Source organism: Priestia aryabhattai (assembly GCF_023715685.1).
Classification (GTDB): domain Bacteria; phylum Bacillota; class Bacilli; order Bacillales; family Bacillaceae_H; genus Priestia; species Priestia aryabhattai_B.
Map to the genome: position 1 here is coordinate 171,699 of NZ_JAMBOQ010000002.1, position 454,812 is coordinate 626,510.

General features: G+C 38.2%; 519 protein-coding genes, 1 other RNA gene, 11 pseudogenes, 1 riboswitch and 3 other annotated features (2 of these 535 running past the window's edge). Of the genes and pseudogenes, 360 read left to right on the top strand and 171 right to left on the bottom strand.

Annotation, left to right across the window (positions count from 1 at the left end; translation table 11 throughout):
- Both gdh and M3225_RS07505 read left to right on the top strand, forming a co-directional pair.
- Positions 1–336 carry the 3' portion of a glucose 1-dehydrogenase gene (gene gdh, locus M3225_RS07500; RefSeq protein ID WP_034650269.1) on the top strand. The gene continues 450 nt to the left of window position 1, outside the view, so only the last 336 of its 786 coding nucleotides appear in the window; its start codon lies off the left edge, out of view; the stop codon is at positions 334–336.
- Positions 337–478: 142 nt separating this feature from the next.
- Positions 479–1,465, top strand: coding sequence for a DUF4003 family protein (locus M3225_RS07505; RefSeq protein ID WP_251392160.1), 987 nt, complete (start codon positions 479–481; stop codon positions 1,463–1,465).
- 52 nt (positions 1,466–1,517) lie between these two features.
- Here the strand turns inward: M3225_RS07505 and M3225_RS07510 are convergent, their stop codons facing one another.
- From M3225_RS07510 to M3225_RS07535, 6 genes are all read right to left on the bottom strand, one after another.
- Entirely contained in the window at positions 1,518–2,279 is a 762-nt protein-coding gene (locus tag M3225_RS07510; protein WP_251392162.1) for an MBL fold metallo-hydrolase, read from the bottom strand.
- 317 nt (positions 2,280–2,596) lie between these two features.
- Positions 2,597–3,073: a hypothetical protein gene (locus tag M3225_RS07515; RefSeq protein WP_251392164.1), complete on the bottom strand. Its 477-nt coding sequence runs from the start codon at positions 3,071–3,073 to the stop codon at positions 2,597–2,599.
- Complete coding sequence (locus M3225_RS07520; protein WP_251392166.1) at positions 3,042–5,225, bottom strand: site-specific integrase; 2,184 nt, start codon at positions 5,223–5,225, stop codon at positions 3,042–3,044. The genes M3225_RS07515 and M3225_RS07520 overlap by 32 nt, the downstream gene beginning before the upstream one ends.
- Before the next feature lie 29 nt (positions 5,226–5,254).
- Positions 5,255–6,637 (bottom strand): tyrosine-type recombinase/integrase, encoded by a 1,383-nt coding sequence (locus M3225_RS07525; RefSeq protein WP_251392167.1) that lies wholly within the window; start codon positions 6,635–6,637, stop codon positions 5,255–5,257.
- A gap of 16 nt (positions 6,638–6,653) precedes the next feature.
- Positions 6,654–7,190 (bottom strand): helix-turn-helix transcriptional regulator, encoded by a 537-nt coding sequence (locus tag M3225_RS07530; RefSeq protein ID WP_251392168.1) that lies wholly within the window; start codon positions 7,188–7,190, stop codon positions 6,654–6,656.
- Between the two features lie 339 nt (positions 7,191–7,529).
- Positions 7,530–9,110, bottom strand: coding sequence for a sensor domain-containing diguanylate cyclase (locus tag M3225_RS07535; protein WP_251392169.1), 1,581 nt, complete (start codon positions 9,108–9,110; stop codon positions 7,530–7,532).
- A gap of 114 nt (positions 9,111–9,224) precedes the next feature.
- Between M3225_RS07535 and M3225_RS07540 the strand changes: the two are divergent.
- Positions 9,225–9,368: pseudogene (locus M3225_RS07540) on the top strand (family 1 glycosylhydrolase); the annotation flags it as partial.
- Positions 9,369–9,459: 91 nt separating this feature from the next.
- Here the strand turns inward: M3225_RS07540 and M3225_RS07545 are convergent.
- Positions 9,460–10,278: a histidinol-phosphatase gene (locus M3225_RS07545; RefSeq protein WP_251392177.1), complete on the bottom strand. Its 819-nt coding sequence runs from the start codon at positions 10,276–10,278 to the stop codon at positions 9,460–9,462.
- A gap of 249 nt (positions 10,279–10,527) precedes the next feature.
- Here M3225_RS07545 and rnpB point away from each other — a divergent pair.
- Both rnpB and M3225_RS07555 read left to right on the top strand, forming a co-directional pair.
- An RNA gene (rnpB, locus tag M3225_RS07550) (RNase P RNA component class B) lies at positions 10,528–10,916 on the top strand.
- A gap of 209 nt (positions 10,917–11,125) precedes the next feature.
- Positions 11,126–12,010 (top strand): LysR family transcriptional regulator, encoded by an 885-nt coding sequence (locus M3225_RS07555; RefSeq protein ID WP_251392179.1) that lies wholly within the window; start codon positions 11,126–11,128, stop codon positions 12,008–12,010.
- A gap of 31 nt (positions 12,011–12,041) precedes the next feature.
- On the opposite strand, the gene M3225_RS07560 is transcribed toward M3225_RS07555, so the two are convergent.
- Positions 12,042–12,581, bottom strand: a complete 540-nt coding sequence (locus M3225_RS07560) for a MerR family transcriptional regulator (protein WP_251392181.1) — start codon at positions 12,579–12,581, stop codon at positions 12,042–12,044.
- Positions 12,582–12,932: 351 nt separating this feature from the next.
- Here M3225_RS07560 and M3225_RS07565 point away from each other — a divergent pair, with 351 nt between their 5' ends.
- Entirely contained in the window at positions 12,933–13,247 is a 315-nt protein-coding gene (locus M3225_RS07565; RefSeq protein ID WP_251392183.1) for an MGMT family protein, read from the top strand.
- Between the two features lie 33 nt (positions 13,248–13,280).
- On the opposite strand, the gene M3225_RS07570 is transcribed toward M3225_RS07565, so the two are convergent.
- Positions 13,281–13,898 (bottom strand): LysE family translocator, encoded by a 618-nt coding sequence (locus M3225_RS07570; protein WP_251392185.1) that lies wholly within the window; start codon positions 13,896–13,898, stop codon positions 13,281–13,283.
- Between the two features lie 136 nt (positions 13,899–14,034).
- Between M3225_RS07570 and M3225_RS07575 the strand changes: the two genes are divergently transcribed.
- From M3225_RS07575 to M3225_RS07590, 4 genes are all read left to right on the top strand, one after another.
- Positions 14,035–14,580, top strand: a complete 546-nt coding sequence (locus M3225_RS07575; protein WP_251392187.1) for a cupin domain-containing protein — start codon at positions 14,035–14,037, stop codon at positions 14,578–14,580.
- 171 nt (positions 14,581–14,751) lie between these two features.
- Positions 14,752–15,684, top strand: a complete 933-nt coding sequence (gene bla / locus M3225_RS07580) for a class A beta-lactamase (protein WP_251392189.1) — start codon at positions 14,752–14,754, stop codon at positions 15,682–15,684.
- Positions 15,685–15,977: 293 nt separating this feature from the next.
- Positions 15,978–17,375 carry an NCS1 family transporter gene (locus M3225_RS07585; RefSeq protein WP_251392192.1) on the top strand — a complete coding sequence of 466 codons (1,398 nt, stop codon included), beginning with the start codon at positions 15,978–15,980 and terminating at the stop codon, positions 17,373–17,375.
- A 207-nt stretch (positions 17,376–17,582) separates the two neighbouring features.
- Positions 17,583–17,732, top strand: a complete 150-nt coding sequence (locus M3225_RS07590; RefSeq protein WP_013058052.1) for a hypothetical protein — start codon at positions 17,583–17,585, stop codon at positions 17,730–17,732.
- Positions 17,733–17,815: 83 nt separating this feature from the next.
- Here the strand turns inward: M3225_RS07590 and bglA are convergent, their stop codons facing one another.
- Positions 17,816–19,255, bottom strand: a complete 1,440-nt coding sequence (gene bglA, locus M3225_RS07595; protein ID WP_251392194.1) for a 6-phospho-beta-glucosidase BglA — start codon at positions 19,253–19,255, stop codon at positions 17,816–17,818.
- A 13-nt stretch (positions 19,256–19,268) separates the two neighbouring features.
- Positions 19,269–21,152: a beta-glucoside-specific PTS transporter subunit IIABC gene (locus M3225_RS07600; protein WP_251392196.1), complete on the bottom strand. Its 1,884-nt coding sequence runs from the start codon at positions 21,150–21,152 to the stop codon at positions 19,269–19,271.
- A 168-nt stretch (positions 21,153–21,320) separates the two neighbouring features.
- Between M3225_RS07600 and M3225_RS07605 the strand changes: the two genes are divergently transcribed.
- The 3 genes from M3225_RS07605 to M3225_RS07615 all read left to right on the top strand — a co-directional run bounded on the left by M3225_RS07605 (position 21,321) and on the right by M3225_RS07615 (position 22,903).
- Positions 21,321–22,031, top strand: a complete 711-nt coding sequence (locus M3225_RS07605; protein ID WP_251392198.1) for a GntR family transcriptional regulator — start codon at positions 21,321–21,323, stop codon at positions 22,029–22,031.
- A 174-nt stretch (positions 22,032–22,205) separates the two neighbouring features.
- Positions 22,206–22,388: a hypothetical protein gene (locus M3225_RS07610; protein ID WP_251392200.1), complete on the top strand. Its 183-nt coding sequence runs from the start codon at positions 22,206–22,208 to the stop codon at positions 22,386–22,388.
- A gap of 23 nt (positions 22,389–22,411) precedes the next feature.
- Positions 22,412–22,903 carry a GNAT family N-acetyltransferase gene (locus M3225_RS07615; RefSeq protein ID WP_251392202.1) on the top strand — a complete coding sequence of 164 codons (492 nt, stop codon included), beginning with the start codon at positions 22,412–22,414 and terminating at the stop codon, positions 22,901–22,903.
- Positions 22,904–22,980: 77 nt separating this feature from the next.
- On the opposite strand, the gene M3225_RS07620 is transcribed toward M3225_RS07615, so the two are convergent.
- The gene (locus M3225_RS07620; RefSeq protein WP_251392210.1) at positions 22,981–23,874 is read right to left on the bottom strand and encodes a DMT family transporter; all 894 of its coding nucleotides are present in this window, start codon (positions 23,872–23,874) and stop codon (positions 22,981–22,983) included.
- A gap of 114 nt (positions 23,875–23,988) precedes the next feature.
- On the opposite strand from M3225_RS07620, the gene M3225_RS07625 reads away from it, so the two are divergent.
- The 5 genes and pseudogenes from M3225_RS07625 to M3225_RS07645 all read left to right on the top strand — a co-directional run.
- On the top strand, positions 23,989–24,861 hold the full coding sequence (locus tag M3225_RS07625; protein WP_251392212.1) for a LysR family transcriptional regulator: 873 nt from the start codon (positions 23,989–23,991) through the stop codon (positions 24,859–24,861).
- A 130-nt stretch (positions 24,862–24,991) separates the two neighbouring features.
- Positions 24,992–25,771: an enoyl-ACP reductase FabI gene (fabI, locus tag M3225_RS07630; protein ID WP_251392214.1), complete on the top strand. Its 780-nt coding sequence runs from the start codon at positions 24,992–24,994 to the stop codon at positions 25,769–25,771.
- Positions 25,772–25,920: 149 nt separating this feature from the next.
- On the top strand, positions 25,921–26,457 hold the full coding sequence (locus M3225_RS07635; RefSeq protein WP_251392216.1) for a hypothetical protein: 537 nt from the start codon (positions 25,921–25,923) through the stop codon (positions 26,455–26,457).
- A 355-nt stretch (positions 26,458–26,812) separates the two neighbouring features.
- Entirely contained in the window at positions 26,813–27,130 is a 318-nt protein-coding gene (locus M3225_RS07640; protein WP_251392218.1) for a hypothetical protein, read from the top strand.
- Positions 27,131–27,417: 287 nt separating this feature from the next.
- Positions 27,418–27,619, top strand: a pseudogene (locus M3225_RS07645) (sulfite exporter TauE/SafE family protein); the annotation flags it as partial.
- A gap of 115 nt (positions 27,620–27,734) precedes the next feature.
- On the opposite strand, the gene M3225_RS07650 reads toward M3225_RS07645, so the two are convergent.
- Together M3225_RS07650 and M3225_RS07655 are read right to left on the bottom strand one after the other, a co-directional pair.
- A complete protein-coding gene (locus M3225_RS07650) occupies positions 27,735–28,274 on the bottom strand; it encodes a DUF2812 domain-containing protein (protein WP_251392220.1) in 540 nt (179 codons plus the stop codon).
- Complete coding sequence (locus tag M3225_RS07655; RefSeq protein WP_251392222.1) at positions 28,275–28,601, bottom strand: PadR family transcriptional regulator; 327 nt, start codon at positions 28,599–28,601, stop codon at positions 28,275–28,277.
- A gap of 534 nt (positions 28,602–29,135) precedes the next feature.
- On the opposite strand from M3225_RS07655, the gene M3225_RS07660 reads away from it, so the two are divergent.
- The 3 genes from M3225_RS07660 (at position 29,136) to M3225_RS07670 (ending at position 31,668) form a co-directional block, all read left to right on the top strand.
- Positions 29,136–30,338 (top strand): aminotransferase-like domain-containing protein, encoded by a 1,203-nt coding sequence (locus tag M3225_RS07660; protein ID WP_251392230.1) that lies wholly within the window; start codon positions 29,136–29,138, stop codon positions 30,336–30,338.
- A 5-nt stretch (positions 30,339–30,343) separates the two neighbouring features.
- Complete coding sequence (locus tag M3225_RS07665; protein ID WP_251392231.1) at positions 30,344–30,946, top strand: dienelactone hydrolase family protein; 603 nt, start codon at positions 30,344–30,346, stop codon at positions 30,944–30,946.
- A gap of 107 nt (positions 30,947–31,053) precedes the next feature.
- The gene (locus M3225_RS07670) at positions 31,054–31,668 is read left to right on the top strand and encodes a GNAT family N-acetyltransferase (RefSeq protein WP_251392232.1); all 615 of its coding nucleotides are present in this window, start codon (positions 31,054–31,056) and stop codon (positions 31,666–31,668) included.
- Between the two features lie 48 nt (positions 31,669–31,716).
- On the opposite strand, the gene M3225_RS07675 is transcribed toward M3225_RS07670, so the two are convergent.
- The 4 genes from M3225_RS07675 to M3225_RS07690 all read right to left on the bottom strand — a co-directional run bounded on the left by M3225_RS07675 (position 31,717) and on the right by M3225_RS07690 (position 36,204).
- Positions 31,717–33,663, bottom strand: a complete 1,947-nt coding sequence (locus M3225_RS07675; RefSeq protein ID WP_251392233.1) for an ABC transporter permease — start codon at positions 33,661–33,663, stop codon at positions 31,717–31,719.
- Entirely contained in the window at positions 33,653–34,414 is a 762-nt protein-coding gene (locus tag M3225_RS07680) for an ABC transporter ATP-binding protein (protein ID WP_251392234.1), read from the bottom strand. Before M3225_RS07680 ends, M3225_RS07675 begins: the two co-directional genes overlap by 11 nt.
- 100 nt (positions 34,415–34,514) lie before the next feature.
- Positions 34,515–35,519 (bottom strand): sensor histidine kinase, encoded by a 1,005-nt coding sequence (locus tag M3225_RS07685; RefSeq protein WP_251392235.1) that lies wholly within the window; start codon positions 35,517–35,519, stop codon positions 34,515–34,517.
- Positions 35,512–36,204, bottom strand: coding sequence for a response regulator transcription factor (locus M3225_RS07690; protein WP_251394356.1), 693 nt, complete (start codon positions 36,202–36,204; stop codon positions 35,512–35,514). Before M3225_RS07690 ends, M3225_RS07685 begins: the two co-directional genes overlap by 8 nt.
- A gap of 170 nt (positions 36,205–36,374) precedes the next feature.
- Here M3225_RS07690 and M3225_RS07695 point away from each other — a divergent pair, with 170 nt between their 5' ends.
- Complete coding sequence (locus M3225_RS07695) at positions 36,375–37,289, top strand: NAD(P)-dependent alcohol dehydrogenase (RefSeq protein ID WP_251392237.1); 915 nt, start codon at positions 36,375–36,377, stop codon at positions 37,287–37,289.
- 47 nt (positions 37,290–37,336) lie between these two features.
- On the opposite strand, the gene M3225_RS07700 is transcribed toward M3225_RS07695, so the two are convergent.
- Positions 37,337–38,557: an acyl-CoA dehydrogenase family protein gene (locus tag M3225_RS07700; RefSeq protein WP_251392239.1), complete on the bottom strand. Its 1,221-nt coding sequence runs from the start codon at positions 38,555–38,557 to the stop codon at positions 37,337–37,339.
- A 42-nt stretch (positions 38,558–38,599) separates the two neighbouring features.
- On the bottom strand, positions 38,600–39,673 hold the full coding sequence (gene sfnG, locus M3225_RS07705; RefSeq protein WP_251392241.1) for a dimethylsulfone monooxygenase SfnG: 1,074 nt from the start codon (positions 39,671–39,673) through the stop codon (positions 38,600–38,602).
- Positions 39,674–40,121: 448 nt separating this feature from the next.
- On the opposite strand from sfnG, the gene M3225_RS07710 reads away from it, so the two are divergent.
- Positions 40,122–41,474, top strand: a complete 1,353-nt coding sequence (locus M3225_RS07710) for an LLM class flavin-dependent oxidoreductase (protein WP_251392243.1) — start codon at positions 40,122–40,124, stop codon at positions 41,472–41,474.
- Positions 41,452–42,636: a M20 family metallopeptidase gene (locus M3225_RS07715; RefSeq protein ID WP_251392245.1), complete on the top strand. Its 1,185-nt coding sequence runs from the start codon at positions 41,452–41,454 to the stop codon at positions 42,634–42,636. The genes M3225_RS07710 and M3225_RS07715 overlap by 23 nt, the downstream gene beginning before the upstream one ends.
- A 182-nt stretch (positions 42,637–42,818) precedes the next feature.
- On the opposite strand, the gene M3225_RS07720 is transcribed toward M3225_RS07715, so the two are convergent.
- Positions 42,819–43,292 (bottom strand): hypothetical protein, encoded by a 474-nt coding sequence (locus tag M3225_RS07720; RefSeq protein ID WP_251392247.1) that lies wholly within the window; start codon positions 43,290–43,292, stop codon positions 42,819–42,821.
- 93 nt (positions 43,293–43,385) lie between these two features.
- Here M3225_RS07720 and M3225_RS07725 point away from each other — a divergent pair, with 93 nt between their 5' ends.
- Entirely contained in the window at positions 43,386–43,928 is a 543-nt protein-coding gene (locus M3225_RS07725) for a GNAT family N-acetyltransferase (RefSeq protein WP_251392249.1), read from the top strand.
- Between the two features lie 104 nt (positions 43,929–44,032).
- On the opposite strand, the gene M3225_RS07730 is transcribed toward M3225_RS07725, so the two are convergent.
- The 5 genes from M3225_RS07730 to M3225_RS07750 are packed head-to-tail and all read right to left on the bottom strand — an operon-like array spanning position 44,033 to position 49,132.
- On the bottom strand, positions 44,033–45,463 hold the full coding sequence (locus M3225_RS07730) for an MFS transporter (RefSeq protein WP_251392251.1): 1,431 nt from the start codon (positions 45,461–45,463) through the stop codon (positions 44,033–44,035).
- A 31-nt stretch (positions 45,464–45,494) separates the two neighbouring features.
- Complete coding sequence (locus M3225_RS07735) at positions 45,495–46,430, bottom strand: TauD/TfdA dioxygenase family protein (protein ID WP_251392253.1); 936 nt, start codon at positions 46,428–46,430, stop codon at positions 45,495–45,497.
- Positions 46,431–46,443: 13 nt separating this feature from the next.
- Entirely contained in the window at positions 46,444–47,265 is an 822-nt protein-coding gene (locus tag M3225_RS07740; protein ID WP_374109815.1) for an ABC transporter ATP-binding protein, read from the bottom strand.
- 54 nt (positions 47,266–47,319) lie between these two features.
- Entirely contained in the window at positions 47,320–48,321 is a 1,002-nt protein-coding gene (locus tag M3225_RS07745) for a taurine ABC transporter substrate-binding protein (RefSeq protein WP_251392257.1), read from the bottom strand.
- A gap of 22 nt (positions 48,322–48,343) precedes the next feature.
- On the bottom strand, positions 48,344–49,132 hold the full coding sequence (locus tag M3225_RS07750) for an ABC transporter permease subunit (RefSeq protein WP_251392258.1): 789 nt from the start codon (positions 49,130–49,132) through the stop codon (positions 48,344–48,346).
- A gap of 480 nt (positions 49,133–49,612) precedes the next feature.
- On the opposite strand from M3225_RS07750, the gene M3225_RS07755 reads away from it, so the two are divergent.
- A complete protein-coding gene (locus M3225_RS07755) occupies positions 49,613–51,211 on the top strand; it encodes an FAD-dependent oxidoreductase (protein ID WP_251392259.1) in 1,599 nt (532 codons plus the stop codon).
- A complete protein-coding gene (locus M3225_RS07760; RefSeq protein WP_251392261.1) occupies positions 51,211–51,540 on the top strand; it encodes a 4Fe-4S dicluster domain-containing protein in 330 nt (109 codons plus the stop codon). Before M3225_RS07755 ends, M3225_RS07760 begins: the two co-directional genes overlap by 1 nt.
- A 33-nt stretch (positions 51,541–51,573) precedes the next feature.
- Here M3225_RS07760 and M3225_RS07765 read toward each other — a convergent pair whose 3' ends face one another.
- On the bottom strand, positions 51,574–52,962 hold the full coding sequence (locus M3225_RS07765; protein ID WP_251392263.1) for an alpha/beta fold hydrolase: 1,389 nt from the start codon (positions 52,960–52,962) through the stop codon (positions 51,574–51,576).
- Positions 52,963–53,155: 193 nt separating this feature from the next.
- Here M3225_RS07765 and ggt (M3225_RS07770) point away from each other — a divergent pair, with 193 nt between their 5' ends.
- The 3 genes from ggt (M3225_RS07770) (at position 53,156) to M3225_RS07780 (ending at position 56,132) form a co-directional block, all read left to right on the top strand.
- The gene (gene ggt / locus M3225_RS07770; protein WP_251392265.1) at positions 53,156–54,766 is read left to right on the top strand and encodes a gamma-glutamyltransferase; all 1,611 of its coding nucleotides are present in this window, start codon (positions 53,156–53,158) and stop codon (positions 54,764–54,766) included.
- A gap of 215 nt (positions 54,767–54,981) precedes the next feature.
- Positions 54,982–55,482: a CBO0543 family protein gene (locus M3225_RS07775; RefSeq protein ID WP_251392266.1), complete on the top strand. Its 501-nt coding sequence runs from the start codon at positions 54,982–54,984 to the stop codon at positions 55,480–55,482.
- A 38-nt stretch (positions 55,483–55,520) separates the two neighbouring features.
- Entirely contained in the window at positions 55,521–56,132 is a 612-nt protein-coding gene (locus M3225_RS07780) for a CBO0543 family protein (protein WP_251392268.1), read from the top strand.
- Between the two features lie 122 nt (positions 56,133–56,254).
- On the opposite strand, the gene M3225_RS07785 is transcribed toward M3225_RS07780, so the two are convergent.
- Positions 56,255–56,500: a hypothetical protein gene (locus M3225_RS07785; protein WP_251392271.1), complete on the bottom strand. Its 246-nt coding sequence runs from the start codon at positions 56,498–56,500 to the stop codon at positions 56,255–56,257.
- A 227-nt stretch (positions 56,501–56,727) separates the two neighbouring features.
- Between M3225_RS07785 and M3225_RS07790 the strand changes: the two genes are divergently transcribed.
- The 5 genes from M3225_RS07790 to M3225_RS07810 all read left to right on the top strand — a co-directional run bounded on the left by M3225_RS07790 (position 56,728) and on the right by M3225_RS07810 (position 59,766).
- Positions 56,728–56,910 carry a hypothetical protein gene (locus M3225_RS07790; protein WP_251392273.1) on the top strand — a complete coding sequence of 61 codons (183 nt, stop codon included), beginning with the start codon at positions 56,728–56,730 and terminating at the stop codon, positions 56,908–56,910.
- Positions 56,911–56,943: 33 nt separating this feature from the next.
- Positions 56,944–57,144, top strand: coding sequence for a hypothetical protein (locus tag M3225_RS07795; RefSeq protein WP_251392275.1), 201 nt, complete (start codon positions 56,944–56,946; stop codon positions 57,142–57,144).
- Between the two features lie 91 nt (positions 57,145–57,235).
- Positions 57,236–57,574 (top strand): zinc ribbon domain-containing protein YjdM, encoded by a 339-nt coding sequence (locus M3225_RS07800; RefSeq protein ID WP_251392279.1) that lies wholly within the window; start codon positions 57,236–57,238, stop codon positions 57,572–57,574.
- Between the two features lie 199 nt (positions 57,575–57,773).
- Positions 57,774–59,018 carry a glutamate-aspartate/proton symporter GltP gene (gltP, locus tag M3225_RS07805; RefSeq protein ID WP_251392281.1) on the top strand — a complete coding sequence of 415 codons (1,245 nt, stop codon included), beginning with the start codon at positions 57,774–57,776 and terminating at the stop codon, positions 59,016–59,018.
- A gap of 268 nt (positions 59,019–59,286) precedes the next feature.
- On the top strand, positions 59,287–59,766 hold the full coding sequence (locus M3225_RS07810; RefSeq protein ID WP_251392283.1) for a DUF2798 domain-containing protein: 480 nt from the start codon (positions 59,287–59,289) through the stop codon (positions 59,764–59,766).
- 27 nt (positions 59,767–59,793) lie between these two features.
- On the opposite strand, the gene M3225_RS07815 is transcribed toward M3225_RS07810, so the two are convergent.
- Entirely contained in the window at positions 59,794–60,663 is an 870-nt protein-coding gene (locus tag M3225_RS07815; RefSeq protein ID WP_251392285.1) for a LysR family transcriptional regulator, read from the bottom strand.
- A gap of 109 nt (positions 60,664–60,772) precedes the next feature.
- Here M3225_RS07815 and M3225_RS07820 point away from each other — a divergent pair, with 109 nt between their 5' ends.
- The 16 genes from M3225_RS07820 to gvpU all read left to right on the top strand — a co-directional run bounded on the left by M3225_RS07820 (position 60,773) and on the right by gvpU (position 69,984).
- Entirely contained in the window at positions 60,773–61,993 is a 1,221-nt protein-coding gene (locus tag M3225_RS07820; RefSeq protein ID WP_251392287.1) for an MFS transporter, read from the top strand.
- 98 nt (positions 61,994–62,091) lie between these two features.
- On the top strand, positions 62,092–62,571 hold the full coding sequence (locus tag M3225_RS07825) for a general stress protein (protein ID WP_251392289.1): 480 nt from the start codon (positions 62,092–62,094) through the stop codon (positions 62,569–62,571).
- 448 nt (positions 62,572–63,019) lie between these two features.
- Positions 63,020–63,280 (top strand): gas vesicle structural protein GvpA, encoded by a 261-nt coding sequence (gene gvpA / locus M3225_RS07830; protein WP_013058000.1) that lies wholly within the window; start codon positions 63,020–63,022, stop codon positions 63,278–63,280.
- Positions 63,281–63,340: 60 nt separating this feature from the next.
- Positions 63,341–63,817: a GvpT/GvpP family gas vesicle accessory protein gene (gene gvpT, locus M3225_RS07835; protein ID WP_251392290.1), complete on the top strand. Its 477-nt coding sequence runs from the start codon at positions 63,341–63,343 to the stop codon at positions 63,815–63,817.
- A 25-nt stretch (positions 63,818–63,842) separates the two neighbouring features.
- Complete coding sequence (gene gvpQ / locus M3225_RS07840) at positions 63,843–64,316, top strand: gas vesicle protein GvpQ (RefSeq protein WP_251392291.1); 474 nt, start codon at positions 63,843–63,845, stop codon at positions 64,314–64,316.
- Between the two features lie 19 nt (positions 64,317–64,335).
- Positions 64,336–64,602, top strand: a complete 267-nt coding sequence (gene gvpJ, locus M3225_RS07845; RefSeq protein ID WP_013057997.1) for a gas vesicle structural protein GvpA — start codon at positions 64,336–64,338, stop codon at positions 64,600–64,602.
- A 75-nt stretch (positions 64,603–64,677) separates the two neighbouring features.
- Positions 64,678–64,944: a gas vesicle protein GvpO gene (gvpO, locus tag M3225_RS07850; protein WP_013057996.1), complete on the top strand. Its 267-nt coding sequence runs from the start codon at positions 64,678–64,680 to the stop codon at positions 64,942–64,944.
- 28 nt (positions 64,945–64,972) lie between these two features.
- On the top strand, positions 64,973–65,899 hold the full coding sequence (gene gvpN, locus M3225_RS07855) for a gas vesicle protein GvpN (RefSeq protein WP_251392292.1): 927 nt from the start codon (positions 64,973–64,975) through the stop codon (positions 65,897–65,899).
- A 14-nt stretch (positions 65,900–65,913) separates the two neighbouring features.
- Positions 65,914–66,681, top strand: coding sequence for a GvpL/GvpF family gas vesicle protein (locus M3225_RS07860; protein ID WP_251392293.1), 768 nt, complete (start codon positions 65,914–65,916; stop codon positions 66,679–66,681).
- A gap of 1 nt (position 66,682) precedes the next feature.
- Complete coding sequence (locus M3225_RS07865; protein WP_013057993.1) at positions 66,683–66,949, top strand: gas vesicle protein GvpG; 267 nt, start codon at positions 66,683–66,685, stop codon at positions 66,947–66,949.
- Positions 66,950–67,759 (top strand): GvpL/GvpF family gas vesicle protein, encoded by an 810-nt coding sequence (locus M3225_RS07870; protein WP_251392294.1) that lies wholly within the window; start codon positions 66,950–66,952, stop codon positions 67,757–67,759.
- A 17-nt stretch (positions 67,760–67,776) separates the two neighbouring features.
- A complete protein-coding gene (locus tag M3225_RS07875) occupies positions 67,777–68,064 on the top strand; it encodes a gas vesicle protein (protein WP_251392295.1) in 288 nt (95 codons plus the stop codon).
- Positions 68,018–68,302, top strand: coding sequence for a gas vesicle protein K (locus M3225_RS07880; protein ID WP_251392296.1), 285 nt, complete (start codon positions 68,018–68,020; stop codon positions 68,300–68,302). Before M3225_RS07875 ends, M3225_RS07880 begins: the two co-directional genes overlap by 47 nt.
- 21 nt (positions 68,303–68,323) lie before the next feature.
- Complete coding sequence (gene gvpJ, locus M3225_RS07885; RefSeq protein WP_251392297.1) at positions 68,324–68,626, top strand: gas vesicle protein; 303 nt, start codon at positions 68,324–68,326, stop codon at positions 68,624–68,626.
- Positions 68,627–68,662: 36 nt separating this feature from the next.
- On the top strand, positions 68,663–69,544 hold the full coding sequence (gvpT, locus tag M3225_RS07890) for a GvpT/GvpP family gas vesicle accessory protein (protein WP_251392298.1): 882 nt from the start codon (positions 68,663–68,665) through the stop codon (positions 69,542–69,544).
- Between the two features lie 23 nt (positions 69,545–69,567).
- Positions 69,568–69,984: a gas vesicle accessory protein GvpU gene (gvpU, locus tag M3225_RS07895; RefSeq protein ID WP_251392299.1), complete on the top strand. Its 417-nt coding sequence runs from the start codon at positions 69,568–69,570 to the stop codon at positions 69,982–69,984.
- A gap of 30 nt (positions 69,985–70,014) precedes the next feature.
- On the opposite strand, the gene M3225_RS07900 is transcribed toward gvpU, so the two are convergent.
- Positions 70,015–70,914 (bottom strand): AraC family transcriptional regulator, encoded by a 900-nt coding sequence (locus tag M3225_RS07900; protein ID WP_251392300.1) that lies wholly within the window; start codon positions 70,912–70,914, stop codon positions 70,015–70,017.
- 108 nt (positions 70,915–71,022) lie between these two features.
- On the opposite strand from M3225_RS07900, the gene M3225_RS07905 reads away from it, so the two are divergent.
- The gene (locus M3225_RS07905; protein ID WP_251392301.1) at positions 71,023–71,949 is read left to right on the top strand and encodes a DMT family transporter; all 927 of its coding nucleotides are present in this window, start codon (positions 71,023–71,025) and stop codon (positions 71,947–71,949) included.
- A gap of 38 nt (positions 71,950–71,987) precedes the next feature.
- On the opposite strand, the gene M3225_RS07910 is transcribed toward M3225_RS07905, so the two are convergent.
- Positions 71,988–72,203 carry a hypothetical protein gene (locus M3225_RS07910; protein WP_251392302.1) on the bottom strand — a complete coding sequence of 72 codons (216 nt, stop codon included), beginning with the start codon at positions 72,201–72,203 and terminating at the stop codon, positions 71,988–71,990.
- Positions 72,204–72,478: 275 nt separating this feature from the next.
- Here M3225_RS07910 and M3225_RS07915 point away from each other — a divergent pair, with 275 nt between their 5' ends.
- From M3225_RS07915 to M3225_RS07925, 3 genes are all read left to right on the top strand, one after another.
- Positions 72,479–73,414, top strand: a complete 936-nt coding sequence (locus tag M3225_RS07915; RefSeq protein WP_251392306.1) for an aldo/keto reductase — start codon at positions 72,479–72,481, stop codon at positions 73,412–73,414.
- 368 nt (positions 73,415–73,782) lie between these two features.
- Positions 73,783–74,166, top strand: coding sequence for a MerR family transcriptional regulator (locus M3225_RS07920; protein WP_251392307.1), 384 nt, complete (start codon positions 73,783–73,785; stop codon positions 74,164–74,166).
- A 20-nt stretch (positions 74,167–74,186) separates the two neighbouring features.
- A complete protein-coding gene (locus tag M3225_RS07925; RefSeq protein WP_251392309.1) occupies positions 74,187–74,633 on the top strand; it encodes a GNAT family N-acetyltransferase in 447 nt (148 codons plus the stop codon).
- Positions 74,634–74,948: 315 nt separating this feature from the next.
- Here the strand turns inward: M3225_RS07925 and M3225_RS07930 are convergent, their stop codons facing one another.
- Positions 74,949–75,095, bottom strand: a complete 147-nt coding sequence (locus M3225_RS07930; RefSeq protein WP_251392311.1) for a YjcZ family sporulation protein — start codon at positions 75,093–75,095, stop codon at positions 74,949–74,951.
- 526 nt (positions 75,096–75,621) lie between these two features.
- Here M3225_RS07930 and M3225_RS07935 point away from each other — a divergent pair.
- The 16 genes and pseudogenes from M3225_RS07935 to M3225_RS08010 all read left to right on the top strand — a co-directional run bounded on the left by M3225_RS07935 (position 75,622) and on the right by M3225_RS08010 (position 88,487).
- Complete coding sequence (locus tag M3225_RS07935) at positions 75,622–75,936, top strand: hypothetical protein (RefSeq protein WP_251392316.1); 315 nt, start codon at positions 75,622–75,624, stop codon at positions 75,934–75,936.
- A gap of 338 nt (positions 75,937–76,274) precedes the next feature.
- Positions 76,275–76,820 (top strand): annotated as a pseudogene (locus tag M3225_RS07940) (GNAT family N-acetyltransferase).
- Positions 76,821–76,927: 107 nt separating this feature from the next.
- On the top strand, positions 76,928–78,064 hold the full coding sequence (locus M3225_RS07945; RefSeq protein WP_251392317.1) for a GAF domain-containing sensor histidine kinase: 1,137 nt from the start codon (positions 76,928–76,930) through the stop codon (positions 78,062–78,064).
- Between the two features lie 177 nt (positions 78,065–78,241).
- A complete protein-coding gene (locus M3225_RS07950; RefSeq protein WP_251392318.1) occupies positions 78,242–79,123 on the top strand; it encodes a PhzF family phenazine biosynthesis protein in 882 nt (293 codons plus the stop codon).
- Between the two features lie 163 nt (positions 79,124–79,286).
- A complete protein-coding gene (locus M3225_RS07955; protein ID WP_251392320.1) occupies positions 79,287–79,961 on the top strand; it encodes a response regulator transcription factor in 675 nt (224 codons plus the stop codon).
- Positions 79,958–81,340: a sensor histidine kinase gene (locus M3225_RS07960; protein ID WP_251392323.1), complete on the top strand. Its 1,383-nt coding sequence runs from the start codon at positions 79,958–79,960 to the stop codon at positions 81,338–81,340. The genes M3225_RS07955 and M3225_RS07960 overlap by 4 nt, the downstream gene beginning before the upstream one ends.
- Positions 81,341–81,412: 72 nt before the next feature.
- Positions 81,413–82,498 (top strand): ABC transporter permease, encoded by a 1,086-nt coding sequence (locus M3225_RS07965; RefSeq protein WP_251392325.1) that lies wholly within the window; start codon positions 81,413–81,415, stop codon positions 82,496–82,498.
- Positions 82,498–83,193, top strand: coding sequence for an ABC transporter ATP-binding protein (locus M3225_RS07970; RefSeq protein ID WP_251392327.1), 696 nt, complete (start codon positions 82,498–82,500; stop codon positions 83,191–83,193). Before M3225_RS07965 ends, M3225_RS07970 begins: the two co-directional genes overlap by 1 nt.
- A gap of 426 nt (positions 83,194–83,619) precedes the next feature.
- Positions 83,620–84,141 carry a shikimate kinase gene (locus tag M3225_RS07975; protein ID WP_251392330.1) on the top strand — a complete coding sequence of 174 codons (522 nt, stop codon included), beginning with the start codon at positions 83,620–83,622 and terminating at the stop codon, positions 84,139–84,141.
- Between the two features lie 14 nt (positions 84,142–84,155).
- Positions 84,156–84,545, top strand: coding sequence for a VOC family protein (locus M3225_RS07980; RefSeq protein WP_251392332.1), 390 nt, complete (start codon positions 84,156–84,158; stop codon positions 84,543–84,545).
- A gap of 232 nt (positions 84,546–84,777) precedes the next feature.
- Positions 84,778–85,377, top strand: a complete 600-nt coding sequence (locus tag M3225_RS07985; RefSeq protein ID WP_251392334.1) for a GNAT family N-acetyltransferase — start codon at positions 84,778–84,780, stop codon at positions 85,375–85,377.
- 170 nt (positions 85,378–85,547) lie between these two features.
- Positions 85,548–85,901, top strand: a complete 354-nt coding sequence (locus M3225_RS07990; protein ID WP_251392337.1) for a hypothetical protein — start codon at positions 85,548–85,550, stop codon at positions 85,899–85,901.
- A 196-nt stretch (positions 85,902–86,097) separates the two neighbouring features.
- Positions 86,098–86,280 (top strand): annotated as a pseudogene (locus tag M3225_RS07995) (phosphogluconate dehydrogenase (NAD(+)-dependent, decarboxylating)); the annotation flags it as partial.
- A gap of 49 nt (positions 86,281–86,329) precedes the next feature.
- Entirely contained in the window at positions 86,330–87,001 is a 672-nt protein-coding gene (gene fsa / locus M3225_RS08000; RefSeq protein ID WP_251392341.1) for a fructose-6-phosphate aldolase, read from the top strand.
- Between the two features lie 81 nt (positions 87,002–87,082).
- Positions 87,083–87,568, top strand: coding sequence for a hypothetical protein (locus tag M3225_RS08005; protein WP_251392342.1), 486 nt, complete (start codon positions 87,083–87,085; stop codon positions 87,566–87,568).
- Between the two features lie 328 nt (positions 87,569–87,896).
- On the top strand, positions 87,897–88,487 hold the full coding sequence (locus M3225_RS08010) for a hypothetical protein (protein ID WP_251392343.1): 591 nt from the start codon (positions 87,897–87,899) through the stop codon (positions 88,485–88,487).
- A gap of 40 nt (positions 88,488–88,527) precedes the next feature.
- Here M3225_RS08010 and M3225_RS08015 read toward each other — a convergent pair whose 3' ends face one another.
- The 7 genes from M3225_RS08015 to M3225_RS08045 form a co-directional block, all read right to left on the bottom strand.
- On the bottom strand, positions 88,528–88,872 hold the full coding sequence (locus tag M3225_RS08015; RefSeq protein WP_251392344.1) for a DUF1516 family protein: 345 nt from the start codon (positions 88,870–88,872) through the stop codon (positions 88,528–88,530).
- A 163-nt stretch (positions 88,873–89,035) separates the two neighbouring features.
- Complete coding sequence (locus M3225_RS08020; RefSeq protein ID WP_285885315.1) at positions 89,036–89,464, bottom strand: NucA/NucB deoxyribonuclease domain-containing protein; 429 nt, start codon at positions 89,462–89,464, stop codon at positions 89,036–89,038.
- A gap of 140 nt (positions 89,465–89,604) precedes the next feature.
- The gene (locus M3225_RS08025; RefSeq protein ID WP_251392347.1) at positions 89,605–90,069 is read right to left on the bottom strand and encodes a FixH family protein; all 465 of its coding nucleotides are present in this window, start codon (positions 90,067–90,069) and stop codon (positions 89,605–89,607) included.
- Positions 90,070–90,098: 29 nt separating this feature from the next.
- Positions 90,099–91,481, bottom strand: coding sequence for a PepSY-associated TM helix domain-containing protein (locus tag M3225_RS08030; protein ID WP_251392349.1), 1,383 nt, complete (start codon positions 91,479–91,481; stop codon positions 90,099–90,101).
- 160 nt (positions 91,482–91,641) lie between these two features.
- Complete coding sequence (locus tag M3225_RS08035) at positions 91,642–92,634, bottom strand: glycerophosphodiester phosphodiesterase family protein (RefSeq protein WP_251392352.1); 993 nt, start codon at positions 92,632–92,634, stop codon at positions 91,642–91,644.
- 177 nt (positions 92,635–92,811) lie between these two features.
- Positions 92,812–93,453, bottom strand: a complete 642-nt coding sequence (locus M3225_RS08040; RefSeq protein ID WP_251392354.1) for a response regulator — start codon at positions 93,451–93,453, stop codon at positions 92,812–92,814.
- Positions 93,454–94,275, bottom strand: coding sequence for a sensor histidine kinase (locus M3225_RS08045; RefSeq protein ID WP_251392356.1), 822 nt, complete (start codon positions 94,273–94,275; stop codon positions 93,454–93,456).
- 223 nt (positions 94,276–94,498) lie between these two features.
- On the opposite strand from M3225_RS08045, the pseudogene M3225_RS08050 reads away from it, so the two are divergent.
- The 3 genes and pseudogenes from M3225_RS08050 to M3225_RS29465 form a co-directional block, all read left to right on the top strand.
- Positions 94,499–94,585: pseudogene (locus M3225_RS08050) on the top strand (AraC family transcriptional regulator); the annotation flags it as partial.
- Position 94,586: 1 nt separating this feature from the next.
- Positions 94,587–94,904, top strand: a pseudogene (locus M3225_RS08055) (LysE family translocator); the annotation flags it as partial.
- Positions 94,905–95,054: 150 nt separating this feature from the next.
- A complete protein-coding gene (locus M3225_RS29465; protein WP_285885317.1) occupies positions 95,055–95,189 on the top strand; it encodes a hypothetical protein in 135 nt (44 codons plus the stop codon).
- An 87-nt stretch (positions 95,190–95,276) separates the two neighbouring features.
- Here the strand turns inward: M3225_RS29465 and M3225_RS08060 are convergent, their stop codons facing one another.
- Positions 95,277–95,639, bottom strand: coding sequence for a transporter (locus M3225_RS08060; RefSeq protein WP_251392358.1), 363 nt, complete (start codon positions 95,637–95,639; stop codon positions 95,277–95,279).
- Positions 95,640–95,840: 201 nt separating this feature from the next.
- Between M3225_RS08060 and M3225_RS08065 the strand changes: the two genes are divergently transcribed.
- Genes M3225_RS08065 through cotJC form a run of 3 tightly spaced genes read left to right on the top strand, consistent with a single transcriptional unit; the run spans position 95,841 to position 96,937 of the window.
- Positions 95,841–96,089, top strand: a complete 249-nt coding sequence (locus M3225_RS08065) for a spore coat associated protein CotJA (RefSeq protein ID WP_251392360.1) — start codon at positions 95,841–95,843, stop codon at positions 96,087–96,089.
- Complete coding sequence (locus tag M3225_RS08070) at positions 96,086–96,346, top strand: spore coat protein CotJB (RefSeq protein ID WP_251392363.1); 261 nt, start codon at positions 96,086–96,088, stop codon at positions 96,344–96,346. The genes M3225_RS08065 and M3225_RS08070 overlap by 4 nt, the downstream gene beginning before the upstream one ends.
- 21 nt (positions 96,347–96,367) lie before the next feature.
- Entirely contained in the window at positions 96,368–96,937 is a 570-nt protein-coding gene (gene cotJC / locus M3225_RS08075; RefSeq protein WP_013083974.1) for a spore coat protein CotJC, read from the top strand.
- A gap of 65 nt (positions 96,938–97,002) precedes the next feature.
- Here the strand turns inward: cotJC and M3225_RS08080 are convergent, their stop codons facing one another.
- Positions 97,003–97,371, bottom strand: coding sequence for a nuclear transport factor 2 family protein (locus M3225_RS08080; RefSeq protein WP_251392365.1), 369 nt, complete (start codon positions 97,369–97,371; stop codon positions 97,003–97,005).
- A 303-nt stretch (positions 97,372–97,674) separates the two neighbouring features.
- Between M3225_RS08080 and M3225_RS08085 the strand changes: the two genes are divergently transcribed.
- The 3 genes from M3225_RS08085 (at position 97,675) to M3225_RS08095 (ending at position 101,731) form a co-directional block, all read left to right on the top strand.
- Positions 97,675–98,253 carry a TetR/AcrR family transcriptional regulator gene (locus M3225_RS08085; RefSeq protein ID WP_251392368.1) on the top strand — a complete coding sequence of 193 codons (579 nt, stop codon included), beginning with the start codon at positions 97,675–97,677 and terminating at the stop codon, positions 98,251–98,253.
- 26 nt (positions 98,254–98,279) lie between these two features.
- Positions 98,280–101,429 (top strand): bifunctional cytochrome P450/NADPH--P450 reductase, encoded by a 3,150-nt coding sequence (locus M3225_RS08090; protein ID WP_251392377.1) that lies wholly within the window; start codon positions 98,280–98,282, stop codon positions 101,427–101,429.
- Between the two features lie 122 nt (positions 101,430–101,551).
- Positions 101,552–101,731 (top strand): hypothetical protein, encoded by a 180-nt coding sequence (locus M3225_RS08095; RefSeq protein ID WP_251392379.1) that lies wholly within the window; start codon positions 101,552–101,554, stop codon positions 101,729–101,731.
- A 15-nt stretch (positions 101,732–101,746) separates the two neighbouring features.
- Here M3225_RS08095 and M3225_RS08100 read toward each other — a convergent pair whose 3' ends face one another.
- Positions 101,747–102,697, bottom strand: a complete 951-nt coding sequence (locus tag M3225_RS08100; protein ID WP_251392381.1) for a helix-turn-helix transcriptional regulator — start codon at positions 102,695–102,697, stop codon at positions 101,747–101,749.
- Between the two features lie 90 nt (positions 102,698–102,787).
- On the opposite strand from M3225_RS08100, the gene M3225_RS08105 reads away from it, so the two are divergent.
- Positions 102,788–103,306 (top strand): dihydrofolate reductase family protein, encoded by a 519-nt coding sequence (locus tag M3225_RS08105; RefSeq protein WP_251392383.1) that lies wholly within the window; start codon positions 102,788–102,790, stop codon positions 103,304–103,306.
- A 131-nt stretch (positions 103,307–103,437) separates the two neighbouring features.
- Positions 103,438–103,878: a cell wall hydrolase gene (locus tag M3225_RS08110; protein ID WP_251392393.1), complete on the top strand. Its 441-nt coding sequence runs from the start codon at positions 103,438–103,440 to the stop codon at positions 103,876–103,878.
- A 140-nt stretch (positions 103,879–104,018) separates the two neighbouring features.
- On the opposite strand, the gene M3225_RS08115 is transcribed toward M3225_RS08110, so the two are convergent.
- Positions 104,019–104,543, bottom strand: a complete 525-nt coding sequence (locus M3225_RS08115) for a hypothetical protein (RefSeq protein WP_251392395.1) — start codon at positions 104,541–104,543, stop codon at positions 104,019–104,021.
- 179 nt (positions 104,544–104,722) lie between these two features.
- Positions 104,723–104,851 (bottom strand): hypothetical protein, encoded by a 129-nt coding sequence (locus M3225_RS29470; RefSeq protein ID WP_255219776.1) that lies wholly within the window; start codon positions 104,849–104,851, stop codon positions 104,723–104,725.
- A gap of 435 nt (positions 104,852–105,286) precedes the next feature.
- On the opposite strand from M3225_RS29470, the gene M3225_RS08120 reads away from it, so the two are divergent.
- Positions 105,287–106,111: an SPL family radical SAM protein gene (locus M3225_RS08120; protein ID WP_251392405.1), complete on the top strand. Its 825-nt coding sequence runs from the start codon at positions 105,287–105,289 to the stop codon at positions 106,109–106,111.
- Between the two features lie 36 nt (positions 106,112–106,147).
- On the opposite strand, the gene M3225_RS08125 is transcribed toward M3225_RS08120, so the two are convergent.
- Complete coding sequence (locus M3225_RS08125; protein ID WP_251392407.1) at positions 106,148–106,531, bottom strand: nuclear transport factor 2 family protein; 384 nt, start codon at positions 106,529–106,531, stop codon at positions 106,148–106,150.
- A gap of 18 nt (positions 106,532–106,549) precedes the next feature.
- A complete protein-coding gene (locus M3225_RS08130; protein ID WP_251392408.1) occupies positions 106,550–107,029 on the bottom strand; it encodes an RrF2 family transcriptional regulator in 480 nt (159 codons plus the stop codon).
- A gap of 160 nt (positions 107,030–107,189) precedes the next feature.
- On the opposite strand from M3225_RS08130, the gene M3225_RS08135 reads away from it, so the two are divergent.
- Positions 107,190–108,173 carry a LacI family DNA-binding transcriptional regulator gene (locus M3225_RS08135; protein ID WP_251392409.1) on the top strand — a complete coding sequence of 328 codons (984 nt, stop codon included), beginning with the start codon at positions 107,190–107,192 and terminating at the stop codon, positions 108,171–108,173.
- Positions 108,174–108,214: 41 nt separating this feature from the next.
- On the opposite strand, the gene M3225_RS08140 is transcribed toward M3225_RS08135, so the two are convergent.
- Positions 108,215–108,391 (bottom strand): hypothetical protein, encoded by a 177-nt coding sequence (locus M3225_RS08140; RefSeq protein WP_251392410.1) that lies wholly within the window; start codon positions 108,389–108,391, stop codon positions 108,215–108,217.
- Positions 108,392–108,721: 330 nt separating this feature from the next.
- Here M3225_RS08140 and M3225_RS08145 point away from each other — a divergent pair, with 330 nt between their 5' ends.
- Entirely contained in the window at positions 108,722–109,405 is a 684-nt protein-coding gene (locus M3225_RS08145; RefSeq protein WP_251392411.1) for a TerC family protein, read from the top strand.
- A gap of 49 nt (positions 109,406–109,454) precedes the next feature.
- On the opposite strand, the gene M3225_RS08150 is transcribed toward M3225_RS08145, so the two are convergent.
- Positions 109,455–110,009: a helix-turn-helix domain-containing protein gene (locus tag M3225_RS08150; RefSeq protein ID WP_116076375.1), complete on the bottom strand. Its 555-nt coding sequence runs from the start codon at positions 110,007–110,009 to the stop codon at positions 109,455–109,457.
- Positions 110,010–110,104: 95 nt separating this feature from the next.
- On the opposite strand from M3225_RS08150, the gene M3225_RS08155 reads away from it, so the two are divergent.
- From M3225_RS08155 to M3225_RS08180, 6 genes are all read left to right on the top strand, one after another.
- Positions 110,105–110,830, top strand: coding sequence for an AzlC family ABC transporter permease (locus M3225_RS08155; RefSeq protein ID WP_251392412.1), 726 nt, complete (start codon positions 110,105–110,107; stop codon positions 110,828–110,830).
- Positions 110,827–111,156 (top strand): AzlD domain-containing protein, encoded by a 330-nt coding sequence (locus M3225_RS08160; RefSeq protein WP_251392414.1) that lies wholly within the window; start codon positions 110,827–110,829, stop codon positions 111,154–111,156. The genes M3225_RS08155 and M3225_RS08160 overlap by 4 nt, the downstream gene beginning before the upstream one ends.
- Positions 111,157–111,608: 452 nt before the next feature.
- On the top strand, positions 111,609–113,507 hold the full coding sequence (locus tag M3225_RS08165; RefSeq protein ID WP_251392422.1) for an endonuclease MutS2: 1,899 nt from the start codon (positions 111,609–111,611) through the stop codon (positions 113,505–113,507).
- 356 nt (positions 113,508–113,863) lie between these two features.
- Positions 113,864–114,646: a phosphonoacetaldehyde hydrolase gene (gene phnX / locus M3225_RS08170; RefSeq protein WP_251392426.1), complete on the top strand. Its 783-nt coding sequence runs from the start codon at positions 113,864–113,866 to the stop codon at positions 114,644–114,646.
- 11 nt (positions 114,647–114,657) lie between these two features.
- A complete protein-coding gene (gene phnW, locus M3225_RS08175; RefSeq protein WP_251394360.1) occupies positions 114,658–115,770 on the top strand; it encodes a 2-aminoethylphosphonate--pyruvate transaminase in 1,113 nt (370 codons plus the stop codon).
- A 167-nt stretch (positions 115,771–115,937) separates the two neighbouring features.
- Complete coding sequence (locus M3225_RS08180) at positions 115,938–116,708, top strand: DeoR/GlpR family DNA-binding transcription regulator (protein WP_251392429.1); 771 nt, start codon at positions 115,938–115,940, stop codon at positions 116,706–116,708.
- A gap of 103 nt (positions 116,709–116,811) precedes the next feature.
- On the opposite strand, the gene M3225_RS08185 is transcribed toward M3225_RS08180, so the two are convergent.
- Positions 116,812–117,225 (bottom strand): DUF1259 domain-containing protein, encoded by a 414-nt coding sequence (locus M3225_RS08185; protein ID WP_251392436.1) that lies wholly within the window; start codon positions 117,223–117,225, stop codon positions 116,812–116,814.
- Positions 117,226–117,337: 112 nt separating this feature from the next.
- The gene (locus tag M3225_RS08190) at positions 117,338–117,997 is read right to left on the bottom strand and encodes a DUF975 family protein (protein ID WP_251392440.1); all 660 of its coding nucleotides are present in this window, start codon (positions 117,995–117,997) and stop codon (positions 117,338–117,340) included.
- A 420-nt stretch (positions 117,998–118,417) separates the two neighbouring features.
- Here M3225_RS08190 and M3225_RS08195 point away from each other — a divergent pair, with 420 nt between their 5' ends.
- The 11 genes from M3225_RS08195 to M3225_RS08245 all read left to right on the top strand — a co-directional run bounded on the left by M3225_RS08195 (position 118,418) and on the right by M3225_RS08245 (position 127,087).
- Positions 118,418–118,774 carry a nuclear transport factor 2 family protein gene (locus tag M3225_RS08195; RefSeq protein ID WP_251392443.1) on the top strand — a complete coding sequence of 119 codons (357 nt, stop codon included), beginning with the start codon at positions 118,418–118,420 and terminating at the stop codon, positions 118,772–118,774.
- 83 nt (positions 118,775–118,857) lie between these two features.
- A complete protein-coding gene (lepB, locus tag M3225_RS08200; RefSeq protein ID WP_251392444.1) occupies positions 118,858–119,418 on the top strand; it encodes a signal peptidase I in 561 nt (186 codons plus the stop codon).
- A 324-nt stretch (positions 119,419–119,742) separates the two neighbouring features.
- Positions 119,743–121,785: a BglG family transcription antiterminator gene (locus M3225_RS08205; RefSeq protein WP_251394362.1), complete on the top strand. Its 2,043-nt coding sequence runs from the start codon at positions 119,743–119,745 to the stop codon at positions 121,783–121,785.
- A gap of 36 nt (positions 121,786–121,821) precedes the next feature.
- Positions 121,822–122,307, top strand: a complete 486-nt coding sequence (locus tag M3225_RS08210) for a PTS sugar transporter subunit IIA (protein WP_251392446.1) — start codon at positions 121,822–121,824, stop codon at positions 122,305–122,307.
- A gap of 1 nt (position 122,308) precedes the next feature.
- The gene (locus M3225_RS08215; protein ID WP_251392448.1) at positions 122,309–122,605 is read left to right on the top strand and encodes a PTS sugar transporter subunit IIB; all 297 of its coding nucleotides are present in this window, start codon (positions 122,309–122,311) and stop codon (positions 122,603–122,605) included.
- Between the two features lie 42 nt (positions 122,606–122,647).
- Positions 122,648–122,932, top strand: coding sequence for a PTS sugar transporter subunit IIB (locus M3225_RS08220; protein WP_251392450.1), 285 nt, complete (start codon positions 122,648–122,650; stop codon positions 122,930–122,932).
- A 55-nt stretch (positions 122,933–122,987) separates the two neighbouring features.
- On the top strand, positions 122,988–124,259 hold the full coding sequence (locus tag M3225_RS08225; protein ID WP_251392451.1) for a PTS galactitol transporter subunit IIC: 1,272 nt from the start codon (positions 122,988–122,990) through the stop codon (positions 124,257–124,259).
- A gap of 26 nt (positions 124,260–124,285) precedes the next feature.
- Positions 124,286–125,332 (top strand): galactitol-1-phosphate 5-dehydrogenase, encoded by a 1,047-nt coding sequence (locus M3225_RS08230; RefSeq protein ID WP_251392452.1) that lies wholly within the window; start codon positions 124,286–124,288, stop codon positions 125,330–125,332.
- 5 nt (positions 125,333–125,337) lie between these two features.
- The gene (locus M3225_RS08235) at positions 125,338–126,369 is read left to right on the top strand and encodes a zinc-binding dehydrogenase (RefSeq protein ID WP_251392456.1); all 1,032 of its coding nucleotides are present in this window, start codon (positions 125,338–125,340) and stop codon (positions 126,367–126,369) included.
- A 42-nt stretch (positions 126,370–126,411) separates the two neighbouring features.
- Positions 126,412–126,741 (top strand): bh protein, encoded by a 330-nt coding sequence (locus tag M3225_RS08240; protein WP_251392458.1) that lies wholly within the window; start codon positions 126,412–126,414, stop codon positions 126,739–126,741.
- 160 nt (positions 126,742–126,901) lie between these two features.
- Entirely contained in the window at positions 126,902–127,087 is a 186-nt protein-coding gene (locus M3225_RS08245) for a hypothetical protein (RefSeq protein ID WP_251392459.1), read from the top strand.
- Positions 127,088–127,195: 108 nt separating this feature from the next.
- On the opposite strand, the gene M3225_RS08250 is transcribed toward M3225_RS08245, so the two are convergent.
- Positions 127,196–128,374, bottom strand: coding sequence for a styrene monooxygenase/indole monooxygenase family protein (locus M3225_RS08250; RefSeq protein WP_251392461.1), 1,179 nt, complete (start codon positions 128,372–128,374; stop codon positions 127,196–127,198).
- Between the two features lie 339 nt (positions 128,375–128,713).
- Between M3225_RS08250 and M3225_RS08255 the strand changes: the two genes are divergently transcribed.
- Positions 128,714–128,878, top strand: a complete 165-nt coding sequence (locus M3225_RS08255) for a hypothetical protein (protein WP_251392463.1) — start codon at positions 128,714–128,716, stop codon at positions 128,876–128,878.
- 81 nt (positions 128,879–128,959) lie between these two features.
- On the opposite strand, the gene M3225_RS08260 is transcribed toward M3225_RS08255, so the two are convergent.
- Positions 128,960–129,214, bottom strand: a complete 255-nt coding sequence (locus tag M3225_RS08260; RefSeq protein WP_013057893.1) for a hypothetical protein — start codon at positions 129,212–129,214, stop codon at positions 128,960–128,962.
- A 363-nt stretch (positions 129,215–129,577) separates the two neighbouring features.
- On the opposite strand from M3225_RS08260, the gene M3225_RS08265 reads away from it, so the two are divergent.
- From M3225_RS08265 to M3225_RS08305, 9 genes are all read left to right on the top strand, one after another.
- Positions 129,578–130,384, top strand: a complete 807-nt coding sequence (locus tag M3225_RS08265; RefSeq protein WP_251392467.1) for a cell wall hydrolase — start codon at positions 129,578–129,580, stop codon at positions 130,382–130,384.
- 311 nt (positions 130,385–130,695) lie between these two features.
- Complete coding sequence (locus M3225_RS08270) at positions 130,696–131,646, top strand: ABC transporter permease (RefSeq protein WP_251392472.1); 951 nt, start codon at positions 130,696–130,698, stop codon at positions 131,644–131,646.
- Positions 131,639–132,586 carry an iron chelate uptake ABC transporter family permease subunit gene (locus M3225_RS08275; RefSeq protein WP_251392473.1) on the top strand — a complete coding sequence of 316 codons (948 nt, stop codon included), beginning with the start codon at positions 131,639–131,641 and terminating at the stop codon, positions 132,584–132,586. The genes M3225_RS08270 and M3225_RS08275 overlap by 8 nt, the downstream gene beginning before the upstream one ends.
- A complete protein-coding gene (locus M3225_RS08280; protein ID WP_251392474.1) occupies positions 132,580–133,338 on the top strand; it encodes an iron ABC transporter ATP-binding protein in 759 nt (252 codons plus the stop codon). The genes M3225_RS08275 and M3225_RS08280 overlap by 7 nt, the downstream gene beginning before the upstream one ends.
- 23 nt (positions 133,339–133,361) lie before the next feature.
- Positions 133,362–134,318 carry a siderophore ABC transporter substrate-binding protein gene (locus M3225_RS08285; RefSeq protein WP_251392476.1) on the top strand — a complete coding sequence of 319 codons (957 nt, stop codon included), beginning with the start codon at positions 133,362–133,364 and terminating at the stop codon, positions 134,316–134,318.
- Between the two features lie 334 nt (positions 134,319–134,652).
- Positions 134,653–135,495 carry a manganese catalase family protein gene (locus M3225_RS08290; RefSeq protein ID WP_251392478.1) on the top strand — a complete coding sequence of 281 codons (843 nt, stop codon included), beginning with the start codon at positions 134,653–134,655 and terminating at the stop codon, positions 135,493–135,495.
- A 185-nt stretch (positions 135,496–135,680) separates the two neighbouring features.
- Positions 135,681–136,193, top strand: a complete 513-nt coding sequence (locus M3225_RS08295; RefSeq protein ID WP_251392480.1) for a DUF3231 family protein — start codon at positions 135,681–135,683, stop codon at positions 136,191–136,193.
- Between the two features lie 103 nt (positions 136,194–136,296).
- Positions 136,297–137,151, top strand: a complete 855-nt coding sequence (locus M3225_RS08300; protein WP_251392481.1) for a manganese catalase family protein — start codon at positions 136,297–136,299, stop codon at positions 137,149–137,151.
- Between the two features lie 258 nt (positions 137,152–137,409).
- A complete protein-coding gene (locus M3225_RS08305) occupies positions 137,410–137,550 on the top strand; it encodes a hypothetical protein (RefSeq protein ID WP_251392483.1) in 141 nt (46 codons plus the stop codon).
- Between the two features lie 853 nt (positions 137,551–138,403).
- On the opposite strand, the gene M3225_RS08310 is transcribed toward M3225_RS08305, so the two are convergent.
- The gene (locus tag M3225_RS08310; protein WP_251392486.1) at positions 138,404–138,652 is read right to left on the bottom strand and encodes a hypothetical protein; all 249 of its coding nucleotides are present in this window, start codon (positions 138,650–138,652) and stop codon (positions 138,404–138,406) included.
- Between the two features lie 22 nt (positions 138,653–138,674).
- Positions 138,675–139,289: an NAD(P)-dependent oxidoreductase gene (locus M3225_RS08315; RefSeq protein WP_251392488.1), complete on the bottom strand. Its 615-nt coding sequence runs from the start codon at positions 139,287–139,289 to the stop codon at positions 138,675–138,677.
- A gap of 266 nt (positions 139,290–139,555) precedes the next feature.
- Here M3225_RS08315 and M3225_RS08320 point away from each other — a divergent pair, with 266 nt between their 5' ends.
- From M3225_RS08320 to M3225_RS08330, 3 genes are all read left to right on the top strand, one after another.
- Positions 139,556–139,732 carry a hypothetical protein gene (locus tag M3225_RS08320; RefSeq protein WP_016764823.1) on the top strand — a complete coding sequence of 59 codons (177 nt, stop codon included), beginning with the start codon at positions 139,556–139,558 and terminating at the stop codon, positions 139,730–139,732.
- A 92-nt stretch (positions 139,733–139,824) separates the two neighbouring features.
- Positions 139,825–141,312, top strand: a complete 1,488-nt coding sequence (locus tag M3225_RS08325) for a hypothetical protein (RefSeq protein ID WP_251392491.1) — start codon at positions 139,825–139,827, stop codon at positions 141,310–141,312.
- A gap of 131 nt (positions 141,313–141,443) precedes the next feature.
- A complete protein-coding gene (locus M3225_RS08330) occupies positions 141,444–141,623 on the top strand; it encodes a hypothetical protein (protein WP_251392492.1) in 180 nt (59 codons plus the stop codon).
- A 28-nt stretch (positions 141,624–141,651) separates the two neighbouring features.
- Here M3225_RS08330 and M3225_RS08335 read toward each other — a convergent pair whose 3' ends face one another.
- Positions 141,652–142,374 carry a DUF421 domain-containing protein gene (locus M3225_RS08335; protein ID WP_251392495.1) on the bottom strand — a complete coding sequence of 241 codons (723 nt, stop codon included), beginning with the start codon at positions 142,372–142,374 and terminating at the stop codon, positions 141,652–141,654.
- Positions 142,375–142,701: 327 nt separating this feature from the next.
- On the opposite strand from M3225_RS08335, the gene cspD reads away from it, so the two are divergent.
- Positions 142,702–142,899 (top strand): cold-shock protein CspD, encoded by a 198-nt coding sequence (gene cspD / locus M3225_RS08340; protein ID WP_013057877.1) that lies wholly within the window; start codon positions 142,702–142,704, stop codon positions 142,897–142,899.
- 243 nt (positions 142,900–143,142) lie between these two features.
- Positions 143,143–144,720 (top strand): peptide chain release factor 3, encoded by a 1,578-nt coding sequence (locus M3225_RS08345; protein WP_013057876.1) that lies wholly within the window; start codon positions 143,143–143,145, stop codon positions 144,718–144,720.
- A 96-nt stretch (positions 144,721–144,816) separates the two neighbouring features.
- Here M3225_RS08345 and M3225_RS08350 read toward each other — a convergent pair whose 3' ends face one another.
- Both M3225_RS08350 and M3225_RS08355 read right to left on the bottom strand, forming a co-directional pair.
- Positions 144,817–145,143: a DMT family transporter gene (locus M3225_RS08350; RefSeq protein WP_251392497.1), complete on the bottom strand. Its 327-nt coding sequence runs from the start codon at positions 145,141–145,143 to the stop codon at positions 144,817–144,819.
- On the bottom strand, positions 145,140–145,673 hold the full coding sequence (locus M3225_RS08355) for a TetR/AcrR family transcriptional regulator (RefSeq protein ID WP_251392498.1): 534 nt from the start codon (positions 145,671–145,673) through the stop codon (positions 145,140–145,142). The genes M3225_RS08350 and M3225_RS08355 overlap by 4 nt, the downstream gene beginning before the upstream one ends.
- Before the next feature lie 227 nt (positions 145,674–145,900).
- On the opposite strand from M3225_RS08355, the gene M3225_RS08360 reads away from it, so the two are divergent.
- Positions 145,901–146,476 carry a poly-gamma-glutamate hydrolase family protein gene (locus tag M3225_RS08360; protein WP_251392500.1) on the top strand — a complete coding sequence of 192 codons (576 nt, stop codon included), beginning with the start codon at positions 145,901–145,903 and terminating at the stop codon, positions 146,474–146,476.
- Here M3225_RS08360 and M3225_RS08365 read toward each other — a convergent pair.
- A complete protein-coding gene (locus M3225_RS08365; protein ID WP_251392501.1) occupies positions 146,427–146,981 on the bottom strand; it encodes an HAD-IIIA family hydrolase in 555 nt (184 codons plus the stop codon). The genes M3225_RS08360 and M3225_RS08365 overlap by 50 nt on opposite strands.
- Before the next feature lie 146 nt (positions 146,982–147,127).
- On the opposite strand from M3225_RS08365, the gene M3225_RS08370 reads away from it, so the two are divergent.
- Positions 147,128–148,450 (top strand): AlbA family DNA-binding domain-containing protein, encoded by a 1,323-nt coding sequence (locus M3225_RS08370; protein WP_251392502.1) that lies wholly within the window; start codon positions 147,128–147,130, stop codon positions 148,448–148,450.
- A 157-nt stretch (positions 148,451–148,607) separates the two neighbouring features.
- Positions 148,608–148,754, top strand: a complete 147-nt coding sequence (locus M3225_RS08375) for a hypothetical protein (protein WP_013057870.1) — start codon at positions 148,608–148,610, stop codon at positions 148,752–148,754.
- 38 nt (positions 148,755–148,792) lie between these two features.
- Here the strand turns inward: M3225_RS08375 and M3225_RS08380 are convergent, their stop codons facing one another.
- A complete protein-coding gene (locus tag M3225_RS08380) occupies positions 148,793–149,236 on the bottom strand; it encodes a hypothetical protein (protein WP_251392503.1) in 444 nt (147 codons plus the stop codon).
- A gap of 118 nt (positions 149,237–149,354) precedes the next feature.
- Between M3225_RS08380 and M3225_RS08385 the strand changes: the two genes are divergently transcribed.
- From M3225_RS08385 to M3225_RS08425, 9 genes are all read left to right on the top strand, one after another.
- The gene (locus M3225_RS08385; protein ID WP_129710526.1) at positions 149,355–149,573 is read left to right on the top strand and encodes a DUF1659 domain-containing protein; all 219 of its coding nucleotides are present in this window, start codon (positions 149,355–149,357) and stop codon (positions 149,571–149,573) included.
- A gap of 15 nt (positions 149,574–149,588) precedes the next feature.
- Positions 149,589–149,801 carry a DUF2922 domain-containing protein gene (locus tag M3225_RS08390; RefSeq protein ID WP_251392504.1) on the top strand — a complete coding sequence of 71 codons (213 nt, stop codon included), beginning with the start codon at positions 149,589–149,591 and terminating at the stop codon, positions 149,799–149,801.
- A gap of 55 nt (positions 149,802–149,856) precedes the next feature.
- Complete coding sequence (locus M3225_RS08395; RefSeq protein WP_129710525.1) at positions 149,857–149,994, top strand: YvrJ family protein; 138 nt, start codon at positions 149,857–149,859, stop codon at positions 149,992–149,994.
- Positions 149,995–150,078: 84 nt separating this feature from the next.
- Positions 150,079–150,492, top strand: coding sequence for a BlaI/MecI/CopY family transcriptional regulator (locus M3225_RS08400; RefSeq protein ID WP_251392505.1), 414 nt, complete (start codon positions 150,079–150,081; stop codon positions 150,490–150,492).
- Positions 150,493–150,495: 3 nt separating this feature from the next.
- Positions 150,496–151,347 (top strand): M56 family metallopeptidase, encoded by an 852-nt coding sequence (locus tag M3225_RS08405; protein ID WP_251392507.1) that lies wholly within the window; start codon positions 150,496–150,498, stop codon positions 151,345–151,347.
- Between the two features lie 28 nt (positions 151,348–151,375).
- A complete protein-coding gene (locus tag M3225_RS08410) occupies positions 151,376–152,083 on the top strand; it encodes a DsbA family protein (RefSeq protein ID WP_251392509.1) in 708 nt (235 codons plus the stop codon).
- Complete coding sequence (locus M3225_RS08415) at positions 152,083–152,493, top strand: disulfide oxidoreductase (protein ID WP_251392511.1); 411 nt, start codon at positions 152,083–152,085, stop codon at positions 152,491–152,493. The genes M3225_RS08410 and M3225_RS08415 overlap by 1 nt, the downstream gene beginning before the upstream one ends.
- Positions 152,494–153,312: 819 nt before the next feature.
- Positions 153,313–153,795 (top strand): DUF2243 domain-containing protein, encoded by a 483-nt coding sequence (locus tag M3225_RS08420; protein ID WP_251392513.1) that lies wholly within the window; start codon positions 153,313–153,315, stop codon positions 153,793–153,795.
- Entirely contained in the window at positions 153,788–154,546 is a 759-nt protein-coding gene (locus tag M3225_RS08425; RefSeq protein ID WP_251392515.1) for a cytochrome c oxidase assembly protein, read from the top strand. The genes M3225_RS08420 and M3225_RS08425 overlap by 8 nt, the downstream gene beginning before the upstream one ends.
- Positions 154,547–154,583: 37 nt before the next feature.
- Here M3225_RS08425 and M3225_RS08430 read toward each other — a convergent pair whose 3' ends face one another.
- Positions 154,584–155,468 carry a YitT family protein gene (locus tag M3225_RS08430; protein ID WP_074895024.1) on the bottom strand — a complete coding sequence of 295 codons (885 nt, stop codon included), beginning with the start codon at positions 155,466–155,468 and terminating at the stop codon, positions 154,584–154,586.
- 303 nt (positions 155,469–155,771) lie between these two features.
- On the opposite strand from M3225_RS08430, the gene M3225_RS29480 reads away from it, so the two are divergent.
- The gene (locus M3225_RS29480) at positions 155,772–155,897 is read left to right on the top strand and encodes a hypothetical protein (RefSeq protein WP_285885329.1); all 126 of its coding nucleotides are present in this window, start codon (positions 155,772–155,774) and stop codon (positions 155,895–155,897) included.
- Positions 155,898–155,995: 98 nt separating this feature from the next.
- Entirely contained in the window at positions 155,996–156,469 is a 474-nt protein-coding gene (locus M3225_RS08435) for a hypothetical protein (RefSeq protein ID WP_251392517.1), read from the top strand.
- Between the two features lie 28 nt (positions 156,470–156,497).
- Here M3225_RS08435 and M3225_RS08440 read toward each other — a convergent pair whose 3' ends face one another.
- Positions 156,498–156,977, bottom strand: coding sequence for a GyrI-like domain-containing protein (locus tag M3225_RS08440; RefSeq protein WP_251392518.1), 480 nt, complete (start codon positions 156,975–156,977; stop codon positions 156,498–156,500).
- A gap of 221 nt (positions 156,978–157,198) precedes the next feature.
- A complete protein-coding gene (locus M3225_RS08445; RefSeq protein WP_251392519.1) occupies positions 157,199–157,426 on the bottom strand; it encodes a hypothetical protein in 228 nt (75 codons plus the stop codon).
- 128 nt (positions 157,427–157,554) lie between these two features.
- Between M3225_RS08445 and M3225_RS08450 the strand changes: the two genes are divergently transcribed.
- Positions 157,555–158,553, top strand: coding sequence for an NADP-dependent oxidoreductase (locus M3225_RS08450; protein ID WP_251392520.1), 999 nt, complete (start codon positions 157,555–157,557; stop codon positions 158,551–158,553).
- Between the two features lie 42 nt (positions 158,554–158,595).
- Here the strand turns inward: M3225_RS08450 and M3225_RS08455 are convergent, their stop codons facing one another.
- Positions 158,596–159,228, bottom strand: a complete 633-nt coding sequence (locus M3225_RS08455; protein ID WP_251392522.1) for a YitT family protein — start codon at positions 159,226–159,228, stop codon at positions 158,596–158,598.
- A gap of 417 nt (positions 159,229–159,645) precedes the next feature.
- On the opposite strand from M3225_RS08455, the gene M3225_RS08460 reads away from it, so the two are divergent.
- The gene (locus M3225_RS08460) at positions 159,646–160,470 is read left to right on the top strand and encodes a 5'-nucleotidase, lipoprotein e(P4) family (RefSeq protein ID WP_251392527.1); all 825 of its coding nucleotides are present in this window, start codon (positions 159,646–159,648) and stop codon (positions 160,468–160,470) included.
- Positions 160,471–160,590: 120 nt separating this feature from the next.
- Here the strand turns inward: M3225_RS08460 and M3225_RS08465 are convergent, their stop codons facing one another.
- Positions 160,591–161,160, bottom strand: a complete 570-nt coding sequence (locus M3225_RS08465; RefSeq protein WP_251392528.1) for a GNAT family N-acetyltransferase — start codon at positions 161,158–161,160, stop codon at positions 160,591–160,593.
- Positions 161,161–161,471: 311 nt separating this feature from the next.
- Between M3225_RS08465 and M3225_RS08470 the strand changes: the two genes are divergently transcribed.
- Positions 161,472–162,263, top strand: a complete 792-nt coding sequence (locus M3225_RS08470; protein ID WP_251392529.1) for a sulfite exporter TauE/SafE family protein — start codon at positions 161,472–161,474, stop codon at positions 162,261–162,263.
- 29 nt (positions 162,264–162,292) lie between these two features.
- Here M3225_RS08470 and M3225_RS08475 read toward each other — a convergent pair whose 3' ends face one another.
- The 4 genes from M3225_RS08475 to M3225_RS08485 form a co-directional block, all read right to left on the bottom strand.
- A complete protein-coding gene (locus M3225_RS08475) occupies positions 162,293–163,018 on the bottom strand; it encodes a class D sortase (RefSeq protein ID WP_251392532.1) in 726 nt (241 codons plus the stop codon).
- Position 163,019: 1 nt separating this feature from the next.
- On the bottom strand, positions 163,020–164,153 hold the full coding sequence (locus M3225_RS08480) for a processed acidic surface protein (RefSeq protein ID WP_251392535.1): 1,134 nt from the start codon (positions 164,151–164,153) through the stop codon (positions 163,020–163,022).
- Between the two features lie 343 nt (positions 164,154–164,496).
- Entirely contained in the window at positions 164,497–164,628 is a 132-nt protein-coding gene (locus tag M3225_RS29485; RefSeq protein WP_013057845.1) for a hypothetical protein, read from the bottom strand.
- 377 nt (positions 164,629–165,005) lie between these two features.
- A complete protein-coding gene (locus M3225_RS08485) occupies positions 165,006–165,644 on the bottom strand; it encodes a hypothetical protein (protein WP_251392537.1) in 639 nt (212 codons plus the stop codon).
- A gap of 219 nt (positions 165,645–165,863) precedes the next feature.
- Between M3225_RS08485 and M3225_RS08490 the strand changes: the two genes are divergently transcribed.
- The 5 genes from M3225_RS08490 (at position 165,864) to M3225_RS08510 (ending at position 170,557) form a co-directional block, all read left to right on the top strand.
- Positions 165,864–166,421, top strand: a complete 558-nt coding sequence (locus M3225_RS08490) for a thioredoxin family protein (RefSeq protein ID WP_251392540.1) — start codon at positions 165,864–165,866, stop codon at positions 166,419–166,421.
- 380 nt (positions 166,422–166,801) lie between these two features.
- A complete protein-coding gene (locus M3225_RS08495) occupies positions 166,802–168,445 on the top strand; it encodes an APC family permease (protein WP_251392542.1) in 1,644 nt (547 codons plus the stop codon).
- A gap of 123 nt (positions 168,446–168,568) precedes the next feature.
- Positions 168,569–169,192, top strand: a complete 624-nt coding sequence (locus M3225_RS08500; protein WP_251392544.1) for a LysE family translocator — start codon at positions 168,569–168,571, stop codon at positions 169,190–169,192.
- A 114-nt stretch (positions 169,193–169,306) separates the two neighbouring features.
- Positions 169,307–169,486, top strand: coding sequence for a hypothetical protein (locus M3225_RS08505; protein ID WP_251392546.1), 180 nt, complete (start codon positions 169,307–169,309; stop codon positions 169,484–169,486).
- Positions 169,487–169,711: 225 nt separating this feature from the next.
- Positions 169,712–170,557 carry an N-acetylmuramoyl-L-alanine amidase gene (locus M3225_RS08510; protein WP_251392548.1) on the top strand — a complete coding sequence of 282 codons (846 nt, stop codon included), beginning with the start codon at positions 169,712–169,714 and terminating at the stop codon, positions 170,555–170,557.
- Positions 170,558–170,604: 47 nt separating this feature from the next.
- On the opposite strand, the gene M3225_RS08515 is transcribed toward M3225_RS08510, so the two are convergent.
- The 6 genes from M3225_RS08515 to M3225_RS08540 form a co-directional block, all read right to left on the bottom strand.
- The gene (locus tag M3225_RS08515; RefSeq protein ID WP_251392550.1) at positions 170,605–170,931 is read right to left on the bottom strand and encodes a DUF3243 domain-containing protein; all 327 of its coding nucleotides are present in this window, start codon (positions 170,929–170,931) and stop codon (positions 170,605–170,607) included.
- A gap of 221 nt (positions 170,932–171,152) precedes the next feature.
- Entirely contained in the window at positions 171,153–171,659 is a 507-nt protein-coding gene (locus M3225_RS08520) for a PCYCGC domain-containing protein (protein WP_251392552.1), read from the bottom strand.
- Between the two features lie 84 nt (positions 171,660–171,743).
- The gene (locus M3225_RS08525) at positions 171,744–172,364 is read right to left on the bottom strand and encodes a class I SAM-dependent methyltransferase (RefSeq protein WP_251392554.1); all 621 of its coding nucleotides are present in this window, start codon (positions 172,362–172,364) and stop codon (positions 171,744–171,746) included.
- Between the two features lie 52 nt (positions 172,365–172,416).
- Entirely contained in the window at positions 172,417–174,984 is a 2,568-nt protein-coding gene (locus tag M3225_RS08530) for a heavy metal translocating P-type ATPase (RefSeq protein ID WP_251392556.1), read from the bottom strand.
- A 31-nt stretch (positions 174,985–175,015) separates the two neighbouring features.
- On the bottom strand, positions 175,016–175,375 hold the full coding sequence (locus M3225_RS08535; protein WP_251392568.1) for an ArsR/SmtB family transcription factor: 360 nt from the start codon (positions 175,373–175,375) through the stop codon (positions 175,016–175,018).
- A 297-nt stretch (positions 175,376–175,672) separates the two neighbouring features.
- Positions 175,673–176,104: a PAS domain-containing protein gene (locus M3225_RS08540; RefSeq protein ID WP_251392570.1), complete on the bottom strand. Its 432-nt coding sequence runs from the start codon at positions 176,102–176,104 to the stop codon at positions 175,673–175,675.
- Between the two features lie 185 nt (positions 176,105–176,289).
- On the opposite strand from M3225_RS08540, the gene M3225_RS08545 reads away from it, so the two are divergent.
- Both M3225_RS08545 and M3225_RS08550 read left to right on the top strand, forming a co-directional pair.
- The gene (locus tag M3225_RS08545; protein ID WP_251392578.1) at positions 176,290–176,529 is read left to right on the top strand and encodes a hypothetical protein; all 240 of its coding nucleotides are present in this window, start codon (positions 176,290–176,292) and stop codon (positions 176,527–176,529) included.
- Between the two features lie 80 nt (positions 176,530–176,609).
- Entirely contained in the window at positions 176,610–176,762 is a 153-nt protein-coding gene (locus M3225_RS08550; RefSeq protein WP_251392580.1) for a hypothetical protein, read from the top strand.
- Positions 176,763–176,820: 58 nt separating this feature from the next.
- On the opposite strand, the gene M3225_RS08555 is transcribed toward M3225_RS08550, so the two are convergent.
- On the bottom strand, positions 176,821–177,282 hold the full coding sequence (locus M3225_RS08555; protein WP_251392582.1) for a hypothetical protein: 462 nt from the start codon (positions 177,280–177,282) through the stop codon (positions 176,821–176,823).
- 385 nt (positions 177,283–177,667) lie between these two features.
- Between M3225_RS08555 and M3225_RS08560 the strand changes: the two genes are divergently transcribed.
- From M3225_RS08560 to qoxD, 6 genes are all read left to right on the top strand, one after another.
- Entirely contained in the window at positions 177,668–178,015 is a 348-nt protein-coding gene (locus M3225_RS08560; RefSeq protein ID WP_251392584.1) for a rhodanese-like domain-containing protein, read from the top strand.
- 309 nt (positions 178,016–178,324) lie between these two features.
- On the top strand, positions 178,325–178,903 hold the full coding sequence (locus tag M3225_RS08565; RefSeq protein ID WP_251392586.1) for a hypothetical protein: 579 nt from the start codon (positions 178,325–178,327) through the stop codon (positions 178,901–178,903).
- 565 nt (positions 178,904–179,468) lie between these two features.
- On the top strand, positions 179,469–180,422 hold the full coding sequence (qoxA, locus tag M3225_RS08570; protein ID WP_251392590.1) for a cytochrome aa3 quinol oxidase subunit II: 954 nt from the start codon (positions 179,469–179,471) through the stop codon (positions 180,420–180,422).
- A 46-nt stretch (positions 180,423–180,468) separates the two neighbouring features.
- Positions 180,469–182,412 (top strand): cytochrome aa3 quinol oxidase subunit I, encoded by a 1,944-nt coding sequence (qoxB, locus tag M3225_RS08575; protein ID WP_251392591.1) that lies wholly within the window; start codon positions 180,469–180,471, stop codon positions 182,410–182,412.
- On the top strand, positions 182,412–183,020 hold the full coding sequence (gene qoxC / locus M3225_RS08580; RefSeq protein WP_013057825.1) for a cytochrome aa3 quinol oxidase subunit III: 609 nt from the start codon (positions 182,412–182,414) through the stop codon (positions 183,018–183,020). The genes qoxB and qoxC overlap by 1 nt, the downstream gene beginning before the upstream one ends.
- 3 nt (positions 183,021–183,023) lie before the next feature.
- Positions 183,024–183,332, top strand: a complete 309-nt coding sequence (qoxD, locus tag M3225_RS08585; RefSeq protein WP_013057824.1) for a cytochrome aa3 quinol oxidase subunit IV — start codon at positions 183,024–183,026, stop codon at positions 183,330–183,332.
- 29 nt (positions 183,333–183,361) lie between these two features.
- On the opposite strand, the gene M3225_RS08590 is transcribed toward qoxD, so the two are convergent.
- Positions 183,362–183,700, bottom strand: a complete 339-nt coding sequence (locus M3225_RS08590; RefSeq protein WP_251392594.1) for a hypothetical protein — start codon at positions 183,698–183,700, stop codon at positions 183,362–183,364.
- Position 183,701: 1 nt separating this feature from the next.
- Positions 183,702–184,481, bottom strand: coding sequence for an undecaprenyl-diphosphate phosphatase (locus tag M3225_RS08595; protein ID WP_251392595.1), 780 nt, complete (start codon positions 184,479–184,481; stop codon positions 183,702–183,704).
- A 182-nt stretch (positions 184,482–184,663) separates the two neighbouring features.
- On the opposite strand from M3225_RS08595, the gene M3225_RS08600 reads away from it, so the two are divergent.
- The 3 genes from M3225_RS08600 to M3225_RS08610 all read left to right on the top strand — a co-directional run bounded on the left by M3225_RS08600 (position 184,664) and on the right by M3225_RS08610 (position 186,682).
- Positions 184,664–185,077, top strand: a complete 414-nt coding sequence (locus tag M3225_RS08600) for a hypothetical protein (protein ID WP_251392596.1) — start codon at positions 184,664–184,666, stop codon at positions 185,075–185,077.
- A 101-nt stretch (positions 185,078–185,178) separates the two neighbouring features.
- Complete coding sequence (locus M3225_RS08605) at positions 185,179–185,721, top strand: GNAT family N-acetyltransferase (protein WP_251392598.1); 543 nt, start codon at positions 185,179–185,181, stop codon at positions 185,719–185,721.
- A gap of 133 nt (positions 185,722–185,854) precedes the next feature.
- A complete protein-coding gene (locus M3225_RS08610) occupies positions 185,855–186,682 on the top strand; it encodes an LCP family glycopolymer transferase (protein WP_251392600.1) in 828 nt (275 codons plus the stop codon).
- A 34-nt stretch (positions 186,683–186,716) separates the two neighbouring features.
- Here M3225_RS08610 and M3225_RS08615 read toward each other — a convergent pair whose 3' ends face one another.
- Positions 186,717–186,980, bottom strand: a complete 264-nt coding sequence (locus M3225_RS08615) for a hypothetical protein (protein WP_013057818.1) — start codon at positions 186,978–186,980, stop codon at positions 186,717–186,719.
- 413 nt (positions 186,981–187,393) lie between these two features.
- On the opposite strand from M3225_RS08615, the gene hutI reads away from it, so the two are divergent.
- Together hutI and M3225_RS08625 are read left to right on the top strand one after the other, a co-directional pair.
- On the top strand, positions 187,394–188,671 hold the full coding sequence (gene hutI, locus M3225_RS08620) for an imidazolonepropionase (protein ID WP_251392602.1): 1,278 nt from the start codon (positions 187,394–187,396) through the stop codon (positions 188,669–188,671).
- Positions 188,672–188,746: 75 nt separating this feature from the next.
- Positions 188,747–189,121 (top strand): DUF7674 family protein, encoded by a 375-nt coding sequence (locus M3225_RS08625; protein WP_251392604.1) that lies wholly within the window; start codon positions 188,747–188,749, stop codon positions 189,119–189,121.
- A gap of 47 nt (positions 189,122–189,168) precedes the next feature.
- On the opposite strand, the gene M3225_RS08630 is transcribed toward M3225_RS08625, so the two are convergent.
- Positions 189,169–189,462 (bottom strand): DUF3817 domain-containing protein, encoded by a 294-nt coding sequence (locus tag M3225_RS08630; protein WP_251392606.1) that lies wholly within the window; start codon positions 189,460–189,462, stop codon positions 189,169–189,171.
- 260 nt (positions 189,463–189,722) lie between these two features.
- On the opposite strand from M3225_RS08630, the gene M3225_RS08635 reads away from it, so the two are divergent.
- From M3225_RS08635 to M3225_RS08650, 4 genes and pseudogenes are all read left to right on the top strand, one after another.
- Complete coding sequence (locus tag M3225_RS08635) at positions 189,723–190,298, top strand: TetR/AcrR family transcriptional regulator (RefSeq protein ID WP_251392609.1); 576 nt, start codon at positions 189,723–189,725, stop codon at positions 190,296–190,298.
- 33 nt (positions 190,299–190,331) lie between these two features.
- Positions 190,332–190,766, top strand: a complete 435-nt coding sequence (locus M3225_RS08640; RefSeq protein WP_251392611.1) for a DUF6188 family protein — start codon at positions 190,332–190,334, stop codon at positions 190,764–190,766.
- Positions 190,744–191,700, top strand: a pseudogene (locus tag M3225_RS08645) (efflux RND transporter permease subunit); the annotation flags it as partial. The gene M3225_RS08640 and the pseudogene M3225_RS08645, both read left to right, overlap by 23 nt.
- Positions 191,701–191,945: 245 nt before the next feature.
- Positions 191,946–192,668 (top strand): GDSL-type esterase/lipase family protein, encoded by a 723-nt coding sequence (locus M3225_RS08650; protein WP_251392619.1) that lies wholly within the window; start codon positions 191,946–191,948, stop codon positions 192,666–192,668.
- 28 nt (positions 192,669–192,696) lie between these two features.
- Here the strand turns inward: M3225_RS08650 and M3225_RS08655 are convergent.
- Together M3225_RS08655 and M3225_RS08660 are read right to left on the bottom strand one after the other, a co-directional pair.
- Positions 192,697–193,737 (bottom strand): annotated as a pseudogene (locus tag M3225_RS08655) (alkene reductase); the annotation flags it as partial.
- 173 nt (positions 193,738–193,910) lie between these two features.
- Positions 193,911–194,030 (bottom strand): DUF4023 domain-containing protein, encoded by a 120-nt coding sequence (locus M3225_RS08660; RefSeq protein WP_013057809.1) that lies wholly within the window; start codon positions 194,028–194,030, stop codon positions 193,911–193,913.
- Positions 194,031–194,236: 206 nt separating this feature from the next.
- On the opposite strand from M3225_RS08660, the gene M3225_RS08665 reads away from it, so the two are divergent.
- Both M3225_RS08665 and M3225_RS08670 read left to right on the top strand, forming a co-directional pair.
- On the top strand, positions 194,237–194,554 hold the full coding sequence (locus tag M3225_RS08665) for a hypothetical protein (RefSeq protein WP_251392622.1): 318 nt from the start codon (positions 194,237–194,239) through the stop codon (positions 194,552–194,554).
- 244 nt (positions 194,555–194,798) lie between these two features.
- On the top strand, positions 194,799–195,296 hold the full coding sequence (locus M3225_RS08670; RefSeq protein WP_251392623.1) for a DUF6584 family protein: 498 nt from the start codon (positions 194,799–194,801) through the stop codon (positions 195,294–195,296).
- A gap of 33 nt (positions 195,297–195,329) precedes the next feature.
- Here the strand turns inward: M3225_RS08670 and M3225_RS08675 are convergent, their stop codons facing one another.
- Positions 195,330–196,517 (bottom strand): macrolide family glycosyltransferase, encoded by a 1,188-nt coding sequence (locus tag M3225_RS08675; RefSeq protein ID WP_251392624.1) that lies wholly within the window; start codon positions 196,515–196,517, stop codon positions 195,330–195,332.
- 219 nt (positions 196,518–196,736) lie between these two features.
- On the opposite strand from M3225_RS08675, the gene M3225_RS08680 reads away from it, so the two are divergent.
- Entirely contained in the window at positions 196,737–197,453 is a 717-nt protein-coding gene (locus tag M3225_RS08680) for a CPBP family intramembrane glutamic endopeptidase (protein WP_251392625.1), read from the top strand.
- A gap of 458 nt (positions 197,454–197,911) precedes the next feature.
- Here M3225_RS08680 and M3225_RS08685 read toward each other — a convergent pair whose 3' ends face one another.
- On the bottom strand, positions 197,912–198,736 hold the full coding sequence (locus M3225_RS08685; protein ID WP_251392626.1) for a GerAB/ArcD/ProY family transporter: 825 nt from the start codon (positions 198,734–198,736) through the stop codon (positions 197,912–197,914).
- 169 nt (positions 198,737–198,905) lie between these two features.
- Entirely contained in the window at positions 198,906–199,139 is a 234-nt protein-coding gene (locus M3225_RS08690) for a hypothetical protein (protein WP_251392627.1), read from the bottom strand.
- 219 nt (positions 199,140–199,358) lie between these two features.
- Between M3225_RS08690 and M3225_RS08695 the strand changes: the two genes are divergently transcribed.
- From M3225_RS08695 to M3225_RS08710, 4 genes are all read left to right on the top strand, one after another.
- Positions 199,359–199,631, top strand: a complete 273-nt coding sequence (locus tag M3225_RS08695) for a hypothetical protein (protein WP_025751130.1) — start codon at positions 199,359–199,361, stop codon at positions 199,629–199,631.
- 84 nt (positions 199,632–199,715) lie between these two features.
- Complete coding sequence (locus M3225_RS08700) at positions 199,716–199,907, top strand: hypothetical protein (RefSeq protein WP_251392628.1); 192 nt, start codon at positions 199,716–199,718, stop codon at positions 199,905–199,907.
- Positions 199,908–199,949: 42 nt separating this feature from the next.
- Positions 199,950–200,321 (top strand): hypothetical protein, encoded by a 372-nt coding sequence (locus M3225_RS08705; RefSeq protein WP_013057801.1) that lies wholly within the window; start codon positions 199,950–199,952, stop codon positions 200,319–200,321.
- Between the two features lie 44 nt (positions 200,322–200,365).
- Positions 200,366–200,899: a GNAT family N-acetyltransferase gene (locus M3225_RS08710; protein ID WP_251392632.1), complete on the top strand. Its 534-nt coding sequence runs from the start codon at positions 200,366–200,368 to the stop codon at positions 200,897–200,899.
- A gap of 34 nt (positions 200,900–200,933) precedes the next feature.
- On the opposite strand, the gene M3225_RS08715 is transcribed toward M3225_RS08710, so the two are convergent.
- Positions 200,934–201,683 (bottom strand): MerR family transcriptional regulator, encoded by a 750-nt coding sequence (locus M3225_RS08715; protein ID WP_251392634.1) that lies wholly within the window; start codon positions 201,681–201,683, stop codon positions 200,934–200,936.
- A gap of 158 nt (positions 201,684–201,841) precedes the next feature.
- Here M3225_RS08715 and M3225_RS08720 point away from each other — a divergent pair, with 158 nt between their 5' ends.
- Positions 201,842–202,294: a MarR family winged helix-turn-helix transcriptional regulator gene (locus tag M3225_RS08720; protein WP_251392636.1), complete on the top strand. Its 453-nt coding sequence runs from the start codon at positions 201,842–201,844 to the stop codon at positions 202,292–202,294.
- Between the two features lie 22 nt (positions 202,295–202,316).
- Positions 202,317–203,924, top strand: coding sequence for an MDR family MFS transporter (locus M3225_RS08725; protein ID WP_251392638.1), 1,608 nt, complete (start codon positions 202,317–202,319; stop codon positions 203,922–203,924).
- Positions 203,925–203,958: 34 nt separating this feature from the next.
- On the opposite strand, the gene M3225_RS08730 is transcribed toward M3225_RS08725, so the two are convergent.
- Positions 203,959–204,111 carry a hypothetical protein gene (locus tag M3225_RS08730; RefSeq protein WP_013057796.1) on the bottom strand — a complete coding sequence of 51 codons (153 nt, stop codon included), beginning with the start codon at positions 204,109–204,111 and terminating at the stop codon, positions 203,959–203,961.
- Positions 204,112–204,136: 25 nt separating this feature from the next.
- Positions 204,137–204,319 (bottom strand): YolD-like family protein, encoded by a 183-nt coding sequence (locus M3225_RS08735; RefSeq protein WP_013057795.1) that lies wholly within the window; start codon positions 204,317–204,319, stop codon positions 204,137–204,139.
- 619 nt (positions 204,320–204,938) lie between these two features.
- Between M3225_RS08735 and M3225_RS08740 the strand changes: the two genes are divergently transcribed.
- Both M3225_RS08740 and cysI read left to right on the top strand, forming a co-directional pair.
- Entirely contained in the window at positions 204,939–206,747 is a 1,809-nt protein-coding gene (locus M3225_RS08740; RefSeq protein ID WP_251392642.1) for an assimilatory sulfite reductase (NADPH) flavoprotein subunit, read from the top strand.
- 22 nt (positions 206,748–206,769) lie between these two features.
- Positions 206,770–208,491, top strand: a complete 1,722-nt coding sequence (gene cysI / locus M3225_RS08745; protein WP_251392644.1) for an assimilatory sulfite reductase (NADPH) hemoprotein subunit — start codon at positions 206,770–206,772, stop codon at positions 208,489–208,491.
- Positions 208,492–208,541: 50 nt separating this feature from the next.
- Here the strand turns inward: cysI and M3225_RS08750 are convergent, their stop codons facing one another.
- The gene (locus M3225_RS08750; RefSeq protein WP_251392646.1) at positions 208,542–208,808 is read right to left on the bottom strand and encodes a hypothetical protein; all 267 of its coding nucleotides are present in this window, start codon (positions 208,806–208,808) and stop codon (positions 208,542–208,544) included.
- Positions 208,809–209,007: 199 nt separating this feature from the next.
- Between M3225_RS08750 and M3225_RS08755 the strand changes: the two genes are divergently transcribed.
- Positions 209,008–209,757, top strand: coding sequence for an SDR family NAD(P)-dependent oxidoreductase (locus tag M3225_RS08755; RefSeq protein ID WP_251392648.1), 750 nt, complete (start codon positions 209,008–209,010; stop codon positions 209,755–209,757).
- A gap of 24 nt (positions 209,758–209,781) precedes the next feature.
- Here the strand turns inward: M3225_RS08755 and M3225_RS08760 are convergent, their stop codons facing one another.
- Positions 209,782–210,312 carry a GNAT family N-acetyltransferase gene (locus tag M3225_RS08760; protein WP_251392650.1) on the bottom strand — a complete coding sequence of 177 codons (531 nt, stop codon included), beginning with the start codon at positions 210,310–210,312 and terminating at the stop codon, positions 209,782–209,784.
- A 240-nt stretch (positions 210,313–210,552) separates the two neighbouring features.
- On the bottom strand, positions 210,553–211,557 hold the full coding sequence (locus M3225_RS08765; protein ID WP_251392653.1) for a DUF3231 family protein: 1,005 nt from the start codon (positions 211,555–211,557) through the stop codon (positions 210,553–210,555).
- A 328-nt stretch (positions 211,558–211,885) separates the two neighbouring features.
- On the opposite strand from M3225_RS08765, the gene M3225_RS08770 reads away from it, so the two are divergent.
- The 6 genes from M3225_RS08770 to M3225_RS08795 all read left to right on the top strand — a co-directional run bounded on the left by M3225_RS08770 (position 211,886) and on the right by M3225_RS08795 (position 216,079).
- A complete protein-coding gene (locus M3225_RS08770) occupies positions 211,886–212,680 on the top strand; it encodes an aminoglycoside N(3)-acetyltransferase (protein ID WP_251392655.1) in 795 nt (264 codons plus the stop codon).
- A gap of 269 nt (positions 212,681–212,949) precedes the next feature.
- A complete protein-coding gene (locus tag M3225_RS08775; protein WP_251392658.1) occupies positions 212,950–214,182 on the top strand; it encodes an NAD(P)-dependent malic enzyme in 1,233 nt (410 codons plus the stop codon).
- The gene (locus tag M3225_RS08780) at positions 214,182–214,460 is read left to right on the top strand and encodes an antibiotic biosynthesis monooxygenase family protein (RefSeq protein ID WP_308215736.1); all 279 of its coding nucleotides are present in this window, start codon (positions 214,182–214,184) and stop codon (positions 214,458–214,460) included. The genes M3225_RS08775 and M3225_RS08780 overlap by 1 nt, the downstream gene beginning before the upstream one ends.
- Positions 214,457–214,822, top strand: coding sequence for a hypothetical protein (locus tag M3225_RS08785; RefSeq protein ID WP_025751140.1), 366 nt, complete (start codon positions 214,457–214,459; stop codon positions 214,820–214,822). Before M3225_RS08780 ends, M3225_RS08785 begins: the two co-directional genes overlap by 4 nt.
- A gap of 93 nt (positions 214,823–214,915) precedes the next feature.
- Positions 214,916–215,560 (top strand): hypothetical protein, encoded by a 645-nt coding sequence (locus tag M3225_RS08790; RefSeq protein WP_251392662.1) that lies wholly within the window; start codon positions 214,916–214,918, stop codon positions 215,558–215,560.
- 99 nt (positions 215,561–215,659) lie between these two features.
- Positions 215,660–216,079 (top strand): Rrf2 family transcriptional regulator, encoded by a 420-nt coding sequence (locus M3225_RS08795; RefSeq protein WP_251392664.1) that lies wholly within the window; start codon positions 215,660–215,662, stop codon positions 216,077–216,079.
- 30 nt (positions 216,080–216,109) lie between these two features.
- On the opposite strand, the gene M3225_RS08800 is transcribed toward M3225_RS08795, so the two are convergent.
- From M3225_RS08800 to M3225_RS08820, 5 genes are all read right to left on the bottom strand, one after another.
- Complete coding sequence (locus tag M3225_RS08800; RefSeq protein ID WP_251392666.1) at positions 216,110–217,732, bottom strand: APC family permease; 1,623 nt, start codon at positions 217,730–217,732, stop codon at positions 216,110–216,112.
- A 401-nt stretch (positions 217,733–218,133) separates the two neighbouring features.
- A complete protein-coding gene (locus M3225_RS08805; RefSeq protein ID WP_251392668.1) occupies positions 218,134–218,589 on the bottom strand; it encodes a hypothetical protein in 456 nt (151 codons plus the stop codon).
- A 241-nt stretch (positions 218,590–218,830) separates the two neighbouring features.
- A complete protein-coding gene (locus M3225_RS08810; RefSeq protein WP_251392670.1) occupies positions 218,831–219,283 on the bottom strand; it encodes a DMT family transporter in 453 nt (150 codons plus the stop codon).
- A gap of 12 nt (positions 219,284–219,295) precedes the next feature.
- The gene (locus M3225_RS08815) at positions 219,296–219,724 is read right to left on the bottom strand and encodes a DMT family transporter (protein WP_251392671.1); all 429 of its coding nucleotides are present in this window, start codon (positions 219,722–219,724) and stop codon (positions 219,296–219,298) included.
- A gap of 70 nt (positions 219,725–219,794) precedes the next feature.
- Positions 219,795–220,109 (bottom strand): ArsR/SmtB family transcription factor, encoded by a 315-nt coding sequence (locus M3225_RS08820; protein WP_013083854.1) that lies wholly within the window; start codon positions 220,107–220,109, stop codon positions 219,795–219,797.
- A 295-nt stretch (positions 220,110–220,404) separates the two neighbouring features.
- Here M3225_RS08820 and M3225_RS08825 point away from each other — a divergent pair, with 295 nt between their 5' ends.
- The 3 genes from M3225_RS08825 (at position 220,405) to M3225_RS08835 (ending at position 222,887) form a co-directional block, all read left to right on the top strand.
- Positions 220,405–221,895 carry an MFS transporter gene (locus M3225_RS08825; RefSeq protein WP_251392674.1) on the top strand — a complete coding sequence of 497 codons (1,491 nt, stop codon included), beginning with the start codon at positions 220,405–220,407 and terminating at the stop codon, positions 221,893–221,895.
- Between the two features lie 286 nt (positions 221,896–222,181).
- Positions 222,182–222,352 (top strand): hypothetical protein, encoded by a 171-nt coding sequence (locus tag M3225_RS08830; protein WP_251392676.1) that lies wholly within the window; start codon positions 222,182–222,184, stop codon positions 222,350–222,352.
- 142 nt (positions 222,353–222,494) lie between these two features.
- Entirely contained in the window at positions 222,495–222,887 is a 393-nt protein-coding gene (locus M3225_RS08835; RefSeq protein WP_251392678.1) for a hypothetical protein, read from the top strand.
- A gap of 23 nt (positions 222,888–222,910) precedes the next feature.
- On the opposite strand, the gene M3225_RS08840 is transcribed toward M3225_RS08835, so the two are convergent.
- Positions 222,911–223,267: a helix-turn-helix domain-containing protein gene (locus tag M3225_RS08840; RefSeq protein ID WP_251392680.1), complete on the bottom strand. Its 357-nt coding sequence runs from the start codon at positions 223,265–223,267 to the stop codon at positions 222,911–222,913.
- Positions 223,268–223,534: 267 nt separating this feature from the next.
- On the opposite strand from M3225_RS08840, the gene M3225_RS08845 reads away from it, so the two are divergent.
- The gene (locus tag M3225_RS08845) at positions 223,535–224,518 is read left to right on the top strand and encodes an asparaginase (protein ID WP_251392681.1); all 984 of its coding nucleotides are present in this window, start codon (positions 223,535–223,537) and stop codon (positions 224,516–224,518) included.
- Positions 224,519–224,538: 20 nt separating this feature from the next.
- A complete protein-coding gene (gene aspA, locus M3225_RS08850; RefSeq protein ID WP_251392683.1) occupies positions 224,539–225,969 on the top strand; it encodes an aspartate ammonia-lyase in 1,431 nt (476 codons plus the stop codon).
- Positions 225,970–226,000: 31 nt separating this feature from the next.
- On the opposite strand, the gene M3225_RS08855 is transcribed toward aspA, so the two are convergent.
- A complete protein-coding gene (locus tag M3225_RS08855; RefSeq protein WP_374109816.1) occupies positions 226,001–226,399 on the bottom strand; it encodes an HIT family protein in 399 nt (132 codons plus the stop codon).
- Between M3225_RS08855 and M3225_RS08860 the strand changes: the two genes are divergently transcribed.
- Together M3225_RS08860 and M3225_RS08865 are read left to right on the top strand one after the other, a co-directional pair.
- Positions 226,327–226,491 (top strand): hypothetical protein, encoded by a 165-nt coding sequence (locus M3225_RS08860; RefSeq protein ID WP_251392686.1) that lies wholly within the window; start codon positions 226,327–226,329, stop codon positions 226,489–226,491. The two genes, M3225_RS08855 and M3225_RS08860, sit on opposite strands and share 73 nt — an antisense overlap.
- Positions 226,492–226,652: 161 nt before the next feature.
- Positions 226,653–227,075 carry a hypothetical protein gene (locus M3225_RS08865; protein WP_251392687.1) on the top strand — a complete coding sequence of 141 codons (423 nt, stop codon included), beginning with the start codon at positions 226,653–226,655 and terminating at the stop codon, positions 227,073–227,075.
- A gap of 284 nt (positions 227,076–227,359) precedes the next feature.
- On the opposite strand, the gene M3225_RS08870 is transcribed toward M3225_RS08865, so the two are convergent.
- Positions 227,360–227,629, bottom strand: a complete 270-nt coding sequence (locus M3225_RS08870) for a GlsB/YeaQ/YmgE family stress response membrane protein (RefSeq protein WP_013057765.1) — start codon at positions 227,627–227,629, stop codon at positions 227,360–227,362.
- Positions 227,630–227,972: 343 nt separating this feature from the next.
- On the opposite strand from M3225_RS08870, the gene M3225_RS08875 reads away from it, so the two are divergent.
- Entirely contained in the window at positions 227,973–228,788 is an 816-nt protein-coding gene (locus tag M3225_RS08875; RefSeq protein ID WP_251392690.1) for an STAS domain-containing protein, read from the top strand.
- 43 nt (positions 228,789–228,831) lie between these two features.
- On the opposite strand, the gene M3225_RS08880 is transcribed toward M3225_RS08875, so the two are convergent.
- Together M3225_RS08880 and M3225_RS08885 are read right to left on the bottom strand one after the other, a co-directional pair.
- Positions 228,832–229,017 (bottom strand): aspartyl-phosphate phosphatase Spo0E family protein, encoded by a 186-nt coding sequence (locus M3225_RS08880; protein ID WP_028414380.1) that lies wholly within the window; start codon positions 229,015–229,017, stop codon positions 228,832–228,834.
- Positions 229,018–229,175: 158 nt separating this feature from the next.
- A complete protein-coding gene (locus M3225_RS08885; protein ID WP_251392692.1) occupies positions 229,176–229,439 on the bottom strand; it encodes a GlsB/YeaQ/YmgE family stress response membrane protein in 264 nt (87 codons plus the stop codon).
- A gap of 198 nt (positions 229,440–229,637) precedes the next feature.
- Here M3225_RS08885 and M3225_RS08890 point away from each other — a divergent pair, with 198 nt between their 5' ends.
- The 3 genes from M3225_RS08890 (at position 229,638) to M3225_RS08900 (ending at position 231,635) form a co-directional block, all read left to right on the top strand.
- Complete coding sequence (locus M3225_RS08890) at positions 229,638–230,402, top strand: GNAT family N-acetyltransferase (RefSeq protein WP_251392694.1); 765 nt, start codon at positions 229,638–229,640, stop codon at positions 230,400–230,402.
- A gap of 326 nt (positions 230,403–230,728) precedes the next feature.
- Entirely contained in the window at positions 230,729–231,022 is a 294-nt protein-coding gene (locus M3225_RS08895) for a hypothetical protein (RefSeq protein WP_251392696.1), read from the top strand.
- A gap of 136 nt (positions 231,023–231,158) precedes the next feature.
- Complete coding sequence (locus tag M3225_RS08900; protein ID WP_251392698.1) at positions 231,159–231,635, top strand: hypothetical protein; 477 nt, start codon at positions 231,159–231,161, stop codon at positions 231,633–231,635.
- A 39-nt stretch (positions 231,636–231,674) separates the two neighbouring features.
- Here the strand turns inward: M3225_RS08900 and M3225_RS08905 are convergent, their stop codons facing one another.
- Both M3225_RS08905 and M3225_RS08910 read right to left on the bottom strand, forming a co-directional pair.
- The gene (locus M3225_RS08905) at positions 231,675–232,508 is read right to left on the bottom strand and encodes an STAS domain-containing protein (RefSeq protein ID WP_251392700.1); all 834 of its coding nucleotides are present in this window, start codon (positions 232,506–232,508) and stop codon (positions 231,675–231,677) included.
- Positions 232,509–233,074: 566 nt separating this feature from the next.
- Complete coding sequence (locus M3225_RS08910; protein ID WP_251392702.1) at positions 233,075–233,524, bottom strand: PAS domain-containing protein; 450 nt, start codon at positions 233,522–233,524, stop codon at positions 233,075–233,077.
- A 152-nt stretch (positions 233,525–233,676) separates the two neighbouring features.
- Between M3225_RS08910 and M3225_RS08915 the strand changes: the two genes are divergently transcribed.
- From M3225_RS08915 to M3225_RS08925, 3 genes are all read left to right on the top strand, one after another.
- A complete protein-coding gene (locus M3225_RS08915; RefSeq protein WP_251392703.1) occupies positions 233,677–233,940 on the top strand; it encodes a hypothetical protein in 264 nt (87 codons plus the stop codon).
- A gap of 352 nt (positions 233,941–234,292) precedes the next feature.
- Entirely contained in the window at positions 234,293–234,958 is a 666-nt protein-coding gene (locus M3225_RS08920; RefSeq protein WP_251392705.1) for a cobalamin B12-binding domain-containing protein, read from the top strand.
- Positions 234,945–235,769 carry a hypothetical protein gene (locus M3225_RS08925; protein ID WP_251392707.1) on the top strand — a complete coding sequence of 275 codons (825 nt, stop codon included), beginning with the start codon at positions 234,945–234,947 and terminating at the stop codon, positions 235,767–235,769. The genes M3225_RS08920 and M3225_RS08925 overlap by 14 nt, the downstream gene beginning before the upstream one ends.
- 268 nt (positions 235,770–236,037) lie before the next feature.
- Here M3225_RS08925 and M3225_RS08930 read toward each other — a convergent pair whose 3' ends face one another.
- Positions 236,038–236,190 (bottom strand): GntR family transcriptional regulator, encoded by a 153-nt coding sequence (locus M3225_RS08930; protein ID WP_251392709.1) that lies wholly within the window; start codon positions 236,188–236,190, stop codon positions 236,038–236,040.
- A 145-nt stretch (positions 236,191–236,335) separates the two neighbouring features.
- On the opposite strand from M3225_RS08930, the gene M3225_RS08935 reads away from it, so the two are divergent.
- Positions 236,336–237,253, top strand: coding sequence for a DMT family transporter (locus M3225_RS08935; RefSeq protein ID WP_251392711.1), 918 nt, complete (start codon positions 236,336–236,338; stop codon positions 237,251–237,253).
- A 31-nt stretch (positions 237,254–237,284) separates the two neighbouring features.
- Here M3225_RS08935 and M3225_RS08940 read toward each other — a convergent pair whose 3' ends face one another.
- Positions 237,285–238,199, bottom strand: coding sequence for a LysR family transcriptional regulator (locus tag M3225_RS08940; protein WP_013083830.1), 915 nt, complete (start codon positions 238,197–238,199; stop codon positions 237,285–237,287).
- A gap of 409 nt (positions 238,200–238,608) precedes the next feature.
- On the opposite strand from M3225_RS08940, the gene M3225_RS08945 reads away from it, so the two are divergent.
- Complete coding sequence (locus tag M3225_RS08945) at positions 238,609–239,712, top strand: citrate synthase/methylcitrate synthase (protein WP_251392712.1); 1,104 nt, start codon at positions 238,609–238,611, stop codon at positions 239,710–239,712.
- 57 nt (positions 239,713–239,769) lie between these two features.
- On the opposite strand, the gene M3225_RS08950 is transcribed toward M3225_RS08945, so the two are convergent.
- On the bottom strand, positions 239,770–240,234 hold the full coding sequence (locus M3225_RS08950) for a DUF4306 domain-containing protein (RefSeq protein ID WP_251392713.1): 465 nt from the start codon (positions 240,232–240,234) through the stop codon (positions 239,770–239,772).
- Between the two features lie 188 nt (positions 240,235–240,422).
- On the opposite strand from M3225_RS08950, the gene M3225_RS08955 reads away from it, so the two are divergent.
- Positions 240,423–241,307 carry a diacylglycerol/lipid kinase family protein gene (locus tag M3225_RS08955; RefSeq protein WP_251392714.1) on the top strand — a complete coding sequence of 295 codons (885 nt, stop codon included), beginning with the start codon at positions 240,423–240,425 and terminating at the stop codon, positions 241,305–241,307.
- A gap of 28 nt (positions 241,308–241,335) precedes the next feature.
- On the opposite strand, the gene M3225_RS08960 is transcribed toward M3225_RS08955, so the two are convergent.
- Positions 241,336–241,899: a YitT family protein gene (locus tag M3225_RS08960; RefSeq protein ID WP_116514066.1), complete on the bottom strand. Its 564-nt coding sequence runs from the start codon at positions 241,897–241,899 to the stop codon at positions 241,336–241,338.
- A gap of 360 nt (positions 241,900–242,259) precedes the next feature.
- On the opposite strand from M3225_RS08960, the gene M3225_RS08965 reads away from it, so the two are divergent.
- Together M3225_RS08965 and M3225_RS08970 are read left to right on the top strand one after the other, a co-directional pair.
- Complete coding sequence (locus M3225_RS08965) at positions 242,260–243,429, top strand: MFS transporter (protein ID WP_251392715.1); 1,170 nt, start codon at positions 242,260–242,262, stop codon at positions 243,427–243,429.
- Positions 243,430–243,614: 185 nt separating this feature from the next.
- Complete coding sequence (locus M3225_RS08970; protein ID WP_251392717.1) at positions 243,615–244,061, top strand: GNAT family N-acetyltransferase; 447 nt, start codon at positions 243,615–243,617, stop codon at positions 244,059–244,061.
- A gap of 330 nt (positions 244,062–244,391) precedes the next feature.
- Here M3225_RS08970 and M3225_RS08975 read toward each other — a convergent pair whose 3' ends face one another.
- Together M3225_RS08975 and M3225_RS08980 are read right to left on the bottom strand one after the other, a co-directional pair.
- Complete coding sequence (locus M3225_RS08975; RefSeq protein ID WP_251392719.1) at positions 244,392–244,748, bottom strand: hypothetical protein; 357 nt, start codon at positions 244,746–244,748, stop codon at positions 244,392–244,394.
- A 67-nt stretch (positions 244,749–244,815) separates the two neighbouring features.
- Complete coding sequence (locus M3225_RS08980; protein ID WP_251392721.1) at positions 244,816–245,682, bottom strand: YitT family protein; 867 nt, start codon at positions 245,680–245,682, stop codon at positions 244,816–244,818.
- 170 nt (positions 245,683–245,852) lie between these two features.
- On the opposite strand from M3225_RS08980, the gene cobT reads away from it, so the two are divergent.
- Positions 245,853–246,890 (top strand): nicotinate-nucleotide--dimethylbenzimidazole phosphoribosyltransferase, encoded by a 1,038-nt coding sequence (gene cobT / locus M3225_RS08985; protein ID WP_251392722.1) that lies wholly within the window; start codon positions 245,853–245,855, stop codon positions 246,888–246,890.
- Positions 246,891–246,947: 57 nt separating this feature from the next.
- On the opposite strand, the gene M3225_RS29490 is transcribed toward cobT, so the two are convergent.
- Positions 246,948–247,082 (bottom strand): hypothetical protein, encoded by a 135-nt coding sequence (locus M3225_RS29490; RefSeq protein WP_013057740.1) that lies wholly within the window; start codon positions 247,080–247,082, stop codon positions 246,948–246,950.
- Positions 247,083–247,399: 317 nt separating this feature from the next.
- Here M3225_RS29490 and M3225_RS08990 point away from each other — a divergent pair, with 317 nt between their 5' ends.
- Positions 247,400–248,086 (top strand): FHA domain-containing protein, encoded by a 687-nt coding sequence (locus tag M3225_RS08990; RefSeq protein WP_251392725.1) that lies wholly within the window; start codon positions 247,400–247,402, stop codon positions 248,084–248,086.
- Between the two features lie 15 nt (positions 248,087–248,101).
- On the opposite strand, the gene M3225_RS08995 is transcribed toward M3225_RS08990, so the two are convergent.
- From M3225_RS08995 to M3225_RS09005, 3 genes are all read right to left on the bottom strand, one after another.
- Entirely contained in the window at positions 248,102–248,869 is a 768-nt protein-coding gene (locus tag M3225_RS08995) for a class I SAM-dependent methyltransferase (protein WP_251392726.1), read from the bottom strand.
- A gap of 187 nt (positions 248,870–249,056) precedes the next feature.
- Positions 249,057–249,518: a DinB family protein gene (locus tag M3225_RS09000; protein WP_251392728.1), complete on the bottom strand. Its 462-nt coding sequence runs from the start codon at positions 249,516–249,518 to the stop codon at positions 249,057–249,059.
- A gap of 122 nt (positions 249,519–249,640) precedes the next feature.
- Positions 249,641–249,916, bottom strand: a complete 276-nt coding sequence (locus M3225_RS09005) for an AbrB/MazE/SpoVT family DNA-binding domain-containing protein (protein ID WP_013057736.1) — start codon at positions 249,914–249,916, stop codon at positions 249,641–249,643.
- A gap of 415 nt (positions 249,917–250,331) precedes the next feature.
- Between M3225_RS09005 and rpsN the strand changes: the two genes are divergently transcribed.
- A complete protein-coding gene (gene rpsN / locus M3225_RS09010; protein ID WP_028414364.1) occupies positions 250,332–250,601 on the top strand; it encodes a 30S ribosomal protein S14 in 270 nt (89 codons plus the stop codon).
- A 29-nt stretch (positions 250,602–250,630) separates the two neighbouring features.
- On the opposite strand, the gene M3225_RS09015 is transcribed toward rpsN, so the two are convergent.
- On the bottom strand, positions 250,631–252,151 hold the full coding sequence (locus M3225_RS09015; protein ID WP_251392729.1) for an SH3 domain-containing protein: 1,521 nt from the start codon (positions 252,149–252,151) through the stop codon (positions 250,631–250,633).
- A 568-nt stretch (positions 252,152–252,719) separates the two neighbouring features.
- On the opposite strand from M3225_RS09015, the gene M3225_RS09020 reads away from it, so the two are divergent.
- A complete protein-coding gene (locus tag M3225_RS09020; RefSeq protein WP_251392731.1) occupies positions 252,720–253,253 on the top strand; it encodes a GrpB family protein in 534 nt (177 codons plus the stop codon).
- A 35-nt stretch (positions 253,254–253,288) separates the two neighbouring features.
- Here the strand turns inward: M3225_RS09020 and M3225_RS09025 are convergent, their stop codons facing one another.
- The 3 genes from M3225_RS09025 to M3225_RS09035 all read right to left on the bottom strand — a co-directional run bounded on the left by M3225_RS09025 (position 253,289) and on the right by M3225_RS09035 (position 254,919).
- Complete coding sequence (locus M3225_RS09025; RefSeq protein ID WP_251392732.1) at positions 253,289–253,969, bottom strand: DUF4397 domain-containing protein; 681 nt, start codon at positions 253,967–253,969, stop codon at positions 253,289–253,291.
- Positions 253,970–254,084: 115 nt separating this feature from the next.
- The gene (locus tag M3225_RS09030; protein WP_251392733.1) at positions 254,085–254,522 is read right to left on the bottom strand and encodes a hypothetical protein; all 438 of its coding nucleotides are present in this window, start codon (positions 254,520–254,522) and stop codon (positions 254,085–254,087) included.
- Positions 254,523–254,634: 112 nt separating this feature from the next.
- A complete protein-coding gene (locus M3225_RS09035) occupies positions 254,635–254,919 on the bottom strand; it encodes a putative quinol monooxygenase (RefSeq protein ID WP_251392734.1) in 285 nt (94 codons plus the stop codon).
- Positions 254,920–255,123: 204 nt separating this feature from the next.
- On the opposite strand from M3225_RS09035, the gene M3225_RS09040 reads away from it, so the two are divergent.
- Positions 255,124–255,438, top strand: a complete 315-nt coding sequence (locus M3225_RS09040; RefSeq protein WP_251392737.1) for an ArsR/SmtB family transcription factor — start codon at positions 255,124–255,126, stop codon at positions 255,436–255,438.
- A 20-nt stretch (positions 255,439–255,458) separates the two neighbouring features.
- On the opposite strand, the gene M3225_RS09045 is transcribed toward M3225_RS09040, so the two are convergent.
- Entirely contained in the window at positions 255,459–255,794 is a 336-nt protein-coding gene (locus M3225_RS09045) for a CHY zinc finger protein (protein ID WP_251392739.1), read from the bottom strand.
- A 178-nt stretch (positions 255,795–255,972) separates the two neighbouring features.
- On the opposite strand from M3225_RS09045, the gene M3225_RS09050 reads away from it, so the two are divergent.
- From M3225_RS09050 to M3225_RS09095, 10 genes are all read left to right on the top strand, one after another.
- Positions 255,973–257,040, top strand: coding sequence for an undecaprenyldiphospho-muramoylpentapeptide beta-N-acetylglucosaminyltransferase (locus M3225_RS09050; RefSeq protein ID WP_251392740.1), 1,068 nt, complete (start codon positions 255,973–255,975; stop codon positions 257,038–257,040).
- 497 nt (positions 257,041–257,537) lie between these two features.
- Positions 257,538–258,092, top strand: coding sequence for a signal peptidase I (lepB, locus tag M3225_RS09060; protein ID WP_028412768.1), 555 nt, complete (start codon positions 257,538–257,540; stop codon positions 258,090–258,092).
- Positions 258,093–258,174: 82 nt separating this feature from the next.
- Positions 258,175–259,278: an oxidoreductase gene (locus M3225_RS09065; RefSeq protein WP_251392742.1), complete on the top strand. Its 1,104-nt coding sequence runs from the start codon at positions 258,175–258,177 to the stop codon at positions 259,276–259,278.
- 249 nt (positions 259,279–259,527) lie between these two features.
- Positions 259,528–260,415: a sulfite exporter TauE/SafE family protein gene (locus M3225_RS09070; RefSeq protein WP_251392744.1), complete on the top strand. Its 888-nt coding sequence runs from the start codon at positions 259,528–259,530 to the stop codon at positions 260,413–260,415.
- A 137-nt stretch (positions 260,416–260,552) separates the two neighbouring features.
- Complete coding sequence (locus tag M3225_RS29495) at positions 260,553–260,687, top strand: hypothetical protein (RefSeq protein ID WP_285885337.1); 135 nt, start codon at positions 260,553–260,555, stop codon at positions 260,685–260,687.
- A 216-nt stretch (positions 260,688–260,903) separates the two neighbouring features.
- On the top strand, positions 260,904–261,365 hold the full coding sequence (locus tag M3225_RS09075) for a hypothetical protein (protein ID WP_251392746.1): 462 nt from the start codon (positions 260,904–260,906) through the stop codon (positions 261,363–261,365).
- Positions 261,366–261,480: 115 nt separating this feature from the next.
- On the top strand, positions 261,481–261,924 hold the full coding sequence (locus M3225_RS09080; RefSeq protein ID WP_251392747.1) for a hypothetical protein: 444 nt from the start codon (positions 261,481–261,483) through the stop codon (positions 261,922–261,924).
- A gap of 14 nt (positions 261,925–261,938) precedes the next feature.
- Positions 261,939–262,259 (top strand): hypothetical protein, encoded by a 321-nt coding sequence (locus M3225_RS09085; RefSeq protein ID WP_251392749.1) that lies wholly within the window; start codon positions 261,939–261,941, stop codon positions 262,257–262,259.
- Positions 262,259–263,518: a glutathionylspermidine synthase family protein gene (locus tag M3225_RS09090; protein ID WP_251392751.1), complete on the top strand. Its 1,260-nt coding sequence runs from the start codon at positions 262,259–262,261 to the stop codon at positions 263,516–263,518. The genes M3225_RS09085 and M3225_RS09090 overlap by 1 nt, the downstream gene beginning before the upstream one ends.
- A gap of 15 nt (positions 263,519–263,533) precedes the next feature.
- Positions 263,534–263,950: a DUF350 domain-containing protein gene (locus tag M3225_RS09095; protein WP_251392753.1), complete on the top strand. Its 417-nt coding sequence runs from the start codon at positions 263,534–263,536 to the stop codon at positions 263,948–263,950.
- 18 nt (positions 263,951–263,968) lie between these two features.
- On the opposite strand, the gene M3225_RS09100 is transcribed toward M3225_RS09095, so the two are convergent.
- The gene (locus M3225_RS09100) at positions 263,969–264,115 is read right to left on the bottom strand and encodes a hypothetical protein (protein WP_251392754.1); all 147 of its coding nucleotides are present in this window, start codon (positions 264,113–264,115) and stop codon (positions 263,969–263,971) included.
- A 189-nt stretch (positions 264,116–264,304) separates the two neighbouring features.
- Here M3225_RS09100 and M3225_RS09105 point away from each other — a divergent pair, with 189 nt between their 5' ends.
- The gene (locus M3225_RS09105) at positions 264,305–264,730 is read left to right on the top strand and encodes a DUF6843 domain-containing protein (protein WP_251392755.1); all 426 of its coding nucleotides are present in this window, start codon (positions 264,305–264,307) and stop codon (positions 264,728–264,730) included.
- Positions 264,731–264,772: 42 nt separating this feature from the next.
- Here the strand turns inward: M3225_RS09105 and M3225_RS09110 are convergent, their stop codons facing one another.
- On the bottom strand, positions 264,773–265,225 hold the full coding sequence (locus M3225_RS09110; RefSeq protein WP_251392756.1) for a hypothetical protein: 453 nt from the start codon (positions 265,223–265,225) through the stop codon (positions 264,773–264,775).
- A 171-nt stretch (positions 265,226–265,396) separates the two neighbouring features.
- Here M3225_RS09110 and M3225_RS09115 point away from each other — a divergent pair, with 171 nt between their 5' ends.
- Positions 265,397–266,734, top strand: coding sequence for a sodium-dependent transporter (locus tag M3225_RS09115; protein WP_251392758.1), 1,338 nt, complete (start codon positions 265,397–265,399; stop codon positions 266,732–266,734).
- A gap of 303 nt (positions 266,735–267,037) precedes the next feature.
- Positions 267,038–267,439: a hypothetical protein gene (locus M3225_RS09120; RefSeq protein ID WP_251392760.1), complete on the top strand. Its 402-nt coding sequence runs from the start codon at positions 267,038–267,040 to the stop codon at positions 267,437–267,439.
- A 47-nt stretch (positions 267,440–267,486) separates the two neighbouring features.
- Here M3225_RS09120 and M3225_RS09125 read toward each other — a convergent pair.
- A pseudogene (locus tag M3225_RS09125) lies at positions 267,487–268,789 on the bottom strand (catalase); the annotation flags it as partial.
- Positions 268,790–269,228: 439 nt separating this feature from the next.
- Between M3225_RS09125 and M3225_RS09135 the strand changes: the two are divergent.
- A complete protein-coding gene (locus M3225_RS09135) occupies positions 269,229–270,383 on the top strand; it encodes a C40 family peptidase (protein WP_285885344.1) in 1,155 nt (384 codons plus the stop codon).
- A 124-nt stretch (positions 270,384–270,507) separates the two neighbouring features.
- On the top strand, positions 270,508–270,822 hold the full coding sequence (locus M3225_RS09140) for an MTH1187 family thiamine-binding protein (RefSeq protein WP_251392762.1): 315 nt from the start codon (positions 270,508–270,510) through the stop codon (positions 270,820–270,822).
- Positions 270,823–270,887: 65 nt separating this feature from the next.
- Here the strand turns inward: M3225_RS09140 and M3225_RS09145 are convergent, their stop codons facing one another.
- Positions 270,888–272,471 (bottom strand): PucR family transcriptional regulator, encoded by a 1,584-nt coding sequence (locus M3225_RS09145; RefSeq protein WP_251392764.1) that lies wholly within the window; start codon positions 272,469–272,471, stop codon positions 270,888–270,890.
- A 306-nt stretch (positions 272,472–272,777) separates the two neighbouring features.
- Between M3225_RS09145 and allC the strand changes: the two genes are divergently transcribed.
- The 10 genes from allC (at position 272,778) to aroA (ending at position 284,058) form a co-directional block, all read left to right on the top strand.
- On the top strand, positions 272,778–274,019 hold the full coding sequence (gene allC / locus M3225_RS09150; protein WP_251392766.1) for an allantoate deiminase: 1,242 nt from the start codon (positions 272,778–272,780) through the stop codon (positions 274,017–274,019).
- A 12-nt stretch (positions 274,020–274,031) separates the two neighbouring features.
- Positions 274,032–275,282, top strand: coding sequence for a pyridoxal-phosphate-dependent aminotransferase family protein (locus M3225_RS09155; protein WP_251392768.1), 1,251 nt, complete (start codon positions 274,032–274,034; stop codon positions 275,280–275,282).
- Between the two features lie 43 nt (positions 275,283–275,325).
- Positions 275,326–276,936, top strand: a complete 1,611-nt coding sequence (gene ggt, locus M3225_RS09160) for a gamma-glutamyltransferase (protein ID WP_251392770.1) — start codon at positions 275,326–275,328, stop codon at positions 276,934–276,936.
- Positions 276,937–276,960: 24 nt separating this feature from the next.
- On the top strand, positions 276,961–277,545 hold the full coding sequence (locus M3225_RS09165) for a chromate transporter (protein WP_013057701.1): 585 nt from the start codon (positions 276,961–276,963) through the stop codon (positions 277,543–277,545).
- Positions 277,542–278,072 carry a chromate transporter gene (locus tag M3225_RS09170; RefSeq protein ID WP_251392772.1) on the top strand — a complete coding sequence of 177 codons (531 nt, stop codon included), beginning with the start codon at positions 277,542–277,544 and terminating at the stop codon, positions 278,070–278,072. The genes M3225_RS09165 and M3225_RS09170 overlap by 4 nt, the downstream gene beginning before the upstream one ends.
- Before the next feature lie 155 nt (positions 278,073–278,227).
- Positions 278,228–278,590, top strand: a complete 363-nt coding sequence (locus M3225_RS09175; RefSeq protein ID WP_285885530.1) for a GNAT family N-acetyltransferase — start codon at positions 278,228–278,230, stop codon at positions 278,588–278,590.
- 200 nt (positions 278,591–278,790) lie between these two features.
- Positions 278,791–278,996, top strand: a binding site (T-box leader).
- 70 nt (positions 278,997–279,066) lie between these two features.
- Positions 279,067–279,272, top strand: a binding site (T-box leader).
- Positions 279,273–279,398: 126 nt separating this feature from the next.
- Complete coding sequence (locus tag M3225_RS09180) at positions 279,399–280,472, top strand: bifunctional 3-deoxy-7-phosphoheptulonate synthase/chorismate mutase (protein WP_013057698.1); 1,074 nt, start codon at positions 279,399–279,401, stop codon at positions 280,470–280,472.
- A 6-nt stretch (positions 280,473–280,478) separates the two neighbouring features.
- Positions 280,479–280,679 (top strand) — a binding site (T-box leader).
- A 47-nt stretch (positions 280,680–280,726) separates the two neighbouring features.
- Complete coding sequence (gene aroC, locus M3225_RS09185) at positions 280,727–281,893, top strand: chorismate synthase (protein WP_013057697.1); 1,167 nt, start codon at positions 280,727–280,729, stop codon at positions 281,891–281,893.
- A gap of 20 nt (positions 281,894–281,913) precedes the next feature.
- Positions 281,914–282,771: a prephenate dehydrogenase gene (locus tag M3225_RS09190; protein ID WP_251392774.1), complete on the top strand. Its 858-nt coding sequence runs from the start codon at positions 281,914–281,916 to the stop codon at positions 282,769–282,771.
- Between the two features lie 15 nt (positions 282,772–282,786).
- A complete protein-coding gene (gene aroA, locus M3225_RS09195) occupies positions 282,787–284,058 on the top strand; it encodes a 3-phosphoshikimate 1-carboxyvinyltransferase (RefSeq protein WP_251392776.1) in 1,272 nt (423 codons plus the stop codon).
- 433 nt (positions 284,059–284,491) lie between these two features.
- Here aroA and M3225_RS09200 read toward each other — a convergent pair whose 3' ends face one another.
- Entirely contained in the window at positions 284,492–286,036 is a 1,545-nt protein-coding gene (locus M3225_RS09200) for an FAD-dependent oxidoreductase (protein WP_251392778.1), read from the bottom strand.
- 127 nt (positions 286,037–286,163) lie between these two features.
- On the opposite strand from M3225_RS09200, the gene M3225_RS09205 reads away from it, so the two are divergent.
- The 3 genes from M3225_RS09205 (at position 286,164) to M3225_RS09215 (ending at position 288,419) form a co-directional block, all read left to right on the top strand.
- On the top strand, positions 286,164–286,355 hold the full coding sequence (locus M3225_RS09205; protein ID WP_251392780.1) for a hypothetical protein: 192 nt from the start codon (positions 286,164–286,166) through the stop codon (positions 286,353–286,355).
- A 333-nt stretch (positions 286,356–286,688) separates the two neighbouring features.
- Positions 286,689–287,660: an extracellular catalytic domain type 1 short-chain-length polyhydroxyalkanoate depolymerase gene (locus tag M3225_RS09210; protein WP_251392782.1), complete on the top strand. Its 972-nt coding sequence runs from the start codon at positions 286,689–286,691 to the stop codon at positions 287,658–287,660.
- A 339-nt stretch (positions 287,661–287,999) separates the two neighbouring features.
- Positions 288,000–288,419 (top strand): CBS domain-containing protein, encoded by a 420-nt coding sequence (locus M3225_RS09215; protein WP_251392783.1) that lies wholly within the window; start codon positions 288,000–288,002, stop codon positions 288,417–288,419.
- Positions 288,420–288,758: 339 nt separating this feature from the next.
- On the opposite strand, the gene M3225_RS09220 is transcribed toward M3225_RS09215, so the two are convergent.
- Complete coding sequence (locus M3225_RS09220; protein ID WP_251392784.1) at positions 288,759–289,022, bottom strand: hypothetical protein; 264 nt, start codon at positions 289,020–289,022, stop codon at positions 288,759–288,761.
- A gap of 112 nt (positions 289,023–289,134) precedes the next feature.
- Here M3225_RS09220 and M3225_RS09225 point away from each other — a divergent pair, with 112 nt between their 5' ends.
- The gene (locus M3225_RS09225) at positions 289,135–290,088 is read left to right on the top strand and encodes a sporulation protein (RefSeq protein ID WP_251392785.1); all 954 of its coding nucleotides are present in this window, start codon (positions 289,135–289,137) and stop codon (positions 290,086–290,088) included.
- A 29-nt stretch (positions 290,089–290,117) separates the two neighbouring features.
- Here M3225_RS09225 and M3225_RS09230 read toward each other — a convergent pair whose 3' ends face one another.
- Together M3225_RS09230 and M3225_RS09235 are read right to left on the bottom strand one after the other, a co-directional pair.
- Positions 290,118–291,443, bottom strand: coding sequence for a hemolysin family protein (locus M3225_RS09230; protein ID WP_251392786.1), 1,326 nt, complete (start codon positions 291,441–291,443; stop codon positions 290,118–290,120).
- Positions 291,444–291,881: 438 nt separating this feature from the next.
- Complete coding sequence (locus tag M3225_RS09235) at positions 291,882–292,514, bottom strand: spore coat protein (protein ID WP_251392787.1); 633 nt, start codon at positions 292,512–292,514, stop codon at positions 291,882–291,884.
- 209 nt (positions 292,515–292,723) lie between these two features.
- On the opposite strand from M3225_RS09235, the gene M3225_RS09240 reads away from it, so the two are divergent.
- On the top strand, positions 292,724–293,275 hold the full coding sequence (locus tag M3225_RS09240; RefSeq protein ID WP_251392788.1) for a hypothetical protein: 552 nt from the start codon (positions 292,724–292,726) through the stop codon (positions 293,273–293,275).
- Between the two features lie 22 nt (positions 293,276–293,297).
- On the opposite strand, the gene M3225_RS09245 is transcribed toward M3225_RS09240, so the two are convergent.
- Complete coding sequence (locus tag M3225_RS09245) at positions 293,298–293,750, bottom strand: Dps family protein (RefSeq protein ID WP_045294899.1); 453 nt, start codon at positions 293,748–293,750, stop codon at positions 293,298–293,300.
- 192 nt (positions 293,751–293,942) lie between these two features.
- Between M3225_RS09245 and M3225_RS09250 the strand changes: the two genes are divergently transcribed.
- From M3225_RS09250 to M3225_RS09260, 3 genes are all read left to right on the top strand, one after another.
- A complete protein-coding gene (locus M3225_RS09250; RefSeq protein ID WP_251392789.1) occupies positions 293,943–294,224 on the top strand; it encodes a Fe-S cluster assembly protein HesB in 282 nt (93 codons plus the stop codon).
- Between the two features lie 93 nt (positions 294,225–294,317).
- Positions 294,318–294,491, top strand: coding sequence for a hypothetical protein (locus M3225_RS09255; protein ID WP_251392790.1), 174 nt, complete (start codon positions 294,318–294,320; stop codon positions 294,489–294,491).
- A gap of 559 nt (positions 294,492–295,050) precedes the next feature.
- A complete protein-coding gene (locus M3225_RS09260) occupies positions 295,051–295,752 on the top strand; it encodes a poly-gamma-glutamate hydrolase family protein (protein ID WP_251392791.1) in 702 nt (233 codons plus the stop codon).
- 83 nt (positions 295,753–295,835) lie between these two features.
- On the opposite strand, the gene M3225_RS29500 is transcribed toward M3225_RS09260, so the two are convergent.
- A complete protein-coding gene (locus M3225_RS29500) occupies positions 295,836–295,970 on the bottom strand; it encodes a hypothetical protein (protein ID WP_285885348.1) in 135 nt (44 codons plus the stop codon).
- 147 nt (positions 295,971–296,117) lie between these two features.
- Positions 296,118–296,387 carry a CPCC family cysteine-rich protein gene (locus M3225_RS09265; RefSeq protein ID WP_045294904.1) on the bottom strand — a complete coding sequence of 90 codons (270 nt, stop codon included), beginning with the start codon at positions 296,385–296,387 and terminating at the stop codon, positions 296,118–296,120.
- A 282-nt stretch (positions 296,388–296,669) separates the two neighbouring features.
- On the opposite strand from M3225_RS09265, the gene M3225_RS09270 reads away from it, so the two are divergent.
- Positions 296,670–297,233, top strand: coding sequence for a copper resistance CopC family protein (locus M3225_RS09270; RefSeq protein ID WP_251392792.1), 564 nt, complete (start codon positions 296,670–296,672; stop codon positions 297,231–297,233).
- Positions 297,234–297,237: 4 nt separating this feature from the next.
- Positions 297,238–298,299, top strand: coding sequence for a copper resistance D family protein (locus tag M3225_RS09275; protein WP_251392793.1), 1,062 nt, complete (start codon positions 297,238–297,240; stop codon positions 298,297–298,299).
- A 30-nt stretch (positions 298,300–298,329) separates the two neighbouring features.
- On the opposite strand, the gene M3225_RS09280 is transcribed toward M3225_RS09275, so the two are convergent.
- Positions 298,330–298,518 carry a hypothetical protein gene (locus tag M3225_RS09280; protein WP_251392795.1) on the bottom strand — a complete coding sequence of 63 codons (189 nt, stop codon included), beginning with the start codon at positions 298,516–298,518 and terminating at the stop codon, positions 298,330–298,332.
- Between the two features lie 219 nt (positions 298,519–298,737).
- Between M3225_RS09280 and M3225_RS09285 the strand changes: the two genes are divergently transcribed.
- On the top strand, positions 298,738–300,465 hold the full coding sequence (locus M3225_RS09285; RefSeq protein WP_251392800.1) for an ABC transporter ATP-binding protein: 1,728 nt from the start codon (positions 298,738–298,740) through the stop codon (positions 300,463–300,465).
- A 42-nt stretch (positions 300,466–300,507) separates the two neighbouring features.
- Here the strand turns inward: M3225_RS09285 and M3225_RS09290 are convergent, their stop codons facing one another.
- From M3225_RS09290 to M3225_RS09295, 3 genes are all read right to left on the bottom strand, one after another.
- Positions 300,508–301,173, bottom strand: a complete 666-nt coding sequence (locus tag M3225_RS09290; protein ID WP_251392803.1) for a type 1 glutamine amidotransferase domain-containing protein — start codon at positions 301,171–301,173, stop codon at positions 300,508–300,510.
- 97 nt (positions 301,174–301,270) lie between these two features.
- Positions 301,271–301,396 carry a hypothetical protein gene (locus M3225_RS29505; RefSeq protein ID WP_285885353.1) on the bottom strand — a complete coding sequence of 42 codons (126 nt, stop codon included), beginning with the start codon at positions 301,394–301,396 and terminating at the stop codon, positions 301,271–301,273.
- Between the two features lie 33 nt (positions 301,397–301,429).
- Positions 301,430–301,816, bottom strand: a complete 387-nt coding sequence (locus tag M3225_RS09295; protein ID WP_251392805.1) for a hypothetical protein — start codon at positions 301,814–301,816, stop codon at positions 301,430–301,432.
- A 181-nt stretch (positions 301,817–301,997) separates the two neighbouring features.
- Between M3225_RS09295 and M3225_RS09300 the strand changes: the two genes are divergently transcribed.
- Complete coding sequence (locus M3225_RS09300; RefSeq protein ID WP_251392807.1) at positions 301,998–302,396, top strand: FixH family protein; 399 nt, start codon at positions 301,998–302,000, stop codon at positions 302,394–302,396.
- A gap of 62 nt (positions 302,397–302,458) precedes the next feature.
- On the opposite strand, the gene M3225_RS09305 is transcribed toward M3225_RS09300, so the two are convergent.
- A complete protein-coding gene (locus M3225_RS09305) occupies positions 302,459–303,835 on the bottom strand; it encodes an aminotransferase-like domain-containing protein (RefSeq protein ID WP_251392809.1) in 1,377 nt (458 codons plus the stop codon).
- Between the two features lie 151 nt (positions 303,836–303,986).
- Between M3225_RS09305 and M3225_RS09310 the strand changes: the two genes are divergently transcribed.
- A complete protein-coding gene (locus M3225_RS09310; RefSeq protein WP_251392811.1) occupies positions 303,987–304,889 on the top strand; it encodes a DMT family transporter in 903 nt (300 codons plus the stop codon).
- A gap of 313 nt (positions 304,890–305,202) precedes the next feature.
- Entirely contained in the window at positions 305,203–306,534 is a 1,332-nt protein-coding gene (locus M3225_RS09315) for a polysaccharide biosynthesis protein (protein WP_251392813.1), read from the top strand.
- Positions 306,535–306,569: 35 nt separating this feature from the next.
- On the opposite strand, the gene M3225_RS09320 is transcribed toward M3225_RS09315, so the two are convergent.
- Positions 306,570–308,360 carry a transglycosylase domain-containing protein gene (locus M3225_RS09320; protein ID WP_251392814.1) on the bottom strand — a complete coding sequence of 597 codons (1,791 nt, stop codon included), beginning with the start codon at positions 308,358–308,360 and terminating at the stop codon, positions 306,570–306,572.
- Positions 308,361–309,181: 821 nt separating this feature from the next.
- On the opposite strand from M3225_RS09320, the gene M3225_RS09325 reads away from it, so the two are divergent.
- From M3225_RS09325 to M3225_RS09350, 6 genes are all read left to right on the top strand, one after another.
- Positions 309,182–309,784 (top strand): alpha/beta hydrolase, encoded by a 603-nt coding sequence (locus M3225_RS09325; RefSeq protein WP_251392816.1) that lies wholly within the window; start codon positions 309,182–309,184, stop codon positions 309,782–309,784.
- 288 nt (positions 309,785–310,072) lie between these two features.
- A complete protein-coding gene (locus tag M3225_RS09330; protein WP_251392818.1) occupies positions 310,073–310,783 on the top strand; it encodes a polysaccharide deacetylase family protein in 711 nt (236 codons plus the stop codon).
- Between the two features lie 15 nt (positions 310,784–310,798).
- Positions 310,799–311,392, top strand: a complete 594-nt coding sequence (locus tag M3225_RS09335; protein ID WP_251392819.1) for a DedA family protein — start codon at positions 310,799–310,801, stop codon at positions 311,390–311,392.
- Entirely contained in the window at positions 311,389–312,522 is a 1,134-nt protein-coding gene (locus M3225_RS09340; RefSeq protein ID WP_251392820.1) for an MGDG synthase family glycosyltransferase, read from the top strand. The genes M3225_RS09335 and M3225_RS09340 overlap by 4 nt, the downstream gene beginning before the upstream one ends.
- A gap of 92 nt (positions 312,523–312,614) precedes the next feature.
- Entirely contained in the window at positions 312,615–313,364 is a 750-nt protein-coding gene (gene nfsA / locus M3225_RS09345) for an oxygen-insensitive NADPH nitroreductase (protein WP_251392821.1), read from the top strand.
- A gap of 318 nt (positions 313,365–313,682) precedes the next feature.
- Complete coding sequence (locus tag M3225_RS09350) at positions 313,683–314,684, top strand: 3D domain-containing protein (RefSeq protein ID WP_251392823.1); 1,002 nt, start codon at positions 313,683–313,685, stop codon at positions 314,682–314,684.
- 80 nt (positions 314,685–314,764) lie between these two features.
- Here the strand turns inward: M3225_RS09350 and M3225_RS09355 are convergent, their stop codons facing one another.
- Complete coding sequence (locus M3225_RS09355; protein ID WP_251392825.1) at positions 314,765–315,901, bottom strand: C40 family peptidase; 1,137 nt, start codon at positions 315,899–315,901, stop codon at positions 314,765–314,767.
- A 193-nt stretch (positions 315,902–316,094) separates the two neighbouring features.
- Here M3225_RS09355 and M3225_RS09360 point away from each other — a divergent pair, with 193 nt between their 5' ends.
- From M3225_RS09360 to M3225_RS09395, 8 genes are all read left to right on the top strand, one after another.
- Entirely contained in the window at positions 316,095–317,144 is a 1,050-nt protein-coding gene (locus M3225_RS09360) for an anthranilate phosphoribosyltransferase (RefSeq protein ID WP_251392832.1), read from the top strand.
- Between the two features lie 152 nt (positions 317,145–317,296).
- Positions 317,297–317,599, top strand: coding sequence for an urease subunit gamma (locus M3225_RS09365; protein WP_071273344.1), 303 nt, complete (start codon positions 317,297–317,299; stop codon positions 317,597–317,599).
- A gap of 14 nt (positions 317,600–317,613) precedes the next feature.
- Positions 317,614–317,940 (top strand): urease subunit beta, encoded by a 327-nt coding sequence (locus M3225_RS09370; RefSeq protein WP_251392837.1) that lies wholly within the window; start codon positions 317,614–317,616, stop codon positions 317,938–317,940.
- A 1-nt stretch (position 317,941) separates the two neighbouring features.
- Positions 317,942–319,651: an urease subunit alpha gene (ureC, locus tag M3225_RS09375; RefSeq protein ID WP_251392838.1), complete on the top strand. Its 1,710-nt coding sequence runs from the start codon at positions 317,942–317,944 to the stop codon at positions 319,649–319,651.
- A 10-nt stretch (positions 319,652–319,661) separates the two neighbouring features.
- Positions 319,662–320,108, top strand: a complete 447-nt coding sequence (gene ureE, locus M3225_RS09380; protein ID WP_251392839.1) for an urease accessory protein UreE — start codon at positions 319,662–319,664, stop codon at positions 320,106–320,108.
- Positions 320,101–320,787 carry an urease accessory protein UreF gene (locus M3225_RS09385; RefSeq protein WP_251392841.1) on the top strand — a complete coding sequence of 229 codons (687 nt, stop codon included), beginning with the start codon at positions 320,101–320,103 and terminating at the stop codon, positions 320,785–320,787. Before ureE ends, M3225_RS09385 begins: the two co-directional genes overlap by 8 nt.
- Before the next feature lie 39 nt (positions 320,788–320,826).
- Positions 320,827–321,441, top strand: coding sequence for an urease accessory protein UreG (ureG, locus tag M3225_RS09390; protein ID WP_251392843.1), 615 nt, complete (start codon positions 320,827–320,829; stop codon positions 321,439–321,441).
- Complete coding sequence (locus tag M3225_RS09395) at positions 321,438–322,247, top strand: urease accessory protein UreD (protein WP_251392845.1); 810 nt, start codon at positions 321,438–321,440, stop codon at positions 322,245–322,247. Before ureG ends, M3225_RS09395 begins: the two co-directional genes overlap by 4 nt.
- Before the next feature lie 29 nt (positions 322,248–322,276).
- Here the strand turns inward: M3225_RS09395 and M3225_RS09400 are convergent, their stop codons facing one another.
- Entirely contained in the window at positions 322,277–322,915 is a 639-nt protein-coding gene (locus tag M3225_RS09400; protein WP_251392846.1) for a HoxN/HupN/NixA family nickel/cobalt transporter, read from the bottom strand.
- A gap of 271 nt (positions 322,916–323,186) precedes the next feature.
- Here M3225_RS09400 and M3225_RS09405 point away from each other — a divergent pair, with 271 nt between their 5' ends.
- The 15 genes from M3225_RS09405 to M3225_RS09475 all read left to right on the top strand — a co-directional run bounded on the left by M3225_RS09405 (position 323,187) and on the right by M3225_RS09475 (position 337,006).
- Positions 323,187–323,648 (top strand): hypothetical protein, encoded by a 462-nt coding sequence (locus M3225_RS09405; protein WP_251392848.1) that lies wholly within the window; start codon positions 323,187–323,189, stop codon positions 323,646–323,648.
- A 351-nt stretch (positions 323,649–323,999) separates the two neighbouring features.
- Positions 324,000–324,647, top strand: a complete 648-nt coding sequence (locus M3225_RS09410; protein WP_251392850.1) for a carotenoid biosynthesis protein — start codon at positions 324,000–324,002, stop codon at positions 324,645–324,647.
- Positions 324,644–325,186: a phytoene desaturase family protein gene (locus M3225_RS09415; RefSeq protein WP_251392852.1), complete on the top strand. Its 543-nt coding sequence runs from the start codon at positions 324,644–324,646 to the stop codon at positions 325,184–325,186. The genes M3225_RS09410 and M3225_RS09415 overlap by 4 nt, the downstream gene beginning before the upstream one ends.
- Before the next feature lie 140 nt (positions 325,187–325,326).
- Positions 325,327–326,055: a hypothetical protein gene (locus M3225_RS09420; protein WP_251392854.1), complete on the top strand. Its 729-nt coding sequence runs from the start codon at positions 325,327–325,329 to the stop codon at positions 326,053–326,055.
- A 157-nt stretch (positions 326,056–326,212) separates the two neighbouring features.
- Positions 326,213–326,956 (top strand): sugar phosphate isomerase/epimerase family protein, encoded by a 744-nt coding sequence (locus tag M3225_RS09425; RefSeq protein ID WP_251392856.1) that lies wholly within the window; start codon positions 326,213–326,215, stop codon positions 326,954–326,956.
- Positions 326,953–327,912 (top strand): sugar kinase, encoded by a 960-nt coding sequence (locus tag M3225_RS09430; RefSeq protein ID WP_251392857.1) that lies wholly within the window; start codon positions 326,953–326,955, stop codon positions 327,910–327,912. Before M3225_RS09425 ends, M3225_RS09430 begins: the two co-directional genes overlap by 4 nt.
- Before the next feature lie 2 nt (positions 327,913–327,914).
- A complete protein-coding gene (locus M3225_RS09435; protein ID WP_251394368.1) occupies positions 327,915–329,195 on the top strand; it encodes an MFS transporter in 1,281 nt (426 codons plus the stop codon).
- A gap of 26 nt (positions 329,196–329,221) precedes the next feature.
- Positions 329,222–329,866, top strand: coding sequence for a bifunctional 4-hydroxy-2-oxoglutarate aldolase/2-dehydro-3-deoxy-phosphogluconate aldolase (locus M3225_RS09440; RefSeq protein WP_251392859.1), 645 nt, complete (start codon positions 329,222–329,224; stop codon positions 329,864–329,866).
- A 101-nt stretch (positions 329,867–329,967) separates the two neighbouring features.
- Positions 329,968–330,978 carry a LacI family DNA-binding transcriptional regulator gene (locus tag M3225_RS09445; RefSeq protein ID WP_251392868.1) on the top strand — a complete coding sequence of 337 codons (1,011 nt, stop codon included), beginning with the start codon at positions 329,968–329,970 and terminating at the stop codon, positions 330,976–330,978.
- A gap of 101 nt (positions 330,979–331,079) precedes the next feature.
- On the top strand, positions 331,080–331,715 hold the full coding sequence (hxlA, locus tag M3225_RS09450) for a 3-hexulose-6-phosphate synthase (protein WP_251392870.1): 636 nt from the start codon (positions 331,080–331,082) through the stop codon (positions 331,713–331,715).
- Positions 331,715–332,263 (top strand): 6-phospho-3-hexuloisomerase, encoded by a 549-nt coding sequence (hxlB, locus tag M3225_RS09455; protein ID WP_251392871.1) that lies wholly within the window; start codon positions 331,715–331,717, stop codon positions 332,261–332,263. Before hxlA ends, hxlB begins: the two co-directional genes overlap by 1 nt.
- A 199-nt stretch (positions 332,264–332,462) precedes the next feature.
- Entirely contained in the window at positions 332,463–333,434 is a 972-nt protein-coding gene (locus tag M3225_RS09460) for a DHH family phosphoesterase (protein WP_251392873.1), read from the top strand.
- Between the two features lie 21 nt (positions 333,435–333,455).
- Positions 333,456–334,205 (top strand): SDR family oxidoreductase, encoded by a 750-nt coding sequence (locus tag M3225_RS09465; protein WP_251392875.1) that lies wholly within the window; start codon positions 333,456–333,458, stop codon positions 334,203–334,205.
- Between the two features lie 271 nt (positions 334,206–334,476).
- Complete coding sequence (locus M3225_RS09470; RefSeq protein WP_251392877.1) at positions 334,477–335,124, top strand: nitroreductase family protein; 648 nt, start codon at positions 334,477–334,479, stop codon at positions 335,122–335,124.
- Between the two features lie 319 nt (positions 335,125–335,443).
- Positions 335,444–337,006: an APC family permease gene (locus M3225_RS09475; RefSeq protein ID WP_251392879.1), complete on the top strand. Its 1,563-nt coding sequence runs from the start codon at positions 335,444–335,446 to the stop codon at positions 337,004–337,006.
- A gap of 59 nt (positions 337,007–337,065) precedes the next feature.
- On the opposite strand, the gene M3225_RS09480 is transcribed toward M3225_RS09475, so the two are convergent.
- Positions 337,066–337,629 carry a YdcF family protein gene (locus tag M3225_RS09480; RefSeq protein ID WP_251392881.1) on the bottom strand — a complete coding sequence of 188 codons (564 nt, stop codon included), beginning with the start codon at positions 337,627–337,629 and terminating at the stop codon, positions 337,066–337,068.
- A 147-nt stretch (positions 337,630–337,776) separates the two neighbouring features.
- Positions 337,777–337,956: riboswitch (cobalamin riboswitch) on the top strand.
- Between the two features lie 92 nt (positions 337,957–338,048).
- Here M3225_RS09480 and M3225_RS09485 point away from each other — a divergent pair.
- The 3 genes from M3225_RS09485 to M3225_RS09495 all read left to right on the top strand — a co-directional run bounded on the left by M3225_RS09485 (position 338,049) and on the right by M3225_RS09495 (position 342,119).
- Complete coding sequence (locus M3225_RS09485; RefSeq protein ID WP_251392883.1) at positions 338,049–339,575, top strand: cobyric acid synthase; 1,527 nt, start codon at positions 338,049–338,051, stop codon at positions 339,573–339,575.
- Positions 339,576–339,780: 205 nt separating this feature from the next.
- A complete protein-coding gene (locus M3225_RS09490; RefSeq protein ID WP_251392885.1) occupies positions 339,781–340,839 on the top strand; it encodes a FecCD family ABC transporter permease in 1,059 nt (352 codons plus the stop codon).
- On the top strand, positions 340,836–342,119 hold the full coding sequence (locus M3225_RS09495) for an ABC transporter ATP-binding protein (RefSeq protein ID WP_251392886.1): 1,284 nt from the start codon (positions 340,836–340,838) through the stop codon (positions 342,117–342,119). The genes M3225_RS09490 and M3225_RS09495 overlap by 4 nt, the downstream gene beginning before the upstream one ends.
- Positions 342,120–342,136: 17 nt before the next feature.
- Here M3225_RS09495 and M3225_RS09500 read toward each other — a convergent pair whose 3' ends face one another.
- From M3225_RS09500 to M3225_RS09530, 7 genes are all read right to left on the bottom strand, one after another.
- On the bottom strand, positions 342,137–342,955 hold the full coding sequence (locus M3225_RS09500; protein WP_251392889.1) for a hypothetical protein: 819 nt from the start codon (positions 342,953–342,955) through the stop codon (positions 342,137–342,139).
- Between the two features lie 44 nt (positions 342,956–342,999).
- Positions 343,000–343,425, bottom strand: coding sequence for an Hsp20/alpha crystallin family protein (locus M3225_RS09505; RefSeq protein ID WP_251392891.1), 426 nt, complete (start codon positions 343,423–343,425; stop codon positions 343,000–343,002).
- Positions 343,426–343,514: 89 nt separating this feature from the next.
- Complete coding sequence (locus M3225_RS09510) at positions 343,515–344,018, bottom strand: Hsp20/alpha crystallin family protein (RefSeq protein WP_251392892.1); 504 nt, start codon at positions 344,016–344,018, stop codon at positions 343,515–343,517.
- Positions 344,019–344,069: 51 nt separating this feature from the next.
- Positions 344,070–344,312: a spore germination protein gene (locus tag M3225_RS09515; RefSeq protein ID WP_013057626.1), complete on the bottom strand. Its 243-nt coding sequence runs from the start codon at positions 344,310–344,312 to the stop codon at positions 344,070–344,072.
- A gap of 107 nt (positions 344,313–344,419) precedes the next feature.
- Positions 344,420–344,662, bottom strand: a complete 243-nt coding sequence (locus M3225_RS09520) for a spore germination protein (protein ID WP_013057625.1) — start codon at positions 344,660–344,662, stop codon at positions 344,420–344,422.
- Positions 344,663–344,805: 143 nt separating this feature from the next.
- Positions 344,806–345,585 (bottom strand): STAS domain-containing protein, encoded by a 780-nt coding sequence (locus tag M3225_RS09525; RefSeq protein ID WP_251392893.1) that lies wholly within the window; start codon positions 345,583–345,585, stop codon positions 344,806–344,808.
- 176 nt (positions 345,586–345,761) lie between these two features.
- A complete protein-coding gene (locus M3225_RS09530) occupies positions 345,762–346,967 on the bottom strand; it encodes a TcaA 3rd/4th domain-containing protein (RefSeq protein WP_251392894.1) in 1,206 nt (401 codons plus the stop codon).
- A gap of 198 nt (positions 346,968–347,165) precedes the next feature.
- Between M3225_RS09530 and M3225_RS09535 the strand changes: the two genes are divergently transcribed.
- The 3 genes from M3225_RS09535 (at position 347,166) to M3225_RS09545 (ending at position 349,920) form a co-directional block, all read left to right on the top strand.
- Positions 347,166–348,311, top strand: coding sequence for an acyl-CoA dehydrogenase family protein (locus tag M3225_RS09535; RefSeq protein ID WP_251392895.1), 1,146 nt, complete (start codon positions 347,166–347,168; stop codon positions 348,309–348,311).
- Positions 348,312–348,413: 102 nt separating this feature from the next.
- The gene (locus tag M3225_RS09540; protein WP_251392896.1) at positions 348,414–348,953 is read left to right on the top strand and encodes a GrpB family protein; all 540 of its coding nucleotides are present in this window, start codon (positions 348,414–348,416) and stop codon (positions 348,951–348,953) included.
- 34 nt (positions 348,954–348,987) lie between these two features.
- Positions 348,988–349,920 (top strand): alpha/beta hydrolase, encoded by a 933-nt coding sequence (locus tag M3225_RS09545; RefSeq protein ID WP_251392899.1) that lies wholly within the window; start codon positions 348,988–348,990, stop codon positions 349,918–349,920.
- A 28-nt stretch (positions 349,921–349,948) separates the two neighbouring features.
- On the opposite strand, the gene M3225_RS09550 is transcribed toward M3225_RS09545, so the two are convergent.
- Entirely contained in the window at positions 349,949–350,101 is a 153-nt protein-coding gene (locus M3225_RS09550) for a YflJ family protein (RefSeq protein ID WP_251392901.1), read from the bottom strand.
- 149 nt (positions 350,102–350,250) lie between these two features.
- Here M3225_RS09550 and M3225_RS09555 point away from each other — a divergent pair, with 149 nt between their 5' ends.
- The 13 genes from M3225_RS09555 (at position 350,251) to M3225_RS09610 (ending at position 363,619) form a co-directional block, all read left to right on the top strand.
- Positions 350,251–351,114, top strand: a complete 864-nt coding sequence (locus M3225_RS09555; RefSeq protein WP_251392903.1) for an alpha/beta fold hydrolase — start codon at positions 350,251–350,253, stop codon at positions 351,112–351,114.
- Between the two features lie 118 nt (positions 351,115–351,232).
- Complete coding sequence (locus M3225_RS29510; protein ID WP_285885380.1) at positions 351,233–351,367, top strand: hypothetical protein; 135 nt, start codon at positions 351,233–351,235, stop codon at positions 351,365–351,367.
- 356 nt (positions 351,368–351,723) lie between these two features.
- The gene (locus M3225_RS09560) at positions 351,724–351,933 is read left to right on the top strand and encodes a hypothetical protein (RefSeq protein WP_235568937.1); all 210 of its coding nucleotides are present in this window, start codon (positions 351,724–351,726) and stop codon (positions 351,931–351,933) included.
- 222 nt (positions 351,934–352,155) lie between these two features.
- Positions 352,156–353,694, top strand: coding sequence for an AbgT family transporter (locus M3225_RS09565; protein WP_251392906.1), 1,539 nt, complete (start codon positions 352,156–352,158; stop codon positions 353,692–353,694).
- 266 nt (positions 353,695–353,960) lie between these two features.
- Complete coding sequence (locus tag M3225_RS09570; RefSeq protein ID WP_251392909.1) at positions 353,961–355,187, top strand: ammonium transporter; 1,227 nt, start codon at positions 353,961–353,963, stop codon at positions 355,185–355,187.
- A gap of 14 nt (positions 355,188–355,201) precedes the next feature.
- Entirely contained in the window at positions 355,202–355,564 is a 363-nt protein-coding gene (locus M3225_RS09575; protein WP_251392911.1) for a P-II family nitrogen regulator, read from the top strand.
- A 479-nt stretch (positions 355,565–356,043) separates the two neighbouring features.
- The gene (locus M3225_RS09580; protein WP_251392914.1) at positions 356,044–357,219 is read left to right on the top strand and encodes a branched-chain amino acid ABC transporter substrate-binding protein; all 1,176 of its coding nucleotides are present in this window, start codon (positions 356,044–356,046) and stop codon (positions 357,217–357,219) included.
- A gap of 81 nt (positions 357,220–357,300) precedes the next feature.
- Positions 357,301–358,287 (top strand): branched-chain amino acid ABC transporter permease, encoded by a 987-nt coding sequence (locus tag M3225_RS09585; protein ID WP_251392916.1) that lies wholly within the window; start codon positions 357,301–357,303, stop codon positions 358,285–358,287.
- A gap of 9 nt (positions 358,288–358,296) precedes the next feature.
- Positions 358,297–359,583 (top strand): branched-chain amino acid ABC transporter permease, encoded by a 1,287-nt coding sequence (locus M3225_RS09590; protein ID WP_251392918.1) that lies wholly within the window; start codon positions 358,297–358,299, stop codon positions 359,581–359,583.
- An 11-nt stretch (positions 359,584–359,594) separates the two neighbouring features.
- Positions 359,595–360,392: an ABC transporter ATP-binding protein gene (locus tag M3225_RS09595; RefSeq protein WP_251392920.1), complete on the top strand. Its 798-nt coding sequence runs from the start codon at positions 359,595–359,597 to the stop codon at positions 360,390–360,392.
- Positions 360,389–361,096, top strand: coding sequence for an ABC transporter ATP-binding protein (locus M3225_RS09600; RefSeq protein ID WP_251392922.1), 708 nt, complete (start codon positions 360,389–360,391; stop codon positions 361,094–361,096). The genes M3225_RS09595 and M3225_RS09600 overlap by 4 nt, the downstream gene beginning before the upstream one ends.
- A 528-nt stretch (positions 361,097–361,624) precedes the next feature.
- Positions 361,625–362,305 (top strand): hypothetical protein, encoded by a 681-nt coding sequence (locus M3225_RS09605; protein WP_251392925.1) that lies wholly within the window; start codon positions 361,625–361,627, stop codon positions 362,303–362,305.
- A gap of 216 nt (positions 362,306–362,521) precedes the next feature.
- On the top strand, positions 362,522–363,619 hold the full coding sequence (locus M3225_RS09610) for an acyltransferase (protein ID WP_251392927.1): 1,098 nt from the start codon (positions 362,522–362,524) through the stop codon (positions 363,617–363,619).
- An 81-nt stretch (positions 363,620–363,700) separates the two neighbouring features.
- On the opposite strand, the gene M3225_RS09615 is transcribed toward M3225_RS09610, so the two are convergent.
- Positions 363,701–363,988 carry a hypothetical protein gene (locus tag M3225_RS09615; RefSeq protein WP_098524701.1) on the bottom strand — a complete coding sequence of 96 codons (288 nt, stop codon included), beginning with the start codon at positions 363,986–363,988 and terminating at the stop codon, positions 363,701–363,703.
- 220 nt (positions 363,989–364,208) lie between these two features.
- On the opposite strand from M3225_RS09615, the gene M3225_RS09620 reads away from it, so the two are divergent.
- The 3 genes from M3225_RS09620 (at position 364,209) to M3225_RS09630 (ending at position 365,865) form a co-directional block, all read left to right on the top strand.
- On the top strand, positions 364,209–364,697 hold the full coding sequence (locus M3225_RS09620; RefSeq protein ID WP_116739112.1) for a GyrI-like domain-containing protein: 489 nt from the start codon (positions 364,209–364,211) through the stop codon (positions 364,695–364,697).
- Between the two features lie 92 nt (positions 364,698–364,789).
- Positions 364,790–365,080, top strand: a complete 291-nt coding sequence (locus tag M3225_RS09625; protein WP_251392929.1) for a hypothetical protein — start codon at positions 364,790–364,792, stop codon at positions 365,078–365,080.
- Positions 365,081–365,406: 326 nt separating this feature from the next.
- Positions 365,407–365,865, top strand: coding sequence for a hypothetical protein (locus M3225_RS09630; protein WP_251392931.1), 459 nt, complete (start codon positions 365,407–365,409; stop codon positions 365,863–365,865).
- 41 nt (positions 365,866–365,906) lie between these two features.
- Here the strand turns inward: M3225_RS09630 and M3225_RS09635 are convergent, their stop codons facing one another.
- The gene (locus M3225_RS09635) at positions 365,907–367,127 is read right to left on the bottom strand and encodes a DUF418 domain-containing protein (protein ID WP_251392932.1); all 1,221 of its coding nucleotides are present in this window, start codon (positions 367,125–367,127) and stop codon (positions 365,907–365,909) included.
- A gap of 165 nt (positions 367,128–367,292) precedes the next feature.
- On the opposite strand from M3225_RS09635, the gene M3225_RS09640 reads away from it, so the two are divergent.
- The 6 genes from M3225_RS09640 (at position 367,293) to odhB (ending at position 375,633) form a co-directional block, all read left to right on the top strand.
- Complete coding sequence (locus M3225_RS09640) at positions 367,293–368,189, top strand: NAD-dependent epimerase/dehydratase family protein (RefSeq protein WP_251392934.1); 897 nt, start codon at positions 367,293–367,295, stop codon at positions 368,187–368,189.
- A 122-nt stretch (positions 368,190–368,311) separates the two neighbouring features.
- The gene (locus tag M3225_RS09645; RefSeq protein WP_251392936.1) at positions 368,312–368,758 is read left to right on the top strand and encodes an OsmC family protein; all 447 of its coding nucleotides are present in this window, start codon (positions 368,312–368,314) and stop codon (positions 368,756–368,758) included.
- Positions 368,759–368,898: 140 nt separating this feature from the next.
- Positions 368,899–370,443, top strand: coding sequence for an MDR family MFS transporter (locus M3225_RS09650; protein ID WP_251392938.1), 1,545 nt, complete (start codon positions 368,899–368,901; stop codon positions 370,441–370,443).
- Between the two features lie 66 nt (positions 370,444–370,509).
- Positions 370,510–371,097, top strand: coding sequence for a PadR family transcriptional regulator (locus M3225_RS09655; protein WP_251392939.1), 588 nt, complete (start codon positions 370,510–370,512; stop codon positions 371,095–371,097).
- Between the two features lie 362 nt (positions 371,098–371,459).
- Positions 371,460–374,321, top strand: coding sequence for a 2-oxoglutarate dehydrogenase E1 component (gene sucA / locus M3225_RS09660; protein WP_251392942.1), 2,862 nt, complete (start codon positions 371,460–371,462; stop codon positions 374,319–374,321).
- Between the two features lie 16 nt (positions 374,322–374,337).
- Positions 374,338–375,633, top strand: a complete 1,296-nt coding sequence (gene odhB, locus M3225_RS09665; protein WP_251392944.1) for a 2-oxoglutarate dehydrogenase complex dihydrolipoyllysine-residue succinyltransferase — start codon at positions 374,338–374,340, stop codon at positions 375,631–375,633.
- A gap of 41 nt (positions 375,634–375,674) precedes the next feature.
- Here the strand turns inward: odhB and M3225_RS09670 are convergent, their stop codons facing one another.
- Positions 375,675–376,283, bottom strand: coding sequence for a TetR/AcrR family transcriptional regulator (locus tag M3225_RS09670; protein ID WP_251392946.1), 609 nt, complete (start codon positions 376,281–376,283; stop codon positions 375,675–375,677).
- A gap of 196 nt (positions 376,284–376,479) precedes the next feature.
- On the opposite strand from M3225_RS09670, the gene M3225_RS09675 reads away from it, so the two are divergent.
- From M3225_RS09675 to M3225_RS09705, 7 genes are all read left to right on the top strand, one after another.
- The gene (locus tag M3225_RS09675) at positions 376,480–377,649 is read left to right on the top strand and encodes a YhgE/Pip domain-containing protein (RefSeq protein ID WP_251392947.1); all 1,170 of its coding nucleotides are present in this window, start codon (positions 376,480–376,482) and stop codon (positions 377,647–377,649) included.
- 35 nt (positions 377,650–377,684) lie between these two features.
- On the top strand, positions 377,685–379,196 hold the full coding sequence (locus M3225_RS09680) for an FAD-dependent monooxygenase (RefSeq protein ID WP_251392949.1): 1,512 nt from the start codon (positions 377,685–377,687) through the stop codon (positions 379,194–379,196).
- 135 nt (positions 379,197–379,331) lie between these two features.
- On the top strand, positions 379,332–380,024 hold the full coding sequence (locus M3225_RS09685) for a response regulator transcription factor (protein ID WP_251392950.1): 693 nt from the start codon (positions 379,332–379,334) through the stop codon (positions 380,022–380,024).
- Complete coding sequence (locus M3225_RS09690; RefSeq protein WP_251392951.1) at positions 380,021–381,496, top strand: sensor histidine kinase; 1,476 nt, start codon at positions 380,021–380,023, stop codon at positions 381,494–381,496. Before M3225_RS09685 ends, M3225_RS09690 begins: the two co-directional genes overlap by 4 nt.
- Positions 381,497–381,516: 20 nt before the next feature.
- Positions 381,517–382,584 (top strand): TolB family protein, encoded by a 1,068-nt coding sequence (locus tag M3225_RS09695; RefSeq protein WP_251392952.1) that lies wholly within the window; start codon positions 381,517–381,519, stop codon positions 382,582–382,584.
- A gap of 161 nt (positions 382,585–382,745) precedes the next feature.
- Positions 382,746–383,522 (top strand): M15 family metallopeptidase, encoded by a 777-nt coding sequence (locus M3225_RS09700; RefSeq protein ID WP_251392953.1) that lies wholly within the window; start codon positions 382,746–382,748, stop codon positions 383,520–383,522.
- 119 nt (positions 383,523–383,641) lie between these two features.
- Complete coding sequence (locus M3225_RS09705) at positions 383,642–384,313, top strand: DUF421 domain-containing protein (protein WP_251392954.1); 672 nt, start codon at positions 383,642–383,644, stop codon at positions 384,311–384,313.
- 28 nt (positions 384,314–384,341) lie between these two features.
- Here the strand turns inward: M3225_RS09705 and M3225_RS09710 are convergent, their stop codons facing one another.
- Both M3225_RS09710 and M3225_RS09715 read right to left on the bottom strand, forming a co-directional pair.
- Positions 384,342–385,076, bottom strand: coding sequence for a polysaccharide deacetylase family protein (locus tag M3225_RS09710; protein ID WP_251392955.1), 735 nt, complete (start codon positions 385,074–385,076; stop codon positions 384,342–384,344).
- 83 nt (positions 385,077–385,159) lie between these two features.
- Positions 385,160–386,437, bottom strand: coding sequence for a polyamine aminopropyltransferase (locus tag M3225_RS09715; RefSeq protein ID WP_251392956.1), 1,278 nt, complete (start codon positions 386,435–386,437; stop codon positions 385,160–385,162).
- 262 nt (positions 386,438–386,699) lie between these two features.
- Here M3225_RS09715 and M3225_RS09720 point away from each other — a divergent pair, with 262 nt between their 5' ends.
- Positions 386,700–386,879, top strand: a complete 180-nt coding sequence (locus M3225_RS09720) for a hypothetical protein (protein WP_251392958.1) — start codon at positions 386,700–386,702, stop codon at positions 386,877–386,879.
- A gap of 31 nt (positions 386,880–386,910) precedes the next feature.
- Here the strand turns inward: M3225_RS09720 and corA are convergent, their stop codons facing one another.
- Positions 386,911–387,873: a magnesium/cobalt transporter CorA gene (corA, locus tag M3225_RS09725; protein ID WP_251392959.1), complete on the bottom strand. Its 963-nt coding sequence runs from the start codon at positions 387,871–387,873 to the stop codon at positions 386,911–386,913.
- A 129-nt stretch (positions 387,874–388,002) separates the two neighbouring features.
- Between corA and M3225_RS29810 the strand changes: the two are divergent.
- From M3225_RS29810 to M3225_RS09800, 15 genes and pseudogenes are all read left to right on the top strand, one after another.
- Positions 388,003–388,877: pseudogene (locus M3225_RS29810) on the top strand (STAS domain-containing protein).
- A gap of 219 nt (positions 388,878–389,096) precedes the next feature.
- On the top strand, positions 389,097–390,167 hold the full coding sequence (ssuD, locus tag M3225_RS09735) for an FMNH2-dependent alkanesulfonate monooxygenase (protein ID WP_251392963.1): 1,071 nt from the start codon (positions 389,097–389,099) through the stop codon (positions 390,165–390,167).
- Positions 390,168–390,288: 121 nt separating this feature from the next.
- Positions 390,289–391,062: an alpha/beta hydrolase gene (locus M3225_RS09740; protein ID WP_251392965.1), complete on the top strand. Its 774-nt coding sequence runs from the start codon at positions 390,289–390,291 to the stop codon at positions 391,060–391,062.
- A 79-nt stretch (positions 391,063–391,141) separates the two neighbouring features.
- Positions 391,142–391,342, top strand: a complete 201-nt coding sequence (locus M3225_RS09745) for a DUF6501 family protein (RefSeq protein ID WP_013057578.1) — start codon at positions 391,142–391,144, stop codon at positions 391,340–391,342.
- A 301-nt stretch (positions 391,343–391,643) separates the two neighbouring features.
- Complete coding sequence (locus M3225_RS09750) at positions 391,644–391,883, top strand: YiaA/YiaB family inner membrane protein (RefSeq protein ID WP_013057577.1); 240 nt, start codon at positions 391,644–391,646, stop codon at positions 391,881–391,883.
- Positions 391,884–391,999: 116 nt separating this feature from the next.
- Positions 392,000–392,530 carry a hypothetical protein gene (locus tag M3225_RS09755; RefSeq protein WP_251392967.1) on the top strand — a complete coding sequence of 177 codons (531 nt, stop codon included), beginning with the start codon at positions 392,000–392,002 and terminating at the stop codon, positions 392,528–392,530.
- Between the two features lie 109 nt (positions 392,531–392,639).
- Entirely contained in the window at positions 392,640–392,858 is a 219-nt protein-coding gene (locus tag M3225_RS09760; protein ID WP_013083687.1) for a spore germination protein, read from the top strand.
- Between the two features lie 20 nt (positions 392,859–392,878).
- Positions 392,879–393,112, top strand: a complete 234-nt coding sequence (locus M3225_RS09765) for a hypothetical protein (RefSeq protein WP_251392968.1) — start codon at positions 392,879–392,881, stop codon at positions 393,110–393,112.
- Between the two features lie 155 nt (positions 393,113–393,267).
- Complete coding sequence (locus M3225_RS09770) at positions 393,268–393,609, top strand: DUF1033 family protein (protein WP_013057574.1); 342 nt, start codon at positions 393,268–393,270, stop codon at positions 393,607–393,609.
- A gap of 70 nt (positions 393,610–393,679) precedes the next feature.
- A complete protein-coding gene (sigY, locus tag M3225_RS09775; RefSeq protein WP_251394370.1) occupies positions 393,680–394,237 on the top strand; it encodes an RNA polymerase sigma factor SigY in 558 nt (185 codons plus the stop codon).
- The gene (locus M3225_RS09780; protein WP_251392970.1) at positions 394,234–394,554 is read left to right on the top strand and encodes a YxlC family protein; all 321 of its coding nucleotides are present in this window, start codon (positions 394,234–394,236) and stop codon (positions 394,552–394,554) included. Before sigY ends, M3225_RS09780 begins: the two co-directional genes overlap by 4 nt.
- Positions 394,554–394,760: a transcriptional regulator gene (locus M3225_RS09785; RefSeq protein ID WP_251392971.1), complete on the top strand. Its 207-nt coding sequence runs from the start codon at positions 394,554–394,556 to the stop codon at positions 394,758–394,760. Before M3225_RS09780 ends, M3225_RS09785 begins: the two co-directional genes overlap by 1 nt.
- Positions 394,757–394,948 (top strand): PLDc N-terminal domain-containing protein, encoded by a 192-nt coding sequence (locus tag M3225_RS09790; RefSeq protein ID WP_251392973.1) that lies wholly within the window; start codon positions 394,757–394,759, stop codon positions 394,946–394,948. Before M3225_RS09785 ends, M3225_RS09790 begins: the two co-directional genes overlap by 4 nt.
- A 12-nt stretch (positions 394,949–394,960) precedes the next feature.
- A complete protein-coding gene (locus M3225_RS09795; RefSeq protein ID WP_251392975.1) occupies positions 394,961–395,851 on the top strand; it encodes an ABC transporter ATP-binding protein in 891 nt (296 codons plus the stop codon).
- Positions 395,848–396,624 carry an ABC transporter permease gene (locus M3225_RS09800; protein ID WP_251392977.1) on the top strand — a complete coding sequence of 259 codons (777 nt, stop codon included), beginning with the start codon at positions 395,848–395,850 and terminating at the stop codon, positions 396,622–396,624. The genes M3225_RS09795 and M3225_RS09800 overlap by 4 nt, the downstream gene beginning before the upstream one ends.
- Positions 396,625–396,649: 25 nt before the next feature.
- Here M3225_RS09800 and M3225_RS09805 read toward each other — a convergent pair whose 3' ends face one another.
- Positions 396,650–397,453: a lipid II flippase Amj family protein gene (locus M3225_RS09805; RefSeq protein ID WP_251392979.1), complete on the bottom strand. Its 804-nt coding sequence runs from the start codon at positions 397,451–397,453 to the stop codon at positions 396,650–396,652.
- Between the two features lie 107 nt (positions 397,454–397,560).
- Positions 397,561–397,707, bottom strand: coding sequence for a hypothetical protein (locus M3225_RS09810; RefSeq protein ID WP_014459567.1), 147 nt, complete (start codon positions 397,705–397,707; stop codon positions 397,561–397,563).
- 252 nt (positions 397,708–397,959) lie between these two features.
- Between M3225_RS09810 and M3225_RS09815 the strand changes: the two genes are divergently transcribed.
- Positions 397,960–398,607 carry a VC0807 family protein gene (locus M3225_RS09815; RefSeq protein WP_029322461.1) on the top strand — a complete coding sequence of 216 codons (648 nt, stop codon included), beginning with the start codon at positions 397,960–397,962 and terminating at the stop codon, positions 398,605–398,607.
- A 134-nt stretch (positions 398,608–398,741) separates the two neighbouring features.
- Entirely contained in the window at positions 398,742–399,014 is a 273-nt protein-coding gene (locus tag M3225_RS09820) for a hypothetical protein (RefSeq protein ID WP_251392981.1), read from the top strand.
- Between the two features lie 54 nt (positions 399,015–399,068).
- Here the strand turns inward: M3225_RS09820 and M3225_RS09825 are convergent, their stop codons facing one another.
- Complete coding sequence (locus M3225_RS09825) at positions 399,069–400,769, bottom strand: L-lactate permease (RefSeq protein ID WP_251392982.1); 1,701 nt, start codon at positions 400,767–400,769, stop codon at positions 399,069–399,071.
- Positions 400,770–401,151: 382 nt separating this feature from the next.
- Here M3225_RS09825 and M3225_RS09830 point away from each other — a divergent pair, with 382 nt between their 5' ends.
- The 7 genes from M3225_RS09830 (at position 401,152) to M3225_RS09860 (ending at position 410,732) form a co-directional block, all read left to right on the top strand.
- Positions 401,152–402,477, top strand: coding sequence for an FAD-binding oxidoreductase (locus M3225_RS09830; RefSeq protein WP_251392984.1), 1,326 nt, complete (start codon positions 401,152–401,154; stop codon positions 402,475–402,477).
- Positions 402,478–403,839: a (Fe-S)-binding protein gene (locus M3225_RS09835; protein WP_251392986.1), complete on the top strand. Its 1,362-nt coding sequence runs from the start codon at positions 402,478–402,480 to the stop codon at positions 403,837–403,839.
- Positions 403,823–405,274 carry an FAD-linked oxidase C-terminal domain-containing protein gene (locus M3225_RS09840; protein ID WP_251392990.1) on the top strand — a complete coding sequence of 484 codons (1,452 nt, stop codon included), beginning with the start codon at positions 403,823–403,825 and terminating at the stop codon, positions 405,272–405,274. Before M3225_RS09835 ends, M3225_RS09840 begins: the two co-directional genes overlap by 17 nt.
- Positions 405,275–405,445: 171 nt before the next feature.
- Complete coding sequence (locus M3225_RS09845) at positions 405,446–407,623, top strand: malate synthase G (RefSeq protein ID WP_251392992.1); 2,178 nt, start codon at positions 405,446–405,448, stop codon at positions 407,621–407,623.
- Between the two features lie 108 nt (positions 407,624–407,731).
- Complete coding sequence (locus tag M3225_RS09850) at positions 407,732–408,508, top strand: fumarylacetoacetate hydrolase family protein (RefSeq protein WP_251392994.1); 777 nt, start codon at positions 407,732–407,734, stop codon at positions 408,506–408,508.
- A gap of 53 nt (positions 408,509–408,561) precedes the next feature.
- A complete protein-coding gene (locus M3225_RS09855) occupies positions 408,562–409,356 on the top strand; it encodes an IclR family transcriptional regulator (RefSeq protein ID WP_251392996.1) in 795 nt (264 codons plus the stop codon).
- A gap of 143 nt (positions 409,357–409,499) precedes the next feature.
- Entirely contained in the window at positions 409,500–410,732 is a 1,233-nt protein-coding gene (locus tag M3225_RS09860; protein ID WP_251392998.1) for an aminopeptidase, read from the top strand.
- A gap of 118 nt (positions 410,733–410,850) precedes the next feature.
- On the opposite strand, the gene M3225_RS09865 is transcribed toward M3225_RS09860, so the two are convergent.
- Entirely contained in the window at positions 410,851–411,255 is a 405-nt protein-coding gene (locus tag M3225_RS09865; protein ID WP_251393000.1) for a DUF4183 domain-containing protein, read from the bottom strand.
- Between the two features lie 320 nt (positions 411,256–411,575).
- On the opposite strand from M3225_RS09865, the gene M3225_RS09870 reads away from it, so the two are divergent.
- Positions 411,576–411,734, top strand: coding sequence for a DUF4183 domain-containing protein (locus M3225_RS09870; RefSeq protein ID WP_251393002.1), 159 nt, complete (start codon positions 411,576–411,578; stop codon positions 411,732–411,734).
- Positions 411,735–411,791: 57 nt separating this feature from the next.
- Here the strand turns inward: M3225_RS09870 and M3225_RS29515 are convergent, their stop codons facing one another.
- Together M3225_RS29515 and M3225_RS09875 are read right to left on the bottom strand one after the other, a co-directional pair.
- Positions 411,792–411,926, bottom strand: coding sequence for a hypothetical protein (locus M3225_RS29515; RefSeq protein WP_285885408.1), 135 nt, complete (start codon positions 411,924–411,926; stop codon positions 411,792–411,794).
- Positions 411,927–412,006: 80 nt separating this feature from the next.
- Positions 412,007–412,498, bottom strand: coding sequence for a hypothetical protein (locus M3225_RS09875; RefSeq protein ID WP_251393003.1), 492 nt, complete (start codon positions 412,496–412,498; stop codon positions 412,007–412,009).
- 408 nt (positions 412,499–412,906) lie between these two features.
- Here M3225_RS09875 and M3225_RS09880 point away from each other — a divergent pair, with 408 nt between their 5' ends.
- The 3 genes from M3225_RS09880 to M3225_RS09890 all read left to right on the top strand — a co-directional run bounded on the left by M3225_RS09880 (position 412,907) and on the right by M3225_RS09890 (position 415,102).
- Positions 412,907–413,326 carry a hypothetical protein gene (locus tag M3225_RS09880; RefSeq protein ID WP_251393004.1) on the top strand — a complete coding sequence of 140 codons (420 nt, stop codon included), beginning with the start codon at positions 412,907–412,909 and terminating at the stop codon, positions 413,324–413,326.
- A gap of 72 nt (positions 413,327–413,398) precedes the next feature.
- The gene (locus M3225_RS09885; protein ID WP_251393005.1) at positions 413,399–414,397 is read left to right on the top strand and encodes a hypothetical protein; all 999 of its coding nucleotides are present in this window, start codon (positions 413,399–413,401) and stop codon (positions 414,395–414,397) included.
- A 126-nt stretch (positions 414,398–414,523) separates the two neighbouring features.
- The gene (locus tag M3225_RS09890; protein WP_251393006.1) at positions 414,524–415,102 is read left to right on the top strand and encodes an HAD-IA family hydrolase; all 579 of its coding nucleotides are present in this window, start codon (positions 414,524–414,526) and stop codon (positions 415,100–415,102) included.
- A 2-nt stretch (positions 415,103–415,104) separates the two neighbouring features.
- Here the strand turns inward: M3225_RS09890 and M3225_RS09895 are convergent, their stop codons facing one another.
- From M3225_RS09895 to M3225_RS09905, 3 genes are all read right to left on the bottom strand, one after another.
- On the bottom strand, positions 415,105–415,701 hold the full coding sequence (locus M3225_RS09895) for a mechanosensitive ion channel family protein (protein WP_251393007.1): 597 nt from the start codon (positions 415,699–415,701) through the stop codon (positions 415,105–415,107).
- A gap of 848 nt (positions 415,702–416,549) precedes the next feature.
- Positions 416,550–417,572 (bottom strand): hypothetical protein, encoded by a 1,023-nt coding sequence (locus tag M3225_RS09900; RefSeq protein WP_251393008.1) that lies wholly within the window; start codon positions 417,570–417,572, stop codon positions 416,550–416,552.
- A gap of 969 nt (positions 417,573–418,541) precedes the next feature.
- Positions 418,542–420,005 (bottom strand): hypothetical protein, encoded by a 1,464-nt coding sequence (locus M3225_RS09905; protein WP_251393010.1) that lies wholly within the window; start codon positions 420,003–420,005, stop codon positions 418,542–418,544.
- A gap of 328 nt (positions 420,006–420,333) precedes the next feature.
- Between M3225_RS09905 and M3225_RS09910 the strand changes: the two genes are divergently transcribed.
- The 15 genes from M3225_RS09910 (at position 420,334) to M3225_RS09975 (ending at position 434,907) form a co-directional block, all read left to right on the top strand.
- Positions 420,334–421,215: an HAD family hydrolase gene (locus M3225_RS09910; RefSeq protein WP_251393012.1), complete on the top strand. Its 882-nt coding sequence runs from the start codon at positions 420,334–420,336 to the stop codon at positions 421,213–421,215.
- 589 nt (positions 421,216–421,804) lie between these two features.
- Positions 421,805–422,629: a pyruvate, water dikinase regulatory protein gene (locus tag M3225_RS09915; protein ID WP_251393014.1), complete on the top strand. Its 825-nt coding sequence runs from the start codon at positions 421,805–421,807 to the stop codon at positions 422,627–422,629.
- Positions 422,630–422,749: 120 nt separating this feature from the next.
- On the top strand, positions 422,750–424,252 hold the full coding sequence (locus M3225_RS09920; protein WP_251393016.1) for a malate:quinone oxidoreductase: 1,503 nt from the start codon (positions 422,750–422,752) through the stop codon (positions 424,250–424,252).
- 251 nt (positions 424,253–424,503) lie between these two features.
- The gene (locus M3225_RS09925; RefSeq protein WP_251393017.1) at positions 424,504–425,160 is read left to right on the top strand and encodes a 2OG-Fe(II) oxygenase; all 657 of its coding nucleotides are present in this window, start codon (positions 424,504–424,506) and stop codon (positions 425,158–425,160) included.
- Positions 425,161–425,582: 422 nt separating this feature from the next.
- Entirely contained in the window at positions 425,583–426,221 is a 639-nt protein-coding gene (locus tag M3225_RS09930) for a thermonuclease family protein (protein WP_251393018.1), read from the top strand.
- 84 nt (positions 426,222–426,305) lie between these two features.
- Complete coding sequence (locus M3225_RS30010) at positions 426,306–426,407, top strand: sunset domain-containing protein (RefSeq protein WP_442757245.1); 102 nt, start codon at positions 426,306–426,308, stop codon at positions 426,405–426,407.
- A 372-nt stretch (positions 426,408–426,779) separates the two neighbouring features.
- Positions 426,780–427,334, top strand: coding sequence for a GNAT family N-acetyltransferase (locus M3225_RS09935; protein WP_251393019.1), 555 nt, complete (start codon positions 426,780–426,782; stop codon positions 427,332–427,334).
- Between the two features lie 197 nt (positions 427,335–427,531).
- The gene (locus M3225_RS09940; protein ID WP_251393021.1) at positions 427,532–428,092 is read left to right on the top strand and encodes a hypothetical protein; all 561 of its coding nucleotides are present in this window, start codon (positions 427,532–427,534) and stop codon (positions 428,090–428,092) included.
- Positions 428,093–428,291: 199 nt separating this feature from the next.
- The gene (locus tag M3225_RS09945; RefSeq protein WP_251393023.1) at positions 428,292–429,122 is read left to right on the top strand and encodes a YitT family protein; all 831 of its coding nucleotides are present in this window, start codon (positions 428,292–428,294) and stop codon (positions 429,120–429,122) included.
- Positions 429,123–429,435: 313 nt separating this feature from the next.
- A complete protein-coding gene (locus tag M3225_RS09950; protein ID WP_251393025.1) occupies positions 429,436–429,849 on the top strand; it encodes a DUF4395 domain-containing protein in 414 nt (137 codons plus the stop codon).
- 192 nt (positions 429,850–430,041) lie between these two features.
- On the top strand, positions 430,042–431,565 hold the full coding sequence (nikA, locus tag M3225_RS09955) for a nickel ABC transporter substrate-binding protein (RefSeq protein WP_251393027.1): 1,524 nt from the start codon (positions 430,042–430,044) through the stop codon (positions 431,563–431,565).
- Between the two features lie 2 nt (positions 431,566–431,567).
- Entirely contained in the window at positions 431,568–432,509 is a 942-nt protein-coding gene (nikB, locus tag M3225_RS09960) for a nickel ABC transporter permease (protein ID WP_251393029.1), read from the top strand.
- A complete protein-coding gene (gene nikC / locus M3225_RS09965; protein WP_251393031.1) occupies positions 432,506–433,312 on the top strand; it encodes a nickel transporter permease in 807 nt (268 codons plus the stop codon). Before nikB ends, nikC begins: the two co-directional genes overlap by 4 nt.
- A 5-nt stretch (positions 433,313–433,317) precedes the next feature.
- Entirely contained in the window at positions 433,318–434,127 is an 810-nt protein-coding gene (locus M3225_RS09970; protein WP_251393034.1) for an ABC transporter ATP-binding protein, read from the top strand.
- 9 nt (positions 434,128–434,136) lie between these two features.
- Positions 434,137–434,907: an ABC transporter ATP-binding protein gene (locus M3225_RS09975; protein ID WP_251393035.1), complete on the top strand. Its 771-nt coding sequence runs from the start codon at positions 434,137–434,139 to the stop codon at positions 434,905–434,907.
- Positions 434,908–434,971: 64 nt separating this feature from the next.
- Here the strand turns inward: M3225_RS09975 and M3225_RS09980 are convergent, their stop codons facing one another.
- The gene (locus M3225_RS09980) at positions 434,972–435,268 is read right to left on the bottom strand and encodes a hypothetical protein (RefSeq protein ID WP_251393036.1); all 297 of its coding nucleotides are present in this window, start codon (positions 435,266–435,268) and stop codon (positions 434,972–434,974) included.
- 469 nt (positions 435,269–435,737) lie between these two features.
- Between M3225_RS09980 and M3225_RS09985 the strand changes: the two genes are divergently transcribed.
- Positions 435,738–436,184, top strand: a complete 447-nt coding sequence (locus M3225_RS09985) for a DUF4385 domain-containing protein (protein ID WP_251393037.1) — start codon at positions 435,738–435,740, stop codon at positions 436,182–436,184.
- Here the strand turns inward: M3225_RS09985 and M3225_RS09990 are convergent, their stop codons facing one another.
- Entirely contained in the window at positions 436,185–437,498 is a 1,314-nt protein-coding gene (locus tag M3225_RS09990; protein WP_251393038.1) for a hemolysin family protein, read from the bottom strand.
- Between the two features lie 268 nt (positions 437,499–437,766).
- On the opposite strand from M3225_RS09990, the gene M3225_RS09995 reads away from it, so the two are divergent.
- Positions 437,767–439,800 (top strand): Na+/H+ antiporter, encoded by a 2,034-nt coding sequence (locus M3225_RS09995; protein WP_251393039.1) that lies wholly within the window; start codon positions 437,767–437,769, stop codon positions 439,798–439,800.
- Positions 439,801–439,862: 62 nt separating this feature from the next.
- Here the strand turns inward: M3225_RS09995 and M3225_RS10000 are convergent, their stop codons facing one another.
- Together M3225_RS10000 and M3225_RS10005 are read right to left on the bottom strand one after the other, a co-directional pair.
- A complete protein-coding gene (locus M3225_RS10000) occupies positions 439,863–440,054 on the bottom strand; it encodes a histidine phosphatase family protein (protein ID WP_251393041.1) in 192 nt (63 codons plus the stop codon).
- Positions 440,030–440,416 (bottom strand): histidine phosphatase family protein, encoded by a 387-nt coding sequence (locus M3225_RS10005; RefSeq protein WP_251393043.1) that lies wholly within the window; start codon positions 440,414–440,416, stop codon positions 440,030–440,032. Before M3225_RS10005 ends, M3225_RS10000 begins: the two co-directional genes overlap by 25 nt.
- 263 nt (positions 440,417–440,679) lie before the next feature.
- Between M3225_RS10005 and M3225_RS10010 the strand changes: the two genes are divergently transcribed.
- Positions 440,680–441,561 (top strand): M23 family metallopeptidase, encoded by an 882-nt coding sequence (locus M3225_RS10010; protein WP_251393046.1) that lies wholly within the window; start codon positions 440,680–440,682, stop codon positions 441,559–441,561.
- A gap of 30 nt (positions 441,562–441,591) precedes the next feature.
- On the opposite strand, the gene M3225_RS10015 is transcribed toward M3225_RS10010, so the two are convergent.
- Positions 441,592–442,050: a hypothetical protein gene (locus M3225_RS10015; protein ID WP_251393048.1), complete on the bottom strand. Its 459-nt coding sequence runs from the start codon at positions 442,048–442,050 to the stop codon at positions 441,592–441,594.
- A 200-nt stretch (positions 442,051–442,250) separates the two neighbouring features.
- Here M3225_RS10015 and M3225_RS10020 point away from each other — a divergent pair, with 200 nt between their 5' ends.
- The 4 genes from M3225_RS10020 to M3225_RS10035 all read left to right on the top strand — a co-directional run bounded on the left by M3225_RS10020 (position 442,251) and on the right by M3225_RS10035 (position 445,188).
- Positions 442,251–442,895, top strand: coding sequence for a GntR family transcriptional regulator (locus M3225_RS10020; protein WP_285885541.1), 645 nt, complete (start codon positions 442,251–442,253; stop codon positions 442,893–442,895).
- Positions 442,896–442,976: 81 nt separating this feature from the next.
- Positions 442,977–444,008: a zinc-dependent alcohol dehydrogenase gene (locus tag M3225_RS10025; RefSeq protein WP_251393055.1), complete on the top strand. Its 1,032-nt coding sequence runs from the start codon at positions 442,977–442,979 to the stop codon at positions 444,006–444,008.
- Positions 444,005–444,766, top strand: coding sequence for an SDR family oxidoreductase (locus M3225_RS10030; RefSeq protein ID WP_251393058.1), 762 nt, complete (start codon positions 444,005–444,007; stop codon positions 444,764–444,766). Before M3225_RS10025 ends, M3225_RS10030 begins: the two co-directional genes overlap by 4 nt.
- A 62-nt stretch (positions 444,767–444,828) precedes the next feature.
- Positions 444,829–445,188 (top strand): hypothetical protein, encoded by a 360-nt coding sequence (locus M3225_RS10035; RefSeq protein ID WP_251393060.1) that lies wholly within the window; start codon positions 444,829–444,831, stop codon positions 445,186–445,188.
- 43 nt (positions 445,189–445,231) lie between these two features.
- Here the strand turns inward: M3225_RS10035 and M3225_RS10040 are convergent, their stop codons facing one another.
- On the bottom strand, positions 445,232–445,462 hold the full coding sequence (locus M3225_RS10040; RefSeq protein ID WP_013057513.1) for a hypothetical protein: 231 nt from the start codon (positions 445,460–445,462) through the stop codon (positions 445,232–445,234).
- A 267-nt stretch (positions 445,463–445,729) separates the two neighbouring features.
- On the opposite strand from M3225_RS10040, the pseudogene M3225_RS10045 reads away from it, so the two are divergent.
- Positions 445,730–446,241, top strand: a pseudogene (locus tag M3225_RS10045) (topology modulation protein).
- Between the two features lie 77 nt (positions 446,242–446,318).
- Here M3225_RS10045 and M3225_RS10050 read toward each other — a convergent pair.
- Together M3225_RS10050 and M3225_RS10055 are read right to left on the bottom strand one after the other, a co-directional pair.
- A complete protein-coding gene (locus M3225_RS10050; RefSeq protein ID WP_251393062.1) occupies positions 446,319–446,990 on the bottom strand; it encodes a glyoxalase in 672 nt (223 codons plus the stop codon).
- Between the two features lie 43 nt (positions 446,991–447,033).
- Positions 447,034–447,435 (bottom strand): hypothetical protein, encoded by a 402-nt coding sequence (locus tag M3225_RS10055; RefSeq protein WP_251393064.1) that lies wholly within the window; start codon positions 447,433–447,435, stop codon positions 447,034–447,036.
- Between the two features lie 130 nt (positions 447,436–447,565).
- Between M3225_RS10055 and M3225_RS10060 the strand changes: the two genes are divergently transcribed.
- Complete coding sequence (locus M3225_RS10060) at positions 447,566–448,801, top strand: MFS transporter (RefSeq protein ID WP_251393066.1); 1,236 nt, start codon at positions 447,566–447,568, stop codon at positions 448,799–448,801.
- Between the two features lie 23 nt (positions 448,802–448,824).
- A complete protein-coding gene (locus M3225_RS10065) occupies positions 448,825–449,247 on the top strand; it encodes a GNAT family N-acetyltransferase (protein WP_251393068.1) in 423 nt (140 codons plus the stop codon).
- 7 nt (positions 449,248–449,254) lie between these two features.
- Here M3225_RS10065 and M3225_RS10070 read toward each other — a convergent pair whose 3' ends face one another.
- Positions 449,255–450,166: a DMT family transporter gene (locus tag M3225_RS10070; RefSeq protein WP_251393070.1), complete on the bottom strand. Its 912-nt coding sequence runs from the start codon at positions 450,164–450,166 to the stop codon at positions 449,255–449,257.
- A gap of 167 nt (positions 450,167–450,333) precedes the next feature.
- The gene (locus tag M3225_RS10075; RefSeq protein ID WP_251393072.1) at positions 450,334–450,480 is read right to left on the bottom strand and encodes a hypothetical protein; all 147 of its coding nucleotides are present in this window, start codon (positions 450,478–450,480) and stop codon (positions 450,334–450,336) included.
- A gap of 225 nt (positions 450,481–450,705) precedes the next feature.
- Here M3225_RS10075 and M3225_RS10080 point away from each other — a divergent pair, with 225 nt between their 5' ends.
- Positions 450,706–451,596 carry a LysR family transcriptional regulator gene (locus tag M3225_RS10080; protein WP_251393082.1) on the top strand — a complete coding sequence of 297 codons (891 nt, stop codon included), beginning with the start codon at positions 450,706–450,708 and terminating at the stop codon, positions 451,594–451,596.
- Positions 451,597–451,680: 84 nt separating this feature from the next.
- Complete coding sequence (locus M3225_RS10085; RefSeq protein WP_251393084.1) at positions 451,681–452,853, top strand: iron-containing alcohol dehydrogenase; 1,173 nt, start codon at positions 451,681–451,683, stop codon at positions 452,851–452,853.
- Positions 452,854–452,889: 36 nt separating this feature from the next.
- Here M3225_RS10085 and M3225_RS10090 read toward each other — a convergent pair whose 3' ends face one another.
- On the bottom strand, positions 452,890–453,222 hold the full coding sequence (locus M3225_RS10090) for a hypothetical protein (protein WP_251393086.1): 333 nt from the start codon (positions 453,220–453,222) through the stop codon (positions 452,890–452,892).
- Between the two features lie 107 nt (positions 453,223–453,329).
- On the opposite strand from M3225_RS10090, the gene M3225_RS10095 reads away from it, so the two are divergent.
- The 3 genes from M3225_RS10095 to M3225_RS10105 all read left to right on the top strand — a co-directional run.
- Positions 453,330–453,656, top strand: a complete 327-nt coding sequence (locus M3225_RS10095) for an EAL domain-containing protein (protein ID WP_251393095.1) — start codon at positions 453,330–453,332, stop codon at positions 453,654–453,656.
- A gap of 29 nt (positions 453,657–453,685) precedes the next feature.
- The gene (locus tag M3225_RS10100; RefSeq protein ID WP_251393097.1) at positions 453,686–453,841 is read left to right on the top strand and encodes a hypothetical protein; all 156 of its coding nucleotides are present in this window, start codon (positions 453,686–453,688) and stop codon (positions 453,839–453,841) included.
- Between the two features lie 130 nt (positions 453,842–453,971).
- A protein-coding gene (locus tag M3225_RS10105) for a YeeE/YedE family protein (protein ID WP_251393099.1) crosses the window boundary here: on the top strand, positions 453,972–454,812 show its 5' portion. 404 nt of this gene lie beyond the right edge of the window; the window shows 841 of its 1,245 coding nt (coding positions 1–841); its start codon is at positions 453,972–453,974; its stop codon lies off the right edge, out of view.

Below are 454,812 nucleotides of genomic sequence, written 5' to 3' on the forward strand. Positions count from 1 at the left end.
CCTTGGCCACTATTTGTTCACTATGCAGCAAGTAAAGGCGGTATGAAACTAATGACGGAAACATTGGCTCTTGAATATGCGCCAAAAGGTATTCGCGTAAATAACATTGGACCTGGTGCAATCGATACCCCAATCAACGCTGAAAAATTCGCAGATCCAGAACAGCGTGCAGACGTAGAAAGCATGATTCCAATGGGTTACATCGGTAACCCGGAAGAAATCGCATCAGTTGCGGCATTCTTAGCATCATCACAAGCAAGCTATGTAACAGGTATTACACTATTTGCTGATGGCGGTATGACAAAATATCCTTCTTTCCAAGCGGGAAGAGGTTAATAAATAAAACTGAACAAACAGACCTTGGAATATTCCGGGGTCTTTTTTATATGTAATAAATACATAGAGGATTTACCAAATATTGAAACTTTTATTGAGATATTACGTATATAAGCTAACGATGAATAAAGGAAGTGTTGATATGCTCCCGGAAACGATTCAACAAAAAGTAGATCAGTATAGAGGTTTTTATACACGTTTAAAAAATGAGCTTAAATGGAAAGTAGCAGACCCAAAGCAGTTTATGGCTATCGCTTCTATGTATGTAGTGAAAGGCAAATCGCTCCAACTTCAGCATTATATAGATTTAAGTGACTATATTAAGAATCAAGTAGGGATGTTTTCTACATTAAAATCATCACAGCGGTTTACGATAGCAGCCATGCTAGATACCCGCTATAAGAATCCTCAAGATACGTTTCGTGAATTTCTTGATGTATATGATCAATTGGTACAAGGCGGATTTACTAGAGGAGCATTTACGTATATTGCTGCGTCAGCTATGCTGTCGAATGAGTCGAGTCGAAATCATAAAGAAATGATCCGAAGGTCAGTAGAAATTTATCAAGGAATGAAAAAGAAGCATCTTTTCCTCACATCAAGCGGTGATGTACCTCTTGCTGTGTTGTTAGCTGAAACGAGCGAATCCGTCGATGATTTGATGCATGAAATCGAAAACTTTTATACCACATTAGCGCAGCATGGATTTAAAAAAGGAAATGACCTTCAATTTCTAAGCCATATTCTCTCGATCGATAAAACGCTAGATGCAGATACACTTATTGAAAGATGTATATCGGTAAAAGAAATCTGTGAATCTGCAGGTATCAAAGTGAAAGCAATGCATTACCCGATCATCGGCTTATTAGCGCTGTTTGAAAGACCAGAAAATGAAATTAAAGTCATTTATGAAGTGGTGAAACAGCTAAATGCAGACAAACTTTTTAAGTGGCACAAAGATATCAATGTTATGCTGGCGGTTAATTTAGTTATCAGTGAAAAACTGACCGATTCTAGACTGGTCGAAACAGGCATCTATACAACGATTGAAACGATTATTCAAGCCCAGCAAGCCGCTATGTTGGCGGTTATCGCAAGCACTTCAGCAGTTACTACTACTTCTTCTTGATAAATAAAAAGCTATAAAAGAAAACGAACAGAGACTTTCTGTTCGTTTTTACTTAAAAGGTATAGGCTTCGCCATCATTTGGAACAAAGACGTGAGACGCCATTTCTTTTTCTTTGATAAAGCTTTTTAATTCTTCTCGTGATAACGTCCAGTGATTAACAGCTTCCATATGGACAGAAACAATGGTAGCATAAGGGGCCGCTTTGTACACCTCGTAAATATCTTCTTTCCCCATCACAAGAGAACCGCCTTCTAAAAATTGATTATCTCCGCCGTTTACGACAATGACCTCTGGTTTATGTGTGTTGATTTCTTCTTGAATAGCGTCATACCATACCGTGTCCCCAGCAACATAGAGCGTTTTTTCGCGAGCGTGTTTAAAAACAACTCCGCATACTAAGCCGGCAAGCTTTAAAATTTCTCCTCTTCCGTGTTCGCCTTTTGTTTTGGTTAGTTCAATGCCTTCAAAGACCGTGTTTCTTGTTAGTGCTTCTACATTTTTAAAACCGGCATCTCTTACTACTGCGGCATCTTCTTCATTTTGAACAAACATTTTAATATCTTTTGGCAAAGCTTGTTTAGCTGCATCGTCAAAATGGTCTAAATGGAGGTGAGTGACAATAACTGCGTCTATATCACGAATAATCTCTTCAACGGATGTCGGTAAGCTCACTAAAGGGTTGTTTTGATCTTGTCTGATTGAATTTTGGAAAGGAGGGTACGTACCTTTCTCAGCTAACATGGGATCGATTAAAAACTTTTTGCCTGCGTATTCGACAATAAGAGTGGCATTACGAATTTGTGTAATCTTCATCTGTATCTCTCCTTTTTTTGATCTACATATAGTTTATAGGATGCTCTATTTGCAAATACATAGATAAAATCAAGTCTTTTAGCACTTTTACTTGATAATTGAAAGAATGTTAGCGATATTTTTTAAAAAGCAAAAAGAACCGAAACAAGACTTTTTACTGAAATTTAATCAAAATAAAATTTGAGGCTTTAATTAAAAATTGGTACATGTTGTTAAACAATTATAAGGGATAAGAAGAGGAGTGGGTTATACCACTCCTTTTATCACGACATGTTTTTGTATTTTTATCACGACAACTTATGGTGTTAAGTTAGTCTTTATCCCTCATACGTCTCAAATAACCTTTTCAAATACTCTTCATTTCTTTTTGCGATATACTGCTCAGCTTCTATTAAACGTGTTGCTAATTCAGCTTTCGTAAGGCGCATATATTGTTTGTAAACATTCTTTAAATCCCTGTCGGGATTTAATTGTTCGAATTCGCGAAAGGTATGTTTTTTATTTTCTCGATAGGGACGATGTTTTTCGAGCTCTTTCTGTTTTTTCTTATAGCTCTTACTTTTTTCTTTATAATACGCATAGAGTTCTTCATGATTTCTAATCGTATTAAAATGAATTCCTTGTTCATCAAGCTCTTTTGTCTTTTTAGATACATTATGCAGAGTAACATCTTTACCCTCCGCAAGGAGGTCATCTATTGCTTGTTTACCTAGTTCAAAGGAGTTAACCTTTCGTTTCTCATATTCACTCTCTAAGCCACTTTTATGGTTTTCTAATGATAAGTTTTGGTTCATTCTCCTTATCTCTCCTATACTCTTCGATTAATGCTATTTCTTTCAATTCAACTTTGGCATCATGTATGGTTTTTTTTATTTTCATCACTTCCAGATTAAAGCCTTTTCCTTCGTAAAATTCCTTCGATTTTTCTGCCCAGCCTAGAAAATCAAGTAACTCATGCTTTTGTTCTGGTTCAGGTATTTTCGTACCGCAGCCTATGCATTCAAATTTTATTGGGCAAATCTTATTGGTAACACATGTGCCCCCAACCGTCTTACTAAAGGGTCCACTAATTTTTCTTTGACGTTCAAAAAGAGCTTGTAGCTCTTCTGGTTGCCTTAAAACTTCTTTTATCATGTCAATTTGAGTAATCATGGAGGTGTGAAAATCAGTGACGACATTTGCTACTTGGCTTTGGGTAGGCTGAGAGTAATATCCTGTAACCTCTAAATCCTTTTGATTCAGTATCATTGCTACCACATCAACGGGAAGTTCCTCTGTCTGTACCGCATGTGTTGCAAATCCGTGGCGTAGTAAGTGAGGTTTCAGCTTTACCAACTTCTTATCTTGTGTCTCATAAATCAATCCGAAACAGATGAAGTTCAAAATAGCTGCAAAAGTTTTATGTCCAAAATGTTTACCATGAAGCTGAAATAAATAGGGGTGTTCTGGTCGTGATAACCCATTACTCTTATGATATTGAAATTTCACTTTTGGAATTGAGCCCTCATAATTTACATCCCTAAGGTAAAAAACAATTTCCTTTATTAAATCAAAAGTATCTTTGTTAACATAAAACACTGCAAGTTCATCTCTTCCTTTGGGTATAGCTCTAAACATATACGAAGTTTTTACTACATTTGTTTTTTGGTCATTGATAGTTCCCTGGTCCAAACACCCAATACCCAAATGAATTTGAGCCACTTCACCTAATCTTGCACCTGACGAAGTAAATATATCTAGTATTGTCGCACCGAACAGAGCTGTAATGTATAAAACTTCAACGTTCATTAAGATGCCATCGGCATATCTCTGAGAGTTAGTTATAAAAGTCCCTTGTGCTAGAAGACCTTTGTGAGAAGGAAGGAAAGGCGCATTATTACTTTCTACTCCTGTTTCCTTATATCCGTACATTTCCAGTATTTTCAGCTTTTCATTTATTTGTTCTTCACTTAAATATTGAAACCAACTTCCCACTAATTGATGCTCTAAAATGGGTAAAAACCAAAAACCTTCGGTTTCTTCTAATGGCTCGCCAGTTTCGTCATCTACTATTTCTGCCTTTAAAAACTCGACAAAGTACTCGTTCTTCTCTTCTGAAAAAGTAGACTTTCGTGCCTTTGCTTTATTAATGGTTGTTGAAGTGAAGTTTTCACTATGATGAAGTGTGAACGATGGCTTGTCCCATAACCGAAAAGAAAAAAGCTCCTTTGATACCTCTCCACGTTCCTCATTTTCAAGATAAGCAAAGTCAAAAGGCAGGGGGTAATTGTTAGTTTTTACTACTTCCACAGCCTCTAGGTATTTCCGCCGCAAACGCCTAACTTGGTTCAAACGAAATCCACCTTCGGCACGGATTTTTATAAATTCTTTGGAAATGGCGTCTGTTTCAGATTTTCGTTTACTTTTAGCTGCTTCGATGGCTGATTTTGAAACATTAAAATCTCTTCCATCTAAAGTTGGTAGAGGGAAAAGAAAAGGAGTAAACATTTCTTTTTGTTCCGTTGCTAACTTGGTCGAATACCATTTATGCACTTTTCTACCAAAGTTTTTATACGAAAAAAGGAATGAACTTCTCTTATTATCTGAATGAGAGGGAAGAATCTCCCGTCTTAAATAATTGGATAGGTGGATATCTACATCAAAATCATGAACACTTGCCAATTTAAGTTCTTGAAAGAGTTCTCTAAGAACAACACACATCGGGCTCAACCGAGCCTTAATAGACGCGGGATTCAAGTTTAGATTTGACGTTACTATCAACGTTAATGCTAAGTGGTTTGTAAAAGGATAACCACAACAGTTGTTTTTGAAGTAACGCAAATGCTCAGGATGAACCTTATCCCAAAGGTAACCTCGTTTATCCTGATAGACAAGGATGTCGTCATTAACTTTGCCTTTTAATTCTTGATACCATCGTTTGCTTTCTAATTCATCCATCACCATCATATGCCAACACCCCTTGGTTCATCGATAAGTTAACTATTAAGTTCTTCAATAAAACTCATCAGTTCATGTTGTTTTTCAGGCATTTGAGTAACCTTATTTCGAGGTTCGACCGAAGGTTGATGAGTCCTCTTACGAGTTTCTCTCTCTTTTAAATACTCCTCTCTTTCCTTTTCCATCCTTTCTAGAAATCTCCTATGCTCCACTGTCACATAATCCCTTTCATCAACGTGGTGCTCATAAACTTTCATTGTGTCTGCTTTTGCACTCCAATTCATATAAATTCGCAACCGTTCAATTGCCTTGTCCTGTTCTGTCTTATCCTTGTATTCTTCGCGAATCATCCGAATGCTACGGGTCACGAACCAATGACGAGTTTTATGAATGTTGATTTTTATTTCTGCTTTGTCCGTGATAGTTGACCAATTTTTTAGAAAGGCATCATAAGTGTAGGGATTTCCATGCTGATTAAGAAATATGGGAGCTTCATCAGGCATGTTATTCATTTTCAAACCTTTTTTATCAACTTTCTTTCTCTCACCATGGATATAACGGTCAAGTAGTTTTAGTGTGTCATTATCGACTTTTAAAAATTTTGTTCTTTTTCCATGGCTTCCTTTATTAAAGGTGGCAAACTCACCTTTATCATTCCTAGCACGATAGTCACCAAATGTGAGCTCAATGACCTCTCTTGCTCTTGCACCCGTTTGAAATAACATTCTAGTAATAATTTCATCTCTAAGTTTCCACTTACTATCATCTCCTGCTTTATAAATCATAAAGGGGAGGTGAGGGTCATCAATAATCTGAGGTTTCCACTCGCCATTTATAACCTTAAAAAAAGAGTCGGTTAATCTTCGAGCTCTTATAGGTAGTGGTTCTTCTGTACCTGCCTCTTTAGGCATTCTTGGCTTTCCTTCCCTCACGCCTTCTCTTTGGTCTCGGTGCTCTTCTAAAATAGCGTGTGCATCGATAAGTGGATTGGGGTAAAGATATATCTTTACATGTATCATGATTTTATAAAAAAATTTTAAAGCACTTAACATCCTGCTGACCGTATTAGGGCTTTTCTGTGTTAACTTGACATTGTAATACGTTTTGCTATCGCTTGTTGTAACCTTACAGTGAGCTTCATGCATTAAAAAATCCTCTATTGCTACTCGTACAATATGAGGTTCATCATCCCACTTTACAGTTCTTCCTTGGTAATTACTGTCCGTATGCAGCCAGGTGAAAAAGGTATAGAGTGTTTTTAGATAGGATTCAGCACTGCTTTCTGCAATTCTGCCTAATGCCTCTTTATAAAAAACAGTGAGAGGCAAGAACGGTTTAAGATGTTTGTCCAATACAATTAACTTGAACTTCTTAGCCATTGCCCCTTCGGGGCATTTTACATGATGATACAAACTTCCCATCGTTATCTAACCACCTTTATTCTTCTTTGAGCCAATTGTAGAGAGGGATGGTTCCTGTACGTTGTTCGTTTAAGGGTGACGATTTATAATCATGTTGAGTGAAATCGACTAATTTCTTTTTTTCTCCATTTGTAATCGGGTCTGGTATCCAGTTTTTCGTTTTAGCAGCTTTAACAAATTTGTAGGGGTCATCAATAGGTCTACTTTGCTGTCTTAAAATGAGGCAGATTTCAAGTGCACGTTCTAACGGTAAAGAAATCAAAATTTTCTGAATATCCTCGGTAGGAGAAGCGAGAGTTGCTACTTGATATGCCAACTTAACTAATTCAGACTTATTGAAATCTTGAGAGGTAGTGGTCTTTTTATCTTGAACTTTTTTTAGAGCAGTACCCGAAAGGGCTGCCACATCGCTTGAAGGTATCTTCCAACCTTCTTTGCGGCTGTTTTGGATGGCACCTGGAAACATTCCATCTTTTATCTTTCTTTTTATCGTTTCTTCATTCTTGTAGCCCAAAAGGGCTGTTACTTCTTTAACCGAGAAATACTTTTCCATAAAGACCCCCCATGCTAATGAAAGAATTTAAGATAGTGTTAAACAAAATATATGTTCTATTTTATGTTAACTAATAAAGGAAGGTCAACCATTAATTACTATTTCGCTTCAACTAGTAAGATGTAGTAATAAAAGTGGTGATAAAAAGGTTAAATGTAGCGATAAAAGTCTCAATAAAACCACAAAATGTCGTGATAAAACGAAGAAAAAATCATGAAAAAAAGGCGAATTAAGCAAAGTGCTGATACGCCTTAAAACTACATTGTTAAACAACATGTGTCGTCGTGTAGTAATTACTAGATTTCTTTAATTATCTTAAATTCAGTATTACATATTAGTTCAGGTTCTTTTTAGGATTTCTTTTATCTCTTCATACACACGTACTTGGTTGCGTCCGTTTTGTTTGGCAGAGTACAGGGCGATATCTGCTTTATTTAAAAGGTCATCTAATGTTTCATTTTCTTGTTTTGCTGCTTGTGCTACTCCAAGACTGAGCGTAACAGAAATGGTTCCTTCATTAATTAGTAAAGGCTGAGTCTCAACGTGCCTGCGAAGCTGATTGGCAAGGACTTCAGCTTCTGATGATGTATAGCCCTTTAGCGCGAGTACAAACTCTTCACCGCCGTACCTAGCAAAAAGCGCTACTTGCGGTAATATGGACTGACAGGCTTTTACGACATGTACAAGCACTTGATCGCCGGCAGAATGACCATACGTATCGTTCACTTTTTTAAAATAATCAATGTCAATTAAAAGAAACGTAAAAGAAGATGCGAACTTCTTTGCTTCATCGAATGCTTGCTTACTGTGCTGAAAAAAAGCTCTGCGATTATAAATTTGCGTGAGCTCATCGTAATAAGCTTGATTTTCAAGCTTCAGCTGAAGTCTTTTTAGCTCCGTAATATCTGTAAAAATAAGCAGCAAACCGTGACTATTGTTAGCATACTGCAAAGGGGAGGTACGAACTTGATACGTATACTGAGATTGATCCCAAGAAGAAAGCTGCAGCTCCTGGCTGCTTTTTGTATTTTCTAATGTAAAAGGAAATGAACTGCCCGATAACGTTAACCAAATATCAGCAAAACGTTTTCCAAACATCGATTTTTTCAGCTGCGGAAACATGTTCTTAGACGCTAGGTTAAATTCAATTAATCTATAAGCTTCATCAAGCACGATAACACCATCATTGATGCTGTTAAATATCGCGTCTTTAGCGATAGGCATGACCGTAAACATACGAGACGAGTTAATAGACCATAAATATAAGAAAGAAGAAACCCATAAAACCATAGGGACTGGATCAATTCCCTGCGGCGTAAAGCCCATTAAATAAATGAAAGCTGTGACCATGGGGACTAATTGACCAACCATCAATGCGATTAACTGCAGGCGGTAAGCTTTTGCTGTTTCCTTCCAGCGGTAAACGGCGAGCAAAAAAGCAACAAACATAGATGAAAAAATGAACATCCCATGAATCATGTACCATGTCCCAATTTCTTGATGAATGTAAGGAGCACCTAAAACTGGGTCAATTTCAAACACTCGGTAGTGAAGATGATGCCAGTCATTTGTTGCCACCATGATTAAACTAATAAAAGGAATGATAAAAAGTGCCAAAACATGTTTTTTTCTTACTTTTATGCCTACATACTGCATAACAAACAGCAGTCCTGCAGGAGGTGAAAAAGGCATGCCGATGTATTGAATGACGGTCCAAAATTTCATTTCCCCGAGGGTGACAGATAGTAAGCTAAATGCCGCACCAATACAATAAATAGTGGTGAAACCTGTATGAAGAATAAATAAATGCGCAATGTTGGCGTAGTGGTGTCGCTTAATAAATACATAAAAACACAAGTATAAATTAAGAACACCGGACGTGCAGATAAGCGTTATATAAGCTGTTAAATCTAAATTCACAATTGTATCCCTCGATTAAGAAAGCATTTTTAGTTAAATGTAGCACAGTTGAAATAAAATGTGGATGTTTTATGTGGGAAAATAGTAGAGCCGGAGATAGTAGAGGGACTATAAGGCTTTATTTACGTGGATCAAGACGATGAAGGAAAGGGTACTCTTAAACGATCTAAAAAAGATTCCTTTTACTGGTATCAACAAGTAATTGAGACAAATGGAGAAGATTTATCTTCACACAGAAAAGTCAAAGCTACACAGTAAAAAATATATGCCTGAAGACACCCAGATGAAGGAACATCGCGTGTCTTCAGGCATGTTTTCATTGGTGTACAGTCTATTTAAGTTCACCGTTTTACAAAGGTGCCACCTGCATTTTTTTCTGTCTAAAAAAGACCCAATCTGTAAAGCCTATTTCTTTAAGGCGCTTTTTTACCAATTCAAAGTCGTCACCAATGCGTTCTGGGTCATGGGCATCGGAGCCAAATGTAATGTTTACCCCGTAGTGCAGTGCTCTTTCTAAGATATCGTCTGCAGGGTACCAGCCTCCGCAGTCTTTGGTCTTGCCTGATGTATTCACTTCTATGGCAATGTCATGTGCTGAAATCACTTTTAGCGTCTGATCAATTACAGCTGTCTGGATGGAAGAAAAAGAGGGATAGAATCCTTTCATAGCATCAATATGACCAAGGATCTGAAACATTCTGCTCCGAGCGGATTCTTCGATCAATTGATAATACGTTTCTTTCGTGCGCTGTTTTTCTTGCTGAGAAAGTCCTTCCCAACGCGTCTTATGAAAGATACTAATTTCATCAACTTGATGGACAGAGCCAATTATGTAGTCAAACGGATATTTTTTATAGTTGCTTTGGTATATCCCCGCATAATCCGGAAAGAAATCAGACTCCACACCTAACAGCACTTCAATTTTTTCTTTATATTCTTCTTTTAGTTTCAAAATCTCAGCTACATATCCGGAGAATGCGCTTTTTCCCATAGCAATGTGAGGGTACGGCTGGTCTTCTTCGCTCGCAAAATAAGGAGAATGATCCGAAATCCCAATGATGTCAAGGCCTTTATCAATAGATGCCTCTATATAATCTCGAATCGTTCCGCGAGCATGTCCGCATCGGTCGTGATGGGTATGAAAATCAAATTTTAAATCAGCGTTCATTTATAATCACCTCTGTTATCTTTTTATGTAGTTTATAGAATATTCTACAAAGAAACAACGTATCCCCCCATAGAAATGGATTAAGAGAATATTTCTTGGGTTTGCCGCTGTCCCATATAATAAAAAGATTGTACAGAAACAAATTATTTTATTTAATTTGCTGCAAAAATTGAAATGGAATCCATACCAAAAGTTACATTTGATTTGGCTCATTAAAATGCATATACTACTAATACACGATCTGAAATAACGTTCAGGTAATCGCTGCATCATTTGATGTAGAGGAAAGTCCATGCTCGCACGGTGCTGAGATGCCCGTAGTGTTCGTGCCTAGTGAAAAAATAAGCTAGGGCAGCTTGGCTTATAGCTTAGCTGACGGCGGGAAAAACCACCTAAGTCTTCGGATATGGTCGAGTATCCCTGAAAGTGCCACAGTGACGAAGCTTTGCTGGAAACAGCAAAGGTGGAACGCGGTAAACCCCACGAGCGAGAAACCCAAACAATGGTAGGGGAACTGTCTCTAAGGAATCAAACGGAGAGACGGACGATTACATGCGTAATCGTAGATAGATGATTACCGCCTGAGTACGAGAATAAAATCGCTTGCAGTACAAAGGTACAAAACATGGCTTATCGAACGTTGTTGAAACAGAGACTGACTACACAATATGTAACCATAACAAACCAATGAGGTTTGTTTTTTTATTTGTTATTCTTTCAAACATCCTCGAGCATGTTTCCATTTTTTATAGTAACACCGACTATTTATAATGTATAATTCATTATAATTATATTTTCCATACATACATGTAATGAGTAGAGCCGCTTGATAAGGAGATGGTACGAAGTGGAATGGCAGCAGTTTAAATATTTTCAAACGCTAGCACGTACGCAGCATATGACGCGCGCAGCAGAAGAGCTATTGATTACTCAGCCTGCGCTCAGTCGTTCAATCGCTCGTTTTGAAGAGGAAGTAGGAGCGCCGTTATTTGATCGGCAAGGACGTTCCATTCGATTAAATCAATATGGTAAAGTTTTTTTGAAGCGTGTAGATAACATGATGAAAGAATTTGATAAAGGACAAGAGGAGATTCAAGCGCTGCTAGATCCTGAAAAAGGGCAGGTGTCACTTGGATTTTTACATACGCTCAGCACAGATTTGATTCCAGATTTAATTGCTTCGTTTCGCTGTGCATATCCTAAGGTGAATTTTCAGCTGAGACAAAGCCCTTCTCACGTTCTTCTTGAGCAGCTGCAGCTCGGCGAATTAGATCTTTGTTTGATTGCGCCAATGGAAGAGAAATCGTTCATTAAGTGGCAGCATCTTTGGAGTGAAGAGCTGTTTGTGATTGTGCCGAAAAATCATCGGTATGCTGATCGTAAAAGTATCGCACTAGAAGAAATTGCTAAAGAATCATTTATTCACTTAAAAGAAGGTTTTTCCCTTCGTCTCACGTTTGAGCAGTTATTTGAAGAGACGGGGGGAATGCCTAACATAATGTTTGAAGGAGAGGAAGCTGATACCGTAGCAGGACTTGTAGGAGCCGGCTTAGGAATTTCTATCCTTCCAGATTTACACGGAATAGATCAAAGTAAAATAGTAAAAATCCCATTAGCTAAAGCTAATTGCCACCGAGTAATTGGATTGGCATGGATTGAAGGAAGATATCTATCACCGGCTGCTAAACAGTTTAAAAAATTTGTTTTACATAAATTTAATGACAAGAAATAAAGGTATTTCATAGACTAGGCTATTTGCAAACCTAGTGCTTTTTTCTTTTAAATAACCTTTTTAAAATCGATCTCTTTTTACCTACTACGCTGCTTTCTTTTGAAGCTTCTACTAATTCTGAAATGGCCTGCTGTTCACGCAAGCTTTTGCGCATGGATTGAATAAGCTGCTTATCTTTTTCCTGAAGAATTTGTTTTGTATCAGGCTCTTGTTGAGGTGAAGGCTGTACCGGCAGTTCAGGAGATGTCTGCTGCTGGTTGTCTGCCACCGGTTGGTCTACTGCTTCAGCTTTGTCTTCAGCTGATTCTAGAGACACAGCAGCTTGATCCTTGCTTATAGTTAAAGAAAATTCTTTTTGCAGCGATTCATTGATTTCTTCTGCTTGATAGCCCTCATCATAAAGCTGCTTGATTTTCAGTAAAACGTTCGTAGCCGTAGCTTCATATTGTTTTGGTCGATGATCTTCTTTTTGTATAAAGAAATATTGAAATTTATCTATATATCTTCTGATGGTTGAAGCAGGAATACTCGTTTCTTCAGATAACTCTTTTACACTAAGCCATTTTGTCATTTTCTCACCACTTTTTAAATGATTACTTATTCGTCATCAATTTGAAATCATACTAGTATCTACTTTTTATCTTATCATGTAACGCTTCTAAGTACCTTGCTGTGTTGATTTCTGTAACGTTTTTATAATCACAGTGTCATAAATGAGGTATAAGCTGCCACTCGCACAAAGATTTGTTAGTGGAAGAATAGGAAATGATCAGCAAACATTTATCCGAAGTATATTGAACAATGATGAGCGTACTGCTTATATATTATCTTATAATGTTGCTGAAGAAAAATCGAGTGATTACTTCACTGTTTATTGATTATGGTAATGTTGTACTAAAGAAGAGATAAAAGGAGGGATGAGGTGAGTTTTACAGAACGAGCAGTAGCTATCATTAAACAAATACCCCGTGGAAAAGTAATGACATACGGACAAATTGCCCGCCTGGCTGGAAGTCCGCGAGGTGCAAGACAAGTTGTAAGAGTTTTGCACTCGATGAGTAAAAAACATAAACTGCCTTGGCACAGAGTTATCAATTCCAAAGGAGAAATTGGATTGAAAGACGAAGAAATGCATCTTGTTCAAAAACTTTCCCTTGAAGCGGAAGGGATACTCGTTTCTTCGGATGGAAAACTTGATCTTAAACTCTATCTGTATGAACCTGACTTGCATAAATGACAAAAAGGCTATCTATTTCAGATAGCTTTTTTGTCATTTATGTTTTTCAAAAGCGAGCTTTAATCCAAACCCGATTAAAACGACTCCTGTTGCTTTATCCATAAAGCGCTGAACGCTAGGTGTTGTGAGCCATTTTCGTAAATAGTTAATAAAAAAGACGAATACGAAAAACCATGTTATAGCAAGAATTGTATACGTCATACCCATAAGAAGTAATTGAAGCGTTACATTTTGATCGGTTTGAACAAACTGAGGTAAAAAAGTTAAGAAAAATACCGCCACTTTTGGATTAAGGACGTTTGAGACAAGACCTTGACGAAAAGCAGATGTTTCTTTTGACTTCTCCTCTTTTGCAGAAGAAACTGTATCGCTTTTTTTAGAAAGGAAAGCTGAGATTCCTAAGTACATTAAGTAGAGGGCTCCTGCGTATTTTACCATTTCAAATGCAAGGGCTGACTGAAGGAGAAGAGCAGATAAACCAAACGCGGCGGCAAGTGTATGAACTAAAGAGCCGCTTGCCAATCCTAATGCCATTTTATAGCCGCCCGTTTGTCCATCTACCATCGTTCGTTTGGTGATAAGAGCAGTATCGATACCAGGGCTCATAATAACAAATAATGCGAGTACCAAAAAGGTCAAGATGTCATTCATTTTTTTCTTCCTCCTTGCTGTGATAAAATCAAACTACATTTTATTTATTAAATATAATTTAACATAACTAATGCCGTTTATTAAGTATAATTTAATAATTTTAAATATAATTAAACAATTTTGTGGAGGAATCATAATGGAGAATATAGATATTGGAAAAAAAGTAGAGAAATTTCGAAAAGAAAAGGGGCTAAGCAGTCGAGAATTAGCAAAATTAGCGGAGATTACGCCGTCTATGCTAAGTCAAATTGAACGGGGATTAGCCAACCCGTCCATCTCAACGCTTAAACTTTTAGCGAAAAGCCTTGACGTTCCTACTTTTAGCTTTTTACTTGAAGAAATAAATACATCTCATTTAGTCGTAAGGTCGAACGAGCGCAAAACGATGAAAGTAAAAGAGTTAACCTATTCGTTATTATCACCGGACTTTACGGGAAATCTAGCTACAGCGATTATGGAAGTCCCTCCGATGATGTCTTCATCAGAATTTCCTTTAGCACATAAAGGCGAGGAAGTGGCATACGTCTTAGAAGGGAAAATTAAGGTGTATTTGGACGAAGAAGTTTACGTGTTAGAAAAAGGAGATAGCGTCAAAATCCCTTCGCATTTGAAGCATAAGTGGGAGAATACGTTTGATGAGAAAGCCGTTATTTTATTTTCAGTTACGCCGCCTGTTTTTTAAACATATTTACGGTTTTCATACTAGTCGTCTTCCTTGTTAGACACTTTTATTATACAAATGTGATAAAACTATCATGTTTGTATGTGTAAAAAATTGATAAAATAGCATTGTTGGTAATCTCTACCTAAGAAAATACATACTAAATACTTTTTTGAAAGGTGTTGGCTGGTAATGAAGATATGGAAAAACATGTTTCGTACCTCAAAGCTCAAAAAAATGATGCCTGCAGTCCTTCTGTCGTGTGCAGCGACTGTAGGCTTTTCAAGCAGCGGGGTACAGGCTGAAACGCTGAAGTGTCAAAAACAAGAAACCATGAGTGATCGAGAGTTTGCTAAGCTTGAAGAAAAATATGATGCTAACCTTGGCATTTATGCATTAGATACCGGTACAAATAAAACGGTAACGTATCACCCGGACGAGCGTTTTGCTTATACGTCTACTCATAAGGCTCTCGCTGTCGGTGCACTTTTACAGCAGAAGTCAATAGAAGACCTTAACGAGCGAATCTTTTATACGCGTGATGACCTTGTGAACTATAATCCAATTACAGAAAAACATGTTGATACAGGCATGACGCTTAGAGAAATTGCGGATGCATCGCTTCGCTACAGTGACAATACGGCAGGGAATTTGATTCTGCAGCAGCTGGGAGGACCGGACGGATTTAAAGAAGCTTTAGAAAAAATAGGAGATGATGTGACGCTGCCTGAGCGATTTGAACCGGATTTAAATGAAGTGAATCCAGGAGAAATCCACGATACAAGTACAGCGAGAGCATTGGCTACAAGTCTTCAAACGTATGTACTTGGACAAGCACTTCCTGCGGAAAAGCGTGAACTTCTAACGGATTGGATGAAACGAAATACGACAGGGGATGCATTAATACGAGCGGGCGTGCCGAAAAGCTGGAGAGTAGCCGATAAGACAGGCGCAGGCTCATACGCGACGCGAAATGATATCGCCATCCTTTGGCCCCGAAAAGGAGAGCCAATTGTTCTTGCGATTCTTTCCAATCGTAGGGAAAAAGATGCTGAGTATAATGATAAACTGATTGCAGAAGCGGCAAAACAAGCAGTCAAGGCTCTTAGAGTCACTCATAAATAGAAGTCGAGACAAAGACTACATCGCCTGTGAAAAATGAATACTAGTTAATTAATCCAAGCGCTTATAATAAGCGCTTGGATTTTTTTATTGCTATCAACTCTTTTATTCTCCGCTATAATGAGCGGAAGCTTCTCTCGAAATTAGTCAAATCGCACAAATTAATATCAGAAAATTCACAATAATTATAATGAACTTGCGGTGAAATTCGTATACACTATGTACACGTTAAGTTAACTTACATTCGATGTTAGATGTAAGAGTGAAAACATCATAAAATAGGAGTTGAGTGTATAGTGTCTACAAATGCAACAAGTTCCATTATAGAAGAGGTACATGCTCATCAAGATACGAGTCTTGATCCGTCACTGAAGCCAAAAGCGGAAGGTGATCGAAAGCTAACTCCCATGTCTTATATGTTTATGTGGATTGGAGACGGCGTTAATTTAGGAAATATGACGCTTGGCGCTAGCTTGGTAGTAGCAGGTACTGCGGTATTAAATCTTTTTCAAACGTTTGTGGCAGCGATTATTGCAATTGGTATTATTTCTGCTTTTTTTGTGTTAAATGATAGAATCGGCTACAAGACTGGTATACCGTATGTGATGCAGCTTCGAATGTCTTTTGGAATAAAAGGATCCGTCATATCGTCTCTTTTACGAGGTATTCCAGCTATCATTTGGTATGGTTTTCAAAGCTGGACAGGAGGCACAGCTTTAAATGAAATTGGAAAAATTGTGAGCAAAGGGTCTTTTGACAATCTTGTTCTTTGTTTTATTATTATTCAATTGCTGCAAATTGTGCTTTCATTGTACAGCTTCCACGCGGTTAAATGGGTAGAGATGCTTGCTTCTATCATCATATTGCTTGGTCTTGTTTATGTATTTGGTGTTCTTTTAACTTCTCATAGTGAAGTAGTAGGGGATAAGTGGGTACATACAAAAGGTTCATGGGGACTGCCGTTCTTTTCTTTTATTATGATGTTTATGGGGAATTATGCGGCGATTTTTCTAAGCGCAGCCGATTACTCTAGAGAGCTGAAGCCGGGAATTAGCGACACCAAGCGGGGATTTTTATACTTTACGCCCATTATGGTAGCCTACGGATTCGTGCTTACAATCGGGGCTATGCTTGCTTCCGCCACGGGTATTTCCAATCCTGTTAAAGCGTTCGCGGTTGTAGTCGATAATTCCTATATCACTGTTGCTGTATCGGCATTTATTGTGATTGGCGTTATTGCCGTAAATATGGTGGCAAATATTATTCCGCCTACGTATGTCATTACGCTGCTGACAAAAGTAAATTATAAAGTGGCGGTTACCATCACCGGACTGCTTGCATTTTGCTCGTTCCCTTGGGTGCTTGTTCAGGATTCATCAGCTGCAGGTCTTGGGTTGTTCATTTTGATTTACTCTGCTTTTTTAGGTCCGATTGTTTCTATTTTATTGGTCGATTATTATATTTTACGGAAACAAAGAGTAAATGTAGAGGAATTGTATCAAGAAAAAGGAGCGTTTTCCGGCTACAATCCGTGTGCCTTGCTTGCGATGCTAATCGGTGCTGGTGCTGCGTTTATCGAAGTCGATTTAGGCTGGATTATAGGAGTGGTAGTTGCAGGAGTCGCATATATTCTTTTGACGAAATTCGCTTTTAAACATTCAAAATTTAAAAAAGGAACCATCTTTGAACAATAATATCCAAGAGATAAAAGCCTTTGCTTGCTGCAAAGGCTTTTTGTATGTCATCTATCGCATCAAGAACGTGATTAAAACTCTTTGTCTAGTTCCCAAAAGAAGTGGGTAAAGTAAATAAGAGTAAAAAGTTTCCTCTATATGGATTGCTTTTAACAGGAGCGCATCTAATGTATCGCATCAATCATATCTTAAAGGAGAGGGCAGAGTATGTATGAATTTAGAGTGTATACTCTTCGAGATGGAAGCGAAAAGGTAATCAAAACGCTAAAACATGAATCGTTTGCTGATGAAATTCAACGAGCGGGAATTAAGCAAACAGAAATTGCTCAAACACAGCTGGTAGACAAACCGAGATAACGTATTTGCATTTATTTTTACCCATTTCTAAAAAAAGCCGGATTTCTGTGTCTTTACACAGGAATCCGGCTTTTTCTAATTTCTTATAGTTCTTTGCCGTTTGTTTCAATCACATGTTTATACCAGTTAAAGGAATCTTTTTTGTAGCGCTTCATCGATCCGTTTCCTTCGTTGTCGCGGTCCACATAAATCATACCGTATCGCTTTTTCATTTCGCCTGTTGTAAAGGAAACAATATCAATAATTCCCCACGGCGTATAGCCCATTAAATCAACACCATCGTACGTCACGGCTTTTTCTAACGCTTCGATGTGTGATTTTAAATATTCAATTCGCGATGCGTCATGAATGGAACCGTCTTCTTCAACCGTATCAATGGCACCAAATCCGTTTTCTACGATGAACAGCGGAATTTGATAGCGGTCGTAGAAGCGGTTTAACGTATAGCGCAAGCCCGTTGGGTCAATAGACCAGCCCCAATCGCTTGATTTGATATAAGGGTTTGCTACGCCGTTTGGCAATCCGCCGTTTACGATATCACCCGTGTTATCAGCTTCAACGTCGCTTTTAACGGTTGTTGACATGTAATAACTGAAGCCTAAATAGTCCACTTTTCCCTTTCGTAAAATTTCTTCGTCGCCTTCTTCAAATGGAATATGATAGCCTTCTCGTTCAAACTCTTTTAACGCATAGCTTGGGTAATAGCCGCGAACTTGAACGTCAGGGAAGAAGTAGCGCTGTCTCATTGTTTCTTCTGCTAGCATTACATCTTCAGGGTTTGAAGAATACGGATAAATTGGTACATGTGATACCATCGCTCCAATTTGGAAATTTGGATTAATTTCTTTTCCTTTTGATACAGCAAGAGCGCTTGCCAGAAGTTCATGATGTCCTGCCTGATACATCACTTCTTTTGCGTTTTCACCAGGCTTTACAGAAACACCTGAGTTCGTCCACAAGAAAAGAGGGTTGTTTACATCCATTTTGTTATTAATTTCATTAAATGTCATCCAGTACGTTACTTTGTCTTTATAGCGGTTAAAGCAAACTTCAGCGAACTTCACAAAGCAATCCACCGTTTTTCGGCTTCTGAATCCGCCGTATTCTCGAGCTAAATGCAGGGGCATTTCAAAGTGAGAAAGCGTAATAACCGGCTCAATTCCATGCTTTAATAGTTCATCAAATACATCGTCGTAGAATTTTAGTCCTTCTTCGTTTGGCTCAGCTTCATCGCCTTTAGGAAAAATACGACTCCAGCCAATAGACGTTCGCAAACATTTTAAGCCCATTTCTGCAAACAGTGCGATATCTTCTTTGTAGCGGTGATAAAAATCAATCGCTTCGTGATTTGGGTAAAATTTATCATCTTCCACTGTTTCAGTGATTTCCCGCGGTACGCCGTGCGCACCAGCGGTCATGACGTCCACTACGCTTGGTCCTTTTCCGCCTTGGTTCCATCCGCCTTCAAATTGATGGGCTGCTAATGCGCCGCCCCATAAGAAATTCTTTGGCATCTTTGTCATTGTTAGTTCCTCCTTATTTCACTACGGTAAATAATGTCTGATCCAGCCCGCTATTTTCAACATCTTCAACGATTACTTCTCGATAAGCGCTTGAATTTGTGATAATAACAGGCGTAATTGTTTGTAATCCTTGTGTTTCAATAAATTCTTTATCAAATTGAATAAGTAAATCGCCTTTTTTAAACTTTACACCGTCTTCTACATGCAGCGTAAACGGCTTGCCGTCTAATGTAACGGTATCTAATCCGATATGAACAAGCAGTTCAACACCGTATTCTGATCGAAGGCCGATGGCGTGCTTCGTTGGAGCTACCATAACTACCGTTCCGTCAAAAGGTGCATAAAGCTTATTATCTGAAGGATCAATGGCTAATCCTTTTCCCATAGCACCTGAGCTGAATACTTCGTCTGGTACGCTAGAAAGAGGGATAATTTTTCCGCTAAACGGTGCGCTGATGGTTTCTTCATTTTCGTTCGGGTTGCTTACAGCTACTTCTTTTAAAGGTGAAGTAGCTGCGTCTTTTGCTGCATCTTCTCCGTAACCGAATAGTTGAATGAGCACAACAGGAAGAATAATCGCAATGGCGCATCCAATTAAAATTCCCCAGATCGACATCGGGTAGTCTTGGCTGATACCGTTTACAACAGTCAGCGGTCCAGGCAATCCTGCGTAAGCAAAGTAATACGGGTGAAAGAAACTTGCTACAACAGCACCAATAGCGCCTGAAATACAGCCAAAGATAAACGGCTTTTTAAAACGTAAGTTCACGCCGTAAATGGCTGGCTCTGTAATACCAAATAATCCTGTTATCCCAGCTGAGACGCTCACTTTGCGTGCTTCTTGACTTTTTGCTTTTAAAATAACCCCAAGCACCGCTCCAACTTGAGCCACTACGGCAATCGTTTGATAGGCTTGAAATGAATCTCTGCCGTTTAAATCAAAGTTGGCCAGTACCATCGGTGTAATTCCCCAATGTACACCAAAGATGACAACAATTTGCCAGAAGCCGCCAATGATTGCTCCTGCTAAGGCAGGGACGTTTTCAGCTAAAAAGTTATAGCCGTGAGCAATTCCATTAGCTCCCATTGTTGTAACGGGGCCAATAAGTAAAATCGTTATGGGAACCATAATTACCATACATAAAAATGGGACAAACAGCGGTCTAACCACTTCATGAATGCTCTTGTTTAGGAACCTTTCAAGATAAGACAAAATCCATACTAAGAATAAAGGCGGTAAAACAGAAGAAGTATAGACCGTTTCGGATAGAGAAAGACCTAAAAACGTAATACTGCTTCCATCGGCAATTTTGGCCGCCATTTCTGCCCATGTTGGACTGACTAATGCGGCACAGCACGCCACTGCGATGTAGGTGTTGGTTTTAAAATGCTTGGATGCTGTGATGGCAATAAAAATAGGTAAAAAAACAAATGGTGCCCATGAAATGAAGCTCAATACTTGATATGTGCCCGTTTTTGCAAAGCTATCAGAAAGCAGATTAATTAAGATTAACGAGCCTTGTAAAATTCCTGCTGCTGCTAAGATGTATACAAACGGTGCGAACACAGCGGACATCGTAGCAATAATCTGGTTTAAGACAGTCCCTTTGTTTTCAGTTTGCTCCTTTTCTGTATCCAGATTTACTAAACTAGCAAACTCTTCATAAACGTCTCCTACGTGCTGTCCAATAACAACTTGAAACTGTCCGCTGTTTTCAACCACCGTAATGACACCAGGCATAGAAGATACCGTGCGTTTGGCTTCTGGCTTCGAACGTTTTAACACAATTCGCAGCCTTGTGGCACAGCGTGTAGCGCTTAAGATATTTTCTTCGCCGCCCACTGCATCTAAAATGTCTGCTGCAAGCTTGTGATAATCTCTAATTTTTCCTCCCATATGTTCAACCCCCTTGTTGAGTATACGCTTTCAGTATAATTGTACCGATACAATTTATCAATACCCAAATAAAATAATAATCAATAAATAATTTAAGTTTATGGTGTGGAGTTAGATTATGGTATAATCGTGTTATTCTTGAGACAAATTCAGTAAAGAGGTATAGCTATGATTAAATACCAACAAATTGCAATTGAAATTGAAACCTATATTGAAAACCATGAGCTTCAGCAAGGAGACAAGCTGCCGGTATTAGAAACGCTGATGGCACAATTTGAGGCGAGTAAAAGTACGGTAACAAAGGCCTTAGATTTATTGGAGAAAAAAGGCGTTGTTTTTCAAGTCAGAGGAAGCGGCATTTTTGTCCGACGCCATAAACGAAAAGGATATATCGGTTTGCTTTCCAATCAAGGATTTACAAGTGAACTTGAAGATTTTAATTTAACATCGGAAGTGATTGAGCTAGATGTACGAAAGCCGACGCAAGAAGCCGCGTTAAATTTAAACATAGAAGAAAATAGCGACGTCTATTATGTGAAGAGAGTACGGTATATTAACGGCCAGACGCTGTGTCTAGAAGAATCGTTTTATAATAAATCCATCATTACATACTTAAATAACGAAATTGTTTCGGAGTCTATTTTTCATTACATTAAAGAAGGACTCGGCTTAAAAATCGGGTTTTCTGATCTATATCTTCACGTCGGCAAGCTGAACAGAGAAGAAGCAAAGTACTTAGGATTAAAAGAAGGCGACCCTAAATTATTTATTGAAACACTCTTTCACTTAGCCAACGGACAGCCGTTTGACTTTTCAAAAGTAACGTACAACTATGAGCAGTCTCAGTTCTTTTTACAAGCAACAAGTCACGTTTTATAAAAAAAGTGCCCGCCTCTCAATTAGTAAGGAACGAGAGGTAGGCACTTTTTTAACTTCATTTTCCGAATGGAAATAGGAAAAAAGATAAATATTATAATAAATAGGAAATTGATATACGATAAAATGGTTACAGGGTTTATAGAGATAGGGAAAAGAAGGGCTAAGCTGAAAAAGATGCTGAGTTATCTTATTCCAATGCTTTTTATATTTGGGCTGCTTTCTATGAATTTATTTCAGCCGACTAAAGGCGATTTTATCGCTGTAGGTGTGATATCAATTCTTGCAGGTGCCGTGATTGGTTTTGTAATTAACATAGGTTGTGCAGTATTAAAAGTAGTCAAAAATAAGATGGAGTAAACTGATTCAAGGCGGTGGAGTTTTTGAGCGAAAGTATCATTATTAAGCCATATGCTAGCAAGTATCAACAAGAAGTAGTGGATTTAATTCTTCATATTCAGCAGCAAGAATATCACATTCCAATAACGGAGAAAGATCAGCCTGATTTGTTTGAAACCGAAAGCTTTTACCAACAGGGAAACGGAAACTTTTGGGTGGCTCTTTGCAACGAAAAAGTAGTAGGAACCGTAGCTTTAGTAGATATTGGAAGCAATCAAGTAGCGCTACGAAAGATGTTTGTAGCAAAACCTTATAGAGGAGCGACCTTTAAAACGGCTCAGCGCTTACTGCATACGGCCATCGAGTGGGCAAAAGAGCAAGAAGTGGAAGGGATATACTTGGGAACCACATTACAATTTAAGGCTGCGCATCGATTTTATGAAAAGAACGGCTTTCAAAGCATAGCGGAAGAAAAGCTGCCTGCGAATTTCCCGGTGATGAACGTAGATAAAAAGTTTTATACATATAAGCTATAAAGTGAGCCAATTATGCTCATAAAGGAACGCATTTGATTTAGAAACAAAAGCCGCTAGATTCAAGAACCTAGCGGCTTTTACTTTGGCAATGTCTCTTGATAGTGAACTCTTTTTCTTAATAGTAAATCGTCTAACTGAGCAATTAAAATCCCCGCGATCACAATAGTAGAACCAATCAGTTCTTTAAACGTAAACAGTTCATGCAAAAAGAGAACGGCAAACAGCGCAGCAAAAATAGGCTCTGTTGCAAAAATAAGGCCTGTGTGAGTAGGCGTTGTGTAGCGCTGCGCAATGGCTTGACAAATGAATCCAATCGCGCTGCAAAGAACGCCAAGACCTAAAATGGCAATCCATGATGATAAGGTAGTTGGGATGCTCGGGTGTTCAAATAAAAAGCTGCAAAGGAGTGCAAATACTCCAGCAAACCCTAGCTGTAAAATACCGAGAGCAATTGGGTTTTCGTTTTTTGTAAACGTGCCGGTCAACGTAATATGAATGGCATAACATAGTGCAGTTCCAATGCAAAGTAAATCACCAGTATTCATATGAAATGAGTGCTTTAAGGTTAAAACACCTATACCGGTTAGGGTAGTGATAACTCCAAGTGCAATCGGCCAAGAAGGAAGCTTCTTCACTAACAGGCAGTTGAGCAACGGAACAAAAATGACTGTTAAACTGACAAGAAACCCGGCATTTGAAGCAGACGTCATGCTGACGCCAAACGTGACAAATGAAAAAACGGAAAACAGTAAAAAACCTAAAATCGCTGATGATAAAATTGTTTTGCGCGTAATTTGTCGTAAAGGCTTATAGAAAAATAGTCCAGCAATAAAAAAGGCAATCAAGCATCTAAGCGCAATAATGGTAAATGATCCGAGCGAACTCAGCCCCATTTTCATAAACACATACGACATGCCCCAAAATACATTTACACCAACCATCATCATATTTGCTCGTGTACGGTAACTCACGTCCAACCCTCCATTGTTTGTGATGTACTCACAGTATACAAAGGAATTTGATATTAATAAAATGAATCTTTATAATGATGAACATGAATTAAATTCATGTTAAGGTGGGATAAAATGAGCTTAGTAAAATATGAAATATTGAATAAAGTAGCTGAAGTTAAAAGTTTTACAAAAGCGGCAGATGCGCTGGCGCTCACGCAGTCAGCGGTCAGTCATTCCATTACAAATCTTGAATCGGAATTTGGATTCCCGCTTGTGAATCGAAACAGATCGGGTATTACCTTAACAACAGAAGGCGAAGCGATGCTTCTTGCCATTCGCAAGGTGCTTCAAGAAAATGAAAAAGTTCATCAAGAAGCAGCCAGTCTGTTAGGTCTTGCAAAAGGAACAATTAAAATTGGCATTTTTAAGAGCGTGTCGACCAAGTGGCTTCCTGAAATTATTCAGCTGATGGAAAAAAACTACCCGGCGATCCAAATTCAGCTCAAAGAAGGCGATTATCTTGAAATTGAACAGTGGCTGCTAAGCGGCGAAATAGACTGCGGTTTTATTAACATTACGCATTCAAGTCAATTTCACATTATTCATTTAAAAAAAGATCGACTGCTGTGCGTCGTATCAAATCAAAGTGCTTTATATCATCAAAAAACCGTTCACTTTGAAGATTTAGAGAAAGAACCGTTTATTATGCCGACGTACGGAGGATATCATGATATTAAGCAATTGTTTGAAGAACGCGGCATTCAGCCTGAAATTCGCTTTGAATTAATGGATGAAAGTGCTATTTTATCGATGATTACGCATCACTTAGGGATTAGTATTTTACCTGAAATGCTTCTGGATTCCATCCCGGGAGAGCTGCGTGCCATTCCGTTTCAAGTGGACAGCTACCGCTCAATTGGCCTAGCTACTCGTTATCACCTCTCACCTGCAGCCAAAAAATTTGCTGAAACAACACAAGCGTGGCTACAGAATTCAGACAAGTAAGAGGGCATTTATAGACCAAAAATGGACAATTCATAAGACCTTTAGGAACTAAGAGCATCTTTGTGCTATAATAAAGCTATACAATTACCTATTAGTCATCATTGATGACTAATTTTTTTTGGAGGATAATATGGAAGATTTATTACAATTAAAGAACAAGAACATTGTTATTATGGGAGTTGCCAACGACAGAAGTATTGCTTGGGGTGTTGCAAAAGCCCTTCATCAAGTAGGAGCAAACTTAATTTTTACATACCGTAAAGAACGTTCACTAGGAAAATTGAACAAGCTGCTAGAAAAAAATGAAATTCAAGCAACATTAATTGCAGAATGTGACGTGAACAGCGACGAAAGCATTGAAGCAGCTTTCAAAAAAATCGGAGAAGAAGCAGGCACAGTTCACGGAGTTATTCACTCTATTGCGTTTGCTCACTCAGAAGATTTGAACGGCGAGTTTATTAATACATCAAGAAGCGGATATGCATTTGCTCAAGATACAAGTGCTTATTCATTTATCGCTGTAGCGAAAGCAGCAAAACCTCTTATGACAGAAGGCGGTTCTCTTGTAGCGATGAGCTATCTTGGTGCAGAACGTGCAGTTGAAGGCTATAACGTAATGGGCGTAGCGAAAGCAGCACTTGAGTCTTCAGTGAAATACTTAGCATTAGACTTAGGGAAAGACAATATCCGCGTAAATGCTATTTCAGCAGGTCCAATTCGTACGCTTGCAGCGAAAGGCATTTCTGACTTTAACCAAATTCTTCACAAAGTTGAAGAAACAGCACCTCTTAAACGAAACGTAACGCAAGCAGAAGTTGGCGACATGACGGTTGTATTACTGAGCCATCTTTCACGCGGCGTAACTGGAGAAATCGTACACGTAGACGCTGGTTACAATATTGTTGGTTAATTCCTAAACACCTTCTCGAATGAGAAGGTGTTTTTTTGTACAAAGCTCAGAAATCTATCGTTTTCTCTATTAAAAATTATCAGTCAAAGGACAAGCATCCAAGCATTTTTTCTACAAATGAATAATGTATAAAGACACACAAAGAAAGGATGATTACAATAAAAAAAGATGATAAATACTATGTAGAGAAATCTTATTCTTCTAAGAAACATCATCATTGTTCTGGCGCACAAGGCAAGCAAGGAAATACAAGAGAATCAGCTTTTAAAGCTCTTAACCTAACAAATCAACCAGTATCAGCAGACACATTTGTAAAAGTTTTCTATCAGTTTAAACAATTTGATTTAGCCAATGAATATAACCCCATTACGTCTGTTTTTCGCCCTAAAAAAGATGGCGTATATTCCATTATTGCCACAATTGGATTTCTCCCTAACGATACGACTGTAGATTATAGAGCCCGCGTAGAAATTCGTGTGAATGGCACAACGGTTATCGCGATCGATAACGATTTCTTCGGCGGCAATACTGTATTTGTTAATGCGGTATCTGTATCTACTATTTATAATTTAGAAAAAGGAGATCAAGTCGAAGTCTTTGCACAAAGTAATGTTGACGGCACAATTGTCACAACAGAAAATGTTTCACATTTCGAAGCAGCAAGATTTCCATCTCCTTCAGAATAAAAGGCTACATGCATCTTTTGTTATATAGAAGTCGAGCAAAACCAGTTCAATACAAGCAAGCAAAAGAAGCAGATTTCTTATAAGAAACCTGCTTCTTTTGCTTATGGTCATTTAAATGTTTCTTTTAGAGAGCATACCTTTTGAAAAAACAACGTTTACAGTTGAGTTAAAGCGCTTCGTTCCGTAAAAATAGCAAGTGTCGCTTTTTAATAAAGAAGATGAATGATTAAAAATAACAAGCTTTTATAAATGCCAAGATGATACATAAGAAATCAAACGCCTATATTTTAAAAAAGATAAGCTCTAAATCAAAAAATGAACATATGATGTGGCAAAGAAAAGGAGTTGAAGAAACATGCATCAAGGACAGCAACATTATATTCCATGGGAACAATGGCATCATCAGCATCCGCACGGCACGTGGAATCAATGGCATCAGCAACATCCCCATGTACCTTGGGAGCAGTGGCACAAACAGTATCCGCACGGCACATGGAATCAATGGCATCAGCAACATCCATACACACCTTGGAATCAGTGGCATCAGCAGTATCCACACGGCACGTGGAATCAGTGGCACCAGCAACATCCATATGTGCCTTGGAATCAATGGCACCAGCAGCATCCACACAGTTCGTGGAATCAATGGCATAACATTTATCATCAAGGCTAATCAGTTTTTCACCATAGAAGGTCCAGTTCTCCTCGGGGAATGGACCTTTTGTGTGTAGACGGCGAATGGAGCAGCAATCTTATTTTTCAGCATGATATATTACACCCAATGGTTCATTAGAATGGCAAGCTTTGTTTCCTTTATAGGGGAGGGGATACATAAAATAAAGCAGGTTAAGGAGAAACATTTGCGATCTCTAAGCTGTATAAAATGCACTAGTTCGTAGTAAAGCATCCATATAGATAAGTAAAATTAAATATAGTTTCTCTGCTTGACAAGCGACTATAATGGATCTTACATTTATTATCAAGCTTTTTCCTATTGGGTGGGTCATTTATTTCCGGTTTGGTCGGATCCGTCATTAATTATCCGATGCTGTTATATATTCCTTCATTAGTAGGAGTAGGAGCATTAACGGCTCATCAAGTCTCAGGTGCAGGAGCTATTCAAGTATTCTTTGCAACAATCAGCGGCGTATGGGCGTATCAAATATAAGAAAGCTATGGGTTCCCATAGCTTTCTTATATTACTTCATCACTTTCCACAAACGTTTCAAGCGCAGGATGAAATTCTTTTTGAAAGTTGTTAGACGGAAGATCGATTTTTAAATGTTACCAAGTTTTTTTAGCTTACGCTGATACGCAAAGTAAGGAAGTCCTGGAAATACTAGAAGTACCGTTGAAATTATCAATAAAATATCGCTTATCGTACCTACTGCTTCAGGAAACCAGCCGTACAAGCTCATAACGTCAAAAAGCAGAAGAAACACCATGACGGCGAGAATAGATAGGGCTGCTTTGCCTACCGAATGCTTTTCTCTTTTGTATCTGTCAATAACGGTTTCTACATCGGAATAGATAGGTTTTGTTCCCTCGGGTGCGCTGAAAATATGCATGGCATGGCCTGCTGAACAAACGTGCTGCCATCCAGCTTCTTGAAAAAGCATAAAATATTCATCATCTGCATTTTCCTGAAAATCCAGTGAATATTGAAGATCTTGAGGCGTTCCTTTTTTTAATGTATACCCTAAAAACGCAAAACGGTCTAAAAGCCATCCTTTTTTAGCGTAGTCGCTAAGCTTTTGTAAATCTTCTTTCTCTGCAAAGGCAGTCCCACCACTCATTATGTATTTTTTCTTTTTCATTTATAAACCTCCTAAAATATCTTCAGCGTGTTTAATCATTTCTTTACGGCGCTGAATTTCTTTTTTTAAAAACTGAATTCCTTTTTCCGTTGCAACATACGTTTTTTTTTTGTCTTTGCTTTCGCCAAAAAGCGTAATTAATTCAGCTGCAAGAAGCTTTTTAATCGTGGTGTACATAGATGCAGGCCCAATAGAAAACTGTTGATTGGTCATATCTTCAATGGTTTTCATAATAAGATACCCGTGTTTTGCCTCTACAAGAGATAATAAGATGTAGTAGGACGTATCAGTAAGTTCCCCCATCTCTAATGAATCGTTCCGCGGCATATTCAACCTCCTTATATCATTAAACGATATATCGTTAATTAATATATATCATTTAATGATATAAGTAGTCAATAAAAAATGTTAAATTTTAGAATTGAGATTACGTCATGAAACTACTTAAAGAGTATAAAAGGGAAGGATTTTATAGAATAGTTTAGTGAGATAAATATATTTGTATAAAAAATTAAGAATTTGTAGAATTTATTGTTTATTTATTTGATTTTTATGTTATCCTTTTTAACATACATCAAATACAAGGCCATAATTATCGTACGACCTTTGATTTGTATTACAAATAGTGAATGAGAAAAATATGTACAGAAAGGAGAAAATGACATAAAGAAGAAATGAAGAGTCAGAGAGCAGGAGCTAGTTGTCTGTTAAAAAGGCACCTTGCGGGAGGGGGGGAACTGCCTGATCTCATAGAGAAAAGCATCCGCTCCGATTTTTCTGACTATTCACATAATTTCTTTTAGCATTGAAAGATTGAGTCTCCATAAAAAAGTTTAAAATCTAAAAAAGGAATGATTATCAATGAAAGATAAATTTGCCCAACGAGCTAGTCTTGTAAAATCCTCTGAAACTCGCGAAATTTTAAAAGTAACGGAACGACCAGAAGTCATTTCGTTTGCAGGAGGACTTCCAGCGCCGGAATTATTTCCTGTTGAAGCAATGAATGATGCGTGCCGCGCTGTATTAAATGAAGATGGAGCCGCTTCGCTTCAATACAGTACAACAGAAGGGTACATTCCTTTAAGAGAAGCAATCTCTAAACGAATGCAGCATATCGGCATCGAATCCACTGTTCCTAACATCTTGATTACTTCCGGATCTCAGCAGGCAATCGACCTTACGGGAAGACTGTTTCTTAATGAGGGAGACGTTGTAATCTGTGAAAGCCCAACGTACCTAGCAGCCATTAACGTATTCAAATCTTACAATGCGACTTTTGTAGAAGTAGACATGGACGAAGACGGAATGATCATGGAGGAGTTAGAGAAAAAGCTTCAAGAAAATCCCCATGCTAAATTCATCTATACGATTCCAGATTTTCAAAACCCTACAGGCCGCACATTAACGCGAGAAAGACGTCAACGAATGATTGAGCTTGCGAACGCCTACGATGTGCTGATTGTAGAAGATAATCCATACGGAGGCGTACGATTTGCAGGAGAAATGCTGCCGCCGGTTAAACATTTTGATACAGAAGGCAGAGTTATTTACATCAGCACATTCTCTAAAATTTTTGCACCAGGTCTTCGAATCGGCTGGGTGTGTGCGGATGAATCCTTCATTGATAAGTACGTGGCGTTTAAGCAAGTGGCTGATTTACATACGGACAGCTTTGCTCAGCGCGTAACGGCTAAGTACATGGAGCTTTATGATATCGAAGAGCACATTCAAAAAATTAAAGCCGTATACAAAGAGCGATGTACACAAATGTTATCGTGCATCGAAGAATTTTTCCCGGAAAATTTGTCTTACAGTAAGCCAGAAGGCGGATTGTTTATTTGGGTAGAGCTGCCTGAAGGAATCGATTCAGCACATATCTTTTCAGAATGTCTAAAAAATAACGTAGCCTGTGTGCCTGGAACGCCATTCTTTCCGAACGGCACAAGAAACAATGCGCTGCGCTTGAATTATTCTAATATGTCTACTGAACAAATCATTGAAGGCATGAAGCGTATGGGAGAGGTATTGCATCGTGAACTGGCAAGAGAAACGACTGTTTTATAAAAGGCATGGAAAAACCAAATAAAGCGATTTTATTAATTCATGAAATATACGGTGTGAACGACCATATGAAGTTTATGAAACAGAAATTGTCTAAGTTAGAGGCAGATATTATCTGCCCTAACTTATTATCTAAAGACATTCCTTATAGCTATGAAGAAGAAGCAATTGCTTATCAAAACTTTGTTCAAAACATTGGTATGGATGAGGGTTCAAGACAAATTAATAACATGTTAATTCAACTAAAACAAGAATATAAAAGAGTAGGGATCATGGGATTCAGTGTAGGAGCCACAATATCGTGGCTATGCAGTGAAAACAATTTGTGTGACTTTGTGATTGGCTGTTACGGATCGCGTATTAGGGATTATATAAATAGACATCCCGTTTGTCCGACTCTTCTTATTTTTCCTACTGAAGAGCAAACGTTTGATGTAGACTGTTTAATAAACTCATTAAAGCAAAAAAGAGAGCCGCTTTTGGAAATTAAAAAGTTTCATGGATTTCATGGTTTTATCAATCCTTTTTCACAAACCTTTAATAAAGAATCAGCGGACCAAGCCTTACAAACAATAAGTGATTTTCTCGAAAAACACTTAGCTGATCACTAGCTATATATGCTGAAAGTGATCCCTTACAATAATCAGAAACTGACCCTTTTTCGATACGTATACATGTATTAACATTTCCTTTAGACGTATCGAAAAGGAGCGAGGTTATGCTAAAGTCAGTTGAACTTGTAGGAACAACAGTAAAGCTAGTACCACTTGAAAAAATGCATGAACAAGGATTATATGAAGCTGCAAAACCGAAAGAAATTTGGGAGCACCTCCCTGTCAAAGTTCATAGTCTAAGTGATATTGAACAGCTGATAGAAAGTGCTTTAACAGCCAAGCAAGAAGGAAAAGAGCTGCCTTTTGCTGTATTTGATGTAGAATCAAATTCGATTATAGGAAGCACGAGATTTTTAGATATATCACTTCCCAACAAAAGCTTAGAAATAGGGTGGACGTGGTATCATCCATCCGTTTGGCGCACGCGAGTCAATACGGAGTGTAAGTATTTATTATTAAAATACTGTTTTGAAGAGCTGAAGTTTCACCGCGTTCAATTTAAAACGGATGTAAGAAACAAACGGTCCAGAGCTGCTATTAAACGCTTGGGTGCCACTCAAGAAGGCATCAGCAGAAAACATATGGTTCTATCTGACGGATACGTACGAGATTCGGTTATATTTAGTATAATTGATGACGAATGGCCGTTTGTAAATAAACGATTAGAAGGTTTTTTGCTCGTAGCCAGTGAGGCGAACAAAGCGAATGTAAGCAATTAATTGCATTTAACGATAAAAGGCACAAGCTACAGCTTGTGCCTTTTATCGTTAAAGAGCTTCTTTAATAATTTTTTTATAGTAAAGAACGGATAAAATACCAAAGATAGAGTACAGAGCAGTATAGACAATCATCACGATGATCATAGGCATCCAAAGTTCAGTTCCAAACAAGAACCAGCCGGATTGCACGGCGAAATAACTGTGAAGCAAGCCTATGACTAACGGAATACCGAAGTTAAAGACTTGTTTTATTTTAATTCCTTTTAGTAAGTCATTTTCGGTAAAGCCGAGTTTTCTAAGAATCGTATAGTTTGGCTTTTCATCTTCACTTTCGTCCATTTGTTTAAAATAAAGAATGCAGCCTGATGTGATTAAAAATGCTAGTCCTAGAAAACCAACAATGAACATGATTAGACCCATATTTTGTTTTTGGCTTACTGTCATTTCTATACGCGAGTCATTTAAACTATTATCGCTAAACTTCATTTCTCCGAAAAGCTGATTTGCTTTTGCTAAGTCATCTTCTTTTGATATGTCTATTCCAGTATAGACAGAAGATTCTTTTTGAATAGAAGGATCCGCATCCTTTTTAAGCTCATTAAATACGTGATCATCTACAATCGCAGTAGGCAAACCGCCGCCTGTAAAATAAATAGATAGGAGAAACTTTCGATTTAATCCTACATACTTTTGCTGAATTACTTTTTGTTTTCCTTTTAACTCAATACGCCCTGAATCTTTAAATGCCATTGTCTTTTGAAGCATATTATTATAGCCGGTAAACAAAGTTTCGTTTTGAGCTAGGTTTACGCCATTAACTGATTTTTCACTGATCACCGGAATTGTCATAGCGGACGAGTCCACCATGGGACTTTCCAAATCATTTTCTAAGATGTTTTTTACGTTTGCTTCTACTTGGACGACGTCGATCTTTTTTTCCGTATACGTTATTTTCTTTCTATCCAGCGCGGCTTTAAAAGAAGCAGCGTCTTTTGGATTATTGATAGCAAAATCGTTAGGTACATAATCTCCAGCCGACTTTTCAGCAGAGTAATAGGAAATGTAGCTCAAGCACAAAAAACCAATGGCAAGAGCGGATACGGTTGTAATAACCGTTAGTAATAACGCGTTCGATTTCATTCGAAACATAATTGAAGAAAGAGATAATACGTCGTTAATCGTCAAATAGCCATTTTTGCTTTTCCGCATGAGATTTAATAAAAAACGAACGGAGCCTTTGTAAAATAAGTAGGTCCCTATAATGACTGAAGCTAAAATAGATACCATTGCGATTGCTAAAGCATTCATGCTGGTAAAAGAGCCGTCAAATAATTTGGCGGAAATGTAATAGCCTGAAGCGATAAAGGTAATGCCGAGAATCCCAATAATAATTTCAGCTATACTGATTTTTTTCGTTTTTCCTTCTGTTGATGACGTGACTCGGAATAAAGCCAAAATGGTCTGTCTTTTAATAAAAAGATAGTTCATCGTCATAATAAGCAAATAGATAACGCCGAACACGATAAGCGTTTGAATAAGAGCTTCTTCAGAAAAATGAAGCTTGGCAATGCCTTTTGTATCGGTGATTTTAAACAAAATCATAATGACGGCTTTTGAAAACGAAAACCCAATTAAAATCCCGACAATCAGTGAGCCAAAATACAGCATAAAATTTTCAGCCGTCAAAATACGGAAAATTCTTGTTTTAGTCATGCCAATTAGCTGAAATAAGCCAATTTCTTTACTGCGCCGTTTAATAAAAATTGAGTTTGCATATAAAAGAAAGATAGAAACAATGGCTACAAGTAAAACAGAAGCAGCTTTAACGCCTGCGCCTCCTTTAATAGAACCTTTGGCTTCATCAAGAGCAGGATCATACTGAAGCGTTACAAAGGCAAAATATAAAGCCGCGCTGAACACTAGTGCAAAAACGTATAAATAATAGTTTTTTAAATTCTTTTTTAAGTTGCGAAAAATCAGCTGATTAATGTTCATGCTGAACTCCGCCTAGCACGCCTTGGGTTTTCATAATATCTTCAAAAAAGTCTTTTCGCGTTTGGTCGCCTTTGTACAGCTGCGTATAAATTTGTCCATCTTTTATAAAAATGACTTTGCTGCAATAGCTGGCTGCAACTGGGTCATGCGTTACCATAACAATGCTTGCGTTTCTTTTATCATTAAGTTCAGTCAGTTTATGTAATAAATCACTTGCGGCTTTTGAGTCGAGAGCACCGGTTGGTTCATCAGCAAAAATCATGCTTGGCTCATGAATAAAGGCTCTGGCAGCGGAAGTACGCTGTTTTTGTCCGCCAGAAATTTCACTTGGATATTTGTCTTTCAGCTCATAGATGCCAAGCTGTTTGGCTAGCGTGTCAAATTTCTTATGAGCTACTGCTGAAGGAGTTTTCGCAACAGAAAGAGGCAAGAGAATATTTTCTTTTACTGTAAGCGTGTCGAGTAAGTTATAGTCTTGAAAGATAAAGCCCAAATGTGTTTTTCGGAAGTTCGCTAATTGCTTTTCTTTCATTCTGCTAATTTCATTTCCTTCGATTTTGATGATTCCGCCGTTGATTTTATCAATCGAGGAAAGGACGTTAAGAAGCGTCGTTTTACCTGAGCCTGAAGCGCCCATAATTCCTACAAATTCTCCTTTCATAATGGTAATATCTACGCCTTTTAATACTTCTTGTCTATTAAATTTATTTCCATAGCTTTTATGAATATTAGTAGCTTCTAATATGTTCATATGTATTCACTCCTTTAATCTGATACGTTTATTATAAAAAAAGGGCTTTAGCTTTTCCTTTGATTCACCGAACAAATAACGAAAGCATGTGACATTTTTGTCACATGCTTTTCATATCCGCAAAATCATTTGATTTAGGAAAGGCAAGTGTAAACGTTGTGCCTTCGCTAAGAGCAGACTGCACGCCAATGTGAATAGAAAGAGCGTGCGCAGCTTTTTGAGCCAGATACAAGCCCATACCTGTAGCACGGCTGTCTTCATGCTGTGTAGTTGATGTAAAGCCTTTATCAAAAATGCGCGGCATATCTTGAGGAGAGATTCCGCGTCCGCTATCTTTTACCTCTATGTAGACTTGACCGTGCTGCTCGTAGCTTCTAATCATCACGTCAGATTCTTCACTGTACTTTACTGCGTTTGTTAACAGCTGTCTCATAATAAACGCAAGCCATTTTGAGTCACTCAGTACACGTTCTGTTTGTAGGTCTAAATCAAAGCCGATATTTTTTCTCATACACCAAGCTTGCAGTGTTTTGATCTCGGTAAAGATGAGTGGCTCTAACTCCACGTGTTCAATATACATATCATTTTCGATAAAGAAAATGCGCTTTTGATGCAGCTGTTGATCAAGCAAAAAGTGAATGCGTAGCCATTCAAACGTCAAATTTGCTTTTAATTCTTGATTTTCTAAGCGTTCAATCATTAAATGCATCGCAGTTAATGGCGTTTTAATTTCGTGAATCCAAGCTAACAGTTCATCTTTTTCCTGCGTCACGTACAGCTGTGTTTGCATCGCATCTTTTTTAGCTTGTTCTAATTGATGCATCAAGTTTCGCTGAACAATCTTTTCAAAAGGACGCAGCGGATGAGAAAGAGTAGAAGAATCAAAGAAATCCTCCTCATCTTTTAGTTTTTGGTAAAATTTCGTTTCTTTCTGATAGCGAAAGACGAAAAAAATAAGAAAAATAATCCATGATAAAAACACGATATAGAGAATAGAAGACAAGGGGATAGATTCATCAATATAAGCGATAAAAAGCATAAAAAGATGAATCGTAAAAAAGAAAAGTATCCAGCTTATACGCTCTCGGATAAAGGTTTTAATCATAGCGTTCCTCTTCAATTGCTACGTAGCCTTGACCAACTTTTGTTTCAATAAAGGTTCCCAGTCCAATTTCATCCAATTTTTTTCTCAGGCGATTGACGTTTACAGTCAGCGTATTATCACTGATAAAACGTTTATCTTCCCACAAACTATTAATCAGTTCATCCCGGCTTACAATCGTATTCTTTTTATGGATTAAGCATTTTAAAATAAAAATTTCGTTTTTGGTTAAATCGATAGTTGCAGATTTGTTTGATACTTTATTTTTTTCGTAATCAATCGTAGCTCCTTGCCATGAAAGAAGGCTTACTTGTTCAACGCTGTAATTATACACACGGCGGAGAAGGGCCTGTATTTTTGCTACAAGCACATCAAAATGAAACGGCTTTTGCACAAAGTCGTCAGCTCCAAATTGCATAGACATCACCATATCCGAGGGATGATCACGTGAAGATAGAAAGATAATAGGGATTTTTGAGTGAGAGCGAATCATTCTGCACCAGTGAAATCCGTCATACTTAGGCAGTTGGATATCCATAATCACTAAATCAGGTTTTGCCTCACTAAACTCCTGCATAACATTACTGAAATCACAAATTCCATAGACTTCATAAGACCATTGCTCCAACCGCTCTTTCAGTTCATTAAACAGCGTTACATCATCTTCAATTAAAAGAAGTTTAAACAATAACACGTACCACGCTTTCTGTTTTTATACTAATTCTATAGTAATATCCTTTTATTTACCATATGTGATAGTAGATTCAACGGTGTTCTTTTTAAAATGTGAAAGAATAGCTCTCTACAAGCATAGTTTATAAATATATACTGACCTCTAGTGAGAAAAGGAGAGCTGTTATGAAAGCAATGGTGTGTACAAAGTATGGTAAACCAGATGTTCTTCAGCTTAAAGAAGTAGAAAAGCCTGCTCCAAAAGAGAATGAAATACTTGTGAAGATCCATGCAACCACGGTCACATCAGGCGACTGCAGAGTAAGGAGCTTTAATAGTCCACTATTATTGTGGCTTCCTATGCGAATGGTTTTAGGGTTACAAAAGCCTAGAAAACCGATACTAGGAGTAGAACTGGCTGGAGAAGTAGAGGAAGTCGGAAAGAAAGTAATACAGTTCAAAAAAGGTGATCAGCTTTTTGCGATGACAGGCATGAAGTTCGGAGGATATGCGGAATATATCTGCTTACCAGAAAAAGGGACAATAGCCATAAAGCCAGAGAATGTAACATATGAAGAAGCCGCTTCAATTTCTTTTGGCGGCACAACGGCTTTGCATTTTTTTAGAAAAGGAAAAATGCAACCAGGGCAAAAAGTACTTATCTATGGCGCTTCAGGTGCCGTAGGAACTGCCGCTGTACAGCTTGCTAGCTATTACGGAGCCGAAGTGACAGGCGTGTGCAGTGCTGAAAATAGCGAACTAGTAAAGTCTTTAGGAGCAGATCACGTCATCAATTATAAAAACGAAGATTTTACTAAAAGAAAAGAAAGGTACGATCTTATTTTTGATGCCGTTGGAAAACTCACAAAAAACCACTGCAAAGAAGCGTTAGCTCTAAATGGACGGTTTGTTTCGGTCGAAGGGCAAGGAATTGCCAAAGTTCAGACGGAAGATTTATTTTTTCTTAAAAAGCTGATGGAAGAAGGCCAGATCAAATCAGTGATTGATAGACGCTACTCTTTAGAACAAGTTCCAGCAGCTCATGAATATGTAGAAACCGGACATAAAATAGGGAATGTAGTTGTTACGTTAAAAAATTAAAAAAGAGAATCCCTATAAAAGATTCTCTTTTTTTACGATGTTAAATTTTACTCTCCGCCTTTAATCCAAAGTTCAAGCGGAAGTCCTACAAGGTTCTTTCCAATCCATTCTCTGGCGATATTATTAGAAGGGCCCATAGCAATGCCCGCTCTGGCATCTCGGAACAAGCGTTCAATAGGGCCTTTTTTATAGCCGTATCCACCGCTTACATCCAAGGCAATTCTTGTCGCTTTGTTGGCTACTTCTGAAGCATGAACTTTAAATTCAGTCAACGGGAGAGTAAGAACACCTTGTGCTTTTTGTTCAGCTTGTAAAATATCAAGCTGTTCTGCCAAGTCAATTTGCCATGGTTTTGTGCTTTCAATGAGCACTTTTGCTTCGGCAATCTGCTGGCGAATGACTTGATAGTCGCTAAGCTGGTTATTAAAATCACGGTGAATTGTTCGCGTTGCATGGTTAACCGCAAGCTCTAACGCATGTTCCGCTACTCCAAGCCAAGCAGAACCAAGGCCAATTAAATAAATAGGGGAAACGCCGTTTAAGACGATTTCTTTCCCTGTTTCTTCACTGCCTAGAAGATCTTCTTTTGGCACGTGTACATTTTTATAAGAAATCGGACCGCTGTGATTACCGCGAACGCCCAGCGCTTCCCATGGACTTGCAGTAATGCCGTCTGATTTTCCGTCTACAATAAAAAAGCTAATATCCGTAGCGTCTTGTGCTTCAGGACTGCGTGTTTGAACGATATAAAAATCAGCTTGCCCGGCGCTTGTAGTAAATGATTTGTCAGCATTAACTACATAACCTTCGTCATTTCGCTGCGCTTGACTGAAGTTGTACCACCAGTGTCCTCCTGAGGCTTTTTCACTTGTAGAATACGTACCAATTAGCCCTTGATCAATTGGTTTTAACCAGCGTGTCTTTTGATCATCGTTTCCGTACAGCGTAATGGTCTGAATCGCTCCGACATGCATTACGTAAACTAAAGCAGTAGAAGCACAAGCTTTTGCAATTTCTTCAGCTACAATCGCAAAAGCCACGTGATCAAGCTCTAAGCCGCTGTATGCTTTTGGTACAAGAATGTTTCCCCAGCCTGCTTTAATAAGCGCTTCTAAATTTTCTCGTGGAAAAGCGCCTTCTTCATCTGTACGGGCTGCATTAGGCTGAATGACTTCATCTACGAGAGAAGCAATTTTCTCGCGGATGGACGCGTAATAAGCACGCGTAGATTGATTGTATACAGGACGTGCAGAAACTTCGATTGACATAACATACCTCCAAAGATTTTAATGTTCATTGCGATAAACTATTTACAATGCGCCCGCTTTTTCTTTTAGTTCCTGTTCTTTTTGTCTTACAAGCGGAATAATGGTTTCGCCAAACGTCTTAATTTCTTCTTCATAATGTAAAAAGCCTGTCAAAATAATATCCACACCAATTTTTTTCAGTTCAATAATTTGATTGGCGACTTGTTCGACTGTGCCGATAAGCCCAGTTCGGAAGCCATCATTGTACTGAACTAAGTTTTCAAATGAAGAGTTTGCCCACATGCCTTCACCTTGAGGAGAAGCTTTGCCCGCAAATTTTACTTGGCTTTCAAATCCTTCAACGGCTTCTTTATCTGCTTGTAGAACAATTTCTTTTAGCACTTGTTTTGCTTCTTCTTCGGTTTCACGGACAATAACAAACCCGTTTACGCCAAATTGAATATCACGGCCGTTTGCGTGTGCTTTTACATCTTCAATTTGGTTTTTTAAGTTTTCAATCGAATTGCCGTTCATGAAATAGACGTCTGATACCCGGCCTGCCATTTCACGCGCCGCTTTAGAGTTTCCTCCTTGAAATACTTTTGGCGGCTGAAGGGGCTTTGGTTTTAACGGTGCGTCATTTAGTCGGTAAAAGTCCCCTTTGAACGTAGTCGTTTCGTTTTTCCATAGTTCTCGGAGCACGTTAATAAATTCTTCAGAACGGCGGTAGCGCTCATCATGCTCTAGCCATGGTTCACCGTAGCCGTTAAATTCGCCTTTAAACCAGCCGCTTACAACGTTCACAGAGACGCGTCCGCTGCTGATATGATCAATAGTCGAAATGATTTTAGCGAATACGCCCGGATGCCATAACCCCGGAAGAACCGCTGTAATAATGTTGATTGTTTTAGTAGTGGCCACCAAAGCAGAAGCAAGAGTCGCAGCTTCTAGTTGATTTTCAGCTCCGTAGCTTGCAAAAAACCTAGTTTGCAACAGAACATAATCAAAGCCTACTTGCTCAGCAATTTGTGCGTACCGGCTGTTTGCTTCAAAGGACCACTCTGTTTTTTGAGGAATGTTGGAAATGACAAGGCCTCCGCTTACATTCGGAGCCCAATAAGCAAATTGCAAACTCATATGTAACGCCTCCTTAGTTAAGTAATGAAAATAAATAAGCTGGGTAAAGCATTCACCTCCTTATACGCCAAGGGCTCTTATCCTGCTTCAAGTTGAAGAGAAGATAAGAGCCTTCAGTAGCCTGACAGGCAGTATGGATGCTGAATGTACATATAGTTATATCACCGGTTATTCCGATAGTCAAAATGAGTTTTAAGAAATTTAAAAAGAATGAAATTGTAATTAAGTTTAACTAAAGAAGTAAGAGGTACATCCATTTCAACTAAAAACAAACTTGACTTATAGGAATAGTGAGTATACTATTCAGATATGCTAAATAAATGAGAAGTAAACAGCTATTTTCTCTAAATAAATAGCCGTTTAAAAACGATCGACCAGACGACTGGAGATGCTTTGAACAATCAGAGCATCTCTTTTTTTATTTGTAGTAAAAAGGAGGAAGCATACATTGAGTGAAAAAAGAAAGCTAAAGCTAGGAGCAAATATTAAAGGACTTGGAAATACGACGGATGGATGGAGACATCCGGACGTAGAACCTGATGCGAGCATTAATATTGAGTTTTACAAGAAACAAGCGCGTATATTGGAAAAAGGACTGTTCAGCTTTGTCTTTATTGCGGATGGATTAGCGATATCTGAAAAGTCCATTCCTCATTTTTTAAATCGTTTTGAGCCAATTACGCTTTTATCAGCTCTCGCTGCTTCTACGAATCGCATTGGGTTAGTTGGGACAGTTTCAACAAGTTTCAGTGAGCCTTTTACAATCGCTCGTCAGCTGATGTCTCTTGATCATATCAGCGGAGGGCGAGCGGGATGGAACTTAGTTACTTCTCCACAAGAAGGGGCAGCGCGCAATCACAGTAGAGGATATCTTCCTCTTCACAGCGAACGATACGAAATTGCAAAGGAGCATCTCGATGTAGTAAAAGGGCTGTGGGATTCGTGGGAAGATGATGCTTTTACCTATCAAAAAGAAACCGGTCAGTTTTTTGATCCAAAGAAAATGCATACTCTTGGATTTAAAGGCAAGCATTTTCAAGTTCAAGGACCGTTAAATATTGCTCGTTCAAAGCAAGGACATCCAGTTGTGTTTCAAGCTGGTTCATCAGAAAGAGGAAGACAATTCGGAGCGGAAAATGCTGATGCAATTTACACAAATGCAAATACACTAGAAGAAGCACAGGCATTCTATCAAGATATGAAAAATAGAGCAAGAAATCACGGCAGAACCCCTGAAGAACTTCTCATTTTTCCAAGTATTGATTTAATTATAGGAGATAGCGAGGAAGATGTAGAAAGAAGATATCAAGAGCTTGCCGCTTTAATTCCAATTGATCATGCCATTACATATTTAGCTCGTTTTTTTGATGATTATGACTTTCATCAATTTGACGTAGACGCACCGTTTCCAGAGTTAGGAGATATCGGAGCAAATGCGTTTCAAAGCACTACGAATAAAATTAAACAAACGGCGGCTACTCGGAAGTTAACGTTAAGACAAGTGGCCATTGAGTCGATTTTACCTCGTTCACCGTTTTCAGGAACGCCGGAGCACGTAGCTGATGAAATGCAAAAATGGCATGAGCATGAAGCAGCGGATGGATTTGTGCTTCGCCCGTTTATGAGCGATACGTTTCATCAGTTTGTGGAAAAAGTTGTGCCTATCTTGCAAGAGCGAGGACTTTACGATACTTCGTATGAAAGCAGTAAGCTACGCGGAAATTTAAATCTTTCCGTTCCAGCTAATCGATATAGTCAAACAAAGGAGGAGTTAGTTTATGACAGTCAAATCAATCAGTGAATACAGCGTAACAGAAAGCTTAAAGAAGCAAGTAATTGAGTGGAGAAGACATTTTCATCGCTATCCAGAATTATCGTTTCAAGAACACCGAACGGCTCAGTTTGTCGAAGATACGCTTCGTTCGTTTGGAAGCTTTATCATTAAGCGTCCCACACCAACAAGCGTGGTGGCTAGATTAATAGGAAAAGAGCAGGGAAAAGTAGTTGCGATTCGAGCGGATATGGACGCGTTGCCAATTGAAGAAGAAAATACGTTTGCGTTTGCTTCGGGTAACAAAGGCGTGATGCATGCATGCGGACATGACGGTCACACGGCTATTTTGTTAGGAGTAGCCTCTGTTCTTTCTCAGTTAGGAAATGAATTTAAAGGAGAAATTCGCTTGATTTTTCAACACGCAGAAGAACTGTTGCCTGGAGGAGCGCAGGAGCTTGTCAAAAAAGGCGTAATGGAAGATGTGGATTACGTGATTGGCACGCATCTGAATTCTGGTCTTCCGGTTGGAGAAATCGGGGTGCTTGCAGGTCCCATGATGGCTTCACCTGATACGTTTAACATATCGATTAAAGGAAAAGGAGGGCACGCCGCAGCGCCTCATGAAGCAGTTGATGCCATTGTTGTAGGAGCGCAAATTGTTACGAATCTCCAAACAATTGTTTCAAGAACGACTAATCCCATAGATAAATTAGTCGTATCGGTTACACAATTCCACGGAGGAACTACGCACAACGTACTTCCTGATAAAGTGGAGCTTAACGGTACCGTCCGCAGCTTTGACGCAGCGCTGCGAGAAAAAGTTCCGGCACAAATTGACCGAATTGTAAAAGGACTAACCGAAGCTTACGGTGCAGAGTACACTTTTACGTATGAAAAAGGCTATCATCCCGTCATTAATTCTGAAAAAATTACGCGTTTAATTGAAGAAACAGCCATTGAAGTATATGGAAAAGAACGTGTTAAAACGCTGTCTCCTAAAATGGGAGGAGAAGATTTTTCAGCTTACTTGCAGGAAACGGAAGGAGCTTTTTTTAACATCGGAGCGCGAAATGAAGAACAGGGAATTGTATACCCTCATCATCATCCGAAATTTACGGTAGATGAAGCTTCGCTTGAAGTCGGAGTAAATATATTTTTGCGCGTCACAGAAAAGCTATTGGCGCGTTAAAAAAAAGAACAAGAACCAAGCTGGTTCTTGTTCTTTTTTATGAAATCTTACTTCGTATCTTTATAATTCGTCGCAAATCCTGCTGCAATTAAACCAATTAGACCCAGCAATCCCACAATAACGGTTATGACCATTATGCTCACCTCAATCGCTCTTAATAATGCGCTCTCATTTGTTGAACTTTACCATGAGTCTTCATATGAAAGAAGCTTTTCTTTTAAAGGCTCTAGCTTCTTGAATTTTTTATCATAGCTTTGCCGTTTTAACATGTCATTGGTTATTGCCAGTGCATCTTCTTTACGTCCTGCATACAAGTAGGCTTCAATGACTTCGTCGAACCCTTCTGAGTAAGGAAATTTTTCGTATGTTGCTAGTTTAAATGATGCATCGTAGTGTTTCGTTGCTTCTTCATATTGCTTTAGTTTTAAAAGCATACGCCCGTTTGCTAAATGTAAATCAGCTCGTTCTAAATCGGTAAGGGTATGGAGTTGAATCCCTTGGTTGCGTACATCAAGCGCATCTTCATATCGCTTTTTTTCTTCTAGCTCAAACGCTCTCTCATAAAAATGGCCAAACTTCGTTAACGGTCTTTTTGATTTATAGATTTTATAAATGCCGTATAGGACCAAAAGCAGTAACCAAAGCAACTCGTTCAACTCTCTTTCTTCTATTTATGTATAATATTTATAATAAAGTAAATAAAACTCAATTAATAGATTTAATGAAAGAAAGACATTTGGAGGTATACGATGGTCATCAACCAGCGGATTTACCATGTGAAAGGACTTCAGTACATCATTCGCTCAGCTTCCATTAGCGATGCAGATGAATTGTCTTATCTGAGAATTCAACTAGATGGAAAAACGGAATACTTAGATCGTGAACCAGGAGAAGGGTATATGGATAAAGCGGAGTTTGAAAAGCTTATTCAACGTGACACGGAAAGTAAACGAAACTTATTTTTAGTAGCGGTTGTACATAATCGAATTGTCGGATTTTCAAGGTGCGAAGGTAATGAGTTGAAACGATTTGCCCATAAAGTAGAGTTTGGTGTATGCGTCGTAAAAGAATGTTGGGGATATGGCATCGGCAAAGGCTTTTTGCAGCAGTCCATATTGTGGGCAGATGATGTAGGTATGAAGAAAATGACGCTGAATGTGTTAGAAACCAATAAAAAAGCAATTGGTTTATATGAGAAGTTCGGGTTTGAAGTAGAAGGAGTATTAAAAAATGACAAGCTGCTGTCGGACGGCAAGTACTATAACACGGTGGTGATGGGGCGCTTTGCATAGCCTTTTACGAGTACTTATTTTATCTATCTTTAAATAAAAAAACACCTTCAAGCATACTATACTTGAAGGTGTTTTGCGTGTCGTCTGTTTTATTAGAATGATGGTTAGTGATAGACCTCACTTTTTTCACTAAAGCTTTTGTTGCTTTCAAATCCTTGTTCTTCTTCTTTTTCGACATCTGTGCCAATAGGCTCCCACTTAATAAGAACCGTTGCAATCAGTCCAATAATGGGAACGATTGTAAGGACTAGAAACGTCGTATAGATCCCGCCAATTGAAAGTACAACCGGGAATAAGTAAAAACCTAAAATACTGCCGATACGCGTTGTTCCTTGCCCCCAGCCAGAGCCTAGCCCTCGCAGTTCAGTCGGGTAAGAAAGAGTGGCCATTGTCATCCCTTGCGCTCCAGGGCCAAAAGATTGACCAAAAATAAATAAAGCAATACATAAAATAGGCAGCGCAATAAAATGAGTATCGCCTGTAAGCCCCATCAGGACTAAGCTTAAAGAGCAAATGATATAGCCTGTAATTGCAAGCTTTCTTATGCCGACTTGTTCAGTTAGTCGCGATTGTGTAAAGCCACCAATAATCCCAAATAAATTAAAGAAAAGAGTACCGATAATTGCATAAATCATTCCTTTGCCAAAAATAAGTGTGGAAATGGTTGGGATATAGAAGCCCACTGCAAAGTACTGCATACTTTGAGTAGCTGTAATGATGGAAGCTAAAAATGTTCGAGCCCGATACTTCCCTTGGAAAATAGCTTTATAAGACAGTTTTTTTGAACGAGATAAAGGTTCTTCTTTTGTATTTTTAGCTACCGTGACTTGTATGTCATAGGTTTTCTCTAACACCTTGACAGCTTCTTTAAGCGGAAGATGATGAGCGGCCCACATCGGACTTTCATCCATATAGCGGTAGCGCAAAATTAACACGATTAGTGCAGCAACAGCTCCAAATCCTACCGACCAGCGCCAAATGTCTTCATGCTGCCCCAGCAGATAAAAAGGAAGAACAACAAGTCCAGTAACAGTTGCGGCCACGTACCACAGTGGACACCATAAGTTCACGTATTGGCCTTTTTTCTTTAAATTACTGAACTCAGCAATAAAGCTGAGCGCTACCGGAACATCTAACCCTACACCTACGCCCATTAAAAACCGAAAGATAAATAACCAAACTAAATCAGTCGCTAAAGCAGCGCCAAGAGCTGCGAACACCATAAAAAATAAATCAATTAAAAACATTTTGTTGCGGCCGAATTTGTCGGTGTAATATCCTCCTACAGTAGCTCCTAACAAAGCGCCAAAGGCCATAATAGCTGTAAGGCTTCCAAGACCCGCAGGAGAAAGGTTAAATTGTTCCTTTAATTGATCAGCTCCAATCCCGAGACTGGTAAAGTCATAGGCGTCGACAAAAATGCCTCCTAAAGCTACCAAAATGATTTTCCAGCTTTTAGACGTAACTGGATTTGAATTGACAAAGTTGATAATATCTTGACGCGATTGAATCACATGTGTATTACTGCTTCCCATTTCTTAACCTCCAATCTGCATGTAACGAATGTTAAAAAGGACAATCGCCAATAATAGCCGCGCGCTCAGCTTTTCGGCTATGTGGATAATAATCCGATACAGCATAATGCTGTGTTGCACGGTTATCCCAAAAGGCAATTGAATTTGCTTCCCAACGAAACCGTACTTGGTATTCTGGAACATGAGCTTGCCTAAACAAATATTGAAGTAACTGTTCGCCTTCAGAATGTTCTAGACCTACAATATGAGTAGTAAAGGGTGAATTGACAAAAAGCGTTTTACGACCTGTTTCAGGATGAGTACGTACAATAGGATGTTCAACCGCTGGAAACTCTCGTTGAAAAGCCTCAAGTTCATCTGGTTGTAATAAATGAGCAAAAGAAGGAGTGAAATCATGAATAGCCTTCAAATGTTCAATTTGTTTTTTTATGGACTCAGGTAAGTTGTCATATGCTGCAGCCATATCTGCCCAAAGCGTATCGCCGCCCACAGGAGGCACCTCAATCAATCGAAGTACTGAAGCTTTAGCAGGGTTTTCGCGGAATGTGACGTCTGCATGCCAAACATTTTCAGAGCCTCCCTGTTTCTGATTTCTAGAGAATTGTACAATTTCTTTCGCTTGCTTTTGTGAAGCAGGTTTGTAAAAAGGGTGTACTTCAAGATCCCCCCATAGTTTCGCAAAAGCAAGATGCTGTTCGCTTGTAATTGCTTGATTGCGAAAAAAAAGCACTTTCCATTCTAAAAAAGCCCGATTTAATTCTTCTTGCACTTCTTTTGCAAGAGGCTTGGATAAATCTAGACCTTCGATTTCAGCACCGATGATCGGTGTGAGGGGCTTGATGGAAAAGAAAGTATATGGTTTTTCTTCAACACCATTTGGCAACCGTTTTAACAAACGAGGACCTTCTTTTACCTCGCGATTAGGAAACTGAAGAGGCCGTGGATAACTAGAAAGATTATTAGACACTGTGTTCATCTCCTTATGTTTGTTCTCTTATCTTTGAAATGAAAAACTGCCGTAGCTCCATGAACTTTTCGTGATATTGAAAAGTTCCTTCTTCGTAACGTTCCGACTGTAATGGATTTTGCGTATCTAAGATGACTCTTCCGGGCTTTGGGTGCATCACAATGATTCGAGTTGCAAGTTTGAGAGCTTCTTCTACATCATGAGTAATAAAAAAGATGCACTTTTTTGTTTGGTTCCAAATTGTTAATAAATGTTTCTGCATCGCTTCCCGCGTTAGCGCATCAAGAGCACTAAAAGGCTCATCCATTAAAATAACTTTAGGGTCTGTCGCGAGTGTTCGAGCAATGGCTGCTCGCTGCTTCATTCCTCCTGACAACTGATGGGGAAGTTTTTTAGAAGCAGACGTTAGATCAACCAGCTGCAGGTAATTCGCAACAAGCTGTTTACGTTCTTCTTTGGTGACTTTTTGCATCTTCAATCCAAATTCAATGTTTTTTTCAATAGTCAGCCAAGGAAATAGATTAGGATGCTGAAAAACAACGCCAACGCCTGGATTAGGCTTGGTCTGTTCATCTCCATGAATCATGACTGTACCTGTTGTAGGCTGTTGAAAGCCTGCTAGAATATTTAAAAGTGAAGATTTGCCACATCCGGATGGTCCTAATACACAAACAAGCTCATGTTCATATAAAGAGAGATTAATATTTTGTAAGATGAGATGCTCACGTTTTGTTTGAGCATAAGCGAAAGCAACGCTTTTTACATCGACGACTTTGGGCTTATGAACACGTTTAGGTCTTTCTTCAACAGCAACACTAGTTTTCAAATGTATCACTCCTTTTGACCGAGAAAGCATCCCTCGACTGACAGCAAGAGATACTTCCCGCTACTATTTAGAAAAATTGTTTAGCAGTGCTTGTTGATACGTTTTTAAATCGGGAGAAGAAGGAATATCTTTTTGAGCTTCTAGAAAATCTCCTGTATCTTTTAACACATGCGCCAATTTGCCATTAGATTGAAAGTATGCTTTTTGATCTGATTTATTTAGCCAGGTTAGCTGTTGCATCGTTTTTAAGCTTTGTTTTGGTGTTAAGTTCAGTTCTTTAGCCAATAATTCTGCAGATTTTTCTGGATTTTTGTGATAATAATTAACAGATTCATTTAAGATAGAAATATATCCTTTCACAATATTTGGATATTTTCTGGCGAAATCCTTATGAACAATTCCGAATTCTCCTGTAATGCTTCCTTGCTTGGCTACTTCTTTGGATGAAATCAACACATTTCCGTCAGCATGAATTAAATTTGTTTGCAGAGGCTGCCATACATACGCACCGTCAATATCACCGCGATTCCAAGCGGCTAAAATATCGGGAGACTGCATGTCTAATAGTGTGATATTTTCTTTTTTAAGATCAATGTTTTTGTTTTTTAACGCACTTAGTAAGCTGTAGTGGGCCGTTGAACTAAAAGTAGTGGCGATTTTTTTGCCTTTTAAATCATGTAAAGATTTTATTCCCGCATCTTTTTTTACTACTAAGGCCTCGCTTTCGCCGATAATATCATGTAAATAATACACTTTGTAAGGAAGTTTATTAGCCACTCCTATTGCACCAGGAGGTGTTCCAACGAGTCCAAAGTCAATGCTTCCTCCCGAAATGGCATTGTTGATATCCCGGCCTGACTCAAATTTAATCCAATTAATTTGAGTGTCTGGATATTTCTTTTCCAATGAGCCGCGGGCTTTTGCTACCAACTCTCCATTCGGTGAAGCTTGATAGCCTAAACGTATTTCTTTGGGTACATCATTTTCAGAACTAGATGTAGTGCTCGAACAGCCGGAAACGACTACTATAAAGCATAATAATAAACCAAGTATTCCTTTTTTCATCGATGTTCCTCCTAAGTAAGCTCTATTTTCCAACCCATGAAAAGGCTAAGCGTTGGTAAAAGCGAATAATGCTATCGATAAATATAGCGATCAGACCCATGATAATAATGCCCACAAAGACAATATCACTTCGCATATATTTGCTTGCATCAAGTACCATCCAGCCAATTCCTGAAGTAGCTGCAACCATTTCAGCAGCGACTAACGTTGCATATGTGATTCCAATGGACGTGCGCAACCCTGTCACAATGTCAGGCAGAGCAGATGGAAGAATAATGTGAACAAATACGCTAAACTTTGATGCACCTAATGTTAGTGCACCGTTAATTCGGTCCTGCGGCACGCGCTGTACGCTTGCAACTGTTGCGATAAACAGTGGAGCGAAGGCACTTAAAAACAGTAGTGCTACTTTAGATCCTTCATCAATTCCTAACCATAAAACAAGAAGTGCATAGTAAGCTAGGGGAGGAAGCGGGCGGTAAAACTCAATGATCGGATCAAAAATTGCTAATATGTATTTAGAATAGCCGCATACAATTCCCAGTGGAATAGCTGTAAACAAAGCGAGCAGTAAGGCTGTAAATAGCCGGTACAAGCTTGCAGATAAGTGAGTCACAAGAGATGTACCCTTATACCCTTCTACTACTAAACTAATAAATGAATGCCAAACGCTTTGAGGCGTAGGTAGAAAAATCGGATCTACCCATTTAAGTGTACTTAAAAGCGTCCAGAGCAAGAGGACCATAAGTACACTCAAAAAAGATACTCCTTTTACTTTAAATGATTTAGTTGCAAGCCCTGCGTTTTTCACTTTATCCCTCCTTTTAAAGTTTTGCTAAACGAAAAAGACTCTCATCTATTGAAAAGAATGAGAGCCTCCAGTTGTCTGGTCGGTATTTTTAAAATCCTATGTGTTTAGTGAGATTAATTTACCAAAAAATTCATAGAGTTGTCAATAAGAGATACGAACAATCGAAATAAATTCTAAGAATAACATACTCATTGACAATCATAGCATAAACTTTTAATATATAATTAAACAAATTGAATTACTTGGTATTTTGATGCTGTACGAAAAAACGCGCCTACTAGGCAACTGGAGGCCAGACCATTGTGTTGAAACAAATGGACTGGTCTCCTTTTTATATTGAAAGGCTGTTATGGAAGCGATGAATTCTGGAACGGAATAGTTGGTATAGATTTAGCAATGAGCAAAATAGTCGAGTGGATAATAAGTATTTTCTTAATAAGGTTTTTGAGAGCGCAAACATTTTAAGAGGGGGACCCGTATATGACTGCCGACTTTCATTTTCATACAGATGTATTAATTATTGGAGGAGGCCCTGCTGGTGCATGGGCAGCTCTGCAAGCAGTTAAAGAAGGTGCAAAAGCTGTGCTTGTCGATAAAGGATACTGCGGAACGAGCGGAGCAACTGCGCCTTCTGGTACAGGAGTTTGGTATGTAAAGCCTACTTCTGATGAACAGATGACAGCGATGAAAAGCAGGGAAGAGCTGGGGGGATATTTAGCTGAAAGAAGTTGGATGAAACGAGTGCTTGATTGTACGTTTGAACAAGTAAATGAATTAGCTCATTTCGGCTATCCGTTTCCAGTAGATGAAAAAGGGATTTCTCAGCGAACGACGCTTCAAGGGCCTGAATATATGAGGTTAATGCGGCGTCAGCTTCAAAAAGCAGGCGTTCAGATTTTGGACCATAGCCCTGCACTGGAGCTTCTTGCAGATGAACACGGTGTGGCAGGCGCTTGCGGAATCAATAATCAAACGAAAGAAACATGGAGAGCGGATGCTGCTGCAGTTGTGATAGCAACGGGAGGCTGTGCATTTCTGAGCGGGGCACTCGGTACAAATGTTTTAACAGGGGACGGTTACTTATTAGCTACAGAAGCAGGTGCTTCGCTTTCAGGTATGGAGTTTTCGAATGCTTATTCGATTGCGCCAGCTTTTTCTCCAATCACGAAATCCGCATTTTACAAATGGGCTACATTTTATTATGAAGACGGTACAGTGATTGAAGGAGCCGGTTCTCATAAAGGGCGTTCCATCATTGCCAGAACGTTAATGACCCAGCCGGTTTATGCAAGGCTTGACAAAGCGGAGGAAAGTATTCAAAAAGCAATGCGCTTATCACAGCCAAATTTCTTTTTATCCTTTGATCGTCTTCATATGAATCCTTTTACTCAAATGTTTCCAATTACCCTGCGTTTTGAAGGAACCGTTAGAGGAACAGGAGGTATTCACATTACAGACGAAACGTGTAGAACCGACATCCCTGGGTTGTATGCAGCTGGAGATGCTGCAACGCGCGAATTAATCTGCGGAGGATTTACGGGAGGAGGCAGCCATAATGCAGCATGGGCTATCTCTTCAGGCTGTTGGTCAGGAAAAGCAGCGGCAATATTTGCTGTTAAGCAAGGAAGGAATGCCGCAAGTCGACATGCAAAAGGCTTATCAGAAGCGTCAGGAATCACCAAGTCAGTAGCTTCTTCTGATTCAGCAGAGACAAAGGAAATGATAGCATCGATTCAACGCGAAGTCTTTCCATATGATCGAAACTGGTTCCGTTCAGAAGCAAGACTGCAAGATTCCCTTATGAGGTTAAATGCCGTGTGGAATGAGTTGAAGAATGGAGTGTATGATAAAGAAAGAAATATCGTGAGAAGTCGAGAGCTTGCGGCAATGACGGCAACGGCGCGATGGATGTATACGAGTGCATTAGAAAGAAAAGAAACGCGAGGAATGCACCGGCGTGACGATTTTCCATTTATGGATTCCAAGCAACACTACCGTATTCTAAGCGGAGGCGTGCAGGAAGTCTGGGCGAGACCCTTAGGTACAAAGTCTTCTAACCACGTAAAGGGGGTTATTTAATGATCGAGCTCCTTAGTGAAGACCGGTGTATTAACTGCAATCTTTGTGTATCTGTTTGTCCAACAAATGTCTTTGACCGCTCTCGAATGGGAGGCGCTCCTTCCATAGCTCGTCAATCCGATTGTCAAACTTGCTTTATGTGTGAACTGTACTGTCCGGTAGATGCTTTATATGTGACTCCTTTAGCTGAACAAACTGTTGAAGTAAATGAACAGCATGTAATTAATCAGCAGCTGGTCGGAAGTTACCGAGAAGCTGTAGGCTGGGGAAAAGGAAGGAAATCCACCGCTTCTTCTGATCAGTCGCATATCATCTTAAATAGGAAATAGAAAAAAAGAGCGGGCAAAGCCGCTCTTTTTCGTTTACTTTTGCGTTTCGCGAACCCATTTGACAATATCATTAATTACATAAGAAGGAATGTTGGCTGAAACAGCATATTCAGCAGGCGTGCTTTTTTCACCGGTTCCTTCTGTGAAAAAGTGGTTGAGCTTTGGATAAAGTTTAAAAAAAGTGTCGGAACGCTGAGACAAACTTTGCTTCCAACCTGAAAAATCTTCGGTCGTTACTTGATAATCACGCGCTCCTTGTAAAAGAAGCAGCGGCGTATGCTGAGATTTTGCGACTTCCGCGGGATGCCAGTGAGTTAAGTCATACCAAAAATAAGGAGTTCCAAGCAGGAATTCTTTTGGCGGCTGAGCTGGCGAAAAGCTTGGGTCTTGTAAAATGGCAAACTGCTGCTGGAAAAAAGCAAGCTGCTCTTTCGGAAGCTGATTCAGTGATACCAAATAGGCAGATTGTTCAAGCATTAACTCTGGGAGTGTGCGGCTCGGTGCAGCAAGTAAAACAGAACCGCGCACGCTTTTATCCGGCGTTTGATTTAGAATTCTGGGCATCATCATGCCGCCTTGACTGTGTCCCAGTAAAAAAATATTGCGGCTGCTAATGCCTTTTTGTTTCGCCATTGCTTTTACTGCGAGTACGGCATCATCCGTTGTTTCATCGTTGACGCTTATCTCACTTTCACCGGACATTTTAGCTGTATGTTCGTATGTACGCTTGTTGTAGCGTAAAACGGCGATTCCTTGAGAAGCCAGTCCTAAAGCCAGATCTCGAAAAGGCTTTAAGCTCATAAATGTTTCATCTTGATCAGAAGAACCTGATCCGTGAACTAAAATGACAACGGGTACATTTTGATGCTTTGAACGTGTTGGAAGAGTGAGCGTTGCTGGAAGTTCGTAAGGTGCTTTGCCGATTGAAAGCTGTTTTTCTGTGTAATTCTTAGGGGTGTCATAAGGTGGTGTGGAAAACGAAAAATGGCGCTCATCCGGTACGATTCGCCAATCATCAATTTGACGGTTTTGACTAAATCGAACGGTTAAAGTAGCTGATACGTGTTCAAATTCAATTGGAATTTCTATATTTCGATGAACGGTATTGACCTCACCTTGTACAGATGTACCAATCTTTTTTACAGCACCAAACTGAGCCGTTAGAGATGTCCACCACGTTTTTATGTTGTCTTCACTCATGTTGGATTGCAGGCTGCGGGAAAAGTGGCGCTTTGCTTCTCTTGGTTTTCCGTTAGCTACATTCGTTAAAAATGCATCTGCCCGTTTGTATTCAACTTTTGCTGAGTGATGAGCAGCATTCGCCCCTGTTTCAGCTTGACCATGTGAAGTGGAAACAGGGAGTACTTGAAGCCCGAGTGCTAAAGAAACAGCGAGTGGAAGGGCAGCTTTTACTTTTTTCATACATCATCCTCCTTGGCAATTCTTGTACTCTATCAGTATACCAATTTTAGGTAAAAGTAGTAATGGCATTCGGAGATAAAAAGAAAGCCGATGCGTTATAAATATGGTGAAATTAAGAAGTTAAATTATTTAGAAAATTAAAATAAATTTAGGGATTTGACGTAACTGACGTTTGAAAGAGGAGGAGCTTTTTATGAACTATGATCCGCATTATCATCCATATCCATCTTGCCGAGTTCCGGTCTATGCTAAAAAAGGAATGGTATCCACATCTCAGCCGCTCGCATCGCAGGCAGGTCTTGATATCTTAAAAAAAGGCGGTAATGCAATTGATGCAGCAATCGCGGCAGCAGCGAGTCTTACAGTATTAGAGCCTGCGTCAAATGGAATCGGCGGAGACGCGTTTGCGCTTGTTTGGACAAATAATCAGCTGTACGGATTGAACGCTAGCGGACCTTCTCCGCAGTCTATTTCCATTGATGCGCTGAAGGAAAAAGGATACAAAGACATCCCTAAGTACGGAATGATTCCCGTTACGGTTCCCGGGGCTCCGGCTGCTTGGGCTGCTTTATCGAAGCGATTTGGTAAACTGCCTCTTTCTCAAGTGCTGCAGCCTGCCATTCAATATGCCAAGGAAGGCTTTCCACTAGCGCCTACTCTCGCTAAACAATGGAAACAAGCTTACGATACGTTCAAACGAATACATACAAGCGAAGAATTTGAATCGTGGTTTCAAACGTTTGCCCCAAACGGACGAGCACCAAAAGCAGGAGAAATGTGGTCATCTATTGATCATGCTCGTACGCTTCAGCTCATTGGCGAAACAAATGCAGAAGCGTTTTATAAAGGTGAGCTTGCGGATCGTATTAATGCATTCAGTAAAAAATATAGCGGCTTTTTATCCAAGGAAGATTTGGCTGCTTACGAACCGGAGTGGGTGAATCCTATTTCCGCTCACTACCGGGGGTATGATGTATGGGAAATTCCTCCGAACGGTCAAGGACTTATCGCGTTAATGGCATTAAATATCGTAAAAGGCTTTGAGTTTCAAGAAAAAGATGCCGTGGATACGTATCATAAACAAATAGAAGCGATGAAGCTTGGGTTTGCGGATGGAGAAAAATACATTACAGAAGAAGCAAAAATGAGCGTGTCAGTTAGCGAACTGCTGTCTGATACATATGCAAGCTATCGTCGCAGCCTTATAGAAGAACATGCCCTGCAGCCTGAAGCAGGAGAACCTGTTGGAAGCGGAACGGTGTATTTAGCCACTGCTGATGAAGAAGGAAACATGGTTTCTTTTATTCAAAGTAATTATATGGGTTTCGGTTCTGGAATCGTTGTGCCAGAAACGGGAATTGCCTTGCAAAACCGCGGCCACAATTTTTCAATGAATCCCAATCACGATAACTGCCTTGCTTCTAATAAAAAAACGTTTCATACCATTATTCCAGGCTTTCTCACCAAAAATAATGCGCCCGTAGGACCGTTTGGCGTGATGGGAGGCTTTATGCAGCCGCAGGGACATATGCAAGTTGTCATGAATACGATTGATTTTCATCTTCATCCTCAAGCCGCTTTAGACGCGCCAAGATGGCAGTGGAAAAAAGATAAAACGGTGCTTGTGGAGCCGGCTTTTCCATCCCACGTAGCACAAGCGCTTGAACGAAAAGGACATAAAATTGAAGTAGCCGTGGATTCTATGGCATTTGGGCGCGGACAGATTATTTGGAGAGATCCTGAGAGCGGCGTGCTATGCGGAGGAAGTGAATCACGAACGGATGGATTTGTAGCTGGATGGTAACGGTTAAAAAAACAGAATAGGTGGAGGAAGAAGCCCGTACTGATTAGAGTTGGGCTTTTTTCATGTCTCAACCGCATGTATAAATCTTTTTAAAGAACTTAAAACTAAAACAAAAATGAACGTATGTAAGGAGAACGTGGTTAGAACAGCCGTTTCAAGCTGCCAATTGACATGAGAATATGCTAACAACACTTGGTGAAAGGAGCGAAAAGGTGATGAGAAAGAAAAAGTTTGAAGTGAATTTTTTACGTGTAATGCTCATTATCGCCCTAGGGCTTCTCCTTTTTTTATTTAGAAAACCACCGATTAAAGACTGGCTGCTTGCCTATTTATTTAACGCGTTAACAAATGGTATTATTGATAATTTTATTGTAGCTCACGACCTTATTCGCTATCCAACTCGCTTGCTAAAAAAACAGTTTAGAATTAATGTCTTGTTCGACTTTTTGCTGTATCCCATAATATCCGTCATGATTAATCAGGCTACGTATTACGATAAAGGGTTAAAAGTTTTATATAAAATTGTGCTTTTTACGATTCCAATGTTTTTTATTGAATTTTGGGCTGAAAAACGAACGAAGCTCATCGAGTGGAAAACAGGCTGGATGTGGTATCACACCTTTACTAGCGTGACTTTAAAATCATATCTTAACCGGCTGCTGATTGGATGGATTCGTAAAATAGAAAAGAAGCAGGAAGAAACGAAAATACAATAGCAGAGGTTCTAAAAACGACGTTAGAGAGGTGAACAAAGGTGCATATTTCTGTCCTTCTATGGCTGGTTTTTCAAAATATCCAAAAGAAAACGTGGAAAAAAATCCGCGAGCTGTATGCTGGGGTTTTATACGTGAGCTTTTTTAATATTCTCTACTACTTTCTATGTAACGATAAATTGCTTTGGGATTTTAAATCTTCCCACCTTTCATTAAAAGGGCTGCGCATACTGCACCTCATGTTCATTACGCCTTTCATGATTTTGTCGTTCTTAGCTACCTATCCGCCTACACTCGTCAAGCAGGTGAAGTATATCGCAAAATGGGTATGTACAGCTTCATTTGTAGAATGGCTCGGACTCAGATGTAAGGGCATAACATTTAGACACGGCTGGCATTTAGGATGGTCAGCGCTTATTTATGTAATGATGCTTATCTTTTCCAGATGGTTTCAAAAAAAGCCTTTTGCTGTCTTACTGCTCTCAGTTTTGGCAACGGTGGTTCTCAGCATTATTTTTAAAGTTCCCGTAAGCAAACGGATGCTAAAGCATCCGCTGAAGCGAATATTGAATCGACCTTTAAAAGATCATGTGACTCAAGCTGTTGCTAATAAAGTAAAACGCAAATGCCTGTTTCTAAAGCTGTTCTCGTAAGTTCCTGCTCTCTGTAAAGAGCAGGGTTTTTAACCCACGGGAGGAATAACATCCGTTAGCAAAAGAATGAAAAAAATCAGTCCCACTCCCATAAAACTTAAAGAAGCAAGAAAATAAGCTGTTCAGCGCAAACGAAACGGATTATGTTCAATATTCGCTCCAGACATTAACCTCATGGAATGAGTTTTATAATAGGAATGAGCGCTGTTACTACCGCTACTTGAAAACCAAAAAGTCAAAACTGAAAACAAAAGTCCGCTAAAAAACATAAGTTCAATAAAGCGGATAAACAAAAAAGATGAGCACGCATAGATTAATCCAGCTTCAACAAGCAGTGTAATAAAAAAAATAAGCTGAGTTTTCTTCAAAAAAATCCCCCCTTTTTTCTCTGTGTCTAATTTTTATTATCCAATAATTAACATGTATAAAAAGTCTCAAAAATGCTTTTATTATGATATAATGGTAATAATTATATAATAGAGAAGAGGATTCAAAGCCCGTACGCATCACGATTATAAGCTTGTTTATAATGATGACACTTACCATATACACTGCGCTTAGCTTCAAGTGCGTAGAATGAAAGTGAGGAGTATGTATGGACTTAGGAGAGACTGTGATTGCGATACTAGCAGCGGGAGCACTGCTGTTATACGGTACGTTAGAGCTTTGGTTTGCGCCTCGTAATGCTTCCTTTTTTAAAGGATGGAAGCAAAAACTAGTCGTCATTTTACCGTTATACGCGGTTACATTTGGCGTATGGTACGTGTTTTTTTCGTAACGAAGAAAGTCTTACAAAGAGGAGGAATGAAAAATGGAAATCAATTCATACCTCATTCGGTTTTCATGTATGCTGATGCTGATGTTTGGGGGATTATTTATTATTCGGTATCTAAAAACGGGTGACCTTTTTTTAGATCAGCTACTTGCCTTTGGTGCAGGTTTTGTTCTGTTTATCGGCTCACTTATGTGGAGAAGAAAACATCAGCGGCAAGAAAATAGAAAAGCTTGTTAATTTTATAAAACTGTGACAGTATAAAACAGATAAAAAAACGTAATCTCGTGACCGTGCTATCGTTTACGAGCTGTTGCTGGAGGAAAAGAAAATGAATGTACCTAATTGCCCAAGCTGTCAATCACAGTATACATATGAAGATGGAAACCTGTTCGTCTGCCCGGAGTGTGCGCATGAATGGGGGCAAGATGAAAAAACAGAAAGGGCTGAAGAACAGCTTACTGTAAAAGATGCAAACGGTAATCTTTTAAAAGACGGAGATTCAGTTACCGTTATCAAAGACTTAAAAGTAAAAGGAAGCTCATCGGTTGTAAAAATCGGAACGAAAGTAAAAAGCATTCGTTTAGTAGAAGGCGATCATAACATTGACTGCAAAATTGATGGATTTGGAGCGATGAGCTTAAAATCTCAGTTTGTTAAAAAAGCATAAAGATTAAAAAAGCCAGGATGGAGAATAACTTCACCCTGGCTTTTTTATGTATTTTAACGGACAAGGTGAAATATATAGACCAATTTGTCTATTTTAGAAGGAATCTAGCTAAATGTCCCGAACTTACATAAAGTGTCTGAGGATTTGGATATTAGTGGAATGGACGTCCATTTCATGAAGTCAAAGGGGAGGTAGAAATGTGAAAAAGTTTTTAGCGTTTCAAATTTTAATTGCATTAGTAATCGGAGCTGTCATCGGGCACTTTTTTCCGGATTTCGGGATGGCTTTAAGACCGGTAGGGGACGGGTTTATCCGCCTTATTAAAATGATTGTGGTGCCGATTGTCTTTTCAACCATCGTCATAGGTGCTGCGGGAAGCGGTAGTATGAAACAAATGGGGAGTCTAGGGTTAAAGACGATTATTTGGTTTGAAATCATTACTACCATCGTATTAGGAATCGGGCTGCTGTTAGTGAATTTGTTAAAGCCCGGAATAGGCCTCGATCTTTCTCATCTTGTTAAAAAAGATATCGGTGAATTGTCTCAGTATACCGACAAAGTCGTAGATTTTAAACAAATGATTTTGAACATCATTCCAACAAATATCGTAGATGTGATGGCGAAAAATGATTTGCTGGCCGTGATTTTCTTCGCTATTTTATTCGGTGTGGCGGCTTCAGGAGTTGGTAAAGCATCTGAACCTGCAATGAAATTTTTTGAATCGACTGCTAAAATTATGTTTAAGTTAACGCAAATTGTTATGGTCACAGCTCCTCTTGGTGTACTAGCGTTAATGGCTGCCTCTGTGGGGCAATACGGTATCGTACTTCTGCTTCCAATGCTGAAGCTAATCGGAACCGTCTTTTTAGGTCTTTTTATTATTTTATTTGTTTTATTTCCGATTGTTGGGTTTTTGTTCAAATTCAACTACTTTGAAGTATTCAAAATGATTTGGGATTTGTTTCTTATTGCATTTTCAACAACAAGTACGGAAACGGTGCTGCCACAGCTGATGGAGCGAATGGAAAAGTACGGATGCCCTAAACGTGTCGTGTCGTTTGTTATTCCGTCGGGCCTGTCGTTAAACTGTGACGGATCTACTTTGTATTTATCCGTTTCATGCGTTTTTCTAGCACAGGCTTTTAATATTGACATGCCATTAACTCAGCAATTATTTATGATGCTTATACTAGTGATGACAAGTAAAGGAATTGCGGCTGTCCCGTCAGGTTCACTTGTTGTGCTTTTAGCAACAGCCAACGCAGTAGGTCTGCCGGCTGAAGGAGTGGCAATTATTGCAGGAGTAGACCGCATCATGGATATGGCCAGAACAGGAGTCAACGTTCCAGGTCATGCTATTGCCTGTATCGTCGTCTCAAAATGGGAAAAAGTATTTCGTACCCAAACTCCAATTCCGCCCGGGTCTCACACGGAATCTCTATAAAATCAAACCCCGCTTTAGCCCCTAAAGCGGGGTTCTTCTGTTAATGTCTCAAACATTTATTAATGATGTAGATTAGAGTGATGTACCGTACTCAGCCCTCCTCACAAAAGGAGCACCAGCCGCTTAAGTCTAGAAAATCCCCTGTGACTGTTTTTTAGCCACAGGGGATTTTCTAGATAAATGTTCACAAATTGTTCACTTACGAAGGAGGATTCTAAAAAGCTATACTAATCCAAGTGAAAAAATAAATGTGAAAAGGATGAGGAATGTGCCAACAACTAAAAAAGAAAGTATGTACTTCGGAATGATGATGTGCGGAGGGATGGTGCTTGTCATGACGATTTATAACATGTTAATAAATGACGTCATCGGGCATATCACGCTGGCAGAAGGATTCTTCAACTTAGTCATTACGTTTGTGATTGCGCTGATTGTTGAAACTTTTTTAGTAGGTCCCGTAGCGAAAAAAGTAGCATTTTCACTGCCGTTTGATAAATCGAAACAGTTAAAAACAGTGTTGATTCTGTCATCATGTATGGTTATAGGAATGGTGCTTTGCATGTCTGTATACGGATTAATTACGATGTCACTTACGAAAGGTTTAGATGGAGAGCCACTTCTTTCAAGCTATGCACTTATCGTTATTAAAAACTTTATCGTGGCATACCCGCTTCAGCTTCTGATTATGGGACCTTTAGTTCGCGGACTGTTTATGAAATTTGTGAAAAAGAATCCGGCAGCTGCTTAAAACAAAACCCTAAGAACGCATATTTTCTTAGGGTTTTGTTATGCAAAGCTGTTCGGTAAGAAGAGAAGAAAATTCACGTAAAGACGCTGATACAAAGGTATCTTTCCGTGTAATAAAAAAAGTGGGGACCTTTCTATATGGCTGTGGTAGCGGAGTTAACGTTAATGAATGGTCATGGTTAGATACAATGGATTTCATCATCACAGCTACGCCCATACCTGCTTTTACACACCCAATAATCGCTTCAATCGTACCAAATTCTAATATGCGTTTTGGAAACACGCCTTCTCTTGTCAGCAGCATTTCTAATGTATGTCGATATGCACATCCGCTGCTGAAAGCTAATAGATTCATGTCGTTTAGGCTATAAAGAGAAGGAAGAGGATGGCGGCTCACAAGTACAAGCTCTTCATCTTGAATAAATAAAGTGTTTATATCAGGATGTTCACAGCTGCCTGCAACGAATGCCCCTTCAAGTTTTCGGGCTAAAACCAGCTGAATAAGAACATCGGTTGTATGTGTTTCTAAAACGAAGTCTACATCAGGGTAGGTAGTGCAATAATTAAAAAGAAAAGGCGGTAGCCGAAGAGCCGCAGTGGATTCAGTTGCACCTATTTTTAAAGGACCTATCGGTATATGGGCACTGCTTTGCACAGTTGCAGTGGCTTCATTGGTTAAACGCAGAATTTGTTCAGCATAACGATGTAACAGCTCTCCGCTAGAAGTTAAAGTGACGCCTTTACCGCTTCGTTCAAATAGCTGTGTACCCAGCTCAGCTTCTAATTGCTGAATTCGCATCGTCACATTCGACTGCACGTAGCTTAAGCTTTTGGCTGCTTTTGAAATGTTTTTTTCTTCTGCTACCGTTGTAAAAACAAGCAAATCTTTTATATCCATAAAATCTCCTCCTGCAGCTATCATTTTTATTGATGACTTTTATCTTTATTCCTTATTTTACATGATATCATCACTTCTCTACACTGAAAGTAGAGGTGGAGGAGAGAAAATGAGCAGACAAAAAGCTTCTTATAAGTGGATAATTTTATTTATTGCCACTGTGTCTCAGGCGTGTGCAACGTTTGTCACGTACGGCGCGGGACCATTGGCAGCGTTTTGGCAAAGACTATATGATTTATCGCAGTTTCAAACAGGACTGCTTGTATCAGCTGTTCAAATTGGTCCGATTTTTTCAATGCTGTTTTTTGGAAACTGGATGGATCGTTATGGAGAAAGGTGGCTTGTAGGGGGAGGATCTATTTTGCTGGGGGTAAGCATGCTTTTTGCCTATAGAGCTGATCATTATATGTATTTAACAGGCGTGCTTCTCGCAGCAGGTGTGTGGTATGGAACAGCACAGCCAGGAGGAAGCAAAGCGGTGGTGAAGTGGTTTCCTTCTCATCATAGAGGTCTTGCCATGGGGATTCGGCAAACGGGGATACCAATTGGAGGCGCTGTCGCTTCAGCGGCATTACCAGTGCTGTTTCACCAATACGGCTGGCATTCAGCTGTGGTTGTACAGGCTGCGGCAGCTATTGGGGGTGGTCTTCTTTTTTTAGTGTTCTATCGAGAATACTCATCATCGTCAGAAAAAAAGGAAACATTTACGCTTCGTCAAAAAATCAAGCGCATTTCTCAAGATAAAACGCTCTATCCCCTGTTCTTCGTGGGTGTTTCAATGATTTCTCTTCAAATGATTATCGTCGCGCACTTTATAAGTTATTTAACGAAAGCCTTGAAGATGAATTTTGCTTCAGCGGGCATGTTACTGAGCATCACACTGTTAGGCGGAATGATTGGGAGAATTGCTTTAGCCTGGGTAAGTGACCATGTGTATAACGGAAATCGAAGGACTCCTTTGCAAGTGACGGTTTGGATGGCTGCAGGACTAACAATAGCTATTTCTTATATTGGATTTGATTTGCCTTTTTGGCTACTAACTGCAGTTTGCTTTAGCCTCGGTTTTTTTGCGATTGGCTGGTTTAGTTTATTTATCGTGTTAATAGCAGAAAAAGCGGATGATCGTACTATCGGTTTAACTGTAAGCATCGCTTTAACGCTCAATCAATTTGCCATTGTGCTTGCACCGGTTTGGTTTGGGCTCCTTGTTGATTGGCTCCAGAGCTATGCGCTGGCTTTTAGTACGTCTGCAGGTTTAATTGCATGCGGAGGAATATGGCTAACAAAAGAGCGTGTTCATCCATTTTTAAATAAAAAAGTCACTAAATGAATAGTGATTTAGCGCTATTTGACTAGGAATACTCACTCTTTAAAACGTTTCAAAGTAATGCTCTTGGGTACACACAACATTAATGAGGAGAGGATAGTATGGAAGCAAAAAATGTTGTGGGAGTATATGAAACGGAACAAGAAGCAATTCATGCTGTAGAGAGTTTAAAAAAAGAAGGATATGAATCGGAAGAAATATCTATCATCGGTAAACATAAAAAGACCAAAAACGTTCAGAAAGAAACGAATACAAAAGCAGAAGGTGCAGCAACTGGAGCGCTTGCTGGAGGTACGCTAGGGAGCTTGACCGGAATATTAGCAGGTGCTGGAGCTCTTGCAATACCGGGAATAGGCCCAATTGTGGCGGCTGGTCCGATTGTAGCTACATTAACAGGTGCAGCAGCTGGTGCGAGCGTAGGAGGACTCTCAGGTATTTTAGTGGGTATGGAAATTCCAAAACAGCAGGCTGAACAATATAATGATTCAGTCAAAGAAGGCAGCTTGCTTGTTCTAGTAGACAAAACAGATTCAGATTATGACGGAAACCCGAAAGCGCCTTTAACCGGAATGATTCTATAGAGCTTATGATATGTAGTCAAAATCTGTCGCAATTGCGGCAGATTTTTTTATGCATTGCCTTTTCTTAAGTACATTAAAATAACAATAATATTCCATGATAGTAAAAAAATACAAATACTTCATGGTGCATCGAGCGATAATATGCCTAGAATTACAATGTAATATTATTGTAACAATAATGTATTTATTGTTTTATTTTAGGGTCAGATTCTTGATAAAAGCTTTAACAATAGGGTTTGGTTAAAATATTTATCCATAAATTAACTGTTAATTATTATACTTAGTGGAATAATTTTCTAATTTATTTTTAAGAATTACTTTTTAGCAAATTATTCATGTTTGAATGAAGGCTAAAAAGTATATTTCAAAAGTATGTTTACTTAAAAAGTTAAGCAGGTTGATTAGTAGCATCATTCATTTAGCTAAATTTCGAAAGGAGCTGCTAAAAATGAGTATCCAAAAAAGTACAGATAGTTCTAGTTTGGCAGAAGTGATTGATCGAATTCTCGACAAAGGGATTGTCATCGATGCTTTTGCTCGAGTATCACTCGTAGGAATTGAAATTTTAACGATTGAAGCACGAGTCGTTATTGCAAGTGTCGATACGTGGCTTCGCTATGCGGAAGCCGTAGGGTTATTAACCGACAAAGTAGAAGAAGAAGGGCTGCCTGGCCGAACAGAGGAGCGAGGAGCAGGGCTTAGTTTTTAAATCTTTTAATCATTAGAAAATTCATTAAATAAATAATAATAAGAGAAAAGAGGATGGAACATGACAACAACTGATCAAAACGAAAAACAACAAAATCAGCAGCAAGAAGAAAAAACGCAAAATTCTTTAAATCTTGCCATTTTAGGAGGCGTAGTAGGAGCAGGAATTGGGCTTCTTTCAAGTCCGCAAACGAGTAAAAAAGTACTCAGTCGCTTAGGACAATCAGAAATTGTACGTGCGACAGGACAAGAGTTAAGGCGAAACGCACAGGATATTCTAACGCAGCAAGCGATGGGGGCGTTAAGACAGACAGCTACAGGCTATCTTGAAAAAGACAATTTAAGCAAGCTGCTGGCACCTAAAAAGAAAAAAGAAGATGCATCAAATGAACAGGCGGATTCGCAGGAAGAAGTCAGCGAAAGCACAGAAATGGAAACGTCTCAGTATGAAGAATTAAAAGAAGAAAATAAAAATATGAACGACCAGCTGCAGCGCATTGAAGAGATGCTAAACAAACTCATGGACGCTAAAAAGTAAGATATTCGTCCTGAAGGGGAATTTCATGGATAAAAAAGATGTGGAGAAAGCAGCCTTAAAAGCAGGAAAAAAGATCATTGATCATACGCCTGAACCTGTTAAGGAAAAGGTAGAAGAAAAGCTTAAAGAAAAAGCGAAAGAAAAGTTTGTCGAAAAAACCGAAGGGAAACTGCAGGAAAAAGCAAATGAAGTGTCAGAAAAACTGCAGGAAACAAAAGAGAAAAATGCCCAAAAGGTACACGGCAAAGGGGAAGAAGCAAAAGAAAAGCTTCAAGACGTCTTATTATCAGTAAAAGATAAGCTTAGCGATGTGAAAGAAGCTGGAGAGGACTTTCAAGAAAAAGTTTCTTCTTCAGACGATAAAGATAAGTCAAAAAATAAGCGGAAAATAAAAGGCGTAAATCAGATTAAAAAAGCAACTGATATTAAAAGCTCTACTACTATTAAAAGTTCCAATGATATTAAATCATCTACAGATTTAAAAACAATGGGATCATAAGCGAAAGGAGAAATGGGAAATGTCTATTCAAAAAAGTACTAATAGTTCAAGTTTAGCAGAAGTAATTGACCGTATTTTGGACAAAGGAATTGTCATTGATGCTTTCGCAAGAGTATCTGTGGTAGGAATTGAAATTTTAACGATTGAAGCACGAGTGGTTATTGCAAGTGTTGATACGTGGCTGCGCTATGCAGAAGCAGTTGGGCTTCTTCGTGACGATGTAGAAGAAAATGGTCTTCCTGAACGTTCAAATTCAAGTGAAGGACAGCCGCGTTTTAGTATTTAATATGAAGCAATATGGAACCTTCCTTTTTTGAGGGTGGTTCCAGCTTTTAGATATAACTATTGGAGGCTACTAAAAATGGAAATTAAAAAAATTATGCAAGCTGTAAACGACTTTTTCGGTGAACACGTAGCTCCTCCTCATAAAATCACCTCGGTGGAAGCTACTGAAGATGAAGGTTGGAGAGTTATTGTTGAAGTGATTGAAGAACGAGAATATATGAAGAAATACGCCAAAGATGAAATGCTCGGGACATACGAGTGCTTTTTAAATAAAGAAAAAGAAGTCATCTCATTCAAACGACTCGACGTCAGATATAGAAGCGCCATTGGCATTGAAGCATAAACGATAAGATGGCAGGAGGAACGTAAAAATGACCGTCTTAACAGACAAAAGGAGAAAAGGCAGTGGAGCTTTTATACAAGATGACGAGACCAAAGAGGTTCTTTCAAGAGCGCTGAGCTATTTAAAATCCGGCTATTCCATTCATTTTACAGGTCCTGCCGGCGGAGGCAAAACTTCTTTAGCGCGAGCACTTGCTAAAAAGAGAAAGCGCCCGGTGATGCTGATGCACGGAAATCACGAGCTCAACAACAAAGATTTAATTGGAGATTTTACAGGCTATACGAGCAAAAAAGTGATCGACCAGTATGTTCGTTCCGTCTATAAAAAAGATGAACAAGTGAGTGAAAACTGGCAGGATGGCCGATTGCTTGAAGCTGTAAAAAATGGTTATACGCTGATTTACGACGAATTTACTCGGTCTAAGCCGGCGACGAATAATATCTTTCTATCGATATTAGAAGAAGGCGTGCTGCCGCTGTATGGAGTAAAAATAACCGATCCTTTTGTGCGCGTGCATCCCGATTTTCGCGTCATCTTCACAAGCAATCCAGCCGAGTATGCTGGCGTATATGATACGCAAGATGCGCTTCTTGACAGGCTAATTACCATGTTTATTGATTATAAAGACATCGACAGAGAGACAGCGATTTTAACAGAGAAAACGGACGTAGAAGAAGACGAAGCGCGCGTAATTGTAACGCTCGTAACAAACGTTCGAGACCGCTCTGGAGATGAAAACAGCAGCGGACTTAGCTTGCGTGCTTCGCTCATGATCGCTACCCTTGCCGCACAGCAAGACATTGCTATCGATGGAAATGACGAAGCGTTTCAAACATTATGTATAGATATCTTGCGTCATCCGCTTACCAGATGTTTAGACGAAGAAAATGCAAAAAGCAAAGCCGAAAAAATCATTTTAGAAGAGTGCAAGAATATAGACATTGAAGAAAAGTAAAGGAGCTTGAAAACATGAGTGAACAGAACGAAACAGGTATTTATATTTTTAGCGCGATTCAAACGGATAAAGACGAAGGTTTTGGCTCGGTCGAAGTAGAAGGGACAAAGTCAGAAACGTTTTTAATTCGCTACAAAGACGCGGCTATGGTAGCAGCTGAAGTACCGATGAAAATTTATCACCCTAATCGTCAAAATTTATTAATGCATCAAAACGCAGTAGCAGCAATCATGGACAAAAATGATACGGTTATTCCAATCAGCTTTGGGAATGTATTCAAATCAAAAGAAGATGTAAAAGTTCTTTTAGAAAACCTTTATCCGCAGTTTGAAAAGCTGTTTCCAGCCATTAAAGGAAAAATTGAAGTCGGTTTAAAAGTAATCGGAAAAAAAGAATGGCTCGAGAAAAAAGTAAACGAAAACCCTGAACTTGAAAAAGTGTCAGCATCAGTAAAAGGAAAATCAGAAGCAGCCGGTTATTATGAGCGTATTCAACTTGGAGGCCTTGCTCAAAAAATGTTTACTTCCCTGCAAAAAGAAGTCAAAACAGAGGTGTTTTCTCCGCTTGAAGAAGCAGCGGAAGCAGCAAAAGCAAATGAGCCAACGGGCGAAACGATGCTCTTAAACGCGTCTTTTTTAATTAACCGTGAAGATGAAGCGAAGTTTGATGAAAAAGTGAATGAAGCGCATGAAAACTGGAAAGACAAAGCCGATTTTCATTACAGCGGTCCTTGGCCTGCTTATAATTTTGTGAACATTCGCCTAAAAGTAGAAGAGAAATAACGTGCTTCATAAGTTAGTAACCGCACCTATTAACCTTGTAGTGAAAATCGGCGAAAAAGTACAGGAAGAAGCTGATAAACAGCTATACGATCTTCCGACGATTCAACAAAAACTCATTCAGCTTCAAATGATGTTTGAGCTTGGTGAAATTCCGGAAGAAGCGTTTCAAGAAAAAGAAGATGAACTGTTAATGAGGTACGAAATAGCGAAACGCAGAGAAATTGAACAATGGGAAGAGCTAACACAAAAAAGAAATGAGGAATCCTAGATGGGAGAATTACTGTATCTATACGGTTTAATTCCAACAAAAGAAGCAGCATCCATAGAGCCGTTTCCATCTTATAAAGGGTTTGACGGAGAACATTCACTGTGCCCAATTGCGATTGATCAGGTGACAGCTGTGGTTTCTAAGCTAGATGCTGACACTTATTCAGAAGAAGTAATTCAAGAAAAGATGGAGCAGGATATGAGCTGGCTGCAGGAAAAGGCATTTCATCATCACGAAACGGTAGCCGCTCTGTACGAAGAATTTACGATTATTCCATTAAAATTTTGCACTATCTATAAAAGCGAAGAGAGTTTGCAAGCAGCTATTGAGATCAGCAAAGAAAAGATAGAGAATTCACTGACGCTGCTTCAAGGAAATGAAGAGTGGAATGTGAAAATTTACTGTGATGATAAAGAGCTAAAAAAACAAATCGGCGAAACGAATTCAAGCGTGAAAGCGAAAAAACAAGAAATTAGTCACTTATCACCAGGAAGACAGTTTTTTGAAAAGAAAAAAATAGATCAGCTAATTGAAAAAGAAGTAGAGCTTCACAAAAACAGAGTGTGTGGAGAGATACATGACAAGCTAAAAGAACTATCACTTTATGACTCTGTTAAAAAGAATTGGAGCAAAGACGTAACGGGCGCAGCTGAACAGATGGCGTGGAACAGCGTGTTTCTTCTCCCGTCTCTGCAAATTAATCGTTTTGTAGATGAAATTGAAGAGCTGCAGCAAAAGCTTGAAAAAAAAGGTTGGAAGTTTGAAGTGACAGGACCTTGGCCTCCCTATCATTTTTCCAGCTTTGCGTAAAGTGAGGAATCAAACTCATGTCTCTTAAAGAATCCATGGAGAATAAAGATATTGCTCTTATCGATATTTTAGATGTCATTTTAGATAAAGGAGTCGCCATTAAAGGAGACTTGATCATTTCCATAGCTGGCGTCGATTTAGTGTATTTGGATTTGCGAGTGCTTATTTCTTCGGTTGAAACGCTTGTGCAAGCAAAGGAAGGAAATCGCAAACCGATCACTTCTGAACAATTTGATAAACAAAAGGAGGAATTAATGGATGCAACCAGTCAGCCAAGCAAATGGACGAATTCACTTGGATCCTGATCAAGCTGAACACGGCTTATCTCAGCTTGTGATGACGGTTATTGAGCTATTGAGGCAAATCGTTGAACGTTATGCCATGAGGCGGGTGGAGGGTGGAACGTTGACGGATGAACAAATTGAAAACTTAGGAATTGCACTAATGAACTTGGAAGAAAAAATGGACGAGTTGAAAGAGGTGTTCGGTCTGGATGCAGAAGATTTAAATATTGATCTTGGACCGCTAGGCAACCTGCTTTAAGCGGTCAATAGGAGGAACAGTATGGCAGTCGAACATAATATGCAGTCAAGTACGATTGTAGATGTGCTCGAAAAGATTTTGGATAAAGGAGTCGTTATAGCGGGGGACATCACCGTAGGAATTGCAGATGTCGAGCTGCTAACGATAAAAATACGCTTAATTGTGGCTTCGGTTGATAAAGCAAAAGAAATTGGCATGGACTGGTGGGAAAATGATCCGTATCTCAGTTCAAAAGGAGCTAATAGTAAAGCGCTCGAAGAAGAAAATAAAATGCTGCATGAGCGGTTAAAAGTGCTTGAAGAAAAAATAGAAACGGAACGTTAAAAACTGTACGCTACTTAAAAAATGGAGGGATTTACAATGGCAACTGAAACAAAATTAGATAACGCACAGGTAGAAAACAAGGAAAATAAAAACGAGGAAAACGTTTCAAAAGAAAAGAACGGGTCAAAAGAAAGCAAAACAACAAGCAGCGGCCCAATCAAACGAGCAGTAGCAGGAGGCATCATCGGCGCAACGATTGGATATGTATCTACTCCTGAAAATCGAAAAAGTCTTCTTGACCGCATTGATACAGACGAATTAAAAAGCAAAGCATCGGATTTAGGATCAAAGGTAAAAGAAAAATCAAAAAGCAGTGTAGCCAGCCTGAAAACATCTGCAGGAAGCTTGTTTAAAAAAGATAAAGATAAGTCAAAAGATGATGAAGAAAACGTAAATTCTTCTAGTAGCGAAACAGAAGACGATAACGTTCAAGAGTACGATGAGTTAAAAGAAGAAAACCAAACTCTTCAAGATCGTTTATCACAGCTTGAAGAAAAAATGAACATGCTTGTTGAGCTTAGCCTCAATAAAAATCAAGATGAAGAAGCGGAAGATACAGATTCCGACGAAGAAGAGAGCGATGAGAACGAAGAAAACGGGCAAGACGATGAAAACGAAGAAGAAACGTCTAAGTCTCGTAAAAAAAATCAAAAAGAAAATGAGCAAGAAGACGAAGAAGAAAGTGACGAAGACAGCGAGGAAGAAAATGAAGATTCTCGCTCAAGCAAAAAGAATAAAAAAGTAAAAACAGAAGAAGATGAAGATGAAGACGAAGACGACGAAAGCGAAGAAAAAAAAGAAACTAAACCAAAAAAATCAACAGCTAAAAAATCAAAAAATACAAAAGCAAAGAAAAACACGGACGAAGAAGATGAAGACGCAACATCTCTTTCTAGTGAAGACGATACAACAGCCTAAGGTATAAAGGAGGAAAGAAATACATGAGTACAGGACCTTCTTTTTCAACTAAAGACAATACGCTTGAATACTTTGTGAAAGCTTCTAATAAACACGGCTTTTCACTTGATATTTCATTAAATGTAAACGGCGCTGTGATTTCCGGTACCATGATTTCAGCAAAAGAATACTTTGATTACTTAAGCGAAACGTTTGAAGAAGGCAGTGAAGTGGCTCAGGCGCTAAGCGAACAATTCTCTTTAGCAAGCGAAGCTAGCGAATCAAACGGAGAAGCAGAAGCCCATTTTATTCATTTGAAAAATACAAAGATTTACTGTGGAGACAGTAAGTCCACTCCTTCTAAAGGAAAGATCTTTTGGAGAGGGAAAATAGCAGAAGTAGACGGGTTTTTCTTAGGAAAGATTTCTGACACAAAAACGACGAGTAAAAAGAGTTCATAAAAAACGGCGGGGTGATTGTCCCGCCGTTTTTTAGTGATGTGATGAGATGTGTAGCTTCTTTTTTCGATACGTGAGCGGAGTCATCTTCATTTCTTTTCGAAACTGATTAATAAAATAGCTTGTACTATTAAATCCTACTTGATAGGCGACATCTGTCACATTTGCTTCTGCTTGCTGCAATAGGACTAAGCTTTGCTGAATTCGATAGTTTAATACATAGGTCAAAGGCGTTTTTTTTAACATTTTCTTAAAATATCGACAGCATTCAGAACGGCTCAATTGACCGGCTTTGGCAATATCATCGAGCGTAATCTTTTCAGCAAAGTGCAAATGAATCCAATTAAGCATTTGCTTCATCCGCTGATTTTTGATCATCTCTTTTTCATTGTATTTTAGCTGCAAACCGTTAAGAATTAAATTTTTCCAAAGTATAGTGAGCTCTGATGCAATCTCTATTTCATAGTGGTGCGGCTGCTTGTGGATCCATACGTATATCCTATGTATAGACTCTAAAATGTTGTTTCCCCATGCTTGATTAGGATTAATTAATAGATGTGATAGGTTCGTTGCATGAATGTAGGGATAGACGTAATTTGTAAAAAGCTCTTTCGGCATAAGAAAATGAGGAGAAACATTTAAGCAAATGTACACGCAGCCGGATTTGTGTATGTCTTCGGTCATATGAAGACATCCGCTGTTAATAAACAGTCCGTGGCCTTGTTTTACAGTCACTGTTTTTTCGTTTATTTGAAAAGACGCATCACCTTTTATAACCAACACAAATTGAAGCTCATCATGCCAGTGAAGAGGGATGTAGCCGTTTATGTGATCGCCGATCGTAGTTTGATAACATGCTACTGGCAGCTCAACGGTGCGATGGGTCGTTAGCTCTTTTAAGTTTTCACCAATTTTAAAATGGGCTGCTGGCATACATAGTCACCTCAATATATTTATATTTTTTAATGTAATATGCGTATATTTCGCCTGATTTTTCACTTATTATAACACTATTCTTATAATAAAAGTGAGGGATGAAAGATGAACAATCTCAGCAGAAAAAAAGGGTTCTTCTTTGTAACAACTGGAGCTATATGTTGGGGGATGGGAGGAACAGTTGCTCAAAAGCTTTTTCAAGAATTTGAAATCAGCGTGGACTGGCTTGTTTCAGTACGGTTGCTCATTGCGGGTTTTTTGCTGCTAATGATTTCATTCATGAAAAGTAACCGTTCTCAGGTATTTGGAGTATGGAAGAATCGAAAGTCAGCTTTTCAGCTCGTAGTTTTTGGGATAGTTGGTATGCTTGCTGTTCAGTATACGTATATGACTTCTATTAAGCATGGAAATGCAGCAGTAGCTACGCTGCTGCAGTATTTATCACCGGTGATGATTATCATTTATTTGCTTTTGCGCAAGCAGTCTATATTTACGCGACAAGACGTTATCACCGTACTGCTCGCACTAGGAGGCTGCTTTTTTTTATTAACAAATGGCTCTATTTCTCAGCTGTCTGTTCCTGTATCTGCCGCTGTTTGGGGAGTTTTTTCAGGTGTAGCGGCAGCGTTTTATACGTTGTATGCGGTGCCGCTAATCAAAAAGTACAGTTCGCTTGTCATCGTTGGCTGGTCAATGGTAATTGGGGGAAGTGTAATGAGCTTTATTCATCCCCCGTGGCAACTAGAGATGTCAAGCTTATCACCAATAACCTATGTCTATGTTTTATTTATCATTATTTTTGGCACGATGTTTGCTTTTTGGTTTTATGTAGAAAGCCTGCACAGTCTTTTGCCTAAAGAAACGAGTTTACTTGGAAGTTTAGAACCTTTAGCCGCCGTTTTCACAACCGTTGTTTGGCTGAAAGAGCCTTTTGGTTTTTATCAATGGATGGGCACAGCCTGTATTATTGGCTTGGTTTTATTGCTGACGCGAACGAAACAAGCGTCTTCTGAGACTTCACTTTCCGTATAAATGGGGGCTTGCTTGCTAAAAGAAGGAGCAGATGAATGTCACTTTGCTGCCGGAGCTGTAGAAACTCGTTTAACTTTTAAAATCTTTACATATTGAATAAACACTCTTTCTTTTGTAGAGACATTTAATTTAGCAAGTCTTGACGCGTCATCTCGGTTTTTAGCAGATTCTATCATAAAAGTTCCTTTAATTTTGGCTTCATCTTTTAGAACGGAATAATGTATTTCAAATCGTTTTGCTTTCGTTTTCTGCATAATGATAGGCTCCTTTGGCTGATAGATTGATGTATGGTTTGTTATGAAATAATCTTCGATAAAAAGGAAGAAAAGAACGTAACATATATTACTAAATGAAATGCGCGGCGGCAGTGACTTTTCTCACACAGCACAACCTAGTATTTCATCTTTTTACCAAAAAAGATAGGGTGTTTTGCCGTCGCTGCTTATAAAATCTTTTATTCTTTCTGCTTGACCTAGAGTTAACTCTATGGTTTATCTTGTAGTAGTATCATTTCAAGGAGGGGCTTTACATGAAGTATCATACAATTGCTAATACTGACTTACACGTATCAAATTTAATTATGGGAAACATGCGTTTAACAGAGCTTTCTTTACAAGAAGCAGAGAAGCTAATCCGCACAGCGATGGAAGAAGAAATTAACTTTTTTGACCATGCTGATATTTACGGTCCTGATTATGTAGGACAATGCGAAGAATATTTTGCAAACGCTATACAAATGAATCTAAGTCTTCGTGAAAAAATGGTGATTCAAAGTAAATGCGGCATTAACTCAGCGAAAAATTACTATGACTTTTCAAAGAAGCATATCATAGACTCTGTTAACGGCAGCTTAGAGCGTTTAAAAACAGATTACTTAGATCTTTTATTACTGCATCGTCCAGATCCGCTAATGGACCCTGAAGAAGTAGCAGAAGCATTTAATGAACTTCAAAGCAGCGGAAAGGTACGTCACTTTGGTGTGTCGAACCACAACCCAGCGCAAATTCAGCTGCTTGAAAAATACATCAATCAAAAGCTTGTCGTAAACCAAGTGCAGTTCAGCATCGCACATACGCCAATTATTGATTCCGGTATTTCTTTAAATATGGGAATTGACCAAGCTGTTAACCGCGACAGCAGCGTGCTTGATTATTGCCGCTTAAACGATATAACGCTTCAAGCATGGTCGCCGTTCCAAAACGGATTTTTTGAAGGACCTTTCCTAGGTGATAAAGAGAAATTTGGAAAGTTAAACGAAGTGATTGATCGCATCGCAAGTAAATATAGCGTGACGAATACAGCGATTGCCGTTGCATGGATTACAACTCATCCTGCAAACATTCAAGTAGTGCTTGGTACTACAAATATTCAACGCATGAAAGATGCAAGCAAAGGTTCAGAAATCAAGTTAACGCGCGAAGAATGGTATGATATTTATAAAGCCGCTGGCAACATGGTGCCTTAAGCGCTTTAGTCCTTAAAATAAAACAGGTAACTCCGTTCGGATATGGAACGGAGTTACCTGCGTTTTACGATAGGGACCTGCTGGTTAGGATAGAAAAAAGTGCAGCAGCAGCTCAATTATTTTTGTGATGCCAAGACCTAATAAAAAGGCAATAAAACCGCCAATTACAATGGTAAGCATCATGTGAGCAGTATTCATCGTATCATCCTTTCTGGTTTAAATATGTTGCTGCTTGTACAAACGGTTTAGCCCGCAGCATAAAGAGCGCAATGAAGAAGACTATAAAAGAATAAATCCTCGAGATAGCTAGAGGTCAAGGCAAACTCACCATGTTTTTCTGAGAAGTTTAAGATGTAGGAGGAAGCAGTATGACGTATACCATTTCACAAGTTGCGAAGAAATTGAACGTTACAATTTATACCATTCGCTATTATGATAAAGAAGGGCTGTTTCCATTTTTAGATCGTACAGCGTCAGGGAATCGCATTTTTAAAGAACAAGATATTGAATGGATCGATTTAATTTGCTGTTTAAAAAGCACTGGTATGCAAATTAAAGATATTCGGACGCTCATTGAAAACTGTACGCTTGAAAATGCCGTGCTTGATAAAAGTCTTCAAATGCTGATGGATCATAAAAAAACAGTGCAAAAAGAAATCGAAGAAATTCATCACAAACTTGAAACCATTGATTACAAAATCAAGCATCTGCCGGAAATGTACGAGCGAATTGTTAACAAGCCTTCAAACTAAACAAAAAAGGAAGCGTAAAAATGATCGAAAAAGTAGTACCTCTTACTGCAGAGAATATGCAGCAGTGCATTAACTTGTATATGAATGTATTTACAAAAAAACCTTGGAATGAGCCGTGGAAAGAAGACTCCGCTAGAGAAAGGCTGACTGATTTACTGAACACACCTAAATTTATGGGCTATTTATTTTACGACCAAGGAGATTTGATTGGAATGATTGCAGGTCATGCGAAAAAATCATACAGCGGTATGACCTTTTACGTGGCCGAACTTTGCGTCAGCGCGAGCGTGCAAGGAAAAGGATACGGTTCAGCTATCTTAAATCGGTTTGAGAACGAACTTCAAAAGCACGATATCAACAGTTTGTATCTTTTAACAGCGACTGGAGGAGCTGCACAGGCGTTTTATGAAAGAAACGGCTATACTGTAAATAATCAGCGTGTCGTCTTGAAAAAAGCGTTTGTGTAATTTTTAGTATCTACATAGAGCAGGAAGAGAGTTGCAGAGTGACTCTCTTTTTAATTAATCTTTTTATCTATTACTATGTAGAAAAAAAGGAAGTATGAACAAGAAAAATAAGGTAATGAGAAGCGATAAACAAGGAATGATAGATTAAAAAGCCTGTAGCTTTTCTCAGTGGTGAGTCTCATTATTATCCGGTTCATACGCACACTTAAAAACAGTGCCCATTATGTGGACACTGCTTTTTCATAATAAAGTGGAAAGCTAGCTTTTGGTAAAAAAATTAGTGGAAATGAAGCTGTTCATTATTATTTCTAATAATTAGCAACCGCCAAATCCTCCCCAGCAAGCACAGCCGATGATGATTAATAAAATGAATAATACGATGATTAAAGCAAAGCCACTGCCATACCCGCAGCCGCCGCCGTAACCATAACCGCCATAACCACAGCCACCATAGAAGCCCATATATTTCACCTCCAAGTTCTGAGTACATTTTTAACATATGCCCGAAATGCAAAAGTGCTCCAAAAATATCCAACAATTTCAGTGGAAATAAAAAAAAGAAAAGAAAATAAGATGGACACGGTACTTTTTTTCACTTTCTACATAGGATGAATCATCCCAAGATCTCATATATGAGCCCCCATGTTATAACGAAGCAGGCTAATACCACTTCCTCCTTAGCCTGCGTACATAATGAAGTAGAAGCCGAAGTATTTTTTCTTCGGCTTTTTATTTTTTACCATGAAATAAAAACGTTAGTACTTTCCTTATACCAATCTAAGTGAAGCATGATCCGCTTCTTTTTATATGCATTAGGTACTAAAGCGTAATCAAGTTCATTTTCATATGAACATAACAATTTGCATTTTTTTCGTAGTTCTTTTCCCTTATTTTCAGCATAACTAAGATATTTGCCCAAGACAGCGAATAGGTAAATGCATATTCTTGGGTGAAAGCAAAAAAAACAAAAAAAACGGAGGTTTCTCTTATGAATTCAGAAATGCATTTTTTACCTACTATGTATTCTCAAGATCATCATCAACTTCAACACGCAGATGAAAGGTTTATTGGCAGACCGTTTGGCTTTGGCAGACCGTTTGGTTTCGGACGCCCGTTTGGTTTTGGCTTTGGCAGACCATTCGGCTTTGGCTTTGGAGGCCCATTTTTAGGAGGCTTAGCAGGAGGGTTAGTAGCTGGCTCACTGTTATCACCATATGGCTATGGTGGCTACGGATACGGTTACGGTGGTTATCCGTATGGTGGCTATGGCGGTTACGGATATGGCTTCGGCGGCTGCTGTTAAACGTAAATAAAAAAGCCAGGGTAAGTGTTTCTTATCGTCATTCTTTTTTGTAAAGAAATCTGTTTTTGAACATACGGTTATCCACCCGCAGTTAATCAGAACGTGCACCCCATCTAATATAAAAACCACTTGGTGATTTTTCCAGGTGGTTTTTGATTTTTACATAGTGAAGAAATAAAAATAGTAGCAGAAAGGGATAAAGAAAAGAGATTAGAACCGTACGTTTTGTTCTTTACATTCTAGAAAGAAACGCTTACTATGTGAGAAAATGGAAAACTTTAATTAAGCATTCTTTTGACACAACTTTCTGTGAGAAGCAAAAAGGGGAGAGAGATAGCATGATCGAAAGTCATACTATTTATTTACGCCCGTTAACTGTCAACGATGCGCTTGACAGCCTTCGGTTACAAAGTGATAATCGCCACTTCTTTGAACAGTTTTCTATAATTCGAGAGGATTCTTTTTATACGTTGGAAAGCCAAGTAGAAAAAATTCAGCGTCACGAAGAGAACAGGAAAAACGATCAAGAATACTATTTTGGTCTTTTTCAAAAAGAGAATAATAAGTTGATTGGCACCATTAGTCTTTTTTAAGTGCTGCGCGGATCTTTACAAAACGCATTTATCAGCTATTTTCTAGAGCAGCATCATAATGGAAAAGGGTATGCAACAGAAGCCGTAAAAGCGCTTGTTAGCTATGCGTTTGAAGAGTTACATCTTCACCGCATTGAAGCCGGTGTCATGCCCCGTAATTTGCCTTCTCAGCGCGTACTAGAAAAAGCAGGGTTTCATAGGGAAGGAATTGCTAGAAAAAATGTAAATATTAATGGCATATGGGAAGACCATCAAGTCTTGGCTATCCTTAACCCCAACGATGAAATATAAGAAATAAACGAGTTCTTAAAATTTTGATATACGTTTTCGAATTTAAAATTTATAATGAGAATAAGAGAATAGAACAGTCTATATTTAAATAGTAGGTGACCAAGGTAATGGAAGAGAGGAACATCAATGAAAAAGCCGTTTGGGATGTATTGCAGATGGCTAGCGAAGTAGTCGGAAGCAGGACGCTGTTTGTAGGGATTTTCGACGAACAATTTTCAGTTATGAAAGCCTTTAATAAAGAAGGGGGAAGTCTTGTAGAAGATGGACTGACCCTGCCGTTAGAACTTGCGGTATGCAACTTAGTCACATGCGATGAACCCCTTGTTATTCCCAATACAAAACGCGATGTCAGAACGTCTAGCTTAGCCATCATTGATGGTGCTAGGGTAGGTTCTTATTTAGGAACACCTATTGTGCTAGAAGACGGGAGAATGTTTGGTACCTTATGTGCGGTCGATCCGGATCCTTATGAGTTTAGCGAAAGTGAAATCCAAGGATTAAACCGACTGGCTGGTATTTTGTCTCATATTATTTATAAAAATCAAGCGGCTGTTTTGCCGAAAATTGAAGAGAAAATTCTGCAGCTCGATAAATTAGCGCTCGTAGGACAGCTAGCAGCAGGACTAGCTCATGAGATTCGAAACCCCATGCAGTCGGTGCGGGGCTTTATCCAATTTTTATTTAATGAAAATGATCAGGCTGAGCCCTTTCAAAAAATTGTTCTTGATGAACTAGATCGTATGAATGAACTCATTAATAACTTCTTGCTTGTAACGCAGCCAACAGCTCCTAAAAAAGAAAACGTATCGATTGTAGAAGTTATTCACGATACCGTTGCTTTCTTGAAAAGTGAAGCGGCGCTATACAATGTCGAAATGAACGTAAGGATAGAAGGAGCCATTCCGCTTGTATCAATCGATCCTGCTCAAATGAGACAAGTGTTTATGAATCTTTTGAAAAACGCCATCGAGGCAATGGAGAAAAAGAAACGAGGCGAAGTAAATCTGATCATCAAAGAATGGGAAGGTTGGGCTTTTATTGACATTCAAGATACCGGTTCTGGCATTCCGCTATCCATTATTAATAAAGTAGGAAACCCATTTTTCTCAACAAAAGATGGAAGCGGCATGGGGTTAGGGCTTTCCATTTGTAAAACCATCATCAACGAGCATAACGGTACGCTTGCGATTGAAAGTAATGAGAACGGGACAGTGGTGACGGTGAAGCTTCCTTTGACACTTTAAGATGAAACAAAAAAGAAAGGAGAGTACGTACTCATCCTTTCTTTTTTTCTGAACTTTCACGAAAAGGAATAATATGGTATATTTGAAGAAAAAGGAGATGATTGAACATGAATAGTTTAAGAAAAAAGTAATGACTTATTTCATACATAAAAATTAGCGTCAGAAAGGAACAGATATATGAAAAGTATTCAGTATTCAATCGTTGATGTATTTGCACAAGGAAAATATACGGGAAATCAGCTCGCTGTTTTTCAAGACGCAGGAACTCTTTCAGATAAAGATATGCAGCAAATTGCTAAAGAAATTAATTTCTCTGAAACGACGTTTATTACGTCGACTTCTACAAAAAAAGGAGAATATGACGTGCGGATTTTCACTCCTAATGAAGAGGTGCCATTTGCAGGGCATCCGACACTAGGAACCGCTTATGTTATTCGAGAGGAATTAGAAGAAAAAGATACAGGGGAGCTTATTCTTCATTATAAAGCAGGCCCTACTCCCGTTACATACGATGAACAAAAAGATGTACTATGGATGAAACAAAGCCAGCCAACATTTGGGAAAGTGCTAGATAAAAAGCAAGTGGCGGATGTGTTAAACCTTGAGGAAGCTCATATCGATACGCGTTTTCCTGTTCAAGAAGTATCCACTGGTCTGCCGGTCATCCTTGTCCCTTTGATATCTTTAGAAGTAGCTAAAAAGATAAACGTAGACAAAGAAAAATATTTTAAACTGATAGAAAATACGGAAGCTAAAGCGATTATGGTATTTTCACCAGAAACCTATCACGAAGATCATCAGTTAAACGTGCGAGATTTTGCTGATTATTACGGCGTGCCAGAAGATGCAGCAACCGGCAGCGCCAACGGCTGTTTGGCAGCATATTTAGTTAAATACCGTTATTTTAAGCAGCCCGTGATTGACATACGTGTAGAACAAGGATACGAAATAGGAAGACCGTCTTTACTGCATGTAAAAGCTAGTTATGACGGAGAGAATTTTCATATTAAAGTAGGCGGCAAAGTAGAGATGATTGCGCGCGGTGAATGGATTTTGTAACAAGCTGTTCATCTGCTGTTCACAATAAATCCTTATTCTAATAAAAACGCAATATGACTACGATGTTTGGTTACACTAGTAAACATATAGAAACTGAAAGAATAAATGATGGCGGCCAAAAGGCCGCCATTTTAAATGGGTGATAAAAGGAGTGGCAGAGGAAATGATTCACATTTTACTGGCGAATGACGATGCCCATATGCGGCAATTGGTTCGCCACTATTTGCAGCTTGAAGGCTATATGGTGCATGAAGCAAAAGATGGAGAGGAAGCTTCGGGTCTGCTTGTTAAGCAGCACATTCATTTAGCGGTTGTCGATATTATGATGCCTCATAAAGACGGATATCAAGTGTGCGAAGAAATACGCAGTTATTATGATTTCCCCATTATTTTATTAACAGCAAAAGACCAGCTAGAAGACAAAGAAAAAGGCTTTTTAGCAGGAACAGATGACTATGTGACAAAGCCGTTTGAACCAAAAGAATTGATTTTTCGAATCAAAGCGCTGCTTCGCCGGTACGAAGTGGTAAATGAAAAAATGCTTGAGCTGAACAACACCTCTATTGACCGAAAAAGCTATGAAGTGCATTGCAACGGACAGCTGTTGATTCTTCCAATGAAAGAGTTTGAGCTATTAGCTCAGCTTGCGAGCTATCCAGGAAGAATTTTTACGAGAGAAGAATTAATTCATCTGATATGGGGAGCGGATTTTAATGGAGATAACCGCACAATCGATGTACACGTAAAAAGGCTGCGCGAACGATTTGAACGTACCGATGATTTTGTGATTACGACGGTTCGAGGAGTCGGCTATAAGCTTGAGGTGACAGCAAAATGAAGACGCTCTATTTGCGAATCGTCCTCACGACGATTGCTGTGATGGTATTTAGCAGTCTGTTAGCGTTTATTTTAGCAAACTCCTATTATCAGTACAGCTTAAAACCTTATAACGATCAAAAGCTTACGCGCATGGCAAAAGACATTGCCGCCTTTTACGAAAGTAATAGAGACGTGGATCAACAAGCTTATTTACAGCATATCAGTAAATTAGGCTATCAAATGTATGTGGTGGACAGCAGAGGACATGGGACGTTTTACGGACGGGAATTTAGAAATCAGCGCTTAGAAAAGAGTGCTGTTCAACAAGTACTGGACGGAAAAATGTATCACGGAATTGCAAACTTTCCTTCACAGGTGTTTGTGACTGGCTTTTTTGATAATGTGTTATCCAATACCATCGGCGTGCCGTTAAAAGGAGAAAGTAATAAGCAGCAAGCGCTGTTTATTCGACCTGATATTCAGCTGCAGTTCGGGGAAATGCGCATTTTTTTCTCGGTTATTGTACTGCTGATGATTGTATTGAGTATTTTATTTGTGCTTATTAGCACGCGTTATTTAGTAAAGCCAATCGTCAAGCTAACGGAAGCGACGAAACAAGTGGCAAAAGGAAAATATAGCGTCGAGCTGTACGTGAAGCGCCGAGACGAAATCGGCGCGCTTGCTGCTCATTTTTCCGAGATGGCTAAAAACTTAGAACAGCTTGAAGAGATGAGGCAAGAATTTGTATCTAATGTGTCACATGAAATTCAGTCTCCGCTGGCGTCCATTCAAGGATTTTCGAAAACGCTCCGTTCTGCACATCTTTCTGATGAACAAAGAAATGAGTATCTGTCTATTATTGAAGAAGAAAGCCGGCGCATGTCGTCGCTTAGCAAACAGCTTCTTACGCTTGCTTCACTTGATAAAGAAAGCGAGCATATCGACAAAAGCACGTTTGATGTTGCAGCTCAAATCAAGCAAGTGCTGTTTATGACAGAGTGGAGCTGGCGCGAAAAAGAGCTAGCCATTGAAATGGATCTTCCTTCAACGATAATTTCAGGCGATCAAAAACTGCTTCATCAAGTGTGGACAAATCTTATTACAAACAGCGTAAAGTTCACTGAAGAAGGCGGAACGCTGTCTCTTCGCGTTCATATGGAAGGCACGTATTGCCACGTAGAATTTCAAGATACGGGAATCGGCATGTCAAAAGAAAGCCTCCCGTATATTTTTAATCGTTTTTATAAAGAAGATAAAGCAAGAAGTCGGACAGAAGGAAGCAGCGGTCTTGGTTTAGCGATTGTAAAGCAAATTGTCGAGATGCACGGGGGCTCCATTCACGTTGAAAGTGAAAAAGGAAAAGGCAGCACCTTTCATGTCTATCTTCCGAAAATGTAATGAGCTGTTCATCTTCCATTCATTTTCTATTTTTATACTTTAAATAGAATCAAAAAAGGAGATGAAAGAAAGATGTTTTTGGCTTTACGTGAATTGAAACATGCGAAGCTGCGCTATTTACTCATTGGCGTGATTATGGTGTTAATTGTATGGCTTGTGCTTTTTGTATCAGGCTTAGCAAAGGGCCTCTCCTCTGACAATGCTTCAGCTGTTCAAGAAATGAACGGGAATTACGTTGTGCTTCAAAAAGAAGCGGATCAGCGCCTGACGCGTTCTGTTTTATCGATAAACAAAACAAAAGACATTCAGCAAATCAGCGGCAAGAAAAAAGCTGAGCCTCTTGGCGTTATGATGACGGCGGTTATAAATGAAGGAAAAGAGAAAAAAATAGACGCCTCGTTTTTTGCTGTAAGCACAAACGGATTTTTAGCTCCGAAGGTAACAGAAGGTAAGATGATTACAGACGATTCTAAACATGAAGCCGTGGCGGACTCTTCGCTAAAAGGAGAGGGAGTAAAACTCGGTGATACGATAAAAGATACGGCTTCAGGAAAAAGCTTTACGATTGTTGGTTTTACAGAGAATCAGTCGTTTAGTCACGCGCCTGTCATTCATATTAATCTGAACGAGTGGAATACACTTGAAAGCACAGGTGCTTTTAATGCAGTGGTATTAAACATGAACGATAAAAAAGCAAATGCTCTTCAAAAAAAGGTAGCTGACATTGACGTGATTAGTAAAAGTGAAGCGTTAAAAGGAATTCCTGGTTATCAAGAAGAACAGGGCTCGCTGTTAATGATGGTCGCGTTTCTTTTTATCATTGGAGCCTTTGTATTAGCCGTTTTTTTCTATGTGATGACGCTTCAAAAAATGAATCAGTTTGGCGTGTTGAAAGCTATAGGGGCAAAAACAAGCTATTTAGCGCGAACGATTTTATCTCAAGTGGTTGTCTTAACTTTATGTAGTCTTGTCATTAGTATTGGGCTGACATACGGAGTAGCTGCAGTATTGCCGAATTCGATGCCGTTTGACTTAGACCTGTCGCTAATCGCAGGCTGTTCGGCTCTGTTTGTAGCTGTTTCTGTACTGAGTTCATTATTATCGCTGTATCGCGTAGCAAAAGTAGATGCGGTTGAAGCGATTGGGAGGGCTGTTTAATGAGTGAAGAAAAATTAGTTTTAGAACGTGTTAGCAAGTCTTTTGGAGACGGAGAGAACTCTGTAGTTGTGTTAAATGAAGTATCGCTGTGTGTGAAAGCCGGAGAGCTTGTGGCTATCGTTGGGCCTTCGGGTTCTGGGAAAAGCACATTTTTATCCATTGCAGGCGCCCTGCTTTCACCGTCTAGAGGGCGTGTGATTATTGACGGTAGCGAGATTAATGAAATGTCTTCAGCGCAAATGAACAGCATTCGTCTGAAGAAAATCGGCTTTATCTTTCAATCAGCTAATTTAATCCCATATTTAACGGTTCGCGATCAGCTGCTTCTTGTAACCGAACTAGAAGGAAATCGAAATAAAGAAGCGAAAAAAAGGGCGGATGATTTGCTCGAAAAACTAGGGCTTGCTCATCGAAAGCATCACTATCCTGAAAGTCTATCGGGAGGAGAACGCCAGCGGGTAGCCATTGCAAGAGCGTGGATGAACAACCCTGAAATTATCTTCGCAGACGAGCCGACGGCAAGCTTGGATTCAGAGCGAGGAAGAGCAGTCGTTCAAATGCTCGCTGATGAAGTGAAACTAAGGGGAAAAGCAGCTGTAATGGTTACACATGACCAAAGAATGCTGGATTTATGTGATCGTGTTGTGTGGATGGAAGATGGAAAATTAGTAGAATCAAATAACGTGAAAGTCTAAAAAAGTGCTGCTCTTTACAAGAGCAGCACTTTTTTTACGGTATAAAATTAAGCGATGAGGTGTACTTTGCGTTCTTCATTATGTGCATATTTGTCATCTCGGTTTTGCGCCTCCATACGTTCACTCCTTTGTTAGTAGATCAGTTAGTTATTCATATTCCATTTCTTTAAAAAGCGTGTAGCGAAAATAAAACAACGCTCTTTAGGAAGGAAGAAAGTAAGGAACAGGAAATGAAAGAGCAATGAAGAAATAGTAAAAAGGTGATGAAATGATGAAAAAATGGAAAAGGCACTTACTACTCATATTCAGTATGGTGGATGGATGAAAATCAAAAAAATGTATCTAATGGAGATGCGCTGTACGCGTTTGTGTTGGAAGTGAAATAAGGAGAGAGCATATGCAAACCCTATTATTCTCATTGGACCTATGTGCGCTGGGAAAACGACGGTCGGTGAAAAAGTAGCAGAAAAACTAAATATTCCTCAGTGCTCAATGGATGAAGTGCGTTTTTCCTATTACCGGGAAATAGGATTCAGCAAAGAAACACAGCAAAACATTCGAGAAGAACAAGGATTTCAAGACATGTACGCCTATTGGAAACCGTTTGAAGCATATGCCGTTAAAAGAATACTAGAAGAGTACAAACATGCGGTTATTGATTTTGGCGCCGGCCACTCAGTGTACGAAGACAGAAAGTTGTTTCAACAAGTAGAAAAAACATCAAAACCTTATCCGTCTCTGTTTTTATTGCTTCCGAGTTCTGATAGGGAAGAGTCCATACAGATATTACATCAAAGATTGCAACAAATAACGGATGACAAAGATGTCTTTGAACTTAACAAACATTTTGTAACGCATCCATCAAATCACAAATTAGCAAAGCAAACGATATACACAAAGGGAAAGTCGGCAGATACAGTAGCGGAAGAAATTATTTCATATGTATAAAAGGAGTGAAAGCAATGATTAAAAAAGTCGGTCAAATTATGGTATATGTAAACGACCAAGATCAAGCGGTAAAGTTTTGGACAGACAAAATGGGATTTCAAGTTATTTCTGAACAAGATAATGAACAAGGCATGAAGTGGATTGAGCTAGCACCGGTAGCGGGTGCCGAAACAACAATTATCCTTCATAACAAACAGCTAATAGTAAAAATGCAGCCAGAATTAAATGTTGGGACCCCTTCACTGCTATTTTTTACAGAGAATTTGGATGAATTATACAGCAATTTAACTGCTAAAGGCGTAACGGTGGGAGAAATCGTATCTATGCCTTCAGGACGAGTTTTTAACTTTTCAGACAGTGAAGATAACTATTTTGCAGTTATGGAAAACGCGAATAGTAAATAGAGAAAAAACAAAGAACACCGGAAGAATGTATATTCTTTCGGTGTTTTAACTGTAAAACAGGATGAGTTACTCTTCATTGTCATCTGCTTAATTGTAGTAGCAATAGTATTTTTTATAGATTTACTCCTTTCTTTATTACTCAACATTATGCTTGTATACACGTTTATTAATATTCGTTTTATTTTTCCAGAACGTAATAAGCCATTTTATAAATCAAGGAGTGATAATTCTCATGTTAAAACTAATAGGAGAAAAAGTGTTGTTAAGAGAAGCAACACAAGAAGATGTAAATGAACTTTATTATTGGAAATACGAAGAAAAAAACCAAGAAGCAAAAAAGTGGAACGCTCCGTACATACCAGAACGAAAGCTCACGAAAGAAGAGTATATAAAGTCATGGGAAAAAGAGTATGAGCTTTTTCCATCAGTTCCCCGAATACTTGCGGTTATTATTAATGAAAAAGCGCTGGGAACAGTGAGCAGTTACTGGGTGGACAAACATACAAACTGGCTAGAAACGGGAATTGTCATTTATAACTCACACTATTGGAGCCGAGGATATGGAACGGAAGCTTATGGCATGTGGATCGATTTTTTATTTGAGTCTACATCCTTGCATAGACTCGGCATCTCCACGTGGTCAGGTAATACCAGAATGATGAAAACAGCTGCAAAAATAGGGATGAGTGAAGAAGCAAGAATTAGAGAAGCTCGTATCGTAAACGGTGAATATTTTGACAGCATCAAAATGGGAATTCTGCGAAGGGAATGGGAAAGTAAGCGTAGCAAAAGGTTTGATATGAAAGAATACAAAGGGAAATCAAGGCGCTAATATACATTGTTGAATCATTTAAAGCTTCTTCCATTATGAATGGAAGAAGCTTTTCTTATGTGCAATCATGTCATCTGTCAGATCAAGCGTGTATAAAATAAAAAAGAGAAAAGTTTGTATATGGCTGCTGAAGCTGTTTGCTGTGTAAAAAACATCAGGGAGGGAAATCCATGCGAGTAAACTTCGAACGGTCCACAAAAATAAACGTGAATACGAAAAAGGAGAGAACACTTCAGTTCATGTTAAATGTAATAGGAATACTTATGTTTATGGGGATTTTGATAAGGTGGTGGACTGTGCCGTTCGCTGTTAACAAGGATCTTCGAATTTATTATAATCAAGATTTTCAAATGACGCTGAATGAGTGCAAGGATTTTCTTGCGTTTGCTTTATGTACGGCAGGTATTTATTTTGCTTTAGTAAATGTTTACTTTTTGGGCAAATCAGGCAGAAAATTAGTCTATACCATTCTTGTGTTACTTGCTGCTTTTACCTTTTCCATGATGCTTACGCTCTTGTTATAGCCGCCCATTAAATGTTAGAGATAAAGGCATAGGTGTAACTTAAAAGAAAAAGGTCAGCGCTTTTTTCTCCTTTGACTTGTTTTACGATTTTTTCTATACAAAAAACAGGGAGGTCTTTAAACATATTCATTAATTGAGCTTTCATACCAATCCTACCTTTTGCTGTTTTTACCTCACATATATGTAAACATTCTCTATGTTATCTTCGGGTGAAGGAAAATGGACGGTAGAAACAGCTGTAGACCTTCAAACAGCTACACCGTTTATTGCGATGTCTTTACTGATGCGCTATCGCTCTCTTGAAGATGATACGTTTACAGGAAAGGTAGTTTCCGTGCTTCGAAACGAATTTGGCGGTCATGCTGTGGAAAAGAAATAACAAATGAAATAGTGGGTATAGTAAAAAAAACTAATGGAGGAATGAAAAGATGAAATTCTTTATTGATACTGCAAACCTTGACGATATTAAAAAAGCATACAAATTAGGTGTTTTATCTGGAGTCACAACAAACCCTTCTCTTGTTGCAAAAGAAGGCGTAAAGTTTGAAGATCGTATTGAGGAAATTTTAAAAACAGTCCCAGAAGTAGAGTCCGTTTCAGCAGAAGTGACACCAGATGCCGAAACAGCAGAGGAAATGATTGCGCAAGCAGAAGAATTAATTAAAATTAACGGCGGCGATCAAAACATTACGATTAAGCTTCCAATGACAATCGCTGGACTAGAAGCAACTCGCTACCTTGCTAAAAAAGGTGTAAAAACAAACGTAACGCTTATTTTCACCGTAAACCAAGCGCTTTTAGCAGCTCGTGCAGGTGCAACATATGTATCTCCGTTCCTTGGTCGCCTTGATGATATTTCAGAAGACGGCGTACAGCTTGTGGCTAAAATTGCAGAGCTGTTCCGCATTCAAAACATCATCGATTCTCAAATCATTGCGGCTTCTGTAAGACATCCGGATCACGTTACACGCGTAGCTCTTGCCGGAGCTCATATTGCAACCATTCCGTATTCAGTAATCGAGCAGCTTGTTAAACATCCTTTAACAGAACAAGGAATTGAAAAGTTTGCAGCTGATTGGAAAAACGCTGTTCAAAAATAAGCAAAAGATAAAGAACGTGCACATTCTAGAGAGAAGATGCTCACGTTCTTTGAAGCTAATATCCCTAAAGAGGTAAACATTATGAATACAGTAGACGCTAAGATTATTAAAACCCAATACGGTTCAGAGCTTTACGTAGACGACGTAGAACATATTAACTTTAAAAGCCTTCATGCGCCGGAAGCAAATCAGCCGCTTTATCGCATTGAATTTGAGATTGGCTACTTTTTATTAAAAGAACATAGATATTACGAATATGAGCAAAACTATTTTTGGCTTGCAGTAAGCGAAGATTTTAGTAAGCTAATTATTCAAGAGCCTGATATGGAAAGCTTATTCGGCGCTAAAAGCGAAGAGGAAAGAAAGGCGACGAAAGAGCTGTTAAGTCAGTGGCTCATTCATACGGAAGCATATAAAAATCTATTAAAGCAGCATATTAATGATTGCAAAAAAAGTGATGAAACAAATCAGGACATAACGGCTGTTTTAGAAAAATTACTGAGTGTATCAGCAGCAGACATCGAACAAGCACCCATCGAGAAATTAACTGCCTCACGAGCAGTTTAGCTTAGAAAAGTGAGCTAAGAGTAATAACTGTGAGAAAAAAAGATGCTTCGTTGGACATACGAAGCATTTTTTTGTGTTGTCATCAAAAGAGGGTTTCTTCGTGAAAAATGAATGGATGAAAAGTTTAGTAACAAATATACTGTTTTTATATTGAGGAATTTATTTTAACTTATATGAATTATTCTTGTTGGTTCAGCCATTCAGTGAATCGGTGTATTTTTAAGTAAGCTTAGAAGAAAAAGTTTTGGAACGCCTCCATCTCCTCTGAATAGTTTTACAAAAATTAAGCATAATACGACTGCAAACTATAATTAAGGAGATGGAAAAAATGAAAAAAGGACTTATCATTGCTTCTTCAGTTCTTTTTCTTTCAGGCTTAGCTGCATGTGGAGGAAATAAAGACAATAACGCAATGGATAACACTCAAAATGGATTACGCAACACTTCTACAAACGACGGGGTTGATAACAATATACCAATGGATAACACTGATCAGCCGACCAAGTCAGTTGAAGCAGCACAAAATGTAGAAGATATGAAGGAAGTTGATGATGCGTATGTGCTTCGCGATAATAATAACGCCTATGTAACGGTAGACCTAGCTGGAAATGACGCAGCGGACAATAATGATAACGGCAAGGTCAACAACGTAACGTTTAATGGCGATAATTATCATGAAGTTTCAACTGATTTTGAACAAAAAATTGCAGATCGTGTAAGAGAAGCAGATAGTAAAATCGACAAAGTATACGTGGCATTCGTAAACACAGGCCTAGATAACATGAACAACAATAACGTACCTGGTGTAGATAAAAATGACAAGATGTATAGAGATGATGAAAAAGACAATAACCGTGATCGGGAAGATATTGTAGAAGATCCAAAAGATATGATGGATCGAAACAACAAAGATCAATAACATAACAAAGGCCTCTGATTCACCAGAGGCCTTTGTTTCATTAACTAAGTTCAAGTAAAGAAATAAAAATCGGAAGAACACAGCAAGAGACGGCTGAAATAAAATCAAGCTCGTTCTGTTTTTTAGCAGAAAGCGTGAACTCCATTAAAATAATTGTCAGGATACTCATAAAAAGCGTTGCATAAAAAAGAAAATCGCGCTGACTTTCCAGTAAAAACAACACCGCATTTAAAATCAAAATAACGGCATAAAAAAACTTGAGCAGCAAGTGAAGCTGCATGCTGAATTTATTCTCTTGTTTGTAACGCAAGATATAGACAAAAAAGAAAATAAATAAAGTTAATTGCCATGAGGCAGGAAGTAACTGCTGCCATAGATTGTCCAAGAAACTCATTCCTCCTATAAAACGATGATACATATATGTATAACATACATTTTTATTTTAAAAGTGAAGAGTATCTTTAGGCAAGAACAATTCTTCTTTTTTATTCTTTTTCTTATACAGACTCTCAACATAAAAAAAGAACAGTGATCATGACCATTCCTTTTTACTTCACTTCAATTAAAACCTTCGTGCCGTCTGGAAACTCATCTACTTGATGTGAGATCCAAGACCCGGCGCCTCGGTTGTCTGAAGGCTCTACATATTCAATATCTGCACCGCTTCCGCCTTCTTCACAAAAGGCCATAGGAAACTCATCTCGATCATAGCCGCTTTTAGTCGCAATTCCTTTTAAAGATTCACGGCGGTTTTCCTCAGCACCGTCTCGGTCAATTGTACAAACAGCCGATTTTCCTTTATCGATTGCATGTTGAATATGCGCTGCAGTTTCAGGGTAACGATCAGCAGGGAAGGTAATTACTTCATCGTAGGAGGTATTCGTTGAAGTCGAAGAGTTTTGCTCTAACGGATTTCCTTCAATCATGACAATAATGGCTAATACTAAAATTAAAATACCAGAAACAACTTTTTTCAATCTGTAAAACTCCTTTATAAAACGTTTGTCACTTTTATTTTAAAGCAATATGAAAAAAATGTAAAAACATATAATGGAACTAGCTAGAATTGATAAGATAAAAATAAGCTCACGTTCAGCAGCTGAGCGTGAGCTTATCTCTAATGGTGAGAGTGATGATTATGTGTTTCGTTTTTAGCTGGCTGCAGTGAACGTAAATCTTCTTTAGATAATTTGCCCACAGCTACTTGTTGAGTAGGAAGGATATGCTCACCGCGTGCGTTAATATCCGTTTTAATGTAGTAAACACCATCATCTTTAAACGTTGCTTTGGCTGTATACATACCACCGTTATAGTGCGCTTTGGCTATTTGAACTTTCGCGGGGTCATCTTTTTTCCAAACTTTAAACTGAACGCTTTCTGCGTCATCCACTGTTTTATTTTCTTGCATCACATGCACTTCTACTACGCGTATGCTCTGTGGCTCTATACGTTCAGGAAGCATCACATGCGCAGACAGAGGTTTTGGCTGTTTGTAGAGCTTGTCTGCGTCACTGTTTACAGAGCACGCGGAAAGTAAAATGGTACTGAGTATGACCAATCCAGGTATTTTCCATTTGTTCATTGTTACTGCACCTCACATCGTTTCATGAATCATGCGTTTAAAAACCGCTGCAATACTGGAATTCGTTTGATGACAAAGAAATCTAAAAGCCACACAATAATCAATGACAGCCCGACTAAAGGAAAGACAAGACCAAACACCACGATTATACATGTCACTATTCGCATCGCATTTCCTTCAGGAACTTTGGGAGCGCCCATGTTTTTAGCGGGTTTCCGTTTCCACCACAGTAAGGCTCCGCTGATAACGATACCAGCAATTCCGATACAAATAATAAGACCAATAAGCTGATTAATAAACCCAAACTGTGTGCCTTTATGAAGCGTAATGCCAAGTGCAATCAATTTGCCCATAAATCCATAATTGTCGTACCGATAATCTGCTAAAACGGCTCCGGTATATTGATCGAGGTGAATCGTTGTTTCATCCTGTGCTTTTGGTGAAAAAACAGAGAGCGTATACACGCCTTGAGGTTCTTGCGGAATGGAAATGGTGTAGCCGTCGTGAATATGCTGTTCTTTTGCAATCGTGACAATGTCATCAAGTGATACTTTTGTATATTGCTGAGCCGTGGAGTTTGGAATTTCTAACGTTTCAGCCCCCCAAGGCACGACTGCTACATCTTTCGTTTGCACGGTTGAAGTAGGAGCACTGCCTACCCAAATAGACGGAGGGTACCCAACGCCTGCGTTTGTGGCGATTTGCTGAAACGCATTGCCCCACAGTCCTGACCACGGGAGTCCTGTTAGTACGAGAAAAAGCATCCCGGCTGAAATCCAAAATGCCGGTACCACATGAAGATCTCGTGCAAGCACGTTTTTACCTTTTGAAAAACGAGGAATCAGCACGCCTTTAATTTTGTCTTTTTTACGCGGCCACCATAAAAAGGCGCCGGTTACAATTAAGACAATCGCCCAGCAGGCCGCAAGCTCTACAATGCGATCACCGGCTGTTCCTGCCATCAGCTCTCCGTGAAATTCTTCAATTTGATTCATTAAGCGACTCGAATCATCTAGTTTTCCTACGATATGGCCATTTTGAGGATTAACAAAAATTGTATATGTACGGTCTTTTAATGAAATTCCTACTTCTGAAGAACGAGTAGAGCGATCGCTGGGCTTATAAGTCAACACATCAGCACTTGGATAATTTTCTTTTACGGCCTGTACTTGTGCTGAAGGGGATACGGATTGTGACTGAGCTTGTACATGATACAAGTCGTGGTACAGTCTTTCTTCAATTTGAGGCTTGAATAAATACATGCCGCCAGTAACAGCTAATATAAGAAGAAACGGAGTAAACAGCAAACCTGCATAAAAATGCCAGCGCCATATGGCTTTGTATAGACTCTGAGAACGCGTCGTGATTTTTTTATTTGTACTCGTTGTTTCTTCTCGCTTTTCCTGCATCATTTTTTCTCTTTTCCTCCTTTTTACTAGATAACTTGCTTTTATTATAGAAGGAAAGGAAGGAGTAGCCATCACCCCTGAGAGTGATTGTTAAGGCTTATAAGAGGGAGTCGGTGATAAAAAAAGCATCTGCTTCACGTAGAAAGTGCAGATGCTTTTTCATTTATTTCTTTGCCTTTTTATAATAAGGACCTAGCTGATCAATACGATTTGTCCAAATTCCACCTGAATAATTAGCCGGAAGGCGTTTTATGTCTTCGGTAGAATCAAATCCAGTGGAAAATTCGCTTCCGTTTCCGCCTACAATAATAGTTCGGGTATTGATGTAATCCATTCGATTTAAAAAGCGATTTGGCCATCCCCATAGAAAAGGTCCGATCTTTTCAGGTATATGTAGTTCAGTGTTTTCGCATGCTTTAGGCACATATCCCGTCCATCCGGTTGCTATATACGGAATAAGACAAGATTTCATCGTTGCTTTTGACATAACTTTTAGGTTGGGCATCGCTTTTTTCAGCGAATCAATAGGTTCGTCTCCTCCATACACAGTGATGTTTTTTAAGCGTTCTTTAGAAAGTTGTGACAAGTACTCAGCTAGTTTTTTTCCTTCTTCAGGGTCGTTGCTTTTTACGTGAATAAGAAAGGATTTGTGCGGAAAGTATTTCATCACTTCGTCTAGAGAAGGCATAAGGTTGACTCCTTTTCCGCGAAAAGGATGCGTTTTTCCACCGTCTGCCGTGTAGCCGTATCCAATATCAAACTTTTTTAATTCGGCCATCGTGTAATCTCGTGTTACGCCCGTTCCGTTCGTCCGGCAATCGAGAGTCCAATCATGGAACACAGCAAACTGATTGTCTTTTGTAATGTGAACGTCAAGCTCAACAATGTCAGCTCCGTCTTTAAAGGCTTCTTTTATAGAAGGGATCGTATTTTCTAAAAAAAAATGCTCAGGTTTGTAGATGCGTTCTGCTGTACACGTATCATTTTGAATGCCTTTTATGTTAAATGTTTGAGCTACGCCTCTATGAGCAAGAAGGAGAGGCTGTCCGCTTCTTTTTGTCAATAAAGAGCTATTGTTTATGTATACAAAAGCAGTGATTCCTATCAAAGTAAACCATACATATTTTCGTTTGAAAAGCATTTTCAAAAATTTCATAGCATCCCCCAAGTAGTTGTTTCATTTTAATTCTTATTTCTACAAAATCCTATAAGAATCCGTTCTGATTTTCAATATCCAGACGCTAATAACTTCATTATAGTTTTCAGATAATTTATAAAAGAATAGAATGTTTCACATCTACTAAAACACAAAAAAAACAGCTCGTGAAAGCTGTTAGTTCATTAAGCCATTTTGAAACGCATAGCTTGTCAGCTGTACGCGATTTTCTAAATGAAGCTTGCTTAAAATATTTTTCAAATGGCTTTTTACCGTGTGTTCAGAAATGAATAACTGCGCAGAGATATCGCGGTTTGACAGTCCTTTAGCCACTAATTGAAGTACTTCAAGCTCTCGTGCAGAAAGGGGAGTGTCGGGTTTTGTAATCGATGTTTCCTGCGGAAACTCTTTTAAAATTTGAAACGCAATTTCTTTTGACATAGGAACTTCATCTAAAGCGAACGCACGCAAATAGTCGTACCATACTTCAGACTGCAGGTTTTTTAATAAATAACCCTGTGCGCCTTTTTTCAGCGCATCAAATAAATCCGTAATATCGTCTGAAACGGTGATGACAACAATTTTAACGTATGGAAACTGAAGCTTAATTTGTTTGGTTGCTTCTAATCCATTCATCACAGGCATTCCAATGTCCATTAGCACAATATCAGGCATTAATTTTTTGGTCAGTTCAATTGCTTCTTGCCCGTTGGTTCCTTCGCCAACAATAATAAAATCTTCATATTCTTCTAAAATATCGCGAATGCCTTCTCTCGCGTGAGCGTGATCATCTACAATCAAAATACGAAACGGCTGCATTTACGTAACCTCCTTTTTAATACTAACAGTCGTTTGGTTCTGTTTTCGCTGAATAGAAAAGTCCCAGTTCATATCCTTTGCACGATCTTTCATAATTTGTAAACCAAGCCCGGACTTGAGAGATTCGGAAGTAAAACCTATACCGAAATCTGTAATTTCACAAATCCATCCGCTGGCAGTTTCACTGGCTGTAACCCAGATTTTATTCGTTTTTGCATGTTTAATTACGTTCATAGCCGCTTCTTTCACACAAGCAAACAGCTCATTTTTTTCTTTTCTCGACAGCGTTGTTTCTGAAAGTCTCCAATCTAAATTTACATCTAGTAAATGAGTATGTGTTAAATCATCTACGTATTGATGAATGCTTTCTGTCCAGCTTTCTGAAGAGTCAGAAGGAGAGTGCTTTAAATTTGTAATGGCTTGGCGCGTATCGTCATGGACATGCTGCAGGGTTTGTTTCATTCGGATAAAATCAGGATGCTGCTCTAATTTGTTTTTTCTTCCGAATTTATTCATTTTGACAGATAGGAGAAACAGCGACTGCGCAATGCCGTCATGCAGTTCTCGCGCTAATTTTTCACGCTCAATAAGCGCTGCTTTCTTTTCTTTTTCTTGCCTTAGTTCTTCTTGTATTTTTTCTAAAATAGAAAATAAATAGCGGACAAAGACAAGCGTTACAAAAAAGACAAGCAGCGGAGAAAGCATATTTCCCATGTCCATTGAAATATATAGAAGCAAAAAAGCGTGGCGAACATACTCCCAAAGCGCGATGGTCAGAGTCGGAAGAAGTAAAATCAGCCATTTAATTTGTCTATATTTCACGGTATCCCTTCTTTCGTCCATAAAATGTGTCTATATTTTATCATTTGAGCAGAAAATTGCTAGAGGAAAGAAGAGAAATCACTCTTGAGAGTGATTAGTACCACTCTCAATTGAACGGATAAAAGTAATGGAAGAAGGTCTTATTTGCAATATCATACAAGAAAAATTTTCGAGTGAAGGGTATGGTTAAAAAGCTTAGTATAGAACAAGGAGGGAGCGATTGATGGCAAAAGAAATTCGAACAGCGCACGTTGATGCTGATTTACATATTGAAGCTTACCGCTTTAAAGGAATTATGCAAAAGTTTCCCGCAAGCTGTCAAGCCTTCATCTAATCCCTGCTATAAAGAATCATACATACAGGGAGCTCTTAGCAATTTTCTTAATCCTAAAACAGTATTAGTTTATATTACGTTTATGCCTCAATTTATCAGCTTGGATTTTCATACGAATCAACAGCTGCTTATGCTTGGTTTTATTCTTACTCTCATAGCGGTAGGGTGGTTTTTACTTTTAGTGTATGTAATAGATCACGTGAAAAAGTGGCTGAAAAAACCGGCATTTCAAAAAGTTTTTCAGAAATGCAGCGGATTGCTGCTGATTGGTTTTGGGATAAAGACAATAGTGTAATAGTAGTTATTAAGCAAAAAAGAGACTGGGACAAAAGTATTTTAGTTGAAGGAAGATCCGAACGATGAATCGAGATTCTTGATGGAGAATCCAACTCGTTCGGATTTTTTCATGGTGATGATGTATGTAGTGGGTAGTGGCTTCTAGCTGTTGATTGGAGAGCAAGGCGAAGACTCCTGCGGGAAAAGCGGAATAGGTGAGACCCCGCAGGAGCGTAAGCGACGAGGAGGCTCATCGGCCGCCCGCGGAAAGCGTAGTCTTGCACGGAAATCAACAGCGGTGTAACAAGCAATCCATACTAGATCATTTATCCAATTTGTTCGTCTTTAGATTGGATTGATTTAGTTAGATCGCAATCTCTTTTTTTAACGTTTAAAAACATGTAAACGAAACAATTTGTCGTGTATCCACGCCAAAAATGGTCCAAAAACGTCCGTTCCATCTAAATCCTGCAACCGATCGCGGGCCTACAAAAATAGGAAAATACCAGAAGCTAGAGCCGTTTCTAAGCCATATGAACGTATCGCGGAATAGACATAGAGAAATTGCTCCTGGGTCAACAGCAAATGGAGTTGCCGTTTGTTGAGCTGGAATAAATGCTGGTGGAGGAGAAGTTGGGGCTTGTTGCGGGTTAGGTGTAGGTAAACCACCTGGTGGTCTAGGTGGACCGGGCGGGAGTAGAGGTCCAGGAAATCTTGCTGGGTAAGAATAAAAATCCATGTAATTAATGTCCATTTTTTAATCACCTCTATTTTTTATCACTATTTTATAAAGTATGAGAAAGCTGCCTAAAGGGATTGGGCAAATATAACGTTTTTTATACAGGCCTTTTTGACGAGGAGAAGTTTCGTTCCTAAGTCTGAAATAAATTCCTTCATGAACTCAGTAAAAGATGAATAGGATAAAGTAGATTGTGTTTTTAGAGGGGGACCTTTCATGGATAACAATCCAAAAAAGACGTTTACACCGGTTAAAGTATATCAACCTTTCCATAGTATCTATGATCCTTGCCGACCAATAGGAGTTAAATATTATTCTACACCGCCTCAATTATACATGGGATTTCAGCCGCCTAATATGCAGCAGTTTTCGCCTAAAGAAGCGTTAATAAAGGGAACGCTGTGGCCGGCTTTTTGGGACTACTATGAAAATCCATACAAAGATAAGAAGAGGGATGAAGAATGAAAAAACTACCTCCAGAGTACTATCAGGATTTAGAAGAAATACAGGCAATTGATTTTGCGCTAGTAGAATTAACGCTGTATTTAGATACTCATTCAGATGACCAGCAGGCTATGCAGCAGTTTAATGAATACGCGCAGCAGGCTATGCAGTTAAAAAGAAACTTCGAGACAAAGTACGGGCCGCTTCAGCAGTACGGAAACAGTTATACCGACGGGAAATGGAGCTGGGGAACAAGCCCTTGGCCATGGCAAATATAAGCAGATAAAGGCGGGAACTATATGTGGGTGTATGAGAAAAAGTTGCAGTATCCAGTTAAAGTGAGTACGTGTAATCCAACGCTTGCCAAATATTTAATGGAACAGTACGGAGGAGCTGACGGAGAGCTTGCAGCAGCGTTGCGTTATTTGAATCAGCGCTATACGATTCCGGATAAAGTTGTTGGATTACTAAACGATATTGGTACAGAAGAGTTTGCTCATCTTGAAATGATTGCTACGATGATTTATAAGCTAACAAAAGATGCAACGCCGGAGCAGCTGAAGGCAGCTGGATTAGCAGAGCACTATGTGAACCATGATAGTGCACTTTATTACAATAACGCTGCTGGCGTTCCGTTTACAGCTACTTATATACAGGCAAAAGGAGATCCGATTGCAGATCTTTATGAAGACATAGCTGCAGAAGAAAAAGCAAGAGCTACATATCAATGGTTAATTGATATATCAGATGATCCTGATCTGAACGACAGCTTAAGATTTTTACGAGAAAGAGAGATTGTTCACTCACAGCGGTTCCGTGAGGCGGTTGAGATTTTAAAAGATGACAGAGACAGGAAGAAAATCTTTTAACTAGCAAGAGGAACATCCCCCTTAGTAAATGAAAGGCGGGATGTTTTTTATTTTGGCTACGTTGATTATACGCTAGAACTGCAGTGTCCAGAAACAACCTTTAATGTTCCTTCAACATTTTTCCAAACTCGTGTATAGCAGTATTCTCCTCCAATGGCTTCACCGGTTGCCAGCGACCCATTTAACGCTACTTTTGTAACTGTAACGGCAAGGTCTTGAAACAGTTTAATTTCTTGTTCTAAAACTTCGATGCCCTCTATATCAAGACTTTTTGAACGATGAGCATTTATATCTTCCTCTTTTGACAACCATTGCCCAAGGTGATTCACAAAAATAAGCTCATCTGAAAGCAATTCTTCTAACAGCTCTACGTTACTAGAAAGCATGGCTGAACGAAGCATTTCTTCATATTCTATAACTCTTGCTTGATTCATCTTTTGTCCTCCTTTACGCCTTATGTAACACTTTTCTATTTCCGCTTTACTTTTTCTTTAAACTTAAAGCTAAATATCAAATTGTTAATTTATGATAATAGAGGGGATAAGTGGACTAATTTTCTGTAAGCACAAAAGATTCTGAAAGACTCTGTTAATTACCTTTAAATGGTATAAATTTAGAGTGAAAGAACCTTTTCTTTCCACTTTTTTAGTTATCTTTTTACTATTAAGAGACAGTTTTTTATACTTGTAATTGTAGCGGAATGAACGTTCATTCCGTTTTCGAAAAGAGGTGATAAAGTGGAATCTACTCCAACAAAACAAAAAGCGATTTTTTCTGCTTCGCTTCTGCTGTTTGCAGAAAGAGGATTTGATGCAACAACGATGCCAATGATTGCAGAAAATGCCAAAGTAGGAGCAGGAACAATTTATCGCTACTTTAAAAATAAAGAAAGCCTTGTAAATGAATTATTTCAACAGCATGTAAATGAGTTTTTACAGTGCATTGAAAGCGGTCTGGCAAACGAAAGAGACGGATATCGAGATGGATTTCATCATATCTTTGAAGGGATGGTGACATTCACTAAAAATCATCCTCGCGCTCTTGGTTTTATCAAAACTCATAGCCAAGGAGCTTTTTTAACTGAAAAGAGCCGCTTAGCTTACCAAAAGCTAGTGGAATTTGTTTGCACGTTCTTTAGAGAAGGACAAAAGCAAGGCATTATTAGAAACCTTCCTGAAAATGCGCTAATTGCTATTTTATTTGGAAGTTTTATGGAAGTATACGAAATGATTGAAAATGACTATTTATCTTTAACTGAGGAACTTCTTGCCGGTGTAGAAGAGAGTCTGTGGGCAGCACTTAGCAGACAATCATGAAACTTAACAAGTGAAAGAGGGATATGATGACAATTAAAGAAATGCCTCAGCCAAAAACTTTTGGGGATCTTAAAAACTTACCGTTATTAAACACAGATAAACCGATTCAAGCGCTCATGAATATTTCAAAAGAGCTCGGAGAAATTTTTAAGTTTGAAGCACCTGGCCGCGTGACGCGCTACTTATCGAGTCAGCGTCTAGTCAAAGAAGCATGCGATGAATCCCGCTTCGATAAAAACTTAAGTCAAGCGCTTAAATTTGTGCGTGATTTTGCAGGAGACGGTTTATTTACAAGCTGGACGCACGAAAAAAACTGGAAAAAAGCCCATAATATCTTGCTTCCAAGCTTCAGTCAGCAAGCAATGAAAGGCTATCATGCGATGATGGTAGATATCGCCGTGCAGCTTGTTCAAAAGTGGGAGCGTCTAAATGCAGATGAGCATATTGAAGTACCAGAAGATATGACGCGCTTAACGCTTGATACAATCGGTCTTTGCGGTTTCAATTATCGCTTTAACAGCTTTTATCGAGATCAGCCTCATCCGTTTATTACAAGTATGGTCCGTGCACTAGATGAAGCGATGAATAAGCTGCAGCGAGCAAATCCAGATGACCCAGCTTATGATGAAAATAATCGCCAGTTTCAAGAAGACATTAAGGTGATGAACGATCTAGTAGATAAAATTATCGCAGATCGCAAAGCAAGCGGTGAACAAAGCGATGATTTATTAACACATATGCTAAATGGAAAAGACCCAGAAACAGGTGAACCGCTTGATGACGAGAATATTCGCTATCAAATTATTACTTTCTTAATTGCCGGACATGAAACAACAAGCGGTCTTTTATCATTTGCGCTGTATTTCTTAGTCAAAAATCCACACGTCTTACAAAAAGCAGCAGAAGAAGCAGAACGAGTTCTTGTAGATCCCGTTCCAAGCTACAAACAAGTAAAGCAGCTCAAATATGTTGGGATGGTCTTGAACGAAGCGCTGCGCTTATGGCCAACGGCTCCTGCGTTCTCTCTATATGCAAAAGAGGATACGCTGCTTGGAGGAGAATATCCTTTAGAAAAAGGTGATGAACTGATGGTCCTTATTCCTCAGCTTCATCGTGATAAAACAATTTGGGGAGAAGATGTGGAAGAGTTCCACCCAGAGCGTTTTGAAAATCCAAGCGCGATTCCGCAGCATGCGTTCAAACCGTTTGGAAACGGTCAGCGAGCGTGTATTGGTCAGCAGTTCGCTCTTCATGAAGCAACGCTTGTACTTGGTATGATGCTAAAACACTTTGATTTTGAAGATCATACAAACTACGAGCTAGATATTAAAGAAACCTTAACGTTAAAACCTGAAGGATTTGTTGTAAAAGCAAAATCGAAACAAATTCCGCTTGGCGGCATTCCTTCACCAAGCCGAGAGCAGTCAGCTAAAAAAGAGCGCAAAACCGTAGAAAACGCTCATAATACGCCGCTGCTTGTGCTATACGGTTCGAACATGGGAACGGCTGAAGGAACGGCGCGTGATTTAGCGGATATTGCGATGAGCAAAGGCTTTGCACCGCAAGTCGCAACGCTTGATTCCCACGCAGGAAATCTTCCGAGTGAAGGAGCTGTTTTAATTGTAACGGCTTCTTATAACGGACATCCACCTGACAACGCAAAACAATTTGTCGACTGGTTAGACCAAGCGTCTGCTGATGAAGTAAAAGGTGTTCGCTACTCCGTATTTGGATGCGGAGATAAAAACTGGGCTACAACGTATCAAAAAGTGCCTGCTTTTATCGATGAAACGCTTGCCGCTAAAGGGGCAGAAAACATAGCTGAACGCGGTGAAGCAGATGCAAGCGACGACTTTGAAGGAACCTATGAAGAATGGCGTGAACACATGTGGAGTGACTTAGCAGCCTACTTTAATCTCGACATTGAAAACAGTGAAGATCATGCGTCTACGCTTTCACTTCAATTTGTCGACAGCGCTGAGGACATGCCGCTTGCGAAAATGCACGGTGCGTTTTCAGCGAACGTTGTAGGAAGCAAAGAACTTCAACAACCAGGCAGTGCACGAAGCACGCGTCATCTTGAAATTGAACTTCCAAAAGAAGTTTCTTATCAAGAAGGAGATCATTTAGGCGTTATTCCACGCAACTATGAAGGAATAGTAAGTCGTGTAACAACAAGGTTCGGTCTAGATTTATCACAGCAAATCCGTCTGGAAGCAGAAGAAGAAAAATTAGCTCATTTACCACTCGGTAAAACAGTATCAGTAGAAGAGCTTCTACAATACGTGGAGCTTCAAGATCCTGTTACGCGCACGCAGCTTCGCGCAATGGCTGCTAAAACAGTCTGCCCGCCGCATAAAGTGGAGCTTGAAGCCTTGCTTGAAAAGCAAGCGTATAAAGAACAAGTGCTAACAAAACGCTTAACGATGCTTGAACTGCTTGAAAAATATCCGGCGTGTGAAATGGAGTTCAGCGAATTTATCGCACTTCTTCCAAGCATACGTCCGCGCTATTACTCAATTTCTTCATCACCGCGTGTCGATGAAAAACAAGCAAGCATCACGGTCAGCGTTGTTTCAGGAGAAGCGTGGAGCGGATATGGAGAGTACAAAGGAATTGCGTCGAACTATCTTGCCGAGCTGCAAGAAGGAGATACGATTACGTGCTTTATTTCCACACCGCAGTCAGGCTTTACGCTACCTAAAGACCCTGCAACACCACTTATCATGGTCGGACCGGGAACAGGCGTTGCGCCGTTTAGAGGCTTTGTGCAGGCTCGCAAGCAGCTAAAAGAACAGGGAGAGTTGCTTGGAGAAGCGCATTTATACTTTGGCTGCCGTTCCCCTCATGAAGACTATCTTTATCAAGAAGAGCTTGAAAACGCACAAAATGAAGGCATCATTACGCTTCATACCGCTTTTTCTCGCGTACCAAATCAGCCGAAAACATACGTTCAGCACGTTATGGAACAAGACGGTAAGAAATTGATTGAACTTCTTGATCAAGGAGCCCACTTCTATATTTGCGGAGACGGAAGCCAAATGGCACCTGACGTTGAAGCTACGCTTATTAAAAGCTACGCTGAAGTTCATGAAGTGAGTGAAGCAGACGCTCGCTTATGGCTGCAGCAGTTAGAAGAAAAGAGCCGATACGCAAAAGACGTGTGGGCTGGATAAATTAAAAAGAGGCTAGGACAAAAGTAGTTTAGTTGGTTGAAGAAAGATCCGAGCGATGAATCGTTCGGATTTTTTATAGTTAGGGTGAAGATGCATTTATTCTATTTAGTGGCTTCTAGCTGTTGATTGGAGGGCAAGGCGAAGACTCCTGCGGGAAAAGCGGAACAGATGAGACCCCGCAGGAGCGTAAGCGACGAGGAGGCTCATCGGCCGCCCGCGGAAAGCGAAGTCTTGCACGGAAATCAACAGCGGTGTCACAAGCCATTCATATGAGCTCCTTTATTCCATTTGTTCGTCTTTAGATTGAATTGATTTCGTTATGTCTTAACCTCTTTTTTATAGCGCCTTAGCGTTTCTTCTGCGTGATAGCAGAGCTTTTCAATTAGTTCCATAGGTTCTTCAATAAGAGCATGAGCACCTAGGGTATAGAAGAAAGAAGCCATGTAGTTTAGTTCATTTCCATCAGTTATCGTATCAATATAGCCACCGCCATCATGCGTTATCCTCACATGATTTTCAAGCCACGGAACTCCTTTACACTGACGAACGCCTTCGTGCGTCAAGGTTACTTTTAACGAAATAGGCTGTGTATTTACGGGTTCTGTTTCAAGCCATTTCTTTAACGTAAGAGACATATTTTCGTCTTTTTCTAAAATTTTTAACGAGTGAATACGATCCGCTCGAAACAATAACACTTTTTGTTTATCGTAGGAATAAGCGGGGCAGTACCACAAACCGTTATGAGCATAAATGCCAAGAGGCTTGACTTGTTTTCTTGTTTGACCCGTCTTTGAATCATAAAGAAATTCAATATATTTTCCTGCAAGGCTCGCTTCTAACAGCTCTTTTAAATAAGGGGTGTCTAGATTTCTTTCAGGATTCCAAAACGCAATATAAGCACTCATTTTATCTACTTTCTTCTTTGTTTCTTCAGACAAGTATACATAAAATTTTTGAAGAGCCGCATGAATTTCTGCATCAAATGGAAGGTCATGATAATACTGCAGGGCTTGATAAGCAAAAAAGATAGAAATGGCTTCTTCTTCCGTAAATAAAATAGGAGGGAGAATACGATTTTTTAACACTTTGTATCCGCCACTCCGTCCTTTTTCACCGTACAGAGGCAGCCCTAATTCACTTAAGTCCAGCAAATAGCGCTGAACGGTCCGCACGGAAAGACCAAATTCCTCTGCTAGTTCTTTTGCCGTAAACGTTCTTTTTGTATTAATAAACATGAGCATATCAACCAGTCGTCTAGACTTAGCCATTTATTTTCACCTTTTTCTTTTAATATGACAAAAAGTGTCGTATTAAGATGATATCATACAGAAACAGTAAAATTGAAAGGAGAAAAAGTAATGAAGAAAAAAATCGTCGTATATATTGCCGCAAGCTTAGATGGGTATATTGCAAGAGAAAACGGAGAGAGTGACTGGCTAGAAAGCGTAGAAGGAGAGGGAGACAACGGCTATGAAGCGTTTTATCAAACGTGTGATGCGGTCGTTATGGGAAAGGCTACGTACGACCACGTGCTGAAGCTCACATCAGATTTTCCTTATCACGATAAAAAGTGCTACGTGTTTAGCCGCTCTGCTCAAGGAAAAAATCAATATGTAGAGTTTGTAAACGAAAGCGTGACGTCATTTCTCAACAACGTCAACCAAGACAATAAAAAAATATGGCTAGTAGGAGGCGCTGATATTCTCGCTGATTTCTTAAAAGCAGAGAGGGTGGATGAATTTATCATATCGGTCATTCCCGTTTTGCTTGGGGCTGGTATTCCGCTATTTAAACAAGGGATTCCAGAAATGAACTTGAAGCTAACTCATATGAAGCAGTACGGGCAAATTGCTCAGCTGTATTATGAAAAAGGATAAGCTCTTTATAATAGAGACTCTTTCTGTAATGTCAGTGTGTGAATCATGTATTTAACATCCAGCCATTGTTATTTTAGGGACAGTGACATCAAGACAGTCTTTTTTTCATAGTATATTTTTGGGGTGAAAAAATGCCAAGAGTAAATTATCGAGATTCAGACGTTGCTTTAATGGCAAGGATGATGAGAGCAGAAGCTGAAGGCGAAGGAAAACAAGGGATGCTGTATGTTGGAAATGTCATTGTAAATCGTCTTAAAGCAAACTGTTTAGATTTCAAAAATTTAAGATCAGTTCCGCAAGTTATTTATCAAGTGCAGGGAGGCAACTATTCGTTTGAAGCTGTTCAAAAAGGAAACGTATTTTATCAAAGAGCAAGAGGTGTTGAAAAAAGGTTAGCCAAAAAGAATTTGGATTATTGGAGAGAGCACCCGGGGAAATATGCCTTGTGGTACTTTAATCCATCCGCTCCATGCCCTCCAAGCTGGTACGGTCAACCGGCTTCTGGTCAATACAAAAATCACTGTTACTATGAGCCAAAACCCGGAACATGCGCTAGCGTTTATAACGGGTAGATAGCCTAGGAGATATGCTGCATTCTGAAGGTCTGGCCTCAAATCAAACCCTTTAGCTGTAGGTAATAAGGTAGTCGTTCTTCATATAATAAGAGAAAGCCCTCTTTTAATAAAGGGGGCTTTTGTTAGTTGGGCATTCATTATTTTGCTTCAAACTCTATGTTTTCACCGGCATCGAATTCCTCTTGCTCCTTCGTTTTTGTATCCTTTAATACCCACGACGTTTTTACCTTACCTGTTGCCAAAATTTCTTTAATTTGCTTATCGTTTAAGCCGTTCGTGTAAAGTACAAATTCCCTCGTATAGATATTTTTATTTTCTTGCTCTTCATCTGCACCGCTGCCAAACCAATATCTTATTTGCTGATCGTCTTTAATGTTATTAAAAGCTTCTCTATAGTGAGGTAGCTTAACTTGAATATATGACAGGTAATCCGTCCCGCGTAACGTAAGAATCATACGCACGTTGCGAAAATCTTCTTTAGAAGCGCTTGTTAACTCTGATGTTTCAACTTCACTAAATTCTTTTTTCGTCAGCGGTTTAACTGTAGTAGAAACAGAAACTTCCGGCTCTGATTCGTTTGTCACAACGTCTTCAGTACTGCAGGCACTTAACATGAACACCGTTAAAAGAGCACAAACTGCCCTTATTGCTTTTTTCTTCATGCTCATTCTCCCTTGTAATTAATAGATAATCGTACCCATTCGCCATGTTAAATGTAATTACCTCCATTTGTCTTAATGTTATGATCAACAAAAAAAGTATAACACATCATTATATTCCAGTATTTGTATGTTTGTCTTAAAATTAAAAAGAGAAATGCCGGTGCATTTCTCTTTTTGTTCTATGAATCTGGATTAAGCGAAGTATGCGTGTATTCCGGCATACGTTCTTCTTTTTCTGTTAGTTGAGTATCCGGGCTTTGCTGCTCTTGTGAGACAGGAGACAGCGTGGATTTTTGTTCATGATTCATGTTTGTTATTCCTCCTTATATGAAGTGAGATGTTAATCAAGCTTATACGTTTGTTAATCTTAATGTGCGTGATGTTGTAAAAAATATACAAATAAAAGGCGTATAAATTTAAAAATAGTATAAAATACCATGATTATTTTTGTTTTAATACGGGTAGAGTTAAGTACATTACTTTTATCCATTGATGAATGAAAACACATACATAAAAAACAAAAGGAGTGGAGAAAGATGAGAAAAGAAGAGCAGCCGGTATTATCTGATTTTATTGAAAAGGACCAATTTGAGTTAAATTCATATTTAACCTCTTTACTTGAAATGACAAATGAAAAGAAAAACAGTTGATGAGCTGAGGGTGTACAGAGCTACTTTCCATGTGGAAAGTAGTTTTTTTGATCTGTGAACTTAATATGCTGATTGGACAAAGAGGTGAGAAAGATGAATGAAAGAGACGTAGTTTCGAGAAGTATTTTAACAAAAGCAACCGGCTTTTTGGCATCGGGTTATACTCATAGTTTAAATCCGTATGCCGGATGCGCATTTTCCTGCAAATTTTGCTACGTGCGAGAGCTGCCGATTCAGCGTTTTAAAGAGATGGAGTGGGGGACATGGCTGGAGCTAAAAGTCAACGCAGCTGAAGTCTACCAAAAAGAAATACAAAAACTTCGAATAAAAAAGCAGCCGGTGCGCATCTTTATGTCTTCAGCGACAGATCCATATCAGCCGGTTGAGCGAAAAGCAGGCATCACCCGCGCCCTTTTAGAAATGATGCTCGATCATCCGCCTGATTTTTTATTGATTCAAACAAGGTCGCCGCTTGTGACAAGGGATATTGATTTGCTTTTAGAACTTCAAAAAGTATGTGATCTTCGCGTATCAATGACTGTTGAAACAGACCGAGAAGATGTAAAACAGATTTTTTCTCCTTATGCTCCGGGGATAAAACTTCGTATGGACGCGTTAAAACAAGTAAAAGAAAGCGGAATTTCAACGCAAGTAACGATTGCTCCTATGCTTCCTTTCACGCCTGAATTTCCTGAAAAAATAAAAGGAATGATGGACCGGATTTGCATTGACACGTTGTACTTAGGAGACGGTTCCTTAGGTAAAACGTCTAAAAGGCTAGGGATGCCGGAACTATTTGAGCAGCACGGTTTCCTAGACTGGTATGACAAAGACATTCATATCAAAGCCATTCGTTATTTTGAAAAATTTTATCCTTCTTCAATGATTTATCTTTCTCAAGAGGGATTTGCCCCGTGAAAAAAGAAGGGCCAGTGGAGCCCTTCTTTTTACATATTAGTTTTTATACGTATCAAACATGTTTGTATCGTCAGGTACATTTTCTAAATAGCTAATTTTTCCGTTGTCGTCTAGCTTAGCAATATCTTTTCCCGTTTGAGTAAATACGCTGCCAGATGCACGTTTTCCGCATACTGCCCAAGGCGTTTCAAACATAGCTGTACCTTCAACTGCTTTCCAGCCTTCGAACATATGCTTAATATCAGCATTTTCTTTAAAAACCATTTTCACAAACAGCTTCCAGTTTTCAATGCCTTGCTTTTCGTGGCCGTTTAAGACAAATACGATATCGTCTGAAAAAAGGCTGACTAATTCTTCAAATGCTTGTTCGCTTGTACGTGATTGATCGAATAAATCAAAATATCTATTTAAGTTTTCCATGATGATCTCCTTTGTGTACTACAGCACCATTTTTTCTTCTACTGTTGCTTTTAGCATGTCCAGGTTTTCTTTCGGACATTTTTTGTGAATTTCATTTGTGAGCATGGCAATAGTTTGCCGTTTTAAAATGGACTGCCATGAAGATTCGGCTTCTTCCATTAAATCCGATAATAAGCAAATATCTTTGTCTTTTAAGTTAAGCATATCGTGAAAAATACCGCTTGATGAATAAAGAGACTGCTTGCCTTCGATTGCTACGTATACGTCATAAATGCGGATTTCTTCCGGTGTTTTCTTTAAGCGAAATCCACCTTTGCTCCCAGGAACTGAAGCAAGTAAATCAGCGCTAACCAGCTTGCGAAGAAGCTTTTGAAAATACGTAGGCGACCCTCCAAGCTGAGTGCTGATGACATCTCCTGGCAACACAGCTTTTTCAGGTAAAAACGTAAGCAGTAAAATGGCATACACCGATTGCTCAACGCCTGTTTTCATATGCAAAAACATCATCTCCTGCTATATGTGTACAACGTGGATAATGTTTGTCCGCGTTTTGGGTATCATACCGCTTATGAATCAAAAAGTAAAGCAGTTACTTAATATGCACGTGATATTCGTGTATACTGTGAAAGAAACAGCAACAAAATACGGAGATGAGAGAATGACAACTATTGCAGATATCGCTCGGCTTGCAGGAGTAGCAAAAAGCACTGTATCCCGCTACCTTAACGGAGGGTCTGTGAGCGATGCGACGAAACGAAAAATCGAAGGGATTATTAAAGAAACAAACTATAGCCCAAATGCTTTTGCTCAAAGCTTAAAAGCAAAAAAAACAAATATCATCGGTGTAATTGTTCCGCGCATGGGTTCTTTTGCGACTTCCCGCACATTAGATGGTATTGACCAAGAACTTAGAGACCACCACTATCAAATGATTGTTTCAAATTCTAATCAAGATTTAGAAAGAGAAATCGAAAATATCTATACGCTGGCTAAGCAGAAGGTAGCTGGTATTATCCTGCTTGCCGTTCAAATCACAAAAGCTCATTTAGAAGCGTTCCGCACAATTTCAATTCCTGTTTTGCTAATTGGACAGCAGCATGAAGAAGTCCACAGTTTAATTCACCAAGACTACGAGGCTGCATGTGACATTGGTAGGTACATAGGGGAAAAAGGGCATAAAAAAATCGCTTTTTTAGGCGTAACAGAAAAAGACATAGCTGTAGGTGTAAAGAGAAAAGAAGGCTTAAAGCAAGGTCTTAAAGACAGTGATTGTGAAATCCGCTGTTATCAAACAAGCTTTAACATGAGCGATGCAATCGGAGCGGCTACGGCTGTGATAAAAGAATTTAATCCGTCCATTATTGTATGTGCGACCGATAACATTGCGCTCGGCACGTTAAAGGCAGCTTATTTGAACGGGCAGCGCGTTCCTGAAGATGTATCGATTACCGGCTTTGGAGGCTATGAAATTACAGGGGTGATTCATCCAAGCTTAACGACTGTGAACTATTACTATAAAGAAGCGGGACAAATGGGAGCGCAGCGAATCATTAAGCTAGTCAACGGAGAACAAGTTGAGAAACTTACGCTTTCTAACTATGAATTGATTGAAAGAGAAAGCGTGGACCATCGCTTTACATAAAAAACGGTTTTTAACTACATCAAAGAAGGAGGTGACTATAGTCACCTCCTTCTTTGATTAATGCTTAACGACTTTTGTTGTAGCTCCGCTGCTAACATTGCCCGCACCGTCTTTGGCCGTGACGGTAAGAGTAGTGCTTTTTTTTGCGCTGGTATTTTTACAGAGTACGTTCCTTTAGAAGAAGCGTTGGCAGATCCGAGCGTTTTGCTGTCATTCATTTTTCGACATCATTTCTAGAAAAGCGACAGTAATTTCACTGCAGTGAGAGTGAACAAAAAAACGATTGACAGAATGTAGGAGGTGCTATAGTATAAGTGGTGTAGATAAAAACAAATAATTGAACGTATCTCCTAAAGGGGAGTAGCTTTAACAGCAAAGTCGTCATTACAGAGATTATCTCTCGGCTTTGTTGGCGACATTATGTTGTTAGCAAGACCTTTACCGCTTATTTGGTAAGGGTCTTTTTTGTATTCAATTATAAAAAAGGAGGAAAAGACTCGGACATTTAGAGGAGAAACGTTACATAAAAAAAGAAAGTGGAGGTAACTATGGAGGAACTAATTGGCGTATCAGTGCAAGGTTTGCTGCAAATTATTTTTCTTGATTTAATTTTAAGCGGTGATAACGCGATTGTCATTGCAATGGCGGCTCGTAACGTACCAAAAGATTTACAAAAAAGAGCGATTTTAATTGGAACAGGCGGCGCGATTGGTCTTCGATTATTATTTGCGGCTATTATTGTTCCTTTATTAAAAATCCCATTAATCGGAGCGGTCGGCGGTTTGATGCTAGTATGGATTGCATATAAATTATTAGCGGATAATCATAATCACGGTGATAATCCTCAAGGCGGAGCAACGGTATGGGGCGCGGTTAAAACCATCATCATTGCAGATGCGGTCATGTCATTAGACAACGTATTAGCTTTAGCAGGTGTAGCTCACGAATTTGTCCCAATTATGATTGGTGTATTAATTTCAATTCCGATTATTATTTGGGGAAGCAGTTTTATTATGAAAGCAATGGAAAAATTTCCGATTATCATTTATGCTGGAGCAGCGATGCTCGCATGGTCTGCAGGAAAAATGATTGTTGAAGATAAGATTATCGGCGGATTTGTTCCAAGTACAGCTTTACACCTCGCTGTTCAAATTATCTTAACTGTTGCTGTTGTAGGCATTGGGTACATGAAAAACAAAAAAATGAAAAAAGAACAAGCGCACGCAGCTTAATAAAAAAAGAACGTACGAATCATCCGTACGTTCTTTTTTATTATCTATTTTATGATTCGGGATAGTGCATAAGCAGAAAAAAGCTTGCTTCTTTTTCTTCAGAAGAATTTATATAGCTATGAGAGGTATTTCCTGAAAAATGCAGAGCGTCTCCTGAGACTAATTCATGTTCTTCGCTTTCAAAACGAACCGTTAATTCTCCTTCTTTAATAAGCAAGTATTCATCTCCTAAATGAGTTTTCGCTTCATGCACGCATCCAGGCTTTAATGTGACGATGTAAATTTCAAACTTTTTTTCTGGGTGATAAGGAAAAAAAGAATAAACTAAGTAATCACCTTTGTTGTCCGTGATGGGATCTAGCTGTTTTATGCTTACTTTCTGTACATCCGGGGTGTCTTCTTTCATAAATACAGAAAAAGAGACTTGAAGACCGTTGGCGATTTTCCAAAGCGTAGTAACCGTCGGGCTGGATTTACCTTTTTCAATTTGTGCAAGCATTGCTTTACTAACACCCGTTAATTCGGAAACTTGATCAAGCGTCAAATTTCGATTTTTTCGTAATTTAACAAGATTTTTAGCAATAATATCTTGGATTGCGTCCATTGTTGTTCTCCTTTAACTATTATAAAGATAGTATAACATACCGTTGTTTAATATAACGTATAGATGTATAATATAGCAGAAAAGGAGGGAGTACGGTGATCGCAGAAAAAGCAGTACAGCAAAGAGAAAAAATGGATTTAACGTTCAGACAAGGGGCTAAGGATTGTATCCCCACGCTATTAGGTTACATAAGTATAGGTCTTGCCGCCGGTATTGTCGGAGTGTCTTCACATCTTTCCGTTATGGAAGTTGCTTTATTATCGGCGCTCGTGTATGCCGGGGCTGCTCAGTTTATTATTTGTGCGCTGATGGTTGCTAACAGCTCAATTTCAGCTATTATTCTTACAACATTCATTGTTAACTTACGACATTTTCTTTTGAGTGCTACGGTCGCGCCTAAATTTACAAAATATTCATTATTAAAAAATGTTGGAATTGGAGCGCTTCTGACAGATGAATCATTTGGGGTGTCTTCAAGTAAAATTGCAAAAGGCGAGCCAATTAATGACCGCTGGATGAACGGATTAAATGTAACAGCTTACGTCAGCTGGATTATCGCCTGTACGGTAGGAGCTATTTTTGGCCATTTGCTATCAAATCCAGAAGCCTTTGGATTTGATTTTGCCTTGACAGCTATGTTTTTAGCTCTGCTTGTTTTACAAATCGAAAGCGTGTTACCTTCAAAGCTTAATCATTATTTACGTTTAATCCTTTATATGGCGATTCTTATGATTGTGCTGTCTTTTTTGGTGCCTTCACATGTGGCTGTATTGATTTCAACGATTATTGTAGCGACAATTGGGGTGGTGACGGATAAATGAGTATCCACTACCCAACACTTATCATCATTTTAGGGTGTGCCCTTGTTACCGTAGTTCCTCGTATTGTTCCGTTTTTAGTTGTGCGTAACATCGCGCTGCCAGAACCGATACTAAAATGGTTATCTTACATTCCTATTTGTATTTTAACAGCACTTGTTGTAGAAAACTTTATCATTCAAACAAATGACAACGTAAAAGTTAATTGGCCCGTCATCATCGTAGTCATTCCAACTTTACTGATTGCGCTGAAAACAAAAAGTTTATCCATCACCGTTATTAGCGGAGTTGGAATGATGGCGCTGCTTCGTTTTTTTCTTTTGTCATGAAAGCTCAAGTTATGCTCTTGAGCTTTTTACTGTCTCCTTTACGTATGCTTTTTCATATAGTATGATAAGAGTGTAAATTAGAAGCCAATGAAAACAAAAATATAGATGAGGTGCTTTTATGAGCGGAGTAGTATCTAAATAGGAACAATTGAATGAAATAAATTGAATAAGTAAGGTGGGTATTTTTTGAAAATGAAGGTACCCTTTATTTGCTTATGGCTTTATTTCACTGCCTATGAAGATACCTACAATGCTTTATAAAGGGTTCGGCATTTGTCGTCAGAGAGGCGTCTGTTTTTACAGAGCTTTCTTTTATGATATGTGCTCTAGACACCTTATGAACGCAAAAAGCTGTGGGATCACCACAGTTTTTTTTCGTTTACCTTTTTCATTGCCTTCTAATAAATAGGTATCTTCATATGTGATGACAAATCATAGTGAGGAGAAAAACCATGAATACGATGACATTTGAAAAATTGCAGTATCATGAATTAAAAGAAATCGTAAAATCTCACTGCGTAAGTGAGCTGGGAAAACAATTAATGGATAAACTTCAGCCGAGCACATCTCTTAAAACAGTAAAAAACCGACTCAAAGAAACAACAGAAGCACGAAGACTTCTAGATGCTGAGAAATCACTTCCGCTATCGGGTGTCTCAGGTATAGGAAGAGTCATTGAAAAGCTTGAAAAAGGCATGATTTTAGAGCCCGAAGAGTTGATGCGCGTATCCGATTTTTTAAAAGGCTGCAGAAAAGTAAAACAATATATGGTGGATAAAGAATTTTTTGCTTCGCTCTTAAGTTCCTATGCCCATTCGATGAAAGAACTGACAAGTATAGAAGAGGAAATTAATTTTGCCATCAAAGCCGGAAAAGTAGACGCTGCGGCAAGCAAAGAGCTTAAGCGTATCAGAAGACATATGGAAGGAACGGAAGCTAAGATTTCAGAACAGCTTGCGAAATTTTTACGAAACAGTAAAAACAAAGAGTATATTCAAGACTTCTTCATCAGTAAAAAAGGAGATCGCTATACGATTCCGATTAAGGCCACCTATAAAAATCACGTTGGAGGAACAATTGTTGAAACATCCTCTAAAGGGTCAACAGTGTTCATAGAGCCTGCATCTATTACAAAGCTGAATGCAGAACTAGCGATTTTGAAAGCAGAAGAAGAGGTAGAAGAATATCAAATTTTAGCGTCTTTAACAGGATTTGTGTTAGAGAAGCTAGCTGATATTCATATTAATTTAGAGCTAATTAGCCAATACGACATGATGTTTGCCAAAGCAAAATACAGTAAACAGGCAGACGGAATCGAACCTAAAATTAACGATTATGGATATATCCATTTAAAAGGCGCATATCACCCGCTGTTAACTGGTGAAATTGTTCCGCTTCAATTCGAAATTGGTCAGAATTATCGAAGCTTAATTATTACGGGACCTAACGCAGGAGGGAAAACCGTTGTCTTAAAAACGATTGGACTGCTGACGCTCGCTACAATGTTAGGGTTTCATATTACAGCTGATGAAGGAACAGAAATTGCACTGTTTGAGCATGTTTTTGTCGATATCGGCGACAACCAAAGTATTGAAAATGCGCTGAGCACCTTTTCCTCCCACATGAAGAATATATCGGCTATTTTGCAAAAAGCAACGAACAATACGCTGCTTCTATTCGATGAAATCGGCAGCGGCACCGAACCGAATGAAGGAGCTGCACTTGCGATTGCGATTTTAGAAAAGTTTTATCATATGGGCTGCATAACGGTCGCGACCACGCATTACGGAGAAATTAAGCGTTTCTCAGAAATTCATCCTGACTTTATGAATGCCGCGATGCAGTTCAACAGTAAAACATTAGAACCGCTGTATCAACTGTTAATTGGAACATCTGGAGAAAGCAATGCACTTTGGATTTCAAAGAAGATGAAGGTAGAAGAAGAGATTTTACAAAAAGCAAAGTTCTATATGGAAAGCAAATCGTATGATACAGAAGTCGTGAGAGAAAATAAAATAAAAAAACCAACTGTTTTGAAGGAAGAGAAGAAAGACAGTGTTGAATACCAAATGGGAGATCGAGTAAAGCTGTTAGATTATGAAAATCATGCGATTGTGTATCAGTCTAAAAACAACATAAACAATATAGTCGTACTCTATCAAAATGAGTTAATCGAAGTAAACGTTAAGCGAGTAGCTCTTGAAATCAAAGCTGCTGAATTATATCCCGAAGGCTATGACCTCGATTCACTATTTATTAGCTATAAAGATCGAAAAGAGCAGCATGATCTGCAGCGAGGATCAAAAAAAGCATTACGGAAAATTGAAAAAGATATACGGGAAAATAGGTAAAGCAGAAACCCAGCACTTATAGGAAAGTGCTGGGTTTTTGTTTTTATGTAGCTTCTTAAAAATACATAGAACAAATCTTTAGATGAATTTCAAAGGAATTTACATCATTTTTATAATTGTTTATTGTTGTGGTTTTTTGTTGTTTTAACGTGTTATAATATATAAAAAGTATAAAAACAATAAAAAACAACATTCAAAGCACTTTCATTTTGTTAAGTGTAAAAAACAGCTTCAGAGATAAGTGCACTCATTATTTTTACCGCTTTCGTCCATCTTAGGAATTCTCTATAAATGGGAAAACTATTTATCAAAGATAGTGTAAATGGCAAATTAAATAACGAAAGGAAAGAGGGAAAATGAAAAAAATCGAAGCTGTAGTATTTGACTGGGCTGGAACAATGATTGATTACGGATGTTTTGCTCCGCTTGAGGCGTTTTTAGAGGTATTTAAAAGACAAGAGGTAGAAATTACAATTGAAGAAGCTAGAGAGCCAATGGGTATGCTGAAAATTGAACATATCCGAGCGCTTCTTAAGATGCCGCGTATTCAACAGGAATGGAAAAAGGCACACGGATCAAAGCCAACAGAACAAGATGTTGCAAAACTGAATGATAAATTTGAATCAAGCTTATTTTATATATTAGAAGACTTCACCACGCCTATTCCTGGAGCCGTTGAGCTTGCAGAGCGTTTGCGAAACAGAAATATTAAAATAGGTTCTACGACGGGGTATACGAAAAAAATGATGGAGATTGTTGCGCCAAAAGCAAAAGAAAAAGGATATTCACCGGACTGTTATTTCACAGCAGATGATGTAAAAGCAGGTCGGCCGTATCCATGGATGTGTTACCGTAATGCCATGGAGTTAGATGTCTTTCCTATGAATCGTATCATAAAAGTAGGAGACACCGTAACAGATATGCAAGAAGGAAAAAATGCCGGCATGTGGACAGTAGGCGTGATTTTAGGAAGCAGTGAGATGGGACTTTCTGAAGAAGCAGAAAAGAATATGGATCAAAAAGAATTAAAAATAAAAATGGAAGAAGTGCGAAGCCGTTTAGAAGAAGCCGGGGCAAATTTCGTAGTTGATCGTATATCTGATCTTGATCAAGTGATTAATCAACTGGAACAACAATAAAAAGGAGGATTATCATGAAAAATCCATATTTACTTTTAACTCCAGGTCCATTATCTACGACAGCTTCGGTTCGTAAAACGATGCTGAAAGATTGGTGTACATGGGATGATGAATATAATAATCTGGTCCAAGATATAAGAAAGCGCTTAGTCAAGCTGGCAACGGCGTCTTCTTTATACACTGCTGTGTTAATGCAAGGAAGCGGCATGTTTTGTGTAGAAGCAGCCATAGGAACGTTCATACCGAGGACTAAAGGGAAAATCCTAATAGCAGCAAATGGAGCTTACGGCTTAAGAATGGTTCAGATGTGTGAAGCAATCGGAATTAATAACACTGTATATAAAGTAAATGAAACTGAGTCTCTTGATACAGATGTGATTGAACGAATGCTTCAGGAAGACGAAGACATCACTCATATAGCTGTCGTTCACTGTGAAACGACAACAGGAATTTTAAATTCTATCGAAGAAGTATGTTGCATTGCTAAGCGCTATAATAAAATGACTATTGTAGATGCCATGAGCAGTTTTGGCGGTATACCAATGGATATAGAGCAGCTGCAGATCGATTTGCTTATCAGCAGTTCGAATAAATGCATTCAAGGTGTTCCTGGATTCGGATTTGTTATTGCTAAAACAGATGAGCTTGAAAAGTGTAAAGGAAATGCCCGTTCCCTTTCACTCGACCTTTATGATCAATATAAAACGATGGAAAGGGATAAAGGGAAATGGCGCTTTACCTCCCCAACTCATGTGGTCCGGGCATTTTATCAGGCGCTACTGGAACTTGAAAAAGAAGGAGGAGTCCAAGCTCGCTTTAAGCGGTATCGAGAAAATCAGCACTTGCTAGTGACAGGAATGAGGAAGCTAGGGTTTAATACGCTACTGCAATCAAAACAGCAGTCACCTATTATTACATCATTTCTTTACCCTAACTATTCTCTTTTTACATTTCAAGGATTTTATCAATCTTTAAAAAAACAAGGTTTCGTCATTTACCCAGGAAAAGTTTCTCAAGTTGACACCTTTAGAATTGGAAACATTGGAGACGTACATAAACAAGATATCGAAAGGTTGCTAGAAGCGATTCATTCGACAGTGAGGCGGAAGGAGATTCAGCAATGAAAGTATTTTGTTTAGGTAGTCCCGGCAACATTTCTCGCGAACCAGTATTAAATTTAGCGGAGTACTATCTTTCAAGAGTTAAAGAAGCAAGGTCTTACTGGACATGAAGAAAGAAAATATCATCTTTACATGAGCAAATTTTTTCGTAGAGTTAGGAGTGCAATAATGTGTCTTTATTGGCAGAACAACGTAAAAAAACAATTTTAGATATGATTGAACATCAAGGGCAAGTCAAAGTAAACGACTTAGCACACGCTTTTAATGTATCGACTGAGACTATTCGCCGTTATCTAGAAGAATTAGAAGGGGAAAAAAAGTTAAAAAAAGTGTATGGCGGGGCCGTGAAAATAGAAACAGAAATTACTGAGCCGCCTATGTTTGAGCGAGAAGTCATAAGAAGCAAAGAAAAGAAAAAAATAGGGAGTAAAGCAACTGAGTTGATAGAGGAAGGCAACGTTATTTTTATAGATGAAGGCAGCACGACCATGCAAATGGTTTCGTCACTTGTCAATATTTCTAATATAACGGTTATTACAAATTCCTTTCCTCTTGTGACTATGCTAATTGACTACCAAAACAAGCAGGTTTTCAGCGGAGAAATTATTTTTCTAGGAGGTCATGTAAGAAGTAAGCATTTTCGGGCTTCTGGATCCCTAGCAGAAAGGGTTGCAAAAGAATTTTATGTAGATAAAGCCTTTATTTCAATTGACGGCCTTCATCCCGAAGCTGGGATTACGAGCTTTGATTTAGAAAAGTGCCTGCTGTCTAAAGTCTTCATCGCCAATGCAAATCAGACCATTGTATTGACTGATCATTCCAAGCTAGAAGTGAAGGCGAACTACAAAATAGATTCTTTAAAGCACATTGATTATATTTTATGCACTGCTCCTCTTCCGGAGACTTGGGGAGACTTGGACGCATGCTGGATAAAATGTTAAAAATAAAAAAGGTAAGGAGGTTTCCTTTAGCTATATTAATAATCTATAGGTACAAAAAACATCTCTCACCGCTCTAATGTACTCGAGAGATGCGTTTAATAAATTATTCGTTCGTCGGAACGGGAAGACTTTTGAGCATTGAAAAACAAAAAGCCAGTTTTTTCGCGAAGTGTAAAGGAGGCTCTACAGATTGAATGTGAAGATACATAAGGACAGGTTCTGTAAAAAGCCAGTGGTTATGCAAAGCGCTTACGATAAGTCCTTGGCGCGCAGCCGCTTCCGTAAAACGAGGAATTTCTTCTTGTAAAATAGCAATTTCAGCCAAGTTTAACGCGTTGCCCTGTGCGTCTATCGCCTCAAATGATACACCAATAGGAACGACAGAGCTGCTTTTCCGCCCCTGAACTTGAGCTTGAAAGCTTCTTTTAAGCGACACTGAGCATCCCGTTGGACTAACTTTGCTTTTAGCATTTAAAATCTGGCCAAACTGCTGACAAATCTCACTTGTGGTATACATATGAGCTCCTGCCTTTCTTCTAGTCTCTTAGTAAGCTTTATGACATAGGAGCTTCACTTATGCAAATAGCGTTCTTATGAAAAAAACCTCTTCACGATGAAGAGGTTTTTTATTATTCAGCATGTGATGAGCGTTCGTTTAAAAGATTTTCATAAAAACGAGCAAGTGAAGCAGAAAGGTATGGAATAGACCATAAAAAGCCGATTCCCAGTGTGAAAATACTTAATAAAAACCATCCAAGAAAGCTTAACAGCAGCAGGAAGTACTGTCCTTTATAGCCATTCATCAACCTGCGGCTTTCTGTAATCGCTTGATTCATCGAGTAAGTGGGATTATCTTTACAAACAAAATACGTTTGTGAATATGCTAGTGCTTTAATAATTCCAGGAATCAGTAAAAGCAGTGACCACAGCATCACATAAAGAGTCATTAATACATAAATCCCTAATGACTTTACATAAAGACCAAAGTCTTGGAATGTTTTAAACAAATGTCCTACTTGGACAGATTCGCCTCGCGCCAAACCTAAAAATGCCCAGTAGTTTGCCATCAGAAGAGGCGAGAAGACAATGGCAAATGCAGTTGAAATCCATGAGGCAGCAGAATCAGATTCATCGTTTATCCAATTTTCATAGCCGCCGCTTGCCACAATCTCAAATGGAATAGGTAGAAGCGTATATACTCCGTACGTCACTACCGTCAGTAAAATTGCTAGTCCCCAGCGATTCTTTAAAGAAGCTTTGGCTTCTCTTTTAATCGTACCGATGTTCATATTGTTCCTCCTTTAATGTTGCAAAATATGTACCTTTTTTGCTCGTATTAACATGTAAACCATGCACAATTGTTAATTTTGTATGAAATGAAAATAATAGTCAATAGGTTCTGAGATGAAAAGGAAAGCTCTTACGAAAAATTTTTACTAGACAGATAGAAAACGATAAATAGATACAAAGTGTTTTAGGAGAATATGGATGTAAAAAAGTAAAGCACAATGTTTTATTCTTTTCTCACAGTATTTGTCATAGGAATTGTGGTGAAAATCATTAGCGATTGGATTGCAGGTAAGAATAGAAGCTATAACGTTAGCTGAACAAACCATACTCATATCTATAAACCGATATGAAGTATTAATTGTTCGAGTGAAAATAACACGTTATTTTTTTATACTAAGTGTAAGAGGAGATGAGTAAAAATGAAGAATACTATCCAAACATTTTATGAGCTAGAATGCATGCACTTAAAACCAGAAGTACGCACCTCTGCTAAAGAGCTTTCAAACATTCTTGCAGATGATTACGTGGAGTTCGGCAGCTCGGGCAGGGTATGGAAACGAGAAGATTACAACGACAATCATGTACTTTCGCCAGATGTATTTGAGATATCTCATTTTCATGTAGACGTATTGTCTCCTGACTGCGTGTTAACTACATATCATCTTATGAACCATACGGCAGGAAAAAAGACGCTTCGCAGTTCTATTTGGCGAAAAAGAGAAGAAAAGTGGCGCTTGTTTTTCCACCAAGGTACAATGACAAACGGTGATCAATAAATAAGATTATTCGGTTATTATTATACTTTCCCTCTATTTGATGCTATGATGAAAGTATATTTTGACGTAAGGGATGTTTTGAGATGAGCAAAAATAATGTAAAAAAAGAAGTGTTTTCATGGATTAAATCCATTGTTATTGCACTGGTTATTGTAGTGGGAGTTCGCCATTTTTTATTTGCGCCGACTACGGTCCACGGAGAATCAATGTCTCCAACGTTTGAAGATTCAAACCGCGTCATTTTAAATAAAATCAGTGATGTTGATCGCTTTGATATGATTGTATTTCATGCACCGGATGCAGATGAAAATTATATTAAACGTGTAATTGGACTGCCAGGAGATACGGTGGAAATAAAAAATGACGTTCTGTATATTAACGGCAAAGCTTACAAAGAGCCGTATTTAAAAGAATCTAAAAAATCTCTTGCACCTAATGAAAAATTCACGGAAGATTTTACGCTTCAAACGCTGCCTGCAACTGATGGCAAAGTGAAGGTACCGAAAAATTCACTGTTTGTAATGGGGGACAACCGTCCTGTAAGTCATGATGGACGAGCATTTGGCTTTATTTCACAAAAATCTGTTATCGGAAAAGTGCAGTTTCGCTACTATCCGTTAAATGAAGTAGGCGAACCGAAATAAAAAAGGTAAAAAGACTGGCGGAATTTAATTCGTCAGTCTTTTTTGTTGGGTTAAAAGAACTGATTTCAAAAAATGTTTTGCTTTATACCGGTTAAACAGCTGTTAAGAGATTAGAAATTAAACTTTTTTTATTCACTGTGACGCAAAAATCGTAGTCAAAAATAGTTTTTCTTTTTCTTTCTGAGCACTAGCAAAATGTCTAAAATGGTAAGGAAGAGTTAACCATCAAGTTGCACAATAATTCAACCAGAAGTGGTAATGAAAGCGTAAACATTTCAGTGAAAATCAGTGATAGAATAAATTTAAGCAAGGGGGGAGCAATTGATGCATCTAGATGAAAGGAGCAATTTAATTTTAAAAAGAGTGGTTAGTAATCCAGGAATTTCTAATACAGAATTGGAGAGAAAGTATCATCTTTCACGGAGGCAGATTAGCTACAGCTTTACAAAAATCAATGACTGGTTAAAGGGTAACAACTATCCAAAAATTCAGCGAACGAACGGGGGGAAATTTATTATTGATCCTCTTCTAATGGAACTGTTTGCTGAAAAAGTCGAACACTCTGCTGGAAGTTATATTCCTTCTGAAAAAGAAAGAGCTCAATTGGTTTTGCTGATGCTATTAAGCAGCGAAGAAGAATTATCTTTACTTCATTTCTCTAGCTCGCTATCAGTGAGTAAAAATACGGTATTAAGAGATATGAAATATACACAAAAAATTGTAAATGATTATCATCTTGAAATTGTTTATTCACGAATGCATGGATACGACATAGTAGGAAGTGAATGGAATAAAAGAAAGCTGCTCATTGAAGTACTGCGGACCGTATATGACATGTATCAAGGTGAGGCGTACATTCAAGCGTATACAGGAATTTCAAAGGAAGAAATTCAGAGATTAAAAGAACAAATGGAAAAAGTAGAAAAGCGTTTAGCACTTCAATTTATCGATCAAAAAATAAAACTTCTTCCATATACAATAGCTATCTTGTTAAAACGAATTAAAAAAGGAAACTTAATTGAAGATTCTTATCATATCGATTATGAAGAACTGTCGGATACAAAAGAGTTTGAAGCTGCGGAAATTTTAATTGAAGATGCTGCTTGTATCCCAAAGGAAGAACGTTTATTTATTACATTACAATTACTTACATCTAACGTTCTATCCTCCCAATTTTTTAGAGATGAAGAAACCCTTGAATTAAAATCTTCATTAAAAAATAGTCTTGCATTATTTGAGAAAAAAGCATGTATCACCTTTAAAGAAAAAGAGAAGCTGCTTCAAAAATTAGTCCTGCATATGAAACCAGCTTACTATCGCATAAAATATCAGCTAACTACTAACTATTCAATAATTGAAAAAGTTAGCGAGGAGTTTGAAGCCATTCACTATATTGTAAAAGATTCATTAAAGCCTTTTGAAACTTATATTGGCTGCTCTATTCCTGAAAGCGAAGTGATGTTCATTACCGTTTTTATTGGCGGACATTTAATTAACAGCGGCGAAACGATACAGCTGAAAAAGAGAGCGGTTGTTGTTTGTCCTAACGGAGTATCCATTTCACATTTGATGGAGCACACCCTGCGTGACTTGTTTCCAGAATTTTATTTCTACGAAGCTCTTTCAATTCGAGAATTTGAGCAATCAAAAGCAGAATTTGATATGGTATTTTCTCCTGTTCCTGTGCAAACTTCTAAGCATTTGTTTATTGTGGAGCAATTTATTTCAGACTTTCAAAAGCTGCAGCTTCGGCAGCGAGTCATTCAAACCATATTTGGATTAAATACATCTGTGGTAAACATTGAACAGTTAATAAGTGTCATTGAAAAATACGCAAAAGTTGATCAGAAGTCTCAACTTCAAAAAGCACTGCAAGATTATTTTTCTCTCCAAGTATTAAACGAAACAAGTGAAAATCAAGAATACAGTTTAGCTGATTTAATTACACCCGAAACAATTGTGCTGCGCGATCAAGTAGAAAGTTGGAAGGAAGCTATTTCAATAGCCGCTGCCCCGCTTTTACATAAAGGCGTTATTACTGAAGCTTATATTGATAAAATGCAGGAACAATATCCGTCTATGTCTCCACATATTGTACTAAGACTTAATGTTGCAATACCTCACGCAAGCCCAGAGGATGGTGTTCAGGCAGTAGGCATGAGCTTACTTAAGATAAAAGAAGGCTTATTGTGTGGAGAGCAAAAAGTGCATTTTATTGTTGTCATCGCAGCTATTGATAAAAAGAAACATTTAAACGCTATGCTGCAGCTGATGAAGTTAGCGGAAATGAACGGGGTAATAAATGAGATGAAACGGCTAAATGAAAAACATAAAGTCTATGAAATAATTAAAACGCATTCTATCTAATTATTGGACAGAATGCATAGTAAGGAGGATACAATCGTGACATTACAGCCTTTTTTAAAAGAAGAATTATTGAAGTTAAATAGTGTTTGTAAAGATCAAGCTGATATCTTTGAAATGGTGTACAAAGAGGCATTTGGCAAAGGATATGTCAGTGAAAACTTTTTGACAAAAATTAAGGAAAGAGAAGCATCTTTTCCGACAGGTCTTAAAATAGGCGATTACAGCGTAGCAATCCCTCATACAGATCCAGAGCACGTTTTTGAACAGTTTATTAGTGTAGTTACCTTACAAAAACCTGTATCGTTTTATTTAATGGATGACAATACAAAAAAAGTGGATGTGCGCATTGTGCTTCTTTTAGGTTTAAACCAGCCTCATACCCAGTTAACAGTACTGCAGGAGCTGATGCAAATCATTCAAGATCAGCAAAAAATAGAGCAATTATTACATGCTGAAAATCAAAGGGATGTTCAAGCTATTTTTACCAGAGTTGAAAAAATTAGTACAAAAGGGGAGAAGTAAAATGAAAAAGTATACGGTATTAGTAGCATGCGGAGCGGGAATTGCAACATCAACAGTGGTGTGTGAACGAGTGGAAAATCTATTAAAAGACAACGGCATTAACGCGGAAGTTGTGCAGTGTAAAATTGCCGAAGTAGCCTCTCGTCAAGAAGGAGCGGATTTAATTGTATCGACAACGATTTTACCCACAACGTACAGCATTCCAGCATTAAGTGCAACCTCCTATATCACGGGAATTGGCATGGAAGCACTGGACCAAAAAATAATAGATGCTTTAAATAAAACACTTGCAAATTAATAAATCAGAAAATTCAAAATAATAAATCAGGAGATGAGCAAAATGAAAAAATATACGGTATTAGTAGCATGCGGAGCGGGAATTGCAACATCAACAGTGGTGTGTGAACGAGTAGAAAATTTGTTAAAAGACAAGGGCATTAACGCCGAAGTTGTGCAGTGTAAAATTGCCGAAGTAGCCTCTCGTCAAGAAGGAGCGGATTTAATTGTATCGACAACGATTTTACCCACAACGTACAGCATCCCAGCATTAAGCGCAACCTCCTATATCACGGGGATGGGCATGGAAGCACTGGATCAAAAAATTCTGACGCATTTACAAGCATAGGTATCACGTGTTGCCTCCATTTTAGGAAATGACAAAAGAAAAATGAGGGATGGATATGGATAAACTTCTATCAGGTGTGCAAGCAGTATTAAATCTAGGACCTACAGTTATTTTACCAATTGCCATTTTTATCTTAGGCCTGTTATTTAAAACAGGAGCAAAAAAAGCGTTTAAATCTGGAATTACAATAGGAATTGGTTTTGTCGGCATCAATTTAGTTATTGACTTACTTGTAAAAAACTTAGGACCAGCCGCACAAGCAATGGTTGAACGATTTGGTCTAAACCTAACTGTTATCGATACAGGATGGCCTTCTGCCGCTGCAATATCTTGGGCATCTCCCGTTGCAGCTATTCTAATTCCTGTTTGCTTGTTTGTAAATATTATTTTGCTTTTATTAAAACTGACTAAGACGCTTGATATTGATATTTGGAACTACTGGCACTTTATCGCTGCCGGTGCAACAGGATACGTTGTCACAGGAAGCTGGTGGTTTGCAATACTGTGTACCGTTCTGTATGAAATTGCTGTTTTATTTGTAGCAGATAAGACGGCGCCAATGGTTCAAAAATTTTACGGGTTAGAAGGAATTTCTCTTCCTACGGGCTCTACAGCTGCGTTTGGACCAATTGGTATTTTAGTAGGCATGGGTGTATCAAGGATTCCAGGGATTAAAAGGTTGAACGCAGATCCCGAATCTATTCAAAAACGATTTGGTATTTTCGGTGAACCAATGATGATGGGCTTAATCTTAGGGTGTGTAATCGGTATATTAGCAGGCTATGATCTCGGTAAAGTTTTTCAGGTAGGTATTTCAATGGGAGCGGTTATGCTTTTGATGCCTAGAATGGTTAAAATTTTAATGGAAGGACTTATTCCAATTTCTGAAGCAGCTCGTTCTTTTCTTCAAAAACGATATGGTGATCGTGAAATATATATTGGATTAGATGCCGCTCTTGCAGTAGGACATCCATCCGTTATGGCTACAGCACTGTTACTTGTCCCCATTACATTACTTTTAGCTGTCATTTTGCCTGGGAATAAAGTATTGCCGTTTGGGGATTTGGCTACCATTCCTTTCTATGTAGCTTTTGTTGTGGGTTCATTAAGAGGAAATATTATACACTCTCTTATTTCGGGCACTATTATGGTAGCGCTATCACTCTATATGGCAACGAATTTTGCAGATGTGCATACGCAAATGTTATCAGGAGCTCAGTTTTCGATGCCAGAAGGTGCAACACAAATCTCAAGTTTAGACATGGGAGGAAACTTATTTAACTGGCTTATTCTTAAGTTCTCTCAGCTGTGGGCTTCTATTTTTTAAAATAGACATAAACAGGAGGTAAGGCAATGAAAGCGGCTGTGCTACATGAAAAAAATGAAATTATTTATCAAGATATTGGCATTGATTCCTGCCAAGCGAACGAAGTCAAAATAAAAGTAATGGCAGCAGGAATATGCGGATCGGATACACACAAAATGACACGCAGATGGAAGTATCCACTGCCTGCCATTATGGGTCATGAATTTGCTGGATATATCGTTGAAAAAGGAGAAAAAGTAACAGATTTGAACGTTGGAGACAGAGTAGCTGCTATTCCGTTTAAACCGTGCAGCGCATGTGAATATTGCCAAAAAGGGCAGTATTCATTATGCGAAAACTACGGAATGATTGGCGCGCAATCATTTGGTGGATTCGCTCAGTATGTCAATATTCCAGCTTCTAATGTTATACAAGTAGGAGAGATGGACTTTGAAGAAGCAGCTATGATAGAACCTTTAGCAGTAGCGCTCCATGGAGTACTTAATATTCATCCGCAAATAGGAGACACTGCAGCTGTCTTTGGAGCAGGAGTCATTGGAATGTTGACGATTCAATGGTTGAAAATTGCGGGTGTAAAAGAAATCATCGCCATCGATATTTCTAGTGAAAAACTTGCAGAAGCGAGGGCCATAGGCTGTGAAAAAGTGATCCATGCCCGCTATGAAAATGTCCTTGAAAAAATTAATGAATATACAAAAGGAAGAGGGGTGGATCTTACACTCGAATGTGCAGGTTCCCCTGTCACTCAAGAGCAGTGCCTGCTCGTTACTCGTAAAAAAGGGAAGGTTGGATATTTAGGTATTGCTTATTCAGATGTGTGTTTATCTGAAGCAGCATTTGAGAGTATTTTTAGAAAAGAGCTTACGTTGCAAGGTTTCTGGAACTCTTATTCTGCACCTTTTCCCGGGAAAGAGTGGAAAACAAGCGTTGACTTTATTTTAAATGGAAAGATTAGATTAAAAGAATTAGTTTCTCATCGCTTCAAGTTAGAAGACACGCAAAAAGCATTTAATATGATTATTAATCGAGAAGAAGCTTATGGAAAAGTGCTAATAATTCCAAATGAGGAGTGAAAAAAATGAAGGCAGTCATGAAGGTAGAGCCAGGCTACGATAAGATGCTGTTGAAAACAATCCCTGAGTCAGAAGTCCAGAAAAACCAAGTGAAGATTAAAGTAGCGTATACCGGAATATGCGGTACGGATATCCACACGTTTACAGGTCAATATAAAAATTCCCAGACGCCGGTTGTGCTCGGGCATGAGTTTTCCGGTATAGTCGTTGAAGTAGGTAAAGATGTCACAAAAGTAAAAGTTGGCGATAAAGTAACGAGTGAAACAACATTTGTGACGTGCGGAGAGTGTGATTACTGCTTAGAAAAAGACTATAATCTGTGCGCCCATCGAAAAGGAATAGGCACACAAATAAACGGCAGCTTTGCTGAATATGTTATTTCACGTGAAGAAAGTGTCCATGTGCTGCCGGATGCAGTCGACTTAAAAGCAGCTGCTTTAACTGAGCCCCTAGCTTGCTGCGTTCATGCAGCTTTAGAAAAAACAGTTGTTAAAAAAGGAGATAAAGTTTTAATTTTTGGGCCAGGTCCAATTGGCTTACTACAAGCACAAGTCGTAAAAGCACAAGGAGCGTTTGTTATATTAGCAGGTATAACAAAAGATCAGAAGCGTTTAGAGTTAGCTAAGTCCTTAGGAGTTGACGTAGCGGTAGATATCCAAAAAGAAAGCTTAGAAGAAATTGTGTTGGCGTATACAAACGGATACGGTGTTGACAAGTTATTTGAGTGTTCAGGTGCTGTCCAGGCTTTAAACCAAGGATTGCCGCTGGTTAAGAAAAAAGGAACGTTTGTACAAGTAGGGATTTTCTCCGAAAAATTAAACCTTTTAGATCAAGAATCTATCATTCAAAGAGAAATTACATATATCGGCACGCGTTCTCAGAAACCAAGTTCTTGGCATATTGCTTTGAAACTTCTTGAAGAAAAGAAAATTAATACAGAGAAAATGATCACTAAAATTGTACCTCTTGATTATTGGCGTCAAGGATTCGAAGCCGTTTTATCAGGTAATGAAATAAAAGTGCTTGTTCAGTCGTAGAAATGAACTATATAAATAATGTAAATCAGGGAGGGAGGAAGTGTGAAAGATACGCAAATGGAAGCCGATTTATATTGTAACGGTTGCAAAGAGGAACTTCCGCATCACGTTTATTATATTAACGGCAAAATTGTGCGCGTAGAATGTCATGAATGCAACCGTACAATGGTATTTAAAGTTGATGTTTTGAAAGAGTTCTATAAAGAGGTCTATAAGCGTATCTCTACGAAACCTAATCGAATATCGAAAGAATATAAAAAAGATATAAATAGATTTTTAACTGAAATTCCTATCAGGTTAGTGTGCAAGCCTTATCGTCTAATGAAAGATTTTAACGAATCCATGCATACTATTCACCGCTACAAAAAATGAACTGCTGTTCTTGAAACTTTGTGTATAAATTTTTCCTTAAAACCCATGTTTTGTACGTTTCAAGAAAGGGTATAGTAAATGGTTCTCCGATATGGAATGAATTATAAAGCAGTATTTACACATATCTTTACTTTAAAGTCTAAGAAGGTGAAGGTATGGGATGGATGAACGACTAGAAAATAAACGTTGGGTTGCCTACTACCCTGTGACGGATCGGCTCGTAAATCTAGAACTTTCTTCTATTAAAAAAGAAGGAAAGAAAGACATCATCACCAGTTGTACAGGCATTGAAGATATTTGTCATACTTGCTTTATAACAAATATGGGGGATGTATCAAAAACATAGCGCTATGTTTGTAAAAGAGATGCGAGTTAGCGCTGCCTGTTATTATGATTCATATACAACTACCTGTAGCATTTGCCTTTTCTTAAAATGCTACAGGTAGTTTTGTATTTAACTAGTAGTTTTTGAAAAAAAAGCTTGATGAGCACTTACAGGATTCGCAAACCATTCAGCAATCTGATTGGCAATTTGCTGATTTTTTGCGCCTTCAAGTAGCATGCCTACAATGTGAGAAGGAAGGGGATCGGTCATAGCATTTGTCCATTCAGTTACTTGTGTAACGAATGGTTTAGTTTGCTCCCAGTAGGTTTCACCTAGTTTCTCATTCCAAGTAGAATCTTTATAGTCTATTAATATTTCATATAACTGTTCCGCGCAATAAGAAGCAAGATTGCAACCTTGACCTGTAATCGGATCATTTAAAAATACACTGTCGCCACAGCCGAGAACAAGCGTATCCTGATATATTGTATAAGGTTTTCGAATGACGGGTGTAATAGCCGTTTGTAAAAAACCTTGTTTGTCACACAAAGAAAAGGTAGCCTCGTTGATACGTGCATAAATGTCTGGAAAGAAGGAACGGACGGCTTCAAACATTTTTTGAGTAAATTCCTGAGGCGTTTTTATGCCTCGAAACAAATCCAATGGACGATTTGGAAGGGGCATCATAAATAAGATAGTCACAGGTCCTGTTTCCGTTACTGCTGGAATTTCGAACATTTCACCTAGTTCAGGAATAACGGTCACACCTATGCCCTGCGGATTCAGAGGTGCGATGCCTGAAAAATAACCTACAATACACTTTCGCTGAGGCATACGAAAAGGCGATTGCTCTTTTTCAATGGGAAAAGGAAAAAGCGGTCCAGCCTTGCCTGTACAATCAATAACTAAATCAACATCATCCATAAACGGCAACGGAGTGTTTGAATCTATTTTTTGCAAAGTGAAAGATACACCTTTATGAGTCAGGTCATTCAGGCATGTTGAAAAATACAAACGTTGGTCAACAGAAAGAGCGGGTTCATTTAATAAACCAGTAAACAGCTTCTGATCTCCAAGGTTGATATGAATACTTTTGATAAGAGATTGCTCATTCCATACAGGCATGTTAAAACGTCTTTCGCGCTCTCTAGTAGTCGCAAAATGAACTTGAGTCGACATGACTCGGCCGCTTTTTATCTCATCAGCGGAACGACAATGAAAGACTTTTACTTCAAACTCTTCTCTAAGCGCATAAGCTAACTGAAGGCCAGCGGTTCCGCTTCCGATAATGGCAATACGTTTCTTCAAATGGTTTCCCTCCTCTTTTAATCGTGAGGCTGTTTCTTTAGATGTTATGTAGATTTTATCACTTATACAGCTGGGAAAAACATAAAAACATAAAAAAAGCTGCTTTATACAAAGCAGCTTTTTTTACGTGACAGTTTCAAACTTCAGGGTGTGAGGTGGGATAGTTTTTGTTTACCCGTCTATATCTAAATAAAACTATCAAAATGTTAATAAAGTAGAAGTTATTTATTCCGTTTGTTTATAAATCATTTAAATATAAAATGAAGTAGTTTAGCTTTGGAAAATAAGGGAAGTAGCATACTAACTTGCCTGTGTATATTTAGAAAAGGAGGGATAAAGATGTCGTTGGCTCATTTTGATGATATTTCAGAAATTTGTTATGCATGTGAAAAACAGCCGCTTGGGAAAAGACAAAAACGCATTGGTGTATGGACGGAAAAAGAAATGAGGAAGCCTACTGAAGAGCGAATAGAAAATCAGAAGGTGGTCGTACTTTCTCGTTAATGTAAAAAAGCCTTTAGCTCATCTAAAGGCTTTTTTACGTAGTGGTGTTTGGACATGTGTGAGGGGGCATAGAAGCAATCGTTATAAATCTTCTAGTCTTTGAACTTTTTTGCCCTCTATTTTATGCTGTTCCATCGTTTCTTTTAACTCTTTGTTTGCCGTCGTCATCGTCGTTTCATTTGTTACCCCCATAAATGACCAGCCGTGGGATTCAAGCCAGTACTTGAATTCCCGCAAAAACTCTTCCTGCGTTCCTCCTGTATGATAAAAAGCTCCTTGAATCGTAATAGCCGGTTTTTCCGTATTATACGTCACATACATTTTATTTGCACACATCCAAATAGACCTCCTTTATTAATAAACAAACGTAAATTGACAAAGAAGCGTTGAATCATTCCTCAATAATTACACTATTTCTCTATTTGCCTGCTGTTTTCCTTTTTATCTCTGAGATTAATCATAAATAAAATCAAGGTTTTTACAGAAAGAGGAATCTAAGTAAATAGATAAAAAGTTCGTTTCGCAATGAAATCGTCATATTTCTACATATTCTTTAAGGGACATGTAAAAGTTGTAACATAATGAATGGCACTGTAAGAAACTTAATCCAATTAGAACAAATGTTACTGTTTTTTTTAATGAAAAGGCGAATCTATGTGCTAAGGTAATAACAGGTTCAAATTTTAGGAGGTAGTTTTTGTGAGTAAAAAACGTGTAAAAAAATGGGCAGTTGCTTCTGCAGCGTCTGTAGCATTTCTAGCAAGTCAAGGAACAGCATCAGCAGCAGCTTCGCACAAAGTCGTAAAAGGAGATACCTTGTGGGGGCTTGGCCAACAAAATGGGGTTACGGTAGATGAGCTGAAAGGTGCTAATAACCGTCAAAACGACATGATTTACGTTGGAGAAACATTAACGATTCCTGACCAGGGACAAGTACAACCTGCCGCTAGTCCGGCATCATCTGTACATACAGTAGCACAAGGCGAAACTTTATATCATATTGCAACACAAAACGGCATGACTGTGGATCAGTTAAAAGCTGTTAACGGTTTACAAAGTGATATCATTACCATCGGACAAACATTAAAACTTCAAGGAGAAGCACCGGCGCCGGCACAAACTGCTCCGTCTACATCGGTTTCTGCACAAGATCAAGATTTACTAGCAAGATTAGTAGAGGCAGAAGCAAAAGGTGAGCCGTACCAAGGAAAAGTAGCGGTAGCAATTGTGGTATTAAACCGTGTAGCTTCACCGGAATTCCCAAATAACATTCACGACGTTATTTATCAGCAGCTAGGAAACGGCGTATATCAATTTTCACCAGTAGCAAACGGAGCGATTAATCAGCCTGCATCAGAAGAATCAAAACGAGCGGTAAACGAAGCATTAGCAAACCCACATGAAAACGATGCGCTGTTTTTCTATAATCCGCAAATTGCCGAAAGCCAATGGGTTGCAACGCAGCAAGTAACGGCAGTTATCGGAAACCATGTATTTGCAAAATAAGCAGATTTCTTTCAAATACAAACATATATTTCATATATATGTATATGAAGTTAATACACAAAAAGGATGGCAACAAGGAGCCATCCTTTTTGTATGCAGAGAGGAATCGTCATTTTCAAACGTAATTAAACTTAAAATGCTTTAATAGAGCTACCTGTTAAGGTATTTTTTTTGCCTAAATTTTGATAAAACCATTGATTATTTAGAGAATAATGATATGATAAAAGAAGTCGATTGATAATGATAATCATTTACAGATGGTGAAGGAGGAGATAAGTAGACTTATAGCGGTAAGAAAGGAGTAAGGAAAGTTGAAGTTTTATCAGTTAATTCTTGTGTTTGCCGTACTAGCGGTTGCTTCTCTTTTTATAGGAGTACAAGATTTGTCAGCAGTAGATCTGTTTCATTTAACAAAAGAAGAAAGTCAAACGCTGTTTTTTAGTCGTTTTCCAAGGCTTTTGAGTATTATTATGGCGGGAATGAGCCTTAGTATTTGCGGATTAATTATGCAGCAAATTACGCGAAATAAGTTTGTATCTCCAACGACTGCCGGAACAATGGACTGGGCAAGACTTGGTGTGTTAATTTCTCTACTAGTATTTGCTTCAGCAAGCCCTCTATTAAAAATGACCATTGCTTTCATTTTCTCACTTGCGGGTAATCTATTGTTTATGAGAATACTAGACAGAATTAAATTCAACGATACGATTTATATTCCACTAGTCGGTCTAATGCTCGGTAGTATTGTAAGTTCCTTAGCTACCTTCATCGCCTACAAATACGATTTGATTCAAAACCTTTCTTCATGGCTGCAAGGTGACTTTTCGCTTGTGGTCAAAGGGAGATATGAACTTTTATACCTGAGTATACCGCTCTTAATAATTGCTTATCTTTATGCAGACAAGTTCACGGTTGCTGGTATGGGAGAAAGCTTTTCAATCAATTTAGGCGTGAAATATAAACAAATCGTGAACATTGGATTAGTCATCGTTTCGCTTATTACGTCAATTACGATTTTGACCGTTGGCATGCTGCCTTTTTTAGGGTTGATTATTCCAAATATCGTATCGATTTACCGTGGAGATCATTTACGAAAAAGTCTGCCTCATACAGCGCTGCTTGGAGCAGTGTTTGTACTTGCATGTGATATTTTAGGCAGACTCATTATTTTCCCTTATGAAATTTCCATTGGGCTAATGGTGGGTGTAATAGGAAGTGCGATCTTTCTTTTTATGCTGATAAGGAGAGGTCGTTATGCATAACAAATATAAAATCATCATTCTTGCCGCGCTGGCCATTTTATCAGTGGCACTGTTTATTGGCTACGATTTAGGCTACTGGCAGTACACGCTGCCGCGAAGAATTGAAAAAGTCGCTGCGATTGTTTTAACCGGAGGAGCCATTGCGTTTTCATCTGTTATCTTTCAAACGATTACAAATAATCGAATCTTAACTCCTAGTATTCTAGGACTGGATTCACTGTATTTATTTCTGCAAACGTTTATTGTGTACATCTTTGGCTCGACGAATATTGTCATCATGAACAAAAATCTTAATTTTCTTCTTTGTGTTTCGCTGATGATTATTTTTTCGGTCTTGCTTTACATACTGATGTTCAAAAAAGCCGGTAAGAATATTTTCTTTATTTTACTGGTTGGAATTGTGTTTGGCACCTTATTTAAAAGCATGTCTTCATTTATGGAAATGCTAATCGATCCGAATGAATTTCAAGTTGTACAGGATAAATCATTTGCAAGCTTTAACAATGTTAATACCGATTTGCTATACATAGCAGCCGTTATTTTTATCCTACTTGGCATTTACGTGTGGCGCTTTACATCCATTTTTGATGTACTGTCGCTAGGAAGAGAACATGCGGTAAATCTAGGTATTGATTATGACAAGTTCGTCAAAAAAATGCTGATTGTGATCGCCATTTTTGTCTCAGTGGCTACAGCGTTAGTTGGGCCGATTACATTTCTTGGACTGCTTGTTGTGAACCTTGCGAGAGAGCTGTTCAAAACGTACAAGCACACCTATCTAATGATGGGATCACTGCTGCTTAGTGTTATAGCTCTCGTCGGAGGAGAATTTATCGTTGAAAAAGTGTTCACCTTCAGCACCACGCTGAGCGTCATCATTGACTTTGCCGGCGGAATTTACTTTATTTATTTGCTGCTAAAGGAGAATAAATCATGGTAGAAGTAACAAATGTCAGTAAAACATACGGAGAAAAAACCGTTTTAGAAAAAACATCCGTCGTGATTCCAAAAGGAAAAATCACGTCATTTATCGGCCCAAACGGAGCGGGGAAAAGTACGCTGCTTTCAATTATGAGCCGTCTCATTAAAGCTGACTCAGGGTCAATATCTATAGAAGGAAAAAATATAGAGAATATTGACAGCTCAGATTTAGCCAAAAAAATGAGCATTTTAAAACAGTCCAACCAGCTTAATATTAGGCTTAGCGTACGTGAACTCGTAAATTTCGGCCGGTTTCCTTATTCAAAAGGCCGCTTAACAAAAAGCGATGAACAAGCGGTTGATCAGGCGCTGAGTTATATGAAGCTTGAAAGTATTCAAGATAAATACTTGGATGAACTAAGCGGGGGACAGTGTCAGCGAGCTTTTATCGCTATGGTCATTGCACAGGACACGGAGTATATCTTCTTAGATGAACCGCTCAATAACTTGGATATGAAGCATTCTGTTGAAATTATGAAGCTGTTGAAACGGCTCGTAAAAGACTTAGGCAAAACCATTGTGATTGTCATTCACGATATTAATTTTGCGTCCGTCTATTCAGATTATATTGTGGCGCTTAAAAACGGTCGAGTGATCCGTGAAGGTCCAACAGAAGCCATCATTCAAACGCCCGTATTAAAGGATATATACGATATGGATATTCCAATCGAAATGGTTGACGGGCAGCGTATTTGCGTGTATTTTTCATAAAATTTATTCACGAGGTGACGAAAGTGAAAAAAGTGTTATTAATGTTTGTAGCAGTCTTAACTGCGATTGTTGTAGCTGCTTGCGGTAATCAAGGGGCAAAAGAAACATCAAGTGGAGAAAGTAAACAAAAAGAGACGGTAACGGTAACCGATCAGTTGAATAAAGACGGCATTAAAATTGAGAAAAATCCTAAAACAGTTGTAACCTTCAGCATGGGGGCGCTTGATACGCTAGATAAACTAGGCGTTGAAGTAGCGGGCTTACCAAAACAAGCGATCCCAGATTATCTATCAAAATATCAAGATGATAAGTATGCAAATGTAGGTGGCTTAAAAGAGCCTGATTTTGAGAAAATTGCAGAATTAAAGCCGGACTTAATTATTATTCAAGGCCGCCAAGCAGAATCATTTGACGAGTTTTCAAAAATCGCGCCGACAATTTATATTGATACAGACAATCAGCATTATATGAAGTCATTTAAAGAAAATACAGAAGTACTAGGCCAAATTTTTGACAAAGAAGAACAAGCGAAAAAAGAACTGGCAAACATCGACAAGCAAATTGCAGATTTGAAAAAGCAGGCTGACAAATTAGGTAAAAAGGGTCTTGTCATGCTGGCAAACGACAGTAAAATGACAGCGTTTGGCCCTGGCTCTAAATACGGGTTAATTCATGACGTATTTGGCATCAAAGCAGCTGATGAAAGTATTGACCCAAATGCTACACACGGTCAAAGCATTGCATATGAATATTTAGTTAAACAAAACCCGGACTACTTATTCGTGGTTGACCGCGGCGCAGCAATTGGTGAAAAATCATCTGCTAAACAAATTGTTGAAAATGAGTATGTAAAAGAAGTTAACGCAGTGAAAAACAATCACGTCGTGTACCTTGATCCAGGCCTTTGGTATTTATCTGGAGGAGGCCTTGAGTCAATGGCAGGCATGATTAAAGAAATCAAAACAGGTATAGAGAAGTAATAGCGAAAAAGGAGCTGGTCTAAACCAGCTCCTTTTTTAGTGAACGTTTTTCTGCCTTGCAGTGGTTTTGATATACAAGAAAGAGCTTTATAAACTGAACGAATAATAGAGCAAGGCTTAGGAGTTTCCTTATCTTTAAAGATAGCATATAGGCACTTTATCCTTCTCGTTGAGTGTCTGTGTGCTTATTAAATCAGGTTTAATAGGTTTTTTTATCTATTTTCTTTCTGGGTAACAAAAAATAGAAATTTAGTGATTAATTGAAATAGGAAGAGGGAAACGAAAAAAAGAGGAAATAACAAATTTCTACAAGGAAATTAAAGGAGGAGTTAACATGTTTCGTCATCAAAAAGAACTGCAATTTGAAGTGAAAGTAGATCGCCCGGATCCGATGCTTGCTCGCCAGATTCAAGAAGTACTAGGTGGACAATTCGGTGAAATGACAGTAATGATGCAATACCTCTTTCAAGGATTTAACTGTCGAGGAGAAGAAAAATATAAAGATATGCTGATGGATATAGGTACAGAGGAAATTGGACACGTAGAGATGCTTTGTTCACTTATTAGTCAATTACTTGATGGAGCCTCTCCAGAAGATCAAGCGGAAGCTGCGAAAGATCCTGCAACAGCAGCTATCATGGGAGGAATTAATCCTCAGCACTTATTAGTGAGCGGGCTTGGTGGTTTGCCTACTAATTCAAATGGAGTTCCATGGAACGGTTCATATATCGTAGCAAGTGGCAATTTATTAGCAGACATGCGTTCGAACTTGCATGCAGAAAGCCAAGGTAGACTTCAAGTAGCTAGGTTATACCATATGACAAAAGATGAAGGTGTACGTGCGACATTTAGAAAAATGCTAGCGCGTGATCGCTATCATCAGTATCAGTGGATGGAAGCTATAAACGAACTCGAAGAAAAAAATGGAGTAGTTGTTCCTGCATCTTTCCCTCCTGAGGCTGAAAAAGAATCACAGCCAGAAGCTTATGAGTTTTGGAACCTCTCAGAAGGCACTGAATCAGAAGAGGGACCATGGGCTACTGGAAGCGCCCCGGACGGAAGCAGTGAATATGTATATATCAAAGATCCTGTAGCAAAAGGACAAGTTCCCAATCCGGAAATTCCAGATACTTCCCTACATCATGATTTAACTCGTAAAAAAGCTTTCTCTAAATAAAAGAAAGGAAGGCCCTCGATATGTTCGAGAGGTCTTTTTTTGCTTATAACAAAGAGTGTTATCCACGTGCTTTAATTAAATTATCTTTTAATATCTAGAATAAAAAAGCCGCATATGGAAACAGTAGTTATGTGCATATGTTAGAAAGGTGGCACACTATTATGAGTATTTTAAGGAGGATAAAAATGGGTATTTTAAGCGGAAACCCTACAGATGAACCAATGCACTACGGTGAAGTTTTCGGTACTTGGTCGTTTCTTTCTGCCTCAAAAGGGTTAGTAGCTGGCTATCAAACATTTTTAAATCATGTAGGAGATAAAGATCTACATAAGTTAGTCCAAGAAACAATCGAGCAGTGTCAGCAAGAGATGAAAGGTGTAGAGACATTGTTAAAAGAAAATGGAGTGGCTTTACCGCCGACTCCGCCTGAACGTCCAGAAGCATGTTTAGACGATATTCCAGTAGGAGCACGTGTTCAAGATCCAGAAGTTGCAGCAGCAATCTCAATGGATATCGCTGCTGGTCTCGTAACTTGCAGCCAATTGATTGGACAATCTATTCGTGAAGATATTGCAGCTATGTTTAGCCAAATTCATATGCAGAAAGTAGCTCTTGGGGGTAAGTTTTTACGCCTTAATAAAGAAAAAGGCTGGCTGATTCCACCACCTCTTCACAAATCAAAAAATACGGACTGTTAAAAAATAGCTTTTATAAATTGCAAAAAGCAAATTGGAAATAAAAAAGGTACCTCTACTTAGTAGAGGATACCTTTTTTGCTTCAAAATAAAAGGAGTGTTTCACGTGTATTATTACAAAGAAGGATTAATTAATGGCATTAAACCGGATAAACCCGATCCTGCAGCCGCGAAAGTACTGCAAGAAACATTAGGGGGTCAGTTTGGTGAAATGCGAACGATGATGCAATATTTCTTTCAAAGCTCTAACTTTAGAGGAAAAGAAACGCAATATCGGGATTTGATGAAAGGTGTTTTTTTAGAAGAAATAGCTCACGTAGAACTCGTTCAAAATACCATTAATGCATTGTTAGATGAATCTGGCGGAGCTGGGGTAGGAAGTCAAGGTTTAGATCAGGCTCCTCTTGATGAAGCTGTAAAACATGCTAATCCTCACCACTATATTATGGGAGCTCAAAGCTCACTGCCAGTGGATGCGGGTGGGAATCCATGGAACGGCTCATGGGTTTATAATCATGGAAATCTAGTGGCTGATTTGCTCAATAACGTTGTATTAGAATCAACTGGTGTTTTACAAAAAACAAGAATATATGAAATGAGTTCTAACCAGACGTTAAGAGAAACGCTAGGTTTCTTAATTGTTCGAGATAATGCTCATCAAAATGCGTTTGCAAAAGCTCTTGAAACATTGGGCGTAGACTGGGGCAAGCTTTTTCCTGTACCAAATTATGATATTAACAAATACCCTGAATGCAGAAAATTTGTTGAAATGGGGTATCATAACACGCAATTTGATTTTAGGTTAGATCCGCATCGAATGGGAGAAATATTCCAAGGGCAGACGCCAAGCAGAAATGGCGGGGACTTGAGCGTAACGCCTCCGCCGGAAGGTTTTCCAGTCCCTCATTTATCTGAAATGCCGAATGAGCATGCTCCAGGCTTAGGAGACATGAATGCATAAAAGTATGTGAATCGATTTCAATTAAACATAACTAAAGTAAAAAAACATTGGCTGAGAACTAGTAGCCCATGTTTTTTTATGCTTTCTCAGCTAAATGCTGTCATTCCTCTAAAGGCAAGAACATCTCGCCATTCCTGTAAGCACAGGATAAAGTGCTTTTTCTAAATCAGTTTATGAATTTAATTGTTTTTTACAAGAAGAAAAGGGAATACTTTCTTTAATCGCTTGTGATAGAAAGCTAATAAGGGGCATGCTGCTATGAGTAACCAAAAAGATGAATTTTTATTTAAAAGAGACCTCTATCGCTTAGTACAAGAATACAAACGTTGTAAAGTTGAAGAAATTAGACGGGCAATTAAAAAGGATATTCTTCTTTTGAAGAAGGTTATAAATAACTAAAATATATAGACACCGGCAAAAAAGCTCATGTTATTTAATAAATGAGCTTTTTTGCCCGCTTTAAACTTGTTCCAACGAATTAGTATGTCTATAAATGGTCTCAGAAAGATTATGGATCATGTTAAACAGAGCTAACGCAGTTGTTTCTGGTTTTTCATAACGAAAAATGATATCGTTTTCAATATCGCAGATTTGAAAACTGTTTAATTGTTTTGAATAACTTAGTGTAAACCTATTGGCAAGAGTATGAGTAATGTCGCTATCTCTATAATTTACTAAATTTTCTATCATGTGCTTAATTTCAGTTAGGTTCATCCACCAAGTCACCCTTTCATGTTATTGAGGTTATCATACCATGTACAGGTAATTTGAATACTGTTTTTTACAATTTGTAACAACAATTTTCAAAATGAAACATAAAGGTAATAAAAAGGTAAAACGAGTAGCTTAACGCAAGCTGAACATTTCCTATGAGGGTGTAGGATTTTCTTTGTAGTAGGTCAACTCCAACTTTTTATCCGCGATTTCTTTTAGACCAATACGAATCATACTGAATACTAAAATACATAATATAACCGTTAAAATCGTATGTCCTGCGGGGAAAATACCTAGTATAGGTGAGTCCCAAAGAGCGTACATAAAAACGACAAGCAAAAATACACCGAGAAATTTTGGTTTTATCAACATGTTCCACTGAAATTTCTTATCACCTTAAGCGTTTTATTAAAAGACCAGAAGCTATTGCCAAAAGAGACCTCATTAAACCAAAAAAGGGCTGTGTCATAAGTCGAACATTCGACTTACAGCACAGCTCTTTATATTGTTGGAAACGTGGATTTAAGCATGTACACTACTACGCAATAAAAAAGCTTCCTGAAATAAAAACAATGACACCAATAATCATTACTAACGTTTCGCGGTCTTTTTTTCCAGTTTTTTTATTAGCAGGCAGCAGAGACTTTGAAAGAGGCTTGGCAAAAATAATGACAAGCATGCAAACAGCGGCAAAGATGCCAAGTGCCAACTGGAAATTACCTTCAATAAAGACGCATGCCATTAAAAGTACAAGACTTATTTTTAGAAAAATTTTTGATAGGTTCACTATCAACACTCCTTTTGAACACTTAATACGAAAGACTTAGTGATTTTTTTATATGCACGTTGTTTTCCACGGCTTGAAGCAGAAAATGAGCGACGTCAGCACGGCTGATGTTGCGTCCGTTTTCTGGTATGCTTTCTTCTCCTATACGATAATACGTGGTTAATGGACCGCTCGTTAACCCCATTGGTCGAGCAACGGTCCAGTCAAGTCGGCTTATCTTCAAGAGCTTCACGGCTTCGTGATGATCGCGAAGCACATTTTTTAAAATACGCTGAGCAAGCCAGCCCGTCATGCCTGGGATCTCTCCGTCGATTCCGGCAGAAGCCGTGTAGGCGATACGCTGAATTCCGTTTTCGTTCATACATTGAATCAGCAGATTTGTCGTTTCTACTAAAAGGGTAGAATGCCCTAGATTTTCGGTTCCAAGACAAGAAATCACTGCATCACATCCTCGCATGGCCTGACACACTTCATAATAATCAAGCACGTCGCCTTGTATGACGTGTACGTTCGCATGCGTTACCCTAAGCTTAGCTGGATTTCGAACAAAAGCTTTTACATAATGTCCGTTTTTAATCGCTTGCTTGATCAATTCCTGTCCCGTCCTGCCACTTGCGCCAATCAAAAAAATGTTCATACGATCAACCCTTTCGTTTCAATGTAGGTAGTAAAAACGAAATTTTCTTTTACCATAACACATTTTTCTCGATTTAGCTTGTCAAAACATAAAAGCTGCTTACGAGATTCACCAAAGTAAGAGGTATCCTCTGTTCTTTTTTAAAACTTATGTCATAGACTGTCTAGAAAACAAAGAAATGTACGAACGGTTTATAAAGGTGTTTAATGTTATAGAAGCGAAAGGGTATTATAGGAATAAGGGACGAACAGAAGGGGCGATGCACTATGAAAAAATCGGTAAGCCGAGCGCGTGTTATCATAGTACTAATAGGTTTTCCGCTCATCTTTCTCATTATGGCGCTTGTGACGGGTGAGTGGCGATATATGACTTGGACCATTCCGCCTGCGCTGATGTCATGTTGGACGGCACTCTTTGTATTAAGAAAGCAAGAAGAAAGATAACAGGAAATTTGAACTATTGCATCGAATTTATAGAAAAAGTATAAAATGATAGAAAGCTATAGTAAGAAAATTTAATGAAGGACGGTGTGAAGATGAACGGACAACAGTTATTGTATGGGTTGCTTACGTCTAAAGGCGATATCCTAAGAGCTGCTTATGTGTTATGTGACCACCGCATTTATACGGAAATGTCAGCGCAGTATCAGCAAACGGAGCATACGGATTTTCAAGCATCATTGATAGAAGAAATGAAATTGCTTGAAAAACAGCCTGAAGTAGACATGCATCTGCATATTTTGCTTGAAATGGCGAAGTTTTTTGAACTTCCTCTTTCTCATGCTACAACAAATGGCGAGCTGTACGAGTTAAGCGATAACATTGGAAATTTGCTTGTATCTAAATACAATGAGCTGTTTTCAATTGCACGCTGTCATACGTTAGAAGACGTAATGCGCCATCAAATCCGACTGTTCTTTCATCTAATTGATTCGCAATACATGATTGCTACAAATCGTCAGCAAGCTGTGTTTCAGCAGCAGCTGATGAATTGGATTGAACAGCTCCCCCCCATGTATCAGGAAAGAATGATTGATGCATTAGGAGAATATCAGCAGGAAGCACTTGTGAAACTGCTGCAAAAAAAAGGGACAATCGAGCTATACAAACAGCTTCCTCCGCACGCATACCCTGCTATTTCAGGCCTTATGGCAATCGTAATGAGTATCTTTATTCCCGTAAATTATCCGCCAGCACGGCTATTTAGTATGAATGCGCCGCTGTTTTTAATGGCAAGCTTTGAAAGTCATGAAATTATTGCAAAACGCAAAGAAGCTGGAACTTTTTTACCGCTGTTATTAGTAGTTGTGCAGCTGATGTGGACGTACAAGCTTGAGCATCAGGATGAGCTGTTGAATTATCAGTCTCTGCTGATCAAATGGTCATCTGTACACACAGCGTATCAAGATTATATGAAAAAGAAAGAGCAGTCACTGTTTGACCGTGAACGGTTAGACAACTTTATTTATAAAACAGAGCAGTATGTTAAGCAGCTCCACGCTACGGAGAAAAAGACGGTGAAGCAAATTGAAACGCTCAAAACAGCCATTCGCCATCAGCTTGATGAAATGGAGCTCACATCGTTAAACGGAGGGCTTGTGCTTCAAAAAATGATTGAAGAGCATGAATCATTAAAACAAGATGTAGAAGAACTGCAGCGCAAGCTTTCGATTAAAGGTGACTTCTTCTCCAAAGTAAGGCTGACGTTCCGTTCTGCAGAACGAGCCGTCAAAAGCAAGGTGAAAGAAGTAGAGCGTAAAAAAGTGCTTATGCAAATGACGGACTTTATTTTAGCAAATCGCTTGCCCGTATGCGTAGATATTCAAAATGAAATTTATGATTATCAAGACGAGCTGACAACGACCATTTTTCAAATTAATCAGCAGGTCGAGCTGCTTGAAGAAACGAAACAAAGCCGCCAGCTAGCTGATGCAAAAGTACGCCGCTATGATCAAGAAATAAAGCGATTTGAACGAAATTACTATGGCTTAAAAGAAGGAACCATTGAAGAGGTGGCACAGTGAGGCTGGGACAAAAATATTTTAGTTGAAGGAAGATCTGAACGAGTTTGATTCTTGATTGAGAATCCAACTCGTTCGGATTTTTTCATTGGTATGGTGAACGTAGGTTTCATGTATGTAGTGGCTTCTAGCTGTTGATTGGAGGGCAAGGCGGAGACTCCTGCGGGAAAAGCGGAATAGGTGAGACCCTGCAGGAGCGTAAGCGACGAGGAGGCTCATCGGCCGCCCGCGGAAAGCGAAGTCTTGCACGGAAATCAACAGCGGTGTTAAAAGTAATCCATACTAGCTCATGTATCCCATTTGTTCGTCTTTAGATGGGATTGATTTAATTATGTCTCAATCTCATTCTCTGTCTGTAGGAGCGGACAGCTGATCTGTATACTCATCTACATAGAGCATGCCGTTTGTTGACACAACTGCATACAGTACTTGGTTCAACTGAAGCTGACGATTTGAAAGCTCAAGGTTAATCCACTGTTCGGTATATTGAGACGTTAAATTTTTACGAATGATTTCTCCGTCCATGATGAGTTCTACCGGTAAATTCATTTCTTTGAACGGCTTAGACAAAACGTCCTGTTTGGCAATGTTTTGATAAGCTGTTTTTTTTAATACCGACAGTTTTCCGCTTACTTCTAAAACGGCAAATTCTACTTCAGCAATGTTGAACGTCCCTAGTTCTCGTAGATGCTGATTCAAGTCATCAATAGAATATTTGACTTTTTTCATATTTGCTTCAAGAAGCTTTCCTTTTTCTATAATAACCGTCGGGCGCCCTGTAATCCATTTTCGTAAGCGTCTGCTTTTTAGAGCTGTTGATGCTAAAAGAAAATGAGTGGCCACAAGAAAAGCAAACGAAGCAAACATCGGCAGAAATTTTAATTTTAAATCAAATCCCATATTTGCGATAAACGACCCAATAATAATGGACATTGCAAACGTAAAATGATTATTATGCGTGTTAATTTGTTTTCCGATCAGAAAAGTTGTAATACTTAAGATAATAAAAGAAACAAAGGTTCTAAGAAGAGACGTGAGAATGTCTTCCATAGCTTGTGATGTCACCTGCTTTCTCATAAATAGAAAGAGTATCTATCTCTATAGCGTTATCCATTTAAAGGATCGTTATACAAGAAAAAACATCAAGAAGAAGTGTGGATAATGCGTTCACATTCGGCTGCTTAAAAAGGGGTAGAAAGGCTGTAGGTAAGGGGTAGAAGCAAACAAAAAGAATGTGCAAATTCCTTTGAAATTTTTTGGAGGATTTGTTACAATAAAGGTGCTTATTTTTGTTCGGTAAGGATAGTTCGAAGTGTTCGTCTTGACTTATTTTAAGAGCAGGAATAGAGTAATACACAATGTGTGGATTGTCACACAAGGAGGAAAAGAGATATGTTACAAGGTAAAGTAAAATGGTTCAACGCTGAAAAAGGTTTCGGTTTCATCGAAGTAGAAGGACAAGACGATGTATTCGTTCACTTCTCTGCTATCCAAGGCGAAGGTTTCAAAACTTTAGAAGAAGGTCAAGAAGTTACATTTGAAATCGTTGAAGGCAACCGTGGACCACAAGCTGCTAACGTTCAAAAGTAATTTTTTTTATAAAGTGAAACATCGATCAGTGGAACGTTTCGCCGGTCGTTCGTTAAACTAAATTGGGAGAAGGCCCCTTTTATAAAAGGGGTCTTTTCTTGTTCGCTTTTTACACCTTGTTGACGATTTCTTTGATTTTGTAGAAGTATTCAAATATGAAAAAAACTAGTCACGCAGTATAAAAAAAGCGTATAATGAAATGATGAAAATAGGAATTGTAGAGCAGAAAGGATTTTAAAACGTATGAGCAACCAACTTCAAGAAACGATGGTCGATTCGCGTCGTACATTCGCCATTATTTCTCACCCGGATGCCGGGAAAACAACGTTAACAGAAAAAATGCTGTTACTTGGCGGAATGATTCGTTCAGCCGGAACGGTGAAAGGAAAAAAATCAGGCAAGTTTGCTACATCTGACTGGATGGAAATCGAAAAACAACGTGGAATTTCGGTTACGTCGAGTGTTATGCAGTTTGAGTATAAAGATCACTTTATTAACATCTTGGATACACCAGGACATGAAGACTTCAGTGAAGATACGTATCGTACCTTAACGGCTGTAGATAGTGCGGTCATGGTTATTGATGGAACAAAAGGGATTGAAGCACAAACGCTTAAGCTTTTTAAAGTTTGTCGTATGCGCGGTATTCCCATCCTAACGTTTATCAATAAATTAGACCGTGAAGGAAAAGAGCCGCTTGAGCTGCTTGAAGAAATTGAAGATGTACTTGGTATTGAATCATACCCTGTAACGTGGCCAATTGGCATGGGGAAACGATTCCAAGGAACGTATGACCGTTTTTCAAAACAAATTGAAGTATATCAAGGAAACAAAGAGTCATATTTTGCAGACTTTGACGGTGAAAATATCGACGATGAAATTAAAAAACACGTCGATGAAATGTATTTACCAGGCTTAGTGGATGATTTATCTTTATTAGACGAAGCAGGTAATGATTTTTCAATTGAAAAAGTAAAGCAAGGACTATTAACACCTGTTTTCTTCGGAAGTGCGATTGCAAACTTTGGTGTACAGTCTTTCTTTAACTCATTTTTACAATTAACATCACCGCCTCAGCCTCGTGAATCAACTAATGGCACCGTTCAGCCTACGGATGAAAACTTTTCAGGTTTCATCTTTAAAATTCAAGCGAACATGAACCCAGCTCACCGCGACCGTATTGCGTTCGTACGCGTATGTTCAGGAAAATTCGAGCGTGGAATGAACGTGACGTTAGCAAGAACAAACCGTAAAATGAAGCTAGCGCAGTCTCATCAATTCTTGGCATCAAGCCGTGAAACAGTAGACACGGCGTATCCTGGAGATATCATTGGTTTATACGATTCAGGCACGTATCAAATTGGTGATACAATTGTAGGAGAAGGAAAAGTATTCGAATTTGATGCTCTTCCAAAGTTCCCCCCTGAACTATTTGTAAAAGTTCGTGCGAAAAATGCAATGAAATCCAAGCACTTTGAAAAAGGAATTAATCAGCTTGTACAAGAAGGAGCCGTACAGCTTTACCGTACGCCGTTCTTTGGAGATTATATTTTAGGAGCAGTTGGTGAACTTCAGTTCCAAGTGTTTGAACATCGTATGAAAGGTGAGTACAATGTAGATCTTGAATTCACGCGCATGTCTCATAACATTGCAAAATGGGTAGACAAATCAACAATTGAAGATCGCATGCTAGATTCTCGCGTGATGCTAGTAGAAGATCGTGATAAGCATTCCGTTCTTATGTTTGAAAACGATTTTGTATGGCGTTTGTTCCAGGACAAATATCCATCTGTTAAATTCCTAGATCCGTTTAATCTATAAAAGAGTATAAAAAAGGAAAACGATACATACTACTTTCATAAGTAGACAGTCGATTTTCCTCCTTTGCTTAAGAGTCAGTATTTACTGGCTCTTTTTTTAGTGAGCCACTGATTTTAAATTTAAAAGAATGACTCCTGCAATGATTAATACGATGCCAAATACCATCGTAAGACTGCCGCTTTCTTTCCAAATGACTACACCAATCACAGCTGTCACAGCAGTTCCTACGCCAGACCAAATGGCATACGCAACGCTGAGTGGAATGTGCTGAAGCGATGTGGAAAGCGCATAGAAAGCAAGACCAAATCCTAATAAAACACCAAGACTAGGCCAAAATTTTGTAAATCCGTTTGATGCTTTTAACATAGATGTACCAAATAATTCTGAACCAATTGCAATCGCTAAAAATAAATAGGCTTTCATCGAAAACCCTCCTCTGTTAATTTGCGAAGTTGTTGTTGAATCTGTTTTTGCATGTCTGGATCCACGGGTGCGAGCCCAAACATTTGACTGAACCATAATCCGTCAGCTGCTAAGCGCACAATGGTAGCGAGGACTGGATCAATGTCATCTTGTTCAATATGCTGCTGCCACTTTTCGTAGTGTTTTTGAAAGTGCTGTAGGAGTTCAGGATTGGTTGCAATACCTGCAAGTAACCCCGCGCTCATCACTTGTTCACGCTGCAGATCATGAAGCGTCTCAGCGAGATAAGCCCGGCTCCATTTGCCAGGAGCATCGTCATGTTCAATTTGTACGTTTAGTCCGTCATCATATTGTTTTGTGACTGAATACAGCATTTGTTTAATCAATTCATCTTTTGAAGAGAAGTGATACAACAAACCGCCTTTACTGACACCGGCTTCTTTTGCTACTTTTTCAAGCGTTAAATTTCCAACGCCGTCACGCTGTACAACCTGCGTAGCTGCAAGCAATATATCATCAAATGTAGACACATGAATTTCCTCCTTTTTGATTTTCCCTAGAATACTTTACCGTCTGGACGGTTTGTTTGGCAATACTTTTATTTCGAATTTCAAAAAAAATTTTTGCGCACACTAAAATATAAAGTATAAAAACAAGAATAAACGATTAAATAAAGGGTTTATCCTTTTACTATATGAAGAAAAAGAAAAAATAAAGCCTGGGTATTGAAAGATAAAAGAAAGGTGTGAAGAAACAGATGAGGGATGTGTATCAAAGTTTTCAAGAGCTATCTCAGTGCGAACGAGCGGGAATTGATTACGAAATAGAATGTGTCATTCGCCGGAGGGAAATTGTCGTGCTTGCTATTCACGGAGGAACGATGGAAATTGGAACAGAAGAAGTAGCGGAAAAAATAGCAGAAAAGCTGAACGCAACGGTGTACGTATTTAAAACGCTGAAAACAGAAAATCCGTTTGAATTACATGTTACGTCTGCAAACTACGATGAAGAAATGGCGCGTCATCTCGTTAAAAAATCAGCGGTCACGCTCTCTCTTCACGGTGCCTATAGCGACGCCTGCACGACTTATATCGGAGGAAGAGACGAAGAGTTAGAAAAAGCGGCGCGTCAAGCACTCTCAGGTTTTCCGATCAGTGAAACGCCCGTACATTTAAAAGGCGTTTCACCTCGAAATATCGCCAACAGCAATCAGCGCCACAAAGGGCTGCAACTTGAAATAACCACTCCTCAATATGAACAATTATTACAAAATAATCAGTTGTTTAACGAGTATGTGAATGCGGTAGTATCGGCTGTGGAATCAGTGATGTAAAGATAAATTCAACAGCTTCCTGTATATTGGATGCAATAAAGGCTGTTTGTACATCAGCCCATTTTTCTCGTTCATTTAACGTGTCGTGCCCAGCGCCTGTTAACACTAAAATACACTGAGCTCCTGCTGCACTAGCTGCTACGAGGTCTTTCCAGTGGTCGCCAATTAAGATACAGTTGGCTAAATTTAAGCTGTGCTCCGCGGCTGCTTTTAACAGCATGTCAGGCTTAGGTTTGCGGCATGAACATCCGTCCGAATCTTCATGAGGACAAAGGTAAACATCATCAAACCCAAACGCTAAAAGCTCAGAGATAAACTGTGATTTCTTTACCTTTCCTTTTGCAATATCGGGCTGATTTGTAAAGGAAAACAGCGGAATGTTTTGTTTCTTTATTTCTCTAATCGCTTGCTTTGCTTGGGGAAATAGCTGGAAATCTCCTGGATATTCAATTTTATTACTACCGCCAATCGTTCCATCTCGGTCTAAAAATATCGCTTCAATCATATAATCCACCTCTTGCTCTATCATAATATAAAACAAGATGAATTTGGAAAAAATGTTTTTTTGAAAAAAATAAAAGAAGTATGACTGTCTTTTTACTTCTCATCATATGGATAAGTTAAATAGAAGTGGTGAGGAGGGGAAGACAAGTGAACGAAGAATCGTTTTATTCACCATTTATAAGCGAAGACGGAAAGAAAAAAACAATTGGAGAAATTGAGTTTTCAGATGTGCAGGAAATGATGGAAAAACATTTAGAAGAAGGCTATCAGCTTGAGTTCAAACGAGAAGTGAGCTCAACGGTCAAACGGAAAATCCCAAATATCATCGCTTCGTTTGCCAATGAAAAAGGAGGGTGGCTTATTTTTGGCATAGATGAAGACGACCATTCCATTAACCTGCTTGAGCGCAAGGAATACGAGCTGTTTATTAATAATATGCTTAAAGATGTTACCAATCCAATTCCTCGTATCGTTACGCGTTTTTTATCACCTGAAGATCATCCTCAGCAAGGTGTTTTTGTTATTTGGATTCCCGAAGGTCCGAACCCTCCTTATATGTCTTATGGGAAAATTTACAGAAGAATTGGAAGCGGCACATCACCCGTTACGGAAATCGATGATCGCTATCATTTAGATCGGCTCTATCAAAAATCGGAGGATCAAACGCAGCGATTAGAGGAATTCTGCACAAAAGAACTGTCTATCTATAACAGAAAATGGCCGATGCATGGAAAAAGCTATATTCATTACGGGATGTGTAACATGTACGTGCTGCCACTATATGATTTGCATTTAGTTGAACAAATGGAAGAAGAACGGTTAAAGCAATATATTTTAAGCAAGTCTAGTGAACCAAAATACTATCGTTTGGATGACGAGAGCACGGTGATGCTGCATACACCGTTTGTTAAAGCCTCTTATTCAGCGGAATCCATCATTTTTCGAAGTACAGATGTAATTGATGCATATGATAAAACGATTGCGTGGGAGCAGTTTTATAACGGGTCGGCTAAGTTTCACATTCCTATTCCCTATATGGAAGAATCAAAACAAATTCATGACGTACTGAAGTCAAGTATTTCAAGCTACATCGATGAGACGATTTTCGAGCAGTTTCAATATATAAACGGACCTTTTTTTCTCACATCTTTAGTCAGCTGCATCGGCGGATACATCGATTGTATGATGGAATTAAAAGCAGAGCTTGAAGATATGATTATTGTGATTGATTTAGAGAACGTTCGAAACGATGTGCTTTACTTTCCGCATCAGCAATTTCAAGCATTTTTAGAAGAAGAAGGGCTCGTCTTTTCAGATAAAAAGCAGTATCGATTTAATCGATCATTTAAAACGACGAAATTAGGAGGGAATGTGGAGCTCCTTGCCTATGTGGATTACATTGTAACAGCGTTTGGACTTTCAAAAAACCAGTCAATTGATTTTCTTAAACACTCATTAAATCAAGGATGAAATATACAATTTTTTGACAATCACTAAAAAAATGACAAAAGTGAAAAAAAGTATGATAATATCTTTCGTAAGTAATGAGCAAGTGAAGAAGAGAAAGGGGACTCTTTTTTACGGATGCTGTTGCTAGGTAGGGTTAAACATAAGGGGAGAAAAAGTAATGAAAAAAGCGACATCCATACTTCTAATTGTCCTAGCACTGGCTGGATTAGGAGGAGTATGCGCTGCTTATTACCATTTGGAGCAGCAAAAGCAAACGGAAGAAATGACGTATGAACAGAAGTACATAACCGTAAGAAATGCATGAAAAAACCAGCCTATTGGCTGGTTTTTTTGGGTTTCAAGTCATAGTAAGTAAAATAAAGATTTTGCTTGTTCAGTTTTTTTAAATAACTCTAATGATGTATAGACGCAAAATAGAAAGCCAACGCTTGAAAAAACAAAAAACAAGCGGAGAAAAGGGCGTTTTTTTTGAATGCGAAAGTACGTAAAGACAACGAGTGAACATACAAGAAGTACGCTCATAGCAGCAAATTGAATCGCGAGGTCTGCTAAATCATCAACCGTACGTTGAAACAGCTTTAGCGTTTCGTCGTTCAAATCAGTCTCAGGAATGTTCGTTTTGTCTTGTTGATGTAACACCCCTACATCCCATTTTTCTCGACTATAATCATGAGAAACCGTGTAGTAAAACGGACCAAGCTTTTTTTCATGTGCACCATCATCAGCAAGTGCTGAAGCTGGATGCATGAATGCTAGAACAAAAAATAAAAAGCTCCACTTTCTCATTACAAAAGCCTCTTTCTAACTCAGTCTATCTCCCATTATAAACCAAAAATTTTTATGTTTCCATCATCCCTCTTTCCTATTTCAAATTCTATATATAAAGTGAAAGGGGGAATAAAAGATGGCAGAAAAAATTCAGCATTCAAGCCAGCTTCGCTTAGTATTAGAACAAGGAATAAAAGAGGATGGAAAACCCGATTTGAAGACAAAATCCTATATGAACATTCAGCCTGGAAGTTCTGCAGATGCGCTCGTTACAGCGAGTGAAACCATTGCCAGCCTGCAGTCGCTGCCGCTTGTTGAAATCAACGAAGTTGTCACGTTTTCACTTTTAAAATAAGAAAAGAGGTAGATTATGAAAACTTTAACGATGCAGTTTTTAAATGAGTCACAAAAAGCGGTAAGTTTATCGATTGAATCACCAAAAGATACGTTAGACGCAGCAGCCATTGCAGCAGCAATGAACGCGCTGATCACAAGCGATGTCTTTACTTCAAGCGGCGGAGCGCTCGTTGCAAGAAAAGGCGCTCAAATCGTTGAGCGAAATGTAATCGAGTTTACGGTTTAAAAATCAAAGTCCTTCCACTTCGGTGCGAAGGGCTTTTTTAAAAGGAGAGAGGAAGATGACAGAGTGGTTTACGCTTGTGTCAGACGTTGGTTTTCCAGTGGTGGTGACACTTTATTTACTCCACCGCATTGAAGCCAAGCTTGATACAGTTGTGCTGTCCATTCAGCATTTAACCGAGGAAGTAAAAAAGTGATTATGACAATTGTAAGGCAGTTGTAATCGAAAAGTTGACGGATTTGACACCTCACACTACAATTGGTAGTGTGAGGTGTCAAATATGAAAATTGAAAAATTCAAATTTAATGAAACTGGCCTTAATCGCTTTTTTGGCCCGCTTGAAGCAAAAATTATGACGGCTTTATGGAATGGAAATGAAATGTCCATTAAAGACGTACAGCACGTGCTAGAGAAAGAAAAAGCAGTTAACTTCAACACCGTTATGACAGTCATGAATCGATTGGTGGAAAAAGGCGTGTTGCAAAAGCATTTAAAAGGACGTACATCCATGTATCATCCAATTCTTTCTAAAGAGGAATTTATCGATACTCAGTCGAAAGAGTTAACGCACGAATTGATCGATGAATTTGGCTCGCTAGCTGTTACTCATATGCTTGATGCGTTAGAAGAAGTGGATGATTCACTATTAAGCATGCTCGAATCAAAAGTCAAACAGTTAAAAAAGGATGAATAATCAATGAATCAAGGAATACTAAAGCGTTCTAAGCTTATTTTTAACCTGTGCTTTTTTATTGCCGTGACGTTGCTTATGCAAATGGGCATGTATGTGCTGCATTTGCTGTTCGGATGGAATTTATCGTTTAACTTGATTTTACTTTGTAATAAAGTAGCCCACTTTTTCGGCTTGTTTTTTATTGAATACATGCTGAATGCGGTTGTTTTTCATACGATGTTTGTACTGTTCATTAAAGCTGTAAAGCAAGTGTTTCAAATGCGGAAAGTCCGTAAAATGATTACGAAGCTACGAAATGAGACAACAACCGCTGACCTACAAAAAGCGTACGGAAAAGATTTAACGGTCTTAACAACCGATCAGCCCATTGCATTAACAATGGGGTTGTTTACACCGCACATCGTCCTGTCTACAGGATTGCTGTCGGTGCTTGATGAAAATGAACTAGAAGCTGTTATTTACCACGAGCAGTCACATGTTGCAAACAAAGATCCGCTCAAAACGTTTATACTAAGCACGCTTGCCTCTGGACTATGGTATATTCCGTTTATTAAATGGAGCCATAAACGCTTCAAAGTAATGCGTGAAGTGCTGGCTGATCAAGATGCCATTGTGAAAAATGGCACGCCCGCTCACATTGGCAGCGCACTTTTAAAAATGGTAAAAACCGGACAGACAAGTTTTTCATGTGCGCACGTATCGTTTGCTGATACGTCCGTTAATTATCGCATTCAATATATTTTAAATCCGGAAACGAAAATGCCGATGCAGCCTCCTGTTGTTTTAACGCTGACGTCGCTATACGTGTTTTTTATTTTATGTGCGCTAATTTTTACAGCTCTAACAGCTTTGTAAGAGAGAAAGAAAAGAAGGAGATGAGATTGTGTCAAAAGCAAAGAAAAAGAAAAAAGTAACCCCCAATCAGCAAACGTCCTCGAGCAAGTGGCTTTTTTGGGTGATTGGAATTATTGCGGTCTGTATTTTAGGATTAATCGTCCTTTCTAATATGTCAAAGGGCGGAGGAGATGAAAAGGCCGCCCTTACATATGATAACCAGCCGTATCTTGGAAAAGAGTCAGCCCCGGTAGAAGTGGTAGAGTTTGGAGATTATAAATGCCCGGCTTGTAAAAACTTCACGGAATCCTTTTTCCCGCTGATTCAAAAAGATTATGTAGATACAGGTAAAGTGAAGTTCTACTTCATGAACTATGCGTTTATCAACAATGACTCATCTCGTGCAGCAGAGTTTGCCGAGACAGTATACAAAGAGCTTGGAAACGATACATTCTGGAAATTCCATGAACTTCTTTATAAAAAGCAAAACGCAGCGGATGAAAAGAAAGATGTCTTAACGGAATCTTACTTAGAAGATACGCTGAAAGAAGTATCTAGCGATGCCGATGCGAAAAAAGTAGCGAGTGCATTTAAAGATGGAAAAGGAAAAGATGCGTTTGATCAAGACATGAAGGCAGCCAATGACTTAGGCATCACGGGTACACCAACAATTTATGTAGGCGGCAAAAAATTCGAAGGCAAAACAATCGATGACTTTGATCAAATGGTCAAAGATGCGGCTAAGGAGAACAAATAATGAACAAGTCTTTGGTTTTCGGGTGGATTACAGCGCTTATCGCGATGCTTGGAAGCTTGACGTTTAGTGAAGTTCTTCACTTTATCCCGTGTGAACTTTGCTGGTATCAGCGAATTTTAATGTATCCGCTCGCGATTGTGCTAGGTGTAGCCGTGTATCGACATGATACGTTCATCTACAAATACGTCCTGCCGTTTTCTGTGATTGGTATGGCGCTTTCAGGCTATCATTATTGCCTGCAGAAGATACCGGCTCTTAAAGCATTTGAAACGTGTACAAGCGGTGTTCCTTGCTCAGGTCAATATATTAACTGGCTTGGATTTATCACGATTCCTTTTTTAGCATTTATTGCTTTTACAATCATTACGATTATGATGCTTGTTCTTCGCAAGCAGGCGAAAAAAGCTTAACCTTCGGGTTAAGCTTTTTTGTATGGAGACAAAAAAAGTCCCGCTTACAAGAAGCGGGTGCAAATAGGGTACATCTATGAAAAATGATGAAATTGTTTTGACAAGAACAGTATATAAAAGAAAAGTGAAAAAACGGTGAAAAGAGAGAAGCTTTTTTAAAAAAGGTAAGAAAAAAATAAGCTTTTGCCATAAAAAAAGCCCCGCTCACAAAAAGCGGGGAATAAATAGGGGTCATTTATGAAAAATGATGAAATTGCTTTGACAAACTCAGTATACAAAAGAAAAGTGAAAAAACGGTGAAAAGATGGAAGCTTTTAGAAAAACAAAAAAAGACCTGCTCTGGGGAAGCAGGTCTTCAAAAAGGAGTAAAACTATGAAAAAAATATGCTAATTGGCTTCGCAAGTACTATCGTATACCTTTATGGTGAAAAAATGGTGAAAAGAGAAACTAGATATAAAAAAGACCTGCTTTGGGGAAACAGGTCATTAGAAAGGGAGTAAAACTATGAAAAAAATATGCTAATTGGCTTCGCAAGTACTATCGTATACCTTTATGGTGAAAAAATGGTGAAAAGGGAAACTAGATATAAAAAAGACCTGCTTTGGGGAAACAGGTCATTAGAAAGGGAGTAAAACTATGAAAAAAATATGCTAATTGGCTTCGCAAGTACTATCGTATACCTTTATAGTGAAAAGATAATGAAAACGATATTAGGATATAGCTCCTATTTTTCCATATTATAGATTCATTTCTCTTTAATAGGGTATACGTTCATTAGAATCGATATAAACTTGAAGAACTGGCAGGGAGGTATATATATGGAAAAGAAAAGCGAAGCAACTACGAATCAGCGCATGGCTCACCGCACTCGAAATAGCTGGTCAGGCTTTTTGTTTGGCGTAGGATTAGTTGCTTTTATTGATGAAGCAGTGTTTCATCAGCTGCTTCATTGGCACCACTTTTATGATAAGTCCACAACGGCCGCTGGTTTAGTGTCAGACGGTTTGTTTCACGCATTCAGCTGGTTTGCTACAATCGCATCACTTTTTATGGTAGCAGATCTAAGGCGCCGGCGCGGCTGGTGGGTAAAAAGATGGATAGGAGGAGTATTGCTTGGAGCCGGGGCGTTTCAGCTTTATGACGGCACCGTGCAGCATAAGCTTATGGGACTTCATCAAATCCGATACGGAGTGAAGATTGTACCTTACGACATTACGTGGAATGTGCTTGCATGTTTGATGCTGCTTATTGGCATCATTTTAACATGGTTTACACGTAAACAAGGTGCACACCATGACTAAATATGAAGTATTATCTCAGCTTTTATTAGCGCTGCCTTTTGCCGCTGCCTTTTTTTTATACATGTGGGCTGTAGCGTCTTCGAATGCAACATATAGAAGATGGTCATTATACAGGACGGCCTGCTGGACCCTTGGTATTTTATGCGCCGTATCTTCTGTAGCAGGACCGCTTGCAGCGCGTGCTCATATGGACTTTACCGCGCATATGACAGGGCATTTGCTTTTAGGTATGCTAGCCCCGTTTTTAATGGCGTTAGGAGCACCTCTTACGCTATTGCTTCGCACGCTTCCGGTTCGCGCAGCCAGAGAAGTTTCCAAACTTTTAAAAGGACGGTTTGTTCGGTTCATCAGCAGTCCGGTGACGGCTTCTGTTCTTAACATAGGAGGACTTTGGGTTCTTTATACAACGAGTATGTATGGCATGATGCATCATTCTTTTTTCGTGCATGTCGCTGTACATATTCACGTATTTTTAGCAGGCTATTTATTTACCGTATCGATGATTTCAATCGATCCTTCGCCGCATCAAAAAAGTTTTACGCACCGGGCTTTCGTATTGATTATTGCTCTTGCTGCTCACGGTATTTTATCAAAATATGTGTACGTTCACCCGCCCATGCACGTCTCGGCGGAACAAGCGAAGCAAGGGGCTATGCTAATGTATTACGGAGGCGATTTAATCGACTTATGTTTAATTGTGCTTCTTTGTTATGAGTGGTTTAAGCGGGTTCAAAAAGTATCTCTTACATAAAAAATGCGCAGAAAGCATGATGCTTTCTGCGCATTTTTTAGTGAATGTTTCGTTTTTTAAAGCGTCCGCCGCGGACTTCGGTAATATCTGCAACGGCTAAAAAGGCAGTAGGGTCAAAATCTTCAACAATGGTTTTTAGCTTTGATTCTTCAAGACGCGTAATGATGCAGAAAATCACTTTTTTATCATCGCCCGTATAAGCACCTTCACCGTGCAAATAGGTAACGCCTCGACCTAGACGCGCATTAATCGCATCGCCAATTTCGTCGGAATATTCACTAATAATCCAAGCTGATTTTGATTCTTCCAATCCTTCTACAACTGTATCAATGGCTTTAGCTGCAATGATATAAGCAAGGATGGAATACATGGCGCGGTCCCACGTGAACACAAATCCCGCTGCTCCTAAAATGAAGAAGTTGAAAAACATTACAATTTCTCCTACAGAAAACGGAATTTTTTTGCTGATTAAAATGGCAAGTATCTCCGTACCGTCAAGCGCTCCGCCGTAGCGAATTACGAGTCCAATTCCAATTCCGAGAATAATTCCTCCAAAAACGGTAGCAAGAAGAACGTCTGCGGTAAACGCGGGGACTTCATGAAACATAGAAGTTAAGATGGATACAACTAGTATGCCAAAAATAGTGGAAAGGGCAAATGTTTTCCCCATTTGCTTGTACCCGATAAATACAAACGGAAGATTTAGTACAAAAAGAAAGATTCCTAGATTTACTCCAGTAAGGTGCGAAAGCATGATGGAAATACCAGTAATTCCTCCGTCGACAACGTGGTTTGGAACAAGAAAAATTTCAAGTCCTGTGGCCATGAGCAGCGCACCGATCGCAATGGCAATGGCCCTTCCAAATACTTGTCCCTTGGACAGCTTTCGGTGCTGAATTTTCGCTTTTTCGAGTTCTGTCATTTGCATGTCTCCTTTGATGTCTCATATGTATTTCTCACTTTAAAAAAGTGAAACCACTTTTAATTATACCTTACTATGCACAATTAGTGGGGATAGACGCATTAATTACTTGGTTCACCATATAAAAAAGCCTGCTTTAGAGTCATAAGCAGGCTTTTTAAGGAGTAAAACGATGAAAAAAAGTATGGTTGGCTTCACAGCTTTAACTATATAGAAGTTTGATGAAAAAACGATGAAAACGCCGGCATGTGTGGTAAGAAATTCGGGGATACTAGTTAAAAAAGGCCAAAAGGAGATGACGAAATGAATGTGTGGATGATGTATAACTACTTGATGCATTCGCAAATCTTTTTAAGCAGCGTATTAATTAGCGGTATTCTTCTTGTTAGCGGAGGATTTGTGTACGGCAGAATAATGAGCAAAAAGTGAACCTAATATTGCCACGGATAGGTTGTTAATGGAAGATGATCGATAGCTGCTTGGTTAATGTTATACTTGCTCCATAAGCTTAGTGTGGAGGTGTCAGCATGAGCAAGCATCATGATCTAACAGCATCATACGGAGAATCGTTAGTAACGTGTGAACATCAGTTTGAAGCTAGCTATTACTATCATCAAGTGCGCGAACAGTGCATGAATCAAATTCATGAAATAAGCAAAGCGGTAGATGAGTTTGCCGTTGATTTTACAGATGAAAGTTTGAAAATATTAGAGCTTCTTTACTATGATTTAGAAGACAGCAATTGCTTTGACTATTTTTCGATGACAAAAGAAGAATTCGAAGAGTGTATGGGCGTATACTTTGGTGAAGTGGTTACGTCTACTATTGACGAAGCGCGCTGGGTGGTAAAAGAATATCCGCTTATGGAAAACAAGTATGTGACCGGAATTGAAAAAGGGAATCTTTCACTTATGTTTCCCCATGGCTTTTTTAACCATAAAGAGCGTCATCCAGAGTGCGTTTTTACCCTTTATTATTTATATAAACAGCTGCAAAAATAGTAAAAAGGTGAACGCAAGTTCACCTTTTTTATTGTCCAAGTTTTATAGGAATATAAATATCCATTTCATATGTATCACTATATAAATTACTGTGTATAGCTGTATTTACAATTTCAAGAGCAGGACCTTCAATCATGCTGCAAGAAGAGTTCGGCAGCCATTCATTCCAGATGCTGCTATACGTCGACTTAAGCGATGTAATGGGACCTGTGTGTTTGAACTGCAAGTATGTGAATGAAGGAAACGTATGAACGCTCATACCTTTTGGAATACAAGCTGTATCGGCTACTTCTGTCCCTGCAATATAAAAATAATTTTCTTTTTTCGGAGCCATGCAAATGCCTGTAACCATATGAGGTTCTTTTGAAGAAGTAATCATTTCTTTTTCTTTAAGTATTTGCTTCAAAAGATTCTCTTTTTGATACTCTCCGTTTTTTGCTATGCCTATCACTGAAAATCCTTCTTTATATACAACTTTACCTTGCATAATCCACCTCGAATTTTTCAAGCTCTAGCTCTTATTCTATCAATTATAAATTACTTTACCGTGATTGTAACATAATCTTAAGTAGATATCGATGCAGAAAATGGAACATGAGCAAAGCTTCAAACACATGCTTGAGATACTCCGATTGTTACATAAAAACAGCGCAGGAATTCGTGCGCTGTTTTTGCTGATGCAACACTTTATTTATATAACGTTTACGAAGAGTAAATCCGGGAAACTTCTTAGTATAAGTCAAAATGGTAGCTAAACCAGTAGTCGTCCTGCACATGTTTTGTGCTTGAAGCGACAATATGCTCATGACCTTGTTCATCCGTGGCAATCCAGTTGTAGTTGATATCCATTTTAATCGGATACATATTGCCCTTTTTAAACAAAATGACAGGGGGGTTTACTTCAACAAACTCGTTCAGTTTTTTAACAACATCTTCTTTACAGCGAATTAGCTCCATGTTTCTTTCTCCTTTGGTGTTATTGCACAATCATATTTTTTGCGTTGTGCACAATATATATTTTAAAATAACAGAAGTAAGTTTAGCACATTTTACAGAAAACAGAGAAATAAAAAGGAGCGATATCGATGAATGAACAAATTTTATTAGCAGAACGCCCAAAGGGAATGCCAACAAAAGATACGTTTAAATACGAAAAAATTGAGATGCCTGCAGCGAAAGAAGGGGAGGTAATTGTTCAAACACTTTACCTTTCTGTTGATCCGTATATGAGAGGACGCATGAACGATACAAAATCATATGTTCCTCCATTTGAGCTAAACGCACCGCTTGCAGGCGGCATTGTAGCGCGCGTAACGGAATCAAAATCAGATCGCTTTAAAGAAGGCGATATCGTGACGGGAATGCTTCCTTGGAAACGCTATTCAGCGGCAGAAGCAAAAAACTTACAGAAGGTTGATCCAGAGCTAGCGCCAATCACAACGGCTATCGGCGTTCTTGGTATGCCAGGTCTCACTGCTTACTTTGGATTGCTTGAAATCGGTCAGCCAAAAGAAGGCGAAACTGTGGTCGTTTCCGGTGCAGCAGGTGCTGTTGGATCTGTTGTTGGTCAAATCGCCAAAATTAAAGGTGCACGTGTTGTCGGCATTGCAGGTTCTGAAGATAAAATTGCTTATTTAAAAGATGAGCTCGGATTTGATGAGGTGCTTAATTATAAAAAAGGTAATGTGAAAGAAGCGTTAGAAAAAGCGTGTCCTAATGGTGTTGATGTTTACTTTGAAAACGTCGGCGGAGAGATTTCAGATGCAGTTGTTAGCTTATTAAATAAATTTGCGCGCATTCCGCTTTGCGGCCAAATTTCACTGTATAACTTAGAAAAACAAGATGTTGGACCACGTGTTCAAACGCCTTTGTTAATTAACAGTGCGTTAATGAAAGGCTTTATCGTAGCAGACTATGCAGACAAATTCCCTGAAGGCATTAAGCAGTTAGGCGAATGGGTGCAGCAAGGAAAAATCAAGTACAGCGAAAACGTTGTAGAAGGTTTTGAAAATGTACCTGAAGCGTTCCTTGGTTTATTTGAAGGAGTAAACTTAGGAAAACAGCTTGTAAAAGTAGCAGAATAAGCGTAAAGGAAACCGTGCGGGATCATTCCCGCACGGTTTCCTTTACATTGTTGAAGCCGTTTGTTGTTTAGCTTCTTCTTCAATATGTTCACCAGTTCGTTCGATTGGCGAGCGTTTGTGATAGCGTCCAAGCAGTCCTGTCATGATGAAGATGCCAATTAACGAATAAAGAACTTGAACTACGCCAAATACTACTGTTGCAGAGCCGACAATTAACACATCTGTCAAAAGCATTGTTTTACCTGGATTAATGCCAAGTCGTTTATCAAGAAACACGCATAGCATGTTGATTCCGCCAAGAGAAGAACCGTGGCGAAACAAAAAGATCAGTCCAATGCCGACAATAATGCCGCCCACAACCGCAGCTACAAGCGGATGCGGAAGCACAAATGAAAAGTTGGCAGCTAATAAATCGGACATCACTGACATCAGGCTAACGCTGATGAAACTTTTTATCGTAAATTGAAGTCCAATTTGCGTAAGAGCCATAAAATAAAATGGTAAATTGATAATAAAGAACAACACCCCAAACGAAATACCGGTTAAATGTTGCAGGACAATTCCAAGACCTGCTGTTCCGCCAATAACGAGGTTAGAAGCGGTTAAAAATTGAATACCGATGGCAACGCATAAACAGCCAAAGGTAATCCATCCCCATTGTTTTACGTGATTCATATCTCCATCCCCTTTTGTATATTTATACAATACTTTCGATAGAAAACACCGTCTTTTAATTCACAAAATCTATTTTACTATATATCTTTTCAAAAAAAAGCACTTTTGTAAGAGAATCTAACACAAGATAAATAGTTAGATAATTCAGATTTATTAAGTTCCTTTAGAGCGAATGATTGATAAACCAATATGTTTTTAAAAAAAGATTAAAAAGAAAGAATGAGAAAAACGGATTTTGGATAATGTATAAACAAATATTTGGATAATGGTTAAAAAAAGGGAGGAAATATCAGTTAAAAAGAACTATTTTAATTAATAATTAAAATATTATTCGTCTTTTTATTGATTTTTCATTTAATTTAGATGAAATATAACATTATTATCATGAAAATATGTAGAGATGGAAGTGGATACGAAATGAATAATAAATTATCAGCATTGACAGGGATGGCTGTACTTGCTCTTTCACTTACAGCATGTGCCCCTCAGCAAGAAAAAGAAGTGTCTGCTGAGAAAAAAGAACCTGTTCAAAACCTGGCTGATCAGCAAATCATGGCGGACGCTTGGTATCAAACATCCGGCGAAATGAAAGCTTTGTATTACCAAGGCTATAATACAGGAAAGCTTCGTTTAGATGAGGCGCTTGCAAAAAGTACCGATAAAAAGCCTGCCATTATTTTGGATTTAGATGAGACCGTACTTGATAATAGTCCATTTCAAACTTCAGCAATCAAAACTGATAAAGGATTTCCTTATAAATGGGATGAATGGGTGCAAGCAGCAAAAGCGAAAGCAGTGCCAGGTGCTGTTGATTTCTTGACGTATGCGGATCAAAAAAGCGTAGATATTTACTACATTTCAGGCCGTACAACTTCTCAACTTGAGGCAACAATTAAAAACCTAAAGAATTTACATATTCCTCAAGCAACCAAAGACCATGTGCTATTAACGGGTCCAAAAGATGAAGGAAAAGAAGCGCGCCGTCAAAAAGTAGCGATGAATCATAATGTAGTCCTGCTGTTCGGTGATAACTTATCTGATTTTAGCGGTTTTGATAAAAAGTCCATTAATAATCGAAATAAGCTTGTAGAAGAGCAAAAAGAAGCGTTTGGCCAAAAGCTAATCGTGTTTCCAAATCCAATGTATGGAGATTGGGAAGGAGCTATTTATAACTACGACTACTCGATTTCGGATAAACAAAAAGATAAGCTTCGCCGCGAACAGCTTCAATATTTCAACTAAAAAAAGCTGCCCCTTTACGTATGTAGTAAAAGGGCAGCTTTTTTTAGTTGTTTTTAATCTTTCCAATATAGCCGATTCAAACGATAGCTTGTACAAATAGCCACTTATGCGGCTTACTTTTTAAGAAAGAAGCCACAGAGCGTAAGGAACTTGCTTCCACTCGTGTTTTAACATGCCATAAATCACAAGATCGTGGTAGTGATCATATAAGTATTCACCTTCTCTGCAAATGCCTTCTTCTGTAAAACCTAGACGCGTAGGAATGGCTTTGCTTTTTTCGTTATTAACGCCGCAGCGTATTTCGACTCGATGAAGGTTTAACGTATTAAATGCATAATTCAGGCATCCGTGTACGGCTCTTGTCATAATTCCTTTTCCTTGGAAATTATGTCCAATCCAATAGCCGAGACTTGTACTTTTATTTCCCCAATTAATTCCGTGAAAACCAATCATCCCGGCGATTTCTCCGTAGTACCGAATGATGGCCTGAAACCCTTGGTTATTATAGTATTGAGCTCTCCATTCAGGAATGAGTTCATCATAGTCAGCAATACTTTGCATGCTATCTACCCATGGGAGCCATTCTTTTAGGTAAGGTCTTGACTCGTTAATAAGAGAAAGCAAGGGGAAAGCGTCAGTGGATTCAATTAAATGCAAACTAACTTCGTCATCAATTTTGTATTCAAACATACGAAAGCCTCCTATGATGATGGGCCTGCTGAGATAAGCGTAGCGTGTAGGCAGTTCTAACATCTAGTTTTTCTTTATTCTACCACAAGTAGAAGAGGGGAGAACGAGGAAGTTTAAGTTGAAAGCAAATAACGCATAAAGTCGATAGGGTTTTAATGATTAAAAAAATTAATGATTGAAAGCAATTTATCAATATTTTTACAGAAAAGAAGCGTATACAGTGATACAATGGGAGAAGAGATAAGCCGTTGTATTTATACATACTTCATAACAAACATGATATTGGATTGATAAAAGCAGGTGGTAAAAACATGGATGTACAACTATTAATAACGGTATTTGCACTCGGGTTTTTCGGGTCATTTTTAGCAGGTATGCTTGGAATTGGAGGATCAGTTGTTTTGTATCCGCTGTTACTATTTGTTCCGCCTCTTGTAGGAGTAGGAGCATTCAGCGCGCACGAAGTAGCTGGTATAGGAGCCGTACAGTCGCTGTTTGCATCTGTTTCAGGAGCTCTTGCTTACAAAAAGGGCGGCTACTTGAATAAACCGTTAATTTTATATATGGGTGTCAGCGTCTTAGTTGGTAGTCTCATTGGTTCAACGCTATCAACCTCGTTTTCAGAAGGAATGATCAATTTCATTTACGGCGTGATGGCAACAATTGCAGCAGGATTAATGTTTATGCCTAAAAAAAATAATCCGGCGGACGATTCATTCGAAGTGACGTTTTCAAAACCTTTGGCAGCAACTCTGGCGTTTTTAGTTGGAATTTGCGGAGGGATTGTCGGAGCAGGTGGCGCATTTTTACTTGTGCCTATTATGATTACCGTGTTAAAAATTCCTGTGCGCGTAACAATTGCAAGCTCATTAGCCGTGACGTTTATTTCGTCTATGGGAACAACATCCGGTAAAGTGATGACGCATCAGGTCCTTTTGCTTCCGGCACTCATGATTATTGGAGCAAGCCTACTAGCAGCTCCGATCGGCGCTTTTGTAGGGCAAAAGACGAAGGTAGCGTCGCTGCAAGTTATCTTAGCGATCGTTATTACGGCGACTTCGTTGAAAATATGGTTTGATTTACTGATGAAATCCATTCATTAAAAAAAGCTGCCTTTTTAAGAGCAGCTTTTTTACGTTGTTTTTGATGACACAAGGTGAGCCACTAAAATATAGCGCTCAGGTGCTGAACCAATATAGTTAAATGGATAACAGGTGCTGACGGTTAAAGTGGCTCTAGGCTTTGGCACAATAACGGTCCGGTCATCCGCATCAACAATTCGTACTTTGTTCACTTTGTATGTGAAGGTACCTGCTGCTGTATTCACCACAAGCGAATCGCCTTCACCCACGTCGCCAAGCTTACGAAAAACCGTATCGCGATGTCCAGATAGAACAGAATTGTCATTTTGACCAGGCAACACGCTTCCTGCAAAATGACCGACGCCTTTTTCTAATTCATCTTCGTTCGTACCATGATAAATCGGCAGCTTAGCGTTTAATTTAGGAATATATAATTCTCCCATTAAATCACCGATTTTTGGCTGTTTCGGATAAGACACATTTGACACTTTCGGCTTTTTTTCTGAGCTAGCAGTACGAGGGTGTACCGGTTTTTTAGATTCAACAGCAGAATCTTCAGGAGAGGAGTCTGCTGCTGAAGGTTCTTTGCTTTTAGAAACTGAAGCTGCGGCAGGTTCTTCTGTATCCATTGTTTTAAATGCCAAATAGCCCCTTGCAAATTTATAGGCGTTTGTTGTCGTAAACCAAAGACCAAAGCAAATGACGGCGGCTAAAAGGGAAAGAACAATCAACCGCTTTTTGCGATTGATTGTTCTTCTTGTTTTTCTTGGTTCCATTTTATGCGCGTCTCACTTTGCGGAAAAGAACAAAGCCAGCTGCTACAAGCACTAATCCAATTAATGTATTCGTTACATAATCAGAAGCCGTTTCCGGAAGTTTTGCACCTTTAACGGTTTTTTGCACAGCGCTGTTTGTTTGTTTCTTCACCGGTTCTTGTTTCTTTTCTACTGCAGGCTTTTGCGTTTCAGCAGGTTTTACTGCAGCTTCAGCAGATTTTTCTACTTCTTTTCCTGTGTCTGTGATGATATCAGAATTGAACATATCGCCTGTAATCACCATATCTGCTAAAAATTTGCCATCTGTCGTATAAAGAGAAATTTTTAGACTCGCATTTTTTAACTCTTCTAGGTTGATTAAATCGGTAAGAGAAAGTGATTTTTCACTTCCGCCTTGTACAAGTGAAAATTTAGCGTCTAAATGGAAGGTTGATAGCAGCTCTTTATAAATAGACATTAATTCCGCGATTTGATCAGCAGATAATTCTGTTGCTGTATCAAAATCTTCAAATGCCGCTAAGCGCTCGCCTAATTGATCTAAGCGGTTGAGCGTTGCTTCATTTGAAAGCTCATCTTCTAACGATGTAAAATGCGCTTGGATTCGATCCAATTCTTCTGATGTTAAGCCGAATTGAGACTGCATAAATGAAAGTAAGTCAGTTAAATCTTCTTCGCTTAATTCATCATCGTAAGAAGTGTCCTCTTCGTCATATGACTCATCGTCTTCATACCAGTCATCGCCTTCTAAATAGAAGCCGACATCCTCGTATAAATCATCTAGGTACACATAATCATCTAAGCTTTGCCCGTTCTCTTTTAATAACGCATTTAAGCTTGTTTTGTCTAAGTCAAAATCTGCATACACATCTTGCACGTTATGTAAGTCAGCTGCAATTGGTTCACCTAAAAATTCTTCTAAATCTGCGATTGTATCGTAGTTTTCAAGACTATCGTCATACAGTGAAAGTGAATATTCAACGTCGTCTTTGGTTACTTCAAAGCCTCTCGTTTGGCTTACCGATTTTAAATACTTGTTGAAATCGGCGTCAAATGTTGACGCCGCTGCGAATGAAGACGTTGGAAATACGCCAACAAACAGCAGAAATGATAATAAAATTGCCCCCAGTTTTTTCATCAATTTTCTCCTTTTTTTTACGTTTTCTACAAGATTATATAGGAATAGTTATAAATTTACAATATATACTTATATTATATATACCTTGAATATAGTGGTAATTTTAGGTATTTATAGAATTGTAGATTTTGAAAACATCGTATAAAAGCGAGCGGAAAGCTCTAGATAGAAAAACGAAAAAATAAAGAAAAAGGTTTATAATTTTTTGGGTAGAAGAAAAAATATAAAAAAGCATCAAAAAAGAACAGCACTTAGAAGCTGTTCTTTTTGAAATGATATGTAAGCAATAGCATAGATAGTTGAAATTCGATACCGTTCCGCTTTAGAAAAAGGTGGTTACGAGTTATGATTTTAGTAAGGATAAAGAAGAAAAGTGAGAGCGCGGTTTTGTCAGCTCTATTTTGATTCCTTTTAGTCTTAAACGTTCTACAAACTGTTTGCGTTTTTTTCGCTTTTCATGCGGGGATTGATTCATATTTGCCTCATCCTCCATATTTAGTCAAGTAGCTAACATATCATTATCATAATCAAAAGATGACGGTTACACAATAAACATTCTCAAATATTCACAAAGATTTAAAATTTGTTACATTGATAGTGTACATGTACCCGATTCTCTTTTTTTCTAACATTTCAATGTGCTGTTTTTAAATTGAAGGTTTACAACTCCTGTTGTATCATCGAAATGTGTTCAAAGTGAGGTTATTACATAAAGGTTCGTAAAGCTAATATTCATCTTGAGCAGCATATGGTTAAACAAGTATTTATTTATGAACATAAAAAAGAAACCCTTATTCATTAAGAGTTTCCGCAGCTATTGCTTATTACGATCAAGCCCATCCTTAATTCATTTTATTGATCTTCTGGATCTACTTCAAGGCTTTCAACTTCGTCATTCTTTTTTACTTCTAATCGTACAACTTTATTTTTACTATCTCCAGACACATTATCATTATCTAGCTCAAAGTCTTTTGCTTTTTTATAAGTCTTTTCTCCGCTAGATACTTTTATGGTGAGATTCTTATCTGTTTCATTAATTAATTTTCCAATTACGCTGTAATCTCCATCAGATTCTTTTTCATAGATACCATTTGAATCAGCTTTTGCTAAAGCCGTTAATTCTAGGCTTTCAGCGTTTTGATCTTTAGCATTAACCTCTACTTTCACCTGTTTCCCATCAATGTCCTTAGGTGTATCTTTTTCTTTCTTAAACGAATTCCCTTTAGGTATCTTCACCTGTTTATCATCAATGACAAGTGTTAACTCATCGTTTGTTTCTTTGTCTAAAGTTCCAACCAAATCAAAGTCCTCATCCTGTTTACTGTCAGGATCTTTGGAATACTGCTGTAAATTTGATTTATTTTCAGAGGAGCTGCTTTCATTTTGAGATGTATTTTGAGATGAATTATCTTGATTGGAGCAACCCGTCAAAGATCCTGCAGCTAAAGCTCCAGCTAATGAGATGGATAACGTTAACATTTTTTTGTTCATATGGTTTATTCCTCCTTTTTTACTTGTAGTTAATATTGCCTTTCTTCTATAGAAGTAAACAAGCAGAAATTTAACGAAATGTCTCAACAAAATGAACACGCAAACTTTTATATTTTGATTCATTGTGCTTAAAAGCTATACTAGTAGTAGGTATAGAAAAAAGTAAAACGAGATTGTACATCTCATCTATTCGTATACAAAAAAGAAAGAGGGATCTCCATGAAAACAGAACAGCAGTATTTTGAAGAAGGAAAATCAATTCAAACATATATGAATGACATGAGTACATTAAAAGAGGAAAGTTTAGCTGTGTATGAACAATTTCAGCTTCCAGAAGATGGACTGGCTGACACCCTAAAGGCTCATCAGCTTCATTTCTTAACGATTACTGAAGATTGGTGCGGAGATGCGATGATGATTAACCCAATCATTCGTAAAGTAGCTGAAGCTGCAGATATCGATGTGCGCGTTGCACTGCGAGATGCGGACACCGAATTAATTGATCGTCACTTAACAAACGGCGGCCGTGCCATTCCGATTATTTTAATTTTTAATAATGAAGGGAATTTACTGGGGAAATGGGGTCCTCGTGCTCCCGAAGTTCAGCAAATCGTCGATGAGCTTCGTGCCACGCTTCCTTCAAAAGAAGATCCTTCGTTTGAAGAAAAACAAAAAGAAGTCTTTTCTGCTTTACGAATAAGATATAAAGAGGAACCGGCTCTTTGGTCGTATGTTTATAACAGCTTTAAAGAAACGGTATTAGCTGTGGTGAGATAACTTAAAAAGCAAGGTAAAATGAGCGCTTCATTTTATCTTGCTTTTTTTCTGGCAACCGCAACAAGATCGTTTGTATATCACTTTAATCGAAAGGCTGCTTTTATTAACATCAGTGTTCAAAACGCGCACTTTCACTTGGGAAAACGTAGAAAATTCTAAAAATAAAAATATTTTTTATTCAAAACGCGTACTTTTTAACTTGATGATGATATAATAACAAATAATAAATGAAGGAGGAGGACGCGTTAATGAATGTAAAAGCTTTTGGTCATTATTTTTAAGCAGGATTTTTAGAGTTCGAAATGAATCTTATTTTTTTATTTAATGAAAGCGCTTAATAACTCACTTCTCAGAAAATATAGAAGAAAGGTGTTAGATACATGAATAACTTACATAGAAAAATGGGAACGTTTTCTCTCATGATGGTCGGTCTTGGATCTATTATTGGATCAGGATGGCTGTTTGGGGCATGGAGAGCTGCTCAAATTGCAGGGCCTGCAGCAATTGCTTCTTGGATTATTGGAATGGTTGTTATTTTATTTATAGCTCTTTCTTACAGTGAACTAGGGTCTATGTTTCCAGAAGCAGGAGGTATGGTTAAGTATACGCAATACTCGCATGGCTCATTTCTTGGCTTTATTGCTGCTTGGGCAAACTGGATTGCAATCGTATCGGTTATTCCTGTTGAAGCGGTTGCCTCTGTTCAGTATATGAGTTCATGGCCGTGGGAGTGGGCGAAATGGACAGGCAGTTTAGTAGAGAACGGGATTCTTACTGGAAAAGGCTTGGCTATTGCTACAGGACTATTAATCATTTATTTTCTTTTAAATTATTGGACCGTAGGCTTATTTTCGAAAGCTAATTCACTTATTACCGTTTTTAAGATTGTGATTCCAGGGCTTACAATTGGTGCTCTTTTATTCGCAGGGTTTCACGGCGGAAACTTCTCTTCTGCAGGGGGCGTTGCTCCAAATGGATGGGCAAGCGTTTTGACAGCTGTTGCTACTTCTGGGATTGTGTTTGCTTTTAACGGTTTTCAAAGCCCCATTAATATGGCCGGAGAAGCGAAAAATCCGGGACGCTCTATTCCTATTGCAGTGGTAGGATCCATTTTAATTGCAACCGTGATCTATGTATTGCTTCAAATTGCGTTTATTGGAGCGGTAAACCCTTCAGAAATCGTAAAAGGATGGAGCCATCTTAACTTTAATTCGCCGTTTGCCGATTTAGCGATTGCGTTAAATATTAACTGGCTTGTTATTGTTTTATATGCGGATGCTTTTGTATCGCCGTCAGGAACAGGTATTACGTATACAGCTACAACGTCACGCATGATTTATGGCATGGAAAAAAATAAATACTTGCCGAATATACTAGGAAGAGTTCATCCGCTTTACGGAGTTCCGCGTCAAGCAATGTTCTTTAATTTATTTGTCTCATTCATTTTTTTATTTTTATTTAGAGGCTGGGGAATATTAGCCGAAATTATCTCTGTAGCTACATTAATTTCGTATCTTACCGGTCCTATTACAGCTATGACGTTAAGAAAAACAGGGACCGAGCTTTATAGACCTTTACGTATAAAAGGGTTAAACGTAATAGCGCCTCTTGGCTTTATTTTTGCTTCACTTACTCTTTACTGGGCAAGGTGGCCGTTAACTGGACAGGTATTATTCATTATTTTAATTGGATTGCCAATTTATTTTTATTATCAAGCAAAATCAAAATGGAAAGGCTTTGGTCAAAACTTCCGAGCTGGCGTTTGGATGATTGTCTACTTATTATGTATGATGACAATATCTTGGATAGGAAGTGAAAAGTTCGGGGGACTCAATATTATTAAATACGGTTGGGATATGGGTCTTATTGCAATTGTGGCACTTTTCTTTTATGCTTGGGCACTTAAAAGCGGATACAAAACCGAGTATTTAAAAGAGGCAATCGATGTCAACAATGAAATGAAAGCAGCGGAAGCGCAGGCTGCCTCGACTAAAGAGCAGATTATAGAAAAACAAATTAAATAAGTAGTAAAAAAGCAGCCTGAATAGCTAAGGCTGCTTTTTTTAGGCATGAATTTTATTTTTTTGAATAATAGGTAGTAAAAAATGCTATAATGGTGGCAAAATCATGCAAGGAGAGAACGAATTATGGATATCGTATCAATCACTTCTTTTTTAGGCGTAGCCGCTTTGCTTACTGTTATGCCTGGTCCTGATAACTTATTTGTTTTAGCACAAAGTATATCAAACGGTAAATATGCAGGAATCTCAACTTCATTAGGGCTTTGTACGGGCTTGCTTGGCCATATAGCTGCGGCAACATTGGGTCTATCGGCTATTATCTATCAATCGGCTTTAGCATTTGCTATCGTCAAATATGCTGGAGCAGCTTATTTATTATTTCTGGCTTATAAGACGTTTACAGCCAAAAATTCGGCTCTGACTCTTGAAAATAAAGAAGCCGTTGAGTACAAGGTGCTATATAAAAAAGGGGTGATTATGAACCTGCTAAACCCCAAAGTTTCGCTATTTTTTCTTGCTCTTTTACCTCAGTTTGTTAATCATTCAACCGGACACGCAACACAGCAAATGCTTGTTTATGGAGCTGTATTTTTAGTTCAAGCGCTGATTATTTTTACGTTAATTAGTCTATTTGCGGGAAAAGTAGGGGAGTTTTTGCGAAAATCTCCGGCGCTGTCTAAGCGACTTAATCTTGTGCAAGGTTCTATCTTTACGCTTATTGGCTTAAAAATTGCTTTCAGTGAGAAATAGCAGGAGATACGCTAGTGAACCTGCTTTTTATCTCCATTAAGAGGCGGGGACAAAAGTATTTTAGTTGAAGGGAGATCCGAACGAAGGCTTCATGTGTTTAGTTGCTGCTAGCTGGTGATTGGAGGGCAAGGCGAAGACTCCTGCGGGAAAAGCGGAATAGGTGAGACTCCGCAGGAGCGTAAGCGACGAGGAGGCTCATCGGCCGCCCGCGGAAAGCGAAGTCTTGCACGGAAATCAACAGCGGTGCTAAAAGTAATCCATACTAGCTCATTTATCCCATTTGTTCGTCTTTAGATGGGAATTGATTTAGTTATGTCTCAATCTCTTTTTTTGTGCTTTAAAAACAGCGGAGAGCAGCTAGTAAAATCCAGCTTTTTTGAGTTGATGTTCTCGAATGTTTTAAGGGGACGAACCCTTCTTGTCCAATTACATATATATATAGAATGAGAGATAAAACATCAGACAAAGCCGGTGTTAATCACAAGTTCTTTCATATTATGGTTGAAAGGAAAGGTTCACATGAAAAAAGTATGGCTAGATGCAGGACACGGCGGTACAGATTCAGGCGCTTTAGGAAATAATTTGCGTGAAAAAGATATTACGCTGCAGCTTGTACTACACGCGCGGGCGTATTTAGAACATAACTATTCAGTAGACGTTCAAGTAACTCGTTCAACCGATGTGTTCGTTTCATTATCAGATCGAGCAAATCGGGCTAATGCATGGGGAGCGGATGTTTTTGTTTCTATGCACATTAATGCTGGCGGAGGTACTGGATTTGAAACGTATCGCTATCCATCAGAAGAGGGAAGTCAATCTTCTCTTTTACAAAAACAGCTTCATACGGAGATTTTAACAATCATGCGGAAATTTGGAACGATTGCAGATCGCGGTTTAAAAACGGCTAATTATGCTGTACTGCGTGAAACAAATATGCCTGCTGTTTTGACAGAAAACTTGTTTATCGATACGGCAGTCGACGCTGAAAAATTAAAAAAAGCTATGTTTCTTCGGGAAGTGGGAGAAGCGCACGCGCGTGGAATTGCTAAGTATTTAAAATTACCTTCTAATCAAGTTACATTCTATACCATTCAATCTGGAGATACATTTTATAGCATTGCAAAGAAGTATAATATTACCGTTCAGCAGCTGCAGGATGCAAATCCCGGCGTAGATCCTACAAAACTGCAAATTGGTCAGCAAATTGTTCTTCCTGTCACTACGTATACTGTACAAGCAGGAGATACGTTTTATAGCATTGCGGAAAAATATAGCATGACCGTTCAGCAGCTGCAGGATGCAAATCCCGGCGTAGATCCTACAAAATTACAAATTGGTCAGCAAATTATCATTCCCGCTGTTTAATATCCGTAAATAAAAAAGATGACACAGTAGTGTGTCATCTTTTTTTCTTATTGAACCAATCTTACAAGCATATGGGCAAGGTGATGCTGCTGTTCTTCGTTTCCAACTTTCCACAGTTCGTGAAGCAGGTTTTCCTCTCGATTGCGGGGCTCTTCATGCTTAGCAAGGTAATCTGCTACTTTTTGAGCCGTTTTAGCCAGTTGTTCTTCGTTCATTCCTAACTTATCACCTTTTTCCACCTTGTCTCCTAGATAACTCTTAAATCCTTCGAAGCTAGAGAGAATATCCTCTTTTTTCTCTTCGCTCATAGAATTAATTGCTCCTTCAACTTTTTCACCTTTTGCTGAATGATTTGTTTCTACAGAATGACTCATAACTTTTTTCTCCTCTCGTGGTTATAAATGGGTTTAGAAAGCATATTCCCTGAGGTTTCAGTAAATAAACGTCCGAATGTGTTATTTTTAAATTATGGCGTTTTCTGCTGACTTAAAAAATAGGTCTTACTTTCAAACGAGATTTTATAAAACGCTAAGCAGACTTTGGATGAGGAAACCAAAGTCTGCTGCTTTGTCCGTCTTGCATTTATGCTGAAGCATCATATTTCCGGTGTAGGAGTAGGCTTGGCATAGCCTTCCTCATATTTATCATCGATTTCTTGACGAATGTCTTCTATGCTTTTTCCTTTGCTGTAGTCTACTACAGCTTGAGCCGCTATTTCTAAACAGACGCCGCATTTTGTTCCGTGATCGTCCCACGTCACTGCGCCGTTTCCTTTGTTTTCAAAGATAAAACAGTCATAGTTGTTTTGATGATTAGCTTCTTCTCCACATCCGCAGTAGCAAGGAATGTTTTCTAGTAAGGTTTGATGATTAGCAGCTGCTGCATAAATAAGCTGCATATCTTCTGGTTTGTCACTCAGAAAGGAGGGGAGAGTTTCACTATTTTCCGTTTCTTCTCGTTTATCAGCTAATGTGTGCTGCTGATGTTCTTCGTGTTGTTTCGTTTCTGTACGTTTGCTACCTGAATTTTCTTTACTTTCGTTTCCGCAGCCGGACACCATGCTTGCTGCAAGAACAACCGTTATGATCCTTGATTTTATCATCAAAATGTTCATCCTTTCTTCAATTAAAGATAGACAATGATATGTACATCCATCATGTTAAAAAGACATAATTAGCCTTTGAAGTCACTCATCAACTTTCTGTAAAATAATTTTCCGATACATACCTTTCAACATGACGCTTGAATTTTCCTTCAAGATAAGATGAGCCCGACTTGCTTCAAACACATGTTCAAAAGAGACTCCAATATCGGTGCCAAGCAATTTTATGAAGGGACGGAATATTTTTTTAGGAAAAGCCGCTGATTTCTCTTTGGTTTCGAATTTATCAAAAATGAGGATAGTTCCCTTAGGTTTTACTACTCTTGTCATTTCTTTTAAAGCTTGCTCGGCATCTGGTACTACGCTAAGAATTAAGCTTGCTACAACAACATCAAACGAAATAGAGTCGAATGTTAGATGCTGAGCGTCCATTTGGTGGAATGTTATAGATGGGTTTTTGTATTTATCTTTTGCTTTTTGAAGCATTTCACTGGAATAGTCGATTGCCGTTACATTTACTTCGTGAGGAATAAAAGCTAAATCTGCGCCTGTTCCCACACCTACAAATAAAATACGCTGTTCAGATGAAAAGTGAACGTCTTGAAAGACTTTTTTTCTGGCTCGATAGAACATTCCGTTATTAAAAAAGACATCATAAAAAGGGGCCCAACACTTGTAAATAAATTGATTCCAGCGGTTATTCACGCAAACCCTCCTAGAAAATAAGCTTTCCAACGCCTGCTGGAAAGCTTATTGATTACATTTGTTTTTTCATTTTGAGTAAGCGAAGGCTGTTTAAAATAACAAGTAGCGCTGCTCCTGTATCGCTTAAGACGGCAATCCACAGAGTGAGCCACCCTGGGAAGATAAAGGCTAAGGCAATCACTTTAACAATAATAGAAAACCAAATGTTTTGTTTGATAACGGCTAATGCTTTGCGACTTAGCTTCATCGTATGAGGAAGCTTTTCTAAGTTGTCTGCCATCAGGACAATATCGGCTGTTTCCATGGCCGTATCGGTACCAGCACCGCCCATTGCAATGCCAAGATCAGCAGTGGCGAGGGCAGGGGCATCATTAATTCCATCTCCAACCATAGCCGTTTGGTACCCTTCATGTTGAAGCTGCTGTATGGCCTTTACTTTGTCTTCAGGCAGCAAATCAGCGAAATAGCGGTCTACCCCTGACTGAGAGGCAATCATTTTAGCTGTTCCTTCGTTATCACCGGTTAACATCACAATTTGCTGCATTCCGTTTTGTTTGAGGCTCTCTAAAGCAGATACGGTTGTATGTCGGATGGTATCCGCTACGCCAAGAATGCCTAGAACACTTTTAGCTGTTCCGACAATAATAATCGTTTTACCTTCGTTTTGAAGCTTTTCAATATGAGACCAGCAATGGGATAGAGGTGTTCCTAAATCTGAGAATAATTTTGCATTGCCTGCGTAATACACCGTTTCTTTAATTGTGGCTTGCACGCCTTTTCCTGTCAGGATTTTAAAATTTGACCCTTGTAAAGAACCGACTTTTTTCTCCGTTGCATAATCCACGATAGCGCGGGCAATAGGATGATTCGAATAGTCTTCAAGCGTTTTTGTTATGGCTAAAAGCTGCTGTTCTTCGGCAGCAACAGAAACAACCTCTGAAACGGCTGGTTTGCCTTCTGTCAGTGTTCCTGTTTTATCAAAAGCAATCGCATTGATTGCACCTGCTTTTTCTAAAAACGTCCCGCCTTTAATGAGTACGCCATTTTTCGCCGCATTTCCAATCGCAGATACAATGGCGACGGGAGTAGAAATGACTAGCGCGCATGGACAAGCCACAACTAATAATTCAAGCCCCTTGTAGAACCACTCACTCCATGAACCATCAAACAGGGGAGGGATGACCATAATGAATAAAGCTAAAATAAAGACGATAGGCGTGTAAATGGTCGCAAATTTATCAACAAAAGCTTGAGTAGGCGCTTTTTTCTCTTGTGCCTCTTCTACTAAATGAATGATTTTAGAAATCGCCGTATCTTCTACTAGCTTTGTTACCTTAATTTCTAACGATCCGTTTTCGTTAATCGTGCCGGCATAGACTGCATCACCGATTACTTTATCAACTGGGATAGACTCACCTGTGATAGGAGCTTGGTTGATACTGGATTCGCCATTTATAATTTCGCCATCAAGCGGAATTCGGTCTCCTGGCTTTACGACAATCGTGCTGCCGATTGAAATATCTTCTGCTGCTTTTTTAATCAGCTGTTCATTTTCTTTCACCCATGCTTCAGAAGGAGCTAAATCCATTAAACCTCGTATCGAGTTTCTTGTTTGTTCAATCGACCTTGTTTGTAGAGCTACACCTAAAGCAAATAGCCAAACAACCGTAGCACCTTCAAGCCATTCACCAATAACAGCTGCTCCAAGTGCTGCAACGGTCATCAAAACATTCATGTCTAAAGAACGACTTTTGATTCCGTAATAAGCACTTTTAGCCGGTTTATATCCGCTAATAATCATGGCAATAGCGTACAGTAAAGTTGTCATATAAGAAGCAATTCCTGTATGAGAACCGATAAAACCTAATGCGATGAGAATACCTGAAAAAACAATCGTTCCATTTTTGCCTTTATGGTGCCGAGACTCAGCAGACTGCCTGCTGCTTGTTACTAAAGTAGCGGTATACCCAGCTTTAGATACTTCTTTGATAATGTCTTCGGCTTCGTTATCATGCTCAATTTGTGCTTTTCCCGTTGAGAAGTTAACGCGTACGTCTTTGACAGCAGGAACTGTTTTTAAATGATTCACAATCGTGTTCGCACAAGCCGCGCAGTCCATTCCTTCAATCAAATATGTTTTCATTTTCTTATTTGATTGGATAGGTTCAATGCTAAACCCCAGTTTTTCTACTGAGCTTGGAACGGATGACAATGCTGACTCACTTGCCGCCGCCACTTGAAGTTTTCCTGTAGTGTAGTTGATTGTTACATTTTGAATATCGTTTAACGTTTTTAAACTTTTTTCAATCGTAGCAGCACAGGAAGGGCAATCCATTCCATACACGCGGTATTCGGCCGTTTCTTCTATGTTACTATCGCCTTGTACTATATCATGGTCACCGCAGCAAGAATGCTGGCTTTTGTCGGTCGTTAACGCAATCGTATCTGAACAGCAGCTGTGACTATGTTCATGACTCTTTGTGCCGCAGGAAGAAGGCTCTTCAGTAGATGCGGCTTCTGAAGAAGAGGAGCAGCAGGCCTTGCTTTCAATTTCTGGTGAAGAAGATCCGCTGCAGCAGCTTCCGGTATGGTGATGATGTTTTTTATCTTCGTGTTTCATTGTGTCCCACTCCCTATACGGTAAGAAAAACTTAAATGGTTATGTCTTCTTTTTTAGCAAACATAATATCAATTACTTGTTTAATATGTGCATCCCTTAAAGAATAAAAAGCTAACTTTCCTTCTTTGCGATAATTGGCAATTCCTATATTTCGCAGCAGTCTTAAGTGATGAGAAGCAGTGGCGACCGTAGATCCTACAATATTGGCTACGTCACATACACATAATTCCTCGCCTTTATACAGAGCCAATACGATTTTCAGCCTCGTTTCATCTCCTAACGCTTTGAACATCGTAGAAACACCTTGAACAGCTTCAACATGGATAGAAGGCTTAATACGATTCACTTTTTCTTCATTAAAACAATAAATATCACAGCGATCTTTTGGCATAATTTCCTCCTTCATTCAAACATTCAAATGATTGTTTGTTTATAATATATGTCAATTTTAAAAAATGTTCAAACATTTATTGATTATTCGAAATTTTTCTCTGGACAAAACATAAATATATGAAGAATAAATATGGAAAGTATGCTAGTGTATGTGCTCTGTACTAAATGGTGTGGGCGAAAGGAGAATGGCTTTGAATGCCAGCTAAAAACAAAAAGCCACCCCTATAGGTAGCCTCTTTATGACTTTTAAAAATACGAGAAATAATCGAATATGGCTCAGACCCTGTTCACTTGATTAGTGTTTTAATCGATTGAATAATAAATCTGCTGAATTATTTAACACCTTGCCCGACTCTTTTAATCGTTTGTCCGAGTTTTCTAAATAGAATTGAGCAGATAATACAAAATCTAACGGATCCTTGACATTCTTCTTTTCGGTACATACTAAATGCCCTACACCATTTTTCCAATGAATTGTGCATTTAAAATTCACAAATGTTTCATCGCTCGTTCTCAAACGCAAATGCCTGATGATTGGGTTAGATGAAGAGTGCTGTGACAGCATCCACATCGCTTGTTTCCGGTCGTCTTTATGAATAATGCTCCACAGACTGGAGACTGAAGAAAAATAAGAATGTGCCTGACTAGAAAAATGAAGGATTTCACCTTCTTGATTTAATTGAAAGTAAGGAACGGGGATCCATTTAAGTATGTTACTTTCCCTCATGCACTTCTCCCAACTTAAATAATCTCTTTTACCATATCACAATAACCTAATATTTGGATTATTTTCATCATTTTACCTATTACTTTTCCCGTTTTAAACTGTAAAAGTCTAAAAAATCATTCAGTTTAAAATACTTGAAATAGGAACGTTTGTTCGATAAACTGAAAATTAAAGGAGCGAATTCTATGCGACAGTTACTTCAAGAAAGCTACTCTTCAAAACGACTTGTTGAAATTATTTATATGGACGATAAAGGATGTTTGACACAGCGATTTATTATTGTTTATAAAATTTATCCTCAGAGCGTAAAAGCTTGGTGCTTATTAAGAAACGAGAAACGAACATTTAAAATAGAGAATATCCTTTCATGCGGATTCAACAATAAAAGGAAAAGCAGTTTTAGACAGAAAGCTCACTCAATTTAAGAGGGGCTTTTTCATATCATTTCCTCTTATGGCGTGTGAGTTATTTTCATACACTATACCCACTAGAAAGGGGAATGAACATGACATCAAACCAAGGAAATAAAACTAAACATATTGCTAAAGGAAGAACGGAAAAAGGAGATAGGACAATGCAGGGGGAGCAAACACAGCATGAAGTACAAAATACATCTTTGTCTCATAATAATTGCCGGGCAAACCTTGATGGAGATTAATCTAAAAAAGGAAAGCTTTCGTTTCCGAAGCTTTCCTTTTTTTGTGTATATCGCATTTTTAAGTTAACTCGTATTTTTCTGAGCCAATCACAATATAGTCTCTTACTTGATATACGAATTTTACCGATTTCTCACAAACTTCGTACGAGTAATTCTCTAAAACATTGCTTTTTTGATTAATATAATGCATAAAAGCGCGTTGAAAATAACCATTCTCAACAAAAAGTTCACCGGTTTTGCACAACTTTTCATGTGCTTCTTCCAGCCATTTTGCAATTTGGCTGTCGTTGTTATTAAATGTAAGAATGTGTGCATAGCGATCTGATAAATCTGTCATATCCTCTTTATCCTGGTCAAAATAAAAAACTTTTTCTTTTTTTGACTGCAGCCTTTGTTTATGCAAAGTTACATTTTTTAACAGTTCTTTTTCAACGTCTTCTTCGGGACTTATATAGATGGGGCAGGTGCCTGCTACCTCACCTTGATCTGTAAATAATACAACATAGTACAAATCAAACATCATATCTCTCCCTTCACGTGCTCATACTATCCTATCTTGCATCCTTCGTTTTTAGAATCATTTTTCTGAAGTTTTTGCCACATTGGTTCTAATGTATTACTCGGAAGCAAACCTCAGTTTTAACGGGAAAGAAGAGGCGAAATAAAACTAAAAATTCTGCGTTTCTTCATTATAATAAGAAAAAACGATCTGTTTACTAGTATTTAAATCTTTCGAAAAGTCAAAATAAATAATGATTGATTTCGTCACTTTATTGTGGTTTCATAATAAAGTGTAAAAAGACCATTTTTCTTGCAGAGAGAAATAAGATAAGTACTTCTGTGTTGATTCTTTCTTTTGAATATAGTATACATACAGGGGTATAGAAATTAGTTGGGAGGAAAACATGGCGATACTATATATGAGCATAGGTATTTTACTTTTATTAATTTGTTACAGTTTTTATAAACGCTATGTGCCGGTGCAAGGAATAAAGAAAGTGACGGCCGTGGACTGTGCTTCTACAACGATTTCGTATGTAGATGTTCGTCATTTTCATGAAATGAAACAAAACCCCTGTCACAAAGCAATCCATATTCCGCTTCCTTATTTAGAGAGACAGCATGCAGAAATTCCATATAAAGAAGTGGTGGTAATTGTTCCTGACAGCATTTCCCGAAATTTAAGCATTCGGCAGCTGAAAAAACATGGGTATCAGGTCAAAGGATACATGTGTGCGGAAAGATGTGTGTAATAAAAAGAACAGCAAATAATCCTTTATAGGGTTTCCATTTGGAATGCTGTGATATATAAGCTAAAAGATACCCGTGTCAAAATGGGTATCTTTTTTTGTTATGAAGACAAGAAGGGGGGGCAGCGATCGGTTTCTTTTGGTTCAACAGACACTGAGTCTTTTAGCGTGTTTTTATGTCAAAAGGTTTGAAAAATCCCTTTTGTGGTAAAAAAAAACGTAGTCCTCCTAGTGCATAGACAGAGGTTTAATAGGAAGTTATAATTTAGGCAATTACATAAAAGGGGAGTAAGCTAAGGAAGGTGAATAGATGTGCGAAAGATAAAGCGGTTGCTATTTCTGTTCATTTGTATAGCGGTTGTAATTGTTGCGTATGAGATGATTCGATATCCGGTTGAAAACAATGCTGCAAGTGTACAGCATCACTTGCGCAATTGGGAGCATAAAGAAAGTATTGATGGTTCTGCAAAGATTACGTTGCAAGATTTTAAACGGATTGATCACTCTAATACATACATAGCCTTATTCTCCATACCTGGTGATAAAGAAGGAATGGCCGTATTGAAGCAAGGATGGAACAAACGCCTGCGCATTGAAGTAAGTACCAAAATGAGCAACTTAGTGGATTACGATGATATCCATACAAATAAAGGGACATATGCGCTGTTTACAGGAACAAATAGAAGTAAACAAATTGAGCGAGTAAAGGCGGCTTTGGTACACGATACATATACAATTGATGCCGCGGTCCCAAAAAGTGATTATTTTGTGCTGTATGAAAAAATACCGAGTCATATTAAACATCCGTTTCCAGCAACAACAACGCTGCTAGATAGAGCGGGGGATGACATTACGGTTAAAGAATTTATGGATCAGGAGCTGCGTGAATAACACGCAGCTTTTTTCTGTCATAAAAAGCTTTTTTAAAAATTCACGTTTTGTTCATATTTTCGAAAGAAAGAATTTTAAGCAAAAAAATCAAATATTTGCTACAAAGTAAAGGCGAATTAACGGGCAAAATAAGTTTCATACAGGGCGTCACATATTCTTTGAAAATTTGTCACAAAATATTCAATTATGTCGATGTGTATTGATATATCAATGTTGGAACAAAGACACAAAGCTAATTTTGCAGTTATTCCTAAAGAAATAGTTAAGAAATGGGAGCTGAATCCTTTTATTTACATTTATTCATACCAAATTATGTGATAGAATATCGCAAGGTTGAAGCACTCTAACCCCATTGGTACAGTCACTATATTAGAATATTTTCAATATAAAAAAATAAAGCAAAAGGGACGAAAAAAATGTCATTTTGTATTACAATAGTAGTGGCCTACAAATAAGGGGGAAGAGAGTCTGTATAAAAATGTCGTTATCTCGCGAAAGATAGCGCATTTTGAATGTTCATCAATATAGGCTTCGCATCATGTGTTGTTAGAAAGGAGAGTTTTAAGTGAAACCAAAAAAAGGATTTTGGAAGCTAGTAGGTTTACTATCTGCGCTTTCACTAGTATTTTTGAGCGGTTGTTCAAAGCTTGCTGTATTGAACCCGCAAGGTCCTGTTGCAAAAACGCAATCTGATTTAATCATTTGGTCTATGTGGATGATGTTGATCGTGGTTGTTGTCGTATTTGCTATTTTTATATTTGTTCTTGTCAAATATCGTGAAAAACCTGAAAACATGGACTATGAGCCACCTGAGCAAGAAGGTAACTTAAAGATGGAGGTTATTTGGACAGCGTTCCCAATCATCATCTTAATTCTATTAGCAGTGCCAACTGTTAAAGCGATCTATTCTGCAGAAGAAGTACCGACAGAATCAAAGGATAAAGATCCAATCGTGATTCACGTTACATCTGCAAACTGGAAATGGATTTTCAGTTATCCGGAACAAAATATCGAAACGGTTAACTATGTAAACATTCCAGCAGATACGCCAGTGAAATTTGAGTTAACAGCTCAAGGACCTATGAACTCATTCTGGGTACCAGAACTTGGCGGACAAAAATATTCGATGAACAACATGTCAATGCCATTATACTTAGAAGCTGATAAGCCTGGTTCTTATATGGGACGTAGTGCTAACTTCTCTGGTGAACATTTCACTCAAATGCAGTTCGAAGTTCAAGCTCAAACGGACAAAGACTTCAAAGAGTGGGTTAGTGATGTAAAAGGCACAGCTGGTAAATTGACTGAAAAGAAATATGATCAAATCCTAAGCCCGGGCGTTGTTGGACGTCAAACTTACAACGGTACACATTTAAAATGGATTGACCATGCAAAAGATGTATACATTCCTGGCAAAGAGCTAGAACGTGGTACAGGACATGATCACAGCAAGATGAAAGAAGACGAAAAAACGAGTAATGAAGAAATGGAAAACATGGATCACTCAAATCATGAATAACATTCATTTATTACACTAAATTACGTAATGATTGGGGGAAGACATAATGAAGCTAGATGAATTTTTCGTCACTGGCGAACCTATGATTTACGCTGCTGATGCAGCAATCGCTATGACGGTCATCGGTATCGTTTTTGTCTTAACATATTTCAAGAAATGGAAATGGTTATGGACAGAATGGTTAACAACAGTTGACCATAAAAGACTCGGTGTCATGTACATCCTTTCAGCTGTATTAATGCTTTTCCGCGGCGGAATTGATGGAATCATGATGCGTATGCAGCTTGCATTCCCGGGTATGAACATTTTAGATGAACATCACTACAACGGAGTCTTCACGGCTCACGGTGTTATCATGATCTTATTCATGGCAATGCCATTTATTATCGGACTAATGAACGTAATCGTTCCATTACAAATTGGTGCGCGTGACGTAGCATATCCGTTCTTAAACGCAATTAGTTTCTGGACATTCTTTATGGGAGCAATGCTATTTAACCTTTCTTTCGTAATCGGAGGAGCTCCTGATGCAGGTTGGACAAGTTACTTCCCGCTTGCAGGTAAAGAATTCAGTGAGGGCATCGGGAATAACTTCTATGCCGTTTCACTACAGATTGCTGGTGCTGGTACATTAATGACTGGTATCAACTTCTTTGTAACAATTTTAAAAATGCGTGCTCCTGGCATGACAATGATGAAAATGCCAATGTTTACTTGGTCAATCTTCATCACATCAATTATTATCATTTTCGCGTTCCCTGTATTAACAGTAGCGCTTGCACTTATGACACTTGACCGTGTATTTGGAACAGCCTTCTTTACAATGGCTAACGGCGGTCTTCCAATGATGTGGGCTAACTTATTCTGGATTTGGGGTCACCCTGAAGTATATATCGTTATTTTACCGGTATTCGGTGTCTTCTCAGAAGTTATCAGTACACATTCTCGTAAGAACTTATTCGGTTATAAAGCAATGGTAGTATCAATGGTCGGTATCGCATTCTTAAGTTACCTTGTATGGGTGCATCACTTCTTTACAATGGGTAACTCACCGTCAGTTAACTCGTTCTTCTCAATCACAACGATGTTAATCGCCGTACCAACCGGAGTTAAAATTTTTAACTGGCTCTTTACAATGTATAAAGGCCGTATCAAATTTACGACTGCGATGCTTTGGTCATTAGCGTTTATTCCAAACTTCGTAATCGGTGGGGTAACAGGGGTTATGCTTGCGATGGCATCAGCCGATTATCAATATCATAACAGTTACTTCCTAATCGCTCACTTCCACTATGTATTAATCTCTGGTACAGTGTTTGGCTGTTTCGCAGGTTTATACTTCTGGTATCCAAAGATTTTCGGTCACACGTTGAACGAAAAATTAGGAAAAATTTCATTCTGGATTTTTGTTGTTGGATTTAACGTATGTTTCTTCCCACAATTCTTCCTAGGTTTAGACGGTATGACTCGTCGTATGCAAACTTATGCAGACAACCTTGGCTGGAATGGATTAAACTTAGTTTCAACAATCGGTGCATTCTTAATGGGTCTTGGCTTCTTCGTATTAGTAGTTAACTTATTATACAGTGCATGGAAAAACAAACGCGACACTGCAAACGATCCTTGGGATGGTCGTACACTTGAGTGGTGGACTAAATCACCAGTTCAAGCTTACAACTTTGCAGTAATTCCTCATGTGAAAGAAATGGATGCATTCTGGCACATGAAAAAACGTAATGAAACAGACATTAAAGCAGAAGACTTAAAACCAATTCACTTACCAAGCAACTCTGGCGTGCCATTTATCTCAGGTATTTTCTGGTTTATCGGTGGATTTGGCTTAGTATTTGAATGGATTCCAATGGCAATCGTTGGATTAGCAGGTATTTTTGCTTGTATGCTTGCTCGTTCATTTGATTATGATCCGGGCTTCTATGTAAAAGTAGATGAAATTAAGAAGGTTGAAGGAATTACAGGGGGTGACAAATAATGGCAGGACATTTAGATAAATCATTGCCGTTAGAATACCAAGAAGAACAAAGTCGCCTGAATATCCTTGGATTCTGGATTTTCTTAGGTGCCGAGATCGCGTTGTTCTCTACGCTATTCGTAACGTACTTAACGTACCATACGCGTACAGCGGGTGGCCCTACTGCAGAAGAACTGTTCGTTGTTAAAGATTTTATGATCGAAACACTGTTATTATTATTCAGTAGTTTCACGATGGGAATTGCCATCTTTAAAATGCGTAATAATGATTTAAAAGGACTTTTAGTTTGGTTTGTTATTACGCTTGTCCTTGGTGGAGGATTCCTTTTCTACGAAATTCGTGAGTTTTACATGTATGCAGTTCACGAAGGTGCAACAATGCAAACAAGTGCCTTCTTATCAGGGTTCTTTACACTACTTGGAACGCACGGTCTTCACGTAACAGTCGGTGTATTCTGGGCAATCAGTATTATCATTCAGTTAGTAAGACGAGGATTAACACCCGTTACTGCTCGTAAAGTATTTATTATCGGTTTATACTGGCATTTCCTTGATGTTGTATGGATCTTCATCTTCACGCTTGTATACTTGAACGGATTGGTGGGATAAGACATGGAAAATAAACAAGGCCAAAAAGCTGGATTTCCGCTTAGTCATGTATTTGGGCTTATCCTTTCACTAGCCTTAACATTTGCAGCGCTTGGTTTAGTAGTGCTAGCTGATCTATCAAGAAGCATTACGATGACTCTTATCATGATCCTAGCGTTATTACAAGCAGCAATGCAGCTAGTAATGTTCATGCACATGACTGAAAGTGAAAATGGTAAAGTACAGGTTGCAAATATTCTTTACAGTTTCTTTATTGCACTTTGTATCGTTGTTGGTACACTGTGGATTCTTGCAGCTCACTTTAACCATTAAAAATAAAACCACTTACTTCGGTAAGTGGTTTATTTTTTTTCATTCAGTTTATATTTCAACGTTTGATATTCTCCCGTTGGAACTTTTTTTACTACTTTTCCTTTATCATCGCTGTAGATATTCACTTGTTCGTACACTTCAATTCGGTATCCGCCTCTTTTTTCCGTTTTAACATGAACTTCTTTGACCGACATATTTAGTTGTTCCGCTTCGTCTTCATCAGCAGAGGTTTCAACAGCTCCTCCATCAAGTGAAAGGTGAGATAAGCTGTCAAACGACTGCTGGGAATTGTTATCAACATAGCTGGTCACGACTAAAATACCGGCAAAAAACAATACTAAAAAAAGCGTCCGGACTTTAACCTTCATCTTAAAACACCCCCGTAAACTGAAAAACCAGCACGACTGCACCTAATATCCAGACGTAAATCGCAAACGTTTTTAATGAATGATGTTTTAAATAATTGATCATCCATTTTACCGCTACATAACCAAATAAAGCAGATGAAAGGGTAGCGACAAATAAAAAGAAAACGGAAAGCTGCTCGACTTCACCTGTGACTACATCTTTTAACTGAAGCAAAACCGCTCCGCAAATGGCGGGAGTCGACAATAAAAATGAAAAATAAGCGGCTGTTTCACGGTCTAATTTTCGCATTAGCGCAGCTACCATCGTTAAGCCCGATCTAGATACAGCAGGAAATATAGCGGCTGCTTGAAACGAGCCGATAAAAAAGGCATCTCCGTATGAAATATGATCCATTTTTTTATAGCCATTCTTTACGGAATCACCAAACCATAAAAGTAGTCCCGTCGCAAGAAATTCCCAGCCGATCGTTAATCCAGATTTAGAAATGCTGTCAAAATAGTCTTTGAACAAAAGACCAATAACAACTGCAGGGATCGTCCCTATTACTAAAAGCCCTGTAAGCTTGCTAAACGGATGGCGAATAATATGCCATAGCTCACGCTTATAAAATACAAAAACAGCAAGCAGAGTGCCTATATGCAGCATCGTATCTAAATACAATCCTGCATCGTCTAAACCAAACAAGTGACGCCCTAAATACAAATGACCCGTACTGCTTATCGGTAAAAATTCTGTAAGTCCCTGAATGATTCCCAAAATAAACGCTTCAAACCACGACATCTTATCACCTCATACAGCGTGTCCTTATTAGTAGTGTATAGAGGAAGTTCTGAGAACATGACAAAAACATGGAAGTATAGGCAGTCATTTAGTGAAATAAATATATAAAAATAGGTCATAGTATAAGAAGAGATGACCAATTCTTATCTCCATCTCATCCACAATGGAAAGAGGTGCTAAAAATGATACGAAAATGGGTTGCTGTATGCGTCGTATTCGCTGCTTTTATTTTTCCGCAAGCAGTAAGTGCCGAACAGCCAAAAGTAGAGGTATTTCAAATTGAAACGGGCAAAGTCATTCGTTCAACGCTCAAACCTCCAAGTGTTCAAAAAGAAGCTGAAAAAAGTATTGCGTCCATTACTGGTTTATATAAAAAGGTAAGTCCGCTTCCTAAAAAAGGATATCTTGTTAAAATACCTCTTGATCCAGCCGTAAAAATTGAAAATAGTTCGGTCAACACGTTAGCAAGTGAAGTTATTTTTGTTCTTGAGCCGAATCAAAAGCCAATCATGATGGTATTCGATAATGAAAATAGAACCTATTTTTTTGAATTTACTCATGATTTAACTCTTCTCAGAAAAGCATTACAGCTATAAGTCATCGAAATGATGGCTTTTTTTTACATAGACAGTTGACAGTTTATTATGATAAATGTAATATATTTAGAAAAGTCAGAAATAATAAGGGGGAGAATTATGTGATAGCTTTACGACCGTTCTCCAAAAAAGACTTTAAACAGCTAATGGATTGGATTCCCTCTGAGTCATTTATGGTACAATGGAGCGGCTCTAGCTTTTCTTTTCCGCTTACTCCTAGGCAGTTAAAACACTACATTCGATATGCAAATGAAGATGGTGCTTCTACCTATGCTTTTTCCGTCATAGATGAAAATGAACAGCTTATTGGGCATATTTCTCTGGCTCATATTGATTATTATCATAAAACAGGAAGAATCGGCCGAGTGCTGCTTAGTGAAAAGTATAGAGGGAAAGGGCTTTGCTCGCACATGTTTGAAAAAGTGCTAGCTTTCGGTTTTGAAGAACTGGGTCTTCACCGAATTTCGCTCGGCGTATTTGACTTTAACGAGCGGGCGATTCAGTCCTATGAACGAATTGGCTTTACACGAGAAGGTCTTCTTCGAGATGTCCGGCTTGTAGATGGACAGTACTGGAGCTTAATTGAAATGAGTATGTTAGAAAGTGAATGGGCACAGCGTGATGTGCATCAAAAATCAGGCTAAAATCTACTAGTGAAAAGCCAGCTTTTGAACAAGCGGGCTTTTTTGACGTGTGCTTAAAATTCCCCAAGAAGGTATAAATTTTCATTCATTAAGGCATATAGAGAGTAAGTGATGTGTAAAGGAGACCGTATGAATGAAAAAATACAAAGTAGACATCTTAGCGGCATGTATTTTGCTTTTAGGAACCGCCGTATTTGGAATTGTCTATCAACATCAAACATCTGCTACAGAGCAGTCTCACTCGTTTAATGTACTGGTTATGGGCGTAGATGAAAGGCCAGGCGATACAGGTCGCTCAGATGTATTAATGGTGGTCAACTTAGATACGAGCCATAACAAAGCAAAAGTTATGCCGATCCCTAGAGATACGCGCGTGCACATTGATGGAAAAGGAACGGCTGAGAAAATTAATCATGCTTATCGATACGGAGGCATTCCTTTAACCGTGCGCACGGTTGAGAACTTCTTAGATATCGACGTCGATTATTATGTGAAAGTAAATATGGAGGGTTTTAAAGATGTAGTAGATGAACTTGGCGGAGTGAACGTTAATAATCCGTTTCCTTTTGTATTTGATTCATTTATCTTTCCTGAAGGAGAAAATGCGTTGAACGGTGAAAAAGCTCTTGCCTATGTGCGGATGAGACACGAAGATCCAAAAGGAGATTTAGGAAGAAATAATCGCCAGCGCCAAGTAGTGGAAGCTCTATTAGATAAAGGAATGGGCATGTCAACGGTGAAAAATATTCCAAGCCTCCTCACGCTTGTAAAGAAGCATATTCGAACGAATATTGATGTCAGCGATGCATTTACGATGTATAACGTCATTAAGAATGGACGGCCTGATTTCGAAACGGTAACCGTAAAAGGAGAAGGACAAATGGTAGATGGTACATGGTATTATGTTGTAAAACAATCTGAAAAAAAACAGCTGAGTGCTATGTTTCAACAAACCCATTAATAAAAAAGAGGGCTGAAGAAATTCAGCCCTCTTTTTATTCACCAATTTCTTCTTGACGCTGCAAGCAGGAAATTTGTTTTTTCTCTGGATGGACACCAAATGTATAGCCCCACGTTTGTAATTTATCTAGAATGATTTCGTCTTTTTTAAAGCCAAAGATCATCACTACATCTTGGTTTTCATCTAAAAGCAAATACTTTTCATCTTTGCGCCACATCGTTAAATTTGACGCATAGAAAAGATTCCAGCCGTTATTCATGCGATGACCGGTTGCTTGGTTTTTATAGTTGACAATCATATTTCTTCCTCCATTAGTGAATCTTTCTAAAAGTAAAACTTCAAAGAATATTATAAACGTTCTCTTCCTAGAAATCTATTATTTATCCTGTTGAGGTGGACTCGCCGTGATGTTTATAAAATACATGTGATAAAAGATTTAGCATATAAGGATATATTTGTATAAAACAAGAGTTAATAAGTAAGAAAACGGATAAAATAAGGGTCTAAAAGCGTATATAATTGAAAAAAATATAAGTTATCTAGATTTAAAGACTTAAAAACACGCTTTTCAGACCGTGGACATGCTTTTTCAAATTTCTACCTACAAGAAAGAAGGTAGAGGTGCGAAATGTGTAGGTGAGTCTAAATGAGTTTGCGGTAAACATGAGGCCCCAAAACGTGGTACACGCTAGAAAAGGGGGAAATTCAACTATGTCAAAAAAAGCGCTATGGATTAAAAATGCTTCGCAAGTTGTAACGGCTAAAGAAAATAAAGGTCCTTTAGCTGGAAAAGAAATGAAGAACTTGATGGTGATTGAAAATGGCTCAATCTGGATAGAAGGCGATCAAATTGTGAGCGTAGGTACAACAAAAGAGCTAGAACAAAAATATGAAAGGGAAAGAAATGACGTGACGATTATTGATGCTTCTCATAAAATTGTAACTCCGGGTCTAATTGATCCCCATACACACGCTGTGTACGCTGGCTCGCGTGAAGAAGAATTTTATAGGCGGTTTGAAAGGCCAACTTCTTACTTGGATTTATTAGAAGAAGGTGGAGGTATTCACTCCACTGTCATTCAAACACAAGAAGAGTATGCTTACCGGATTTATCAGCAGAGCTATGAGCGTCTTACGTCTTTTCTAGCTCACGGAGTCACAACTGTAGAAGTGAAAAGCGGGTATGGCTTAGAGCTAGACACAGAACTAAAGCAGCTGCAAATCGCTAAAATGTTGAATGACACGCACGCAGTTGATGTAGTAAGTACCTTTTTAGGGGCGCACATCGTACCTTCCGCATATAAAAGAGATACGCAGAAATACGTCAATTTACTTATTCACGAAATGATTCCTCAAATTTCTTCTTACAAGCTCGCAGCATTTAATGATGCTGTATGTCTTCCAAATGCTTTTTCATTTAAACAATGCCAAGAAATACTCGAAGCCGGGAAAAGATATGGCATGCTTCCTAAAATACATGCCGACCCGTTTGAATACTGCAGAGGAGCAGAGCTTGCAGCAGAGGTAGGAGCGATATCAGCAGATTATCTTTTGTATGCTTCTGATGAAGGATTAAAGAAACTGGCTGAAAAACAGATAGTAGCCACACTTTTACCCGGAAATTCCTTATTTGTTGGAATGAAGTGGCCAAATGCTAGAAAAATGATCGATTTAGGAGTCCCGGTTACTCTTTCTACAGACTGCAATCCTGGTTCATCTCCAACGACTTCACAGCAATTTGTGATGAACCTGGCATGTATGAATATGAACATGAGTCCTGAAGAAGTGCTTTTAGCCACAACCATTAACGCAGCCTATGCTATTAATCAAGGAGATAAGATTGGGAGTATTGAAGCCGGAAAACAGGCTGACTTAGCGATTTTTAAGGTCTCTAGTTATCGAACGCTTCAATATCAGTATGGCTTAAATCATATTGACAGCGTAGTGAAAAAAGGAGAAGTAGTTGTAGAAAACGGAAAAGTTTTGTAAAACAAGTTTATAGAAAAACAGAAAAGGGTAAAGAATAGAGAGTTTGTCACACATGCAAAGGCAGGGAATTTAGATATGATTACAAAACAAAATGTTATTCCATTACTAAAAGAAGCTTGCCCATCTTTTGAGCCAAGCGAGGAAATCGACCTCAACGATAAAGAAGAGCTGCAGCATGAATTAAGCCGAGTTGCGGGTCATTTGATCTCTCTTGAATATAACGGCCAGCTCGAACGTGAACCGGCTGTATTTGAAGCGATTGAACAGCTGTATATAGAAGGTGAATCTGATGTGAAAGAAGCTGTTACAACGGGACTCTTTCAAGCAATGCATGAAATGATTATAGATCAGCAAATTAGTCCGGAAGAAATTGGAATGTTATTAAAACCTAACTCACTGAAGTGGTGGAAAACGATTGACCACTTTAGCGAAAACAGTGCGGAACAGTAAGGGAAAAGAACGTCATGGAAACATGATGTCCGTGACGTTCTTTTCTTTTACTGTTCTTTTTTTAGCTGGCGCTCTAAAATAAAAGGACCAAATGGAATAACTGACATAAGAAATGCAAACAACGAGCGACCGATTGACCATTTATGTGCGAATTTTACATGAACGACTGCAAGAGCATACAGCACAAAAAGTGCACCATGTGCTGCGCCCACAACTGATACGGCTTCGGGTATACCCGCTGCATATTTTAGCGGCATAGCAATGCCAAGCAGCAGTAAAAATGAAACTCCTTCTAAAATTCCTACTAAACGCAGGCGACCGATTGGTGATGTAAGAACCATGTTTTCTCCTCCCGTAACGACGGAATAAATTTCTGTATCAATGACAAAAATGTACCATAGCGAGCTCTTCATATACAAGCATCATTTGTATCTGTCACAAAAAAGTCGAAAACGCTTTAATTTGCTCTATAGAAGTATTTTGTTTAAAAAACTGCCATACTCTTGTGATGTAATGGATAAAAGAGCACACTACTTGTTGACAAGTTATTTTAATTATTTTATATGTATAGTACCAAAAACGTATGAGAGGATTTTTTACCATGACAAAGCGAAAACAGCAGCGAGAGAAAATTTTAGATGCTGCTTTTGAAGTGTTCGGATCCAAAGGCTATTATGAAGCAAAAATGATTGATATTGCCAAACTAGCGGGTGTATCTAAAGGAACGCTTTACTTGTACTTTTCGTCCAAAGAGTCGCTTTATATCGCTGTGAACAATCGTTCGTTTGATGAGTTTTTGTATCATGCAAAGCGAAGAACGGATGAATGCCAAACGTTTCATGAAAAGCTGTATTCAGTTGCGAAGCATCACTTGCTCTTTTTTTACGAAACTAAAAAATATCCAGACTCTTTTTGGCAAGCTCCTCACCAAATGCCAGAAATGATGGGTCGTCTTCATCAATTTTTTGAGCATTATCACGGGCTTGTTGCTAAATTGATTGAAGAGGAAAAAATAAAAGATGCTTTTTTACACTCAAAAGCGTTTTGCAGCATGTTAAATGGGTATAGGATGGATATCGTTTCCGATGATGATATAACAGAAGAGGACATCATGAACTATGCGGAGTTCATTGTGAACTTATACATTGAAGGCTGCTATTTTGAGACCCAAAAATGACTCGTCGGTACTGGTTGATAATGGAGGGACTTGATGAATAACAGCAGCACAGTAATTAGTTTTTCATATTTTCAAGAACAAACCGTTACCAAGGTGAACACAGACAATACCCTGCCGTTTTCTCTTGGATTTAGTAAAGGCGGACTTGTGGCAGAATGTCCATGGAGACTAAAAAACAAACGCAGCATCTTGCTTGGTCAAGCAGACTGGAAATCAGCACATTCTGCTGAGCAGTGTCAGCAAGTCGAAACGCTGCTGATTGGCCAGCGCATTATCTCTATACAGTGGTATGAAGATATCGGTATACTTCGAATTGCGTTTTCTAATGAGTATGCGCTAGATATGTTTCACGACAGCTCGTTTTTTGAAGGTTGGGATTTATATGGTCAAGACGGCTTTTCCTTTATCTCGCTTCCAGGAGGAGCGTGCGACCATCAAATTTCCGCTTGTAGTAGAAGTAGATCCTGATAAAGCCGCAGAGTACGGGGTATCTGGATTTCAGCTGCTTGGTACAATCTCTGATCAAACCAAACCGGTATCCGTTAGAGACTTAAAATTAGATAATACAAAACGAGCGGTTCAGCTTTCGTACGATAAAGACCTTGCCTCGGTAAAAGAAATTAAAGATCTTCAAGTGTTTACAGAGCGAGGACCTGTGTTAGTAAAAGATATCGCTGACGTTCGTACAATCGATACGTTCACTTCTATTCAAAAGCTTGACGGCAAAGTATTTGCGCGAGTAGAAGCAGACATCAAAGGCGATGATGTTCAAGCTGTGACCAAAGATGTTGTAGATGGAGTGAAAAAGTTAGACTTGCCAAAAGATGTGAGCTTGGACGGAGGAGGCGGAAGCGACGAGACAGTGGAAGTCTTCCAATCTCTAGGCCTAGCCATTTTAACAGCAATCGGTCTTGTGTATTTAACGATGCTCGTTACGTTTGGAAAAGCGCGTATTCCATTTATCATTTTATCGTCACTCATTTTTGTGCCAATCGGTTCGTTAGTTGGTCTTGTAATTGCAAAAGAACCGCTGTCTGTCAGCGTAATGATTGGATTCTTAATGCTGATTGAAATTGTTACAACAAACGCGATTGTGCTTGTAGATCGAATTACCCAAAATCGTGAACAAAAAGGCATGACTATCCGTGAAGCCCTTATTGAAGCTGGGAAAACGCGCTTGCGTCCAATTTTAGTGACGGCATTTGCTACTATTGCTGCATTAATTCCGCTAGCGCTTACTACATCAAGCGGAACGCTGATTTCAAAAGGCTTAGCTATCACGGTAATCGGAGGGCTTACGTCATCTACCCTTCTTACCTTAATTATTATTCCAGTGGTATACGAACTCTTCTTCGCAAAGCAAGTAAAAAGAGAAAAACAGCTGGAAAAAGAAACGACATAAGAACTATTTTCTAATAGAGGAAAATATGACCATAGACTATATGTTATAATAAAAGTACGTTTTAACCCCTTATATTATAGAAAAAGAAGCGGCGCTTTCGAGCGCCGCTTCTTTTTTATGTAAAATCATTATTTACAATAAATGATTAAATGTCTTGTATTGAGGGAAAGAGTGTTAACAGGAAGCTTTACTATATCATCGTAGGGTTATCTAAAAAACATACAAAGTACAGGAGTGTCGTTTTCGTGAGTTCAACAAAGAAAGTTGTTTTTATCAGTTCCATTATTTTAAATGTCATGTTCATAGGTGTTTTTGCTTTTTATGCAACAAGCAGCAGCGCGATGAAAAATCCGCTGTCGTCTAAGGATTCGTCTAAGCAAAGCTACAGAGATAATCCTTATTACATTGAACGGACAACTCTGTTCAAGCAATTAAGTATTCCTAAAGACTCAATCGTATTTCTCGGTGATAGCATTACCCAGCGCTCTGAATGGAGCGAACTTTTTCATAACAAGCAGATTGTCAATCGAGGCGTAGCCGATGATACAACAGAAGGGGTATTGCATCGTCTAAAAAGTATCACAGATGCTAAGCCAAAAAAGATTTTTTTAATGATTGGCATTAACGATTTAAATGAGCAAAAATCTGTAAAAAAAACCAAAGCAAATTACGCTGAAATTCTTGAACGTATTCATAAGGAATCACCGAATACAAAAGTCTATATTCAAAGTGTACTGCCCGTGAACAATAAAAAATGCGGCGACGCAGTGGACAATAAAGATGTGATCGCATTAAATAACTATTTAGAGCGTCTGGCTAAGAAACATAATGATTCTTACATTGACTTATATTCTAAAGTATCTACACATAATCAGTTAAAAAGTAATTTCACAGTTGATGGTCTTCATTTAAAAGGTCAAGGCTATGCTATTTGGAAACAAGAAGTTCAGGCATACGTAAATCAATAAAAAAGCGCTCCGGAGGGAGCGCTTTTTTTTAGATAAGCTCTGGTAAATGTTTTTTAGCATCGTATTCTACAAGAGAATCACCGTTTTTAATGCGCTGTAAATAATCAGGATTTGAAATAAGCGGGCGGCCAATAGCAGCTACGTCAATCCAGCCAGCTTGTAGCGCTTTTTCAGCTGATTCAGGCGTTAAGTCACCTACCCCGATAATCGGTCCATTCCAATACTTACGCGTAATTTCATAAAGATTTTGACCGTTTTGGACATCTTCATAAAAATCGAGCATAGACGGGTGGATGATCTCGATTCCTGTTTCTTTAAATGCTTCTGTATACGTTTGAATGGCTTTTTCAGTATCACCCCAGCGGTAGTCTGGTTTATCAAGCTTATGAGGAGAGAAGCGAATGACAACTCGTTCTTTTCCAATGTCGTCAATAACGGCGGAAATCACTTCTTTCATAAACGTTAATCGCTGTGCGAGGTCGCCTCCGTATTCATCAGTGCGTTTATTAGACCAGTCTGAATTAAACTGATCGATTAAATATCCGTGAGCACCGTGAATTTCAACGCCGTCAAAGCCTGCTTCAATGGCATTTTTAGCGGCTTGAGCGTACTGTCCTACAACTTCTTTAATATCTTCTTTTGACATCTCTTCAGGCTCTTCGTAAGGCTTGCGGAAACGAGGCACTTGACCCTGTGCTGCAATAGCGGAAGGGGCCTGAGGTTTATGCCCATTGATTAACCCAGAATGACTCAAGCGGCCAACGTGCCAAATTTGAGCGATAATCGTGCCGCCTTCTTCATGAACAGCTTCTGTTACAGGCTTCCATGAATCAATTTGTTTCTGTGTATAGATACCCGGAACGCCAGGATTTCCTTTTGCGCGTTCGCTGATAACAATTCCTTCACTAATAATTAAGCCAATACCATCCTTTGCGCGGCGGCAGTAGTAGTCTACAACGTCCTGACCGACTACGCCTGTCTCTGGATCAGCAAAGCATCTTGTCATCGGTGCCATTGCTGTACGAGTGTGTAAATTAAATGCTTCAATGTTTGTTGCTTGGAATAATTTTTCAAATTTACTCATTTTATATTCAGCTCCTTAAGAGGAAAGTGTAGCTGCGAACGTTTTTGCAGCGGGTTCAGTTTATTGTAACAGGGGATTTGTTTTATCTTCAAATATTTCGACTTCCGAAAAATGTCCACAAAAAAAGCCGGCTGTCTTTACAGCCAACTTTCACAACATTAATGCTGTTTGTTAGGAAGTTTTTTCTCAGGATGTCCAGTAGCTTGACCCTGCTTATTTTTACGCTGCTTTTCTTGATTATCGTTCAGCTTTTGAACAAATTCATTTGTGTTTTCCATTATCCAAACCTCCTTTATGAGCTTTCCCTGTTACTATAACCCATTACACTTAAAAACATGACGCCAATCCGCTAAAAGCAACTCCATATATACATTGGTATATAGAAATCAACAGGAAAATCGTGTATACTGTTGTAAAAATAATGTTAATGTTTCGTGAGTTTATAATTTCTTATTCCTTCATGAACAAGAAAAGGTGTTACGCAATGAGTGATTTTTTTAGCGGGAAAGAAATGTCGTTTATTTTAATTTTGACATTCAGCGTGTACATATTTGTCTGGAATGTGCCCCTCCAGGCGACAAATGCCATGATGATTTACTTTATCCTGCTGTTTTTGTATACAGTTAGTAAGCTGCTTTTTTCTCCTCAGTTCAGACAATTTCCGCTTGTTAAGGTGCTACTGGCCATTTTATTCGTTCTCATGCTGGCTGAAATAACTGTTGCTTACAGCACTCATAGCATAAAGATTACAGATTTAAATCATATTTTTGATTATTTTAGTCATATGGATTTGTATTCATAAGTTTTTTTGAATAGCTTTGTTAACATGCTTTCGCAAACATATAAATCTCTTACCTTTGAACATACAAGACGATACAAAAGCAGTGCATATCGTATGTAAAGCTTAAGAAACGCTTCTATTTTTCAGCTTTTTATCTCTTAAATGTGTAAAAGGTCTTTGTTCATGACCGAGCCCCTTCGAAAATCAATTATCGTTCATTGTACGCTTGTTAAGATGAGTATAAAAGATAAAAAAGGAGAGGCGCATGAGGGATGTAGTATCAAAAAAAACAAGGCAAAATATTCAGCGAGATATTGAACAAGGGAACTTAGGAAAAGTGAGAGACCGCCTGCACGGTTTGCTCGTTACGTATCCCAATGAGCTGTCTTTGCGAAAAGAGCTCGGAGATATTTATTTTCGCCTTCAAGATCTTCAAATGGCAGGACGCTACTGGTATTTAGAAAAAGAAAAAACAGTGGAAATGACTCGCGCTTGTCAGCTCTTTGAAAAGGAGTGTGGCGATAATCCAGCTATAATTGCAAGAGCATTAAAATTCAAAGGAGACAAAGAGCGAATTCACGATTTACACATACAGGAAATGCTCTCACAAACTCAGCGCACAGTAATAGAAAAATTGGTTGAACCGCCTGAGAAAGAAACGATAGGGGATAAGCTTATTGGAGCTGGGTGTGCGTTGATTTTTCTTACAGTCGTCAGTTTTCTTATCATTGGCATATATACAGTTTGTACATGGCTATTTTAATGAGAAAAAGGTGCACCGATGTGCACCTTTTCTTTATGAATGTTGCTTCACTACGTGATTTACAATTTTTTCGGCTGCTGCAGCCGGGCCGGATGCCTGTTGGAAACTTACGTTAATTTCTTTAATTCCTTTTTTGTAGCGATCGTCGCGGACGACTTCGTCAACAGCACTCCTTAAAAGAGAGGCATTTACCGTTTCTTTTGCTAAGCGATAACCAGCGTTTAGTTCCACGAGCCTTTGAGCAACGAGCGGTTGATCTTTGCCATGAGGTAAAACGACTAATGGTACGTTAAAATGAATGCCTTCATTTACACTGTTCATGCCTCCGTGCGTGATAAAAACGTCAGCTTCTTTTAACACGTCAAGCTGGGGAACATAGGGCGAAATAATAAAATGCTCTGGTGCTTTTTTGATCTTTTTAAAATCAGCTCGATCGCCTGCTGCAATTACAACTTTTCCATCAAAGTCGCTAAATGCGTCGATGCAAAGGTTGAAAAAGTCTTCTACATCATGGAGTACTGTTCCCATTGAAATATAAAGAACTTTTTCGTCTTTTAGCTTTTCTAACGGAAAATCATGAGAGATGTGACGTTGCGGAAAGCTTGGACCAATAAATAAACATGATTCATCAAAATGTTCATGAAGCGGCTGAAAAAAGCGGCTTGTGTATACGACCGTTAATTCGCCTTGATTGTTCATAAATTGAAGCAGATTTTTAGGTTCTACTCCAAACTGATTTTTTAGCAAGCTGAGCCCGTACTGAGCTTGTTCATCCGGCTTAAATGGCACGTCTGAATCGGGATGCAGAGGCATCATTTCTAGGCGTTCTTTTGGCATTAAAAAAGAAGCAGATGATACAATGCCGGGAATCCGCAAATAATCACGCGCTAATTCGCCTGCTCCAAACTTGTCGTAAAATACAAAGTCAAAGTCAATTTTTTTTGATAATGTATGAACAAGCTTCAGCGTATCTAAAGACGTTTGGATGTGGATATTTAAAAAAGCGTTGATTCCTTGAGGGGTTTCAGGCTTGATGGATACACCGCTTAATAAGTCTGGGTGAGTGTGTACGATAGCCCCGGCGTTTTCAAGACGCTCTTTAAAACGCTCCGCAGTAATGTAATGAACGGTATCACCTTGGTCTGAAAAAGCTTTTACCATTCCAAGCGTTGGGTTTACGTGACCTTCAGCGGGAAAGTTGATCATTAAAATGTTTGCCATTTTTTCACTTCACTTTCGGTAAGATTTCTTCAAGCGTAATCAAATATAAAGAAGTTGACAACTAATTTGGTTAGCGCATTTATCTTTTAAAACCTTAACTTTGTGTATAAAATGTGAAAAAATATAACTTTTTTCCTAAAAAATAACATCATTAAGCAGAGTTTATGGTAGAATTTTGAGAGCACTAGAGAGAAAGAATCATTTTTGGAGGTTGCTATTTTGAGTACGTTATCAACAAATTCAGAACCGGTTTTAAAGCCTAAAAAGAAAAAAGAGTTTACTTACTTCACGTTGCTTCTATTTATCGTATTGGGCTTTGGTCTCCAGATCATAGCCGGAATTGGAGTAGCTATTTACGATGAAGTTACGGGTTCAAATATGACAGGAATTTTATTAGAAGGACCATACGCTCTGCTGGTAGACGCGGCGTTTTTTCTAGGGGTTGCGGGGCTGTACAGGCCGGTGCGCAGATTTTTAAAGCCTATGTGGAACGTCTCGGTATTAAAAGAAGGAAAAACGTATGTATATATTTTGGTAGGCTTTTTAATTGTAGCTGCGGTGCAGTACGTGATGCTCTCATTTTTAAACGTAGAAAGCGCAGATCAGCAGCAAAAAGATTTAAACCAAGGCAGTTTTAATCAAACGCTGCTTTCAAGCTGGATATTTTTTTTAAGTGTAGCAGTCATCACGCCTATTAAAGAAGAACTGCTTTACCGGGGTGTTTTATGTGGTTTTTTAACTAAACGTCATCACGTGCTTGTAGGCATTTTCGTTTCCGCTATTGTATTCGGTCTTTTACATATTGGTTTTCCCATTACAGCTACTGTAATGGGACTTGTTTTTGCCATTATTTATTATCGAACAAAATCTATTTTTCCATCTATTATTCTGCATATGCTGTGGAATGGATTAGTGAGTATAACTGTGTTCTTTTAAAAGAGGCTGGGACAAAAGTATTTTAGTTGAAGGAAGATCCGAACGATGAATCGAGATTCTTGATGGAGAATCAAACTCGTTCGGATTTTTTCATTGTTATGGTGAACGTAGGTTTCATGTATGTAGTTGCTTCTAGCTGTTGATTGGAGGACAAGGCGAAGACGGAAAAGCGGAATAGACCCCGCAGGAGCGTAATCGACGAGGAGGCTCATCGACCGCCCGCGGAAAGCGAAGTCTTGCACGGAAATCAACAGCGTTGTAATAAGTGATCCATACTAGCTCATTTATCCAATTTGCTCGTCTTTAGATTAGATTGATTTAATTATGTCTCAATCTCTTTTTTATTTCGATAAAGACGCCGAATGCTTTACGCGAATTTTACCAACAATTAATAATCCAAGAGGGTAAAATAGTCCAAATAACAGGCTGTACGGAATCCAAGTATTTCTGTCCCACGTTTATTCATATGGAATGCTTGGATACACGATAAGTGAAAATGTAACGGCAATAATGCCTAGCGGAAGAGTTAAAATCCGGTAGTTTTTTAATTCAAGAATTTGAGCGAGTCCAGAAACGGTCGCATAATAGTAAAGAGACGTTTTGAAATAAAGAGATAAAAACCACATAATAGCCATGATCACTTCAATGTTTTTCAAGAAATCCGCAGCTTCGATACGCCTTGCAAGCTCATAGCTTGGATATAAAGCAATACGTGTATACGTATTTCCAAGTATAAGAATGCCAAGCAATAAGATAATAATCATAATGCCTCCGCCGATTAAGCTTCCTGTAAAAAAAGCGCGGTTTCGCTGTTCCGGTTCCGCTACGTGAGCAGGGAAAACGGTTAGCAATACAATAAAAGTGAGAGAAGTAATACTCGTAAATACCAGAATAGATCTGATAATAGGCTTAACGCCTACCTCTAACAAAGGCTGTAAATTCTCATAATGAATTTGAGGGAAGATCGAAAAAACTAAGATTAAGAACGGAATAACAAACCAAGGAAAGAGAATTTCAGCACAGCGGGCAATCGTTTCAATGCCAAGCCGAACGCCGACAATCACAATTCCCATAAACAAAATATGAACAGCAAGCATAGGCGTTTGAATAATAATGCGCGTTGTTAGAAACGAGCCCACGTAAAACAAAACTTGACTGCAAAAAAGAAGCGTAGAAGCGACAAATAAAAGAGAGACAAACTTTCCTAGCCACTTGCCTAAAATGGCTTCGTTTAGTTCTATGAACGTTTTATTAGGATAAAGGCTAGAAAGTTTGATATACATCCATACAAGTAAAACGCCTACACCTACGCCTAAAATAGCTGGAATCCATGCCTCTTGTTAAGCTTCCAGGCACGACTAAAATAGTGTCGCCTAAACTATAAAAAATGACGAGTATTCGAAACTGTGCTGCGGATAAATTCATCTGACTATGCACGTTATTCACTTCCTTTTATTTCAACAGACTGAACAAAAAATCACTAAAAGGTTTTAATAAAAAAGCAATGCCGTCTCCAGGGTTAGGGATCCTCACACCACTGTATTTTAAACTAACAATCAAAATACTTACTATGAACAAACTCCAAAAAATTTGCTTTTCTTTTTTACTGTTCATTTTTTTCAAATAAGGTATTTCTACTAAACAAACAGCTACACAAAGTAAAAAAATCACTAAAAATATAAGCATGTATCAACCTCAATTAGTAATCCTTCAAAAAGATGAAGGGATGTTAAAGATGCCTGTGTTTCAAAGATAGTATCAACCAAAAAGGCTTAATTTATGAAAAGTAAGACCAAAGGCAGTGCAAAACCGTGTTATAATGACCAAGTTGAGAGTTATAATAGAGAAAAAACAGCATGATTACAAACAAGTAGATACATAACAAGGTAAGGGTGGGAGAGAGAGATGGCAGACGAGCTCAAAAAAATGCTAGATGACAAAGAAAAGGTGCAGCTTATTATCGCCGCCGTTGTCATGCTTGGAGGCCTGGTCGTTTTGTTAAAAAGCGTTGCAACAGGGCAGGCCATGGGTCAAAAATGGCTAGAAAGTCAAGGGAATGCAGACACGGATCTGTATCTTGAAACGATAAAAAGTTACATACATCTGTATCAAATTGTGGGGGGCGTCATGTTTGGAGGAGGCCTTCTCACATTACTTCGTGCTAAGCTAAAGAAATAAAGCGGCAGCAAAATAAAAGATCATAGTCCAAAAGAAGTGTCATATCTTTTTAATAACTTAAAAAATAGTGAAAAGGAGTTATGTATGAATAATGAAGAAAATACACCGGCTTATCATCTGTTTATGATGATAGGAGCGCTTGCTATGCTGATTTTTGGTGTTGTCGGTTTCTTTATTCAGTATCCTACTACGTTAAGTTTCGTGATGTGTATGGGCGGAAGTATCATATTTTTGCTGCATTTATTTGAATATATGAAACCTAAAAATGAACTATAGCATCTTCAAACGATGAAATCTAGAAGCAAAGGAAGATGAGAAATGCGGAAACATCGTACGTATGAAACGCTAGTTGATCTTTATCAAAAAAGCGCCAAAATTCATTATGAAATCGACTATCGAGACAAAAAGTCTGTAAAAAAAGGTAACCGGGCTGCAGAAGATATGAAAAAAATTGCGCAGCTCATTCATTTATATTATCCAGGCATGCTGTTTGAATTTGCAACACTGCTGACGAACCCTACTTATCGAATTGACCTATGGGCTGCACATCATATTTTAGAAATTATGAGCTATTCACCAATGCTTGAGGACAACGCGCTTTCCGTTATTGAACGCTACGCCGACGAAAATGATTTTACGGCTTTAGGAAATCGCATGTGGTTAGATCAGTGGAGAGAAAAACAGCGCTAAAATTGGACTAGGCGAACAAGAATAACCAAAAGGAAGATAGGTATATGAGTTTACGTACATTAAAGAACGGTATAGGCGTCAGCATTCGAGAAGCAGCACCAAAAGACGCAGAGCAAATGATTGCTTTTTACAACCGGGTAGGAGGAGAAAGCGATTTTCTTTCATTTGGAGAAGGTGAGTTTCTTAGACCTCTTTCAGAGTATGAACTGTTTTTGGCTTCTGTAAAACAAGAGCAAAATTCTCTTATAGTCGTGACTGAAAAAGAAGAAGAAATCATTAGTATCGCATCCATCACCTCCTCCCAAAACCCGCGTAATAAACATGTGGGTACCCTTGGTATCGTGGTAGAGAACGCCTATAGCGGGGTGGGGTTAGGAAAGCAGCTAATGATAGAGCTGATTGAATGGGCACGTACGAATAAACAAACAAAAAAAATTAAACTTGTGACGCGAGAAGATAATCAAAGAGCTATTTCTTTATATAAGCAGCTAGGTTTTCAAATAGAAGGGCTGAAAGAAAAAGACACCTATATAAATGGCGTGTACTATAATACAATGCTTATGGGACTTCACTTATAAAAAAGACATGGATACCATGTCTTTTTGTTTTTGTTTATTGTTTTTTAGCGTCAGCAAATGCACTCATCGTATCGCTCATAAATTTCGCTAATCCCTTTCCATAGCGATCAATGTTGTTTGTAAACCGCTCATCTTGCACATACATTTCTCCAAGACCTTTAAAGGCTTCTAACGAATACGCTCCAAAGTTCTCATTTAAAAATTGATACCATTGCCCAATTGCTTTTTGAGCTTCTGTAGATGACGGTGACAGATGACGAAGAGAAGCTAAGTGAGTATAGATATTTTCCCATTCGTTTGACATGTGCTGCTGTTCTTCTTGTAAGAAGCTTTGTACTTTTTCATTCGCTTCATCTACTCGCTGGTTTCCCCAGCGCTTCCGTGCTTCTTCTTCGTATGGGTTATGAGAAAAATCCAGTCCGTTAAACCGCTCTTTTTCGTTCATTTCAATCGCCCCTTTTTCATATTGAATTGTTTTATTAATCGTTAAAATCATTTGATCAAGCCGACTGCGCTTTTCAATCAGCATGTTTTTTTGCAAAATCAATGCTTCTGTGCGATTAAATGTTGGGTCTGTTATAATCTCTTGAATTTGTTTTAAAGGGAAGCCGAGTTCTTTAAAAAATAATATTTGCTGAAGCATATCGAGATTAGCCGGTGAATAAAGCCGGTAGCCAGATTCACTAACAGCATCAGGTTTTAATAGCCCGATTTCATCATAGTGGTGCAGCGTGCGGACGCTGATTCCTACTAAGTCAGCAACTTCTTTTACTTTTCTGTTCATTCTTTCATCTCCCTTCTGAAATCTACTATAAAATATAACGCAGCGTAAGGGTCAATACTAAAAAAAAAATAATTGACTTTTAGTTTATACGCATTTATATTTAATTAGCATTAACTATTTAGGAGATGAAATAAATAAGCAAGCCTGGAGGAATAGATGTGACAAAAAGCAAGCAGTATCTTGGAGATATTCGTTCATCGCTTCAAGTGCTATTTGAAAAAATGCAGCCCAAAATGATGGAGAACCTAAATGAGCATGAGATGACTCCTACGCAATTATTTGTTCTTTCTTATTTAAAAAAAGTAGGGAGGAGCAAGGTTTCTCAAATTGCAGAACTGATGGATGTCAAACCGAGCGCCGTGACTCTTTTAGTAGATCGTCTTGAACAACACAATTTTGTCGTAAGAGAACACAACAAAGAGGACAGACGAGTCGTTGATATTACATTAACGGAGTTTGGGCATCGCAAGCTTGAAGATGTGCTGAATGGTCGAAAAGCCATTATGGACCGCTATCTTTTGCATCTAACAGAAGAAGAGCTTTCCATGATGGCTTCTATTACGAAAAAGCTTGCAACGTTAGCTGCTTCTTATACAGATAAGCAGCAGTAACAAAAAAGAGGAGAGACACACGATGGAAAATCAAAAAAATTCAAAGCGCACGCTCTTATTAATTGGGTTAATTATTGCGATGTTCTTTTCTGCACTTGATGGAACCATTGTCGGAACAGCTATGCCAAGAATCGTAGGAGACCTTGGTGGGCTAAGCATGATGACATGGCTGACAACAGCCTATTTGTTAACGTCGACAACGGTTGTTCCGATTGCAGGGAAGCTCGCTGATTTAGTAGGACGCAGAGTGATTTATGTTACAGGACTTATTATTTTTATGGTCGCTTCTGCTCTATGTGGAATGGCAAATAACATGACAGAGCTTATTTTATTCCGTGCATTACAAGGAATTGGCGGCGGCGTTATGATGCCGATGGCAATGATTGTAATCGGTGATTTATTTACGGGAAAAGCACGAGCTAAGTTTCAAGGAGTATTCGGAGGAATTTACGGTCTTGCTTCTGTCATTGGTCCACAAATTGGCGGATGGATTGTTGATTCACTGAACTGGAAATGGGTGTTTTACATCAACTTGCCGGTAGGGATACTCGCTACCGTTTTTATTGCACTGGGACTTCAAGGAAAGAAACACACGGGACCTGTGAAATTCGATGTAGCCGGTATGTTCACAATGGTTATCGGAGTAGTAAGTTTGCTTCTTGCCCTGAGCTTTGGAGGAAAAGACTACGACTGGAACTCTTGGCAAATTATTAGTCTATTTACACTTGCTGCAGTTGGGATCATAAGCTTTATTATTGTGGAAACGAAAGCTAAAGAGCCGATTCTTCCGATGTATTTATTTAAGAACCGAACGTTTACGCTCTTAAATATAATTGGCTTTTTTATGAGCATTGGCATGTTCGGAGCTATTACATTTGTTCCGTTCTTTATGCAAGGAATCGTAGGAGTAAGCGCCTCAGCATCAGGTACCATTATGACACCGATGATGATTTCAATGATTGTAACAAGTATTATTGGAGGACAGCTTGTCTATAAAGTCGGAATCAAGCCTCAAATCGTAGCGGGTATGCTCATTATGGCAGGAGGGTTCTTCATGTTAACGACATTAGACCTTCATACTAGCAAGCTGGTTGCTACTTCTTATATGGCCATAATCGGTTTAGGAATGGGTCTTGTGATGCCGATTTTAACACTCGCTCTTCAAGAAAGCTTTTCAAAAGAAGAGCTCGGTGTGGTTACATCATCAAGTCAATTTTTCCGTTCAATTGGAGGAACGTTCGGTATTACTATTTTAGGAGCGGTAATGAATGCAAAATCAGGTACGCTTCTTACTGACAAACTCGTTCCATATTTAAACACATTGCCTGCTCAAGCAAGCGCTTTTGCGGACGGGTTCAAAAAAGCCATTGATACGAATCCTGAAAGTGTGCTGCAGATGCTCTTTAGCCCTGAAGCGCTAAAGAGTATTCCAACTGCGCTTTCAGACAGCATTGTGCCAATTTTGAAGACCTCGCTAATGAGCGCATTGCACAGCGTCTTTTTTATGGGATTAGCTTTTATTATTTTAGGAGCGGTATGCACCTTGTTCTTAAGGCAGATCAAGCTTTCAAATAAAAAAGCCGAAGAAAAATCAGAAGAAGGCATTGCTGAAGTAGAGCCATCACATTAAAAAAAGCGCACAAATTTGTGCGCTTTTTTCTATATTAACTAGTTGTTTCATTAGGCTTGCGAAGAAAAGGGGATTGTTTAGACGTGTCATACGAAATTTGATCAAGCAAATAGGTTAAATACAAATTCAGTTCAAACCGATCTTCCGACACAAAATCTGTAAGCGCTTGCTTATTATCTTTCCACATGAGAATTCCTCCTTAATTTTACATACTAATGAATGGATTTAATATCAGAAAGCTGAAGGGAAACAACGGCTTCATTTTCGTCTTTTACGGATAGAATTTGCTGATGGAGATTTAAGTTGTGCACGCGGCCTTTGCACGTTTGCAACGTTCCATCTTTATAGTAAGAAACAGTTATCGTCCCACTTTTCGTTAATTCTCGTAAAAACATTCAAGAAGCCTCCTTAAAAAAGATTACCTGGTTTAAAAGCCAGTCCTTTCATGTGAGATGAGCAAAAGGGAATCGTATGTACTGCAAGCTTCCCTTTATATTCTTCAACGTTTATGAATAGATCGAATAAAAGGTTGCTAGCCCACCTATAAACTGTCCTAAATTTCAGAATATACTGTCTTTTCCTTATAGTGTTTTTTAAAAGGATTAATGTTACATTTATTATGTAACATTCTGATGAGAAAGAAAACCGTTTCTACAAAACTTCTCTAAAAATTACAAAATATTCATATTCATGTGAAGGATGTAGAATGAACAAATATGAAAGGAAACGTGTTTCATAAAAAACGTAAATAAAGCATCAATTATTAATCATCTTAATACTAGTTATCAATTATATGTATTTTACTAATTTATTCTTCTTCGATAAAATGCAGGTAGACGAATTTGATAAGAATTTTCTAATGATTTATATAATTAAATTTGATATAATCTATAGGAATAATAATGTATGAAGGGAAACATCATTGATTAATTAGACACAGGTGTTGAATGTTGTTGAAGATGATTCGTAAAAGCATACATAGTTAAATTATATATTTTTGTGAGGTGGACAGTGTTGCAACTTAAGGTAGTAAACAGCCCTTTTAATCAAGAACAAGCAGATTTGCTTAATCGCCTTCTGCCGACATTAACAGAAGCACAAAAAATGTGGTTGAGCGGTTATTTAACAGCATCTCAATCTACGTCTGCCGAAGGAACGCCAGCCGTTCCTACAGCAGTGCCTGCTCAAACGGAGCAGACGGTTTCAAAAGACGTAACGATTCTTTACGGATCACAAACAGGAAATGCTCAAGGACTTGCTGAAAATACAGGTAAAACGCTTGAAGCAAAAGGTTTTAATGTAACTGTATCTTCTATGAATGATTTCAAACCAAATAATTTAAAGAAACTTGAAAATTTATTAATTGTCGTAAGTACACATGGAGAAGGAGAGCCGCCGGATAACGCGCTATCTTTCCACGAATTTCTTCACGGACGTCGTGCGCAAAAACTTGAGAACTTCCGTTTTTCTGTCTTGTCGCTTGGAGACAGCTCATACGAATTTTTCTGTCAAACGGGAAAAGAATTTGATGTGCGCTTAGCAGAACTTGGCGGTGAAAGACTGTATCCGCGCGTTGACTGTGATTTAGATTTTGAAGAGCCAGCAAATAAATGGCTTAAAGGTGTTATTGACGGGTTAAGCGAAGCAAAAGGACACAGCGCTTCGGCAGCTGTTCCAGCGGAAGCACCTGCAGGAACTTCGCCATATTCAAGAACAAATCCTTTTAAAGCAGAAGTGCTTGAGAACTTAAACTTAAACGGTCGCGGATCAAATAAAGAAACACGACACCTAGAACTATCTCTAGAAGGTTCAGGTTTGACGTATGAACCAGGAGACAGTTTAGGTATTTATCCTGAAAATGACCCAGAGCTTGTTGATCTTCTTCTTAACGAATTCAAGTGGGATGCAAGTGAAAGTGTAACGGTTAATAAAGAAGGAGAAACGCGTCCTCTTAGAGAAGCGCTAATCTCTAATTTTGAAATTACCGTATTAACAAAACCGCTTTTAAAGCAAGCAGCTGAGCTTACTGGAAACGATAAATTAAAAGCGCTTGTGGAAAATCGCGAGGAATTAAAAGCATACACACAAGGCCGTGATGTGATTGACTTAGTTCGTGACTTCGGCCCATGGAACGTATCGGCCCAAGAGTTTGTAGCCATTTTACGCAAAATGCCAGCGCGCCTTTACTCGATTGCAAGCAGCTTATCAGCAAACCCTGATGAAGTTCATCTAACAATTGGAGCTGTACGCTATGAAGCGCACGGACGCGAGCGTAAAGGTGTTTGTTCAGTCTTATGTTCAGAACGTTTGCAGCCAGGCGATACGATTCCTGTATACCTTCAAAGTAATAAAAACTTTAAGCTTCCTCAAGACCAAGAAACGCCGATTATTATGGTGGGACCTGGTACAGGTGTAGCTCCGTTCCGCTCATTTATGCAAGAACGTGAAGAAACAGGGGCAAAAGGCAAGTCATGGATGTTCTTTGGAGATCAGCACTTCGTAACAGACTTCCTTTACCAAACAGAATGGCAAAAGTGGTTAAAAGATGGCGTGCTGACAAAAATGGACGTGGCGTTTTCACGCGATACAGAAGAAAAAGTATACGTACAAAACCGTATGCTCGAACATAGTAAAGAATTATTCCAGTGGTTGGAAGAAGGCGCATCTTTTTATGTGTGCGGAGATAAAACAAATATGGCACGCGACGTGCACAACACGCTAGTTGAAATTATCGAAACAGAAGGCAAGATGAGCCGTGAACAGGCGGAAGGATACCTTGCTGAAATGAAGAAACAAAAACGTTATCAGCGTGATGTATACTGAGGATTGAAAGGAGATTTTCAACATGGTAAACAAAACTTTAAAAGCGCCCGAAGGTCCTCCAAGTGACGTTGAGCGCATAAAAGATGAAAGTAATTATTTGCGCGGTACATTAGGAGAAACAATGCTAGACCGCATCAGCTCAGGTATTTCTGAAGACGATAATCGTTTGATGAAGTTCCACGGAAGCTACTTACAAGATGACCGAGATCTTCGTAATGAACGTCAAAAACAAAAGCTAGAGCCAGCTTACCAATTCATGCTTCGCGTCCGTACGCCAGGCGGTGTTTCAACACCAGAACAGTGGCTAGTGATGGATGATTTAGCACAAAAATACGGAAATGGAACGTTAAAGCTGACAACTCGCCAGGCATTCCAAATGCACGGAATTTTAAAGTGGAACATGAAGAAAACGATTCAAGAAATTCATGCTTCTTTATTAGACACAATTGCAGCTTGCGGAGATGTAAACCGTAACGTAATGTGCAATCCGAATCCGTATCAGTCAGAAGTACATGCTGAAGTATTCGAATGGTCAAAAAAATTAAGTGATTACTTATTGCCTCGTACAAGAGCGTACCATGAACTTTGGCTAGATGAAGAGAAAGTTATTAGCACACCGGAAGTGGAAGAAGAAGTGGAACCAATGTATGGTCCGCTATATTTGCCAAGAAAGTTCAAAATTGGCGTAGCTGTTCCACCGTCTAACGATATTGACGTGTATTCACAAGACCTTGGCCTTATTGCCATTTTAGAAGACGAGAAACTTGTTGGATTTAACGTAGCAATCGGCGGCGGTATGGGTATGACGCACGGAGATAAAGCAACTTATCCTCAGCTTGCAAAAGTGATTGGGTTCTGTCGACCTGACCAAATTCTAGAAGTAGCGGAAAAAGTTATTACGATTCAACGTGATTATGGAAACCGCTCTGTGCGTAAAAACGCGCGTTTTAAATACACTGTCGATCGTCTTGGATTAGAAACAGTAAAAGAAGAGCTTGAAAATCGTCTGGGCTGGAGCTTAGACGAAGCGAAATCTTATCACTTTGATCATAACGGAGACCGCTACGGCTGGGAAAAAGGTGTGAAAGGAAAATGGCACTTTACTCTTTTTGTTCAAGGTGGACGTATTGCTGACTTTGAAGACTATAAGCTTATGACGGGTCTTCGTGAAATTGCAAAGGTTCATAGCGGTGATTTCCGTTTAACGGCCAATCAAAATTTAATTATCGCGAACGTATCAACTGAAAAGAAAAAGAAAATCAGTGACCTGATCGAACAATATGGATTAACTGACGGCAAGCATTATTCGGCTCTTCGCCGCAGCTCATTAGCTTGCGTATCGCTTCCAACTTGTGGGCTTGCTATGGCAGAAGCTGAGCGTTATCTCCCAGTTCTTCTTGAGAAAATTGAAGCAATTGTAGATGAAAACGGCCTTCGCGATAAAGAAATCACGATTCGTATGACGGGCTGTCCTAACGGCTGTGCACGTCCTGCTTTAGGTGAAATTGCTTTTATTGGTAAAGCACCGGGCAAATATAATATGTATCTTGGAGCAGCATTTGATGGCAGCCGCTTAAGCAAAATGTACCGTGAAAATATCAGTGAAGAAGAAATTTTAAATGAACTGCGTGTCTTACTTCCTCGCTATGCAAAAGAGAGAGAAGAAGGCGAGCACTTTGGTGACTTTGTCATCCGCGCTGGTGTAATCGAAGCTGTAACAGATGGCACGAATTTCCACGCATAATAAGTACGAAGGGATCTTTCTAAACTTACAGAAAGGTCCCTTTTTCTATTTTAATATTCTCTAACAAATACAGCTGCTCCAAATACCCCTAATCTTTCAGCGGTAATTTGTTCAAAGCCGTGATCAAGTAAACAATGTGCTGCACTTCGGTAGCGCTGGCCTTGAGCTAACAAGCGTCCGCAAGGATTTGCGCTGCCAATTACTGTTGCTTCTACGACAGTACGAGGAGCTTGTCTATCCAAAGGATTTCGCTCCCAAAGAATTGTCACCACATCCGGAGGACGGGGGATAGATACATTGCCTGTGTGTTCATGCATAGTCACCACCTCCTTACACTATAGTAAATGCAAAAAATCAGCGACTGCTTGTACACGCGCTGATTTTTATTAAAAAAGGCGTTCAACTACGCCTAAATTGACCAATTTCATGGAAATGAGGTGTTTAATAGAAACGGCTGCTAGAATAAAAGAATGCTATAATGTAAAAGGAACTAATTTTTACCAAGGAGGGAGAAACATGCAGCAAAAACGAGTAGCGGTTATTACAGGGGGAGCAAGCGGAATTGGCAAAGAAACTGCCTTAAAGTTTGCGCACAAAGGAGACGCGGTGGTCATTGCTGATTATGATGAAGGGAAAGGAAAAGAGACTCTTCAAAAGATTGAAGAAGCTGGAGGCAGCGCTTTGTTTGTGCAAACGGACGTCACAAAGTTTGAAGAAGTGGAAGCACTGATTGAGGAAACTGTGAACCGCTTCGGGCGAATTGATGTTATGTTTAACAATGCAGGTATTGGACGCCCTACATCTATTTTAGATCAAGACTTAGAAGAATATCACCGTATTATTAATGTGAATCAGCACGGCGTTACATATGGGATTATGGCAGCAGGCAGGAAAATGAGAGAGTTAGGTATTAAAGGCGTCATTATCAATACGGCATCTATTTTTAGCTTCTTAGCCTCACCCGGTACCTACGCCTATCACGCAACCAAAGGAGCTGTTGTGATGATGACGAAATCAGCTGCGCTAGATCTGGCTAAATACGGTATTCGCGTCGTCGCCGTTGCGCCAGGATTTGTTGATACGCCAATTATTCAAGGCTATAAAGACAACGGTATGATTGAAGGAATGAAAGCTAAAACGATGAGCAGAGAGCTCACTACACCAAAACAAATTGCAGATATAGTCTATTTGCTTTCCTTAGAAGAAGCAGGAGCAGTAAATGGTAGCGTCATCATGGCTGATGATGGGTATGCAGCATTTAAATAAAACAAAAAAAAGGATTCTTTTTTGCTATGTAGTAGGCAGGGAGCTATAAACAAACGTATCGTGAGCTTTTCCGTTTTGGTACATATAGTTTTTTAACAATCCTTCTTTTTGAAATCCAAGCTTTTCAAGCACGTGCTGTGATGCTTTGTTTTCAAGAAACACAACAGCTCCGATTCGGATTAACTGAAGGGTCTGAAATCCATAAGCCATAACAGCAGAAGCAGCTTCTGAAGCATAACCGTGTCCCCAGTGCTGAGGGTGTAGCTCATAACCAATTTCGGCGCGCTTATGCTTTTGGTTCCACTGATTAAATCCGACTGTCCCTATTAATTCACCCGTATCGAGCCGTTCAATTCCCCAGCGTATGCCTTTTTGATTTCTGTAATTCTCAGCAAAAATATCAATCAGCTGCAAATCTTCTTGGATAGTTGTCAATTTTTCTTGTCCGTAATATCTGATAACTTCTTCTTGAGAGAAAAAGTCAAAAATATGATCTGTATCAGCTTCTGTTATTTCACGCAGTGTAGTGCGAGGTGTAAGAAGAATAGGAAACATACTTTTCTCCTTTCTATTTTATTTTATATAGAAAGATTTCGGCAGCTCAGAGGAAATCCCTTTTATTTTATTTTTTTGTTATAAATAAGTAGAAGTATGAGCTAAACGACTGAGAAGAAGAGAGGAAGAGCTTCTAAATAACGTAAACAATTGTTACATAATAGTATCAAAAACAGTATACTAAAAAAACAAATAGGGCTAGCTGCTGTACGTGCAGCTAGCTTTCCTGTATGAAAGAACCTATTTTTTGGTTAACTGATCGCGATCTTCAATTTGAGGAGGTTCTTCAAGCCAGCCGTTTTTGATCATGATTTTCCCCCCTTCTTTCGCCAAACTGTAAATGTCTTTTGCAAGCTGGAGCATCTTTAATGGCAAATCACTTCTTAAGCTGAAGGCTCCTCCTAAAGCATTGCTTCCCAGACCGAACGTACTCAAAAGACTCGTATTGTACATCATCAGCTTGTCTGAAAAAGGAGGAACGGTTGAATTCGTCGCTTTTCCGGCATGAGTAGCCGGGGGTTCTATGTAGCTATCGCGTAAAATATCACCTAGTTCTGTTTCAATTTTTTTCGAAAGCTTCATACCGCTGACAAAATGCTGCTGTGCCTCTTTGTTGTTGGCCACTTGAGCAAAACCAATCATCAGCTGCATTCCTACAAGATTTGTATCAACAGCATGCTGAATAAGTGACACTTCAATGGTATTAAGCGATCTTTTTTCGCTAAACCAGCTCAATCCGCCTATATAATTTTGCGCATGGACAAAATGGACTTCTTTAGGCATAGAAACGTATGGGGGTTTTGCGATGACGCCCGTTTCTAACAATATTTGTGTGGATTGATTGTATATGTCCTGTGCTTCTGCTGTTGCCTCTACGAAGAAATTTCGGACATCTTCTCGGTAAGACATGGTCGAATGCAAAGCAAACAGTCCCGTTTCAATTTGAGACATTAAGCGTATATACATGACTTCGAACATGTGGTCATATAGTTTAGGAACTCCTACATTCACGTCGTCTTTCGTAAAACCAATTGGGATAACAGCGCCTTCGTTCTCAAATATTTCTTTAATCCGCTCTACGCTTTTTAAAGACCGGCTATAATACAGCTCAAAAAGTTCTTTGTAATCTTGTTTATCCTCGAGGAAATATTCTAAAAATCTTATAATCATCGTTTTTTCTTGATAAGTCATCCATAAGTTTGCAAGTTCTGAGGACGTGAGAGGTGGCAGCTTCACATTACTCATTATACGTAAATCCTCCTAAAAAAAGTGATAATTTACCATGTTTACCTTCACTAGTATGCGTTTTATTTGTAGAGATATACTTATATCTGCTATCTAAAAAAAGTTTTGCTGACTATTTTCTATTATAGTAAGATAGTTAAAAACTGCGTAAAATACTGTATTGACAGAGTATTTGTATGATAACTGATATGAATAAAACTAAGTTTTTCTATTACTTTAAATAATTTGACAATTGATGTTATTCTTACTATTATGGAAACATAAGTTTTACATATATTGCTAGAGTTCGGCAACAAATTCTAGCAGCACCATAAGTAAGGAGCTTACGATGAAGCACATTGTCCAAGCAACAGATCACCCTAGAACGAAAGACACATTAAAAAAAGATTTGCGCAGGTTAGGCATAGCACAAGGAATGACCGTTATAGTTCACTCTTCGCTATCTTCATTAGGCTGGGTAAACGGAGGATCAGTAGCCGTTGTGCAAGCTTTAATGGAGACAGTGACGGAAGAAGGAACCATCATTATGCCGTCGCAGTCGGTCGATCTTTCGGATCCATCGGAGTGGGGCAATCCGGCTGTGCCAAAAGAGTGGTGGGAAAACATTCGGGAAACGATGCCTGCATATGATCCAGCGCACACACCGACAAGCGGTATGGGACAAATTGTGGAAACTTTTCGAACATATCCTGGTGTAATAAGAAGCAGCCATCCAATGTATTCATTCGCCGCTTGGGGAAAGGACAGCGAAGACATCTTAAGAGATCATCCCCTCGAATTTAGTTTAGGCGAAAATTCTCCTCTTGAAAGGCTTTACAAAAAACATGCCTTTGTTTTATTATTAGGTGTCGGGTTTGGGAATAATACTTCTTTTCATCTAGCAGAATATCGTATTCCATATCGAAACGTTATTCAAAAAGGATCTCCAGTTATGGATTCAGGAAAGCGAGTATGGAAGACGTATAAAGAACTAGAGTTTCGAGAAGAGCTGTTTGAAGAGATAGGTGAGGCATTTATTCAAGCAAAAGGGATAAAAGCTGAAAAAATCGGTTCAGCACGTGCATTCTTCTTCTCAATGCCTAAAGCCGTAGATTTTGCTGAAACTCATTTGAAAGCGCTATAGTGAGCGGTTGTATGTTTTTTAAGTTGTCTGTATATCAGACAACTTAAAGTGAGACAAACGAGGGCCACCGCCACCTCTAGAATCTATATTAAAAAAGCGTAGAAGTCGTTCAAGCAAGATAGTTTACTTTTTATATTCCTTGTTTCATAATGGCACTTGTCAGTGAATTTATTCAGTCAGGTTGTCTTACAATTATGAGGATAAAAAGCAAGTGTTAAATAAATTCATTAAAAAATTTAAATGTATAGAAAAAAGGAGAGAATACAATTATGTCACTACGTGATCAAGCACTACATATGCATCAAGAAAAACAAGGTAAGTTAGAAGTTAAATCAAAAGTTGAAGTTCAAAACGCTCAAGATTTAAGCTTAGCTTACTCTCCGGGAGTAGCAGAACCTTGTAAAGAAATTCATGAACATCCAGAAACGGTGTATGATTACACAATGAAAGGAAACATGGTCGGCGTTGTGACAAATGGTACGGCTGTTCTTGGTCTTGGAAACATCGGACCTGCGGCTTCACTTCCTGTTATGGAAGGAAAAGCAATTTTATTTAAAAGCTTTGCAGGCGTAGATGCATTCCCAATTACACTTGATACAACAGATACAGATAAAATTGTTGAAACTGTAAAATTAATGGCTCACACATTCGGAGGCATTAACTTAGAAGATATCGCAGCTCCACAGTGCTTTGAAATTGAAGAGCGCTTGAAAAAAGAAGTAGATATTCCTGTGTTCCATGATGATCAGCACGGTACAGCCATCGTAACAGTAGCAGGACTTGTAAATGCACTGAAAATTGTCAATAAATCAATGAAAGACTTAAAAATCGTCTTAAACGGAGCAGGAGCTGCCGGCATTGCCATTACAAAGCTTCTTTATTCTTACGGCGTACGTGACATGATTATGTGTGATACAAGAGGTGCTATTTATGAAGGCCGCTCTCAAGGTATGAACAAAGTGAAAGCTGAAGTTGCTTCTTATACAAACGTAAACAAAGAAAGCGGTACGCTAAGCGATGTAATTAAAGGCGCAGATGTCTTTATCGGTGTATCTGCAGCGGATGCATTATCTCAAGAGATGGTTAAATCAATGAATGAAGATGCAATTATCTTTGCGATGGCAAATCCTAATCCAGAAATCAAGCCGGCCGCTGCAAAAGAAGCAGGAGCTGCTGTTATTGGAACAGGTCGTTCAGACTTCCCTAACCAAGTAAATAACGTTCTTGCATTCCCTGGAATTTTCCGCGGTGCGTTAGATGTTCGCGCTACTCATATCAACGAAGAAATGAAAAAAGCTGCTGTTGAAGCAATTGCAGCGCTTATTACAGAAGAAGAGCTAAACGCAGATTACGTTATCCCTGGACCATTTGATCCTCGCGTAGCGCCAGCTGTAGCAGAGTCTGTAGCAAAAGCGGCAATGGATTCAGGCGTTGCCCGCATTACAATTGATCCAGCACGTGTAAAAACACATACAGAACAACTAACAAAAATCGAGAACTAATAACGGATAAAAAAGCTGAAGAAGTGATTGGAATTTATAAAAATCGTTCAAAATCAGTCGACGAGGCTCCAGGATTTGTAGACTTTCTACTTCTTCAAAACGATAAGCAAGCAGGGGAGCTCACCGTTCAGCTTACATTTGATACGAAAGAGAATTATTTAAGCTGGGTACGAAGCGAAGATTTCAAGCGTATTCATGATTTAGAGAAAAAGTACCCTGATCAAGAACTAGCAGCCGTCATCTCAAAAGTTTCTCAGTACAAAGTGGTGGCACGATGAGTTCACTTCCCGTTAATAAGATCGTCGAAAGAGTAACGGAGAAAATCTACGAGTTGGAACCTTCTTTGCTCGAAAAATTTGGAGAGCGTGGCAAAGAAAGATGTCATGAAGATAATCACTACCATATGAAGTATCTTGAGACAACATATAAGCTAGACAATCTTCAAATTTTTACGGACTATGCCTTATGGTTAAACAATTTACTCACAAGCCGAGGCATGAAAACACAGCATATTATTGATAATTTTAATTTTATACAAGAAGCGCTGTTTGAACTAGATAATTATGGTGATAAACAAGTACAGGCGTATGTTACTTATTTAGAAGAAGCGAATCATATACTGAAGCAACAGCAGCTTTAAAAACCCCTCTCTATAGATATATGTTATAGAGAGGGATTTTTTTGTTTTATATATGTATAAAGGTGGAAATGAAAAAGAAAAAGGAGAATACATATGCAAAAACAGCTAACAAAAGGAGTCCTGTCCTTAATCACTATGTGTATGATTGGAAGTGCGGCAGCTTGTTCAGGTGAACCAGCTAACAAGACAAAATCTGATCATAATAAAGCAGAAGAAAAGCCACTTGAAGACCGTCAAGAATTGACAAAGCTACAGCAGTATTCGAACGACCCGGACATTAAAAAAGGGAAAGAAGAAGATTTTGACTTAATCGGTACATTAAAAAAAGACGCTGAAAAAGAAATGACGCTGAATATCGATGATCAACTCGTTAAAGTACCAAAAAGCTCCGGAATGGAAGTGGAAGGCTCACACCTAAAAGATATGATTAATAAAGAAGTAGAAGCTGAAATTGACACAGCTAAACAAGAAGCAACTAGTATTGAATTAACTCCAAAAGCAAAAGCAGACAAAAATGGCGTGTATGAACAAGATGGAAATGAACGTAAAGTTGTGGGTACTTTTATAGACGAAAGCAGCAAACATATAACGGTAAAAATTCCAAACGGCAAAAAAACGTATCAAAAAAGCGCAGACTTTGAAAAAGAAGAAAAAGGCAGTTTAAAAGAAAAGACGGTATACCTTGAAATCAACTCAGCTAACGAAGTAGAAAGTATAGAAAAAGAAGACCGTGAATAAATAAAGCTATAGCTTTTCTTTCCCCACTTGCTCTCTTGACTTTTCGAACTGTGTCACTTAACGTTACAGTAGAGAAAGAAAAAAGGTGGTTTATGGAAGATGAACAGTGAATTTACCATTGCCGTGCACAGCTTAGTGTTCCTAGCGAATTTACCAGATCACCGAGCAAGCAGTGAATCGATTGCTTATAACATCTGTACCAATCCTGCACGGGTCCGGAAAATAATGAGTACCCTCAGAAAAAACAACTTGGTTCGGACAAAGGAAGGACTAGGCGGCGGTTACACTTTAGGCTGCAACCCTGCTGAAATAAGTCTTGGGTTGATTTACCGAGTTATATCGACAGGAACGCTGAAGCCTCACTGGTGCAGCGGCGACCCTGACGCTGACTGTATTGTGAAATCAAATATTCAAACAGTGATGGACGACATTTTTACAGAGAGTGAGCAAAGCGTAATCAGGTATTTAGATCAAATTACGATCGAAGATGTGCTGAAAAAAGTTAGAACTGCTCACTAAAAAGCACCTTGCATGAGCAAGGTGCTTTTGTTATGACTCTTTGGAAGCGGCTGTTTCAGCCGCTGCTGCTTTTAAGCCGTCATTTACTTTTCTTCCATTCTCTAAATACTCCGTTTTGAAGCCGCTTTTTAAAGCCCATGTGTAGAAGAGAAGAGAAACAACAACAATAATTCCCATATCCCATCCATATTTAATGACATTAAGGCCGCCAAACTTTTCACTTCCAAGCCATGAAATAGTCATCATACAAAGTAAGTATACGACCATCCATACGCCGCCTTTGAAGTTCTGTCGAAAGCCTTTCCATTTAGCCTTTGCTTGATAATAAAAATAAATAGGAAGGCCGATTAAAATAATAAACAAAACTTGTCCAGTTAGCGGCCAGCGCGCCCAATATAGCGTTAAAGAAGCAAAAATAAAACCGAGCGGCGCAATAATGCTTAATCCTTTTAAACGAAGGGGACGATATAAATCGCTGCCAGTTCGTCTTAGCGTCATAACCGTAACAGGACCTGTAATGTAAGAGATAAGCGTAGCGACTGAAATAATTTCAGCAAGCACGCCCCAGCCCCGAAATAAAAACAAAAAGACAAGAGAAACAGCTAAGTTAAAAAACATGGCTTGACGCGGAACACCATAAATCGGATGAAGGCGTCCTAGGACACTTGGCAAATATTTATTTTGTTCCATACCATAAATCATTCGAGCAGTAGTAGCTGTATACGTAATACCTGTTCCAGATGGTGAAACAAACGCATCTGCATACAGGACAATTACAAGCCAGTTAATGTTAAGTGCAATGGCTAAATCTGCAAATGGAGAGTTAAAGTTTAAATGACTCCATCCCTTCGCAATATCAGAAGGATTTACTGCACCGATAAAAGCAATTTGAAGAAGCAAATAAATGACTGTAGCCACTAAAATTGAGCCTACAACCGCAATCGGAATAGCTCTTCCAGGATTCTTTGCTTCTCCGGCCATATTAATTGGGCTTTGAAAACCGTTAAAAGCGAATACAATCCCAGACGTAGCAACAGCTGTTAGCACACTAGCCCAACCGTTTGGTGCGATGCTGCTTCCAGAAGTGAAATTCTCGCCGTGAAAGCCTACAAATAAAAGTGCTCCAATTGTAAGTCCTGGTATAACAATTTTAAAAATAGTAATTAACGAGTTGGCCTTGGAAAACAATCCAACTGTCCAATAATTCAGTAAAAAGTAAATAATCAATAGCACGGTAGCGATAGCTAATCCTTCGCCAGTTAACGTTCCTTTTTTTACGAGGTGGCTTGTCCACTTTGCCCATTCCCAAGGCCACGAGCTCATATACTGTACAGAAGCTACTGCTTCGACCGGGATAACGGATACAATCGCAATCCAGTTTGCCCAAGCAGCGATAAAACCAATAAACGAACCGTGTGAGTACTGCGTATACTTGACCATCCCGCCAGCTTCGGGAAACATGGATCCTAATTCACTGTAAGAAAGTGCAATAAATAAAATAACGACCATTCCAATGACCCATGATAAAATAGCAGCTGGCCCTGCAATTTGAGCTGCTCGCCACGCTCCAAATAACCAGCCGGAACCAATAATAGATCCAAGTCCCGTCATGGTTAACGCGAATGTTCCCATTCTTCGATGTAAATTGTTCATCTGACTAACACCTTTCATGTAAAATAAGTCTTTCAATTAAACATTGTTACTTTATTATTATTATTCTGAAATCTTTGGTTGTCAACTTATGTCGTTACATGCAGTTCTTAATGCATATTGATTTCCAGTCATGCAGGACAGCTATCCTCAACCTTTCTGCCACGGTAATTAAAGCGCTTTACTTTCTTTTTCATCCTACAAGAAACCCTACAGAAATAGATAAAAACCGACAAAAAGTTATCAAGTTCGTACCTTATGCACTAGCAATATGAAAAAATTAGGGGATAAGTGGTGGTTATTTTCCCTAAAAACGTGGAGAGAAAACATGCTTCATAATAAAGCCCCTTTTGAATAGAGAAATAAATACCTTCAAAAGGGGTGAGAATTGGCTTTTTAGACCTTTATCTTTCTTGATGCTTATACTCGAGTAGTTTTACGACGTTTTCTACATCATTTTCAGCAGAAAGTTCGTTGATATTCACTTTATAAATGAGCGTATCCGTTGCAAAAAATTCATCTTCTCCCTGCGGCTTTACTTTTAAGTTTAAGATTTTCACCCGCACAATATGAGTGAACTTACCGCCTTTACCGGGCTGTATTTCACCCATTTGTATCCCGATATCGTCTTTTTTAATCGGGCGAACTTTTACTTTTTTATGCTGTTTACCGTAAACCTTCTCATAATGAGAAGTAATATCTTGATGTACCCAAGGTTCAAGAGATTGATAAATAAAATCTTTTACAACAGGCTGACTTACGTGTGATTCTATATTTTCTTCTGGTATATTTTCTTCTGCGGAAATGGAAAGCGTAAAACAAAAAAAGACAAATGCTGCTAAAAATAAAAATTTTCCCACGAAAAAACCCACCTTACCTGTTCGTTTATGTAGCCGATTTTCTAGATCTGCATCTTTATCTTTTGAACAAAGGCATGAAGGTATGCACAATTTTTTTGTGGAATTTACCCTATTAAAAATCAATTCAGTTTAAATAAAATACGTTCTAAATAATTGATTGAAAATTCAAATGCGGTTTAAGTACAAAAAAATAGCCAAGTGCGCCTTTACATATAGACACTTGGCTATTTTCATGATCATTTTATACTGCTGTTTTCTTATTGCCTTTAAAAATAAAATAAAGAGCTAATAACATAAATGCTACACCAATCCACCGGGATAGATCAAACGGTACTTCCTTGCTTCCAAACCAGCCAAAATGGTCGATAATCATACTTGCAAATAACTGACCGATAACAGTTGAGATATTAGCTGCTGTTACGCCAATTTTAGGAACAGCTAAAACGGTTAGAAATAAATAAGATGCTCCGAATAAAGCGCAAGTAAGCTGCCATTTAGGGACATCAAAAACAGAGAGAATGTTTCCTTGACCAAAGAATACAATGACAATCGTTAAAATCATGGCACCTGTCGCAAAGGTTAAAAAAGCTGTTTCAAACGTACCTGTTTTTTTACTTAGTGTGCCGTTAATAGAAGACTGAGCGCTTAGCGTTAATCCTCCTATTAAGGTAAGTATCACCATTAATAAACTCATCGTAAAACCCTCCTAGAAAATAAGTACAAGCGCAATTCCCATACATACAATAGCCATTACGCGTTCTTTGTTAATTCTAATTTTGCTGCTGCCAAGCCAACCAAAATGCTCAATGATCATACTGGTAATCATTTGGCCCATAATAACAGCAACCATTGAAACGCCAATTCCGATAAAAGGGATACTAATCACTAGAATCGTTAAATAAACCGTACCTAATAATCCCCCGGTTAAATTCCACTTAGGCGCTTTTAAGACGTAAGGTAAATCTCCCTTTCCAGCAAATAAAGTGGTCAGACCTAAAATGAGCGTTCCCATGATAAAAATATAATAACTGCTTTCAAGTTTTCCAACTGTTTTTCCAAGTTCTCCGGCAATAGCGCCTTCCATACTTAAGGCAGCGCCGCCTAGAACCGCAACCAAATAAACCAAAAACTTCACGTTTATCACTCCAATATTTCTTTATATTTGTATATCTAGAAAAATAGATATACTAAGTGAAAAAAACTCGTTAAAGTTTTTTTCGTAAGAATGAAGAAAGCTCTTGAAGAGTTTCTTCATTTCGGCGATAGTATGTCCATTGACCGTGCCGAATTGACTCTAACAAACCTGCTTTTTGCATCATGGAAAGATAACTGGACACTGTTGACTGAGACAGCTGAGCTTTTTCTTGAATATCTCCCACGCAAACACCGCCTCTGCTGCTGACCTCCTTAGGCAAATGTGCTTGTTTGTCTTTAAAATGCTTTTCAGGTTCTTTTAACCATTCCAATATATTTAATCGGGTTTCATTAGATAATGCTTTAAAGATATCAATAGGTTTCATACTTATTATTTTATTCGTCACAGCTCAGATGTCAAATGTTCAAGTTTGCATTTTCTATTTGAATAACAAGCAATGGGTTGAATTATAACAGCTGTGAACAAAAAGTCAACTTATAATAGAGTATAAAGAAGAACATTTTACCCAGTCGTTTTTCTACTTATATAATCAGAAAGCAACTTATTTTTTTGAGTAGAACAGGTGACATATTCCTTATTATTCAAGGGATAGTTTAGTAAAATAGAAAAAAGTGAATAACAAAAGAAGCTAGTCTATTTACTCAAGGGGAGGGCTGCATATGCAAGGGAAAACAAAACAAGTGCGCTTTCGCAATATGGTAGCGTATGGATTTGGGGATTTGTTTGGCGGAGGATCCTTTTTTATTATCGGCACATTATTTATGGTGTTTTTAACGGATGTAGTCGGGCTTTCTCCTGTAGAAGCAGGAACGATAGTAGCCCTTGGAAAAGTGTGGGATGCTTTGTTAGATCCAACCATTGGGTACATATCTGATCATCTTCAAACAAAAAAAGGACGAAGAAGAGTCTTTTTTCTTTTTGGAATCATTCCAGTTGCAATCACGTTCAGTATGCTGTGGATTCCTATTGAAGGCTCGCATATGTTCAAATACACCTATTTTATCTTAGCCTACCTTTTATTTAACACGGCGTTTGGTATGGTGATGGTTCCTTACAATACGCTAGCAGCAGAAATGACTACAGATTATAGTATTCGTTCGAAAATGACGGGAATACGCATGGTCTTTTCACAAGGCGCTTCATTTTTAGGTGCTTTCTTCCCAAAGCGAATCATCGATGCATTTCCAGGTGGACAAGGATATTTAATTATGGGAATTATCTTTGGTCTTCTTTTCGCTCTTCCATGGATTTTTGTCTACAAGGGAACATGGGATAGCGGAGAAATAGTGGAACGAAAAAAGAAAAACGGATTTTGGTTAGAATTTAAGCAGCTTTTTATCAGTTTTGGAAGTGCATTTAAAAATAAGTCGTTTAACGTGTATCTTGCCATGTATTTAGCATCTTACATTGCAATGGATGTATTTAATGCTCTTTTCTTTTATTTTATTGCTTATTACATGCTTCGTGAAGCCATCTATGCGGATACCCTGAGCTTTGTGCAAATTACGCAAGTGCTATTTATTCCTCTTGTTACGTACATAGCCATTAAGTTAGGAAATAAATTAACCTATAACTTCAGCATGATCATCTGGGGAACGGGCATTATTTTATTCAGTTTCCTAACAAAAGATAGCTCTTTAGTTCTTATTTACTTAGTGGCGTTTTTCTTAGGAAGCGGTCATTCGGGAGCGATTATGATTCCATGGAATGTACTGCCGTTTGTATCAGATGTAGATGAGATGATTACGACAAAAAGAAGAGAAGGCGTGTATGCAGGGCTGATGTCATTTATTCGAAAATCGTCTCAAGCGCTTGCTATCTTTCTTGTGGGAGTTGCCTTAAAGAATATTGGCTATGTGCCAAACGCCGAGCAGTCGGCGTCTACAATAGCCGGCTTACAAAAGCTGTTCATGATTGTACCAGCTATTTTGATTCTCGTTGGCATTATAGCAACCATATGGTTCAAAATAAGTCCGAAAAATCACGAAATTTTATTAGCTGAAATTCAAAGAAGAAAAAAGGGAGGAGGGGCGAAGGACGTTACTCCTGAAGCGAAAGCGGTTTGTGAAAGCTTAACGGGCTATAAATACGAACAGCTTTGGAAAGACGTCACCATTTCAAAAGAAATTCGAGATAAAACGGTTGTTTAACCTTGAACTTCATGAAAAAGCGTAAAATTTTCAGCGCAAATATTCGCTAATTATATCCAATAAGAAACTCCCTCTGACGTATTGCCTTTTAACAAAAAAAGAAATTCTCCTGTCTATCGACTCACTTTTCAGGTGAATTTTAGAAAGAAAGGATTTCTTAGCACTAAATATGTGCAATTTGGCACGTCTTGATAGGGTGGATTGTACAATTTATAATGAAACTATAAACTAGCCACAGGCGCTTTCAGGGCGCAGGTATAAATTAGAAAAAAGGAAGGTACAGTTTATGCCAATTCGATATGTTTGTCCACAATGCCAAGGAGCCGGTAAGAAATTTGGATTGATAAAGTGCAAAGTGTGTAGCGGCGAAGGAAATATTATCATGTCTTCTAATGAGCCAGATCCAACTAAAAATAAAAAATTAAAATCATCTTCTAAACAAGATAAAGCAATGTAAGCTATTGCCGAGGTATGTATAAGCCCCGCTTTTCTATAGAAAAGCGGGGCTTTCTGCTAGACAGAAGGGTGCTTTTCTTATGATACAATAAAATGAAAGTAGCTAAAATAACATAAAGGGAACCGAAGGAAGAGGGAGATAGATGGAATACACAGCAAAACAGTTTACGCCGCAGTTAGAAAAGCATATACATACAGTCGAAAGGTCTATGCAAGAACTTCTCATATCAATATATGAACAATATAAAGAAGCTTTTGAAAAGAAAGGGGTGCAGCTTTCTATAGATGTGATCCGTGAAGGGGAAAATCCTTTTCACCCTGGTTATCACGTCACTATTCAAGTGGGTATTTTGGAAAAAGATGAGTTTTTAGATGGTCTTTTTATTCCTATCTGGCACTGTGTACGCACGTTTTTTGGCATACGTTCTTCGAGGAAGCTCCCGGGAAGCAAGATAACCGGAGAGCTGATGGAAGAAACGGAGGAAGAAATCAAAAAAGAAGTAGTAGATTATTTAAAAATGCAGCTAGAAGATTAGAAGCAGGGTGCTTCTAATCTTCTTTAATTTGAAGAAGGTGTAGTTTCTTTTTCAATTTGCCTTTTAGCACGAATAAAAGCCGTCAGCTGCTGAACTTCTTCTTGAGACAGTTGCACACCGTCGACCGTAATCGTATGAGTTTGAGGCGATGTTAATTCGATGGGTGCATCTGAAGGAGAATGGGGTTCCTTTTCCTTACCAAGCAAGTAATCGGTTGATGTATTAAATAGTTCAGCGATTGTAACAAGTGCTTCAAGAGAAGGACGACGATAGCCAGATTCATATCCTGCGTAGGTGCTTTTAGCAATTTCAAGCTGGTCAGCTGTATATTGAAGGGACCATTTTTTTTCTTTCCTGAGTTGAGCTAATCTGCTTAACATTCGTGACGCTCCTTTGTACGTATAGTATGTAAAAAACCGAGGCATTCAGCTCACGCGTAGACCTCTATAATCAAACCGTGAGCTAATTTACATTTTTATTCATTATATCATTGCTACAGGGAAAAGTGTACGCGAAACGAATAATTTTTCTCTTGATTTATTGAATTCTGCTTACTATAATTACAGGTGAAGTACGCGAAATGAATATAATTTTTTTGATAGATTGTCAGATTTTTTTACAAAAATTAAGCAAAGGGGATGTCGGTTTTGAAAAAACTATTATTGTTATCAACTGGCGGAACGGTCGCTTCACTTGAAGGTGAAAATGGACTTGTTCCTGGAATGGAGCCAGATCAATTACTAAGCTACATACCTGATTTAAATGAACATTGTCAAATTGACAGTAAATCTCTTATGAATCTTGATAGTACAAATATGCAGCCTGAATGCTGGATAGAGATGGCAAAAGCGATTGAAGAGCATTATAATGAATACGATGGTTTCGTTATTACCCATGGAACAGATACAATGGCCTACACATCGGCAGCTCTTTCTTACATGCTTCAGCATTCTAAAAAACCAATTGCGATTACAGGATCTCAAATTCCTATTTCATTTAGTAAAACGGACGCGAAGCGCAATATTGCAGATGCGATTCGCTTTGCTTGTGAAGATACAGGCGGAGTCTATGTGGTCTTTGACGGTCGAGTGATTCAAGGAACAAGAGCTATTAAGCTTCGTACAAAAAGTTATGATGCATTTGAAAGCATTAACTATCCATATGTAGCGTCTATCCATGACAATACGGTGGAATATACAAAAACCGTTCATCCTAGTAAAGAAGAGTTAACGGTTAATACATCTCTTTGTACGGATGTAGCAGTTGTCAAACTGTTTCCTGGCATTAAACCGGAATTTTTCGATGGATTAAAGGATGTATATCAAGGCGTTGTTGTTGAAAGCTATGGAAGTGGAGGAATTCCATTTCAAGTTCGCAACATTTTAGCCAAGCTTGTTGAATTAACAAATCACGGTGTATCCGTTGTCATTACCACGCAGTGTCTTGAAGAAGGAGAAGACATGGGCATTTATGAAGTTGGCCGAATGATTAATCATGACAGCGTCGTTCGCTCAAAAAACATGAACACAGAAGCCATTGTTCCTAAATTAATGTGGGTGCTCGGACAAACCAAAGACCCTCATCAAGTTAAAAAGATGATGGAAACGTCGATTGCAGAAGATATTAATTAAAAAAGAAAGCAGGTACAGCTATGAAACAAGAAACAGCAGGATATCGTACAGAAGCTGATTTTCTAGGAGAAAAACAAATTCCAGCAGATGTATACTATGGTGTACAAACCGCACGTGCCGTAGAAAATTTCCCAATTACGGGTTATAAAGTGCATGAAGAAATGATTAAAGCGCTTGCTATTGTAAAAAAAGCGGCAGCGCTCGCGAATATGGATACAAAGCGCTTATATGAAGGTATCGGAAATGCGATTGTACAAGCAGCTGATGAAATTTTAGCAGGTCAGTGGCATGAATACTTTATTGTTGACCCTATTCAGGGCGGAGCGGGAACGTCAATGAATATGAATGCCAATGAAGTTATTGCGAACCGTGCTCTTGAAATTATGGGAAACAATAAAGGTGAATATGGAAAATTAAGTCCTAACAGCCATGTTAATATGTCTCAGTCAACAAATGATGTATTTCCAACGGCTATCCATATTTCAACGCTGAACTTATTAAATAAACTTCTTATTACGATGAATGATATGCATGATGTATTTAAACGAAAAGCGCAAGAATTTGATCATGTGATTAAAATGGGCCGTACGCACCTTCAAGATGCTGTACCCGTTCGTCTTGGTCAAGAGTTTGAAGCATACAGCCGCGTGTTAGCGCGCGATATTAAACGTATCAGCGCGACGCGTGACCACTTGCATGAAGTAAATATGGGGGCGACGGCTGTTGGAACAGGCTTAAATGCAGACCCTCGCTATATTGAAAATGTAGTCAAACACTTAGCTGATATCAGCGGTCTACCGCTTGTGCATGCAGAGCATTTAGTGGACGCTACTCAAAATACAGATGCTTATACAGAAGTATCTGCAGCGCTTAAAATCTGTATGACGAATATGTCTAAAATCGCCAATGACTTGCGTTTAATGGCATCTGGACCTCGTGCAGGCCTAGGAGAAATTAGCCTTCCTGCTCGTCAGCCTGGTTCTTCAATCATGCCGGGAAAAGTAAACCCGGTTATGGCTGAATTAATCAATCAAATTGCGTTTCAAGTAATGGGAAATGACCAAACGATCTCTCTTGCTTCAGAAGCAGGTCAGATGGAGCTTAACGTAATGGAACCTGTGCTTGTTTTTAACTTGCTTCAATCAATCAGTATCATGAACAATGGTTTCAGAAGCTTTACAGATCACTGTTTAGCAGGAATTGAAGCAAACGAAACGCGCATGAAAGAATATGTAGAAAAAAGCGTAGGGATTATTACAGCTGTTAACCCTCACTTAGGCTATGAAGTCGTATCTCGTATTGCGCGTGAAGCGATTTTAACAGGAAAACCAATTCGTGAGCTTTGCCTTCAATACGATGTGTTAACAGAAGAGGAATTAGATCTTATTTTGAATCCATTTGAAATGACGAACCCTGGTATTGCAGGAAGTTCATTGTTTGATCGTCAGTAAATAGAACGGCTTCCATAAGGAAGCCGTTTTTTTATGAAGGCATTTGTTGAATGACTCGGCGTATTTTCTGAGCTGTTGCAGCCAAGGCGTCATCTTTTTCAGCATATTTAGGAATTTGCGTATAAAAATCTCCGAAACACTCCTCTTTATATCTCGGAACGACATGCATGTGAAAGTGAGTTAACTCGTTAAACATTCCTCCGTTTTGAGAGAGGGTAACTCCGTCTGGAATAAAGAGTGTCTTAACTGCTTTGGTCATCAGTTTAGCTGCATTCATCACGGCCAATATGCGTTCAGTATCTAGTTCGTCAATTTCCACTATATGCTTTTTGGGAAGAATTAATAGGTGTCCTTCGTGTGGAAAAGGCAAATCGTTATTCAGTAGAATATGAATGGGCCAACGTGGTTTTTTACCAAGAAGTAGAAGCAATGACTATACAAGAAGCAAAAGAGCGCGTTCAACATGCAAAAGTAAACGCCGCTATTCGCGCTGTTCATGTCATAGAAGATGTCGAATCGTAACGAAAAACTGGATCCTTTCGGGGATTCAGTTTTTTTGAGCAAATGAAGCAGGGATTTATATGAAGAAAGGAGAATGCAAAAAGAGATTTAAAAACGAGCAGCTGGTAGCGTCATTCAACAAGAACATCTCATTTCAATTACACAAAGAAAGGTAGATGTAAATGAAAAAAGTATGGTCTGGATTAGTTGTTCTAATTGCTATTTGTTGGGTGATAACAGGATGTCAGCAAAGCAGTGCTTCAAGTGGAAGCGGTACTGTTGAGCAAAAGCTCGTAATCGAAAAATACATAGCCGATAATCAATATGGCCATGCGGTTAAAATGAAAGACCAAAATCAAGTGCAAAAAGTGCATCAGTGGTTAAAAGATGTATCATGGAGAGAAGAAAAAGCTGAAATGATTCGAAAACCTAACTACATTCTTCACTTTGAACCGGTGGAAACAAAAAAGGATATAAAGGTACAATCTTATCGGATGTGGGTTAACTTAGGAAACGAAACAGTTGAATTAGCTACAGATACCCACTATGCACAGTTAAAGGGCAAACAAGCAAGGTCATTTATTGAATTAGTAGAGCCGAAATAGAAAGCAACTAACTATACAACAATGTCCAATGAAAGCTAAAACTGCACCTATTCATATTGAAGCTATCTTCACCGATATGCTTGATGATCTCGAAGGCACAGAGCTGTCCATTACTAACGCGCTTGATATGAGGGTGTAGAAGTATTCAATGTGAGAGGTGACAAGCAGCAATTATTAAATGTAGCAATAAAGGATTATACTTATAGGTAGATCCATTGTTAAAACATTTTACTATAAGAAGTAAGGGAAAAAGAGAAATCAAGACGCTGATTTCTCTTTTTTATTCAGGCATGTCGATGATTATTATTTCCGCGCATTTTGCGTAAAACAAAACTCACAATTAAGACTAAAATAACAGCACCAATAATAGCAGGAACAATTGCGAATCCGCCAATCTCTGGACCAAAGTCTCCAAAAATTAGAGAGCCTAACCATGCTCCAATGAACCCAGCAATGATGTTTCCGATAATTCCACCTGGAACATCTCGTCCCGTTAACGCACCAGCAAGCCAGCCGATAAGTCCTCCAACAATAAGCGTCCAAATAAATGACATATACCTAACCTCCTTTTTATAGGGAATTCCTTTTCAGTCTTTCCTAAAACACACTTTGTCATGCGCCATGCTTGCTGCGAACCCTTTTACATTTTTTCATCTATTTATCATATATGCTAACATAGCCTAACTTTAAATTGAGGAGTTATGTATGAGAATTCACTGTGAAAGTAACGATAAAATGAAGGACAGTAGTTCAGTCATATACATTTTAGATTCAGTGCAGTTTATTCTTAAAAAGGGGCATAAGGTTCATTTTCAAGGGATTTTCCCTGAGTTTTAATTATTTTAACGCAATTTATGATATCATTTTAAGTAAACTAATTCTTAACGGGAGAACAATATGGAATCATTATTATTAGATGAAAAACTTAAACACATTACAAATTTAATTTTAGAAAAAAAAGAAGAGTTCTCAAAACAAAAAAAATATGAAGAAAAAGATATTCAACAACAATTAGAACCGTGGCGTGTTCATTTAATTCAAATATATGCTGATTCTATCTCAACAAATGATACAAAAAACTTTGAAGTGCTTGAGGAGTGGGGAAGAGAAGTAGCGAATTTACTCGTTGTACTTCAGCTTCCATTGGATGTAGCATTAGAAGAAATTAGCTATTACCGAAATGTTATCGGGGAAATTATTAAAGAAGAAGCAAAAGCTGAGCCGTTTACATTTGATGCCTTCTATCAAGTTATTTCTCGTTTCAACGTAGTAGTGGACAAGGCTGTGCACTGGGTTAGCAAATCGTATATGACTGACTTTGCCAATAAAATCCAATCCGCTCGCTATGCAATTGATGAACTTTCAATTCCTGTGGTACGCATTACGAAAGAAATTGGCGTGATTCCTCTTGTTGGCGATTTAGATACAAATCGCGCTCAAATTTTAATGGAAAATGCGCTGCAACACGGCAGCGACTATAAATTAAATTGGTTGATTATTGATTTATATGCCGTTCCAATTATTGATACAATGGTAGCCGACCAAATTTTTAAAGTAATCGGTGCTTTAAGATTATTAGGAATTCAAGTGGTTTTAAGCGGTATCCGTGCTGAAATTGCTCAGACGATAGTGAACTTAGGGTTAGATTTGGCTGACATTACGACTTTCAGTAGCCTTCACCAAGCAGTGGAATATGTTAATCAAGCGGACTAATACAAAACAAAAGCCCATGATATGGTTACATACTCATGGGCTTTTATTGGTAGAAGAAAATTTGAAGTTTATTTAATAAAGCGTCTAAGGATTGACTAACTTGAAGTGTGTTAGGACTTGTCATTCCTTCACGGACAGCCGTTTGAATCATTAACGTTCGTGTCTGTTCGATTTCTTCTATTAGTATTTGGTACATGGATTTGTCTTTTTGGTGGGTTGAAAGCAGCATGTTAATTCCTCTTTTTTCTATAGTGATTATGGTTAAATTAACATTAATAGGTTTATTTTTAAATATTATGAAATTAAAAATAGTAAATTTTAAGAATTTTTCATATAAAAAAAGAACCTCTTTTTCAACAGAGGTTCTTTTTTTAATATAATAATTTATTATGCATGTTTATGATTACCACGCATTTTTCTCATAATGAAACTTACGATTAACACTAAAACGATTGATCCGATAATAGCAGGAATAATAGCAAATCCACCTACAACTGGTCCAAAGCTTCCAAAGATAGCTGAACCTAACCAAGAGCCGATAAAACCAGCAATAATGTTACCAATAATACCTCCCGGAACGTCTCTTCCTGTAATTAATCCGGCAAGCCACCCAATAATACCACCTACAATAAGTGCCCATAAAAATGACATAAATATCATCCTCCTTTTTAATGATGTATTGCTTATATAGGTTATTACCCCACTTAAAAGAAAACTATTCATAGAATAGCAAAAAAAATAAAAAAAACTTGTAAAGGGATCTACGAACTGCGATAGAGTCATAGAAAATAGACTAACTAGTATATAATAGAAAAAGGAACATAGTTTAGCAGAGAAAGGAGACATGAAGTGAAAATAAAAAACCAAAGCGATGTAGTAGAACAGCACTTGATTCAGCACTGGATGTATTTTCAGCATACGAAGAAATCTGTGAAGGTGGATACGTCAGAAATTAAATGGATTTCTGCACCTCCTTACAATCGAGGCGTATATGCAGGAACCCATCATATTGAGCCTGCATTAGGGATATGCCCTCCGGCAGGGGAGGAACCTCTATGGATTGTTGGTCCATCTTCATATGATAACCTTAGGCCAGTTCTTCATAAAAATGGATTTGTTCCTTATGAAAAATGGATCGGAATGATTCAGTTCATTCAAGAAAAAGAATACATACATGCAGGAGTAGAAGGGTTTCAATGTAAGCGAGTGCGCACAGAAGCTGAATTGAAAGAATGGATAACGGTATACATAGACGGCTATCAAAAACCAAAAGAAAAGCAAGCTGACTTTCTTGAAAGATTTAGGGAGCTTATGCAGCACACTGACCAATATCAGTTATATCTTGGCCTTTATCACAATCGGCCAGCTGTAGCTGGGTCCCTCTTTTTTTATGAAGGTACAGCTGGTTTGTATTGTATCACTACAGCTAGACATATGAGGAGAAAAGGACTGGCCACCGCATATTTGAAGGAAGTTCTTACTCAAGCAAAAAAACAGGCCCATACGTGTATTTTGCATGCCACAAGTGCAGGAAAGCCAGCCTATGAGAAACTTGGTTTTACAGGGGTTAACGAATTTGATGTATATAGATGGAGAAATAGAGATGGAATATAATGTGCTGCAGCTTGCGAAAAAAAGAGACAAAATTCGACAAATTTTTAAAAAAGTGTAGCTTCCACTTCGTTTTTGGTGTATCCTAGGAAAAAGCAGCAGCATGAGCTAGTGTTGTACATAGAACACAGATAAAAGGAGTCATTATGAAACATTTTTTTAAAACGAGCACGTTTTGGATAGGTTTGGTTGTCGGAATCGCGCTCACATTTGGGGGATATTTTACTGTTACTAGTATTTATGATTATTATTTAGGGTGAGAACAGCTGAAAGTATTGACTGCCTCTCAGAAAAATCTTCAAACTGCTTTTAAAGAGTATAATCAGCTTATGGCCGAAAAAAAAACTAAAAAGCAATTTATCAATGAACTCGATGATATTTCAAACACTATAAACTATGAATATAATGAATTAGCTTCCCTTGATCCTATGATGAAAACAATGTATAAGCATACGGGTGTCATCGATGATATGGAACTGATGATTGATAATATCGATAGCATTTATGAATTAACGATGAATGATCACAAAGACGCAACAAAACCGCTTCAAACCTACGTATCTGATTTAATGGAATATGTAGAAAAAGATATGAAAAAAGAAATAAGTATGCTAAATAAATAGAACAAAACAGCTGTCTAAACAAATAGGCAGCTGTTTTTTGTTGATTATAAAAGGAATCTTTTGGTTGCAGGCGAAAGAGTATACTATGTACCAATTCACTTACGTGCACCACGTTAACAAAAAGGGAGGACATAGTATGAAAAAAGTGGTGGTTATCCTATTTAGTTTGTTTTCATTAGCCGCATGTCAGGTGCCTACAGCTGAAACGCTTGAAGATCCTTATCCACCCTCTATAAAAATAATAGCGGAAGGCAAAAAAGCCATCATCAAGCCTTTATTTTTTTGTTGGACCGAATGTGAAGCTGAGTTTGGCGAACGAAAAAATTTTAGACAAATCGTTATGAAAGATAGTATCCCCGTCTCTCAAGATGGTCAAGTGTCCATTGAAATAGATGGTAAAAAACCTAATGCTCTTTATTACAAACAAATTCGCAATCAGTCTATTTATGAAAACATAGTAGAAAAAAAGGACATAAAAAAAACATCTGCTATTACAGTAGATTCTACCTATCGCGGTGATCGATATATACTCGTAGCGGACTGGAAGGATACCAAAGGAAAAAAGCTAATTGGGCGTGTCTATTACACCCCAGTAAAATTTGAAACGCCATAGCTATGGCTCTCTATGCTGTAATAGAGAACCATAATATGCTTAACTAATAGAATTAAGCGCTTGTGCAAGAGAAGAAGTAGTTTTAACACCTTCAAATGAAAGCCCTAAACGAATCGCAGTTTGAGAAATTTCCGGTCGAATTCCAGATAAAATTGTTTGCACACCAAGTAAACGAAGAGCTTTTACCAAATTAAAAATCTCTTGTGCCATCATCGTATCAATCGTAGCTACACCGAGCAGGTCAATGCATAAATGTTCAACGCCTTTTTCCGAGCATTGCTGAAGCGTGTTTTCTAAAATAAACTGACTTTTGACCGTTCCAATATCCCCCACAAGAGGCAGAAGTGCAACTTTGTTTTGAAGCATGATGACAGGAGAACTTAATTCATCAATTAACTCTTTCTGAGCGTTCAGCTGTTCTTGCGTATTTTTATGATATTCTTGAATAAAGGTATAAATAGATAGATCAAAAGCTTTAACAATAATGTCATACCACATAAATATCTTATCTACGCTTACCTCCTCCGAATGCAAAGAGATAAACTTTTTTAAGTAATTAACGGCAATTTTTTGTGAATTAAAATATTCTCGAACAATAAAGTGAAGAGGCGTACTTAAATGCTTTGGATCACGCGCTAGTTTTATCGACCACTGCTGGAAATCCGAAAAAAAATACTCCTCATCTTTTATAAATACGTCAAATAAATGCTGAAAATAATCTTGATTTTGCTGCTTCAGTTCTTTCACAATTGCTGGATTTTTACTCGAATATACGGAGAACTCATTTTCATCGTCGAGCTGATTGTACCAGTCTTCAGTTAATTGAAGAGAATGTTCTTTAAAAAAATGATATAAGTCCTGATTTTTATGCATGAAGACTCTCCTTACATATGTATAGTCTAATTGATTTATAAATAAAGGCATAAAAGCACCCCCTGATATAGAGTGAGGATGCTTATAAATAAATCCATTATGAAGCGCATTTATTTTCCTATACACCTTGTTTTCCCTAACTACATACTCTCAAACCCAATTTATTAACAAATAAACATTTTTCAACTAGCATATTCATGTATTTTAAATATTTTTCTAGATGAGGATTACCACTTGTGCTTATAGCCTTAGCTTTGGTAATGCATCTTTGATGTTTTGATAGACTAAAATAAAGGACATGTCATCCTCTATTGTGCTCATATGTATGACCATGTTAGGAGAAATACCCGTTAAAACAAGCTAAGTTCCCATAAGCTTTAGCCAATTGTAAATATTAAGAATATCACGGCCGAATGAATCGTTAAACTGAGCTAATCCGGAGACGTCTAGGATTAAATAACGATCTTTGCTGCTTGTATTACGCGAGGTAAAGCTGTTATATAGCATTTTTATACGCCGTTCGTTTAACGTTCCGATTAATGGAAGAACAGAGATTCCTTTCTCTATTAGCACAATAGGGGTAGCCTTTCAACTTCTTCCAAAACTTGCTGTAGCTGTTCTTGGGCTGTAATTTCTATTGTTACGTCTTTTTGAACACCGATGAAGTAGTATTTATCTTCTTCTACGTATGTTGGGTCAATCGTTAACTGATTATGGAAGGAAGAGCCGTCTTTTCGATAATTAACAAGCGTAACAGAAACTGACTGATTGCGGCTGATAGCGCTGCGAATTTCATCAACGTGGTGCGGGTTTGTAAGAGAGCCTTGTAGAAAACGGCAATTTTCCTCTAATACTTCTTCTTCCTTATAGCCGGTCATAAGGGAAAACCCTTGATTGAGGTAAATAATTGGGTTATCAGGCAAAGAAGGGTCCGTCACGATAATACCAGATTGTGAGCTATGAAGGGCTTTATTTAAAATGGACCATTTTGAATCTTGAGCTTCAGGTGTAGTCAATGCATTCCCTCATTCCTTGGAATTTTTATAAAAATATTGTGACATACACACGTCTAAAACACAATTTTCGACGCATTTGCTGTTAGAGAAAGAATGAAGATAAGGAAAAATATGTTATAATAGTTTCAGGGGTAAAGGGAGTGTGAACAAACGTGATAACCATTAATTTATTTAATGTTAGTTTCTTTGTGATGGCGCTAGTAGGCTTCATTCTCATTTTTTATTTGCGTCTAAAGTTTAACCGTCCACTGTCATTATTTAAATGGTCTTTCTTGTTCGGAACGGTGCTGCTGTCGCTAAGCGTATACTTGTTTATGGCGACCAGCCAATATATTCATTTGATATGGAATACAATCGGCTCAGTTATGACAGCGCTCTATCTTATCAGTATTATGGTCGGAGCAGAAGAGTCATAAATACATATGTTTGAAAGTCTATTGAAAGTGGAAAATAAGTAGAGATGCATAAAAAAGAAAGATACGAACTTACATTCTTTTAGCCGAAATAATGACAACTTGAAAACACCTCGGTACAAAATGCCGAGGTGTTTTTTCATAAATAAAAAGGAAAGGAGAATATTTAGAGAAATACTAGTCATATTTTACTGATTGTAGTAAAATGAAAAGTTATTATTCTATCTTTAAGTTGTTGCTATTGGAAACATATGTTAGTCTAAAAGTGGTATACATTTTAGGCGATCTTGAAAAAGAGAGACGAGAAGCTTTTATCTAGGTTTCTTAAAAGCTTTACGTTTACTGAGGTGAAACAATGAAATCTCAAGTACAAAAATTTGTAGGCTATTTATTAGCTGGTGATCAAGATAGCGCTTGGGAAGTTGTGCTAGAAGAAATCCAACAAGGAAAGAACAGCCTAGATATTTATGAAAATTTAATTACAACCGCAATGCGAGTAACTGGAGATATGTGGGAAGAAAATATCATTTCTGTAGCCGATGAGCATGTTGCGACTACGACATGTGATTATGTACTAACTCGCTATCGCTTTTATAAAAAAATTCAGGGACACGCTTCAGACCTCGCTCCGAAGGCACTGCTTCTATGCTTGGAACAAGAACAACACTTTATTGGTTTAAAGATGGTAGCTTTATTGTTTGAAGAACACGGCTGGAATACTCGTTTTTTAGGGGCTAATCTACCTCTGGAATACGCTGAGAAAATGGCCATGGAATGGAAACCGCAGATGGTAGGATTATCTGTCAGCATCCCTTATCATATTGAGCAGCTTGCTGAATATACCAAAACTTTGGATAAATTAGAACCAAAGCCAACCGTAATGGTAGGAGGGCGCTTAGTTTCTCAAATCGATTTCCGTTCCTACTGTTCTGAGCATACATGCCTAATCCCGGATCTTCATCAATTAAATAACTGGTTAGTCAGTTATCAAAAAGGAGTGGAAGTTAATGTCGATGCTTGAGTACGTTCCAGTCCCTTATTTTTTAGTAGATACTGAATTTAATATTTTAGAATGGTCCCAGCAATCATGTCATTTGTTTAAGCCTCCAGCTAATTTTTTAGATCTTGTAGACGTATTTAGTCAAGAAAAGGTGAGAAAGTTTTTAAGCTTGCGCCAAAAAGATTCTAGAGAACTGTCTGTAAACGAATCCCATGATGAGCAAACGCTTGTTCAAAGCCGAGGGCAGGCTATTCAGAAAGTAGAACTTGTGATGCACACCAATGATTCGCCTTATTCACTGTTTGAATGCTTAATTCAATGGGACAATGATATAGGTCATTTAGTTTGTATTCGCCAAGATGAACGTATACAAGAGCTAACGAATCTTGTTCAAGACCATCGGAAACGATTAGCAGATACAGATTTTGAACTGCTTGAACAAAAAGAACGCCTTGAAAAATCATTACAAAAAATTAAGCAGTTGTCCGCTTCTTTTATTAAATTATCCTCTAAAGTAGGACTTATACCTCTTTTTGGGGACTTAGATACAGCTCTTGTAGCTGAAAATACGTGCATTTTGCAAAACTGTGCGCATGAAGGAAATTACACCACGCTTCTATTTGACTTTGGAGGATTAGATATATTAACACCTGAAGGAATTCAAGCTTTCGCAGGCTTTATGCAGTCCTTCTATCTTATGGGTATCACATGCTATATTATTGGTATGAAGTCACACCATACGGCTTCTTTGAAAAATAGAACGTTTGGTGATCAAATTATTTATATGAATAATCTGAGTGAAATTGTTGCTGTGAATAAAAATGTAAGTTAAAAGAGTGGAGGAGAAGAAAGAATAACTTTCTTCTCCTCTTTCTGTATACACTTATCTTCTTATAATTAAACATCTATTAAACCATCTGTTTATATTTTAGCTGAAATGATAGCGTTGAGACGTTGAAGCCCAACGTTCAAATCAGTATCGCTCAGAAGGGAATAGCTTATTCGAATATGAGCATGAAGAGGCTTATGAACAAAACATGCTTCACCGGGTAAAAAGCAAACATTGTGCTCCTGGGCTTTTTTTAATAATTCGAATGTGTTCATAAGCTAATTTTTAAATCTTGTGATAGCTTGCGTAAAGAAGGGAGCTGATCGCCAGGTTTTATCATGCCCGTTTGGATGCGGTAACGAATCTGCTCATAGATTTGCTGATAAATGGGTATCGATGATTGTTTGTGTACGTTAAATTTCATTGTGTCACCTAACCATTCTTTTTCTTTAGTTAACCTTAAAATAAGCATGGGCGCAACTGGAAAAACAGCAACTGTTATAGTCAGTGTTTTACTGTTATATCTTCTTTCTTTTACACTCATGACATGTTTAAAGGAGGAAAGATATATGGTTATTATTAATTATGTACTTATCTGTTTCATTTTTGGCACGACATTTTTAACAATTAAACTGGGCATTGAAGCAGGAATGCCTCCACTTTTTTCAGCAGGAGCTCGCTTTCTTTTAGCCGGAATCTTAGTAATCTCGTACTTTGCGCATAAAAGAGAAGTTCGACGTTCATTATTATTCTCAAAAAAAGTCATGGCGGTAGGATTTTGTTTAACATTTATGACATTTTTAACGCTCTATTGGGCAGAACAACATGTGACATCCGGTCTTGCAGCTGTTTTATCCGCAACTGGACCGATGATGATATTGCTTATTCAAGTGATGCAAAAGAAAATGGAATTAAAAAAAGAACAGGCATTCTCTTTGCTTCTGGCTTTTACCGGTGTGATTTGCATTTCACTTCCAAATATGACGGCCACTATGTCTTATTTGTGGACATTAGGCTGTATCATTATCATAATAGGAGAGGTATTTTACGGGATAGGCAGCAATTATTCGAAGTCATTGTTAAATGAGCTAAAAGAAGTTTCCCCGTTTTTAATTAATGGTATTCAGATGTTTTACGGAGGAGTATTTCTACTGGTGCTATCTTCATTTACAGAGCGGATCAATGTTTCAAACATTATGCACTGGAACGCAGTGTGGTCTATTGTATATTTGATTTTTGTTGGATCAATTGCGGGGCACGGCTTATATTATTGGCTTATCGCCCAAACGAATCCAGTTTTTCCGTCTACTTGGTTGTATGTAGCGCCTTTAATTGCGGTGTTAATCGGTCACGTATTCTTAAATGAAGCCGTGACGCCTTCTATCATTGGCGGAGGTCTTCTTATTTTAATAGGAGTGTTTATGGCTAATCGTGCAACTTTGCGATTATATTTGAAAAAAGGTATGCTATTCAAAAAGCAAATGTAAAACAAGTCAGCGAATGCTGACTTGTTTTACATTATGAGTTTGCTGACATCGTATGAGACGGCAAAATGATGTCTTGGTCGACTAGGAAGGACAAAAGTTCTCGTGTAGCATATGACATATAGCGGTCTTTTTTCAAGATGATGCCGAGCTCCCACATTGGAGTAGGTGCGGCAATTGGAATACTTTTAATAAAAGGATTATTGATCTTTGGAAACACGGACTTTGGTAAAATAGCAATACCTAATTCAGAAGCGACTAGTTCAATAATCAAATCCCATTGCGAACTTTCATACGCTATTTTTGGATGAAAACCAGCTTGAATGCACTCGTGAATAATCCGATCATGAAGAGAAAAGTCTTTACTGAACAGGACAAATGGCTCTTCTCTCAGCTCGCTCAAAGCAACAATTGATTTAGCTGCCAACGGATGCTCATGATGAATATATAAATTAAACTCTTCTTCAATAAACGGATAGACGTGAAAAAGAGGGTTTTGAATAGGCAACACGATAATACCCAGGTCTACTTGTTCGTTTTCTACCAGTTCGACAATTCGCTTTGCGCCAAGCTCCACAAGCTCTAACTTCACCTGAGGGTGCTTTGATGTAAAGTTTTTTGCAATCATCGGGAAAACAACAGTCCCTACTAAAGGAGGAATTCCTACTTTAATATCTCCTGTAGGCAGATTCCGTAAATCATCTAACAGAGCATGCAGCTCGTGAAGAGTGGATACCAGCTTTTGGCTTTGCCCATACACAATCTGTCCTGCATCGGTTAACGTCAGCTTTCGAGTAGAGCGATCAAAAAGATCTACGCCGAGTTCTTCTTCTAGTTTTTTTACAATTTTACTTAATGCTGGCTGAGACAAGTGAATTGCAGCTGCTGCTTTCGTGAAACTTTTTTGATTAACTACTTCCATGAAATGTTGCAGTTCTCGAATATCCATAAATTCTCCTCACTAGTATTCTTAGTTTTCATACTATTTATTCTATTTATCTATTTTACTTATGATTCAAATAAATGTAAACTCTTACATAAGGAAGTGAATAGTGATTCATCTAAAAATAGCACATCAAATTCCTCTAAATACGTTAGAAACCCGCATGTTTGTAAGCGTTAACAAAAAAACATCCTCGAAGAAAATCCTAAGAAAATATTTTTTTCTCCCGTAAAACAAAGCCGCGAGCGCAGAAATAACACGTGTTGAAATGTTCATTTTGTATACTGTTCTGACAATTAAGAAAGAGGAATAAAATGGTATAGTGCACCACTGAGGTGAGTCTATTCATTCTGCAAACGAGCCGTACATAGAAAAAAGGGCCGGTTTGTTAAAAATAATTGGGGGAGTGGTTGAGATGACATACGTTAAAGGACTAGAAGGAATCGTTGCAGCTGAAACAAAAGTAGGGCATGTTGATGGAGAGAAAGGTCAGCTGATTTATCGCGGATATTGGGCAAAAGATTTGGCGATAAATTATTCTTTTGAAGAAGTTTCTTATTTAATTTGGAACGGCACTCTGCCAAATCATGATGAGTTAAAAGCATTTAAACAAAAAATGGTGACTCATCGTACGCTTCCGGCTAATATTGTTGCGTTAATGGACTGTTTGCCAAAAGATACAGAAGTGATGAGCGCGCTTCGCACATGTATCTCAGCATTAGGAGACCCTTCATACAGTTGGCCTCCGACAAAAGAGCAGGCGCTTGCGATTACAGCGGTAACACCTACCATTATTGCCTATTGGTATCGTAAAATGAATGATTTAGAAGTAGTAGAGCCTAACGAGCATTTGGATCATGTAGCAAACTATTTATACATGATTAATGGAGAAATTCCAGATCAAAGTTTGGTTACTGCGCTGAATGCATATTTTGTTTTGACAATTGAACATGGGATGAACGCCTCAACCTTCTCATCACGCGTTATTTCATCTACCGAATCTGACATGGTTTCAGCTATTTGCGGAGCAATTGGCGCGATGAAAGGTCCGCTTCACGGAGGAGCTCCTTCTGGTGTTATTACAATGTTTGATGAAATTGGAAGTGAAGAGAATATTGAGCCTTGGGTTCGTAAAAAATTAGATAATAAAGAGAAAATTATGGGATTTGGTCATCGCGTTTATCGTACACATGATCCGAGAGCAGAAGCATTAAAAGAAGTATCGAAACAAATCTCAGGAGACAACGGGCTATTTGATTTAATTGTTAAAATTGAAGATAAAACAATTGAATTACTAAATGAATACAAGCCAGGTCGAGGTATTTATACCAATGTAGAATATTTCGCTGCAGCGGTTATGAAAGCGGTTGAGCTTCCGTCTGAACTATTCACCCCAACCTTCACAGCAAGCCGTGTGGTTGGCTGGACAGCTCATGTCGTAGAACAGTCAGAAAATAATCGTATTTACCGACCTCAGTCTGCGTATATAGGTTATACGCCAATCGAACAAAATCAATAATAATAAACCTGGTTTCACATAAAAAACGTCGGTAGATCCGACGTTTTTTTCATATGGTTAAATATATTCCTTTTGAGAATAAAATCGCTTTAATAAATAGAATAATCCGACTGCTAAGCATAAACTCGCTGCAGCTAAGCTAGTGGTAATCATGGCGTGTTCACCTTCGGTAGGGGTATGTGAAAGTTTATAGCTGCTGTAGCATAAGAGAGCTGTGATACATAAACAGCAGGAGCTAATCAGTTCATACCGCTTTTTGAACCCAATAATAGATAGTAATACAATCAAATAAATTCCGCTCACCATCATCATAATTGGAAACTGAGGGTGGAATTTAATTGTATATAACAAATAATCGATGTGAGAATAGTGATGAACCGCCGAGGACTTTGTTAGCTCCCCGGACAAACTAGCTGATAAAGGTCCTTCAAGCATTGAAGAGCCGTTATACCAAGTAGCGACTGAGGAAAGTAAAAAAACAAAACAACTTGCAAATAGCTGCGTCATGCATTTTATTGACACGTATAGAAAGCTCCTCTCAATAACCATCTTTTGTTAATACAAGTCCGAAAATTATTATAGCAGGTTTTGAAAGTAAAAAAAGTACTATTGGAATGGTTTCATAAAACGTTCATATTTGAAAAGGTTTGTTTTTTTAAAGGAAAGGGAAAAAAGGTGAAACGGAAGATATGAATAGAGGAGAGAGAAAGATGAAGGCAGCAGTGATTTTGAATCCAAACGCAGGAAACAAAAAATTAGTAAATGAAATTGACTTTATATGTGATCGGTTAAACACAGCATTTGATGCGGTTACTTTATATAAAACAGAGCAACCTGGAGACGGTGCCGATCTGGTAAGAAAATTGGAAGGCAAAGCGGATGTCATTATTGGAGCAGGGGGAGACGGGACAATTTATGAGCTCATCAATGCTCTTGCTCCACTGGAGCAACGTCCTTTATTTGCTATTTTACCTGGAGGAACGTGCAACGACTTTTCGCGTGCAATTGGAATGAATCAAAATCCTTTAAAAGCAGTGGAGCAAATTATAGAAAAGCAGACGGAGACAGTGGATGTTGGAAAACATGCCGAAGATTATTTTTTAAACTTTTGGGGAATCGGCCTCGTAGCTGATGTATCTGAAAATATTTTAGAAGAAAACAAAGAGAAATTTGGTAAGCTCTCTTACTACATGAGTATAGGTAGAACTTTAAATCAAGCAGAGCCTTTTCAATTAAAAATGACGAGCGAAAAAGCTTCCTATGAAGGAGAAGCTGTTATGGTGTTAATTGGAAACGGTCCTTTTTTAGGAGGAACTCGTGCTATGCTAGGAAACAGCTCATTTCAAGATGGATTATTAGATGTATTTGTTATTAAAGAAATGGGAATCGAGCCGGTTATGGCATGGTTACAAACAACCCCTGATGAGGAACAGCTTGACCCTGAAAGCAACCTTATGCATTTTCGTGCAAAAGAAGTCCGTATAGAAACCACTCCTGAAAAAACGGTAGATTGTGATGGAGAAAAAGAAACTACAACACCTTCCACGATTACGGTTCTCCACAATCACATAAACATGATAGTAGGAAACAGATAAAAAAACGCTGGAACTTCCAGCGTTTTTTTTATGAAGACAGCCATCGTGGAGAAGTGAAGAGCATAATCATTATGCTGCTCATCGTAATAACAAGCATGGAGTAGCAAAAAGCAGTAAATCCGATAATATGTAAGCCCACTATCATAATCGTACTGTCTAAGATAAAAATGGTTATTCCTATATTGATTTTCCATTTTTTTGATACAATAATGGCAATTAAATCAAGCCCGTCCGAACTGATGCCGTAGCGAAGCATCAGTCCTATTCCCATTCCTACGAGTGCGCCTCCAAGCAGTGAGCTAAAAAGTAAAGGAAGCTTCAGCGTGCCTTCGAGAATAGACAGCCATTCCGTCATAAAAAAAGAAACAAATAAACCTATACTTCCATAAAAAAAGTTTTGACGATGACGAAAAAAAGCATATAAATAGACAGGTACGTTCAAAAAGAAAATGGACATTCCGATAGGAGTTCCAAACACATAATATACGATAAGCCCAAATCCTATAAGTCCACCGTCTAGTAAGTGATACGGAGCAATAAATCCGTTTAGCCCTAGTCCAATTAATAAGCTGCCACAGCAAATCGAAACCACTCTCGAAAAAATATTCCTCACCCTATACGTTAAATTTTAATAGGAGTACTCGTCCATCTATGTATATGGCAAGCTTAGGTTATTTAGAAGTAAAGAAGAAGGAAAAAGAAAATTATGTAAAAAGTATTGATTCTATAACTCCGATATTCTATAGTTAATCTAACTTCGTTTTCACGACAATTTCTTGACTTTTTACGATAGTGTTTAACTGTTTGTGTTTTTTAATATGTAAAAAAGTTGTGTTCTGTGAAAAGCATACGATTGTAATAAGTCGATAAAAGCAAGTCACTATATAAAGGGGTTGGTTACGTGTAGGATTCTCTTTCTTTTCAGTCATACTAAAAAGAAAGAGGGATTGTCGTGAAAAATCGTTCCGTACTTTTTTTATGGTTTGGTCAAAGCCAAGCCAATTTAGCAGATGTATTATATATTGTTGCGTTAATCAGCATTCTTTACGCTCAAAATAGTTCTCCTGTGCTACTTTCATGCATTCCGTTTACCATTACGACTGCTAAGTTTTTGAGCAGTTTCACTGTGCCTTTTCTTATAGATCGCTACAAAGCTAAGCGTATTCTTGTGGTGTCTCAGCTGTTGAAAACAAGTATTTTATCTATGTTTTTCTTGAGGGATCTGTCGCTTATTGGCATGCTGTGCTGCGTTGCGCTTATTGCTTTTTTTGATGGGTGGGCAGCTCCGGTTCAAAGCTCTATGCTTCCTCATTTAGTAGATAAAGAGAAGCTGTTAAGGTGGAACAGTATGTTCAATGTCACCGATCAAACGATTCAAATTGCAGCCTACCCGCTTGGAAGCTTCCTGATCATTAGTTGGAACGCTACTGGCCTTTTATGGCTGTCATTTTCGTTATTCAGTTTATCAATCGTATTCATGCAGGCCGTTCGTATTCACGTTCATTCTTCTAAAATGAATCAAAAACAAGGGTTAAAAGAGGGATGGAAGCTAATTTGGCATTATCCGCGCCTGCGGGTTCTATTAGTCATGGAGGTTCTAGAAGGAATGGCTGCCGGCGTTTGGGCATCAGCTATTGTCTACGTGTTTGTGAAAGAGGTATTAAATAAAAATGAAGCTTGGTGGGGATATATTAACAGCAGTTTTTTTATTGGAACGCTTCTTGGAGGTTTCGTTTTGTTGAAGCTTTCAGTTGAGCAAGAGAAAAGCCTTTATCATATCGTAACACTAGGCAGTCTTTTTTCAGGTTCTTTTACATTATTGTTCGGAGTGACGTCTGTTCCTTTGCTTTCACTATTAATTAGTTTCGCTATTGGCATTGCCCTTCAAATGAGCGCTACGTGTTCTTACACGCTTACACAAACGGCCGTTCCGTTAGAAAAGCTTCCTAAAGTGTTTTCCGCTACGCTGAGCGTTTCATATGTGACGTTTGGGCTTTCAGTGCTGCTGCTTGGGGCTATTGCTTCACTAAATGTGACGGTGGCGTTTCTAACAGCAGGAGGACTCATTATAATCAGTGGTTGTGTAGGTTTATTATTAAGGAACTATGCGCTTTATAAATAAGAAAGGTTGCTATTTGCAACCTTTTTTTAGAAACTTCGCATTTTCCCTCTTAAGTACAAGCTGTATAAGGTTTTTTATTTTAAATACCCATTGTGTAAAAATAAGAAGCTTTTCACGAAAATGAAAGGAAAAAAAGTATGGCTATCGAATTATGTTAAGAGCGTTGAGCTAAAAGGAGTGATTAAATGGTTGTCATTCGACAGGCGGTTGAAACCGATCGAGAGCGACTGGCTACATTAATGCAAGAATATATAGTGAAATTCTGTGAGCAGCCTGACCCTTCTCGGAAAGCTTTAACTTTACATATTAAGCGCTTATTGAACAATCCTTCCTACGGCATACAGTTTGTCGCTGAATTGGAAGGGAAACTAGTAGGTTTTGCGACAGTGTACATATCGTGGAGCACCTATTATTTTCAAGAAACAGCTGTTTTAAAAGACTTGTACGTATCTCCTTTAAACAGAGGAAATAAAATTGGTGAACGTTTGGTTAAGATTTGCCTTGCCTATTCTCAAAAGTATGAATTTGCAGGTATGACCGCTGAGTGCAGCAGTGAAAATTTAGTTGCCCAAAACCTTTATCAAAAAATGAACGGCAAAGAAAATGCAGGGATTCAATACCGTTTTTTTTAAGAGAAGTGCAGCTTTTACTTTTAAGACTTCTACTAAATGGCAAAAATATGTTATAGTATGAAAAGTGAAAATGATGAAAATGTTGGTGGGCTATATGTTAAATGATCATATTTATAGTAGGAAGGAAGTTGGACTAGCTGTTTGAAAGACGGCCATCCTATTTTTAGTATAGCCGCAAGGAAGGAGCAGGACCTTGAAAAAAAACCCAATCTTAAACGCGTGGAAAATAGTAACTGCGACGAGCGGTTTTTTACTTGCGCTGTTTATCTTTAAAGTCCGAAAAGGAAGATAATCATATAAAAAAAGCTCCTGAAACCGAGGAGCTTTTTATTATTTAGTAATAGGAAACGTCAATGGAGTCACTGTTGATAAAGAATCTTGATAGGAATGATAGGTGAAATAATGACGTTTTGAACTATAGATAGTCATATAAAGTAAATAATCATATTTCGTTTCCATATAGAAAAAAACACCGTCTACTTCGAGTCTATAGAAATAGTACGAAATTCCGAGTAATGTTTGGTTTTGTACGATTGTGCTTGGATTTTCTTTAATCCATTCATACAGTTCAAACACACTCACTCCTGGTGATGAGTGCAGTGTATGTACTTTATCGTATAACTTATCAGATGCATCAGAAACGGACTGTTTTAATTGGTGAAATAAGTTGGACATTTGTTCTTTCATCATGATGATCTCCTTTACGGGTAGTCACCTATTAGCATGCTCGAAGAAATCCACGCTTATGTATAAGTTAGTGGATCGCTGATTTGAATTTGCCACCTTGCGCTTCTTGTGTATCCATAATCGTTGTAAATGCATGCGGATCAATTTCCGAAATAATGGTTTTAAGCTTGGTAATTTCTAAACGCGTCACCACTACGTATATGACTTCTTTTTCTGTACCTTCAAATCCACCTTTACCATACAGCTTCGTAACTCCCCGTCCTAGACGATGCGTAATAGCATCTGATAGCTCTTCATAGTGATCTGAAACAATAAAGGCCGCTTTTGTTTCATCAAGCCCTTGAATAATCGCATCAATAGTTTTAGAAGCAATATAGTACGTAAGGATAGAGTACATGGCCTGTTCCCAACCTAGCACAAACCCTGCCCAAGCAAAAATGAAGATATTTAAAAACATTACAAATTCGCCTACAGAAAACGGAATTTTTTTTGTTAATAAAATGCCTAAAATCTCAGTTCCATCTAACGCGCCTCCGTGACGAATGACCGTCCCTACACCTGCTCCTAATAGCAGCCCCCCAAATACAGTGGCAAGAAGCGGTTCAGATGTTACAGCTGGAACGTGGTGCAATTGAGATTCTACAATGGATAAAGCAACAACTGCAAACATAGATGAAAAGCAGAAGCTCCGACCAATTTGTTTATATCCACTATATAAAAAAGGGAGATTAAAGATGATGATAAGAAGACTGAACGGCAATTTCGTTAAGTAAACTAAAATTAGAGAAATCCCGATAATACCACCATCAATCACGGAATTTGGGACTAAAAATAATTCGATAGAAACGGCAGCCAAGGAAGCTCCAATTAACATCATAATGTAGCGATAAATGAGCCGACCTGCCTTTTCCTTTTTGTGCTGTTTCGTTGTCATAAAATCTTTCCTTTCAAAATACTGCCTCTACGCATTAAACAGACTCTTACTAGTATAACTAAGTTTTGGGAACTCTATCCAATTATCTACTTTAAAAAAGACTAGCCAGAATAAACAAAATCCTGTTAAATTAAACGGTAGACATTTGCTAAAATAAAGGAGTTGTACATATGATAAACGTTTATATTCCAGCGCTTCAAACAAGCGCTGGTGAAAAAGCGGCACGCTATATTGATACATTAACAAAACCGCTAGGAAGCCTTGGAAGACTAGAAGAAATAGCAGTTGAATTAGCGGCAATGACAGGGGAAGTTTTTCCTGCAGTCACTCCACCAGGAGTCCTCGTTTTTGCAGGCGATCATGGAATTGTAAAAGAAGGAGTTTCAGCCTATCCTCAAGACGTAACGGCACAAATGGCGCTAAATTTCTTGCAGGGAGGAGCAGCTATTAACGTGTTTAGTCAGCAAATAGATGCACAGTTCAAACTGATTGACATCGGCATTGCTTCACACCTTTCCCATAAGGACCTTGTACAGCGAAAAGTGAAGCTAGGCACGGCAAGTTTTCTTAAAGAAGAGGCGATGACTCGTAATGAGGCAGAACAGGCTGTTCAAGTCGGATATGAGGAAGCTGAAAAGCTTATTTCCCAAGGAATCAAATGTTTAATTGTAGGAGAAATGGGCATCGGAAATACTACGTCAAGCACGGCTATTTTAGCTGTATTAACAGGGGAAAAAGTCTCTAAGCTTGCAGGAATGGGCACAGGTATTTCTAACGAACAACTACGTCACAAAGTGAACGTGATTGAAGAAGCGCTGCAAAACAGGCATATTAACCCTCAAGATCCGATTGATATCATCAGTAAAATAGGGGGACTTGAAATTGCTGGAATGGCAGGTGCTATGTTAGCGGCAGCTGCTCATCGCATTCCTATTTTAATAGATGGTTTTATTTGTACAGTTGCAGCCCTTCTAGCGACAGAAATCAATACACAAGCAAGAGACTATATGTTTGCTAGTCACCAATCTGTTGAACAAGGTCACGCGTGTGCGATGAAGCTTCTTGATAAGAAACCGCTTCTCAATCTCAATCTTCGCTTAGGTGAAGGAAGTGGAGCTGCTGTTACATTTCCGCTGTTGCACTCAGCTTCACTGATGATTGCCAATATGGCCACGTTTCAATCTGCAGGAGTGTCTGAAAAAGAATAAAATAAAAAAAGACATGGGAAGAAAGCCATGTCTTTTTTGTTTATTTTATAAAAAAACTTATATTTTTAACATCATAAACCAGTAAATGCTAAAGCTAGCACCTGTTAAAATAAATGATCCAATAATTAACAATACCAGTGCAACGCGTCGTTTAATCGCTTGAATTTCTCTATCTTTTGGCAACCGTCCCATTGGTCTTCCTCCATTATGTAAATATTTCACGTATTTTCCTATTTTACTCCGCTTTAAAAAGAGAGAACATATGTCAAAGTTACTAAAAATCAAATTATTCCACAAAAAATTTGTATCCCTGTTACAGCAGTGCAAAGAATACGTATTCTGCTAGTTAGAAAAGAAATACTCTAAAGGTTTACTTACATGACAACAACCTTTATCATATAACTGACTATACTATGATGTTATCCAAAGTTGGAAGAAATCTCAATAAATGTGAGTATTATAATTACATAATAAGAGTCAGAAAATTTTAAAAAAGAGTGTGAGCAAACATGAACGGTATGTTGATTATTCGGAAAGGTGCTCCTTTTTATGAAGGAGCTTCCGTGCCTATTCCAAAAGATAAAGCCTGTATTATCGGACGAAGCAGTGAAGAATGGGAGCCTTATCTGGCTTTTCAAAGTGCTTACATTTCACGCAAGCATTTTGAAGTAACGTATGAAAATAATGCGTTTTTTATTACAGACTTGTTTAGTAAACACGGTACAAAAGTGAACGGAGAAGAGTTACGATCTGGAACTGGTCGTTTATTGAAAGAGCACGATATCATTACCTTAGCAAATGAGGAGGCAGCTTTAGTATTTAAAAATGACGATAACGACATGGATGCAACCCTCGATTTAGGACCTATGCTAAAACAAATAAGCAAGCCATTTTATACATTAGATCCAATTTTGCAGAAAGTAAAAGTAAAAGGGGAAACGTATATTTTGTCAGATAAAGAATACGCATGCTTAGCGTATCTTCTAGAAAACAACAATCAATTTGTTTCAAAAGAAGCATTAAAAAAAAGCGTTTGGCCTGAACGAGTAGAGTCAAATGGAGAAATTCTAGTAGCAGCGGAAGAGCTAAATGCGCTGATTTACCGCGTGCGTAAAAAAATAGGCATGTATTTAGAAATCGAAGTGATTCGAGGAAAAGGATACTGGCTGCACTTTAACGAAAATGGACGTGAATAGAATCACGTCCATTTTTTAGTCTAGTTTTACAGCATGTACACGTATGTGTTTAGCTTCTGCTAGCCAAGATCCGTTTTGAAAAAGCTTGTCTTGCATTCTATTTTCTAAGCGTGTAATGATGACATTTTTTGTTTCTGTCGTCACATGAGCAAAAAGAGGAGCTGCATTTGTTTCCAGCCAATTACGCAAGCCGTTTTCTCCTTTTAACAAGAAGGGACGACTGTAGTGTATGGCAGTGATGACATGAAAATTATGTGATTCCAAAAGGGAAGAATATTCAGCTACAGAAGGAAAATACCAAGGAAAATCTACATCGCGATAAGGAATATCAAACGTTTTAAATTGACGAATGATTTCTGTGAAAATTTCGTCCATATTTCCTTTCCCCCAAAACTCTGCTACAAATCGGCCATTTGGTTTTAAAGCATTGTAAATGTTTTTAATGACAAGGTGGGGGGGACGGATGTCGTGCAAAGTTGCATTGGAAAAAACAGCTTCAAATTGTTCGGAATAAGGAAGGTTAAGGGCATTTAATTGTTCAAAAGATAGAGTTGGATACTGATGACGAGCCTGTTCAATCATATTTTCAGAGCAATCGATGCCCGTGGCATGGACATGAAGCTTATCGAGCTGCGAAATGAATTCACCAGTGCCACAGCCAATATCTAAAATATGTTCGCCAGCTTGAGGAGAAAGAAGGTTCATAGCACTTCCTCCAAATGAAGAAACAAACGGAAGATGATACACTTGAGCAATTTTTTGTTGATTAACAGTTTGACTCATGAAGTGATTCCTCCTTTGTAAAAGATGATGACTATCGTTTTATAAGAAGAAACAAGCTTTGAATAGTAGATATGAAGTGATTGATAGAATTATACCATATATCTAACTTATTATGCCGAAAACTGCAAAGAAAAAGCGCACCAAACTTCTAGCTTGGGCGCTTACAGGCATGAACTATTTTATAACCTTAACCGAACTGAACAAATAGAGGAAGATCCGTATGACCCATTTCACGCACGTATACGTATAAATTTCCTTTATGATGAATTTCGTGGTCAATGGCCATTTGTAAAATTTGACTTCCAGTAAGCTTTCTTCCAAACGCTGCAGTTGTGTCAATTGTTTTGTTTAAATCATCTTCGCTAAGTGAGCGTAATACGTCTACTGTTTTTTTCGTATATTCAGCTGAAAGGTCTGATAATGACTTACCACTAAAATCAGCTTTTTGACCAAGTGGAGATAAATCGCCGGATTTTACCACTGATGCAAATGCATAAAAAGATGTTAAAATATGCGTAGATAGGTCAAAAGCGGACATAGATGTTGGAGCAGGCTTGTAGTCGTAGTGACCTGCTTCAATTTTGTTGATTAATTCATTGGTTACGTTTCGATGGGCTAAAAAGTGATAAGTAATTTGTTCAACTGTCATAGTGAAATGCTCCTTTATTATGTATTTCGCTTCTGAGCATAGCATCTGAACATCAGAAAGCGAAGAAAAAAACCTTCACACAAAGAAAAACAGCTGCATGTGAGCAGCTGCTGTTCTTATTATTAGAAATTACGTTGTTTTAACTCTTCAAGTAATAACTCCATACCTTCGCGGCTTAAAGTTAATTTGCCATCTGCGATTGTTACGTTGTCAGAAGATACTTCGCCAGTAATCGCACAAGCACCATTCGGCTCATATTTCTTTAAAATAATTCGATCTGTTTCGACAAAAATTTCAACAGGATCTTTTACATCTATTTCAAGAACACGTCTTAACTCTTTAGGAATTACGATACGACCTAAATCATCTACTTTTCTTACAATACCAGTCGATTTCATTTTTTAATCACCTTTACTTTTATATTTTATTGAGTACACAAAATATTATTTTTGGAATTTCTAAGATGATTATATACTAGATAACCGCTAAATTTGTCGAAGTTATTAATATGTAAATGAACTGTAATATTATTGAAATATTATCTGTAAATACAAATCCTCCTACAATATGGAATATGTAGGTCTCTTTGTATGATATAGGAGATACAGGAATTAATTACATTTGACATACAATTTTATTTATGTTTATACAGCAACCTGCGGGTAACCTGCATGTAAGCGTGGAAGCAAATAAATTGAAAGAATGAAGAAAATATGATTAAATGTAAACGTTGACTGCTCAAAAAAATAAATCGTAATGATTACGCATTTTAAATAAAGAAAAAGAAATATATAGGAAAGGATGACAAAGAGTTTGGCTAAAAAATCAAAAGTTGTAAAAGAACAAAAACGTCAAGAGATAGTAGCGAAGTATGCGCAATTACGTCAAGAGCTGAAGGAAAAAGGAGATTACGAAGCGTTAAAAAAATTGCCTAGAGATTCTTCGCCAACGCGCTTAAATAATCGCTGCCGCGTTACCGGTCGTCCCAGAGGCTACCTTAGAAAATTTGAAATGTCACGCATCGCTTTTAGGGAATTGGCCTACAAAGGACAAATTCCAGGTGTTAAAAAAGCAAGCTGGTAACATAAAAGCCCTCATTATGAGGGCTTTTATTATTTATTAGCTGCAAAATATCGAGCAATTCCTTGATAAATACCTGTAGATATTTGCTGCTGATACGCGTTAGAAGAAACAATTTGCTCATCGTGAGAATTTGATAAAAAGCCCAATTCAAGCAGTACAGCACGCTGGTTGTTTTCTCGAGTAACATAATAATCGCCAAAACGAACGCCCATATCCTTCATAGAAGGCGCGTTTTCAGCCATGCTTTCTTGAATATATTTTGCTAATTCTTTATCTTTGGCTTCACTGTAATAAAATGACGCAATGCCGTTCGCAGAAGATGAAGTAGAAGCGTTATAGTGAATGCTGATAAATGCATCTGCATGCTTTGCTTCACTAACGTTCACACGTCCGCTTAGTGAAATAAAGGTATCGTTTGAACGCGTCATAAATACATTTGCTCCAGAATTAGCTAAGCGGCTTGCAACAAGTTTTGCTGTTGTTAACGCTAGATTTTTCTCAATTGATGATTTACCTGAAGTGCCAGGATCATATCCGCCGTGCCCAGCGTCTACTACAATAATTTTATCTTTCAAAGCAGCAGATGGAGCAGGTAAACTAGCTGAAGTTGTGGAACCAGCCGGAGCTGTTAGCCCTTTTGATACCCATGCTGTTTGACTCGCAGAGTACTGAATTTGCACCCAGTCATTTGCTTCACTTATTTTTTTGAATCTTTCACCTGCTTTTGCTACACGAATAATTCTCGCACTTAAGCTCGGCTGAGTACGCAAATTTGAAGCTTTTGAAATTTGAATCGAATGGGCTGTTTGTGAAGACTGTCCAGAATCAGCTTTTAAATACTGACTCGCCACCCAACCCGTTTGACCCGCTGCCGTTTTAATCTGTGACCAAGATCCGCTTTCTTTTAACACCGTTACTTTTGAATTGCGCGGTAAGTTCGTCACAATAGACGCGCTTGTGCTTGCCGAAGAACGAACGTTTAATGAACTTGCGTTAACGACCGCTGACTTGGATGACGTAGAACCAGAGTCGTTAGTGGGAGTAGAAGAACCAGAGCCCGCTTTTAAATACTGACTCGCTACCCAGCCCGTTTGACCCGCTGCCGTTTTGATCTGTGACCAAGATCCGCTTTCTTTTACTACCGTTACTTCCGAATTGCGCGATAAGTTCGTCACGATGGACGCGCTTGTGCTTGCCGAAGAACGAACGTTTAATGAACTTGCGTTAACGGTCGCTGACTTGGATATCGAATTTGCCGTAGACGTACTGTTTGTTTGTGTTTTGTTTATGTATTGAGATGAAATCCAAGCTTCTTTACCGTTATACGTAATTTTAGCCCATCCTTTGCTTTCATCTACTATATTAACGGTGTTTCCCTTCGTTATTTTTCCAACGATGGCACCGCTTGTACTAGGCATCGCGCGTACATTTAACGATGTAGCAGTTACTTTGGCCGATTCAGCTGCGTCTGCATCAATCGAATGCAAAAGCAATGAAGAGCTTAAAAGAACAGAAGAAACGGCTGTGTACATAATATGTTTTTTATTCATTTTTTCCTCCTTGCAAATTACAAATTTCAACATAATGTTATTAGTATACAAAGCATATATCGGCAATAAATCTAAAATTTCAAGTAAAATCTACTATTATCTTATGCTACCGATATTATCCATCATACTATATGTCGAAATTCAGTTGTATAATGAATTTGAACTATCTGCCATCCAATCGTAGAAGATGTAACATATCTAAAAACTGCATGCATATGAAAGATATAAGTTATAAGATTTATAAAGGTTGAACGGCTGCCGGTCCTTACTCACGGCTCTTTCGAAAGCATTTTTTATGTTAGCAAAATATAAAGCTGTATAAAAAAAGTGCGATGGAATATGATAGAGGAGAGATAGAAAATAAAAGCGTATCTATCTTTTGGAGGAGGAAACATCCACAATTATGAAACATTTAGAATAAAAATAACAAAAATATATAAAATAATACAAAGCCTGTCTATATCGATGTAAAGCTCGTCGCATAAACTAAAAGTAAATAGTTAGAAAATTCTTTCTTTTTACTTTGAAACATGGTACAGTATAAAAAAGTGAAAGGGTGGAAACTGATATGCGAAAGATTGTTCAGTATGAAACAAAGTGGTCGCTTTTGTATCAAATGGAAAAAGAAGCGTTACTTAATACACTAAAAGATTTTTCAGTAGACATCGAACATATTGGAAGCACGTCCGTTCCAGGATTGGCAGGTTCACCAATCGTTGATATTTTAATCGGAGTCAAACGCGAAGAAGACATAAATGAAGTGCGCGCTATATTAAAAAATAAATCTCACGTATATGTAGCGGAAAAAGAGATGTTTGTCTTATTAAAAGAAGGCGTTCCGGCTGCACACTACCCTCCAATTATGACAGCTAAAAATGCTCGTAAGCTCATTCCACATGATGCTAGAAGAAGTCATGTGTACGTAACGGTCAGTGAATCACCTTATTGGAATGAACGAATTAATTTTCGAGAGCAGTTACGCTCGAGCGAACGTACTAGAAAAAAATATGAAAGTATGAAATACGAGCTTTCAAAACGATTGTGGAACGATATTTCTACCTATGAGTACAAAAAAGAGGAATTCATTCAGCGCAGTCTATAAAAAACGTCATTTCAATTGAAATGACGTTTTTTGGGTTAATTATCTTGTAAAACAATTGTCTCAAGCTTGTCAGCAGTATTTACTGCAAGAACCGTATAGTTTTTACCGCTCTGAAGGTTTGTTCCGGGAAGACTTAGTATTTCTTTTCCATCCTCTGTGGAAACAGATAGATCGTACGAACCCGGATTTACTACTTGATAACCTGAAATGCTTTTAAAAGACAGATCTTTAAATAAAGGAGCAGCGCCTTTAGGACCTACATTTACCGCAGGAGCATCAGGAGATAAATGAGCAACACGTAAGCTGGCTTTTCCATCCATTCCTTGCTTATTATTCGTGAAAGCCTGTAGTTCAAGATTTTCTGCTTTATTTACAGCTGCTACTGTATACGACTTTCCACCGTCTACAACAAGTGTAGCTTCGATGATGGAATCTTTTGTTCCTTTTGTCTTCGCTTCGTATACTTCTACTTTATGAGAACCAGCTGACAAAGGCAGGGAGTTGGAGACATCTTTAAACTTTGTTCCTTCTACTAAGGCTTTGTCATCCACAAAAATGTCTACAGCTGGAGCATCCGGTGAAGCATGAACGATGCGAACTTCTGCATTTTGGGCTGTTCGCTCATCTGCAGCAGGAGGTGTTTCAGCGGCAAATACTAACATGCGGCTAAGTGCCAAGAATGCAATCACTGCTACCATTACGAAGAGTCGTTTCATCAAGTATCACTCCTTTTTTAGTATACACAGCTTTATGTAAAGAGAAGGACTGTGCAGTTGTTAGCGTATACTAAATAAAATCAACTATTCGTTTGTGTGTTAACTTTTGAGGTATTTACTGAGATTTCTGACGAAAAAATCGAAGAATAGCCGAAATATTGTACAGAGTTGTTAAGAACCATGTCAATAAAAAGCCTAAGCCAAGCCCGATATTGGCATCTATATACGTATGCGTGAAGTCATCATATACGACGTAGGCAAGAGGAGCAATGGACAGTAAAAATAAAAGAAAAAACAAGATCATTTTCCATCTGCTTGGAGTGAAAGTTAAATAAAATAAAAGTAAAGCGGAGAACAATAGAAGGCTGTCTCGAATAGCCCAAGGTAAAACGCCAATATGTGGATTAGCGAGAAGAAAAGTCGGGACAATTGAAAGGAGGAAAAGGAGAGACAGCAAAGTCACGTAAAGTGCGTGCTTTTTTGTAAAAGCCGGTACCAATAAAAATGCTGCGGTTGCACCCAAAAGAAAATTACAAATTAAAATAAACTCCATATAAAACACCTCATTTATTGAGTATCACTTTTAGTCTATTCAGGACGCTGTTAAAGTAGATAAAAAAAGCTGCGATGTTAATCGCAGCTTTTGGTTATTCAAATCTAAATTCTTAGCCTTGTAATGTTTTTACATCTAAAGGTGATACAAGTACTCCAGTTTGAGCAAATGCTACAAACTTTTGGAAGTGAGCTGATTTATTGTGCGCTTGGATTGCTTCTTCGCTTTTCCACTCTTCAATCATCATAAATGTATTAGGTGTAAAAGCATCTTCAAATAATTGATAGTTGTTATTTCCTTCTTCTTGTAAAGAATGCTTAATTAGTTCTTGTACATTTTCTAAAAAATCTTCTCTTTTTTCTGGATTAACTTTCATAGAAGCTTGTAAATGAATCATGGATGATTCCTCCTTTAATAATGGTGGTGCTTTATATTATTTGTTTTGTTTTTAATCTTTCATTCCATTTATTATTAAAATGAAGATAAGTTCGAATATCATCGAACAAAGAAACTATAACACCGATTAAATAACAGTGCAAGGATTTTAGTTCGAAAGTTATCGAACATTGATACACAAAAGAAGCTGTGTTATATTTTAAGCATGAGAAAACCTTATCAACCACCGAAATCTGAAATTAAATTAACGCCTATTTTACACGCATTGAGTGATCCTAACCGGCTGCGAATTGTACAGTGTTTAGCGACAAGAAAGGAGCAGACCTGTTCGTATTATCAAAAATTAAACGTATCAAAATCAACGCTTTCACATCATATCAAAGTACTTCGCGAAGCTGGAATTATCAAACTACGTATAGAAGGCACGCAGCACTATTATTCCTTGCGTTTAGAAGAACTTGAGGAATTATTCCCAGGCCTGCTTCCTCCTATTGTAAATATAGATGAGCAGTTATTTTAAAAAGCTGAACGATGTTTCGTTTAGCTTTTTTGTTCAAAATAAATGTGTCCATGCAGGCTGCATCCAGGATTAAAAGAAGAATGGCAGTGAGGGCAAGTCGAGTTACATGTTAAGTATTCATTAATTGATAGCTCATTTTTACATACTCCGCAAAGAATAGCTTTTTCATTAAACATAGATTTTGGCCATCTTTTAATGTCGTGATCAGCATGTCCGTTATGACATTGATAGCATGGATAATATGTATTACAGCAATAAAATTTTATTGCAATAATATCTCTATCAGTATAATAGTGCTTGCAGCGCGTTTCGGAATCCACTGTGTCACCTTTTACTATAGGTGCAGATTTGTTCATTATAATCACTCCTTATGAAAAGTATAGCATGCTTTTATACGCCTTATCATACATATGTAAAAAGAAAAATGCTATAATAAAACCATCGTTTTACATGTCAGATTGCATGCTAAAAAGATCAGATAAAAAATTGATGTCAAAACAGATCGATTAAGTGAAGTAAAGAGAGGAAGAAAAAATGAGTAAGCAAGTTATCGTTTTTACCGGAGGCGGAACAGCTGGACACGTAACACCAAACATTGCGATTATGAAAGAATTAGACAGTGAAAAATGGGATATCCATTATGTCGGTTCTCACAATGGTATTGAGAAAGAATTAATTACAAAATTAAACGTTCCATATCATGCGATTTCAAGCGGGAAGCTGCGTCGCTACGTGGATATGGAAAATGTAAAAGATGTATTTCGAGTAGCAAAAGGGGTTGGCGATGCACGTCGTGTGCTGAAAAAGTTAAAGCCTTCTCTTGTTTTTTCAAAAGGTGGTTTTGTCACAGTCCCTGTTGTAATGGCTGCTAAATCTTTAAACATTCCCGTATTCATTCATGAAAGTGATTTAACACCGGGATTGGCAAATAAAATTGCGCAGAAATTTGCCACTAAAATTTTCACTTCTTTTGATGAAGCTGCAAACTACTTTCCAAAAGAAAAAGTGCAGGTTGTTGGTTCACCTATTCGAAAAGAGCTATTTAGCGGAAGCGCAGCGAACGGGGAAAGCTGGCTTCGCTTTTATGATAAGCGCCCAATTTTAACCGTTATGGGCGGAAGTTTAGGAGCGCGCCGGATCAATGAAATTGTTCGAGAGTCTTTGCCTGAACTGCAAAAGAAATTTCAAATCGTCCACCTGTGCGGAAAAGGTAATATTGATACAAGCCTTGAAAAAGAGCCGGGCTATCGTCAGTTAGAATATGTAAATGAACAGCTCCCGGATGTTCTAGCGGCAACTGATTATGTGATTACACGCGGCGGATCAAATGCCATCTTTGAGTTTTTAGCTCTTCATAAACCGATGATGATTATTCCTTTATCAAAAGCACAAAGTCGCGGAGATCAAATTTTAAATGCACAATCCTTTAAGAAAAAAGGCTACTGTATGGTTGTAGAAGAAGAGCAGTTAACAAAAGAATTGTTTTTGCGTGAAGTAAATGAGCTTCAGCAACAGGCAAGTACAATGAAGCGTACAATGCGCGAAGCAACAAAAACGGATGCCATTTCGATTCTTGTAAATGAAATTGAGAAAATGAGCTAAAAAAAGCGTTCTTATCGGGGAGATAAGAACGCTTTTTTTCTAAAAGAGATGGATGAAGTAGGCTGTAAACTAATTCATAATGAAATGGAAAGTATTTTGTCACGCGCATCTGAACAAAATTTTGTACCAGTTGTAGATGATCAAAATGTTTTTACTGGACTCGTGCGGCGAAGAGAGATTATAGAGTATTGCATCTCTCAACTTTTTATACATGGAAAAACGCCTCTAAATGTGAAGATTTAGTTAAGTTTGCGTAAAAAACATAATTTTTACATAAAAGGTAGTCTCTTTTTATATAATTAATGTTATAATAAGAGATGTAAAGACGAAACTTGCGTAATGTAAGCCTCTAACATTTGTTAGAGGTTCTTTTTTTACATAACATAAAACATTTGATTTCAGTTCTTTCTATGGTTAAGTTAGAATAAGTGTTAAAGTAAGAGGTTTCTTGCTTTTTTACATAAGAAAAGTGAGCTGTACAAAGGAGACAAAGTATATTGACTACGGAAAAAACAAAAAGCGATCAATTACGCAGCATATTCAAAACTATTATCTTCGCTATCGCTCTAGTATTTATGATTCGCGCATTTTTATTTTCTCCGTATATTGTAGAAGGCGCTTCAATGAACCCAACGCTGCATAACGGAGAGCGTTTGTTTGTGAATAAACTGTCGTATTCACTCCATGATATTCGCCGCGGAGATATTGTGATTATTAAAGATGAGGCTAAGAATAAGCATTATGTAAAAAGAGTAATCGGTCTGCCAGGTGAAAAAATTGAAATGAAAAAAGATCAGCTTTATATTGATGATAAAAAAGTAAGTGAACCTTATTTAAAAACGAATCGTCAAATTGCCAACAACATGGATATGGAGCTTACAGGAGATTTTGAACCTGTTCAAATACCTAAAAACGAAGTATTTGTAATGGGTGATAACCGTCTGTACAGTATGGATAGCCGCAACGGTCTAGGTCTCATTGATGAGAAACGGATTGTTGGAAAAAGCGAATTTGTATTTTATCCCGTCAAAAAAATAAGAAAAACAACGTAAAAAGAAATGCCCATGAAGGTATTTCTTTTTTTATGCCTGCGTCTACTCCGCCTAAAGATGGGCAAGCTAAGGGAAAAAAGGTGTGAACCAATTGAAGACGGCCTACGAAAAATTATTTAAGCATTTTAAATTTGTTGATGTTCTTGAGATGAAAAACCGATTAGCAATGGGACCTATACTCACATACGCTTCACGGGAAAACGGGGAAATATCCGATATCGATCTGACTTTTTACGAAAAACGAGTAGGGGGCGTCAGTATGGTAATTATCGGCCCCGCATTTATCACAGAAAATGGCCAAGTAGCACGTGGTCAAATCGGAATTCATCGTGATCATGTAATACGAAAGCTTCATCAACTGACTCAGATGATTCATAAAAGAGGAGCTAAAGCGATTCTTCAACTATCACACGGGGGAAGAAAATGCGTAGAAATGGAAAATAAGTGGCAAGCAATTAGCCCGAGTGAAAAGCCTCATAAACGTAAAGGCAAAAAGCCTGTTCAAATGACCGAGCGCGATCTGACTTATATTGTTCAAGCATTTGGCGAAGCTACCACAAGAGCTATGGAAGCAGGGTTTGATGGAGTGGAAATTGACGGAGGAAATGAATGTTTACTGCAGCAGTTTATGTCAAGGCAAGCAAATGAACGAAGTGATTCTTATGGAGGAAGCGCAGAAAATCGCTTCACTTTTGCGCTTGAAGTTATTCGTGAAGTGACGCGTCGAGCAACTCATGCGGGTAAACCATTTATTGTGGGGTATACATTAGCGCCCAAAGAAAAAGGATATTTAGGAAATAAAGTGGAAGATACCCTTGGGTGGATTGATCGTCTTGTTCATACAGAAATTGACTATTTACATATTAGTGCTTTGCATGAACCTACCTTAAGGAGTGAAGAAAATCGTTCACTGCTTTCTTCGATTATTAAGCACGTTAATCACCGGGTCCCTCTTGTGAGTACAGGAGGCCTTACGGCAACAGAAGTAGCAGAAGCTTTTGAGCAAGGGCTGGCTTTAATTACGATTGAACAAGCATTAGTCGTACAGCCAGATTGGGTGGAAAAAGTGATAAATAGCGATGAGCCTGCTTCTATGGATGTGAAGTCATTAGATAAAGATGTGAGTTTGCCTCCTGAAGTGCTAACTCACTGGAAAGACCTGCATAAAGACTACCGCTCTTTTTAAGTAAGCGGTAGTTTTTATATTTGTGACTTAACAAGAAGAATTTTACTTTACTGATACTATAACCAAGCAGCATGCATAGACTAAAAGAAAAACCAAAAACACAGTTGACTTCTAGGAATAGTTAGGATTACAATATAAACAACTTATTTATAAAACGGACAGCTGATCGGACATACCGAAGGCTTCTAGCAAACAACTGTTAGAGGTCTTTTTGTGCTTTCTAACAGAAGATGAAAGTGGAGGGACAACATGAAAAAGTTAATTACATTTGCACTTATTGGCTTTTTAGCTCAGTTAATTGATGGATCACTCGGAATGGCATACGGGGTGACATCAACTACGCTACTTTTAACGTTTGGAATTGCACCAGCTGTGGCTTCAGCATCTGTTCACTTAGCAGAAGTTGTAACAACAGCAGCCTCTGGCGTTTCACATATTAAATTTGGAAACGTAGATAAATCGATGGTTTTAAAACTGATTATCCCTGGTTCCATCGGGGCTTTTGTGGGAGCCTGCTTCCTAAGTAATTTACCCGGAGATGCAGTAAGACCTTACGTCTCAACATTCTTATTGCTCCTAGGAGTTTATGTGTTATTTCGCTTTTTATTTACGTTTAAAACAAATGAAGAAAAGAGCACCAAACCTTTATCAACGAAGCAGTCCATTCCGTTAGGATTAATTGCTGGATTTGCTGATGCTACAGGAGGCGGCGGCTGGGGGCCGATTGCAACGCCTGTATTGCTAGCTAAAAAAGGCACAACGGCACGGAAAGTCGTTGGGACCGTGGATACAAGTGAATTTGCTATTGCCGTCTCGGCTACACTTGGCTTTTTAATTTCTCTTGGGTGGGAGCAGGTAAACTGGTTCTGGGTAGGAGCCCTTATGATTGGCGGAATTATTGCGGCTCCGATTGCTGCATGGTTTGTTCGTATTATCCCTGCTCACTTGCTTGGTTCGCTTGTTGGTGGGTTTATCATTTTAACAAATGCTAGAACACTCTTAAATACATGGGTATCAAGCAGCACAACTCAGATAGCTGTGTATGCATTCATATTTATTGTGTGGGCAGCAGCGATCATCTACTCACTTTTACAAGGAAAAAAATATAATCAAAATCGAAACGTAGAAGTTTCGTAATAAAGAGGCTGGGACAAAAGTATTTTAGTTGAAGGAAGATCCGAACGAGTTTGATTCTTGATTGAGAATCCAACTCGTTCGGATTTTTTCATTGGTATGGTGAACGTAGGTTTCATGTATGTAGTTGCTTCTAGCTGTTGATTGGAGGGCAAGGCGAAGACTCCTGCGGGAAAAGCGGAATAGGTGAGACCCCGCAGGAGCGTAAGCGACGAGGAGGCTCATCGCCTGTCCGCGGAAAGCGAAGTCTTGCACGGAAATCAACAGCGGTGTAACAAGTGAGTTATACTAGCTCATTTATCCAATTTGTTCGTCTTTAGATTGGATTGATTTAGTTATGTCTCAATCTCTTTTATTATCTGAATTCCGCAAAATAGACGAGCGTAGATATTTTTTTTGCGTCTTATGATACAATAGACGAGTTCATCCATGAGTGGGAATACTTTCTAACACATATAAAATTCATTGAATCGTCGAGGTGTGAAGCGTAAGTGGTCTATTTTATTTTAGTATTAGTAGCAGCTATCGAAGTTATTGTCTTATTGATTAATCGACCTGTATTTGCAAACATTCCGTATGTTCAAGTATATATTGTTCCTTTGTTAACAGTAATTGTAATAACGATGTTGCTTTCACGAAATCCAAAGAGATTTATGCGGTGGTTCAAACAAGGGCTTATTACGATTTCAGTCGTTGTGCTTGTGTTTGTACCGGTTCTCTATGCCAAAAATCTCCCGCTGTATGGTTATAATGAAGCAAAAAAAATACTTGCGCAAAGAGAACAGCTCTTGCTAAGTCAGTTTCAAAAAGGAAAATACGTATATCCAGCAAAAGACAGCCCTAAAAAATACCGTTATCTATTTAAAGTAAATCGTGGAAACGGCATGCTTGAATATGTATTCGACCCCTACACAGGCGGTTATGAAGTCGTGACAGATGTGATAAAAAAATAAAGGTTTAGCTTATTTGAAGCTAAGCCTTTTTATATGAGAAAAATTGGAACTTTTTGAAAATCTGTGCGTATTTATTAAAGAACGTTCACAAAAAAGTCACAAAAGGAGTTGCACAATGGGAAAGTTAGAATACCGACTGCTGAAGCCTGATGATACGTTTGTATCTATTTATCACTATCAATCTATTGAACTTGAACAAATTTTAGCAAGAAGAGAATGCGAATTTTTTGTTAAAGAAGGAATAACGTATAAACAAACTTCATCTGCAATCGAAGATGACATCCATATTATTTATGTAAAGGAACATGAGCAAGGAGCGAAAGAGCAGGTAGAAGACGATAATAGAGATATTACGTTAGAAGTCCGCGAACTCAATTCTCTTCGAGAACATCCAATTTTATTCGTCTCTTCATTTTATACGCATTTGGAAGTATTAAGCTATATCGGAACTATTTATACATACTACAATGGATTAGAATGGGAAAGAGACTCTGCAGAAATTGATGAAGATCGCCGCGTGTACAGTTTATATGTAACAAAAACAGGCGTAACGTATTAAGGGGGAAAGACGTAATGTCGAAAACAAAAAAAATGATGGCTGGGGTTTTGACCACAGCTTTAATGACATCACTCGTTGCCTGTGGTTCAACTGATCAGGCAAGACCGGCTAAACCGAAAGATAAATCGTGTGACAAGTGGAAATGGGATGAAGATACGCAAACGTACTACTGTTCAGATTCTTCTTCTTCGCACAGCGGTTCATATTATCACGGAGGCCGCTACTACGGCTCTAAAAAACAGCTGACCTCATCATCGCCCTATAAATCATTTAAATCAAGCAGCTCGTATAAATCTGGAATTGGGAGCGGCTCTAAAGGCGGTTTTGGCGGGTAATGCATAAAGAAAAGCGAGAAAAATTTTATAAAGAAATTGAAGGTTTTTGGTACGACTTATATGAAACAGAGTATGCTCTTTATGACGTACATATGGATTCTTCTCATATCATTCATTCTATTAAAGAAGCCGCAAATCAAATTGGAGAATTATTTCTTAAAACTGCACCTTTACTTCGTTCGTTAGATGATCAGACACTTTTTTCTTTAGGATTTCCAAAAGCTAGTCTCCCGTACCTACGACTGAAAACGATGGAAACAGAAAGTGTGATTTCGCGCCTTGATTTTGCTGTTACGGCTGATCAAATCAAGCTTTTAGAACTAAATGCGGATACGCCTACGTTCATTAAAGAATTATTTCATGTAAATGAGTTAGTCTGTCGTCATTTTCAGGTCCAAAATCCTAATAAGCCTGAAGAAAAAAAGCTTGCTTTAGCATTAAAACACGCCATTTTTGAAGCTTATAATGAGCTTGATAGAACGAACTATCCAAACGTTGTTTTTTCTTCTCATGATACACATGAAGAAGATAAGCTAACCACTCTTTATTTAATGAAGCTAGCCGATGTAGATGCTACATACGTTCCATTATCGCAGCTTCGAATTGTCCCTGCCTCTACAGTTGAAGAAGGTGAACATATAGAAGCGGGCGTATATGATCAATATGGACAAAAAATAGACGTACTCTATCGCCAAACTTATCCGCTTGAACATTTAATTGAAGATGAAGATCCGAGTACGCATGAAAAAGTGGGGCACATGCTTTTAACATTGGTACAACAAAAACAAGTAGCAATAATCAATCCGCCTTCTGCATTTTTGCTGCAGTCTAAAGCCGTGCAAGCACTCATTTGGGCTTTGCATGAACAAAATCATCTCTTTTTCACTAAAAGAGAGCATCACATCATTGAAACATACTTTTTACCAACGTATTTAGAAGAAGATCCATTTATTGAAAGAAAACAAGCATTTGTGAAGAAACCATCGTTTGGTCGTGAGGGAGATACCGTTGAAATTTATAATGAACGCGGAATCAAAATAGACGAAGATCAACATAAGACATATCAAGAATACGCTGCTGTGTATCAACAGTTTATTCCTTTGCCAACTGCAAAAATGAAGACGCAAACGCAAACAATAGAGGCTCATATCATGTACGGGTGCTTTTTATTAAATGGAAAAGCAAGCGCAGTAGGAATCCGGGCTGGAAATCAAATTACGGATAATGAATCGTATTATTTGCCGATTGGATTAAAATGAAAAGGGGAAATAAAAATGACACAATGGATTGATTGGGCTAGTATAGGGAGTTTTTTATCTCACGTAGCGGTAGGGTTAGGGCTATTATTTATCGGAGTAATGGTATTTGAATTAACAACAAAATTTAACGATCGTGAACTCATAAAAAAAGGCAATGTGGCGGTCGCTTTGAAGTTATGGGGAAAAGGAATTGGGCTTGCTATTGTCATTTTCACTGTATGGAGCAACAGCTTAAATTTGTTAGATGCAACTCTTTGGGGAATAGTAGGTATCATTACTCAAGTAGTGGCATATTGGATTATTGAATTTATCATGACGCCTAAAACGAGCTTAGCCAAAAAAGTAGAAGAAGGAAATGTAGCGGTTGGAGTAACTCTGTTTGCGGCGTCGATTGCCGTCGGCCTTATTGTAGCCGGAAGTTTAACATATTAAAAGAAGGCGATTCCTGTTTTACGGGGAATCGCTTTTTTTATGTCCAGATTGCTCGTGTTCAGTTAGTAATAATGTACGTGTATTTTCACGGTCGGCACGAACAATTTTTTGCTGTGTGTAAAGCGGAATGACAAAGAGCAAAATAAATAAAAAAACATAACTCATTTTTGTTATCCTCCCATGTAAATTGTAAACGCCTGCTAATAGTGTGTGACAAACAATACGTAAATATAGCATATTTGATTGGGTGAACTGGGAAAAATTGAGGGATGCGAAAAGAATATAATCTTACCTTCAACAAAAACTAAAATCAGTATAGAGGCACGTCTTTTATTAAGAAAGGAGTTGGGAAAAGTGAAAAGGTGGCTCATTTTGTGCTTATTGGTTGTAATCGCAGCTGGATGTGGACGCCCAGATGAAACGTCTCAACCGAGCATTTTCCTTATACCAGAAGGGTACAAAGGATGGGTTATGGTCGAATATGATAAAGATAATGGAAATCCTAGCAAGACAGAAGGAGACTACACTGTATTTAAAGTAAACGAGCAGGGAGTCGGGAAAACCAAAACGCTTTTAAGTGGCGGCGGCTGGGCAAGAAATAAATATTTCTACGTAAATAAAAATGGTCAGCGAAAGCAATTGAAGCAGGGGAAGATGATTCATGGAACGACTCAAGGTAACAAAAATCATACGGTAACATACTTTTTTGTCGGTACCGCAAAAGAGTTCGACAAGGCCGGGGACTATCGAAGAAAACTTACCGAAGAAAGTTCTTCGTAAGAAAAGAAACGTTGCCGCTTGAGCAACGTTTCTTTTCTATCTTCATTTGAATGTGCAAAAGACGGTGTCTTTTAAACGTTGAATTTCGTTTAATGCTTCTTTCTGCTTATGAATTACCCAATCTGGCAATGAGTGTTCAACCGACAGCTCGTCGAAACAAGCCCCGCATGTTTTAACTTCAATATAAGATTCAATATATTGAAGGTGATCTAAGTTATAAGCCCAAAGTCGACGTTCAGGGCATATTGTTTCTAAGTAAAGCGGAAGCTGAAAAAAAGGATCTACTGCTTCAGAAAGTTCTAACGGTCTCTGGCTATCAGCGTTGATTACGTCTAGATAGCCGCAATGAGGACACGTGCATGAGTGCGTTGACCCGCTCAATTTTTTATCCAGTTTTACAACTCGCGCACATAGTTCGCAGTTTGGACATTTTACTAAGATAAAGTCAAGGAACTTATCTAAAAATTGCTGCTGTATTACTTGCTGATTTGTCATTTTTTGTACCTCTAACTGTCAAACTTTTTTAGTTACGAAAATAAATAAGGAAACCTACATACTATTCATAACACATGATGGGGGTTAAAACAACAAAAACCCTTTTCGACAGAAGGGTTGTGTGATATAGTATGACAAATCAGAATAAATAAAGAAAAATGGTGAGAAAAAATGAGTCAAAACGAACAATGGACATCAAAACTCGGCTTTATCTTGGCATCTGCCGGTTCAGCAATTGGAATCGGAGCCATTTGGAAACTGCCTTATGTAGCCGGAACAAGCGGAGGAGGGGCCTTTTTTTTACTGTTTATCTTGTTTACAGCAATTATTGGTTTGCCGCTTTTGCTTGCTGAATTTGTACTAGGTAGACATACACAAAAAGAAGCAATTCGTGCTTATGATGCAGTTGCTCCCGGTTCTCTATGGAAAGGAATCGGGTATTTAGGCGTGATCACATGCTTTATTTTATTATCATTCTATAGTGTAGTAGGAGGATGGATTTTACAATATATTTTTGCAAGCGTCACGGGTCAGCTGAATGGAGTAAGTGACTACGGGAGTTTATTTAATTCCACTATTGCTAATCCGATAAGCGCTGTTATATCTCAATTTGTTTTTCTTCTTTTAACAATTGTTGTAGTAGCAAGAGGCATTCAAAATGGTATTGAAAAAGCAAACAAAATTTTAATGCCTGCCCTCTTTATTTTATTTATTATTATTATTATTCGTTCTTTAACATTAGACGGGGCGATGGAAGGCGTATCTTTCTTTTTGTATCCAGATTTTTCAAAGCTTACCTCCCAAACGATTTTGTTTGCAATGGGACAAGCATTCTTTTCGCTTAGCGTAGGCGTTTCGGTTATGGTTACTTATAGTTCGTATCTGTCTAAGCAGCAAAACTTGCCAAAATCAGCTATTTCAATTTCAGCGTTAAATATTTTGATTTCTTTACTAGCAGGACTGGCAATTTTCCCTGCAGTCTTCTCAATGGGCGTAAAGCCGACGGAAGGACCAGGTCTTTTATTTATTGTATTGCCTTCTATTTTTGAACAGCTTCCGTTCGGAATTGTGTTTCAAACTTTCTTTTTGGCGCTGTTTTTATTTGCTACTTTGACATCTGCATTTTCGATGTTAGAAATTATTGTTGCTTCATTAGCCAAAGGAGAGCAGCATAAGCGTATAAAGCTATCTTGGGTTTCGGGCCTACTAATCTTCGTTGTAGGAATACCGTCAGCTCTATCGTATGGTTTATTAAGTGACGTATCAATCTTTGGAAAAAGCATCTTTGACGCTTTTGATTTTCTTGTAAGTAATATCCTTATGCCTCTCGGTGCTCTTTTAATTGCCATCTTTGTTCCTTGGAAGATGAAAAAAGATGTGCTAATTGAAGAATTTAAGCATGGTTCGACGAATGTGAAGCGCTGGTTCTCTTTATGGCTTCTTGCCATTCGATACATCGCACCTGTTTTAATTATCATTGTATTTATTAATATGCTAGGCTTTATCTAACGAAAAAACGCTATTAAAACGCTTGGTTTTAATAGCATTTTTTTGGAGGAAGAGGAGGAGTATGATGCTTGATTTCTTGTATGATATGTTTGTAGGAGCAGGGGTATTTATTTTATTATTAATTCTTTTGCTAGTAGCGAGAACGTCAGGGAAACGCAAGAAATAGGCGGGTATAATTCCCAGTGTAAAAACCCAAAAAAAGACTAACACCACAGAATTAAACTATGATAATATATTATCCTATGAGCATAACCAATGCTCACATATGTTGTGATGAAGCGTTTTTTAGAAAGAGGGATCATCTTGAGTGGAGAAGTTCTTGTCAAGATTTTATCTCAAGCGTATGAACAAAAAAAGACATTACCAATCGTCTCATTCTCGTCTTTTTTTGAACAAAAAAAGGTGGGCTTTCGTTTAAATAACGATGTGTCCGCTGATATCATCTACCATACGCTTACATGTATTCAGAGAAAAACGTGTGTCCAAGATGTGTTAGTGGAAGTACTAAAAGTTGATAGTCCAAACAATGACGGGGCATTTTCTGATTGTGTATATATTTTAGCAAATGGTACAAAACAGCAAGTGAAAGAATGGGTTAACCCCTTACATCCTAAAAGAATTAAACAAGGATATCAGCACGGGACACCCATTGATGCGCCACATTTAAAAAATGACTACCACGTGTTTGCCGTTACTTGGTCATAAGCGTTTAACCCAAAAAACATCCTGCTGTCGCTGCAGGATGTTTTTTGTTAATAAGGATGAGTATCTTTTCCTTTTTCATTAGCTTCTTCTACCGCATCAGCAGCTTTGTTACTTCCTAAGGGTGAACCGCCTTCTTTTGGCAATTTTCCATATGTAGGAGTAATTTCTGTTCCTATTTCAATTTCTAAAGAACCATCGTCATGCATGAAAAGACCGATACCATTTGCTACTCGATTGCCGTAGTCAAAATCACATTGAGTTAAAAGCTCAATCATCTTTGTTTGAACTGTATGGTGACAACATTTTAAGCCGTCTACTAAATTTTGAATAAGCTCATCACGTTCCCAGTCCTCTAGTAAACGATAGCGTTCACCAGCTTGCTTGAAGTCATTTGTACGGTCAATTTTTTCTTTTTTACATTTCCTTCAACATAAGGCTGATGAGGTTTTGGATGATCATGCGCTTCTTGAAGGCCTCCAAGAGAAGAAGGCTCATAATTCACATGCGGGTTCTGACCTGGACCAGCATCTACATGATAGGCCATTTGACCATCGCGTTGATTTGTTGCTACATGCTTTTTCGGTGCATTAATAGGCTTTGTTCCCACCCGGTGACGCTGCGTGTCGGAATAAGAAAACGTTCTTCCTTGCAGCATTTTATCATCAGAAAAATCTAGCCCATCTACAACCACACCTGGACCAAATGTGACTTGCTCCGTTTCAGCAAATACGTTGCTTGGGTTTTTATCTAGGACCATTTACCCGCTGGAAGGAACGGAAACTGGTCTTCCGGCCAAATTTTCGTGTTATCAAGCGGATCGAAATCAAGTTCAGGATGCTCTCCATCTTCCATGATTTGTATACAAAGTTCCCACTCAGGGGAGTTACCACTCTCAATCGCTTCATACAAGTCTTGAGTGGCATGACTTATATTTTTAGCTTGAATTTCTTCTGCTTGCTTTTGGGTCAAATTTTTAATTCCTTGTTTTGGTTCCCAATGGTATTTAACAAGAAACGCATTGCCATATTTGTTTACCCTTTTATATGTATTAACACCGAAACCTTGCATTTGGCGATAGTTAGCAGGTATTTCCCAAGGTAAAAATAAAAAAGTAATCATATGCATAGCCTCAGGTGTATGAGAAATAAAATCAAAAATACGCTCGGTATCTTGACGGTTTGTCACAGGATTGGGCTTAAAACCTTGAATCAAATCAGGGAATTTAATAGCATCGCGAATAAAAAATATTTTAAGGTTATTTCCTACTAAGTCCCAGTTTCCGTCTTCTGTATAGAATTTTACAGCAAACCCCCTTGGGTCTCGCATTGTTTCTGGAGAGTCTTTTCCATGTTTCAAACATAAATAAGACTATTTTTTTCAGATCTCATTTTTTTATTCATTAATATGGAAATAATATAAATTTTTAGAAGAAAAAGTTGTTTTACTGAAGAGGAGAACAAATCCACTAAACGAATAAATGTTAAAAAAGTTTCACATTTCAAAAAAAAATAAATTGTTTTTTTTTGAAATATAAAGATAATGTTACGGGTGATTTTTTACCTATTATTAGTGTAAGAAAAGGAATAATATTGGAATATATTAGCTTTTTTGTCGAACTTATTAAATGTTAAACGACAAGAAACTACGACAATATACACCATACAGCTACGCTACTGTCGTTTTCTGTAACACAAATGTAATATTAGTGATGTTATTTTGTAATAATGTGTTGTTACAATGTAAACGTCTTATAGATTAGTAGATTATGGCATTGGAGGAACCTTTTTTTATGAAAAAGTTGATATATTCGTTAGCGTTATGTGGATCTTTAACAGTAGTACCTACAATTAGTGAAGCTGCTTTAGGAGATGCTACGCTACACCCAGGAACAAGTAATTCGGATGTGAAAGAATTACAGCAAAAATTAAAAAACAAAGGTTATTTTACATATGGTACAACAACAAACTATTATGGTTCAATCACAACTAGCGCAGTAAAGTCGTTTCAGCGTGCAAATGGTTTATCTGCAGATGGTATTGCAGGTCCATCTACATTTAATAAGCTGCTAGGAAGCGGAAGTTCATCAATTAGCTCAAGTTCGTTGTTGCGTGTCGGCTCACGCGGATCAAGCGTCCAATCCTTACAGCAACAGCTGAAAAACAAAGGCTATTTTAAAGGAACTACAACTCAGTACTTCGGCTCAATTACAAAAAATGCAGTCATGGCATTTCAACGTGCAAACGGACTGTCTGTGGACGGAATTGCAGGTCCAGCTACGTTAAGTAAGTTGAAAAATGGCGGTTCTAGCGCTTCAACTGGCGGTTCTAGCAGTACTTCAACAATCTTGCGCCAAGGCATGAGCGGTTCAGCAGTAAGCAGCCTTCAGCAAAAACTTAAAAATAAAGGTTACTTCTCAGCTGGTGTAACAGGCTACTTTGGCTCAATCACAACAAGTGCGGTAAAATCATTTCAACGTGCAAATGGTTTATTAGTAGACGGAGAAGCGGGCCCAGATACGCTTAATAAATTAAATTCAAGCAGCTCAAAACCTTCAACATCAACAGGAAGCAGCACAAGCTCAAGCTCAGCTTCAAAAGTTATTTCATACGGTAAACGTTTTATGGGAACACCTTATGTTTGGGGTGGATCAACGCCGAGCGGATTCGATTGCAGCGGTTTCCTTAACTATGTATACCGCAATGCGGTAGGCGTGAATTTACCGCGTACGGTTGCTGCTATTTATCAAACAGGCACACGTGTAAGTTCACCTCAACCTGGCGATATTGTTTTCTTTGAAACATACAAACCAGGTGCCAGCCATGCAGGTATTTATTTAGGAAATGGCCAATTCTTAAATGCGTCATCTTCTCAAGGTGTAACAATCAGTTCAATGAGCAACTCTTACTGGTCAAAACGTTACTTAGGAGCAAAGCGTTACCTATAAGATTGTAATAAAAAGGAGTAGTTGTAGAACTACTCCTTTTTTCTATGCCTCATAAACGTAAAAGTAGGAAATTTTTGTGCGGTTTGGTATGATAGTTATGGAACAAATAAAAGGAGTGTATAACATGGCTATTGTAGATGTAACCATTATTCCAGTTGGTACGGAAACGCCAAGCGTGAGTCAGTACGTAGCTGATATTCAAAAAGTGTTGGCGAAGCATGAAGATGAAATTACATATCAATTAACCCCTATGAATACATTAATTGAAGGGGAATTAAGCACGCTGCTGCAAATTGTGCAAGAGATGCATGAAGTACCTTTTGAAAATGGTATTCAGCGCGTATGTACAAATTTACGAATTGATGATCGTCGTGATAAAGAAAATCATACGATGGCTGGGAAATTACAATCAGTACAGTCTAAATTAGAAGCGAAATAAATAATATGCACTATAATAAAAAACGCTTGAGTATCCACTCAGGCGTTTTTTTATTATATTTATACTTAATTAGCATGAACAAGAGAAAAAATTTGAAAAGCTACGCGCAGCCGAAGGGTTTCCTCCGACGTATGAATAGGTCTTTTTAATAACTCTTCGCATTTTTCGATTCGATAGATCACCGTGTTTCGGTGAACGAATAACTGTTTAGCAGTCTCTGAGATTTGGCAATTGGAATTTAGATATGTTTCAAGCGTGTCAAGTAAGATGGAGCGATCTTTCTTATCGTACTGCAGCAAACCTTCTAATGTTTGAGAATAGTAATCCTGTAAATCATTTGCCGGAAGCAACCTCAACAGTTCTTTAAACTGTTTTGGCTGATAAAATTGAATAAGCTTCGACTGATCTTTAAAATGGATAGTTTCAAGAGCTTCAACAGCTTCTTTATATGAGTCAGCGATTGTAAGCAGGGATTGGCTTTGGTTTCCAATTCCAAATGACATTCGCTTATCGTAGTGACGGTAAACAGCTTCCTGCAAGCGATGCAAACATTCTATAATCATAGGTTGAGAATGAGGCGTAAACAAAAGAATATAAAGGTTATCGTAGAAAAATAAAACGGCCTCTGTATGACCTGCTGATAACTCATATTGAAGCAGCTCATAAATCATGTCGTCATCGCTGTAAGGCGTGAATGTAGAGTGGATTTTCCCAACGGCGCAAATATAGCTGTTTCCTGCTGATAAGCCCATCATCTGTGCTTGAAAGGAAGCATCTTCAAGCGTTTTATAATAATTATTAACAAGCTGATTAAAAAAATCGTTTTTTCGTCGCCGTTCAGCTTCATACAATGCCTGCTGTCTCATCATTTCGAAAGATAAAACGTTTGTCGCTTGTTCAATCGTTAGAAGAGCTGAATCGGATAAAGAAACTTGGTGTTCAATAAGTAAATAACTGTACTTTCTTGTATGAGTAGCAATCGGAAAAAGCGTAACGGTTTTTTTTGTGTGTAAAAAGGAAAAGGTTGTATATTTTGCCGTTCGTAAAAACAGCTGCTTAGCGCCCGCTACCGCTTCTTCCATCGCAAGCGAAAAAGGTTCGCGTTTGTTTGTATAAAAGAGTTCATGACCATGGGTATCACAAAGGGCAACGTGAGCATTGCATAACGTTTGAATGGACTGCATAATTTTCTCAATGCCTTTTCCTTGTAAGATGTACGAGGAAAATAGCTGATGTGTAACCATCGCTTGCTGAAGCTCGGCTGTTTTTTTATCTAAAATAAAGCTGAGAGATTCGTTAATAACCGCACCTAACGTTTCGTCCGTTTGAAAATCAATGATCGGAAAGTGAAGTTCATCAGCTAGCTGACAAATAGAAGCAGGCACGTGTTCGAAAAAGCGCTTCGTTTTTATGGCCAATCCTGCACATTTCTTTTTAGCCATTCCTTTTACAAGTTTTGCTAAGCTTTCTTCATGTTCTTTGAAGTGATAACCCGTTGTAATTAAAAATTCTCCTTCTTTTAAAAAAGATAAAATATCGGGTGCGTCCATCATATTGACGTTATGTACTTTGCGGGTGACTCCTTTTTGCCCGGCTACTACAGATGCTTTCTCATAAATTGGAATGCGTAAAAGAGTTTGTAGTTCCATTATTCATTACTCCTTTTGTTAAGAATTCTCACATTACCCTGCGCGTATCTTTATCTATCTTTTATTCTATAAGAAAGTTTAGTTAAAATAAATAAAATTTTCAGAAAAAAATGTATAAATTGTTAATGAAGAAGTTTATTCTATCCTGTAAGATGAAATAAATAACATTTAATGTTAGAAAAGATAACGTATATGAAACTTTTCGTATTTAGTGATAGTAGCTAAAAAAAGACTAAATCATTGTAGAAAGTGTTAATGAAAACAATCAGTCATTTTCTTAAAATGAAGATAGCAGGAGGGATAGCAATGGTCGCAGATATGACGGGAAAATCTAAGCTTTGTCAGCAAATCGAAGAAAACATTAGCTGGTTGTCACAGTTTGGGTTAGATGAAAAAGAAGGTGTCACGAGGCTTTTATATACGGAACAGTGGAATGCAGCTCAAAAGGCGTTGGAAGAAAAAATGAAGGGACTTCACCTCAAGACGTATTACGATGATGTAGGAAATTTATTTGGACGTTTGCAAGGAACGGGTCAAGAAAAACAAGTTATTTTAACAGGATCACATATCGACACCGTGATAAACGGAGGAAAATATGACGGGGCGTTTGGTGTTGTGGCAGGTATCATTGCTCTGCAGTATTTACACGAGCATTACGGCTCCCCTACAAAAACATTAGAGGTCGTATCACTTTGTGAAGAAGAAGGCAGCAGATTTCCGCTTACGTATTGGGGATCAGGTAATATGAATGGATTACACAGAAAAAGTGATGCAAAACATGTTATAAATAAAGAAGGGGTTAAGCTTGATGACGAAATGAAGCAGCTTAATTTTGGGAAAGGCCTCCATAGCGAGCCATATCGCACGGACATCGCTTCTTTTGTTGAACTGCATATTGAGCAAGGAAAGCAGCTTGAAATGTCTCATTGCGATATCGGAATTGTTTCTAGTATCGTCGGGCAGAAACGCTTTACAGTATTTGTTAAGGGTGAAAGTAACCATGCGGGCACAACGCCGATGAACATCCGAAAAGATGCATTTTATGTGAGCTGCAGACTTGCTAAAGCATTTATTGAATTGAGTGAAAAATATCATAATGCTTTATATGTAACTGTTGGCAAGGTTACACTTTCTCCAAATGCACCGAATGTAATACCGGGATATGTAGAATTCACCGTAGATATAAGACATCACCAGTATAAGGTTTTGCAAGAAGCAGAACGAGAAATGAAGGAGATTATAAAGCGAACGGCAGGGACTTTAGAAGTAAATATCGACTGCTGGATGGATGAAAAGCCTGTCACCATGAGTGGAGAATTATCTGAACTTTCCAAAATTATTTCCTCGGAAAAGAATATCTCCTCCCGAGAATTAGTAAGCGGTGCAGGACACGACTCGCAAGTATTTGGGCGAAGAGTTCCCACATGTTTGCTATTCGTACCGAGTCATGATGGAATCAGCCATTCCCCAAAGGAATTCACCAAAGGAGAACAGTTAGAAAAAGGAGTAAAGGTCTTAATAGAACTATTATATAAGCTTGCCTACTAGGAGGAATTTGAGATGACCATAACAAAACAGCTTCATACACCGCCACGTACGATTATGACACCCGGACCCGTAGAAGCAGATCCACGCGTATTAAGAGCATTAGGAACACCTATTTTAGGTCAGTTTGACCCCGCATTTACGCACATTATGAACGAAACGATGGAAATGCTTCGTGAACTATTTCAAACCAAAAACAAATGGGCTTTTCCCGTTGATGGAACGTCTAGAGCTGGGATTGAAGCAGTTCTTGCAAGTGTAGTTGAGCCTGGCGATAAAGTATTCGTCCCGATTTTCGGTCGCTTCGGCTATTTATTAACGGAAATTGCCGAGCGCTACGGAGCTGATGTACACAATATTGAATGCGAATGGGGAGAAGTGTTTGACCCTGAGACAGTCATCCGTGAAATAAAAAAAGTAAATCCGAAAATTGTTGCAATGGTTCATGGTGAAACGTCTACAGGAAGAATGCAGCCTCTTAAAGAAATTGGTGCTGCATGCCGCGACCAAGATGTCTTATTTATTGTCGACGCAGTAGCCACTATTGGCGGTACGGATGTAAAAGTAGATGAGTGGAACATTGACGCATTGATTGCAGGCACACAAAAGTGTTTATCTGTTCCGTCTGGCATGGCACCTATTACGTACAATGATCGTATTGAAAAAATTATCATGGAACGTAAAAAAGTTGAAAAAGGAATTGCGACAAAAGCAGATGCTCAAACTGTTCGTCTGCGTCCTAATATTATCAGCAACTATTTTGATTTGAGTCAGCTTCAAGACTATTGGAGTGAGCGCAGGTTAAATCATCATACGGAAGCAACGTCCATGCTCTATGCTTTAAGAGAAGGACTGCGCGTTATTTTAGAAGAAGGATTAGAGGAAAGATTTGCCCGACACCGCCTCCATGAAAAAGCACTTGTAGCCGGTATTAAAGCAATGGGATTGTCTTTATTCGGGGATGAACATTCAAAAGTTCCAACTGTTACTTGTGTTTTAATTCCCCTAGAGATTGACGGAGAGGCAGTTCGTTCTACGCTTCTTGAACAATTTGGGATTGAAATTGCAAGTTCTTTTGGGCCGGTGCACGGAAAAATATGGCGCATCGGTACAATGGGATACAGCTGTCGAAAAGACAACGTTCTATTTACATTGGCCGGTCTTGAAGCAGTGCTTATTCGAAACGGGGCAAGCGTGAATGCAGGTTCTGCTCTGCAAGCAGCATTAGAAGTTTATGAGGAAGAAGTAGCGTTGTCTAGTCTGTAAAGATTCGTTTTATTCATCATATAAAGAAAAGAGGAGATTTTCTATGAGCGAATACTTTTTCACACACCCATATGCATCGCAACGTACGTGTACGTTTGGAAAAAACGGAATGGTAGCAACTAGTCAGCCTCTTGCCGCTCAAGCGGGTCTTGAAATGTTGAAAAAAGGAGGCAATGCGGTAGATGCTGCTATTGCCTCCGCAGCTTGTTTAACGGTTGTAGAACCTACGTCAAATGGAATTGGCGGAGACGCATTTGCTCTTGTGTGGATAAATGAAGAGCTATATGGACTCAACGCGAGCGGTCCTGCTCCTGCTTCTATCTCTATTGAGGCTCTGCATGCCATGGGGATAAAAGAGATGCCGGCTCGCGGTTTTGTTCCTGTTACGGTTCCAGGTGCCCCGAGCGCGTGGGCGGAGCTGTCAAAACGCTTTGGACGGCTGTCGTTAAAAGAAGTGCTGCAGCCTGCTATTTCTTATGCGCAAGAAGGGTTCCCAATCTCCCCAATTTTAGGGTACAATTGGGAACGAGCGTTTGAACGATTTACACACGCGCTAAAAGGTGACGAATATAAGCACTGGTTTGAGACGTTTACCAACAATGGATCAGCTCCTAAAGTAGGGGAAATGTGGCGATCACCAGACCATGCTGCTACGCTGCTTGAAATTGCCGAAACGAATGGAGAATCTTTTTACAGAGGGGATCTAGCTGATAAAATAGCAGCTTTTTCGAAAAGACACGGCGGATTTTTAGCAAAAGAAGATTTAGCAGCTTTTAAAGCAGAGTGGGTGAAGCCGATTTCAACTTCTTACCGAGGATATGATGTGTGGGAAATTCCCCCTAACGGCCAAGGCCTTATTGCACTTTTAGCTTTAAATACGCTAAAAGGCTTTTCTTTCGATGCCAAAGATTCTGTCGATACATACCACAAGCAAATTGAAGCCATGAAGCTAGCGTTTGCAGATGGACAAAAATTCATTACAGATGCTGATAAAATGACAGTAGCAGTTGAAGGTTTGTTGAATGATTCTTATGCACACAAGCGCAGAGAGCTGATTGGTGAAAAAGCGCTTATTCCCGAAGCCGGACAGCCGTCTCATAGCGGTACTATCTATTTAGCGACAGCTGATAGAGAAGGAAACATGGTATCATTCATTCAAAGTAATTACATGGATTTTGGCTCAGGACTAGTCGTACCTAATACAGGCATATGCCTGCAAAACCGTGGGCATAATTTTTCGTTAGATTCTAGGCACCATAACCGGTTAGAGCCTGGGAAACGAACCTACCATACCATTATTCCTGGATTTTTAACAAAGAATAAAAGGGCTGTAGGTCCATTCGGTGTAATGGGTAAATTTATGCAGCCGCAAGGACATGTGCAAGTCGTCATGAATATGATCGATTTCCATCTAAATCCTCAGGCAGCTTTAGATGCACCAAGATGGCAGTGGATTGAACATAAAAAGGTTCTTGTGGAAAAAGAAATGCCTTCACATATTGTAGAAGCATTAGAACGCAAAGGGCATGATATTCATGTGGCTACGAGCAGACATACGTTTGGAAGAGGGCAGATTATTTTAAGAGATGAACAAACCGGTGTATTATACGGTGGCACAGAAGCGCGAACAGACGGAGCGGTCGTTGCTTATTAGATCACAGAGAAAGGAGCGCGAGAAATGCGACAATTGGATATTTTTATAGCGTTTTTTCGCTCAGGTATGCTCGGCTACGGAGGAGGACCTTCAGCTATTCCACTTGTTAAAAAAGAAGTGGTCGATACGTACAAGTGGATGGATGACGATGAATTTGGCGATTTGTTAGCAATCGCCAATACGCTGCCTGGGCCTATTGCTACAAAGCTGGCTGGATACATCGGCTATCGAGTCGGCGGCATTTTGGGTCTCGGGACAGCTTTATTTGCAGCCGTCATTCCAACCGTTTTTTTAATGGTATTGCTGTTGACAACTTTAACGCAATTTAAAGATCAGCCGTGGGTTATGGGCATGACAAAAGCAGTTGTCCCTGTAGTAGGAGTTATGCTCGCGGTTATGACGTGGGACTTTTTTAAAAAATCAACGTCTGGTTTAGGGTGGACTCCAGCTATTATCTTATTGATTATTAGTTTAGGGCTAATGGAATTTGCACATATCCATCCAGCAGTCATTATTATTGTTCTTATGGCAGCAGCTTGGATTCCGCTAAAACGAAAAGGAAAAAAAGGCGAAAGTGCTGAGCACAAGCAGAAGAGGGAATCGGTATGATTTATATTCAGCTATTTATGGCGTTTTTTGTTTCAAATATTTTAGGCTATGGAGGCGGACCTGCGTCGATTCCGCTTATTCAAAAAGAAGTCGTGGATCACTATCATTGGCTTACGGTCAAAGAGTTTAGTGAAATGCTAGCAATTGGAAATGCGCTGCCGGGTCCGATTGCAACAAAAATGGCGGGGTTTATCGGATATCAACAGGCAGGGATTTTAGGCTCGGTGGTTGCTCTTTTTGCAACGATTGCTCCGTCGGTTTTACTTTTAGTTATTTTACTTCGAATATTATTTAAGTATAAAGATTCGCCAAATGTCAAGAAAATGACGAACTACATTCGTCCTGTGATCGCCATTTTACTGGGCTTGATGGCATATGAATTTTTTATGAATTCATACAGTGATTCAGGTATATGGCAAACTCTATTTTTAGTAGCAGCCAGCTTTCTTTTATTGGAAAAATTGCGTGTGCATCCAGCGTTCGTTATTGTTGGAGCACTCGTATACGGAGCTGTTTTTCTTGCTTGAATGAAGCTCTCAAATGATGAGAGTTTTTTTTTGTAAAAGAGACGAAAAGAGGGAGAGCGATGGTTGAAAAAGCAGTATTAGAAAACGTGCAGGATCTGGTTAACTTGCGAATTTTGCTCATGAAAGAACTAGGAGAATTAAACGAGAATGAGTAGCTGTTTCGAAAAGCTACAGAAGAATATTTTACTGCAAATATAAATAATCCAAATAGCTATACGGCTATTTTAAAAGCTGATGGAGAAATCGTATCAGCAGGAAGCATCGTCTTTTTTATACGTCCGCCTTCACCGAGTAACCTTGAAGGAAAAGAAGCATATGTTATGAACATGTATACAGCTTTTGATTACCGAAAGCAAGGTTATTCTTCAGCTATTTTAAAGCATTTGATGCAGTACTGCCAAAAAAGTGGTGTGAATCGAATATGGTTAAGTACTTCTTCGGCGGGAAAATGCCTATATCAAAAACACGGATTTATTGAATATGAATCTGAAATGGAATACACGTTTGAAAAAAATTAGAGTGGCAAAACTCTTGATAGAGCTGGGTTTGAAGGAGAAATGGTTTTTAAAAAATAAAAAAAATTAATAAAAAGTGTTGACGAAGATAAAAAAACCATTCATAATACAAATCAACATCACACAACATTACACACAACTTGGAAGCGACAAACAGTTTCAAACGATTGGAACTGATTATCCAAGTACACATACATAGTCAATACTGAGCGTTGATAGGAGCACTAGTAGAAAAAATTTCCCTGTATCAGAGAGCTGACGGTTGCTGCGAGTCAGAACAAAAATTTTTTCGAAGTACATTCCTTGAGCATCTTTTCCGAGCAGGAAAAGACGGCCTAGCCGTTATTTTAATGAAGAGGCAAGCGAAATGCTTGCAACTAGGGTGGTACCGCGAATTTTCGTCCCTACTGACTCTTAAGAAAAATCTTAAGGGTGAGTAGGGACTTTTTGTATTTCGGTCCATTATAATTTTATATCCATTACAAGCGATGAAAAGAGCATAGTAGCAAAATCTTCCCTGTATCAGAGAGCTGATGGTTGGTGTGAATCAGTACAAAAGAGATTGCGAATTACATTCTTGGAGCTTTCTTTTGGCGATAGTCAAAAGCGGCAATAGCCGTTATCTTAATGAAGAGGCAAGCAATGCTTGCAATTAGGGTGGTACCGCGATCAATTCGTCCCTACTGATACAGTCAGTAGGGACTTTTTGTATATCCGCATAAGCGGCTGTGTAGGTGTAAAACGGATTTTTAAATACAAACTAAACGAGAAGATCCGTTCAAGGTTATAAAATCAAAGGAGGATTTTTAAAATGACAAAATCACTAGAACAATTACGAGGACAAATCGACGAAATAAATTTAGAAATTTTAGAATTATTAAATAAACGCGGTGAAATTGCACAAGAAATCGGAAAAGTAAAAGGTACACAAGGTGTGAATCGCTTTGATCCAGTTCGTGAACGTAAATCATTAGATCAAATCTTAGCTAACCATAATGGGCCATTCGAAGCTTCAACAATTCAGCATATTTTCAAAGAAATTTTCAAAGCAAGCTTAGAGCTTCAAGAAGACGATCACCGTAAAGCACTTCTTGTATCTCGCAAAAAGAAATCAGAAGATACAATTGTTGACATCAACGGCACAAAAGTAGGTCCTGGAAACTTAGAATTCGTAATGGGACCATGTGCAGTAGAAAGCTACGAACAAGTAAAAGAAGTGGGCTTAGCGCTTAAAGAACAAGGCATTACATTAATGCGCGGCGGAGCGTTCAAACCACGTACATCACCTTACGATTTCCAAGGTCTTGGAGTGGAAGGATTGAAAATTTTACGTCAAGTAGGAGATGAGCTAGGTCTATCAATTATCAGTGAAATTGTTTCTCCTCAAGATATTGAAACAGCTCTAGACTACGTAGATGTGATTCAAATTGGTGCACGTAACATGCAAAACTTCGAGCTATTAAAAGCTGCAGGTTCTGTAGACAAACCGATTCTTTTAAAACGTGGATTAGCAGCAACAATTGAAGAATTCATTAACGCCGCTGAATACATTATGTCTCGCGGAAATGGAAACATTATTCTTTGTGAACGCGGTATCCGCACATACGAGCGTGCAACACGCAACACATTAGATATCTCAGCTGTTCCAATCTTGAAAAAAGAAACGCATTTACCAGTTGTAGTAGACGTAACGCATTCAACAGGACGCAAAGACTTACTATTACCATGTGCAAAAGCAGCGATTGCTATCGGCGCAGATGCTGTAATGGCAGAAGTTCATCCAGACCCAGCGGTAGCATTATCAGATTCAGCACAGCAAATGAACATTCCTGAATTCCACAAATTCATGGAAGAATTAAAAGGTGCAGCAGTAAAATTATCTTAATTTCATAGTGATACAGAGATAAGAAACTAGTAGCAAACATTTCCCTGTTTCAGAGAGCTGACGGTTGGTGAAAGTCAGTACAAAAATGTGAGCGAATTACACTCTTTGAGTACTCTTTTACAGAGCGGTCAGCGGATCGTTAACAATTTGAGGTGGCAAGTAATGTTTGCAACTAGGGTGGTATCGCGAGAAAAACTCGTCCCTATGACGTAGGGGCGAGTTTTTTATTTTTATAACAGAAAGGAATTGATAATATGAGATATTTAACAGCAGGAGAATCGCACGGTCCTCAATTAACAGCGATTATTGAAGGAGTGCCGGCAGGGCTTGAATTAACAGCCGAACATATTAATGAAGATTTAGCAAGAAGACAAAAGGGACATGGACGCGGACGCCGCATGCAGATTGAAAAAGATCAAGTTCAGATTAAAGGAGGGGTTCGCCACGGTGAGACGCTTGGTTCACCCATTGCTTTAGTTGTTGAAAACAAAGATTTTACTCACTGGAGAAATATTATGGGTGCTGATCCAGTTGATCATGATGAAGAAGTAAAGCGACAAATTACAAAACCTCGTCCAGGTCATGCGGATTTAAATGGAGCGATTAAATACGGTCACAGAGATATGCGAAACGTATTAGAACGTTCATCTGCTCGTGAAACGACGGTACGAGTAGCCACAGGCGCAGTTGCCAAACAAGTACTAAAAGCTGTAGGAGTAAATATTGCGTGTCACGTGCTTGAAATCGGCGGTGTGAAAGCTGAAAAAACGGCATATGAGTCGCTAACAGAACTTCAGGAAAAAACAGAAGCGTCACCTGTTCGCTGCTTAGATGAAGAAGCGGGACAGAAGATGATGAAAGCAATCGATGATGCAAAAGAAAATGGAGACAGCATTGGTGGCGTAGTGGAAGTAGTAGTAGAAGGAATGCCTACTGCAGTGGGAAGTTACGTGCACTATGATCGTAAATTAGATTCAAAGCTAGCTGCTGCTATTATGAGCATTAACGCGTTTAAAGGTGTTGAAATCGGCGTAGGTTTTGAAGCAGCTCGCAGACCGGGAAGTGAAGTCCATGATGAAATTCTATGGGATGAACAAAACGGCTATACGCGTAAAACGAACAATGCAGGAGGTTTAGAAGGAGGCATGACAACGGGGATGCCGATTGTTGTGAGAGGCGTCATGAAACCTATTCCTACCTTATATAAGCCGCTGCAAAGTGTAGATATTGATACAAAAGAGCCGTTTGCTGCAAGTATTGAACGCTCAGACAGCTGTGCAGTACCGGCGGCGGCTGTTGTAGCAGAATCAGTGATTGCTTGGGAACTAGCATCTGCTATTATCGATCAATTTGGGGCAGATCGAATTCAGTTAATTCAAGAAAATGTAAAAAAACATGAAGAATACGCAAAGCAATTTTAATGAATAGAGGAGAATGAAAGGTGAAAATACGTGTATTACTTATTGGCGTTGGCCTTATTGGAGGATCATTAGCGCTAGCTATGAAGAAGCATCGTCACGTAACAGTCGTTGGAGCTGATATCAATACAAATGAAGTACAATTAGCCAACCAGCTAGGTATCGTTGATTATGTAGCTGAAGATATAAAAGCAGAAGCAGCCCAAGCAGATTATATCGTGCTTGCTACTCCAGTAGAGTACACGACAGCATGGATACACGACCTTTCTACTTGGAAGCTTAAAGAAACGGTTATCGTAACGGATGTCGGAAGTACCAAAGGTGAAATTATGAAAGCAGCCCAAGGGCTGAATAAGAAACGTATTTCATTTATTGGTGGGCATCCGATGGCTGGTTCTCATACGAGCGGTGCAGTCAATGCACGAGCGGATTTATTTTGTTCGGCGCGCTATATCTTAACGCCGTTTGAAAATGAGCAAAAAGAAAAAATAGATGCGCTTATGCATTTGCTAGAGCCTACGGGTGCACAATTTATACCGCTTGATGCAGCTACTCATGACCAAATCACCGGAGTTGTCAGTCATTTACCTCATGTGATTGCGACCAGTCTTGTAAGACAAGTAAAAGGATATTCAGCAAATAATCATCTTGTCACAGAAATGGCAGCAGGCGGTTTTCGAGATATTACCAGAATTGCTTCAAGCAATCCCCATATGTGGAGAGACATATTAAAGCAAAACCGTTCTATGCTTTTAACATTGCTTGATGACTGGATGAAAGAAATGGAACAAGTAAAACTATTAGTAGAAAAAGGTGACGGACACGAGTTATTTGATTACTTTTCAGATGCCAAAGAATTTCGTGATTCGCTTCCCGCATAAAAGGAGAGACAGATTGTGACAGTAAAAGCTTTACGAGGAACCATTCAAATTCCAGGAGATAAATCCATTTCTCACCGTTCCGTTATGTTCGGTTCAATTGCAGAAGGAACAACAACGATTAACGGATTTTTGCCAGGAGATGATTGCCTTAGCACCATTTCTTGCTTTCAAAAACTAGGTGTGGATATTCAAATGATTGATGAACAAAGCGTCGTGGTAAAAGGAAAAGGTATACAAGCTCTAAAAGAGCCATCTGATATTTTAGATGTCGGAAATTCAGGCACAACGATTCGCCTCATGATGGGGATTTTAGCAAATACACCCTTTCATTCAACATTGATTGGAGACGAATCTATTGCCAAACGCCCCATGAAGCGTGTGACTGGTCCGCTTCGTGATATGAATATTCATTTAGATGGCCGAGGAGACGCTAATTTTACACCGCTTGTTATTCGAGGTGGGAATGCAAAAGGTATACACTATACATCTCCAGTTGCAAGCGCACAAGTGAAATCAGCTATTTTACTTGCTGGACTACAAGCAAAAGGAACAACTTCTGTAACGGAACCGGCGAAATCGCGAGACCATACAGAACGTATGCTAGAGGCATTTGGCGTTAAAGTGGAAGAAGAAGGATTAACGGTTTCAATTGAAGGCGGTCAAACGTTAAGAGGAACGCATATAGAAGTGCCTGGCGATATTTCCTCAGCAGCATTCTTTTTAGTAGCGGGAGCTATTATTGCAAACAGTCGCATTGAAATTCAAAAAGTTGGGATGAATCCGACTCGAACAGGTATTTTAGATGTACTTTTAAATATGGGCGCTTCTATCGAGATGGTCAAAGAAACAAAAGAAACAGCAGAGCCTTATGCAGATTTAGTTGTAGAAGCTTCTCACTTAAAAGGTACGGAAGTAGGAGGAGACTTAATTCCACGCCTAATTGACGAAATTCCAATTATTGCACTAGCAGCCACACAAGCAGCAGGAATAACGGTTATTAAAGATGCAGCAGAGTTAAAAGTCAAAGAAACAAACCGTATTGATACGGTAGTGAATGAGTTAACGAAAATGGGAGCTAACATTGAAGCAACGGAAGATGGAATGATTATTCAAGGAGGTACAAAACTTCACGGGGCAAATGTAAACAGCCACGGAGATCACCGTATCGGTATGATGCTCGCTGTTGCCTCTTGTATTGCAGAAGGGGAAACAATTATTGAAAATCGTGACGCGGTATCCGTCTCTTACCCGCAATTTTTTGCTCACTTAGAGTCTTTACAGCAGTGAATTCCCTTATTATGTTAAAATAGCAGTTTGAAAGTTATAAGGAATTTATAAAATTAAAACCAATGACTCTATATTTCGTCGCTGAAATCCGATATAATCATTACAACACCTCTAGTATTAAATAGAATTTGGTGAATGATTATGTTTTTGATGATTGTCTACATCGGGGCCATTTTATTTTTCATAAAAATGTTTATGGATCGAGATTTTATTTGGTTTTTGTTTCTATTGCCATTTTTGATGTTTGTTGTGTTTTTCGAAACAGACTATCTTGATCATGTCCCTGAATCTGGAAGGTTAATAATCTTTACATTTTCTTTTTTAGTCATTTATGCGATGGTTTTGGTGTATAATCGATACTTTAGAAAAGAAGAATGTAAAGAGTAAATTCAAATGTGAATCCGTTGATTGATAAGGATAAAAAAAGCATGCCCTACGGCGTGCTTTTTTTATCGTTTGAATTTACATCCACTGGTGTAAGCGGCTTTTTAGCAGGGCCTTCTACCACAGATCCGTCGTAAGAGAAACGAGAACCGTGACAAGGGCAGTCCCACGTGCGGTCACCAGCGTTCCAATTTACCTCACACCCTAAATGCGTGCATGTAGTATCCACACAGTGAAGCTTTCCTTGAGGATCTTTATAAGCGCCTGTACGTTTGCTGTTTACATATACGACCGACCCTTCATCATTTTGAAGCTGATCCAGTCCTTTTTCAGGCATTGAAAACTTACCGGTAATAAAGTGTTCAGCCACATCAAGATTTTGACGAAAGAAATGCTTAAGGCTAGGGTCCGCATAAAAACGAGACGGATTATACAACTCTGCATATGGGTTGTCTTTTCCGGTTATTGCATCCCGAATAATATGTGCTGCAATGGTGCTATGGGTCATCCCCCATTTTTTAAATCCAGTGGCAATAAAGATATTCGGCTTGCTTTCTTTAATGGGACCGATATATGGAATTTTATCAAGCGTAAATAAATCTTGTGCAGACCATTTGTAACGAAAATGTTGAACAGTAAAATTTTCTTCGGCGAACCTTTGAAGAGACTCATAGTGGAACATGGTATTAATTCCTTGTCCAGCTTTGTGGCCTTCTCCACCAATTAAGATGAGTTCTTCTCCCTCAACTTTTGTTGACCGCAGTGAATGAGTAGGCTGATCGGCACTTAAATACATGCCTCCAGGGTAAGCTTGTTCCACTTTTGCTGCTAACACATACGAACGTTTGGCATACATGCGCGTATAGTAAAAGCCCGCTCCATCATAAAATGGAAAGTGTGAACACGCCACTACATATTTACAAGAAATTCGGTGTCCGTCTCTTGTGACGACGGTGGGCGATGTGCTTTCTTCTACATTCGTTGCTACGGTGTTTTCAAAAATCAGTCCGCCGCTTTCTGTGAATTTTTTTACTAAATGAAGCAGATATTTTAACGGATGAAACTGAGCTTGATCTTTCATAATAGCTGCTGCCCTAATATCAAAATTAAAAGGAAGCTCTGTTGCAAATTCACATGGAATATGTAATCGCTGATAGGCTCGAAATTCTTTACGAACTCGATGATCAAACTCCAGCGTTTCTCCGTATAAATAAGCATCTTGTACGGAAAAATCACAGTCAATGTTTTCCGTTTGAATTAAGTTTTTCATAAACTGCAGAGCTTGTTCGTTTGCTTTATAATACAGCAGCGTTTTTTCTTCGCCAATGTGTGAAAGCAGCTCATCGTAGATAACATCATGCTGAGCTGTAATCTTTGCTGTTGTGTGACCGGTTGTACCATTTAAAATGTTATCAGCTTCAATTAACGCCACGTTCAGTCCTTCTTTTTGTAATAAATAAGCCGTTGTAATACCGCTAATACCGCCTCCTACTACTACAACATCAACTTTTCGATTTTCTGAAAGAGATGGGTATGTTGGAAACTTTAAATGATCGCGCCAGTAGGGCTCAGTATCCTTTGGGATATTTGCCAATTTATTCACCTCCATATGATAAGTCTTATTTTTACCATAGTTTTCTAAAAAATGTATACAAAATAAAGGAATCTACTCTAATAGCATCTCTTTGCTATATCTATTTAAACAAAAGGAGGGGAAAAGAGTGATTACAATCAGCATTTGTATGATTTTTAAGAACGAAGAAGAGGTTAAACGAAAACATACGTTCTTCAAGATTCCTCTTTTTCAACGTGGCTTCCGCACCTGCAGCTTGCCGTTTGCTACGATAGAATTGGTGAATAAAAAGCAGAGTATGAAATATAAAGGTTACAGATTTAAACATGCAGAGCAATAAATTCATATAAATGATAGGAAGCATCATATAATAAAAGTATAGAGGATTAATTCGGCAAATGGTATTTAAACATCAAGGTCCAAATAAAAGGGCAAACGGCATGTTTGTCCTTTTTTCATGATTATAGTGACAATTTTCATATATAGTAATAAAGTATATATATAGCAAAAAAATCCCAAATTTCAAGAATATAAAAAAACGGCTTAAAACCAAAACAAGTTGTACTCTTAGAGTATGTAGAACGTGCAAAAAAACTAAATAATATGTAGTATTGTAATACAGGACGTAATTGGGAAGAAAAATGAAAACGTTGACAAAAAGAGGAGGGGTACCATGTTGGGTTCACTACCTAATGTTATAAATACGTCAACGCTTGTGTCTTCAAGTGAACAACAAGAAGCGTCATCTGAATCATTTAAAACATATACTCATAAAGGAAAAAAATTCAAGGTCTATTTACCTAAATCCTATCATATTTTAAAATCTTACCCACTAATGGTTATGCTGCATGGATGTACACAAAATGCAGATGATTTTGCTATAGGTACGCAAATGAATGAGCTCGCCGACGAAAAGGAATTTATTGTCGTATACCCACAGCAGTCTTCTAACTCAAATATGAATAAATGCTGGAATTGGTTTGAACCTCTTCATCAAATTAGAGGGTTCGGAGAGCCAGCAATTATTGCAGGGATTGTAAAAAAAGTCCAAAACATGCACTTTATTCAGAAAAATAAAGTGTTTATTGCCGGTCTGTCAGCAGGAGGAGCAATGAGCATCGTTATGGGAGTAACGTATCCAGAACTGTTTGCTGGAATAGGTGTATCCGCAGGTATCGAATATCAGGCGGCTCTTAACGTATTTAATGCGTATTCTGTCATGGCCAGTAAAGGTCCTTCCCCTGTTAAACAAGGGAGAATTGCTTATCAACAAATGGGAAAACGGGCAAAGCCACTGCCGCTCATTGTATTTCATGGCAACGCTGATTCTACGGTAAATGTAGCCAATGCAGATCAAGTTGTTCATCAGTGGATTACAACTAATAATCTTGCTTATAACGGAAAAATAGATGGATGGATTCAGGATAGCCCGGTTAAAACGAGAGAAGAAAAAATTCTCTTTGGACGGGATTATACAACATATCGCTACGAAAGCAGTAAGGGAGAATTGGCTATTGATAAATATATTATCAATGGAATGGGGCATGCATGGTCAGGAGGAAATTCAGCGGGCAGCTATACAGATCCAAAAGGCCCCAATGCTAGCCGAATCATGTGGGACTTTTTTATGAGTCAAAAAATATAAACAGAGCATATAATGAGGTTCAGTTGCGTTCTTATCGCAGAGAAGAAGAGCTGAAAGTAGCTCTTCCGGCCCTTATTAGTATACGGAAGCAGCTGCAGGAACAATCATTTTAACTAGACGTGTTTTTCTAAAAATCAGGATTTGATTATTTAGAAAACGGGTACTGTAATAAAGAAATAAGAAGTAAAAATTACATAGCTTAGGATTGACAGCTTATAGTTGTAAATGTAAGATAACTGCGAGCTGCATTTTGTATGATTAAAACATTAAAATAAGCCGAAAACTGAAAAAATAAATAGAAATTGTAAGATGAGCGGGTAAGGAAAAGGAGATTAAAAAATGAATATTGCATTTTTCTTAGTACCAAAAAGTGATGTTGTAACATTAAATATTCAATCCACATTAAGACAGGCTCTTGAAAAAATGGAGTATCATCGCTATTCTACAGTTCCGCTGGTTGACGATGATGGTAAATACGTAGGCGTTCTTACTGAAGGAGATCTTCTTTGGAAGTTAAAAAGCCTAGGAGACTACCGCTTTCAAGATACGGAAAATATTAAATTAACAGAGATTGACCGCTATCAAGATTATAACCCAGTTGCTATATACGATAAGGTTCAAAACATCCTTTCAAAGGCAATTGACCAAAATTTTGTTCCTGTAACGGATGATCAAGGTGTATTTATTGGAATTGTGAGAAGAAGAGAAATTTTAGAGTTTTATGCAGAAAGCGCAAATAAAGTGAAAAATCAAATATAGAAAAAAGTCATCTTTGAATGACTTTTTTGCATTATTTTTTGCATTATTGTCCTATACATACTTCTAAAAACAGGCTTAGGTCATGGCCCACAGCAATGCACTTCCTTGTACTAGTTTACATAATCTATTTATATATAGGTATAAAATTGCCTATATAAATCTTATTTATAGATAAGGATGGTTTATGTGAGTTACTACAATAAAAAGAAGTGTTGCTGGTGTTCTAATCAGTATTATTACAAATCTCATGGCTACGATCCAAAGAGTAGCCATGAAGAAAAATGCTGTCATAATGATTATAAGCATAACGATCATTGTCCTAAACATGATGATCATCGTTCAGGTCATAAAAAATGTCATCATGGCGGTAACCACGGTGGCGATCACGGCGGCAATCGCGGTGGCGATCACGGCGGTAACCGCGGCGGCAACCACGGTGGCGATCATGGCGGCAATCATGGCGGCAATCATGGCGGTAACCACGGTGGCGATCATGGCGGCAATCACGGTGGCAATCACGGTGGCAATCACGACGGCTGTAGAAGACGTCGCTGCTGTTGGGGCTGGGTGTTTTAATTCAATAAATAATTGAATTAAAATCAAGCGTTAATTTAGCAGAAAGAACTCAATTCCTTGAGTTCTTTTTTTGTAAGTTGAAACTTATAAACGGTATACTTCGTATATATAGTAAGAGCATTTTGGAGGAGGAAAAAGAATGTTTAAAAAAATGTTTGCTAAAATTGGGGTTGGAGCTGCCAAAGTGGATTTACGATTAAATGAAACAGCCTATACGCTCGGTCATGTAATTGAAGGAGCTATTGTCATCCAAGGTGGAAACGTTCAGCAACATATTAACTTAATTGATGTTGAATTTTGGCTTGAAGTTCAAATGAAGAGCGGTCAAATGCATACACATCGTGTTGAAAGCCTGCGCGCAGCTTCTTCATTTATAATTAATGAAGGAGAGAAAAAAGAAATTCCATTTACATACCATTTACCTTTGGATCTTCCAATCTCTGCGAGCAATGTTGGCTATTTCTTTAAGACACACTTAGATATTGAAGGGGGAGTTGACTCAACAGACCGAGACCCTGTGCGTATTAAAGCTCCCAAAAGCTTATATCAGCTAGTGGAGGGCTTTGAAGCACTTGGGTTTAGAGAAAAACATCACTCAGGAAAATTTAATGGATACAAACAAGAATTTGCATTTTTCCCTACAGACTTTTTGAAGGGATATGTAAATGAGATTGAGTTTGAGGTAGCCATTGAACGAGAAGGTATCCGAATGCTGTTGGAGCTAGATTTGCCTTCTTTCGGCCGAGAGAGAGAAATAAAAAACGAACTCTTTTTTTCTAATGATGAATTAAGCCGTCCGTCCACTATTGCTCGTTTGCTGGAAGAAGCGATGGAAGAGATGATGGAAAATCCTCGAGACTATGAATATTATAAGCCTTCTCACTATGATCAGCATTCACATCACCCACGTATGAGCGGGTTAGGAGGAGCAATGGGAGGCTTTGCAGCCGGTATGTTAGGTGGACTGCTCATTGAGAATTTGATGGATGATATGTTTGAAGACTCGGCGCTTGGTGAAATAGGAGAAGATATTGAAGAAGCAGGAGAGGATCTGTTTGATGGAGATTTCTTTGATGGAGGAGACGATTGGTAAAAGGGATTTTGGATAAATAAAAAGGATGATTAATGATGATCATCCTTTTTTTCTTTCTTCTTTCTTTTTTTTACTTCTATATACTTAATGTGAAAATCTTCTATAATTAAAACTTTAAAGTAAAATTGCTCATGCTGAATGATATCATTTTTGGTCACATCAAACTTTTCGGTTAACACCCACCCGGCAATGGTATCTACTTCTTCGTCGCTAATATCTGTGCCTAGTAAATCATTTACTTGGCTAATGAGCATTTTTCCGTCAAGAATATAATGATCGTCTTTAATTTTTTGTACATAAGGAATTTCGTCCGTGTCAAACTCATCTCGAATTTCTCCCACAATTTCTTCAATAATGTCTTCTACTGTGACAAGTCCAGCGGTTCCACCATACTCATCAAAAAGAATAGCCATTTGAATGCGTTCTTTTTGCATCTTTACAAGCAAGTCATGAATAGGGACGGTTTCGATTACTTTAAAAATAGGCTTGACGTACGATTCTAACGTATTGGTGCCGTCTTTTTCGTTGAATACAATATCGTTATAAATTTCTTTAATATTAACGAGACCTATTACTTTATCTTTATCTCCATCTTCAACAATTGGATAGCGCGTATATTTTTCGACATTTGCGATTTGCAAAAAAACCTCTACCACATCGTCTTTAGAAGCACTTACAATTTCCGTACGAGGAACCATTACTTCTTTAGCTAAACGATCATCAAAATCAAAAATTTTGCTCATATATCGATATTCCGATTGATTGATTTCACCGCCTTCAAAGCTCTCAGATAACAAAATGCGAAGTTCTTCTTCACTATGAGCAGCTTCATTTTCTGAAATCATCGTTATACCAAAAAACTTGGTCAACATACGAGCTGAGCCGTTTAATATTTTAATGAACGGATACATAAGTTTGTAAAACACGATAATCGGTTTTGCAAAGTTCAGTGTAATTTGTTCAGCCATCTGAATAGCAAACGTTTTAGGAGCTAATTCTCCTAAGACAACATGTAAAAAAGTAATAACAACAAATGCAATGACAAAAGATAAAATACCAGCAAGCGGCTCATTAGTATGGAAGGTAGTGAAAAGAGGGTGAAGCAACCGATCTAGCGTCGGTTCACCAAGCCAACCAAGCCCGAGAGCTGTGATGGTGATACCAAGCTGACAAGCGGATAGATATTCATCTAGATGCGTAATAACGTGTTTGGCAGACACAGCTTTTTTATTTCCTTCTTCTAAAAGCTGGTTGATTTTTGAACTCCTTACTTTTACAATAGCGAATTCTGTCGCTACAAAAAAAGCGGTTAATGCAATTAAAACTGCGACTAATAGTAATTTTAGGGCGATCATCAAAGTCACCACCTTGTATGTAAATGTATATCTTAAGTGTTAGCCAAAGTGGAGAAAACATGTATTAAATCCGGAAAAGAAAAACGCACATAAAAAAACTGCTTCTATCTTTAAAAAGAAAAAGAAGCAGTTTATTATGTTACATGTTCATTTAGGGGAATTAATCTTAACTTTACCATCATGGTCTATCACATATCGGTTCTACAGTTCAACTGACTATTAGCAAACGTATTGCGAGCGTGTTATGACACCTCCTTTAACTGTAATCCGAGTATATATGATGCATCCCTCACTCCTTTCTATTAGTTAACTGTATTATAATACATAATTAATCAAAATACTACAAATATTCAGAAAATAATTCAAAATGCATAGTTTTTTGTCATTTTCTGAAATATATACGCAAAAATAGATAGCCAAAGAGCTATCTATTTTTGATCAGTGCACCTTATGATTATTAGGCATCTGAGGAGAGGCAGTAGCTTTTGCAAAACTTGTGATCATTTGCTGCATATCTTCTTTTGCAAGCTGTGGCACTTGATAATAATAATGTTTGTTTTGATAAAGAGAAATTTCATAAGCCATTTCAATCCAATTAGGAACACTGTCTCCGAATATTCGGCGAACAACAGGATTTGTTATTTCTAAAGCGGTCATTGTTAAAAGAGATGCTTGAGACTTGACTAGACCTAGCATATGACCTGAAATTCCTTTTTCACTAATTTCCTCAACGGACTGATTCGGCTTTTTAGGCTGCGAAGGCTTTAAGCCATAAACAAAGTTATGAGACTGCTTCATGTTATATACATGTGTAGAACCGGCCGGCTTTTGACCAGTGGAAAAAGCTTCTACGATTAAATTATATTCGTCTAAAATAAACTGATATTGCCGATCAATGATATCAAGCAGTTCTTGCTCTTTTACATATTGCCTAAACATCATAAATTGATCCATTACATTAATCGAGCCGGCAAGTGTTTCATGGACATCAAATAATTCATGCCCTCCATGATTTAATTGAGAAGGGACAGCTCCAGTTTGCATGTTTGTAGGAAGTTCGTGATTATTCATACTAAGTCCTCCTTAAAATCGGTATCGACTATAGTCTTTAAACTTCTTCAGGTTTTATACTCAAACTTGATTTATTCATAAAATGTTGCTCTAAATAACTAAATTTACATCTAGTTATTTTAATTAAAGGGTAAAAGTGAAAGGGTTTTATGAAAAAAAAGCGAATATCAATAACAATTCACGATCTATAGATAGGGGAATCAAAAAACATGAATGAGCTGCTGTCATACTCAAGTGAATTAAAACACGAAGCAAATCAACTGGTGGTATCCAATCATTTATTCAATCTGTTAAGAGAATATGGTTGCCCTCTCTCAGGGGAGAGTTTTGAGTTAAATGTCATGACAAATCGCATCATTAATTTTTACGTAGGAAATGATGAAATGGATGAAGAATCTATTTTTCACATGGGGTATCAGCTTACAAAGCGTTTTAACCCTTATAAGGTGATATTTGCTAATGAAAAAGATAAGTATCAGTGGAGTGTGTATATGATTCAGAAGGGAGAAGAGTGGAAGCTTGATATTTCCGTGCTTCCAGAAAATATCGTGAAGGGCAAAGTTGAGAAACAAAAGTTATTAAAATCACTTCTCACTGAAAAGAAGCGGGAGTGTATTTTATTTTTCAAGCAGCAAAGCGGCTATAATCGCTACTATACGAGTGATCATGTCTATAAGGCTGTGCTAGAAGATGACATTCACGATGATATGTCTTTTTTTATGTGGCTGCAAAGACAAAAAAAAGTAAATCAACAAACGTAAAAAAGAGCCGATTGGGCTCTTTTTATGCGTTTACAGATGTTTTTACAGGTAAAGCAGCTTTTAGCATCCAAATATGTTTTTCAATGTTGCCGATTGTTCCAATGAATAAGTCAGCTGTTACGTGATCATGCGCTGCTTCAGCTTTTTCAACTGCATTTTTTAAGTTTTTAACAAGTAACGTATAGTCATTAATTAAGGTTTCTACCATTTCTTCACTCGTTTGCTCGTTTCCATCTTCAGAAAGAGTAGCTGCTTGTAAAAATTGCTTCATTGTAGCAATTGGGCTTCCTCCAATAGCTAGTAAGCGTTCTGCATATTCATCTATATAGTCCGCCGTCTCATTATAGAATTCTTCAAATTTTTCATGAAGCGTAAAAAATTGAGGCCCTTTTACATACCAGTGAAAGCGATGTAGCTTCGTATATAATACATTAAAATCGGCAATTTGTTGGTTTAATACGTTTTCTAAATTCATAGTTAATAGCCTCCTAATGAGTTGTTGTTATCTTATGTTTATATTATATCAAATATCAAATTAAAATCAATACTTATTTATAATTATTATTAAATGATAATTATAGTGCTTTTAAATTGTAGTTATTCTCTTCAAAAACTTTAAAGATATGATAGGATAGAGCAAGACAATTGAAAGGAAGAAGGGTTAGTCATGCATATTACGCCAGAAGCAAAACAATTAATTAAAAATATACTTGAAGAGCAAGAGATAACAGGAATTCGCTTGTATTTCAAAGGAATTAGCTGTGAAATCCCTAATATTGGGTTAGCTTTTGAAGAGCCTTTTGAAAATGATGAAGTGTATGAAGTCGACGGAGTACAAGTAGCAATGGAAGCTTCTATTGTTCCTTATACAAATGAATTAATGTTAGATGTTCATACAACGCCATACGGCCCAGGTTTAGCATTAGTTGGGGCTAAAGAGGCTGAGTAAAAAATTTATGTAAGAGAAGCTAACAGGTTTGTTGTTTGTTTTGGTAAACCTTGGTTTACTTAATTCAAACGTTAGTGAAATGGAGGGGGACCTATGCTTCTTTCTCATCATGTAACGGTTGAACAAAGACAGCAAATCAAACACTTTAAGCAGCAAATACAAGACGCAAAAACGCTAGATGAGCGCCGTTTGTATCAAGACCAGCTAAATAAATTTGTTGAGCGCCTGTTTATTGAGAATCGCTTGCAGCGCAGCGGCGAACAATAAAAACCACCTAGAAAAGAAGCCTTCAAAGAAGGTTTCTTTTTTTTCAAGTAGATTATTATACTTTTTTACATCTTGTAATTATGCATTTTCTTATATATCGTCCTTTATCTACCTGAAATTCGGTTTTCTGTATGAATATAGCACTAAAAACGTGTAAGTAACTATCAAATGAAAACGCTTTCTGTTATAGTTAAGGTATAGAATTGTACTTGTTCACCTACAATGTTCATAAGGAGTGGTTTGTATGATTGAAAAAGGAAACTTCTTAATTGGTTTAGCGTGGGGAACATCTTTGAGCATACCTTTATGGATTGCCTTCTTTGGCTGGATAAAATTAGTTTGGCGCTTGCTTTAAATAAATAAAAACAAAAAAGAGTAAAAAACTTCAGTGCATATGCGCTGAAGTTTTTTTGAAATATTATAAATAAGCATTAAGAACTATTAAATAAATTATTTTTTGTGGCGATAAGTAAATAAGACTACTACAAATCTTATTTTTAGATTTTTTAAGATTCTAATGTTTTAGTTTTTATTACATAATAGAGAGAAGGAGTAAAAATTGAAAAACTATCGTTTAGTAAGTTTCTCTACCTTATTTATCTGTCTACTCGTTTTGTTCATTTCACCTTTTCAAGATATATCTAGTGCATCAACTGATAAATATCAAAATTTCAAGCAGCTCTCACAGCATGAGTCTTCAGCTAGCTATAGAGTGACGACCAAAGAAACGAAAAGCCCTGTCCTTATCTTCGCTCCACACGGTGGAGGAATTGAAGGAGGGACAAGCGAAATTTCCAAAGAGCTTGTCAAACAAAACGCTCTTTACCTATTCGAATCGTTAAAACCGAAAGGATCACGAGACCTGCACATCACAAGCACTCATTTTGATGAGCCTACAGCGCGTAAGATGGTAAGCAAGTATGATAATGTTTTATCTCTTCACGGGTATTCTGGGAATGAAAAACATATTTTTGTAGGGGGAACTGATCGGGAACGTGCAAAAAAATTAACGCAATTATTAAATCAAAATGGATTTCCGGCGGAACTTATCACAAAAGGGCACGATGAGATTGCAGGTATTAATCCTAGAAATATTGCAAATAAAAATCGTACCGGCAAAAGTATTCAATTAGAGATTAGCCAACCGCTGCGAAATGCTATGTTTCATTCATTCACTTCAAAAGGAAGAGCTTCGTCTAAAACTCAAACTTTTTATAGATTTACAAATGTGCTTTCTACATTTGTTTCCACTTCTTACTGAATCAAAAAGAGATTGAGACATAACTACATCAATCCCATCTAAAGACGAACAAACTAGATAAATGAGCTAGTATGGATCACTGGTTACACCGCTGTTGATTTCCATGCAAGGCTTCGCTTTCCGCGGGCGGCCGATGAGCCTCCTCGTCGCTTGAGCTCCTGCGGGGTCTCATCTGTTCCGCTTTTCCCGCAGGAGTCTTCGCCTTGCCCTCCAATCAACAGCTAGAAGCAATTAAACACATTAAACCTACGTCCACCATGACAGCAAAAAATCAGAATCATTAACCAATAATTTCGATTAATAGTTCTGATTTCTCTTCAACTAAAATATTTTTGTCCCAGCCTCTTTTTTATAAACTAGTTTCGCTACTCCTGACTTATAATAGGTTTCCAGTTGAAATCTTTTACGTCTTGAACAGAAGGCTTTCTCACGTGCTGTAAGCTTTCTTTATTACACGCTCCATAAACTATAAAATTTTGCTGAGCTTCTATTAAAGAAATAGAGTTAGCTCCTAGTTCGTTGGCATTCAGCTTTTGATACGGATCGTCTTCCCAAAAACATATCTCACAAATATCATAGTCACCATCACTGTCTAACGATTGATAACCACAGCAAGGGCATGTATACTTTTTCATTGTTCCTATCCTTTCTGTATGGATTTTAAGCTAGAAAAGAGTCAGCCATCTTATTTAACTATTTTACTATATTTAAGGGTAATCTAAAAGAATATTCAAAAAATTACAGCGGCATATTCCTTAGGATTTGTGAACATTTTATAACGAATTGGTGATAGTTATTGTGAGACTGAGTAAAAAAGGAGTACACTTACTAGGAAAATAGATTGTGTTCGGAAACGTCTACATAAAAGCATTTTTGGATATGATGAAAAAAGAAAAAAGAGATAGGGAGTCATAAATATGAAAAAAATAATAGGTTTACTTTTAGCATGCTTTTTAGCTGTCCCGACAGCTAGTTTTGCTCATACACATGTGCAAACAACAGTGCCGGAAAATGGTGCAACTGTTACAGCTCCTTTAAAAGAAATTAAATTAAGCTTTGAAACGCACATTGAGAAAATCAGTACTGTGACTGTTACAAAAGATGGGCAAAAAATTTCACTTGCATCGCAAAAAGTAGAGGGTCATGATTTAATAGCTTCTGTTGATCAGCCTCTTGAAAACGGCTCTTACGCAGTAAACTGGGAAATTGTAGGGGAAGATGGTCATGTAATGAAAGATTCGATTGCTTTTAAAGTAGATTTGAAAGATGAAGCGAAGGAAGAGAATACTCAAGCAGCCGGAAAAGATAGTGAAAAAAAGCAAAGCGCCACTCAATCCGAACAAAACAAAAAAAGTGAAGTAGCAAATGATGATGAGAAAGCAGAGAATAATGATTCTTCATCGTTTTTTGTCATCATGATTATTGCTATTGTAGTGGTGGTTGGAGCATTACTCTTGATTTTCAGAAAGAAAAAGGCTTAAAAAGATGAGTATATGGTTGCCTGTTTTTGAGTGGTTCACATACGTAGCTCTTTCCTTATTATTAGGGTTTGCCGTACTGCAATATGTGCCGCTTACAAAAAAGCCAACAATTTTATTATCAAAGCGATGGCTACTTGCAAGTGCAGCGGCTGTCGCTATTTTTTCGGTTGGAAATTCGCTTGAGATTATTTTATCTTTTTCAAAAATAAGAGGGTTAGGTGAAACGGTTCGTCTTGTATTGTTAGAAACACGAACAGGACACGCTTGGATCTTTGTTGTATTAATGGCTATTTTATGTATGGTTGCTGTTTCAATAGAAAGCCACCCTCATATGTATACATTGCTGACTGTGGCGTTGGTGGGAGGAATCGCTTATGCAAGTCACGCAGCATCCGCTTCTGCGCTTAGCGGGATGCTTTCTCATTCCCTTCATATTTTAGCAGTTGGACTGTGGGGAGGAGTGGTTCTGATTGTTGCAGCTTTTTCAAAAGAAACCTCCAATTGGAAAAGTTTCTTAAGCTGGTTTACTCCTTTTGCGATCACTTGTTTTGTGCTTCTTTCATTAAGTGGATTCATTTCGATGGTTATTATCATGGGGCTGTCCAACTATGTAAATTCATGGGCTACGGATTACGGACAGTCTCTTTTACTAAAGCATATTACGATTATTCCACTGCTTGCATTTGCCGTTATCAATGGTTTTCTTATGAAAAAAGCAATAAAACATCCAGAATATAAGCCCATGATGTGGATTCGAGCAGAAAGCATTATTTTACTTATCATTTTTTTATTTACAGCTATCATGGTGACGCAATCGCCGCCAACCAATATAAGCCATATAGCAATGGATTCATCGATTCTTCCCTTTATCTATGGGAAGCAAGTGATGCTTCCTCTAACGTTTCAAGTAACGGTTGTAGGAATTCTGTTCCTATTTGTCGCACTGCTGTTTTTTGTGTATTTACTTATTTGTTTTTACAAAAAGACAGTATGGCTTAGCGTATTAAGTGCAGGTCTGTTTGTTTTTGCTTTTTATATTGCGATGATGACAAGTATTCAAGTATAAAAACAGTGAGAAATATCTCACTGTTTTTTATTAGGCATTAAAAGCTGCGTTATCCCTCGGGCCTTTTCCCGGAGAGGGAGGCATCGGTATTTGAGAGTTAGAATCAGAGCCAGAGCCAGATTTAGAGCTGCTTGAAGGCGATACATTTCCTGCGTTTCCAAAAATAACGATACCACCAGAAATGGTTCCAATAGAAATAGATTTAATATAAACAGACATTCTTATTCAACCTCTTATCTAGTAAAAGAATTCAGTGTACCATATTATATGACCAGCTTGTCATTTTCGTATAGACGAGTTTGAAAAATAGGTAAAAGCTTAGAAGTTCAGGTTGAGAAAGAAAAAGGTGTAAAATGAGAGAGAACTTTGAAGGCAAAGTTTGAGGTGTCTGCCTGAGATGTGCATACCACCTATTAAGAGAATTAGAAAGGAATTAAAATGAAAACGAAAAAAGGAATTCAATTTTCATTTAAAAAATTGTGGTTGCTAACAAACCCTCCGACAGGAAAGTTAGTCATTTCGTTTGTACTGGCCTTAATCAATACGGGAGCTTCTCTTTCTATTCCTCTTGTCATTAAAGAAGTTATGGAGAAAATCGCAGCGGGCGTCTCACCACAGCTTGTGGCAGGACTCCTTGGTTTATTTGCTGCTCAAATGGTAACAAGCGCTGTATCGCTTTATCTCCTTGCTCAAGTAGGACAAAGTGTTGTAAAAGAACTCAGGTATAAAGTTTGGGATAAGCTCATAAAGCTTCCCATTTCATTTTACGATCACAACCGCTCAGGTGAGATGGTGAGCCGTATTACAAATGATACAACCATTGTGATGAATTTATTATCAACAGAAATGATTGACTTTGTTAAAAATATTTTATCGATTATCATTGCCGTCGTTATTTTATTTACGCTTGATGTGCCCATGACGCTCATTTTATTAGCAGTTATTCCAGTTATGTTTGTACTGGTTATGCCGCTAGCGCGAAAAATACATAAAATTTCGCGTGAACAGCAGGATAAAATGTCCAAGCTTACGGCTTTTTTAGCTCAAATGCTGAGTGAAATCCGCTTGATTAAAGTATCAGGTTCAGAGAAAAAAGAAGTTCATTCCGGCTTAGAATCGTTTCAATCGCTCTACCTCTTCGGTGTTAAGAGAGCTAAAGTTGAAGCCATCATTACCCCGATTATTAGCACGGTGATGACCGCTGTTATGATTGCTATTGTCGGGTTTGGTGCGTACCGGGTGAGTGAGGGATTTATCACTGCAGGAGAGCTCGTGGCTTTTGTTCTCTACCTTTTTCAAATTATGGTTCCGGTTGGTTCACTTACCCGATTTATCACAAGCTTTCAGCAAACCAAAGGAGCTTCAGAAAGAATCTTTGATATATTAGCTGAGAAAGAAGAGAACTATGAAAATGGAGCAATACTTGAACAGGTAGGGAGTTTAAGGTTCGATAAGGTTGCTTTTCGATATGAAGATAAACAAGTATTGCAGGAGGTTTCATTTTCTGCTAAAAAAGGCAAAGTTACGGCTTTTGTCGGACCTAGTGGAGCTGGAAAATCTACTGTTTTTTCGCTTATCGAACGCTTTTACGAGCCTTCATCGGGGCATATATTCATGGATGGAATAGACAGTCAAAACGCCAACTTACGTTCGTGGCGTCAACTGTTTAGCTATGTTCAGCAAGATTCTCCGATTTTAGCAGGAACAATTCGAGAAAATCTCATTTACGGATTGGAGCGCCGCGTGACGGATGAAGAAATAGAAGAAGCAGCGAAGTTAGCGAATGCTCATCATTTCATTCAGTCCTTTGAAGCTCAATATGAAACAATGATTGGAGAAAGAGGCATTAATCTTTCAGGAGGGCAGCGACAGCGTATCGCAATTGCCCGAGCGCTGTTACGTAATCCCCAGTTTTTATTACTGGACGAAGCGACAGCTAGCTTGGACTCCGAATCAGAAAAGCTTGTGCAAGAGTCATTGGAAACGGTAATGAAAGAACGCACATCACTCGTTATCGCTCATCGTCTATCTACAGTTATTAATGCGGACCAAATTGTTGTAATAGAAGAAGGGCGGGTTACAGGAAGCGGGACGCATAAAGAGCTGTTAGCCTCTCATTCTTTTTACCGGCGGTTGGTGGAGCAACAGTTTCAAACATCCCTATAGAACAAACAAAAAAAGACTGCTTGAAAACAGTCTTTTTTTAGATTATTTATTTAGCTTTTTAACTAATTCATCACCCATTAATTCAGAAGAAAAAGGATCTCGGCTTGTGACAATTTGATCATTTGCCCAAACGGCATATGCTTTTTTCTCCATCTCAGGGATGTAGTTAGCCACTTCACGAAGCTCTTGTTCTAAACTGTATGGTAAAAAAGGAAGTACTTCTTCCGGTTCAATTTCATCAGGATAACCGGTTACGTCTAATCCTTTAATTAATAATTCGTCATCGGATCCTTTCAAGAAAGCAAAAACAGAAGGTCCGTGGCACTCAGCTGCTAAAATACCTCCGTTATCGTATACTTTGTTCATAAGTGCATGCAAGTCCACATTTTTTGCTAAGTCAAACATAGCGCCGTGGCCGCCTATCACTAAGATAACGTCGTAGTTCTCAGCATCTACTTCTTCAAGTTTCATTGTCTGATCCGCTCTTCCTGATTCATATAATTTCTTATATGTTCCGTTTGGATCAAAGTCTTCTGAAATACTTCGAACGTCTACTTCCGGCTTACCTCCAAAAGGTGAGGCTAAATCAACGGTGTGCCCTGCGTCCTCAAGCTTTTGCAGCGGAGCAAATAATTCTTCTGCCCACCAACCTGTGTGATAATCTTTCTCTTCGTATCCGCTTGATAATACAGCTAACACTCTTGCCATGTTTATACCTCCTAAGTGATGTAAAACGTATAGTGATACATATCATGTATTCATTATGAACTGTACCCTATATAAAAAAACTTTAAACAATAGCAAGTTATGAAAACGTAGCGTGAATCATAAATAAAACCCAAAAGGAGATAGCAAATTTAAGATGCCACTTTTTATCTGTACGCTTATAGCGGTTCACGCCCATCACGAGCAGACAAGCTAGAACAGCCATCATGATAATTCCTGAAAGGTAAGTGAAATTTGCTTAAAATTCTTTTATCAAAGCCATATAACCATGTAAAATAATCAAAGCAGTTGATATAAGAGCAACGGGAACGTGCCACTGACGAACATACTTGGCTAAAAGTTGGATAAGCGGTTTTAATTCAAAATTGCCTTTTTTTATATGTGATAACGGCTTCCATTTTAATAATAAAAAAATAGGATAAATAGATAAAGCTGCAAAGAAACCAATTCGTGAGATTGAACCAAGCTCTTTAAAATTCCCTTCATATATTTTAGAATCAAGCGGAAGGGAATGTGTATAAAAAGGGATATAAATAACCTCTGCTACAACTAGTAAAGAAGATAAAGCAAAGATAAATATCACTTTTTTGCGCTCACTTTTATTTTTTTCAACATTTACAGCCATGATTTTTTAGCTGGGGATTTAGCTGAATTCATTTTCTTCCTTCTTAGAAAAAACTAGTTAGCATCAGTATGAACTTTTTTTCTTAAAAAATCTTTAAAATTCTTCTTTTTTAGAAAAATTCATTTTTTTCTTGTTAATACGCGCTATAGTTAAAGAAAGGGTTTAAAAAGGAGATGAATACATGAAAAAAAGAATAAGTACGTATGTAATCAGCCTTTGTTTACTTTTAACGGCCTGTGGTCAGGAGACAAGTCAAAGCACAAATGCTGAACAGCCAAAACCGTTGGATGTAAATCTTCAAGGTCCAGAAGTGTTGCAGAAAAATGAAAGCGGTATCTACAAAGCTGAAGTTACATATGGGGACGAAAAAGTGAAAAATGATGATGTTGAAATGATTGAGTTTGAAATAGAGAAAAAAGATGCGGAAGGGAAAGGAAAGATGTTAAAGCCTAAACAAGTAGAAGAGGGTGTATATGAGATACAAACATCTTTTGCTGATCCTGGCACGTATACCGTGCAATCACATGTTTCTGCAAAAGGTACGCATAACATGCCTCTTATAACCGTAACGGTTAAATGAAAGAAGCCAAGGACCCTATTCCTTGGCTTCTTTTCGCTTAGTATATCCATCAAATTCCCGTCCTAAAAAAGGAAAAGGTTATTTGGAACAGGATGATTTTTTCTATTGTCAATTAAAGTAATGGACTGAGCCAGCTGCTCAATTCCTCGTTTTATAATATTCTCATTTACTTGTGAGATGCTTAATCGGAGAAGAGTGTCTCTTTTATATTCTGGTAAAAAAAATCTAGAAGCATCATCAACATATATATGCTGCTCGTTTAGCATGTGAACGATTTGTTTTGCTGTTACATTCTCAGGCAAACTGATGGATAGATAGAATCCTGAAGTCGGTTTAGAAAAATGTGTATTAGCCGGTAACGATGATTCACATGCTTCTACAAGGGTTTGCATTTTCGTATGGTATACCTCTTTTATTTTTTTGAGATGACTAGTAAACATGCCGCTTTTTAAATAAATTTCAAGAGCACCTTGTGAAAGTGCTGAGCTATTAAAATCTGAACTAAATTTATATCGTAAAAAGTTGTTAATCATTAATGAAGGAAGAACGATAGCAGCAATGCGTAACCCTGGAAGAAAGATTTTCGAAAAGCTTTTAATGTAAATGACTCGTCCCGAAGGGTTAAAAGAAAATAAAGGATCTGATTTTGCATCGGGATCAAGGTCACCCAAAAAGTCATCCTCCACTATATATACATCGTATTTTTCGGCTAGCTCCACGATTTTTTTCTTCTCAAAATTTGTATAACAATGCCCAAGAGGGTTGTGAAATCTCGGAATAATATAGAAAAATTTTATATCATTGTTTCGAAAAATGTACTCCAAACGATCAAGATCAATCCCTTCCATCGATAGCTCGATCCCAAAAGTAGTAGCTTGGTGCAGCGTGAGGGACTCGATAAACCCGAAATAAGTGGGCTGTTCAATCAGAATATTGTTTTTTTCATTTGGAAATGGCATAGAAACTAATAAGTGAAGGGCTTGCTGCGACCCAGATACAACAACTAATCTTTCAGCTTGAGTGAATACCTGTAAATTCTGCAAGTGTTTCACTAACTGTACCCGTAATGAGTAAGAGCCTTGTTGATCAGAGTATGTAAAAAGCTCTTCTTTGTAGTGTTCAATCGCTTGGTTTATACAATGCTGAAATTCAAGATAAGGCATAACGTTTTTATCTGGACCAGCAGACAAGAAATCAATCACTTCATTTTCATTCGTCCTATGTTGAAATTCTGCCACAACGTAGTAGCCGCTTTTAGGAACAGAATAAATTAAATGCTCTTTTTCTAGTTCGCTGTAGGCTTTAATAACTGTATTCTTGCTACACGAAAAATGTTGGGATAGTCGGCGAACAGAAGGGAGTTTACCACCTGCAATAAGCGATCCATTTGCTAGGCCAAGCTTAATTTCTTCCATGATTTTCAGATATTTTAAACTCATAGGGTTATACTCCTTTAATTTGTAACCGTACAGATAGATAAAAGAATGATTTATTTTAGTAGTTGTACTGCGCTATCCTTTTAATTATATCAGAACCTTTTTTAGAAAAATGGTACAGTTCTGAAAAATGAAAAGACAGGGGTAGTGTAGGATGCAAAAAGAAACTAAAGAGAAAATGGGATTATTGTTGGGGTTAGTAGGTGTTATCTGTTTTAGCTTAACACTTCCTTTTACAAGCATTGCAGTCGAGTATTTCGGAACGACAGTCGCAGGTTTAGGAAGAACAGTTGTAGCTGCTATTTTAGTAGCTGTGGTATTAATTTTACGAAAAGAAAAATTCCCTTCTCCTCGTCAATTTAAAAGTCTGCTTATCGTTGCTTTTGGTGCAGTTTTAGGGTTTCCTCTTCTCACTTCTTGGGCAATGAAATCGTTGCCTGTTTCTCACGGAGCGGTTGAATTAGCACTCTTACCGCTAGCCACAGCCGGTTTTGCGATGTTTAGAGCAGGTGAACGCCCTTCTCTAAAATTCTGGATGTCAAGCATAATCGGTTCTGCAGCTGTTATCGTGTATGCTCTTCACCTTGGATTTGGTCAACTTCAGTTTGCCGATGTAGCTTTACTAGCAGCAGTGCTTATACTTGGACTGAGCTACGCAGAAGGTGGATTGTTAGCAAGAGAATTAGGTAGCTGGCAAGTAATTACTTGGGCCATTATCATCGGTGCTCCATTTTTTATTATTCCAGTTGGGCTAAGCCTTACAACTGAAATGCTTCATGCACCTTTACAAGCGTGGGTTAGTTTGATTTATCTCTCAGTAGTTAGTCAATTTTTAGCATACGTTGCTTGGTATAGCGGGATGGCTCTGGGTGGAATAGCCAGAGTTAGCCAGGTTCAATATTTACAGCCATTTTTGATGATTCTTTTTGCAACAGTATTTCTAGGTGAATCAATTACACTTTTCACTCTTGTTATAGCAATAATTGTTGTCTTTTCTGTTGTATTAGGCAAAAACGCTTCGGTATCCAAAAAGAGGCGTATCCACAAAAAATGCTGAATAAAGATGCTTAACGAACATGTAAATTTGTTGTAGAAAAAGAACATGCTCTATTTCCCCTTAGCAATCGACAGGTTCATTGGTTCGTTTGTTTTCTCTATGTATGTTTCAAGATAAAGACAAAATATAAGAAATGAATGAATTTCATATGTGAAAAAGGTATATAACGGTTTTTTTTCACATAGGTTGAACATTATACAAGAACTTGTACACTGAAAAGTATAATTAGACAAATAATTCGTATCGTGCTTGTCATATACATAGAGAGAAGAGGTAGTGATGAAAAAGGACGGGAAATAGAGGAGATAACGAGATGAACACTTTTTTGAAAGGAACGTTTATTTTAGCAGGTGCTGCCTTTGCAGGAGAGTTAATTGAATTTCTTGTAAATATGGTACTTGCTAGAGAATTAGGGAGGGAAGGCATGGGCATGTACATGACTGTGCTTCCTATCATTTTTCTTATTGCCACCGTAGCCAACTTAGAACTGCCTATTTCTATTTCTAAATTTTTGGCTGAACACCATCGCAAAGAACATCGGCATATGATGAAGCATGCCACAATTTTTGCTACTGTTGTGAGCTTGGGAATCTTTTTTATTACCTTCGCCGTATTAGCAGCCTTTCCATTTTTCACTCACTATCATCCTTACTTAAAATGGGTTGTACTATGTTTCATTCCGATTGTTTCATTTTCAGCGGTGCTTCGCGGATATTTTACGGGTAAAAATAATATGACGACTATCGCTGTGTCAAATTTTATCCGCAAAGCCTTTCAGTTAACTATTCTATTTGTTGTCTTTCAAATGTTCGCTTTTACGGATGTTAAAATGTCACTGTTTATTGCGATTTGTACGCTAATTGGGACCGAAGCCGTTATTTTGCTTTATTTTTTTATAACGTATGTTACTCAGCTAAGTGTTTTATCGAGAGGGCACAGACCTATGCTTTCCCCAAGTGATATTCGAAAAAAGCTGTTAGGTGTCTCACTTCCGACCACAGGACTGCGTTTATTTAATGCGGTATGTAACGCTATTCAGCCATTTTTAATTAAACACGCGCTCGTTTTATCGGGAATGACGTTAACGGGGGCAACGCAGCATTTTGGGATGCTAACAGGGGTAGCGATGTCGATTGGCTTTTTTCCGGCTTTCTTTGCTCATTCTCTTTTAGTGGCATTAATCCCTGCTGTATCTGAAGCGCATGCGAAAAATCAGGAAGAACAGCTTCAAAAGCTCTTGACTCAAAGCATGCAAATGACATTTTTATATGGGATTCCTTCTATGCTGGCGATGTATTTCTTTGCTGAGCCGCTTACCAACTTGTTTTTTCATTCTACAGAAGCGGTGTACTATTTAAAGGCTTTATGGCCGTATTTTCTTTTTCACTTCTTTGCCATCCCGCTTCAAGCTTATTTAATTGGACTTGGCTATGTAAAAGATGCTTTTTATCATACGATTTGGTCTCATATCGTGTCTTTTTCGCTCATGTTTTTCTTAGGATCACAAACAAATATTGGCATGCAGGGAATTATTATCGGAATGAACTGTGGCGTGGTTGTCTTGACGGTTCTGCATTATGTAACGATTTGCAAAGTCATTAACGTTTCCTTTTTTTCACTTAAGCATAAAACCCATCTATCTTAAAAAACCCTCCAACAGTGAAATTGGAGGGTTTTTGATTACCAATTATTCATAATCGAACTAAAGAGTGTAGCAGGATCTTGTCCGCCGCCGCCTGATAAGTATTTCGTTTTTTGCTTAGAATTAGCATTATCAAAGCCAGCGTGGATAGAAACGACTGCATCATCGGTGTACCCCACAAACCAAGCATCTTTGTCATCGTTGGTTGTACCGGTTTTACCTGCAGCATCTCGTGAAGAACGAGCGTTAACACCTGTTCCATAGCTTTTTTCAATTACATCTTGGAGCATAGATGTCATCGTATCCGCATTTTCTTCACTCATTACTCGCTCTGTCTGAATGTCCGGCTTTTTCACTGCACCGCCGCGCATCTCGAGTTTTCGAATCGCGTATGGCTTAGTCATGACGCCTTTGTTAGCAAATGTTGTGTATCCTTGTGCTAACTGAAGAGGTGAGAACGTGGCTGTCGTTCCTCCAAGAGCGAGTCCTAACTGCTTCTTATCCTTATCTTCAAGAGGAAGTCCTGCTTTTTCCATGAATTTTGCACCTTTGCTAATACCGACTTCGTTTAAAAGCCAAACGGCTGGAACGTTAAGGGAACGAGTAAGAGCTTCGCGCATTGTAACGTGCTCCTTATATTGTCCGTTTGCATTTTTAGGACTGTATCCACCACCAAAGTCTTGACGTTCATCACTTAATAGTGAAGTTGGCGTATAGTCTCCCGTTTCTAATGCAGGACCATATACGGCTAACGGTTTAATAGCTGAACCTAGCTGATAGCCGCTAGTAGCGCGGTTTAAGCCGTTTCGCTCATAGCTGCGTCCTCCATACATAGCCGAAATAGCGCCTGTTTTAGGGTTAACAGCTGAGATACCCACTTCGACTTTACTGTTAATGTCATCATCTCGGAACGTATGATTCGATACAGAGTTGTTAATAGATTCCTGTAAATTAGGATCGAAATCTGTGTAAATTGCATAGCCGCCTTCGTAAAGATCGTCAGCTGATACGCCGTACTGCTGAGCAGCTTCTTTGATGACGTAGTCAATAAAGGCCTGATTTTGACTTGCTTTTTTGACCGGAATGCTTGGCTTTACGACGCGTTCGTTGAATGCTTGCTGATACTGCGTGTCGTTAATAACATTTTGGTCATGCATCAGTTTTAATACAACATTTCGTCGCTTCGTCGCTTGCTCTGTACTGTTGCCCGGTGAATACGTACTCGGGGCTTTAGGAAGTCCCGCTAAAAGAGCAGCTTCGCCCACTGTTAAATCTGATACAGGCTTATTAAAGTAAAGCTGAGAAGCTGCGCTGATACCATATACACCGCTTCCGAAATAAATTTGATTTAAATATAATTCCAAGATTTGATCTTTTGTAAATTGTCTTTCTAAACCCAGCGATAGAAACATTTCATCTACTTTACGTTTGATGGTTTTATCACTAGATAAGTACAGGTTCCTTGCTAGCTGCTGCGTAATGGTACTTGCGCCTTCAGCTTTACTCATTGTAATAATGTTAGTAAAAAGGGCGCGGCCAATACCTTGCAAATCAATTCCGAAGTGCTTATAAAAACGACGGTCCTCTGTTGCAACAAACGCCATTTTTACATAATCCGGCACTTCATTAATCGAAACATTTTGACGGGGAATTGTTTTATACAATTCGTCGACTTTACGGTCGTTTTTATCGTAAATCACCGTACTTTGAACCGACTGCAGTTTCGCGTAAGATAAATCAGCCGTCTGTTGAAATTGCTTTAATACGTAGGTGACTCCTAGCATTACAATTAAAACAACGACTAAAAAGGCTAAAATAAATTTCCTCATGTTGGTTCACTCCACTAAGTAATAATTCCATGTTTACACATAGCTACATTCTTTGTCTTTACAAGATCGTTATGTAAAGAATGCTAAAGTTTGTTGACCCATTCAACCTTTTAACAGGGAGAAGGATGATAAAAGGTTAACTTTCACAAGCTGACGCGCTAAGTTTTATAAAGGCTATTATTCAAGTGTAGGTAAGTTTTTAGATTTAAGATGATTGACATAAATAGCTCTTTACGTAGTTATTTTTTGCTTACTCGCAGCCGCTTGGTTTTTTTATTAAACTGAAACGAAGTGAAATACAATCATCTGAACTTAGTTTACCCATAAATTTGTGTTTGTCAAATAAAGTCGTATAAAGCACCACTCGGGGCTTTGTTCCCCTTTATGAAAAAACAAGCTGGTATTTTACGTTGTGTTTCTCAGAGAAAAAAGTTGTTATAACACGTATACAAAATGTGTTTTAGTACGTTCGGGTATAAATGCTGATATCTGTTTAAAGTGATGAAATAAAGCAAAAATTAACTAATTTATCAGACCAGGGAACTTTTTATACGACAGAGGTTGGGTAAGTTTTAATCATTATGCACCTTTTGAAGGGAGCACTTAGCTAAAAGTGGAATATTTCTTTCCCGGTTCTAAGTCAAACGAATTAAATACCTAGCAGCATATGGGCAATTGCTATGTTAAGTTATTCAGTATTATGTGATACTAGCAGCAAAACATACGGATATTTCTTTGACAATGGTTCCTTTACAAATGCTTCAAAAGTTCTTATAATGAAATTATCTTTAATTCGAGATATTTAAAAGGAGTGAATATAAATGAAACATATTTTTAAAAAAGGGACGGACGAGACGAAACCGACTTTATTGCTGTTGCATGGCACAGGAGGTACGGAACAAGATCTGCTTCCTATTGCAGATATGATTGATTCCTCATGCTCCGTATTATCAGTAAGAGGAAACGTACTAGAAAACGGTATGCCTCGTTTTTTTAGACGTTTACAAGAAGGAGTATTTGATATAGAAGATTTAATTGAACGTACAAAAGAACTTTATCAATTTTTAGATGAAGCGGCTGAAACGTATTCATTCGACCGAAGCAACATCGTAGCTGTAGGATACTCAAATGGTGCCAATATTGCAGGAAGTTTGCTATTTCATTATGAGAATTCTTTAAAAGGGGCAGCCCTTCTTCATCCGATGGTTCCAAGAAGAGGGATTGAAGTGCCTAAAACCGACGCCCCTATCTTTATCGGTGCAGGCACAAACGACCCTATTTGTCCAGCATCAGAAACGGAAGAACTTTCTGCGCTTTTAAAAAAAGCCGGAGCGGACGTACAGGTGCATTGGGAATCATTTGGACATCAGTTAACACGAACAGAAATTGAAGCAGCTGAAAAATGGTACAAATCAAAATTTTAACCTGAAAACTTCCCGCACGCGTGCGGGAAGTTTTTTATTTTAAAATATAATGACAGTTATCATACAAAAGATAGATATAAATGGTAAAAAGTACTTTTTTTACTGAATGAAGGGAAATTTTATGATATCATTTTATTTCTGGTATGTCTTTGCATTACAGCTATTTTTAGGTGAATGATCAAATTATTTTAAAATTCCTTGCTTCTATCACAAAAAAATGAAACCAAAGTCTGGGTAAACCGTTATAATAAATGCAGGATTTAAATTCAAAAGGATGGTTAAAAGCATATGACTCGTTTTTTTATTGTTTTATTTATCGTTCTAATGGTTATATGTGTATATACCATTATTTCGCAAACCCTTTACCGTCGCTATCATTCGGCAGTGATAATAAAAGGGGCAAAAAAGCATAAAATAGCTATAACATTTGACGACGGACCTCATCCTATTTATACACCAAAAGTTTTGGACTTGTTCAAACTGCATGAAATGAAAGCTACTTTTTTTATTGTAGGGGAACTAGGAGAAAAACATCCGTCTATTTTAAACAGGATGATTGATGAAGGGCATGAAGTAGCTATACATCATCATCGTCATGTGAGTGCATGGACGCAAACGCCTTGGCAATTAAAAAAACAAATTCATCAATGTGCACAGGTTATAGAGAAAGTAACGAATCAAAAGCCGCTTTTTTATCGTCCGCCGTGGGGACATTTAAATATGAGCAGTTTATTAATGGCCAAGCCATATCACCTTGTGATTTGGACAGGAATCTTTCAAGATTGGACATTAAAAACGACGAAAACGGCATTAGTTCAAAAACTAATGCGTAAAGTAGAAGATGGAGCCATTTTTGTTTTACACGATAATGGAGATACCCCGGGAGCAGATGAAAAAGCACCTGAAATGACGATTGCAGCATTAGAAGAATTTTTACCTTATTTAAAACAGCAAGGGTACGAAAGTATAACCATGCAGCAATTAATGAACCAATCGTAAATAGAGGAGCGAGCAGTGGACTTAACAATTATCTCTCAGTATATACATTCATATGGTTATATTGTTATTTTACTTGTACTTTTTTGCGGGATTGTTGGAATTCCAGCGCCTGAAGAATCATTTTTAATATTATTAGGCATGTTTATTGCCAAACATCAGCTGAACTTATACGAATCATCTATTTTTGCTTTTTTAGGCGTTATAACTGGAATGCTCACTGCTTATGGACTAGGAAGGTATGCGGGAACCCCGTTTTTTGATAAATACGGAAAATACGTAGGGTTAACTAAAGAGAAGATTGAAGCAGCAGCCGGCAGCTACCATAAATATGGAATATGGACCATTTTATTTGGCTTATATATTCCGGGCTTGCGTCAAATTAGTCCATATATGGCGGGAATAAGCCGCTATCCGTTTTTGCTTTATTTGGTATTATCGGTGGTAGGAAGTCTAATATGGGTCCTTTCTTTTCTCATTCTAGGTTACTACGTAGGAGACCGGATTCATATTTCGTATATCATTATGGGAGCTGTGGCTTTTTTTGTAATTTATTTACTTATAAAAAGAAAAAGAAACCGAAAACGTCTTGAGAGGAGGGATGGTCAATGAGGAAGGTTTTATTTTTACCGCTTTTTCAAATGCCATCTGGTCATCACCAAGTAGCAGACGCCGTTATGGATGCCATCATGGAACGTTTTTCGCACGTTATTTGTCAAAAAATTGATTGTTTAAGCTATTGGAGCAAACCGCTAGAACAAATGATTTCATCTATCTACATGAAATGGATTTCTGTTTTTCCAAAGCAGTTTGAAAAATTTTATTACGGGCATGTATACAAAAAAAACGACCATACAATGGATGATTTTGTCGTAAAAAAGTGGCCAATTATCGAATACCATATGAAGAAATTAATTGATGCAGAGCAGCCGGACGTCATTGTTTGCACTCACAGCTTTCCTTCCTGTGTATTGAGCGGCTTAAAAGAAAAAGGAATCATTGATCTTCCTGTTATAAATGTATACACCGACTTCTTAGTGAGCGACGTATGGGGTAAAAATGGAATCGAGCTCCACTGCGTGCCTGATCAGGATACAAAAGCGTTTTTGCAGAACGTTCACGGTGTAAAAGAGTCTTCTATTTATGTAACGGGCATTCCTGTTCATAAAGCATTTTTAAAAAGACGTATTGACCATCTCGTGCCACAGAAACATATCCTGATTGCCGGAGGAAATTCGGGCCTTGGAAATGTACGCAAAATGCTTCAGCAGCTGCCGCAAAACTGTACGTATATGTATTATGTGCTGTGTGGAAAAAACAAAAAATTGTATCAAGAACTAATAAAACTAAACCACCCGAGAATCAAAGCGGTCTCGTATGTAAAATCAAGAGAGAAAATGAATGATTTATATGAGGGAGCAGATGCCATTGTCACAAAAGCAGGGGGAGTGACAATTAGCGAAGCCCTTCATAAAAGACTACCTATTTTTATTCACTCGTCTCTTCCTGGTCAAGAACAAATTAACATTGAATATCTAAAAGAAAAAGGGTTGCTTATTCCCCTTAATGATGCTGAAGCCTTTGAACAGCAGCTTAAGAACATTTTAGAAAATGATGTAAAACGAAACCGTTTGATTAAGCGAATGGACGAATATGTAGACAGCTTAGAAGTAAAAGTAGACCGCGTGCTTGCAGATCATTTTAAGCTGTATCGATATGAGACAAGTCAAAATCAATTTTAAGCAGAACATTGGTTATTTCTTTTTACATTCGATAAACTAACTGTAGAGATAACATCTGTAGAAGGTTAAATGAAGTAAAAGGAGATTATAATATGAACTCAGTTATTGAAACGATTTTAAATCATCGTTCTATTCGTAAATATGAAGACAAACCATTGTCGAAAGAGCAAATTCAGACGATTGTAGAAAGCGCCCAGGCAGCTTCCACATCAAGCTATATTCAAGCGTATTCCATTATTGGAGTGAAAGATAAAGAAACGAAGCGAAAGCTTGCTCAATTAGCAGGAAATCAGCCGTACGTAGAAACAAATGGTCACTTCTTTGTATTTTGCGCTGACTTTCATCGCCATGATGTCATTGCGGAAATGGAGAAAAAAGATTTATCGACAGCGCTCGAAAGCACAGAACAATTTATGGTAGCTATTATTGACGTTGCCCTTGCCGCGCAAAATGCAACGCTTGCCGCTGAATCAATGGGACTTGGAGCTTGTTACATCGGTGGTTTGCGTAATGAATTAGAAGAAGTAAGCAAATTGTTAAAACTGCCTCATCATGTAATCCCGTTATTTGGTCTAACGGTTGGACATCCAGCGGGCATTACGGATAAAAAGCCGCGATTACCATTTAAACATGTGTATCATGAAGAAACATATGAGCCAAACGATGAGCAGACTAAAAAAGAATTAACAGCGTACAACGAAGAAATTTCTGCTTACTACAATGAAAGAACAAATGGCAAACGCCAAGACACCTGGACTGGTCAAATGGCTGACATGCTTTCAAACCCTAAGCGTATGTATATGAAAGAGTTCGTTGAAAAGCAAGGATTTAATAAGAAATAAAAAAGTAATACAAACACTCGCCCATGTGGTGAGTGTTTTTTTGTTATGAAAAAGCTTAATTTACCCGTTAAATAGTCAATGAAATAAAGAAGAGATATAGCCAGTAATGATAAAGAAATTCAACTATTTTGGTAAAAAAAACAATAAAAAGCAGTAAAAAGTAGAAACGTTTCATCATATAGCCAAATTATCAGAAATATTACGATTAAACGTTCTGTTTTGTTAAGTTTTGTAATAAAAGTAGCATGGCTCTGTAACGGCTGTGAAATGTGAGGATGATATCATTCAATCATTGAGTAAATAAGGAGGTTATTCGTAATGAAAAAATTTATATTTACTCTAGGAACAACAGCAATCCTTTCAGCGGGATTTGTAGGTGCAGCTTCTGCTTCTACAAGCGGAACGTATCACGTAGAAAAAGGTGATACGTTATGGAAAGTCGCTCAAAAGCACAGCGTGAGCATAGACGAGCTAAAAGATGCAAACAACTTAACATCTAATATTATTTATCCAAACCAAGAATTAAACGTAGCTACTATAAAAGAAACGACACACAAAGTTCAGCGAGGAAACACATTATGGTCCATCGGTCAGCAATACGGCGTGACGGTAGATCAAATTAAAGAATGGAACGGACTGACGTCAGATTTAATTTATCCTGGCGAACAACTAAAAATTCAGTCTCCAAACGGCCAAGCTCCGCAATCGAGCCCTTCAGTAGCCCAAGCTGCTCCAGAAGCTCAGCAATCTCAAGCGCCGGCTGAACAAACTCAAACCAAACAACAGCAAGCTCAAGCTGCACAAGCTCAAGAAGAGCAGCAGCAAGCTCAAGCTGAACAGGCTCAAAAAGAGCAGCAGCAAGCTCAAGCTGAACAGGCTCAAAAAGAGCAGCAGCAAGCTCAAGCTGCACAAGCTCAAAAAGAGCAGCAGCAAGCCCAAGCTGAACAAGCTCAAAAAGAGCAGCAGCAAGCTCAAGCTGAACAGGCTCAAAAAGAACAACAACCTGCTGAATCGTCACAACAAGCCAGCGGCAAGTCAATGACAGTTGAAGCAACTGCCTATACGGCTAATTGTGCTGGATGTAGCGGTACAACTGCTACAGGAGTGGATTTAAAAGCAAATCCAAATCAAAAAGTAATCGCTGTTGACCCTAGTGTTATTCCGTTAGGTTCGAAAGTTTATGTAGAAGGCTATGGTGAAGCTGTAGCTGCAGATACAGGTGGAGCAATCAAAGGTAATCGAATCGATGTATTCGTTCCTTCTGAAGGCGATGCTCAACAGTTCGGAAGAAAATCTGTTAAAATCACGGTTATGAACTAAGAAGTTCTTTATGAAATTGCTAGTCTAGTATAGAAATACATAGCTAGTAAAGCAAAAGAGGTGCCTTGTGGCACCTCTTTTTACTTTATAATACGCTTTGCTCCTGCATAGCTGTTTTTCCAGTACGCTGTCGCAAGTAATTGCGTTTTAACGCCTTTGCTGCTGACATAAATGAATTCTTGTTTGCCTAAGTAAATTCCTACGACTGAAACGGACTTGCCGTTTTTAAAGAAAACTAAATCGCCAGCTTGCAGGCTGTTTTGCTTTACATCCGTGCCGCTTTTATACTGATCTGCTACTGTACGTGGGATAGAAATATTTGAACCCGCGTTTTTATATACATACTGTGTGTACCCAGATACATCAAAACCTTTTGGTGTCGTGCCTCCATATTTATATGGCTTTCCTATTAGTGTTTTGGCATATGATACAATTTGCTGCTGTTTTACACTAACAGAAGTTTGAGGTGCTGGAGCAGGCGAAGATGTGCTTCCACTTTTCACTTTCAGCACTTGTCCGACTTTTAGCGCATCTGTTTTTAAATTGTTTAATTTTTTTAATTCAGCCACTGTTATCCCGTACTTTTTAGCGATAGCTGTCAGGGTATCTCCTTTTTTCACCGTATAGGTGCTATCAGCCGGTGTAGATGGAGCTGTTGGTGAAGGTTGAATATCTTCATCAAGCAAATAGCCCATATTTGCGTTAAACGTTACTTTTCGCTTCGTTTTATAACTTTTCGCTTTTTGCTGAAATTGCGTATTGTATGCGTTGATTTCTTTTTCAAAATTTGCAGAGATCTTATTAAATTCCGCGTCACTTACATCTCCATAAGCATAGTCTTCAAGATCTACAATATAATTGTAAAGAGCAATTAAGCTGTCATATAAATAGCCTTGAAGCTGATCAGCTTCTGAATTAAGGTGATTCATCGCATAATTTTTATCAGTCTTTGTTAGAAACTGATCAATTTGATCCGCAAGCTGATCGTATGCCGCTAACGCTTGTTCGTCATCTTTTATTCCTTCAATTTCTTTTAGCTTTTTTTCCACTGTTTTATAAAATGGTGCGTAATAATCTGCTAGCGAATTAACGTCTTTTTGATAAACGCTGACAGAAGAAGCAGCATAAGCAGAGTGACTAAAAACGGGCGTTGTCACCGATGCTCCTACTAAAACGGATGCTGCTATAAATGATACAAGTAGTTTCTCTTTTTTCATTTGTAAAGTCCCCCAAATATCTAAATAATAGTATAGTAGATAGATTATACTATAATAGGTTATAAAAGAACTAGTACTTTTCCTTTAATTTCATATTTTTCAGCAATTTACGTACCTGCTATAAGATAATCTAAGGAACAAAGAAGATATGTGATACAATGTACAAATATTCAGTAAAAAGGAAGTGTACGATATGCAGCAATTTATAAAAGAAATAGCGCGGGGAAAAAGAGGATCAAATGACTTAACGTATGAACAAGCAAAAGAAGCAGCTCGCTTAATTGCTTCTGGACAAGCTACGGATGCTCAGATCGCTGCTTTTTTTATCGCGGAACGTATTAAAACTGAAAATGCAGATGAACTATTGGGATTCGTTCATGCTTTTCGTGAAAAAACAAAAGAAATACCGCTATCTCAGCCGTTAAAAGATAAATCAATTGATTTTGCAAGCCCTTATGCAGGGAGAAATTCATTTTTTGCGACAATTCCCGTATCGATTTTATTAGCTGAAAGGGGTGTGCCTGCTTTTTTACATTGTACAGAAGCTCTTCCTCCAAAGTTTGGAACAACGATTGAAGACGTACTTCATTCGTTACAGATCCCTCACGCTCAAACTATTGAAGATATCGGTCATGAGTTTGAAGCGTTAAAAATTGGCTTTGTAAATGCCGAAACAATCTCCTATCCTCTTGAACGAATCAAACAAATTCGTCATGAAATTGGCGTAAGGACGCTAATTAATACGGTTGAAAAATTATTAAATTTATCGAATGCTTCTTCTTTAATGATGGGTGCTTTTCATCGCACAGCCATTAACAAAATTGTGCCCATTTTTGCTTCGCTGCCTTTCAAACATGTATACGTGGTGCAAGGTATAGAAGGATCTGAAGATGTACCTGTACATAGAAGCAGCTTTGTTTTTAATATCTCAGAAGGAGAGATGGAGTCGTTTATTGTCAATCCAAAAGAATACGGACTTTTCGTGGAAGAAGAGCACTTTGAAAAGAAAATAAGTGTTGAAAAACAAGCGGAATATGTGACGCGCATTCTGGAGGGCGAGTCTTCTCCTGAACTAATTTACGTTTATAATCAAGTAGTGTTAAACGCCGGCTTACGTTATTATCTGTTTGGCTATGAAGGTTCTATTGAAAAAGGAATAGACTATGCAAAACGTCAGCTAGCTGAAGGTCTGGGCTGGAAACACCTGCAGAAATGGAAAAAACAAGCGATTTCAGAAGTGTAAAAGATGAGCAAAAAAGCTCATCTTTTTTTATAGAAAGGGATAAATCCTTTGTCTTTTGTCAGAAAATTTATTATAATTAGTTATATATTTATGTTAGAAAATATAACATTTAATGTGAATTGGAAAATAGATTAGCAGAAAGGAAGCTTTCATTGAAACTTACGCCGCGAGAACAAGAAAAATTAATGATTGTCGTAGCTGCCGACTTGGCAAGACGCCGTCAGACAAGAGGATTAAAACTTAATTATCCTGAAGCAGTAGCTATTATTACATATGAAATTATGGAAGGAGCCCGTGATGGCAAGACGGTAGCTCAGTTAATGCGAGAAGGTACCAAGATTTTAAAACGAGAAGATGTAATGGAAGGTATTCCGGAAATGATTCATGATATTCAAGTGGAAGCTACCTTTCCAGACGGAACCAAGCTCGTCACTGTTCATGATCCAATTCGTTAAGAGGAGGGAAAGATATGATTCCAGGGGAATATTTCTTAAAAAAAGACTCAATCACATGTAATAACGGAAAGAAATCGATTAGCGTGACTGTAATCAATAGAGGCGACCGACCTGTTCAAGTAGGGTCACACTTTCATTTTTTTGAAGTGAATGCCGCGCTCGAATTCCCCCGCGAAGCCGCGCTTGGCTATCATTTAAATATTCCAGCCGGTACAGCCGTTCGTTTTGAGCCAGGTGATGCAAAAGAAGTGGATCTGGTTGCTTTCTCCGGAACAAGAGAAATCTATGGTCTTAACAATAAAACAAACAGATCGCTTTCTGATAGAAAGGAAGATATATAAGATGAGTTTTCAAATGTCGCGACGTCAGTACGCAGATATGTTTGGACCAACTGTGGGAGATGCTGTTCGTTTAGCAGACACAGAGCTATTTATTGAAATTGAAAAAGATTTCACAACCTACGGAGATGAAGTGAAGTTTGGCGGTGGAAAAGTCATTCGTGACGGAATGGGGCAGCATCCTCTTGCAACGCGAAGCGAAGCAGCGGACTTAGTGTTGACAAATGCCATTATTGTTGATTATACAGGTATATATAAAGCAGATATTGGAATAAAAGATGGACTCGTTCAAACCATCGGAAAAGCGGGCAATCCCCTGTTGATGGATGAAGTAGACATCGTCATTGGTGCGAGTACAGAAGTGATTGCAGCAGAAGGGAAAATTGTAACCGCCGGCGGTATTGATGCGCATATTCATTTCATTTGTCCGCAGCAAATTGAAACCGCTCTTGCCTCTGGCGTGACAACGATGATCGGAGGAGGAACGGGACCTGCTACAGGAACAAAAGCTACAACTTGTACACCCGGAGCATGGCATATCGAACGAATGCTTGAAGCTGCTGAAGCATTTCCAATGAATATTGGCTTTTTAGGAAAAGGAAATGCAAGTGCCAAAGAGCCTTTAATTGAACAAATTGAAGCAGGAGCGATTGGATTAAAGCTTCATGAAGACTGGGGAACCACGGCATCTGCCATCGACACAAGCTTGCAGGTTGCAGACGAGTACGATGTTCAAATTGCGATTCATACAGATACCTTAAATGAAGGCGGTTTTGTTGAAGATACCATTGCTGCGATTGGTGATCGAGTCATTCATACATATCATACTGAAGGGGCTGGAGGCGGACATGCGCCTGATATTATGGAAATGGCAAGCTTTCCAAACGTGCTTCCATCATCAACTAATCCAACAAGACCCTATACAGTCAACACGCTTGAAGAACATTTAGATATGCTCATGGTATGTCATCATCTTGATCCCTCTGTACCAGAAGACATCGCTTTTGCTGATTCCCGAATTCGCAAAGAAACGATTGCAGCTGAAGATATTTTACACGACTTAGGTGTATTCAGTATGATTTCTTCAGATTCTCAAGCAATGGGACGTGTAGGAGAAGTGATTACAAGAACGTGGCAAACAGCTGATAAGATGAAAAAGCAGCGAGGAAAACTTGATGGCGACAGCGAAGCCGGCGATAACACACGTGTCAAACGCTATGTAGCTAAATATACCATTAATCCAGCTATTGCTCATGGAATTTCCGAATACGTAGGATCGGTAGAAACAGGGAAAATGGCTGACTTAGTACTATGGGAGCCAGCGTTTTTTGGAATAAAGCCTGACTTGATTGTAAAAGGCGGGCTTATTGCCCATAGCTTAATGGGAGATCCTAATGCATCGATTCCAACCCCACAGCCGGTTTTATACCGTCCGATGTTTGCTTCTTATGGAAAAGCGAGAGCTAAAACGTCCGTTACATTTGTGTCAAAAGCAGCGTACGAGAAAAGAGTGGGAGAGAAACTGGGGTTACAAAAGCTGCTTAAACCGGTAAAAGATATTCGTCAATTAAAAAAAACAGATATGAAGTTAAATGGGGAAATGCCTAAAATTGAAGTTGATCCCCAAACATATGAAGTAAAAGTAGATGGACAAATGATTGCATGTGAAGCAGCAGAAGTCGTGCCTATGGCGCAGCGATACTTTTTATTTTGAGGTGAAAAAAATGGTAATCGAAAAAATTATCGGAAATATAGCAACATTAGAAAAACGAGCTCCGCATATAGAAAAGGTATATATCGAAAGTGATCACTTAGTAAAACGCGTTCAGCGCGTTGTGACAGATCACGGTAAGGAACTAGGAATCCGTCTAAAAGAAAATCGCGAGCTGGCTGATGGTGATGTGCTATTTATGGATGAAAGCAATATGATTGTTGTCCATGTGCTAGCAGACGATATTTTGACCATTCAGCCGATTGATATTCAACAGATGGGAGAAATTGCTCATCAGCTTGGCAACCGACATTTGCCGGCGCAGTTTGAAGGTAGAGAAATGCTCGTACAGTACGATTATTTAGTGGAAGAATTGCTCCAGCAGCTCGACATTCCCTATAAGCGCGAAAAAAGAAAAGTAAAACAAGCTTTTAAGCATATCGGACACAGTCATGACTAATTCATTGCTTTCGCTGATTCAACTATGTGATTCAAATTTTCCATCAGGTGCATTTTCACATTCATTTGGTTTTGAAACGTATATTCAGCGAAATCAAATTTACAACACAGAAACCTTTCAAGAAGCGCTTCGTACATATCTTGATGTTCAGCTGACGTATACGGACGGCTTAGCATGCAGACTGGCTTATGAGTATGCTGCTCATAACCAGTTTAACGAAATTATGAGAGTTGATCATGAACTATACGCTCTTGCTTTGTCAAAAGAAACAAGAGAAGGGACAAGACGGGTGGGCCAGCGCATGTTAAAACTTTGCTTAGAGTTATTTAAAGGCACTTATTTAGAAAAGTATATGAATGAAGTAAAAGCAAAGAAGGCGTACGGACATCCTGCTGTTGTATTTGCGCTAGCCAGCTTGCAGTTAAATATTACAAAAGAAGAAGCCGTTTTAAGTCACTTGTACGCTAGCATCTCTTCTTTAATTCAAAATGCAGTTCGCGGTATACCAATCGGCCAAACGGATGGGCAAAAAACGCTCGTTCTTTTTCAACCGCTGCTGCAGCAAGCACTTCAGCATATTTTACAAGCAGATCAAGAGGAATTTGGTGCCGTGACACCAGGGTTAGAAATTGCTCAAATGCAGCATGAACAATTGCATGTCCGATTGTTCATGTCATAAAAAAGGAGGGAAGGCCTTCTAACGATGAAGGCGTAAAAAATGGATGCAATTAAAATTGGAATTGGTGGACCTGTTGGTGCAGGGAAAACAATGTTAGTAGAACGATTAACGCGTGCGCTAGAAGGACAGCTCAGTATGGCAGTCGTTACAAACGATATTTATACAAAAGAAGATGCACAATTTCTAGTGAAAAACAGTATTTTGCCAGAAAATCGTATCGTAGGGGTAGAAACAGGAGGATGTCCTCATACGGCTATTCGAGAAGATGCATCCATGAACTTTGCTGCGATCGATGAGTTAGTGGAACGTCACCCCGATGTTGAACTTATTTTTGTGGAAAGCGGAGGAGATAATTTAGCCGCAACGTTTAGCCCAGAGCTCGTTGATTTTTCGATTTATATCATCGACGTAGCACAAGGAGAAAAAATCCCGCGTAAAGGCGGCCAAGGAATGATTAAATCTGATTTATTTATTATCAACAAAACAGATTTAGCCCCGTATGTAGGAGCTAGTTTAGAAGTAATGGAAAAAGATACAATCCAAGCGAGAGGGCACAAGCCTTTTGTTTTCACCAATTTAAAAGAAGATAAAGGGCTCGATCAAGTTGTAGAGTGGATTAAAAAAGAGGCATTTTTAATCGGCCTTGAATCATGAGCTACACGGGTTATTTAGAGCTTCGAGCAGAAAGAAACAGTGAGCGAACCGTTATTAAAGATACTTACCATTACGGGGCTTTCAAAGTTGCAAGACCTATTTACATGACTCCTGAATCACCTTTTGTTTATATGCTTCACGTAGGCGGAGGATACGTGAGCGGAGACAAATATAAAACGATGATAACGGTAGAGAAAAATGCTCAGCTGACGGCTACTACTCAATCTGCGACAAAGGTGTACAAAACACCGAACGAAGCTGTTTTACAAGAAACGTGTATAACCCTTGAAGAACAAGCCATCATGGAATATATACCCGACCCGCTTATTTTGTATGAAAATGCTGCATTTGTCCAAGAAATAACGGTTCATATGGCAGAAAGCGCTGCTTTGTTTATGTGTGACAGCATCACCCCGGGGTGGTCGCCGGATGGGCAGCTGTTTCAATATACCTCTATGCGTTCCAAGCTTAAACTGTATGTAAACAAGCAGCTGAAGGTGTATGATCATTTATATTTGAAGCCGGAAAATCATTTGCGCGGCATGATGAAAATGGAAGGGTATACTCATTTTGGATCGATCATCATTGTTCATCCAAACACCGACGATGCCTTTATAGCGAAAATACATCAGCTGTGCGAAGAGGCATGCTGTAAAGTAGGTACTTCTGCACTTCCGGTTTCCGGATGTGCTATTCGAATACTAGCTGCTAGCACACAAGAAATTGAAAACATAATCGCTAAAATATACGGATTGTTCCGACAGCATTTACTAAAAGCTGAAGTATCACTTTTGCGTAAATATTAAAAAAAGAAGCCGATTGGGGCTTCTTTTTTCTAGAACCATAGACTAAATAATCCGTCGCTTACACCTAAATTATACATATAATAGAGGCCAAATATAATGCTGACAGCACCTGTCACCTGCATCAAGCAGCGATTTAGCGTGAGTTGTTTTTTAGTTGTAACGAACGGAATCCCAATAACCGTTGTAAATAACAGCATGCCAAGACAAGTGCCAATTCCAAAAATCATAATGTACAGAGCACCTTGCCATGTGTGAGTAACGGTGCTCATCGTTAATACAACCATCGCTGCGCTTCCGGCCAGTCCATGAACAAAGCCGATGCCCAATGACTTTAAGTAAGACGTTTTTTCGTGATGCGTATGTACTTGCTTTTTGTAAGACAAAAACGACGTAAAACCAAGGTAAACCAGCATAATGCCTACTAAAAATTCAAGTGACATGCTCATACGTTCAGAAATACTGCTTTTTAACACAATTAAAATCATGCCAAAAATAAACAGCGTAAGCGTATGGCCAATCCCCCAATATACTCCTGCAAGCGAAGAGCGCCACAGCTTTTTACTTTTTGAAGCAATGGTTGATACAGCGATAATATGATCTGGTTCTAGAGCATGCTTGATTCCTAAAAAAAACCCTAGTATTAAAATTGAAAAAAAACTTGTTTCCATGTCAGCTTTCTCATCCTTTCGTACGTATAAAACTAGTATATCGTACGCTTATGTTTTAATAAACAGAAAATTCTAAACAAAATGTCTGATCGAGTAGCTAAACAATTCATCAATTTACAATAAGTTACAAATATTAAGGGAGATGTAGTATAAAAATTGTACATTTACAAAAACTATGAGTAAATTATTGTGAGGTTGATAACTATGGACAAAATTTCTACCGATATCATACTGTGGAGTTTTTTTATACGTCAAAATGTTGGGATAGAACGTGACTAGACTAGAAGCTCTTTTATGGAGCATTGCGTTGCCGGGCTTTGGACAATTACTAAACAAAAAACATATTAAAGGAATTTTGTTTATTGTACTTGAATTTCTCATTAATATGGGCGCAAATTTTAATGAAGGCATTCGTTTAAGCTTTTTAGGAGAAACAAGGCAGTCCCTAGAGGTAATGAACATGCAGTGGTTAATGTTTTATCCATGTTTGTATTTCTTTGCAATTTGGGACGCTGTTAAAGAAGCAGAAAACGGCGCATCGAGATTTACATTTATTCCTTTTGTCTCCTGTGCTTATTTTGTTACAGTAGGCATCATGTATTCCTCAGTGACAACCATCAACGGTGTTTTTATAGGACCAATTTGGCTGCCTATGCTGTCTGTTGTACCCGGGCTTGTTATTGGACTCATTGTCAAAAAGCTATTAGAAGTGTATATACATAAGAAAAAATAAACGTCATTACAATCTATACATATGTAGATTTTAATGGACGTTTATTTTATTTTTGTTTATAAATAAGTAATAAAGTCTCTTATTTAGGGAACGTACTAACAGTGGCTGTTTTTACATAACTTTAAGAGAAAGTGAACTACTTATAAAAAAGAGCACATTGAAAATGGAGAGAATGTGTACAAGCTTATATAATAGCAATTTGACAAAAAGAAGCTGGAGAGAAGGTGAATCGAGGATGATAACAAATGGTATTTATCGTTTTTTCTTATCTGGTACATATGCGGAGTTGTCTTGCTTTCCTTTGATTTGCTCCCTTCATGGTTAGAATGAGCAAACGCGGTCTTTTTACACTTGAGCAGTCTTCTTGCTCTTATTTATCTAGCTAAAGCCTATGGGGTAAGGCGGGCACTGGTCGTTGCGGTATTTGTGACAGGCGCATCTATTTATGTCGAAAGTCTAGGTGTTAAATATGGATTTTTATTTGGCTCCTACGATTATGAAAAAGATTTTGCCAAAATTTTAGAGGTTCCTCTAACCATTGGTTCTGCTTGGTTTATGGTTGTGATTACAAGCAGAATATTAGCTTTAGGGATTATGAAGCGTATGGAGCTGCCATTTATTGTCCATGGAGTTGCCTATGCAATCATTAGTTCGCTATTTGCTGTTATTATGGATTTGGCTATTGATCCTGTTGCCTATGTTGTTAAACAATATTGGGTGTGGGAAGGGGACAGCTTTTATTATAATATTCCTTTATCTAATTTCTCCGGCTGGTTTTTACTGTCTTTCTTCATTCAGCTGGTCGTATATTTCTTTTTAGCTAAGTCTCCTAAAGAAAAAGAGCCGGTATGGGAAAGAAGAATGATATTTTTGTATAGTGCAGTCGTCGTGATGTTTGTGATTGTAGCGTTAATAAATGGCCTATGGCTTGTCGTATGGCTGACGATGATTCCTTTTCTTATTCTTTATATTGTGTATAAAAAGGAGACTCGCTTATGATTTATCCGAATAAAAACCGAATATTTGAGCGCTTTTTTCAACTGATTCATCATCAAGTGTATTTTTCTCAGAATTATAAGCAGGAATTCTATGAGCTATTTCAGCAAAAAACGCTTCCAACCGATCCGACTGTTTATATTTGTAACTCTTCATACACCGATAATACGGTGGCTCCGGGTGATAATTTATTTATTTTAGTGAATGCCCCTGCTGTGAAAGAAAAGAATCAAGAAGAAATGAAAGCTTACAGAGAAGTTGTCTATCGCAAGCTTTCTCATTTTGGTTTAGATATCAAGTCTTCGCTTGTACATGAACGAATTGTCACTCCATATGAAATCGAACAAACATTTGGTGCATTTAAAGGCGCTTTTTACGGAGTGAGTTCAAATCGAAAAATGGATAGTTTTCTTCGCCCAAGCAACGTCTCAAAAGATGTTAAAAACTTATATTTTGCAGGAGGAACGTCTCACCCCGGAGGAGGGTCTCCTATGGTCACGATTAGCGGCATCAATGTAGCTATGCTTATTTCATCTTCCTAATTGATAAATCAGGATTGTCAAAAAGTTTAGTTTTTTGGTACTATAAGAAAGTGCAGAGGCTGTTAACCCACTGTTCTTACGGATGGAAAAGATGAAAAATATGTTACATAACGAAGTTGAAAAGGTGATTACATAACTATATGATTGTATTTACGTGTCTTATTATTATCATAAGCATTATCCGTCCGTACTTGGAAAGCGTGACTGTTAAGCGAATTGCTTCAGAAGGCAAAAAAATTCGCTACTACAAAGAACAGTTCTTTTTTTATGTGCTAATTTTACTATTTTATATTGCGGTTATGGTATACCATGCGGTTCCAATTTCTATGTTAGGATTACAGGGAGTATATCTCGATACGATTCACCGGACGGCTCCGTATCCAGCGTGGGTTGAATATTTGCTGCTTTTAATCTTTGCCGGCTTTATCATTCTTTCCATTATGCTTCATTGGATGAAAGATCATGGAGAAACGGTTTTTTTAGAACAGGAGATGCCCACGTCAATCGAGGCAACCGTTCCTAAAACGGAAAGAGAGAAAAAGTGGTGGCTTGCATACAGCGGTATTTCAAGCTTTGTAGAAAGCACCGTCTATTTTCCTAGCTTTTATTTATATAGTCACTATGTATTAGCCATTCAAAATACATGGGTGTTGGCTATTTTAATTGGTATTGGTTATTTCCTATCACAGCTAGCTTTCCAGCGTGATCGTTTAAGTATCCAGACGCTGTTAGTTGGTATCGGGCTAGGCGCTTTATTTATCATGACGAAGTCAGTTGTCATTATGGTCTTGTACTATGGCTTTAGCTTCTTAATTTATGATATTTACCAACAAGATCGCAATCTAGTAAAAAGTACAGATGATCACTAAGAAACAACACGGCATAGAACCGTGTTGTTTCTTTTTTTTATAATTTATAAAAAAAGCTTGAAAAGCGCTTTCAATAGTCTTATAATTTAGATAAATCGATTTACTAAACCGGTTTAGTAAGTGTTTAGTTAATATAATAAGAAAGGTAGGTCGATTTATGAATAGTATCATTATCCCTTTAAATGCATTTGAAACGACAGGCTATCAGCACACCATGATTCAGCGAATACATGAGCAGCAAGTGCATGGAGTGGAAATTCGAAGAGAGTTAATGAAAAAAGTAGATCAAGAGATTGACCTTATTGCCGAAGAATTAAAAAGATATCCGCTTTTTACAGTATATTCGGCTCCAATTGAACTGTGGAAAGAAAATGGAGAGTTAAACAAACAAGAATTAAAATCTGTTCTTGAAGAAGCCGCATCACTTGGGGCTCAGTGGGTAAAGGTTTCTCTTGGCTTTTATCAGCTCCAATCTCCTATCGCAGATTTACAGCAGCTATTGCAGGCATTTCCAACTTTAAATCTATTTGTGGAAAACGATCAAACCAGTCACGGAGGAAACATAGCATCTCTACACGCATTTTTTGATAGCGCTTACGGAGTTCCTGTTTCCATGACGTTTGATATTGGTAATTGGCTTTATGTAAAGGAACGACCTGAGGAAGCAATAAAAAAGTTAAGGTCATTTGTGGGCTATATTCATATTAAACACGTAATAAAAAGCAGCGGAAAGCTAGTGACAACCGCTATATCAAACGATTCAAATGAAATGTGGAAAGGTATTTTGAAAGGGTTTTCTCATTCGATTTTTAAAGCTTTAGAGTTTCCAATCGATGAACTGGAACAAATTCCAGGCTTCATTTCATTGGTGCAAGCAGCAGAACAGGAGGAAGTTCAATGAATTCGTTAGACGTTATTACCTTCGGAGAAGCAATGGCGATGTTCATGGCAGAAAAACCAGGACCGCTGCATGAGATTAAGCATTATACGAAAGAACTTGCCGGGGCAGAAACAAATGTAGCAATTGGTCTCGCTCGTCTCGGTCTGCGCGCAGGCTGGGTAAGCAAAGTAGGCAACGATCCTTTTGGTACGTTTATTATGAAGCGGCTACAAGAGGAATCTGTCAACACCGATTGTGTACTAGTAGATAGCGAACATGCAACAGGCTTTCAAATTAAATCAAAAGTGGAAGTGGGAGATCCAGAAGTTTGTTACTTCCGAAAAAATTCAGCAGCCAGTCACTTGCACTCCAGCGATTTTAATAGAAACTATTTTTTAGCAGCAAAACATATGCATATGACAGGAATACCGCTTGCTGTGTCAGCAAGTATGCGCGAATTTGCTCTACATGCACTTACATCTATGAAAGCAGCTGGGAGAACGGTTTCCTTTGATCCAAACCTGCGACCGACTCTTTGGACATCAAAGGAAGAAATGGTTTTTACAATCAATGAAGCTGCTAAACAAGCAAACTACGTTCTGCCGGGTATTGAAGAAGGAAAAATCTTAACCGGTTACGAAAATCCGGAAGACATTGCTTCTTATTATTTAAATGCAGGCGTAGAGCTTGTTGTTATTAAACTAGGTGAACAAGGAGCCTTTTTTAAGACGGCAAGAGAGCAAGGAATAGTTAAAGGAATAAAAGTGAAACAAATAGTGGATACAGTCGGAGCAGGAGACGGTTTTGCAGTAGGACTGTTAAGCGGACTTCTTCAAAATGATTCTCTTACTCAATCTGTCATGAGAGCAAATGCCATTGGGTCATTAGCTGTACAAAGCCCTGGAGATAACGACGGATATCCAACTGAACAGCAGTTGCAAAGATATATGGAATCTCAAAAACAAGGAGTGAAATGATGATGAAACAGCAGCTAGCAAAAAAAAGATGGCTCCGGTTAATTCCTATCGTATTTATCACATATAGTCTTGCTTATTTAGACCGTGCAAACTATGGATTTGGAGCAGCGTCAGGGCTGGCAGAAGATCTTCATATTACGCCAGGTATTTCGTCTTTATTAGGATCGCTCTTTTTCTTAGGTTATTTCTTTTTTCAGATTCCAGGTGCTCACTATGCTGAAAATAAAAGCGCCAAAAAGCTGATTTTTTGGTCTCTGATTTTATGGGGAGGACTTGCTACAGCTACGGGTATGGTAAGCCACGTTGGGTTTTTGTTTGTTATTCGATTTGCTTTGGGAGTAGTTGAAAGTGCCGTTATGCCTGCTATGCTCGTGTTTTTGAGCCACTGGTTTACAAAAGCAGAACGTTCTAGAGCCAACACGTTTTTAATTTTAGGAAACCCGGCAACAGTTCTTTGGATGTCTATTGTTTCTGGGTATTTGCTAGAATCGTTTGGCTGGAGATGGATGTTTATTTTAGAAGGTTTTCCGGCTGTTATTTGGGCATTTTTATGGTGGAAACTAGTAAATGATGAGCCAAAAGATGCAGGATGGCTGTCGAAAAAAGAAAAAGCGGATTTACATGACGCATTACAAAAAGAACAAGAAGGAATCAAACCTGTTAAAAGCTATAAAGAAGCTTTCAAAAATCGTATCGTCATTTTATTAAGCATTCAATATGCTTTATGGAGTATCGGCGTCTACGGATTTGTTATGTGGCTGCCGTCTATTATTAAAGCAGCGCCTAACATGAGTATAGTGAAGACAGGATGGTTAGCGTCCGTTCCTTACGTATTAGCAGTTGTATTAATGTTAGCGGTTTCATATCTATCAGATAAGTTTTTAAAACGTAGCGCATTTGTATGGCCGTTCTTATTAGTAGGAGCGCTTGCTTTTTACGGATCTTATTTAGTTGGCACAAGCAATTTCTGGCTTTCTTTTACCTTACTCGTTATCGCCGGAGGAACGATGTACGCTCCGTACGGACCGTTCTTTGCGATTATTCCTGAAATTTTACCGCGTAATGTTGCTGGAGGAGCAATGGCCTTGATTAATAGTATGGGCGCACTTGGTTCATTTGCTGGTTCTTATATTGTAGGGTTTTTAAATGGATCAACAGGAGGATTCGGCGCTTCATATATCTTTATGGCCGGAGCACTATTCCTTGCTGCGATTCTAACTATTGTTGCAACGAAAAAGCCAAGAGAAGTTCAAAGTATAAAGCCAGTCGAAACAACGGCTTAATGTAACCATAGAAAAGGAGAATTAAAATGCAGATTAAGAAAATTACAAGTAGCGGTATTGTAGCGGTCATTCGAGGAGCAAGTGCTGAGCGAATTATCCCGCTTGCCTACGCGTTAAAAGAAGGCGGAGTAACAACCCTAGAAATTACAATGGAAAACCCTGCTGCTGTAGAGGTTATTAAAGAGTTGAAAAATGAATTTGACGACTCGATGTTTATTGGAGCAGGAACTGTTCTAGACGAAGAAACAGCACGAATCGCTATTATGGCGGGAGCATCATTTATTTTTTCTCCTACAGTGAACGAACGAACAATTAAAACGGCTAAAAGATACGGGGTAATTAGCGTTCCGGGAGCTTTTACTCCAACTGAAATTTTAACAGCATATGAATGCGGTGCAGATATGATTAAAGTCTTCCCGGCAAGTGTAGTAGGCCCCGCCTATTTTAAAAATATAGCAGGACCGCTTCCACACATTCCATTAATGCCAACAGGAGGCGTTACAGCTGAGAATGCGGGAGCTTATATCAAAGCGGGAGCAGCTGCTATTGGAGCAGGAAGCACATTAGTGGATGGAAAACAGCTTCCAACTCCTGAATACTTACTTCAAGTAACAAAGGAAGCAAAACGTTTTACTCATGAAATTCAAGAAGCTAGGCTTGCGTACGCTTAGTAAATAAAGCCTTCTACTACTAAGAAGGCTTTTCCTTTTTCGTTTTTTTCGTTTACACTAGGAGTAGCATAATTTTAGGGATTGAATGAAAAGGACGGATCATGATGCAAAAAGTTACTATGCTTGATGTTGCCAAAACAGCAAATGTCTCCAAAAGCACCGTATCACAATACATTAACAAGCGGTACGAATATATGGGAGAAGAAACACGAAAGAAAATTAAAGAAGCGATTGATACACTCGGCTATCAGCCCAACTATCTAGCACGGAGCTTAAAACAAAAGCGAACGTCGATGATTGGGATTATTGTCGCGAATATTATGCACAGATTTTCCACTGAAGTCATTCGTGCAATTGAGGACTATTGCCATTCACAAGATATACATGCCATCATCTGTAACGCAGATGATGATCCTGAGAAAGAAAAGAAATATATTAATATGTTAAAAGCAAAGCAAGTAGATGGTCTTATTTTATTTCCAACGGGGGCCAATACTTCTCTTTATGAACAGATGAGTAAAGAAGAATATCCGGTTGTCATTATGGATCGTAAAATTCATGATGTAAAAGGGAAAATCCCATCCGTAGTGGCGAACAATAAAGAAGCCACAAAACAGGCTATTTTGCATCTGCTCCAGCTTGGACATAAGCATATAGCGATTATTACAGAACCATTAACCATTACACCTCGGATTGAACGTATAGAAGGGTACAAAGAAGCGTTAACATCAGCAAGCATGCCTGTAAATGAATCCATGATTATTAACTGCAAAAAAGCGGACATGCAAAAAGCGCTTGAGAAGCTATTTGCAGCCGACAGTCCGCCGACAGCGCTGCTTGCTGGAAACGACTTAGTATTCATTGAAGTGCAGAAATTTATTAAACAAAACGGATTTAATATCCCAAATGATTTATCTTTAATTGTTTATGATAATATTCCTTATGCAGATGTAGCAACGCCTGCCGTTACCACGATTTCGCAGCCTGCTTTTGATATGGGAACAAAAGCAGCAGATTTACTCATTAAGCAAATTTTAAAAGAAAAAATAGCTTATGAAGAGTACCAGTATGAGTGTGAATTAATTATTCGGGAAACGACTTTATCGCATTAAGCTAAAAAGAGCGCCTATGGCGTGCTCTTTTTAGCTCATTAAAATATTGGTTTTTTCACGCTGTTACTAAACCGATTTAGTAGAAAGTGAGGAGAAGAAATATGAAGATACAACTAGCATTAGATCGCGTCACAATTGAAGAAGCTATTATACTTGCCAAGCTGGCTGAACCCTCTGTTGATTGGATTGAAGTAGGTACATCTCTTATAAAAGAGTACGGAATTGAAAGCATTTATAAAATCAAACATGCCTTTCCGCATAAAACGATTGTAGCAGATATAAAAACGATTGATAACGCAGAGTATGAGTTTACAATGTGCTATCAAGCAGGGGCAGATGTAGCAACGGTAATGGGCGTATCACCTTTACCAACGATAGAAACGTGTGCAAATGTAAGCGAAAAATGGAATAAAAAAATGATGGTTGATTTATTAAATACGTCAAGCAGCTTACAAAAGCAAGTAAGTATTTACAATAACTCTATTTTCTGCCATCATATCAGCAAAGACGAACAAGAAAAAGAAGGAAAATTGCTGAGTCAAATAAATTTGCGGCAGTATTTTCATTCAGATGCGCAAATGGCAGTAGCAGGAGGAATTAATCCAACCTCAGCAGCATCGTTACTTCAAATGAAGGCAGACGTAGCGATTATTGGATCAGCCATTACAAAAAGCGCGGATGTGGCAAAGGCATCTGCTGAGTTTCAAGATTTATTTATGAGCAGGGGGAACGTATAATGACAAAAACACACACGATTTTACATGAAATTACGACCGTAATGAATCACATAAAAGAACCTCAAATAGAAGAAGTAGCGTTTTTACTTTATCAAGCTAAACGAATTTTTGTTATAGGCGAAGGTCGCTCTGGTTTAATGGGCAAATCATTTGCGATGAGACTGATGCATTTAGGTGCGACAGTATACGTTGTAGGGGAGACCATTACTCCTTCGATTGCAGCAGGTGACGTATTGGTGGCTGTATCTGGTTCAGGAAAAACACAGCAAGTGGTGAGTATAGCTAAAAAAGCCAAAGAAGTAGGATGTTCAGTTATCGGTATTTCAGCTAGTACAGAATCACCATTAACTGCTCATACTGATAAGCTGCTGCACATTCCTGCTGCAACCAAATACCGAAGCGAAAATGAAGCAGCTTCTATTCAGCCTCTTGGTTCATTATTTGATCAATGTGCTCACGTTGTATTTGATACCATTTGCTTGGAATACGGGAATTTGAACCACACGGATCATGAACAGGCGTTTAAGCAGCATAGCAATTTAGAGTAAGTGAAAAAGCACTCTTTTTATACGAAAAGAGTGCTTTTTGATGCAAATAAGTCTACGTCTAAACGTGGACTTCACTTTTGTTTATTGCGAATATATTCATTCTCTTCAAAGTAAATAACAGCATTTTTATGTTGAAATTGCTATAATATACAAGCCGGTACATATACTAAGGCGACTGAGAATAAAGGAGTTTTGATTGATGACAAAAATAAAATTAATTTCACATAACGATTTAGATGGTGTAAGTCCAGCATTGTTGGGGCGGTTAGCTTTTGACGACGACAATTTTGATTACAGCACGGTAAGCATTGGCCGCATCAATGACACGGTGGAGCATTTTATTGAAGACGAAAACGATGGAGACACAGCTTTATACATAACGGATATTAGCGTGAATGATGAAGTAGCGGAAAAATTAAATGAACTGGTAAAAAAAGGCCAGCAAATCACTCTTATTGACCATCATATCTCTGCTCTTCCACTAGCTGAGAAATATGATTGGGTTCATGTTATCGCGGAAGATGAAAACGGTAAAAAGACGGCAGCTACATCTCTTTTCTACGACTACTTAGTACGCCACAACATGCTTCAAAAAACGGCGTTGCTTGATGAATACGTAGAACTTGTGCGCTTATTTGATACGTGGGACTGGTTCCATGAAAATAACTTGAAAGCAAAGCGCCTCAATCACCTATATTATCTAATCCCGCATGAAGAATTTAAAGAGACCATTCTAGAAACACTTCGTGAATCTTATCATACTGAAAATCAAGAATTTACATTTACGGACAAACACGAAATTTTACTGGAAGCAGAAGAAAAAAAGATTGAAAAATACATTTATGACAAACAAAAACAAATCATAAAAGAAAGCGTTGAAATTGCTAAAACAGAGTATAACGCAGGCATTGTATTTGCAGATACATATCAGTCTGAGCTAGGAAATGCACTATGTCTAGAAAACGAAGATATTGACTTTTCCGTTATGGTAGATATGGGACGCCAAAAGATTGGCTTCCGTGCAGTAAAAGACGAGATCAACTTAGCAGAAATTGTTGGGCACCTCGGAGGAGGAGGTCACCCAAAAGCTTCTGGATGCAAGTTAACAGCTGAAACGTTTGCTCTTTTCGTCACGGATCACTTGTTTAAAGATGAAGAAAAAAGTGAATAAAGCGTATAAGGAGGGGATGATATGTCGTTTAAAGATCTAGTTGTCGTTGTTACTGGAGCTGCGAATGGAATAGGAAAAGATGTGTCCCGCGCATACGCGAGACAAGGAGCAAAAGTAGTATTGGCAGACATGGACGAAACGGAAGGGGAGCGTCACGCAGAGGCTATTCAAAGACAAGACGGGGAAGCCATTTTTGTAAAAACAGACGTCCGAAAAGAAGGAGATATTTTAAATCTCATTGAAAAAACGGTCAGTACGTATGGGACGATACATATTTTGATTAATAATGCAGGCGTTTCTCGCTGGAAATCACCGTATGAGCTAACCGTTGATGAATGGGATGACATTATCAATGCGAACTTGCGCAGCGTGTTTTTATGCTCTCGCGAAGCGGCTAAAGTGATGAGGAAAAATGAAAGCGGAGGCTCTATTGTGAACTTAGCTTCTACGAGAGCTACAATGTCTGAACCTCATACAGAAGCCTACGCCGCTACAAAAGGAGGAATCGTTGCTTTAACTCATGCACTTGCCATTTCGCTTGGTGGTGACAACATCACAGTAAATGCTATTTCTCCAGGATGGATTGAGACATCGGATTACGATGGCCTCCGTGAAATTGATCATACGCAGCATCCGTCTAATCGAGTGGGAACGCCGGCGGATATTTCAAGAGCGTGTATGTACTTAACAAACGCTGAAAATGATTTTGTGACAGGAGCTAACCTCGTAGTAGACGGAGGAATGACGCGAAAAATGATTTATGAACATTAAGCATCTACGAAAAAAGACTGCCATATCTAGCAGTCTTTTTTCATATAATCAAGAAAAGAAGCAAATAATAATTTTTTTCTTGACAGACTGAAATAATCATTGTAAAGTAAGTTACATAAAGTAATTAAATTTCAATTAATATTTTTTCGGTTTAATATCTCGAATTAGAGATATAAGAATTCATTATATCTTGTTTATCCTCTTTTATCAGGGGGAAGGGTATAAACATGCAATTTAAGTTTAAAAAAACAAACAATTAGGAGTGTGGAAAATGGGTTTTTTAGATAAATTATTTGATAAATCAAGTGATCAGCAACAGGTTGGAAAAGATTTTTATGAAGCAATTAAAAACCGACGTTCTATTTATGCAATTGATAAAAATGTAAAAATATCAGAAGAAAAAATTGAAGAAATTATTAACTTTGCGGTGAAACATACCCCTTCATCATTTAATTCTCAAAGCGCACGCGTAGTCGTTTTATTTGGCGAACAGCATGATAAAGTATGGGGTATTACGAGAGAAACGCTTCGTGAAATTGTGCCAGCTGAAAATTTTGCAGATACGGATCAAAAAATGAACTTATTCGGAAGCGGCTATGGAACAGTTCTTTTCTTTGAAGATCAAGAAGTAATTGAAGGGTTGCAAAAACAATTCGCATCTTATAGCGAAAATTTCCCAGTTTGGTCTAACCAATCATCAGGTATGCTGCAGCATGTAATCTGGACAGCACTTGAGCTGGAAGGCCTAGGAGCAACTTTACAACATTACAATCCATTGATTGACGATGAAGTAAAAGCAGCTTGGCATATTCCAAGTTCATGGAAGCTGATTGCCCAAATGCCATTTGGTAATCCTGTGGCACCGGCGGGAGAAAAAGAGTTTCAAGCGCTAAGTGAACGTGTAAAAGTATTTAAATAATCACAAAAAAAGCTTGGGATTTTCTAATTTCAAGCTTTTTTTTACGAAGAATAGTTTGAATATTCTTTTATGTTTAACCTAAGAAAAATGCGGTTAAATAAGGGGAGTAGTCCTCAAATCTTCTGTGGAATTTATGCGTTATACATAAACAATTCAATGATGTTTTGCAAAAAAATAAAGTTTTTAACTTGGTTTTTTAGAGAATATTTGTTAACATATCCACTTGTGAGGTCTTAGTAAGAGGAGGATGATGTAAAGAATCCCATATCGGACGCAAGGGCGTTAGGTATGTGGAGTGGGAATTTTAAAGGAGGATTTTATGTCTGATCAAGGAAAGTTTAAAAAATCAATATCGTTACTTGACCTAACGTTAATTGGGATGGGAGCTATTTTTGGTTCCGCCTGGTTATTTGCGGTTAGTAACGTAGCGTCAAAGGCTGGTCCAGCCGGAAGTTTTTCGTGGCTGATTGGCGGAGTCATTATTTTACTTATCGGTTTAGTGTATGCTGAACTTGGAGCAGCGCTGCCGCGTACCGGTGGAATTATCCGTTATCCAGTTTACTCACATGGTCACTTAGTGGGTTACTTAATTTCATTCATTACCATTATTGCTTACACTAGTTTGATTGCCATCGAGGTAACGGCTGTACGTCAGTATGTTGCTTTTTGGCTTCCTGGTCTAACTAAACATGGTTCTGAATCGCCTACTACAATTGGCTGGTTATTTCAGTTCGCGTTGTTAACGCTATTTTTTATCATTAACTACGTAAGTGTAAAAGCATTTGCTAAGTCAAATGTCATTATATCTGTGTTCAAATATGCGGTTCCTCTTACAATTATCGTCGTGTTAGCTTATCACTTCAAATCAGCTAACTTTACAACTGGCGATTTTGCTCCGTTTGGTTTTAATGGTATTCAAGCAGCCATTTCAACAGGTGGCGTTATGTTTGCCTACCTAGGACTTCACCCTATTGTTTCTGTAGCCAGTGAAGTTAAAAATCCGCAGCGTAATATTCCAATCGCGCTAATTATCTGTATTGTACTTTCAGCGATTATTTACACAGCACTGCAAGTATTGTTCATTGGTAACATTCCGTCTGATATGCTATCAGGAGGATGGGGAACAATTCAAGAGCAATTCTCTTTACCATTTAAAGATATTGCACTTATTCTAGGCCTTGGCTGGTTAGTAACGCTTGTTATTTTTGATGCTATTTTATCACCAGGCGGTAACGGGAACATCTTTATGAATACAACTTCTCGTCTAGTTTATGCTTGGTCTCGTAATGGAACACTATTTAAACGTTTCTCAAAAGTAGATAAGAAAACAGGAATTCCACGTGCGTCACTATGGCTATCATTTGGAATGTCTGTATTCTGGACACTGCCATTTCCTTCGTGGGAAGCACTAGTAAACGTATGTTCAGTAGCACTTATTCTGTCTTATGCTATTGCGCCAATTTCAGCTGCTGCATTCAGAGTAAATGCAAAAGACCTTAAAAAGCCTTTTAAATTAAAAGGTATGAGTGTTATTGCTCCTGTTTCATTTATCTTCTGTTCCTACATCGTGTATTGGTCAGGGTGGACGACAATTTCTTGGCTTCTAGGATCACAGCTTCTAATGGTCGTTATCTACGTAGCGTTTAAAAAATACGTACCAACTGACGTTGTAAAATTTGCACAGCAGCTTAAATCTGCGTGGTGGCTAGTTGCTTATTATATTATTATGCTTGTTATCTCTTACCTAGGTTCATTTGGTGGAGGACAAGGTGTGCTAAGCAACCCACTTGACTTAATTTTAATTGCTCTCGTTTCCCTCGGTATTTTCTACTGGGCGAAATATACAGGTTTACCAAAAGCAGTTATCGATACAGATGACTAATAAAAAACACGGCATGAATTCATGCCGTGTTTTTTCGTTTATATAGGCGTGTACTCTATTTATTTATCAAACAGCCATGTTTTTAAAATAGCAGCATACTCACGAAAGTAGGCTTGAAGTTTAATTGAGTTAGGTGTTTTTGCACCTAAAGGATATATGTGAAAGCCTTGACGCTTGGCAATAATAGAGGAGCGAAATAAATGAAAATCACTGCTAACAAGCACTACTTTTTTATTTTGAATATCGACTTTCTTTTTAGTGAAAGTAAAATTCTCAAAAGTAGAAGTTGACTGGTCTTCTTTTATAATTCGATCCTTTTCAATTCCTTCTTTTCGTAGAAAACGATAGGCTGCTTCTGCTTCAGAGATTTCTTCATCGGATCCTTTTCCACCCGTTACGATGACTTTTGTTTGTTTATGTGTTTGTAAATAAGATAAAGCCGTCTTTACTCGTTCTTTTAAACTAGGAGACATTTGATCTCCATCTACTTTAGAACCTAAAATGAGCACGTAATCTGCTTTTTGTGGAACAGGCTTGTGAGCTATTTGATACATAAAAAAAGATATGATTGCTATATAAAGAACAAGCAAACTAATAAAGATATAAATTATTTTTTTCTTCAACTGTGAGCACCTTCCTAGCTATTACATAAGATGTTTGGAAAATAATTGTTATTATAGCATACGAGATCCAAATAAGTATAAACACAGTAATATATAATAATAGAAGAAAATTGTTATTGTGAATGGTTATAAAATTCGTTACAATAAAGAATAAATGATTTTAAAAGTGCCTCTAAGGAGGATAATAGGGAAATCGGTGTAAATCCGGTGCAGCCCCCGCTACTGTAAATGTGGATGAACCTGCAAAGACCCACTAGTTAAACTAGGAAGGGAGCAGAAGTAAAATGAAGCATAAGCCAGGAGACCTGCTTTTAAAAACCCCTTATTTTTCGGTGGGAGAAATAAGTCAAGACAATGTGTTAATGAGCGCATGACCAAACCTTGACTTTTACAGTTAAGGTTTTTTTATGTGATAGGGAGTGGATAAAGTGAAAAAAGGAAAACCTCTTATGATTCAAGGAACGCACTCAGACGCTGGAAAAAGCATGATTGCTACAGCATTTTGCCGCATTTTTAAAGAAGACGGCTATCAAACTGCACCGTTTAAATCGCAAAATATGGCGCTCAATTCATACATTACAATGGATGGAAAAGAAATTGGCAGAGCGCAAGGAATTCAAGCAGAAGCGGCTGGAGTAGAAGCAACAACCAATATGAACCCTATTTTAATTAAACCAACTCGTGATCATGAATCTCAAATTGTCGTTCATGGAAAGCCGCTTCGTAATATGTTTGCTTTTCAGTATCGGCAAGAATTTTTTAATGAAGGTTTGAACGTTATCACAGAGGCTTATAAAGAGCTTGCAAATCATTATGATCGAATTGTGATTGAAGGTGCTGGAAGTCCTGCTGAAGTGAATTTAAACGATCGGGAACTCGTGAATATGCGCGTAGCAAAGATAGCCGAAGCCCCTGTTGTGTTAGTAGGAGATATTGATAAAGGAGGGGTTTTTGCAAGCTTAGTGGGTACTCTTCAATTGCTTCCAGATGAACACAAGTCTAGAGTTATCGGGGTGTTAATCAATAAATTCCGAGGAGACTTAGAGCTTTTAAAACCGGGGTTGAAGTGGTTTGAAGAATACACAGGTGTTCCGGTACTAGGAGTTATTCCTTATATGCACGACGTGGAAATTGACGCTGAAGATTCGTTATCACTCAGAAATTACTCAACGCTTGTGAATCCGTTAAAAGAAATCGATATTGCGGTTATCTCGTATCCACGCATCTCAAATTTTACAGACATCGACCCTCTAAGCTTAGAAGAAGACTGTCATGTGAGACTTGTAACCAAGCCGTCACAATTAGGTACGCCTGATTTAATTGTTTTACCAGGAAGTAAAAATACGATTGAAGATGCGCAGTTTTTACAAGAAAGCGGCCTGGGTCTAGCAATTAATCAAGTCTTGAACACAACGAACGTTCACGTTATTGGCATCTGCGGAGGATATCAAATGTTAGGTGAGACGATTACAGATCCCGATGCAGTAGAGTCCCGAATTGAATCTATTAAAGGGCTGGGTTTGCTTCCGGTGGAAACCATTATGACTACCAGCAAAAAAACAGAAAGAGTTTCTGGATACGTTCAGCTAGAGAGTGAAAAAGTTTCGATTGAAGGCTACGAAATTCATATGGGAAAGACGGTTTCTAAGAGCATGACGGAGGCTTTTGCAGTGGTCGATGATGAAAAAGAAGGAACGGTTAAAGAAAACGTCATTGGTACGTATGTTCATGATGTCTTTCATAATGATACTTTGCGCAGAGCTTTGCTTAATCAAATTCGTAAACATAAAAAATTGCCGCCCATTACGGATACATTTAACAGCCGCCTGCAAAAAGATGAGTCTTTTTCAAAAGCAGCGGCGTATGTGCGAGAAGCTATAGATATGGAAAAGCTGTATCATTTAATAGACAACTATAAAAGCCCGGAGCAAGCACAAAAAGTATAGCTTGCAGAGGCTTTCACTTGTTTTTTTACCAGAATTTTTAGTACGCTATTCTATGTTGTCTAGTTCAACAGTCTAGCACTCATAACAAATAAAAGATGATTGTTTCCAACTCTATGTATGGTGGAAACATGGTTTATGGACAGGAAAATGAATGGTTAATGTAATGTAAAACATCACGCCTCGTTTCCTAGAGGAGCTGAAAGTATTGATTTTTAAACGTATCTTTTTTAACAAAACATCTATTTTATACATAGTGAGTTTATTTATTGTATGTACTTCGGTTATCATGGGCGTATTTATTGGTACGGTTTCGTTAACCGTAGGAGATACAATCAAAATTATTATTGGCCACCTTACCGGATTATCCTTATATCGCGGTCCGGAAAATATGGATTTAATCATTTGGCAAATTCGATTTCCAAGAGTACTGGTGGCATTTTTAGTAGGAGCTTCGCTTTCTATAGCAGGTGCTGCTTTTCAAGGACTATTAAGAAATTCTCTTGCCGACCCTTACACGATTGGGGTTTCCTCAGGTGCAACCCTTGGCTCTGTCATGGCAATTTATTTTCATTGGAGTATTTTTGGTTTATCCATCTTCACGCTGCCTGTAGTCGGCATTGTATCTGGATTTATTACCCTTCTTTTAGTTTTTGGTATTACGAAGCTCGCAAGCGGCAATTTGGCCAATGAAACCATCATCTTAGCAGGAATTATTTTATCATCCTTTATGAGCGCGCTTATTTCATTAATTGTGGCTCTTTCTCCTGAAGAAGATGTAAGACAGGTTTTATATTGGCTGATGGGAAGCGTATCGATGAGAGGATGGTCTCATATTCAAATATTAGGGCCGTTCTTTTTGATCGGTACGATTATGCTGCTGTTACATGTAAAAGAGCTGAACGGCTTAGCATTTGGCGATCAATCCGCTCAGTTTATGGGAATAGACGTAAAGAAGAAAAAAAGAATGATTTTAATAGGAGCCTCCGTATTGACAGGGGCTGCGGTATCAGTATCCGGAGCAATCGGATTTGTTGGCTTGGTTATTCCCCATGTAGTACGTCTCGTAGCGGGAGCTAATCATAAGCATGTACTGCCGCTTTCTATTTTAATCGGAGGAAGTTATTTAGTTTTAGCAGATTTATTGGCACGAACGATATTAGAACCGCGTGAACTGCCGATCGGAGTTGTAACCGCCTTAATTGGTTCGCCGATTTTTACGCTGCTCCTTGTAAAAGAACGTATGCGGAAGAGAGGAATATCATGATTGAACTATATAATGTGACAGGAGGATACGATAAACAGCAACCGACCGTTCGTGACATCACGTTCACCGTAGACAAAGGTTCTTTTGTCGCTTTACTAGGACCAAATGGAAGCGGGAAAACAACGCTTATTCGCTTAATTATGAATGTATTAAGCATTCAGTCAGGAGAAGTGAAGGTAGAAGGAAAGTCAGTGAAAGCTTATTCACCAAAACAACTTGCGCAAAAAGTCGCAGTTATGACGCAAGAAAATCAAATTGGGTTAGAATTTACGGTTCAAGAAATTGTTTCACTTGGACGTTATCCTTATCAGGCAAAAGGTTTGTTTAGCACTGTATCAGCACAGGATGAAGAAGTGGTGGAAAGCGTGATGAAATTAACAAACGTCTGGCACTACAGAAATCATCCCTTTCAATCGCTGAGCGGTGGAGAAAAACAGCGGGTTTTACTGGCTAAAGCACTAGCGCAAGAACCTGACTACTTACTTCTTGATGAACCAACTAATCACTTAGATGTAAAACATACGATGGAACTGCTTCAGCTGTTAAAAACTTTACAGCAGGAAATGAGCTTAACGGTCCTGGCCATTTTGCATGATCTCAACATCGCCTCGCTGTTTGCAGATGATGCCGTGTTATTGAAAGATGGAAGAGTAGAAGAAACGGGGATGGATGCCATTTTTCATGATGCAGCTACGTTAAAAAGAGTATATGGTGTTGATTTGCATGTATTTCACCATCCCGCTGTGAACAAGCGACAAATTGCTTTTGTGCCGCCGTATCAATATCCAGAGACGGACTTCCATCAATTGTATCAATTACAAAAGGAACCGGGCCTGTTGTCTTTATCGTTTGTTCGTCCTTTGAGAACTCTTTCACTTGGTTCAAATGAAACAGGTCTAGACTGGTGTCAAGAAATTGTTCAACAGCAAAGCAGTGCTGACACGGCGTGGGAATCGGCGTCTTTATCTAGTCAAGAAGTTCGCTTAAAAGATGATAAAGGGTACTCGTGGCTAGCTGTGCTGACACATGGTAAAAAAGAGAATGAAATGGATATTATGTTAGTAACAAATGCGCCGCTTTCGGATGCGAACTTACTTCATGGTGCGATGAAGGTAATCGAATACCGGGCTTTCTTAGGAAAAACAGGACGTATTGTTTTAGCATCCTCTCATCATAAAGAAGAAAATCAAGAAGAAATTTCAGATTTCTTAATGGAACGTCTACAGAAAGAATTACAAGTATTTCTTGAAACAAAAATGACCGACAATTGCTTTAAATAAGCAGTGGCGGTCATTTTTTATTCTTCGGCGTGATCAGGTTTCTCTGTTTCACCTCCTGAACTCATCGTTGTCTCAGTTGTATGTTCATCAATCTTTTTTTCTTTTAGCTTTACAGAAAACAAGTCTTTGACTTCTTCATCTACTTGATCGGAATCAGCGCTGTAAGTTGTACCGATGTTTAAGTGGCCAGTCAAATCTTTAATGCCTAGCTGGCCGAAATTATTACTAAGGTCAATTTTGTCTAACAATACTTTTTCGACCATAATTTTTTCAACAACAATGGACTGCCTTGGCTGGGTTACTTCACTAATCTTTTTGTCAAGACTTGTCAACATCTCATATAAAGCTGTATTAGAAGATAATTCCTTTAACGTAGAGAGCTGATTTTGGATCTCTTCGAAATTAGGAGCTGACTGCATAGCCGAGAGTAAATGAGCTGTTTGCTCGTGCAGTTGAGACAGTGATTGAATAAGGTGAGCTAATTCATGTAATTGCTGATGAAGCTCTTCTATTTTAGGGATCGCGTCGGTTAAACGCGTCACTTGATCAAGAATCTCCTGCAGGTTCAGCGCTGACTCTGACGAAAGAGCAGGTTTTGTGAATTCAGCTTCAGCAGATGTCTTAGGCTCCGTTTGGCTAGGCAACTTCTTTGGCTGCTGAGGAGGTTTCTTTATATCAGACTGTTTTTTTGGCTTCATCTTTTCGGGTAATTCTTTCCGCTTTTGAGTAGAACGTTGGTCTATGGGAGTTGCTTTTTTTTGGGTTGGAAGGGAAGACGGATTTATTTTACGGACTGTTTCAATTTTAGGCGATTGTTTAAACCACTTAGAAAACATGAAATTCCCTGCCTTTCATGCTACGTATATTTCTGCACAATAAATTACAAATCAAATTTCACGTGCAAAAGACCATCTTTAAATGATGCGTGACATGGCGCTTCCCCTACAGCAGGTGGAAGGATGATTGATCGTTGAAACGTTCCTTCACGTCTTTCTTTGTGAAGAACATTTGCATCCTTCATCGTTAAAAGAGATGAACCGGATATGTGTAAAGTATTTTCGTGCATGGTCAATTCGACGTCTGTTCGTTTAGCACCGGGTATTTCAATCACAACTAACAGTTGATTTGCCCATTCATATACATCAATTAAAGGATAATCTCGATACTCATTTACAATTTGAGGAGAAGCATCTGCTTCCGTATCATTCTTTTCTTCGCTATCATCGTCAAAAATCTTTTCCCAAAATTTTGTATGGTTTTCTTCTTGTAACGTTTCTGCCCACTTTTTAAACTTTCCATGATTCATATTTTTCACCTTCTTTAAAAAAGTAAAACAAGGCCTTTTGCCGCTTTCTATTTTATATGTATGCATGAAAACAGAAAAAAACGTCCACTTTAATCTAAATCGTGGACGTCTATTTGAGACATAGGAATATTAACATGTTTAGGCATCCGGATTTCCAACACCCCGGAACGATATACGGCGCGTGTGCCTTTTTTACGAACCGAACAAGGAAGCTGAATTTCTTCTTTGAATGGTTCTTCTCCATCTATTCCTTCAATTGTACACACATATGGAGTATGATAAACTTTAATGCTTGATACAATATCGCGGTTAGGGATTTTTAACTGAACAATACATTCGTCTAATGTATTGATGACGTTCGAATCAAATTTTCTTAGCTTCTGCCCATGCCCTTCATTCCCCATATCCTGCTGTTCTTTCATCATGTCTTGGGCTTGCTTAAAGAATTCATTTCCTTGCATAAAATCCGGAAAAGAATGGGACATCGTAGAAGAAATCATTTGCTGAATATATTTATTCATGTCTTTTGATGCCATTCCTTTTGGGAGATTTTCCATCATTCCTTTAAAAGGAGACTTTCCAAACGGAAACATATTTATACACCTCCTTGTAGTGTGCCAAGTAAAATGACCGAATTATCAAAGCTAAATTTGATTTCCAATTGGAGCTGAAGGGTTTGCAATTTGATCTTGATCACTTACATCAGGATCTAACACGCCCGTATTCATTTGAGAGCAAGTAGGAGAGAAGTTACCTAAAGAGAAATTCGCGCCGTTAAACTTTGAGTTCGCCGTGTGACTGTTTTGAATGGTGGAACCAAAATCAATATTTGCGTTTTGCGTGACACCATTTGTTACGATATTAAAAACGTTAATTTGAAGAGGCATAAAGAGACTCCTTACTGTTTTTATTCATTCCACTCTAACGGCCTATGGCTTTAAGAGAGAATGTATTCACCGTTTGTCGTCATGCTGTTGACAAGCATTGCCCTATATCACTGCTGATAACCATTGACATGATCAACGTTTGCAATATCTGTTTGGTCATTTGTATCAGGATCGATATAAATGTTTCGCATTTTCGAGGAAGCAGGTGAGACATCACCATAAGAAGAGTTCGTACCAGTGGATTTTGAATGAGCCGTGTGACTGTTATGGAGTGCTTCGCCAATGTTGACAGAACCGTTGCTTGAGATACTGTTGATCTTTAAATTATAAATATTAATAACACTTGGCATATGCTCTCACCCTTTTCTATGGTTGATTAATGTATCCTATGATGATAAGTGCCTAAACGTTCACAAATCCTCATAACTAAAATCGCCTTTTCCGATTGAAGGAAAAAGCGATTGAGAGAGAATTACTTAATGATATGATGGGCTTATAAAATGGGTGCAATTTGATAATTCTTTTTTTCTAAAATGTAAGAGATGCTTTGCTGAACAGTGGAAAATGTCCTCCAATTAAACTGAGAATCTACAAGCGAGAGAGCCATTTTTGAAGAAAGACCAACAATAAGGCAAGTGGTACCAATCAACCGCAAAGCTTCGTAGAGCGTGTTAATATAATAACCGTGTTCTTCATCTAACGAATGAAGGGAAGACAAATCAATAAGCAAATAGCGCGCCTGTTCTTTTACAACGGCATCTAATACCGTTTCAGTCAGCTTCTTTCCACGTTCTATATTCATCTTACCGGTAATGGGAACAGCTAAAACCTCGTCCCATATCTTTAATAAAGGGGTAGACAAATCCTCAATTAACCGTTCTTTTTCAAGCTCTGCTTCTGCTTGATCTGTAAAATCTAATAACATAAGCAAGTAGCCATAACGCTCACCGTCTTTTGTATCAATAGGGTGAATCACAGCTTCTGCTACGTATTGACTGCCAATCGTTATACGTGTTCGGTAAGTTGTATGAAGAGAGGTGAGTAATTTTTTCGCTTCTTCAGGATTGGAATGAAAGAAATCCATATGCTTTCCAATTAACTCTTGGATATGAGATAACTGGTAGATTGGGAGTACTGGCTGGAGTGTTTCAATTGCTCTTGCATTCATCCACTGCACACGATAGTCTTTATCCGCAATGATCATGGTTTCCTGAATATTTTCTAAAATCAAATGTCCATTAAGCTTTTGTGGAAGTCGTCCAATTCCATTCATTCTCCATCTCTCCTTACGCGTGTATTGAGTTTATGTACATCTATTTTACAGTGAAAAGAATGAAGAAGGCTATAAGAAATTTATTAACATGTATAGGAATCATAGGAAGTAAAAAAACGTGGGAATAAGCATTCGCTTCAATCAAAAAACTCCCCTGTGCAAAAGGGGAGTTTTTCTTATTCATATGATTTGATAAAGTCAACGTTATATTTTTCAACGCTTGATAAGTAGGAATCTCTAAATGATGAATCAGACGTATACCATGACTTTCCATCAAAATAGGCTTGAAGATCTTTCGATTTAAATCTATACCCATGCCGCGCATAGATTTCATTCCGAGCAAGCCTTAATTCACTCGAACTCAAACCGCTAATATCACTATAGCTTAATTTGTAAGAATCCGAATAAGGGAGAATATAAGAACTTGAAGTAGCATAAGAGCGCGGGCCAGGTACTATTACCTCCCGTTCTTTTATGACGGTTTTCTCTTTTTCAACAGGCGGCGTTTGTATATTTAACGTAATGTTTTCTTCACTTTGAATGGTATAGGGACTGCTTTTGAACTTCGTGCCGTCTTTTTGAACTTCTGCATGAACAGTGACGCTTCCATCCGTAGCAACAGGGCCTATTTGTGATGGGCTATTCACCTGCAGTCCTGTGCTTTTTCCATTTACAAATAAAATAGCGTCATCTCTATTCGATGAGATTGTAACGTAAGCCCCTTTAAATACAAGAGGTATATTTTCTTCTTTTTGCCGGTGAAAATTTACAGTGGTTTGATCTGTAAGTTTTCCGTAAGAGCTTTCATAAGAAGCCGTAAGCGGATAATTTCCAATCATTAAAGGACCTATTTTTTGCGTTTGATTTTTGGATATCGATTGTTTTGTGTCGTTAACTGTAATCGTTGCATCTTCTGGCGTGGTGAGGGAGATATAGTAAGGTGAAGGCACGACCACGTATTGTTTTTTGAAGAATAATGAATGTTTCTGTTCTTTTATTGTAAAATAGATACTCGTTTTATTTTTTAAGTCATTTTCAATGTCACGTAAAATAGAACCATCGGAAGTTGCATCAAACAGAGCTTGAATAGATGTGTCACTGATGACTATATTAGACTGTGAAGAGTCTAATAACTCTCTTAACACAGCTGTATCTTTCGATTCTAATGCCTCAATAAAGCGGGCAGCCGTTTTTTCTTCTGAGCTAGAGAACAGGGAATAAAATACAAAAGTTAAAACGAGTATAAGCGCAATACCCCCGCCAATATACCAGCTCTTTTTATGCTTAGCTGCAGCTGAAGACACCGTGAAAGAAAAGCCACAGTTATTGCAAAATGATTGGTCTTTGCTTGCACTGGCCCCGCATTTTGGACATTGATTCATTCACACCATTCCTTTCTTTTTATTCAATTAAATGTATGGAATATATAGGTAAAACAGACCATTAAATTGGAAAAATAATAGATCTGACGAGAAAGATAAACACACCAAACATGCACAACAAGAGTGAGATGTGCTATGATAAAAACTATATATTAATCCGATAGGGACACTCTGTCATATAAAAAGGAGATGAAGCAAATGAGTGTTTCATTTGTAAATAAAAACCAAAAGCCTACGTATGAAAAACTGCTGCCTCTAGTCGAAAAATTTAAGAAACGAGCTTTTAAAATAGATGAAGAAGGTACGTTTCCATTTGAAAATATTCAAGAGTTAAAAGAAGCTGGCTACACACGTCTTTCTCTAGAAAGCAAATATGGCGGAGATGAATTACGCCTTTATGATTTTTTATTATTTCAAGAATTAATTGCTCAAGGAGATGCTTCTACGGCTCTTAGTATTGGATGGCATATGGGAATTACAATGGATTTACGTGAAAAACAGCCTTGGAGCCATCAAATGCTCGATTTTATTTTTAAAGAAATAGAAAAAGGCGCACTTATTAACACCGCTGCTACTGAACCGAAGACAGGAAGTCCTACTCGAGGAGGCAAACCTGAAACGACAGCCGTAAAAACAAAAGAAGGGTGGCGAATCAATGGCCGAAAAACATTTACCACAATGTCTCCAGTCTTAAATTACTTCTTGGTAAAAGCAAGCATCGAAGGAGAAGAAGATATCGGCTTATTTTTAATTCCTCGTGAAACAAGTGGACTTTCAATAGAAGAAACATGGGATATGATTGCAATGCGTGGTACAGGAAGTCACGACCTTGTGCTAGAAAATGTCGATATTGAACATGATTTTCTTGTTGAACGCCTCGGTGGTTTTAAAAAGAATGAGCCAAGCGGCTGGCTGCTTCATATACCAGCTTGCTACATGGGTACAGCCATCGCAGCAAGAGATTATGCTGTCTCATTTGCTACAGAATATTCTCCTAATAGTATTGAAGGAACGATTAGCGAGTTGCCAAATGTGCAGCGTTTAGTAGGAGAGATGGAACTTGAACTCATGCAGGCGCGGCACTTTATGTACAGTGTTGCAAGTAAATGGGATGAGACCAGCGACCGAGCAGCATTATCCGGAGAGTTAGCAGCTGTCAAACACGTGGTGACCAATAGTGCCTGTACTGTTGTCGACAAAGCAATGCGCATAGTGGGGGCGCGAAGCTTGCAGCGCAGTAATCCGCTACAGCGGTATTATAGAGATGTGCGTGCCGGCCTTCATAACCCTCCAATGGATGATATGACGATTATTAACTTAGCGAAGCAGGCGTTTACTAGATAAAAACGTTTCATACGTCTTAATAACATGTTAAATGATGAAAAACTGCTTATTATAGGCTATCCTATAATAAGCAGTTTTTTATTGTAAGAGGAGGAATTGAAGGTGAAGTCTATAAGAGAAATTCAGCTGGCACCCTATAATATCGCGTGGGAAAAGGAATTCACAAAAGAAGCTGCCACCTTAACAAATATAATGTCAGCTCAAGTTTTAGAGGGTCATCATATTGGAAGCACTGCTGTTCTCGGCTTAAGCGCAAAACCGATTATTGATTTACTTATTGAAGTGAAAGATATAAAAAAAGTAGATACATATAATCAAAGGATGGAACAGCTCGGATACGAAGCGAAAGGTGAAAACGGCATAAAAGGAAGACGATACTTCCAAAAAGGCGGAAATGAAAGAACCCACCATGTTCATATTTATGAAAAAGGCCACCCAGAAATTAATCGTCATATATGGTTTCGAGATTATCTGCGCGCTCACCCTGATGCAGCGAAAGAATACGAAACGTTGAAAATAGAACTAGCACATCGCTATCGCTTTGAACCAGAAAAATATGTGGAAAATAAAACGAATTTTATTCATAAAATAGATCAGCTAGCTTTAAAGTTGAAAAAGGGCAGCAACAAGAGATATGAATAGTAAGTATGACCTTAGATGAAAAGGAGGGAAGGGCTTGACTCCAGTTCTAAATAGACAGACGACTATAGGTAAAAAGAAAAAAACGATATGGATTAGCTTGATATCCTTTGTTATTCTTGGTTTTGTACTTTGTACGGCAATTTCTCTCTATGTAGGCATAAGCCTGACAAAATTAGATAAAAATCCTGCTGTGAAAAATCCTAGTGATTATGGCATGCCTTATAGCAATCAAGTATTTTTGAGCAAAGACGGGATGACGCATTTAAAAGGATGGATGATTGAACCAACCAAACAGCCAAAAGCGACCATTATTATGTCACATGGATACGGGAATAACCGTGAAGCACAAGGAGCCGGATTTCTGCCGTTGAGTGAAGAATTTGTAAAAGCGGGATATCGAGTGGTCATGTTTGACTTTAGAGATGCAGGAGACTCAGAAGGGAATCAAACTACGATTGGCGTGAAAGAGCAGCTCGATTTATTAGGCGTTATTCAGAAAATGAAAGAAACAACAAAAGAGCCAATTGTGCTCTACGGAATTTCAATGGGAGCAGCCACTTCTTTATTAGCAGCCTCTCAAGATGAAGATGTAAAAGCAGTGGTAGCCGATAGTCCTTTTAGTGATTTAACCTCTTATTTAAAAGAAAATCTATCTGTGTGGTCTCATTTACCAAACTTTCCATTTACACCGCTAACAATTGCTACTCTTCCTGTTATCGCAGATGCAGACCCTGCTGAAGCTAGTCCTATTAAAGCAGTCGAGCATATTTACCCTCGACCGATTTTATTTATACACAGCACAGGAGATACAAAAATCCCTTACACTGAAAGTAAAAAAATGGCTAAAACGCACCCAGATGCTTTTCACTTCTGGAAAACTGATAAAGCAGAACACGTTCAAAATTATCATGTATACAAAAAAGAATATGTAAAGCGCGTATTATCTTTTATTGATCAATCGCTTTAAAAACAGCCCGCTTGTCAAAAGCGGGCTGTTAGCTGTTAATTTTGCCTTGTTCTATAAGTTCAGCATGTAGGTTGCGAAGAATGTAGGTTTTATAACTTTCTAGCTTTCTTCCATCAATTTTAGAGATATTGACTGCTTTTAACTGCTGAACAAACCAGCCCTTTGAATAGATATGAGCCATTCTTAATCACTCCTTTAAAAAGGTACACTCTAAATAATTAACTATATTCGTGAAAGGAAATAAAAAGAAGTGAACGAAGCAAATGAATTGACGTTCATTTTTTGCAGCGTTATACTGCTCTACAACTACCTAAAAGGAGGGACTGAACAATGAGTGAACAATATATAAACGTAAATGGCGTTAACTTACATTACATAAGCCACGGAGAGGGAGAGCTTATGCTATTTCTTCATGGATTTCCTGACTTTTCGCATATTTGGCGACATCAGGTAGATGAATTTTCTAAGAAGTTTCACACAGTTGCTTTGGATTTAAGAGGATATAACTCATCTGAAAAACCAAGCGGACTAGAATCATACGAGATTGATGTATTAGTAGAAGATATTCGCCAAGTTATTGAAGGCTTGGGATATAGCTCCTGCACGCTAGTTGTACACGACTGGGGAGCGGGGATCGGCTGGACATTTGCTTATCGCTACCCGGAATATGTAAAAAAACTAATTGCTTTTAACGGTCCGCATCCTTATACATTTATGCGTGAGCTTAGAACAAATAAAAACCAGCAAAAAGCAAGTGAGTATATGAAATGGTTTCAAAAACAAGAAACACAGGACTATATGGAACGAGACAACTTCTCAGGTTTGCGTAAGCTTGTGATTGATCCAGGCGTAAAAAAAGAATACCTAACAGCCGATGATGTTCAAGCATATATGAATTCTTGGAAAAATGGTTCTGTACTGTCGATGCTAAGTTATTACCGTAATTTAAAAATTTTCACTGAAGAAGATCTTCAAAGAAAATCTTTGTTTCCGCTAGAAGAAGAAGTATTAAGCATCCCCGTACAGATTATTTGGGGAAATCAAGATCCCACTTTTATGCCTGAAAACTTAGATGGCATTGAAGAATATGTGCCAAACATATCTGTTCACCGATTAGCTGAAGCATCTCATGCCCCTCAGCATGAAAAGCCTCAAGAAGTAAACGACGTAATGCGGGATTTTTTAAATAGGTAAAGAAAAAGAGGCTGGGACAAAAGTAGTTTAGTTGAAGGAAGATCCGAACGATGAATCGTTCGGATTTTTTCATTGTGATGGTGAACGTAGATTTCATGTATGTAGTGGCTTCTAGCTGTTGATTGGAGGGCAAGGCGAAGACTCCTGCGGGAAAAGCGGAATAGGTGAGACCCCGCAGGAGCGTAAGCGACGAGGAGGCTCATCGGCCGCCCGCGGAAAGCGAAGTCTTGCACGGAAATCAACAGCGGTGTAACAAGTGATCCATACTAGCTCATTTATCCCATTTGTTCGTTTTTAGATTGGATTGATTTAGTTATGTCTCAATCTCTTTTTCTGTTGACTCTAAAATAATTTTTAAAAAAGTGATCCAATTGAATAAGGTGCTCGTTAGATAGATAGAAAGGGAAGGAATTCTTCACGAAAATGACATCTTAAAAAAGTTTTTAAAAGAGTGATTCAACGTCACTCAGCAATCGTTTAGTAGATAGAAAGAGAATACTTCCTAAAAAGGATCATTAAATGTGAGAGAACATGAAGGTTCAATATAAATAGTATTCAAAATGTTTAATCTTTTTAACGATTTAAGATGTAGTAAGGATGAGTGGTGATTTGCTTACGTGGTACGCAGTACGAGAAGGTAATATTATCGGCTACCGAATTTATAAAAAGAACCCAGGCGGAACATTTGTTCATATTGGCAGCGTTTCAGAATTTGAGCGGAAAAGCTTTGCTGACTCCGACGCATCTCAAGCCCGTTACTATGTAACAGCTGTTAATGAATCAGGAAAAGAGTCTGCTCCGTCTAGTATAGCGAAATAACAAAAAGCTCTCTGTTCTAAAAGAGCTTTTTGTTATTTTTGATTGTCGATTAAAAAAATATAGCCTGCCTCTCTATTTATCTAAATGCTATTAGTTTTAATAGATAAATAAAAATTCCTTAAAAATAATGCTTGAACAATATAAATATTCAGATTATTATGTACCAATAGTCTTTTTTGGTAATTAAAAGGAAAAAAATCTAAAAGAAAAAGGAGAGAAAGCATGGCACAACCTAATTTGCAAACAGAGCAAAAATCACATCCAACAACCTTTCTTGACAAACTATTAGGAAGAGTAGAAGCAATTGGAAACAAACTACCTGATCCTTTTATTTTGTTTGTATGCTTAGCTCTTATTATCGTATTAGCATCTGTTGCTATTAATAGTATGGGGGTAACGGTGGTACATCCCGGTACTGGTAAAACTCTTCCGATTAAAAGTTTACTTTCGCACGAAGGCATTCAGTATATCTTAACATCAATGCTGAGCAATTTCACTGAATTTAAACCTCTTGGGCTTGTACTCGCTATGATGCTCGGAGTCGGACTTGCAGAAAAAGTAGGTCTGCTTGAAGTGGCCATCAAGAAAACGATTTTAAATGCCCCAAAAGCTTTGATTACATATGCCATCATTTTTACAGGAATTATGGCCAACTTAGCAGCGGATGCTGCTTTTGTTATCGTGCCTCCGCTGGCCGCGATGATTTTTTATACAGTAGGAAGGCACCCGCTTGCTGGATTAGCAGCAGGGTTTGCTGGAGTAGGATCAGGTTTTACAGCGAATCTTATTATATCCGGAACCGACGGACTGTTATCAGGAATTTCTACTGAAGCTGCTAAAACAATTGACCCAAGCGCTGCTGTCAGTCCTGCAGCGAACTGGTATTTCATGGCTGCTTCTGTATTTGTTTTGACCGTTATAGGAGCGATCGTAACTGAAAAGATTGTAGAACCTAGGCTGGGCAGTTATAACGGGAAAAAACAAAAGGATTTTGGTGAAATTAGCCGGGTGGAAGCGAAAGGATTAAAAAACAGTATCATAGCTACATGTATTTATGCCGCTGTATTAGCTATTTTCTTATTGTGGCCCAACTCGCCTCTGCGAAATGAAGACGGTGGAATTGTTCCATCACCTTTTTTAGATGGTATCATTCCGATTACGCTGCTATTTTTTGGGGTAGTTGGTTCCGTTTACGGAATAACAGTAGGGAAAATCAAAAGTTCTAGAGATGTACCTGCTTATATGACTGATTCGATGAAAGATATGGCTAGCTATATTGTCCTTATTTTTGCGGCTGCTCAATTTATTGCTTACTTTAATTGGACTAATATTGGAACGTGGATCGCAGTAGAAGGAGCGGATGCATTAAAAGCACTAAATCTAACTGGACTTCCAGTTGTGGTTGGTTTTGTATTTTTGACTGTTGTTCTAAGCCTTCTTATTTTTAGCGGCTCTGCTCAATGGGCACTAGAAGCACCTATTTTTATTCCATTGTTCATGTTGTTAGGATATAACCCTAGATTTATTCAAGCAGCGTACCGAATAGCGGATTCTTCTACGAATGTAATCACTCCTTTAAATCCATACATGATTGTCATTTTAGCCTTTATGAAAGAATACGAGCCTAAGGCAGGGCTTGGCACAATTATTTCACTTATGCTTCCTTATACTCTAGCTTTTTTAGGGATTTGGGTTGTGATGTTGATTGTTTTTGCTGTATTCGGTATTCCTCTAGGACCAGGTGTATATATGTATTTGTAAAGAAAAATCCTCTTCTACTCCACGAAGAGGATTTTTTGTGTCAGGAATTCTAACACTAATTAATAGTGTTTCACCTTACATATATAAAGAAGAATAAATAAGAAAAAGAAAAAAGTGTAAAAAAACAAAAATTTTCTGAATAAATTTGCAAAAAGTAGTTGCTAAATACATATAAATCAAATATGATAGTAAACATAACAAAACATGTTATATAATCTAACATTAAATTTAGGGGTTATTTATTCGTACTTAAGGGGGAAATCATCATGCAAATGGGCGATTCAGTATTTATGTTTTTTTCAGCATTATTGGTTTGGATTATGACACCAGCTATTGCATTGTTTTATGGGGGCATGGTTCGAAGTAAAAACATGTTAAGTACCGCGATGTATAGCGTAGGGTCATTAGCTGTTATATCTGTTCTTTGGATAGTAGCTGGCTATTCGTTAGCTTTTTCAACCGGCGGCAATGCTTTTATTGGAAACTTGGACTGGGTAGGATTAAAAGGAGTCGGGTTCACTCCAAACGGGGACTACAGCGCTACGATCCCGCATAATATGTTTATGATGTTTCAGCTAACATTTGCGGTATTAACAGTAGCTATTATCTCTGGAGCTTTTGCAGAGCGCATGAAGTTTTCAGCATTTATCTTATTTGCTATCCTATGGTCATTATTTGTATATGCACCAGTTGCACACTGGGTTTGGGGAGTTGGCGGATGGCTTCGTGAGCTAGGAGCTATCGACTTTGCCGGAGGAAACGTCGTTCACATTTCTTCAGGTGTAGCAGGGCTAATTCTAGCTCTTGTTGTTGGAAAACGAAAAAATGCCGATGCAGCAGCGCCTCACAATTTGCCGCTAACTCTTTTAGGCGGAATGCTGATTTGGTTCGGCTGGTTTGGTTTTAACGTTGGAAGTGCCTTAACTATTAACAGCGTTGCAATGACGGCTTTCATTAACACAAATACAGCGGCAGCAACAGGAATTATCGGCTGGCTTGTAGTAGAGTGGATTATTAATAAAAAGCCTACGCTGCTTGGAGCCGTTTCGGGAGCTATTGCTGGACTTGTAGCTATTACACCTGCTTGTGGATTCGTTACACCGTTTGCCTCTATTTTAATTGGTTTTATCGGCGGAGCAGTTTGTTTCTGGGGTATCTTCTCACTTAAAAAGAAAATCGGTTACGACGATGCATTAGATGCATTTGGCCTTCACGGTATTGGGGGAACATGGGGAGGTATTGCAACAGGTTTATTTGCCACAACTTCTGTAAATGACGCCGGTGCGAATGGTTTATTCTACGGAGATCCAAGTCTACTTTGGAAACAGCTGGTGGCTATCGTAGCAACGTATCTATTTGTCGGCATTGCTACCTTCATTATCGTTAAAGTGGTTGGATTAATCGTATCTCTACGTGCGACACAAGAAGAGGAAACGCTTGGGCTTGATATTACACTGCATGGTGAAAGAGCATATCACGAATCGAATATGTAAAAGGGGTGAACACAGTGAGTGATGTTTTAACAAAAATTGAAATTATTACACGCCCTTCAAAGTTTGAAGAGCTTAAGCAAGAACTGGCGAAAATTGGCGTTAGCGGTATTACGGTTACGGATGCGCTAGGGTGCGGATTGCAAAAAGGCATTACGGAGCTTTACAGAAGCGTCAAAAAACAAGACAATATGCACGCACGAATTAAAGTAGAAATTGTTGTCTGCGAAGTTCCAGTATCCGACGTTGTTGATAAAGCAAGGAAAGTATTAAATACAGGTCAGCCTGGAGATGGAAAAATATTTATCTATGAATTAAAAAATGCGATTAAGATCCGAACAGGGGAAGAGGGATCACAGGCATTACGAAATAATAGTTAAACTCGGGGAGAAGCAGAAAACAAAGGGTCACATAAAAGGTGCATATTATGCACCTTTTTTTAGGTTGAATAGTTACAAGGCATGTTTCCTTATGGCGACATGCTTTTTTGTTATATATACAGCCAAAGAGTATATCGTAAAAAAGAAGTGAATATAATTAAAATTATTTTTATAAAATTTAGAAAATTATAAAAATACGTGTCATTATTACTGACAAGTTTGGTGAAATACTGCTGTTTATCCTTTTATAATAGTAAAAAATAACTATATTTTTACTTTTATTAGTTTCTCTTTGTATATGAGAGTGAATCTATTATGAAAGGATGTGAGAAAAAAGATGTACATAAACAGCAAGCTTTTTCCCCGTTTTCAGAAATGACATTTGTTGCAAAGATAAAAAGCGTTCTAGACGCGAACAAAGGGAGGGAAAATCGTTATAAAAGACTAGCCGCCGGTACGCGTTTTATAACGATTACTACATGCTAAGTAAAAAAATGTTATCTATTTTAACAACAACAGTCTTATCGGTAGGGTTTGTAGCTGGCTGTGGGAGCAACAGTACATCAGGAGAAGACAAAGGTAGCAATGTCATTAAAATTGCTACGCAAAGCCCTTTGTCAGGAGGTAGTGCAACGTTAGGTGAAGCAATCAAACTGGGGGCTCAACTAGCTCTTGATGAAGAAAAAGACACGTTTAAAAAATTAGGATATAAACTTCAGCTTGTGCCGTATGACGACCAAGGCGATCCTAAAAAAGGTGTAGCAAACGCTCAGTTAATCGGATCCGATAAAGCCGTCTATGGAGTGATAGGACATTTAAATTCAGGAGTTACCATTCCTTCATCTGAAACGTATGAGAAATATTCAATTCCAATGATTTCTCCTGCAAGTACAGCAACGGACGTAACAGACCGAAAGTTAAAAACGGTTAACCGCATTGTAGCGCGTGATGACTTCCAAGGGCCTGCAGGAGCTGAATATGCTGTTAAAGAGTTGAAAGCAAAAAATATTTTTGTCATTCAAGATAAAACAGCTTACGGACAAGGGCTTGCAGACGCTTTTAAAAACGCAGCTGAAAAAGAAGGAGCAAAAATTGTTGGATTTGAAGGAATAACAGTTGGAGAAAAAGATTTTAACGGTGTGTTAAATCAAGTCTCTAAAGAAAAGCCTGATCTCGTTTATTTTGGAGGTCTTTATGCAGAAGGCGGACTCTTAATTAAGCAAGCTCGTGACAAAGGAATTACCGCTAAGTTTATGGGAGGAGATGGCTTAGACTCCTCAACTTTAGTTGATATTGCTGGAGATGCTGTAAAAGATACGTATCTTACGTCAGTAGCAGGCGATGCTTCCAAGACACAATTCGCTAAAGATTATGAGAAGAAATTCAATAAAAAAGTAGAGTCATATTCTGTATACGGGTATGATTCCATGAAAGTCATGCTTCAAGGTATTCAAAAAGCAATTGAAGACAATGATAAAAAGCTTCCTTCCCATGAAGCTGTACGTGACGCTGTACGCGGTATTAAAGAATACAAAGGAGAACTTACGCAGGTAGGGTTTGACGAGAAAGGAGACAATAAATACGCTAAAATCTTTATTTATAAGTTTGACGCTCCTTCATACCCAGCTAAATTAGAAGGGGAAATCTCACAATAAAGTTTAGAAAAGAAAGGTATGGATGTTTCGTACCTTTCTTTTCTTAAAATTGATTTTATAAAACGAAAGGGACGAGGTTATATGTTTGCTCATATTATACAAACGCTGCCACAAGTTTTAATTGACGGACTAACATTAGGAGCTGTATATGCCATTATTGCCCTAGGTTATACGATGGTATATGGCATTTTAGAACTCATTAATTTTGCACACGGTGAAATTTTTATGTCAGGAGCTTTTATCGGAACCGCTATTTTAATAGGGTTAACAGGCGTAGGTTGGATTGCAGCTTTTCCAGCTGTTGTGACGTTAATTTTAGTTCTTCTTATTACAAGTGTTGCGACTGGGTTTCTTGGTATGGGAATTGAAAGAGTGGCTTACCGCCCCCTGCGCAAGTCTTCTAAACTGATTACACTTATTACAGCTATCGGAATGTCGTTTCTATTACAGGATTTTGTCCGCTTCATTACGGAACTTAAGAATGGTAACTATATTGTTAATACACCTTCTTTATTTTCAGGAAAAGTATCGGTTAGTGCTTCTTCTCTTTCATCATCATTTGATGATGCTACATTTAAAGTAACGTTTATCGTTGTGTTAATTGTTGCTCTTTGCTTAATGATAGGACTTGAAATTTTCGTCAATCGGACCAAATGGGGAATGGCGATGAGAGCTGTAGCTCAGGATCCCGATACGGCTTCACTGATGTCCATCAATGTAAACAAAGTCATTTCTCTTACTTTCTTTATTGGTTCGGCGTTAGGAGGCGCTACTGGTGTGTTATTTGCGCTTCATTACGGAACAATTGATCCTTACATTGGTTTCATATTAGGATTAAAGGCTTTTACGGCAGCTGTTTTAGGAGGAATAGGCAATATACGAGGCGCAATGTTTGGAGGGCTAATGCTTGGCATTCTTGAAATGTTTGCAGCAGCGAATTTATCAACAATCACCGGCAATGTTTTAGGAGCGGAATATAAAGATGTATTTGCATTTGCCATTTTGATTTTGGTGTTAATTTTTAAACCAGAAGGCTTATTTGGAAAAGCCGTTACAGAAAAAGTGTAGGTGATGAAGATGAAAAAATTAATAAGTAGGCTTGAAGAAAACAAAAAGGCGCAAATCATTCTATTTTTTATATATGTAATTTCAACAAGCGGTAGTTTAATGCTTGCCCAAAAGTCCGTTGTCGCATTTTTACTTCTTTTATTTTCATTACTGCTTTTGTACTTTATGTCTCTTTCTATTAAATTAAAATGGCTAATAGCAGGTGTCATTTTAATTGTGCTACTTCCTTTTTCAGCTAGCCAAGGGCCTGCTTATGAATCATATATGGAAGTATCTACACTAGTAGGCATCTACATTGCTATGGCCCTTGGGTTGAACATCGTAGTGGGATTAGCCGGATTATTGGATTTGGGATTTGTTGCTTTCTTTGCAGTTGGGGCTTACACGTATGGGATTTTTGCGACGAAACAAGCTGCTAATTTTATGCCCTTTGGCACGTACCCACTATCAGGAGAAAGCTTTTGGTTTTTTATTATTGCGGGCTGCCTAATAGCCGCTTTATTTGGAGTTCTGCTTGGTATACCTGTGCTGCGCGTAAAGGGAGACTATTTAGCTATTGTTACGCTTGGATTCGGAGAAATTATCCGAATTGTATTTAACAACTTGGATAAACCAATCAATATTACAAACGGAGCAATGGGGCTGTCCTCTGTGACGCCGCCTTCTATTTTTGGGATTAACTTAGTATATCCAAGTCAGTTTTATTATGTAGTATTAGTCATCTTAGCAGCGGTGATTTTTATTGTACGGCGATTTGAATATTCTAAAGTAGGACGATCGTGGAAAGCGGTTCGTGAAAATGAAATTGCAGCTCAAGCGATGGGAATTCACCTTGTCAGGACGAAGCTGCTGGCGTTTGCTATTGGTGCATCTTTTTCAGGTATGATGGGAGTTGTTTTTGCCGCTAAGCAAACCTTTGTTGATCCAACCAGCTTTACGCTGTTAGAATCTATCACGATTTTAGTAATGGTTATTTTAGGAGGAATGGGGAGCGTTCCGGGCGTTATACTTGGAGCAGCGGTTGTGACCATTCTTAATCTTCAAGTATTAACGGAGCTCACCGATTGGTTTAATCAACTGAGTTTAAACGGGGTTATCTCTATACCAGATGCACTTTCGCCAGCTAAAATGCAGCGATTTATTTTTGGCGGACTTCTTATTCTATTTGCTCTATACAGGCCTCAGGGATTGCTTCCTGCTAAACAGTCTACTTTCGATTTGAAAGAGTTGAAAGAAGAAGCTGATGAAGAAATACAGCCTGTGATTCCAACGGCTGAGAAAAACGTCAATCTATAGAGGTGAAAAAATTGTCTATTTTAGAAGTGAAAAATGTAACCAAGACCTTTGGCGGTTTAATCGCTAATCAAGATGTAACAATGGATATTCAAAAAAGTTCAATAACAGCTGTAATAGGACCAAACGGAGCTGGAAAGACCACATTTTTTAATATGGTGACAGGCGTTTACCAGCCAACCTCAGGTGATATTATGTTAAATGGTCAATCCATAACAGGACTAAAACCGCACAGCGTATCAAAACAAGGGATTTCTCGGACATTTCAAAACATCAGGTTATTTAGTAATATAACGGTTTTAGAAAATGTGTTAGTTGGGATGCACAATCACTTGAAAGCAACGACTTTTGAGACGCTGTTGAATTTACCTCGAGCAAGAAGAGCGGAAAAAGTAGCCAAAAAAGAAGCGTATAAGCTTTTAGAATACGTTGGGCTAGAAGCCTTATATAACGAAGTAGCGAATAACTTATCATATGGAGCACAGCGACGACTCGAAATTGCCAGAGCCTTAGCTACTAGACCCTCACTGTTATTACTAGACGAACCGGCTGCTGGTATGAATCCGCGTGAAACAAAAGAGCTGACGGACCTTATTCATACGATACGAAAAGACCGGGAAATAACCATTTTATTAATTGAGCATGACATGAAGCTCGTCATGGAGATTTCCGATCATATCATTGTATTGGATCATGGAATAAAAATTGCAGAAGGAAACGCTGAACATATCCGTACACACCCGAAAGTGATCGAAGCCTATTTAGGAAAAAGAGTGGCAGAGGAAATAGACAGAAAGGAGAAAAGTACATGACTCTATTAAAGTTAAATGAAATTGACACCTTTTACGGAGGAATTCAAGCACTTAAAGGAATAACGATTGATGTAGAAGAAGGAGAAATTGTGACTCTTATCGGAAGCAATGGAGCCGGGAAATCTACCACATTAAAGTCCATTAGCGGTCAAGCTCCTGTCAAAGCAGGTAGTATCATATATAAAGGCACCCACATCACGAAATTCTCTCCTCACCAAACGGCTCGGTTAGGAATAGCTCATGTACCAGAAGGAAGAAAGATCTTTCCTAAGATGACGGTAAAAGAAAATTTAACCATCGGAGCATTCTCACTTTCTAATAAAAAAGTAATAGAAGAAAATATGGCTAAAGTACTGACGTATTTTCCAAGGTTAAAAGAAAGATTGACTCAAAAAGGAGGCACGATGAGTGGAGGAGAGCAGCAAATGCTAGCCATCGGGCGAGCGCTTATGATGAACCCTTCTATGCTTATGCTAGATGAACCTTCTATGGGGCTTGCTCCTATCATTGTAGAACAAATATTTGAAATCATTATGGAATTAAATAAAAGTGGGATGACCATTTTACTCGTTGAACAAAACGCTTATCAAGCACTGCAAATCGCGCACCGAGGCTATGTGTTTCAAACGGGAGAAATTATTCTGCAAGGGAAAGGACCGGAATTAATTCATAATGAAAAAATAAAAGAAGCTTATTTAGCTTAAAAAAACAAACCGCATCGCGATTTAACGCTGCGGTTTATTTGCGTTCACAATGGATGATTTGGATAAAGTAGGTAAGCATTGCTATTGTTTGGTTTAGTTTCTTGATTAAGTAGGGAACGTTTAAAATAAGATTATTGAATAAATGAATAATTAGATGACCTAATAAATGAAAAAAATGCTTCAATTTCGAGCTTTTTCATAAAAAATAAAAAAAGTTGAAACTTTTTTCACTAAAAAACGTTTATAAAGTAATAGAAAAAAATGGGTACGGTTATTTACACTCAAAAAGGAAGTGAGAGCGTGGCGACGCTGAAAACTAATTATTTGACTGACTTATGCTTAATCTATAGAGAAAGTCAATTTTATGTAATGCAAATACCTAATTCCTACGAAAGAATAGCTAGCAAATACTTTCAGTTTCAGCCCCAAGAAAAAATAATTGCGTATTTACACAGTTCTTTTATAGCGGGTTTAGATAAAAGGGGAATTTGCTTTACAAATAAGGGGCTTTACTGGAAAAGCAGAGGGATGAAAAAAGGAAAAATGTTATGGGAAGAGTTCGCTAACATTCAATCCATTACCATTCAAAAAGAAGAAGTGATTTGTTTTAATGACGTGGAGAAATTTCAAGTCAATCAAAACGATTACTCAGCTAGAAAGCTAGTATCTCTATTAAAAAAAATCAAGAAATTTATTCGCACTCATTCCTATGAATATATGTGTCAAGATTATATATATCCGTGTGTATCCTCAAAAGAATTAACTTCTATTTGTTCATCTTTTCAAATTCATCAAACACCTGATCCAAAAGATGTGTTGTCAGTGGAAGGGCAACTATGTGAAGAAGTTGAAAAAGAGATGCGAAACAGACTCTATTTACCTGCTAAAGAAAAAATTGTAGCTCATTTAAATACATATCCTCTTCAAAAAACCGAGGGGATTACCGTTTGTTCCAAAGGAATTTATTTCTCAAAATCTTTTAAAACAGTTTATTATCCTTGGCACTTATTTCGCCACGTTAGTATTTCGGTGGAAACAGAGGAATTAAAAATTGCTAAAAAACATTCGTTATCCCTCAACTCAGCTGCAGTATCAAGCGGAGAAGTAATGCTGTTTCTCAAACAAATTAAACAGCATGTGCAGGCCTTGCATGAAAAAGAAGTCGATATCAAACAAGATAATAAGTTCGCATGGAAAATGTTAATTTAAAAAACAGATTACCGGTAATCTGTTTTTTATTTTGCAGTTCTTTAGAACTATTTATTCGGAATACCGAAAGATGTCATACAAGTAAACAAGACTAGGATATTGGAAGTCAAGAAAAAATCCCCATGACTATAAGGTTAATTTTCCCAAAAACTCTTTCCTAATTGGATAATTATGCTAAAATAAAACCCGAGTTTATTTTAAGGAGCTGACAACAAGATGGAACGTAATTATTCAATTGATTTTATTAAATTTTTTGCTACAGTGTTTGTTGTTTGTATTCATGTTAATCCATCACATGACGATTTCTTTTTAGGGAACCAGGAAAATGTGCTAGATGTCATTGTTGACACATTTGCACGATTCGCGGTTCCTTTTTTCTTTATTGTATCAGGGTATTTGTTTATGAATAAAATTCAAAAACATCCGCAGCCTTCTGCATACTTAAAAAAATACACGTGGAATATTTCAAAGCTTTATGCATGTTGGTTCATCTTTTATTTATTGTTTGGTGTAGTTCTGCGCTTATTTCAGAACTATGGAACGTTAGCAGAACGAAAAGGTGCAGTAGCTGATTATTTAACATCATCCATCACATTCAAAGATATCTTTTATTATGGAAGTGACACAAGCGGATTTCAGCTTTGGTACTTGATTGCGTTAATTTGGGCTGTCGCCATCGTTTTCTTATTTCAAAGATGGAAAAAGATTGGCTTATTAATGCTTATCAGCACCGTATTATACGTAACGGGGTTGTTTGGGCAATCTTATTCTTTATTTTTTCCACTTTCCTTTCAAACGAGAGATGCCCTATTCTTTGGTTTGTTCTATACCGTATTAGGAGCTATGTTTGCCCTTTATGGTCAGCGAATTCTGTCAGTATTAAATGTAAGGCCAATGATTTATTTAGCCAGCTTTTTTGTATTTTCAGCGTTAGAGATCGTCGAGCGTTACTGGTTGGTCAATATCCAGCACAGCAAGCCCGGAGACTATTTTATTTCTACGATTTTTTTATCAGCATCATTGTTTTTATTCGTATTGAGCAGTCCAGGTCTTGGCAAAAACTCGTTTTTCTCAAAGGTTGGGAAAAATTCAGTTGGCATTTATGTAGTGCATATATGTATATTAAATGAGACCTATCGATTGCTTCGTTCCATAGATTCTTCTTTCTTTACAAATAGTGTCGTTGCATACATATTCATTGTACCGGCGGTATTTTGGTGCTCATACTATTTATATAGAGGGATTCAATGGGCAAAGGAAAAAATACATGTGAAGCCACACAAACATCCGATTACAAAGCTACAGCATAAATAAAAAATGAGTAATCTAAAACCTAATTGGCTTGAGGTTCGTCTAATGTGTTGAATAAGAGCTGGCTAACTAAGCCAGCTCTTTTTATGATGCAATAGCGTACAAAAGCTGCTTTTGCAGTTTAGGAGATAAAGGAATATTTTGATACAATTCGTAAATATGATGTTCGTTCCGGTGGTAACAAATCCAATCCTTGTATGTTCCTTTTAAGAAGATGCGAAAAAACACGATTCGCTTATTCGTGCCGCCTGTTTTTAATTCAATTTTCAAATCATCTGTTTCTAATGTATACTGTACTGTAGAAGAAGAGAGAGCAAGTTTAGTTGTTTTTTTACTTGTTTTAATGAATTCGGCAAGTTCAATGATCTTCATTTTTTTACCTCACTCTATTGTAAATTAGGGGTATCTTATACGTATGATGTGTACAAAGAAAATAGAATCGTTTTTTTCAGTTTAGAAGAATGATCTTCAGCCCCTTCGTTAAGGGATTTGCATAAAAGGTTGACGTTTTCTTTGAATACAAATAAAATGCATATTAAGAAGTATTTCCCTCATTGTAACTACAGAAAAAGAAGAATTAAGGGGGCTCAATATGTTGACTGACTTAGTCGTAAGTCAAAAAGTGGTCAAAGTAAATGAATTTACTGTAGTAGGAGTGCCTATTCGAACAGATGAACCTGTGGAAGAAACGGGCACAGGTCTTATTCCTGAGCACTGGCAGACTTTTTATAAACAACAGTTAGCTAATAAAATCGCCAATAAAGTAAATGGTAATACATTTGCTCTTTATACAGAATTTGAATACAATCAGAAAATGAATTTTACATTTGCTCTCGGATATGAAGTTTTACCCGGCGGAGAACTGAAAGATGATATGAGAGAGTTCATCATTCCAGAAGGTGAATACATGGTGTTTACAACGGCTGTTGGCCCAGCTAGACAGGTAGTCGTAGAGGCTTGGGCTTATATTCGCGAGTGGGCTAAAAAAAATCATCGTGCCTATAAAATAGATTTTGAATTATATGATGAACGCTGTATTGATCCTGAGTACAGTCAAGTCGATATTTATGTTTCGATTTAACAACTAGTTTTGCTAAGTAGTTAAGATGCAGATAAGCGTTTTTTGCTGCGTTCTTACTTTGACGATAGGAATACAAAAGGGGTTTAGCGAGAGTGATCAGCAACGATTTATTACAAGCTTTAAAAGACGGATATAAACAGAGAATTAAATGGGTACTTATAAGTCAAATGGCACTGTTCATCGCCGTAGCAGTCATACTTGTATCAAATTTTGTCACTGAATTTTCGTTTAACCAATTAAGCTTTATTTTTGTTTTAGTTAGTATAAGTTCGCTGTTATCAGGGGTAGAGCACGTATTGTTAAAACGTGAGAAGTGGCAATGGATTTTTGATTTTATTTTAGCTGTTTTTTTTATTGGTTTGTCTATTTTTTTACACCGTTAAAGCGCCTGGTTCAGCGCTTTTTTATTTTGACTTTTAGCAGCTCAGCACAAAAGTTTCGGGTTCGTCTAGTATAAACAAAAAAATAGGTATTTGTGAAAAAATAGTCAGAAAATTTAGTAAAAAAGTCTTGTATCTTGTCTTTATTTCGATTATGATAAGTTTACACCCTCCGTATTCACTTCTTTTGATGTCCGTACCTCTATTTTTACACTATAGAAAAGAGGTGAAGCCATTTCTTCAGTTTTCCTGCTAGCCTGCATATTAACCCTTTTAGCTATCTTATTTAGTAGCAACTACCCTCAAAATTAAAGGAGAGATCCGCGCTTATGTCAAAAGCTCCTGTAAAAAACGATATTGAACTTCAACTATCTGAAACGCACTTTTTTCAACTACTTGATTTAATTTATTTAGGTAACTGGATGGTTACAGCATGTTCTGGAGTGGAAGATGAGCATGCACAAGAATATACGGATGTAGAAAAACAAATGTTTTCTCACGCAGAGCCTTTTGTTGAAAAAGGACCTTTTCACACGCTAAACAGTGAGGTTATGTTTACAGAAGAACATGAAGATTCTCTTCAAGATATTATTGGGGAATACGATAACGAAGTGTTTTGGGAAGCGCTAGCCTATCGCATGGCTAAACGAGATGTGATAGAGCAAATAGGACCCCTTAAAGAAATAAAAAATGAAGTTTTTATGCAAATTTTCCATCGAGAAATGGATTATATACGAGAGTTTGAGAAAAATGGGATTAAACGAATAACCATACCGCCTTTGCAGTAAAGGAGACAAATCGGCTTTCAAACTTGAAGGCCGATTTGCTGTTAAGCTGAAGCTTTCCTGTTCCGTCTGAGCGGCGGGAAAGATCGGTACGTAAAGCTTCGCCATAACCATTCACACGGACCATAATAGAAATAAAAAAGCCACCACTTATTAAGAAAAAGCTGGAGTGTATATATAATGAGACAAATAATCGTGCTTTCCGTTAAGGTAAGAGTTCCGTATAAACCAAAGGCTCGAACTATCCCCAGGCAGATCAAAGTTTGGCTAAGGTAAGTTGTTAATGCCATTGTTCCACTATACTTAAAAAGAACCAGCATCGAAGCGTAAGGAGAAAATTGCAGGAATAACAGTAAGGTGGTAAGATAAAAAAAACATAGAAAAATGCCGCTCAAACTTGTAAAAAGGTGAATGGCCGCCTGCTGATAGAGTCCATATTTTAAAATTTCTAGTTTTAAGATAGCGAGAATGATAGTTAAAGTAAAACCTGCTGCGCCTGTTATTAACTGAATTTTCTTAAAAAAAGAACGATTTTGTTCGATCTTATTTACTAATTTTTTTTTAGCAGTATATAAGCCAAATAAAAACATAGAAAATACGGGCAAGATAGAAAATGGTAGATTTAATAGCATAGGCACCACTTCAACATTCAAACGATAAAACAGCCAAGATAAATAGTCTGCCTGTCGGTAGGTGGATAAATACTGTGTTAATAAATGTTCATGTAAAACTTTATACTCCGACTGAGCATCCTGCAAGACGTGTGCTGGCATAAAAAACTGCATGCAAGCCAAAAGGTAAAAAAAGCATAGTAAGCCCATTGCCCACAGCAAAATTGTCTTGGTTTTTCGATTATAAAAAAAGAACAATAAAAAACCGCCAATGGCATACACATGCAAAATGTCTCCATACCAGAAAAAGATAAGATGAAAAAGCCCGATTAATAGCAAAGCAGCCATTCTTCTTGACCACAAAGCAGCGGCAAAGTAATGCCTTTCTTCAGCTCTATGCAAAAAGATTCCACATCCAAGTCCAAATAAAAAAGAAAAAATGGTAAAAAACTTTCCTTGAACAAACAGCAGCAGGAATAAATCAATATAAGCATCCATTCCTTCATACTCATAAGGAACATCGTACAGCTGAAAAATAAATATCGGAGAAGTAAAAGCCGGTATATTTACTAAAAAAATGCCTAGCAAAGCAATGCCCCGAATAATATCAAGAACAACAAGACGTTCGTTAAGGGGAAGTGGAGAGGGGTTCATCACTGTCGCTCCTTTTTGTTAGATATGTACATCTTAACACGACAGTGGCGAAAAAATAGGTGGGAATACAAAAAAATAAGCGGAAAGATTCATAGCTTTATAAACAAAAAAGTTGGATAATAATGGTATGGTTATCCATATCAAATACGAAAGGTGGAGAAAAGGATGAAAACAGCACTTGTGTTAGGTGGAACTCGTTTTTTTGGAAAAAATTTAGTTCAGACATTGCTCTCTAAAGGAGTAAAGGTTACATTAGCAACGCGAGGTAAGACACCGGATGATTTCGGCGACCGAGTTGAGCGAATTTTTCTTGATCGTGTAGAAAAAGATTCTGTAATCGAAACAACACGAGGAAGAAAATGGGATGTTATCTTCGATCAAATATGTTATTCTTCACACGGCGCAGCTGTTGCTGTTGAAGCTTTTCGTCATAGTACCAGTCACTATGTACTCACCTCGACTCTTTCAGTATACGGTTCTTTAGAAAAAACGTGTTATGAAGAAGATTTTGATCCATATAAGTATCCTATTTCATATACACGCCGTGAAAATATTTCCTACCAAGAAGGAAAACGTCAAGCCGAGGCGGTATTCTTTCAAAAAGCACCGTTTTCAGTGACGGCTGTCCGTTTTCCAATTGTAATGGGAAAAGATGATTATACGGACCGCTTACGTTTTCATGTAGAAAAGATTATGCATGAAGAAGAAATTGGTGTACCAGCTATTGAAGCAGAAATGAACTTCATTTCACAGGAAGAAGCAGGTGAATTTTTAGTCTGGTGTGCAGAACAGAAGCTAAAAGGGCCGATTAACGCTTGTTCAAATGGTACCATTTCACTCAAAAATTTATTTTTATATATTGAACAAGCAGCGGGTAAAAAAGCAAAAACAACCTCTCGTTTAACAGACGAAAATAGTTCTCCGTATGGAGTGGATCATTCTTGGACGATGAACAATGAAAAAGCTAGCTTTTGGGGATATTCATTTACAAACCTGCAGGACTGGCTGCCATCATTAATCAAAGCTTTCGTTGAGAATGAAAAGAAAGTACCTTTAAGTTAGGAAACAACAAAGACTGCACCGTTTAGCAGTCTTTTTGCTGTTACAAGCAGAACATTTTTATTTTATGCATAAAAAAGGTACGCTAGGTACACATCATTATATAGAAGAAAGAAGGATAAACTATGGCAAAACATCACTTTCATTTGCAAGCAAATTGGCCAGGAGGCCGAAATGAAGTGGGTACAATTGAATCAGGACAATTAAAAACAAAAATTTCTATTCCACCAGAAATGGACGGGCCAGGAGCGGGAACAAATCCAGATGAAATGCTGCTAGGAGCAGCAGCCACTTGCTACATTATCACGCTTGCGGCGATGCTCGAAAGAAGCGGAATCCATCAGGAGGCTTTAACGATGGAATCAGAAGCTATTGTGGACGTAACGAATGGTGTATTCACGTACGAAAAAATCATTCATAAACCTCACGTTATCGTCACATCTGACCTTGCAGCTCAAGAAGAAAAAATCAATCGACTTATAAAAAAAGCAGAAACATCCTGTATGATTTCAAGAGCAATTCAAGGAAATGTAGAGATTGAATTAGAGCCTCAGCTCACAGTAAAAGCGTAATGGATCCATTACGCTTTTGTTATGTTTATTTCTAAAAAATAGCACATTTAAGATTGTAAAATACTCAAATTTGAATATAATAATTTAAGTAGTTATCATTTCTGTTCATCAAAAAAGATGACGCGAAAGGAGGAACTGAAATGGTTTCATCAGAAAAACATATTCGTTTTATCGTAGCAGGATTGCTGCTCGGTATTTTTATGTCAGCCATGGATAATACCATCGTAGCGACAGCTATGGGAAAAATCATTTCTGATTTAGGCGGGTTAGATAAGTTTGTTTGGGTTACGTCCGCCTATATGGTTGCCGTAATGGCAGGTATGCCGATATTTGGTAAACTATCTGATATGTATGGGCGCAAACGGTTTTTTATTTTTGGATTAACCGTATTCTTACTTGGCTCTGCGTTGTGTGGTCTAGCACAAAGCATTGTGCAGCTAAGTATTTACCGGGCGATTCAAGGAATTGGAGGGGGAGCACTTCTGCCGATTGCTTTTACCATTGTATTTGATATTTTCCCTCCCGAAAAGCGCGGGAAAATGACGGGGTTGTTAGGTGCTGTTTTTGGCTCAGCAAGCGTATTTGGTCCGCTTCTAGGTGCCTATATTACGGAATACATTAGCTGGCACTGGGTATTTTATGTGAACGTGCCGATTGGACTTTTATCGTTATTTTTTATTGTGCGCTTTTATAAAGAGTCAACAAGTCATAAAAAACAAAAAATTGACTGGATAGGTGCAACCACTCTTGTTATTTCAGTAGTCAGTTTAATGTTTGCTCTTGAACTTGGAGGAAAAGAGTACGAGTGGTCTTCTCCACAAATTTTATCTCTTTTTGCTATCTTTGCTGTAGCACTATCACTTTTCTTTTTTGTGGAAAAACGAGCGGAAGAGCCGATTATTTCATTTTGGATGTTCAAACGCCGTTTATTTGCAACATCACAGATTCTCGCTTTCTTATACGGAGCAACATTTATTATTTTGACCGTATTTATTCCTATTTTCGTTCAAGCTGTCTACGGAGGTTCTGCTACAAATGCAGGTTTAATTTTAACTCCGATGATGTTAGGATCGGTAGCAGGAAGTGCTATTGGAGGGATTCTTCTCACAAAAACAAGCTTCCGAAACTTAATGATTATGTCCGTTTTTTCATTTGCAGCGGGAATGTTTTTGTTAGGAACAATGGAACCCGATACACCTCGTTGGATGCTAACGGTATTTATGATTTTGACTGGATTTGGCGTAGGATTTAGCTTTTCCCTTTTACCAACTTCGTCAACACATAAGCTGGATCCGCAGTTTAGAGGTTCAGCCAACTCAACGAACTCATTTGCACGCTCATTAGGAATGACGCTGGGAGTTACGATTTTTGGAACGATTCAAAGCAATACATTTACACATGAGCTGGAGCGTAATTTTCAAGGTATGGGAAATGCATCACAAGGATCATTTTCTCAAATAGGAGATCCAAGTGCAGTCTTTCAATCAAGTGCCCGAAACAGCATTCCGCCTCAAATATTGGATAAGATTGTTGATGCCATGTCTACATCGATCACGTATGCATTTATGCTGGCTCTTATTCCAATTGCAGTAGCTATCATTACCGTCTTTTTAATGGGAAATGAGCGCGTGGAAGTTCCTGCTAAAAAGCGGGTAGAAGGTAAGGAACCTGCAGCTCAAAAATAGAAAAGGCACGAATTTGTTCGTGCTTTTTTTACTAAATAAGATGCATATCAAGAGGTGAAAGGTGTTATGAGTGTTAAATTAGTCATATTGGGTTTATTGATGGAAGGAAATAAGCACCCTTATGAAATTCAGCAAACCATTAATGAAAGACAAATGAAGCACTATATCAAACTTGCAAGCGGTTCTTTATATTATGCCTTTGATACGCTTGAAAAAGATCAATTGGTGAAAGTAGTAGATGTGATTCGAGAGACGAACAGACCTGAAAAGACCGTTTATTCCATCACGGATGCAGGAAGAGAAGAATTTGAGCGTCTTTATTTTGAACAGCTGTTGAAAAAAGAGCATATGCATAGACCTGTTTATGCTGCTCTTTCATTTACTTCTTACGTGGATCAAGAAAAAGTGGCTTCTGCTTTAGAAAAAAAGATTGAGGAGACGGCTGCTTATTTAGAAAAAATGCAAAATTTATATAAAGTTAAAAAAGCAGATCATTCCATTGCCATTTTGTCCATCATTATGCGCACGATTATGCATTTGAAAGTGGAACTAACTTGGTTCACTCATTTGCGCGAAGCCGCTAAAAGTAACAAACTTACAGAAGTAGATGACGGTTATTTTGAAGACGTTGAAAAAATCGTAAATGAGTTTTAAAAAAGAAGCAAAACGCTGCTTCTTTTTTTAATGGTCATAAAATGTATTTCAAGCAATTTAATTTTGCCAAAAGCTAGGTCAATAACAATTAATTAACACCTGATTCTATCTTCAATCAGCTTTACTTATAAAACGCTTTCAAAAAGTAGTAAGACTATTAAAAAAGTAAAAAAAATTAAAGAAATATAGCGATTTCATTTTGATTGACGAGTAAAAGAGTGGTAAAATATAAGCAGATATCAGATACACATGCAGTGAGATTTATCACTCGTTGTAAAGATGTCAGACGATAAGGTAATCGACATTCAAAATTGAAAGATTGTTGAGTACGACAATTATTATAACTCGTTGGGGGTTTTATCATGGGTAACGAAACGTCGAATAGAGGGGAGCCTTGGCAAGGATTTTTAGGTCCGAACTATGGCTATGTATTAGAACAGTATGAGTTATATGAAGAGCAGTCAGATCTAGTTGATCCAGAGCTAAAAGAATTATTTGATTATTGGGGTGCTCCTCCATTAAATGAAAGTGAGCAGGTTCAACAAGCTGAATACGCACAGGCTGCACCTTCAGCTAACACATCTAAAATCGCATCGGCTATTAAGCTAGCGGAAAACATCCGTGCTTATGGTCATCTATACGCATCAATTAAGCCTCTTGAAAGCGAGAAAAAAGATCCTGTCTTGCTTCACTTGGAAGATTACAATTTAAAGCAAGAAGATTTGAAATCAATTCCGGTTGATATTTTATGTACAAATGCGCCATCACACGTTAAAAATGGTTTAGACGCAATTAACTATTTAACAGATGTCTACACAAAAACCATTGCGTTTGAATTCCATCACGTACATAACATGGAAGAGAATAAGTGGCTGACTGATATGGTCGAGTCAGGTGCTATTTTCCAACCTCTTTCAAATGAGAAACGAACTTCTGTATTAAAGCGTTTGACAGAAGTAGAAGGCTTTGAACAATTTTTACACCGTACATTTGTCGGACAAAAACGCTTTTCTATCGAAGGTGTAGATATGTTAATTCCACTTGTAGATGAACTGATTGCACGCTCAGTGGAAACAAGCCCGAAAACGGTCAATATCGGTATGGCTCATCGTGGACGCTTAAATGTATTGGCACACGTATTAGGCAAGCCGTATGAAATGATTTTTGCAGAATTCCAGCATGCACCTAACAAAGAATTGGTTCCTTCAGAAGGTTCAATCGGTATTAACTACGGCTGGACGGGAGACGTAAAATATCACCTGGGTGCCGACAAACAAATTAAAGCAGAGAACACAGTTCGAGCTCGTTTGACATTGGCTAGCAATCCTAGTCACTTGGAGTTTGTTAATCCGGTTGTGGAAGGGTTTACAAGAGCGGCTCAAGATGAGCGTGATGTGAATGGATACCCAAAACAAGATGTGAAAAAATCGTTCGCGATTTTAATTCACGGAGATGCTGCGTTCCCTGGTGAAGGTATTGTACAAGAAACGCTGAACTTAAATCAATTGACTGGTTATCAAACAGGTGGAACAATCCATATTATTGCTAACAACATGATTGGATTTACGACAGAAAGCGTCGATTCTCGTTCAACAAAATATGCAAGTGACTTAGCAAAAGGGTTTGAAATTCCAATTGTTCACGTAAACGCGGATGATCCGGAAGCCTGTTTAGCAGCTGCTTATTTTGCTTATGAGTATCGCAGACGTTTTAACAAAGATTTCTTGATTGATTTAATTGGATACCGTCGATTTGGTCACAATGAAATGGATGAACCGTCTGTAACACAGCCGAAGATGTATGAAATTGTGACAAAACGTCCAACCGTTCGCGCTATGTATGCAAAGCAGCTTGAAGAACAAAACGTAATTCAAAGCGGCCAAGCAGATCAAATTAATGAAGAGTTACAAGCGAAGTTAAAAGCAGCTTATGAGAAAGTACCGCCAAAAGCTGAAAAGCAACATAGAATTATGGAAATGCCACAAGCAGTCTTCAAAGGAATTTCAGATATTGATACATCTGTTACAAAAGAAGAGCTGTTTGAAGTGAATCAAGAGCTAGTGAAGTACCCTGAAGGATTTAACGTATTTCCAAAACTTGATCGCATCTTATCTAAACGTGCCAAAGCGTTTGAAGAAAATGAAAGCGTAGATTGGTCATTGGGTGAGGCATTTGCGTTTGCTACGATTTTAAGAGACGGCACGCCAATTCGTATTACGGGCCAAGATTCTGAACGTGGTACGTTTGCACATAGACATCTTGTTCTTCATGATCATAAGACAGGGGATGTTTACTCACCACTACACGCAATGAAGAACGTAAGCGCTTCCTTTGATATTCGTAACAGTCCATTATCCGAAGGATCGGTTCTTGGATTTGAATACGGTTATAATGTATTTGCTCCTGAAACGCTTGTTCTTTGGGAAGCACAGTTCGGTGATTTTGCCAATGCAGGTCAAGTTATTATTGATCAGTTTATTGCAGCAGGTCGCGCTAAGTGGGGACAAAAATCTGGAATGGTCTTATTGCTGCCACACGGTCACGAAGGTCAAGGGCCAGAACACTCAAGCGCTCGTCTAGAACGTTATTTACAGCTAGCTGGAGAAAACAACTGGACAATTGCCAACGTAACAAGCGCTGCACAATATTTCCACTTACTTCGACGACAAGCAGCTATTTTACAGCGTGAAGAAGTAAGACCGCTAGTAGTTATGACACCAAAAAGTTTGCTTCGTAATGCTTTTAGTGTGTCAAACCTTGAAGAGTTTACAAAAGGCTCTTTCCGCTTAGTAGTAGAACAGCCTGGATTAGGCAAAAAAGAAGATACAGTTGAACGAATCGTTCTGTGCAGCGGAAAAATCAGCAGTGAATTAACGGAACGCTTAAACAAAGCAGAAGATGATAAAGATTGGCTTCACGTCCTTCGTCTAGAACAAATTTATCCGTTCCCAAGACGCGTAATTGCCGAAATCTTTGCTCGCTATAAAAATTTAAAAGAGATTGTCTGGTTACAAGAAGAGCCAGAAAACATGGGCGCATGGAACTATGTAGAAGATCGACTACGTGAAGTAGCACCAGAAGGAGCTACTGTTGAATACATCGGCCGCACAAGACGCTCAAGTCCAGCTGAAGGAGATCCAACAGTTCACAGACAAGAACAAGAACGTATTTTACAAGATGCATTAACTAAAAATGAAATTGCTAACGACGTTGTTACACGATAAGGAAGGGGAATGAACCATGGGAGAGATTAAAGTACCGGAATTAGCAGAATCAATTTCTGAAGGAACAGTTGCACAGTGGTTAAAACAAGTAGGAGATTTCGTTGAAAAAGGTGATTATATCGTTGAACTTGAAACAGATAAAGTTAACGTTGAAATTACAGCTGAAGACTCTGGTGTTCTAACCGAACTTCTTGCTGGCGAAGGCGACACAGTTCAAGTTGGTGAAACAATTGCACGTCTTGAAGCGAAAGAAGGAGCTTCAGCGCCAGCAGCACCAAAAGCTGAAGAAAAGCCAGCACAGGAAGCACCAAAACAAGAAGCGGCTCCAGCTCAACAAAAAACAGTTGAAGAAGTAGCACCAGCAGCTGAAGCGCCTCAGCAAGGAAATCAAAAACAATGGTTGATTGCTTCTCCTGCAGCTCGCAAAGCAGCAAGAGAACGCGGTATTAAGCTAGATCAAGTGCCAACTACTGATCCTCTTGGCCGTGTGCGTAAACATGATATTGATTCATATGCAGATCAAAAATCAAATGAGCAAAAGCAGCAGGCACAAGCAAGTAAGCCAGCTAAACCGGTATCTCCGTCTCCAGCGGCAAGTGAAAATAGCGACAAACCTGTTGAACGCGAACGTATGTCACGTCGTCGTCAAACAATTGCCAAACGTCTTGTTGAAGTTCAGCAAACAGCGGCTATGTTAACAACGTTTAACGAAGTAGACATGACGGCTGTTATGGCTCTTCGCAAACGACGCAAAGAAAAATTCTTTGAACAGCACGATGTAAGACTTGGCTTTATGTCATTCTTCACAAAAGCAGTAGTAGCAGCACTTAAAAAATACCCATTATTAAATGCTGAAATTCAAGGTAACGAGTTATTAATTAAAAAATTCTATGATATTGGTATTGCTGTGTCAGCTCCAGACGGTCTTGTTGTTCCAGTTGTACGTGATGCTGACCGCAAAACATTTGCTGGTATCGAAGGATCTATCGTTGATTTAGCGAAAAAAGCGCGCGATAACAAATTATCATTAAAAGATTTACAAGGTGGAACGTTCACGATTACAAACGGAGGCGTATTCGGTTCATTAATGTCTACACCAATCCTAAACGGACCTCAAGTTGGTATTTTAGGAATGCACAAAGTCCAGCTTCGTCCGGTAGCAATTGACGAAGAGCGTATCGAAAATCGTCCGATGATGTACATTGCACTTTCTTACGATCACCGTATCGTTGACGGCAAAGAAGCTGTAAGCTTCCTAGCTACTGTTAAAGAACTATTAGAAGATCCAGAATCTTTATTACTAGAAGGTTAATAAAAAGAACCTGCTATTTTCTTAGAGAATAGCAGGTTCTTTTATGTTCGCTTAATGCCTGCAACATAAACAGGACCAAAAAAAGTCATGCTAGCGAGTGTCAAGGCCATTTCTCGCGGTGATTGCTTCATATCTTGTTCTAGCCAGTACTGAATGACTCCAAGGTGCGCCGACGTTACGTAAGACATTAAATGTTCAAGTGGAACAAGCGGAGGCGTTTGACTATTAACGAGCTCTAATTTTTCCAGCATATTGGTTTTCATGACTTCTTTAATTTTAAGATGAAATCCAGGGTTCCCTTTTGGACCAAGCATAACCTGCATAAAACGCGCATTTTCTTGAATATACTCAAAAAGTGCGACGATAAACGGTAACGGTTGTTCTTTTAAATTAGTAGATACAATCTCATTTGGATTTGCTTTTTTGATAAATTCTTTTATCTCTTGAATGACTTCATTTTCGCTTTTTTCAAGCAAATCGTATTTGTCTTGGTAATGTAAATAAAAAGTTCCGCGATTAATATCCGCTTTTTTTGTTAGATCTCTTACCGTTACTCCTTCAAACCCTTTCTCTTCCATCAATTCTGTCAAAGCATCTCGAATGAATCTTTTCGTTCGAATAATTCTGCGATCTGTTTTTGAATTAGCCACAGCTTTTAAACACCTACTTTTTTCTGTGATAATGAACAGTTATATGCTTTGTGTTAAGTAAGCAACATTCTCATGATTATTGCATATTGAGAATGCAGGTGAATTTATTATAATGTACATAGTGATCACTAATCAACAGCATGTACATTATTTTTCGGCAACGTCCATATGTTTAAAATAAAAAGGGGTTATCTATATGAAATTAGCTAATCAAAAGCTTATATATTTTTCACCAATTATAGTAGTAGCGGTTATTTTTATCCTAACGTTAATTCCCTCGGTAAGTCCAGCACCTAAGGATTTGCCAATCGCATTCGTAAATGGCGACGAAGGAGTGACAGTTCCAACAAAGGGTAATGTAAATATAGGAGATCAAATAGAACAAAATATAAAAAGCTCAAGTACTAAACAGTCTTCGGTTAAATGGATTTTTGTATCTAATACTAAGGAAGTTGAAAAAGGGTTAAATAATCTAAAATACTACGGAGCGCTTATTATCCCAAAAGATTTCAGCAAAAAACAGGCAACTCTTCAGACGACTCAGCCGGATGCGCCTGCTATTAGATTATTAGTGAATCAAGGAATGAATACAGCTGCTTCAACACTAGCAAGCCAGGTGCTAAACGGAGCAGTCGATAAGGTGAACGAAAATATGCGCTTGCAGCTAGTGAAAAGGTTTGAACAAAGTGGAACGCAACTAAGTACAAAACAAGCATTAGCACTAGTTGCACCGGTTCAAAAGACAGTTATAAACGTAAACGAAACAGGGACTCATAGTGTCAATGGAAACGCCCCAGTTTCATTATTTCAGCCGCTGTGGATGGCAAGTATAGCAGGGGCAGCAGTTATATTTCTCACCATCCAAAAAATCACGTTTTCTTCTCGTAAAGAGAAAATCGATAACCAAGTAGGATTAGTAATCATCGGGGCTATACTTGCTTTAGCTGCAGGTTTTGGGCTAGCGTGGATGGCTGAAGTAGTTGGAATTACTGTCCCTTCATTTTTGGATACAGCACTATTTTTAGCTATTGCTTACTTCAGTTTTTTTACTTTGATATTAGCCGTACTTTCATGGGTTGGACTAAAGGGACTTCCGATTTTCGTTATTATTTTATTTTTTGGAGCACCGCTGCTTTCCATGGCCCCAGAAATCATGCCTGATTTTTATCGAGAGTGGATTTATTCATGGCTGCCTATGAGATTTATGGTAGATGGCGTAAGAGAACTGTTTTTCTTTAGAGGACATCTAACATGGAATCATTCTGTATCTGCTCTGACCTTTATCGCTTTAATAAGCTTGTGTGCTCTATTTGCTTCTGCTTTACCTGTATCTTCTGTAAAAAGAGAGAAGTCTCGCTCAATATAAAAGATACTGTAACTGAATGAGAAGGAGAGATGATGATGAATCCACAAATCCTAATTGTTGGCGCCGGACCTACTGGCCTCGTTATGGCATACAATTTAGCCAGACATAACATTCCTTTTCGAATTATTGATAGAAACGAAGGGCCTGGGCAAGCCTCCCGGGCAATGGCTATTTTACCACGAACGCTTGAATTTTATCAGCAGTTCGGTTTTGCAGATGAAGTCATAGGCCGCGGGATTAAGATGGAAGATGTATACGTTCGAGTAAAGAATAAAATAAAAGCAAAGGTTCATCTAGGATCTTTAGGAGAAGGATTAAGTCCTTTTCCTTTTGTTCTTACATTTCCACAAGACGACCACGAGCGGTTTCTACTTAAAAAATTAAAAAATCTTGGGATTGAAGTAGAATGGAAGACGGAGTTACTATCCCTATCTGAACACGGAGAAGAGGTAAAAACTGTATTAAAAGCCCAGCAAGAGGAAACCGCTTATTTTAAGTATATTTGTGGATGTGACGGAGCACACAGTACAGTTCGTAAACAAATGAATATAGAGTTTAAAGGAGAAAAATATAAACAGCATTTTTATGTGATGGATGTTCACGAATCTGGTGAAATGATGAAGGATCAAAAAATCAGTATTTCATTTAGCAATGAAGAATTTTTGATTTGTATGCCCGTTAGAAGTAAAGGAACGTATCGAATGATCGGCATTATTCCTTCAGCTCTTGAGGATCAAAACGATGTAAAAGCTGAAAACATTCACGCTTTTCTTCAACGAACATTTGGTGCTCAGATTGAAGATATAAATTGGTTCTCGACATATCATATCCATCACAGAGTAGCAAGTCGTTTCCGACAAGGGCGTATTTTTCTAAGTGGAGATGCAGCCCATATTCATAGTCCTGCGGGCGGACAAGGAATGAACACAGGAATTGGAGATGCAATCAACCTTTCATGGAAATTAGCAGCTGTCCTTCAACACAAAGCAGCACCTTCTATATTAGATACGTACGAAGAAGAAAGGTTGCCTTTTGCAGAGCTGCTTGTAGATACAACTGATCGCGCTTTTAAGCGAATGGTGGCACGAGATAAAACGAGTCAATTTTTTAGAAAGCATATCTTTCCGCCTGTACTATCCTTTTTATTTCGTTTCCCTTATCCCCGTCACAAAGCATTTACAATTTTATCTCAAATCCGCATTACCTATCGAAATAGTGACCTAAGCAGCGGACAAGGGAAGAATGTGCAAAGTGGTGATCGGTTACCTTTTGTGGAAGGGAATTTTGAATCTTTACAGTCCTTAAACTGGCAAATACACGTCTATGGAAAAGCAGCAGAGAAGCTAAAAAAGAGCATGCAAGAAAAAGACTTCTCTATGCACGAGTTTTCTTGGAAGCCTTACATGAAGAAAGTAGGGCTTCAAGAAGGTGCTCTGTACGTTATTAGACCGGACGGGTACATCGGTTTTATTAGCAGCGAACAGCGTATAGACCTGCTTCATCAATATTTGCATACACATAACATTCTTCCTTTTACAAATGAATAATAAATCTAAAAAAAACGCCATTTTATATGGTGTTTTGATTTTTGTTTACAATTTCGAAACAACTTGGAGATGTTTTTGGGAAAGCTGTTTGATAAGATAGACGAATAGAAATATCAAATGAAAGTACGTGGTAGATTGAATAAAAGAATTTTGGTAGTTGATGATGAAAAAAGTATTGCTACAGCGGTATCTTATGCTTTCAAGCGCGAAGGATACATTGTAGACACAGCATCTGACGGTGAAGAAGCGCTTGAAAAAGTAAAGATCTTTCGCCCTGACGTGATGATATTAGATGTGATGATGCCGAAATTAACGGGGTATGAAGTATGCCGAAAACTTGAGAATCGAAGAGGAATGGGGATTATCTTGTTAACGGTTAAAAATGATATCGTCGATAAAGTTCTAGGCTTAGAGTTAGGCGCAGATGATTATATGACCAAGCCGTTTGATGTAAGAGAACTTGTAGCTAGAGCTAAAGCGCTTGTTCGGCGAATGGAAAAAAACGAAGATCCTGAGGCTGTGGGAGCAATCACTGTGGGAAAAGTGAAGGTGAACTTAATTCAGCGCACATTACATGTTGCCAATGATTTAGTCAAGCTTACACCAAAGGAATTTGATCTTATTGCTTTATTACTTGCCAACTTGGAGAGAGTGTACACAAGAGAAGATTTACTAGATCTTGTCTGGGGAATGGATTATGCAGGCGGTACACGTACGGTAGACATTCACATGCAGCGCCTTCGAAAAAAAGTAGGAGAAGCAGAACCTTATCTGCTTCAAACGGTATATGGCGTTGGATATAAAGCGACAGCAGGGATCAATGAATGAAAATCAGCCTGAAAGCTAAGATGGGACTCGTTCTTGCTTTTTTAATTATTTTAACAGTAACTGTACTGAGCGTACTCGTGTTAAAAGGAATTGAGACAAATCAGCGTGATCAGCTAGAAAGTGAACTTATTCAAAAAAGCGAAGCAGCCGAGCAAACGATTCATCAAAGTTATTTAACCGGTGACCCGTCTCTGAATACAGATTCCTTTCTTCAGCAAAAAGGACAGCGCCTTGCATCTTCTATTGCATCACAAAGCGGAATGCAAACAGTTCTGTATAATCAAAAAGGACAGGAAGCAGGAAGCTCTATTCCCATCGGCCAAAAATCTGTGGATGTTTCTGACACGCTTAGCTATGCTTTGAAAGGAAAAATAGCCTATCAAATCTCGGGTTCTTCCCTTATTTATTTTGCACCTGTGTCAATCGATAATCAATTTATTGGAGCCATTCGTTTTGACCATTCACTAAAAAATAATCAGCAGTTTATAGCTGACATTAGGCACTTATTTCGTATTGGAGGAACGATTGCAGCAGCAGCAGCTTTTTTAATTGGCTATGCTTATTTTTACCGCATTGCTTCGCTTATCGCTACTCTTCAAAAAACTTCACAGCTGATTCGAAAAGGCCATTATTTAACTGACGTTCCGTTCAAACGACGCGATGAACTTGGGGAGCTCAGTCAAGGCTTGTTTTTTATGAGTACATCGATTGAAAAAAATATCGATCAAATGAATGAAGAAAAAAGAAAGCTTGAGCTTGCTATTTCGAAACTGCAGTCTCTTGAACAGCAGCAAAAGCAGTTTATCGGAAACATCAGCCATGAATTTAAGACGCCTTTAACATCTATCAAAGCCTATGTTGACTTACTTGATATGTATCGAGATGATCCTCAGCTTATGGAAGACGGCGTGCAAAACATTCGTAAAGAAACGGATCGCCTTCATGAAATGGTAGATAAAATCTTAAAGCTTTCAGCACTCGAGAAATATGATTTCGAGCAGCACCCAGAGTCAGTTGAATTGAAGCGGCTTCTAGAAGACATATGCGACCGTATGAAAGGAAAAGCAGCTAAGTTTGATTTAACTCTTCATACAAATATAAAAAAATCGGTTGTTTGGGCTGATCGCGAAAGCTTAATACACATTTTTATCAATTTAATTGACAATGCTATTAAATATAACGAACCAGGCGGAAAAGTGGAAGTAACGTCTTACACTTTAAAGAATTCTATCATTGTGGGTGTAGCTAACACCGGAATAGGAATTCCACCCGAAGCGGAAGCGAAATTATTCCAACCATTTTTTACTGTAAATAAAGACCGGTCGCGTTTATCCGGAGGAACAGGCCTTGGCTTAGCATTAGTCAAAGATTTAACTGAAAAACAAAAAGGCGTTATCAAGTTGCATCATTCTGACTCTGCATGGACAATTTTCAAAGTGTCGTTTCCTTTGAAAAACAAAGAAATGAGTTAGCTAAAAGGAGTGAACCGTTATTGAAACGGTATAGACTAATTATAGGTCTGACAAGCGGCCTTCTTATTTTAACCTCGTGCGGCCAAGGAGAAAGCCATAGAGAAACCGTTGAAAAATCTGACAAGAAAATTACTGTATTGGACCAAGTAGAACAAGATGGAAAAATAGAGGTAAAAGACGTTCAGGATATTAAAGGCGTAAGGGCATTTCAATTTTTGAATGAACACAACATTATTGTTAGTAAAGAAAATAAACAATTTCGTTCGCACGATTTCGGTTCCAAAGAGGTATATGCGCAGAATTTAGCTACTTATAATTTTAAAAATAAGTCCACTTTTATTTTGCATCCAAGCAATGAAGTTCAACATGCGGCGAAGCTTTCTCCGAACGGCAAATATCTTTTTTATAAAGTTGCAAAAGGAGAAGATACATTTGGTTATATAATGAACGTTCAAACGAAAAAAACAGTTAAAATAAAGAATGTTCTTCTCTATCCATCAAGCGGAGAGTGGCTTAATAATTCAGAAGTAATGTTTATTACAATGGAAGGAAAGCTTTCTAAAGCAAGTATAAAAGGAGAAGTAGAACCACTGTTGCACAGAGATGAGCGAATCTTAGATGCAGTTAAAGGAATAGGTGGCATTTATTATATCGGTTTAAACAACCAGCTTTTTTTCCTTCATAACGAACAGACGGATCCCGAAAAAATTCGAGACGATGTTGTCTCTATTATCCCGTCTCCAAATGGAAAGCAATTAGCGCTCGTTCAGCAAAAAGATGCCCAAACGCGAACGCTGTCTATCACAGATTTAAAAGGATCAGAGGCCTTTCAGCTTGCTCTATCCACTCAAATTTTTGGCGTAAGCTGGTCTCCCGATGGTTCGAAATTAGCTTATAATTTTATTTCCGAAAAAGGCGGAGATAAAGGGATATTTATAGCAGACGGATTAACAGGAGATGTTACACACTTAAACGTAAATTTAGACTATGCTGCCGATCAGCTTGCTTGGAGTCAATCAGGAAATAAACTAGTTGCATCTAGCTTCACGCAAAATCAAGTTCATACGTATATTATCTTTTTGAAATAGACCGCTTAGGTAGTCTATTTCTATTTTTTTACACACTATAATTCTTTAAGAGTGTTTACGAGTTGGAAACAACTGAATAAAAAACAGAAACATTTATCTTTTATCCTTTCTTTACAGGCTTTTTTGGCTTATAAGAAGCCTTTTGAAAGGAGCAAGACATCATGAAATATTTTTTGTTTATTGGTTTTTTAGCTTTTACCCTGATGATAACAGGATGCGGAACAGTCAACTCTTCGTCAAAACCAGCGAGAGAATCTAATGAAAATGGACAAGCTCAAAAATTAGCAATCTCATCAGCTTCCTCATCTTTAAAGAAACCTAACTTAGAAGAAACAGTGGTAATAGCCAATCCAGAATCAGTTACGGCTTTGGTCAATAAAAAGCATCAGCTTCCTGAATCCTATCAACCTTCCGATTTAGTCTATGCCGACGTTCCGTTTATCTTCAGCGAAAAAATAGAAAAACGAATGCTTAGAAAGCCGGCGGCACAAGCGCTTGAAGAACTTTTTCAAGATGCTGGAAAAGCGGGAATCAGCCTGCTTGGTGTATCTGGTTATCGATCTCACGAGCGGCAAAAGAAACTTTTTGTATTCTATGCAAAGAGAGACGGAGAAGAAAAAGCAAGCACCTACAGCGCCTACCCTGGAACAAGTGAACACGAAACGGGGCTAGCAATCGATGTCACAGGAGGAAATGGAATATGTGCTGCGGCAGACTGCTTCGCTGATACGCCAGAGGCTCGTTGGCTTTCAAAAAATGCCTATCAATACGGGTTCATTATTCGATACCCTGCAGGTGAAGAGCAAGTTACCGGCTATAAATACGAACCATGGCACCTTAGATATGTAGGAAAAAAGGCAGCCGCATCAATTTTTAATCAATATGTAACGTTAGAAAACTATGCAAGCAAGAAAAAAGATCAATCAAAAGTTCTATAATCCCTTTTCTCTGCTATAAGTGAGGAATGAAGAGAAGAAAAATTAAAAGTCAGGTTTATCACTATCACATATGATACAAACTGATACTATAACATGCTTGCTATAGAGGAAGGGTATCAATGTATAAAGATATTGCGATTGAATTAATATGTGGGTTTTTAGCGCTATTTATTATGCTGAAGCTTTTAGGCAAAACGCAGTTTGCTCAAATTACTCCGTTTGACTTTATTACAACACTTGTCCTGGGAAATATTGTGGGGGATGCAGCTCTTGAAAAAGGAGTAGAGTTAACTGAAATTCTGTACAGCGTTTTGATTTGGGGGCTTCTGATCTATACAGTGACAAAGCTGTCTCAAACCTTTACAGGATTTAGGGGAATTCTTGAAGGAAAGCCTTCAATGATTATTTATAAAGGGAAAATCCGTTATAAAGAGCTTAAGAAAAACAATTTGGATTTGAATCAGCTTCAGCATCTAATGAGACAGCAAGGGTATTTTTCACTGTATGAAGCAGAATACGTCATTTTAGAAACGAATGGAGAGGTAAGCGTCGCTCCTAAACATGAATTCGGTCCTCCGACGAAAAATGATTTAAATATTCCTTATTCTCAAACCAATTTACCTATTGCTTTAATTATGGATGGAAAAGTGGTGCCTGGTAATTTGAAAGAAGCTAACGTAGATGAGAAGTGGTTAAAGAAACAGCTGGCAATCAAGAAAATAAAGAAATACAGCGAAGTTTTTTATGCTGAATGGCAGCAAGAGCGAGGATTAGAAATAACAAAATTCTAAAAAACCTTTCCTTTCGAGGAGAGGTTTTTTAGCTTTGTTTTAATAGCTTAGCAAAATCTTCAATCGTTGTAGAATACGTAACATACAGACGCGGAATAAGATAGTTTTCATTCTTTTGTCCGCTTTCAGTAAAAAATTCTGGAATCGTTGAAAGGCCAAATGTATAATTTTTTTTTGCTTCTTCCACAACGTGGCTATTGACCTTTCCATAAGGGTAGGCAAGAGCAATAACGGGCTGGCCTGTGATTGCTTCAATTTTTCTCTTTGAGTCAGCTAGCTCATATGATAAATTTTTCGTCTTAGTTAAATCCGGATGAGTAGCGGTGTGAGACTGAATGGAAAAAAATCCCGAATGAACGAATTTCTTTAAATCCACCGGGGATAAACGGTTAGGACGGCCGATAAAATCTGAGATCACAAAAATTGTAGCAGCTGGATGAAATCGAGGACTTGCTACTCTTTGAAAAATAGGCAAGATATTAAGATTATTTTTATATCCATCGTCAAATGTAATAAATATAGGCTTTTTCACACGCTTCAGTTCCTGCCATTTTTCAAATGTTAGTGGCGTGTATCCCTGCTTTTTAAGATAAAGAAGTTGTTTCTCAAAATTTTCAGGCGTCACATATAATTCTTTTTCACCGTGGCCTGTGTAGGAATCAATAGAATGGTAAATCAGTACAGGCACTTTCATTTGGCTAAAAACGGGAGAGGGGAAAATAACAGCTAGTAATAAGATAACAAAAACCGAAATTTTTCTCATAACAATCCTTTCTAACGCGCAATGATGACGAGACTGTCTTAGTATGTCAAAAGAAAAGGAATGTATAAGCCAAGCTTTCTTTTTTACAAGTATAAGCCTTCTTTTTTAAATATTTTATGCAGAACCAAGTGTTCAGCAGAGTTCACAACTGCAAACTGTTTTTTAGAAAGAGAATGGGGAGAAAAACGCATTAACTTAGTAAAGTCTGATGGCAGCGTAGTAGATGAAACATCAGTAGAGAGTACAGGTGCAGACAAAGGTTTTTTTGAGCCGATGTGAAAACCCCAATCTCCAAAAGAAGGAATAATGGTGTGGTAACTCAACGTATAAAACTGAGAAGCTTTCATCGTCTTGCTAATGCTCCAGAAAACGATAGGTGTGTCTCTAGGAGAATTTGACTGACATACGACCAAGCCGATGTGTGATAGTGAACGTTGGAGAAGTGTGTAAAATTCTTTTGTATAAAGAGCACTTATTTTTCTGTTAGTAGGATCAGGAAAGTCAATAATGATGATATCATAACACGCTGAATTCAAAGAGAGGTAGTCAACAGCATCTTGAATATGAACGGTGACACGAGAATCTTCAAATGAGCATTGATTTAACTTCTTTAATTCTTCTATATTCATCGCAGCTTTTACTACATCAGCATCTATTTCCACAAGGTCTATCTCTTTTACTTCTTTATATTTAAGGACTTCTCGTAAAGCTAAACCATCTCCACCGCCTAGAATAAGAATGCGGCGAGAACTTAAGGAAGCTGCAAAGGCAGGGTGTACAAGAGCTTCATGGTACGCATGTTCATCCAATGAACTAAATTGCAGCTGTTCATCTAAATACATTCGAATATCAGGTGCTTTAATCAGCTGGATATCTTGAATACTGTTTTTCTGATGAAACAAAATATCATGCCTGCCGGCTAAGATCTGTTGTAGACTAACGTGATCTGAGTCATCTCCGCGATTGAGAAGACGAGTGCTCCCAGCATGCTGATGATTTTTTGTTAACATTTCGGCGTTTTGAATTCCGCGAGAAATCGAATACACAACAGCTTTTTTCGAAGCTAATTTCTTCAGTAACGTATAACCGATTTCAACAATTTCTTTGTCTCCGCACGTATAAAAATCTAATGAAGCGTAGTTTTCCTCCGGCCAAGTATGAATAGACAAGTGAGAGGTAGCTAATAGAAGAATGCCTGTAATGCCTTGAGGAGTAAACCGGTGAAAATAACAATGCAGAACTTCCATTTCTGCATCTAGTGCAGCTTCAATAAGAAACCGTTCTAAAAGTGAGGAATCATTTAATATCACTTCATCGCATTCGAATGCATCCATTAGCAAGTGTTCGCCTTTAATATCCACTACTTCAGCCTCCTTTCTGAGCATTATTTTCACTATCTTATGAAATTTTTTAGAAAAGGGAAACGTAAGCACGTTATTTTATATATATATTTTCGGGAAATAACTAGTTATCTTCACATAGAAAAGGGGCTGGGACAAAAGTAGTTTAGTTGAAGGAAGATCCGAACGATGAATCGAGATTCTTGATGGAGAATCCAACTCGTTCGGATTTTTTCATGGTGATGGTGAATGTAGGTTTCATGTATGTAGTTACTTCTAGCTGTTGATTGGAGGGCAAGGCGAAGACTCCTGCGGGAAAAGCGGAATAGGTGAGACCCCGCAGGAGCGTAAGCGACGAGGAGGCTCATCGGCCGCCCGCGGAAAGCGAAGCCTTGCACGGAAATCAACAGCGGTGTACCAAGCAATCCATACTAGCTTATTTATCCAATTTGTTCGTCTTTAGATTGGATTGAATTAGTTATGTCTCAATCTCTCTACTCTTTATCAGCATTAAACCAGCCTTTTCGCTTGAACCATAGGATTAAACAAAGCATTATCAATCCCATGAAGCCAAGCACAAAGAAATAGCCATAGCGCCACTTTAACTCAGGCATATTTTCAAAATTCATTCCGTATACGCCAACGATAAATGTAAGCGGAATAAAGATAGATGAAATAACGGTCAGTGTCATCATAATTGAATTCATCCGGTTTGAATTAAGAGAAAGATAATTATCGCGCATATCAGACGTCATTTCCCGATTCGATTCAATCATATCAGCTAATTTTAATAAGTGGTCATAGACATCTTTAAAATATCTTTTTTGTTCAGGATGAACATCTAGGCGTTCAGAATTTATAACACGGTACAATAAATCGCGCATAGGCAAAATGGTTCTTCTGATTTTTAGTAAATCACTTCGAAGTTTGAATACATCTTCCATTAAAACAGAGATGGATTTCTTAGCGTCTATGTTTTCTATATCATTTAGCTCATCTTCAATTTGATATACACTAGGAAAATATTCATCTACAACTTTATCCATCACAGAATACGCAAGGTAGCTTACCCCTTTTTCTTGACTCAAAGGCGTATGAAGTAATTTTTCCCATACTTTGTCAATTGCAGCCGATGGGTGAAAGTGAAAGGTAACGATATAGTTTTCGCCGATAAAAAGGTCAACTTCTTCAGCTTCTAACGTTTGACGATTTAACGAATGAAGGACAAAAAAACTGTATCCTTCATAATAATCGAGTTTTGGACGCTGCAGAAAATGAAAGCAATCTTCAATCGCTAACGGATGAAAGTGAAAGGATGATTGCAGCAGCAACGCTTCTTCTTCAGAAGGGCAGTTAAAGTCAATCCAATAGTACTGAATAGAGGGATCATGAATCTGATCTAATTGTATATTTTTTATGAGCTTGTGATCGTTCGTAAGAGCTAACGTTCGTATCATTTGAAAACTCCTTTGCATTTTTATAACTACTTTAATGTAGCATAAAATCATAAAATACAAGTATTTAAAAAAATAATTTTCTCTCTTCTCTTTCTATAAAACTAGTAAGGATAAAAAAGGGGAATTATAATGATGGTAGTAGCTCGTATGGAAAGGGGAATCGTTTTGAATAAAAATGAAGCACTTCGAACGTTTTTTTAAAACATGCAGATCAACTGACGGAAGAGTGGTACGAAAGTATTGAAGACAATGACCCAGAATCGGTTTATGCATCGACTCATCCGGAAGTCATTTCAGTATTAAAAGATCAAAATAATGAATTTCATTTATACATAGCGGATGTATTTATAAAAAGTGAAAAAGAATTTTTTGATTCATTTGAAACGTGGATTTTAAAGATTGCCGAAGATGGAGAGCATGTAAGAACGCCTATTCATTATATTATTCGAGAATTTTTCCGAGTGAGAAAACAGTATTTAACGTATTTAAATCAATTTGTAGAAGAGTATGAGCAAATTATTACGCAAGAAGAAATAGACGAATGGAACGAATTGATTGTCCGTGTGTTTGATATTACCGTTTATAAATTTGTAGAAGAACATGATCAGCATTCAAAGCGTTTACTGGAGGCACACAAAGAGCTGATTAACGAGCTGAGCTCGCCAGTTATTCCATTAAGCGATCATATTGCAATTCTTCCACTTGTTGGGGATATCGACACGGCAAGAGCGCGCCGAATTTTGGAAAATACGTTAACTCGCTGCGCTGAGCAGCAAGTGAATCACCTTTATATTGATATTTCAGGAGTAGTCATTGTCGATACGATGGTTGCTCATCAGATTTTCCAGCTGATTGATGCATTAAAATTAATAGGCGTAGAATCAACTATATCTGGGGTACGTCCTGAAATCGCGATTACCGCTTCTCATTTAGGTTTATCGTTTGAAAATATATCAACAAAATCCACCCTTGCCAATGCGATGGCTTCACGTATGAAGAGATAAAGCAAACAAGAATTACTTTTAATTCTTGTTTTTTTGTTTTAATTCACACTTGACTTATAGGTTAAATAGGTATTATGATTTTACTAATTTAATAAATAAAAAGAGTAGTATTACATACGCTAATATAAAAATGTACATCTGTAGTTAGAGGAAAAGAATTAAACAAATAATATGAAAACGTTTTATATAGAATATGAGAATATTTAGGAGGAAATAAAAATGAACATCTTATGGTTTTTCCCTACAGCAGGCGACGGACATTATCTAGGCACAACCGAAGGAAGCAGAACAAGTGACATTCACTACTTAAAACAAATCGCACATGGGCTGGATTATCTAGGATATGACGGTGCTTTGTTGCCTACTGGTTCAAATTGTGAAGATTCATGGGTGATTGCATCGGCACTTGCTTCTGTTACGAATCGACTGAAGTTTTTAATTGCACTTCGCCCGGGTGTAATGTCTCCAACACTTTCAGCACGGATGGCTTCGACATTCGATCAAATGTCAAACGGTCGACTTATGTTAAATATTGTGACGGGAGGAGATCCCGTGGAGCAAGCAACGTACGGTAACTATTTAAGCCACGATAAACGCTACGAGTTAACAGATGAATTTTTAACGATTTGGCGAGATGTAATGGAAGGAAAAAAAGTGGATTTTAAAGGAGAACATGTTGATGTAACAGGCGCGTACATTCCATCGCCTCCTGTCCAAAAACCGTATCCTCCGCTGTACTTTGGTGGATCTTCTCCAGCAGGAAAAGAAGTAGGAGCAAAGCATGCAGATGTATATTTGTTATGGGGAGAGCCGCCTGCAGTGATCAAGACGAAAATTGATGAGATGAAAGAAAAAGCTGCAAACGAAGGTCGGGACATTCGCTTTGGTATTCGTCTGCACGTTATTGTAAGAGAATCAGAAGACGAAGCGTGGGAATCTGCAGATAAATTAATTAAACATGTTAATAATGATACGATCAAAGCGTTTCAAGATAAATTTGCGTCATTTGACTCCACTGCCCAAAAAACACAGTCAAGTTTGCACAGCGGAACAAAAGATCGAGGTTCATTAGAGATCGCTCCGAATCTATGGGCAGGAATTGGCTTAGCACGAGAAGGAGCTGGAACCGCTCTTGTTGGAAGTCCTGAAATTGTAGCCGATCGTTTAAAAGAGTACAAAGAGCTAGAAATTGACACATTTATTTTATCAGGTTACCCGCATCTAGAAGAAGCATATACGTTTGCTGAGCTAGTATTTCCACATATTCAAAAAGAACGAAGCAAGAAATAATTCTTGCTTCGTTCTTTTTGAATGATAAAAAAACAAATAACCTAGTTGACTCATAGGAATTATAGGTGTATTATAAAGATAGTTCATTTAGTCAGAAAATATGCGGTAAAGGGTGAAGAAAATGGAACGTTATGACGTAATTCAAGGCGCAGAATCTTTTTATTATAAAGGCAGCGACATTGGTATACTTGTTTCTCACGGATTTATGGGGACTCCTCAAAGTATGGAATATATCGGAAAAGAATTAGCTAAAAAAGGTTTTACTGTGTACGGTTTGCGACTAACGGGACATGGTACTCACTACTATGATATTGAGCAAACAACGTACGAGGAATGGAAGCAAGACTTTTTAAATGGGTATCAGCGTTTGAAGCAAGAATGCCGTCATGTATTTATATTAGGTCAGTCCATGGGAGGCACTCTTACCTTTCATACAGCAAGCCAAGGATTAGACCTTGACGGAGTTATTGCAATCAATCCGGCTATGACGTCAATTCCATCAATGGAGCCTTATCGCTCTCGTCATACGCCTCGTTATTTAAAAGAAGATCAGCCGGATATTAAAGATCCAAATGTACATGAAATTACGTACGATAAAGTACCAGTGCGCTCCATGCGTGAGCTACTTTTTTTAATGGACGAAACAAAAGAACGCTTATCTCATGTAACATGCCCGGCTTTAATACTAACATCAACCGTTGATAACGTAGTACCACCTGAGAATTCAGCTTATATCTTAAAACATATTCAATCAGCAGAAAAAAGACAGCACATGCTTAGAAACTCTTACCATGTTGCGTCGATGGATTTTGATAAAGACACGATTGTTGCACAAACAGCACAGTTTGTACAAGCAACAGTTGCCAAAAAAAAAGTGCATGAGCGAATTTTTTAATTTTTAAATTCGCTCCATTTCTTTTTTACTTCAAGTAAGATAAAATGAATCTTGAATGAAAACAAAGGAGTGTACATACATGATTCATTTAGAATGGAACGATCGTCCAACAATTAAACAAGTAAAATGCATACATACAGATGCAAAAAAATTCGTGGTTGAAAATGTATTAACAGCAGGAAAAACATATGATGTAAAAAACGAAACAGAAGAGTTTTATTTTGTTGTTGATAACACTGGCCAAGTTGGCGGCTTTTATAAAGAATACTTTGAAGGCTAAACAAAAAATCATCGTCTCGGCGATGATTTTTTTATTGCAATAGAAATGGTTAACTGGACCTTACAACCAATGTCTTCCACTTCTCAGTGAAACGAACGAGCATTCTTTTAAAGAGAAATTCTATATATCCAATCATTTCGGAAAAAGGCTTTATGATAAAAATAGGATTTAAGACCTAAATTCTTCCGTTTCTTGTTCTGATTAAAAGGGTAACTGACTATAAATACCCATGACAACAATTATTTTACAATGTAAAATGAAAGCGACGCTTAACAGAAAAAGGAAAAGAGGAGGTTATACGGTGAAAAAGCGTAATACAGCAGCTTTTACATTTTTAGCATGGACAGCTTTTATTACAGCACTATTAGCTATGTTTATAGGAATTTATACATTAGATGCATCATTACCGGTAAAAGGTTATTATGCCGTTGGAACGTTATACTTAACGATGTCTGCTTTTGTGCTCCAAAAAACCATCCGTGATAACGAAGAAGATACGGCACACGAACGCAAATATGACAAAGCAGAAGAAGAATTATAGAGCTAAAAAAGAGCATTTTTCTAGCTCCTTGAAAAACATCCCCATTTTTGGGAGATGTTTTTTTATATAAAAAAACAGGGAACTTGTCACTCCATGTCGTATTAATAAAGAAGGAGGTGATTGAATTGACACAATTAATGATTAATAACGTAAGTTTTCACGTTGATATGTTTGAAGAAAAAATGATTACTGATGCGAATACAGGTGAAGAGTTGAAAAGGCTAAACTTTTCTTTTTCGGTTGTAGGCAAAGCAGATTATGATAAATATGATGCATTTTTTGAGGATCCGTACTTTGAAGTAACAAATATGGATACAAAAGAAACGCTTATACTAAAAAATATTTCGCATAGCACATTTTATCAGTCACCTGAAATTACAGATCATACAAATATTGTTTTCAGAGTGAAGCTGCAGCAAGAACCTGTTAACACAAAAGAACAAGCAAAAAAGGAACAGCCAACAGAGAGCACGATAAACGAAGTGCTTTTATTTAGAATAAAATTTAAGGCTCTTGTCGAATTACTTGAAGAAAAAGGACTCCTCACAGAAGATGAATTGTATACTAAAATTGAAGAAGTAGCAGAACGAGATTTTGATATTTTAAGAGATGAATTAAGTCATTCTAAAAAAGAGCTAAAAGCGTAAAAATACCCCATTCTGCCGGGGGATTTTTTATTTATATCCATTAATTTATAACCCTTTTGATAAATCGTTCATATATTACATCACGATGAAAATAAAAAGGGTGAGGATAATGCCGATTGTTATTAATCATGTAGTGATTCCAAACGTTACAGGAGGAGTCGTTACGTTTGGAGATACGTACTATGTTTCTCCAAAAAGTAACAGTAAAACCGCACAAGGTTCAGGATCTTCAAATACAGGAATTTGCGTAAATACAAATTCGGGACTTTCTAATACAAATACGCTCGATCCAGATGGTTCGGACCAAAACGGCTTCGGAAACGGATAAGGAAAGGGATAAGGAAAGGGATGTTTTATTCTTCTTTCTACACGCCTTTTCAGTATTCATTTTATCCGTATTTTATGCCTTCATTTGCACGTCCAATTGGATTTGTCGTGTCACCTGATGGAGCTATGGACAACTGGTGGGGGAAAAAACCATATTGGTGGGGTAAAATCACGCCTTCAGCAGGCGTTTTTCCTCCCGTTACCCAGTATTATACGGGCAATTTAGTTCCTTATAGTTTAAGGGGCTATTACTAATATAAAAAAGAAGTTTAGATTAAGTTATCTTGTCAGCGTCTATTTCCTGAAAATAGGCGTTTTTTTCCGTTTTACTTGATTCAAAGTTATTTTTGCTGAATAATAAGGAAAAGAGAATTTTTAGAAGTAAGCTGTAAGTAAGGAGATGTTCAATCATGACAGATAAATGGAGAGTTCATAAAATAAAAAGTGATTGTGAACCTTGGCTGTTTTTAGAAGGCTGGGAAAAAGATATTATTGAAACCATTGAATTTGAAAAAAAAGAAGAAGCACTTCGCTACTATGCGATGATGATTTATGAATTTCATCAAAAATACGCAAGCGTGCGAAGCGATGAACTAGCGCTCTTTAGCTTTTGGAACGAAGGCGAAAAAGAATTTTGTGAGGCCTGTGATGATGATCTTCAAATCTTCCATGGTGTTTTATTCGCTAAAAACGACGAAGTCTATTCATTAGAAGAAGATGAAGAAGGATTAAAAATGCTTCGTACTAAATAAAAACGTCCTGCGGGGCGTTTTTTTCATATAAAAAATGAACGATTTCAATCGCTAAAGCGTCATATAGGTGATGAAACAAAAAGGAGGAGTGACCGCTTTGGAACAAGATGATTTCATCCTTGTCCAAAAAGCATTACAAGGTAATGATGATGCCTTTTCACTGTTATTTCAGCGCTATCATTCATTTTTATATAAATACCTTTTAAAGCTAACATTAGATGAGGATTTATGCAGTGAATTGTGTCAGGAAGCAATGATGAAATGTTACGTGAATCTTTCTTCATACAAAAATGAAGCAAAGTTTTCGACTTGGATGATATCCATTGCTTCAAGACTGTACATGGATTATTTGCGTAAGCAAAAACGGGAAAAAAGCAGTCTCCAGCGAATAAAGCATTCTTTATCGCATCAGCTTCAGTGGAAAACCAAATACAAAGGAGTGGAATGGAGCGAGATGTTTTCCGATTTTAATGAACTCGATTCGCGCTTTCGAATTCCTATCTTGCTTCGACATTATTACGGATATACATATGATGAAATTGCTCATATGCTGAATATGCGAGCAGGAACAGTTAAATCAAGAGTAAATAAAGGAGTAAACATACTGAGAAAGGAGTGGAAAGAATGAGAGAAGAAAATGACAATCAGTCCTTACATTCTTTAAAAAAAGATTGGGAGCAGCTAGAGAGTTTAGCAAGTCATGAACATATTTCTCTACATGTAATTAAAGAGCAACTTCTCATTCAAAAACAAAAGCAAAAAAAAGCTTTCAGGAAAGAGTTATGCTTATTTACATTAACAGCACTTGTTATTTTAACGGTAATGGCAACTGCTATTTTACAAATACCTGCTTTATTTATCGCCATTGAAGTAATTGGGATCATTGTTGCTCCTATTTTTTTTATTGTTTTTCACTATAAACGAAAAAAGGAGATGTCTTTATAATGCATGAAAAATGGATTCTTGTTCTGTTTATTTCACCATTTCTCCTTCTTCAAAGCTTTCTCCTTTTTATCAATGCAAAAAAACGCGGCGCTCATCCATGGTTTTGGGGAATATGGGGACTGATTCAAATTCCAATGCCAACGCTTTTTTATTGTTTTTTTATTATTTGGCTTCCAGCACGAAGAAAAAAGGGGGAATGTAAATGAATGAAATTAACTGGTTATTAATTGCTCCAATTATATTGTTACAATTGTTTTTAATGATTCCAGCATTGATAAGCTGTATGAAGCAAGAAGAGACAAACGGGCCAAAATGGTTATGGGGACTCATTATTTTATTTGTAAGTACAATTGGCCCCATTTTATATTTTGTTTTAGCACGTAAAAAACAGTGAGGTGGAACGAAGATGTTTATGCAAGTAGAAGGACTGACAAAAACGTATCGTAATATAACTGTTGTAAATAACCTTTCGTTTAATCTCGACAAAGGAAAATGTGGAGCATTGTTAGGCCCTAATGGTGCAGGTAAGACGACTACTCTGCATATGATTGCAGGTCTTACTGCACCTGATAAAGGAAAAATTTCTTTTGAAGATAAACAACATCAAGACGTACGATCATTTATTGGCTTTCTTCCACAGCATCCTACGTTTTTTAATTGGATGACGCCTCAGCAGTATTTAACTTTTATAGGTCTTTTATCTAACATTTCAAAGAATGTGCTTTCTCAACGAATAGATGAAGTACTTGAAACTGTAGGTTTAAAAGGAAAAGAAAAGGGGAAAATTGCTGGCTTTTCTGGAGGAATGAAACAACGTTTAGGCTTGGCGCAGGCTTTGTTACATAAACCTGAACTGTTAATTCTAGATGAACCGGTTTCGGCTTTAGATCCTGAAGGCAGAAAAGATGTTCTAATGATTATCGAAACATTAAAAAAAGATACATCTATTCTGTTTTCAACCCATATTTTGCATGATGCAGAACAAATATGCGATAACATTATTATGATTAAAAACGGACGCATGAAATGGAATGGAACAAAGAATTCGCTGCGCCAAGAGTTCACTTCTCCTATTTTTACGATTGAAACAGAAGAAAGGCTCCCCGCGTCTTTCGGTAGTCTACCAAGTGAGCAGCTGCTGTTTCATTCTCCATATAAAGCCACTGTAGGTGTAAAAGATAAATCTCAGCAGCAGCAACTACTTCAACTGCTTGTTGATCAAAAAGCGAACCTTATTTTATTTGAACGAAAACAGCATTCTCTTGAAGATGTGTATCTAGAGGTGATGAACAAATGAATACATTTGGAATCTTATTCAAAAAAGAATTACATGAATTATTTGCGAACGGCAAAGGAATTTGGCTGCCAGTCTCTCTGATTTTACTAGGCATCACACAGCCTTTAACGAATTATTATATGCCACAAATCATTGACATGGCAGGAAATTTACCGAAAGGAGCAATTATTCAACTTCCTACGCCCACCGGTCAAGAAGTATTACAGGGTGTCCTTTCACAATATAGTACAATAGGAACCTTACTGATTGTACTAGCAAGCATGAATATGATTTCAAATGAACGACAAAATCATGCTGCTGTACTTGTTATGATGAGACCGGTGAGTGTCATTCAATACCTCATGAGTAAATGGGCTGCGCAAATCGTACTGGTTATTGGCTCAACGTTTATGAGCTATATAGCAGCGTGGTATTATACAAATCTTTTATTTTCATATGTGGATTGGACTCATATGCTGGTTAGCTTTCTTTTATACAGCCTGTGGCTGATTTTTATCTTGTCCGTTTTAGTGGCAGCTGGAACCTTTCTTTTACAAAGCGGAGGGATTGCTGGAGTAAGCATTTTGATCATTGCGTCACTTTCATTTTTGAGTACTTTGTTTACGAATCAATTAAAGTGGAGTCCTGCAGCGTTGTCACAATACGCCGCTCATATACTTGAACAATTGCACTGGTCACAAAGTGTCACCTATACCGTAGTTGTTACGTTAATGAGCAGCTTTCTTCTTTTAATCGCTGCTGTTCATAGATACAAAAAAGTGGAATATGTATAAAAAGACTTCTTCAACGAAGTCTTTTCTAAGGGATTAATTTGCAAATCCACGCAATATAAAGAGCAGCGGGCACTAAGAGAATCTGGGCACATACTGTCCCGCACAAACGAGAGATGACGAGTGTACCAACCATTTTGTTCATAGATTGCTTAGTTGATTCACCTTTCATTACCTTTTCAGTTAAAATGGCTACTTGCGGATCTACAAACACAGCAAGGGTAATCATCGCTAGTCCGTTAATAAGACCAGAAGACATCAGAATTGATTTAGAAAGAGTAGGCTCGAGTGTAGAAGCATAAAGAGTGGAAAGAACACCTACTGTATAAATGGTCGTAGCCATTAAATTCAAAAGCAGTAACCGTTTGGGTACTCCACCTATTCGCAGCTGAGACAGCATAATCCACCTAGGACGCTTAACGTGTTTTTTTGCTTTTTCCAGCGTATGTATGGAAGCAATGTTTTTCATCATTTGAGGTACAGATCCCGCTACTTCTAAGTGTGAAATCATTCGGGAGAAGATCGATACAAAGCTAGGAAGTAAAAGAGCACCTACGATTGTCCCAATAGAAGCCGCGAGCAAGATGGTTTGAAGCTGATGAAGTAGAACAGGCAGATCTTCTTTAGACTGGACCGCATCTCCTAATTTGCCGGTCAGCGGAGCTTGCACCATATTAGCTGTTCTTGAAACAATGACAATAATATTAAAAAGAGATAAAGCCACGACTAGTTTTCCAGTTTTCAAGCCTGCAAGTCTCACAGAGTAGGCTAGCGTTTCAATCATGTGAATAATTCCTACAAACACACAAATAATAAGTAATTTTTCCATCATAATAAGCAAGTTCCTTTCTTCAATACTGCACTTCCTTATTATGTATAAATTTGGTTCATTTGTAAATAAAAAGCCGCTTGCTACCAAAAGTAGCAAGCGGCTTTTTATTATCGATGCTGATTAATATCACGCAGTATATCTTTGCTAGCCTGATAATCTTTTTCTCGTTCTTTTTCCACCTGTAGACGTTTGTCTAGCTTACGGCTATATTCAGCATACCCCACGCCGTGAGAAAGCTGCATGGCCTTTTCCATTTCTGACGTGTACGTTAGGTGAAGTGCGATAATGAATCAATCCTTTCAGCATTTTTCACTTGTGGCATATGTGTTGCTGCTCAAGTGTTTTGGTGTTTATAACTCTTGAAGTCTTTCTAGAAATCGTTTTCCCTGTCGCTCTGGATCTAAACATAAAATGATTAAAATTTCATAACATTCCAGGTAAAAACCTTTTTTTCTTGCGTAGTATCCCATATAATAGCAAGAACAACGTTTTTAAAGGAGTTATATATGAACAATACAAAACGAGTATGGTTTGATTTACTTTTTTATATCGCTATTCCGTACCTAATATGGAACCAAGGAAAAGACATTATTGGTGACTACTATGCCATTTTGCTTTCAACAGCACCAGCGTTTGTGTATACCATTTATACATTTATTAAAGATCGTCAGTTTAACGTAACAGGATTGTTTATTGTCATTACGCTGCTGGCACGTACCATTATTGATTTAATTTCAGGGAACGCAGCAACGATGTTAAACAATCAAGTATACTTTATGATTGGACTGGCTGTAGTTGTCCTTTTTACCATTGTGATAAAAAAGCCAATCGGTTTGTACTTTTTCGTAGATACGGCTTACTTAATGGGCTATAAGAGAGAAGATTCTCTTAAGCTCTTTCACCAGCCTGATCTATTCAAAATGATGAACTGGCTTACGGTACTGTTCGCAGGTCGCTATGTATTTTTAGCAATTGTAAAATACGTATTGATTCAAAAGTACGGAGTAGAAGGATATGGAAACATGATTGTATTCCGTCAGGCTGTTACATGGGCATTCTCCATTTTAATTGCTGTCTACACGTATTTTATCTATAAAAAAATTCAAGATAAAACAGGGATTGATAATCCAATGAATCCAAATGTAAATGAATAGAAGGAGAAGCGTGCGTTTAACTAACGTACGCTTTTTTGTTACAAAACAGTGAACAGTGCACGAAACGCTAACATCTCATTTAAAATTAATAGTAAAATAACGCTATTAAGAACGGGATGAAAGTAGGTCAAGAAATGAAACTATTATTAGCATGTCAAAAGCAACCTTATCGGATTTTAGAAATGATTATGGTGTTTTTTACCTTAATTTTTGTCGTTCTGTCGTTCTTCGATTACCGTCAGCTGTTTTTTCTTGTGTTTACACTTGGAATTGTATTTGCTATTCGAGCGTTTGAAATGCAAGAAGGAGAGAAAAAGACTCAAGGGAACATCTGGCTGCTTGTTGGTGTTGTAATGATTTTGCTAGATATTGTTTTATTTGTTATATATGCAATTAATCGATCTTAAATGAAGAAAAAAGCTTCCGCGCAGAGGGATACCTCTGCGCGGAAGCTTTTTTAATTAAGGAATCATCCACGATAATACATTAGATTGTAAAAATGTTAATACGCAGACAATCAGTAGTAAAAATAAGCTGTGCTTCACCGTAAAACGAAGCAAATCGGATTCTTTTCCAGCCAACCCAACCGCAGCACAGGCAACGGCGATGGACTGCGGTGAAATCATTTTCCCGGTTACTCCGCCCGAAGAGTTTGCTGCAAGAGCAAGAAGCGGGTCCATTCCAATAGACGTGGCCGTGATTTTTTGTAAGTTGCCGAACAATAAGTTGGCTGATGTATCTGATCCTGTAATAAAAACACCGAGCCAGCCGAGTACAGGAGAGAAAAAGGGAAATAACGCGCCTGTTTTAGCTAACAGTAGCCCTAAGGTTGTACTCATTCCAGAAGCATTTGTCACGTAAGCAAATGCCACAACGGACATAATCGTAAGTAGCGGTAACGCTAATTCTTTGCACGTCTCGTTAAACGTAATAAACCAGTTCTTCCAAGAGATGTTGACGATAAATTTTGTTACAACAGCAGATAACAGGATAGCTGTGCCTGCAGCGCCTAGTAATTCTAACTTATAAACTGCAGCAATCGGTTCTCCATTTCCATTTAAAATTAAATTATTTAACCAAGGTACTTCCGGCATGAACGTTAAATAATGTCCGATGGAATTGATAGCGCCCAAAAAGGCGTTAGCTCCTTCATAATGTTCTGTCAAAGCGGTTTTAATTTGAGGAATTCCCCATACAGAAATAAATATCGTTAAAATTAAAAAAGGTGACCACGCTTTTGCAATTTGAGCCCCTGTGAATGTGGGTTGATCTTGAGTTTCTCTCAGCTCAGCTGAAGCAGAAGCTACTTCATGTGCTGCTTTTTCAGATTGAAAACGGAACGTTGTTTTTGGTTTCCAGAATTTTAAGAAAATAGTGAGCGCAAAAAGTGAAACTAATGCTGATAAAATATCGGGAAGTTCAGGTCCTAAAAAGTTAGAGCTGACAAACTGTGTAAGAGCAAAAGAGACGCCGGATACTAGAATAGCAGGGAGTACTTCTAATGTTTTCTTAAATCCAGCCATTACAAAAACCAAATATAGCGGAATAAATATAGAAATAAAAGGAAGCTGTCGGCCTACCATTTTAGAAATCTCCATTGCCGCTACCCCAGTAGGGCCTTCCATAGCCGTTATAGGAATACCGATTGCACCAAAAGCAACGGGTGCTGTGTTTGCTAACAAACATAAGCCAGCGGCATACAAAGGATTAAAGCCTAGCCCTACAAGCAGCGCTGCTGAAATGGCAACAGGTGCGCCAAAACCAGCAGCACCTTCAAGAAAGGCACCAAACGAAAAAGCGATTAACAAAGCTTGAAGTCTGCGATCTTCTGTAATGGATACGACAGAGGTACGAATAATATCAAACTGACCGGTTTTTACGGTTAGTTTGTAAAGAAAAACGGACGTAATGATAATCCATCCAATCGGCAGTATACCGTATACGGCTCCTTGACTAGCTGACATAAAAGCCATACTAGCCGGCATTTTATAGGCGAGTATTGCAACGGCAAGTGCGACCAGTAAAGTTGTAACTCCAGCCATATAACCTTTCATTCGTTTAATAGCCAGAGCCCAAAAGAAGTAAAGAATAGGAATCAAAGCGATTAATGAAGACCAAATGACGCTGTTTCCTACAGGAGTGAACTGCTGTGTCCATGTCATAACTAACACCTCATTTTCAAATTAGTGAACCACAAATTTAGTAAAATAAAACAATTAAAACTACGATGATAAGGTCATCTGATGACTTATGTAAAAAATGAATTCGCTTACATTATATTCTAATTCTTTTATGATAGGCAAGTACTAAAAGAAACTTTTTTCAAAAGAACGCACATTTTTTTGTTGATATAAAGAAAATATTGGTTGAAAATCCCAGTAATAGGTGATTTAATGATTGTAAGCGCTTGAAATATATCTTTCCACCCGTTCTACTAATTATTCTTCTTATTAATCTACTACTTTTAGTCGAATTATATATGGCACTTCTTTATGTTATTAGTGAAACATTGTTTGCTATTACAAAACGAGAGGAGTCAATTTATTGAGTACGTTAGAGCTTCTAGATCATTTAAAATCTATTTTATCTAATCCTTCCACACTTGAAGAACAGCATATGGATCACTTCCTTGGAAATAACGGATCCCTTCATGTTAAGCCAACTTCAGAACAAGAAATAGCAGCCGTTTTAAAGTATGCAACGGAACACGGCAAAAAGGTCGTCATTGAAGGGAACGGTACAAAAAAAGGGTTTGGCGGACTTATGGAGCCAGCCGACCTTTTGCTTTCGCTGACTGAATACAGCGGAATTGTTGAACATACAGTAGGAGATATGACGGTTACTGTAAAAGCTGGTACGCCGTTTGGAGAGTTACAAACGTATTTAAAAACGTACAATCAGCAAGTTTCACTTGATCCAGCTCTAGGAGATTACGCTACAATCGGCGGGGTTATTGCAGCGAATGAAAGTGGTCCAAAGCGCTTGTCTTATGGATCAGCTCGGGATGCAGTAATCGGTATGAGGATCGTATATTCAGATGGAACCATTGTTCGTTCAGGCGGAAAAGTCGTCAAAAATGTGGCTGGTTATGATATGAATAAGTTGTTTATTGGTTCAATGGGAACGCTCGGCGTTATATCAGAAATAACGTTAAAGCTGCGTCCGCTGCCTAAGTATCAAAGCGTTCTTTTTATTTCTTTTTCAACAGGTAATATGGAAGAAATTCATGCATTTGTTAGAAAGGTCTTAGATTCCATGATAGAGCCCATTGCTTTGGAATTATTAAATCCCTCTCTAGCTGAAGATGTATTAGGGCAGCATCTTTTTACGCTCGTGATTAGCTTTGAAGACGTAGAAAGTTCCGTTCATTATCAAGAGAATTACATCAAAAGTATTCAGCCTGCTGATACGATTTTAAAAGTACTGCAGGAAAAAGAAGCCGAGGTGTTTTGGGGATTTTTTAGTAACATTAGTCCAAATGGCGCACGTTGTTCTTCAGAAGAAGAAACAGAAGCCACTTTAAAAGTCGGCGTACCAAATATGAATGTAATTGATGTGATAAACAAAAGTAATGCTTTAAAAACTTCCCGTCCAATGCTGATAAAAGCACATGGAGGAGTTGGACACGGTCTTTGCTCGGTCTACATAAAAGGCTCAGAAGAAGCCATTCTTTCCGTTATCACTTCATTTACTGAAACTGCTAAAACGTACGGAGGATATGTGGTGGTTAAACATTTGCCTTTTATAATGCGTCAAAAAGTAAATGTGTGGGGGGAAAAACCTTCTCATTTTCCATTATTGGCAGGAATTAAAGCAAAGGTGGACACTAAAAATGTGCTTAACTATAAACGATTTATAGGAGGAATCTAAGTGAATTCAGCGAAAGCGGATATCAAAGATGCTCCATGTCAAAGCGTTAGCAACTATTTGTGGAAAGACGCGCCAGACGAAAAAAAATGGGCGGATTGTGTACACTGCGGAATGTGCTTGGAGTCTTGTCCTACTTATGAAATAACCGGGCAAGAGCAGCATTCACCAAGAGGACGCGTGCACCTTATCAAATCGGTAGCAGAAGGAAAAATAAACGTAAATGAACAGTTTACAGACCCTGTTTTTGCCTGTTTGGACTGTCGTGCCTGTACAACTGCTTGCCCTGCAAATGTAGACGTTGGCGGACTCATTGAAGAAGCCCGTGGCCAAATTCGTCAAGCGATGCCTTTGACCGGTTGGAAAGGGATGATCAGCAAATTTTTTCTTAAGGAACTTTTTCCTCATTCCCATCGCTTGGAAGCTGCAGGAAGCTTATTAAAGTTATACCAAAAAAGCGGGATGCAAAAAATGGTTCGCACAACAGGCATGTTAAATATGATGCCAACACATCTAGCAGAAATGGAACATGTAATGCCTAAAATTACCCGTTCTGTTCGAAAAAAATATAAAAAAGAACGCGTTCTAAAAGCAAAAGCAGAAAGAAAAGCCCAAGTTGCTTTTTTAACCGGCTGCATCATGGACGTAATGTTCAGTGATATTAACGAAGCGACTCTTAATGTATTAAGAAGAAACGGAAACGACGTTGTTATTCCTCAGTCTCAGACGTGCTGTGGTGCTTTGCACGTTCATGCAGGAGACCGAGACATGGGAAGGCAGCTTGCAAAAAAAAATATAGAGGCTTTTCAACATGCCGATACCATTATTGTAAACGCTGCGGGATGCGGCTGCATGTTAAAAGAGTATCCTGAACTATTTAGAGAAGAAGAGCAAGAGTGGCTTGAAAAAGCCGAAGTCTTCGCTGAAAAAGTCCAGGATATTTCAAAATACCTTCACGATACGGGATATCGCCCACCACAGGCGAAGCTGCATACGCGCATTACGTATCACGACGCTTGCCACTTAGCTCATGGTCAAGGAGTTAGAGAAGAACCAAGAGATATTTTGCTCTCTATTCCGGGAGTTGAAATGGTTCATATGGCTAACGCGGACCGATGCTGTGGAAGCGCAGGAATTTATAATTTAACAAACCCTGACATGGCGGGAGCCGTGCTTCAAAGTAAAATGGAAAATGTGCCCTATGACGTAGAAATGATTTCAATGGGAAACCCAGGATGTATGCTGCAGATGGCAGTAGGAGTGAAAAAATATGGACGAAGTCAGCAAATTGTTCACACGGTACAGCTTTTAGAGTGGGCCTATCAAAAAGAAGAGGAGGAAGCGCATCGTGTTGAAGAAAAATAGAATAAAAGATCTTCACGTGAAAAATCTTTCTCAACTAGTAGATGCTCATTCTATTTTGTATCATAAAGAAGATTTGCTTGCATACGACTGCGATGGGTTTACCATTCACAGACACCTGCCTAAAGCGGTGGTATTTCCTCAAAATACGAAAGAAGTTTCTAACATTGTTAAATACTGCAATGAACATGATTTGCCTTTTCTTGCAAGAGGAGCAGGGACAGGACTGAGCGGAGGAGCAATTCCTCTTAATAACGAAGTGGTTATTAGTTTAGTGAAAATGAAGCGACTGCTTAGCGTCGATTATGAAAACAGGCGTGCCGTCGTAGAGCCGGGATTTATTAATCTTAGATTAACCAATTCAATCTCTGAAAAAGGGTACTATTATGCACCGGATCCTTCGAGTCAATATTGCTGCACAATTGGTGGAAATGTAGCGGAAAACGCAGGAGGGGCTCACTGTCTTAAATATGGAGTAACCACCAACCATATTTTAGGGCTAGAGGTGGTGCTTCCAAATGGAGATGTGATTGAACTTGGCAAGCAAGGTATTCCAGATGAACCGGGATATGATTTATTAGGGCTTTTAACAGGATCAGAAGGGACCTTAGGAATCGTTACAAAAATTACTGTACGCATTTTAAAAAACCCGGAAGCAAAACAAACGGTCCTTGCCTATTTCGACCGCGTAGAAGACGGCAGTCAAACGGTATCGGACATTATATCAGCTGGCATTGTGCCTGCTGCGCTTGAAATGATGGATAAAACCGCCATTGAAGGGGTGGAAGCTGCTGCGTTTCCAGTCGGACATCCCAGAGATATTGAAGCTCTTTTATTAATTGAAGTAGACGGAATTTCAGCCGGTATCAAAGAGCAAATCCTTCGTATTTTAGACGTATGCCAAAAACGAAATGTACGGGAAGTGAAAGTAGCTGAAAGTGAAGAAGAGCGCGCCAGATGGTGGGCAAATCGTAAGACAGGATTCGGAGCGATGGGAGCTATATCTCCTGACTATCTCGTACAAGACGGCGTCATTCCAAGAAGTAAACTGCCTCAAGTGCTGAAGCGAATTAACAAAATTAGCGAAGAATCAGGCCTTCGTATTGCCAATATCTTTCACGCTGGAGACGGAAACTTGCATCCGCTTGTATTATTTGATGCTAGAAAGCCAGGGGAAACTGAAAAAGCACTCGAGGCCGGAAGCGCATGTTTGCAAGTATGTGCAGAAGTAGGAGGAACGATTACCGGGGAACACGGCGTGGGCATTGAAAAAAAAGAAGAAATGCGATTTGTTTTTAATGAAGATGAAATTCAAGCACAAACGAATATACGAGAAGTATTTAATCCTAAAAATCTATTAAATGCAGGAAAACTTTTTCCAAGTCCGAGCCGCTGTGCTGAAGTCAAAAAAGAAAAGAAAAAAGCGGAATATTTTTAGAAAATTCTTGAAAATACATCCGCTCGATGATATGATTTTTTTAACAAAAATAAAACGCTGTTTTGTAATAGGAAACAGCAACGCATATGTTCGTCTTAACCATTTTGGCAAAAAGAAATGAAAGCGTGTCCAAATTTAAAAATGTAAAAGAGTAAGAGGAGGAAACAGACGGTGACAAACTACAAACAAGTTGGAAATCTGAAAGTAGCTCCAGTTCTCTATCAATTTATCAATGAGGAAGCTCTTCCGAGCAGCGGCCTAAGTACAGAACAGTTTTGGTCTGATTTTGAAGCGTTAGTAACCGAGTTAACACCCGTAAATAAGCGTTTGTTAGAAAAGCGTGATCAGCTGCAAGCTCAAATTAATGCGTGGCATCAAGAAAATCCTGACGGTGACTTTAACGAATACAAATCATTTTTAACGAGAATTGGCTATTTAGAAGACAAGACAGAGGATTTTCTCATTGGTACAGAAGGAGTAGACAGCGAAATTGCCTATCAGGCGGGACCGCAGCTTGTTGTACCAGTCAATAACGCCCGGTACGCTATCAACGCTGCTAATGCACGTTGGGGAAGTCTCTATGATGCTCTTTACGGCACCGATGCAATCAGTGAAGAAAATGGAGCCTCGCGTACGAGTTCTTATAATCCGATTCGAGGAGAAAAAGTCATTGCATTTGCAAAGAATTTTCTTGATGAAGTTGTCCCCCTCGTTCAGTCTTCTCATGCGGAAGTGGTTCAGTACAGCCTTGAAAATGGAAAGCTTGTAGCTCAATTAAACAATGGTAGTTTAACAGAATTACAGGAAGAAGAGAAATTTGTAGGGTATCAGGGAGAAGAAGGAAGCCCTGATGCTCTTTTATTCAAAAACAACGGTCTGCATTTTGAAGTTCAAATTGATCGTACGGATTCAATTGGCAAAACAGACGATGCGGGCGTAAAAGATATTTTAATGGAAGCAGCTCTTACGACGATCATGGACTGTGAAGATTCAGTAGCGGCCGTAGATGCAGAAGATAAGGTAGATGTTTATCGCAACTGGCTAGGATTAATGAAAGGTGATTTGACGTCGACTTTTAAAAAAGGAAGTCAAAACATGACAAGGCGTTTAAATCCAGACCGTACCTATTTTTCTCCGGAAAAGAAAAAGATTTCACTGTCTGGCCGTTCGCTTATGTTTGTTCGAAACGTTGGACATTTAATGACAAACAGCGCTGTTTTAGATCCGGATGGTAACGAAATCTATGAAGGTATTTTAGACAGCGTTATTACTAGTTTAATTGCCAAACACACCTTGCTTAAAAACGGCGCGTATCAAAATTCTAAAAAGAGCTCTATTTATATCGTTAAACCGAAAATGCACGGCTCCAAAGAAGTGGCGTTTGCCAACACGTTATTTAACCGAATTGAAGATATGCTAGGGCTTGAGCGTCATACGATTAAAATCGGCGTAATGGACGAAGAGCGCCGCACAACCCTTAATTTAAAAGCGTGCATCAAAGAAGTAAAAGACCGAGTTGCTTTTATCAATACAGGATTTCTAGACAGAACAGGTGACGAAATTCACACCTCAATGGAAGCAGGTGCTGTTATTCGTAAAAATGATATGAAAGCGTCTAAATGGCTTCAAGGCTACGAGCAGTCCAATGTAAATGTAGGATTAGCAAGCGGGTTCCAAGGCCGTGCTCAAATCGGAAAAGGAATGTGGGCAATGCCGGATATGATGGCAGAAATGCTTAAGCAAAAAGTGGGGCATTTAAAAGCAGGAGCGAATACAGCATGGGTGCCTTCACCAACCGCAGCCACGCTCCATGCTCTTCACTATCATCAAATTGATGTAAGGGATGTTCAAAATGAATTGCTTACTCAGTCTACCGATTTACGTGATGACATTCTGCAAATTCCTGTGGCAGAAGAACCAAATTGGAGCAAAGATGAAATCCAGCAGGAGCTCGACAATAACGCTCAAGGAATACTTGGCTATGTAGTAAGATGGGTTGACCAAGGAGTAGGGTGCTCAAAAGTACCGGATATTAATAACGTAGGGCTGATGGAAGACCGGGCAACGCTTCGTATTTCTAGTCAGCACGTAGCTAACTGGCTTCATCACGGAATTTGTACAAAAGAACAAGTAACGGAAACCCTAAAGCGGATGGCGAAAGTAGTGGATCAACAAAATGAAAATGATCCCCTGTATCAGCCAATGGCATCGAACTACAGCACATCCATTGCCTTTCAGGCAGCCTGCGATTTAGTATTTCAAGGCTATGATCAGCCAAACGGCTATACGGAGCCAATTTTACACCGCCGCCGTATCGAAGCAAAAGCAACAGCAGCTATAAAGCAGTAAGAAAAAACGGCCTGTCAGCATAGGGATGGCAGGCTGTACTTACATCTTAAGAATCTGACTATCTACTATCCTTATTAAAACTAAGCAAATGGGAAAAGGAGCTATGGCATGGAATTTGTAAGGTTCGCTGTACAAGATAGCCGTTATACAGGTGTACTAAAAGAGGATATAATCAGCGCCATTGAAGGAAATATATTTGAGAAATGGGACTATACAGGACAGACTTTTTCAGTAAATGAAGTAAGGCTTTTGGCTCCTTTAGAGCCGAATCAAATTATTGGAATAGGCGCAAATTATGCAGCCGCAAAGTCGGAGCTTCCAAAAGAAATGCCTTCTATTCCTGTCTTCTTTTTTAAGCCCACATCTTCGGTAATCGGTCCAAACGAAGACATTGTTATTCCAACTGCCATTAAGCACGTCAAGTTTGAGTCCGAGCTTGCAGTTGTCATTGGAAAAGAAGCAAAGAACATCGCAAAAGAAGACGTACTGGATTATATATTTGGGTATACAATTGGAAACGATGTAACGGCTCCGGATTATTTTCATGAAGACGGGCACTGGACCATTGGAAAATCCTTTGATTCGTTTACGCCTCTTGGCCCCGTAATCGAAACGGAGCTTGATTTTAAATCCATTCATGTAAAAGCGTTTTTAAATGGCGTTGAAAAACAAAACAGCTCGACAGATTTAATGATTATTTCCGTTGGGCAAATGATCGCTTACCTCTCTACTGTTATGACCCTTAAGCCGGGAGATGTGGTTTTAACAGGAAGTCCGGTCGGCGCGGAACTGGTAAGCGCAAACGATGTTATTGAATGCACTATCCGAGAAATTGGGACCCTCCAAAATCCATTTGTTGCAGAGAAAGAACGTGTAAACGTATAAAAGTGATAAAAAAATGCCCGGCAGTAAAATGATACATAAAGGAGAGAGGAAAAATGGAGCGAGAAAACATGGTTAAGTCTGTAAGCCGGGCATTAGATATTGTCACAATTGTCAGCATGGAAAGAGAAGGTGTAGGCGTCACAGAAATTGCAAAGCAAATGGACATCAATAAAAGCTCTGTATACCGTATTCTAACTACTCTTGCTCAGTACGGATATATTGAACAAGATCAAGAAACCGGGCGGTACAAGCTTGGATATAAGTTTTTAGAAGTAAGTTCAAAACTTTTAGATTCTATTGACTTACGGACGGAAGCAAAACCGTTTTTGCAAGAACTTGAAAGTGAAACAAATGAAGTCATTCACCTTGTTGTCTATGATCAAGGTGAAGTGGTATATATTGAAAAATTAGAAGGAAATCAGACGCTGCGCATGCATTCAAAAGTGGGGAAAAGAGCGCCTATGCACTGTACGTCCGTAGGTAAAGCTATTCTAGCTTTTTTACCGCTTAACACGGTAACAAGCATTCTTGAGAGAAAAGGCTTACCTGCTCATACCGATAAAACCATTACGGATGAAGAAAGCTTTCTTCGAGAACTTTCAGAAGTGAAACAAAATGGATATGCGCTGGATTTAGAAGAAAATGAATATGGAATTACTTGCATTGCAGCGCCTATTTTTGATCACCTTGGTCAAGTCGTTGCCGCAGTCAGCATTTCTGGTGCTACCATGCGTATGACAAACGAGCGATTAACTTATCTTCAAGAACGCATGGTTGATATAGGGAAGAACATTTCGGAACGGCTCGGCTACAAAACTGAATCTGTGAAAGACAAAAGTTTGTTCTGATTCTTATAGAACAAACTTTTGCTATATAATAATCTGTAAAATAACGTAATTATATTATGTAAACTATAAGCTGGAATTTTTAATTGGTGTTTTATTCATGATACAATGAAGTTGTTAGAATATATACGTAAAGGAGATAAATTATGGAACAGTTTGAGCGCAATATTGAAAAGTACGCCGAGCTAGCTGTAAAAGTCGGTGTAAACATTCAAAAAGGGCAAATTTTAAACATTAATGCCGATATTTCTTCCGCTGACTTTGTACGTGAAATTGCGAAAAAAGCGTACGAAGCCGGAGCAAAGTCTGTTGATGTAGACTGGCATGACGATCATTTAGTGCGTTTGAAATATGAAAAAGCGGATGAATCTGCATTTAATGAATTTCCAGCTTGGAAAGCTCAAGCAAGAGAAGAACTTGTTAAAAACGGAGGCGCTGTTTTATCTGTGATTTCAAGCGGCCCTGACTTATTAAAAGGAGTGGACGGCAAACGTATTGCTGCGTTCCAAAAAGTAAGTGGGAAAGCAATGAAAAAATTCCGTGAAGCTATCCAATCTGATAAAATCAGCTGGTCCATCGTAGCTGTTCCTTCAAAAGACTGGGCAGCTAAAGTATTTCCTGACGTTCCAGAAGAACAGCAGCAAGAAAAACTATGGGAAGCTATTTTCAAATCCGTGCGCGTAGACCAAGAAGATCCAGTGGCTGCATGGGAAGAGCATAACGCTTCATTACATAAAAAAGTAGACATTTTAAATGAAAAGAAATTTGCTAAGCTTCACTATAAAGCGCCAGGAACAGATTTAACAATTGAGCTTCCTGACAAACATATTTGGGTTGGCGCAGGTAGTATTAATGAAGACGGCAACTCGTTTATGGCCAATATGCCAACAGAAGAAGTATTCACACTTCCAAAAAAAGACGGCGTAAACGGTCAAGTAACGAGCACAAAACCACTTAGCTACGCAGGGAACTTAATTGAAGACTTCACGCTAACATTTGAAAATGGAAAAATTGTCGATATAAAAGCAGAAGAAGGCGAAGAAACATTAAAGCACCTAATTGAAACAGATGAAGGTGCCAAATACTTAGGAGAAGTGGCTTTAGTACCGCATCAATCGCCAATTTCTCAGTCAAACATCATTTTCTACAACACGCTGTTTGACGAAAATGCATCGAACCACTTAGCGATTGGCAGCTCGTATTCTTTCTGTTTAGAAGGCGGAAAAACGATGTCTAAAGAAGAGCTAGCACAAAACGGAGCAAACGACAGTATCACCCACGTTGACTTCATGATTGGCTCAGCTGAAATGGACATCGACGGCATCAAAGCTGATGGTACAAGCGAGCCTGTGTTTAGAAAAGGGAACTGGGCGTTTTGAATTAAATAAATACAAAGGTAAAGCTTCTGCGGTACATCCGCAGAAGCTTTTATCATATAGTCCACTAAATTTCTGTAAAACTGAGATTTATATATCTTACACGCAATTACGCTTTAAATCAAAACGTGAGCATAGTCATTTTTTTAGTTTGTACATCTGTATCAGAATCAGGCGCAAAGTTAGTAACTTCTAATACTATAGGAGAACCCACCAAAATGGTAGATCCAGCAGGAACAGTAATGGCTAAAGAACCAACACCTGTAGCTCCCGCTGTATAAGCTGAAACGCCAGCCATTTGTAAAACGCCGTTGATATACACATTGTAATAGCTGTTATCCGTAATTAAATCAGGGAGTTCAGTAGCCGGAGCACCTGTATCACCAAAAAAGTCAGCCGTATCTATTGTTAAAGTGGTTACACCCGTAGTTGTAGCAGTTGCTGTATAAAAGAAACGGGATACGGTTGGAGTTGTTGTCACGGTAGTAGTAGCCGCTATAGCGAGTTTCATAATTTGAAGAGGCATAAATGTGTTACCTCCTTTCATATTCTATCCTTCAATATATGGAATAGGTTTAATGGCATAAATTTAATTCTTAAAGACTATAACTAAACTAAGTACATCAATGAAGGAGAATCTTCCTTGAAGAAAAAATCTTACGGCTGCGATCAACATGCAACTTCTTGTTCAATACCTTTTATTAAGCTTCCCGCGTTGCCAACGAAAGAATTTAGATATGTATTTCTGAAAAAGTTCGCATCTTTGAATACTATACAGTAGCCAGAGGCAACAAGCGCATCTTTACAGATCAAGACGCGTTAAAAGAATACGGCACTCAGCATATATTGGATCCTGAGAACTACTTATACAGTAATCTATTTATAAACGGTGTGTTACAGCCTTCCTCAAATTACAGCGTCAAAAAAGGAATTCTTATCACTAACACAGAAGATATTCCTTTAGAAAAATCACCCGTGATTTTACAAATGATTAAAGTGATCTAACTTTCAATTGCCAAATGCTATGTGCACATGCCTGCACATAAAAAAACAAGGTGAACTTCAGTCAGTTCCACCTTGCTGTGATTCTTCTTTTTTAACCGGGGCTTCACGCTTGAACATATGATAGTAGGTAAACCCTAAACATAGAGCACCGGCGATTGAACAAAAATATTGCAAACAACGGACGAAATCCATTGGAATGACCTCCCATTTTCAGTTTCGCTTCTAGTATGTACAGGGAAGTGAAATAATATGTGAAAAAGGGAGGTTTTCTCTTATAGTTCGTATGGTTCTTGAAGAGTAAGGTAAGGCTGCTGATCTTCAAGACCAAGACGCTTATTTAATTGTCTTTTCATTAAATCGTACTGGTAGATGAGGTGAAATTGATTTTTTTTCGGTGTTTCACAGCGAATGTATGTTTCTTGCCCATTCTTGTCTGTGAAATGAATGGTTAATTCACCGAAATAGCGTTGAACAGGAGCTCCGTGAAGACCTTTTTCATTTTTGACAACCTTTGAAAATTCTGCTCGTTGAATACGGTTAAATGGAATAATAGCTACTTGATTGATAACAAGACGCTGATCGTACATGTCAATTTTAGATATGGAAATTTGATTAATTCCTTCTGCGAATTTAACATGTCCGTTTACAGAAACAAGCGGTTTGCGATCCTCAGGATCCACAGCGCCTTGAGGTCGCTTAATGACGTAGAAGCTAGCTACGCCAAGTGCTACGATACCAACCACAACAATAAGTGCAAATATCATTTTGCATTCCACCTCCTGAGTATAGATGTGTAATCTGAATTTAACAGCAAGCTGTATCAGTTGCCATATTACCTCAACAATGAGGGTAGAGAAAAGCAGTTCGGCAGTTCGTTCCAAGTATATACATACGTTCGACAATATGGTGTGATATTCCTTCTTATTATGACTTTTTTACGACAAAATGGGCAAAACTCTTTTCGAAAATGAAGTTAATCAGTTACAATTTAAGAATAAGGTACCAAATTTCTTTTTGATCTTAAAAAAAGCGCAGGAAAGTGTAAAAAATTCTAGGTACTTTCTCATATTTTTACTATTTTTATAGAATTTATTCCAATTTCTAATCCTTTATCGTGTATAATCTCTTGTGTGCAGCATGATATACATAAAGGTGTAAGGAGGCACAGTTCATTGTCTTTATCAGCAAAAAAGATATTATTATTAATTTTAGTAGTTATATGTTTAGTGTTAGTTGTGATGCAATTCATAAATCGATCAGCAGAGCCGACTTCTGAACAGGCCCAAGAAACACTGAGTAAGCTTCCTGAACAAGAAACCGTTAAAGAGAAAACGAAAGGCGACGAGGAAGCGCATAAATATCGAGTGTATTATATTACCATTGAAAAAATCGAAAACGGTACATACAGCGGAACAACAAAGGAAGGAACGGGCATTAAATTTTCCGATAAAAATTTAAATGAACCGATTCCAAGCAATTTGAAAAAAGGGGATATCGTCAAAGCATACTTTGATCTTGAATATAGCACCAAAGGTCTAGTCAAAGTGGAGAAAGTAGACGAGATACCCGATGATGACGAGAGCTCAAGTTAATTGAGCTCTTTTTTTGTATTTTACGAATGTGGTAAAATATTGAATATATAGATACGATATAGGAGGAAGAAGATGCTAGCAGCCATTATAGTAGGAGCGGTAATTCTTTTAGCTGTGATTATTAAAGGGATTACAAAGTCGAGAGGATTTCGCTTGTATAAAGAAGAGCTTCCAGAAGAGCTTGGAATACATAAAGATAAAGAGTTTGAAGATATTGTTCATTCACTAGAAGATTCTTTACCGACAGCCTATGTTCAGCAAGTGAAACAGCGTATGAAAGGGGGAAGTATAAAAGACGATGAAGTGGAGTGGACGTTCTTTGAGATGAAGCGCTACTTTTTGTTAAATGCAGTCATCAAAGACGTACCAATGTTTAGTGCAAAAGTAGATGAAGTGTGGCACGAAATGATTATGTTTACAGTGGACTATGAGCGTTTTACAGACCGCTTTTTCAACCGTTTTTTGCATCACCAGCCAAATGTGGACACAGCTCCATCACCACAGCCGGATAAGCGAGCGTTCTTCGATTGGATGTATGCTCATTTGTTTGACATAACGGGTAACAGCCAACTGCTTTGGGGGAAATTTTTTCAGCATCCGCTTGATAAAAGTATAATTCAAGATTTTCAAAGATTGTCGGAAGATGAATTACTAGATCGCTATTTTTTAAGAATCGGCAAATGGGAAAAACAGCAGAGGCACTTGATTCAAACGTTAAAAGAAGAAATCACTGCTGCTCGAAAAAGAAAAAAAGCAGGCGGATCAACTTATTTTAAAAAAGCGGCTAAAAAAGGAAATGTATCAAACGAACTTCTTCTTCAAGGCTTTGTTTTTTATTCTCTCTACAAAGCCACCAACTTTTCAAGCCATATGAATGAACTGCTGCTATATAAAAAGACAATGTATGCGGGGGATACAGCCTCGTACAGCGGCTATAGCTGTTCAAGCCCATGGGAAGACAACCGCCATCATCACCACCACGATGGAGGTCATCATCATGACAGCGGCAGCAGCTGTTCGAGTTCAAACTGCAGCAGCTCTAGCTGTGGGAGTGGATGCAGCAGTAGCTAATACAGTAAAAAACTCGTATAAAGCGAGTTTTTTTACTGTAACTGTAACGATGACGAAAAGGTTCACTGACAAGCGATGAAAAATTTGGTATAATCGTTACGTTTTTAAAAAGGAGAGACAGCGAAAATGAATATTTTATGGGACTTTGATGGAACTATCTTTGATACCTATCCAACTATTGTAAAAGCATTCAAAGAATTACTAACAGATCCAACTATCTCAGAAGACGATATTTTAAAACAGATGAAGATATCTTCTGAAGTAGCAATTAAGCATTTCGATATTGAAAAGTCTTTGTTTGATAATCATTTCCATGTGCTTGAACAAAAAATCAATCCTAAAGATAAGCCTGCTTTTCCTCAGGTAGAAGGCGTACTGAGCTTTGCGGATACAAATGTAATTGTTACGCATAAATCTAGACAGTCTACTCTTGATATTCTTGCATTTTTTAATATGGAGCACTATTTTACGGAGATTATTACAAAGGATGATGGCTACAAACGAAAGCCTGATAGCGGCGCTTATGCATATCTTCACGATAAGTATAAGCTCGATTTAGTAATTGGAGACCGCGAGCTCGACTTAAAACCTGCCCGTGAACTTGGAATTAAAACATGTGCATTTCAAAATGACGACATTGAAGCAGATTATCACCTTACATCATATGATCAATTCTTTACAACTGTCGTAAATAAAAACTCGTGAAGTTATTCTTCACGAGTTTTTATTTGTTCAGGTTTATGTATCTCGGGAATTTCGCCGAGCGTATAGTTCGCTACTTTTGTAATGTTACTATTGGCAAAAAAATAAAACTCTCCGTCAACTCCGCGAATTTTTGTAGTGCGTAACCCGATTTCTTCGACAATTCCTTCCGTATCGTTTATGGATACGTGATCTCCCACTGAGAATTGATCTTCAAATAGAATAAAAAAGCCGTTTAAAATATCTTTAATTAAATTCTGTGCACCTAAGCCTGTAATAAACCCTGCTACGCTAATACCAGCTAAAAGTGCTTTCATATTAATTCCGATTGCCTCTAAACACGTAATAAGTACAATAAAGTACACAACGTACGTCACAATGCTCAGACAAAGTTTTTTCAGCGTTATTTCTTTTCGTTCGTTGTACCTCAGCAGCTTAGTTTTAAACCTGAAATCAAAGATTTTATTAATTGCACTACGGGCAAACCGGATCACAATTTGAGCAATAATAAAAACCAAGATAATCTTTATGATTACTTCACTAATTTCAATCCACTTACCGGTGTTAAATAAAGTTTGCTGCACCCACTGTATGTCTTTCATGACTAAGTCCCTTTCTTATTTTATAAAATTTTCTCTACTGAATAGTATAATTTATTTTAAAAAATATACTACTAGAATTTATTAAGATATGTTTGAACCCATTGTATTTGTTTATTTTAATTTATTTATATTTGGTATAGGAAATAAAAACTCCTTATTTTAGAAAAAGTGAAAATCCTCAAGCATAGATATTTTTAAAACATTTCTTTATACAAATATTAAATAAAACCTTATAGCAGATATTAATATAGATCTTATTATCAAACATTATATACAGATATTAAAGAAAGAAAAATCCTCTACAAATTCACTAATATCAAGAGTTAGAGGGAAAATAGATTTTCAAAAAATAGCCGTGTGGAAAATAGATCTTTTTTGTGAACAGCATCCTTTAGCTAAAGGATGTTTTTTATTGCAATAGATATGGAATATATTTTATTTACTATGTTTTCTCTTTTATAAAGGATGGATTTTAAAGATAATTGTATGAAACTTGTTGTTAAAAGGATGGATTATTTCCATTGTGGATAAAAAGAGTCGCATCAAAGAGGAAATAACCTGGAAATCATCGTCAGTAAAAAAACAAAGGGGATGTTTTTGTTAATAAATAGGATGATATAACATTAATTGAATATGTTTTTTTTTACTTGTGGATAAGTATGAAGCTGCTTTTTTAGTAATATTCCGTAGTTATACACAAGAAATATCATTTGTTTGAACTCATTACGTTTATATAGATAGGATAATGGAATTGGAGAGCTGGAAGAATGGGTGTTTGTTTGCGCTAGTGGTATCAAAAAGAGAAGAGAATGAAGATAAAATAAAAAAAGGCATGCCAAATAAGCCCCTTATGAAGCTGTAAGTTCGACAGGGACTTGGTCTTGAAGATTTTTTGAAAGCTCTTTTCGAATCAGCGTACGGATTTTCCCACCGTAATTTTCAACGACTTGGGCGTCATAGCTAAAGAAAGCCTGTTCAATGAGAGAATAAAGGGCAGACTTTACTCGTTCAATGCCATATTCAAAAGAAAGCTGAACCAAATCAGCGATGTCTTCGTTTTGGAATGAAGACATCAAAATTCCTGTAGAATCTGTGTTGTATCCAGATAATTTTACAAAAGTCTCTTCAATAGTACTTCGAATCGCCGCATCATATTGATCTTTCTTTTCTTGTTTTGACATCTTGCCATTTTTAGCTCCGTCTTTTAAGACAAAGAAAATAGTAGATCCTTGAACAACGGTTTTAAATGCACTCGTCTGGGTTTCAGCTATTTTTTGCATCATACCTTTGTAGTGAGTATATTTCGGTGTAAAAATTTTATAGTCATTAAAGCTAATTTTTGAAGTGTTTTCTCCAGGGTTAAACTGACGCTTAATCGTATCATTGTCATAAACTAATTCTTTGCGCAGCTCTAAACGAAGGGCGTTTACGTTTTCAATTAGAATAAGCTCTTCAAAGCGAGTATATTCTAGTTCCATAAAACCAAAGCCGTGTTCTTCAAAATATTGAGGGTAGGGAACAATACAAATATTGATTCCTTTGCCGCTGCGAGAATAAGAAATTAATTCTGTTTCTGCTAATACTACATTGTTGTTGCGAACTGTTCGAACCGTACAATTCAAAGCGGCTGCAATCTCTTTTTCAGAAACATCACAAATAATACCTCTTTCATCAACGTGAAGGAAGTGATAAAAAATTAATTGTGAAATTTGAGATTTAGATAAACGATGATGTTCCGCCACCGTTTTGATTGTAGGGTTCCCATGAGCGTCTAGGTCCATGTGATCTTCAATATCTTTATATTTTTCTACGGTGCTAGACAATTGGCGAATAATTTGTTTTCCAATTTTCGCAAATTCTTTTTTTATCATGAGAATCCCTCCAATCTATTTCATATCAACCTTAATTTATTAGGGTAAAATAACAAAGAATACCTTGTGAAAATTATATCAATAAGAAACAGAATCGCAAACGAACGAGTAGTACGCTAAAAACGGCAAAAGGTTCAAAGAATGCTGTCATATCAAGGGATTCAGCTTCTAGGTTTTTTAGTACGACAAAAATGGCAAAAGCAAGCAAGCACCGGTAGAACAGTATTTGTTACGATCAGTAAAAATCAAAAAAAACTTTATGCATTTTAGTACGACAAAAATGGCAAAAGGCTGATTATAGTACGCTAAAAATAGCAAAAGTGAAGATTGGTACGCTAAAAACAGCAAAAGCTATCTCTATTTACCTAAAAAAAGGTAAAAAAATCACTTCTGTGATCGTTGTAAATAACAAAATGAATTTTATTGGTACGTCAAAAACGGCAAAAGCTGTTTTTAGTACGTAAAAAACGTCAAAAATGACATAGTAGTACGACAAAAACAGCAAAAGATTTCGTTTGGTACGTCAAAAATGGCAAAAGCTTTATATGTGTTGCGAAAAAAATAAAAAATGTGGTTTGAAAAGGCAATAACAAAGGGAAAAGCAATGTTTAGTACGCAGAAAACGGCAAAAGAAGTGAATGAGTACGTAAAAAACGGCAAAAGGTAGGATTGTTTTACGGAAAAAAGAGAATAATTAACAATTAATAAGGGATAACTAGTAAATAAAATGCATTTAGTACGTAAAAAACGGCAAAAGAAGCAGAGTGGTACGTCAAAAACAGCAAAAGGTAGTAATTAGTACGCAGAAAATGGCAAAAGAAGTGAATGAGTACGTAAAAAACGGCAAAAGCTTCTGTTTAGTACGTTAAAAATGACAAAACTTCCAAACTATGAAATAAAAATAGAGGGATATTTTGTATCGGCAGGATGGAAGTGGAAAAATATCGAATAAAAAAGGAAGGGAATGATTTACCCTTCCAATGTTTCTCTATGTTCTCCTCCAAAATAGTCTTGAATTTCATAATTTTGAAGAGGAATAAAAGAGATTTCAAATCCTTGAAGTTTTTGCTGATAATTTTGTATCAATACTTGGTTGCTAACAAACTCTGCTAGAGATTCATTAATTAATTTTAGATTTACATCAATTTTCTTTGAACGAAAACGAACTTTTGAAGCAAAATATTGATACGGATAAAAATGGGTGTAAGACTTCTCTTGTAAATAACAATCTAATCGCTCTTTTTGAAATGCATACAGCAGTAAAGAAGAAAGCGAGTTATCTTTAAACTTTTTAATAACGTCACTGTAAATTTGTACAAACTGCTGATTTAAAAAGCCTTGATGCGTATCGTCGCTAAATACAATGGTTGCATATCGTCTGCCCGTTACTTCATCGGTTTCAATAACAGCCTTTTGGAAGAAGTTTATCGCAAATTTTGTATCTCTGGAATTTTTCTTCTTCGCTACACCTTCTACATGATATCTGGCAATTTTCATAATGCGGGCTTCAACCGCTTCATAGTTTTTTACACCTTTTGAATTATAAATTTCTTTAACGATATCCGCTAAATCAAGAGTCACCGTTTTTTCTTTATAAAACATCTCATCGCGCTGTGAAAGAGCAAACTGGATAATTTGAGAATCTTTTGGATCTAAAACCATATTTCGTTTGGAAAGAACCGTTTGATTATCATTCACAGGGATAATGGTGCGAATGAAATATTCTTCATCAACTTTATAGTCATTATATAAAACGACTTCTTGGGAGTTTTTTTTAACTTCCATATTGGTTTTAAGAGAATGACTTTCATTTGAGAAGATAGGGGCCTCTACCCACGAATTCAATCGTTTATCAATCCAGTTACTCAAATTTCCATTGTATTTTTCTAATATGATTTCAGCAATTAAAAAAGTAAAGTCTGTGTGAAATGCTTTCTCTATTTGATAATTCATCTTTGAATCTAAATAAGGAAAATCGGTAATGTTTGTTTTTTTACTTTTAGCCCATGTTTCTACTTCTTTTAACTTTATCTTTAAAATATCTTCAGGTTTTTCCACACCAAACAGCTTTTTTAAGTGTTCGGTATCCACTTTTTTATCCATCACTTTTTTGGCCAATTCAATGTCTTCAAAAATAGGATTAGGCTTTTCTGCTTTAATATCTTTTTTTAACGTTTGCAGCCAGTTTTTCTTATTCGATTGTCTTCTTTTGTAAGCGGGATTTCTTATTTCCTTAGGATTTATTAATTTATTCTCTAAAACAAACGTATCTTGCAATATATTTAAAATGTAGTCTTCTATAAAATCTTTTTCATTCGAAAAGAACGAATGAGAATCATATAAAAAGTCTATGCACTTTGCTTTGATATTGTCATCGATTGCATCGCTGATTTGTTTAATAAGATAAGGAGAAAAATTGGATGGTTCGTTCATGTTGACCTCCTCTGTATGTATTTAATCTGTAACAGTCTTATTATATCTTTTTTGAACGATACTCTAAAGGCTAAAAGGAAAATTCGTTTTTGTGAACGCTGTTTTATACCAAATTAGCCTAGCCGGCTATTAGTATATAAAGGCTTATTGCAAACATAAAATACTTTCTTTATAGTGATTGTACAATATAAGTACGTACTTTAGATGTAAGGAGAGTATTATTATAGTAGTTTCATAAAAGAGAAAAGCAAAGTACATTCATTGAGTTTAAAAATGGAAAAGTTTATACTTGCCAGGTACACTCTTTTTACAAATAGGGGGAATAAGTATGTTGTTAAAACCTAAGGTAATTTTTTTAGATATGGATGGTACGATATTAAATCGCTCCAACAAAGTAAGTATTCACACAAAAGAAATCATTGATGATTTACGAAAACAGGGAATTTTTGTTTTTATCGCTACGGGAAGAGCGTTTGATGAAATAGAAGAGTTGGTTCCTGAAGGCTTTCAAGTAGATGGGTTTATCACATCAAATGGTATGGCAGGGTATGTAGGGAAAGAAGCAGTATTTCAGCATTCGCTTTCGCTTGAATTGGTGGAAACCATTATTGAAAAAGCAAGAGCGAACAAGGTATACTACGAGCTTTTCCCATACGGTACATCTCGCGTGACATTAAAACAAGATCAATCATATGTTGAAAATGAAATTAGAGATCCAAAGCCAGACAGTGTGGAAATTAATGAGTGGCTTTCCCGTAAACAAGCGATTAAAGAAGAAATTGACTGGAAAGATTCTGTAGAGGGAAGTGAATTTTCGAAGTTCTATTTCTTTGCAAGAACGCACGAGCATATCGAGGAATGGAAAGAGGAGCTTGAAAAACTCAAAAAAGAAATAGACTTTACAACTTCTACTTCATCTAAACATAATGTCGAAGTGATGGTTGCGAACGTAAATAAAGCAACAGGAATACAGCAAATGCTAAATTATTTTAATTTGCCCGAGCAAGACATTCTAGCTATTGGCGACAGCAACAATGATTTACCAATGTTCCAGTTTGCTAGCTATGCTGTAGCGATGAAAAATGCGCCGGATCATATTAAAGAAATTGTCGATGACATAACGGAGTTTAACTGTGACGAAAACGGCGTTTACCATTATCTTTCTAAATTTTTATTGCAAAAGTCTACTAATAGTACGCCCGTTTTATAAGAATTAATCCATGGATTGCCGAAGCATAAAGCAACGGTGAGATATAACCAACTATTCAAAACATCGTCTTTTAGGCGGTGTTTTTAGTATATATAAGGTGAAAATTAAACCATTCATTATTATTAGTTATAGCACTCTTAGCTAAAAAGAATAGATGAGATTAAACCTTCCATAATGTTCTTTTTCAAATCATGTTATAAATAATATAACTATCCTCGTGTCCATCTTTATAAAACGCCGCTCAGCGAGGTGAGTTCCATCATCTAAAAGCATAAATCCTTTTAACATCTAAACTTTTTCTTTCTTCAAACTTTTTATAAAATGCTGAGAAAAGGGATTGTATCTAAGTATATTTAATGCTAATATAACATTTAATGAAAATAGTATAACATATTTAGTTTTATTTTATAATTAGTATGACATAAATCATGAGTCCGATCGTTTTTTGAAGTGTTTATAATCACAGTGTCCAGGATATTAGTCCATTCATTACCAATAAAATATGTATCGTGTAAGCTGCTAAATTATAGTTGAACAAAAAATGCTAGCGTTATTAAACTATTAAAATCAAAGAATAGGAAGATTTAATGTGAATAAAAGAAAAATTGTTTATATAGTTTCCGACTCAGTAGGTGAAACAGCTGAGTTGATGGTAAAAGCAGTTTTAACTCAATTTAGTGGAGAAGATATTGAAATTCAAAATACTTCTTACGTAGAAGATGAGGGAAATATTGATAATATCATTGCTGAAGCAAGCTGTAATGAGTCCATTATTGCGTATACCATCGTCATCCCACCTTTAAAACAGTATCTTGACCAAAAGGCACAAGAAGAAGGAGTTGTAGCCATTGATTTAATGACCCCTCTTATGAGTGCCTTTAGCCAAACCTTTAATAAAGAACCTAATCTTCAACCGAGATTAACGAGAAAATTAGACGATAACTATTTTCGAAAAGTAGAAGCAGTTGAATTCGCTGTTAAATATGATGATGGACAAGACTTCAGAGGTATCAAGCGAGCTGATCTAGTGTTGATCGGTGTTTCGAGAACATCTAAGACGCCACTTTCTATGTATTTAGCTCATAAAAGTCTTAAAGTAGCCAATATACCGCTAGTTCCAGAAGTGACGCCTCCTGATGAACTTTTTGCTATTCCGAAAAATAAATGTATTGGTTTAGTTATTACACCGGATAAGCTCAATGAAATCCGAAAAGAACGATTAAAAAATTTAGGTTTAGCGTCTCAAGCCAATTATGCCAATGTAGATCGAATCCTTGAAGAGCTGGACTATGCTGAGAAAATTATGAAGCGCATTGGTTGTCCTATTGTTAATGTCTCAGGTAAAGCAGTTGAAGAAACCGCTGAAGTGATATTGAGCATGTTAAAAAAGAACAAAATGAAAGGGTATGTATAAAAACTCCCATTATGTAAGACAGCTAACTTGTCAGACATACTTAATCTATAGAGAGTCAGGTAGAACAGGCGTGTTGCTAAAAGGCGCTTTTTTAAAATATAAAAGATAAGGAAGATTGTGATGAGCAATGTATATAAAAAAACAGACGTTATCTTAATTGGGGCCGGAGTTATGAGCGCGACGTTGGGATCTTTACTAAAAGAGTTAGCGCCGGAATGGGAAATCAAAGTATTTGAGAAACTCGCAGATGCAGGAGAAGAAAGCTCGAATGAATGGAATAATGCAGGGACTGGCCATGCTGCACTGTGCGAGTTGAACTATACATCTGAACAAGCTGACGGATCTATAGATATTACGAAAGCAGTGCGAATTAATGAACAGTTTCAGCTTTCAAGACAGTTTTGGTCGTATCTAGTAAGTAGTAATTTAATTCATAATCCGCGAGAGTTTATTATGCCAATTCCTCATATGAGTTTCGTACAAGGAGAAAAGAATGTATCCTTTCTGAAAAAACGTTTTGAAGCGCTATCAAATAATCCGTTATTTCAAGGAATGGAGTATTCTGATCATCCTGAAAAGCTAAAAGAATGGATGCCGCTTGTCATGAAAGGCCGTACATCCCCTGAAGCAATTGCGGCAACCAAAATCGACTCAGGGACGGACGTGAACTTTGGGGCTTTAACTCGTATGTTGTTTACACATTTAAAGAGTAAAAGCGTAGAAATTAACTACAACCACAGCGTTGAAAATCTGACACGTACCGCAGACGGCTCGTGGGAAGTAAAAGTACATGATATTCATAGCGGTAAACAGGAATCCCACACGGCGAAATTTGTTTTTATCGGAGGAGGAGGCGGAAGTCTGTCTTTACTCCAAAAAACGAGTATTCCTGAGTCCAAACATATTGGAGGGTTCCCGGTAAGCGGATTATTTATGGTATGCAATAATCCCGAAGTTGTAGCGCAGCATCACGGGAAAGTGTACGGAAAAGCGAAGGTTGGTGCTCCGCCGATGTCGGTTCCGCACCTTGATACACGCTATATCGACCGCAAAAAAACACTGCTGTTTGGACCTTTTGCCGGATTCTCACCAAAGTTCTTAAAGACGGGTTCAAATTTGGATTTAATCAATTCTGTAAAACCGAATAATATCTTGACGATGTTAGCAGCAGGCGTCAAAGAGATGGGCTTAACGAAATACCTGATTCAGCAGGTGCTGTTGTCAAATGAAAAGCGTATGGAAGAACTTCGCGAGTTTATTCCAAACGCAAAAAGCGAAGACTGGGATATCGTCGTAGCGGGTCAACGTGTACAAGTAATCAAAGATACGGAAGAGGGAGGTAAAGGAACTCTTCAATTTGGTACAGAAGTTGTGAGTTCAGCTGATGGTTCCGTCGCTGCCTTGCTCGGGGCTTCTCCAGGTGCTTCGACTGCTGTTTACGTCATGCTTGAAGTGCTAGAAAAATGTTTCCCGCAGCATATGAAAGAATGGGAACCAAAAATAAAAGAAATGATTCCTTCTTACGGCTTGTCTCTGGTAGAAAATCCAGCGCTTTTTAACGAAATTCATGCTTCTACAGCACAAACGCTTGATCTAAGTAAAAAAGAACTTGTGTACCGATGATTTTGGTGGGTATTTGACACGTATGCTTTAGATTAAAAGAATTTTTTAGGTAGCTGTTATAAAGTATTTAAAATATATGTGAAACCTATAAGAAAAAATTAGGGAGCTCCATTATATTGCGGGCTTCTTTTTATTTATTTCCTTTACTAGCAGAATTTACTTCGTATACATGATATAATTCTTATTAGTAAGCGTTTCCATATAATGAAGTGAAGAATTGGAAAATAGCTATTTCGAGGAGTCGATAAAAGATGATTCTAACTAATACATCTTTAATAACGAAAGAACAAACGATTTTTAACCATTCAGGGAATAAAATTAAATTAGAAGACAGAGAGATTGATATTGTTGCTCGATTTGAAGAGCCTCTTGTTCTAGTTTTAGGAAATGTCCTAAGTAGCGAAGAATGTGACGAACTTATACAGCTATCCAAAGATAAAATGCAGCGATCAAAAATTGGCGCTGAACGTGAAGTAAACAGTATTCGAACGAGCAGCGGCATGTTTTTTGAAGAAAGCGAAAACGAGCTTGTACATCAAATTGAAATGAGACTTTCTAAGATAATGGGACCGTCTATTGAATATGCTGAAGGTCTTCAAGTTTTAAAATACTTGCCTGATCAAGAATACAAAGCGCATCACGATTATTTCACTTCTGCAAGTAAAGCATCTAAAAATAACCGTATTAGTACATTGGTTATGTACTTAAACGATGTCGAAGAAGGAGGAGAAACTTATTTTCCTAAGTTGGGTCTTTCCGTATCTCCGACAAAAGGAATGGCCGTATACTTTGAATATTTTTATAGTGACGCTGAACTTAATGACCGTACTCTCCACGGTGGAGCTCCTGTTATAAAAGGAGAAAAATGGGTCGCTACCCAGTGGATGCGCAAACAAAAAATTCGATAGTAAAACAAAGGTTTGAAGAGCCCTATTAGCTATTGTTAGTGAGGGCTCTTATTTACGTTACAAAAAAATAGTAATCATGTTAGCCAGTTATTATATTGAAATATTCACACTTGTTCTATTTGTGCGGCTATTCCCTATTCTTATAAGCCGGTAGACGAAAAATGTATTTGTAGTGTAAAATATCCTCATGATTAAAAATCTGGATACACTAAAACGAAAAATGTGTTCGTGAGATAAAAATAAAATAGGTGCTATTTAAAATAATGACTTTAAAACAGGTAACCAATTTTTATAACAGTTGCACGAAAAAACTCGTGAAAGGTATTTTCACGAGTTTTTGTTTTTAGGTGATTTACACTATTTATAAAATCATTTGACTTTTATATAGTAGATAGTGAATGTGTTAAAGGAGGACCCGGGTTTTGAAAGAAACAAAAGCAATTATTTACATCATGCTCGCGATGTTTATGCTGCTTCTTACTGGATGCAGCGATGAGCAGGCAAGTCATTCAACCACATCTTCTACCGGTACAAAACAAGCAGTTCAAGTAGAAGATTCATCAGATCAAGAAGACGATCATAGTCCTTCTAAAGCAAGTCGTGAAGATGTAGTAGGTGAGGCAGCTACGGTAGAAAGAGTGGTGGATGGTGATACGCTTAAAGTGAAAATGCTGAACGGAAAGACGGATCGCGTGCGACTACTTCTTGTCGATACCCCCGAAACAAAGCATCCCAAACTAGGCGTACAGCCCTTTGGTCCTGAAGCATCTGCTTACACGAAAAAAAGGCTAGAAGGACAGGAAATCACCCTTGAATTTGATGTGCAAGAGCGTGATCAATATGGACGCTTGCTTGCATATGTATGGATAGACAATGAGCTATATAATGAAGAGCTGCTAGCAAAAGGACTAGCCCGCGTAGCAGTATTTCCTCCCAACACAAAGTACGTAGATGAATTTAAGAAAATACAGGAGCAGGCTCGAAAAAGCAAAAAAGGAATCTGGAGTATTGAAAACTATGCCCAGGAAAAAGGATATAATACGGATGCTGTAAAAAATTAGTCCTCTTCTAATCAAAAAGATCCTCAATCTGCAGAAAGCTGTGAAGGTAAAATAAAAGGAAATCAAAATTCTAAAATTTATCACGTGCCAACAGGGGCGCACTACAATCAAACAATGAACAACGTCATTTGGTTCTGTACCGAAAAAGATGCACAAGAAGCAGGATACAAAAAAGCAAAGAACTAACAAAGAAATTCAGTAACTGCTGAGTTTCTTTTTTTTTTGTGAGTTCAGTAAAGGTTTGTATAGGAGTGGCTAAATACCATCCAACAAAGAACGAACAATCCGTATAAGAAGACGCAGGGGCCATATGAGCAGCTGAGGCACTTGAAAAAGAATTTCTGCTAAAACTTCCCATCCACTCATCGTAGTATCTTTCCGTTGACGGCGTTTTTTTATAGTCATCATCCATTCATTTGAAAATATACATTAATTATACAATGAAAGGAAGATTAGGAGTTAATTTTTTCTTTCTTTTCTTTTTCGTGTTAAAGTAGATAGGTAAGAAGTTTTGCTACAAATAACGCAAGCGAAGAGAATAAAGGGAGTTTGAAAATCGTGAAAATAAGGAAAGCAAGAAAAGAAGATGCTTCTGCTGTAACGGAATTACTTTATGATATGCTTGGCAGTATTGCACGCTCTCATACGGCGGCTACAACGAATGAAGAAGCGCTTTTAAGACTTAAAGCGTTTATTCTGTCTGAGAAGAATCGCTATAGCTATCATCATATTACAATCGCAGAAGTCGATGAGAAGGTAGTTGGACTTATGCTTTGTTACGAAGGAAGTATGTTACAAACGCTCTATGAACCAGTTAAGCGTTTTGTACGTGCTAAACTTAATAATCCAGCGTGGGAAATCGATATAGAAACTGAACATGGAGATTATTATATTGATTCTCTATGTATAGATGAAGCTTACCGTGGAAAAGGGATAGGAACGGCTCTTTTAAATGTAGCCAAGCAAGAAGCCAAAAAGCGTAAGATGTTTTTATCGTTAAACGTTGAATATAATAACGTAGAAGCCAAAAAATTGTATCAGCGTATAGGCTTTCAAGAGCATAAAACCATTTTTATTGATAAAAAACCATTTTTTTATATGAAGACTGCCTGAGCATCTTTACGGTAGTATTTTTTGTGATAAAATGGATATATAAGTAAAATAATAAAAACCACCAGCTCAGCACTTTTGCTGAGCTTTCCTGTAAATCGCGTAAACGTATCAAAATGGAAAGAATCCTACATCCAATGGACCATAAGCAAGCGGTCATGAAAGTATGTTTGCTGATGTGCCACATGAAAGGAGCGTGCATGAACATCAGAGGTCTTCCGTTTAATATGAGTTATCGATTTAATGAACAGCTTCGAGAAGTTCCGGTTAACCCACACCAAATGAAGCAGGGAATTATCTATTTAAAGAAACGAGCTCTTGAAGAAGAGGATGAGTGTGCCGCTGCTAAAACATATGGACATATTGGTGTATATGAGCGCATACTTGGGGAATTAACGAGCAGTGAAAGACATCTGCAGCTGGCCATTTATCTATATGACCGACATGCCGATACAATAGGTGAATTTTTGAATACGATCCGACTTGGACATACATATCACTGGCAAGAACAGTGGGATAAAGCGAATGAAACGTTTCAGCTACTCATTGAACAACTAAAAGAAGATGAAGACCTTCACATATATGAAGACTTTGTCTATCAGCACTATGGAAAATGTTTACTTGATCAGCGAGTTGTTTCCAGAGCACATCACTATTTTCAACGTGCATTAGAAATTCGATTAAAAAAAGGCGATAAAGAATTAATTGAGTCGACTAATTCCTGCATCCGTCTTTGTTTAAATAAATTAAAACATTCCTAGTATACATAAAAGATAAATGACTCATAGCCTTGGTTAAACATAATGCATAAACTTTCCGTTTGACAAACGTATGTGAACATATTATAGTCATACATGGTAATTTAAGAATACGTGATATAAAAACTAAACATAAGCGTCTCTTCTCTCTTAGAGAAGGGGCTTTTTTATGTGAATTTTTATGCCGAGGAGGGTTTCAGCGATGAGTAAAACAGTAAAAGATGTCATCTTTTTATTAATAGGTTCGTTTGTCTTTTCACTTGCAGTTAACATGTTCGTCATTCCGATCGGATTGGGTGAAGGCGGCGTTACCGGTATATCAATTATCTTATATTATACAACGCATCTTTCAACGGGCATCACTAACTTTATTCTAAACGGTATCTTGCTTATCGTAGGGTATAAATTTTTAGAGAAAAAAACCATCGTCTATACGATGATTACGATTATCGCTACATCTATTTTTCTTCATGTAACTGAAGGCTGGGGTCTTCATCTTCATGAAGAGCTCATTGGCATGGTTTTTGCCGGTGTACTGCTAGGCGTTGGAATTGGAATGATTTTGCGCGTGGGGGGAACAACAGCAGGTTCAGCCATTATTGCTCGAATTCTAAACAAGTTTTTAAGCTGGAAAGTGAGTCATGCGCTTTTAGTTGTTGATTTACTAGTGGTATTGGCTTCTTATTTTATTATTGGAATCGAAAAGTTACTATTTACGATCGTCATGCTTTACATTACAACAAAAGTAATTGACTTCGTTATTGAAGGATTTGATGCCAAGAAGGCCGTTACCATTATTTCAAGCAACAAAAACGAGGTAGCAGATCAAATCAATGGACAGCTTGATCGTGGTGTAACGATTCTAAACGGTCGAGGGAACTATACAAAAGAGTCAAAAGAAATCTTGTATGTTGTTATTAACAAACAAGAGCTTATTAAGCTTAAAAAGTTAATTAAAAAAATTGATGATGAAGCATTTGTTATTGTGCACGATGTACGAGATGTAATTGGAAAAGGTTTTTTAAGCGCATAAAGCTGCGATTCTTGGCAATTTTTTCTGACGTTGGTGTTTTTCGAAAAAGTATGATATAAGTGTGTCTAAAGACAATTCAATATACGAAAGGAAGAACCCATATGCGTAATAAAAGGCATGTAAAACGTCTTCTTCAACGCCGAATTCGTTCTTTACGATACATTGTCTTTATTTTATTTACAATACTGATTTTAAAGTACGTTAGTGAAATTATGTAGCTCTTTTTATATGAGTCTTATCGCTCGTTTGGAGTGCTTTTCCTTTTAAAGTAGTAAACCAATTTGTATAATTGGTTTTAAGAAGGAGGAATTCCATGAGCATTCCAAAACCATTAGTTCAACTTAATCAATTCTTTATCGTTATAACGGTTTTGATCGCCTTACTTGCGGCAAAGTGGCTTTTACTTTTGCCTTTTCTCGTTGGAGTGGTCCCACTTGCAACAAAGCGTAATCCCGTAATCATGGCAGGAAAAAAGTTTCTCAAAAAGCCTATTTCTTCTTATCAGATGGAAGATCGTGATCAGCAGCTTTTTAACCAATGGATTGCAACGGTATGTATAGGAGTTGCTTTCATTTCATTTGTACTGGGTTATACGCTTGTCGGCTATATATTTAGTATAATGGTGATTCTTGCTGCGGGTGTAGCACTAATGGGATATTGTATAGGCTGCACGATTCGTTATCGATATATGATGTGGAAATATAAAAGAAAAAAACACGCTGCATAAACAAAGCCTCGAGAAGGCTTTGTTTTTTTATGTTCATTTGTATGCGCTATCAATAAGTTTGATCATCATAATGAGTGAAAGCAGGTGTTATAAGAGCCTGTACCCTTTAAAAACCTTTGTTGACAAAGTAAGGTAAACAAATTAAACTTTTTATGATAATAATAATCGTTACGATTTAAAGGAGGGATTTATATGAGAAAAAAGATAAGTCTGCTGTCCCTAACACTTGTTACGATAGGTATGCTGGCTGCATGTTCGGGTAACTCCGCGAGTACCGAAGAAAAGAGTGAAAAGAAATCACTTGCTTTTGTATCGAATTTTCCAAGCGACACGCTCGACCCGCAGTTAAATTATACAACTGTACGAGCCGGCATTGCTGAAACGCTAGTAAAAGTTAATGAGCAATTACAGATTGAACCGTGGCTTTCAAAAAAGTGGAAAACAGAAGATGGTGGAACGACCTGGGTATTTGAGATCAGAGAAGGGATTGGGTTTCAAAATGGCAAGGCTCTGAATGCTGAAGCCGTGAAACATTCGTTAGAAAGAACGATAAAAGAAAGCGAAGCAATGAAGAGTGCACTTAAAATTAAAGAAATGAAAGCCAATGGCCAAATCTTAACCATTACAACAAAAGAGCCGCTTGCCACGCTGCCTTCTGAACTTGTTCACCCAAACACGGCAATTATTGATGTTGATGCTCCAGATATAAAAAATAAACCAGTGGGAACGGGGCCATTTAAAGTAGCTTCGTTTAAACCGGATACTGCAATAAAAGTAAAAAAATACAAAGAATACTGGGGCGGAGAACCAAAATTGGATGAAGTTATGTTAACATTTAATGATGATGAAAATGCACGAACGTCCGCCTTGCAATCAGGTGAAGCCGATATCGTGTACCGCCCGGCTATTGAAAGCTTAAATACATTAAAACAAGATTCTTCAATTGTAGTAGATATACAGCCGAGCCTCAGAAATCAAATGCTTTTCTATAATTCAAGGAAAGAAGCGTTTAAAGATAAAAATGTGAGAAAAGCGTTTGATGTATTACTAAATCCAAAAGATGTTGTCGACACAGCGCTTGCAGGTCAAGGGTCAGCAGCAAAAGGTCCATTTTTAGAGAGTTTGGATTTTTCGAACGATCAAAAAACTAAAACCTATGGAACGAGTGAAGCTCAAAAATATTTAGAAAAAGCCGGTTATACACTCAAGGATGGAAAAACAATAAAAAATGGAAAACAGCTTTCATTTAAGCTTGTTACATACCCTTATCGTCCAGAACTGCCATTAATGTCACAAATGCTTCAGTCAGAAGCAAAAAAGATTGGTGTAAAAATAGATATTCAACAAGTTGAAAATATGGATGAGTATATGACAACAAAAGATGATTGGGGAATGGTTACATATAGTCTAGTAACCGCGCCTCGAGGAGACGCAGGATATTTCTTTAATGCTCTTTATATGGAGGGAGGAGCATTTAATGTAGGGCATTTTCATGAACCAGCATTAACTTCCATTATTGCTGAGCTTAACAAAACGGTTGATCAAAAACAGCGCAATAAATTAGCGAGACAAGCTGGAGAAATAGTAGAAAAGGAAACGCTGCATTCTTCGATTGTTCATCCGAATAATTTTGTAGCCTATAGAGACAATGTGAAAAATTGGGTTACAACTAAAAGTGAATACTATGTTATAACAAAGGATTTAGATGTGAAGTAGATATGGAATTAATTGGTAAAAGAATAATAGAATTACTCATCTTTTTAGTTATACTATCGTTTCTCAGCTTTGTTTTAATGAAGCTAGCTCCAGGAGATCCCGTCAAGCAAATGCTTCGCGTAGACGACGTGGCAGTCTCTGAGGAACAAATGAATAACTTGAGAACAGAGCTAGGGTTTAACGAACCTGTATATATTCAATATGTAAAGTGGCTGAAGCGCTTTTTTCAGTTTGATTTAGGATCTTCGTATATGACAAAAGAGCCTGTCATCGATGAATTGGTGGAGAAGTTTCCGTCTACGCTGCGCTTGACGGTTGCATCTTTGGTTGTGATGCTGTTAATAGCTGTGCCACTGGGGACGCTATCAGCACTATATCCGAATAAGTGGATTGATTATCTCAGCAGAAGTATTTCCTTAATTGGAGCATCTATTCCAAGCTTTTGGCTCGGCCTTTTGTTTATACAGCTGTTCTCCGTGCGTCTTCAATGGCTTCCTTCAATGGGTACAGGCACAGCAGCTCATCTTGTGCTGCCTTCTTTAACGCTTGGTTTTGCCATGTCCGCTGTGTATATGCGAATGATTAGAGCTAGTCTGTTAGAAGGACTGAAACAAGATTTTGTACGATCTGCTCGAGCAAGAGGAATAAGTGAAAGCCGCATTTTTATTTTCCACGCGTTCCGGTATAGCTTAACACCCATCCTTACCATTTTAGGGACGAGCTTAGGCAGTTTACTTGGAGGAACGGTCATTATTGAAGTGCTTTTTGCTTATCCTGGCATTGGAAAATTAGTTATTGATGCCATTATGAATCGTGATTATCCTGTGATTCAAGGATACATCTTGTGGATGGGCCTGTTTGTTGTTTTAATCAATTCACTTGTGGATTTGAGCTACAAATATGTAAATCCCCAGCTCTATGTAAAGGGAGGGGATAAAACGTGAAAAAGCCTCAGCTTCCTTTTGTAGTGATAAGCGTGTGTGTTATTGCGCTCATTCTATTTTATCTGTTCGGCAGTCAGCTAACACCAACGGATCCCACACAAGTCAACATGCAAGATCGGCTTCAAAAAGCCACCTCTGATCACTGGCTAGGGACTGATCACTTAGGCAGAGATCTTTTTTCACGAATCATAGCTGGAGCTCAGACCACGATTGGGACTAGTTTTCTTGTCTTAGCTCTTTCTCTTTTGGTTGGAGTACCTGTTGGTTTAGTTTCAGGGTATATTGGAGGAAAGATAGATCGCTTTTTAATGAGAATTGTAGATGCTTTTTTAGCTTTTCCTGATTATATTGCAGCAATCGTCTTAAGCGGGCTGTTAGGGCCTGGATTATTCAATTTAATTGCCGCGATGGTTATCGTGAAGTGGGTTAGTTATGCAAGGGTAGTGCGCAGTATTGTACTTCAAGAAAAGTCAAAAGAATATGTGCTGATCGCTAAATTAAACGGAGTGGGAGTGTTTCATTTAATCCTACGCCATTTTCTTCCCCATGTGGGAGGACATATTCTTGTTCTTGCTACGCTGGATATAGGGAAAATTATTTTAATGATGGCTTCATTATCCTATATTGGACTAGGGGCTCAGCCTCCAACTCCGGAATGGGGAACGATGCTAAATGAAGGCAGGGCCTATTTTTACAATGCTCCGCAGCTAATGTTCATACCAGGAGCGGCCATTATTTTATTTGTGCTAACGTTTACAGCTTTAGGTGAATATATTCGAGGGAAATATCAAGTTAATCGGTAAAAGAGGTGATGGTCATCGTTTTAGAAGTAAAACATCTAGCCATTCATAATAAAACAACACACATTGTAAAAGACGTTTCTCTTACAATCGAACAAGGACAGTGGATGGCGCTCGTTGGAGAAAGCGGAAGCGGGAAAAGTATCACTGCTGCTTCGATAGGAGGACTGCTGCCGTCAGGTGTAACGCTTAAAGGAGGCTCTATTACCTTTAATCGGAAAGGAAACGCTTCTCATCATCAGCCTATCCTTGGAAAAGATATTTCGTATATCTTTCAAGATTACCGAAGCGCATTTACTCCTTTTTTAACAATTGGAAAGCAGTTTGATGAAACGATTCGTACACATAGTAAACTGGCTAAAAAAGACAGGAAAGCCGCCATTTTTCAGGCTCTAAAAGCTGTGAATTTACCCAATGAACGTGTATATAAAAGCTATGCTTCTCAGCTGAGCGGGGGACAGCTTCAGCGAGCTGCGATTGCTTTAGCGTTGATGATGAAGCCTGCCTTGATTATCGCAGATGAACCAACTACTGCTTTAGATAGCGTGGCAGCAGCTGAAGTTCTTCAGCTGCTGCACAAGCTGAAAGAAGAAGCAGGTTGTGCCATTTTGTTTATTACCCATGATTTGCGTCATGTGCGGAAATATGCAGACCGGGCAGCTATTATGTTAGCAGGAGAAATCGTGGAAGAAAATGGTATCGAATCTCTGCTTCATGCTCCGCATCACTTTTATACGAAAAAACTGTTTAACGCCATTCCTTCTTTACAAGAAACGCCTGATCGACTGTTAGATACGCAGAAAAAAGTGTTGATATAGGAGTAAGATATGAAAGAAAAAAGTATATTACGTGTCACGCAGCTTGTGAAACAGTATAAAGACATCAAAGCGCTAAATAATGTTTCTCTGCATATCGATAAAGGGGAATGCGTAGGGATTGTCGGAGAAAGTGGAAGCGGAAAAAGTACGCTTGTAAAAAGCGTGCTAAGGTTAACAGAGATTCAGCAGGGGGAAGTATGGTTTGCAGAGAAGCCTCTTCACAGGTTAAAAGGAAAAAAACTGCAGCACGCTCGTCTAGGCATGCAAGTTGTATTTCAAAACCCCGCGGCTTCTTTTAATCCGAAAGTAAAAATCATCGATTCTTTGCTCGAGCCTTTGCGTCAGCAGCGCACCATTCCTTCATTTTTATCTCATGTGAACAGGAATGAAAAAGAAATCGCTTTTTATTTGTTAGAAAAAGTCGGGATCAGCGCAGAATATGCGCTGAGTTATCCTCATGAACTCAGCGGCGGACAGCTTCAGCGTGTAGCGATTGCGCGTGCTATTAGCGTAGGTCCGTCTCTAGTGCTACTAGACGAACCAACAGCGAGCCTTGACGTTACGGTACAAGCAAAGATTTTAAATTTATTAAAAGATTTGCAGGAGACGTTTCAGCTATCTTATCTATTTATTTCGCATGATTTAGCAGCAGTAAAATTTATGAGCAGTCGCATGGTGGTTATGCAGCAAGGCGAGGTTATTGATCAATTTGAACGTGCAAGACTATTTGATGAAAACAGGCATCCCTATACAAAAAAGCTTGTGCGATTATTTGAATAGAGAGTAAAGCTCTTCGCTTATATACTAAACGAAGAGCTTTTTTAGAAATGAGAGGAAGGCAAAATCAGGGACGAGGCGGTGGAGTATGCATATGTATAAAATGGTAGCCTGCTTGACAGAGCATAATGAAACTAATAACAAGCACAACAAGAGGAATTAGCTTGTTTTTTCCTCGTTCTTCATATAGTCCGGCTGCGCTTAAAAGAAAGCCAATAGCAGCTAAAGGAGGAGAGACGCGAAAGAATAAATCTGCAGCGGTAAACCCTTGGTTTGTATATTTATAATAAAAAAATAGACCTGTAATTAATAAAAATAGTCCAATCCAAAACAGCGTAAGTTTTCCAAAAAGGGTTTTAGGCACTGTGATTTCACTCCTTTTGTCAGTCAAGTACCATAAAATACTAGCATAAAAAGTTCGGGTTTGCATTAGAGAAAAAGAACTTGAATTATACAATATGTGTAAAAAACAGGCTTGAAGTAGGAGGGATCAAGTATTCAAAGCGTTCAATGTGAAAAAATACATATCGTTGGATCGGTTGGAAGTGGAAAAACGATAAACTTATAATAGTAGCTAAAACAAAAACAACAATTCCATATAAAGTAGGAGTGATCCAAAAATTAGCTTTTATTCGGTTTTGCTGTAGCTTTATTGATATAACGAAATCTCCCGTATCATGATTTAATAAGTTCGGACTTCTTTTAGCTTGGAGAAAAAAAGTTAGTCATACTTATCCACCTATTATTACCCGCATCTGCATGTGAAAAACTTCTTTAAGAGAAGTTTTATCATTCATTTGTAAAGGGTAGAGATCAAAAAGGAGGGAAGAGCCGTGGCATTTGATTATTCACTTGATTTTGAGCATATTGATTTTAGAAAACATCCTGAAAAGTATAGAGTAGGAAAAGGAGAACAAGGAGTTCTCCTTGTTGAGCCATATAAAAGTGAAATTCTTCCTCATTGGCGTTTTCGAACACCTGAAATTGCTGAAGAATCCGCAGACGCCATCTATCAGCTTTTTTTGACCTACAAAGAAAAAAGCGATTTTGTTGGAATGGACATGGCCCGAAAATTTCTCCAAATGGGATACACGCGATCCAGGCGCTACGCGAACTACAAAGCCGGAAAGAAATACAGCAAAGACGGAGAGCGTAACGAACGGCAAATTGATGAACAAAAAGCAAAATCGGCGGCTATTTTTATGGAAAAATGGAAGGAGGTACGAGAGAATAAAGAGTACTTGAAATTTAAAAAAGAGCATCAAAAAAAGTACGGATAATCAGCTGTTATCCGTACTTTTTTCCTTTGTTATTTCAATTCGTTTGATATGGTGATGTTCAATATCAATGACTTTAAATGAAAAACTTTCGTGTGTGATGCTATCACCTTTAGCAAGATCAAACTTTTCGGTCAGCATCCAGCCTCCAATGGTATCAACATCTTCTTGTTCGATATTTGTTCCGAGTAAATCATTCACTTCTTCAATCAATACCTTGGCATCTAGCACGTAGTGATTTTCATTAATTTTGTGTACATCCGGTATTTCATCATCATCAAATTCATCACGAATTTCACCAACAATTTCTTCTAAAATGTCTTCTACCGTTACAAGCCCTGTTGTTCCTCCGTACTCGTCTATTAAGATGGCCATGTGAATTCTATCTTTTTGAATTTTAAGCAATAGGTCGTAAATGGCGATGGAATCAATGACTTGAATGATGGGTTTCATATACGTTTGCACGGTACGTGGTTTAATATCATCTTCTTTTATGTAATCCGCTAATATTTCTTTAATATTAACTAATCCCACCACTTGATCTTTGTTTCCATCTACCACTACTGGGTAGCGAGTATATTGCTCTACTCTAGCCATTTTTAAGAATTCTTCTATCGTTTCATCTGCTGATACGCTAACAATCTCTGTACGAGGCACCATGATTTCTTTAGCCGTACGATTGTCAAATTCAAAAATATTATTCATGAACTTAAATTCCGATTGATTAATCTCACCGCTCTCATAGCTTTCAGATAAAATAATTCTAAGCTCTTCTTCACTATGAGCTACTTCATTTTCAGAAGCTGGCTTCAGTCCAAATAATCCTACAACGCCTCTTGCTGAGTGGTTTAAAAGCCAAATAAACGGATAAAGTAACTTAGAAAAAAGAATAAGAGGCCGAGAAAATAACAGCGTCACTTGTTCGGCTTTTTGAATCGCCACTGTTTTGGGCGCAAGTTCCCCAGCTACCACATTTAAAAATGTGACAATCGAAAAAGCAAGAACAAAAGATATGACATGCGAAAGTGATGTAGCAAAAGGAAGCATGTCAATAAGCGGCTCTAATAAATGCCCTACCGTAGGTTCACCTATCCAGCCTAGGCCCAGTGCGGTAACCGTAATGCCCAGCTGTGTGGCTGAAAGGTAGCCATCTAAATTTGATACTACTTTTTTTGCTGCTAAAGCGTTCCGGTTTCCTTCTTCAATTAACTGGTCGATTCTAGTCGACCGTACCCTAATAACGGCAAATTCCGTTGCAACAAAAAAGGCTGTTAATATGATTAATACAATGAATAAAATGATATTTACTGTTTCCAAATTTATCTCCTTACTCCGTTGAAACGGATAAGGGAACACCTCCTTATAAAAGTTTGCTGAGCTGATTTATATGGTAAATAAAGAATATCATGTATACTATTCCCTTAATGTCGGTAGAAATAAACTTACGGAAAAGAAAGAGCAGTTTTTATTAACCTGCAACATTTTTTGGCAGAAAAAGCGTAAACTAAACACTATAAAATGAACGAAAAGAGATAACGTGATACCTTTAAAAGGATGTAAATAGAAGTAGGAGTCGATTGTTTTTATGGAATTTTTTCTGACGATATTAGTCTTATTGGCTTTGATTGGTCTATCTAATATCATTAATCATTTTGTACCATTTATTCCTGTTCCGTTAGTTCAAATAGCTTTGGGAGCAGTGCTTGCTATCTTGCCATTTGGCGGAGATGTACATTTAGAGCCTGAGTTATTTTTTATTTTATTTATTGCCCCGCTATTATTCAATGATGGAAAAAATGTGTCAAGAGCGGCTCTTTGGAAGCTTCGCACACCTATTTTATTACTAGCGCTGGGACTGGTGTTTGTAACGGTGGCAGTAGGGGGATATCTAATTAATTGGCTCATCCCCTCCATTCCACTACCGGCGGCATTTGCACTAGCCGCTATTTTATCCCCAACAGATGTAGTAGCCGTTGGAGCTATGGCGAGCCGAGTAAAGCTGCCTAAGCGAATTATGCATTTGCTTGAAGGCGAAGGGCTGATGAATGATGCCTCTGGTCTTGTAGCGTTTCAAGTAGCAGTAGCTGCTACCGTAACGGGCGTCTTTTCGATAGTAGATGCTACATTTCAGTTCCTTTGGGTAGCGCTGGGTGGTTTGTTTGTAGGAGCATTTATCGCTTTTCTGATTATCAGACTGCGTGTACTTGTTCGACGTTTAGGAATGGAAGATATTACAATTCATATGTTAATTCAAATTCTAACTCCGTTTGTTGTCTTTTACATTGCTGAACATTTTCATTTATCAGGAATCTTGGCAGTTGTAGCGGGCGGTATTGTGCATGCGATTGAGCGCGACCGAGAAGAATCGCCTAACCAGCAGCTTAAAGTAGTATCAAAAAGTACTTGGACGGTTATTTTATATTTGTTAAATGGCTTGGTGTTTGTACTGCTTGGTCTGCAAATACCAAAAGTGGCGAAAGCAATTATTCAAGATCCAAACTTTAATAATGGACAAGTGCTTCTTTATATTTTGATTATTACTGTCTTTTTGCTTGTCCTGCGCTTCATATGGGTGATGGTGTCATGGTCAGTAGGGTGGTATTACAAAAATAACAAGCATTTAAAACCTGAGCCTCGGTCCATTGGCATTATTACGGTTTCAGGTGTACGAGGGGCTGTTACGTTAGCCGGAGCGTTTTCGATTCCTTATACGCTTGATAACGGCAGTGATTTTCCTGAACGCTCTCTGATTATTTTTCTAGCAGCAGGCGTTATATTGTTAACCTTAGTTACGGCAAGTATTCTTTTACCCGTCATTGCGAAAACAGAAAAGGCGCCGAAGAAGCCTGAGCGCAATACAAAAGAGGTTAAAGCACGCATTAAAGTACACAAAGCTGCTATTCAGCGGTTAAAAAGAGAAATGACCGAGGAAAATCGAGGAGCAGCCCTTTCATTAATTTCAACGTATAATACAACGATTAATAACATCATCGTTAAAACTCATCCTTTAGAAGCCTCTGAACACAAACAGTATGAAGAAGAAATTCGATTGCTGGCTCTTCAGGCCAAGGGGAAATTGGTGGAAAAGCTATTAAAAGAGGAGAAAATAGACCGTGAGACAGCGTATATTTGTTTGGAACATACGCACAAGCTTGAAATGGCTGTAACCAATCGTGTAAGGTACAAATTATTGGTGAGCTGGATGAGGTTTAAAAAAGTTTTATTATTACTAGTCCGAATTTTTTCACCGAATAAGCAGGCGTTAAGAAAACAAAGCTTGCGAAGAAGAAGCAAAGTGAACAAAGTACGTATTCAAATGATTGAAGAAGCGATAAAGGTCATTAAAGAAAATATGAACGAAGAAAATCGAATGGTTTCACTTGCTATTATTAGTGAATACCATAGATCTATGGCAAGACTTAGAAAAGAGAGTACGGAGTATAATTCGCGCAAACGTAAAAAAGCAACGAGAGATTTATGTTATAAAGCGTTTCATACTGAGCGGGAAACGGTGCAAGAACTTTATGAAAAAGGAGAAATTACGCGTGAAATCGCTCATAATATCCGAAAAGATATCGCTTTGCGTGAAGCATTAATAATTGAAGAAAATGGTTATTAAAAAGTCGCAGAGGCTGGTCTCTGCGACTTTTTTTAGGAATGTCTTTTCTAGTAAGCTTCATTCTATTCCTTCTCAAATAAATAAAGCTTTCCGTTAACAGCAATATCAAAACGAGGCCCTTTAAAGCCGCGTTTTATAAGTTCTTTACGCATAAACTTCATAATGCCTCCGTGGCTGACAATCAACAAATCGTCTTCTGACTCAGAAATAGCGCGATCTAGCACTGCTGCTACTTTTCTCTTAGTCTCAGCCATATCTTTACGGGCTTGTTTATTGATGAGTCCGGACAATTGATGAGTCCGGACATGCGAAACAGTAATGCCCAGAGGATAAAAGGAAGTTTAAATTTAAATGGAATAATAGGCATAGGTATTTCCCTAAGTTCCGGAAGAAGAGTGATCTCTTGTTTATAAATATGCTTTGCCGTTTTGTGTGCACGCGGCATATCGCTTGAAAAACAGCGTTTCCATTCAATATTATTCAAATCAGTCTCTCCATACGTAATATCTGATTCATCATATTCCTGAAACCAAGCCACTAGTTCATCGGTGGATAAGCGGTGGTTTTCTGGAAGCCCTTTGTTTACTTTGTAATGACGTACTAATGCTACTTTCATTGTATGATCTCCTTAAAAGCTAAGCGCCAAAAACACATACTCGGCGCAGCTTGATTTTCTTATTTAACGTTATTTTCATCATGCTGCACCTCCTTTCAAATATTTGTAAAATAAGTATAAAATGCATTGAGAAAATTGTAAATACGGCATAAAAGAAGATTTTGAAGTGGAATAATTGGAAAATGAAACCTTTTTATAAGATAAAACGTATTACTTATAGATAATTCAAACAAATTGAAATACATATAAAAGGGTGGATTACAATGATGGATACAGAGAAAAAAGTGAACATCACAGAAGAGTTTGGAACTTTATTTGCAGAAGGGGATTTTAAGAAGGTTTATGCTGGTGTAAGCGAAGAATTTAAACGTCAAGTTTCGCTTCAGCAATTTTTGGAGCAAAGCAAATTGTTTAATCAAGGAGAACAGTTCTATAGCCTAGAAACAAATCTTCATTTAACTCCTCAAATTGAGCAGTTTATTTGGTTAAATTCTACGCAGACAAAAGCAATCAGCGTTATGTTTGATGAACATAGCATTATTCAAGCACTTGTGCTTGCTCCTATAGAATCATTTTCAGATAGAGATCGATGGAGTACAAACAAATATACGATGCCAATTCAAAGCGAATGGTTTGTCTATTGGGGAGGAAAGCATGAGATGTTGAACTATCACCATCCAGTTGAAAACCAAAGGTATGCGTATGATTTAGTCGTGCGAAAAGGAAAGCAAAGTTATAAAAATGATGGAATGAAAAACGAAGATTACTATGCATATGGAAAAAAGGTTGTAGCTCCGCTAAAAGGAGTCGTCGTTTCAGCAGTTGATGGCCAAGAAGACAATAAAATTGGGCAAACAAATAAAAAATATCCTTTTGGAAATCACGTTATCATTGAGCATGAAGGAAAAGAATATAGTGTGCTTGCACATTTGAAGAAAGGATCGGTTTCTGTGAAAAAAGGAGACGAGGTTCGTAAAGGAACGCTGCTTGGAAGGTGTGGAAATTCCGGGAATTCATCCGAGCCACATATTCATTTTCACGTCATGGATGCCCCTGACATAGAAACTTCAAAAAGTTTGCGGATTCAGTTTCATACAGCTGTTGAACCGATTCGAGGAGATACAGTCATTCCATTTTTCTATTGATTAAAAAGCCACAGCTAAAGCTGTGGCTTTTTATGCATGGCTTTCCTCAAATATAAAGTCAAGCATTCGCTGAAACAAGTAAAGGATAATGGCTACGGTAGTCATGACAAGGAAAAGGCCAAAATGACTGATTTCATACAGATTATAAAGATCAATTTTAACGAGAAAAGGAACAATTACATAACCATGAATCAAATCCAAAATAATGTTAACAAGTATGTACAAGATAAATCCGGGATACGTAAGGTAAAAGACAAAGATAGTAATCACAATATGAAGGCAATAAATCGTTGCTCCCATGCTAGTAAGAAAAAACACGTTTTCTTGAACCGTCCACCAGTGCATTTTTTCCGCTACTTGATAGGCGATTGTCATCATTAATGCAGCAAATAACCCTACAGTAAAAAAGCGTTTAACACGCTGTTTATCAAGCAGCAGCAGTAAAAACCATGGAATAACAAGAATCCCCCATAATATAATTTGATTCATTCATCTTCCCACCTTTTATTTATCAGTAGTTTTTAGTGTAAGAAAGAATTGTAAAAATATACATTTGTGGAAAGAAACCGTTTACAATAAGGTTTCTTATCTATATACTAGTTCTTGAATACTTGTATACAAGTTGGTTAAGGAAGTGATGACACATTAAAAAGGTAACCTACCCGGAAATATGGCTTCGCGGAGCCTCGCTGGGAGAACAGGTTGTAAGCAAATTGAGAATTCAAATTATGAGCGGCGAGTTGAAGAAAGGAACCATACTATCCGAAAATCAGCTGTCGGCAGAGTTTGGAATGAGTCGATCTCCTATAAGAGAAGCGCTGCGGACCCTTTCAAACGAAGGGCTCATTGACTTACAGCGAATGGGAGCAGTTGTTATTGGTTTAACAACTAGAGATTTACACGAGCTGTACGATGTTCGTCTGCTTTTAGAACATTTTGTCTTAGAACGTTTATCTGATGTCAATCATGATTCGCTTATTAAAAAGCTTGAGCAAAGTATTGATCAAATGAACATGGCAGCTAAATACGATGACTATGTAGAATTTGCTTATCAAGATTTGCGGTTTCATGAGCTCGTGATTATCGAAGCAGAACACAAGCGGATATTAAGATTGTGGGAAAGCATCCGTGAAATTATTTTAGCGGCCCTTTTAATTACCACAGAAAAAAGATTTCGAGATGACAAAGAAGCTGTTATGCCACTGATTGAACAGCATCGTGAAATGATTAAGGCATTAAAGTCTCAAAATATAAAACGTATTCAAGATGAAGTGAAACGTCATTTTAAAGATACGCGAAATACCATAACAGCTTCACTTGTAAATGAAGCATAAAAAAAGGGTATAAAAGTTCCAGAATTTTTTTGGATCTTTTTATTTTCAACTTGTCGACAAGTATACAAAGGGGATGGGGAAATGAAAGCAGGTGTCTACGTTTCAGAAACAAAAGCCGTCATGCAGCAGAAAGCGAAGCCGGTCATAAAAGAAGGAGAAGCGCTTGTAAAGGTATCTCATGTTGGAATTTGCGGAACGGATATGATGATTTATTTTGGAAAACACCCTAGAGCGCAAGCGCCACTTATTATGGGACATGAATTCAGCGGAGTTATAGAGGAGATCCAAGGGGAAACGGAATTTTCTCTAGGTGACCGCGTAGCAGTTGAACCTACGCTTAGCTGCGGAACATGCGAAGCCTGTGTAAAAGGACAGTTTCATGTTTGTAAGAAGTTAAAACTAATTGGCATTGATCAAGATGGAGGGTTCGCGCAGTACGTGTCTGTTCCAGTGAACCGTCTTCACCCTTTGCCGGAGAAACTGTCTAGCGCATATGCAGCTCTTGCAGAACCTGTAGCGGTTGCCGTACATACAGTACGACGCTCACGGTTGAAAGTAGGGGACCAAGTTGTCATTTTAGGGGCAGGGCCTATCGGACTTCTGATTGCCATGATTGCGAAACGAGCAGGAGCAAAAAAAGTAATGATCTCAGACATTAGCTCTTATCGCTTAACTAAAGGGAACGAACTTGGCTTTATACCAATTGATGCAACGAAAAAAGACGTAGTAAAAGAAGTACGTTTGCTTACGAACGACGTCGGTGCAGACGTTGTATTTGAAGTAGCCGGAAATCAAATTACAGCAAAACAAATGGTTGAAACAAGCCGTATTCAAGGAGAGATTGTTGTGGTCAGCGTATACAAAAACGCCCCAGAAGTGGATTTGGCAGCGATGCACTTTAAAGAAATTTCATTAACTACAACGAGATGTTATACAAGGGAAGATTTTCAGACGGCTATTGATTTATTGGCAAGCGGTCAAATAGCAGCAGATTCTTTGATTTCTCATAAGCTGCCGCTTGAAGATATTCAAGCAGGGTTTGAGTTTATGCAGCGGCCTGATGAATCCCTTAAAATTTTATTTGCGCCAAACGGAGAGGAGAATAAACAATGACAGTAGATTTGTTTTCTTTAGATGGTAAAGTAGCAGCGATTACGGGAGCAACGAGAGGTATTGGAAGATCAATGGCAATTGCTTTGGCAGAAGCAGGAGCGGATATCGCGCTATTGCAGCGATCAAAGGAATTTCTTGGAGTAAAAGAAGAAATTGAATGTCTCGGAAGAAAATGTTTTATTGTTAACTGTGATTTAGAAAATGCTTCTGAAGTAAGCGAAGCGATCTCATCGGTTGTTGGTCATTTTGGAAAGCTCGATATTTTAGTGAACAATGCAGGCATTCAAAGGCGTTCACCCGCTGTAGACTTTGCAGAAGAAGATTGGGACGCTGTTATAAATGTTAATTTAAAAACGGTATGGTTATTGTGTCAGCAAGCGGGCAGGCAAATGCTTAAACAAGGAAGCGGAAAAATCATTAATATGGCATCTCTGCTTTCTTACCAAGGAGGCATTACCGTTCCAGCTTACGCAGCAGCAAAAGGCGGAGTTGCCCAGCTTACAAAGGCTTTGTCTAATGAATGGGCAGCAAAAGGCGTAAATGTTAATGGAATTGTACCAGGGTATATTGCTACCGATATGAATGAAGCACTTATTAGCGATGAAACGCGCAGCCGACAGATTATTGAGCGTATTCCCGCAGGCAGATGGGGGCAAGGAGATGATTTTAAAGGAGCCGTCGTCTTTTTAGCATCTGATGCGTCTGCTTATATTCATGGGCACTTACTTGCCATAGACGGAGGATGGCTAGGAAGATAATGCATGAATGAACGAATTTTTTCATATCATGAACAAACTTGATTAAAAGGAGCGTTCGTGGTATGAAAGTGTGGGTATTAAATGTTGGCATTGCTGTCACAATGCTTACAACTGCTTGGATGGTGTATACAAAGCCTGAAGAGAAAGAGGTTTCGCTATTTTCTTACGATCAGCCTTCCATATCTGTTCAAAAACAGAGCACAGACTTTGAAAAAGCGTTAAAAGCTTTTTTGACGCAGCATGGTTATCAAGAAGTTACTGTACTGAATGACTATGCGGAAGCTCAAGTTCTGGTTCTACTGCCCCTCGAACACCTTTCTTCCCATAAGAAGAGGGAAATTCAGCAAATGGTAAATCAAATTGCCAAGCAGTATCACGTTAATCCTGATGTAGTTAATGTTCAGTTATACGAAAAAGAGTAAAAGCCTTTTAGAAAGGGGAATACCCCTCTACAAAAGGCTTTTTTTACTCTTTTTTCTTCTCTTGTTCAGCTAGCTCTTCTTGTCTTTTAAAATGTGATTTTCCTAACGCATACACAAAACTAAAAAACAAAGGAAGTAAAATAGTCAGCAGCACAAGGCGGGTAAGCATATCGCCTAGGTCATTTCTCGTCAAGTAAATATTAATAGCTGCAATGACAATATAAATAAAAATACCGAGGTTTCGTAAAAATCTCTTTAGCATAGATGCATTCATTTTTTTCACCTTACTTTTATATACTCACATTTAAGTTAAAGGAAACGATTGATAAAAGCAACCTATTTACTACAAAGCAAGAAGGAATACAGGAATTTATGATGAATGTTTATATGTTATCTGGAAATTACGGAAATAAAAGAGCTAATATAAACCTGTTTTATACAGCAGCCCGCTCTGAATACACCGATTGCACCGAGTCAGCTATAAACAATTAACCGCCTTCTCTTCAATCAGCTTTATTTCTTAAAAAGGTAAGGTGATGAGATGAAAAGAGTACTGGTAATGGGCGTTTCTCCAGGGTAGGAAAGTCTACATTTGCTAAAGAATTAGGAAAAAAGCTTGATCTAGAAGTATATCATTTAGATAGCCTGTATTGGCAGCCGGGCTGGACGGAAAGAGACGATGATAGTTTTAGAGAATTGCAGGAGAACATTGTAAGAAAAGACAGCTGGGTTATCGACGGAAACTACAGCAATTCGTATGACTTGCGAGTGAAGCGTGCAGATACCATTATTTATTTAGAGCTGCCGCTAATCGTTTGTGTGTACCGAGTAATAAAGCGGAGGATTGTATATGCAAGAAAAACGCGTGAAGATATGGCAAAAGGATGCCCTGAAAAAGTAGATTGGTCATTTTTTACGTTTATTCTTACTACTTATCGAGAGAGGCAAAAAAAGATGAGAAAACGGTTTAAAAAGCTTAGAAATGATGAGGGTTGCAAGGTTTTTATGCTGATGAATAGAAAAGAAATTCAGGACTATATACAAAATCTATAAGGGAGTATGAGCTGAATTTTGCACAAAAATAGCCACGTAACAAGTTCGCTTGTTACGTGGCTTTACTGAAAAAACAATCATTCTTGCGTAATCCTCAACATTCCTTTTTCATCCAGCGCAACTACTAGAGAATGATTTACCTTTACCACTAATGGATGGACTTCAGAGTTCCGGTTCGAAAAAAACCACCGTCTTTTAGGCGTCCCTACAAGAAAAAACGCACTGCCGCTTCCTAAAAAGTTAAAGGTCTCGTTTAATAGCCTGTTGTTGCGCACAGTGATACCGGAGTTAATAAGCTGTGTCCCTACAGAGCGGACATGAGGCGTTGTCAAGTTGATTTCTCCTATGCTTAAAAGCGACCTAGAAGAAAAGGGGTCGTTGGATGGCGGGCAGTCCGAATGTCTTGAAATATATTCAACAATATTATGAGCAGGATCTTCAAAGTAAAACGAATGAGCATCAAATGATTCAAAATAAATATCATCTTTTTCCTCTTCTGTATTAAGGAAGACTCGCTGAGTAGCCCATTGTTTTGCTTCCATGAAGTGATTTGCTGGAACATTAAAAGCAAAATGGTAAAAGGGCTTTGTATGTAGAGAACTTTCTTTAAAAGTTAGCTCACTTTCACCAACCTTGATGGAAAAAGAATGAGGTGAAGCGGCGGTTAATGGAAAATCTAGAGAATTTACATAAAAATCCTTCAATGTGTCCAATAAGTGAGTGTACAGGACAGCTTGATTAATAATCATAAACCATTCCTCCTCGTTTAAAAGTTATCTAAAACACGTGGTATTAAACAGATCTTTCGCTCTCTTTTTGAATGCTGCTTTTCCAGTGAAGCTGAAAAGAGCCTTTATGCTCAGAGCCTATAAAGTTAATACGATATCTTCTCGTTTTTTCAGGTGTTAAATAAAGAGAGTTATTGGTCATTTCGAAGAAACGTGTACGTCTTGGATCTTCTACATACAAGGAGAGGTCTCCGCTTTTAGTGCTTTTAGATAGCGTAAAAGCATAGGTTACGCCTTTTTTGAGTTTAATGCTCCGAGAGTAGCGGCCTGTAAAGCTGTCGTATTCCCCCAAGAAAACCTCACTTCGTTCTTTTTTTATTCTGCCTCCCACAATTTGATTTTCCTGACCGTTAAAGTTAATAAGTAAAAAAGCGATAAGAACAATAAGAAAACTATATTTAAACATAAAAACCTCCATCTACTAAATTATAGATAGTTTTGGATTTCGTCAAATAGTGTTATAGTTTAAAAAGGGAAAAATTAACAAAAATATATTATCCTTTTGCATGTTACGTCTAACAGAAAGGAGAAAAGAATTGACTCAACGTTTTTATTTTTTAGCAGCAAGTCAAGTAACCACAAATTTAGGTTTTGTTGTTTATACAATGGCCCTCACTTCCTATATAAAGCAAAATACCGGTTCAACAGCTCTTGCGTCAATGATTACGATGACGAGCTTAATTGCTCGGCTCCTTAGTGGCCTTAGCGTACCTTTACTAGCCGATACATACAAATCTATTTACATTATGCGGTCTGTACAGGTTATGCAGATAGGAATGCTTGCTGGATTGTATGTGCTACTTACACAAGAATTTACAGTTACAGTACTAACGATGTGTTTTATCATCATTGGAATAATTTATTTTTTTAACGGCTTTTTTTCCATTTTCAAAACGTCTGTTGTGGGTAGCTTAGTAGGTAAAAGTCAAAGAATGCAGGCGAATAGCTTGCTTTCAACAATTGACCAAACCTTTCTATTTGCAGGGTGGTCGCTTGGTGGTTTAGTTTTATCCTTAACGGAATTCACTCAGTCTCTATTTATAACGGCAGGCCTTCTATTGATCTCGTTTGTTTGCTTGCTGTTTATAAAAGAAGCTGGTACATATAAACAAACACAAAAGCGAAGCGCAGCAAAACTAATGGAAGGATGGCGTTTTTTATGGATACATAAGCGCATCAGAGCACTTGTTATAATGGATATAATAGAATCACTGGTCGGAACGATTTGGATTGGCGCTATCACTCTTTCTTTTGTGAAAGAAGTGCTGGAAAAAGGAGAAGCGTGGTGGGGGTATATAAACGGTGCGTATTATTTCGGAAGCATAGTCGGGGGAATTATCGTGTATCGAATGTCTTCTATGATAAAAGGGAGGCTTTTGCTTTTTATGTTCGCAGGCTCAATTGGTTATGCTGTTTTAACCGGTTTTTACGGACTAGTAACGAACCCGTATCTAGCTTTAGTACTTTTGATAATGATGGGTCCTGCCTATCAGCTTCGAGACGTAGCTCAGGAAACTATTTATCAAAATACCTGCAGCAATCGGATACTTCCTAAAGTAATAGCGGCAAAATCAACTCTTGTACAGGCTGTGTTTATACTTTCTATCGCATTTGTAGGTACAGTAGCCGATTTGTTTGGGGTGAGGTTTGTGTATCTATTTTCAAGCTCCATGTTGCTGTTAACAGCTTTAACAGGCATGATAGCATTAGTGTATAACAAGTATTCTATCGAAATAGACAAGACGCCTGCTGAACGGAGAGGGGATATATGAAGATCACCAGGATAACGTACCTTATGGAACATGATATGAAAGAGCTGTTAATAGAAAGCCAGCGGGAAGGCTTTTTCTTTCTTACAAAGCTAGTAGCGGAGTATAAAAATGATCAAAATGTATTTATCAAAACAGGCGAAAGATTGTGGGGAGTTTACAGTGAACAAAGCAGATTAATAGGCGTAGCCGGCCTTAATCAAGGTCCTTATAGTCAGTATGCTAACGTTGGAAGAGTAAGAAGGTTTTACATCTCAGCTCAATTTCGGGGAAGAGGGATAGGCAAGCGCCTTCTAAAAGAGGTCATTAATTATGCAGAAAACTATTACGATAGCCTTGTCTTATATACAGATATGGACGAAGCGAAGTTATTTTATGAACAAAACGGCTTTGAACACGTATACAATCAACATAAAATCACTCATGAATACAAACTAAAAAGAGCCTAGGCTCTTTTTAGTTTGCTTTTTTAAGTTTAAGAGCCGCTTTAGGAGCAGGGCTTTTTTTAACAATATACAATCCGCTAAAAATAATAAGTCCTCCAAGCAGCTGCATGGTATTGATGGTCTCTCCGATTGTTACAGCAGCAAAAACAACGGCGAACAAAGGAATGACATACATATACACCATTACTTTTGTAGAGCCGATTTTACCAATTCCTACATACCACATCACCAGCCCGTACACCGTCACGAACAGAATAGAGTATGCCAGAGAGCTCCAGCTGCCTATATCTGTGGGCCATACAAGTGTTTGATAGGTGAAAAGACAATAGACGGTAAGCGGAATAGCTCCGATCAAAGCAGACCAGGCAGTCACGCGCAAAGCAGAATATTTTACGACTAAAGGTTTTGCTAAAATCGGGTACCAGCCCCACGCAATGGCTGCCACAATCCCCATGATATTTCCGAACCATGCAAGCTGCGACAGCGCATGACTAGAGTGACCGAACAGCAGTACAAATGCAGCCCCGCAAAAAGCAAGCACGGAGCCTAGCTGTGTTTTTAACGAAAAAGCTTCATGCTTATATAATATAGCTAAGATTCCTGTAAAAATAGGAGACATCGAAATAAGTAAAGAAGCATTTGTAGCTGTCGTGTACTTAACAGATACCATAAACAGCGTCTGGTAGAGAGTAACGCCTACTATACTAACTGCTATTAAACGTCCCCAGTCTTTCTTTTCAATACGAATGCCTCGTTCTATTATTCCTGTAATAAGTAAAAGAATAGGAGCAACCATTATAAAACGCAGCGCGCTAAATTGGATGGAAGACATATGAGTGACTCCAAATTTTCCGATTGTATAATTGGCTCCCCAAATTAACGCAACGGATAGTAATATCCATTCCAGCCAGCCTTTTTTCATGTAATCACCTCGGGTAAGTATAGAAACTAAATAAGTGCGGATATCCTTAGTTACAAAGTATACAGGAAGAAATTGTGTAAAAGGCCAGCCAATTCAGCTATTTTTATCTCATCCACTTGTTTATAACACAAACAAAAACGCAGCTGCATTAGCTGCGTTCACCACGGTTATCCGCATTCTTCTACCTCATCTAATCGCACAAGCTCCACTTTAAAAGAATGATTAATCGGTCGAATTTCACAGTATCCTGAATCATATACGTGAATCAGTACAAAGCGTTTTCCTTTATACACCACTTCTTTATAAGCTGTCACAAAATACACCCTTTCTTTTTATAGGTTTGCTTGTTTTTTCATTCTATGAACAAAAAACGGCGTAATTGCCTGAAATAAAAAGAATCTTTAGGGTTGATAAAATTGCTTGGCAAAACGAGTTCGCTTATACTGTACTGTGATTCTATTTGCGTATAGGTTCTGATTACTAGAACAGCTTTAGCATATGGATAACGAAACAAAACAGCAGTACATAAGGAGCAGCACATGGATATTAATTATTTATATACATTCAAAGAAGTAGTGAAGTGGGGGAGCTATACACGAACGGGTGAGGAGTTAGGGTATGCTCAGTCAAGCGTTACCACTCATATAAAGAAATTAGAGGATTATTATGGTCAAAAGCTATTTGAACGAACAGGACAAAAAATGAAGCTGACTCAGCCTGGTGAAGAATTGCTTTATTATGTTAACCAAGTAACTGAGTTATTAAATGAAGCAAAAGAGCGCCTTACTACAAACGAAGATGCAAGAGGCACGGTTTCAATAGGAACCGTGGAGTCACTGGCCGCTTATTTTATTACACCGTATATTCGTGAATTAAAAAAGCAGTACCCTTCTCTAAAGATTATGCTAGAAGCGGGTTTATGCCCAAATTTAACCCAAGGAATTATTGACGGAAAGTATGACGTAGCCGTTTTGCTTGATCGGCTTCAAACATCTTCAAGTTTAGAAGTGATTCCTATTCGAAAAGAAAACATGGTTATGATTGCTTCGCCTTCCCATTCTTTTAGTGAAAGAAACAACGTTATAATGGAAGAGTTTGAAGGGGAAACCATCATTTTAACCGAGAGTGGCTGCCCTTATCGCACGCTTTTAGAAGAGATGATGCGCAGCAGTGGTATTCATATGCAATCAGTGATTTCATTTAGCAGCCTTGAAGCGATTAAACAGTGCGTAGCGGATAATTTAGGTATTGCTCTTGTACCGGAAATAGCGGTGAAACAAGAGATTGAAAGCGGAAAACTAAATAAAATCCCGTTTGACCATGAAGAATTTTATCTTTATTCACAGCTCATATTCAAAAAGAAAAAATGGCTGACAGCACCTATTCAACAATTTATTTCACTTGTACAAGAAGGTTATCAAAAATATTGATAATAGGTATAGAGAATCTTCAATAATGATGAAGTTGCTTTCGTGATACACTTTTATGAGAAATGAAAACTAGAGGTGTAGAACATGAATATATTTTTGCAGTACAATCCTACAAAATTATACTTTGGAAAAAATCAAATTACGAAATTATCACAAGAGCTTGCTTCTTATCATAAACAAGTAAACGTTTTGTTAGTATACGGAGGAGGAAGTATCAAACGAAATGGCGTATATGACGAGGTGAAAGCTGAACTTCAGTCTATTAACGCAGTTGTTCACGAGCTGTCTGGTGTAGAACCTAACCCTCGTTTGACTACGGTAGCTAAAGGCGTTGACATATGTAAAAAAGAAAACGTTGATTTTCTCTTAGCTGTTGGGGGAGGAAGTGTAATCGATTGTACAAAAGCTATTGCAGCTGGAGCCGTGTATGAAGGAAATACATGGGACTTAATTACACGTAAAGGAGAGATTACAGGTGCTCTTCCTTTTGGAACGGTATTAACACTTGCAGCAACAGGATCTGAAATGAATTCAACTTCTGTAATCACGAATTGGGAAACAAAAGAAAAGCTAGGATGGACGTCTTCTCACGTATTTCCCGTCTTTTCTATCTTAGATCCGGCGTACACATTTTCAGTACCGCGCGACCAAACCGTCTATGGAATTGTTGACAGTATGTCGCATGCTCTTGAACACTATTTTCATCGTACAGAAAATACGCCGATGATTGACGGATTTATTGAATCATTGCTAAGAACGGCTGTACAAGAAGGTCCTAAGCTTCTTACAAACCTGACTTCTTATAAGTATCGTGAAACGATGATGTATATAAGCACGACAGCGTTTAACGGAAGCTTAGCAAACGGAACGGATGGAGGAGACTGGGCTACTCATCGTATTGAACATGCTCTGTCGGCCGTGTATGACATTCCCCACGGAGGCGGTCTTGCTATCTTGTTCCCTAATTGGCTGGAGCATGTGCTAAAAGAAAATCCTTTTCGTGTAAAACAATTGGCTGTAAACGTATTTGGCATTGACCCAGCGGGAAAAAGCGATGAAGAAACAGCAATGGAAGGAGCAAAAGCGCTTCGTGCTTTCTGGAATGACTTAGGAGCCCCGAACTGTTTGCGTGACTATGATATTGACGATCGTGAATTTGATGCTATTGTTGAAAAGACCTTTGTAAAACCAGGTGTTGGCACTTATAAAGAGCTTGATTATGCAAGCGTTCGAGATATTCTAGAAAGATCCAAATAAAAAGACGAGCTGCCTGCTCGTCTTTTTTATATGTACTTAATAATCCATTAGCAAATAAAGAAAAAGAAAAAAGCACAGCAAGATGCATCCTGCTCCTACCGTTATTTCGGAAAAGCCTTGAATAAACGTATTTTTGGGACTGCCTCCTTCATTTTGCAGTTGAAATACGCGTTTTCTTTTGTGCTCACGGACGATTACCAACGCACCAAAAATCACCGATAATAATGTAAAGAGCGGCACCACGATTAAAAACAGCTTAATAGAATACGCCCAGTACGATATATACAGCATATAATACATTGCCCCGGTACTTAAGACAAAGAGTATTAAAGAAAATAAAAACCACTTAGTAAAACGGTTTTTGCTCATGAATCATTCACTTCCTTATATCAAGTTCTTCGTATGATCTAGACAATAAAAGACGTCTATCATTTTACCAAAACTTTTGGGTGCATTCTATTATACCGCCCTTTAAAATGTTTGAAGCTGCTCAAGTAAGAAATAAAACCCTCGCCCTTGACCGAGTTTGCCGCTTAGAAGCCGTAAAAAATGCCAGCGTTATTGATCATCAGCTGATTTTTATTAATTTCATTCCTACAGCAATATATAATCCCGAGCATTGCTTGACATCTACATTTGCGTTAATTAAAGAATTGAATATAAAACCAGAGCAAATTGTGTTTGAAGTTATTGAAACGGAGGATGTTCAAGATATTGAGCATTTAAAAAACATTTTGAATTATTATCGCTCCCACGGATTTAAATATGCTTTAGATGACGTAGGGTTGGTTATAACACGCTGAAGCGGCTTTTAGAAGTGGAGCCTGACGTGGTGAAATTAGCATTTAAATTCACAAACGGAGTCAGTAAGAATGAGAAACAGAAAAAAGTCGCCCAAGAGATGTTAGCTATCACCCATAAAATGGGGGCGAAGGCTCTTGCGGAAGGGGTAGAGACAGAAGAACAGAAACTTCTGCTTTTTGTATGACTAAAGGTAAGAATATTTTAAAAATAAACAATTCACTTTCATTTTGCTAAATAGTTTACAGGAGAAGGGAAGTGCTATAAAATGATAAATATTAATTCTTAGTATTTCTATCAGAAAAGGAGTGGATGATTTGGCACAAACGTTGCACTCATCATATAAATCAAAGCCAACCACTGTTGTAACAGAATTAAGCCCTATGCAAAAGCCATTATTTGCAGGAGGGGTTATAGCAGCGGTTATTTTACTTCTTGCGATTGTGCTAACGACTGATTGGACGCAAGGTGCTTTATTTATTATCGGTCTAGCGTTAGGAATGACGCTTCTGTACGCACGCTTTGGCTTTACATCAGCATTTCGCCGACTCGTATCTGTCGGAAATGTTCAAGGTTTGCAAGCGCATATGCTTATGCTAGCGATTGCTTCAACGCTGTTTGCAATTATTTTAAGTACAGGCTTTAGCTTTACAGGCGTAACGCCAAAAGGATATGTTTCACCTGTAGGAGTAAGCGTTATAGTTGGTTCGTTTATGTTTGGAATTGGCATGCAGCTAGGAAATGGGTGTGCCTCAGGGACGTTGTATTCGTTAGGTGGCGGCTCCTCTTCCATGATTTTAACACTTTTAGCTTTTATTGTAGGTTCTATGTTCGGGGCGTATCATTTGCCATTTTGGCAAAAACAACCTTCGCTTCCGCCTATTTCATTAGCTGAATCCACGGGTCTTGGTTATTTTGGTGCTTGGATTGTACAGCTCATCGCGTTCGCAGCGATTTACTGGATTACGATTCAAATTGCCAAAAAGAAAAATCCGCCTATGATGAAACAGCTTCCTACTACAAAAGGGTGGAAAAAAATTATTCGCGGCTCTTGGCCTCTATTTACCGCAGCGATTGTGCTGGCTGTATTAAATGCATTGACGCTTGCTGTAAGAGGAAATCCTTGGGGAATTACTTCTGCTTTTGCTTTATGGGGCG

What these genes read in the sequence shown, in the direction of transcription:
- aspA (WP_251392683.1), top strand. Translation starts at nt 224,539, where the DNA reads ATGAAACAAGAAACAGCAGGATATCGTACAGAAGCTGATTTTCTAGGA.
- M3225_RS07610 (WP_251392200.1), top strand. Translation starts at nt 22,206, where the DNA reads ATGCTGAGTTATCTTATTCCAATGCTTTTTATATTTGGGCTGCTTTCT.
- M3225_RS09995 (WP_251393039.1), top strand. Translation starts at nt 437,767, where the DNA reads ATGGAATTTTTTCTGACGATATTAGTCTTATTGGCTTTGATTGGTCTA.
- M3225_RS07755 (WP_251392259.1), top strand. Translation starts at nt 49,613, where the DNA reads ATGACTGCCGACTTTCATTTTCATACAGATGTATTAATTATTGGAGGA.
- ggt (WP_251392770.1), top strand. Translation starts at nt 275,326, where the DNA reads ATGAGCGAATACTTTTTCACACACCCATATGCATCGCAACGTACGTGT.
- qoxB (WP_251392591.1), top strand. Translation starts at nt 180,469, where the DNA reads ATGAAGCTAGATGAATTTTTCGTCACTGGCGAACCTATGATTTACGCT.
- M3225_RS08970 (WP_251392717.1), top strand. Translation starts at nt 243,615, where the DNA reads ATGGTTGTCATTCGACAGGCGGTTGAAACCGATCGAGAGCGACTGGCT.
- M3225_RS08880 (WP_028414380.1), bottom strand. Translation starts at nt 229,017, where the DNA reads ATGCTGCTTTCAACCCACCAAAAAGACAAATCCATGTACCAAATACTA.
- M3225_RS08675 (WP_251392624.1), bottom strand. Translation starts at nt 196,517, where the DNA reads ATGGCAAACATTTTAATGATCAACTTTCCCGCTGAAGGTCACGTAAAC.
- M3225_RS07985 (WP_251392334.1), top strand. Translation starts at nt 84,778, where the DNA reads ATGTTAAAACTAATAGGAGAAAAAGTGTTGTTAAGAGAAGCAACACAA.
- M3225_RS09795 (WP_251392975.1), top strand. Translation starts at nt 394,961, where the DNA reads ATGTTTATGCAAGTAGAAGGACTGACAAAAACGTATCGTAATATAACT.
- M3225_RS09910 (WP_251393012.1), top strand. Translation starts at nt 420,334, where the DNA reads ATGTTGTTAAAACCTAAGGTAATTTTTTTAGATATGGATGGTACGATA.
- M3225_RS09030 (WP_251392733.1), bottom strand. Translation starts at nt 254,522, where the DNA reads ATGGAGTTTATTTTAATTTGTAATTTTCTTTTGGGTGCAACCGCAGCA.
- M3225_RS07825 (WP_251392289.1), top strand. Translation starts at nt 62,092, where the DNA reads ATGGAAGCAAAAAATGTTGTGGGAGTATATGAAACGGAACAAGAAGCA.
- M3225_RS09865 (WP_251393000.1), bottom strand. Translation starts at nt 411,255, where the DNA reads ATGCCTCTTCAAATTATGAAACTCGCTATAGCGGCTACTACTACCGTG.
- M3225_RS08945 (WP_251392712.1), top strand. Translation starts at nt 238,609, where the DNA reads ATGACATACGTTAAAGGACTAGAAGGAATCGTTGCAGCTGAAACAAAA.
- M3225_RS08835 (WP_251392678.1), top strand. Translation starts at nt 222,495, where the DNA reads ATGGAATACACAGCAAAACAGTTTACGCCGCAGTTAGAAAAGCATATA.
- M3225_RS08245 (WP_251392459.1), top strand. Translation starts at nt 126,902, where the DNA reads ATGGATGAACGACTAGAAAATAAACGTTGGGTTGCCTACTACCCTGTG.
- M3225_RS09655 (WP_251392939.1), top strand. Translation starts at nt 370,510, where the DNA reads ATGAGTGTTAAATTAGTCATATTGGGTTTATTGATGGAAGGAAATAAG.
- M3225_RS09090 (WP_251392751.1), top strand. Translation starts at nt 262,259, where the DNA reads ATGCATAAAGAAAAGCGAGAAAAATTTTATAAAGAAATTGAAGGTTTT.
- M3225_RS08420 (WP_251392513.1), top strand. Translation starts at nt 153,313, where the DNA reads ATGGAAAAGAAAAGCGAAGCAACTACGAATCAGCGCATGGCTCACCGC.
- M3225_RS09810 (WP_014459567.1), bottom strand. Translation starts at nt 397,707, where the DNA reads ATGGAAAAGGCCATGCAGCTTTCTCACGGCGTGGGGTATGCTGAATAT.
- M3225_RS08435 (WP_251392517.1), top strand. Translation starts at nt 155,996, where the DNA reads ATGAGCAAGCATCATGATCTAACAGCATCATACGGAGAATCGTTAGTA.
- M3225_RS09370 (WP_251392837.1), top strand. Translation starts at nt 317,614, where the DNA reads ATGATTCCAGGGGAATATTTCTTAAAAAAAGACTCAATCACATGTAAT.
- M3225_RS09680 (WP_251392949.1), top strand. Translation starts at nt 377,685, where the DNA reads ATGAATCCACAAATCCTAATTGTTGGCGCCGGACCTACTGGCCTCGTT.
- M3225_RS07955 (WP_251392320.1), top strand. Translation starts at nt 79,287, where the DNA reads ATGATTCACATTTTACTGGCGAATGACGATGCCCATATGCGGCAATTG.
- fsa (WP_251392341.1), top strand. Translation starts at nt 86,330, where the DNA reads ATGAAATTCTTTATTGATACTGCAAACCTTGACGATATTAAAAAAGCA.
- M3225_RS08920 (WP_251392705.1), top strand. Translation starts at nt 234,293, where the DNA reads ATGAAATCTCAAGTACAAAAATTTGTAGGCTATTTATTAGCTGGTGAT.
- M3225_RS09135 (WP_285885344.1), top strand. Translation starts at nt 269,229, where the DNA reads ATGAAAAAGTTGATATATTCGTTAGCGTTATGTGGATCTTTAACAGTA.
- sucA (WP_251392942.1), top strand. Translation starts at nt 371,460, where the DNA reads ATGGGTAACGAAACGTCGAATAGAGGGGAGCCTTGGCAAGGATTTTTA.
- M3225_RS09275 (WP_251392793.1), top strand. Translation starts at nt 297,238, where the DNA reads ATGAGTATATGGTTGCCTGTTTTTGAGTGGTTCACATACGTAGCTCTT.
- M3225_RS09785 (WP_251392971.1), top strand. Translation starts at nt 394,554, where the DNA reads ATGCATGAAAAATGGATTCTTGTTCTGTTTATTTCACCATTTCTCCTT.
- M3225_RS08140 (WP_251392410.1), bottom strand. Translation starts at nt 108,391, where the DNA reads ATGAATGACAGCAAAACGCTCGGATCTGCCAACGCTTCTTCTAAAGGA.
- M3225_RS07915 (WP_251392306.1), top strand. Translation starts at nt 72,479, where the DNA reads ATGAAGTATCATACAATTGCTAATACTGACTTACACGTATCAAATTTA.
- gvpJ (WP_251392297.1), top strand. Translation starts at nt 68,324, where the DNA reads ATGGCAGTCGAACATAATATGCAGTCAAGTACGATTGTAGATGTGCTC.
- M3225_RS08405 (WP_251392507.1), top strand. Translation starts at nt 150,496, where the DNA reads ATGAATCAAGGAATACTAAAGCGTTCTAAGCTTATTTTTAACCTGTGC.
- cobT (WP_251392722.1), top strand. Translation starts at nt 245,853, where the DNA reads ATGATAAACGTTTATATTCCAGCGCTTCAAACAAGCGCTGGTGAAAAA.
- M3225_RS07665 (WP_251392231.1), top strand. Translation starts at nt 30,344, where the DNA reads ATGGAAAAACCAAATAAAGCGATTTTATTAATTCATGAAATATACGGT.
- M3225_RS09360 (WP_251392832.1), top strand. Translation starts at nt 316,095, where the DNA reads ATGCAGCAATTTATAAAAGAAATAGCGCGGGGAAAAAGAGGATCAAAT.
- M3225_RS08430 (WP_074895024.1), bottom strand. Translation starts at nt 155,468, where the DNA reads ATGACAGAACTCGAAAAAGCGAAAATTCAGCACCGAAAGCTGTCCAAG.
- M3225_RS09350 (WP_251392823.1), top strand. Translation starts at nt 313,683, where the DNA reads ATGAAAAAATTTATATTTACTCTAGGAACAACAGCAATCCTTTCAGCG.
- M3225_RS09885 (WP_251393005.1), top strand. Translation starts at nt 413,399, where the DNA reads ATGCTAGCAGCCATTATAGTAGGAGCGGTAATTCTTTTAGCTGTGATT.
- M3225_RS09950 (WP_251393025.1), top strand. Translation starts at nt 429,436, where the DNA reads ATGAGCATTCCAAAACCATTAGTTCAACTTAATCAATTCTTTATCGTT.
- M3225_RS09465 (WP_251392875.1), top strand. Translation starts at nt 333,456, where the DNA reads ATGTCGTTTAAAGATCTAGTTGTCGTTGTTACTGGAGCTGCGAATGGA.
- M3225_RS09070 (WP_251392744.1), top strand. Translation starts at nt 259,528, where the DNA reads ATGAAAAAGTTAATTACATTTGCACTTATTGGCTTTTTAGCTCAGTTA.
- M3225_RS08160 (WP_251392414.1), top strand. Translation starts at nt 110,827, where the DNA reads ATGAGTATCCACTACCCAACACTTATCATCATTTTAGGGTGTGCCCTT.
- M3225_RS08705 (WP_013057801.1), top strand. Translation starts at nt 199,950, where the DNA reads ATGCGGAAACATCGTACGTATGAAACGCTAGTTGATCTTTATCAAAAA.
- M3225_RS09045 (WP_251392739.1), bottom strand. Translation starts at nt 255,794, where the DNA reads ATGAACAAATCTGCACCTATAGTAAAAGGTGACACAGTGGATTCCGAA.
- M3225_RS07675 (WP_251392233.1), bottom strand. Translation starts at nt 33,663, where the DNA reads ATGAACATTAATCAGCTGATTTTTCGCAACTTAAAAAAGAATTTAAAA.
- M3225_RS08465 (WP_251392528.1), bottom strand. Translation starts at nt 161,160, where the DNA reads ATGTTTGAATACAAAATTGATGACGAAGTTAGTTTGCATTTAATTGAA.
- M3225_RS09565 (WP_251392906.1), top strand. Translation starts at nt 352,156, where the DNA reads ATGGCACAACCTAATTTGCAAACAGAGCAAAAATCACATCCAACAACC.
- M3225_RS08755 (WP_251392648.1), top strand. Translation starts at nt 209,008, where the DNA reads ATGCAGCAAAAACGAGTAGCGGTTATTACAGGGGGAGCAAGCGGAATT.
- M3225_RS09605 (WP_251392925.1), top strand. Translation starts at nt 361,625, where the DNA reads ATGAAAAAAGGAAAAATGTTATGGGAAGAGTTCGCTAACATTCAATCC.
- M3225_RS08025 (WP_251392347.1), bottom strand. Translation starts at nt 90,069, where the DNA reads ATGAACAAATGGAAAATACCTGGATTGGTCATACTCAGTACCATTTTA.
- M3225_RS09850 (WP_251392994.1), top strand. Translation starts at nt 407,732, where the DNA reads ATGGAATTTGTAAGGTTCGCTGTACAAGATAGCCGTTATACAGGTGTA.
- M3225_RS08995 (WP_251392726.1), bottom strand. Translation starts at nt 248,869, where the DNA reads ATGAGTCAAACTGTTAATCAACAAAAAATTGCTCAAGTGTATCATCTT.
- M3225_RS09085 (WP_251392749.1), top strand. Translation starts at nt 261,939, where the DNA reads ATGTCGAAAACAAAAAAAATGATGGCTGGGGTTTTGACCACAGCTTTA.
- M3225_RS10085 (WP_251393084.1), top strand. Translation starts at nt 451,681, where the DNA reads ATGAATATATTTTTGCAGTACAATCCTACAAAATTATACTTTGGAAAA.
- M3225_RS08730 (WP_013057796.1), bottom strand. Translation starts at nt 204,111, where the DNA reads ATGTGGAAAGATAATAAGCAAGCGCTTACAGATTTTGTGTCGGAAGAT.
- M3225_RS08830 (WP_251392676.1), top strand. Translation starts at nt 222,182, where the DNA reads ATGCCAATTCGATATGTTTGTCCACAATGCCAAGGAGCCGGTAAGAAA.
- M3225_RS09745 (WP_013057578.1), top strand. Translation starts at nt 391,142, where the DNA reads ATGATTCATTTAGAATGGAACGATCGTCCAACAATTAAACAAGTAAAA.
- bla (WP_251392189.1), top strand. Translation starts at nt 14,752, where the DNA reads ATGAAGATATGGAAAAACATGTTTCGTACCTCAAAGCTCAAAAAAATG.
- M3225_RS09570 (WP_251392909.1), top strand. Translation starts at nt 353,961, where the DNA reads ATGCAAATGGGCGATTCAGTATTTATGTTTTTTTCAGCATTATTGGTT.
- M3225_RS08030 (WP_251392349.1), bottom strand. Translation starts at nt 91,481, where the DNA reads ATGATGCAGGAAAAGCGAGAAGAAACAACGAGTACAAATAAAAAAATC.
- M3225_RS08010 (WP_251392343.1), top strand. Translation starts at nt 87,897, where the DNA reads ATGAAAAAAGGACTTATCATTGCTTCTTCAGTTCTTTTTCTTTCAGGC.
- M3225_RS09875 (WP_251393003.1), bottom strand. Translation starts at nt 412,498, where the DNA reads ATGATATTTGCACTTATTGTTGTGGTTGGTATCGTAGCACTTGGCGTA.
- M3225_RS10025 (WP_251393055.1), top strand. Translation starts at nt 442,977, where the DNA reads ATGAAAGCAGGTGTCTACGTTTCAGAAACAAAAGCCGTCATGCAGCAG.
- M3225_RS08215 (WP_251392448.1), top strand. Translation starts at nt 122,309, where the DNA reads ATGAAAAAGTATACGGTATTAGTAGCATGCGGAGCGGGAATTGCAACA.
- M3225_RS07510 (WP_251392162.1), bottom strand. Translation starts at nt 2,279, where the DNA reads ATGAAGATTACACAAATTCGTAATGCCACTCTTATTGTCGAATACGCA.
- M3225_RS10065 (WP_251393068.1), top strand. Translation starts at nt 448,825, where the DNA reads ATGGAACATGATATGAAAGAGCTGTTAATAGAAAGCCAGCGGGAAGGC.
- M3225_RS09035 (WP_251392734.1), bottom strand. Translation starts at nt 254,919, where the DNA reads ATGATTCATTTACAAGCTTCTATGAAAGTTAATCCAGAAAAAAGAGAA.
- M3225_RS08700 (WP_251392628.1), top strand. Translation starts at nt 199,716, where the DNA reads ATGAATAATGAAGAAAATACACCGGCTTATCATCTGTTTATGATGATA.
- M3225_RS08230 (WP_251392452.1), top strand. Translation starts at nt 124,286, where the DNA reads ATGAAAGCGGCTGTGCTACATGAAAAAAATGAAATTATTTATCAAGAT.
- M3225_RS08640 (WP_251392611.1), top strand. Translation starts at nt 190,332, where the DNA reads ATGAATAACAGCAGCACAGTAATTAGTTTTTCATATTTTCAAGAACAA.
- M3225_RS07920 (WP_251392307.1), top strand. Translation starts at nt 73,783, where the DNA reads ATGACGTATACCATTTCACAAGTTGCGAAGAAATTGAACGTTACAATT.
- M3225_RS07685 (WP_251392235.1), bottom strand. Translation starts at nt 35,519, where the DNA reads ATGATTAAAACCTTTATCCGAGAGCGTATAAGCTGGATACTTTTCTTT.
- M3225_RS08150 (WP_116076375.1), bottom strand. Translation starts at nt 110,009, where the DNA reads ATGGACGCAATCCAAGATATTATTGCTAAAAATCTTGTTAAATTACGA.
- M3225_RS08595 (WP_251392595.1), bottom strand. Translation starts at nt 184,481, where the DNA reads ATGTCGTGGTTTGAAGCGTTTATTTTGGGAATCATTCAGGGACTTACA.
- M3225_RS09615 (WP_098524701.1), bottom strand. Translation starts at nt 363,988, where the DNA reads ATGAAGATCATTGAACTTGCCGAATTCATTAAAACAAGTAAAAAAACA.
- M3225_RS09515 (WP_013057626.1), bottom strand. Translation starts at nt 344,312, where the DNA reads ATGCCTCTTCAAATTAACGTTTTTAATATCGTAACAAATGGTGTCACG.
- M3225_RS08035 (WP_251392352.1), bottom strand. Translation starts at nt 92,634, where the DNA reads ATGAAATTTTTGAAAATGCTTTTCAAACGAAAATATGTATGGTTTACT.
- M3225_RS07800 (WP_251392279.1), top strand. Translation starts at nt 57,236, where the DNA reads ATGAATGTACCTAATTGCCCAAGCTGTCAATCACAGTATACATATGAA.
- M3225_RS09520 (WP_013057625.1), bottom strand. Translation starts at nt 344,662, where the DNA reads ATGCCAAGTGTTATTAATATTTATAATTTAAAGATCAACAGTATCTCA.
- M3225_RS08185 (WP_251392436.1), bottom strand. Translation starts at nt 117,225, where the DNA reads ATGTATACCACAAGTGAGATTTGTCAGCAGTTTGGCCAGATTTTAAAT.
- M3225_RS07525 (WP_251392167.1), bottom strand. Translation starts at nt 6,637, where the DNA reads ATGGGAAGTTTGTATCATCATGTAAAATGCCCCGAAGGGGCAATGGCT.
- M3225_RS09855 (WP_251392996.1), top strand. Translation starts at nt 408,562, where the DNA reads ATGGAGCGAGAAAACATGGTTAAGTCTGTAAGCCGGGCATTAGATATT.
- M3225_RS09310 (WP_251392811.1), top strand. Translation starts at nt 303,987, where the DNA reads ATGCAAAAAGAAACTAAAGAGAAAATGGGATTATTGTTGGGGTTAGTA.
- M3225_RS09025 (WP_251392732.1), bottom strand. Translation starts at nt 253,969, where the DNA reads ATGAAACGACTCTTCGTAATGGTAGCAGTGATTGCATTCTTGGCACTT.
- M3225_RS09630 (WP_251392931.1), top strand. Translation starts at nt 365,407, where the DNA reads ATGTCAAAAGCTCCTGTAAAAAACGATATTGAACTTCAACTATCTGAA.
- M3225_RS09925 (WP_251393017.1), top strand. Translation starts at nt 424,504, where the DNA reads ATGATTCTAACTAATACATCTTTAATAACGAAAGAACAAACGATTTTT.
- M3225_RS08710 (WP_251392632.1), top strand. Translation starts at nt 200,366, where the DNA reads ATGAGTTTACGTACATTAAAGAACGGTATAGGCGTCAGCATTCGAGAA.
- M3225_RS07570 (WP_251392185.1), bottom strand. Translation starts at nt 13,898, where the DNA reads ATGAATGACATCTTGACCTTTTTGGTACTCGCATTATTTGTTATTATG.
- M3225_RS08100 (WP_251392381.1), bottom strand. Translation starts at nt 102,697, where the DNA reads ATGGCTAAGTCTAGACGACTGGTTGATATGCTCATGTTTATTAATACA.
- M3225_RS07945 (WP_251392317.1), top strand. Translation starts at nt 76,928, where the DNA reads ATGGAAGAGAGGAACATCAATGAAAAAGCCGTTTGGGATGTATTGCAG.
- M3225_RS08510 (WP_251392548.1), top strand. Translation starts at nt 169,712, where the DNA reads ATGAAAAAAGTATGGCTAGATGCAGGACACGGCGGTACAGATTCAGGC.
- M3225_RS09535 (WP_251392895.1), top strand. Translation starts at nt 347,166, where the DNA reads ATGAGTGTTTCATTTGTAAATAAAAACCAAAAGCCTACGTATGAAAAA.
- M3225_RS09305 (WP_251392809.1), bottom strand. Translation starts at nt 303,835, where the DNA reads ATGAGTTTAAAATATCTGAAAATCATGGAAGAAATTAAGCTTGGCCTA.
- M3225_RS10030 (WP_251393058.1), top strand. Translation starts at nt 444,005, where the DNA reads ATGACAGTAGATTTGTTTTCTTTAGATGGTAAAGTAGCAGCGATTACG.
- M3225_RS08980 (WP_251392721.1), bottom strand. Translation starts at nt 245,682, where the DNA reads ATGACAACGAAACAGCACAAAAAGGAAAAGGCAGGTCGGCTCATTTAT.
- M3225_RS09165 (WP_013057701.1), top strand. Translation starts at nt 276,961, where the DNA reads ATGCGACAATTGGATATTTTTATAGCGTTTTTTCGCTCAGGTATGCTC.
- M3225_RS08135 (WP_251392409.1), top strand. Translation starts at nt 107,190, where the DNA reads ATGACAACTATTGCAGATATCGCTCGGCTTGCAGGAGTAGCAAAAAGC.
- M3225_RS10040 (WP_013057513.1), bottom strand. Translation starts at nt 445,462, where the DNA reads ATGAATGCATCTATGCTAAAGAGATTTTTACGAAACCTCGGTATTTTT.
- M3225_RS08555 (WP_251392582.1), bottom strand. Translation starts at nt 177,282, where the DNA reads ATGTTTGATTTGTACTATGTTGTATTATTTACAGATCAAGGTGAGGTA.
- M3225_RS07960 (WP_251392323.1), top strand. Translation starts at nt 79,958, where the DNA reads ATGAAGACGCTCTATTTGCGAATCGTCCTCACGACGATTGCTGTGATG.
- M3225_RS08790 (WP_251392662.1), top strand. Translation starts at nt 214,916, where the DNA reads ATGCAAAAACAGCTAACAAAAGGAGTCCTGTCCTTAATCACTATGTGT.
- M3225_RS09170 (WP_251392772.1), top strand. Translation starts at nt 277,542, where the DNA reads ATGATTTATATTCAGCTATTTATGGCGTTTTTTGTTTCAAATATTTTA.
- M3225_RS07860 (WP_251392293.1), top strand. Translation starts at nt 65,914, where the DNA reads ATGAGTGAACAGAACGAAACAGGTATTTATATTTTTAGCGCGATTCAA.
- M3225_RS09900 (WP_251393008.1), bottom strand. Translation starts at nt 417,572, where the DNA reads ATGATAAAAAAAGAATTTGCGAAAATTGGAAAACAAATTATTCGCCAA.
- M3225_RS10050 (WP_251393062.1), bottom strand. Translation starts at nt 446,990, where the DNA reads ATGATTATTAATCAAGCTGTCCTGTACACTCACTTATTGGACACATTG.
- M3225_RS09270 (WP_251392792.1), top strand. Translation starts at nt 296,670, where the DNA reads ATGAAAAAAATAATAGGTTTACTTTTAGCATGCTTTTTAGCTGTCCCG.
- M3225_RS08615 (WP_013057818.1), bottom strand. Translation starts at nt 186,980, where the DNA reads ATGATTGTCAACTATAAAAACCAAGCAACCGGTCATCGCATGAATAAC.
- M3225_RS09460 (WP_251392873.1), top strand. Translation starts at nt 332,463, where the DNA reads ATGACAAAAATAAAATTAATTTCACATAACGATTTAGATGGTGTAAGT.
- nikA (WP_251393027.1), top strand. Translation starts at nt 430,042, where the DNA reads ATGAGAAAAAAGATAAGTCTGCTGTCCCTAACACTTGTTACGATAGGT.
- hxlB (WP_251392871.1), top strand. Translation starts at nt 331,715, where the DNA reads ATGACAAAAACACACACGATTTTACATGAAATTACGACCGTAATGAAT.
- M3225_RS09225 (WP_251392785.1), top strand. Translation starts at nt 289,135, where the DNA reads ATGTTTAAAAAAATGTTTGCTAAAATTGGGGTTGGAGCTGCCAAAGTG.
- gvpJ (WP_013057997.1), top strand. Translation starts at nt 64,336, where the DNA reads ATGTCTATTCAAAAAAGTACTAATAGTTCAAGTTTAGCAGAAGTAATT.
- M3225_RS08345 (WP_013057876.1), top strand. Translation starts at nt 143,143, where the DNA reads ATGAGCAACCAACTTCAAGAAACGATGGTCGATTCGCGTCGTACATTC.
- M3225_RS07760 (WP_251392261.1), top strand. Translation starts at nt 51,211, where the DNA reads ATGATCGAGCTCCTTAGTGAAGACCGGTGTATTAACTGCAATCTTTGT.
- M3225_RS09385 (WP_251392841.1), top strand. Translation starts at nt 320,101, where the DNA reads ATGACTAATTCATTGCTTTCGCTGATTCAACTATGTGATTCAAATTTT.
- M3225_RS08895 (WP_251392696.1), top strand. Translation starts at nt 230,729, where the DNA reads ATGGCCGAAAAAAAAACTAAAAAGCAATTTATCAATGAACTCGATGAT.
- M3225_RS08165 (WP_251392422.1), top strand. Translation starts at nt 111,609, where the DNA reads ATGAATACGATGACATTTGAAAAATTGCAGTATCATGAATTAAAAGAA.
- M3225_RS09860 (WP_251392998.1), top strand. Translation starts at nt 409,500, where the DNA reads ATGGAACAGTTTGAGCGCAATATTGAAAAGTACGCCGAGCTAGCTGTA.
- M3225_RS08275 (WP_251392473.1), top strand. Translation starts at nt 131,639, where the DNA reads ATGCATAACAAATATAAAATCATCATTCTTGCCGCGCTGGCCATTTTA.
- M3225_RS08225 (WP_251392451.1), top strand. Translation starts at nt 122,988, where the DNA reads ATGGATAAACTTCTATCAGGTGTGCAAGCAGTATTAAATCTAGGACCT.
- M3225_RS09650 (WP_251392938.1), top strand. Translation starts at nt 368,899, where the DNA reads ATGGTTTCATCAGAAAAACATATTCGTTTTATCGTAGCAGGATTGCTG.
- ureE (WP_251392839.1), top strand. Translation starts at nt 319,662, where the DNA reads ATGGTAATCGAAAAAATTATCGGAAATATAGCAACATTAGAAAAACGA.
- M3225_RS07600 (WP_251392196.1), bottom strand. Translation starts at nt 21,152, where the DNA reads ATGGGAGGAAAAATTAGAGATTATCACAAGCTTGCAGCAGACATTTTA.
- M3225_RS10095 (WP_251393095.1), top strand. Translation starts at nt 453,330, where the DNA reads ATGTTTGAAGCTGCTCAAGTAAGAAATAAAACCCTCGCCCTTGACCGA.
- M3225_RS09235 (WP_251392787.1), bottom strand. Translation starts at nt 292,514, where the DNA reads ATGAATAATCACGAACTTCCTACAAACATGCAAACTGGAGCTGTCCCT.
- nfsA (WP_251392821.1), top strand. Translation starts at nt 312,615, where the DNA reads ATGAACTCAGTTATTGAAACGATTTTAAATCATCGTTCTATTCGTAAA.
- M3225_RS07670 (WP_251392232.1), top strand. Translation starts at nt 31,054, where the DNA reads ATGCTAAAGTCAGTTGAACTTGTAGGAACAACAGTAAAGCTAGTACCA.
- M3225_RS29505 (WP_285885353.1), bottom strand. Translation starts at nt 301,396, where the DNA reads ATGGCTGTTCTAGCTTGTCTGCTCGTGATGGGCGTGAACCGCTATAAG.
- M3225_RS07640 (WP_251392218.1), top strand. Translation starts at nt 26,813, where the DNA reads ATGCATCAAGGACAGCAACATTATATTCCATGGGAACAATGGCATCAT.
- M3225_RS07975 (WP_251392330.1), top strand. Translation starts at nt 83,620, where the DNA reads ATGTGCGCTGGGAAAACGACGGTCGGTGAAAAAGTAGCAGAAAAACTA.
- gvpA (WP_013058000.1), top strand. Translation starts at nt 63,020, where the DNA reads ATGAGTATCCAAAAAAGTACAGATAGTTCTAGTTTGGCAGAAGTGATT.
- M3225_RS09265 (WP_045294904.1), bottom strand. Translation starts at nt 296,387, where the DNA reads ATGAAAAAGTATACATGCCCTTGCTGTGGTTATCAATCGTTAGACAGT.
- M3225_RS08390 (WP_251392504.1), top strand. Translation starts at nt 149,589, where the DNA reads ATGAAAACTTTAACGATGCAGTTTTTAAATGAGTCACAAAAAGCGGTA.
- gvpQ (WP_251392291.1), top strand. Translation starts at nt 63,843, where the DNA reads ATGGATAAAAAAGATGTGGAGAAAGCAGCCTTAAAAGCAGGAAAAAAG.
- M3225_RS08735 (WP_013057795.1), bottom strand. Translation starts at nt 204,319, where the DNA reads ATGTTTTTACGAGAATTAACGAAAAGTGGGACGATAACTGTTTCTTAC.
- M3225_RS08820 (WP_013083854.1), bottom strand. Translation starts at nt 220,109, where the DNA reads ATGAAACCTATTGATATCTTTAAAGCATTATCTAATGAAACCCGATTA.
- M3225_RS09635 (WP_251392932.1), bottom strand. Translation starts at nt 367,127, where the DNA reads ATGAACCCCTCTCCACTTCCCCTTAACGAACGTCTTGTTGTTCTTGAT.
- M3225_RS08905 (WP_251392700.1), bottom strand. Translation starts at nt 232,508, where the DNA reads ATGCATAAAAATCAGGACTTATATCATTTTTTTAAAGAACATTCTCTT.
- M3225_RS07660 (WP_251392230.1), top strand. Translation starts at nt 29,136, where the DNA reads ATGAAAGATAAATTTGCCCAACGAGCTAGTCTTGTAAAATCCTCTGAA.
- M3225_RS07650 (WP_251392220.1), bottom strand. Translation starts at nt 28,274, where the DNA reads ATGAAAAAGAAAAAATACATAATGAGTGGTGGGACTGCCTTTGCAGAG.
- M3225_RS08255 (WP_251392463.1), top strand. Translation starts at nt 128,714, where the DNA reads ATGTCGTTGGCTCATTTTGATGATATTTCAGAAATTTGTTATGCATGT.
- M3225_RS09355 (WP_251392825.1), bottom strand. Translation starts at nt 315,901, where the DNA reads ATGAAAAAAGAGAAACTACTTGTATCATTTATAGCAGCATCCGTTTTA.
- M3225_RS09620 (WP_116739112.1), top strand. Translation starts at nt 364,209, where the DNA reads ATGTTGACTGACTTAGTCGTAAGTCAAAAAGTGGTCAAAGTAAATGAA.
- M3225_RS07625 (WP_251392212.1), top strand. Translation starts at nt 23,989, where the DNA reads ATGAGCTTAGTAAAATATGAAATATTGAATAAAGTAGCTGAAGTTAAA.
- M3225_RS09180 (WP_013057698.1), top strand. Translation starts at nt 279,399, where the DNA reads ATGACAAAATCACTAGAACAATTACGAGGACAAATCGACGAAATAAAT.
- M3225_RS07910 (WP_251392302.1), bottom strand. Translation starts at nt 72,203, where the DNA reads ATGCAGAAAACGAAAGCAAAACGATTTGAAATACATTATTCCGTTCTA.
- M3225_RS07815 (WP_251392285.1), bottom strand. Translation starts at nt 60,663, where the DNA reads ATGGATATAAAAGATTTGCTTGTTTTTACAACGGTAGCAGAAGAAAAA.
- M3225_RS29490 (WP_013057740.1), bottom strand. Translation starts at nt 247,082, where the DNA reads ATGGGACGGTTGCCAAAAGATAGAGAAATTCAAGCGATTAAACGACGC.
- bglA (WP_251392194.1), bottom strand. Translation starts at nt 19,255, where the DNA reads ATGACAAAGATGCCAAAGAATTTCTTATGGGGCGGCGCATTAGCAGCC.
- M3225_RS08190 (WP_251392440.1), bottom strand. Translation starts at nt 117,997, where the DNA reads ATGAACATCGGTACGATTAAAAGAGAAGCCAAAGCTTCTTTAAAGAAT.
- M3225_RS08115 (WP_251392395.1), bottom strand. Translation starts at nt 104,543, where the DNA reads ATGAAGAAAAAAGCAATAAGGGCAGTTTGTGCTCTTTTAACGGTGTTC.
- M3225_RS09815 (WP_029322461.1), top strand. Translation starts at nt 397,960, where the DNA reads ATGAACAATACAAAACGAGTATGGTTTGATTTACTTTTTTATATCGCT.
- gvpN (WP_251392292.1), top strand. Translation starts at nt 64,973, where the DNA reads ATGACCGTCTTAACAGACAAAAGGAGAAAAGGCAGTGGAGCTTTTATA.
- M3225_RS07950 (WP_251392318.1), top strand. Translation starts at nt 78,242, where the DNA reads ATGAAAAGTATTCAGTATTCAATCGTTGATGTATTTGCACAAGGAAAA.
- M3225_RS08220 (WP_251392450.1), top strand. Translation starts at nt 122,648, where the DNA reads ATGAAAAAATATACGGTATTAGTAGCATGCGGAGCGGGAATTGCAACA.
- M3225_RS09020 (WP_251392731.1), top strand. Translation starts at nt 252,720, where the DNA reads ATGCGAAAGATTGTTCAGTATGAAACAAAGTGGTCGCTTTTGTATCAA.
- M3225_RS09015 (WP_251392729.1), bottom strand. Translation starts at nt 252,151, where the DNA reads ATGAATAAAAAACATATTATGTACACAGCCGTTTCTTCTGTTCTTTTA.
- M3225_RS09890 (WP_251393006.1), top strand. Translation starts at nt 414,524, where the DNA reads ATGAATATTTTATGGGACTTTGATGGAACTATCTTTGATACCTATCCA.
- M3225_RS07695 (WP_251392237.1), top strand. Translation starts at nt 36,375, where the DNA reads ATGAAAGCAATGGTGTGTACAAAGTATGGTAAACCAGATGTTCTTCAG.
- M3225_RS09975 (WP_251393035.1), top strand. Translation starts at nt 434,137, where the DNA reads ATGAAAGAAAAAAGTATATTACGTGTCACGCAGCTTGTGAAACAGTAT.
- M3225_RS07745 (WP_251392257.1), bottom strand. Translation starts at nt 48,321, where the DNA reads ATGAAAAAAGGAATACTTGGTTTATTATTATGCTTTATAGTAGTCGTT.
- M3225_RS08060 (WP_251392358.1), bottom strand. Translation starts at nt 95,639, where the DNA reads ATGGACATTAATTACATGGATTTTTATTCTTACCCAGCAAGATTTCCT.
- M3225_RS09940 (WP_251393021.1), top strand. Translation starts at nt 427,532, where the DNA reads ATGAACATCAGAGGTCTTCCGTTTAATATGAGTTATCGATTTAATGAA.
- M3225_RS07680 (WP_251392234.1), bottom strand. Translation starts at nt 34,414, where the DNA reads ATGAACATATTAGAAGCTACTAATATTCATAAAAGCTATGGAAATAAA.
- M3225_RS08490 (WP_251392540.1), top strand. Translation starts at nt 165,864, where the DNA reads ATGAAAACAGAACAGCAGTATTTTGAAGAAGGAAAATCAATTCAAACA.
- M3225_RS10035 (WP_251393060.1), top strand. Translation starts at nt 444,829, where the DNA reads ATGAAAGTGTGGGTATTAAATGTTGGCATTGCTGTCACAATGCTTACA.
- M3225_RS07560 (WP_251392181.1), bottom strand. Translation starts at nt 12,581, where the DNA reads ATGACAAAATGGCTTAGTGTAAAAGAGTTATCTGAAGAAACGAGTATT.
- M3225_RS08455 (WP_251392522.1), bottom strand. Translation starts at nt 159,228, where the DNA reads ATGAATCACGTAAAACAATGGGGATGGATTACCTTTGGCTGTTTATGC.
- M3225_RS10015 (WP_251393048.1), bottom strand. Translation starts at nt 442,050, where the DNA reads ATGAATCAAATTATATTATGGGGGATTCTTGTTATTCCATGGTTTTTA.
- M3225_RS08545 (WP_251392578.1), top strand. Translation starts at nt 176,290, where the DNA reads ATGCGACAGTTACTTCAAGAAAGCTACTCTTCAAAACGACTTGTTGAA.
- M3225_RS08535 (WP_251392568.1), bottom strand. Translation starts at nt 175,375, where the DNA reads ATGCCAAAAGATCGCTGTGATATTTATTGTTTTAATGAAGAAAAAGTG.
- M3225_RS08320 (WP_016764823.1), top strand. Translation starts at nt 139,556, where the DNA reads ATGAAAAAATCGGTAAGCCGAGCGCGTGTTATCATAGTACTAATAGGT.
- gvpT (WP_251392290.1), top strand. Translation starts at nt 63,341, where the DNA reads ATGACAACAACTGATCAAAACGAAAAACAACAAAATCAGCAGCAAGAA.
- M3225_RS10005 (WP_251393043.1), bottom strand. Translation starts at nt 440,416, where the DNA reads ATGAAAGTAGCATTAGTACGTCATTACAAAGTAAACAAAGGGCTTCCA.
- M3225_RS09210 (WP_251392782.1), top strand. Translation starts at nt 286,689, where the DNA reads ATGTTGGGTTCACTACCTAATGTTATAAATACGTCAACGCTTGTGTCT.
- M3225_RS09215 (WP_251392783.1), top strand. Translation starts at nt 288,000, where the DNA reads ATGAATATTGCATTTTTCTTAGTACCAAAAAGTGATGTTGTAACATTA.
- M3225_RS08865 (WP_251392687.1), top strand. Translation starts at nt 226,653, where the DNA reads ATGAAAAAAGTATGGTCTGGATTAGTTGTTCTAATTGCTATTTGTTGG.
- M3225_RS07715 (WP_251392245.1), top strand. Translation starts at nt 41,452, where the DNA reads ATGACAGTCAAATCAATCAGTGAATACAGCGTAACAGAAAGCTTAAAG.
- M3225_RS09585 (WP_251392916.1), top strand. Translation starts at nt 357,301, where the DNA reads ATGTTTGCTCATATTATACAAACGCTGCCACAAGTTTTAATTGACGGA.
- ggt (WP_251392265.1), top strand. Translation starts at nt 53,156, where the DNA reads ATGAACTATGATCCGCATTATCATCCATATCCATCTTGCCGAGTTCCG.
- cspD (WP_013057877.1), top strand. Translation starts at nt 142,702, where the DNA reads ATGTTACAAGGTAAAGTAAAATGGTTCAACGCTGAAAAAGGTTTCGGT.
- qoxC (WP_013057825.1), top strand. Translation starts at nt 182,412, where the DNA reads ATGGCAGGACATTTAGATAAATCATTGCCGTTAGAATACCAAGAAGAA.
- M3225_RS07790 (WP_251392273.1), top strand. Translation starts at nt 56,728, where the DNA reads ATGGACTTAGGAGAGACTGTGATTGCGATACTAGCAGCGGGAGCACTG.
- M3225_RS10010 (WP_251393046.1), top strand. Translation starts at nt 440,680, where the DNA reads ATGATGGATACAGAGAAAAAAGTGAACATCACAGAAGAGTTTGGAACT.
- gvpT (WP_251392298.1), top strand. Translation starts at nt 68,663, where the DNA reads ATGGCAACTGAAACAAAATTAGATAACGCACAGGTAGAAAACAAGGAA.
- M3225_RS07590 (WP_013058052.1), top strand. Translation starts at nt 17,583, where the DNA reads ATGTATGAATTTAGAGTGTATACTCTTCGAGATGGAAGCGAAAAGGTA.
- M3225_RS08540 (WP_251392570.1), bottom strand. Translation starts at nt 176,104, where the DNA reads ATGAGGGAAAGTAACATACTTAAATGGATCCCCGTTCCTTACTTTCAA.
- M3225_RS09230 (WP_251392786.1), bottom strand. Translation starts at nt 291,443, where the DNA reads ATGATCGCCCTAAAATTACTATTAGTCGCAGTTTTAATTGCATTAACC.
- M3225_RS08750 (WP_251392646.1), bottom strand. Translation starts at nt 208,808, where the DNA reads ATGCATGAACACACAGGCAATGTATCTATCCCCCGTCCTCCGGATGTG.
- M3225_RS09080 (WP_251392747.1), top strand. Translation starts at nt 261,481, where the DNA reads ATGGGAAAGTTAGAATACCGACTGCTGAAGCCTGATGATACGTTTGTA.
- M3225_RS09530 (WP_251392894.1), bottom strand. Translation starts at nt 346,967, where the DNA reads ATGAATCAATGTCCAAAATGCGGGGCCAGTGCAAGCAAAGACCAATCA.
- M3225_RS08305 (WP_251392483.1), top strand. Translation starts at nt 137,410, where the DNA reads ATGAGTAACCAAAAAGATGAATTTTTATTTAAAAGAGACCTCTATCGC.
- M3225_RS09500 (WP_251392889.1), bottom strand. Translation starts at nt 342,955, where the DNA reads ATGTTTTCTAAGTGGTTTAAACAATCGCCTAAAATTGAAACAGTCCGT.
- M3225_RS08120 (WP_251392405.1), top strand. Translation starts at nt 105,287, where the DNA reads ATGAATGAAAGAGACGTAGTTTCGAGAAGTATTTTAACAAAAGCAACC.
- M3225_RS09760 (WP_013083687.1), top strand. Translation starts at nt 392,640, where the DNA reads ATGCCGATTGTTATTAATCATGTAGTGATTCCAAACGTTACAGGAGGA.
- M3225_RS09495 (WP_251392886.1), top strand. Translation starts at nt 340,836, where the DNA reads ATGATTGAACTATATAATGTGACAGGAGGATACGATAAACAGCAACCG.
- M3225_RS09320 (WP_251392814.1), bottom strand. Translation starts at nt 308,360, where the DNA reads ATGAGGAAATTTATTTTAGCCTTTTTAGTCGTTGTTTTAATTGTAATG.
- M3225_RS07605 (WP_251392198.1), top strand. Translation starts at nt 21,321, where the DNA reads ATGATTAAATACCAACAAATTGCAATTGAAATTGAAACCTATATTGAA.
- M3225_RS07730 (WP_251392251.1), bottom strand. Translation starts at nt 45,463, where the DNA reads ATGGGAAGCAGTAATACACATGTGATTCAATCGCGTCAAGATATTATC.
- ureG (WP_251392843.1), top strand. Translation starts at nt 320,827, where the DNA reads ATGGATGCAATTAAAATTGGAATTGGTGGACCTGTTGGTGCAGGGAAA.
- M3225_RS08195 (WP_251392443.1), top strand. Translation starts at nt 118,418, where the DNA reads ATGAAGAATACTATCCAAACATTTTATGAGCTAGAATGCATGCACTTA.
- M3225_RS08260 (WP_013057893.1), bottom strand. Translation starts at nt 129,214, where the DNA reads ATGTGTGCAAATAAAATGTATGTGACGTATAATACGGAAAAACCGGCT.
- M3225_RS07530 (WP_251392168.1), bottom strand. Translation starts at nt 7,190, where the DNA reads ATGGAAAAGTATTTCTCGGTTAAAGAAGTAACAGCCCTTTTGGGCTAC.
- M3225_RS09805 (WP_251392979.1), bottom strand. Translation starts at nt 397,453, where the DNA reads ATGATGGAAAAATTACTTATTATTTGTGTGTTTGTAGGAATTATTCAC.
- M3225_RS09945 (WP_251393023.1), top strand. Translation starts at nt 428,292, where the DNA reads ATGAGTAAAACAGTAAAAGATGTCATCTTTTTATTAATAGGTTCGTTT.
- M3225_RS09325 (WP_251392816.1), top strand. Translation starts at nt 309,182, where the DNA reads ATGAAACATATTTTTAAAAAAGGGACGGACGAGACGAAACCGACTTTA.
- M3225_RS07930 (WP_251392311.1), bottom strand. Translation starts at nt 75,095, where the DNA reads ATGGGCTTCTATGGTGGCTGTGGTTATGGCGGTTATGGTTACGGCGGC.
- corA (WP_251392959.1), bottom strand. Translation starts at nt 387,873, where the DNA reads ATGATACGAACGTTAGCTCTTACGAACGATCACAAGCTCATAAAAAAT.
- M3225_RS08810 (WP_251392670.1), bottom strand. Translation starts at nt 219,283, where the DNA reads ATGAGTTTATTAATGGTGATACTTACCTTAATAGGAGGATTAACGCTA.
- M3225_RS09780 (WP_251392970.1), top strand. Translation starts at nt 394,234, where the DNA reads ATGAGAGAAGAAAATGACAATCAGTCCTTACATTCTTTAAAAAAAGAT.
- M3225_RS09765 (WP_251392968.1), top strand. Translation starts at nt 392,879, where the DNA reads ATGTTTTATTCTTCTTTCTACACGCCTTTTCAGTATTCATTTTATCCG.
- M3225_RS08415 (WP_251392511.1), top strand. Translation starts at nt 152,083, where the DNA reads ATGAACAAGTCTTTGGTTTTCGGGTGGATTACAGCGCTTATCGCGATG.
- M3225_RS09770 (WP_013057574.1), top strand. Translation starts at nt 393,268, where the DNA reads ATGACAGATAAATGGAGAGTTCATAAAATAAAAAGTGATTGTGAACCT.
- M3225_RS08590 (WP_251392594.1), bottom strand. Translation starts at nt 183,700, where the DNA reads ATGAAGGTTAAAGTCCGGACGCTTTTTTTAGTATTGTTTTTTGCCGGT.
- M3225_RS09445 (WP_251392868.1), top strand. Translation starts at nt 329,968, where the DNA reads ATGATGCAAAAAGTTACTATGCTTGATGTTGCCAAAACAGCAAATGTC.
- sfnG (WP_251392241.1), bottom strand. Translation starts at nt 39,673, where the DNA reads ATGAGTTTGCAATTTGCTTATTGGGCTCCGAATGTAAGCGGAGGCCTT.
- M3225_RS08040 (WP_251392354.1), bottom strand. Translation starts at nt 93,453, where the DNA reads ATGCAGCCGTTTCGTATTTTGATTGTAGATGATCACGCTCACGCGAGA.
- M3225_RS09825 (WP_251392982.1), bottom strand. Translation starts at nt 400,769, where the DNA reads ATGACATGGACACAGCAGTTCACTCCTGTAGGAAACAGCGTCATTTGG.
- M3225_RS08105 (WP_251392383.1), top strand. Translation starts at nt 102,788, where the DNA reads ATGAAGAAAAAAATCGTCGTATATATTGCCGCAAGCTTAGATGGGTAT.
- M3225_RS08145 (WP_251392411.1), top strand. Translation starts at nt 108,722, where the DNA reads ATGGAGGAACTAATTGGCGTATCAGTGCAAGGTTTGCTGCAAATTATT.
- M3225_RS09145 (WP_251392764.1), bottom strand. Translation starts at nt 272,471, where the DNA reads ATGGAACTACAAACTCTTTTACGCATTCCAATTTATGAGAAAGCATCT.
- M3225_RS08990 (WP_251392725.1), top strand. Translation starts at nt 247,400, where the DNA reads ATGAACGGTATGTTGATTATTCGGAAAGGTGCTCCTTTTTATGAAGGA.
- M3225_RS08795 (WP_251392664.1), top strand. Translation starts at nt 215,660, where the DNA reads ATGAACAGTGAATTTACCATTGCCGTGCACAGCTTAGTGTTCCTAGCG.
- M3225_RS07765 (WP_251392263.1), bottom strand. Translation starts at nt 52,962, where the DNA reads ATGAAAAAAGTAAAAGCTGCCCTTCCACTCGCTGTTTCTTTAGCACTC.
- M3225_RS08670 (WP_251392623.1), top strand. Translation starts at nt 194,799, where the DNA reads ATGAGGGATGTAGTATCAAAAAAAACAAGGCAAAATATTCAGCGAGAT.
- M3225_RS08630 (WP_251392606.1), bottom strand. Translation starts at nt 189,462, where the DNA reads ATGGTTCTTACATCACCAATCGGTCGCCTGCGTTTAGTAGGAATTTTA.
- M3225_RS08940 (WP_013083830.1), bottom strand. Translation starts at nt 238,199, where the DNA reads ATGGATATTCGAGAACTGCAACATTTCATGGAAGTAGTTAATCAAAAA.
- M3225_RS09510 (WP_251392892.1), bottom strand. Translation starts at nt 344,018, where the DNA reads ATGTTTCCGTTTGGAAAGTCTCCTTTTAAAGGAATGATGGAAAATCTC.
- M3225_RS08935 (WP_251392711.1), top strand. Translation starts at nt 236,336, where the DNA reads ATGGTTATTATTAATTATGTACTTATCTGTTTCATTTTTGGCACGACA.
- M3225_RS07655 (WP_251392222.1), bottom strand. Translation starts at nt 28,601, where the DNA reads ATGCCGCGGAACGATTCATTAGAGATGGGGGAACTTACTGATACGTCC.
- M3225_RS08425 (WP_251392515.1), top strand. Translation starts at nt 153,788, where the DNA reads ATGACTAAATATGAAGTATTATCTCAGCTTTTATTAGCGCTGCCTTTT.
- M3225_RS09415 (WP_251392852.1), top strand. Translation starts at nt 324,644, where the DNA reads ATGATTTATCCGAATAAAAACCGAATATTTGAGCGCTTTTTTCAACTG.
- M3225_RS09340 (WP_251392820.1), top strand. Translation starts at nt 311,389, where the DNA reads ATGAGGAAGGTTTTATTTTTACCGCTTTTTCAAATGCCATCTGGTCAT.
- M3225_RS09600 (WP_251392922.1), top strand. Translation starts at nt 360,389, where the DNA reads ATGACTCTATTAAAGTTAAATGAAATTGACACCTTTTACGGAGGAATT.
- M3225_RS07520 (WP_251392166.1), bottom strand. Translation starts at nt 5,225, where the DNA reads ATGATGGTGATGGATGAATTAGAAAGCAAACGATGGTATCAAGAATTA.
- M3225_RS09140 (WP_251392762.1), top strand. Translation starts at nt 270,508, where the DNA reads ATGGCTATTGTAGATGTAACCATTATTCCAGTTGGTACGGAAACGCCA.
- cotJC (WP_013083974.1), top strand. Translation starts at nt 96,368, where the DNA reads ATGTGGGTGTATGAGAAAAAGTTGCAGTATCCAGTTAAAGTGAGTACG.
- M3225_RS07725 (WP_251392249.1), top strand. Translation starts at nt 43,386, where the DNA reads ATGGTCATCAACCAGCGGATTTACCATGTGAAAGGACTTCAGTACATC.
- M3225_RS08520 (WP_251392552.1), bottom strand. Translation starts at nt 171,659, where the DNA reads ATGATAAAATCAAGGATCATAACGGTTGTTCTTGCAGCAAGCATGGTG.
- M3225_RS08475 (WP_251392532.1), bottom strand. Translation starts at nt 163,018, where the DNA reads ATGGAACCAAGAAAAACAAGAAGAACAATCAATCGCAAAAAGCGGTTG.
- M3225_RS08685 (WP_251392626.1), bottom strand. Translation starts at nt 198,736, where the DNA reads ATGTATATCAAACTTTCTAGCCTTTATCCTAATAAAACGTTCATAGAA.
- M3225_RS09790 (WP_251392973.1), top strand. Translation starts at nt 394,757, where the DNA reads ATGAATGAAATTAACTGGTTATTAATTGCTCCAATTATATTGTTACAA.
- M3225_RS08395 (WP_129710525.1), top strand. Translation starts at nt 149,857, where the DNA reads ATGACAGAGTGGTTTACGCTTGTGTCAGACGTTGGTTTTCCAGTGGTG.
- M3225_RS07795 (WP_251392275.1), top strand. Translation starts at nt 56,944, where the DNA reads ATGGAAATCAATTCATACCTCATTCGGTTTTCATGTATGCTGATGCTG.
- M3225_RS09005 (WP_013057736.1), bottom strand. Translation starts at nt 249,916, where the DNA reads ATGAAATCGACTGGTATTGTAAGAAAAGTAGATGATTTAGGTCGTATC.
- M3225_RS07905 (WP_251392301.1), top strand. Translation starts at nt 71,023, where the DNA reads ATGAACAATCTCAGCAGAAAAAAAGGGTTCTTCTTTGTAACAACTGGA.
- M3225_RS09505 (WP_251392891.1), bottom strand. Translation starts at nt 343,425, where the DNA reads ATGAATCATGGAAAGTTTAAAAAGTGGGCAGAAACGTTACAAGAAGAA.
- M3225_RS08470 (WP_251392529.1), top strand. Translation starts at nt 161,472, where the DNA reads ATGGATGTACAACTATTAATAACGGTATTTGCACTCGGGTTTTTCGGG.
- M3225_RS09525 (WP_251392893.1), bottom strand. Translation starts at nt 345,585, where the DNA reads ATGAATGGAATTGGACGACTTCCACAAAAGCTTAATGGACATTTGATT.
- M3225_RS07990 (WP_251392337.1), top strand. Translation starts at nt 85,548, where the DNA reads ATGCGAGTAAACTTCGAACGGTCCACAAAAATAAACGTGAATACGAAA.
- M3225_RS09330 (WP_251392818.1), top strand. Translation starts at nt 310,073, where the DNA reads ATGACTCGTTTTTTTATTGTTTTATTTATCGTTCTAATGGTTATATGT.
- M3225_RS08885 (WP_251392692.1), bottom strand. Translation starts at nt 229,439, where the DNA reads ATGTCATTTTTATGGGCACTTATTGTAGGTGGTATTATTGGGTGGCTT.
- M3225_RS08480 (WP_251392535.1), bottom strand. Translation starts at nt 164,153, where the DNA reads ATGAAAAAACTGGGGGCAATTTTATTATCATTTCTGCTGTTTGTTGGC.
- M3225_RS08005 (WP_251392342.1), top strand. Translation starts at nt 87,083, where the DNA reads ATGAATACAGTAGACGCTAAGATTATTAAAACCCAATACGGTTCAGAG.
- M3225_RS08380 (WP_251392503.1), bottom strand. Translation starts at nt 149,236, where the DNA reads ATGAGAAAGTGGAGCTTTTTATTTTTTGTTCTAGCATTCATGCATCCA.
- M3225_RS08610 (WP_251392600.1), top strand. Translation starts at nt 185,855, where the DNA reads ATGAAAAAATACAAAGTAGACATCTTAGCGGCATGTATTTTGCTTTTA.
- M3225_RS08925 (WP_251392707.1), top strand. Translation starts at nt 234,945, where the DNA reads ATGTCGATGCTTGAGTACGTTCCAGTCCCTTATTTTTTAGTAGATACT.
- hxlA (WP_251392870.1), top strand. Translation starts at nt 331,080, where the DNA reads ATGAAGATACAACTAGCATTAGATCGCGTCACAATTGAAGAAGCTATT.
- M3225_RS07575 (WP_251392187.1), top strand. Translation starts at nt 14,035, where the DNA reads ATGGAGAATATAGATATTGGAAAAAAAGTAGAGAAATTTCGAAAAGAA.
- M3225_RS29515 (WP_285885408.1), bottom strand. Translation starts at nt 411,926, where the DNA reads ATGGATTTCGTCCGTTGTTTGCAATATTTTTGTTCAATCGCCGGTGCT.
- M3225_RS09710 (WP_251392955.1), bottom strand. Translation starts at nt 385,076, where the DNA reads ATGAGAAAAATTTCGGTTTTTGTTATCTTATTACTAGCTGTTATTTTC.
- M3225_RS29480 (WP_285885329.1), top strand. Translation starts at nt 155,772, where the DNA reads ATGAATGTGTGGATGATGTATAACTACTTGATGCATTCGCAAATCTTT.
- M3225_RS09820 (WP_251392981.1), top strand. Translation starts at nt 398,742, where the DNA reads ATGAAACTATTATTAGCATGTCAAAAGCAACCTTATCGGATTTTAGAA.
- M3225_RS29470 (WP_255219776.1), bottom strand. Translation starts at nt 104,851, where the DNA reads ATGAATCATGAACAAAAATCCACGCTGTCTCCTGTCTCACAAGAGCAG.
- M3225_RS08205 (WP_251394362.1), top strand. Translation starts at nt 119,743, where the DNA reads ATGCATCTAGATGAAAGGAGCAATTTAATTTTAAAAAGAGTGGTTAGT.
- M3225_RS09285 (WP_251392800.1), top strand. Translation starts at nt 298,738, where the DNA reads ATGAAAACGAAAAAAGGAATTCAATTTTCATTTAAAAAATTGTGGTTG.
- M3225_RS09550 (WP_251392901.1), bottom strand. Translation starts at nt 350,101, where the DNA reads ATGGCTCATATCTATTCAAAGGGCTGGTTTGTTCAGCAGTTAAAAGCA.
- M3225_RS09440 (WP_251392859.1), top strand. Translation starts at nt 329,222, where the DNA reads ATGCAGATTAAGAAAATTACAAGTAGCGGTATTGTAGCGGTCATTCGA.
- M3225_RS09895 (WP_251393007.1), bottom strand. Translation starts at nt 415,701, where the DNA reads ATGAAAGACATACAGTGGGTGCAGCAAACTTTATTTAACACCGGTAAG.
- M3225_RS08765 (WP_251392653.1), bottom strand. Translation starts at nt 211,557, where the DNA reads ATGAGTAATGTGAAGCTGCCACCTCTCACGTCCTCAGAACTTGCAAAC.
- lepB (WP_251392444.1), top strand. Translation starts at nt 118,858, where the DNA reads ATGAGCAAAAATAATGTAAAAAAAGAAGTGTTTTCATGGATTAAATCC.
- M3225_RS08070 (WP_251392363.1), top strand. Translation starts at nt 96,086, where the DNA reads ATGAAAAAACTACCTCCAGAGTACTATCAGGATTTAGAAGAAATACAG.
- M3225_RS09555 (WP_251392903.1), top strand. Translation starts at nt 350,251, where the DNA reads ATGAGTGAACAATATATAAACGTAAATGGCGTTAACTTACATTACATA.
- M3225_RS08365 (WP_251392501.1), bottom strand. Translation starts at nt 146,981, where the DNA reads ATGATTGAAGCGATATTTTTAGACCGAGATGGAACGATTGGCGGTAGT.
- M3225_RS07545 (WP_251392177.1), bottom strand. Translation starts at nt 10,278, where the DNA reads ATGAACGCTGATTTAAAATTTGATTTTCATACCCATCACGACCGATGC.
- M3225_RS10070 (WP_251393070.1), bottom strand. Translation starts at nt 450,166, where the DNA reads ATGAAAAAAGGCTGGCTGGAATGGATATTACTATCCGTTGCGTTAATT.
- M3225_RS08375 (WP_013057870.1), top strand. Translation starts at nt 148,608, where the DNA reads ATGAAAAAAGCGACATCCATACTTCTAATTGTCCTAGCACTGGCTGGA.
- M3225_RS09155 (WP_251392768.1), top strand. Translation starts at nt 274,032, where the DNA reads ATGACCATAACAAAACAGCTTCATACACCGCCACGTACGATTATGACA.
- M3225_RS08550 (WP_251392580.1), top strand. Translation starts at nt 176,610, where the DNA reads ATGACATCAAACCAAGGAAATAAAACTAAACATATTGCTAAAGGAAGA.
- M3225_RS09705 (WP_251392954.1), top strand. Translation starts at nt 383,642, where the DNA reads ATGTATAAAGATATTGCGATTGAATTAATATGTGGGTTTTTAGCGCTA.
- M3225_RS29485 (WP_013057845.1), bottom strand. Translation starts at nt 164,628, where the DNA reads ATGAATCAATCCCCGCATGAAAAGCGAAAAAAACGCAAACAGTTTGTA.
- M3225_RS08400 (WP_251392505.1), top strand. Translation starts at nt 150,079, where the DNA reads ATGAAAATTGAAAAATTCAAATTTAATGAAACTGGCCTTAATCGCTTT.
- M3225_RS07900 (WP_251392300.1), bottom strand. Translation starts at nt 70,914, where the DNA reads ATGCCAGCAGCCCATTTTAAAATTGGTGAAAACTTAAAAGAGCTAACG.
- nikB (WP_251393029.1), top strand. Translation starts at nt 431,568, where the DNA reads ATGGAATTAATTGGTAAAAGAATAATAGAATTACTCATCTTTTTAGTT.
- M3225_RS10000 (WP_251393041.1), bottom strand. Translation starts at nt 440,054, where the DNA reads ATGGCTGAGACTAAGAGAAAAGTAGCAGCAGTGCTAGATCGCGCTATT.
- M3225_RS09475 (WP_251392879.1), top strand. Translation starts at nt 335,444, where the DNA reads ATGTCTGATCAAGGAAAGTTTAAAAAATCAATATCGTTACTTGACCTA.
- aroC (WP_013057697.1), top strand. Translation starts at nt 280,727, where the DNA reads ATGAGATATTTAACAGCAGGAGAATCGCACGGTCCTCAATTAACAGCG.
- hutI (WP_251392602.1), top strand. Translation starts at nt 187,394, where the DNA reads ATGTCAAAAAAAGCGCTATGGATTAAAAATGCTTCGCAAGTTGTAACG.
- M3225_RS08495 (WP_251392542.1), top strand. Translation starts at nt 166,802, where the DNA reads ATGAATAACTTACATAGAAAAATGGGAACGTTTTCTCTCATGATGGTC.
- M3225_RS08695 (WP_025751130.1), top strand. Translation starts at nt 199,359, where the DNA reads ATGGCAGACGAGCTCAAAAAAATGCTAGATGACAAAGAAAAGGTGCAG.
- M3225_RS09280 (WP_251392795.1), bottom strand. Translation starts at nt 298,518, where the DNA reads ATGTCTGTTTATATTAAATCTATTTCTATTGGAACCATTTCTGGTGGT.
- M3225_RS10055 (WP_251393064.1), bottom strand. Translation starts at nt 447,435, where the DNA reads ATGTTTAAATATAGTTTTCTTATTGTTCTTATCGCTTTTTTACTTATT.
- M3225_RS08315 (WP_251392488.1), bottom strand. Translation starts at nt 139,289, where the DNA reads ATGAACATTTTTTTGATTGGCGCAAGTGGCAGGACGGGACAGGAATTG.
- M3225_RS07935 (WP_251392316.1), top strand. Translation starts at nt 75,622, where the DNA reads ATGAATTCAGAAATGCATTTTTTACCTACTATGTATTCTCAAGATCAT.
- M3225_RS08725 (WP_251392638.1), top strand. Translation starts at nt 202,317, where the DNA reads ATGGAAAATCAAAAAAATTCAAAGCGCACGCTCTTATTAATTGGGTTA.
- M3225_RS07965 (WP_251392325.1), top strand. Translation starts at nt 81,413, where the DNA reads ATGTTTTTGGCTTTACGTGAATTGAAACATGCGAAGCTGCGCTATTTA.
- M3225_RS09430 (WP_251392857.1), top strand. Translation starts at nt 326,953, where the DNA reads ATGAATTCGTTAGACGTTATTACCTTCGGAGAAGCAATGGCGATGTTC.
- M3225_RS09095 (WP_251392753.1), top strand. Translation starts at nt 263,534, where the DNA reads ATGACACAATGGATTGATTGGGCTAGTATAGGGAGTTTTTTATCTCAC.
- M3225_RS08770 (WP_251392655.1), top strand. Translation starts at nt 211,886, where the DNA reads ATGAAGCACATTGTCCAAGCAACAGATCACCCTAGAACGAAAGACACA.
- M3225_RS09315 (WP_251392813.1), top strand. Translation starts at nt 305,203, where the DNA reads ATGAACACTTTTTTGAAAGGAACGTTTATTTTAGCAGGTGCTGCCTTT.
- M3225_RS09395 (WP_251392845.1), top strand. Translation starts at nt 321,438, where the DNA reads ATGAGCTACACGGGTTATTTAGAGCTTCGAGCAGAAAGAAACAGTGAG.
- M3225_RS09040 (WP_251392737.1), top strand. Translation starts at nt 255,124, where the DNA reads ATGAGAAAACCTTATCAACCACCGAAATCTGAAATTAAATTAACGCCT.
- M3225_RS08235 (WP_251392456.1), top strand. Translation starts at nt 125,338, where the DNA reads ATGAAGGCAGTCATGAAGGTAGAGCCAGGCTACGATAAGATGCTGTTG.
- M3225_RS09640 (WP_251392934.1), top strand. Translation starts at nt 367,293, where the DNA reads ATGAAAACAGCACTTGTGTTAGGTGGAACTCGTTTTTTTGGAAAAAAT.
- M3225_RS08900 (WP_251392698.1), top strand. Translation starts at nt 231,159, where the DNA reads ATGAAAAAAGTGGTGGTTATCCTATTTAGTTTGTTTTCATTAGCCGCA.
- M3225_RS09435 (WP_251394368.1), top strand. Translation starts at nt 327,915, where the DNA reads ATGAAACAGCAGCTAGCAAAAAAAAGATGGCTCCGGTTAATTCCTATC.
- M3225_RS08975 (WP_251392719.1), bottom strand. Translation starts at nt 244,748, where the DNA reads ATGAAAGAACAAATGTCCAACTTATTTCACCAATTAAAACAGTCCGTT.
- M3225_RS09645 (WP_251392936.1), top strand. Translation starts at nt 368,312, where the DNA reads ATGGCAAAACATCACTTTCATTTGCAAGCAAATTGGCCAGGAGGCCGA.
- M3225_RS08660 (WP_013057809.1), bottom strand. Translation starts at nt 194,030, where the DNA reads ATGGAAAACACAAATGAATTTGTTCAAAAGCTGAACGATAATCAAGAA.
- M3225_RS08360 (WP_251392500.1), top strand. Translation starts at nt 145,901, where the DNA reads ATGAGGGATGTGTATCAAAGTTTTCAAGAGCTATCTCAGTGCGAACGA.
- gvpO (WP_013057996.1), top strand. Translation starts at nt 64,678, where the DNA reads ATGGAAATTAAAAAAATTATGCAAGCTGTAAACGACTTTTTCGGTGAA.
- M3225_RS09295 (WP_251392805.1), bottom strand. Translation starts at nt 301,816, where the DNA reads ATGGCTGTAAATGTTGAAAAAAATAAAAGTGAGCGCAAAAAAGTGATA.
- M3225_RS08635 (WP_251392609.1), top strand. Translation starts at nt 189,723, where the DNA reads ATGACAAAGCGAAAACAGCAGCGAGAGAAAATTTTAGATGCTGCTTTT.
- M3225_RS07505 (WP_251392160.1), top strand. Translation starts at nt 479, where the DNA reads ATGCTCCCGGAAACGATTCAACAAAAAGTAGATCAGTATAGAGGTTTT.
- M3225_RS09400 (WP_251392846.1), bottom strand. Translation starts at nt 322,915, where the DNA reads ATGGAAACAAGTTTTTTTTCAATTTTAATACTAGGGTTTTTTTTAGGA.
- M3225_RS09590 (WP_251392918.1), top strand. Translation starts at nt 358,297, where the DNA reads ATGAAAAAATTAATAAGTAGGCTTGAAGAAAACAAAAAGGCGCAAATC.
- M3225_RS08110 (WP_251392393.1), top strand. Translation starts at nt 103,438, where the DNA reads ATGCCAAGAGTAAATTATCGAGATTCAGACGTTGCTTTAATGGCAAGG.
- M3225_RS08530 (WP_251392556.1), bottom strand. Translation starts at nt 174,984, where the DNA reads ATGAAACACGAAGATAAAAAACATCATCACCATACCGGAAGCTGCTGC.
- M3225_RS08460 (WP_251392527.1), top strand. Translation starts at nt 159,646, where the DNA reads ATGAATAATAAATTATCAGCATTGACAGGGATGGCTGTACTTGCTCTT.
- M3225_RS08500 (WP_251392544.1), top strand. Translation starts at nt 168,569, where the DNA reads ATGGATATCGTATCAATCACTTCTTTTTTAGGCGTAGCCGCTTTGCTT.
- M3225_RS07880 (WP_251392296.1), top strand. Translation starts at nt 68,018, where the DNA reads ATGCAACCAGTCAGCCAAGCAAATGGACGAATTCACTTGGATCCTGAT.
- M3225_RS09245 (WP_045294899.1), bottom strand. Translation starts at nt 293,750, where the DNA reads ATGAATTTAGAAAACGTATTAAACCAACAAATTGCCGATTTTAATGTA.
- M3225_RS10080 (WP_251393082.1), top strand. Translation starts at nt 450,706, where the DNA reads ATGGATATTAATTATTTATATACATTCAAAGAAGTAGTGAAGTGGGGG.
- M3225_RS08930 (WP_251392709.1), bottom strand. Translation starts at nt 236,190, where the DNA reads ATGAAATTTAACGTACACAAACAATCATCGATACCCATTTATCAGCAA.
- M3225_RS09470 (WP_251392877.1), top strand. Translation starts at nt 334,477, where the DNA reads ATGGGTTTTTTAGATAAATTATTTGATAAATCAAGTGATCAGCAACAG.
- M3225_RS09675 (WP_251392947.1), top strand. Translation starts at nt 376,480, where the DNA reads ATGAAATTAGCTAATCAAAAGCTTATATATTTTTCACCAATTATAGTA.
- M3225_RS08800 (WP_251392666.1), bottom strand. Translation starts at nt 217,732, where the DNA reads ATGAACAATTTACATCGAAGAATGGGAACATTCGCGTTAACCATGACG.
- ureC (WP_251392838.1), top strand. Translation starts at nt 317,942, where the DNA reads ATGAGTTTTCAAATGTCGCGACGTCAGTACGCAGATATGTTTGGACCA.
- phnX (WP_251392426.1), top strand. Translation starts at nt 113,864, where the DNA reads ATGAAAAAAATCGAAGCTGTAGTATTTGACTGGGCTGGAACAATGATT.
- odhB (WP_251392944.1), top strand. Translation starts at nt 374,338, where the DNA reads ATGGGAGAGATTAAAGTACCGGAATTAGCAGAATCAATTTCTGAAGGA.
- M3225_RS08840 (WP_251392680.1), bottom strand. Translation starts at nt 223,267, where the DNA reads ATGTTAAGCAGATTAGCTCAACTCAGGAAAGAAAAAAAATGGTCCCTT.
- fabI (WP_251392214.1), top strand. Translation starts at nt 24,992, where the DNA reads ATGGAAGATTTATTACAATTAAAGAACAAGAACATTGTTATTATGGGA.
- M3225_RS08690 (WP_251392627.1), bottom strand. Translation starts at nt 199,139, where the DNA reads ATGCTTATATTTTTAGTGATTTTTTTACTTTGTGTAGCTGTTTGTTTA.
- M3225_RS08665 (WP_251392622.1), top strand. Translation starts at nt 194,237, where the DNA reads ATGAGTGATTTTTTTAGCGGGAAAGAAATGTCGTTTATTTTAATTTTG.
- M3225_RS09250 (WP_251392789.1), top strand. Translation starts at nt 293,943, where the DNA reads ATGCATATTACGCCAGAAGCAAAACAATTAATTAAAAATATACTTGAA.
- M3225_RS08090 (WP_251392377.1), top strand. Translation starts at nt 98,280, where the DNA reads ATGACAATTAAAGAAATGCCTCAGCCAAAAACTTTTGGGGATCTTAAA.
- M3225_RS09700 (WP_251392953.1), top strand. Translation starts at nt 382,746, where the DNA reads ATGAAATATTTTTTGTTTATTGGTTTTTTAGCTTTTACCCTGATGATA.
- M3225_RS08290 (WP_251392478.1), top strand. Translation starts at nt 134,653, where the DNA reads ATGTTTCGTCATCAAAAAGAACTGCAATTTGAAGTGAAAGTAGATCGC.
- M3225_RS08125 (WP_251392407.1), bottom strand. Translation starts at nt 106,531, where the DNA reads ATGGAAAACTTAAATAGATATTTTGATTTATTCGATCAATCACGTACA.
- M3225_RS07820 (WP_251392287.1), top strand. Translation starts at nt 60,773, where the DNA reads ATGAGCAGACAAAAAGCTTCTTATAAGTGGATAATTTTATTTATTGCC.
- M3225_RS09800 (WP_251392977.1), top strand. Translation starts at nt 395,848, where the DNA reads ATGAATACATTTGGAATCTTATTCAAAAAAGAATTACATGAATTATTT.
- M3225_RS08065 (WP_251392360.1), top strand. Translation starts at nt 95,841, where the DNA reads ATGGATAACAATCCAAAAAAGACGTTTACACCGGTTAAAGTATATCAA.
- M3225_RS09255 (WP_251392790.1), top strand. Translation starts at nt 294,318, where the DNA reads ATGCTTCTTTCTCATCATGTAACGGTTGAACAAAGACAGCAAATCAAA.
- M3225_RS08080 (WP_251392365.1), bottom strand. Translation starts at nt 97,371, where the DNA reads ATGAATCAAGCAAGAGTTATAGAATATGAAGAAATGCTTCGTTCAGCC.
- M3225_RS08385 (WP_129710526.1), top strand. Translation starts at nt 149,355, where the DNA reads ATGGCAGAAAAAATTCAGCATTCAAGCCAGCTTCGCTTAGTATTAGAA.
- gvpU (WP_251392299.1), top strand. Translation starts at nt 69,568, where the DNA reads ATGAGTACAGGACCTTCTTTTTCAACTAAAGACAATACGCTTGAATAC.
- M3225_RS08485 (WP_251392537.1), bottom strand. Translation starts at nt 165,644, where the DNA reads ATGAACAAAAAAATGTTAACGTTATCCATCTCATTAGCTGGAGCTTTA.
- M3225_RS07700 (WP_251392239.1), bottom strand. Translation starts at nt 38,557, where the DNA reads ATGTCAATCGAAGTTTCTGCACGTCCTGTATACAATCAATCTACGCGT.
- qoxD (WP_013057824.1), top strand. Translation starts at nt 183,024, where the DNA reads ATGGAAAATAAACAAGGCCAAAAAGCTGGATTTCCGCTTAGTCATGTA.
- M3225_RS07635 (WP_251392216.1), top strand. Translation starts at nt 25,921, where the DNA reads ATGATTACAATAAAAAAAGATGATAAATACTATGTAGAGAAATCTTAT.
- sigY (WP_251394370.1), top strand. Translation starts at nt 393,680, where the DNA reads ATGAAACAAAAAGGAGGAGTGACCGCTTTGGAACAAGATGATTTCATC.
- M3225_RS08560 (WP_251392584.1), top strand. Translation starts at nt 177,668, where the DNA reads ATGGCGATACTATATATGAGCATAGGTATTTTACTTTTATTAATTTGT.
- M3225_RS09920 (WP_251393016.1), top strand. Translation starts at nt 422,750, where the DNA reads ATGAGCAATGTATATAAAAAAACAGACGTTATCTTAATTGGGGCCGGA.
- M3225_RS08350 (WP_251392497.1), bottom strand. Translation starts at nt 145,143, where the DNA reads ATGAAAGCCTATTTATTTTTAGCGATTGCAATTGGTTCAGAATTATTT.
- M3225_RS08775 (WP_251392658.1), top strand. Translation starts at nt 212,950, where the DNA reads ATGTCACTACGTGATCAAGCACTACATATGCATCAAGAAAAACAAGGT.
- M3225_RS08280 (WP_251392474.1), top strand. Translation starts at nt 132,580, where the DNA reads ATGGTAGAAGTAACAAATGTCAGTAAAACATACGGAGAAAAAACCGTT.
- M3225_RS09610 (WP_251392927.1), top strand. Translation starts at nt 362,522, where the DNA reads ATGGAACGTAATTATTCAATTGATTTTATTAAATTTTTTGCTACAGTG.
- M3225_RS09300 (WP_251392807.1), top strand. Translation starts at nt 301,998, where the DNA reads ATGAAAAAAAGAATAAGTACGTATGTAATCAGCCTTTGTTTACTTTTA.
- M3225_RS09100 (WP_251392754.1), bottom strand. Translation starts at nt 264,115, where the DNA reads ATGAGTTATGTTTTTTTATTTATTTTGCTCTTTGTCATTCCGCTTTAC.
- M3225_RS07970 (WP_251392327.1), top strand. Translation starts at nt 82,498, where the DNA reads ATGAGTGAAGAAAAATTAGTTTTAGAACGTGTTAGCAAGTCTTTTGGA.
- cysI (WP_251392644.1), top strand. Translation starts at nt 206,770, where the DNA reads ATGGTAAACAAAACTTTAAAAGCGCCCGAAGGTCCTCCAAGTGACGTT.
- M3225_RS09240 (WP_251392788.1), top strand. Translation starts at nt 292,724, where the DNA reads ATGAATGAGCTGCTGTCATACTCAAGTGAATTAAAACACGAAGCAAAT.
- M3225_RS07925 (WP_251392309.1), top strand. Translation starts at nt 74,187, where the DNA reads ATGATCGAAAAAGTAGTACCTCTTACTGCAGAGAATATGCAGCAGTGC.
- M3225_RS09050 (WP_251392740.1), top strand. Translation starts at nt 255,973, where the DNA reads ATGAGTAAGCAAGTTATCGTTTTTACCGGAGGCGGAACAGCTGGACAC.
- M3225_RS09905 (WP_251393010.1), bottom strand. Translation starts at nt 420,005, where the DNA reads ATGAACGAACCATCCAATTTTTCTCCTTATCTTATTAAACAAATCAGC.
- M3225_RS07870 (WP_251392294.1), top strand. Translation starts at nt 66,950, where the DNA reads ATGGGAGAATTACTGTATCTATACGGTTTAATTCCAACAAAAGAAGCA.
- M3225_RS08450 (WP_251392520.1), top strand. Translation starts at nt 157,555, where the DNA reads ATGAATGAACAAATTTTATTAGCAGAACGCCCAAAGGGAATGCCAACA.
- M3225_RS08760 (WP_251392650.1), bottom strand. Translation starts at nt 210,312, where the DNA reads ATGTTTCCTATTCTTCTTACACCTCGCACTACACTGCGTGAAATAACA.
- M3225_RS08715 (WP_251392634.1), bottom strand. Translation starts at nt 201,683, where the DNA reads ATGAACAGAAAAGTAAAAGAAGTTGCTGACTTAGTAGGAATCAGCGTC.
- M3225_RS07775 (WP_251392266.1), top strand. Translation starts at nt 54,982, where the DNA reads ATGAGAAAGAAAAAGTTTGAAGTGAATTTTTTACGTGTAATGCTCATT.
- M3225_RS09110 (WP_251392756.1), bottom strand. Translation starts at nt 265,225, where the DNA reads ATGACAAATCAGCAAGTAATACAGCAGCAATTTTTAGATAAGTTCCTT.
- ssuD (WP_251392963.1), top strand. Translation starts at nt 389,097, where the DNA reads ATGAACATCTTATGGTTTTTCCCTACAGCAGGCGACGGACATTATCTA.
- M3225_RS09000 (WP_251392728.1), bottom strand. Translation starts at nt 249,518, where the DNA reads ATGACAGTTGAACAAATTACTTATCACTTTTTAGCCCATCGAAACGTA.
- M3225_RS09420 (WP_251392854.1), top strand. Translation starts at nt 325,327, where the DNA reads ATGATTGTATTTACGTGTCTTATTATTATCATAAGCATTATCCGTCCG.
- M3225_RS08955 (WP_251392714.1), top strand. Translation starts at nt 240,423, where the DNA reads ATGAAGGCAGCAGTGATTTTGAATCCAAACGCAGGAAACAAAAAATTA.
- M3225_RS09740 (WP_251392965.1), top strand. Translation starts at nt 390,289, where the DNA reads ATGGAACGTTATGACGTAATTCAAGGCGCAGAATCTTTTTATTATAAA.
- M3225_RS08870 (WP_013057765.1), bottom strand. Translation starts at nt 227,629, where the DNA reads ATGTCATTTATTTGGACGCTTATTGTTGGAGGACTTATCGGCTGGCTT.
- M3225_RS08515 (WP_251392550.1), bottom strand. Translation starts at nt 170,931, where the DNA reads ATGAGTCATTCTGTAGAAACAAATCATTCAGCAAAAGGTGAAAAAGTT.
- M3225_RS09425 (WP_251392856.1), top strand. Translation starts at nt 326,213, where the DNA reads ATGAATAGTATCATTATCCCTTTAAATGCATTTGAAACGACAGGCTAT.
- M3225_RS08825 (WP_251392674.1), top strand. Translation starts at nt 220,405, where the DNA reads ATGCAAGGGAAAACAAAACAAGTGCGCTTTCGCAATATGGTAGCGTAT.
- M3225_RS08445 (WP_251392519.1), bottom strand. Translation starts at nt 157,426, where the DNA reads ATGGAGCTAATTCGCTGTAAAGAAGATGTTGTTAAAAAACTGAACGAG.
- M3225_RS07980 (WP_251392332.1), top strand. Translation starts at nt 84,156, where the DNA reads ATGATTAAAAAAGTCGGTCAAATTATGGTATATGTAAACGACCAAGAT.
- M3225_RS09290 (WP_251392803.1), bottom strand. Translation starts at nt 301,173, where the DNA reads ATGGCAAGAGTGTTAGCTGTATTATCAAGCGGATACGAAGAGAAAGAT.
- M3225_RS07515 (WP_251392164.1), bottom strand. Translation starts at nt 3,073, where the DNA reads ATGAACCAAAACTTATCATTAGAAAACCATAAAAGTGGCTTAGAGAGT.
- M3225_RS08875 (WP_251392690.1), top strand. Translation starts at nt 227,973, where the DNA reads ATGGAATCATTATTATTAGATGAAAAACTTAAACACATTACAAATTTA.
- M3225_RS08325 (WP_251392491.1), top strand. Translation starts at nt 139,825, where the DNA reads ATGAACGGACAACAGTTATTGTATGGGTTGCTTACGTCTAAAGGCGAT.
- M3225_RS08785 (WP_025751140.1), top strand. Translation starts at nt 214,457, where the DNA reads ATGAGTTCACTTCCCGTTAATAAGATCGTCGAAAGAGTAACGGAGAAA.
- M3225_RS08295 (WP_251392480.1), top strand. Translation starts at nt 135,681, where the DNA reads ATGGGTATTTTAAGCGGAAACCCTACAGATGAACCAATGCACTACGGT.
- M3225_RS09690 (WP_251392951.1), top strand. Translation starts at nt 380,021, where the DNA reads ATGAAAATCAGCCTGAAAGCTAAGATGGGACTCGTTCTTGCTTTTTTA.
- M3225_RS10090 (WP_251393086.1), bottom strand. Translation starts at nt 453,222, where the DNA reads ATGAGCAAAAACCGTTTTACTAAGTGGTTTTTATTTTCTTTAATACTC.
- M3225_RS09115 (WP_251392758.1), top strand. Translation starts at nt 265,397, where the DNA reads ATGAGTCAAAACGAACAATGGACATCAAAACTCGGCTTTATCTTGGCA.
- M3225_RS09580 (WP_251392914.1), top strand. Translation starts at nt 356,044, where the DNA reads ATGCTAAGTAAAAAAATGTTATCTATTTTAACAACAACAGTCTTATCG.
- M3225_RS07875 (WP_251392295.1), top strand. Translation starts at nt 67,777, where the DNA reads ATGTCTCTTAAAGAATCCATGGAGAATAAAGATATTGCTCTTATCGAT.
- allC (WP_251392766.1), top strand. Translation starts at nt 272,778, where the DNA reads ATGGTCGCAGATATGACGGGAAAATCTAAGCTTTGTCAGCAAATCGAA.
- M3225_RS08600 (WP_251392596.1), top strand. Translation starts at nt 184,664, where the DNA reads ATGATACGAAAATGGGTTGCTGTATGCGTCGTATTCGCTGCTTTTATT.
- M3225_RS08625 (WP_251392604.1), top strand. Translation starts at nt 188,747, where the DNA reads ATGATTACAAAACAAAATGTTATTCCATTACTAAAAGAAGCTTGCCCA.